Below are 461373 nucleotides of genomic sequence, written 5' to 3'. Positions count from 1 at the left end.
ATTTTAAAATATACCTATCTAATTCCATTCCTAATATTTTAAAAAAAGGTTGCGGACTTTTTAAATTTTATCATATGATTGTAAAATTAATTTATTTTTAACTCATTGTAATATAGTTTGTTATTATCTTTATGGTAATTAACCTTGAAAACAATAATGCAATGAGAACACGTGCTAAAGAGAACGGACTTGAAGTGACCTGCGTTGCAGGAACTTCAGCAGTGATACTTTCGATTGATATGCCCCAACAACAAACTGAGGGACTACTGGGATTTTCTATCGAAAGAGAAGATTTGATAGAAAATGAAAAGTACTTTTTAAAAGGATTTAAATATTTTGAAGAAACTGTTGGGAGCGCAGTAAAAAATGAATTATTCAGCAGCTTTGAGCATCCTATCCAATCATTTATGTGGGAGGATTTTACTGTAAAATCAACCTACGATTATATCTACAATATAATTCCTGTATATGGAAAGCCTAAATTTTTAGAGCATAGACCTGGCTGTAAAATCAAGGTTAATATTCCCGACGAAAGTACTTCAAAACACTCAGTGTATTTTAACCGTGGGGTAGCGGGGAGCCTAGCATATGCTAGAGAGTTTGGGAATATCAGACCTTGGTCAGAGGGAGTATCTGAAGAGAATTCTTTGAGAGCATTAAAGTGGCTTGGTAAGGGCTTGGATGATGCTTTGTTGAACTTTATCAAAAAAGCTGAAGATGAAACATATAGTATTAGAGCTGCTTTTTACGAGTTTGAATATTTGCCCATTTTAGAAGCATTGAAAGATGCATATGAAGATAGAAGCGTTGATGTTAAGATAATTTATGATTCCAGAGGAGAGGAGAAAGCAAATAATCTTGCCATAAATGAAGCAGGCATTCCAAGACAAATTTTAATTCCAAGAAAAGAAGAAGCAAATAAAAGCTATATTGCTCATAATAAATTTATGATACTGCTGAAAGATGGTAAACCTATTGAGATATTATCGGGGTCTACCAATATAACAGCAAAAGGAATTTTTGGTCAATGTAACGCTGCTCACATTATCAGAGATGAAGAGGTCGCTCAAAAATTTCATCAATATTGGGAATATTTAGCACAAGATCCAATTAACGAAGTGTTAGGTAAGCAAACTTTGGAAATTCAAGAAGATATATTGTATGATAATCTTAACAAGGGTATAACCGTATTTTTCAGTCCCCGCGAACAAAAAACTATTCTTAAAACGTATGCTGAATATATGGATAATTCAAAAAGTCTTATTTGTGGAATGTTTCCATTTTCTTTTAGTAAGCATATGAAAGAAATAATAACTAAAGATACAGAAAATCTCAAATACATCATCTTAGATAATAATAGATCTATACATACTACATTAGTTTCAAACGATTATGATAATGTAATAATTTATGGAACTTATTTAAAAGATGGTCTATATGATTGGCTCGCAGAAAAACATTCAGGTTTACTATTGAATGCAAAGCCAAGTGGAGTAGGGACAAATTTCATTCATAATAAAATTATACTTATTGATCCTCTAGGTGAAGATCCTATTGTCATTTCCGGTTCTGCAAATTATAGTGATAATTCAATTTTGAATAATGATGAGAATACTTTGGTAATTAGAGGTGATAAGGATTTAAGTGATCTTTATTTTACTGAATTTGTAAGAATTTTTAATCATTATTATGCGCGATCTAAAGCTTTAGAAATGTCGGGAAAAGTTTCAGGGAACGATAATCCATTGCATTTGAAGACGGACTACCTTGCTTGGGTAAAATCATTCTACAATAAAAATGCATTAAAATATAAGAGAAAAAAAATGTTTGTAGATTTAATCTGTTCCTGATTTACTAGCTGCAGGGACTTTTTAATTACATAGCGATGTTACCAAATACTTATGACAAACAAGGCTTTACAAAAATTAATAGATGATTTAAATAATAAAGGTAAGAGAACAAAAAGTGTTATTTATCTTAGACCTTTAAGCCCGAATGTAGATTTCGCTAAGGTCTGGATAAATAAACCGAAAATAACTGATAATATTACATCTTCAGACGGATTCAAAAAATTTTACTTCATTAAAAATGAAACTAAAACTTATGTAGCTGTAGTCTTGGATATGTATAGTGATTTACATTGGTATGTTGTACCAGAACATAGAAAAAATGGACATTTGACCAACTCAATGAAGGATGTAGTTTTGTTTCACTTATTTATTAATAGAGATGAGCAAACAATTACTATCACAGAAAATCAAATTGGAAAATCTTTTGCTGATGCGTCGAAAAAAGTGGCACTCGAACTAGGATTTATTCAAACTGATGATAATGAATATGTGCTTGCAGGTGATGACTACGTATGTTCTGAGTCAAATTTTGTTTTGAACTCTAAAATGTCCGAAGATAGAATGGTTGAATTAAGGAACGAAATTAATTACTTAGGTCGATCACTTTGGAAAATTCAAACTGAAATTGAAATGAATCTTGGACTAAGTGATTACTGCGAAGAGCTTAAACAGACGGTTGACACATTAAGAAGTAATTCTTTGAAATTTGAATTCTTATGGAGAAACAATAACAAATAATAACTTAAACTACTGATTTTTTTAAAAAAGTAGTTTAAGATATTATTTAATTCAAGGCATCAAGATTTCCGATATATCTACTTATGATTTTTAGGTCATCATTTTCTTCAGTGTTCAAATCAGTCTTTTTAATCAATGAAATTATTTTGGAATAAAAACTATTATTAAATCCGTCAAGTGCTTTCTGATATTCGATATCAGTGTATGATATTTTGAAATCGTCAAATGAAAATGTAAAACCGATATTTGAATCAAATAACATATCTATCAGAATTTCCTCAGATAATAAAACTGACGGTTTGTCTTTTGGTACAATCTCCTTTAGTTTGAAAGTCGTTTCATATTTTTTGAATTCTTCCGATCTAATTGTTTTCTTTGAAACTTTACCTTTTTCAGAAACACGTTTATGAGCAATTGTAGTAACAAGCTCACCTATATCCTCTTGTGACAATGTTTTTGTAGTAAGTAATTCCTTTTTTTGCTTGTTAACAATTTTTGGAATATACTTTTTTGAAAATGAATCTGTGTCATAAACTCCAATGCTGTAACCGGAATTATTTGATTTGATTTTGGCTAATGGCCTGAATATTTCATTTATTTCCTCCTCTGAAAATTCTTCTTTGATTTCGGTAATTTCTTGTTCACCAAGAGGATTAATGAAAATTTCATTATGGAAATTTTTAACAATATTTGATTTTAAATTAACAATTTCCTTTTCTTCGTCATTTCTTTTCATCCAATCATTAGCAATTGAAAATCGAAAACTTCCATAACTTGAGTTTGTGATGACCGGATTAATAATTCTATCAATTTCTTTTTGAAGTTCACTTATACTGTCATCTCTAAATTTGACCAAACGCCTAACTTTAGTAAGTGCATATGCCTTTAATGATTTCAAATAATTATCTGTAAAGTCTTTAATCATTTCTAAAGTAACAGAATGACCAAATTCAAGCTTGGTAGGCTCAATAGTATAATGTGTGCTATTTTGTCTAAGAATACTTAAATAGGTATATTCTTTTGTCTGCCCAAAAGGATTAATATTTTTTAAAGAAACTAAAATCTCTAAGGCGTCATACAATTGTTCCTTAACCTCTTCATCTTTACTGTTAGTTAACCCAAAAAAAATAAACTTTTGTGCCTCCTCTATCTGTCCAGCTTTTAAATTTAAAAACGCAGCACTTCTTACCAGTATACTCCTTGTGGGTTCAAGGTCTGGTTTGTCGAAATAGAAATCTGCAACCTCACTTTCTAATTTAGCTGCCGTTTTGTATAGTTCTAATGAAGCATCAAAGTCACCTTCATCTAAAGCCTGCTTAGCCTTAAATGAGTAATCCATAGCTTCTCTATGTTGTAACTTTGGTTTCATTTATGAATTTCTTTTATGGTTGTAGGTTTGGCAAAAAGTGTGACAACGACAGATGATGATTGGTCTCTTTTTGAACCTCTATTAATTTGCTCGTGTTTCTTTTTTATGCGATTTATTAAGGTATTTGATTTGTTTTCCTCCAAAATACCGGATATTTCTACATAATGATATTCTTCGTCAAGAAAATTCAAATCATCATCATCAGGTTCAGTTTTAGAAAATCTATAGTCAACGCCATCGCCAATTTCAGTTTGTTCTACATATTTGTAATCCATTATTACTGACATTACAAACCAAGCCAATGCAACACCACCGTGATTAGCAATATCTTTATCCTCCTTCATTGTTACTTTTGAAAAATTGGAATCCCAAGTAACAATGTTTTTGCTGGATTTTCCGTCAATGGTAAATTCAAATTCAGCCTTAGAGTCTTTATGATAGCGATCAAGTCCAACAGCAGCCCAATAATTGTGAACTTTTATATGCTCTTTTGGTGGGCCTTGTAGCTTATCTAAAGTAAGATCAAGATGAAGTTCTGTCATTAAGTTATTAAAGTTATTGTTTTCACCAAATATACAAATTAATCGTTTTAGTTGTCAATTGTCATTCTAAACTACTTTTAATCTTGATTTTGTTATCAAAAAAATATAGAGTTGTTGCAACTAAGAGTTATTACATTTCCATACCTAAATCGAGTACTTCGTCAAGAATTTTCATTGTTTTAAAGGCATTTTCCCAACCTCCACAGCATTCAGGGCTTAATGCAATTGTAATGACATCTATCTTATCCATATTTTCAACTAATACATTCCCGACTTTTCTGATCAATTCATCAGAATAAATCTGATAATAGCCTTTACTGTTAGAATAAAAGAAATCTATATCCAAATTTACTATACCGCCATTTTTGGAATCTTTCAGCCAATGATGTAAGCTGTTAAGAAAGTCTTCTATCTTATACTCCCAATCTATAAATTCATTTTCCGGATATGGCTCTTTGGTTATAAAATGTGTAGTTCCAAAGAAATTCGGATATACTTCATTTAGATTTAATATATAATTATCCCAGCGGAACAACGGAGCTTTTATATTGAGTTCCTCCGGATGATTTTCATTAAGTTCAACATATTCTTCAAATGTAATTTTTTCAAGATCAACATTATCATTTAATAAATCTTCCTTGATAGATGGAATAGGGTATAATAGGTCATTATGTCTGTCAATATGATAGAAGTCGTATGATTTAGTGATATCTGTTTCCTGTAACCAGCACCACGCTGCACATAGATGATTATCCATCACATAAACCTTTCCTTTTTTGTATAAAAAATTGGCTGTTGTACTTCCTGAATCCAATAATTGCTGAGGTTTTTCTTTTATCCACATATGCTACCAAATATAGTAAATATCCAGCTGTTGTTGTATAGATAATAGTTCTCTTAAACCTGCTATAATCTAAATGTTCCGTGTTTTCGGTTTGCAAAACTATAAATACAGTTTCTGTACAAAAAAATCTTTTTGGGTTTCTAAATAAAATGCTGCGCCATTTTTTTCAGATACTCCTAAATCCGAAGGACAAAAATATTTCATAGCCTCCATTACATACTTCATTGCGGTTTTGTATTGAATCTGAATTTCTTTCGTCAGAAGCAATGAAAAACAGGGAGAAAGTAGATTATAAAACAATGCTGTTAAAATATCAACTGCTCTCAACAATTTAAATATTAACCCAAAAAATTGGCAATTATGAAAAATCCCAAAATCTCAGCTAATGATTTTTACAATCAGTTTACAGGAACTGAGCAGTACTATTCCTACATCTTTGGAATATTATTGACTGACGGAGTCAAAAATGTGGCATATGAAGAAGAGTGCTACTGGTTTCTGGACTGTATAGCATCTTATCAGACTTCTCAAAAATTTCAAAGTGAAGATTTTCAAGTATGGACGATTAAAAGAATCAAGGATGAGCAGTTTAGTCTTTCTGCATCTGACGGAAATGAAAATCAGTTAATGTCAGCCATTATTCCATTCTCTGACTTCTTTTTTGAAGAATTTACCATCTGGAAAGAGGGTAATGTACTATTACTTCCAAGCGAACACTAAATAATATGAAAACCTCACGATGTATAGGTAATCGTTTTATCAAATTCCAAACTTAAGAATACTTATAAATTTTATGGGAACTTATTCAATTATATATTTAAAAGAAGCTCAATTAGCTGAGGAAGTAAATAACTTTCTGAAAGAAAACTTTGATTTGAACTATGAAAATTTCAATGGCGTTGACTATGGTGTTTTCTTTACACAGGCAATGTTCAATGAAGAACTTAGATTTTTAAATGAAGATGAAGAAGGTAAAAAGATACTAGCCCATTATGACCGACCGCTTACTACAGAAACTTACTATTCTCTCTTATTTGGAATAGGCAACTGCTTTGGAGATATTGGAACTGCCTGTATAAAAGTCTCAAGTGTAATTGAATCAGATTTCAAGTTTATCAGAGCACTTCAGAAGTTCAAAAAGACACCTGAATTTATCAAATATGTCGATTTGAAAAAATCACAGCATCTTCAAAGATTATTATCAATAAGGATTGAATAATTTTAATTGTTTTCTAATCCTTTATATTCTGACTTTCTCGGTTTTCTTATGCGAAATTAGAAATCCATCCTCCAATCAAAAAATCTTTTTGGGTCTCTATAATTACAGCATAGCTATAATTTCAGACACTCCTGAATTCTTCGAACAAAAAGATTTCAAAGCCTTCATTACATTCTTTCATTCCGGTTTTATTGAATGACAGATTTCTTTTGGAATGCACATAAAACAATAGAAAAGTCAGAATATTAAATAAAGTATTATGAAAACATTCACAAAAAAAAGTAATTCAAAAGATTCTTCACAAGAAAAAAATGAAGATAGATTCATTTTAAAAATACTCGAAAACCTTGATAAAGTTAATCCGCAGGACTGGGAACATTATGCTGATGTGCAATTTCAAATGCCGAAAAATCTTTTTACAAAAAAGCAATATCAAGGCTTTAACACAGTAGCTCTTTATATTGATGCTTTAATCAATAATTTCCAAACCGCCGATTATGCGACATTCAACTCTATTTCGAAAGCCGGTGGCAGACTAAAAAAAGGAGCAAAAGGTACAATCATTGAATTTTTTAGCTTCATCTACAAACATAGAGAGACGGGTAAAATCTATAGCAGAGAACAAGTATTAGAAATGTCGGTGAATGAAAGAGAAAATATTAATAAGATCAGCTGTTTAAAGAATTATACCGTTTTTAATGCTGAACTGATTGAAAATATAGCCGATCTAAATATTGATACTGTCATTGAAGAGGAAAATCTAGTACTGGATTTTCAGGAACAATGTAATAGTGAAGAATTTATCAATTCAATTATTACTAACGGTAATCTAACAGTTAGGCAAACTCTTTCTAGTACAGCTTATTATACGCCTTTAACAGATATAATTTCAATTCCAGAAAAGAAATATTTTATATCTGAAGATAAATATTATTCTACATTATTTCACGAGATCATTCACTGGACTGGTCACGAAAGCAGATTAAAAAGAGAATTAAAAGGTCATTCAGATTTAACAAGTTACTCTTTTGAAGAACTTATTGCAGAAATGGGTAGTATGCTAATCTGCCTCCAATTTGGAATTACTAAGGAGTTTATCAATTCCGTAAGATATCTTAAAAGCTGGTCTGTCAAAAATACATCTAAGCGTGAGGAAAATATCAAGAAAGCATTTGCATCATCTAAAAAAGCAAAGAAATTTCTTGAACAACTTTGATAAAATAATAAGGCTGCCATAGGGCAGCCTTTTCTATTATCGTCAAGAATTATTATTAAATATTTTCCTAAAGAATCTTTTTAAAGGATTCTTCAAGACATTCCAGCCAACGACGATAATAACTAAAGTTAGAGATATTTTTCTTGCATTATTATTGTCAGTGGTATTACCTATAAACGCAAACAGAAATATGTAAAACGCTATTGCTCCGTACACCACAAATTTTATTATTCTTTTCATTATTAATTCTGATTAATAAGAATATGTAAATATAAAAATATTTTTGAAACAATAGGTAAAATATTTTAAATTGGTTTAATAGGTAAAAAATAGTATATTTGTTTAATTCTGATAACAATGAAATGGAAGAGAGTACAAATCACAATTTATTTACGGACATTGCAAGAAGGAATTTTCTAATAAAACAGTTCTTTAAAGCAAATGATGTTACCATTGATTTACTGGGAGATATCAATAATCCCTTAATGGTAACTGAAAACAATATTGTTTTAAGCTGCTATGTCAGTAATTTTAATCTTATTTTTAAAGATGATTCTTTTGAAGGAAATGAATCATTTACCATTAAACTTAAAAATGACCCGGCTATTTTGAAAGATAAATTAGCGGACTGGATTAATTATGCTTCTCACAGGAAAATATATATTTTTACCTCTGACGAAGGATTGTATTATTCCAAGTTTATAAGAATTTATAATGGAAAATTACCCCTTTTCAGCCCTTCAAAAGAGTTGGCATATTATGTTTTCCAACGACAGAAAGCTGTTGAAATGGTTCAGAAACTTAAAAAAGACAAAATAAAATTGTCTATTGTGCTTTAAATAATTTGTAAAGCCGTAAAAATATGATTTATATTTTTCGGTTTTAGTTTTACATTTGTAATAATTTGTTGTCGTTGAATCGGCAAGTTGGCTAATAAATAAGCATTCTATGTGCGCAAAAAAAGCAACCAAAAACTTATTGGTAAAAACCGATAAGTCTTTAGTGGACAATTTTAAGATTTGCAGTTTTACTTATTACAAGGATAACGACCTGTTATCCCTATTTTCCTATAGACATTATTTATGTGTCACATTACTGAATGTTCAAAAGAGTTTTCAGCAAAAATATCATAAGGTTACCGCTCCTAATGAGCAGTATCTTGTTTTTTATAAAAAGAGAGGAACTAAGATTGAAAATACAAAAGAAGAAAGAATATTGGAAAGTATCAATTTTCTACTTCCACTAAAATATTCTGATCTTTATTATGAATTGATGCACACTTATTACATCAATGAAAAATCTGATTCTTCAAGCTATTCTATTTCCGCTTTTTTTGAATTTCTTGTTTCTTTTGTCAGCAAAACTCCTTTGGAATTTTTTTCTGTTGAATTATAACATTCTATATTTCTACATCAATTTAAATATATAATTGTATAAATACGGTAGTATGTATTTATTGAATTGTTGAATTATATGTTTATATAATTCAATAATACTGTCAATATATATTTATATAATTGTTCAATTGTAGGTTTACACATTATTGCAAATGTTGATTTCAACTTTTAAAAAATGGCTTTTGAAGATGATATTGTAAAAATAATTTGTTTTTTTTGTGGTGCAAGATGTCCTTTTGGACGTCCATTTATATAAAATGAGCCTACAAAAGAGTATCTTGCCTTTTTTCAAAAGGATTATTACTAACTCGGAACTCGTTGAAATTTTAACTTAAAATACTCAATTAATCATATTTTAAATGCTCATTCAGAATGATCTCAATCATTTTCAAATTTAAAGTATATTAGATATAAAATAGTAATTACTTAAAATGGTGAATATTTACATAAAAGAACCTTGGGCGATAGATGCAAAAAAAGCATTGAATTTTTTTGTGTCGAGAATGGGAGATGAAAGATGGTTGAAAAGACGAGACAAAGTTGTATCATATTTTCGTGAGGTTGAAGCTATTCAGTATGGATTTAAAAAAGCGGAAAGTAAAGATGGCAAACTCGTCATGCCAATTGCTTTTTATGATGACTGGATTGCATGGTATATGTATCTGGTAGAAAGTATCTTTGAAAGACCTTTATCTGGTGACGCTCTACAATCCGCTCGTATATTTCCGTTTTTTTCGATGATAGGGAAGAATCTTTCAACACTTCTTGAGATTGATGGGATAGAGAAAAAGATTGAGGAATTATTGAACGAAAAAAAGAATCACCCTGATACCATTTTTTTTGAACTGGCAGTTGCAAATTTATATTGTAAAAATGGATGGAAAGTATCCTTTATACCTGAAAGCACTTATTATAAATCTCCGGACTTGCAGATTAGAAAAGATGGACAACAATATTGGGTTGAATGTAAAAGAATGCAGAAAGTTCCGGATTATTCTGAAAGCGAAAGGTCAGAATGGCAAAACAGATCTTTACGATTGACTGCCATTTTGCAAGAATATAAATTGTCGTATTCCATTGATATTATTTTTAAGGTTCCAGTTTCAGAGACAGGCGAAAATATTTTAGTTGATTGTTTTAATGAATATCTTAAAATTCATAGTGGAGATAAAAGAGCACAAATTCAAACTTCTGAAATTGAAATTTCATTTAGACCGTTGAACTTGGCTTCTATAAATAGAGAATTAAAAGAAAGAGATATTAGAAACAATTCACCGGAATTAATTGAGGTTTGCATTGGAAAATATGAAAGTGGGGGTAATTATGTGACCGTATTTAACCACGATGAACTATATAAATTGGGTAAGGATAAAAATTTTGATATTCTAAATCTTTACATTGACAAAGTAGGAAGTATAAGTATTCTTAAATGGACAAGTGTCTCCGAACATTCTATAAATATGAAAGCAAAGGACGTAAAATGACTTCTTGTAAAAGCAGTAGATCAAATACCACTTGATGGTCCAGGAATTATTCATATCGGCTATGAAAATTTGGACGGACCATATGTAGAAAGAAAAAGATTTTTGAAGTCGGAGGAAATAATACAGGGATTTGATTATAAAGAAAAAGATATCCGAGCGATACATTGTAATAGTATTCAGCTGCTTGCTTCCAGTAATAATTTTGATTGGGCTGAAACTACCTGTTTTTATAAACAAAGCCATTATCCTGTTCTAAAAAATGATTTGCTTTTGGCTGATTCAGTAAGTGGCTTTAATAGACCTCACTGGGAAGATGATATAGAAAATTTAGAAGGTAATCAATATAATTAGTGAGCTTTTAAATATTTAGTGGGAGCTTCCATTGATAATTAGAATTGATTGGATAGAGCCATTGTATTGTCCTGAGACAAAGTATCATCTGATATTTTATACCTTTGCCGCGATTCTCAAGTTTAATTTGAGTTTTCATGGTTATTAGTTTTTATCCCCATCTTCTTGGGGATTTTTTTGTTTAAAACTTTTTCTTTGTATTGTCGAAGCAATATTTATCACTAAATTATTTGATTTTTTAAATATTTAATAACGTAATTTATAGTCATGATCAAAAAAAAGAGATCGAAATTGATGCTCAAAACCTATTTTACTTAACTTCACTAAAAGTTCTAAATAACAAACATTATTTTGTTCTTGAGTACAGCGAAAAAAGAAAATTTATTGTCTTCTACGCTAAGACAAACAAATCTAAAGTTACTCTTAAGCTTTCTCCTCCAGTCAAGTATAATAATTGCATTATTTTGACGGGGAAATTTTTTTCAAAACAGCGATACACTGTTTTTGATATTTTTATTTTGGATAAAAATGTGTTTTTATTTATAGAAGAGCAATTAATTGAAATTAAAGATTCAGATCAAGTGTTGATTAAACTTTCAAAAAAACGTACTTCAATCAAATAAAAAATCCCAAGCCAATTTGGCTTGGGATTTTTTATTTGGAATCAATATTTGTTTGATGATTATATTCAAAAATATCCGCAGCTTCTTTATCCCATCGTTTCCTAGGCAGCAATACGATTGTTGTGAATAAATCTCTTTTTTTATCATAGCTGTCAATTCTTTCAAGCCGTCCTCCATAGTCCTTGTCAGCAAGCGGATTAAGAGAATAGGGTAGAATAGTATCGGTTTTATTTAGATAGAAAATACTGTAGGTCTCTCTACTTATAATTTGGAATCTTTTAAAGTGTTTTTTTCCATAAAGTACAGTGTCATTTAGATTTTTCCGTTGCTGATAGTTGGATATAGGTAAGTCAATCCACATTGCTCCGTACCTTTTATTTTTGACATTTCTACCATTTTCAAATTTTTGATCTTTAAAAATCAAAGATTTTGACTGTAAAGTATTTCCAATGCTGAAATATAATGAATCACGGATATAATATACACTGTCAATTATTTCTGGAATTTGAATATTGGGGACTAATTCTATTAAGTCCTTATCCTGGTAGTTCATTTTGGACAAAATGATCTGTTGGTGCTCTTCAAGACCTTTTGAAGCACTGTAATAAATATTCGTGACTATATCAATTCCACCTCTTTTACTTTGAATTTTTTTTCCCTTATTACAAGAAACTAGAAATAAACAAAAGAATAATAAAGCAAAAACTCTCATAGATATTAAATTTTTCGGGAATGGCTCTGCTGATTCTTTACCTCATTAGTTTCCGAATTATCCTTTTGAAAGGCCTGCTCATTAGAGTTGAATCTTTTCATCTTATTATCATACAGATTCAGCATCTTGTATTGGGGGTTGAGAATTGCTTTTCCTTCGACTATATTATTTTTCAGATCTGAAAATTTTACCGAAACAATATTGCCTTTTTCAAGTGATTTGGTGGTAATTTCTCTGTGCTTATCGTTATCAAAATGAAGTTTTGCTTTATCAATGATCTTTTCAATGTCAATTCCGTAGTTTTTATTAAAAACCTGAAGCTTGAAATTTCCTTTTTCATTCTTTTCTTCATTCAATTGTAGCTTTACAAAAGCATCCTCTTTTGCATCCAAATGTTTATTATAAATCTCCGTTTTAACAGATCTGCCTTCTAAAAGATTGATCGCTTCTTTAGCCGTAAAGTTTCCATTAGCGGAAAATGTATGGTTTAAGTTGACATCCTTCTCATTGTTCTTAAGATTTGCAAGGAAAGAGTTTAAGTAGAAGTTTTCATTTTTTTCAGATTTTTGAAATTTCAGCTCAAAATTGATTTCATTGTTTTTGAAAGATGCTTTATCTGAAGAAATATTGATGATAAATTCTTTTTTATCTGAAGCTAAATTATCAGCCAGTTCCGTATGAACTTTTTGTTCTTCGCCAAAACCTAAATACTTGATCTGATCTTTTAAATCTTGTAGATTTCTATTTTCTTCAGGATGCCCGTTTTTTAGCCTGTTAACTTTATTGTATTCTGTTTCCAGGTTTTGAAGAATTTCTGGCTTCTCGGTTTGTTCTTTGGTGAGCACTAATGAAGTACCGTTCAAATTAACGCGTAGTGTCTCATTTGGATTTAATTTCTGCCCCGCTTTTTGCAGCATATTAACCAAATTATTAGGAGTGGACATTTTTTCAAAAAACGGTTTCTCTTGATTGGGCAGTTCGATTTTTACTTCTAAATCGGCTTTTTTGGATTGAAATACATTATTTTCCATGTTGTTAATATTATGATTGTTATGTAATTTGTTATCTAAATCATTTATTTGCTTGGATCGAAAATTTAGCAATCCCGAGAGTAGCTGCAGTCTTTCGCTGTCATTTTTTATAATTATTTTGAAGTCTGCTCCTGAGGAATTAAAAGGTGAAATAGTTAGATCAATTCCGGAAAACATTTTTCTCTTGTTTTGAAGATTTTCTATAAGAGAGTTATAGCTGTCAATTTCACTTGAGATTGAACCACGGAGCCCTTCTTTTAACCAAATACTGTTGTTTGTATTTCTAAAGTATTCAGATATAATCTCAACTTCTGATTTTAATGCGTCATCGCTTTTCATTATTGCTATATATTTGGATGTGAGGTTACCAATAGAGATTTCTATCACTCATTAAATGTGATAGATCATAATTGCGAATTTTAAAGATCTTATCATTTATACCTAACAGAAACAAAATTTTACTTTTCGTCTGCTGTTCTGTATCAAGTATAATCTGAATTGATTTATACTTTATCTTTAGATAATTTTGACCTTTTAGCTGAATGGTTTCAGAGACAACTCCTTTATCTAAAAGTTCAAGATAGAGTACAGTTAATTCAAAATTTCGCAGTGAATGAAATAAATGAATCTTTGGTACGACAAGATTTTTCTGAATGTATCGTCTAAATAAAAAGGATTTTATTTCTTTTTTATTTTTTGACGCGGTAATGATAATTAGCGAATTCCTTAGATAATCACAATGTTTATTTTGTAAAAAAAGCATTGCTTCCAAAATGTATCTGAAACAGTATATATTATGGATGATCAAATCACCAAAATGATTTATAATCTGGTAAAAAGACTTTGTCTCTAGTGATGAGCCATCTCTGTAAATAATAGTCCAGCTATTCTTTCTGAATCCTAAAAAGTAGAGATTTCCATTTTCACTGATTTTTCCCTGAAATATCTTTAGCGTTTCTAAGCTTAGGAGCATGATAATTATCATTATTACCGTCCTCTGGAATGAGATGTTGACCTTGATGCTTCTTCTGCATCTCGTTTCTCTTCCTCTTTCTTTTGATTAGCATCTTGATACATATCTGGATCGTTAACCTGAAGATTAATATTGCTCTTTTCTTTTTCCTTATTAGTATTTTCATTTAAAGAGGATTGAGAAGCAGAGATTTCTTTGCTGACAATATTAAGGTCAGTTATGATATTTTTATTATCAGGATATTGCTCTGATTTCGATTTCAGGTGTGCTTTTAGTTTTTGAAGCTCGACCTGATATCTTATACTTTCTTTTTGTAGTTGATTTTCTTCCTGCATTCTAGCAAGCTTCTGAATGCCTTTTATGATCAAGAAACTAAGACCGCCATCCGTCGCAAGGGATAGTATCAGGAGTGATTTTGAACTTGCGCTCAATTTAGCCTCATTTTTTGATGCCGGACTTATCTGTATGGTGGTTTCATCATCTAACTTAAGCTCTTTACCTTTTCGTAATTGCTGAAGCTGTTTTTCTGAGATATTGTGACCGTTAACATTTTTGAGCTCGTATTTTGTTGTATCCACATCTTTTATCGTATTGTCTTTTTTATCCAATTCAAAAATCCTGGACTGGAACTGCTTATTTTTTTCTTTGAACGGGTTTATTATAAAAACATTATCAAATTTTGCGAGTTCCTTTTCATCAGCATCATCTATTTTAAGAACCGTTTTTTCAACACCGGTCTGAATAATCTGAATTTTATCTCCAACTTTAAAATCTTTAAGACTATCTTCAAGCTTGTTTCCGAAAAAGATTGTTTTTCCCCTTTCGTTTTCTATTTCAACAAATGTGGTCATTTCGTTTTCCGGGTTCTTATTAAAGTACCCTGTTCCAATATGAGTGATGTTTCCATAGTCAGCCATCACTTTGTAAAGATTTCTATTGCTTGAAGAAATTTCAAAAAGTTCGGCAGTTGAAAGGTCTTTGTGATTGACTATATCTTTATTATAAACATTGACATCAAGCTTATCGTCATTTATTTTAAAAGTGAGCCTGTTTTTATCATTTTCGGCAATGAGAATTCCTCCTTTAAGAAAATCATCAATTTCTTTTTTTGAGAGTTTCTCGGAAAAATGATCCTGCTGATTCATGATTCCGAACTTTCTAAGTTCATCTGTAAGTAAGGTGCTAGTATTTTCCATAATTGTAATCTGAAATTGCGTTGTTTGTTTTTATTAAGTCATTTAAGAAATGAACCGGATCTATATATTTTCCTCTTTCTTTCACTGAAAAATGCAGATGCGGTGCAGTGCTTTTCCCGCTATTACCACTTATAGCGATAATATCACCGGCATAGACGAAGTCGCCCAATGAAAAAAAAGTTTTTTGCAGATGCAGATATATGGTCTCAAAATCGCCGTGCTGTACTTTGATGTAATTTCCTGCACCATTACTGTAACCTGTATCACTAATGATTCCATCCAATACTGCAAATACATAATCGCTGTTAGCCCGCAGGTCAACACCGGCATGAAATTTTTCAATTTTATCGATGGGATGAAAGCGATGCCCGAAATTCGAGGTGATCTTCATTTTTTCTAAAGGCATATAAATAATCTGTAGTTCTTCAGTTGGGTATTTTTCGTATTCTAATAATGAAAGTTTTTTATTTCTGTATTTTTTTTCGGATGGATGATTCTCTGACAATGAATCGTCTTCCGACGTCGCTTGAATATCATCATCTTTTTTAATTGAATTGGCTTGTGGAGTAGTTGTTTGCTCAGTTTCATTTGCTGCATTATTCAATGAATCTTTACTCTTCTCAAAATATTTTTTATTCAACTTCCCTGCAATATGGTAAGACAAAAAGCTGGTGGTGAATTGATTTTGTAAAGAGGAGTTCAATCGAATAGTATTGAGTTTTCCTTTATAGGAAGCCGTATTAAATTGAGGTAGGAAATTTGAAAAAATTAACAAATGCATCAGTATTACTGTTTTTTTCATTTTTTTTAAATTTTATGTTGTTAGAGTTACGGATTGAAGTCCTTAATGATCAACTCTACTTCTCTGTTGATTCGTAGAAAGTTCGACATCAGGATTTTCTCTTTATCATTTTTTCCTGACTTGTCTTTAAAGTTATAATACACGGGCATTTCAATATAGTTAGCTTCCTCATCCTCGATACTTTTCATATCAAGATTGATTCTGCCGTGTATGGCCGAAGTTTTATATTCTTCAGTTTGATTATTTTCATCACCTGCGATAATACCCACCATTTCTCCCGTTTTTAATCCTGCTATTTTACCGGCAGGAATGAGGTTATCCATCTTTTCCTGAATTGAAATGGTCGTTTGATTATTATTGATTGACATAGACTGGCTTTTTTGTTTTACTTTGCCAAATACTTTTTCAAGCCAATCCAGTGTACTTTTATCTCGAGCACTGCCACTGAGAATATTTCCGATGATTGCTGTAATCGTGTCTGCAACTTCTTTTTTATAAAATTGGCGGAACTGGGGAATTTCCTGCAGTCCAAGGAGTACAGCTACTTTATTGCTTCTTGCAGTAGCAATTAAATTATCTATCTTATGTATATAAATAGTCGGCAGCTCGTCGGCAATAATTCCGCTTGGTAAATTGCCTTTGGAATTAATCTGTTTTAATAGTCTATTTAATATGGTAGAATATAATGCAGAATTAATATCCTGTGTATTGGGATCAGACGCTAAGACAATGATTGTAGGGTTTTTTCTGTCAGAAATTTTAAGTTTGACATCATCACCTGAAAATACCCAGAAACTTTCCTTCGTTGCCAATCTGGATAGAAATATCTTAAGTGTTCCGATCTGTCCTTCCAGCTGGTCGAAAGCCCTGTTATCAAAAGCCGATTTAAAAGTTGATAATAGAGAATGCAGCTCTATATTGGTGAAAAGAGTATTGAAAATTTCCTCGTAACCACGGTTCATAAATGAAAGCAGATGCGGTAAGGTCGAAAATCTGCCCTCTTCATATTTTGCAAGAAAAGCGATGCATGATGCTAGAAAATTGATGGCTGACTGGGTGAAAAACTGATCACTTCCACCTCCTGACCCACCACCTTTTTGAAGTGAAGACACCATTGCTTCCGCCATTTCCTGAGCTTCTGCTAATGTAGCGAGATATTCTTTTCTTAAAGGATTGACTCTTTTTGATCTTTCAACTTCATTAAGATTAATTACCGCAAACTCGTGCTTATAGCTCTCGTCATGTTGCCTTTTCAATTGATAATGATAGTACGCTATCTTTCCCAAATCTGGAAATTTATAATCATAAATACAGAGACAAAATCCTTTGCCAATCAATTGCCTGATCGCCGGATTAATAATTCCAAAAGATTTACCACTACCGGGCGTTCCTATTACAAGTGTACCTCTGAATGGATTGATATTAATCCATCCGTGATTCATCCGTTTGTTATAATAAAATAAGTAAGGGATGTTGATTGAAAAGTCATTCGTAATTAATTCCTTGTTTTGATCGAATGATTCTTCTTCAATGTTCCAGCGGTCTTTACCAAGCTTGATTTTCATAATCTTGCTGATGTTGTCAGCACCTAAAAGGGTTATTAAAACACCTACGAATGAAAGTAATGCGTAAACAGCCTGATAGATATTAAAATAGGGAGTAAACTGCGGGATGTCTTTTCTAAATGTATCATCTATAAATGCCAATGAACCAAACATCATCAGTAATCCAACGACTATTGGTAAAAGGATTGATTTTGTAATATTAATATCTTGATTTTTTTTTGGCTTTGTACCAATTGCAATTAGTATGATTAACAGAAGTTCAGCAAGTTTGGCATGGTACGGAGGAAATAGAAATGGCATTTTCGCAAATGATTTCAATAGCTTTGGAAGTATCGGAATCTGAGTACCTCCAAAAAAGATAATGCTGCATTCAATCAAAACCAGCATATAGACTGCTTTCTGAAAGAATCCGTAGATTTTTTGTTGTTCTTTACTTTCCTGCATTGTTTCTCAAATTGAATTATATAAAAAGCAGACAGCCAGGAGTTCCCAGCTGTCTGCTATACTTTAGATGTAAATGAATATTAAAAAGTGTCAGCCTGTAAAATATCTGAGTATTTAATCTCCAGATTAATTGTTCTGCCGCTGATTTGATTTTCGATCAGCCTGATGTTTAGAACCTTGTTATTCGGATAAGTGAATTTCTTAAAAACGAAAATATTTCTGTAAGACTTTTTAAATGTCTTTAAGTCATACAGACGGAATACAGGCTCTATCTCAATAGACTGAACATTCGTGGCTTTGTAAACCTTTTTATCATCGATAGAAAACTTAAGTTTGTCAATATCATAGATGAGATTTGTATTGTTTTTAAAACTAATATCTAGAAATACATAATCACCAAAAGCGTATACATTATTAAGCTGCGATTCGATTCCCAAATCTCTGTTTCTACGTATTTTATTTGCTTCTTTTTTTCTGATAATCTCCACCGAATATTTTCTGAGTTCGGCACTGGACATCTGGTAATCCGGATATTCAAGAGCCTGCATGTCTTCAGGTAAAATTTCAATGTTGGTCATTATAGTCGCACTGCTGTCAACTTTATAGATCAGCTTGTACTGAGCCATAAAGGATTGTCCGACAATGGTAACAATTCCTAATTCCTGATTATCATAATAATAAATCGGAGTTTCCTCTTTTATTCTAATACTGTCGGTAGCGGAATGGCTTTCCTCTTCAAACTGTTGTATTTTAATTCTTACAACATTTTCTGTAGGAAGATCGCCTATAAGGTGTTTCGTACTTAAATCAACAAACTGAATAGGCTGGGGGCTCCTGAAATGAAGATTGACATTACCTGTAATATAGATTTCGGGAAGATTATTTTTATATACTCTCGATAGTACTGTATTCTGAGCGGATGTCTCCGTAGAAACAAGCATCAGCATAAGGATAATAATGAAATTTTTCATAGATTATGGATTGGTGTTTTTCTTATAAATGTTCTTTTTCTTTTTTTCAAGTTCTTTGTTGTCAATGAGGTAAACGAAAGAATTGTATTTAATTTTTGCCTTGTTTTTCCGTATTACGTCCGATATTGTTTTTGAGGTGGATTGATATACTGAGCTAAGCGTCGTGGTAAAAAAATCAGCGCTACCACTGGAAAGATTTTGACCTTGCACAATGTTTTCTCCCATAGATCTTGTCATTTCACGGAATGCCGAACTTGGGACATACAATCCTTCCATGCCATCAACATCATAGATATTGAGACTGATAGGAAGAATCTCGTTCTGATGCATTACCGATACGATGTTAAGGTTCACCCTTTGCAGTGAAAATCCACTGATCAATGCGTAAAGGGGAGTACCTTTCGATATTTTTGCATTTCCGACGTATACATCTTCGAGTAGGCGAATCCTTATTCTGCTTCCTGCAAAGCCCTTAATGTTTTCGTCGATCACAGCTTTGATAAAGTTATTTTCACGTTGTCTGAAGATCGAATTGAATTCTGTGCTTTTCGAGGCTTTTGTTACATCCAATGTAGAATTGAGAAAAAAATCCATCTCTTTCTCATTTTTCTTCATTTTCTCAATGGCTTTGGCTTGATTTTTAAGTTCAGGGTTGTTTGCTTTTTCGATACTATCCATTAACATCATCTGCTCTCTCATCAAGGTCATCTGATCCTTTTTCCAGTCGGAATTTTCAGCACTCCGAGTATCAGCTTTTCCTGAATTGTTTACCCCGTTATTGTCACCATTGAGCATTTTTAACATTTTCATACTTCTGTCGTACTGATCATCCTCACGTTCTTTCGACTGTTTAGCATCCATCGCGTTATAGTAGGACTGTCGATTGGCCTGTCGGGAAAGATTATTCAGACGTTCTTTTTCTCTGACATAATTCATACTGTCAATATGCCTTTTCTGTCGCTCTGAAAGATCATCATCAAATTTTTCAAGACTTTCATGCTCATCACCGAAACCGTCAATCATGGTTCTTCCATCGGTTCTTTTATCAAAGAAATCAGCATAAGCGTCGGCCTTTCCTTTAATTTCAGAGCGTTCTCCAACTTTTCCGAAATCGGTGGAAATGTCTTTACTCTCAGCCAGTTTATTTTTGTCTTTTCCTGAGTTTTCCGTGAATTGAACATAAAAATACCCTATCATTAAAACGAATGGCAGGGCGATGAGGGGAAGAACATATTTAGGTTGTTTTAAATTGAGTTTTTTCATCTTGAATTATTTATATTGTATTTATCGAGGAGATATTTAATTCTCGAACTATCGGAAGAACTCAATATCTTTTTTTTCCGATAGTAATCAAGTTCTTTCAGCGCTTCTCTTATACCCAGAATTTTTTCTGTCTCTGTAAACGGCGAGTTGAATGAGGTAGCAGCATCCTTTAGGACATTTTGCTTTTTCATCGTTTCGTATTCAGGAATGGAAACTTTTTGTATGTAAATCAAGCTTCCAATTGAGAATAGGGTGGACAAAAAAATCAATCCAAACATGAGATAAAATGTTCTCTTCGGCTGACGTTCTGCAAATTGTTCCACACTTTTCCATATGGTTGATGGATTTTTACTGATGATTTTATTTTGCTGTTCCATTATCTAAATTTTTCTTTTACGGAAATGTCCGAGTTATCTAATGTTTTCCATTTTTCGATCAGAACACCATGAGGATTATTGGGAGATCGGGGAAGATCTTGCAAAAAACCTTCAGTGATCAATTTTCTGACGATAAGCTGCGTCTTTCGGTTAATGGTCTGTTTGCCATAGTAAATAAATTTTAAGTTCTGCTCATCGAGTTTAATGCTGTCTGCTTTTATAGTCATCACACTATTGGAAGAAATGATCTGGTTGTAAAATCCCTTTTCCTTCAGATTCATATACTCCTTCATACCACTGTCATCGATCAGATACAATGCTTTTCGTGTCTGAGATTTTATATAATCGTCATCTGCTGAAAGTGTGAAAAATAAAGAATGAAACATATCGACTTGAGCTTTATATTCAACAGGTCTGTTTAGGAGCAAATCGGTCTGCTTGACTAAAACAGGAACCCCGTTATCTAAAATATAGATGGATTTTCTTGCATCTTTTATCTGTTTATATGAGAAAACAAATCCTGCAATAACGACGATGACTGATAAAATTATGCAGCCAATGGAAGTTACTTTATTGATCTTGATTTTTTTTTCAATGTTTTTTACAACTGCCATAATTATCCTTTTAATAATGAAACTCCTTTAGTGGCTATTGCCATTCCTGCTTTTTTCATCTTACTCATGGCTCCTGTATTACCACCGCCCGACGGAATGATATAATTGGCCAGGGTAGGAACACATAATATTCCTACGGCTGTAATTAAAAAACAGACGATGACCAATCCAAATGACATGATCCCACTGCTAGAATAGGTAAGCAGCAAATCCATGTTCTTTATACTGCCGTCTGTATTGATAATCTGATCATATCTCTCAATTTCTGCCTCAAAGGCAAATAGCTGAAGGAGGGTTCCGATTTTTAAAATAATAAATGCCACAAATCCGTAAAGATTGACATTGATGAATCTGGAAACCCATTGAGAAAGAAAACTTGAAAACGCAGGAAAAACTGATAACCCAACCGGTATAGGACCGATAATAATTAAGATGGTCGAAAATATCAGCTGGATAAAAAATATCCCATAGACACATATTCGAAGTATCCATAACCCAATCAATTCCAGCGCGCTCGATATGGCTAATTGTAAACCAACCTGTAATCTGAGATAAAGTTCATAGACAGGACTCATAAGACTTGTTAATCCATCTCCAACCATATCCAGTCCTTCTTCTATTAAAGATTGGTCTCCGGCTTCCTGTTGTTGGATTTCAGCTTGTGCTTTAGCTTGCTCTTCAACAATTCTGTCTACAACCTGCTGCTGTTTTTTAAAACGTACCCATCTTAAAGAATTCAATTCCTGCTGACTCTCAACAAAGCTGCTCTCTGAGACGTCCTGAAGCTTGATTAGAGGAGTACGGAGAATACCGACAAATGATACCCAATTCACAATAACCAGTCCAATGGCGAAGGGTTTTAGCATCGGTACTATTTCCCATTCACGATCTCCGCCTATCATCTGCCATCCTATATTCCCCAGATAGAGTAGTGCGCCTAAACCCGCTACAGCCTGTCCAAATAATATAAATTGTCCATATTCTGCGGTCATAAAGCTGTCGTAAAGCGGTAGGAACTTTTCAGTAAACCAGCCTTCCAATACGCCCTCACCCTGCAGAAAATCCATTGCTTTCTGGTAATATTCATCACTGTGTGTATCCTGTGAGAATGCAAAGCACGGAATGAATAAAAGCATTATTTTCATAATGCTTTTTAAAATCTTTTTTCGTTTCATAATTTTTTTAACTATAAATGCCCCGTCATTACATCCATGAATATCTCTGCATCTCTCCGTTCTTTTGTAATCTTTCCGGGATTTTTTGTTTTGTAACTTTCAAGTTTAACTTCGGCTCTAAACCTGTTCTCTCCCTGCTGGTTTAAGTACGCTAGGTATTTTTTCATTTTTCGCCATTCGATAAGGCAGTCATGGTAGGCAAGAATCCTTTTGCCTCTCGGCATATCTGCACTTTTAGCAAATTTGTATTTGTCCTGAATGACGTTGATCTTTCGCCTGCATTCTCCGATGATGCCGTAATTATTGAATCGTTCCCAGGCTTTCGAAGAAGTAAATCCCCACTGAGATAATGCCGAAGATCCGGTGTCAAAATTATCCAGACTGTTCAGTACATCTTTATAATAAAGCAGATAAAGAGGATCAGCCCCTGAGGTCGCACTGGAATAATGATAGAATTCTTTCAGGTTTTCTTCATATGTTGTCTTTGCTTCTTCCTGAATATCGCTTGTTTTGTCCTGCTGTACCAAGGTTGTTGCATATCTTTGGTTTTGCAATCCCGCCAGTCCTAAAGGTCTGATGTCATTTCCGCCTTTGTAATCACGGTTTCGACTTGGAGCCAGCCAGCCCCATACCATGGCATAGGCATAATTAGTCTGTATGCCCAAAAAGTATTTTGGTTCAGGCTGCCAGTCTCCCCATTGATAAAAGACCTGCCTTTTCTCCTGACCTACAATGTGTTTGTCCTTAACTCTTTTTATGGTCTGTCCCTTTACGAAAGATAAAAGGGGAAGAAATGATAGTATTAATAGTATGTTTTTCATAGATTATAATTTTACCAACCGTTTAAATTCTGGTTATAATTATTAATAATATTTTGGATTAAACCTTTGTCCCGTATATACCAGCTGTTGAAAACACCAATATGACGGAAGTATGGTTTTTTTTCAGCATTCCTCAGGTAATTGATAATGTGAACTGTCCAGCCATTCATAATTTTTATCTCATGCTGTATTTTTGAAAGAATTTTCTGCCGATCGTAGCTGTCCATAAGAAAATCATTTTCTTCATTGAGAACCGATTCGCTTATATTTTCATATGAGTTCATCGCATGCAGATAAAGCTTAGAATAATAATTCATAATCAATACGGCATACTGAGGTTTTTGAGCTGAAAGCTCCAGCATTTTCTCCATGTTTCCAATAAGTTTGGTAAAATCATAGTATATGGCTTCAAGCTGTTTTCCCTGCTTCAGTGCTGAATTGACATTACGAAGCTGATTATATATGTGATTTTTTATGACCACAACCTGCACAGCCTTTTCCTTGATATCATCGTAAGCTTTTCTTTGTTTCTCGTAAGAATTTTGGTAAAGCTTTTCAGAAGCTACTCTTGCAGCCTGGTTGGCCGTTACCTGAGCCTGCAGTTCTAAATTATAATAGAGCTGATAATAGGTTTGTGACTTTGCATTATTCAGTAAAAGCAGAAAAAATACAATTAGAAATGTTTTCATTTTAATAAAGATTTGCATTGTTAATGATATCCTGAATGATTTTCTTGTCCCTGTTCACCCAATTTTGAAGCAGGTTATTACGCAGTTTTATTTTTCTCTTGACATTGATGATTTTCTGAAGGGTAGAGTAGGACTGCTGCCGAAGAGTCTTGATTTCACTTTGAGCAAAATCCAGAAGAATTTTACGTTCGGCCTTTTCCATTTCGTTTATCGTCCCATACGATAAAACTATACCTGCCATCAGCCTGATATACAACTGCAGACTATTTATAAACTCATACTGACCATTGAGTGCGACAGGAATCCAGATTGGGGCATCAGATAATTCAGTATAAATTTTCGACTGTATCTCATAAATCTTATCAATTTCTCTGACGATGTTCACCGATGTCGGAATAGCCTGAACTGCAAACGAAAGGTTGTTAAGCCTTCCACGAATTTTTTCAGTCACATCCCTGTATTTGCTCCATTGTTCCTTATTGGCTGATTCCAGACTTAAATTGGTCAGCTGCTTATTTCTCATTTCTTTCTGCTTCTCATTTTCATCCATTGTTTTTTGAATTTCAGAGTTAATAAGGTAGTAGCAGATATAATTCCCTCCAGTAAGCTGACCTTTAAGTATATTTGAAAAAATCAGAATCAGGAAACAGACTTTAGTTTTTGATAAAGTTTTCATAGTCCCAATGTTCCTGCGTTGTTCAATATTTGCTGAAAAATATGCCTGTCAGTATTGACATACGTCTGAAATGGATTGATAGATTTCCAGAATCCTTTTCTTTTGGCTCTCCTTATCGTCATCTTTACGTTGATCAAATAGACATTCAGCAGACGGGTGTTATTTTCAATATTGTACAGAAGCCTTTTCCGATCTCCTGAAGTTGCAAGATTCAGCTCACCACTTGTCAGCAGATCAGCAACATCAGTATAAATGTCGGTCGCTTTGTTAGTTACCAGCTGTATTGATTTTGTCGCAAATATGCTGTACTCCGGTGCATCCTGCACTTCGTTATATATCCCATCAACATTCGTGATTATTTTGCTAAGGTTGTTGTAAATATTCTGAACTTGAATGCCGTTTTTCAAAGTACCATTTACCTCTTTTAATCCTTTGTACAATTTATTCTGCAGATCGTTGGCCAGAACCATCTGAGTTGAGACAACCGCCTGCGCCTGCTGCAGTTTATTCATCTCGTCGACTGTTTTCTCCTGCTCGCTTTTAATTTGATTGGCATATAAAATCATAGCAGGAGCTGTCAGTACATCTATATAGGGAGTTTGTGTTTTATAAAAACTCATGATAAAGACCATGAGTATGATGCTATATTTTTTCATAAGTCTGATTTTTGCTTTTAATAAATTCCTTTAGCGTTATATCTTGATCTATAAGTAGCCGTTTGATACTTTTGAAGAAATCTTTACTAGGGTTTTGCTTTTTGAATGAATGATAGTATTCGATTAACCCGTTGTCAATAGGTTTTTGGTAAATATTTACCAATGATACCAAGTTTGGTAGACCGTCTTTCAGATGATCAATATCTAGAACAAACTGCTCCAATGCATCCTGATAGTTTCGATATTCATTAACATAGTATTCGAGTGCAGATTTTTCAGGTTTTTCAGTAGTATAAGTCAAATATTGCTGTAGTGAAACTTCATTACCATATACTTCACCTTTGCTGCCCCGTTTAAGATAAAATTCTTTGAACCGGCTTCTACCGCTTTTATTATTTAGATTATTAATGGTGAAAATCTTACTCTGCTCAACCTCATTAAGTGAGAGCAATTTTGCAATCTTATCAAAATTATCGATGAATTTTGTCTGATCGAGAAGTATGAAGGTATCCGAATTATTAATAATACTGTCTTTTACGACAGCATTCCCGATAATATCATCCAGCTCCTGTGTAACAACAACGGCTTCACCCCAGAATTTTCTGACTGTTTTATACAGGTATAAAATATAACTTCCCATTAGTTTACTCGCAATTGCCTTCCAGGCTTCTTCAATAATGAGTGCTTTTCGCCTATCTTTTCTCAGACGCATTTTCTGGATAAACGTATCCATAATAATGAGGGTTACAATAGGAAACAGCTTAGGATTATCTTTAACATTATCAATCTCAAAGACGATAAAGGGCTCATAAAATAATGAGTTGTCTGCATCTTCATTTAAAGTCGTTCCATACCTACCTCCTTTGTAAAAATCAGCCAATACATAAAGGAATGTTCTCAGGTTGAATTCAGCTTCAGAAATTTTGAACTTTTTATTGGAAAGATAAATAGGAAGAAATTTTTCAGAATACTCATAAAAAGTGTTGAAAGAAAGTTCTTCCACGTCTAGCATTTCTTCAAGCTCTACCAGTTTTTTGATGAGTGATTTTCTGAAGGCATTTTCCCACTCCGCACTGTTGATTTTGGGTCTTTCAATTATTTTAGTATTTGAAAGGATCAGTTGGCTTTCATCGTAAGTCTTTCTTTTTTCGGTATTGACCAATGTTTCGTAAGCCTCGTGTATTTTGTCGAATATGGAATCATCAAAATCAGCTTTATCAAGATTTTTATCAGGATGATACTGTACCGCCAATTTTCGAAACGCCTTTTTAATGTCCGAGCTTTCAGCATCCATTGGTATTCCTAAAATTTGATAGTAATTTTCATTTTCACTGTATTGGCTCTCAAATTCATTATAAAGATCATCTTCGTAGATGTTGTATTTACTTAGGTATAGAATCAGCTCACGCGAGGTCTTTTGCTGATACCAATTGGTACCACCTTTGAAAAACTGATGGTAATACGCTAAGAGCAGATTATCAATAATGGATTTTTGTGTGGTGGTCATCGATGAATCTGCACCCTGCCATATCAGAAAAATAAGATTTCCTAGAAACTCAATTTTCTCAATATTAAATTCCGATTGGCTGACTACAAAGGGGTTCATTGTGATTGGCTTCTCTTCGGTGTACTGAATATACTTCCCATTCTTATATTTTGCCGTCCCGCTGTAACTGTCTCCGGTGTCCACAATTACAACATCATAATTGTAGGCTAAATATTGTTCAATGATATTATTCATCAAAAAAGATTTTCCGCTTCCTGACGGTCCAAGAACAAATTTGTTTCGATTATTGATTCTGCCGATCTGCATTGGCAGATCAGCGGTGTCGACCTTTAACGGAACTCCCTGTCTGTCCGTAAATCTCAGGTAAAAACTGGATGGTTCATCTACGGGGTAGCTCTCTTTAAAAAAAAAAGCACAGCGAGGCTTCACTCGTTGTGGTAAACAAATCGTATTCTTTTAGTTCATTGGCATTCCCCGGTAGTGATGCTCGAAACAACTCCAATTGATTGAAAGAATTTTTACTGGAAATTACTCCTTTTTGAAAGAGCTGGTTCTCAATCATCGACTGGATTTTTTCCAAATCCTCAATAGTTGGGCAGCTGGTGACAAGACTGTAATGTGCGTCAACAATAAGCTGACCGTCCTTAGCAATATTATCCAGCAAAATACCTATTTCTTCGGCGCAGATCCTATTCAAAGGTTCATTCTGAAATCCTTCGTGACGATTTTTTTTATTGGCTAAAAATTTAACTCTTTCCGTCTGATCAGGAATGACAATAATTTGGTTGTAAATAATGGTATTGTACAGTTCCAGGTCATTAATAAAAGAAAAATTGTCAACTGCGGTATCTTTGATAGCTCCGTTTCCACCCAACGTTGTGTAAGGGTAAATTTCATTGGGCAGTTCAATATTTTCAACATCTACTAAAGAAATGGTCTTCACATAGGAATTACCAATCTGGAGATTACTGTCAAGTGACCTTATATTGTCAAAAGCTTTTGTTGATCTGCCAAAGTTCATGGAAAGAATAGAGGAGATGTAATACTCAAAATTCTTTTCAAAGAAAAAATGGGGCTCAAAATCATTTTCCTTCAGAAGCATAAAGATTTTTTCTGCTTTGTCTCGCAATTCCTTATACTTTTTATCTGAATATTTGTACTGGTTTTTCTTTTTGCTTTGATCGATCCTGTGGGTAAATACCAGAATGCTATCGATTGTTTTGTAAATTCTTCCCGCAAAATGTTCTGAATATTTTTGCTGTAAATATTCTTCATGTGCTTCCGCCTGGTAGATCTTTTTATCGAAAATGTCCAGCTTCTGAACGATATATCCTTCTCCAATAATACTGATAATATTAAGTAGTATTGAATGATACTTCAGATACAAGGCACGGTCTGCCGAATACTGTGTGACAATATTTTTAATTTGGATGGCAATGATCGGGTTTCCAAATTCACCGATAAGAACATCATAATTAACATTAAATTCTGAACCGTAGTCGTAGCCAATAAATGGCAGACTAAAGCTTTTCTTTTTCATTGTGTGTATTTCCTAACGTTTGTACTTCTGCTTCAGTTTTATTTTTACAGGAATCATAAAAATCTCATTTTTGTTAAGCGTTTTGTTAAAAAGACCTTTGGTTTTCTGTAATCTGAAGACATTCCAAATCAATCCTGCACCAATACCTAAAGCAAGAACTATCCCTATAAAGAATCCTATAACTTTGCTTAGAATGATGCCTAAAACCATTGTGCCGGCAAATGAACCACCGGCATAATAGATATACTTTCCTTTCAGACCTTTAAACACAAGGGGCTTCTTTAGCCCCTTGTATAGAAAGAAACTCTTTTCTTCCATTTCTTATATTCCAAAAAATGCCTGAATTACTGTGGGAACGAGAAGCAGGAAGATACAGGCACCTCCCCAGCCAATCAGTTCTTTATTGACGTCTTGGTCACCATTGTTCCATTTGTTGTAAATTCGGACACCTCCGACAATGCCTACGATCGCACCTATCATTTGAACTAAGTTTGAGACTGGCTCAACGTACTCTTCGATATCCGATGTTGCCGAAGATATAGCTCCGGCGCCTCCTGTCTGAGCAAAAAGTAAATTTGTGCATAATACCAAGATTGCGGAGAACAGCGCTTTTTTAATTTTATGGTGTTTATTAATGCTTGTAATATTATTTTTCATTTGATTTTTAAAATTTTAATTGAACAATAATTGAATTGTTTCATTTGAAACCGTCTGGTAAAAAAAGATTCCAAAGCTCCATAAAGTGCTTTGGAATCGAAACAGATACGGCGTTTTCCGTATCATTGACTGAATGTAATTAAAAAACTAAACTTGATTTGTAAAAACTCTGACCGCTTTCAGAGCCGACAACGATATGTCTTGATGCTTTTTCAAAGAAATTTCGAAACATCTCATCCGAAATAACTGACGGAATTATTTCCTTCTGATGAGGTATTGCCTCCGAATTTTTGCTTCCGATCACTGAACTTAAATTTGAAAGAAATGATTGACGCACTTCTTTTTCATCTTTGCCCTGTTGATTGTCGCCATAGAAGTTTTCAATTTCCCGCTCTTCCTCAAAACGTCGATGGTTAAAAGGTTCGCCGTTTTCTTCGGAGGATAATTCTGTCTCTTCATAATCATAGGAACTTGGTAAGTTTAAATTCTCTACGTCATCTTCATAAATATTTATTATTTCTCCTGGAGTTTCTTCAATAAAGTTCTCAAGGCTGATCAATTCGCCATCATTTTCATTTCTATTTACGATCTGTTTTTTTATAAATAAGTCATAAACTGCAATGCCGGTATAATATAGAATGTATAGTAAACCAGTAATCATTAGGACTTTTCCCATAAATTTTCACTTTTTTAAAATGTTTAAGAAATTTTCATAATCGTCAGATTTTAGAGCGAGATGCACCGCAAAACTTACAAATTCGCTTACAGATATCCCGTCAGCACGAAGGCCCACCAACTTTCTGTAATGATGATCCTGTATCCTTATCATTCTGCTGGTTTTGTCATTACTCTTGTAAGAGTCAACAAATTCATTAATTATGCATAAGGTTTTATCATCAAGTTCGGTTAGATTGGTTGGTTTTTTCTTTGTCCGAGTGTTTTTTGCTGCATCTGCTGTTTTGTGTTTAATGCCCTTTTTCGATAAGACTGCCTCGTCACTCAGAATATTGAGATTCTTTGCTAATTCCTCTTTATCTTCATCGGTCGTATAGCGGTCTAAAATTCCCATAGATGATAAATTAATTCATCGAATGTTTCTTTGACAGCTAACTTTTGTTCATATGTCAGTCCTTTTGTGTTGATGCTAAGCATACATTTTCTGGTTAGAACTGATCCGCCAATTACTTTCCCTATCGTATTGAATTCAGCATCCATTACAGGTTTCAATTCGTAGCTGTCGTCTTTGCGCATATTATTTCTGATGAAATATATTTTTGCCTTGACTTTGATAAGCTTAAGAAGATTGAGAAACAGTACTGTAGACATCATTGTAACACTGGAGTATCCATAAGGAATTATTATGGCATCACTGTATTGTAATACCTGCGTGTAATTATTCTGAATATTTCCGGCGGTATCAAAAAGAATAACCTCCTGACTTTCCTTTAACTGCATTAAAACTTTTTCATTCTGCGTGAGATGAATATTTTCTTCCGAAATTTTCTCTACTTCATAAAGATAATCTGCTTTTAATTCTTTGTCTTCTGACCATTGCCTGTAAAATGAACGCTGAAAATCAAAGTCGATGACATTTACCTTTTTATCGGTAAACATAGAAAGATAGTTGGCAAATGCAATGGCTAAAGTGGTCTTGCCAACTCCGCCCTTCTGATTTGCAAACGTAATAATCATCTCTTTTTTTTCTTTTTTCTTCTTCTATTTTCTAGTTCTTCGCTTGATGGCGGAGAAGCTGCTGAAATATCAAATAGGGAAGTGCGTTTTAACATTTCTTCTAAACTTGATGCTTCTGCAGCTTGCACGCCATTGACAATAGACTGGTGTCCTGGATTTTGAGGATTTAGTAATTGAGATAAATAAAGGTTGTAATAGTAATCTCCGACCAATTCTTTTACGGTAAAGACAACATTGTCAATCTTATTAATGACGAATGCCTCATTTGAGAAACTGACGATCTTTATTTTATCCTGCGAATTATTACTTACTTTCCTTAAGTTTAGGATGTGATCTATTGTTGAATTTCGTGTGTCTTTCCAGATATTATAATTTGTCTTTTTCGATTGTTTCAAAAAAAGCATATAATCCTGGATTTCGCATTTGTACTCTTGTTCCAAATGCTTTTTAAAAACGTTCTTCGTTTCGATTGTCAAATTTGAATTGGCCAGAATGTCAAAGATCTTTTTGTCTAATACTTGGGAGCTGATAATGAATAGGTCACTCATTTTCATTATATCACTGCCTTTGTAAATCGTATTGGTTTTGTGGTCGATGATGGAATAGCCGAAAGGCTGTTTATCATCTTTGAATGAAAGAACAACATCAATCCCAAATTTTTTCTTCAGATGGTATTGAAGCTCTGATTGGTAGGAGGCATGGTTTTTATCCGATACTCTGAAAACCGAGTTGGAAAATACCTCTTTGTATTTTTTGAATAGAGCAAATATCTGTTTTTTTCTTTTCTCGTCAAAACTTTTTTTTGAAAAATTTAAATCATTGACATTTAAAACTTTGATAAAAGCGCCGTTTTTTGTAATATTTAACTTATCATTTTTTTCATAATAGCCGTATCCATTAAGTTCCAGCAGTGTCTTAAACTGATGTAACGTACTATAATTATAATCAATCAATTTTTCTAAATTTTGATGTACGTCAGTACCGTACAACTCTTTAATTGTTTCCTGTAAAGCAGTTTGACTTTTATATTTTTCGAAATCTCTCTCAATACGCTTTGAGCTGTCTTTATTAACCCTTGTACTTACAATATGAATGTGGTTGTTGGCAGTATCATTATGAAAAACAACAATGTACGGTTGTTCACCATAGCCCATTTTATCCATGAATTTATCTGCTGTAAGCGCCAATTGTTCCTTAGAATATTCGCGTCCTTTTGCGGATATTGTAGCGTGAAACTGCGGATTTTTTATTCTTGAATTATTTTTGGAAACTGCTTTCAGATAGTTTTTTATGTCTGGAGCTCCCGAAGAGTGATTAAGATGAGCCGGGAAATTTTTAATTGATAAAAGTTCTCCCTTTCCTTTTTCAATTTTCTTGTCATTATAAATCACACCATTGAACTCACTGGATGATTTGTTTAATATTTTAACAATCATTTTGCAAGTTCAATATAGATTTTTTTGATTATTCTGTTTTGCTCAATTTTCAGACTGTTGAGAATTTCAAGCTTTGAATTATAATCAGATAAAAGGGTAGTGGGTAAGTGCTTGTTGGTGTTGATATGTTTTGCAATCTGATTGATATTATTCTCAATTTTAGAGAATAAATTAACCTGATTTTCGATGAAATTCATGATTTCTTTCCTGTCATTATCAAGTAGCTTTCCTTCGACGCCGCTAATGATATAATCGGAAAGATGAAGGTTGTATTTATTACAGTGATTCAGCCATTTTTCTTTTACTTCGTCATGTAGCCTTAAAGTAATTCGTGCAGTCTTTGATCTGCCTGAGGTTTTTAAATCTTTCATTTGGCAATTTTTTAAAATAGTTAAGGCAATCCTAATTAGGATTCGCACATTTCAATTTGCAAACGAGAAGATTCTTCTCCTGATTAGATCATCAAAATTATGTAAAATTCACTTGAAAATTATAGATTAGTATTTTCGATTTCTATTTACCGTTATTATTTTTTTGCTCTTCTTTCTTTTTTTTGATAAAATCTGTTGGACGCATCCCATTAATTTCATAAAAAAGATCTGAAAAATTCTGACGGGATGCTATACCGCATTTTTCAGCTAATGCTTCAATTGTGTATTTCAAGTAATTTTTATCAGTATTCATTAGATTGGTAATGTAATCAATTCTAAGATTGTTTAGGTAATTTTTAAAATTAACGCCTTTTGATTCGTTGATAAAAGTTGATAAATATGTTGTATTAGTATTGAATTGAGCCGCCAACTGATTTAATGTTAATCCTATTTGAGTATATTCTTGTCTATCCTCAAATGATTTTATTTTTAATAGTAAATCTTGGTAAATCTCCTTACTAATTATCGATGTCTTCTCATCCTCGTAAATGGTATCGGGACTATGTTGATGTAGCATTTTTTCAAGCTGACGATTGTCAAGCTTTATCTGCAGTATCCTGTAATTCAGCATGATCTTCTTATTCTTCCTATATTTAAAAATGTATAGTGTGATAAAAAGCAGCGAAAGACATATAAAAAATATTACCATTAAGGAAGTGAGAAGATTTCTCTTCTCTAAAGCTTCTTTGTTATCTAACAATCGCTTCGTGTCGTATTCTTTGTGAATTCTTGAGGTCAAATAGTAAAACTCTTTTCCTAATAAGCTGTCAACTGATAAGAGCTGTTTAGTGTAGTACAGCTCTTTCTTTGTGTTGTTCAGGTTATTAAAATGGTTTATTAAAATTTCGTAGCTATCACGTGTCTCCGGTAAAACAAAATTTTTATGAACGAAAATTGAATCTACCATCTCAAAATAATGGAGTGCTTTTTCCTTATCAGAATGATAGTAGCTCTTTCCTAAGTAAGAGTAAATTAATGATGCAGTCGCAAAATCATCTACCTTCAATATTTTTGGTAAAGATTTATTTAAGATATCGATTGCATGCTTATAATTTTGACGGTTATATGCTGAAATGCCTTTGCACTTTAAAAAATAACTCTTTTCCAAAGAAAATTCATCAATCCCCTCAATTTCTTTTAGCCCAACATTTATTAAACTATCAGCAGCAGCAAAATTTTTTAGATTTCTCTGACAGATTATTAACTGGTGAAGAGAGTTAAAATATCCCCTTTTATTATTGAAAACTTCATTTGGATGAAGTTGTTTAACTGATTCATTATTAAAAAATTTAATGCATTCTTCGAAATTTTCTTTAGATTCTGAATAATAGCCTAGGTAGCTTTTGACGACTCCCATATGATAGACGACCTTATATTTCAAATACTCGTCTTTAGTATTTTTTAAATAGTTATAAGCTTTTAAATATTCATCTAAAGCCGGATCAAATTTTTTATAGTTAAAGTAATAGATAATCCCTTTTCCCAAATAAGCTAAACCTATCAAATCTTTATCTCGTGATTTTAAAGCGGCATAGATCATACTATCGGAATATACTAATTTTTGCTTTTCATTTTTAGTAAAGAAAACGGCATCCCGATATCCTTGGGTTAAATGTTCAAAATCATTTTCATTTTTCGATTTTTGAATATAAGTCTTTACATAAGGAATTGCTCTTTTATCATTTTTAGGAAGATTCTCATAATTTTTTCGGATAATCTCATATTCGCTCATCTTCTGCGCATTTAACAGCAGAAAAAAGGGGAATAATATCAAAATGAATGAAAATCCTTTAAGCATGGTTAGTAGGCTTCAATTAAGAACCGCCAAATTTATGTAAAATCTCCATAAAACAGGGCTTTTCCCAATATTCTATTAAGATATTTAATTATTATTAAAAACAATTGATAATGAAGCGGTTTCATTGTTTTTTGTTGTCGTGCTTTATAAAACACGACGTCGTGCTTTGTAAAGCACACCCACATATGCTTGTTTGGACGGTCTTTTCGACAATACCTTTGACTCCAAGAATTCTGAGAAAAACCGGCCGGGATAATCCTTAATAAATTTTACTATTATGAAAAAAGTTATCCCATTTTTAATTCTTATTGTGGGTTTATGTGCGCAAAGTTGCAGACAAGTTGATGAGCAAGTAGATAATGATTTTGCACTATCTAGAGTTGCAAAGGAAAGTAATAAAACATCTGATTCAACTAGAATGAAAATTGAATTAGAAAAAGATCCCCCTGTAAAGGATGGTCAAGATTGGAAACACTAAATGAAATGATATAAAGATTCCCTATACCTCAAAAATATAATATCCAGCCAACGACGTTAGATCGGGTATAGGGAAATCTTTCAAAAATTGACGAAGAAGATAATAATGAAAGGGCAGATTTTGATTTTAAAGTTTTTTAATAAATTTTTTAGCCATGAAAAAATCAGTCTTCCTTCAAGTGCCGCTAATAACGGCCTGTTTTTTTATTCTTTTATTCTGCTACGCTAGCGCAAGCAAAATAATGGATTTTGGAAATTTCCAGGTTCAGATCGCACAATCACCACTTTTAAGTGCTTATGCTGGATTTATTTCTTATGCAACAATAATTGTTGAGCTTCTTATTGTAGTTACTCTTATAGTTCCCAAATTTCGATTAATTGGGCTTTATAGCTCTATGGGAATTATGATAGCCTTTACAATCTATATTTATCTTATCCTAAATTTTAGCGACTTTGTTCCCTGTTCTTGCGGCGGGATACTTGAGAAAATGGATTGGACAGAACATCTATTATTTAATCTTGGATGTATTTTACTTTCTTTTATTTCCGTAATTCTAGTTGAGGTTATTAATAGACAAAAATTCATCATCTATTTTGTGAAAATTTTTGTAGTCTTTGTCGCGAGTACTTCTCTTGTTGTTTATCTATTTTATTCTTCAGAATACATTATAAAAAAAGAGAATAATTTTGTTAGAAGATTTCTAATACATCCAGTACTAGAAGATAAATCAATAGATTTAAAGCTGGATTCATACTATATTGCAGGCTCAGATAGTAAAAAAATATATCTTGGAAATATAACAGCTCCATTATTATTTTCTGAAATTAATTATGATTTATCAAATTTAAGCCAACAAAGGATAGAGCTGGATGAGAAAGACTATTCCTTTAAAAATCTATGGCTTCAGACCTTTAAAAACGATTATTTTCTTTACGATGGAAGTGTCCCAATAATTTACAGAGGTAAAATTGGTGACCAATATGCAGAAACAATAAGTTATCAGAACGCATACTTTACTCAATTATCCGTTTTAGATTCGGCTAGATTTGCACTAAGAACGCAGAGTAAAAGTACACAGCAATACACTTTGGGTAGCCTTGATTTAAATCGAAATCCAAAAGTTGTATTGAATCCAGATATTCTTCAAAAACAAATTGACGGAGTATTTGACAGTGACGGAAAATTGTTGCTCAACCAAAATTTTAAAAATCTTATATACATATATAATTACAGAAATGAATATATGATCATGGATGAGGATCTTGAATTGAAATCTCGCTTAAAAACAATTGACACCATAAGCCGAGCTAGATTTAATGTGGTTAAAATTCCAGACGGTCGACATAAAATGAATGTTCCAAGTTTAAAAAACAATCAAAATCCTACAACTAATCAAAACCTCCTTTTTGTGGAATCAAAGCTTATTGGCAAGTATGAGTCTAAGAAAGCATGGAAGAAAAATTCAATCATTGATATCTACAGGATTGACCGACAGGAATATGTAGGAAGCTTTTATATTCCTAAAAAGGATGATAAAGCGCTAACACAGATGTATGCAACCGACATGTATCTTTTTGTTTTAATTGACAAAGAATTGAAAAGATACAAGTTTACTAGACTGATTCTTAATTTATATGAAAAGGGGAATGCCGAAAACCTAAAATAGAGTAGGCAATAATTCAAATTTCTTTAATATGAAAAAATTAATGATTCCTGTAGTCACAGTATTACTTGGCACAGGCGCAGCATTTGCAACTAGTGCTGCAAAAAGCAATTCAGCAAAAGCAATTGTTGACGCTTACAGAATTGATGCCGTTACTGGCGAATGTCTAAACGCACAACAACAGTGTAACACAGTGGGCACAGCCCCATGTGTTTGGTCGGGCGACAGCAGTTCGTCTTTGCACGAGAAAATTTCGGACAACCCGACAATGTGCGGAGAGGAACTTTTCAGACTGCAGTAAAAAAGGGATGCTATAAAGCATCCTTTTTCATTTGTTTGTTAATCCAATCTATGTTTGTTTTATCTTTTAAAAAATAATCCCACCATTCTAATGTTCGATAATAAAGATCTTTTCTATCCTCTGAATTAAAACTTGGATTATGCCCCTGATTTGGATAAAACAGAGCTATAACATCTTTATTATTCCTTTTTAACCCAATATAAAATTCCATGACCTGATCCCATTTTATGTTTTCGTCTTTTTTACCAGCCCATAAAAGAATGGGCGCATTCACTTTCTCAACATTATAAATGGGGTTGTTGTCAAAGTACAATTTTTTGTTTTCACTGAAAGGAAATTTCAATTCATATTGTCCATTTTCATATTGCCAGTAAAATGGGCTGTGGAAATTATAATTGTAAGAAAAATAGGAACGTACAATATCACTATTACCAGCACCAGATAAATACGCTGCAAAACGGTTTGAATGTGTAGCAATAAAGTTTGTCTCATATCCCCCATGGGAATGCCCTGTTAATCCGATTTTCGACTGATCAATATACGGTCTGTTCTGAATTGTATCCAATGCTTTATTGACGCAGTCTAATGCTGAAAGACCTGTTCCTTTTGGACCAAATACAATATCGGGTAAATAAACGAAATAGCCTTGGTCAAGTAAAGTTCTCAAATCAAAAGAAGCAGGATTATTATAGCCTATAATATCATATTGATTTGCCGAATCATTCTGAATTTGATAAATTCTTACAATCATAGGATATTTTTTTTTAGGCTCAAAGTTAGTTGGGTAATATAAAATACCCTTCAACTTCTGATAATCCGAATTAATATAATTTATTATTTCAATTTTAAGATTCTTTACTGCAGCATCTCGATTTTCATTGGTTAAAAGAATTATTGGTTCTTTTTTATGATCATCAACGTAATATAAAGACATCGGTTTGTTGTAATTTTCTAATGTATAAGCAAAAAAATTTGCGTTTCTGTTGTAGTAGAAATCTCTAATATAATTTTCTGAGGATTTTATTATTGATTTTAAATCTTTATTTACAATGGTATAATATGACGTTTTGTTTTCTTCGTCATCTCTGACTTTTATTAAAACTGAATTATCATTCTTTAGGTACGATCTGTAAATCTTGAAATAGCTCCCAATTAATGGTAGACTCTCTTTATTCAAAATTTTAACTTTTTTACTTAGATTTTCGCTAATTTTGATCAGTCTATCCTTCTGAATATTATAAACGAAAATACCTTTTTGAGAATCAAAGTAAATTAATGACGCGTCTTTACTAAAAACAGGATTTTGCAGACTGTGATCTTGAATATATCCTTTTTTCATCGTAGAAAGATTACATAACACCCATTTATCCTGCAAGTCTCTGTAAATACTAAATTCTCCATCTTTGGATAGAGTGAAATATGCACTTTTTACAATATCAAAGGGTTTGGCTGTATTATTCTGAGTATCTAAAATCTGTAAATCAATATTTTGATTATCTACTGTATAATTTTGAAGTTTTCCTCTTTTAAAAGCGAAAAGATATTTATCACTGCCAGATAAAAAAATCTTTTTCGAATCTTTATTATCAATTGCGCTTACATGATTATTGTTTGTAATTATCCAATATTTGTCAATTGGATCAAAACCAGTGTCATGCTTGCTTAAATCACCATCATTTCCATACCATATTTCGACATTTTTGTTTTTTGGTATCTTCGTTTGGCCATTTACAAAATACTTTCCTTCTTCATTCATTTCACTAACTACAATGTAATCTCCAGTATCTATATCTTGTAAAATTGGTTTTGAGATATTGCCAGATTTGATATCTAATAAAACTAAACTTTCCGTTTTATCAGTACTGTTTTGTTCAATTATATAAAGTGTTTTCTTTGAATCACTTATTTCAATTCTCTTGATAAGCACAGGGCTCTCGTAGATCTTTTTTTTATTTTGGGAAGAAGTGTCGTAGATTTCGTATTTATTTTCACCCTTTCTTACGACAAAAATTTTACTTACATTATCTTTCGTAATATTGACTACACTATCTATTTCGTAGTATGATGCCCCTTTGTTATTATAGACAGACAATTTATCGGCAGTGTTTAGTAATGCAAAAGTTCCTGTGTCTGAAGACGCAAAAACTCTTTTAATATTGTCAAAAACCTTCTGTCTTCTATCATTCAGACTAACTAAGACAGCTTTATCTTTTGCCAATGCTACCACAGCTTCTTCTTGTAAAAAAATTGGAATATCTAAGGTTTTCGTTAACAGATGAGGTTTTTGAATTTTATTCTTTGTTGAAAAAATTTCAATAGTATCTTTGTTAATATCATAATGTTTTCCTGCTATAACCCAGTTTCCCTTTGGAGACATCGCAAGAATTTTTATTCGATATTGCTGAGCCATTTTTTTTTCTAATGTGCCTCTCAACGTTTGACCTTGACAAAAAGAAATCCCTACAAGTAACAGTAAAATTATTATATTTTTAAATGATCTCATTAGTAACCTGGATTTTGGGGATTTAAATTTGAATTTAGTTCAAGATCTTTTTGAGGAATTGGCCACAGTTGATGATTAGTCTGCCAATTAGGTTTTGAGGAAATAAGAGAATTTAAATTGTTATTCCTTTTGAGATCAAAGAAACGATGCCCCATCTCTGTAAAGAATTCTCTACGGTTCTCACTTGCGATTTCAGTAATTAAATCAGACTGTGAAATGCCTGAAGTTACCGCCGAAAGTCCAGCACGTTGTCTTGTAGCATTTAAATATAGCAGTGCTTCATTGAGTTTGTTTTGTTTTGCCAAGCTTTCGGATAATAGTAGGTAAACTTCTTCAAGCCTGAAAACAATGGAGTACTCTGTGGTATTATTTGAGCGATTTTTATATTTATCGGCTCTATACCAAGTGTTTGCGCCCACAGTAATTACTGCCATCCAGTTCGATTTTCTGAAATCCGATGATGCAAAGGAGGACATAAGAGATGTCGATAGTGCGTAGCTCGAAGGTGCTGCACCTGTGAAATAATATAAACTTGCCTCTTTTGTTGCATCTCCTGAATTTTTAGGTTTTAATTGCCACAAAATATGTTTTCCTGACTTTTGAAAGACTTTAGCAATGTCAGTTTCGAAAGTATAAAGAGAACTTTGAGCTATTGATTTTAATTTAGCTTCCGCATCGGCTGGTCTCTGCTCTGCAAAATATACCTTTGCCATCATCAGTTCTGCAACTTTACGATTGACAAAAATTCTTTCGGAGTTACTGTATTCGTCTGCTAATAATATATAACATTCGTTCAAATCGTTTTCAAGTCGAACAAGAACATCATCAGAACTCAATTTTGATGAGGTGTTGTTAGCAGTGTAATCAGTTGTAGTTAAATAAGGAATATCTCCATATATTTGCTGTAAATAGAAATATAAAATACAGCGTATCAGTAATGCTTCACCTTTCATTCTTCTTTTGTCTGTGTTTGAAATTCCTGATGATTTTTCAAGACCTTCTAAGATAGAATTGGAGAAATAGATTTGTTGATATGTATTTGACCACAGTGAATAAACTGCAGCATTGCTGGAAATGAGTTGATTTTGTGAAATTTCATAGATTCCATTTGTTGCGGTAGTTGCATAACAAGTGAGATCATCTGTATAATTGCTCAAAAATAATCCCATCTTATCACCTGCCAGTAGAGAATTATCTCGTAAACTCGAATATAATGCCGATAATGCGGAATTTGCTGTTTGAGTGTCCTGAAAAACATTGTTTTTATCAATTTGATTTTCCGGTACATCAACTTCCAGCATCTCTTCACAAGAAATCAGATTGAGTAGTAATAGTGAGAATAATAATATAGTAATGTTTGTAATTGTTTTCATTTCAAATTTTTTAAAGATTGAACTGTAACCCAAAAGAGTATGTTTTCAGAGGTGGCAGATAGCCCAGTGCTAAAAACTCAGGATCAACACCAAAATATTTGGTTACCGTGAGAAGATTTTGTCCTTGAATGTATATTTTGACATTTCTGAAGACGCTGTTTTTTAATGGAATCTGATATCCCAATTGTACATTTTTTAATCTGATAAATGATGCGTCCGACACTGATGCTGTACTGTTTTGAAAAAAAGTGTGAAGCGTGTTTACTCCGGAAGTATATGGCATATATGTACCAGTAGGGTTGTCCGTTGACCAGACATCTAAAACTTCGACTGGCTGATTATTCATACTGCCAGGAACAGTTATAATACTGTTGTAATTTCTGTTTTTTTGCTTAACGAACTGAAACAAAAATGAAACGTCCCAATTTTTATATCTGAAACTGTTCGACCACCCACCGAAGAACTTTACACTTATGTCCTGAGCAACTTTGTTATCTTCAGGTGAAGATATCTTTCCATCTCCATTGAAATCAGTAAAACTGTATTTTCCTGTTTTAGGATCGATACCTTCAAGTTGATACAATTTGATAATTGAAGTAGATTGCCCAATGATAAATTGATTGGCATACGTTGAACCTTCCAGTCCCGGAAATGAAACTAATTTGTTTGTTGGAAAACTAATGTTGAAATTAGTATCCCATTTAAGAGACCCTGTTTTTAGTGGCTGAGCTGCCAACTCAAATTCCCATCCTTTGTTTTCGACCGTAGCATCAAGATTTGCCAATACACTTGTAAAGCCAGTGATTGAAGGCAGCTGGTAGCCCACCAATTGATTTGAAGAAAGATTTCTATACCAAGCTGTCGTAATATTAATATGGTCTTTGAAGAGCCCAAGTTCTAAAGCAACTTCTAGCTTTTTAGTTTTTTCCCAACTATAGTTACCATTATAGAGTCTTGACGGAATCAATCCTGTAACTGAATTATAGATATATGATGATGAGACAGTATAAGTATCTAAATATTGATAGTCTCCAATGTTGTCACTACCTGCAGTACCATAACTTCCGCGAAGCTTTCCAAAACTTAACCATTCTAGATTTTCGGCAAATTTTTCTTTTTTAAATAACCAAGCTCCTCCAACTGCTGCAAAATTGGCAAACTTTTTATTTGGACCAAAGCGACTGCTTCCATCACGTCTGCCAGTCAGATTAATTATATATTTATTTAAATATTGATAATTAAGCCTCCCAAAAAATGCGGCGTATCTGTATTCATTTGTGATTTGGTCTGAAACTGTTTTTGTTCTTGCAGCACCGATATTTGTTATAAAAGCATTACTTTCAAAGCCTACACCTACAATTGACCCTTGTTCGTTTGTCTCTCTTTGAAATGTTCCTCCCGCCAAAGCATCGATTTTATGATGTTCAGATTGGTAATTCCAGTTAATTTGTGGTTCAATGATGAAAGAAAATCTGTCCTGATTATTCTTAGATGCTGTCGAAGTTGCGCTTGACTGACCCGCAGCATAAGCCGGATTATAAATTGTATTGGGCTGTAACGAAAGTTCTTCAAATGTCTGGTAGTTAAATCCACCATTAAGCTTTAGCAATAAGTTTTTATAAACCTCATACTGTGTTGTAATACTATTAAGAAATTGCTTGTTTTCATTTGTATAGGTGCTATTGTAGGCTGCCACAGGATTGGCAAATGTATTATTCTGCCAGTTTAATCCACCTTCAGAATTGTAAAGCTCAGGTGCATTTGGAACTAAATTGTACGCCTGCCTCGTAATATCTGTTCTAATGACATTGTTTTTCTGAATTGAAAAACTATTGGCAATATTCATCTGAAATTTATTGTCTGCAGATCGATGCGAGATATGGCTGGAAATGTTTTTGCTTTTGTATTTAAAGTCTTCCCCAAAAACAGTGGTCTGCTCATTATTTGAAAGGCTCAATAAAAAATTGGTTGTTTCTCCACCGCCATTTAATGATAATTGTGTGTTTGACAAAGCTGCTGTGTTCCCAACTAATTTATCCGGCCAGTTTGTATATCTATCTTGATTCCAAGTTCCATTGATATCATAAGCCGTTGCAGGATAAGTACTGATTCCATCATTTTCAAATGCTTTTTTTCTCATAGATAAATATTCTGATGTATTAATCAAATTGAGATTAGAAATCACTGTACTTAATCCATAGGATGTATTAAAATTTAAATTCAGTCGTTTTGACTTTCCTCTTTTAGTAGTTACCAAAACAACACCATTAGCACCACGGGAGCCATATATTGCTGTTGCATCAGCATCTTTTAAAATTTCAATTTTTTCAATGTCGTTTGGATTGATGCTGTTGAGAGGATTAAGACTTCTTCCGGGTAGAATAACAGTCGAATAGAGTGATGTCATTTCTCCACCCATCGGAACACCATCGATCACATAAAGTGGCTGATTTCCATCAATTGTGCTGTTGTCCTTGTTTCTTAAACTGTTTCTACCTCTTATTTGAATATCATAACCACCTCCGGGAACTCCTGAATTTTGAGTGATAGTAACACCCGCAAGTCGTCCCTGAACACTAGATAGAACATTAGTCACAGGCTGATTTTCTATATCCTTCGCTGAAACTTTTGCAATACTACCGGTACTTTCTTTCTCTTTTACTTTATAATATCCGGCATTGACAACAACTTCTTCAATGCCCTGTACTTTCTGATCTAATGAAAGATTAATAACAGCTTTACCATTTACGGTAATTCTTTTTTCTGCATACTCAGGATGTCGGAAAATTATGATGGGATTTTCACCGTTTATTTGTAAGATGTAAAATCCTTTCGAATTGGTCTGTGTAACTTGATCACTGCCTTCCTGAGATACATTGACTCCAGAAAGTGGTGTCTGATTCTCGCCGACAGTAACTGTTCCGGTCACTGTCTTGGTTTGTGCTTTTGCATTACTGCATAATGCAGTTAACAAAAAGACAATACCAATGCTTCCTATTTTAGAATAGGATTTTTTCATAGTTTTGTATGGGTTTTTTGATTAAACTCCTTGATAAACCTAGCTCTTTCCTGAAGTCTGCAAACTGAATAGGGAAGGGCTTTCTTATTTATAAGGATTATTTTTTATTTCATTTTTTAGTTATTATTACTTCTGGATTCAGGTATTTGAAAACAAAACTTTCTTAGTGCCTTTTGGATAGGGGATAGTCGTTAGTTAACCGCAAGGCACCTAAAAGCCATTTAATATGAATGAAATTGTGTCCCGAGAAAGCTTTAAAAGCCGCAATGAGTTGTACACCTCATTGTATCATATAATCTGATACTATTTTTGGAAGGTGCTTAGAAGTAGAAAAGCGAACAGCATTGGAAAAAGACGGCGTGGAACTCTACATTATCCAATTCGGGGTAATGGTATACCTTGTATACAGATAAGAGAGCCCACGCCTAGGTCGTGAGCTTCCTGCTTATCGTCTCGTATACTAAAATTACCAGTTTTCGAATTGAGATTCTAAGCAATAGCTTCTATTATTCTTTGAAGTATCGCAAAATTACATATTCTGTAACTTATTTTACAAATATAGTAATTTTATTTATTGTATGGTAATATATTACCACGAATTTTCAAATCAAAAATCCAAAATTGCCCATAAATACATTATTTATGGATAGCAAAGAAGTCTTAAGATTATTTATGCTTGAGTTTTCAGAAAATTTGAAAAAGATTCGAGCTACAAAATATAACTCAATGGATGAGGTTGCGCAGAATTCAAATTTCGATTCAAGCAATTACAATAAATTTGAAAATGGAAAGGGCAATCCAACTATAGAAACGATGTTGAAAATGTCATCAGCTTTTGGTATTACCCCAAAAGAACTTTTTGACTTTGATTTCGATATTAATAAATATAAGATTGACGAATAAAAAAATCCTAACTAATTTGTTAGGATTTCTTTTACTTATTAATTTCCTGATAATACCGATCAGAGCATTGATCAAGAACTTCTTCTGTTTCTTTTAATTCTTTTTTAGTTGAGTAAACCCAGACTGAAAGTCCAACTATTACCAATGTTGCTACAATACTGTAGATTTTTATTGCTTTCATATTTATGCTTTTTGTAAATATATGAAATTTATCGCATCGGAGGAGGTGGTAATGACTTGCTTGGAAGATAATTATCAATTTGGTTCTGTGTAATGATTTCTTTTTCTACTTTTTTGAAATCTATAGGAGATGCTTCAGTTCTTTGAGATTCGTCCTGCAAATAAATTTTGTCTTCCAGCGAATCTATTACCTTCTTAAAATCAGAATCCATAAAAGGTAAAATAAAACATATTTTGTCTTCCTTTCCATTTACCTTAAAACTTAAGTAATTTCTACTGCCTGCATAACCTTGATTTGCATCCAGCGCTTTTTTTATTACATATTTATCCAAATTTTTATCTGATAAGCTATTGATTTCATCAAGTTCACTCTGGCTTAATTTATATTGATAATATACTTTATCTCTTTCTCTATCAAGATAAACATTTAGAACTCCATCTTTGTCCAAAGTGGTATAAGCACTAATGGACAGTTCGTTGTTTGATTTTATATCATAGCTTACGAGCTTAAAATCAGTAACCTTTTTTTGACAGCTAACAAATATAATTTGTATTAGTAGCAAGAAAAGAAGTTTTGTTTTCATAGTTATTTTATTGTTGATGATTGAAATTAATTAAAAGTTATAAGATTATACATCCAACAAACTTTCATCATACCAAATATCCTCGTAGCCGTTACTATCTATTAAAAAACGATTACCAGCCGGAAGCCCGAGATATTGAATTATAAAAGAAGCATCTTCCAACAAATGATAGGCGTGAGAAGGCTGAAAAAAATCATCTGCATAAGAAAACTCACCTGACCAAATATACCAACCAGTTAAACCTTTTGTTCGGGGATGTCTAAGTCCATTTATTTGAATGTTGGGATTAAAATTTCGACCCAATGCAATTACGGTATTTAACTCTACTACATCAGAAATTTGAGAATTCTTTTCACAAATTTTCAATTGGTCTTGTAAATAATCTTGAGTATCCATTCTTTTTGAGATTCTATAATTATTTTATATAAATGTTAGATTTCCTTTTTTCCACTCGTCTAAAGTAATTTCAGCTGTTGAACCAATTATTCCCGATTGCTTTATTATTTCTTTTAAAACTTTGACCGCTTTCTTTTCATCAAGATGTAAGATATAACAGGCAGACCATAATCGCGGACCTTTATGCTGATGGTTTAAAAACTGAAATAAACTTTCTATTGAATTTTGGTTTTTAAGAAATGAAGCTGCATTCATTACCTTCTCGTAATTTTTATTTCCTACTTTAAAATTACCATTTTCTGTAGATTCTACTTGAATAATTGAAGCCTCCTCAAACATTTTTAATGCAGTTTCAATGTCTACTATTTTCTTCATAATCTCATAATAATAGTTCTAATTTTCCTTCTTTCCACAAATGAAGAGTCGCAGAGGCTGTCATTTTTACTTTCGAATTTGTAGATAATTTTTTTAGGATGTTCTCAGCTATATCAGGTTTTGATTTTAAAGTAAAAATGGCCGCCCACAATTTTACATATTCGTCAGGATTATCCAACATTTCACTAAAAAGCTCTTCTTCACGTTGCTCCTTTGCATGGTTATAAAGGTTATGTAATTCTTTGTGAAGTTTATTTGCTTTTTTATAATCTCCGTTTACATAAAGTACTCCGTGTTGAACTGAATGTTGTAAAAATTTCTCTTCTATTTCTGTTCTGCTTATTTCCAATCTTTTAGTCAAAAATATTATAAGACATTTTCAATAATGTCATTGGGATTAATACTCGATATTTTCTTCGATAATTTTAACCGACTTTCCTTCGAGATAATACTTATAAACTAATTCAAACCAATCCTTACCATTTGATGTATTGTAAATAATAATAACATCGCCGATTTCTTTAATTTTAGCATCTACGCAAACTGCTCCAAACTCAGTGTTACCCTCATTAAAATCTTCTATAATAGTACTAATTAAAAAATTTTTCATTTGATCCGATGTAAGGTTTTCGTCATATGCGCCAAGATCAATCCATTCATTATTTTTAAATATTAAACCAAATGGAGCAAACTCTTTAAATTCATTTAAAAATGCTTGAGCAGTTTTGACAACTTGTTTTATGCCTGTAATATATTTGTCTTCCATAATATTTTAATTAAATACAACCTGGTATTCCTGCACAAGGATCTTTTTTTACTGGGACAGGTTTAATTTTTGGAGCTGGGTTGTTATTTACTCTAATGTTATCTGTTTTTGCAGGAGCTGGTCCTGTTAGGTTATAAGGTTGAATTTCAATCCCTGAATCTTTTAAAGGATTTGATAAATTTGCATCCTTGTTTATCCTCAAAATTAGCCTTTTTCCATCAACTAAATTGTCCTGAAATCTTAATTGTCTTGTAAGAGATTGATTTTTTACATTTTTTATTTCCACAGGATTTCCTTCTTTGGTGAATCCATCAGGTCTCGTTCCTCCTGTTTTACCTGTTTTCGAATCTGTTGCTTCAAAATTTTTAGTATTCTTTGTAACATTTTGTCCTTCTTCATTCATTCTGTTTATTTGCTCTGGTTCCATCTGCCTACCTCTGTTAAAATGTTCCTGAGATTTTGTAGTTGCTTCACTAGTTTTTGTCATTGTTTCAACAACAGGATTAGGCCTCACATTTGAGCCACCTTCAAAGATTGGCATAAATCTCACTAATCCACTTATACCAAAAAGACAACATTGTTCTGATTCTTCAACTGCATCTTCGGTAGACCTTCCATCCGGATCAATAAATCGCAATGGATTGTTCATTGCGTAGTTATATGGTGACCAACGTCTGTATTCTTCGCTTAGTGGATCAGGAGAAAACCAGCGACCTGCAGTATCAAGATATGGTTGTGAGTCAGCATTTTCTATGTTGATATCTAATAATTCAACAATTTCATTGGTTCTTGCATTGTAACGGACTGATCCAATGCTTACAATACTGTCTAAGTCGTGAGCTTCTAAATATTTACCTTTGCTTAATGTAGCAATTTTAGGATAGAAGCCATATTTCTTAAAAGGATTTCCTGCTTCAATGTTTTGTCTTCTCCGCTCTGCTTCGGCTGGTGTTAAAGTATCCCTCGTTTTTAGAACTTCGTCCATATAAGGACGCAATCTTTCTTCTTTGGTAAGTTTTACGGGATTTACGTAAATCTTTTCAGGATTGTTTGAAACATTCTTTTCTACTTGAGCATTGAGAAAAACTGCGATTATCAAAAAGAATACATAAAATAGTTTTTTCATTTTCGTGGTTATTTGAAGTTGTTTTTTAATTTTTTATTTTCATATTTATTTCTTTCTGTTTTCAGAGATACAAGCCAATCCAAATACATTCCTTCAGGCATTTGTCTGTAACCAAGCTTGTAAAGCGTACTGTATTCCTGAACCATCAGATCATATATTTCTTTTGCTTTCGGATTTTCTAAAGCCAGTTTGATATTATTTGAAGACCCACTCTTTAGATCTTGTCTATCCATTAATTTTTGAAATCTGGCTTTATACGTTTCAGCTTTTAGAATGCGTGCTTTTGCGAAATTTGGATAAACTTCGAGAGCTTTATTGAGGACTTTTAGGAGAAATTCGCCATCGTTGGAAGGAAAGCTTCTGTTGTAAGCTTGTGCTAGATCAAATAGGCATAATGCTAAACTTTCTTTGTTATCCAAAGCTTTCATAAACATACCGTTTCTGATGGCGTCCAGATGGATATATCCAGATGCCATTAACCAACCATCTTCAGGGAAAATTCCACTCGTCAATTCGGTATTAAACCATCCTAAAGACTTTACATTATGCTTGATGTAGACGTGATTAGGGGCTAAAGCCAGATTGGCATCAACTCCCAATTCTTCAGCAAGGATTTTGTACAAATAGGGCATCGAGTTGCAATTTCCTTTTTTTGTTGCAAGTAATTTGGAAACAAAGAGATTGGGTAAATCATCGTGACCAAAGACGTCGGTAAAATCGTAAGAGAAAGGTTTGTATTGAATGGTAGAGTCTTTCACAATCACTGGTATCGGTTGGCAGATGATCGAGTAAAGAGCCGCATATTTGCTGACTTTATCTTTATCATTTCCCTGATAGGTCAGTTCTCTGCTTTTAACTATTTGCTCTGCAAATGATTTCAGGAATTTGAGTTCATTATTAATCGCTATCGTGTCAATCTTTCCCTGGTAATAAGACTGCTCAACACTTAAGACAGCTTTCTTAAAACTATACTTTTCCTTGCCACTTAGCATATTGTCAATGTGTGCATAGGCCTCCTCGTAAAATTGATTACGCTGAGCTTTGACAGTAATAACCATTGAGACTATTACAAGCAAAGCAAATTGCATTGATTTTCTAAAATATTGATTTTTCATCTTGATGTTTTTATGTTAGAAGAGGTTTAGGTTTATTTTTTTCCTCCTCTCTTTTTTTCTCTTTTGCTTTTCTACGCTCTTCCTCCAATTTCTTTTGTTCTTCTTCCTTCTTTTTTCTCTGTTTTTCTAAATTGGTAAGACGAATTTTCTCGGCAAGCTCTTCGCTCCTTTGTTTGTTGGCTTCACGGTTCATATTGCTCAACCATTCTGAATAAGCTCCATCTGGCATAAATTTGAATCCGAGCTGGTCGATATTGTTGAACTGCATCTTTGTTTCTTTTAAAAGTTCCAGACCTTTCGGGAAATATTTTATATTTTCAAGTTCTGCAGGATTTTCTACATTTTGAATTCCTAATTCTGCTGCTACATATTCAAATCGCGCCTGCTGATACATTGATTTAAGTAAATTAGCATACATATTATTGGGATAAAGTTCAAGAGATTTATCCAATGCTTTTCCGACAAATTCATCCATTCCGTACTTATGAATATAGCCATTGGCTAAGTCTGCATATAACAATGACATAAGCTGTTTTTTACTTAAACTATTCATATAGACATCATTCAGTAAGGCTTCGGAGCCAATGTAACCGGATTCTAAAATCATAGCATTTGTACTAAGGATTCCATTAGTCAATTCTATATTCTCCCATTGATTATCATCGTCTTTGAAACGGATATACGTATGATTGGGAGCCATAGCCAATGAAGCATCTGCCCCGATTGATTCTGCTACCATCAAATAAAGTAGAGGCATTGAGTGACATTGTCCTTTTCCTGTTTTTAGTAATTTGGAAACAAACATTTTGTTCCATTCTTTCTTTCCCATAAAATCATCAAAATCATATTTGTAATTCTTTGAGAAATGCTTAAACAAAGCAATGTTTTTCAGAGTATTATCGACTGGGGTCACCTTTCCGGATTTCATTTTTTGCAAAACCTGAGAAGCTATTTTTGAAATGTTGGCTTTGAAATTAGAATAGTGTAGCTTCCTTTCAGAATAAGCATTTTCAACAATGAAATTCGCTTCAGCTAATGAATAATTGCTTTGATCTAAATTATTAAGTTGAGACAAGGCATCATAATAGAAGTTAGTTCCTGAATTAGCTGATAGTGATGGCAGATTATAACCGGAAATTTCTAGATTATTTACTTTTTGTTCAAACTGTTTTTGCTCTTTCTCTCGATTTTCTTTCTCTACGATTTTAAAATCGTTTTGCTGCATTTCCCAGTTTCTTCTTTCAATTTCTGACTTTCTTGAAGAATTATTAACTGAGGGAATGGATACCGTATTTTTTGACGTAGAATTGTTTCTGAAAGATATTTCAGAATAATTTTGAATTGGGGAAGTCGATGCACTTGGTCCTGTCGGCAGATTTGGAATCTGAGCGGATAATCCTGTACTAAAATACAGCAGTATAATAGAAATTGTACTGTTTCGCATAATTTGTGTTTTGTTTTTTTATTGCAATATTACTGGATGTCATTTTAAATTGATACCGTAGTATTACGGTGATTCCGTCCAATATTACTTCAGGGATTTTCATTATATTTTTAGTTTTTGGTTGTAGTTTTTGGGCATAAAAAAAGAGCGTGAATTAACTGACACTCTAAACTCAGGATACTGGTATAATCCCTCTAAGAAATGCAGCAAAACACGCCCCAGAAGGGCGAATCTTGCAGTTACATTTTCTTAGAATTCTTATAGTACCAGTATTTGAGTTTAGAAAATAACTGCTTAACGCAATGTTTTTATATGTATTTAAGATTTATTTATTCTTATACTTTTTTTATTTTTTGTTTACCACAAATATATTAAGAATACTTCATGGAGCAAAGTCTTAAGTGGATCAAAAAAATCCGAAGGACTGACAATTACATTAATACTATCTGGTTAGTGGTACAACAACTGTTTCTTCCTGAGTTGATATTGAATATCCAAATATTTTATTTTCTTTTTCATCTTTTATAAAATAGTAATTAGAAGTCTTATAAAGATAGAACCTTGTACTACTTTCCTCCGTAAGAATTGGTTGCTCCGAGTGTTGCTTTAAGTATATTGTAAATTTTGGTTTTTCTTTTAATATATACTTTGCTTCCTGTGCAGCGGTTGCGTACATATAGATAAATGCGAATGCTAAATGCATCCAAAATCCAAGATTTCGACTTTCAAAAAAGTAAACATAGCTGGAAATAGTGATAATTGTTATAAAAACAATATTTACTGGCGTAGCAAATTTGTACATATTGATTAGTACACCGAAACCACAAATTAATAATACGATAATTACAATTAATGTAATTATTGATAAACCTTTGCTTCTTGACTTTAAGTCAGTCAGCAACAAACAGACGATTCCTGGTGAGAATAACACTCCAATTAAAATCATTAACATTAGGTTTTCATATAGTACAGCAATTGCGTCCGACAGATTGAAATATCGATAGTAGCTAATTCCTAATAAATCAAAATAATGCCACAAATAAAATAATCCAAGTGCAGGCAATATAGCTGTTAATTCGGCAATTTTCACAAACGGCTTATCCTCTACTGGAATGTATTTTTTATTCAACTTATGATTAATAATTCTTAATTTTCGGATTAATCTTTGTCTGTTCATGTTTATTTCGTTTTAAAATTGTTTTGTATTTGTAATTTATTAGTTTAAAAGTAGAAATATTTTAATTTTAATAACATTAAGTTAGTTCGTAATTTGGATATGAAAATTTCTCTATTTTGAGAACTTATATTTGTATATTTACCTCATAACCAAAAAACTAATAAAACATGAAAACAATTATTCTGGGATTGTTTATGCTTTTCAGCATGATCACTTTTTTACATTCACAAACTAGCAGCTACAGACTCAAATTTCGTTATCACATTTCTAAAGAAAAATTGAAAGATTTAAATGATCAAGGGTATGTGATTACTGACGGTACTACGACTAATTACAGTTTTTGTCCTGCCTTAAATAAATCTTTTAAATGTTTAGTAACCAATAAGGATGGAGAATTATTTATTGACCCTTGGCAAATAGAGCATGATAAAGGAGGCTCTGATGCTAAAGGCGCAGTAGATCCCTGTTACGGTCAGGAAAGAATTATTAATGCAGCTACTCCTAATAAACTTAAACTTGTGAAATTGAGTAGAGATAAAGTGGGCGATCCTACAAGAAGCATTACTCTGCATTACCAGACCGTTATTGTCGGAATTAACGCTATAGGTGTAAAAGTTAGACCTTCAGTTGTCGACTATAATAATAATCAGTACTCTGCTAATGTCGTAACTGGGAATATTAATTTGGGTTTTTCTGTTGGATATTCATGGGGTTGGACAACTTTTTCACACAGGTCAAGTACCAGCTGGTCGGTAACTCCCGGAGCTTCATTCGGATTCTCATCAGCAAGCTTGGGAAAAGAACCGCTGAAGAAAAAAGTTGTTACTACTTATAATCCAAGTAATCTTGTTCTTTCTCCTTCAGCAGGTTTAACGATTGCAAGAAATGATATAGGAATTATTTTTAGTTATGGATATGATTTTATGACAGGAAGTAATGCAGATGCTTGGGCATATCAAGGAAAAAGATTCTTTGGATTAGGTATTGCAGCTGGACTAAAATTGTAAAAAAATTCTTTAATACTGTAACAAATCTATAACTAAACCTTAAAGATTATCAACCTAGATAATAATAAAATAAAAATATAAATCTTACAGAAGATCAACTGGAAACAGTTGCAAAAATTGTTAACCAAGAAATTAAAGATTACGCGGGGGTCTTGCATGAAGTCATTTGCGGAAAAGATCTGGATGATACTCGATTTAATGAGCTGAAAAAGCTTGTCTACACGGATGTAAATGTTTGGAGAAACAACTAAAAACAATTTTTTATATTAGTTTAATGAAAAATATTTTTACAAAAGATGAGCTGAATAGCTTTATGCAGTATTTCCAAATTATGATTCGTGATCTAGTTATCTGCACTTCAAATATTGACGAGATTATTGAGCAAAATAATGAAAGCAGAGAAAAAATTGCTCCTTTTAGTTATTTTTTAGGGCATTATGTAGCACTAGCTTATTCCTTTGCAACACTAACATTGTCTAAACTGTTTGTTCAGGATGAAAAACGCAGCCTGAAAAAATTGATGAATAAGTTAGAAAACAGCGATTTTGACGAAGAACTCAAAGAGATGCTGACTAAAAATCGTAAGCTTTCTGAAAATGGTAGTGAAGGTGAATATGACTATCTGTTTAAACATAAAGCAGATATTAAAAATGCTATTGCTATTTCCAGAGAAGAGATTAATCAGGCGGAGTTTTTGGTTGAGAAAATTAAAGCAAGACGAGACTCTTATTATGCTCACTTCGATCCTGATAAACTTGGTGAGATAGAAGTTGAAAGCCTCGCTGAAATAAAGCAACTTTCTGATATTGCGGAGGGAATCTATAACCGCTTTAATTCTGGATTTAATAATTCCACTTTTATGTTTACAAACCTTTGGAATATGAAAGATTTATTTGCCATAATTAATGACCATCATGACGAACAGGTTAAAAAAAGAAATGACTTAGATAAAGAATAACCAAATTATTGTAAAAACTAAAAACTAAAAACTAATTACTATGAGTGATATTTTATATTACCCTTATATCAATGTACCGGATAATGACTGGACTATAAGAACTCTTCTTTATTACAAGGATATTGCTGCGATTGTACCTCAGGAATATCTTTGGCAACCAGAACGGAATTATGACCCGTTTATGATGGAGCTTGTTAGAATGTCTCTGATAGTTCCTATAAATCCTATTGAGATATTTGATGAACCTTGGGAAGTAACAAAACCTTTCGTTACCGAGATTGAGAAGAATAAAAATTCACTTGAAAAAGCACAAAATCGATTCTATAATAGTCAAAGGAATTTAGTGCATTCTCAGAAGTTTTCTTCTGCCAGAATACACGCTGATAAGTTTGATGATAATGTCTTCTATAGTCTTGAAAATTTAGGGCTTGCCAGTAGAGCAGAGGGAAATTGGTATGCAGTGGAAACAAAAACGGCAGATCAATTAATGAAGTTCGTAGCTACCATAATTGGAGCTAAGACGAACAGAATTCCTATGACTGATAATTTAAGGTCAAGGTTTTACAGTATTAAAAATCTAAAAAACCAAAAAAAAAGGCAGACGATTTTAGAAAGTTTGATCCCATTTCCACAAAATATAAAGTTAGATAAAATGTTGCGCTTCAAGGAGAAGCATGGTGATCTGTTAGATGCTTTTACAAGCAGAGTTGAATTACTTGTGCTTGATCCCACAGTAATAGAGGGGACAGATTTATTTAACGAAAAGATCAGAGAATTGGTGATTAGAAAAGGTGAGCTAACCGCAAAAATGGGAGAGAGTCAAATAGGAAATATTATTTTCGGATCAGTATGTGGGATTATTGGTGCCACGCAAGGAATTGTAGCCACCGGAGATTTAAAATCTATGCTTTGGGGATTACCAGGATTTGCAAATGCTGTATATTCCGCGATGAAAATTGAAAAAACGGAAAATGTCTTTGACCAATCAGGAATGAAATATCTTGCTTTAGTAGACAAAAAACTCAGATAACTTTCGTATTTGAAGTAAAGCGGATTGAAATAAATAAAATATAAAAATTAAAAAACTATCTATGGAATTTGACGAAAAGATTGAACTAGTATCGAAATTACTAAATTTTGCATCTTCTAATAATAATCACGGTGATCTGGAAGATGTTAGAAACATAACAATGGATGCTATTGCATCAAGCATTCAAAATTACCTGATTGCTCTTAAATTATCGACACACTTAAGTGATATTAAATATCTTCAAGAAAATATTTGGGAAGGATTTGTAGAAAATGATCTGGTTGATCTAGATCATAATTTTAATGGATTCATTAAAGATGCCTTTTATAATGCTCTGTTTATTTCCATTGAAACCAACTTTAGAGCTATAGCAAAGCACTTTGAGGCAAGGGCTAATACAATTAATAAAACTTCTATAAAGGAGACTTTTGAAAAGTTATTAAGTATGATTTCCTTTTTTGCAGGTATTACAGCTTATGAAAGAGATGTGATTATCTATTTTTTCTATTTGCGAAATACAATGCACAATTTTGGAATTCACACTAAGCCGAATCATAGTTTAGAAATTGAAGATAACACTTCCGTAATAAATAAGTCAAAAGTTAAATTAGAATTGATTCAAAACCAACCTAATAATATTACTGGTAAAGAACAACTTCTTCTAATTGAGCAGGTAATTAAAGTTATAATAAGATTCAATTCTCTAATTCCGACCGCTGAAAGAGTAAAACATCCATTGGCTGATTTTGATTATAATGGATAGCTCCTAAAATAATTTCTTATTTTAACTTTTTTTAACATTTGGCACGTATTTCGATTACATGATCATGTCAAAACTAGCCCAACATCGACGTTAAAAGTAGTAGGCACTAAAACAAATTAAAATAATGAGTAATTCAAACAAAAACTGGCCAAGTAAAACAGGAAATCCTTCTGGAGGAAATAGGGGAAACAATCCTGCTAAAACTTCAAGTGGAGGAAGTAGTAAGCCTTCTACACCTAAAAAATAACTCTGTTTAAAACATTCTAAAGTCTGAATATCTATTCAGGCTTTTTTTGTAAATTTATAAAAAACTAATAATTTACGTTATGCAACATTCCATTATTGAATTCTTGAGAAGAAATAATTTAAAAATTGATCAGGATTTCAATTGTTTTTGCTCAGTTATCAAGAAACATGATTCTATAAAGCAAGTAGAGAAAAGCCCATTCAGAATCATTTTCCAAGAAAAGTCAGTCGTTCTTTTAAGGATTAATGCTCCAAAGCCAAAAGAATATCGTTTTGGGTACGAACATATTATAGATCATTCTTTGCATGGTAATAAACTTAGACTCTCAGTAAAAGATTGGTTCTACGATAATATGTACTTTGAATTTGACTTTCTATTTATTTTTAATAAATATATTCTTGATCCCTTTAGTGTAAAAAAAGCTGATTTTGAAACTGTTGTTGGTAAAGAATTATATGTAGTTTATTCAACTTCTTGGTATGACGATAAGAAAGAAATGGAAGGTGTTTTAACAAGAGTTGGTGATTTGAGAATATATATTGATGATATTAATAATCAAAAACAAGAAATTGAAATCTTTGATCTTGCATATTTCTTTGCGAGACTTTAGCAAACTAAGTCATTCACTCTAAATCTAAGAGTCACTTTCCCAGTGATTCTAAAAGTTATTTTCTTAAAATCCAAAACTAATTGCCACTTCATGAGAGAAGAATTTAATGAATTAAATGTACCGGATGGTCATTACCTTAAAATTGCAAAAAATTCCGGAAATATTTATTTTGATGAATTTATTGAATCTGTTTCAAAAATTAAACAGTTTATATCCAATAGAGATTTCAAGGATCTCTGGGGAAATAAGTTACAGCTAAAAAAAGCAAAATTTGACGAAAAAGCTTATATTCAAAGTGCCTGTGAGCTGGCAGTTGCAAATTATTTTTGTGAGAAAAATGGTTTCAGGGTCGAAGCTAAAGTAAACCCTAAAAATCAAAAAGATGTAGACGTTAAATTTCAGTCTAACAATTTCACATACAATATTGAAGTAAAATGTGCGGCTTTTACTAATAGAGAGAAGGTACAAAATACAGAATCTTTCAAATATCAAACTTATGGTCGACTTGACAATAGGCTAGACATAATGTCAATACTTTCCAATGCGATAGATGAAGGTTTAATAAAGCAAGGTAAATCTCTGAAAGAACATTCTGAGTTAAAAAGTATGGATAATAATCTTAAAGATTTTCTGATTAACGCGCACGAAAAATTTAATGATTTATCAAAAGAAAATGAGATCAATATTTTATTAATATGCTGTGGTGATAGAGAGGATATGCAGAGCTGGGTAGGTTATCTTAACGGCCCCGAAGGTCTGTTTACTAATGGTTCTTTTTGCGACCCTGCTGATTACAATAATGTAGACTTAGTGATTTTAACTAACTTATATTACAAGCACAAAGATTTCTATAATAAAAATATTGAGAATTCCTGGAACTTGAATGAAACCTTAAATCTAAGTATTATAAATCCTTACTGTAGATTACGTAAACCAAAAGGGATTGAAAATTTTGATAGTGAAATGATTAATTATAATTCAGAGATTAATCAATTTAAAGTGCCTGGACTAGCACCAGAAGTCCTGAAGGATGCCAGAAAAGTTGTGCATTTTGTAATCGACTATCTCGAAATACAAGAAGGCAAATATTTGTTTGATAAAAAGAGTAGTAATTGATATTCTCTTTGTTATCTCGACCTTTATAAGTGATCAACATAAAGTTCTTAAAGCTAAAAACATTAAAATTAAAAAATAAATTATGTCATTTTTTCCTCCGCTTTCAATTGCAGATGCAATCGATAAAATAGATTACAATCAATATTTACTTCCTGCAATTCAACGAGATTTTGTTTGGTCATCTGGAAAAATAGAGATGTTATTTGACTCACTTATGCAACAATATCCAATTGGTTCAATGTTGCTTTGGAGAGTTGAAGGTAATAACACACAAAACCAACGATTTTATGGGATCTTAAAAAAATATAGAGAAAGATTCCTCAATAGATCAGAAGAAGTTGATACAAAAAAACTTCCTAGCTTCGAAGTCGTTTTAGACGGGCAGCAGCGCCTTACTGCACTTTATCTGGGGTTGAAAGGTTCTTATGCTTATCACGAATATAATCTGGCTTGGAAAGATAATGAACACTCTATTCCTACAAGATATCTTTATTTAAATCTTAAATATAAAAAGGATTCTAGCAAGGACTTAAACGATAGTGACGATGATAGAAAATATGAATTCTTGTTTTTAAAACCTTCAGAAGCAAAAAATGAAGATGGAAATAAATGGTTCAAAGTCGGAGATATTTTGGGTATTCGCGGAATGGCACAGCTGAATTCTTATTGTAAGAAACACGAAATAGAAGATCAGGATGCTCAGGAGATATTGAGTCGGCTTCACGATATTGTTCATCTTGAGAAACTTATTCACTACTATCTTGAAAAAGGTTCTGATTTTACCAGAGCATTAGATATTTTTATACGAATAAATTCAGGCGGTATTAACTTAAGTTATTCGGATTTAGTAATGTCAACAACTATTTCAGGTTGGATGATTCTAGATGCCCGCAAAGAAATTAATGGATTAGTTGATGAAATTGTAAAGGAATACGGCTTTGCCGTAAACAAAGATTTGATTTTGCGTACCTATCTGATTTTGTACAACGATGATATTAAATTTAGAGTAACCAATTTCAGTATTAAGAATGCTAAAGATTTTGAAAGTAAATGGGAAAATATTAGGAAAGCAATTAAAGAAGTCTTTCAACTTATTGTAGACTTTGGATATGCTCCAAAAACACTGACATCATTAAATGCTGTTCTTCCGATTATATATTATTTATACAAAACTGATAAAGTAAAAGATTTTCATAAGAAAGTTGCATATAAAGATGATAGAGCAATTATTAAAAAATGGCTTCATGTTGTTTTGCTACATCAAATATTTGGCGGGCAAGCTGAAGGTGTATTAAAAGCTATCAGAGATACTTTGAAAAAAGAAATTGCTAAGTCTCCGGCAGTTTTCCCTGCTGCCGCTATTGCAAAGAGGCTTTCTAAAACCAATAAAAGTATAAACGTCGATAAAGAGTTTGTAGAAAATCTTTTATATACTCAGAAAGAAAATAGATACGCTTTTCCCATACTCGCATTACTTTATCCTAACTTAAAATATAAGGATGGAGATTTTAATCTTGATCATTGTCATCCGATATCAAATTTCAATGAAAAAAAGCTAAAATTAAATAATATCCAATTGACTGATTCTAATAGAGAATACTTTACAGATCCGGAGTATTTTAATTCCATTATTAATCTCCAAATGTTAGATGGTAATGAAAACAAGTCAAAAGGTGCAAAGCAACTTGCAGATTGGGTTTCTACAAATAAAATTAATAAGAAAAAGTACTATTTTCCCAATGATTTAAATTTTTCATCATTTGATAAATTTGCAAAACAGCGTCAAGTTATTTTGACAGTAAAACTAATGGAGGAACTTAAATTCTAATTTTTTTTGTTTAGTTAACAGTTTGATAATCTTATTTTTTAATAAAATGTACACTATGATATTAGAGATTAATGAATCCAGAAAGTTTATTTTTATAAGTACTAAAAATAATGTGACTTATCAATTTACTTCTAGATGTACTTATATGTTTAATGAGACATATAACGGTTTTACTTATGTATTTGAAGTGTATGAAGAGTCAAAGGAAAGTGATGATTCTTTTAGTCTCATTTTATTAGAGATGGAAAATGAAACTGATTTAAAAGTAGTTGACTTATATCCTGACAGTAGTAAGTACTATTTGGGGAAAGGAATTTCGATCAGCCTTCTTCTAAAGTGTAGAGAAATTTTTGGAAAGAGGATAATTTCCAGTAGTAATTTGAAAAAATCTGATAATTATTGTGAGTGGAATACGCCAGAAGCAATTGATAAAGTTTGGAATCCTTTGGTAAAATCAGGGAAGGCTATATATGATCAAGATGAAGACCTATATGTTGTAATTTGATGTGAAATACGATGGATGAATTAAACAGTCTTGATTGGAAGATTTATGAATCTCTGACAAAATATATTTATGATACTTTAAAAAAAGAATATCATATTCCAGTGGAGGGTTATGGGCAGAATTGTAAAATAAAAGGTAATTCAGGGGTTATGCATCAAATTGATGTGCTGACCGCTGAGTTTGATGGTTGCCAAACTTACAAAACGGCTATCGAATGTAAATACTGGAAAAAAAAAGTAACTAAAGATACAGTTATGAAGCTTCTTTCTATCATCAATGATACCGATATACAAAGAGGAATTATTGTGTCAAGGAATGGATTTACTCGGGATGCACAAATGTTTGCAGAACATCATAATATAAAGATAGTGCAGCTGAGAGAATCTGAAAATAATGATAATGAACAGAAGGAAGTTGAATTTGGAATTTTAGATTTATTTTTCAAGATCAATGTGAGCAGACCAGAGGTCACAAGAATAGTTGTTAAAACAAATGACGATAATGAAATTATACTTCCTGAAACACAGCAATATTTGGTTTATATTGAAAATAAAGATGGCACAAAAATAAGATTGTATGATTCTGTAATGGTTTTTAAAAAAAATCTACACACTCAAAAACCTTTTGAAATGGTTTTGAAATCTTACGATTTTACAGATCATAGACTGTTTTTTAATGGAAATTATCAAAAGATAAAAAGCATTACCTACACAGGTTTACTAACTATTATTAATAAGGACCATCAAAAAACATTTTCTCTAGTGGATAAAGTATGGATGATTATGAACCAAATCTTTGAACAAAAGACATTTCTTATAACCCAGCTTGGTATTGTTGTGAATAAAGAAGATTTGTCATAAATACTATTTATGTTCTTAGTAATACGGTTTCCCGTAATGTCAATTTAGTTTTCAAATCTATCTTTGACAAAATTAAAAAATGAAAGCTATTTACAGTTTATTACTTTTAGTATTAATATTATCGTGTTCTAACCCAGTCCAGCGAAATACAATAAAATTTTCAAAGCTGGAGTATGGAGAAAAATGGCCATTTTCAGTTGATGAAGTTGAAGTTTATTGTTCTGGATATAAAGAAATTTACTGCAAGGCCAGCAATGGAAAGACATATGCTTTAAATGGAACTGCTAAAGGTGTTTCACATAATAATGCTGCTATCAGTAAAGTTGATGAAATATGGTTGGATGATCCCAAATGGGCTGGATTAAAAATTTCATACGGAGATTTTATCACTAAAGGTCTGGAACTTTGTGAAAATAAATAACAAGAATACTAAAGAATCAGTTTATCTTTTTTCTTGGTAATCCAATTTCATGTTCCTGTGGATAGGGATTTCGGTGAGTCATACTAACGTCTTCCCGTAGACTTCTTTCCATTTCTTTAGATTTTTCATCATCCATCGAATATCGCGGATCGGCAATCAAAGGCATTTTTGCCATTTTAGTAATGGTAATAGTAGGAAAATGATAATCTACTTCAACAGTTCCTAATAAAAGGTAGACTCCTCCTTCCTTAAAGGGAAATTGTTTTAAACTGTCGGGAAAATGTGCCGTGTCAAAATACTCACCTTCAGCATCGATCCATGTTCCGAAATACATATCGTCTTTCTTTCCAGGATGATTTCTCATCTTGATAGGAACGTGTTTCCTGGAAATTAAATATGCCAGCATTTTAACCTGTTTTTTATGATACTTCAAGAGATCTTTAACCAAAACGTGACCTCTGTATTTAGTCTTGAGTAAATCAAAGATCGAATAGGAAACTGGAAATCCTAAAATTTCAAATTCATCAAAAGCGTCTTCAAAAGGGTTTCTATCTATTGTCGGTAGCTTATAATCTTTTTGAGGTTCCTCAAATAATGATATGATCTTGCTTTTATATTGATTCTTTGAAAGTAGGAATCTTGCTTCAATTAAAAGTTCGTGTTTCTGCTTTCCGGTAAATCTGAAAGCCCCGACAAAAATTAATATCTGTAAAGTTTCAATACCAATGTTGACTCTTTTTATAAAATCTTCTAATGATCCGTAATCGCCGTTTTCTTTCCTTTCTTCCGGGATATTTACTTTGATAGAAGCTTCAAGTTTTTCAATATGCATTAGACCTAAGTACACATCTGTTCCATATAATGTTGTATGAAATTCGCTTAGGTTAATGCAGGGGTTATGAATTTTAGCACCTGACATCTTCGCCTCGTGTACATAAACTTCTGTTCGGTAAAAACCACCGCCATTATTAATAGCAGATACCATAAATTCGATAGGGTAATAGGCTTTCAGAAACAGACTCTGATAGCTCTCCACGGCATAAGAAGCAGAGTGTGCTTTACAAAAGGAGTAGCCGGCAAAAGATTCAATCTGTCGATATACTTCCTGAGAAAGCTGCTCAGGATGTCCTTTCCTTTTGCAGGATTCAAAGAAATCATCTTTTAATTTTTGTAAAGCTGAAAGTGATCGTCCTTTACCACTCATAGCTCTTCGAAGAACATCTCCATTAGCTGCAGAAACTCCACCAAAGTGCATCGCAATTTTAATGACATCTTCTTGATAAACCATAATGCCATAGGTTTCGCCTAATTCTTTTTCAAATACATCGTGGAAGTATTCAAATTGACCGGGATGATTGTGTCGGAAAATGTACTCCCGCATCATTCCACTCTGTGCAACTCCTGGACGAATAATTGATGATGCAGCAACCAATACTTTGTAATTATCACATTTTAATCTTCTCAAAAGTCCACGCATAGCTGGAGATTCAATGTAGAAACAACCAATGGTCTTTCCAATGCTCAAAAATTCATTGCACTTGACTTCATCCTTAGAGATTCTGGTATCTTCAATATCTACATTGATTCCCTTTTTTTCTTTAATTAGATTAACGGTATCTTTAATCGTTCCCAATCCTCTTTGTGAAAGAATGTCAAACTTTTCCAGACCAATATCCTCAGCTGTATGCATATCAAACTGAACAATTGGAAATTCTTTTGGAGGAAATTCTAAAACTGAATAATTTGTAATAGGTTCTTCGGAAATAAGAATCCCACAAGAATGCATACTTCTTTGATTGGGAAATCCAACTAACAACTGTTCATACTTATAAATCTCTTGAACAATTGAATTTTGATCGTGTAGTTCTCTCGGTTTTTTTGAAAGCTGATCTAGTTCATCTTTCGGCAGTCCAAAGACTTTTCCCAGTTCTCTGAATCTCGATTTTCTCTTGAACTCCACATTAGTTCCACAAAAAGCAACGTGATTTTTTCCATATTTATCAAAAATGTATTCCAAAATAGTGTCACGATTCTTCCAACTCCAATCGATGTCGAAGTCGGGAGGACTTTTACGGTTTAAGTTTAGAAAACGCTCAAAGTACAAATCTAGCTCTAGAGGACATATGTCGGAAATGCCTAAACAATAAGCTATAATACTGTTAGCGCCACTTCCTCTTCCGACGTGCATAAAACCCATACGCTTACTGTATTGAATAATATCCCAAGTAATCAAGAAGTAGCCGCAAAAATTAAGTTGATGAATAACTGTTAATTCTTTTTCAGCTCTCTCAATAGCCTGTCTGTTATTATCAGGATATCTATGAGATAAACCTTCATAAGCAAGCTGGGATAACAATTTAAAGTCATTTTCCTTGCTGTCAGTATAATATTTTTTATTCTTCGGGGTTTTAAATTCAAAATCAAAACTGCATTGACTGACGATAAATTTCGTGTTTTCAACGATTTCTGGGTAATGCTTAAACTGATCGAGAAGAGTTTTCTTACTCATAAACAACTCATCTTTTCTACAATAATCTTTTTCAGCCAGTTTTGTAAAAAGAATATTACCATCTATGGCTCGTAATATTTTATGAAGTTCGTATTCGTCATCAGTCTTAAACGTTACCGGATGAAGGATAACCATTTTATGAGTGAGGGATTTGAATTCAGAATTGATTAAAAGGTTTAACTCATCTTGTCTGATTCCGATAAACTCGTGTTCCAATAATATATCAGGTTTATTTTGTAAAGTATAAATCACAAAGCAGTTTTCTAATTGAGGATTAGATTTTGGAATTTCAATATTTTCACAATTATAATCGGTCAAAAGCCTGTTGACTTCAGCTATTCCTTTCGGGTTCTTCGCTAAGCATATATAATACTGCTCATTTTCAACTCTGACATCAACGCCTACAATAGGTTTAATGCCTTTATCTTCACACAGTTTATAAAACTGATAGATTCCCGTTACGGTATTGATATCAGTTAGCGCAAGAACTTTCAGCTTATAATCCATAGCCAGATCAACTAATTCTTCAACAGAAATAGTCCCATAACGAAGGCTATGATAGGTATGACAATTGAGGAACATAATTTTATTTATTGAGTCAAAAAACCGGAAGCCCTTCCAAGGCTTTTAGCACCAAAACGGTCTTTCATTTTATCCATGGTCTGATATAATGAGATCAGCTCTTCGGTATCTTCAAAAAGATTCATCTGATGGCTTCCGTGAACCAGTCCTGTAAACTTGACACCTACAAGACGAATTCTCATTCTTCGGGTATAAACTTTCTTGAAGAGTTCCAGAATATATTTCAGCAATGTGTGGTCTGCTGAGGTATAAGCCACCTTACATTGTTTAGTCTCTGTATCAAAGTTGGCATATCTTATTCTTACTGATACCGTTGAGGTCAGCCATTTTTCCTGTCTTAACTGGTAGCATAACTGTTCAACCATTCCGGAAAGAATACTTCTGATATTCGGAATATCGATGGTGTCTTCGGAAAAAGTTGTTTCAGTTGATATGGATTTACGCTCTGAATATTGAATCACAGGATTTAAATCAATGCCATTGGCTTTTTTCCATAACTCAGTTCCATTTTTTCCAATTAATTCCTGAAGCACATCCACTGGCATTTTAGCAAGTGTTTCAATCTTTCTTACACCTAATCTTGAAAGGAGTTCAAAGGTCACATCACCAACCATAGGAATCTTTCTGACGGATAAAGGATTTAAAAAAGGCTGTATTGCGAGCGGTTTTAATTCTAATTTACCGGCTGGCTTTGCTTCACCTGTTCCAATCTTTGAAACTGTTTTATTGGTAGACAATGCAAAACTAATAGGTAGACCTGTATTTTTCTTTACCGCTTCCGCAATTTCGGTTGTCCATTGATAGCAGCCGAAGAACTTATCCATGCCCGACAGATCAAGATAGAACTCGTCTACACTTGCTTTTTCCATAACAGGAACTTTTTCCTGAATGATTTCAGTCACCAAATGTGACATTTTGGAATAATACTCCATATCACCTTTGATAACCTGCGCTTCGGGACATAAGCGTAAAGCCATTCGCAAAGGCATCGCAGAACGAACCCCAAATTTCCTGGCTTCATAGGAACAAGATGCTACTACACCACGATCTCCGCCACCTATGATCACGGGCTGATTCTCCAATACAGAGTCTCTCAGCCGTTCACAGGAAACAAAGAATGTATCCAGATCCATATGTGCAATCGCTCGTTCCATTTGACAAAATTATCACGATTTGTAGCAAAAAATTGTATATTTGTTGCTATAATTTATAGCAATGTCAATTTTATCAGAAAACATGCGGTATTTAAGAGGTAAGCTCAATCTGTCTCAACAAAAGGTTGCCGATGATCTTTTAATTACCCGAGGCCGATATAGTAAGTATGAAGATGATGCCGCAGCGCCACCCCTTGATATTTTAGTGAAAATTTCAAGATATTATAATATCAGCATCGATTTACTTTTGACCATCAACGTCAGCAAATATTCGATTGATGAGATTATGGAGCTCCCTGACAATAGGATTGTTCTGCCTATCAGGGTTGATCAGGATGGAAACGATCAGATTGAGATTATTCCACAAAAAGCCTCTATGGGTTATCTGAACGGTTATGGAGATCCGGAATACATAGAAAGTTTGGAAACGATATCCTTACCTTTTTTAAAAGGTGGGAAGTTTAGAGCGTTTCCAGCGGACGGAGATTCTATGCCGCCTTATAAGAACGGAACTTATATTGTTGGAAAATATGTAGAAAATCTTTCTGATCTGAAAACGGACCGGACTTATATTTTCATCACCACTAATGATGGAATCAGTTACAAAAGATTCCAGTTTCATGAAGCAGACAGTATATGGGTAAAAGCTGACAATCAATTTTATGAGCCATATAAAATTCCATTATCTGAAATTAAAGAGATCTGGGAATTTGCCTGTAGTATCAATACGATAGAATATGGAGCTGATGAATTTGCAGAACGTAATATTCAAAACTTTATGACAGAGATCAAGACCGATATCAAACAGATTAAAGAAAAAATAGGAGATAAGAATTGAATTCATTTGAATAAAGCTCAAAAATAAGTTTCCTAACATTACTTCATAAAAAAAAATCTCCTAAGGGAAGCAAAAACACAAATGATGAAAAAAATCCCGTATAAACGGGCCAGATCAAATATAAATATTTTAATAGAAAATTGCAATGAGTCAGCTGAGTTTATTTGATACGGAAGAGTTTTATAAATTTCCAAAAGACCTTTTGGAATACAAGGAACATTTCCTGAGCAGCAAAGAAGCCGATGAATTGAAAGATATACTGCTGAAAACGACACCTTGGGAACAGCGAACTCAGAAGATGTATGATAAAACAGTTGTAACACCCCGCCTTACTGCTTGGTATGGAGGAAATGATAGCTCTTACGATTCAGACGGAAATGTTTCAGGAACTAATCCTTGGACTCCCGAGCTTTATACTTTAAAAGAAAGGATAGAAAAAGAATTTGGGTATCAGTTCAATGGTGTTTTATTAAACCTGTATCGTGATAATAATGATTCCGTGGCATGGCACAGAGATAAAGAAAGCCGCTATGGAAAACGACCTGTGATTGCATCAATCAGTTTAGGTCAAACCAGAAACTTTGATTTCAGAAAAAAAGACCATCATCAGAGCAAATACAGTTTGCCATTGCCTCACGGTTCGTTACTCATTATGAAAGGGGATTTACAGGAAAACTGGGAACATCGAATTGCTAAATCAACAGTAAAAATGAAAGAAAGGATTAATTTGACCTTTCGTTTAATTATTTAAATAAACTCTTACTTATCCAATTAACTTTTCCTATTTTAGAAAAAATAAGAAAGTATTAATAACCATTATTTTATGACTCAAAAAACACATCGGATTAGTTTTCATTTTTTCGATATCGGCGGCGGTGATGCTATTTTTATCAGATTTTTAGGAACAGATTCCCAATGGCATAATATACTTATTGATGGAGGATATGGTAAAGAGTACAAAAATTCTTTTGCCCCATTAATAAAAGAAATTTTGTCTTCTGGCGAACAAATTGAAAATTGGATTATCAGCCATATAGATCGCGACCATATCGGTGCCGTAAAAGGTTTTGTCGTGGACAAAAAAATTGAAAATAAACAAGACGCTGTAAAGAATTTTTTATTTAATCATTCTCCTGAGATGATAAAGGAATCTAATGGGAAAATCTCAGTCGGTGACGGGATTTTACTTAGGGATTTTTTAACTGCAAATAATCTTCTTACCACAGTGCCAATAAATACTGAAACATTACCAATTGAATGTTTTGGTTTTAAAATGACCATTCTTTCACCTACACCTGAAAAGGAAGCTGCTGCAACAGAATTGTGGAAAGAAGAAGAAAGTAATGGTAAAATTGGTAGAAAAGAAAATCAATCCGACCATAAAAAAATAATTGAAGAACTTACAGGGAATGAATTTAAACCGGATACAGATCCTGTTAATGGAAGCTCTATTGCTGTTCTTGCCGAGTTTGATAAGGTAAAAGTACTCTTATTAGCCGACAGTCATCCCTCTGATATAATTGACAGTTTAGATGCATTGGGGTATAATAAAGATCGGCCACTGCCCGTGAAGTTTATGCAATTATCACATCATGGCAGTAAAGCCAATACCTGCCCTAAATTGCTGGAAATAGTTCAGACCAATTGTTATGTGATAACTGGAAACGGTATCCATAACAGACATCCGGATAAAGAGACTATAGTTAGAATCATTACGAACGAGAGAAGAAATTCTGAAATTATCAAAATTCATTTTGCTTGTGATACTCAAGAATTGAGAAATATCTTTGAGGTCGATGACGACGCTTTTGAAAGATATACATTTGAATGTGATTATTCACAAATAGGACCTGACAGCTTAGAACTTTCGTACCTGCCCTTAACTCATAAAATATGAATGAAAATATACCACAGCTTTCTACAATCAAAATCAGATGTAACCACGAAATTGCTACAGCAGTAATTTTCTACCCGAGTCCTGATGTTGATGACGTGTATGTCTTGACTGCAAAACATTGTTTAGAAGGTAAAAAGTTCGATAAAGAATATGTAAATACGGATATTAAACTTGAAGAGATTTTTAATCAGGAAACATCAGAATTTCATTCATACAATTTGACCGAAACAGATATTGTTATTGTGTCAGATGATGATGAGGATATGGCATTGTTGATTCTTTCTAAAAAGAATATTCTTCCACTTACAGGTAAACAATTTTTTTGTCAGGTAATTGATACTGATGAAATGGTGGAAGATTATCAAATTAGAGGGTATGCTAATTTTAATGATCAAGAGGCAGATCGATCTTTTCCTATGAAATTTATCGAAGATATCAAGAGCAATCGATATAAATTTACACTAAAGTCTGAAAATTCTCTCGATACATATTATCAACAGGCCTTGGAAAATGTTGAAGGATTGTCTGGAAGTGGCGCTTATTCTATCTTGTATGGAAAAACTTATTTTACAGGTATTATTCATACATACGAGGACGGTGGATTTTTTTTGGCGACCAAAGTTTTAGCATACAATAAGCTGATTCCATATCCTAAGTTCAGTCTGATCAATTCTATCAAACCGGAGACAGATAAAGATGTTCTCTTAAGTTATGAAGAAATGGAAAAAAATGAACAAACCACTAATTCTAGAACTAGAGAAAAAATCGGAGATTTTAATGTTCCTCGTGATAATATAGACCTCCTGCAATTGCTTAAAGAAAAGAATCTTGTAGTGGTTCATGGAAACCCGGGAGTTGGAAAATCGGCTTTGACAAAATCAGCTGTAAGTGATTTGAAAATGTCTGGAGATCGTAGTGTTTTAACTTTTACCGCTGAAAACCTGTATTGTGAAACAATTAGTGAAGCTTTGATAAAAGCCGGATGTAAAGTTAGTATCGAACAAATATTGGCAAGTCCTTTATCAAATAAGTATTTTTTAATTTGGATAGAAAGCTTTGAAAAACTAATAGAGTCAGGTAGCTCGGGAGCATTTAATGAACTACTTCAGATACTGGAAAAAAATAAAAATATAACTATAGTTTTAACAATAAGAGACTACTTATTACAGAAGTTTAAAATCGATTACTATTATGAGCTGCCAGAAAATATTGCTTATTTTCAAGTAGGTGAATTTAATGATGCTGAGGTTGAATTAATCGTTGAAAAAATTCCTGACTTACTGCCATTGATGGAAAATTCTAAGATTAAGCATCTTTTGAGAACTCCTTATTATCTTGATAAAGCTGTACGAATTATACCAGAACTATTAAGTGAGGAACACTTGGACGAGTTACAATTTAAAAGGTTAATGTGGAAATATATTGTTGAAGACAATCAATCACGACGAGGAACTGTTTTCTATGAGATTTGTCTTAAAAGATCTAGAGAAATGTCTCTTTTTACAACATATGAGAGCGATAACAGTGTGACTGCTGATCTTGTTAAAGATAATATTCTACAGTTGGATGATATGTCCGATACCAGTGCTTACAGTCCTTCTCACGACATATTGGAAGATTGGGCATTGATCAGATTTATAAGAAATCAAAAATCGGAGATTGCAAACTCAAAAGATTTTTTACTTTCGATAGAAAATACTCCCGCCATGAGAAGGGCATTCAGATTATGGATGGAAGAGTTTTATGAATATGAACCGGAAGCTTCCGTATATTTTATGCACGAGCTCTTAAGTGATGATACTTTGTCCCCTTCATGGAAAGATGAGCTACTGATTGTTTCACTTAGATCAAATCATTCCAAAGTACTACTGGATAGTTTAAAAGTACAGCTTCTTGAAGATGAAGCGAAATTGTTGGATCGCATAATCTATTTACTACAAACGAGTTGTAAAAAAATAGATCCTCAAAAAAGAAATTTTAATGATCTTCTGCCTATTGGCTCCGGATGGGATTATATAATTGATTTTATCAAAGCTAATATTAATGAAATTAAGCTGCAAAATTTTGAATTAAAACATTTGACTCTTATTGAATCATGGTCAAAACAGCTCCCTGAATTTAACCAAGGCATACTTCCATCTGGTGCAAAAAGCGCTGCTTTTCTGTTGGAAGATTTTATTTTTAGGTTGCAGGGTCGTTCAATTCAGAGGAGATTAGGCAGGAGATCTTCTGAATATTTAAAAAAATATATTAAAATTCTTTTTAAATTGACGGCAGCCGATCAGGAACTTATTGCTTCGATTATTCAAGCTTGCTTGATTCCTGAAACAGGTAATGAAAGATGGACTGATCCTGCTTTTCTACGAGAAATAAGAGCTTATATTACCGGAGGTGTTATTTCAGATCAAATTTGTCGCTTTTTCCCTGAAGAAGTTATTCAAATGGCTACTGAAGACTGGGCTCAAAAGGAAGAGAAATATGCACCGGGGAGTATTAATAGTATGCTTATTCGAGAGCCTAAAGTAAATGATTTTGGTTTAAATAAAGATTTAGAATATGATTATGGATTACCATCAGGTTATCAGACTTTTTTTTATTGGATGTTTTTGTATCACGGTGAAAAAGCTCTTGATTTCCTTATTCCATTTTTAAATGATGCTTTTGAAAAAAATTATGAAATTCTTCTGTCTTTAAAAAAGAGAGGGGTGGAAAGGATTGAGGTTGTTTTTGAAGATGGATCGTGTGGTGTATACTATGGGAATCCTGAGTACTGGTCTATGTACCGAGGATTTTCAATTTATGATAAGGTCTTAATATCAGTGCTGATGGCTTTGGAAAAGACTTTGTTAGAAATTGGGGATAAAAAAGATTTTTCAACAGCACGCATATTTTTAGACAGGTTGATAAGAGAGTCTAACAATATTGCCATTTTAGGAGTGGTCTGCAGCATTTTACAAGCATTTCCTAATTTAGTTGATGAAACTTCTGTCTCCTTATTAGGTGTCCCACTGTTTTTTAAGTGGGATTCTACAAGGTCTACTTCGGATATGATGAGAAGCAATGTCTATAATGACGAAGAATTCGAAAGAAAAGAACGAATTGCCGCAAATCAAAGAATTCATCGCAATAAGTATTATGTAGGTTTAGTTGGATTTGTGGCTGACTATATGTTTTATCAACGAGAGTATAATGAACTTTTATTCAAACAGGTCGACAGAATGTGGGAGAATGTCAAGGAAGATGATTGGCTTTTTAAAAAGTTTTTGTTTGATATGGATGCTAGAAAGTATGAATTTAAACATTTTAATCAAAAGGGATATGAAAATTATGTTCAGGTAGTTCCCGGATATGATGATACAATTAGAAATGTTGTAGAAAGTGGGAATGATTATACAGTTCCGACAGCTAATACGACTTGGGCAAGAAAAGTTTTCGAATACGAAGAAGTTGATGATCATAACTATGAAACTTGGAAAATAGGATATGAATTTATTTTGCAACTAGATGGTAGACGAGAAATTATGGTTTCTCCAGGTACTATGGCGTCTATTGCTCTTCGTGACTTTTCAAATCAACTTCAACCTGATGAAATTGCATGGTGTTGTGAAACTATTATCAATTTAGAAGCAAAAAAATTAGCGAAAACAGATCCATACGCTATTAATTTTGATTTATTGGATAATATACCTTCTCTTAAAGGATTATGCTATATTTTTAAAGTTGATATTGAGCAAGATTTAAAATTGAAGGTTAAAGAATTAATTTTCCGTTTACTTTTAAAGGGTCTTGACGCTAGGGAACGAATCGCTTTGCAGCACGCTATTTTACAGGAATTAGTATTATTTGAACCTGATTTTGTTTTAAACTGTTGGTATGGATTAGCAGAAGCCATCGTAATTCTAAAGGCACAAAATAAAGAAAGCGAGAGAAAGCGAATGTTATATCATCAAGGGAAATTAAGTGCTCGTGATTTTAATAAGTCGGAAGAAGACAATTGGTCGGAAGTACTAATTAATTCTGTTATCAAAGGAAGTATAAACATACCTGATGAAATTATCGTTTCATTAGACTTACATACTCAGTGGTACTTGGATGACATGCTTCGTATCATCCCATGGAATACGGCTCTTCCTGCTCACCACAAATTTATTCAGGATGTTCTGACACTACACACTGTTTTTTTAAATGATCCCAAATCAAGCATGCTGGATTTTTATGAAAGTAGACATGCATTTACTTTTTATTATCCACGATATCTGCTGAATCAGCCTACAGAATTATCATTACCTCTCTTAAAAAAAATACTTGATTCAAGTATAGAAACACCTGAAAAAAGTATCCCTGATGATTATTTAAAATTTATATATAAGTTAGTTGAAGAGTTTATTAGAGCAGCGATAGGTAGAATTCAACTCGAAAATTTCTGGATATTTTGGGAATTTTTGAAAGATTGGATGATCAATAACAGCAATGCGAGATTTCTACCAATTTTTCTTTTTGACATTGACTGGGTGGAGAGCTCTGAAAAATGGTCAGTATTGGATGGTAAAAGCTTATATTTCAAAGATTTTATAATTACTTTAGGATTTAACAGAATTAATTCATCGATAAAATTTTTAAGTGGCATTGCATTTTATAATTTTATGCCTAACTCAATATCATGGATTGTTCCCATGCTCCAAAGCCAAAATGCTGAACTGGTCGAGAACGATATTTTAGAAAAATTCGTTGAAAAAGCTTTTTATAAATATGGTGGTAAAATAAAAAGAGATAAAAATACTTTAGCTGACTTTCTATTTATTTTAGATTTTCTAGTCAAAAGAAGTTCTCCTAAAGCCTATATGTTACGAGAAGAATTACTTCAATTTAAATAATTAACATTTTGTCGTGAGATATTTTTGGGAAATATATTAATAAAATTGGAAAATAAATGAATACAGAAGATTTTATAAGATTGATTGAGGGTCAAACGGAAAGCCCTTCACTAGATTTTAAAGCAAACAGTCCTTGGGATTATAAGAAGCTAACAAAAGATATCTTGGCAATGTCAAATCTACCAGATGGAGGTCACATTGTAATTGGAATTGAGGAAAAGGATAATGAATTTATTAATGTAGGAGTTGACCAGAAAAATATTATCACTTACAAATATGATGAAATGCGAGATCAGGTTTCAAAATATGCAGAACCAATGGTAGATTTCAATGTCTATTTTCCGGAAGATAGAAACGAATTAAAATATGTGGTAATCAAGATCTTCTCTTTCAAAGAAATTCCAACTCTTTGTAAAAAAACTCTGGACGGAGAAATGAGAGCAAGTACTTTGTATTATAGAAATACAAATAAGAGACCTGAAAGCGCAGCCATATCAAATGTCAGCGATTTGCGAGATCTCATTGAGTTGGCAGCCGTTAGATTAATGCAACGCAGAAAAAGTTTTGGCTATACCATTCCCAATATTGACGCAGAAATATTTGACGCAGAAATAAAAGCTTTTCAGCAGACATCATCATATGAATTAATAAAATCGAAAGGCAATTGCGAAGTTTATATAACTCCTCTTCAAAAAGGTAATTTACATAGTCTTAAAAGATGTCTTGAAGTTGTCGAAAAAGCACAGGTAAAGGCGTCATGGTCATTGCCATTTATACCAAGAACGTTACACGAGGGTAGTTTAGTTACTGCTGAAAATTCTTACGAGGCTTTTTCCGATTTAGGAGCTCGAAAAGAACTGTGGAGAATGTATTTGTCAGAGAGTTTTTGCATGATTAACAGCTTTGTAGAAGACTGGCTAGAAGGTGATCATTTGAGAGGGGCTTGGGCATCAAAATTTCCTTCTGGTCAATACTTGTTTTATTATACAAGTATTATACATTATCTTACTCAACTATATGTTTTTATTGAACACTTAACAATAGAAGGATTATATAAAGAAGGTTTGAGTATTTCTATTATATTTAATGAGTTAAAAGATAGAAGATTACATTTGGACAGCGAGAATCACATGCCGCTTATGAAGATAAGAACGACAAAAACAGATAAAATCACTATTAATGAGGAATATTCACGATTAGAAATTCTGGAGGGAGGTATAAATATTTCAAGTTCTATAATTTTAAAAGTTTTAGATTACTTTAGTTTTTACCCTTCAAAAGAGTCAGTTTTACAGATTCAGAAACAGTTCTTAGAAAAAGGTTACTAAAGAAAATTACGTAAATTCAGTTCAATTTTAGAACCTATTTTAAGATGATTTTTTGAATATTTAATATGTACATCTATATTAAAGAAGTATTATAATTTGGAAAGACCAATATTGATATAAGAATTTAATATATTATTCATCTAAAAATCAAGTGTAAATTAATATATAATTTTGTTTTGAAAAAAATGAAAATTAGTTTACTGAAAAATTGAGTTAAAATTAAATTATGGTGGCAATATTATTTAAATGTACATATCTAATTTTATCTAAAAGCATCAGTTTTTTTCTATAATTATAAATGACTTAGATGTATTGTAGGTATTTTATTTTTTTGATTCGGCATAATCAAATGTATAATTTCCTTAAAATTTTAGGATAAAATATTTTTTTGGTAATTATATTTTATACATTTGCATTATGAAATTTGTAAGACTACTTTTCATCATCTATTTTGTGGCGTTATCCATAATGCCATGTCTAGATAGTGCAAATGCTCAGTCTTTTAAGCAAGATTTCAATTATTCTTTAAGTTCAAAGACACAAGAAGATTCACATTCGAAGGCAGATTCTTGTTCTCCATTTTGTTCTTGCAACTGTTGCAGAACCACGGTGGCATCTTATAAAATCGAACCAATTCTAGTTTTTTCAAGAATCGCTACTGCGTTTTTTTCTAAGAAAATCCATTTTCAGAAAAACGACTTCGCTTATTTGGTGTACGACCAAATCTGGCAACCGCCTAAAATATAATTTTTATTGATATGATGGAAGGATTCCCTTTCATCTAAATTGTCTTGGAAACTTTGCAATATCATTGCACTGTAATCCTATTCATCTTTGCATCATCTTTTAAATTCAGTTTTATACTGATTTTAACTTTGGGCAATCCAATAAAAATTAAATTCAATGTTAGATAAAATCATAAGATTTAGTATCAAGAACAAGATTGTCATTGGTATCATGACCTTGTTATTGATTATTTGGGGAGTTTGGAGCGCAACCAAACTGCCAATTGATGCTACACCGGATATTACCAATAATCAGGTGCAGATCATCACAGTATGTCCCACACTTGCTGGACAGGAAGTAGAACAACTTGTTACCTTCCCAATTGAACAAAGTATCGCAAATGTACCAGATATTGAGGAAACTAGGAGTATTTCTAGATTCGGTCTATCAGTGATTACAGTTGTTTTTAAAGAAGAGGTAGATATTTATTTTGCTCGCCAACTGGTTACTGAAAAATTAAAACAAGCAGAAGAAGAAATTCCCCAAGGTGTTGGAACTCCTGAACTTGCCCCTGTTAGTACTGGACTTGGAGAAGTTTATCAATATATCCTGCATCCCAAAAAAGGCAGTGAGAAAAAGTATGATGCTAAAGAACTGCGAACAATGCAGGACTGGATTGTGCGAAGACAGCTTAATGGAACACCTGGAGTTGCAGAGATCAACAGTTTTGGCGGTCAGTTAAAACAATACGAGGTCGCTGTAAATCCAGACAGATTAAGAGCGATGGGCGTAAGTATATCTGATATTTTTACCGCTCTCGAAAAAAATAATCAGAATACAGGAGGTGCTTATATTGATAAAAAGCCAAATGCATATTTTATCCGTGGAATCGGTTTGGTAACATCTTTAGAAGACGCAGGGAACATTGTAGTTAAAAATAATACGGGCAGTGTTCCAATCTTCATAAAAGATGTTGCTGAAGTGCGTCTGGGAAGTGCTGTGAGATATGGTGCAATGACTTTTAATGGTCAGGTCGATGCTGTGGGAGGTGTTGTTATGATGCTAAAGGGAGCCAACAGTAATGAAGTGGTGAACAGAATTAAAGAAAAGATACCAGTTATACAAAAATCTCTTCCTGCAGACGTTGTAATTGAACCTTATTTAGATAGAACCGACCTGGTTGGAAGAGCAATCGACACAGTAGAAAAAAACCTAATTGAAGGTGCACTCATTGTCATCTTCGTACTTGTTATCTTCTTGGGTAATTTAAGAGCAGGTTTAATTGTAGCATCAGCTATTCCATTATCATTACTGTTTGCATTAGGAATGATGAATGTGTTTGGTGTGAGTGCTAACCTGATGAGTTTAGGAGCGATTGATTTCGGGCTTATTGTTGATGGGGCAGTTATTATTGTGGAAGCTACCTTACATCATTTAGGCTTGAATAAATCAAAAAAAATGCTTACCCAAGCAGAAATGGATGAAGAAGTTTTTCTTTCTGCATCCAAAATCAGAAGTAGTGCAGCATTTGGAGAAATCATTATTCTAATTGTATACATTCCGATTTTAACATTGGTGGGAGTAGAAGGTAAAATGTTTACGCCTATGGCTAAAACTGTGGGATTTGCTATTTTGGGCGCTCTGATTTTATCATTGACTTATATTCCGATGATGAGTGCTTTATTCTTATCAAAAAAGATGAGCCACAAAGAAAATTTCTCTGATAAAATGATGAACAGAATTCAGAAAGTTTATCAGCCTTTATTGGAAAAAGCATTAAAAATAAAATATTGGCTGGTTGGAGGAACCGTAGCTCTCTTTGCTGTAGCAATATTTGTTTTTGGGAGAATGGGTGGTGAATTTATACCTCAGTTGCAGGAAGGCGATTTTGCATTCCACTGTATCCTTCCACAAGGAAGTTCCTTAAATCAAAGTATTGAAACTTCAATGCAGGCTTCAAGAATTATAAAACAGTTTGATGAGGTAAAAATGGTTGTTGGTAAAACTGGCGCTGCTGAAGTACCTACCGACCCAATGCCACCGGAAGCTACTGATATGATGGTTATCTTGAAACCTCAGAAAGAATGGAAAACAAAGAAAACGTATGACGAACTCGCTGATGAAATCTCAGAGAAATTAGAAGTGATTCCTGGAGTTTTCTTTGAAAAGAACCAACCTATCCAAATGCGTTTCAATGAGTTAATGACAGGTATTAGACAAGATGTTGCAGTTAAAATTTTTGGTGAAAACTTAGATTCTCTGGCAATTTATGCTGATAAGACTGCTAAGGTAATACAGTCTGTTAAAGGTTCTACATCTCCCCAAATTGAGCGTGTAAGCGGACTCCCTCAGATTAACGTAGAGTATGACAGAACCAGAATGGCCAATTACGGATTAAACATTGAAGACGTTAATAATGCAGTAAGTACAGCTTTTGCAGGTAAATCAGCAGGTCAGGTTTTTGAAAATGAAAGGAGGTTCGATCTGGTTGTAAGATTAGACAGTTTACACAGAACAAATATTGACGATGTTAGTAATCTAATGATTTCTACTGCCTCTGGAACGCAAATTCCACTCGCCCAGGTTGCTAATATTAGTTACAAATTAGGGCCTGCCCAAATCAGCCGCGAAGCGGGAAAAAGAAGGATTGTAATAGGTTTCAATGTGAAAGACCGTGATGTTGAAAGTGTAGTTAAGGACATACAATCAAAGCTCGATAAAGAAGTAAAACTTCCTGCAGGATATTATTTTACCTATGGAGGTCAATTTGAGAATCTTCAGGCAGCAAGTAAGAGATTAATGATTGCAGTTCCAGTATCGCTATTCTTAATCTTTATGCTGCTTTATTTTACATTTAATTCATTTAAGCAAGCCACTTTAATTTTTACGGCTATTCCTATGAGTGCGATTGGTGGTGTATTCGCATTATTATTGAGAGATATGCCATTCAGTATCAGTGCCGGAATTGGCTTTATTGCTTTATTTGGTGTTGCCGTTTTGAATGGAATTGTATTGATTGGAACATTTAATCAATTGGAAAAGGAAGGCGAGACCAATATTCTGAAAAGAGTAATGGAAGGTACAAAAACAAGATTAAGACCTGTTTTAATGACTGCAACAGTAGCTTCATTAGGATTTTTACCGATGGCTATTTCTACAGGTGCAGGAGCTGAAGTGCAAAAACCTTTGGCGACAGTTGTTATCGGAGGTTTGGTTACGGCGACTTTCTTAACATTATTTGTCTTACCAATGTTGTATATTATTTTTAATACCAAGATTAATTTAAAAAAGATCAATAACAAATCGGTAACCGCCATTGTGGTTTTAGGATTTTTATTTTTAGGACAGACTTTTAGTGCACAACAGGGAAGAACCATAACAGTCGAAGAAGCTACACGTACTGCTATTGAGAATAATCAATCAATCCGATCGAGAGATCTGGATATTAAAGCTACACAGGCATTGATTCCAACGTCCAAAGAGCTCCCGAAAATGAATGTGGATGCTCAATTGGGGCAGTATAACTCTAAGAAATTTGACCAATCATTTTCGATCTCCCAAACGATTCCATTTCCAACTTTGTTCAAAGCAAGAAAAGAGTTGATTGCGGAACAGATTAAAGGAAAGCAAATCAACAGGGAAGTTTCTATGAATGAATTAGCGAAACAGGTTCGAACGTATTATTATCAAATTGAGTATTTACAATTTAATAAATCCAAGCTTAGCAATCTGGATAGTTTATACAATGACTTTATCAGAGTTGCAACGGTTAGGTTTAAAGCCGGAGATATTAAAAAAATTGAAATCAATACAGCTGAAACACAGAGAGGGGAAATCAACTTATTGCTTAAACAGAATGAGGTTTATCTTACCAATGCCTATAAAAATTTAAAAACATTGCTAAATATTGAAGAGGATATTTCAGTTCCATTTGATCAGAACTATCATCCGCTACAAGCACAATATGTTTTAGACAGCAGTGCCATTGCACAGCATCCTACCGTAAAAGCTTTTTATCAGGAAATGCAGATTGCGGAAAAAAATAAGAAAGTTGAAAAATCTTTGGGACTTCCTGACTTTACCATCGGATATACTAATCAGTCATTGATAGGATTTCAAACCATCAACGGGATGGATCAGTATTTCAATGGAGGAAACAGGTTTCATTCGGCAACAATTGGTGTTTCTATTCCTTTGACATTTGGAGCTACGAAAGCAAGAATCCAGTCTTATGAATATCAGAGACAAATGGCAGAATCAAATGCAAAATTCCAGCAAAAGCAGCTTGAAGCGCAATTGCAAAATGCATTTAATCAATATCAGCAAAATGTTAATCAGTATGACTACTACGTTAATCAAGCGATTCCAAATGCTGAGAAAATTGCCAAAGCAGGACAATTAGGTTATAAAACAGGAGAAATTTCTTATGTAGAATATCTTTTTGCACTGCAGACTTCCACCAATATTCAGCTTAAATACCTGGAATCTATTCAACAGGTCAACGAATCTGTAGTTATCATTAATTCAATCATCAATAAATAGACAAATGAAAATCAAATATAGCATTGTATCTCTAGCCTTAATTTCTATTCTAGCGGTCAGCTGTGGAAAAAAAGATGCTCCGGCAGAAGGAGAAGAGAAACCAAAAACAGAACAGGCAGAAGAAAGTCACGAAGAAGCTCCGCAAACTATTGCGGAACTGACTGAAGAACAGATGAAATCTGTAGGAATCAGTCTTGGAACTTTAGAAATGAAAGATTTAGCCTCAACTATTAAGGCAAATGGTGTTCTTCGTGTACCCAATAACAGAAAGGCAACGGTCACTTCACTGTATGGAGGTGTCATTAAGACATTAACCGTTCAGATAGGAGATTATGTAAGACAGGGACAGGTTATTGCTACAATCAGTAACCCTGAATACATTCAGTTACAGGAACAATATCTGACTATTAACAGCAGAATAACTTATGCAGAGCAGGAATTCAGAAGGCAAAAGGAGCTTTTTGACAATGATGCCGGAGCAAAAAAGAATCTGCAAAGTTCTGATGCGGAGCTAAAAAGTTTAAGAACCCAGAGATCATCGTTACAAAGACAATTACAGCTAATGGGAATCAGTCCTGGGAAAGTAAGCAATGGAAACCTAAGATCAGGCTTGGTCATTACATCGCCAATCAGCGGAACAGTTAGTACGATTAATGCACAGATAGGAAGTTATGTTGATGTATCGTCACCGGTTTTGGAGATCATCGATAACAGCTCAATTCATTTGGATTTACAAGTCTTTGAAAGAGATCTTCCCAAAATGAAAGTTGGTCAGATTGTGCAGTTTAAGCTCACCAACAATCCGGAAGAAACCTTTAATGCAAAAGTGTACAGCATCGGATCATCTTTTGAAAATGAAAGTAAAACGATTTCAGTTCATGCAATGGTTACCGGGAACAAAGCTGGCTTGATTGACGGAATGAATATTACAGGAAATGTAAGCCTTGGAAATTCACAAACTCCCGCCGTTCCAAATGAAGCTATTGTAGAAGCCGATGGTAAATTCTATGTATTTGTACAAACTTCTAAAAAAGTGGAAGAGCACGCTGAAGAAAAAGGAGATGACGATCATGGTCACGGGCATGATGAAGGAGAGGCGGAACACGGTCACAAAAATGAAACCGAAGCAGGAAACCATGCAAAGGAGCAGGCTAAGAAAATGAATTTTGAAAAAATTGAAGTGGTAAAAGGGACTTCAGATATGGGTTACACAGCGATTACGCCTGTGAGTGCAATTGCACCTGATGCAAAAATTGTGGTAAAAGGCGCATTCTTCGTGAATGCTAAGCTTTCTAATGCAGGAGACCACGGACATTAATTAATCAATAATCAAGTGAAATCCTATCTTGATTTCACTTGATTTTAAAAATATTAGTTATGCCTTTAAAACAAGAATTAGAAACCCAGGGAAATTGGCTGTTCAGATACAGAAGTTTTTTGCCGATTATCGTTCTGGCGCTTGGCTTAGGAGTTTTTATCCAAAATGTTTTGCTGAAAAACGATAATGATTGTTCACTTTTCTTTGAGATGCTTTGTTTAGCTGTAAGCATTTTAGGTTTGATTATAAGAGTGTATACTGTTGGTTTTACTCCGCATAATACTTCAGGAAGAAATACAAAAGCAGGGCAGGTTGCAGATGAATTAAACACTACAGGTATTTACAGTACAACCAGAAATCCATTGTACTTAGGTAATTTTTTTATGTGGCTTGGGCTTGCGATGTTTACTGAAAATCTGTGGTTTGTAATTTCATTTGTGTTTTTTTATTGGGTCTATTATGAAAGGATTGTTTTTGCTGAAGAGCAATTTTTAGAAAGAAAATTTGGAGAGCAATATACTAAGTGGGCTGATAAAGTACCGGTTTTTATACCGAATTTATACCTTTTCAGAAATACTCATCTTAGCTTCAGTTTAAAAAAAGTTCTATTAAAAGAAAAAAACGGACTTTTTGCCATGTTTCTGATTTTTACTGTTTTTGAAATTACCGGAGAAATTATCCTAAGACATACGCATTATAATATGATTTTTATTGTAGGCTGTATTCTTACTATGATTCTATACATTATTTTAAAAGTAATAAAAAAACGTAAAACAATGTTGCAAAATAAATTTAGTCAATAATTAAAAAATCCTCAATTATGCTTTTAAACAAAAGAATTTCGGTTTGGTATTTTGTTAAACAGATTAAATTTCAGATCGTTTTGATTGTCAGCTTTGCTTTTCTAATAGGCTTTTTAGACGACATTGATTTTTTGAAAAAAATTACCATACCATTGAGTATTCCTGCACTTTTAGGAACTGCTGTCTCTTTACTTTTAGCATTCAGGACTGCACAATCTTATGAAAGATGGTGGGAAGCAAGAACCGTTTGGGGCGCTATTGTGAATGATTCAAGATCATTTATGAGATTAATAAAACAATTTTTCCCTAACTCAGAAAACGATACATCTGAGTTTGCAGAACGACATATCATCTGGCTGAATGCTTTAGGAGAAAGTTTAAGAAAAGTACCTTTTTCAATAAGAGTAAGAGAATACTTAGAATCGCAAAACATCAATGCTTTAAATATTCCCAATGCCCTTTTAGATAAACATTCTGATCACCTTAGGAAATTGGCAGAACAGGAGAATTTATCTGAATACAAATTGGTACAGATGAACGATATGGTCATCAGGTTTTGTGACAGTATGGGAAAATGTGAGCGTTTAAAAAATACTGTTTTCCCTCGTGCCTACAGCATTTTGCTGCATACATTGATTTACGTTTTTGCATTTCTTCTGCCATTTGGACTGGAAGACTCACAACTTGGTGTTGAGATTGCCACGACAATTATTGTACCTGTGATTTTTATAGCTATTGAGAAAACAGCAATCATAATGCAGGATCCCTTTGAAAATACACCGGTAGATACTCCAATGACATCATTAGCAAAAACAATTGAAATCAATCTTTTGCAAATGATCGGAGAGAAGAATGTACCAGTTAAAGAAGTGAGTACAAGCTATTATGAAATGTAGGCTTAATCTAATACAAATCTTAGTGTTATGAACGATCAGAATAAAAATATTTCGGCTTCTGCAAAACATAAAAGAAATCTTTTAATTGTCTTATGTTTAAGTGGCACTTATATGATTGCCGAAGTTATTGGCGGTTTAGCTACTAAAAGTCTTGCGCTACTTGCCGATGCAGCTCATATGCTTACTGATGTGGTCGGATTATTCCTTGCTTTTATAGCAATCAAAATTGGTGAAAGAAAAGCCGATGCACAGAAAACATTCGGCTATTACCGAACAGAAATTCTGGCGGCAGTAATCAATGCGGTAGTTCTGTTGGGAATTTCTGTATATGTATTGTTTGAAGCATGGCAAAGGTTCAAAAATCCCCCTGAAGTACAGAGCACAGCTATGATGATCGTTGCCGGAATAGGCTTGCTGGTGAATATTATCGGAATCATGATTATTAGAAAAGATTCAGGTGAAAGCCTAAATATGAAGGGTGCCTACTTTGAGGTTCTTTCTGACGCGCTTACCTCAGTAGGAGTAATGATTGCCGGAGTTATTATGTTGACGACAGGATGGTATTATGCTGATCCCCTTATTTCCGCTGTGATAGGGTTATTAATATTTCCGAGAACCTGGAAGCTCTTGAAAGAAGCTGTGAATGTTTTATTAGAAGGAACTCCAAAAGATGTCAATATAGAAGAGCTTAGAAATTCTTTGGAATCTGTAAAAGGAGTTATTAAACTTCATGATCTCCACGTTTGGTCATTGACTTCCGGCGTTAATGCGATGAGTTCCCACGTAGTAGCCGACCATCAGGAAGATCTCAATAAACTTTTGAAAAATTTGTCAGATAAAGCCACCTCTGAATTTAAAATTAGCCATACTACATTCCAAATTGAAACTGAAGGGCACCAAGAGGGGGAGGTTCATCTATAATAGCAGTTGTGCCATCTTGCATTAATAGATGAAATAAGTAAATGGGAAAATTTCTAAAACATCAAATAGACTATGAATTATAAAAATCTGGGTCTATTCAAGATGAATTACATACTTACGTATTTTTTTACGCAATTAATCATTTCAAATATTTAGATATATGAAATTAAAACAAAACTATTGGGGCAATTACACATTACTGGTTTATTCTTTTTTATTTTATCTGGTATCGTCTTTACTTCTCCGATTTGGATTTTTAGCAGTCAGTTTTCAAAAGGCTGATTTATCTCTGTTACCTATAATGAAAATTTTTCTTCTGGGATTTTTGTTTGACTTTGGAGTTGGATTATTCTTTCTGCTACCATACAGTTTTTATCTATTGATTTTTCCTCAGAAATACATAAGGTCTTTATTCAATAAAATTATTACCTACAGCACTTTTATTATTTTTCTTCTTATACATTTATTTTCATTTTTTGCCGAGGTTACATTTTGGCAGGAGTTTGAGAGCCGATTTAATTTTATTGCTGTAGATTATTTGGTATATACTTACGAAGTTATTAATAACATAAATGAGTCTTACCCTTTACCCGTTTTGATATCATCGATACTTCTGCTTATGACCTTAATATTTATTTTGTTTTACAAAAGCAAAATATTCTTTTTTTCATTTAACGGACAACATAAATTTTCGGTTAGACTAATTGTTTTTTTAGGATTTTTCTGCCTTACCATAATATACTCTTTGTTTATCAGTAATAGTTTAGCAGATAAAAGTGTCAATCGTTATCAAAATGAAATTTCTAAGGCAGGAATTTATTCGTTTTTCTCCGCCTATAAAAACAATGAAATCAATTACGATCATTTTTACAAACTAATTGATAACGAAAGCGCTTTTAAAATAGTTAGAACTGATTTGAACGATAATCAAAGATTTTTCTCAAATAACCTTTCTATAGAACGAAAAATATCCAGCAAACAAAATCTTATAAAGCCAAATGTTATAATGATAACAATGGAAAGTTTCAGCGCGGACTTTATGGGTACTTTCGGGAATAAACAAGGGCTTACTCCAAATTTAGATTCTTTAGCCGGCGGTGGCATTTTATTCTCACAAATGTATGCTACAGGAACCAGAACAGTGCGTGGAATGGAGGCTTTGTCGTTAGCTGTCCCACCAACGCCAGGCAACAGTATTGTCAGAAGAGAAGATAATGATCATCTTACAACTATAGGCTCAATTTTTAGTGCACAAGGTTACGATAACACATTTATTTATGGAGGAGATGGATATTTTGATAATATGAATAAATATTTTGGAAATAACGGATATGATATTATAGATAAGAAGAGAAATCCTTTGGCAAAAGAAAACTATCAGGCATTGAGGACGCCGATCAACCAGAAAGAAATTACGTTTGAAAATGCATGGGGGATTTGTGACGAAGATTTATACAATCAAGTGATTAAACAGGCAGACCAGAAATATAAACAAGGAAAATCTTTTTATGATTTTGTGATGACCACTTCCAATCACCGTCCGTTTACATATCCTGATGGCAAAATTGATATACCATCCGGTTCGGGTAGGGAAGGTGCAATAAAATATACAGATTATGCTATCGGACAATTCTTTAAAAAAGCTAGAAGTAAGCCGTGGTTTAAAAATACAGTATTTGTGATTGTAGCTGATCACTGCGCAAGTAGCGCAGGTAAAAATGAAATTGATATTTCCAAATATCATATCCCAGCAATGATTATAAATCTTCCGAACCAAAACTCTTTAAAAATTGAAAAAATGTGTTCACAAATTGATCTTTATCCAACTTTATTTGATTTAATGGGATGGAACTACAGAAGTAACCTTTATGGTAAGAATGTTTTGAGCGACAATTATATTCCTAGAATTTTTGTAAGTACCTATCAAAAGTTGGGATATATGGAAAACGATAAACTTGTGATATTGAGCCCTCAGCAGAAAGTGGAAGCTTATTTATATAATAAAACGCAAAATCAACAGATACCAAAGATTTTTTCTGATCAGTATATTAACAAGGCTGTCGCAAATTATCAAACTGCATATTATCTCTATAAAAATCAAGGTTTGAAACAAAAATAATCAAGTAATGTTAGATACAACATGGATATAAAATTTGAACTTATTCTTTCAGGCAAATTGCTGCTATCTATATTATTCGGCAGCATTATAGGTTATGAAAGAGAAGCAGCTCATAAAGATGCCGGTATACGAACGTTTGCTATTCTTTGCTTGGCATCTTGTCTTTTTGTTGCGGTTGCCTCTCATCTTACAGATGATAAATCAGCGATAGCCAGAATGCTTGCAGCAATTCCGGCAGGACTTGGATTTATAAGTGCTGGATTAGCATTAAAAGATAAATCAAGCAATATGCAGGGATTAACAACATCTACAGCACTATGGGCAGCGTCAGCTATTGGAGCGGCTCTTGCCTTAAATATGTTTTTATTGTCATTTTTAGCAACTGTTCTCACCCTTTTTGTATTAAGCCTGAATAAATTCAAATGGTATAAAAACTGGATTGCAAAGAAGGAGCAAAGTAAAAATTTAAAATAAAAAATTAAAAATCACTTAAAATATACTTCTATGAAACATCAACACACTTACGATGAGCAAGGTAACCAGCTTTGCTGTACGCCTCAGGAAGGCAAGATTTATAAGGATGCAGGAGCCAAAAAACTCATTGTTGAGGATAATGGCTGTTGTTCAACAAATGTAAAGAAAGAAGTACAGCATCATTCCGATGACGATGGACATAACCACGATCATGACAATAGTGATAAGAGTACTTTTCAGATGTTCCTTCCCGCAATAGTTTCATTGTTATTGCTTCTGTTGGGAATTGCGTTAGATAATTATTTTAAACCAGACTGGTTTAAAGATTGGATTCGTATTGTTTGGTATGCAGCAGCTTATGCCCCTGTCGGGCTTCCTGTTTTAAAAGAAGCTTTTGAAAGCATTAAGGATGGTGATGTTTTCTCTGAATTCTTTTTGATGAGTATCGCAACTATAGGAGCTTTTATAATTGGTGAATATCCTGAAGGTGTAGCTGTTATGTTATTTTATGCTGTAGGGGAAGTTTTTCAAACACTAGCAGTAACAAGAGCAAAAAGTAATATTAAAGCTCTTCTTGATCAAAGACCGGATGAGGTGACAATTATTGAAAATAACGAAACAAAAACTATTAAAGCTTCCAATGCAGAGATAGGGCAAACCATACAGTTAAAACCTGGAGAAAAACTTGCTTTGGATGGAGAGCTTATTTCAGATTCAGCATCTTTTAATACGGCAGCACTAACCGGCGAAAGTAAACCTGATACAAAAAATAAAGGAGAGACTGTTCTTGCAGGGATGATTAATATGAATAGTGTTGCTTTGGTAAAAATCAATACAGCTTATGAGGACAGTAAACTCAGTAAGATTTTAGAATTGGTTCAAAATGCGACTGCGCAGAAGGCACCTACGGAGCTGTTTATAAGAAGATTTGCAAGAGTTTATACTCCGATTGTTGTTGTGTTAGCAGTACTGATATGTCTTATTCCATATTTTTTTGTCGATAATTATATTTTTAGAGATTGGTTATACAGAGCTTTGATCTTTCTGGTAATTTCTTGTCCTTGTGCTTTAGTCATTTCAATTCCTTTAGGGTATTTTGGAGGTATTGGTGCAGCAAGTCGAAACGGAATTTTATTTAAAGGCAGTAATTTTCTAGATAAGATTGCCGAAATAAAAAATGTTGTGATGGATAAAACCGGTACTATGACGGAAGGAGTATTTAAAGTTCAGGAAGTCGATATTAAATCAGAATTTGATAAAAATGAAATCCTTAAGATGGTTAATGTTGTAGAGAGCAAGAGTACCCATCCTGTGGCAACTGCTATCCACGAATATGTTGGCGATTTGGATACATCAATTAATGTTGAGAATTCTGAGGAAATTGCAGGTCATGGTCTTAAAGCTGTAATCAACGGTAAGGATATACTCGTAGGGAATTTCAAGCTTATGGATAAGTTCAATATTCAATATGATGTTGATCCTTCAAAAATTGTTTACACCGTTATTGCAATTGCTTATGATAAAAAATTTGCAGGCTACATAACTATCGCTGATAGTATTAAAGACGATGCTAAAAAAACTTTAGAACTGTTACATAATTTAAATGTAAAGGCAACAATGCTTAGTGGTGACAAAACAAGCGTTGTAAAATATGTCGCAGAACAAATAGGAATTGACAACGCTTTCGGTGACCTTCTTCCTGAGGATAAAGTGAACAAGGTGAAAGAAATAAAATCCAAAAATGAGAGCGTTGCATTTGTTGGTGACGGTGTTAATGATGCCCCAGTGGTTGCTTTAAGTGATGTCGGTATTGCCATGGGCGGCTTAGGGAGTGATGCGACCATTGAGACTGCTGATGTCGTGATTCAAGATGATAAACCTTCAAAAATACCAATGGCTATTAACATTGGCAAAAAAACTAAAAGAATTGTCTGGCAGAACATCATTTTAGCATTTGTGGTCAAAGCAATTGTTTTAATTCTTGGAGCCGGAGGATTGGCAACAATGTGGGAAGCTGTTTTTGCAGATGTAGGTGTTGCATTGATTGCAATTCTAAATGCTGTACGCATCCAACGAATGAATTTCAAATAAAAATAACATAGCATTCTAATTTCACTAATCACTTAAGAAAAGTTCCAACAAATATCAATTAAAATAAAGTTCTCAAACCGAGAACAGGTTGTTTATTGAAAATATTCAACAAAACTATTTACTCTAATTTTTCAATTAATGCAATGATAATCAATATTATAAATAAGATTCCAGTTCTTTTTTTTATGCTAGTATGCAATTTGGCTTTAGCACAGGATAGCTTAACAGTAAGTGAAAAAATTGGGGATACGATTGCTGTCCAAAAACCTGAAAATAATTTTAGTTATAAGAGACTTATAGCCCCTACAAGTTTAATATCCATAGGAGCGATGAGTTTCGCTATTCCTAAAATGAAAGAATTTGATGCAGGAGTACGAAAAGAAGTAAAAGACCATAATCTTCATAATTCTACATTGGATAATTATACCCAATTCATACCTGCCGTGATGGTTTATGGATTTAATATTTCAGGTTTGAAAGGCAAGCATAATTTAAGAGAAAGAACAATTATTCTTGCAACATCGCAGCTAATATCGACAGCAATCGTAATACCTTCAAAATATTTAATTGGAGAAGAACGCCCAGATAAATCCAACAATATGTCTTTTCCGTCTGGGCATGCAGCAATTGCTTTTTCAACAGCGCAGTTTATGTATAGAGAATATAGAGACAGTAATTATTGGCTCAGTTTATCAGGATATCCATTTGCAATATTCACAAGTGTTTACAGAGTTATTAATAACAAACACTGGGTAACAGATGTAGTAGCGGGCGCTGGGGTAGGAATACTTTCAACCGAATTAGCTTATTGGCTATTTCCGAAAATCAATATGTTTTTATCAGCTAATAAAAACAAAAAATCTGTCTCTATGCTTGCCCCTCTTTATCAAAAGAATGGTCATAGCAATACTTTTGGGATTAATTATCAGATAACCTTCTAATTTAGAACATGGGATTTAAACGACGTTTTAGAAGAAAAATTATTCGAAGAGGTAAGCACAGGCTTACTTCTCAAGATCTTTTTTTTATTGTTGGCTGGCTTCTTTTTATGCTCCTTTTGGTAATTCATCAGGTATACAATTTTAATATCAAATATGTTAAGATTCATTCGCATCCTTCGGAAAAAACACACACTCATAATGACGGAAAATGACAAATTATCAACAAATTTTTTAAACCATAATATTAACCCTTTATTTAAATCAAAATGAAAAAACTTGTACTAACTCTTTTGGTAAGCCTTGTATTAAATTCTGTTTATGGACAGGCTCCGTCAAACTATTATGATGGCACTGCGGGATTATCAGGAGCTTCTTTAAAGTCAAAGTTGAAAACTATCATTACCAACGGCCACCAAGATAATGGCTATGGCAATTTGCTGACAGCTTTTCAAAGCACAGATAGGGATTATTTCTACGAAAATGATGGAACTGTAATGGATATGTATTCTGAAAATCCGACAGGAACAGATCCATATATTTATAATCATGGAGTCAAACAATGTGGAAATTATAGTGTTGAAGGAGACTGTTACAACCGAGAACATGTCGTACCGCAAAGTTTATTTAATCAGAATTTACCGATGAGATCTGATGTCCATTTTGTTACACCTACTGACGGAAAAGTCAACGGAATGCGATCAAATTATCCTTTTGGAAAAGTAGGATCAACCTCATTTACATCACTAAACGGTTCTAAACTGGGAAGTTCAGTATCTGCAGGTTATGCGGGGACTGTTTTTGAACCAATTGATGAGTTTAAAGGTGATATTGCCAGAATGATATTATATTTTGTAACCAGATACGAGACGCAGCTATCAGGTTTCAGCAGCGGAAACATATTAGGTAGTACAGCCTACCCTGGCTTACAGACATGGGAATTAAAACAATTACTCGAGTGGAATAATTTAGATCCTGTTTCTCCTTTTGAGATAGCAAGAAATAATGCGGCATTCACTTACCAAGGTAATAGAAATCCATACATCGATCGTCCTGAGTTCGTCGCTTTAATTTGGGGTGCTTATATGGGAGTTGCAGATGTAGATTTGTCAAAAAGTCTTGTGATCGTTCCTAATCCCGTAAAAGATAATAAGATTTATGTGTTAGGCGGAAAAAATCTAGGACAATATAAAATTGCTTTGATTTATAATATGACTGGTCAATTAGTACAGACAATTGAAAATCCATTTCAAAAAGATAATACAATTATTCTTACAGATCTTCCTAAGGGTATTTATATTTTGAAAACTGGCGATCTGAATACAAAGTTTATTATAAAATAAATCAATAAAAAAGATTATTTATAAAATACTGTTCTAAGTCAAAAAAATTATAATATTGGTTAGATTGTAAATTATAATATCTCCCATTAGTTGAGAAGGTTTTTATGTGTAAATATTTAATACATAAATAAAGAATAACTTTTTTGTACCATATTTGTACCATAAAAATATAACTATTTGATTTATAGTAGTTATTATATTAGAAGAAGTGAAATAAGACTTAATAAGTTAGATAATGACTAGTCCTGAAAAAGGTTAACTAGTTTTATATCACAAATATACTTAAATCAGAGTAGGAATTTTCCTATTCTGATTTTGTTTTTTATAGGTTTTTAATTTCACATTATTTTTCATGTGTACTTGGTTTGGAATATTATAATGTAAAGAAAAATGCGGTCTTAAATTGTTATAGCAATAAATTGCTTGTTCAAGCTGTTGGGAAAGATTTTTAAAATTTTCAAAAGTATCAATCAATCCAAATTCATGTTTCAGAATACCATTCACTCTCTCTGCTATAGCATTTTCATAAGGATCCGAATTTTCGGTCATACTGATAAGCATATCACTTTTCTTGAGTGTTTCAGTATATTCTTTACTGCAATACTGCAACCCTCTGTCTGAATGATGAATGAGTGAATGCTTGTACAGTCGATTCTGTATGGCTTGCTTTAATGCTTTCAACGTAGAGTTGGTCTGTAAATTATCACTCAATTCGTATCCTACAATTTTCTTAGAATAGGCATCGGTAATCAGATGAAGATAATAATTCTTCTCTTTGGTCTTGAGATAAGTAATATCTGCAACCCAAACTTTCTCCGAACATTTCAATTCTTTTCCTTTGATAATATTGGGATATTTTTTCATCCAATGTCTGGAATTGGTTGTTTTAAAATAGCTGTGCCTTCTGGGAATTAAAAGATAATTTGATCTCAAAATGCTAAACAACTGATCCCTTCCTACATGAATTTCTTCCTTTTCAAAATCATTCTTAAGTAAAACATAAAGTTTTCTAGTACCTATTTTAGGCATCTTTTTACGAATTGATACAACCAATTCTATAACTCTTGTTTCATGATCTGTAGAAACAGGCTGTTTTTGTCTCTTGTAATAAGCTTGCTTACTGTAGCCAAACAATCGGCAGATATTCTCTGTTGAAAGAGTCGTATTTACCTTTATTTCCTGGATTGATTGGAACCAGACTTTTTTACAATCTCAACCTTAAGCTCACGCTCTGCAATTTCTATAAATTTCCTGAACACTTTGAGTTCTTCTTCCTTTTTGGCCAATGCTGCTTCAAGCTCTTTAATCTTCTGTTTCTGTGGATCTTTCATGGGTCTGCCTTTACTTAATTGTTTTTCATAAGTAAAGTTACCATATTTCATTAACCATCTGGGAATGCAGGAATTACCCCTGATATTATAGCGGGTTTGTAATTGTGATTTTGTATATAATCCCCGCTCATATTCGGAGACAACTTGTCTTTTAAATGCTTCACTGTATTCTTGAACAGGGGCGGATACTTTTTTTAATCTCATTAGGATGACTGGTTTTTTGGTATTTAGTAGTCAACCTTTTTCAGGACAAGACATAATATAGAAAATCCCCGAGCGAAAGCTCGGGTATTTTTGCTTTCCGGAAATTATTTTCCGGAATCAATTTTTTTAATTTCATTTAAAAAATATTCTACGCTTTTTATTTTCAAGGTTTTATAACCTTCATCATTAATGCTTTTTAATTGAGCTTTAGTAAAATTATCTGTTTTTTCTTTTAAAATAGAATCTCTAATGGTAATGATCTCTTTTGCGGAATAAATTTCACCTTTGAAATAAGATTTAATATCATTTCTTTCTCCAACACAGCCATCTATATATTTCATGAATAAAGGATTGTCATGATAATATTGATAGATCTCAAGAAATCTCTTATCGTTTCTTTTAAAAAGTTCTTTTCCGGAATATAATCGTAAAGAATTGCTTCCGTTTTTTGCCAGATAAAAAAGCTCATCATTGGTAGCAATTTTTGATAATTTTCTGAAATCATCATACAGTTTACTTCTTTCACCACCTATTCCGATGTGTGAAGATTCTGCATACTGTATTGTATCTAAAGGTTTGGCTAACATTTTTACTTTTTCAGAAATCTGCGCTTCACAAAAGATAACTGTAAAAAGTAAGAAGATTGTACTGTTCCGCTTCATTTAAAGTATTTGTTTACAAAAATAAAAGGATTGGAGATAATTTAATTTTTTACCTGAATATTTTAAAGCACAGAGAAAATGTTTACATTCGTAGAAATTAAATCAGATCCAAAATGAAAATTTCTAAAATTCTATTGCTTTTAGGCTTGTTATTATTTCAGTTACATTTTGCTCAGGAAAAAGCGGATGTTGTTTTAAACAAAGCGCTGAGCGAAGCTAAATCTAAAAATAAAAATGTTTTGCTCATGTTCCACGCTTCGTGGTGCAAATGGTGCCACGTCATGGAAAAGAACATGAATTTACCGGAAACAAAGCCGATTTTTGATAAAAAATTTGTTACCGCTTATGTAGATGTTCAGGAAATGGGCGAAAAGAAAAAACTTGAAAATCCGGGTGGAGAAGCATTAATGGAAAAATACAAAGGCAAAGAAGCCGGACTTCCGTTCTGGCTTGTTCTGAATCCGAAAGGGGAGGTTCTTGCAGATTCTTTCAATGATAAAAACGAAAATCTGGGATGTCCGTCAACGGCTGAAGAAGTAGATACTTTTGTTGCCAAACTTAAAAAGTCTTCAAGAATGAACGACAAAGAACTTCAGACAGTCAAACAGACTTTTTTAAAGAAGAATTAAAAAGTTTCGGCGAAGCCAAAGGCTTCGCCGAAACTATATTTAAAGATAATTTACTTTCCGAAAAAGATTTTATCCTGCTTTCGCTGATCATTGTAGATCACCTGAAAAGTCACAGGCATATATTGGTAAAGAAGTTTCCAGTGGGAAATCTTAGCGTGCTTTTTAAAGCTTTCAAAAGACCGCACAAAAAGATTTTCGATCATATCTTTCACATAAGAATCTCCTCCTTTATAGATCATTTCCATCAGTTTGATGTGGTGGGCAATAATATTTACCTTAGCTTCCTGAAGAAGTTTTTTAAGATAATTAATGGTTGCCTGCATAATCCCTGCAAAATTATCCTGTGAAGACAATTGGGTAATTTCTGTGCGAAGGGGTGGATAGAAAAATTTTAAATACTCACTGGCTATTTTTTGATTAATAGTTGGCATCTGTACATTCATCATAATTAATATTTTTCGTAACACTTCCTATTGTGGCGAAAACTGTACCAAAGTTTACAGAATGGCTGCAAAAACAAAGACGCCTACGATTACGGCAATGTGCGTTGCCAGAATTTCAATATTATGTCTGTTGGTGGTGGTTTGAAGCGTTTTCCAGTCAGAAATTCTTCTTATTTTAGATTTCATAATCGGTTGATTTTTAATGATGTTTTATTTTTAATTTTTGATACTTCTGTAATAACATCTTCAAAAAATGTAATAAGCTCAGATGTTATGACTGTAGATTTGTCTGGAATAGGCGGTCTGAAGATCTTCGGAAATATGACTAAAGATCATTTTTCGGTATTCGTCGCTACAGAAAGCGGTAGAATTGTCCAGAGAAAAAATAAACGTATGTTCCACAGCGTTTTTAAGAACAGCATCTCCGTTTCTGTAAATATCATCCATCTTTTTCAGGCATTGAAACAGAATATTCCGGTCATTTTGTTTAATTCTGGATCTGATGTTGTCTGTGAAAGTCTGGATAAGACCATAAGAGTTTTGCTTTCTGTTCTTTTTCAGTTCATTTTCAATCTCAGGAATTACTTCTTTAATTTCCTGTGCAGCTTCTAAATAGTTCATATTATTGTTGATTAAGTTCCAAAATTTTAATACATGCCCCGAAAGTAAAAACCGCCAAAAAAGCAACAATCAGAAGATGATAGGGTTTAAGCCATTTCGGCGTTTGCGGTCCTTTGCTTTTTAATCTTCTCAGCTTATCTATTCTGTTCAAAGTTTTTAAGTCCATATTCTTATGTTTTGAGAATGATGCTGCCAAAGAAATGCCTTTGAATTTTAATTTAAATTAAAGTGTTGATTATTAATGTTTTGTTTATTTGTTTTGATTTTTAAAATCCTTCAAAATCTTATCAAAATGATAGCATATTTATCATTATGGAAATCCTCGCGATTGTCTGATTTAATTAATATCTTTGCAGTCCAAAAATATTCAGGAAATGTTTTCAAAAATCGTAGTACACAGAGTCGGAAATAAAATCAACGGAGAATCTTTAACACTTTCTCAGGAAGAACTGCAATTGGAAGAAGGAATGGCAGAACTGTTGGAAAATTACTTCTTAGGTTCCTTTAAATCGGAAGAAACTTTCCATTTTTACAGCGATTCTTATCTGGTGAATAATCCGGTGTACAGTTCTGTTTCCGAAATTTTTGATGACAAGTCGAAATTCCTTTGGGAATCTGAAAACATCGCCAAACATCTTTTTGAAGCTGCTGAAAACCCGAGAGTTCAGGGTGGAGAATTATTCATTGTATATTTTGAAGACGAAAGGGAAGGAACTGAAAGAGTAGACAAGATCGGAATTTTTAAGACCGAAAAAAGAGAATCTTTCCTTAAAATTGCTCCCAATGATGAAACTTTCGACATCGAAAAAGATCAGGGAATCGGTTTATCTAAAATAGATAAAGCGGCATTAATCTATAACAACGATAAAGAAACGGGATACGTACTTTCTGTTGTGGATAACAACAAAAACGGAGATATGTATTACTGGTTCGAAGATTTTTTAAAAGTAAAGCAGCGCGACGACGAATATTTTCATACACAGGAAGCGTTAATGGTGTATAAAGATTATATTACCAAGCAATTGCCTCAGGAATTTGAAGTTTCCAAAGCCGATCAGGCAGATTTTTTAAATAAATCGATCAATTTTTTCAAAGAAAAGGAAGAATTTAAGCTTGATGAATTTGCTGCCGAAGTTTTGGGCGACGAACATGTAATCGAAAGTTTCAACAATTTTAAAACCGATTACGAACAGGATATGCAGATTAATATTGCAGAAGAATTCCCGATTAGTGAAGCCGCTGTAAAGAAAACGCAGAGACATTTTAAAAGCATCATCAAATTAGACAAAAACTTCCACATCTACATCCACGGCGACCGACAGAAAATTGCACAGGGAGAAGATGAAAACGGAAAATATTATATGCTGTACTTCGATAAAGAAGTGTAACCACAGTTGCCATATACAATTGGTATAAAGCAGGATTGTATTTCTTCGGTGTAGAATAGGAGAGGGATTAATTTCGTCATTTCAATCAGCTGGAATTCTGAAAGTTGTATTTTTTATAAAAATGATAGTCTCTTTCTGATTTTTATCTGCAGATAAATAAAAATTATACCGTTAGAAAAAAAAATAACGGTTTATGGTTAAATTTAATTAGGCTTAGTGTAAAATATTCTGGTTTTGAATTTCCTGTATATCCTATGAATAAAGAAAAATATTCTATAAAACTCATGTTTTGCTGAAATATTGTAACTTTTTGTGGTACGCGTTTATAGAGAAAAAATCCGATTAGATAAAAAAAGTCGTATATTTGATAGGTCAAAATATTATATGAATTTTGTTGAGTGTCATGAGGAGCCTATCCATATTCCGGGCTACATACAAAGTTTTGGTTATCTGATTGGCATTGATGCAAAGTCTCATTCCATAGCTTTTTTTAGTAAGAATATCGAGGATATATTTAATATCGAAAATGCAGATCAGCTTTTTGATAAGAAGCTTACGGATTTTCCGCAAAGCTTTAAAAGCATTATAGAATCTGATATTTATAATTCTTTAGCCGACTTTACGAAAAGAGAAAACGAAACCTATTTTGATAAAATCTTTATTGGAGGTGCAGAATATCATTTTTCTGTTTTCAGAAGCAAGGATAATATTTTCCTTGAGTTTGAAAAAGTTATCATTAATCCCAATAAAAGAATCTCCAACAAATACGATAATTTTTACATTATTGATGATGAACAGGAGATCTGGGATCAGCTTTTAAATACGCTTTCAAAAATCGTGAATTATGACCGGATGATGGTTTACAAATTTATGATGGACGGTTCGGGAAAAGTAATTGCGGAGAAAAGAGGCGAGAATATCGAGAGTTATCTCGGACTGCATTATCCTGAATCCGACATTCCGAAACAGGCAAGAGAACTTTACCTTAAAAAAAGAAAAAGAATTTTCAGTAACGTTCATTCGGAGACAATTCCAATCCTCAGCAAATCCCGTGAAACCATAGATCTTACCTATTCCGGATCGCGTGGTATGTCGCCTATTCATGGTCAGTACATCAAAAACTCCGGAGCATCTTCCAGTTTCAGCATATCTATTATCATTGATGATTATCTTTGGGGGCTGGTTACCTGCCAGAACTCAGAGCCAAAACATATTGATCTTGAAGATCGTGTTCAGGCAGGAATTTTTACGGCTTTGGCTTCCAATGCCTACTCGTCCTTCAAAGCAAAAAAAGAGCTTGAATACCGTCTGTATCTTAACGAAAAATGTTCCAGATTAAAAGAGGAATTTTTAAAATATAACAATCTTTTCGATTCTTTAATTGAAAATAAAGCTCAGATAAAAGATCTTCCTGAAGCGGACGGGCTTGCTATTATTGCTGACGATAAAATCGTTACCGATGGAGAAACTCCCAGCCAGGAAATCATTGAAAATCTTGTACAGTGGGCGCATAAAAATATAGACGAAAATATCTATCTCAGCAGAAGTTTTCTGAAAGATCACGGAAAAGACATTGGTCTTGATGAAAAGTGTGCCGGAGTGGCTTTTTATTTCATAGAAAAGTCTAAAAATAATCTGCTGATCTGGTTCCGTAAAGAATTTGATGAACACATAAACTGGGCGGGAAATCCTGAAAAGAAGATCGATGTAATTGTGAAAAACGGAGAGGAAACACGAGTGGTTTCTCCCAGAACTTCTTTTCATATTTTTACCGAAGACATTAAAGGAAATTCCAAAAGATGGAACTCCAGAAACGTTGCGGCATTACAGGCAGTTCGTGATCTGATCCTTGAAACGTCTCATAAAAATTATATTACCATTAAAAGGCTTAATGATGAGCTTAAAAAAGTGAATGAAGAACTCGACAGTTTTTCTTACACGATTTCCCATGATCTGGGAACGCCGCTTACGGTAATGAAACTTAATGCTCAGATGCTTCTGAAAAGTCTTACGGACGGTTCGGATAAAAGCAGAAATAAGATCAATTCCATCATCGAGGAAATCGATAATATGGCGGAAATGATGCATGATGTGCTCCAGTTAAGCCGTGCCAAACACAGCGAAATAGAACTGGAAAGATTACAGACCGCACAAACCATTGCAAAGATCGCCGAAAATGCAAAAATAACTTTTGATACTTCCGAAAGTGAAGTTATCATCAATGAATGTCCGGATGTTCTTGCCGATAAAACCATGCTTCATCAGGCGTTCCTGAATATCATCAATAACGCCATAAAATATTCTTCTCATCAGGAAAATCCAAAAGTAATCATAGGAGGACAGGAAGAAGAGAATATGGTAGTCTACAGAATTGCAGACAACGGAATCGGAATTCCGGAAGAAAATAAACATAAAATGTTTAAAATTTTCAACAGAATGGATAATGCGAAGAAGTTTAAAGGAAACGGAGTAGGACTATCGATCGTGCACAGAATCATGCAGAGACTTGGCGGAAGCGTAGATTACGAAAGCAGTAAAAACGGGACGACTTTCATTCTTACCTTCAAAAAACCTTAATTAAAAATTACTTTAAAATTCCGTTATGGTATCTGAATATCTAAAACAAAATACGGCAGAATTTCACGATGTACAATCAACAATTCCAAAAAGCGCAAAGCCCCTTTCGAAACTGCCGAGAAAAATATAAAACCCGAAAATACAAAAAAACAGCCACTTATTGGTGGCTGTTTTCATATTCTATCATTAAGAGATCCGGTCGGTATATATCTTTGACGTTGGTGTCGGGTTCGAATGTACTGAACCTTTTGTCCTGCGGAGTCCTTTTGATCACGCCATTTAAAATATCATTAAGGGCTGATTCAAAGAGTTTCACTCCCATGGGAAGCAATGTATCGCGCCAGAGTCTTGCAGCGGATTTTTGAGGGCTTAAAAAGTATTCCGGAGGAATCCAGCACCAATCCTGATAAGCAATGTCCCCTCTGTCAATCCCTGCATTAAGCCAGAATACCGTCCCTCCGGTAATTGGTTCCTTCATTCTGATTGCCCATTCAATAGAGCTGCGCCCGCGATGTCTTGGGAGTAAAGAGGGATGATATCCCAGCCATCCCAAACGCGGAATATACCTTGTTTTTTTTCCGATATAATCAAAAGAATGGGCGGTAATGCCCAAATCGCACTCTGGCATATTGTCAGCGTTTAAACTGCCTGCGGGAATAATGGGAATATTCCAACGGCGGGCAGCCTTTCCTATATACTGATCATCCAATGGGCAGCATACCCCGACGATTTCAATGTCTAATTTTTCACAAAGCCTGAAAACTTCTTCGGCAAAGAACTTCTGACCCGATATAAAAACTTTAAATTTTTTCATTTCCAATATATTTAAATCCCTGTACTGCCCTGAAATGTCCCCCGAACCCTCCGGTTGTTTTCTTTTTGCCTCCGTCAAAACCTTTGCCTGTTTCGTGCATTGATTTAATACTTCGTGCTTTGTTGTCTCCGGTAAGTTTTGCCGACACCTGTTTCCATTTTGGGGAATGTCTGAGGTATCCGCAAAGCTGCGGGTGTGAGGTATGAAAATAGGTAGGATATTTGTGGTTACACCTTCCTTTACCCTCCAGATGATACTGCATAATCTGATTTAAAAAAGCAGTACCAACTCCGGCTCCCTGCCATTCAGGCATGACCACCAGCCGGGTAGCGCGGTATCCTCCTGAGGGGAAAAAAGGACAAACGGCAACGTGGCACACCAATTCCCCGTCTACGGTTCCGACAAAATATTCGGCACAGGGGGGATGTTTTAAATCTAAATAATAATGCGGTTTAAAAAACTTCCAGTAACTTCCGTTGACCTTCCAAATGTCAAGTTTAACAGGCGGTCGTTTTGAAGCTTTTTTTTTACTTCACCTGTCCGGGTGTCATAGACCCAATCAGGTTGCAGCCATTCAACAATATCATAATGGCATGATAAGAGTACAATTTGTTTTCCCTTTGTTTTCCGCCAGGCTTGGGAAAAGGCAGAGGCTCCAATTTTGGCAATCTGCCTGTCCACGACCGAGGTAAATTCATCAATCACCACTTTGTCCGGTGCTTCACAAATAAGACGTGCAAGCCCCGCGCGGAACTGTTCCCCGTTACTAAGAACCTTAAAAGGGCGGAGCCATGCCGGAACGTCACCCAACCCAACGGCGGACAATGCACTCGTTACAGTATTCATATCTGAGCCGGGCGCAATGTCCTCAATGATCGGCAGGTCAGGGTTCCAACCATCGGCAAGGTTTACAATCCCATTTTCCCAAATTTGACTGCCTATTGATGTTTTGCCACTTCCTGAAGCACCGACAATAAGACCGATCTGCCACCTTTGCTCCTCAATCGGAAGTTCGGCGGTATGCTGCCATGTGTGTCCGCTTTCAGCGTTAAATAAACTTTTCACTTTTTCTGATCTGAACGAATTAAAATTTTCGCAGGTGTGTTTTACTTCAATTTTCATTTGATTTCTATTTTTATATTAATTGACCAATGGAACCTAAAGATTTTATACGGATACAACTTTTAAATTTTTAAATCCCATTTTCTTTAGTTTGTCGAACAATTCTTTTTGTTCTTTTTCGCTGTCCGTCTTTATAATGACCGCGTGCTGCTCTTTGTATTTAAAATCTGCCATGTTCTTTGTTTTTATGAGGTTATGGTAATCCCATTTTCTTTTAATTTTGTTTTGAGTATCGTATTTTCTGCCTTTAACAGATTATTTTCCGCTCTCAGCTGTTCGTTGATCTGTTTCTGAAAGTCAATCTGCTCCTGAAGCATCAGTACTTTTTTATCCGATAAATCCGAAAATTCCCTGAATTTGGCTTCGTAGCGGATACCCAGATCATCCAAAGCTTCCTTGTATAGTTTAACCAGTTTATCGGCGTTTTCAATTTCCTTGCCCTCGTTGTCAGCATTCATACCGGCAACCTCCGCCCTGAGTTTTCTCTTTCCGAATATAAATCCTGCCAGTCCTGTCAAAAGGGCTCCGAGAAAGGCAACCACAGGTTCCGTTATCAATTCTTTCATTGTTATATTTCGTTAATTTCTTTATCAAAAAGTTCTGTATACAGCCCCATAAACTGCTGTAAAATATCCACCAGATGGGCGGCTTTTGTTTTGATCAGAAAGCGGATATACTGTACAGACGGAGCTTTTAGTATGGCTTCTTTTTCGTCGGTAACCTGTCCGTCATCATCCGTTGTCCTGTAGATGCCTTTTAAAAAACCGTCCTTTCCCATGACCTGTTCCACATTTCCTTCATGGATCATCCAGTCTGGCATTTTTAACCGTTTATGGATGATATTGCCGTCCTTTATAATCAGGTACTGGCGGACATTGACGTAAATACGGTCTTCCCCGCCTTCCATATCGGGCGTATTAAAACCTGTTACCACTAATTTCCTTGCAAACTGCGGATACATCGGATGATCCGGAAGCATCATTTCATGCCATGATTTACCGGTGTTTTTTATGGCGTCTAATACTGCCTGCACTTCAGGCGTTACTATTAATTCAGTATTCATGATCTTATTTATTAAAATTTATAACCTTCAATGAAACTTACACTGGATGTACACGCCGTGGGAGGCGTAATCCCGTCAATATCTGCCGCACTGAATCCGTAATACAACAAAGACAAAGCTCCGTTTGAACCACTTTTTACAAAAGTTGCCGATACTGAACCGGTGGAAACGATAATGGTATAAATGCCCTGGTTTCTCATAATCATCACTTCGTAGGGTATGGATTGGAATTGTCCTACATTGAAGCCTCCCGATATCACAGATGACGATATATCCGCCCAGCCATATTTCACTGAACTGGAGTCATTATTTTGTTTTATTTTAGAAAATGCCTGACTGCTGTTTACCAAAGTCAGAGGATTGGAAGAAAGACCGACACCGATGATATTCCCCCAGCTTGTTAAACGTCCTGAACCTACCGTAACAGAAGCTTTCAAATAAAAATTTTCATTATCCGAAATTATTGTACCCGACTTGGCTGCACATACAACCGTTTCAAATTCAGTATATGGTGCATTGCCTGAATTTGGATAATGGCTTACCGTGGTACCGGAGGCATTGATGGTGTTGTTGACCTGTGCCGGAGTGGTTGACGCTTTCTCCCACGTCATCCCTGAAAAATCAATCGGGATTACATTAGAAACCAGAGTAATGGTAACACTTGCCCCGGTTGTATAAGAAGCCGCGCCGTTCCAGAGCTTAACCTTATAGGTTCCCAAAGCGAGATCTTTAAAATTATACCAGAAGGAAAGGTCTAAACCGCTGGTATATAATTGCACCTGACTGTTGGGAACCTGAAACTCAGTACCTCCTGCATCTACCAGATACACGGCAAAACCTGCGGGATTCAGATTCAGATTGGCACCCCTCATTACAAACCACTGTGCTGTATCCTGTTTCGCCGCAATTGGCGGGGTTATAATGGCGACACTCATGGTATTGGTCGTCCAGCCACCGTTTGCGATCGTTTTTATTTCATTTTTCTGTGCGTCGGTAAAGCCTTCCCAAAGTGCTTTATAGTCTGCGTAATCCCTGTACATAAACATTCTGGCTGCTCCGGTTAAATCCGAGCCATAATAACGCCTGTTTGAGTGCGTGATCTGATACGGCAGGGTTTCCGTATTTTCATCGAAAACCACTGCTTTACTCCGGATCCTTCCATTGCTGAGATGCAGCATTTCAGCAGGTGCCGTTGTACCGATCCCGAATTTCGTACCGTCTGTATAAATGCGGGATCCTGTAAAATCATTTCCGTTCCAGAACAGCAGGTAACCGGAAGCAGGATTAATGGCAGCCCATGAAACCTGCCCGAGAAAATACCTTGCGTAATAATTTCCGCTTGCGGTCGGCTTATTCATTTTGCCGTCCAAAGCTGCCTGTAAGCCCTGAACCATTGCAATGGTGAGATTCGTTAATCCGGTGGGAATATAATTATCAGCCGAGGTTTTGCTGCCTCCTTTATAGATGTATAAAGAATAATTTCCCGCTCCGTCAGGAATGGCAATGATATCATTTTTTTCATAGGTATAATTGGCATGATCAGCCATGAAAGAAGCTAACGAAGTCTGTGTTACCGTAATAAGCTCGGTTAAACCTAACGCCTCAATCATTCCGGACATAATTTTCCCGTCGCTGTTAACATAGTTTTCCAGCAGCATACAAAGGGAATTGATCTGCTCTTTATTGTATACCGACTGGCTCTGTCCCGTATCCACCAGAGCGGTATTGGCAGGAATCTCATCTACGCCCAGCCTGTTTTTCCATGCATTGACATGGGCGGCGGTCAGGTTCGAAGCGTCCAGTTTTGCGAGGTATCCGGCGTGCGCATTCGAATCATTGAGATGGCTGCTGAGGGCTTGCGCGCTTGCCGTCTGTTCAAAAAGCCCGGCAAGCCCGCTAACCTGCGACATGGGGATGGACTCATCCTTATGCCAGAATGAAGACCATGAAGCCTGAAATTGTGCCTGTGTGGGAAAATCCCCGGTTTCAAACCAGCTTAAAAGTGTATTTAAAGGTGTTGCCATGAGGTGTAAAATATTATTGAAAATCAGGTTCTATAAAATCGACAATGACCCCGCGGTTCAGGACATCCATGGGCATTCCCTTTCCCCCGGAATTGATCCCGTAGGTATGGTCATAGAATCCGTCCGGGGCTTTCCCGTTCCATTTGATAACGGAAAGGTCATTCCCCACGGCGGTCTGCCCGCTGTTGGTGGCTCCGTAAAAAGGGATCACATAATCCGGAATATTATTCTGGGTGATGGTTTTACTGTGGCTGCCGACCGTGGTTCCCAGGGTTGAAAAAACAGGATCGTTGGGATCAAGCCCGAAAATGGTCTTTCCTTTAAAATCCGTGCAGGGTTTCCAACCCGCCGGAATCTCAGAAAGGGGCTTGCGCCAGAACCATGCAATCCCCCCGTTAACAATGGGAGCGGTCTTGAGCTCTACTTTGTCAAGCCTTGTTTTAATATCGTTCAGGTCGGCTTGCGTTGCGGCGGCATTGATTTTTTCCATCATGACCTTTAACGTGTCCAGTCTTTTAAAGTCGCCCCAGTTCCACATATTGTCAGGAGCAGAAAGTCCGAATTTTACCGTTTTCTTTTCGATCAGTATTTTATCGGTCTGATCCTGAAACGTTTTGGTGATCTGCGCCGTATGGATATACACCGAAGCAGTGACCAGTCCGCCCTCAAAATAGAGGACGTCCCCGTTGATCACCACAATACCGGGGCTTACGCTCTGCCCGGTGGGCGTACAGCCCGAGAGAATCGTTAAATGCCCGGCTACATCCCCCAAAACATTGAAGATGGTGTATGCTTCCTGGAGCACGTCCATTAAATCGTTGGTGAGGGGAACACCGCCGGTCTGAAGAAATTGGATATTAATTCTCATTATGGTATGATTTCTATGCTGTAGCGTTTGCTTATTAATTTGTAAAAGTCAATCTCGGCTCTGAGCTGATGCATATTGATCGGCGTGCCGGGAATCCTGACGATAAAATCGTACTCTGAATACAATTCCGCTTCCGTTCGCAGGTACAGAGGATTTTCATCCCCGTAAAGCCACCGGGTTTTGGAAAAATAGAGATTGTCCTCGGCTTCCGTATACAAATAAACCCCTTCATACTGCACGGCATTTACAATCCGGATCCTTCTTTCCAATGGATCAAAAGCATCATTAAGCCTTCGTTCCATAGAGAATTTCTGGTAATTGAAATTCATTTTAATTAAATTCTGTTTTCTTCTTTTCAGAAACTCAATGTATAATGCTTCAAGAGGGAAAATCAGGCACCACAAAAAATGAAGGGTTACCGGTTTTCTCCTGGAAGTAGGCAGCCACCATAGGGCTAACTGTTTATAACTGATATTAAATAACTCATCTTTCATTACTCGGCAGGCTGATAATTAATGTATTCTATTCCGCTCCAGTCTTCAATTTTAAACCGCCCTGATTTGGGGATTCTGCTGATCTCAACGGGTTGGAATAATCCATACCCGGTTCCCGGTTCGATCCATTGGCTCGAAACCTCTAATTTTTGCAGGTCTCTTACGCCGTTCACTTCCTGAATAACATTTTCCAAGGCTTCGACAGAAAGCTCACCGTTAAATGGCAGGTTTTTTAAAAAATTCTCAATGGCAATTTTAACGGGATACTCCGCCGTCAGAATGCTCATGCCGTCCGGATGCAGGAGTAAGGGATCGAAACAGATCCTGTATTTTAATAAAAGAATATCCGGCAGGAAATTCACCACCACAATATTGTCTCCGGTCGCCTGTATTCTTTCGATATACGATTTAAAAGCAAGGGCTTTTTCATCTGAAATCACCTCGTCCATATTTTCACCGGCAATTTTCATGGATATTTTTTTTACCCCGTTTCCGCTGATATTGGCAGTAACCGAAGCATACTTTATAATTTTTGAATCTTCGATCTCCTGCTGTGTCGCGGTAATGATATTTCCGTTTCCGTCTTCATAGGTTGGGAGAAACTCCCCGGTGTAGGAAAGCGGATCCAGTTCAAACCCATACTGAAACCGGAGTGCCTGCTCGCGGTACCATTTTTCATTGGGAACTTTCTGGGCAGCGATTTTATCGTCAATTTCTTTCATGTGCAATCTGAGGGCTTCCTGAAAATTAAAAATCATAAAAGCCACCGTTTCCAGCATATTGCGCCAGACCGCTGTTTTAGAATTGGAGGTCAGCCCCTGTAAAAAAGGGTTTGCCTCTTTTAGCGAAAGGATAAGTCCGATGAGTTCCTGAAGTGTACTGTTCATATTAGCTTACTTTAAAACCGTTTGCAATCTGCATATATCCGATCCCTTTTAATGTTGGTATTTCGCTGTCCTGTTCGGCTGACCAGCCCGTTGCAGGCTGTATGTTCTTGGCATCGTAATAATTCAGGACGTCCGTATTTTTAAATACATCTTCAGGAATTTCAAGGGGTAATCCTGCAGATAATACGTCCGAAACCGACAAGCCGTTAGCCACGGCGATGGCAAAGCAGTTTTCCACGGTTCCTGTGTATTGAATTGCAATGTCCAGAATAGTCTGATGAGTTAAAACAATTGTTTTCATTACGTTACTTTTCCCTGAGTTAAAGGACTTCCGGCACCGCCGCAAATTCCGGTCACGGTTCCGCTTTTTACATATTCCTCGATGGCATCCGCCAGTTCCTGAGCCGCGGTTTCTACATTACCTGTCGTTGATGGCTTATGTAACATCGTAATAAGCCTTTGGATGAGCCGGGGCTTTATTAAGGGGCATCTCTTTGGGCGTTTATGGTGAAATTTTCAGCATCTTCAATTTGAAAATCAATGCGGGTAAAGCCGTCATATTTTAGCTGTTCGTTGACCTCACGGGTAATCCCCTGGCGGGTATTTCTTGCCTTGAGCATTCTGGGCAGTTCCGCGCCCAGAAGCGGGGTATTTTTAAATTCCCCTTTAAAGGCAATGAGTATGCTTTCAATTTCCTGCTGTCCGGATTCTCCAATATAAAAATCACCGTTTACAATGGAAATATCATTGTCGTCATTCAGTAGGATATCATTCATAATTTTTAGGTTAAAATTTTGTTTAATGCCTGTTTATTGGTGTTGACAATATCATTTTTAATCTGCATGATTGCCGGAACATCAGGGGTGACTCCAATTGAAACCACCACTTTTGCCAGCTCATCACAGAGTTTCCCGAACCCGTCCTGAAACCCGTTAAGAACTTCTTTTAAATTTTCACCGTCCCGGTTGAACTGAAAACCGGAACCATCGAAAGTGAATTCTGATTTTTCGTTCCTGAAATAAATCTTCTCAACCTCGCTTACGGAAAGGACTACTGCCTTATTGTTTTTTTGGTAAGTACCAATTGTTACTAAGCTTCCTAACTTCGGTAGGATAACAAGTTTGTCTGTTTTGTTTTCAACAACCGCATTAAAAGAGCAATCAAAAAATTCTTTTTTATTATCAATGGTTACAACCTGACAATAGTCATTCTCAACCTTGATTACTTTTGCCGTATCTAAAATCACCGGAAACCTGTTAAGTAATTGTTTTAAACTCTCCATCCCTGTATGTTTTTCCTATGTCAATTATTCTCCTGTAACCGCCGGTTGCGCTCATCGTGATCTCCACTTCATCCACAAAATTTTTGGTGTTCCTTTCTTCATACTTTTTATCCTGTACCTGTACTACCTGTCCGTGTTCCACCCGTGACCAACCGAAAGAGGTTATAGTACCTTTATACCCGCCTCTTGCTTTAAGGTTCTTAAATCTGTTATCGGTTCGCTCTTTAAGTTCCTCTTTGGTAAGTCCGTCTCTATCAGTCCAGTGTTCAATATCGCCGCCTTCTTCACCCGTTTCATAAGTTGTAACCTGACCGCTTTTATTAATACTTTTCGCATAAATTTTCACTTTAGCTTCATCCGGGAATATATATTGCAGGTTGTGATCAATAATATTCTCGCCGTATTCAAACACCGGCTGAGCCTTTGAAACTTTTTCGTCCGAATAGATTTTACCACACACCAGTCGTCCGTCCCTGAAAAAGGTATAAATGCCCGCTTTTTCCTGAAGCTCATTAAAAACCTTGACGGCGGTGGTCTGTTTCATCGAAAAATCTCCGTAGACTTCATCAATACAATCCAGTTCATACCCTGGAGCGACCGCCTGAATAATCTGCTGTACCGTGGCGTTTTCAACTGACACGCTTGTTTCTTTTCGTTTGAGCTGCCACATTTCATCCTCGCAAATCAGTTCATAGGGAATATTAATCCTTGGTGACCGTGCCACATAGCCGGTAAACTCTGTAAACAGCTGCCGGTTGTAGCCCAGTCTGATTTCTACCTTATCACCGACTTTTATGAAATTGCCGAGGTGTTCCACCGGTTTTAAAATGCCGTTCCCGTCATAATAATAGATGGCTTTCGGAAGTTTAATGGTTGCCGTATCGGTAAAGGTTCGCCAGCTTTTTTTAATAGTAACTTCCGTGGCTGCCGTGAACTTTAATGTTCCGATTAGTATTTCAATACAGGGTACCATTACGGGGAGATGATAAAAGGGGTTTTACTTTTTGCCTCCAATTCAAAAGCCTGAATATGCGAGTAGCCAATCGACGGCGTTAAGGTCAGCCTGTGAATGCTCATATAATGTATACCGAGCATCGTTAACAGAGTTCCTTCGCATTCAAGTAATGACGTTTTAAGCTCACAAACCCGTTGTAATTCCTTGACCTGCTGTTCCGGGTAATCGGTGCTTTCATAATTGATCAAAAGCCCTCTAATGGTCAATTGCCAGTCATCCAGTGCGATGAGTTCCTCTACATTTCCGTCACGCCCGAAAATATCGGTTTCGACAATCTTTTTAGGTCTTATGGGTTCAATGGTCGTTTCCAGTGGAAAAGAATACCCGCCGAAGCGTTCACCGGTTCCTTCAATATAAGAAGGCTTCAGGTCTATAAAATCCCAGACCGGTGTTCCCATAACGGAAACTTTAGCAAGATCATTATTAGTTGGCAGCACCTGTATATCATCAAAACCGTTAAAAAGTGCATCTGCGACGGTCTGAGTGGCAAAACCAAGCGTAAACGGAAAGTGCTGTTTGATCAGTTCTTTAACATTAATATTATAACTCGACATTTTCTCCTTCTTTTGCGTTGGCTCTTTTGTTCTCAAAAAACAGTACCCATTTCAGCTGTTCCCATTTATTCCAGAAGGTCTGGTCGTCCAGTTCCTCCGGAAAAGGAATTTTAAAATGATAGCTTATCAGGGCACTTACTTTTCGGATGAAGTCAAATCCGGCTTCCTTATTGATCGGAAGCCCTAAACTTCCCCCAGTTCCGCTTCTAAAAACTTAATGATTCCCGAAGCCTGTATTGCCGCCGTATCGGCAATGTCGCCGCTCATTTTCAGTCTTTCATCACCGCCAAGCCAGCAGTTATCCCGGATAAATTCCCCGCATTCTAAAATTTTATTTTGCGAATACATGGAAAGGGCGGTGGCTTTGATTTCCCTTCCGGGTGGTTTCAGATAACCGACAATGGGATTTCCGTCTTTATCTTTCACCGTCAGCTTGTGGAGTTTATCGGTTTTAAATTTTTTCTTCCACTCTGCGATCTGTTCCGCGGTGATATGACCTTCCTGTGTTTCGTTTTTCATTTTTTTAAGTCTTATTTTTTCAGTTAATTGATTGTTGGTGTCTTTTGATGTAAAGGGGATGCCCATTTCCCGGCATTTGTCCCTTAATTCCTGCCGGTTCATCAGGCTGCAAAGTCTATATCGTGAATGTATAGCGGGCTTTCCACGACCAACGCATCATTGCTTCCCGCTTCCGCCGACCTTCCGTTCTCTTTGAACTTACAGCCGTACAGGACATGACAGACCTGTAACCCGGTATCATCCACATAGGAAACCGTGATCGGGAAAGGCGGAATGTCCTGCAGGGTTTTTCCTTTGGGCAGTTTTGCCTGAATCGCGTCTACCGTTTCACTCAAAAGCCCGATGCTTCCTTCGCAGATTTCGTCGCCCTGTGTATATCCTACCGATTTGGTGGTTCCCACGACCTTTACCGGATCAATGGCATCGGTTCTTTTGTATTCTATTTTGGTAACGCCCATGAAGGTCGCCCCTAAAGCGGTAATACGGACATTTCCGTAATTCCTGTATTTTCCGTTGATTCTTGTCTGAGTCACCATTTTTATTGAGTATTTAAAGGGTTTCTGAAACCTACTTTCAGGGTAATCCTTCTTCCGATAGCCACCGGAATAAAAGTCAGCAGCACGATAAATTCACTTGTTGCGAGTACATTTTGCTCCGGGTTGATGTAGGCATCCACACCGCCGCTGATATCTCCGGCTGCCACCATCGGATCAAGTGAAACCTTGGTAATGGTTTCTAAGTCCTTCACCGTTTCAGGAGCCATAAACCCGGTGTTTTCATCGACGTATATACGTCCCTTCACTTTCGGGGTTAATGCTGCCTTGGCGAGCTTGATCGCCTTTTTGATCGTCCTGTTGTTTTCCCCATAAGCAAAATCAGAGGTAATTTTAGCGCAGGTATGCGTATCGTTGATATAGATTCCCGCGGTGGAAGAAATCCCGCCCAGGTTAACGATGGGCGCAAAATAGATATAGCCTTTTTCGTCCAGGGTATCCAGATCCGTATCGGAATACTCACTCAGTTTGTTACCGGAACTGAGTCCCGGAATGATAAAGGTTTTCTCATCCACATGGGTTAAGTTAAAATCATTGATCTGTTCCCCCGCGTTCTGTGAAACATCCGCCTTAGAAACCATGGCAGCGTAATCCTCCACCGCGGCATAGCCTTTATAGAGGTCGTCCCGGCTGGAAACCTGATAATCGGCACCGATCACCACGGAAATGTCCGGGCATTCGCTTAAGAGCGTTCTCAGATTAAGAGCTGCCGCCGATGTTCCTGAAAAACTTCTGCCTTCAATGTAGATTTCACAGTAGCGGTCTTTTGCCCATTCGGCATCCGCCAGAGCCTGCGCCTTAAAAATGGCATCGATACTGTCCTTATCAAGTCCCGTTTCGATAACCGGCGAATGATTCTTATCCGGGTTTAAGGAAACACAAGCCTGAACGATTTCTCCGGCTTTATCACGGAGTAATCTGGCTAAATATTGATTGTCTTTATCCACCATCTGCGTCAGGGTTACGCCCTGAGCCACGGGCATAAAATAAACCGTTATGGATGGGTTGTGAACAAAGAACCTCCGTAACCTTTCATATACGAGTACCTTATTGGTCTGGTCATATTCCTCACTAAGCCCCAATGATTCGACCTCCTGAATATTTTTCAGGGTGTAGATATTTCCCAGTACCATTTCGGAAGTGGCAACGGCATTCATCACGCTGCCGGTTATCATGTCGGCGGAGGGATTCCTTCTCCCAAGCCCGCCGTTAAGCTTTTGTACGATCAGTCTGGGACGCATCTTTCCTGTTTTTTGGGATTGTTGTTTTATTCAAAGTTTCTATCTGTTTATTGGCGGCTTCCAGTTGTTGTTTCAGATTTTCGTTTTCCGCCGCAGCATTTGAAAGTTCCTCCAGCCTGGCACCCATTTCGGTCAGCAGGCGGTCTTTTTCAGCATATTTTTCCCGAAGGGAGATAACAGCCGTAACGGTTTCGTCCGTGTCAGCATTTGCCGGTTCGTAGTCCCGGTCAAGATCACAAACCGCCGCTACATCTTCGATAATTCCTTCTAAGACTTTTCGTGCCAGTTCAGAATTGTGTAAAGCCGCCTGCAGATCCGAATCGTCCTCGTCCTCAAACCCTTCACAAAAAAAGACTTCCGGCTCACTTTCAAACCCTCTTAAACCGTGATAATCCTTAGCCGCCTTTTCTTCAAAAAAACACTGTCCGTTTTCTGAAATAAAAATTTTATCAGCCTCCGGGTATTTTTCAAAAAGCGCATTGGCTTTTTCCTGAAATTTCTTTTTATCAGACATGAAGTGAATTTTTAATGGTAATAATGATAACAGACCCGACAAGGAGAAGAAAAATCCCGCCTGCCAGCATCAATATTTTATGATACCATGCAAAGGGCTTTTTGATCTCAACCGGTTGGATACGTTCTTTCAGCCGTGATTCGTAATAAGCCGTAAGCTGTGCTTTGAGCTGTTCTGCTTCTTTACGGCATTCAACGGTCAGCTTTCCGCTTTCGTCCAGGATAACGTCAGGCTTCTGTAACGCCTTACTGTGGTCGTGGTTGTTCGCTCTTTTTTCTCTGTTCTCAGGCTTCGGCTCCCTTAGAACCGGCTTGCCGTTAATGCATTCGATCCACGCATGGTAATACGTAGAATCTGCCTGAATCTCCAGCACCGTATCCCGGATGACCTGTTTTACAACCAAAGTGTCGGAGACTGTTTCCGGCGGCAGTGGTTTCCTGCTTCCACAGGAAACCAACAGCGCCAGACAAAATAAAATAGATATAGCGTTAAAAAAAGATTTCATTTTAGTAGTTTAAATAACCTTTAATCGTCTTTCGCAGGCGTTTTTTCCTGCATACTTTAATCCCCTCACGGCTACCGGCGTCATTGGTATTTCCTATGGTATAAATAAATTCTTTGTCGAAATTTTCAACGAGACCGGTATGCCCTTGCCCTTTGCCAAAATCCATAATAAACACGGATCCGATGGCGGGATTAGAGGATTTTATTTTTTGAGCGGCTTGATTCCAGGCGGCTAAGACACCGCCTGTTTTGATTGCCGTATTATTAACATTCAGTATTTGGGAAGCCTGGCGGAAACACCAATACACAAAAGCCATGCACCACGGGGCGGCAAATCCGATCCCCACACTGGAGAGGTAGCTTTTAACCGGTTCTCCCCAGTTGGATCCGGGCGGGTTTTCCTGTTTCCCGATCTGTGTAGCCGCAACTTCCAGGGCTTTAATAGATAATTTCATGGTGAGTGTTTTTAACCGTTATCAGAAATGATGGCTCCAAAACCATACTCCTGCTTTTTATCACAAAGCCCGTATCCCTGCAGTCTGAATTCAGACTCCGGATCTGCATTGGTGGTATCCTGATATTCCGGTTTGTAAAGGATTTTGAGCTTCTCCAAATGCCAAACCGTATTGGGTGAATAGAAAAATGTTGAGGCATATTGGTCGCCATCTTCTTTAATGGATCCCCTTGCCTTCAGTTCCCCTGTCGGCGAATACAGGGGAGCCGCGTTATTTTCCCACATCCTTATTTTATAGAACCTTTTGAACTCCCCGGTGTCTTTGTCAAATTCCAGATTATCCCTGTGGTTAGCAGTTCCCGCTTTATCAATTTTAAGGTCTGAGCGGTGTTCCGGGTTCAGGATCATATTCCAGAAATTAGGCGACTCAGAGGTATCGTCATCAATAAGGTTCAATATTTCAATTTCATTGTAAAAATTGATAAGATCCTGAAACGTCAGCCTTTTTCTTCCGTTGAATACGGCTCCTGTGGTTCTTAATACCGGCATGGCTCCTGAAACATGATGAACCGGTGCCAGTTTGTTTAAAACATAATCACGCACTCCGATACGGAACCCCTGTGAATGCTTAACGCGGACTTCCGATCTCTTGTCAAATGCCAATGCCCTGATCTCGGCATCGTTGACCTTTGTCGGGTCGGTATCCAGTTTGTCCCAGGGAATAATGCTGTTTTTACCGCTCATGGACTTTGCCGTAAACGGAGCTGTATTGTTGACATAAAAACCCACATTATTGATGAGTTTATTCTGGCGAAGCCCGTCCGCTGTTTTCGCGCCTTCCGGTGCCGGCTCCAGTGCCGCCAGAAATTTATCGTTATAGTTTCTGAACTCTTTCAGTAATTGTGGGGCTACAAATTTGTTCAGGTATAACCCGTCTATTAATTCTGCCATTTTTTAGTCTTCAAATTCGGCGTTAAACAATTTTTCAAATTCTTCTCCGGCTTCTTCATTAAGCCTTTCCAGACCTTTCGGGTCTTTTTCCTGCCACTCTGAGAACGTCCATTTTTCACGTCCGTTGAACAGTTCGTGTCTGTCTCCGTCCACCAATGATTTTTGTCTTTCTAACCCCGCATTGGGATCCGGTTTGCCGGACATTCTTTCGAGTGATTTTGCTACGAGGGCATAATTTTGGGTGGCATCCTTGATCCATTCGTCCTTTTCGGCACCCGTGATCTTACCGGATTTTAAGGCTGCGGAAATCAAAACTTCCGCCTGTGTTTCCTTAAATTCCTTTAGTTCATTTTCAAGCGCATCGGTTCTTTTTGCCTTGCCGAACAGTTCTTCCAGATGCTGCTCAAATTCTTTATCCGAAGACGAAGCGGTTAATTTTCCCGCCAATCCTGCCGCGGCTAAAGCGGCGAAAATTGCTTCCTTTTTCATTTCAGTATGTTGATTAATATAATTTTCCTCAGGGGGTTCAGGATACAGGTTAAAGCATTCAAAGGCTTCTTCCGGAGTTTTGTTTGTGATGTTTTCGGCTTCCTGCCCAGTTTTTCTTTTTTTTGTAGGTTTTATCACCCGGTCACAAATTCCCAGTTCTAAGCACTTATCGGAACTCAGCCAGTGATCCTGCCCGGAATCGAACCAGTTTTTAATGGTCTGTTCATCCGCTTTTGTTCTTTCGCCAAAGATTTTTCCGAGCCTTTCTTCGCAGTTTTCAATCTGCTGTATCCCGTTTTTAAAATCATTTTTATTTCCGAAACATCCTGCGGTTACCGCATGCATCATAAAAAAGGCGTTATCGTTCATCTCGATTTCATCACCGGCAAGGGCTATCACTCCGCCCATAGATGCCGCCATCCCTTCCACAATGACTTTGGTATGTCCTTCTGAATTCAGGATCAGGTCATAAATGGCGAGCCCCTCATACACAGAACCGCCCCCGCAGTGCATTCTTATGGTTAAATCACTATTGTTTTGCAGTGCATCCCTGAAAACCTGTTGAAACCTTTTATAGTCGAACTCATCATATTTTCCGATGTACCCGTACATCCTGATTTCGGCACTGCCGGAAACCTGATTTTTGAGTTCATAATGAAAGGGCTTTTTAGACATTTCTTTGATTTTGATAAGGCAAAGATTGGCTGAAAAACACCCCGAAAAAAGCTGACGGTTAGCGGCTGAATATTTTCATACAGTGGTTGTATATTTTCATACAGCCCCTAACAGCCGGCTTCGGTAAAGTCCTTATATAAAGCAATTTTGCTTCCTATATAGAAGGAATGAAACCGGAAATTGAGGTTGCATCCGACCGAATTAAAAATTAAATACCTACGGATGAATGAAAAGAAAAAGCTGACCAATGACGAGAAATATTCTATAGCTCAGGACTTGTTTCTGGAAACGGACAAAACACAGAAAGAAATCGCAGAAATCATTCACGTCACAGAAAAAACGCTGGGAAAATGGAAAACCGAGGGCGAATGGGATTTGCTTAAAAGCGCATCAACGGTTACCGCCCGGAAGATCATCGAAAACCTGTATAAAAAGGCGCATGCCCTGAGTGAAGATCCCAAAAGCAAACCCAATGATATTATTCAGATTGCCAACAGCATTGAAAAGCTGTCGAATAAAAAGGTAACCATCAGCCAGATCATTAATGTATTTAAGGATTTCACGACGTACGCCTTTACTCAAAACGCAGAACTGGCAAAGGAGATCAACCTTTTGCAAAAAAAATATGTGGACTATAAAATCGGGGAAAAGTAATGTCGGCAATCACCATCACGAAAAGGGATTATAACGAATGGCTGGAGTTCTGTTCACAGGTTCAGAACAGTGCCGCCGTTGCCTTTAATGATACCGAGGAAACACAAAAATTACGAATTAAAAGGGCATTAACCGATTATAACTTTTTTGTTAAAACCTATTTTGAATTGTATGCTGATGCGGACTGTGCAGACTTCCATATAGATTTTGCCAATGCCTGCCTTGCGGATCCGAACTTTTTCGGGGTTGCCGAATGGGCGCGGGAACACGCCAAGTCCGTTCACCTTACCATTATTATTCCGATGTGGCTTATCGCCCATAAGCAATTAACGGGAATGCTTTTGATGGGGAAAAATGAGGACGACGCGTGTAACCTGTTATCCGATCTTCAGGCACAGCTGCAATACAATAAACTTTTTGCCCACGATTTTGGGGAGCAGTATAATTTCGGGTCATGGGAGGACGGGGATTTTACCACAAAAGAAGGAATCCGGTTTCTTGCCTTTGGTCGTGACCAGTCCCCGCGCGGGGCAAGGGAAAACGAAAAACGTCCCAATTACGGCGTGGTGGATGACGTGGACGATGACGACATTGTCCACAATCCAAAAAGGGTGGATAAAGTGGTGAAAAAGATTTTAGGAGCCATGTATTTTGCCCTCAGCATCAAAGGGGCGCGTTTCGCGATGGGCGGGAACCGTATTCATCATAATTCTATCCTTGCCAATATCGTGGGAGATACCAAACCCGGAGCGAAAAAAAGAGAGGGCATTTACCATTCCAAAGTAAAAGCCATCGAAAACGGAAAGCCCGCCTGGTGGCAGCGGTATTCATTACAGGAACTCCTGCGGAAGATCGCCAAGGCGGGAACTGTTCTTGCCAAGCAGGAATTTTTCCACGAAACGGATATTGAAGGGAAAATCTTTAAAAACAAATATTTCCGTTTTGCCAAACTTCCGCACCTCTCCAAAATGGATATCATCATCGGGTATTTTGATCCGAGTTTTGAAAACAGCCAGACCTCGGATTTTAAAGCCGTATCGGTTTGGGGACAGGATAAGTTCAAACGCTACTGTATTAAAAGGTTCACGCGCCGCTGTGAACTGGAGGACGTTTTCGAATGGATGATCAAAGTTGAGAAAAACCTGCCCCCCGGGGTGGGGATCATCTGGTACATGGAAAAACAATTTTACACCCGACCGGTAAAGAAAGCCCTCAGACGCGCCTGCAAAAAATACAAATACCCGCTTAGTGTCCTGACCGACGAAAGGCAAAAACCCAATAAATATACCCGTATGGTAAGAATGGAGCCTGAATACTCCTCCGGAAACGTGGTCTACAATGTAGAGGAAGAAAACGATCCGGATATGGTGGAAGGGAATTTACAGGTCAGGGGAATAGAACCGGGATATAATACCGCGGACGACGCTCCGGATGCAGACGAAGGCGCATGGTTTTTCCTGGATCAGTTTGTTGTTTCTGATTCGGAAGACTGGAACGAGGACGCTCTCGGTATAGGAAAACACGAAAGAAACAACGATAACGCTTATTAAGAATTATAACAATGCCTTTTTTAACAGAAACCGACTACGAAGTACAGATCCGGAACTGGATTAAACAGATTATCATCCAAAGGAAAGAAGATGTTCAGCATCGAGCCGAGCTTGCCGCTCAGGCGGAAATGGAAAGCTACCTGAGACAGCGGTATAATGTAGCGGCGATTTTTTCCGCTGCCGGAGCCGACAGGAACGCGCTTATTATTATGTATATGGTGGATATTGCCATTTACCACCTCCATGCCAATGCCGCCGCGGATGTCATTCCCGAACTGAGGATCATGCGTTACAATGCCGCTAAAGACTGGCTCAAAGCCGTTGCCAAAGGGGATATTTCTCCGGATTTGCCGGAGAAACCCGACGAAGGAGAAAGTGGCGGGGAAACCGGAAGTCAGGTGATCGAATTCGGAAGCAACCCGAAATATTCAGAGCGCTATTAATTACTCTTTAAATACGCTGTAAAATGAAATTTAAAATACAGGCGGTCACCGATTTTTTACACAATGCCTTCGGTGGCAGTAAGGATAAAGACTATGAAAGAGCCGTCACCCAGATGGTGGATGCGATCAAACGTCAGCGTACCTTATATAATAAGGAAATCAAAGACTGGAAACTGGCAAAGGCGGCAGCAATAGATCCCATGCTTCCACGCCGTAAAATGCTTATTGACATTATGGAGGAAGTGTTGGACGATCCTTTTATTTACGGGCGCAGTGAAACCCGTAAGCTCAGGGTTTCCAATAAATCGGTTGCCATTGTCGATAAAGACGGGGAAGTTAACGAAGAAAAAACCAGGCTGATCCAAAAACTATGGTTTAAAAACCTGATCAAATATACCCTTGACAGTATTTATTTTTCTTATACGCTCATGTACCCGAAGGAACTGGACGAAAACGGATTCATTAAAAAACTGTCTTTTGTGTACCGGGATCATATCGTACCGGAAACCACCGAGCTGCTTATTAATCCTTATGATCTGCAGGGCGAAAACTTTACCGTGGGAAACCTTAAAAAATGGACGCTGTGGGTACATCATGAGCATTCCATAGGACTTTTAAACAAGGCAATCCCGTTATGGATTTTTAAAAAGCATTCATGGCAAAACTGGGATGAGTTCGAGGAGATGTTCGGAATTCCGATGCGTACGGCAAAGGTGGCTTCCACGGATCCACGCGTAAAAAAGGAAGTGGATAAATGGTTAAAAGATTTAGGTTCTGCCGGATGGGCAAGATTCCCCGAAGGGGTGGAAATTGACATTAAGGAGTCCAACAGCCGGGACAGCTTTAATGTATTTAACGAAAAAAGAAAAGCCTGTAACGAGGAGCTTGCCAATCTTTTTGACGGGAATTCCGAAACGGCAAAAGACACCGGAAGCCGGGCGAAAACTGGGGAAATCATTAACGGCACTCAAAAGCTCATCACCATGGATGATGAAACCTTTGTGATGTTTTTTATCAATGACGATGTCCTTCCGTGGCTCCGCGGGCTGGGTTATCCTTTTGACGAAAACGACACCTGTATATGGAATGACAATGAAAAATTAACGCCGAAGGAAAGACTGGAAATTTTTAAGGGAGTTAAAGATTTAGGGTACAAAATCAAAAAGGAACAGATCGAAACCGAACTGGATGTTGAAATTGTCGGAGAAGTTTCCGATGGCACCCAAAGCGGTGAGCTTTCGCCACCAGTCCCTAAGAATCACTATGTAAATTTTAATGCGCCTCACAGCACTATTTCAGGTTGTGAGGCTGAGTCAGAGACCCCTTTTAATAGGGATATAACACCTGCAGAAGAAAAATTTTTGCGGCAGCTGTATGAAAATCCCGGAACCGTCAATTGGAGCTACAACGAATTTAAGGCATCGCATACCCCTTTGTTGGAGGCAATAAAACAGGGATTCGGGAAAATGAACTTTGATTTTGACAGTAACGACCACCGCCGGATGAGGGCTTGGATGAATAATATACACCGGTTCGGAGTAGACAAAACACAGGCGGAAGTCTACGAGCTTAATGAGATGTTAAAGGATCCGGAAGTAAAAGGTTTTAATGATTTCAGAAATAAGGCAAAATCAGTATTTCCGAACTATAAGGAATTGTATCTGAAAACGGAATGGGATCACGCCAGCGCTACCTCTAATATGGCGGCTCGGTATCTGGAAATGATGGACGATGTAGAAATTGCGCCTTACTGGAGATTAAACGCCATTATCGATGACGGAACGACGGTGATTTGTCGAAGTCTGGACGGGAAAGTCTTTGACAAAAGGGATCCGGATTCATGGAAATTCCTGCCCCCGCTCCATTGGAAATGCCGCACCGACGCTGAGGACGTTTTCGATGATTACGACGGGGAAATTACAAATTTTGACGGTGCGATACAAATTGATCCGGACGGCTGGGAACGGATGCAGAAACAGGGCTTTGATGTCAACTGGGGAGACAGTGATCAGGTCTTTACCCGCGCGCAAAGCTATTTAAAAAAGCTGCCGCAAGATACCAAACCTATTGATGTGGACGATTTGGGTATCACAGATTACGGGCTTTCAGAATGGGCAAAAGTCAGAAAAAATACCTACCCCAAAAAAGCGGTTACCATAAAAAGCCATATCGACAAAACAGGAATGGCAAGGGTCATCACAGCGGAGAACCTCCCTGTATGGATTGATGCCATGACCGTGCAGTCCGATGATATGCTCTTCACGCAGATCCGCGAAACGCTCATCAGTCCCGACGAAGTCTACTGGAGTGATTCTACAGCAGTTCCGCAAACAGTTTTCTTACGGTTTTATACGGACGGAGCCCTGAAAGTAACCACGGAGTCTGTCCGGGTTACGGCGTATGAGTGGATCAGTGATCCCGATACTGCCCGCAGAGGGCTTCTGGTAGGACAAAAATAAAACCTCCGCAAGGGAGGTTTATACTCTTAATGAGTTGAAGAAATGAATGAATGAGATAATAAGCGAAGGATTATAATTTCACTTGTTATAAATCATAGATAAAAATAAGAAAATAATCCGGAATACCACCGGCACAACAAACATTTTTATTACCTGTTATGAACGGTTTACAATATGCACTGGATCTGATCGACCGCTCGTTTTCCAATGGGATCAGCCGCGCACGAAATGAAACAAGGGGGCTTGACAATGCCGTCAATACTGCCAACAGCGGGATCGGGAGGTTAAGATATACCGGACAGAGTACTTTTAGCAGCCTCGCGCAGTATGCAAAGAGTGCCGGGATTGCCATTCTTGCCGCCCTCTCCGTGGGTGCGGTGACGGGCTTCGGAAAAGAGATCACCGGGATTACTTCCAAATTCGAGGGGATGGAAAATGCCATTGTCTTTGCCTCAGGGCAGCAGGGGGCAAAAAACATGGCATTTCTTGATACGGCGATAAAAGACCTTAACCTCAATATGGAATCTTCTTACAAGGGATTTCAGACCTTAACGGGATCCCTCAAAGGGACTGCCCTCGAAGGACAGGCGACGCGGGATATTTTCGAAGCGGTCGGAATTGCCGCGTCGGTGATGAACCTCTCGGCGGAGCAGAGCGAAGGGGCATTTTTAGCACTCTCGCAAATGGCTTCCAAAGGGAAAGTTTCTGCCGAGGAACTCAGAGGACAGTTGGGGGAAAGGATTCCGGGCGCGTTGGGGATTGCTGCCCGTGCTATGGGAATGACGCAGGCACAGTTTAACGAAATGTTAGACAGTGGTAAAATTATGGCGGAGGATTTTCTGCCCAAATTTTCAAAAGAATTAAAAAATACTTTTGAGGGGGGCTTACCTGCTGCCATGAACTCGATGCAATCGGCTATTAACAGGCAGGAAAATGCCTTAACACAGTTTAAGCTTAAAACCGGAGAAACATTCCGTCCGCTGATCATTGGTGTATTGGATGCCGGAAATTACCTGTTCGGGTTCCTCTCGGAGATGATGAACTATACCGAACCGGTTAAAAATGCCCTTTCAGGGGTGGCGGAAGCTTTTCAGCCTGTGATCGACGCAATCCGAAATAGTGGCTTTCCCAAGCTTTCGGGGGAAACCAACTTTGCGAAATTGGCAATGGAAGGCATCGCCGGGGTGATCAGGTTTTTAACCCCGCTTCTGGAATTGCTTTTTAAAATTATCGGCGGGGTTGAAACTGCATTTAATTATGTCCGGAAAGCTTTAATGGAAAACATTACGGCAATGTATGAGTCAGGAAATGCGGCGCAGCTCCTTTCCAACGTCACAGGATTGCTGACGCGGGTGTGGGAGCTTATTGCTCCGGCAGTTCAGTATGCCGGTGAAATACTGGGGGGAGCTATTGGAGTCATACTAAAAGCGGTGGATGCCATTTTCGGAATTATCAACGCCTTATATGCATGGGAGAAAAAAATGACCGTCATTCAAAGAGTATTAAACGCATTTACCGGAAACGTACATTCTGTTTTTAAAAGCATTAGAGATATTGCGGTTAATATTTTAGGAGGTGTAGGCGATTTACTGGTGGGTATTTTTACCCTTGATACCGATAAAATAAAATCGGCACTCTCCAAAGGCTTTAATGTCATAAAAGAAACCGGGATTTTAATTCCTAATGCGATGAAAGGCGCTTATGAAGGATGGAATAAAGAACTGGAAAAACCGGTTAAAAAAGCCGTTAAGATCACCACTCAAAACAAAATAACTTCTGCTGCCGGTATTCCGCCGCCTTCCGGCTTGGTGCCATCGGATGGAAAACCTGCCGCAGCTTTGGATCCGCAAAACGGAGGTAACGCGAAAAGTAAAAAGGATAAAGCCAAAAATTCCCTGTCCGGTGCCGGAACCGGCGGAGACGGAAAAAAAATGATTTTCAATATTCAGTCCTTTGTTAAGGAATTGACCATTAAGACCACCAACATCAAAGAAAACCCACAGGAGATCAGAAAAGTACTGGAACAGATATTTAATGAAATGATCGCCGATATAGAAATCAGAGCCAATGCATAACCAGAATAATGCTCAGGAGTTCGACAGGCTCCGCGCAAAATACAGGAATTTTAAAAGAACCATTCCGCAGAAAGCCGCCATTACCATGGTGAATTTCTTTAAACGAAATTTTAACGTTGGCGGCTTTGTGGATGTTCCTTTCCAGAAATGGAAAAAAAGCACTTATCCCGGAGCGAGAACCACAATGGTACGTTCCGGGAATACGCGCAGGGAAATTAAAAAAATACAGGTCTCGGAATCGCGCGTGGTCGTGGGAATAGGGAACCATAACCATTATGCCAAAATCCATAATGAAGGGGGGAAAATTCTGATCACTCCCAAGATGCGCAGGTTCTTCTGGGCAAAATATAAGGAATCAGGAAAAGAATATTGGAAATGGCTCGCCCTCACCACAAAAACATATATTGAGATCCCGCAGAGAAAATTTATTGGTGATTCAAAAGCACTCGAAAAAACACTGGATCGGATGATACTGTCAGAACTTAAAAAAATAATCTCATGAGTATAAAAGGAATGGTATTTAAAGAAATATCCGACCATCTGGAGGCTCAGGTGGAGGAATTGATCTATATTGATAAAGACCGCGGGCAGATTGAAAAAGAGAATATTGTCATGGTTCCCAAACCCGCTGTTTTAATCGCTTTTATGCGTTTCGAGTGGTCAGACATGGGAAATGGAATTAAAGTGGGAAAAGGCATTGTCCGTGTGCGTGTAATTTGCGAGAATTATGCTGAAAGCTATACGGGGAGTATAGATCAGGAACTGGCATTGGCTTTTTTTGATCTTAATGAAAAGGTGGATGCCACACTGGAAGGTTTGAGCGGCACAAAATTCAGTGAATTAAAAAAGGTGGCTGACGAGGACGACCTGGATCATAACAATGTTATTGTAACGGTTTACGAATATGAAGCAACGATTACCGACGATACAAAGGCGGACTGTTCCAAAATGATTAAAGTGGATGCCGAGCCGATTGTGAAATATACTGCAAAAGAAAACCTGCCGGAAAAGCAGGTTAATATTCAATCTGATTTTATTGTTAAAATGTAATTATTTATAATAATCTTTTGCCGTGGTAACCACTATTTTTGACTGTCCGTTGGTTCCTACTGAGAGGGCAGCGACATCGGATAAAAAACGAGTCGTCACCGTCTCACCCGGCTTGGTATCTTTAAAATTGACAGCTCGGCTCCAAAAGTTTATATAAAATTTAATGATATATTCTGTGTCACCCCAGATTTCCATTTTAGTAATAATGGGATACTTGTGACTTGATACCTTCTTGTAATTTTCCTTAATGTAAATTAGTGACTGCTTTTCGTTTCCTGATATTATGTTTTTTATATATCGTCTTTGCCAAAATGTACCTGAAGCGTTACTTTTATATTTATCATCGAAGACAAACCCCATTCTGGTTAAAAGCCCTTCATAACCATAGCCTCCTTTGTTAGAGGTATCTACATTTGTCATCAGCCATTCAAAATCATTCCCCGCAGCCGCATAAATATCGTCGTTGGTTAAAGAAGTCTGAGAATAAAAAATAATTGGAAATAGTAAAAGGATTATTAGTTTTTTCATCATTACAGGTTTTTATAATGTCCGGTTTTTCTGATAATAAGCCAGATGGTATCTCGTTCCAGTGATCCTATATATTCCTCTTCCAGTAATCCCAGTGCATAATCACTGTCGTAATGTTTCGTATCTGTATAATAAGCGAAGCGTCTGCGAATACGGTCGTTTCGCTTGATTATTTTGTCCTGTTTTGTAAGTTTTACTTCTGCCATAATTACAAATGTAAAAAGTATTCTCTTTCTATGCAAGCCGGCTTTTTTTCCGGTCAGGTGATTTTAAAACTCAAAATTACCGTAAAAATACGGTGATTCCGTTTTAAGAAATATTACTTACATTTGAAGCATAATTTTAACGAAACAAGCGTAAGTTTCTATCATTAAGGTAACAGAAAACTCGGAATCTTCTATACAACCTGAAAATGATAGGCTTACGCCCGTGCATCTATATGGCGCGGGTTGTAAGTCATATCTGGTTGTAGGGCATCCGAGTGCCTCTGTTACTGATTGGCTTCAACTCTGCGCCTTTCTTTATTATTATCATCCAAAGATTATTTGCAGTTGAAATGTATTTCAATAAAATACGACATGTTCTGCCGTTCTGCGAATATATCTTTGCTGCATGAAAAAGAATAACATTTAAAATAAGCAAAATGAAAATAAACAACCGGTCAGGCTAAAAGCATTCGGCTAAATCCAAACCCAAAATATGGGGTTTTTACGGATTGCAAATAACACACAATTAAAAATATATTAGCAACTTAAATTTGATATTCACAATGAAAAAAGATTATGCAGGCGCACTTCTTTTGTGCGCACTCCTGGGAGGTTTTTCGTCTGCCCAGGAAGTGGTCTGGCAGAAAGACATCCGGTCTTCTACGCAGGACTTTCTCTCACAGGTCGTCACTACAATTGATCAACAGTATTTAATTACCGGAAGCAGCATTCGGGGTAACAGCCAAAAGATCACAGGCAGCAGCTCTCCTGCCACCTCCAGTCTGCCTTCTGCCACCTCGCAGCAGAACAACGGTTACGATTTCCATCTGGTAAAACTCAACCAGCAGGGCGAAGAGGTTTGGGAAAAATATTTCTCAGGGAAAAACCATGATTTTTTGTCGGCAACGGTCAACACGCAGGAAGGAGGGTTTCTTCTGGCGGGTTCCAGCTATTCAGGGAAAGGGCTGGATAAAAAAGACGATTCCAAAGGCGGATCGGATTTCTGGCTGATCAGAATCAATGAATTTGGCGATGAATTATGGCAGAAAACCATAGGCAGTACTGCGGATGAAGAAGCTAAGGCAGTAATTCAGACCACGGATATGGGATTCTTTGTCGCCGGAAATACAACCCTTCCCTTCGGCTCCGCTCAGGGTAAACAAGCTCAGGATCCGAAAATTAAAGGCTACGGCTCTAAAGATGTTCTGGTAGTAAGGCTGGATAAAAACGGGAAAGAATTATCCCAATTAATTTTAGGCGGAAAAGGTCTGGATGAAGTGGAAAAAATGATTCCCACCAAAGATGGAGGAGCCTTGTTAGGGATCTATTCGAGAAGCAACCTGGGCGGTTCAAAAAAGACAGAGAACTATGGCGAGGGAGACTATTATATTGTAAAGCTCAATAGTACAGGACAGATCCAGTGGGAAAAGAACTTCGGGGGAAAAGGCGACGATCATGTAAGAACACTGGCACTGACTTCAACAGGCTACCTGATCGGTGGAGAATCCAGATCGGAAAGATCGGGAAATAAATCCGTAGGTATTGAAGAGGGAACCGATGTATGGTTGGTTGCTATTGATTTAAATGGAAATGAGCAGTGGCAGAAATCCTACAATTTCAAGAACCGGGATGTTCTGATGGGAATGAGTGTGTTGCATGGTTCGGATGACAAAACTTCCAAAGGAATTCTCTTGGGCGGTTACACACAGGCGGAAGGCAGGATTGAAAATGATGACGAGACTTTCTGGATGCTGTATCTCGACCAGAACGGAAATGAGCAGTGGAGAAAGCACGTGAAAGGAGAATCCCGAAAAAAAGAGGAACGGTTATCTGATATTAAGCTGAACCGTGACGGATCAATTGTACTTGCAGGAACCAGCGCAGAGGAACTGGGGAAAGAAAACTGGAAGATCGTGAAGCTGGGTGACAGACAGGTTGACCAGCTGATCGAAAAGCAGGATATCAAGATCTACCCAAACCCGGTAACGGATTATGTGTATGTGGAGCTTGGATTTGAGGGCTTGAGAGAAGGAGCTTTTGAAGCTGAAATTGCAGTGTACGATATGGGCGGAAGAAAGCTAGAAACGGTAAAGACAAAAAATAAGATTACTAAGATCAATACCCAGCCGCTGATTCAGGGGGCATATCTGGTGGTGGTGAAAACCAATGACAAAACGGCGAATGCCAAATTGATTAAAAAATAAGACAAATGAAGAAAATAAAACTGACTGTTTTTTCCCTGTCTCTGCTTTATGGAGTGGCAGCGGCACAAAATACTGCGGTGGCAGAACCTACCACCGGATCATTATCCAATTACATCAATACGGCAGTATCTCCTGCAACGGGGGTTCCCAATATCGGTTTTCCTATTTATCAGCTGGAAAGCATCCATAAAGATCTTCCGGTAAATATTGCTTTATCCTATCACGTTTACAATGCCAAAGCCCACATCCCTGCCAGTGAGGTAGGACAAGGCTGGTCGATGTTCGCTTCAGGGATGATAACGCGGCAGATTGTCTCCGAGCTGGACGAAATTACCGACGCTTCTTTCATAAATGAAGAACAGGCAGATATCTTCTTTTACAATATCCCGGGGCATTCCGGCAAATTTAAAATACTGAAAGATGCGGCTACCGGAAATTTTATGGTCAGCAATCTTACAGGTGAAAAAATCCGGATAGATTATGAAAGAAATACCTCAAGCAGCAAATTCATTATCAATACTTTTACCATTACCGATGATCTGGGATATCAGTATCTATTTCAGGATTATAATGTAGGGGTTATTAAAGATATCAGCTATAAGAATTACAAAACCTCATTCTTTCTTACAAAAGTAAAAGATCCTAACGGCACAGAGTTTATTAATTACAGCTACGATAAAAAGATCAAATACATGGGTACGTCTTCCATCATGAAGTACCAGTACTGTAAGATCAATACCATTTCTACGGCAAAAGGCAAGCTGAAGTTCAGTTATCTTTATGACCAGATGAATGACGGAGAGATCGTGACTACCGATCCCTATACCCTTACCGCAGTAAGCCTCACCGATCCTGCAGACAGGCTGATCTCAAAATACCAGTTTGCCTACGGAACCTCGTATGTTCTGGAAGATAACCTGCAGGGTACCCCTTCGTGGAAAATCAGCGGAAGAAAGGCGCTGACCGGAATACAGAAGCTGGATAAAAACCTCTCATCAACGGAAGAAACACTTTTTGAATATGATTCATGGGGGTCTTTCAGGAAATACGGATACTATGAGGACATGCGTTACGGGAACTTTCTGTGCGAAGGAACGCAGCCTGTAAATCCTAAAAAATACACCGTAGGACTCCTGAAAAAGATCACCTTTCCTACGAAAGGATCTGTAGTGTATAATTTTGAGGCAAATATGGTATATGCAGATAAAACAGCTCCGGATTATGCTGTACAGCATCCGAATGACCTGGAAATCAATTACTACGATACCACGAACGTCATTCCTTTTGATACCAATACCTCAAGCCATTATTCCTTTACGGTAACAGGAGGCTATCAATACCTGATCCCGGGAGCCATGGAGTTTTATAATCTTACCAATCCCCATGGAGATATCATCCCTTTCACTTATACGGTGAGACATGCCGCAAACCAGACCTTAACAAAAGACAGTTCCTGCAGTACCGTTCCGATCTTTACCCTGTTCCCCGGAACCTATACGGTAAGCATGACAGGAGGAGCCAACGGCTTTCTCAGCCTCTACAAAAAGAAAACAATGCCTGCACCCTACAGGAACGAACATCCTGTAAATGCAGGGGCAAGGGTAGAAAAGATCCAGTCTTTTGACGAAAACGGGGTGCTGGTGAAAACAAAAACATTTGATTACCAGTTGTTTTCAGATGCTTCGAGTTCAGGTGGGACCTTTTTCCAGAATGAGCTTGGAGATCTCAACGGCTTTCTGCTGTATAAGAACGTAAAGGAAACGGAAATAGCAGGAACCGAAAACAACGGCTACATCAAATATTATTTCAAAACACCCAATGATTATGTATTGCCTGCCAACACGTCCTATATTCCTTATTACAATTTAACATCGCAAGGTATTCTTGAAAAAAAGGAAGTCTATAATAAACTGAATCAGAAAACCGAATCTTCCCTGTACGAATATACATTTCAGGAGATTCCGGGAGTTCCTGAAAGCTTTATTGAATTAGGAAGTACAAAACCTGCATGGCTGCAGTACAGCAAACAGACAGACATTGTCTATCCGGATAATAATTCCTCTTACGCTACCATTAAAGAAAGTACCTTCCATCCGGGCAATTTTCAGGAAATGCTTGTTAAAACGACAGCTCAGGACGGTACCGTGAGTGAAGCTTCTACAAAGTATGCCGCAGATCTGGGGAATACCCGTCTGGTAAATAAAAATATGCTTTCCGTCCCTTTGCAGACCGAAGTGAAAGCAGATGGCACCGTGATGACCAGAATTACCACAAAGTATGACAGCAGCAGTCATTTTTATCCTAGCTCTATCGAAACAACAGACCTGAACCAGACGGCGGAAACTTCCGTGACCTTCGATCTTTACGACAGCAACGGAAACCTCGTGCAGACCACCGACAAAGCAGGAAATTCCGTAACCACAATATGGGGATACCAGAACAGTCTTCCCATTGCCCAGATTGCCGGAGCGAAATACAGTGATATTTCTTCCCTTTCTGTGATCTCTGCCGCTGTATCGGCATCCAATGCCGATGCGGCAGACCCTGCCAATGAAGGAGCTTTGCTTACTGCGCTCAATGCCCTGCGCACAGATTCCCAGCTTCAGCAGTATTCCATCACGGTGTACACCTATGATCCGCTGGTTGGGGTTACCAACTCTGTATCGCCTAACGGCATCAGAAACACCTTCCAGTATGATGATTCCGGAAGATTGCTGCGGGTGAAAAACAGCGAAGGACAGGTGATTAAAGAAAATCAGTACAACTATAAACATTAATGAGCATGAAAAAAAGTTTTAATATATTCAGCCTTTTGTTTGTTGCAGGGTTATCCTATGCACAAACCACGGGGCTTTCCACAGACCATAACTTCATCTATACCAAAAACTGTCTGAATGAAGACTGCAGCCGGAAAACCGAAGCCGTACAGTATTCCGACGGGCTGGGAAGGGCGAAGCAGGTCATCAGCATCAAGGCATCCCCTAACGGTAAAGACATCGTGATCCCTTCGGAATACGACAGCTTTGGAAGACAGCTAAGATCTTACCTTCCTGTTCCGCAGACAGGAACCCAGAACGGAGCAATCTATACAGATCCGAAAGCAAACGCTGCTCAGGTTTACGGCTCTGATCCGTATTTCTACAGCGAATCGGTTCAGGAGAACGCTCCCGGCGGTAAGCTCCTTTCCCAGAGAAAACCGGGATCGGATTATCTGGGGCATTCCGTACAGTATGGCTATGGGGTAAATGCCGCAGACGAAGTAAAAAAACATACCGTAACGACCTCATGGCTGAACGGAGCAACCAGCAGTGCGGTTTCCCCTGCCGGAAACTATGGCGCAGGAGAGCTGATGAAAACTTCCGTTACGGATGAAGACGGACACCAGACCACCGAATATAAGAATGGAAAAGGACAGACCGTACTGGTAAAAAAACAGAATACGGAAACCTACTACCTCTACAACAAATACGGGCAGCTGGCTTATGTAATTCCTCCGCTGGCTGCCTCCCAGCCGTTAACGGCAACGGTGCTGGATGAGCTTTGCTACCAGTACCGCTACGACAGCAGAAGCAGGCAGGTAGAAAAGAAACTCCCGGGAAAAGGATGGGAATACATTGTGTATGATACGCAGGATCGTGTACTCATGACCCAGGATGCCAATATGGGAGCTTCCCGACAGTGGCTTTTTACCAAGTACGACAAATTCGGAAGAACGGTATACACCGGAATATTCACCAGTGCACAGAACTATGGCAGCGAAGGAAGACAGGCAGAGCAGAATACTGCCAATACTGCTGCAACCCCTCAAAACGAAAGCAGAAACCCGGGAGGATTCAGCGCCAACGGCGTAACGGCTTATTACACCAACAGCGCATACCCCACCGCGTTTACCAAGATCCTGAGTATTAACTATTTTGATACCTATCCAGCAGAAACACCTGCAAGACCTTCCCAGGTATTTGGCAAAAACACTATTGGCGATAACCTTGCCATGGCGGTGAATACCAAAAACCTTCCTACGGCTTCTTATGTAAAGAATATAGAAGACGATAACTGGACGAAGAGCTACATCTGGTACGATGAAAAAGCAAGAGCGGTAGGAACCTATGCCGTTAACCATCTCGGGGGATATACCAAAACAGAATCTCTTCCGGATTTTGCAGGAGTGGTGCAGCAGACCAGGCTTACCCATGCGAGACTGGCTTCGGATACCCCGAAAGTGATTACCCAGACCTTTGAATACGACAGCCAGAACAGGCTGAAAAAACAGTGGCATCAGGTAGACGGCAATCCTCAGGAGCTTTTGTCTGAAAATATATACAATGATCTCTCGAGGCTGATCCAGAAAAAGGTTGGCAACAGTCTGCAGAACATAGACTACACCTACAATATGAGAGGAGCCACCACCAGGGTAAACGATCCTGCCAACCCGGGAAACGACCTTTTTGCCTATGCCTTGTCCTTTTTTGACCCCTCAGACAATACCACAGGGAAATACAGCGGCAACATAAAGGAAGTAAGCTGGAAATCTGCGCAGGACAATATCCTGAGAAAATACGCATACCGCTATGACGATCTCAACAGGATGACACAGGGTATTTACTCTGAGCCCGATGCTTCTGTTCCGCAGAACAATTTCTTTAATGAAACCGCTGCGTATGATCTTGGCGGGAACATTACTTCCCTGCAGAGAAATGCTAAAGGACAGTTTTCTGCTACAGCAGAACTTATTGATAACCTTACCTATACCTACAGCGGAAACAGGCTGAATACCGTTACCGATAACTCCACCAATTACAGAGGGTATCCTGATACTTCCGGGAATACAATTTTCTATGATAATAATGGTAATCTTAAAAATCATATAGACAAAGGAATTCTGCAGATTGACTATAATATCCTGGATCTTCCAAAGTATATACAGTTCAGTGGTTATATAGACAGAAAAGGAAGACAATATGTAAACACCACATATAATTACAGGGCAGACGGATTGAAAATAAGAAAAGCGTATACTTATAAAGACTGGATTATTGCCAATACCATGACAACCACTATAACAGATTATCTTGACGGTTTCCAATACGAATCTAAGGTAGGCGGTAGCGGAACATATCCTGCAACCCTAAAATTTGTACCTACTTCGGAAGGATATTATAATTTCGAAAATAATAAGTATATTTACAGCTATACAGACCATTTGGGAAATGTGCGTTTAAGCTACTTTAAAAACACCAATGGCAGCGCAGAAGTTCTTGAAGAAAACAATTTCTACCCTTTTGGGATGAAGCATGAAGGATATAACCAGACGACCGGAAACCCTTCTTACAACTACCAATATGGCGGAAAAGAGCTGCAGAAGGAAACAGGCTGGAGCGATTTTGGAGCAAGGATGTACATGAGCGACATCGCAAGATGGGGCGTTATTGATCCTTTAGCTGAAACAACGACAAGGGTAAATCCGTATAATTATGCACTGAATAATCCTGTAATGCTTATTGATCCGGATGGGCGAAAGGCTTTTATTCCTGAAGCGGTTGAAGATAACATACCACGAGGAGGACTTGCAGACTATTACTTGAGAGGAGGAAATGGATCTTATGCATCATACAATGAGTTCTTAGGAAATGGTATGCCTTTCTTTTATAAAGGTTCCGGCTCTGATGGCGGTGGCGGCGGTGAAAACGGAGTAGACGCAGACAATTCAGATGATGTTGTTTCGGCATATTATGAGGCATTAGCTTTTCTTGGAGTAAAACAAAATTCTGGAGAATACTTTCAGGGAATAAACTTTACGCAGTTTGGCGCTACTGATTGTTGTTCCGGAGCATTGACAGGAATATTAACTCGTGGTGCAGGACTTGTTGGATCAACAACAGCACTTGGCGTAGGAGCGCTTTGGTATAGCTTTAATACAGTTTTTGGTTCTGCTCATATTCCAAATCATGCAAATTATGCTTGGAGATACACAGGAACTAAACCGTTAACTTTAGCTGATGTAAAAGCCGAATATAAAGTAAGAGAGAAAAATGATCAAACAGGTTCTTATACTATAATATTTGGAAATGATCAGAAATATCACGGTAAGGGTTCTTTGGAAAGAATGTTTGCATCAGCTATTGTAAAGATGACTACATATCAAACAACGGTAAAATCTTTTGATTGGATACCTTCTGTTTCAAATAGAGAAGCTTTTAAAGATGAATATAGAAGAATGCAAACTGATAAAGTTCCTGGTATTTATAATGAAGGATATCAGAATCCAATCAATTACAATTTAATACAATCACCAGGAAAAAAATATATCTTAATCGATGGATTCTAAAATTTATTATATTCCTAAATTTCAAGGAATATTGATTACTAGCGACTTTGCCGAAAGACAAAAGCGAATGGATATCGGTATAGACCCTAAAATAGATTACATAGAAATATTTATTTCAGATATTAATGCCTATACTTTTAAAAGTATAGGCTTTGATAAGGTGGAAAATACTTGTTTTCAAAGCGTAAAGCACATTTTTTCAAAATATAAATTTGAAGCAATTTCTTTTCATGAAACTATTGCAGATTTATCGGATGTTCTGATGGATTCTCATCATCTCATTATAGGTCAAAAATCAAAATTGAATTTATCTGAAAAAAACTTTAAAAATCTTAATGAAATTACATTTTTATCATTAAAAACCTTTAAAGGAAAAATAATAGATAAGTTTGAGAAGGTCGAAAAACTTACACTTTGGTATGAAAATCAAAAATCAAATGTTATTTTAGAGAACTTCCCTAATTTAACAGAGCTTTACATCTATAATAGTTCCGCAATAGAGCTGGACTTAACTAAAAATTCTCTAATCGAAAAATTGAATCTTCATAGGGCGTTGAAAATGGAAAAAATAATTCTACCACCAATAATACATTTAAAAAAAGTTATTATTGAAGCTTGTAATAAGTTAGATACATCCAATTTATCTGTATAAAATAGAAATTAAGAGAAATGAAAAAATATAGTATTTTGCTAATATTATTAGTTGTAGTTGCATTAGTAGCAGGGTATGTTATTTATACATCACAAGAAGAATCAGAAATACCAAAAACTGAAACAGTGAAATTAACAGGAGATCAAGAAATTGATGTTTTAATTAGTAAATTAAAGAAATCAATGGAAGATTACATGAGAGAAGCTAATCCTTCGTATTCTCAAAAAGAAGTTGACGAATGTATATCTATATTGTCAGAATATACAATAAGTATTTATAAAAGTCAATCAAAAAAAGAAGGAATGGAGCTTGTAAAATCTACAGTCTTAAAATTGAATGCTTTAAATGAGAAATGTAATTTATCTTTGATTGAAACAAATGAAAGAGAGCAAATTGCCGAAATAATCATTTTAGCAAGTCATAAAATGAAGTATAATTCTATGGATGAAGATATCACGGAAGAATGGAGAGAGTGGTAGAATAATTATTGACAAACCTCAAAGCCACCTATTTGGTGGCTTTGTTATTTTGCAGTTCAATTCTTTCTTTTTCCAGAACTTCTGCCATTATTTTGGCTTGTGCAGTACAGTCTTTTAATTCGGCTTTTAAGCTATCAATTGTTTTGTTTTTAGCTTGCAGGATTTCCTCTGTTTTCTTTTGTTCCATACAAGAAAAAGAAACTGCAGAAAGAAATAGTAAAAGATATAATTTCATCATTGTAATTTTAAGATACGGCTAAGATAGATAAAAAATTACTTCCTTATTATGCAGTAAGGAGCAATTTATAGCAGAATATGCTTGCTTTATATAAAAGCGGCAAGTTATATTTGCTTTACTAAACACCTCAATATGAGGGATTTATTTTTATTAAACAAGAAAAGAAATTATGAGAACAGCGGTTTATTTCAATCAGGCTAAAAATGAAACCTATAAATTGGATGGAGTTGCAAATATGCAGCAAGCGTACGATCTATATAAATTTGTTTGCAGTAGAAACAACTGGAACCCGACAATGTTTACCAATGATGTCATAGTAAAATTGAAGTAGGAATACTCCACATAAATAAAATACTCCCTTATTAGCTTTGCCAATAAGGGAGTTTATTTTAAATCAACCATTATTATTGTATTTATGGTATTCTAATTTTGATAAATTCGGGATTTTCCCGATAATTTTAAACGTTGAAATTGTAATTATTACAGAGCCGAAAAGTTGAGTTCTATCCTTTCAAATTTACCCTCTTCATTCTGTTTCTCGAAATCATATTGGTAACCTTTCAGAAAATTGCTGTAACTCTGTTTTAAAAGCCTTAAACCTTCTTTCCACCTTGGATCATCAAAACGCGTTTCATGGCTTAGTAAATTCATTACACTTGCATAGTCCAGATCACCTTTTTTGTTTTTTACTAAAAATCCGATCAGCATTTCAAATAAATCCTTGTCCCTCTTTTTAACGGTATCATAGAGGAAAGCGTGGATCAGTTCCAGAGCCTTGGTGCTTCTTTCATCCCAAGTGGGTTGTGTATCGCGGCGGCGTTTAATTCTTATGGTTTTGTCGCTGTGCATTAAGGTAAAGCCGCCTTTAGAATTGCTACGGATTTTTCCGTATTCATTTAATTTCTCCTGGTGTTTTTCCATCTTGGCATGAGTAAGCTTTTTCAATAAACACGATTTGCTTTCAACTTCAAGGGCTAAGGCAATCAATTCTCCCATATCACTGTCTCTTTCGGCTTCATAGGCGCGTTTTTCGTTTTCCTGTTGTTCCGTCTCCATTTTTCTTTTATGGTTCAGCACCGCTTCCATTTCTTCTGCAGACAATTCGTTAATTGGTCTTTCTAAAAGTTCATTAATATTCATAATTTGTTATTTTTGATAGTTAGTTCTTTTGTATTAAGTTGTCGATTTTCTCCTTTTTTCCGTCGCGTTTTCCATCTTTATACCCCTTATCGTAGGCTTTCTTTGATTCGCCGTTTAAAAGGGCTATATTCTTTTGATGAGCCTGTATTTGCCGCGAGACGGTTGTTGCCAAAGTGTAATTTTTCAAAATCTCGTCCAATAATTCTGTGGCTTCCATGTCCTAAAATATAAGTTTGATTAAATCCGGCTTGTATTCCGGGAAATAGTTTAAATAATTTTCAACTTCAATCCACAGGTCTAACTCCGGATCATGGAAATACTGAAAGCGGTCTTCCCCGTAATGCATCACCGGTGGCTCCCAGTTTTCATTGATGATCCACTCATACGCTGCCAGAATTTTGGGCGTTGTAGAGTTAAATTTCTCTCCTCTGTACAAATGAATCCTTACCCTTTCGCTCCAGTCTAAAAACCTGACAAGGCTGTCCAGTTGTAGAATTTTTAATAATATGTCTTTGTTCATTGTCTTTCTTATTTTATTTTGTCCCCCAGTACAGGTTTGCTTTTTCTTCATTGATCATTAATGTCCCTCCCGGGCATCTGCCGGAAATAATGGCTTTCAGCCCCTCTGCCTGAATAATAATTTTGGCAAGCTTTCTCCATGTTGTTGCCAGAGCATTGTCCGGCAGTCCTTTCACTTCGTGGCAAACCATTATTATTAATTTATTGGAATGGTTCTTTTTCAATTCTGATACCATCTTCCTTGTGATCTCGTCCCTGTAAATGGTTGAATTATCTATAAAAATGATTTTAGCGCATTTCCGGGAGCTAAAACGAGCCTGAAGCTCTGCCCACGGCTCGTAATCTATAATGTGAAATTTTTTGTCTTTGTCTGATAATCCCGCAAATTTCATGGCGGCGATAATGTCCTTCGATAATCCTTCTTCTGCGGATACATAAAGCACTTTTCCAAATGTTGTAAGGTATTTAGCCAGCATCATGGCGAAAGTTGATTTTCCGTTCTTTTCTCCTCCACCCAAGTACCAAAAACCGGTGGTTTCCGGTTTTCCAAAAGCTTGAAGCCAAAGTCCAGTAAATTCAAACAGTTTAAACACAATGGAAAACGCTTGTTTTACTGATAGTGCCTTCATTATTCCCTGACCTTTAAGAGTGTTTCTAAATATCTGAGTGATTTGATACGCCCGCCCTGTTCCCCTTTTTGCTTTCCTTCAAATGGATTGGCGACTTTGACCATACATTTTTTAACCACTTCGTTAACCTCATTTTTATTTTTCAGGTTGACATAGGCTACATCCCCGAACAGCTTTAAATAAAATTCTTTTCGTTCCTCAGGATTTTTCGGAACCAGTGTTACGAAGTCATCGGAAAGGCGGCTGAATATTTCTGCAAAGCCCACTTTATGATTGTTGATTCCTTTGGTAATTTTTGCACGTAACCCGTCAGCTCCCATTGCGTACCAAGTGCAGTTATGCTTGGTGGCGTTCATGATTCCTTTTAATTCCAAATAGGCGTTGTATTCTAAATCTCCGAACTCATCCACGCATACAAACGGACTTTCAATAATATTTAAAGCATATTTTACCGTTTCCAGGATGTCATAATATTTTCCGGTGGTATCACAGCCTAATGCGGCAGCCAGTTGCTTTACAAAGCGTATTTTAGTCTGCGACTGGGAACAATCCACATAAAACGCATTTTTCATTTTGGAGACAATATCCATTGCACAGCGTGTTTTTCCGATCCCGCAGTCATCAACCAAAATCATTGATGTTTTTGTAGCTTGGCAAAAATTGAAGTTGTCTTCCATCGCAAGGTAAACCTCTGTTTTTACCAATTTCATTTCATAGTCATTCTTTGCTGTTTGGAATTTGCTGCCTATATTCAGCCATTGTCCCAATGACAAAATATTCTCAATCATTCCATCTTTTATCTGACCGTAAGCCATGCTGTCGATACCCAATGATTTTGCGTAAGCGGTATCTGTGCCTTTGAATTTTTCCCTGCCCTTAAGTACTGCAGTACGGATGTTCTGTTTTTGTTCTAATGTTATCATATCTATTTTATTTTTGATTTGTTAAAAATTGGCTGCCCAACTTCTCACGGTTGATGTATTCGAGTTGTGGTTGTAGCTGCTTTCCTCAGCGTCTGAGAACACCTCCTCCGGGGTACTGTTATTAGGTGTATATTTTTTTCGACCCGCAATCTGAAATTTGTTGTTCAGTGTTTTTTTACGGTGGTCGATGATTAAGACCTGATCAATTTCACGTTTACGCTGAGCCATAAATTTGTTAACGGTGTTCTCGTATGCACTCATTAACCTGCGGTTCAACTCGCCCTGCTCATCTCTTTCATGGATTGATCTTGAATATTCCGGCTGTGGAACCAAATCACAAAGCATCAAATCATCAAAATAGATCATCGCTTTTAAAACATTCCCGTCGTTTCCGTCAAGCCAGTAAATCGTAAACTCTTTGCCATTAACATACTTCAGGAGCCTTATTAGATCATCACCCAGCGCAATTTCACCATCCAGCCCTAAAACAAACGTTGTATTTCTGAATTTGATAATTCCGGCATTACAGCTTGATGTTTCTGTTTTACCAATGTGAGGAAGAATTGCCGTCCAATTGGTAGGCTGTGTATTTTTGTTCTGCATTTCACAAAATACTTCCCATCGGGTTTTGTCAGTATGAACGGAATGAGGCATATTGTTCCACGTTTCAATATCGCTGAGCGATTGGTCTACAATCGTATCAAAAGGGATGATGATTTCTTCTTCTCCGCTTTTCTGATTTTCTTCTTTCAGGGCGTGCGGTCTTGCCATCCATCCTAAGCGGCTTTTTTCATGTCTGTATCTCAATTCCTCAAATTTTCGCTCGACAACTTTTGACCTTGCACGGTTCTTATAAATATTCACCCGGTCAAACATTGCCCCGTTCCGTAAAAAGGTGTCCTTAAATCCGCTGTTTAATGAACTTTCGCATTCCAACCCAAGCGGAAGGTTAAAGCCCCATTCTGAGTAGTTTCTGACCATTTGGCGGTAAAACTCGATAATGATCCCTTTTTTATTCTTCCCCCAAACCCAACACGTCCATGCTTCACTTCCCACATCAATACCCATATAGAACCAGGGACGTTTCCTGTTTTCATTATACATGAATGGAGGCTGCCTGTCATCTATGGAAATCAGCGTTCCCGCTTCTTTAATTTTCGTCAGCTTATGTGGAGGAGTGAACTCCTGCATCAATTTCTGACGGTCACCGGAACGCTTGGCAAAGGTTCCGATCTTGTTTTCCCATTTTCCAAGCCATGCAATAATTGAATTATCGGACATTTCCCTGAAATTTGGATTGGTACGGTCATATTCCTCTCCGGTTTCTTTACTGATAATATCCAGTTCACCGTTTAAAAAAGCCTGATACTGATCGGCGACCTGAGTCCGGGAAGGTTTATAATCCTGTCCTGCAAACATATCATTAAGTAAAGCCATCATTTCGTCCGTCATTAATTTTCGGTTCTGGTTTTTCAGTTTGCCGGAAATCAGGCTTTCAAAATTGAGCCCTTCGTCAAAAGAATGAAAGAAAGGTTTCCACACCCGGTCAAAGCCTCTATGGGATGAAGGGATGGTGTGGGTAGTGTTGTATACCTTTGGCAGAAACTCATTAAATGTCGTCACATCGGTAATGATAGAGGGCATTAACCCGCGCCCGGATGTTTTTCTTAATTTTTTCCACTCGGTTAAACGTGCCTGTCTTAATCTTTCGGCTGCAATAAGCACACTGGCGTTGGTGATATATTCCTCTTTGAAACTTTCTTTTAACGGTGTGCCGTCCTCAAATCTGAAATCGGTATAGTAACGTACTGCTGTGGCATCAAATTCAAAAAATGAAAGTAAAGGGTGTCTCATTTTGCGCGGATCGCCCATGCTTTCCTGTACATCTTTCGAAAGGCTGTCAAAGTCAATATACATCTGTCTGCCATTGCCTCCCTTCTGAACTTTTTTAATTCCGTAAGGTAAATCTTTGTATCGGTGAATTTCAACTTTCAGCGCGCTAAGAGTATTGTAATATTTTGGTATTAATTCGTCCTTTGTAACAACTAATATATTTCCCCAATTGTGTGGCATAATCTCTTTTTTTAACGTGTTAATAAATCTATTCTAATCTATTTGTAAGTTTTTTCTGTAGTCTAATACAAATTTCTTCCGGTTTTCTTGTATCATACCCATTGCTTTTACTGCCGCTTTTTCGTTCCGCTTGAATCTCTTACGGGCTGCGTCTGAAGAGACACATAATAATTCTCCAAGCAGCTGATAGTCGCCATAATAAATTTTTTCTTTTTGCTTATTTTCCATGATAAATCAAATTTTTGTTATAAATTTGTTCAAATGTCCTGACAAAGATATACAGAACTTTCTTAATAACAAAATTAAAATGAAAGAAAATACAGAAGTTTCTTCAAGATTGCAGAAAATGCTTGATTTTATCGGACTTAACGCTCCCGAATTTGCTAAGAAATTAGATTACAATAGACCGCAGACTATTTATGATATCCTAAGCGGTAAAGCAAAACCGAGTTTTGACTTCTTTCATAAGCTTGCCAATTCAGAATATTCTGATTTATTTGATTTCAAATGGTTTGTTGATGGAAAAGGTGATATGATCAAAGAAGAACCTATCATAACGCCTTTGAGTATCAATAGAAAGACAAAAGATGGAATTATTGAAAATCAGGAAGTACCCTTTTATGATTTTTCTGCTGTGGCAGGGCTTCAGGCATTGTTTGACAGCGGAGCTCCTCACAAAGCACTGCAAACCATTAAAATTCCCAATCTTCCAAAATGTGACGGGGCTATTAATGTAACCGGTGACAGTATGTACCCGCTTTTAAAATCCGGTGATATTATTCTATATAAGCAAATTACGGTGGATGATATATTTTTTGGTGAAATGTACTTGTTAAGTATTCTTACTAAAGGGCAGGAGGAGTATGTAACAGTCAAATATGTACAGAAATCAGAACTCGGAAATGAATGGGTGAAATTGGTAAGCCAAAATCCACATCATCAACCAAAAGACTTTAAAATAAAAGACATTACTGCCATTGCATTGGTAAAAGCAAGTGTTCGATTTAATACAATGTTTTAAATTGCTGATAATCAGTACAAGGAGCTTAAAACCCGATGTCCCTATACCCCCTTGAATAATTCAAATTGATGTTTTTTTTGATCTTTTTTAACCCTTATATACATCTGAATCCGGTTAAAAAAAACGGGTTTTGTAACCCCAACTGTAACCCCAACTGTAACCCCAACTCAAAAAGCATCATTTTAAAGGCAAATCTACAAATACAGAAAATCCAGTATTTTTTCTCATCAATATGATCAGATATTTTTATTCCAACACACGAAAACGCCTTATTACAAGGTTTTTATGTAGAATAGTAAATTTGTATTTATGAGAAAATAAAAAGCCCCGAAAAGGGGCTGTATGATGGCGGAAATCTTTTTTTAATAGTAATAAAATGGTAGCAAATAGTAATTTTTCGGCGTTTCGTTTTTTCTCAATTCGAGGCTTCAATATGCTCAAAGTTCTTTTATTAATGGGCTTTTTCAGCTTTTTTTATTTACTAGACAATTTCGCTTTTTCGTTTTAAGGGGAGTAGATGCCGCGGAAAAACTTTTTAACTCTAAAAAAATATTCGACCGAACTTTTACATTGGAAGACTATAAAAAGATCATTGACAGAAATTACCTTATGCTTCTTCATTCCGAAGATCAGATTTTCGGCAGTCTTTCAGAAAAATTCTCTGACAAACTTCAGCTTGAAGAAAGAAAAAAACTTCCTTTGATTGAGCAGGATCTTAAAAGTCTGGACATGGAAAATCGCAAGGCTTCAGGAGAACTCAGTTTTTCCAATGAAAATGAAGCTTTAGGAGCAATGTACGTGATCGAGGGTTCTACTCTGGGAGGAAATGTTATTGCAAAACAGCTTTCCAAAACAGAAGGATTTGATGATGTTACGTTCAACTTTTTCGGCTGTTACCGTGAAAATACAGGATTTATGTGGAAAAACTTTAAGGAAGTTATTGATAATGAGGTTTCTGAGAAAAATTATGATGAGGTTTTATCGGGAGCTAAAAAACTGTATGCCTTTCTTCTAAACGTCCGTTAACTGCTGTCTACAACATAAATATCACTTTTAAAGATAATTAAATTCCTGAAAGATTGCCTAATTTTTCAGGAATTGTTAAATTTGGGAGTTTTCAATTGTAAGCCAAAAGTAAACAAACAATTCAAATAAATAAATTTTAAAAGTTATATTATGAAACTGTAAAGTTCCGTAATACCATTAAAAAACAATAAATTAAGTATATTATGAAAGTAACTGTAGTAGGTGCAGGCGCTGTAGGAGCAAGCTGTGCAGAATACATCGCAATGAAAAACTTCTGTTCAGAAGTAGTTTTAGTAGACATTAAAGAAGGTTTTGCAGAAGGTAAGGCAATGGATTTGATGCAGACAGCATCGCTTAACGGATTCGATACAAAAATTACCGGAACAACAGGAGATTACAGCAAAACTGCAGGTTCTCACGTAGCGGTTATTACTTCAGGTATTCCAAGAAAACCGGGAATGACGAGAGAAGAATTAATCGGAATTAACGCGGGAATCGTAAAAGAAGTTACTGAAAACTTAGTAAAACATTCTCCGGAAGTAATTATCATCGTGGTTTCTAACCCAATGGATACAATGGCTTATCTGGTACACAAAACTTCAGGTCTTCCTAAGCATAAAATCATCGGAATGGGTGGTGCATTAGACTCTGCAAGATTCAAGTACAGATTGGCAGAAGCTTTAGAAGCTCCGATCTCTGACGTAGACGGAATGGTAATCGCGGCTCACAGTGATACAGGAATGCTTCCTCTATTGAGCAAAGCAACAAGAAACGGAGTACCTGTAACAGAATTCTTAGATGCTGAACAACAGAAATACGTTATTGAAGAAACTAAAGTAGGAGGTGCAACGCTTACCAAATTATTAGGAACTTCAGCTTGGTACGCTCCGGGTGCGGCTGTTTCTGTAATGGTTCAGGCAATTGCGTGCGACCAGAAAAAAATGATCCCATGTTCTTTAATGCTTGAAGGAGAATACGGACAAAACGATATCTGCCTTGGTGTTCCTGCGATTATCGGAGCAAATGGGGTAGAAAAAATCGTAAATGTAACCCTTACTGCGGAAGAGCAGTTGAAATTCGCTGAAGCTGCCAATGCAGTGAGAGAAGTGAATGGAGATTTGAAATTTTAATATTTTAAACTTTATATACAAGGAATCCGCGCCCGAAGGGCGCGGATTTTTTATTGCATTTAATTATTTTTTACGGTTCCGAATTTACTGAAAAATCCTTCTCTGCCTTTTTGATTATAAATGTAAGGATCGGCAAAAGTTCGAGTCCAGTCATTTTTAATTTTTGAAATATTTTTGCCAACAAATTTCTCTAATTGGGATTTTGTAATATTGATTTGATAAGTTTTATTCTCAAATGGCAATATTATTTTTACTTCATTGATAAAATCAAGATTCTTCATTAATCTTGCCGGACTTCCAACAAGTGTTTTTTGAATTTCATTACCTGTTGACCAATATAATTTTAAATCATTTTCTGTTAATCCTGATGAAGGGTTTAATTCCTTATATTCATTGTAATTTTTGACATATGTAATGACAGCTTTTCCGTTTTCAAGTTTAACTTCTTTTATTGAACCTCCACCATTTAGTCTGGATGCTTCGGTTTTTAGTTGTTCGAGATCTGTTCCATTTGTAGAATTTATAGATCTCTGAACTAGTCTGGGTTTTGAGCTTTGTCCATTAATAGTATTTGTTTCTTCTTGAGCTATTGATAAAATACTATCATTTTCCGTTGTTGTTCTTGGATTGGTTTTATTATTACCGCAGCCTAATAATAAAAAAACGGATAAAGTAAAAAGAGTAAGTTTAATTTTCATGATTATTGTTTTAAAGATTTTCAAAACTAAAAAATCATTGCAGGAAATAATTATGGAAAACCATAATTACAGATTTAAATTACTTTCTTGTAAAATTTCCTCCCATCTGCTTAAAATCAGATCAGTATAGATTTCTTTGTCCAGACCATAAGAACCTAAGGCATAACCATCATTCCACTCAACTAATGCGGTTTCTCCACTGCTCAGAATTCCGAAGTCTATTCCATAAGCATTTGTTCTTTCGTCTGAATTTTCAAAATCTTTAATAGCAGTTTTTACCATATCCATATCCAACTGAAGATTTTCGTTGCCACTGTAATTTTTTATTCCGACAATTTCTGACTGATTCACGAAAACCCGAAATTCAGAAAGCCATTCAACAACAGATGAACAGAATAAAGCTGTTTCTTTTGAAAATGATTCCAGACGGAGAAGATCATGTTGCGAATTGATTATAAATCCTGTGAAAAGTTTGATTTTAGATTTTGGCTTTACAAAAATGTTTAAAGATTCTTCATGACTTTGCATCATGAGTTTTTTTACAGTTGTTTCCCAAACAGTCCGCTTTAAATAAGGTCTTAAACTTTGAGGATAAGATGAGGTGAATGGACTGATTCCCAATCTTTTGAAAGTATATAACATTGATGAATGATCTCCGACAATCAGCGTTTCTTTATTAAGCAGGATCTGATTTCGATGTAATTTTTTGATGGTAAAAAATTCGCAATCAGCTCCTCTTGATTCCAAAACGTTTTTTACCTCCAGAAATTCAGGTTCTGTTTTTCCATTGCCATATTCCTGAATGTAAGCTTTTGTAATCATTATCGGTTCTTAAAATTGTTAGTTGTTTGTGGATAACCTTTAAAAACTGTGGATAAGTTAAGTTTTAACAGAAAGTGAAAATTTATTACATCAGCTCAAAGCTCATAAACAAAGCCGTTTCTGTTGAGTTGTTATACAGTTTTGTATTGATCCCTGTAAACTGAAATCCTGCTTTCTGAAAAAACTTTATTGCAGGATAATTCGTGTTCTGGGTTTCTGCTTCCACTATTCTGCATTGCAGTTCTCTGGCTTCACGATTGATATTTTTAATCAGCAATCTCCCGAGATTTTGTTTTCTGAACTTTTTATGAATCCACAAATTCTCAATAAAAAGACTATTATTTTTCCCTCTGTAATCACAGATGATCCATCCAATAAGTTCTTCATTTTCAAAAATTCCGAAAGAATGACCTTGCTGTGCTACTGCGTTTAAATGTTCAATATCATGAAGTTCTGTTTTACATATCTTTTGATAATATTGATTTTTCTCTCTCAGATTAAATTCAAAAGTGTTGTTCGATTCAATTGCCGAAACCACAAAAATCTTTTCGGTTTCGTAATTGTTGAAATCGGTATCAGGAATGAAATTTTCTTCAAATACCGTCAGTTTTCTGATTTCCATGGCTTAAAACTTGGAATTCTGAGCATGAAAATTACCTTTTGTAGCGTAAAGCAGAATCTGGATCAGGACAAGAACTGAGATAACAGCAATTCTTATCATGGCATTTTCCGAAAACCTTTCCCGGATTACTTCCATAGAGTTAATTTTTTTGATGGTAAACTCCTTTAGCTGATCAATATTGCTGAATGCATTTACCTTTCCGATTTCAGAATTGATTTCTGCTTTATTCAGCGTTGCGGCAACGTTAATGAGATTAATATTGCTAATAAACAGCCATCCGAATAACAACAGAGATACCGAAAAAAGAAAAGGTCTGAAAATTTTCATGATTAAAAAGTTTTTGTTACGAAACATATTTACATATTTGTGTTAATACCAAATGTAAAAAAAATCAACCGGAGAATCGCATTAAATTCACAAAATGTGTATAAAAGCTTTATCATTCAATATATTTTCCAGAATTAGTTTTTCAGTCTCTTATTCGATTGTAATATTATGACTGTAATGGTATTTTTTCGCGTACTTAAACTATATTTCGGTAGAAAGTTTACCTTTTAAAGCATTGTATTTGACCTTAGATTTCGGAACTTTTACATCAAAAATATTTCATTAAATTTATAACTTACTCGCAAATTCAGTCAGTATTTCTTTGTTTTTTTGATCATAATTTTCACTAAACATGTCAAGTTTTTCATTTTTTTCTGATATTTCCTTAAGATCATTTCTGCCGGATAAATCCGCTATTCTTGACATGAAAAAATTTCCCTCAAAAATAAAGTCATTATAAGATTCTTTAAAGCGGCTAATCAGAAAACTTAATAGTTCTTTGTCATTTGGCTTTGCAACAAGATCCAGCAATCCTAAATCACTGTAATCTAATTTTTTTTGTGAAAGAAAATAAAGTCTTAATTTTTCTTTTTGATTGTCGTTTAGTTCAAATTTTCTTACAAAAGTATCTTTATCGCGATCATAAAAAGACATAAAATCACTTTCAGGAGAAAGTTCATAAGTTCCTTCCCATTTTGTGGGTTTTTGCAATGCACATTCTACAAGCCAATCTACTGTTTTAGCATGTTTTTCTTCTTCATTTATAATTTTCAAAATATCCTGCATTTCAAGAATTCTCTTTTTATAAACAGAATATTCTTTTTTTTCTAATGTTTTTGAGCCATACGATAAAGAATGGGTAGAATATCTGTCTTCTTTTTTCTCCTTATACAAAAAGGCCAATGTTAATTTTCCCTTTTCGTAGTATGCAGGAGCAGGGCAGGATATTTCCGAACTTGTGTATACTTCGATAATTTGACCGGACTTAATATTTCCGTGTAAAACATCGTATACTTTTAAAACAACAATTTCAGATTTAAACCAGTCATGTTCTTTTACTTTTTTGTTATTTTTTATATCTAAAACTTCACCATATACAATGTTTTCAGATTCAATGATTAATTTTCTTAATGGCATTGGAGAAATCGGATAAGCGAACAGGTTACAACTTAAAACGCTTAAAATCAGAAATAAGAATAATTTGGTTTTCATAATGGTAAATTTTATTTCTGATATAACGATAAATTCAAAAAAAAATTTTGAAAGGCTATAACCAAATTTACAGTAAAAAGTAAAACTAAAATTTATCAATTCAAAAACGGCAACTGCTCAATTCTTCAAAGTCAAGATCATCAGATGCTGTACTGATAAGGCTGTAAGGAATGTATTGTTCTATTTTTAAAGCTAAAGAACCGGGATTTCCGCCCTTCCCATAAAACCAATGATCTTTGCATCTGATTTACTTGTCTTTCATTTTCAAAATAAGAAGGTATTTTTCTTCTTGTATTCACTTTAAAAGCTGAGAAAAATATTTTTCACTTCCGAGCATAATAATGATGGCGGAAAAAAAATTATAATGCTAAAACCAGATAAAAGAAAAGTTTGATCATCATTAAAAAGGATATTAATTGAAATTTTAATGCAGATGAACTCAATAGAAATCAAAATTAAATAAAATTTCACACATCAAAACTTTCAAAACCCGTAAATTTGTCCTCAATAAAAATTTTACGGGATGCTTAGGAAAATTTCGGTTGCAGCGGCTGCTTTTTTGTCCGTACTTACAATCAATGCGCAAAAGAACAAAAATTCTCAGTTGGAAAGACCAAAACTTGTAGTAGGTTTAGTTGTGGACCAGATGAGATGGGATTATCTGTACCGTTTTTATAACAAATATGGAAACGACGGTTTCAAAAGACTTTTAAATACAGGATATTCTTTAAATAATGTTCATATCCCGTATGTTCCTACTGTTACGGCTTTAGGACACACGTGTATTTACACAGGTTCCGTTCCTGCAATTCACGGGATCGCAGGAAATGACTGGATGGATAAAGAAACCGGACAAAATGTTTATTGTACTACAGATGAAAGTGTAAAGCCTGTAGGAACAGCTAATGCAAAAGTGGGAAGCCATTCTCCGAAAAATCTATGGTCTACCACTGTTACCGATGAGCTTAGGTTGGCAACCAATTTTCAGGGTAAAGTAATCGGGGTTTCTTTAAAAGACAGAGCTTCTATTTTACCGGCAGGACATACGCCGAACGGAGCGTTCTGGTTTGATGATTCCACAGGAGATTTTATTACAAGCTCTTGGTACATGAATGATCTTCCACAGTGGGTAAAAACCTTCAATTCTCAGGATCTACCGGATAAATTGGTTGCCAACGGCTGGAATACCTTACTTCCGATCGATCAGTATACAGAAAGTTCTCCGGATAATTCTTCATGGGAAGGCTTGTTGGGAAGTGCCAAAACACCTACTTTTCCTTACAGCAATTTAGCCGCAGATTATCAGGCTAAAAAAGATAATATTCGTTACACACCATTCGGAAATACATTAACGCTGAAATTAGCCGAAGCCGCAATAGAAGGTGAAAAGTTAGGAGGAGACGATATTGTGGATATGTTAGCGATTAATTTGGCATCAACGGATTATGCAGGGCATAAATTTGGTCCGAATTCTATCGAAGTGGAAGATGTTTATCTGAGACTCGATAAAGATTTAGCTCAGTTTTTCAGTTATCTGGATTCCAAAGTAGGAAAAGGACAGTACACCGTTTTTCTTTCGGCAGATCATGGCGGTGCTCATTCTGTAGGATTCTTGCAGGAACATAAAATCACGACAGGTTTCTTCGGAGACGGAATGGATAAAAACGTCAATCTTAAATTAAAAGAAAAATTCGGGGTTGATAAATTAATCAATGCGGTGGATAATTACCAGATTTATTTCGACAGAAAATTACTCAAAGAAAACAATATTAAATTAGAAGACGTTGTAGATTTCACCGTAAAAGAAATTGAGAGTGATCCTTCAGATTTATATGCTGTTCCTGTAAATAAAGTTTCAGAATCTTCTATTCCTGAACCGATTAAACAAAGAATTATCAACGGGATCAACAGGCAGAGAAGCGGTGATATTCAGTTGATTTCACACGATTCCATGCTTCCTCCGTATTCAAAAACAGGAACAACGCACAGCGTATGGAATTCTTACGACTCGCATATTCCGTTAATTTTTATGGGGTGGGGAATTCAGCATGGTGAAAGCAATAAAGCTTATTTCATGACCGATATTGCACCTACCGTTTCTTCATTGCTTAAAATACAGTTTCCGAGTGGAAATGTCGGGAATCCGATTACGGAAGTTATTGGCAAATAATATTTTACTCAAAAAATGATAATGAATCCTTGGCTGTTTGGTTAAGGATTTTTTTATATAAAAATTTTACTGTTGTCTATTCTTACAATGTTTTGCTGTTCCATTTTTTTGATTGCGCGGATCACAGTTTCTATGCGCATTCCTGTAAGCGAGGCTAATTGCTGTCTGGTGTAAGGAACCGGAAAAGAAAACTGTTCTTCAAAACCGAAATGAGCTTTCACGTGGGACATAAGGAGATTAAGCTTTGTAATCGGATCCCGGAAAGAAAACGGAGCCGAAGTAATATGTTTGTAGCGCATTCTGTCCGCAGTGTAAGAATATATTTTAAGGAGAAGTTCGGGTTTTTCTAATACGAGTTTAATCAGTTTATTTTTTTCCAGCCTGATGATTTCGCAATCTGTAACCGCAACAGCACTTACTGCATACTTTCTGCTGTGGAAAATATACGTTTCGGCAAAGCAGTGACCATCGAAAGGAATTCCGTGGATAAATTCCTTGCCGTCTTCCAGAAAGCTGCTTAATTTTACCGTTCCGGACTTTATCTGCAGATAATATTTTGGAGTGCTTTCTTCTTTAAAAATATAATCGCCGGAATTATAGTGTTGGAGTTCAGCGCCATGAGAAAACAAAAGGTTTTCACAAATGATCATAAGCCTTTATTATTAATTTGATCTAAAATTAACAATTTGAAAGGTTTGTTAAAAATTTATTAATACCACACAGATGCCTTACAGATGCCTTACAGATGCCTTACAGATGCCTTACAGATGCCTTGATTTTAAGTGATGGATTAGCAGTATTTTGAGTATTTTCATTAGATATTAAAAACTTTATTAAATAAAAAAACGCAGATTATTCCGCGTTTTTTGTCATTTATTTTATTCTTGGTCTTCAACCAGATCATCATCATCTTCATACTGTTCGAGAAAATAAGTGAAAGTGAAGTCTTCCATTTCTTCCTCAGCATCTTCGAGCGTGAGAAGAAGATCTTCAAAAGTTTCCAGCTGATCGACCGTCATATTTACAAACTCAATGTGAAGAGGCATTTCCAGTTCTCCTGTAATTACATCAGAAAGTGCATCCAGATTATCTCCGAAATGCTCAGGAAGTTTGATCTTTTCTTTCAGTTGGGCATAGAAGTCTTCATAATCTCCGATGTCTGTAAAATCTATATATATTGTACTCATAACTTTATTTTTAATTTTAAATCAGTGAGCGTAAGTCATTGCGAGGAGCTAAGCACAGGCTAACTTCAATCCTCGCAATGACCAACAACTACTGCTTTTCAAAACTCTTATAATGGTTTTTCGTGAGATAAACATCACCGTCTTTCGTGAAAACAATCCGGTCTGCATTTCTGTTTCCGCAATGATAGTTTACATCAGCCTCAAAATACTTTTCATCTTCAGGCAATGTTCTTTCCCTATTGCTGAAGTGATCTCCGCCAATTGCTTTTCCCGGCAAAACCTCACACAGATTTCCTTTGGCTGGATTCCAGCCCATCTTTCTTGCTTCATTTTTGGTGATGTAATACTCCGGAAGCTGATGATTTTTTTTAACATAAGCAATAACCTTTTTTTCTTCCGTCAGCCGATCGATAGATTCCTGACTCGAATATGCCGAGCCTGAAATATCAGAACTGCCGTATTCAATTCTTGGATTTTTAGAGGAAATTTCCTTTTTATTCGCAATAAAGTTATTATAAACGTACATTACAGACATCCCGAAAAGAAGCCCTAAACAAATGAAAAATATAGATCTTATTTTACCATTCATAGTATTAAATTAAAAAATGTAACAATAAGTTTGTTTAAACTTTTATTAAATCGCAAAAGTAACAAAAGACAATCTAAAAGTGAATTTCTATAATAACCAAAACGCTCAAAAGAATAAAAATCAGAGATTTTTAAAAACTATTGTGAACTTTTTCATTTATAATGATCAACTTTAAATAAAAGTTTAATTCATCTTTTGTGACTTTTACGGTTAATTCTGAAAAGTTTAAACAACTTTAATGTATCAATCTTTCAGTTTAGCAATCAATTGTTACATTGTTAGACTGATATATTGTTAAATTAATTAGTTCTCCAGTCTTCAGGAATATCGCAGATCGGGATCGGAACCATTTTATGTTTTGCTGCTTTATGCATTCTGTCGAAAATCTGGAAAACTTCTTTGTCTCTGCCTTCGTAATCTTCTGCTGTTTTTGTTCCGTATTCTTTCTGGATTTTTTCCAGTTCAGGATAAGTTGCCCCGATCTGGTCTTCATCCGTTCTTTCTGCATCCCAAAGTCCGTCCGTAGGAATTGCATTCTGAATGCTTTCAATTAAATTTAAAGCTCTCGCCAGTTCATACACTTCCGTTTTATAAAGATCCGCGATTGGAGAAACATCTACACCGCCGTCGCCGTACTTGGTATAGAAACCGATTCCGAAATCTTCCACTTTATTTCCTGTTCCGCACACTAAAAGTCCGTGAAGCTGACCGAAATAGTATAAATTCAGCATTCTGAAGCGTGATCTTGTATTCGCAAGAGCCAGATTGTTATTAGGATTTCCTTCTGAATGTGCGCTGACAATATTTTCAAAACTTTCGAAAACAGGAGTTAAGTTAACGGTTTCTGATTTTACGTTTGGAAATTTCTTTTTCAGATCCTCAATATGATCCTGCGCTCTGTTTACCTGATCTGCTTTTTGACGGATCGGCATTTCCAGCGCCAGAACTTCAAGTCCGGTCATCGCACAAAGAGTAGAAACGACACCCGAATCCACACCTCCCGAAACTCCGATTACATATCCGTTTACTTTTGCTTTTACGGCATAATCTTTCAGCCAGTTTACAATATGATCTATAACTTTTTGTGTCTGCATTGTTTATATTTTTGTCTGTTTTTGTGTAAAGAAATTCAAAATTAAAAATTCTGAATGTTTATTTGATGTAATTTTGATGTTGAAGCTCATACCAGAAGCAAATTCCGTCCGGTTCGGTGAATTCGCCGTTTTTTTCAAAGCCTAATTTTCTTAAAATATGATTGGAACCTTCATTTTCAGAATGAGCGTGAGCATAAATGGTTTCAGCTTTCAGATCATTAAATCCAAAATCAAGCGAAGCTTTTGCCGATTCCAGTGCATAACCTTTTCCCCAGTATTTCGGGATGAAACGATAGCCGAGATCGTAAATATTATTGTAACCGTTTATTTCCTGAGTAATTAATTTCAGTCCGCTCCAGCCGATTAACAGTCCGCTTTCTTTTTCAATTACAGCGAGTCTTCCGACACCGTTATCAAGATATTGCTGCTGAATCATTTTAATCACATTTTCAGATTCGCTGATATCGGAAAGAGGAGGTACTCCGATGTATTTCATCACTTCAGGATTGGAATCGAGGAGAAACATGCGTTCTGCATCTGTTTCTTCAAATTTTCTCAGAATAAGTCTTTGTGTTTCTAAATACATAAAATTACTGTTGCTGAAATCCGAAAATCGTCACATTGGCTGCTCCTTTTTTAATGTCTGTTTCCTTCAGCGGATTTTTCATCACATTTAAGGTTTCCAGATTCATGTTTTTGGAAATATCCAGTTTTTGAACCAGATTATGCTCAAGATTTAGTTTTTTCAGATATTTGAGCGAACTCACATCAATGGTTTTTATTTTATTTAAAGATACGGTTAATTGGTCAATTCTGGGCGTCGTTTTCAGCGAAATATTTTCAATCTGGTTGTTGTCGAGATAGAGAGAAGCCAGATTTTTAAGATTTTCAGCTTTAAAATTTGATATTTTACATCCTGTACAGGAAAAAAGCTGGAGATGATCCATATTTTTCAGGGAAAGATTTAAAATACTGTTGTCGTCCAGCACGATCATTTTAGCATTTTTAAAATACGCGAGGTCTTCGGTATTTGTAATCCCTTTATTCACTAAAAATAAATTTTCAATCCTTTCGGCTTCAAACTGATTCATTTTGCCGTCTTTGTTCAGATCAGAATTTTCAATCACTGCTTTTTCAAGATTTTTATCCTTAAAAATAAGGCTTTGGCTATAGAAACAGGATACAGAGAAAATCAGAATAAGCACCGGAATTATTTTATTTTTCATCATTATATTATGTTTAAATCCGTATTTTTGTACACTTAAATTTCATGTAAAAGTATGAAGATTTTCAAAATTACTGCACTTTCTTTAGTATTAATTTTAGGATTGAATTCCTGTAAAAAAGAATCTCAGAATCAATGGAACGTAGAGATTACAACTCCCGCGGAAAAAGTAGAAATTACAGATATTTCCAAGGAACTTTACGATCCGAATGTTTCATCGGAAAGTTTTAAAGCTAAATTTCCTTGGTTTCAGGGAACGGTAAGCGATGCAGATTTTGCCAAAAGAAGAGTAGATCCTGAAGAAATTAAAATTTACAAGGAAGCAGCTGCAAAAATAGATCAGAAAAAACTCCAGACCGATCTTCAGGATTTGTTTTCGCACATCAGATTTTATTTTCCTTCCTTTAAAAGTCCGAAAGTATTTTTATTTTCATCGGCTTTGCAGATGGTTCAGGATCCTATTTTTTATGATGCCAAAGGAAATCAGCTTTTTATTGATATGACAGGCTTTATGGGAGACGGAAATCCCAATTATAAAGGACTGGAAATGTACTTCCAGAAATCCATGAACCCGAATAATATTGTTCCGAAAGTCGCGCAGATTTTCGCGGAAGGTTTTGTGAAAGAATCTCCGGATCATCAGAAATTTATCGATATGATGATTCTCAACGGTAAAATCATGATTCTTAAAGATGCTTTTTTACCCACATATCCGGAATATCTGAAAATGAACTACACCCAGAAGCAATATGAATGGGCAGTCTCCAACGAAGCGAATATCTGGAATTATTTCGTGGAAAAAAATATCATTTTTGGAGACGATCACAGATTGGAAGACCGTTTTATCGCTCCGGGACCATTCTCGAAATTTTATACGGAAATTGATAACGAATCTTCTCCGCAGATTGCCATTTTCACAGGATGGCAGATCTGTAAAGAATATCTGAAGCAAAAACCGGAAACCAAACTTCAGGATTTCTTAGGATTAGATGCAACCGTGATCTTTAATCAGTCTGGCTATAAACCGAAAGTAAAATAATACGCTGAATGTAAAATATTTGGCAAACAATATACAGTAGAATAAATAGAAAATTATGAGAAAAACTCAGATTACGATAGATGTAGAACTGGATGAAAACCACATTCCGGAAAACATCACCTGGAATGCACAGGACGGCGGAATTGAAAAAGAAGAAACAAAAGCAACCATGATCTCCGTTTGGGACGAAAAAAATATGGAAGCTTTGAGAATTGATCTCTGGACAAAAGAAATGCCGGTGGATCAGATGAAAATGTTTATTCATCAGGTACTTGTTTCTATGGGAAATACCTACCAAAGAGCAACAGGAGAAGAAGATGTGGCACAATGGTTGGAGCAGATGGCAGAAGAGTTCGCAGTAAAATCGGCGATAAAAATGTAAAAAAAGCTGGATGAGGGAAGCCTGATGTTGGAAGTTTACAAAAGCATCCAGCTTCCATCATCCCCAGCTTCAAATCAAAAATATAAAACAATGAATTTCAATACAAAAGTAATACACGGAGGACAGCATCACGAATCTGCAACAGGTTCTGTGAATGTACCTGTATTTTTAACATCTACCTTCGCACAGAAAAGTCCGGGAGTACATTCCGGTTACGAATATTCTAGAGCGGCAAACCCTACAAGACAGGCTTTGGAAGACTCTTTGGCAAGCATCGAAAACGGAGCGAGAGGTCTGGCTTTCGGTTCCGGTCTGGCGGCAATCGACTGTGTTTTAAAATTATTAAATCCGGGAGATGAAGTGGTTGCAGTAGACGATTTGTACGGAGGAACATACAGAATGTTCACCAGACTTTTCGAAAAATATCAGTTGAAATTTACCTTCGTGAATTTTGATGATGTTTCTAAAATCAATGACGTTATTACAGATAAAACAAAATTAATCTGGGTAGAAACGCCAACCAATCCTTTAATGAAACTGGTTGACATTAAAGCAGTTGTTGAAGTGGCAAAAGGAAAAGATATTCTGGTTGCAGTGGATAACACTTTTGCAACGCCTTATCTTCAGAGACCTATTGATCTGGGAGCCGATATCGTTATGCACTCTGCAACAAAATACTTGGGAGGTCACTCCGATGTTATTGCGGGAGCTTTAATTGCAAAAGATGCAGAACTGGGAGAGAAACTACACTTCATTCAGTTTGCAAGCGGAGGAATTTTAGGACCTCACGATTCTTATTTGGTGTTGAGAGGAATTAAAACACTGGCTTTAAGAGTTCAGAGACACTCTGAAAACGGAATGGCGGTAGCGAAATACCTTGAATCTCATCCTGCTGTAGATCAGGTAATTTATCCGGGATTAGAATCTCATCCGCAGCACGAACTGGCAAAATCTCAGATGAAAGATTTCGGAGGAATGGTTTCTTTCACTTTCAAATCAGGTAAAAAAGAAGATGCCATCAAATTTTTAGAAAGAGTAAAAGTATTCACTTTAGCTGAATCTTTGGGGGGAGTAGAATCTCTTGCGAATCATCCTGCTTTGATGACTCATGCTTCCATTCCTGCAGAAAAACGTGCAGAATTGGGAATTACAGACGATTTGGTTCGTTTAAGCGTAGGAATCGAAGATGCAGAAGATCTTATCGCAGATCTGGAAAGAGCTTTTTCTTAATACAAAATAATAATTAAAATTTTCGCTGAGGTCTTTGCTGACTGAATAGTTTATGCTGAGCTTGTCGAAGTACCTTTGCGAACTTAAAAGCGTTTAGTAGTCAAAAAATCTTTGTGGACTTTGCGTTAAAAATAAATTATTAATTATTTTAAATAAAAACATGATGAGAAAGATCCAGATTTTATTCCTGTTAATGGTAAGCCAGATTGCCTTTTCTCAGGTTAAAAATACCGATGAACTGTACAAAACGGCGAAAAAATTAGACAGTCTGATATTCAATGTCGGATTCAATAATTGCGATCTTTCTCATTATGATTCTATCGTAAGCGAAGACTTGGAATTCTACCACGATAAAGGCGGAATTACTTCCGGAAAAGAAGCCTTTAAAGCCTCCATTAAAAATAATATCTGTGGCGGACCTAATAAAGTGAAACGCGAACTGATTCCAAATTCCATGAAAGTATATCCTTTGTACAATAATAATGTTCTGTATGCTTTCATTCAGGAAGGAGAGCATGATTTTGCTGAATTTTACAACGGAAAATGGAACAAGGGAAGCCGTGCAAAATTTACCATTCTCTGGATTCTGGACGGAAAAAACTGGAAAATGAAGCGCGTTCTCAGCTACGACCATCACTTATAATCTACTTTGTCAAATCTTTATGAAGTTTTTTGCGCTTTGACAAAGTTTTAAACTCCCATTATGACAAGAAAAGCCCAACTTGCAGATGTACAGCAATTAGCTGAGCTGTTCGATCAGTACAGGATCTTTTATCATAAAGATTCCGATATTCCTGCTGCGGAAAAATTTTTAACAGAAAGAATTGAAAATAATGATTCCGAAATTTTTGTTGCCGAAAATGAAGGGAAATTAGTCGGTTTTGTTCAGTTGTATCCGTTATTTTCCTCCACAAGAATGAAAAGATACTGGCTTTTGAATGATTTGTATGTGAATGAAAATTATCGGGGAAAAGGATTTTCAAAACAACTGCTTGAAGCATCCAAAGAACTTGCAAAATCAACCGATGCCGCCGGAATTCTTCTTGAAACCGGAAAATCCAATGATATCGGAAATAAGCTTTACCCAAGCTGCGGATTCGAAATCTACGATGAAGTGAATTTTTACGAATGGAAGATTTCATAACGTAACAATTTACCAGAGTAACAGTTTACGAAATCTTAATTGTTACTAAAATATTACTCATTACCAATTACTTATTATTCATAATTTATGACTGATTTTCAAAAATACGTTCAAAGATATTTAGATTTAATTCCTTCAGAAAACTGGCTGGAAGAACTGAAAAGATCCGGAGAAAAAACTGTAGGAATTTATTCTGAACTTTCAGAAGAACAATCTCTTTTTGCCTACGCGGAAGGAAAATGGACGCTGAAAGAACTCCTTCTGCATTTATCCGATACCGAAAGAATCTTTCAGTACAGAATATTGGCTTTTGCGAGAGGCGACCAAAATGAATTGCCGGGTTTTGATGAGGAATTGTACGCTAAACAGTCTTTCGCGAATGAAAGAACACTGAGTTCACTGTTGGAAGAATATCAACTGATCAGAAAATCTTCTCAGATTCTTTTAGAAACTGCAAATTCCGAAGCCTTAAAAAATGTAGGATCTGCCAACGGAAACCAGATTTCTGCCGAAACCATCGGAAAATTAATTGTTGGTCACAATATTCATCATTTGAATATTATTGAAGAAAGATATTTGCCGAAGTTGTGATGCATTTAAAAATAAATATTGTAATTCTAATCAGTTCGGTGATTTTTTTAATATCATTGACTCAAGATTGTGTAAATTATCAATATTTTGGCAGCATACATTATCCATCTTATCTAGCTTTTTTATTGGGTTGGACTTATTTTGACGGATTTCGTTGGGAAGGTTTTGTTTGGGTTGCAAATCTTCTTTATTTTTTAGGAATAGTTTTGACAATCAAAAGAAATTGCAAAGCAGTTTTAGCTCTTATTATTTCGTCATTTTTAGCAATTTCATTTATGTTTTTTGATAATATAACAATTACAAAAAGTGGAAGAATAGCTTCAATAATTGAATTAGAATCAGGTTGTTTTTTATGGCTGATTGCAATTTTATTTCTGACTTTTTCTTCGCTTTATTTAAAAGTAACGCAGAAAAGCAATGCGTAGTTTAAAGAATCTTAATATTACCAAAAGCATTGAATCTGGAAAACTTATTTATGATGAGAGTATTTTAGATAAAATTGACAGGTATACCAATTATTTGATTTTTGGAGCCCTGATTTATTTTTCAATAGTTGGTTTATACAAAATTACTCCATCTACAAATAGTGATTTTGAATATATTATATATAGTATTATTCTAATTTTTGTACTTTATTCTTCATATTGTTTATTTACAGAAAAAAGACTGAAAGAAATCAGCTTCAGTATTCATAAAGAAGAAGCCAAAAGAAGAGTTTTAGATTATGGCAAAAAGTATCATTACAGAATTTCAAATATTTCCAATAATCTGATTTATCTTAATGAACCAATAAACAGCTTTAGTTTTCTAGACGAAGAAAGAACAATTATAATTTTTTTTAAAGATCAGTCGGTTTTATACACGGTGATTAAGAGTGGAAGGAGAATAAATGCTCCGGTTTTATTTTCACAACATATCATCCGAAAAGATATAAGAAAAATTCTGCACCAGAAAAAATTTACTTTAACTAGGAAAAAAAGTTACTTTGACAGGTTTTTCAATGATCCTTCTTGATGATAAAACTGTCATTGATCAATAGAAATGGGCTTTAGTCCGTTTACTGATTTAAAATCATTCTTTCGGCTTTAGCCAAAACTTAATATAGATTTCATATTTTTGGCTAAACAACACAAATGCCATTTATTAAAATTTATATCCATGTCGTTTTCTCAACGAAAAATAGAATTCCCTATTTCAATACTCCGGAGTTACGAATAAAAGTCTGGAAACACATAAAAGAAAATGCCTCGCAAAAAGGAATTTTTCTGGATATTGTGAATGGTTATTCGGATCATTGTCATTGTTTAATTTCTCTGGGTTCCAATCAGAATATTGAAAAAATTGTTCAATTATTGAAAGGAGAATCTTCATATTGGATCAATAAAAATGCATTGACAAAAGAAAAGTTTTTTTGGCAGGACGAATATTTTGCTGTTTCAGTTTCTGAATCTATGATTGAAACAGTTAGAAATTACGTTAAAAATCAGGAAAGTCATCACAAAAAGAAATCGTTTGCGGAAGAATATCAGGAATTTTTGGATAAATATAATTTTAAATAATCTGAGTTCAAGATAAGTCTTCTTAAACGCCATGTTAAACAAAGAGATTCAATTATCAGTAATTCAGCTTTTAAGATATACAAAGGCGTAAAATTGATCAAAGTAATATCGTTTTTGTCTTTTTTAAATAAACGAAATGGCTTTGTTTACCTTACCAACTTTCAATAAGTAAAAAAAAAATCTTTTGTTTTTCTTTGCGATAAATTATATAATTTTATAAATCAATTATTTAAATTTATTTCTTATTCCGAACTGATGTTAAATAATAAAGTTTGGCTAAAGCCAGATTTGATTTTAATGATTTTTAAAATGGGCTAAAGCCCATTCTATTGAATATAAAAACTCTGTTTTCGAAAATTTCACGCGAAGATTTGTAAATTTACACAGATAAATTAATAGAAGCAGAATGTAATCCTTCTATTAAAAATAAATTATAGTATTGGCTTTAGTTAAAGCGTAAAATGTATTATACATGGAGAAAATAATAGAAATCTTAAAATCCGGCGGCACAATTCTTTACCCAACAGATACCATTTGGGGAATTGGCTGTGATGCTACCAATATAGAAGCCGTAAACAAAATATTCGACATCAAAAAACGGGAAAAAAACAAATCCATGATCATTCTGGTGGAATCTGAAAAGAGATTGCAGGATTTGGTAGATGTTCCGGAAATGGCTTGGGAAATTATCGATTTAAGCGAAAAACCTGTAACAATTGTTTATGAAAACCCGAGAGGATTGCCAAAAGAATTGTTGGCTGAAGACGGAAGCATTGGAATCCGTCTGGTAAAAAACGACTTTTGTAAAAAGCTGATTACAAAACTCAACAAACCTTTGGTTTCTACTTCTGCCAATTTCAGCGGTGAAAAAAGTCCTTTGAAATTCTCGGATATTTCTCCTGAAATGATTGATCTTGTAGATTATGCAGTAGAAGAAGACCGCGAAAAAGTTTCAAAATATTCGGGTTCGTCGGTAATAAAAGTCTGGAGCGACAACAGGATAAAAGTACTGAGAGAATAATCGACTTTTATCATTTATTTTAAAGTCTTATTCATCCGCATCGGCAGGATTTCTTTTTTTAGTTTTATCTTTGCAGAACTTCAATTTTAAAACAATCGCTATGAATCATCAAAAGTTTGCCGAAGAGTGGATCAAAGCATGGAATTCGCACGATCTGGATGTTATTTTATCTCATTATTCAGATGATATAGAGATTGTTACGCCGATGATAAAATTAGCAACAGGAGGAAAAGAAAGTTCACTTAAAGGAAAATCTGCGGTTCGCGGATATTGGAAAGCAGCACTGGAAAAATATCCTGATCTTCACTTCGAGCTTATAAAATCTACGGAAGGAGTAGATTCTGTGGCTTTGTTTTACAAATCTATTATGGATAAACATGCAATGGAAGTGATGTTTTTTAATGAAGATGAAAAAATTAATAAAATGTATGCTCATTATGATTAATGAACGGCATTAGTGTATTACAAAATGAAAATTAATCTTACTCAAAATAAAAATTTAAAACTTTTTAAAATCATTTCGGAGGTTGCAGCCCGGAACAATCAGTCTGTATATGTTGTCGGAGGTTATGTACGCGATCTTTTGATGAAAAGAAAAGCATCAACGGATATTGATTTTGTGACCGAACAAAGCGGTATTGAACTTGCCCAAAACGTCGGAAAGGAAATTGATCCGAAAATAAAAGTTTCTGTTTTCAAAACGTACGGAACGGCGATGATCAAATACAAAGATCTTGAGCTGGAATTTGTAGGGGCGAGAAAAGAAAGTTATACCGAAAACAGCCGTAAACCGGAAGTTGAAGGAGGAACCATAGAAGACGACCAGAAAAGAAGAGATTTTACGGTGAATGCCATGGCAATTTCTTTAAATCAGGATAATTTTGGTGAACTGATCGATCCTTTCAACGGAATAGATGATCTGGAAAAAGGAATTTTAAGAACGCCTTTAGAGCCCGCTCAAACCTATTCTGACGATCCGTTGAGAATGATGAGAGCCGTTCGTTTTGCCTCCACTTTAAATTTTAAAATTGAAGAAAAATCTTTGGAAGCCATTAAGCAGGAAGCCGAAAGAATAAAAATTGTTTCGATGGAAAGAATCATGGTGGAATTTAATAAAATCATGCTTTCCAAAAAGCCATCTATTGGTCTTAAATTAATGGAACAGACAGGTTTAATGAAATTAATTATTCCTGAACTGATTGATCTGAAAGGAGTAGAAGAAGTGGAAGGACAAACCCATAAAGACAATTTTTACCATACTTTGGAAGTGGTAGACAATATTTCTGAAAACACGGAAAACCTGTGGCTTCGTTGGTCTGCATTGCTCCACGATATCGGAAAAGCACCGACCAAAAAATTTGTTGAAGGAACAGGATGGACGTTCCATGGACACGAGTTTTTAGGCTCAAAAATGGTAAAAACATTATTCCAGAGATTGAAACTGCCTTTAGGTCCGGATATGAAATATGTTCAGAAGATGGTAAAACTTTCGTCTCGACCGATTGCTCTGATTACCGATGATGCTTCGGATTCTGCGTTGCGAAGATTATTGTTTGATGCAGGAGAAAATATGGAAGATCTGTTTACCCTTTGTAAAGCCGATATTACGACCAAAAATTCTAAAAAGCAGGAGAAATTTAAGAAAAATTTTGAATATGTTGCTGTTAAGATTAAAGAAGTTGAAGAAAAAGATCAGGTAAGGAATTTCCAGCCGCCGATTTCAGGAGAAGAAATTATGGCAATGTTTAATCTGAAACCGGGTCGCGAAATCGGAATTTTAAAGGAAAAAGTAAAAGAAGCCATTCTGGAAGGCGAAATTGCAAATGACAGCGAGGAAGCGAGAACTTTTGTGATTGCGGAAGCGGAAAAGCTTGGATTGACACTTGCCTAAATGCTTTTCGGGACATTTGATTATATCATTTTAGTATTAATTTTCCTTATCAACATTCTTGTCTGGAAATTTAAAATAATTAAAAAACGCAACTGGATTTTATATCTGGTTGCGTTTTTATTTTTCGGATTTGTTATTCCGCTTTTATCTGTTGATTTTGAAATTGAAAATGCGACAAAAAATCAGCCAATTGTTGATAATTTCACGCTTTTGTACACGTATTTCAGGTTTCCGGTTTGGTGGTTTATTGGGGTGGTGGAGACTTTTATTTTAGGTAATTTGATCACGAAAATAAAAACATAATAAAATCCTAATGAAATGTTAATAAAATCTTAAAAAGGTATTGGTTTTGTTTTTACATTTGCAGAAATGTTTTAATTCAATTGTAACCTATTTAAAATTTTATTGGTGAAAAAGATCTTTTTAGTTCTCCCTCTTCTTTTCCTTATTCTTTCCTGTGAAAATAAAGTGGAAAAAGTTCATAATGCCTTTTACTATTGGAAAACAGATACGTATTCTGAAGTTTCTGTTCCCGAAAGGAATATGCTTGAACAGCAGAATGTCGAAAAGCTGTATGTAAAATATTTTGAAGTGGATTACACCGAAGCGATGGGAAGTTTTCCGATTTCAAAAACCAATGTAAGGTTATCATCTTACTGCGAAGAAAATTTACCGAAGAAATACACTGTTATTCCGACTGTTTACATTAAAAATATTGTATTTAAAAAAAGTTCGGAAAAGGATCTTGATAAACTGGCAGATAATGTAAACTTTCTCATCAATAAATTTACTAACGAGAAGTTTGACTCCATTGCTGTTAATGAAATTCAGATCGATTGTGACTGGACAGCTTCTACAAAAGATCAATATTTTTACTTTCTGAAAAAATTAAAGCCGATTTCACAAAAAGAAATTTCTGTTACTCTGAGATTGTATCCATACAAATATCCTGAAAAAATGGGAGTTCCGCCGGTTGATAAAGTTACTTTAATGTGCTATAATTTAATCAATCCTTTGGCAGATGATTCTAAAAATTCAATTTTAGATCTTAAAGAAATGGAAAGCTATCTCACTACGAAGAAAAAATATCCGCTGCATATGGATATTGCACTTCCGTTATATTCCTGGATGCAGTTGTATCAGAACAATCAGTTTAAAGGAGTTTTATATAACGGAAATGATCTGAAAAAAGTACTGAAAGAAACAAAACCGCTGTGGTACGAAGTAACAAAAGATACCGTGATTGATTATAAGGATTATCTGAGAGTAGGAGATAAGATCAAATATGAAGAAATTACACCAGAACAAATCAATAAAGCTATTACATTAATCAGGAAAAATATAAAGCTGGATAAAGAAATTACCGTATCACTTTTTCATTTAGATGCCAATCAGTTAAATAACTACACCAATGAAGAGATCAGCCATTTTTATAGCGACTTTACTAAGTAATATGTTTTTTGCGTGTGGATTTTATCCTTACGGCGATGATATACGGTTTTATTTTCTTGACCCGGATAACTTTTCTTATCAGGAATATCGGTCTTTTTACTATTCATCTCTTTATTTTGGCTATAACAATGACGATGAAGAACCTGAAATTAAAGATTTGCAGAATGAAGTTCTTTGGAGAAAATACTGTAAGAATAAAGTTTCAATAGATGAAATTAATTTTGCTCTGGAAAAATATGGTTTTTCGGATATCAATGAAAAAAGCAGCAACGCTTTTATAAAATATTTATATTCAGCTAAAGACAATGAAGCGGTAGATTATCTGAAATTTGCCAAAAACTGCGAATTTTTCAATTCGTGGCAGGAAGATCCGTGGGAAAGGAATGAAAATACAGCAGCTCAGAAGAGAACAGTTTTATTACATCAGGCAATTGCTTTAGCTTCCAAAACCAAAAATTCAGAGATCAGAAAAAGATATGCGTTTCTTGCGGTTCGTCTCGCTTTTTACAATGGGGATATGAAGTCTTTGGCGAAGATTTATGCTCAATATTTTTCTGTGGAAAAAGCAAATGATATTATTGATATTTGGGCTTTGTATTTTAAGGCAATCGAAGAGAAAAATCAGGGGCTTAAAAATATTTACTTTGCCAGAGTTTTTGCCAAATGTCCCGAAAAGCGTTTTGTTTCATGGCAGGCTTTCGATCATAGATTATCAAAAGAGGAGGTCTTGCAATCGATAGATGATCCAAAAGATAAAGCCAGGGTTTTAATGATGTACAGCATCTACAATTCTGGTAAAAACATAGATAATCTTAAAGAAATTTATGCCTGCAATTCTAATTTTGACGGACTGGGTTTTTTGGTGTCGCGCGAGATCAGTAAACTGGAAGACTGGATTTTTACACCTTATTATTCTTTGTTTGAGCCAGCCATTCCGGATTCCGGATATAGTTCTCAGTATGATCAGGAATATCAGTCGGTAAGAAATGTCTTTGGAAGAGTGGAAGCGGACAGAGAATATGCAAAAGAACTTTTGGAGTTTATCAATTCCGCAGATTTATCGAAGGTACAGAATCCCGATTTCTGGAAGTTTGCCAAAGCTGAACTTTTATTCATGACGAAAAATTATTCTGAAAGTCTGAAGCAAATCAGCAATCTGGAAAAAACGTTGCCGGCAGATTCTAAAATCCGGGAAAATGCAGAGCAGATCAAAGCATTAAATCTTTTTGCAAATCAGACTTACGGAAAAGCCGTAATTCCTGATGCCGCAAAAGAAATTATCATTAAAAACAGAAAAAACGAGCGGTTTATTTTTGCATTGGGAAGAGAACTGGAATATCTCGGAAATACGGATGATGCAGCACTTTTGTATGCTTCTCTGGATGAGAGGTTAAACAGTCTGGTTTATTTCAAATCGTTAAAAAGTGACCGTCATACTTACGGAGATTATTTTGTAGATTATTTTAATTATATGGATGCAGTCTATTCTCCTGAACAGGTGCAGAGTTTCATTAAAAAGACTGAAAAAGTAAATTCCGGAAACGATTTGTTTTTTAGTAATTTTAAAATGAAACAACAGTCGGTTAATAATCTGTACGATCTTCTGGGAACAAAATATATCAGACAGAACAAACTGAGTTTGGCTTTACATATATTTAAAAAACTGGGTGCAGAATATTATGAAACTCAGAATACACTTTGGGAGAACGATGGAAAAGACAGTTATTCTGCATCAGGTAAAATTTTTGATCAGAATCCTTTCTATCATCTAAAATATACTCCTGATTTTATACAGGAAAAGGAAAAATTCAGAGTGACTAAATTATCTGTAACCCAAAAACTGATCGAATATCTCGGCAAAGCCAATAATCCACAGGAAAAAGACAGGGATTATTACTATTTTCTGGTTGCCAACTGTTATTACAACATGTCGCAGTATGGGAATGCGTGGATGATGAGAAGATACTTCGTAAGTTCAGCAGGAAATTTTTCTATCCGTGAAGATAATGAGGAATTTAATACGGCTGGTCTGGCAAAATTATACTACGGAAAAGCTATGGAAAACGCGAAAACTGAAAAATTCAAAGCGTTATGTCTCAGAATGCAGGGAAGGTGTGAAAATTATAATTATGATTTTAATGGTGAGGAAAATGCGGACAGTTTTTCCCGATCCGATGACTATGAAGACAGAAGGCTCGAAAAAAACAGATATTATCAGGATCTTAAAAATAAATATGCAGGACAGTATGAAGATATGATGAGCGGATGCGAATTTTTTGAGGATTACTTTAAGGCAAGACGTTAAAAGATTACGGCGGAGCTGAAAGCTCCGCCGTAATCTTTTAATATTATTTCAAAAAAATTAATTCATATAAGCGGAATTAGATCCGATTCCTGTTACGAATTTTTTCAGAACTGTTCCCGAAGTATTGTATACCGTAACTTCTGACGGTGCAGTAAAATTCTTCACATCAGACGCAAAGATTTTCCCGTCTTTTACAGAGAAACCATACAGCGTAAAATATTGTCCTCCGTCTACAAAATTGATAAGAGGAGTAGAAGGTGCTGTTGTTGCATTCATATCCATTGTGTAAATCTTGTTGGAAGAGGTGAAATAGTATTTTCCGCCATCAATTTCAAGATTTCTTGCATTGGCGATGCCTGTTAAAGTTGTCGTTTTTGTAATTGTTCCTGCAGGAGAAATTTCATAAATGTAAGAATTAGATGTTCCTGAAGCTATTACGTACACATTATTATTGTAACTGATGGTTTTTTCGATTTCACCATTTGGAACAGAAACTGTGTTGATGATCTCATTGGTTGAAGTATTGATTCTTGTAAGCGTACTTCCGTAGCTGTAAGTAGCATTCTGAACAAATACCGTTCCTCCAGCTTCAACCACTCTTTCCGCTGTAGAAGTGGACGCGAAAGGAATTTTCTTTACGAAAGAAAGATCAGAAAGCTTGTAAACATTCACATATTTTGCTCCGTTATACTTATCGTTGGAAACATAAAGATTTCCGTTGCTGATCGTCATGTATCTCGGGTTATCCAACTGAGCCGTAATTTCTCCGGTTTTTTTGAAATTATAACGGTTAACAACCTGTACTTTATTCGAATTATTCAGAAGCAAAAAAGCTCTGTCGTCACTGAATGTGATCGTCTGTAAAACATCACCCAAATTTTCGTTGTTATTTTTCTTATAAATATCGTTTTCCAATACAGAAAGATCTTTAGAAATAAAAGAAACACTTGCTGTAGGCGTTCCGAAGTTTCCTTCATTCGCAATAAAATATCCGTTTTCATAATCACCTCGCGATGGCATTACATATTCATCCTCACTACATGAAACATTAATCACAAGGATCAAAGCCAGTAAAAGCTGAAAAAGTCTGTTGAATTTCATAATATAATAATTGATTTTAAAAATTTAAGTTGATATAAAAACTGTAGTTTCTTTTAGGTAATGGATAATAAGCCATCGTTTCATAGATTTCGTTGGTGATATTATTTACCCTCAATCCTAAAGTATACTTTTTGGCAACCGTTGCAGATAATCCTGCATTCAGGACGAAATACGGTTTTATAAGATAATCGTTATTCTCATCAGAAGTGGTAAAAGTCTTACCCGTAAACATTCCCTGAACATACAGGTTCATAAATCGGTACTGATAATCAGCATTTCCGAAAACCTTATGAAGAGGAACATACATCAGCTGATTTTCCGTTTCAAGATCTACAGATCTCGTATAGCTGTATCCCGTGTTTATTTTTAAAGAATGTTCTTTAGAAAACTTGTGCTGAAACCCAATTTTAGACTCAAGACCATAAGACTCAACATTTCTTACGTTTCTTGGTGACCAATATCCCAGAGAAGTAGGAATCCATTGGATCATATCCTCTATTTTCATGTAATAAGGCGTGAGACTCAAGGTAAATTTTCCATAAGTCAATTCGTGACTCATTTCAGTCTGCAAAGATGTTTCTGCTTTCAGATCCAAATTTCCGCCCGGATTCCAGTAAAGATCATTGAAGGATGGAAATCTGAAATTCTTTGAAAAACTTGTCCCTAAACTATACCAGTCAGAAACCTTCCATTTGCCTGAAAAAGAATAGAGTAAAGGCGATTCTATATTTTCAATAAAATCCTTCTTGATTCCGGCTTCCAGTCTTAGTTTCTGGGTAGGGAAATATCTGAACAATCCTGCAACAGAATAAATATTTCTCTTTACATCCTCAATTCCGGATTGATAGCCTTCCCCTTTATTGATCTGAAACTCCCCGATAAGATTGACATTCAGTTTAGGCGTGATGAAATAATTGAAATCATCTTTAAAAATCAGATTTTTTCCCGTTCCGCCACTGGTTTTAGGAGCCTCAAAAACCCCGAAATACTGGAAGTTTTCTTCCGTGTAAGCCGCTTTCAGACTGTTTGAAATCGATTTTGAATTTACATCGTGGGTAAGAAGGCTTCGGAAAGTCTGGGCTGCATACTTTGTGCGGTTGCCGTTTTCCGTAAAGATCGGATAATTCTGTTCCGCATCATACAACTGGCTTTGCCAAGAAATTTTCTGATTTCGGGCAATTTTGTAACTGAAGCCAATGTTCGCTGTACCGTTAAAATATTTACCGTTTCGGTTGATATACTGCTTTTCAGGAACCTCATAATTATTTTGACTGATGAAATAATTTCCGGATGCCTTAAAACTGAAATCCGCATTACTGAAAGAAGTTTTAAAATAATTCTGGAACGTCTCATAAGAAGCCACTTCACTATGTAAAGTTGCATGAAAACCCTCATTAAATTTTAGTTCATTGTTAAGGTGAATACTTCCTCCTATTGCTCCGCTTCCGTAAACCACACTTCCGCCGCCTGCTTTCACTTCAAGCGCATCATAACCGAAAATCGCGATATTGTTAACATCTCCCTGTCCTAAAAAAATAGAATTGATGTTAATTCCATTCCACACAAAAGCAGTCTGCTGCGCCGTTGTTCCCCTGAAAGAAGGCGAGGAAACCGCACCGCGTCCATTTTCCTTAATATAAACAGGAGACTGAAAACGCAGCGTCTCAGAAAGATTGGCGGAATTTTTTTCAATGTCTTTTGGAGTAATTGTAGTAACCGGATGAAAAAGTTTAACCTTATTCATCTGATTGTCAAAAACATAAACGGTGTCAATAGTTTTCTCCTGCGCGTAAAGAAAACAACCGTATGATGCAAAAAGCAGTACTAAAGATCTTTTTAATGCCATTCCTATTTTACTTTTCCTCCGAAAGCAATGTTTTTAAGATTACATTTTGGCAGGTCTCCTGACTTTCGCTTTCTACACCTTCCCGTTTTCACAGTGGTTTTATCGTAGAAATCTTATATGCGATTTACAGTTGCGGGGACAGTTTGGGATTTTCGCCCAATTCCCTTTTCATTCCAAATTAATGGAAACCAAAATTTTTGCAAAGATAACTTTTTTAATTTATTGACAAAAAAAATACCCGTTAAGTATGTTTTTAATAAAACAATGATTTGTTGCATTACATACGAAAAACAATTTCAGGAGCTTTTTCCAGCTTTCGCTACTCGCTTTTTTTTGATTCGGCGGCGGCTTTTGCCGCCGCCGAATCAAAAAAAGAGCTCAGACATACCGCTCAATCTGGGCTAGGAAAATAAAACCGCAGAAAATAAACAGTTTTATAAAATTCAGATTCTATTGAAAAATAAATAATTATTTTAAGTAAAAATTATTTAAAATGTATTAAAATCTTACTTTAAGTTTCTTTAAATTCATTTTAAATTTAGCCGCAAAAAAGACAAAAGACTTTATTGAATTGATTTAAAGTATTTCAAAAGTCTGCAAAGAGAAAAAATCTTTGATTTTTTTAACTTATGTGCTCTTTTTTTTCCATTGAAGGACTAAACTTAAAAAACTAAAGTGTTTAAATCTTTTGCCTCTTTTGTGGTAAAAGTTTAAGTAAGTTATTTAATTACTTTAAAATAAACCTCACTGAAGAAGAAAATCATAGATTTTTAAAGACTATGTGTTCTTCTATTTTAAATACACATCATTCAAAATCTCATGTGATGAAAGAAAGTCCCTTCTTAAAAAACTTTCCCTTAAATAAAAATCCAAACAGAAGTAAAGAGTTTGTTTAAACTTGTTAAAATAAAAATATTCTTATTGAAAAAAACTAAGGTGAAAGGTTTGATAAAAGTTCTATTCTTTTAAGACGCAAGAAGAAAATTAAAGATTTTCCTTTATAATGCTGATGAAATTTTATCGCAGATAAAATCCTTGCGCCTTAAAGCATACTATCTTAAACAACTTTGCGCCCTTGCGAAAATCCAACCTGAATTCTTATTTACTATTATTTAAACATTTTAACTATAAAAAAGTACCGTCAAAATAAAACGGCAGAAGATCTTTAATAGAATGTACCTTCACCACCTCATCATTCAGATTAGAAAAATAAAGCTCAATATTTTCATTCTGCTTCGTTTCATATTCTATAATGCTCTGTCTGCACGATCCGCATGGCGGAATCGGTGGATTTTTCTCAGAAAACTCCTTCGGTCCGCCTACAATAAAGATTTTCTTTATTTTTTCAGACGGAAAATTTGCCCCGATCCAGAAAAGAGCAGTCCTTTCCGCGCAAAGTCCGGAAGGATATGCCGCATTCTCCTGATTGTTTCCGGTATAAATTTCTCCGTTTTCCAGAAGCACAGAACAGCCAACCAAAAAGTTAGAATAGGGAGCATAAGCGTTCTCGCGCGCTTCTTTTGCTTTTGCAAATAATTTTTTTTCTATATCGTTCAGTTCAGCGTTATTGTTGAAATATTCGTAACTGATATGAGTTTCTTTTTTCATATATTGTGGGTTTAAAAAAAGGGGGATAAATTTACTTTTTTTTCATGAGGTGGGCAACACCATCACATTCTTTAAAAATTTTAAAAATCAGATCAAAAATGTTATACACTCCAATCAGATTCAGAAATGTTGAATTGAAAAACCGTTGGGTAATGTCTCCAATGTGTATGTATTCTTCCGAAAACGGATTAGCCAACGATTTCCATTTTGTACATTACGGAAGCAGAGCGCAGGGCGGAACCGGACTAATCATCCTTGAAGCAACGGGAGTAGAACCCCGCGGAAGAATTACCAACCATTGCATGGGAATCTGGAACGACGAACAGGCAGAAAAACTAAAGAAAATTGTAGAATTTGTACACCGGAATTCAGAAACCAAAATAGGCATTCAGCTTGCACATGCCGGAAGAAAAGGATCTGCGTGGAATAATGTACAGATCCCGATAGAAGAAGGCTGGGAAACCATCGCACCAAGTCCGATTCCGTATCATCCGACCGAAAGAATTCCACATGTTTTAACCATCGAGGAAATCAAAGAACAGGTTGAAAACTTCAGACAGGCAGCGAGAAGATCTGTAGATGCAGGTTTCGATGTCATAGAAATTCACGCGGCACACGGTTATCTTATCCATCAGTTTTTATCACCGCTTTCCAACATCAGAACCGATGAATACGGCGGAAGTTTCGAGAACAGAATACGGTTTTTAATTGAAATCGTAGACGCAGTTAACGGCGAATTAAATGAAAATGTTGCCTTATTTGTAAGAATTTCCGGAACAGAATACGCAGAAAACGGCTGGGAAATAGAAGACAGTGCCGAACTTGCTAAAATCCTTAAAAACCATTCGGTAGATCTTGTTGATGTTTCCAGCGGAGGAAATATTCACGGAGTAAAAATTCCGGTTCACGAAGGCTATCAGGTTCCGCTTGCGTCACAGGTAAAAAATGATTCAGAAACAAAGACAGGAGCAGTAGGATTAATTACGAGAGTCAATCAGGCAGAGGAAATTCTGCAGAAAGGAGAGGCAGATTTAATTTTCATTGCCAGAGAAAGCTTAAGAAATCCTTACATTGCCGTTCAGGGTTCCTTTGAAATGGATGAAGACTGCTTTTTTCCTCATCAGTATTTAAGAGCAAAAATTTCTAAATAATTTTTTTATATATTTGAGAATCATAACCCTGCATTACAATGAAAATTGAAGACTTTATGCTGCCTTGTCCCATCAAGAAATTCTTTGGAATAGACTGTTTTGGGTGCGGAACGCAGAGAGCTATCGTCATGGTTTTTGAAGGCAGGTTTGACGAAGCATTTCATATGTTTCCGGCGGTCTATACTTTATTGCTGTTTTTCGGAACGGTCTTCCTGAATTTTGTAGACAGAAAACGGAATTACAGTAATATTTTGGTTTTTCTTGCCATTATCAATGCCATTATTATGGTTACTTCTTATTTTTATAAACATTTATACTTACCTATACATTAATCAATTAAATTATAACTATGGAACAACAAAAATTACCTAACGCAACGGCGGTATTAATCTTGGGAATTGTATCAATTGTCGGGTGTTGCTGTTACGGACTTCCGGGACTTATTGCAGGGATCATTGCATTGGTTCTGGCTAAAAAAGACGGAGAACTTTACAGAAAAAATCCGGCGGCTTATTCAAATTACGGACAATTGAATGCCGGAAAAATAATGGCAATCATCGGAATTGTATTAAGTATTTTATACGTGGTTTACGTTGTTGTCATGATCTCTACCCTTGGATGGGACGCTATGAAAGACCCACAACTGATGCAGGAAAGAATGAGAGAACTGATGGGACAGTAATTTCTTATTAATTTAAAAATAAAAGCCTTCTTTCAATTGAGAGAAGGCTTTATTATTTCTTAAAGCTAAATTTATTTCACAATAAACTTCAATGAAGAAGCATCTAATTTTAGAATATAAATTCCCTGCTCCAGATTTTTAATTTTAATAGAATTTTTACCGTTTTTAAAAGGCTGATCGATGGTCTGCATTACTTTTCCGTGAAGATTGTATATCTCCGCTTTTTTTATATTCTGCGTTTCTCCTTTTACAAAAACCTCATTATTGGAAACAGGATTTGGCGAAACCTGTAATGTATTCTGATCTGAAATGGTTTCAGTAGAAAAACTTTGAACCTGCTTTGCCGTTCCCGAATAACACGTCCAGCTCAGATCATCAAGAGCAACTCTGTTGGTGGTAGAATTATTTTCTAAAGTTACCACCACATTCCCCGGAATATTAATATTGCTTATTGTGGTAGTTGCTGCACTGATGTTGTAAGGAATAGTTCCAACAGCCGTTCCGTTTACTTTAACGGTGAAAGTTCCGTTAGAACCTGTAAATTTCAGTTGAGTAGTTACAGTCAGTGATCCGATTCCATTCGCTGAACTGCTTGAAGTTAAAGCGCCGTCTCTTATTGTAATCGCTTTGTTGGAAATCGTCTGATCTGTTCTTGCATCCGTTGCTGTCCACGTAATGCCGTTGTTTGTCCATGTTCTCGTTAAATATCCTGTTGTACCTGCAGGAATATTTTCAAAATTTTCATAGACGCAATTTGTCGGAGGAGGAACAGCATCCGTAGTTCCCGAAACTGTAGAGCTGTTGGCGGAAGAATTTCCTGCAGCATCTTTAGCAATCACATTAAAGGTATAAGTGGTGGAAGCATTTAAGCCTGAAATGGTCGCAGAAGTTGCACTTACCGATGTTTTTAAATTTCCGTTCATGTAGACATCATACGAAGTAACGCCAACATTATCTGACGAAGCATTCCACGACAGCGAAATGCTGCTTGGCGAAGTTCCCGTAACCGCAAGACCGGTAACAGTGGAAGGAGCCTGTGTATCGATCGGAGCATTGGTTGTGCCTGAAACGATAGAGCTGTTCGGAGAAGAATTTCCTGCTGCATCTTTCGCTACAATATAAAAAGGATAAGTAGTGGAAGGACTTAATCCGGAAATAGTTGCAGAAGTGGAGCTTACAGTTGCCTGTAAATTTCCGTTCATGTAAACGTTATAAGAAGTAACCCCAACATTATCGGTTGAAGCATTCCATGAAAGCGAAATGCTGCTTGAAGTAGTTCCGGAAACACTAAGCCCTGTCACAGTTGTCGGAGCCTGTGTATCAGCGGGAGCCCAGATCTGGTTTACATAATTCGGATTATCGATGAAAGGATTTCTGTTTCCCTGATAAGCATAGGTAGCATTGTTCCGGTTGATTTCCGCCTGAGAAACAGGATCCTGATTGTGCCAAGCCAACAGAACATTAAGTTCCCAGGTCTGCAACCCCGGAAAAGCAGAATTACCTAAAATATCTCCAGAAGAAAATGTAGCAAGCTTACTCTGATAGCGCGTTACAAAATAAAAAATCATACGCGCAACATCCCCTTTAAATTCATTAACAGGTTCAAAAACAATCCCTGAATATCCGGGTGAAGCAGAACTTCCAAGTTTAGAACCGTTAGACGATAGGGAAGTCGCAGTTCCTACGATTCCAAAAGGATAATCTGCCCTCATGGCATTTACTTTTCCGTCTGTTGCTCTGATGAAATTGATGTCGGAATACATCGGTGAAGCAGAATTAAATAAGCTCTGAGGAATAATATGCTCTCTGTTATAGCAGTTTCCTTCTTCTGTATACGTTCCGCATTGGTTGGTTACAGGAATAAAATTGTAAGGATCTGCACCGGTCGGATTTTCAGAATAAATATCCAGAATAGAACCGTCATTTTCATAATTCTTGTCAATATCGGTTATTTTAAAACCTGTCCAGAGTGCGTTATAGCCTTTGTCCTGATGACCATTCGTAATGATTGAACTCAGTGCTGTTTTCAGAGAAGCTCCGGAAAGTCCGTTTGCCGAATTGTAATATCCCGAAGGAGCCTGAGCATTTGCTAAAACTGAAGCAAAGCCCAAAATGAATAACTGTTTTTTCATGGTAAATTTTTAAGATCGTAATATTACCATAAAATTTATGAATATAAAATTACATAATCGTTAATTTTTAATAAGATTCATACAAATAAAAGCCTTCTTTCAACAGAGAGAAGGCTTTTGTTATTTATTAAGCTAAATTTTATTTCACAATAAACTTCAATGAAGAAGCATCTAATTTTAAAATATAAATTCCCTGCTCCAGATTTTTAATTTTAATAGAATTTCTACTGTTTTTAAAAGGCTGATCAATGGTCTGTATTACTTTTCCGTGAAGATTATAGATCTCCGCTTTCTTAATATTCTGCGTTTCCCCTTTTACAAAAATTTCATTATTGGAAACAGGATTTGGCGAAATCTGTAATGCATTCTGGTCAGAATTTGATGCTAAAGAAATACTTGGAGCCTGTCTTGCCGTTCCCGAATAACAGGTCCAGCTAAGATTATCAATAGCAACTCTGTTGGTGGTAGAATTGTTTTCTAAAGTTATAACAACGTTCCCCGAAACATTAATATTGCTGATAGTGGTGGTTATTGCAGAGGTATTGTAAGGTACGGTTCCTACCGATGTTCCGTTTACTTTAACAGTGAAGTTGTCATTAGAACCGGTAAATTTCAGTTGAGTAGTTACCGTCAAAGATCCGATTCCGTTGGCTGAACTGCTTGATGTTAATGCGCCGTCTCTAATTGTGATTGCTTTGGTGGAGATCGTCTGATCTGTTCTGGAATCTGTTGCCGTCCATGTAATACCATTATTTGTCCATGTTCTTGTTAAATAAGAAGCCGAACTTTCAGAAGGAATGGTCTCAAATGTTTCATTGCCGCAGCCTGATGAACTTGGCGGAGTAGAAGTTCCTCCCGAAGCAGAACCTGAACCCCAGATTTGATTTACATAATTTGGATTATCAATAAAAGGATTTCTGTTTCCCTGATAAGTGTAAGAAGCATTATTTCGGTTAATTTCCGCCTGAGAAACAGGATCCTGATTATGCCAAGCCAATAAAACATTCAATTCCCAAGTCTGCAAACCCGGAAAAGAAGAACTGCCCAACATATTTCCGGATGTAAACGTGGAGAGTTTGCTTTGGTATCTCGTAACAAAATAAAATACCATTCTTGCTACATCGCCTTTAAATTCATCAATAGGCTCGAACACTGTTCCCGAGAAACCTGAGGAAACAGAATTTCCAAGCTTAGAACCGTTTTTTGAAGTAAACGTTGCAGTTCCCACCTTTCCGAAAGGATAATTGGAACGCATTCCGTTTACTTTTCCGTCCGTAGCTCTGATAAAATGGATATCTGAAACCATAGGAGAGGCTTCATTAAAAAAGCTTTGAGGAATAATATGTTCACGGTTATAACAATTTCCTTCCACCGAATACGTTCCGCATTGGTTGGTAACCGGAGTAAATTTGTAAGGATCTGTACCCACAGGTTTTTCCGAATAAATATCCAGAATAGAACCGTCATTCTCATAATTCTTGTCGATGTCAGTGGTTTTGTACGCCGTCCAAAGTCCGTTGTAGCCTTTGTCCAGATGTCCATTCGTGATAATAGTGCTTAATGCCGTTTTTAATGAAGCTCCGGAAAGTCCGTTAGCAGAGTTGTAGTATCCCGAAGGAGCCTGAGCATTTGCTAAAACAGAAGCAAATACAATCATTAGTAATCGTTTTTTCATGTCAAGATTTTAGACTTTAAGATTACTATAAATTTATCAATAAAAAATTACGGAATTGTTAAATTTAATTATGCATAGAATTGTATACGGTGTTAAATCTTTACTTTTTATTGAGAATAAACTTGTTCTGAATATTTATTGCATACTTTTTTTGCGAAAAAAGATGACTTTTCAAAATTATTTTTGGCAGATATTTTGTGTTATTCTTTAAAAATCACCATTATGAATCACAAAATAAAAATCGCACTGGCATTAATTACTGGGGGAACGTTGGTTTATCTTAGCCGAAAGCTGAAAAACTCAAAGAACGAAACAAGAACTTTTACCGGAGAAGACGGCAAAGTCTATCAGAAGGATGAAACTTATTTAACCACAGATGGTAAAATGTACAAAAACGGAAAAGAAGTCCATTTCAAAACCCCTGAAATTTCAGAAAAATCTGTAAACCGAAATTTCCGGAATGAAAGGATTCAGAAAAATTACGATGCCCATCCACAAAACGTCGGCTATTATCATAAAGGAACCAGACATCATTAATTCAATAAAAAAGTCAATGCAGTAATTGCATTGACTTTCTTATATATTTGATTGATTTATATCTTATTTCATCGGAGGATAATTCTTCATGATCTCTGCCATGATCTCAGGAATTTGCTTTTGTTTCGCTTTAGGTCTGTCAACAGAAATTCCGCTTCCGATTCCCTGCCAAACAAGTTTATTGGTTTTAGCATCTACCAGATCCACAATAATTGCCCCTTCATTATAATTGCTCGTCCATGTTCTGTTCATGCCGATTCCCCATCCGAAAGGTCCGCCCCAACCCCAGGCTCCGTAAGGTGAAGTGGTGGTAACGTCCGTTACTTTTTTATGGTTGGCTTTTACATTTACAATCAGATCAGGATTTTCTCCGGATTGAAGACCTTTGCTTTGAAGCTGTCTCGAAAGCTCATTCAAAACTCTGTCTTTATCAATATCATTTAGTTTTAAATCATCAATTCTTAATTTATAAGTTTTGTATGAATTAAAATTTGCCGTGTCCGCATAGTCAGAACGTACGTTGAAAGGACTGCAAGACGTTAAACCCAAAGTAGCCGAAGCCAACAGTAAGAAGATATATCGCTTCATTTTATTTATTTTTTTTATCGTTTTTAATAAATGTATCGGTCTTTTTATCGTATCCGTAAGGACAATGTCTACAGCCACTTTTACAGCAATGTCCTCTCTTCAGATGAAACTTTTCCGTAAAAACTTTATAACCCTGCTCGTTGTAGTAAAAGTCTTCACCTTCTTTGATGTCAAAAAGTGCCATAGGTTAAATCTCTAAGTCAAAAAACTTTATATTTGTTAGTATGATAATTATATGCCAAAAGCCTTTAAAAAAATTAAAAATCAACGGCATTGCTCTGTTCCCTTTTATCTTCATTAGGAATCCCGAAGATAAGAAAAATAAAATATTGATTAATCATGAAAAAATACATTTAAGGCAACAGTTGGAAATGCTCATCATTTTTTTCTATATTTTTTATGTAATCGAATATTACTACTGGTTTTTTAAACTGAAAGACAGTTATCAGGCGTACAAAAGAATCTCCTTTGAAAGAGAAGCCTATTCCAATGAACTTAATCTGAATTATCTCAGGAAAAGAAAGTTCTGGAGTTTTCGAAAATACCTTTAAAATCAGGAATGGTTAACGGACAATGGTTGTGAGAGATTAGATTTCCGGTAATTCGAGATAAAATTCCCCTCCTTTGGAGGGGTGGCGAAAATTCGAAAGAATTTTTGACGGGGTGGTTAAATAAGTAAAAATAAAATTACCCATTTTTATCTTCAATGATAAACCTCACCTGTCCAAAGCAAGACTAAACACCCAAAAAACACTATTTTTGTAAAAAAGATTCAGCCTAAATGGTATTAAATGTTCCATCCGAAAAAATCCCGATTCAGGAAATTCCCATTGATAAAAAGGTAAAACTTTTTATGAAAAGGGAAGATCTAATCCATCCGCAGATTTCAGGAAATAAATACTGGAAGCTTTTTTTCAATATTAATAATTATCTCTCAGGAAATCCTGAAAAACCCTACATCATTACTTTTGGTGGTGCATTTTCAAATCATATTTCTGCGGTTTCTGCAGTCGGAAATTTAGCTGGAATTCCGACTTTGGGAATTATAAGAGGAGAGGAGCTGAAAGATAAATGGCGCGACAATCCGACTTTACTTTTTGCTAAAAGAAACGGGATGAATCTGCAGTTTGTAACCCGCGAAGAATACCGCCACAAAGAAAAACTGACTGAATTTTTACAAAAAGAATTTCCGGAAGCGCTCGTCGTACCGGAAGGAGGAACCAATGAAGCCGCTGTAGAAGGCGTAAAAATGATGCTGAATGACGATACAAAAGATTTTGATTATCTTTGCACCGCAGTCGGAACAGGAGGAACGATTGCCGGAATTTTAAAATTCAGTGAAGAAAATCAGAAAGTTATAGGATTTAAAGCGGTTGACGATGATTCGCTGGAAAATAAAATCGCTGAACTAACTTCTAAGAAAAATTTTGATCTAATAGATTCAGGTTTTGGAGGTTATGGTAAAATAAAGGATGAAAATATCCGTTTTATCAATGATTTTAGAGAGAAATACGGAATTCCACTGGAACCGGTTTATACAGGAAAAATGATGCAGAAAATTTTTGAATTAATTGATGAAGATTATTTTCCTGAGAACAGCAAAATTTTGTGCTTTCACACTGGCGGTTTGCAGGGGATTGAAGGAGCCAATTTGCTTTTAGAAAAACAGAACAGAAATTTAATTATATAATTTAAATTGAAAAACATGAAAAGACTTTTCACCATCGTAAGCCTTTTAGTTTTATCAAAATTCTCAGCTCAGACCTGGGCAACCGAAGATCAGTACATCCAGAAATTTGCAAAATATGCAGTGGAAGAAATGGAAAAATATAAAATTCCGGCTTCTATCACGCTTGCACAGGGACTTTTGGAAACAGGAGGCGGGCAAAGCCGATTGGCTTTGGAAGGCAAAAACCATTTCGGGATTAAATGTAAAGAAGACTGGACAGGAAAAACAATGAAGCACACCGATGACGCTCCGAACGAATGTTTCCGTGTTTACGATGATCCTCGACAATCGTATGAAGATCATTCCATCTTTTTATCCACAAGAAAATACTACGCTAATCTTTTCAATTTAGATATGAAAGATTATAAAGCGTGGGCAACAGGTCTTAAAAAAGCGGGTTATGCAACAAATCCACGTTACGCTTCCATATTAATTGGAAAAATAGAAAGGTATAAATTGTACGAATTCGACAATACCAATTCAAAAGAAGCTTTATACGCCGTTCTGAAACTGTATCCGGACCTGAAAGACGACAGAACTTTCATGGCTCAGCTTGAACCTGAAAAATATACCAGAAAAGTAAAAGAACCTGTAACCGTTGAGGTTCCTTACAAACAGACTTCTTATGCTCAGCAGCAGAAAAGAGTAGAAAGAATTAAAACAAAAGCAGAAATTCTTAATACCATTTTAATTAAAAGTCATCCGAATGACGGATTAAAATACATCATCATTCCTGAAGATACCAACGTAGAATTTATTGCCAAAAAATTCAAAATCAGTGAAAGCAAACTGATGAAATGGAATGAACTGGAAAGTGATGTCCTGAAGAAAAATGAAATTGTTTTCCTTGAATCTAAAAACTCAGACGGAAATACTGCAACCTACAAAGCCGAAGCAGGCGAAAATATGCATGATATCGCCCAAAAATTCGGAATTAAATTAAATAAATTATACGCCAAAAACAGAATGGATGAAGGACAGAAACCTTCCGCCGGACAAGTAATTTATTTGATTGATAAAAAACCCAGAAATTAATTTTCGTTGATGGTTTATAGTTGTTGGTTGATGGTTAAAACTAACAGCTATAAACTGTTAACCAACAACTACATATGAAATACCAAAGAAGTTCAGCTTTATTCGAAGAAGCTTACAAATACATTCCGGGAGGTGTAAATTCTCCGGTAAGAGCATTCAAATCTGTAGGAGGAGTGCCTGTTTTTATGAAATCTGCAAAAGGAGCGTATCTTACGGATGCGGATGATAATACGTACATCGATTACATCAATTCTTGGGGACCTGCCATTTTAGGACATACGCATCCTGAAGTTTTGGAAGAACTGAAAATTCAGGCTGAAAAAGGATTTTCTTTCGGAGCTCCGACAGAACTGGAAACAGAAATCGCAAAATTCATTACAGAAAATGTTCCGAATGTAGATCAGATCAGAATGGTTTCTTCAGGTACGGAAGCGTGTATGAGCGCGATACGACTCGCGAGAGGATTTACAGGAAGAGATAAATTTATAAAATTTGAAGGCTGTTATCACGGTCATTCAGATTCTTTTTTAATTAAAGCGGGAAGCGGTGCTGCAACTTTCGGAAATCCAAATTCGCCGGGTGTAACCGCTGGAACGGCAAAAGATACTTTACTGGCAAGATACAATGATTTTGAGCAGGTTGAAGATCTTTTCAGACATAATCCGGGTGAAATTGCAGCGGTCATTATTGAGCCAGTTGCCGGAAATATGGGTTGTGTTCTGCCGGAAAATGAATTCCTTCAGAAGTTAAGAACAATCTGTGATGAAAACGGAGCTTTATTAATCTTTGATGAGGTGATGACAGGTTTCAGACTTGCTTTCGGAGGGGCTCAGGAACTGTATAATGTAAAGGCAGATTTGGTAACATACGGAAAAGTGATCGGTGGCGGACTTCCGGTAGGTGCTTTTGCAGGAAGAAACGAAATTATGGATCATCTGGCTCCAAAAGGAGGTGTTTATCAGGCAGGAACATTAAGCGGAAATCCGTTAGCCATGAGAGCCGGACTGAAAACTTTACAGTTGATTAAAAATGATCCGGAATTCTTCAGCAGACTGGCAAAAACTACGGAAACCTTAGATTTTGAAATCGGCAAAATTTTAAACGAAAAAGGAATTGCCCACAAAATCAACAGAAAAGGATCGATGATGTCGGTTTTCTTCCATATCAACAGTGTTTCTAATTTTGATGAAGCACAGGAAGCCAATCATGCATTGTTTAATAATTTCTTCCATCAGATGCTGCAAAACGGAGTTTACCTTCCGCCGAGTGGTTATGAAACATACTTCATCAGTGATGCGATTAAAGACAGAGAAATAGATATGACGCTGGAAGCAGTGAGAAAATTTGAATACTCTTAGTTGAAAAATACTAAAGGATAGATGATTTTCTATTCTTTTTTTGAAACAGCATCGGCTTCAGATTTATCTGAAGCCGATGTTTTTATTTTAAATCATAAACTTTTTACTGTAAAGAAGACCAGCCGATTGCCCAAGCCGGATTTCCAAGCTTATTTCCTGCACCAAGTGCATCCGATTTCTCGTTGTAGGTATTGCTTAAAAGTGTTACTGTGGAGCCGGAAGTGGAAGTCGCAGTTACTTTATTCGTAACGTTCGTATCAAAAAAGGCATCTTTAATTTTACTTTGTCCGTTAAAATAAGCTACAGTAGGATCACTTTCTATTGAAAATCCGTTCGTCCAGTTAGAAACCACTACATTTTCAAAACTCGCATACGTTCCGGAATATAATCTGATGGCTTTGGATTCTCCAGAAGTTCCGCCCAAAAGCGTTACATTTTTAATAGTAGGTTTTAAGACCGGAGTTGCTGCAGTATTCGAAGCATTATTAAGTCCTTTTATTGCAGTATTTCCAGAACCGTTTGTTTTTCTTTTAGTGAAAATATTGGTAGCGGTTCCGATCCATCCGTCTGTCCATACAAAAGCATCATCCTCGCTTCCGATGGAGACAATATTGGAAAGATTTACCGTTCCTCCGTACATCTGGATTCCATCTTCAGCACTATTAATCAAAGCAACATTCTCAACTTTTGTATCGCTGCCAACTCCAAAAAGAGAAAGTCCGTTGAATTTTACACTGGTAGAAAAACTGATTCCTGCATTTTCGATTTTTACATACGTCAGAGAACCGGAATTATCTGTTGCAGAAGCTCCTCCGTAAGCAGAATTTAAAATTTCAGAAGTATTGGCTGCACCGGTATTTACAGGAGCTTTTCCGCAGATAACAACGCCGCCCCAGCTTCCGGAAGTTTCTGTAGAAGAACGGAAAGAAACGGGTGAATTAAGGGTTCCGTTAGCAAAGAGCTGCCCTCCCTGCTGCACCAAAACATAAGATGCTGCGCCCGCTGTGGCAACAATTCGCGTTCCCGCCGGAATAACGAGTTTTCCTCCGTTTTTTACAGTAACAGCACCGTTAAGTACGTATACTTTTGTGGCATCCAGTGTTACAACCTGTCCACTGGTAACTTCCCCCTTGAAATTACCTGGATCTTTTGCAATCCCTACCACCGGAATAGTGGCAACGTCATCATCCTCTTTATTACAGGAATGAACAACAAGTGAGGTACTTATAATAAGGGCTGCTAAAATATGCTGAAAGCGGTTTTTCATAATGTTTTTAGATTTTACTTCTTTAAACAGATTTTTAAAGATCTGTGTTTTATTTGAAAAGACCAAATTACCATTTTTCTTCTTATTTTCCCAATGGTATTTTTTGCTGAATTAAATTTACTTACTCATGAAAGCGGCATCGGAAAATTTTTTCCGATGCCGCTTTTGAATTTAATATGAAGAAACTAATTACTATTACAAATTGTAGTTTGTCCAGCCTGCGTACCAAGTATCGGTAGCATCTTTAACAGCTCCTCTGTAAGTTACTGCCGTAAACCAGCTGCTTAACTTTGGATGAGTAAATACACCTCCTGTTAATAATGGAGATCCTGAAGCCGGAGAGAAGTTCGGAGTCGTTCCTGCAGGTGCCCAAGCTCCTGTTAATTTAACGTCAGCAGAATAAGTCAGCGTAGAATTTCCGTTTGAGTTATACCAGTTCGTAAGATCTGTTAATGAGAAAGTCGTAGGCGTTGTAGTAGATCCTGCAAATTTTAACGGTGTAATATTTCCTGCTAAAATATTGTTTTGGAATACTAAGCTTGAATTTCCGATGTTATTATCTGTAGGAGTACCTTTTGTAGCATCAATAAATAAACCTACCGGATATCCTGTGAATACAGAGTTGAATACAGAGATTGCAGAATTTCTTCTTATTTGTAATGCATTCTGGAACAATGCGTTAATTGTACCTGCATTTGTACTTGTAGAATTAGAGTTTACAGGTCCTATAATCGTCATGTTTGAGAATGTTGCACCCGTTTGAGGAGTTAAAGAAGATCCGTTAGCGTCATTGTCTGATTCAAAAGCGTTAGATCCTGAAACGTCTGCTACCTGAGAATCTCTTACCCCGATACCGAACTGAATTTTTCCTGAGAAACCGTTATCTGTATCAAAATCATCATCAAGACCTTTATAGGCAATAAGGTGAGAACAGTTTACCGTTCCTCCAAACCATTCGAAACTGTCATCGTTTGCATAAGCAACTTCTACATAATCTACAGTTGTTCCGTTACCTACACCTCCGAAAGTAATTCCGTTGATCTCTTTATCCGGTAAAAATGCATACCCTGCATATTCTACTCTTACATATTTTAATACACCACTGTTGTCTGCTGCATTTGTTCCTCCGTAAAGACCTAAACCTTCACTGTTGTTGATTCCTCCTTCGATTTCACCTACACCAGCCTGACCATTGAAAGAAGAATTGGTAGGAGCAGCTCCTAAGATTACAAGACCTGCCCAGTCTCCTCTTTTCGGACTTGGTTTTTCAGAAGTGAAAATAATCGGGTTCGCAGCTGTACCTTCTGCCATAATCTTACTTCCTCTTGTAATAATCAATGCTCCGTTTTTATCCGCTTCCCCTACGATTTTAGTTCCCGGTTCGATGGTTAAAGTAGCACCGTTTGTTACATATACCAATCCTCTCAACTTATAGATATTGTTAGCTTTAAGAGTAAGATTTGAAGTAATCTTTCCTGAAAGAATAAGATTTTCAGTGCTTCCGCTGCCTGAGTTCTGAACTATAGTTTGTCCATCTTCTTCTATGTTTCTACATGCTGTAACAGTAGTTGCTAAAGTACCAAGCATTAAAGAGTATAAAACAAATTTTTTCATGTTATAAAGACTTATTATTTTTATTAGATAATTGATTTAATTGTAATTAGAAGTTGTATCCGAGAGTTAAACTGAAGTTTGTTCCTGTTACTCTGTCGATTGCCAATGCATCAGCACTGTCGTATTTTTTATTATTGTTCAGATCATGATAGAATTTCGCATGACGGTTCAGGATATCCGAAACATTCAGCTTAATTTCTCCCTTGTTCTGCCATAGTTTTTTAGCGATCTGGAAATCAAGAAGCGGTCTTGGATTTTCCCAGATTGGCGGAACCTGATCATTTCCTACATAAAGAATTCTTCTTCCAATCATATTAAAAAGTACTGTTGAAGACCATCCGGATTTTTCAGAATCATACTGCATGCTTAAGTTTACGGTGTAAGGAGACTGTCCCTGCATTGGTCTGTCTACATTGGTTGCAGCATCTGTTACCCTGTTTTTAATTAAAGCAAAGTTACCTCCCAGTGTAAAGTTTTTAAATGCACTTACAAAGTCCAGTTTCTTTCTGAATTCTAATTCCGCTCCATAAGCATCTGCCTTATCTACATTTAAGTAATTGAATGTATTACTGGTTCCCACTCCGGATTGGTTGAAATATAATTCGATAGGATTTTTAAAGTTTTTATAGAATCCCGCAACCGAAAGAATCTCCCCGTTTCTCGGATACCATTCCCAACGAATATCCGCATTGGTAATTTTTGTTCTCTGGATATATTTATTACCGATTACGGTAGCTCCCAAATCAAAATCATAATAAGCTAATGGAGAAACCTCTCTGAATTCAGGTCTTACTACAGTCTGTGAACCAGCAACACGTAAATTCATGTTATTGGTAAGCTTGAATGTCATATTCAGAGCAGGTAAAAAGTCTGTAACACGGGTATTTACAAAACGGTCATCACTTCTTTTCGTACTTCCTACCAACTGATCGAAGTTTTCAACTCTTAATCCCCAAACTGCTCTGAACCATGAGGTAAAGTTGTTATCCATCTGCAGATACCCTGCATTTAAAATTGTATTTGCGATATATCTGTACTGGTTTCCTGCAATTTCGTCGAAAGTAAATTTGTTTCCTGTAGTACCAAAATTCTCAGAATTGAAAATAGTTTCGAAAGGTTGTGAAAGCAATGACTGATTGTATCCTGCAAGTCTTACAGAGAAAGGTCTTGAGTTGTAAACCCTGTCTTTCACCTGAAATAAATATCCTCCCTTAATGGTTTGTTTCTGGCCTCCGAACATTTCGAAAGTTTTGGAAACATCACCTCCTGCATTGTATAAATAATCGCTAAGTGTAGAGTAGAATACACTTCCTGATTTTTGAGAAAGACCGTTAGAGATCAAAGCCAGATAAGGGCTTCCGCTGATATCCGGATATTGATTGTACTGTAAACGCTGTAACAATGGAATGTACTGATCCAGGATTCCGAAACTTCCGTACCAGTTAACCGTAAAACCGCCGAGAGCATCAATCTTATGAGTTCCGTTAAGAGTAGAGTTATAGAAAGTAGTTTCTTTAAATCCAATCTCTCTTGCCATGATATTTGTTCCGTTTACCGGATCAAATTCAAAATCTTTTCCTGTTCTGAAAGACATATGGTTTACCGTATTGTTGGTAATAATGTTTTTCAGGGAGATTTTGTTATTATTATTCAGCTTTAATGTTAAATTTAAGAGACCTCCTAAAATAACATCATTCTGATATTTTTCTGTATAGTAATCGAAGTTGGTATCTGCTTTCGTTCCGTTGATCGTGAAGAAGCTGTTTTGCGTTTCAATTCTTCTTTTATTGTTGCTGTAGTTTAAAACCGCAATTACTCCCAGATCTTTCCCGAAAACTTTAGTGTTGAAACCACCATCGAGCTGTAAGCTTATATTCTGTGGAAAACCATTCGTATCATACCCCAGATTTTTCACATATTTTCTTCCATAATCCGTTTTATCTGCATCACTAAGAAGCGTGAAAGAATTCTTGGCAGGCATTCCCGCAGGAAGTTTTCTTGTTCCGTCATCAATTCCTAAGAAATCCCACTTTCCTCCTTTCTGCATTTTAAATTCCTGCCCCATTGTAATAGAATTTCCTCCTACACCCACTTGCGCGTTGAAGAAATTTTTATTGGGAATATCCTTAGTATTTACCTGAATTAATCCGCCTCCCCATTCTCCGGTATATTCCGGAATAAATGTTTTGTTGATTACCAGTGTTTCAATAACGTTAGCAGGAAAAAGGTCGAAAGAGAACGTTTTTCTGTCCGGCTCTGTACTGGATAACTGGATGCCATTCAGCATTGCCTGATTGTAACGGTCAGATAAACCTCTTACAACAATATATTTTCCGTCAAATAAACTCACTCCGGAAACTCTTTTCAGAACTTCACCCGTGTTTCTGTCCGGACTTCTTTTAATAGCTTCCACACCAATCACCTGAGAAACAACACCTGCATTTCTTTGCAGACCGATGGTAGAAGCAATCGTTTCTTTTCTTGCGTTGGATTTAATAACAACCCCTTCAATCTGTTTTTCTTTTGCAGACGTATTAGGCTTATCTAAGACAATATCAAGGTGAGTATTGGCATCACTTTTTACAACCACTTCACTTATTTCTTTTCGGTTGTATCCGTTAGAAGTTACCGTGATGACGTAATTGGTTCCAGGGGGAAGGCTCAGAGAGTAGTTTCCGGAAATGTCAGTTGTTACTTCCTGATCATTTACCTTTATTTTTACCCCTTCAATAGGCGTATTATCTTTCTCGTCCAGTACCCTGCCTTCTAGAACCTGGCTTTGTGCAAATGCATAGCCGGCGGAAAACAAGGCAAGCAGCATAATGCTCTTGTGGATTTGTTTTTTCATTTTTACTATATCTTACTCGATTCTTTCGGTGCAAAGGAATAAAGAATTTATGGGTTAGGTAGTTTAGCAAAATTTAATTTTTTCTTAACTAAACATTAAGAAAAGAATATAATTGTTAACTTTATGTGAACGATACCCGTTTTGTTAAACAGTGATTAAAATATTATTAACTTTGACTCGTAAAAATTAAAAATGAACCAAAAGAAAATCCTCTTAATCGACGACGAACTGGATATTTTAGAGATTCTGTCTTACAACTTGGAAAAGGAAGGCTACGACATTTATACAGCCACTAATGGAAATGAAGGTATCGACAAAGCGAAGGAAATTGTTCCGGATCTGATTTTATTGGATGTCATGATGCCCGAAAAAGACGGTATCGAAACCTGCCAGGAACTTAGAAAAATTAAAGAACTTCAAAAAACTTTAATTGTTTTTCTTTCTGCAAGAAGCGAAGAATTTTCACAATTAGCCGGTTTTCAGGCAGGTGCAAACGACTACATTGTTAAATTAATTAAACCGAAAATCCTGATTTCTAAAGTAAATGCTTTATTGCAGTTAACTTCTCAGGTTTCAGACAACTCTAAATTAATTGAAATCGGAGATTTAATTATTGATAAAGATAACTTCAGGGTTTCTAAAAACGGACAGCAGTTTCTACTTCCTAAAAAAGAATTCGATCTTCTGTATTTGCTGGCTTCCAACACAGAAAAAGTTTTCAAAAGAGAAGAAATTCTGGAAAAAGTCTGGGGAAATGACGTTATCGTGGGAGAAAGAACCATCGACGTCCACATCAGAAGACTGAGAGAAAAACTGGGAATCAACACGATTCAGACGTTAAAAGGAATTGGGTATAAACTTATTGTTTAATACTCAATTTCTTACCTTTATATCAACCAATAAAACTTTGTAAAATTGAAATTTTACAGACTTACCCTCGTCGCCTCTTGTCTTCTGACATTGGTGATGTTTCTTTTAGTAATCATTTTCGATTCACTAAAAGATATTTATTACAGTACACCATTTTTTAAAATCGGACTGGTTATTTGCCTTGTCCTGATTTTTATCATCAATTATATCGTTTTAGAGCTTTTATTCAATTATTATGGCAAAAAGCAGGTTCGCGGTCTTTCGCAGCTTTTACCTCAGGAAATTGTTCATGATGATGATGAAAACATCACCATTAAAGAATTGGGAGAAAGATTTTCAGACCTCAACCAAAGAAAAGTGACTGAACTGGATATGATGAAAGAAATGGAAAGTTACAGGAAAGAATACATCGGAAACGTTTCCCACGAGCTGAAGACACCCCTTTTTTCCATTCAGGGATATGTGGAAACGCTGCGCGACGGCGGAGTAGATAACCTTACGATCCGGGATAAATATCTGGAAAGAATCGATAAATCTGTAGAACGTTTAATTGCGATTGTAACGGATCTTGATATGATCAACAGGCTGGAAGCAGGAGAAATAAATCTTACCGTTTCTAAATTTGACGTTAATTTATTAATTAAAGAAATTTTTGATCTTCTCGATCTCGAAGCAGAAAAGCATAATGCAAGCTTGCAGATCCAGACTTTGCAGCCACAGATTTTTGTGGAGGCAGACAAACAGAAAATTTCGCAGGTCTTTATTAACCTGATTTCCAATGCAATTCACTATGCAAACAGACAGGAAGCAAAAGTGGTGGTAAAAACCAGCGTTCTTAAAAATAAAGTTTTAATAGAAGTTATAGACAACGGGATGGGAATTAAATCCGAAAGTTTACCAAGAATTTTTGAAAGATTTTACCGTGTGGAAACCAGCCGAAGCAGAAGGGAAGGAGGTTCCGGGCTTGGTCTTGCCATTGTAAAACATATTCTTGAAGCCCATAACGAAAACATCACCGTAGAAAGTGTTTATCTGGAAGGCACGAAATTCAGTTTCATGCTGGAGAAAAGCAAATAATTTTTGCAAAATGTATGAAAAAAAAATGTTTTAAAAAATGATGAAATATTTTTTTGTCACATCTCATTTATTTTATATTTGCAACAGAGATTTATCATAATAACAACGGCAAAAAGTAATTTAAAAACTGATGGTTTATAAAATCCGCGTAATATTAGATGCAAAAGAAGATATTTTCCGGGATATCGAAGTAAAAGGAAAACAGACGCTATGGAACTTACATTTAGGTATTAAGAGTGCATTCAGCTTGCAGGGAGATGAGCTTTCCACTTTTAATCTGCTTGAAGAAGACGGAACAATAGTAAAAGGTGTTCCGTTAGAAGATATGAGTGACGATGGCGACGGAGAAATTATGTCGGATGTGTACATCGATGAGGCGTTCGAAAATCTAGGAGATAAAGCTCAGTTCCAGTACGGACTTCTTGACCTTTGGGAATTTTTCTGCGAATTGGTAGAGATTATCGAAGAAACCAAAGGAGTTAATTATCCGATTACGGTCTACAGATTTGGAAACGTTCCTTTGAAAGCGCCAGGTAAAAACGGAAGCGCAGGAGGTTCTAAAAAGAAATCGGCAATGCCATTAATGGACGATGATTTCGGTTTTGAAGACGACTTCGGAACTACCGGAAACTTTGCAGACGAAGATGATGATGCTTTTGATGATGAGGAAGAAGAAGACTACAACGACGATGCTTTCGATGATGAAGACGACAACGATGATGAAAGATAATCGGAAGAATTTGTAAAATATACCGCCCTGAACATAAGTTTGGGGCTTTTTTATTCTGTACTTGTAATCAGGAGCTGTTTCGCGCTTTCGCTACTCGCTTTTTCGTTTTTTTCGGCGCGGCAGTGAAGCTGCCGCGCCGAAAAAAACGAAAAGAGCTCAGACATGCCGCTCAATCTCGGCTAGGATCTCGGGCTTTCGATCAAAATAGGTCAGAATACAGCTTATTGCATACTTTAATTTCATTTTCTGTACAAAAATAGAGACTCAGATTTCCTTTTTTCCGATCACAATCCCTATTTTTGTTAAAAGAGAATTAATGAAAAAATTAATTTTAATCGCTGCGATAGGTTTGGGAATCGTTTCCTGTACCACGCAAAAAGCTGCAAAAAACATGATGGATTTACCTAAGGACTGGAAACACACTACCAACATTTACGAAGTAAACGTAAGACAATATACAAAAGAAGGAACCTTCAGAGCATTTGAAAAAGAAATGCCGAGACTCAAATCAATGGGCGTAAAAACCCTTTGGTTTATGCCAATCACTCCGATTGCACAGCAAAATAAAAAAGGAAGTCTGGGAAGTCCTTATGCTGCATCAGATTACACCTCCATTAATCCCGAATTCGGAACGCTGAACGATTTCAAGCACATGGTGAACGAAGCGCACCGATTAGGCTTTAAAGTAATCATAGACTGGGTTGCGAACCACACAGGCTGGGATCATATCTGGACAAAAACCCATCCCGATTTCTATTTAAAAGATCCGGACGGAAAATTCCATATCGCTTCCGGAATGGATGATATCATCGAACTCGACTATAAAAATCAGGAAATGCGTCTTGCAATGATTGATGCCATGAAATACTGGGTAAAAGAAACCAATATCGACGGCTTCCGTTGCGATCTTGCTTCCTGGGTTGAAGTAGATTTCTGGCAGCAGGCGCGTCCTGAAGTGGAAAAAGTAAAACCCCTTTTCTGGCTGGGAGAATTCGATGAACTCGAAAGTCCGGAATACGGAAAAGTTTTTGATGCAAGCTACTCGTGGAAATGGATGCACAAATCTGCCGATTATTACAAAAAAAATGAACCGCTTTCAGAACTCACGGATCTTCTGAGAAAGTACTCTGCAATTGGAGACAATTCGATGAGAGCGTGGTTTACAACCAATCACGACGAAAACTCATGGAACGGAACAGAATATGAAAAATATGGTGTCATCACAAAACCGATGGCTGTATTCTCTGCAACCTGGAACGGTGTTCCGTTGTTATATTCAGGTCAGGAATTACCCAACATGAAACGTCTGGAATTTTTTGAAAAAGATGTCATCAAATGGAGCAATGTGTATCAGAACGCAGACTTTTATAAGACACTCCTCAACTTAAAATCTTCAAATCCGGCACTAAGAGGAGGCGATTCTAATGTTACCACGTATCTTCTCAACACAACCGCTAACGACAAAATTTTAGCATATATAAGAAAAAACGGAAACGATGAAGTTTTAGTTGTTCTCAATATGTCAAAAGATCCTGTAAACTTCTCTATTGAAGACGAACATCTTTCCGGAATCTTTAAAAATATTTTTGAAAAAACAAAAAGAGACTTTAACAGCGGAAAAGATTTTAATTTCAAACCCGGAGATTACGCGGTTTTTGAAAAATAGATTCCTATAAAATCTCCGCTTCTTGGGCGGAGATTAACTTTAATGAGCATGTTTTAAACTTAATTTTCTTCGTTTTATTTGTTTAAGATATGTTAGGAGATAAAAAGTCTGTTTAAACTTTTACTTAACCTCAAAAGCCACAAAAGATATACTAAATTTTTTATTTAAAGTTCATCATTATCAATGAAAAAGCTCACCATAGTTTTTAAAAATCTTTGATTTTTATTCTTTTGAGTGCTTTGATTATTATGGAAATTCGCTTTAACATTATCTTTTGTCCCTTTTGCGGTTAATTCTGAAATTAGTTTAAATAAGTTTAAAATATAAAATTAAATTCTGTAGATGGAAAAATCAAAAATATTAGAAGCGGTAAAAAGCAGAATTGCTGAAAAAATTCAGAAACTTGAAAAACTGATTGAAGAAACGCGCGCTTCGAACAACGATACCAAAAGCTCAATGGGCGATAAATATGAGACCGGACGCGAAATGCTTCAGCAGGAAATCAATAATCTGCAAAGGCAACTGAACGAATCGTTAAACCAGCAATCTATTGTGCAGAAAATATCATCAGATCCATCATCAAAAGTACAAAATGGAGCTTTGGTAAAAACAGATAAAGGTCTTTTCTACATTTCAGCATCGGCGGGAGAAATAATGGTAGACCAACAGAAAATAATGACGGTTTCTGCAGAATCGCCTTTGGCAAAAGCAATGCACGGATTAACTGAAAACCAGAGTTTTTCTGTGAATAATATCACTCAGAAGATTGTAGAAGTAAAGTGAAATTTCTTTGAATCATAAAATCTGTTTACATTCATTACTGCTTTTTTCCTAACTTATGATAGCAGAAAATCATTAAGATTTTTCTAAATTTGACACTCAAAATAATCCTTCGAAATGCAAAATTACCTAGACCTTTTACAACATATTTTAGACAACGGAACCGATAAGACCGACAGAACCGGAACCGGAACAAGAAGTGTTTTCGGCTATCAGCTGAGATATGATTTATCGAAAGGTTTTCCTTTGGTAACCACCAAAAAAGTGCATTTGAAATCCATTATTTACGAATTATTATGGTTTCTGAAAGGAGATACGAACATCAAATATCTCAAGGACAATGGTGTTTCGATCTGGGACGAATGGGCAGATGAAAATGGAGATCTTGGACCGGTTTACGGAGCGCAGTGGAGAAGCTGGAACGGAGCAGATGGAAAAATCGTGGATCAGATTAGCGATGTTATTGATCAGATCAAAAAAAATCCGGATTCCAGAAGGCTTATCGTTTCTGCATGGAATGTTGCCGAAATTCCGAATATGGCTTTAGCGCCTTGTCATGCCTTATTCCAGTTTTATGTGGCAGATGGAAAACTTTCGCTTCAGCTGTATCAGAGAAGTGCCGATGTTTTTCTGGGGGTTCCTTTTAACATTGCAAGTTATGCATTATTACTGATGATGGTGGCGCAGGTTTGCGATCTGGAAGTAGGAGATTACGTTCACAGTTTTGGAGATGTTCATATTTATAACAATCATTTTGAACAGGTTAAAAGACAGCTTTCCAGAGAACCCAGACCGCTTCCAACCATGAAGTTGAATCCTGAAATCAAAGATATTTTCAGTTTTGATTTTGAAGATTTCACGCTGGAAAATTATGATCCCCATCCGGGAATTAAAGCGCCTGTTGCGATTTAATGAGATTTTTCAGATTTTTATATCTACCGTTTCTGGCAGTTTTTCTTTTGGGTTGTAAAAAAGAAAAGAAAGCTGATTATTCGGAACTCATAGAAGTTGTTGACTATTCCAAAGATGTGGTTTTTGATACACTACATGTTCCGGAGCATTTACGAAGCATTGTGCAGCAAATTTCAGAAATTAATGTATATCAGACGGAATACATTGGGAAAGGTGCAGAAAAATCTGCTAATTTTGAAAATTTCAACGAATTAAAAAGATTGGCTTCAGATGAAGAATTATTAGCTCTTATCCATAATAAAAACAGAATTGTTGCTGTTTATTCGGCTATCGGATTATTGGATCGGAAACCCGAAGTTTTAGATACAATTTTTCTTAATTTTTTAAATTTAAAATCTCAGATTCATACACAAGACGGCTGTATTATTGGTGATCAGAATCCTGCGGAACCTTTATATTATGCTTATTTACATTCTTTAGACAATGAAAATCTTCGCACAGATTCCAAGTTGCAGAAACTGGATAGTATGATCATTTTTAGTTCAAACTCTTCGGAAAGTCTCTTACAGGAAGCATTAAGATATAAGTTGTATCCTAAAACTTTCAGAAAGCAGATTGAAATTCAGGCATTTAAAAATCATAAAATTTCTGCTATTAATTATCTTAATCACTGGCATAAAGGAGATTACGATGACCTTTTGCAAAAAGAATTTATATCCATAATTAAGAACGATTCTTTTGGTTATAGTAAAAGAAAAGTTTTAACCGAATTGTTGTCTTTTAAAAATCCGGCTAACAAAAATGTCATTTTAGATTATCTTAAAAAAGATACTCTCTCGGAAGATGAAAACGAAATTATCTGGAAACTTAATGATAACGGTATTTTGGATGGTGAATATCCTCGCAAAAAAGGATATTAATGTAACAAAATTTGTGTTTTCACTACTCATTCAGCAAATCTCAAAAGTATGTTGAAAAAGTTACTTTTTCTTTCGGCGATCAGCTTTTCTGCCATTGTATTTTCTCAGACCAATGTAAAGCAGAAATTAGCCGGCTATATCGATTCTCTGTTCGTACATCATAAAGTAATGGGAAGCTTTGCCTTTGCAGAAAACGACCGCCCTACCTTTGTGAAAGTTGTGGGTTTTGCAGATGCAGAAAAAAATCAGAAAGCAAATGTAAATACCCAATACAGGATCGGATCAATCAGTAAAACATTTACTGCCGTTTTAATTATGAAAGCTTTGGAGGAAAAAAAGATTTCCTTAGATCAGAAACTTTCAGAATTTTATCCTGAGATTTCAAATGCTGAAAAAATTTCCATCGAAAATTTACTGCAGCACAGAACAGGAATTCATAATCTGACCAGTGAAGCCGAGTTTTGGCAGTACAATACAAAACCTCAGACAGAAAGCAGCTTAATCAGCATTATAAAAAAATATAATAGCGATTTTGAACCCGGTTCAAAACACGAATACAGCAATTCTAATTACATTCTGCTCGGTTTTATTCTCGAAAAAATTTACAAAAAACCGTATGCTGTTTTGCTGAAAGATAAAATTACAAAACCTTTAAAATTAACGCTTACAGAAGTTGGAGGAAAAATAGATCCATCAAAAGATCAGGCAAAAGCGTATCAATACACCAACGGAAAATATGTAGCTTCATCTGAAACGGATATGAGTATTCCGATTGGCGCAGGAAATATCATCTCTACTCCAAGAGATCTTCTCACTTTTATTCTTGGTCTCGAAAATGGAAAATTAGTGAAGAAATCCAGTCTGGAAAAAATGAAAACTTTTGTGGATGATTACGGATATGGCTTGGTGAAAGTTCCTTTCGACAAATATTCGGGATTTGGTCATACAGGAGGAATAGACAATTTCAGTTCCGCACTATTTTATTTTCCGGATCTGAAAATTGCCACCGCTTTCAGCACCAATCAGTCGGAAATGGATACCAATGATATTTCCATCAAAATGATTGAAACAGCCATGGGAAAAGATTTCGAAATGCCCAATTTCAAAACCTATGAAATTTCAGAGAATGATCTTCAGAAGTTTACAGGAACTTATTCCAGCAAAGATGTTCCGTTAAAGATTAGCATTTTTATTGAAGATAAAAAACTGATGGCTCAGGCAACAGGACAAAGTGCGTTCCCTTTAGAAGCAATTTCCGAGACAAGTTTTAAATTTGATATGGCAGGAATTGTGATCGATTTCTATCCGGCAAAAAAACAGTTTGTCATTATTCAGGGAGGAACAAAAAATACGTTTACAAAAGAATAAAACAATGAAATATTTAAAAATAAACACCGAAGAAACCGCCGATCTTGAAGCACTTAAAAATGCAATTCTTCAGATGAAAGGCATAGAATCCATAGAAATTATCGACGACGAAAATCCTGAGAGTGAGCTGAAAAAAGCTTTTGCCAAAACCAAAGAACAGTTCAAAAAAGGAGATTACGAAACATTGGTAAACGATATTTTTGATATTTTAACTAAAAAATAATTTAAGAAATAAATAATGAAAAAAGCCATTTTATCGATTGCTTTACTGGGCGGAATTTTATTTTCCGCAAATGCAGCAGCACAAACCGAAACTTCGGGAAGAGAAAAAGTATACAGAGCCACTCATACCAAAGTAACGGAGCTGAAACACACGAAGCTTAAAGTAAATTTCGATTATCAGAAAGAACAGATGAACGGGGAAGAATGGCTTACTGCCGCACCTTTTTTCTATCCGACCAACGAACTTACGCTTGATGCAAAAGGAATGCTGATCCATGAAGTCGCTTTGGATATCAATGGAAAAAAATCTCCTTTAAAGTATGATTATAAGGATGATGTTTTAAAAATTACTTTAGACAAAACCTATCAGAAAAATCAGGATTACACAGTTTACATCAAATATACAGCACGTCCGAACGAAGTAAAACAGGAAGGAAGCATGGCAATTAGTGATGCGAAAGGTCTGTATTTCATTAATGCACAGGGAACAGATCCCGATAAACCAACGCAAATCTGGACGCAGGGTGAAACGGAATCTTCTTCAGCCTGGTTCCCGACCATCGATAAATCCAACCAGAAAACAACACAGGAAATTTACATGACGGTTCCTGATAAATACGTAACCCTTTCCAACGGATTGCTGAAAGATTCCCAAAAAGAAGCAAACGGTCTTAGAACCGATCATTGGGTGATGGATAAAAGACATTCTACCTATCTTTTCTTCATGGGAGTGGGAGAGTACGCTATTGTGAAGGATAAATGGAGAAATATAGCAGTTGATTATTATATCGAGAAAGAATACGAACCGTATGCAAAACAGATCTACGGAAACACACCGGAAATGATCGAGTTTTTCTCTAAAAAGTTAGGCTACGATTTCCCGTGGTCAAAATACGCTCAGATTTCCGGAAGAGATTATGTGAGCGGAGCGATGGAAAATACAACGGCAACGTTACACGGAAGTGATATTTTACAGAAACCGGGACAGCTTATCGACGAAAATACATGGGAAGATACCATTGCCCACGAATTGTTTCACCAATGGTTCGGAGATCTCGTAACGGCAGAAAGCTGGAGTAATCTTACGGTAAATGAATCTTTCGCTAATTATTCCGAATACCTTTGGAACGAATACAAATACGGAAAAGATCAGGCAGATTATCACCAGATGAAAGATGTAAACAACTACATCCATAATCCGGCGGATTTCAAAAAAGATTTGGTAAGATTCGATTACGATTCCCGTGAAGATGTTTTCGATTTGGTAACCTATCAGAAAGGAGGGGGAATTCTTCATATGCTGAGAAACTATTTAGGAGACGATGCTTTCTTTGCAGGAATGAACGATTATCTGAAGACCTATGAATATCAAAACGGAGAAGCGCATCAATTAAGATTATCTTTCGAAAAAGTTTCGGGAAGAGATCTTAACTGGTTCTTCAACCAATGGTATTTCGGAAGCGGACATCCGAAAATTAAATATTCTTATACTTTTGAGCCGGTTAAAAAACAGGTTGCCGTAACCATAGAGCAGACGCAGGAACAGCCGTTCCAGTTTCCTCTGGCAATCGATGTGTACGATAACGGAAAACCGAGAAGATACAATGTTTGGGTAAATGCAGAAGCAAAAAATACTTTCAATTTTGATGTTTCTAAAAATGCAGACCTCGTAAATATTAATGCCGACGGAATTTTAGTGGCAGACATTACGGATACCAAAACACCGGAGCAATATGCAATGCAGTATGCGGGATCAAAAGAATTTAAAAGCAGATATCTTGCGCTGAGCGGAATTAAAGATCAGGTGGGAAAAAATCCGGCAGCTACAAAATTACTGGCAGCCGCTCTTAAAGATCCGTTCTTCAGAACGAGAATAAAAGCTTTACAGTTAATGGATTTATCAAATCCTGAACAATTTAAAGCGATGGGAGCAGAAGTAGAAAAATTAGCTTCCAATGATCCTAAAACTTTAGTACAGGCTGCAGCCATTTCGGCTTTGGCAAAAACGAAGGATAAAAAATACCTTCCGGTTTTCGAAAAAGGAGTAAATGCCGTTTCAAACGCAGTGAAAGGAAGTTCGGTGAGTGCTATTGTTGAAATCGATCCGGCAAGAGCAAGTACTTTAGCCGATAAGATTGATCTGGAAGGCGCTCCCGAAAATTTATTGAGTAAGCTGTTACCAATTATTGTTAAAAATAAAGTGACTTCACAAATGCCAAACATTGCACAGATGGCAGCATTTTATCCATTCCTTAAATTCCAGAATCCTGAACTGGGCAAAAGTGCGGAAGAAGGCTACAACTGGATTATGAGTTCTGATAATCTGAAAGCGACAGAAAGCATCACCAAAATGCTGAATCAGGCAAAAGGACAGATCGGGAACAATCCTCAGGCGAAAATGATGATCTCCCAAATGCTGAAAGACGGTCTTGCCAAAAAAATGGAACTTCTGAAGCAGAATCCTCAAAATGCAGCAAGCATCAATAAGCAGATTGACGCAATCAACAAATCCATTGAAGATTTTAAATAACCTTTAAAATGATATTGAAGTTGTTTAAACTAGCTTTAAATTTAACCTCAAAAGAGAAAAAAGACTTTATGGATTTATCTAAAGTATTTAATAAAAGTTTAGAAAGAGATAAAATCTTTGATTTTTTTTAACTTATGTGTTCTTTTTTTTCCATTGAATGATTAAACTTAAGAAACTAAAGTGTTTAAATCTTTTGTGGTAAAAAGTTTAAACTAATTTATTAAAAAAGCACTTCTGCAAAGAGGTGCTTTTTTACTTTAATGTCATCAGATATAAATTTTTTCCTTTGTTTTGGGAATCAGAATTTCTCTTCTTTTTTCCTGATTTCTGTTTTGCAGATTGATTTTCATTCCTTTTTTAATGAAGATTTCTTTCTTCGAATTTCCGTATTCTTTTTTGTTGGCAACTTCCTTTTCGTAAACAATCTTTCCTGTGGAAAGATTAAAGTCTACCGTTGTCCAATATTCTTCAGGTTTTCCGCTTTCAGAGAAAAAGCCGATTAATTCGAAATGACCGTTCTGAAATCTGTACTTGTCTGTACCGCCCCATTTCCAGCTGCTTCCGCCGTAATGGCTAATTTCCAGGATTCCGTTTTTTATCTCGGTTCCCTGATACGGATCGCCCATCATTCCACCGTCTTTACTGCCCAGAATTGCTTTTCGGGATTTTTCCAAAACATTCCATTTATTATTTACCTTCTTCAGAATCTGAATTTCGCGGATGTCTCCGGAATCGCTGTTGGTCGGAATGTCATAAACCACAACTTTTTCAGGAATTTTATCTCCGTCGAGATCACCTTCAACAGTTTCATTGATTTTAGAATTTTTTGGCTAAAATTCCTTCTGCGCAAAACAGAATGTGCTGAAAATAAGAGCTGCAATGCAGAATGTAGTCTTCATAAAATATTTTGTACTCTAAAATTACGAAATTATGTGTTTCATCAATGCGTGTCTTTGATTGTTTCGATAAAAAAATCACTAACTTTGAACCTCAATTTGAGAAATAAATGGAGAATTTAATTCAGGATACTACCGTTCAGAAACCAAAATGGATTCGTGTAAAACTTCCTACCGGAAAAAACTACCGAGAACTGAGAACTTTGGTTGATAAATATAAATTAAATACCATTTGCCAGAGCGGAAGCTGTCCGAATATGGGCGAATGTTGGGGAGAAGGAACAGCTACTTTCATGATCCTTGGAAATATCTGTACCCGAAGCTGCGGATTTTGCGGGGTAAAAACCGGAAAACCGATGGATGTAAACTGGGACGAACCCGAAAAAGTGGCACGTTCCATCAAATTAATGAAGATCAAGCACGCTGTTTTAACATCTGTAGACCGCGATGATCTGAAAGATATGGGATCTATTCTCTGGGCAGAAACCGTAAATGCAGTAAGAAGAATTTCTCCGGGAACCACAATGGAAACTTTGATTCCGGATTTTCAGGGGATTACAAAACACATCGACAGATTGGTAGATGTGGCTCCGGAAGTAATTTCTCACAACATGGAAACGGTAAAACGTCTGACAAGAGAAGTAAGAATTCAGGCAAAATATGAAAGAAGCCTTGAGGTTTTAAGATATTTAAAAGAAGCAGGACAGAGAAGAACAAAAACAGGCGTAATGCTTGGTTTGGGAGAAACTAAAGATGAGGTTTTCCAGACGATTGAAGACATCAGAAACGCAAACGTAGATGTAATTACTTTAGGACAGTATTTGCAGCCTACAAAAAAACATCTTCCTGTAAAGAAATTTATCACTCCTGAAGAATTCGATGAATTTGGGGATTTTGCAAGAAGTTTAGGATTCAGACATGTTGAAAGTTCACCTTTGGTAAGAAGTTCTTATCACGCAGAAAAACATATTCATTAAAATAAAAAATCGCTCTGTTTTCGGAGCGATTTTTATTTTGTCTGATATTTTAATTCAGATTAATTATGTTTAACCCAGATTAATTTATCTGTATTATAACCTATATTTTTTGCTTTTTCTAAAAATCTCTGGCGGATGCTTTCAGGGATTTCTTTTGTTCGGGACAGAATCCAAAGATATTCCAAATTATTTCCCATAATCAGAGCATACTGATAATTATCGTCGATATCCACTACATTATATCCTGCCCAAAACGGCTTAAAAAAAGAAACTTTCAGACGTGCCTCATCTTCTTTTCCGACGAATCGTGCTTCACCAATAGATTCTTTCCATTCTTTTTTAACGTAGTTGTAGCCTTTGTTATCTACTTTTATGGTTCCGTTTGGATTTTTAGAGTAGGTTGCCGTTACATTATCCATATTTTTCTCGAATTTGTAATCGAAACGGGCTATTTCATACCATGTTCCCAGATATTTATCGGCTTTAAAATTCTGTACAGCCGTTGCTCCTTTGGGAATCCCTACCGAACAGGAATTGATAATAAATAATCCTAAAATACCTAAAGAAACAGGGATGGCTATTTTCTGAAAAGTTTTCATTATAAGATATTTTTTAAGTAGAATGGATTCTTCAAAAATGATGCCTGAAAGTTTAATAGATGACTTTAATTTTTTTAAACGCAAATCTTCGATTTCACTTAAACTAAGATCATAAAAAATGAAATCTTCAATTTTATCTGAATACTTTTGTTTTAATGCTGAATCTTTGCAGCCCGACTAGAGCGGAGCTTTTTTTGTGAAACAAAAAAGCGGGAGCGGAAGACATAAATGAGAGAAAAGTAAAGGCTTTTATCGAAGTTTACAAACGAAGTTTTAAGCTGCCCAAAAAATCAGGAAAAAACTTTCAGGAAATTGTCTTTGAAACTTCCGGAAACTTCAATTTCCGTGTGGTCGGAAAGGGTTACGGTTCCGCTTTTGTGGTAAGATTTTACAAAACCGGTATTGATGATGTGGGAGCGGTGGACCCTCACAAAAGGATTTTCCAGCAGATCATCGAAATGCTTTAAAAAACGGCAGACCATTTTTTTAGAACCATCGGTAAGATACACCTGCGTGAAATTTCCATCTGCCTGAAGTCTCACAATGTCTTCCGTTTTCACTACATCGAAACCTTGCAAAGTCGGGAGGATTAATTGTTGTTTTTCGGGTTTTAATTTTAAATTTTCGAGAAGGATTTTATTCCGGTTGAGTTCTTCTTTGCTTTCCAGACTTTCTGCTACTTTATTAACTGCTAAAATAAGTTCCTGAATGTCAATTGGTTTTAAAATATAATAACTTGCCGATTTATTAAGAGCCTGTAAAGAATATTGAGAAAATGCCGTGATAAAAATTGTTTCATAGGAAAATTCTTTGGTCGCTTCCAAGACATCAAAAGCATTTCCGAAAGGCATTTCAACGTCCAGAAAAACCAGTTGCGGCTGTTTCTCGGCAATCAGTGGAACGGCTTCTTTGATATTTTCGGCTTCCCCTAAAATTTCAACCTGCGGACAGTATTTTGTAAGATAATTCCTCAGAACATCTCTTGCAATAAGTTCATCGTCTACAATGACGGCTTTTATTTTCATACTTTTAGGTTTTAGGTTGCAGGAAAAAACTATTGATATTTTCCGTTGGAGAATTTTAAAGTTTTGTAGGTTGTTTTTGAGGTTTCAAAGTCTTTGCAATCTCCTTTTATCAGTTTTGTTCTCCTGTTTATATTTTGTGTCTTGATGATAAGATCTGTAAAATTAGCGGTTGTTTTTTTGTCGAGATCTATTGTGGAAGTGGTCTCATGAAACTCTCCTGCACATCTTGTGTCCCATTCTCCGCCGTAAGAATACACTTCGAATCTGTTCAGAATTTTTTTCAGGCTTCCGTTTTCTCTGTAAAAAAGAGAAAGTTCTTCTGTTGAATAAGGATTCGGCTGGCTTTGTCCTCTGAAGCTGACTCTGATTCCGAAAGCACGGATGTCTTTACTGACTGTATATAAACCCGTATCAATCGTTATTCCGCTTATTCCAATCGCATCCGAAGTAATTTCTTCGGGATCGTAATATTTATTTTTAATACTGCCTTTTTCATCGGTAATCATGATGTAATTTCTTACAGTATACATTTCTTCATCTTCCTGACCATCGAAAATGGGCAATACAACAATGTAAGAATCTTTTTCATTCGGCATTTTCTTTTCCGTGTAAAACTCTCTTCTGATCTGTGATTTTTTTATTTTCAGTGCTTTAACAATAGTTTCAAAACGGGCAGAATTGATTTCCTGTCCGAACATCATGAAAGATGAAATTAAAAATACAAAGGCTAAAATTTTTCTCTTCATTGGGATCTTACAATACATTTAATTTCAAAATAACTAAAACGCCGGAATTGTTTTCTTTATCTTTCACAGTGCACGAAATATCTTTTTTATACAGATCATTCAGCAGATCGATTCTTTCGAGGGTGTTTTTCATTCCGCGGCCTTTTCTGGCTTTCTGATGTTCCGTTTTCTGATTTTTGCTTTCCTCAATCCCGATTCCGTTGTCTTCAATTATAATTTTGAGCTGCTCGTTTTCTTTTTCAAAGCTGAGATTCAAAAATCCTTTGGTTGTTCTGTAACGTAAACCATGCCATATTGCGTTTTCTAAAAATGGCTGAACCAGCATTCCCGGAACTTTGAGACTTTGCGTGTTTAAACTTTCGTCTACATCAATTTCATAATCGAATTTATCGGCAAAACGTGTTTTTTCCAAAGCAAGATAATTCTGCAACAGATCCAGCTCCTGCTGAAAAGGAATGAAATCTTCGGTAGAATTTTCCATCACGCCGCGCATTAGTTTAGAAAACTTGGTTAAATATTGGTTGGCTTCCAGTTCATTATTGGTAGCAATGAAATGATTCACAGAATTTAAGCTGTTAAAAATAAAATGCGGATTCATCTCGCGGCGTAACGACTGTAAAGCAATTTTTTTATTCTTGATCTGAACTTTTTTGAGCGTTCTGAAAATGAAAATTATCAATCCGATTAAAACGATTAATGCAAAAATCAAACTGTAGTTGAAAACATTTTTCTTGCGGATGAGTTCATCTTTAAGCTGTTTTTCCTTTTCCAGTTGGGCAATTCGCTGTTCGGTATCTTCAAGGATTTTTTCATCAACCAGACTTTTGTCTTTTGAAACCAGATCCGGCAATTTTCCTAGAAAATCACGGTATAATTTGACTGAAGCATCCGTATTTTCGGAAACGTTATACAAACTGTCGAGCTTTTTTACACTTTTCTGTGCTTCCAGTGTATGACCTTTTTCAAGCGCGATTCCGTAAGATTTTTTTAAAAGATCGATGGCTTCTTTCGGATCATTTTTTTTGATGTAAATATCGGCGAGCTCCTGAATCTGTTCTACCTGCTTTTTAGAATTTTCCTTAACAAAATCTTCTTTTAACACCGTTTTTTTTGCTTCAATGGCTTTGTCGAAATTTTTATTTTCAACGTAAAAATCCGTTAATTTCTGGTTGATTTCCAATGCCTGTTGCGGCGCTTCCTTTTTAGATATTTTATAGGCATTCGTAAGATTTACTTCCGCTTTCGGAATATCATTCTGCTGAATATTGATATCTGCCATCTGCGTGTAATTCGCAGCCAGTTCGCCTTTATCTTTTTCTTTTTCGTTAAGCTGGATATTATTCTGGATCGCTTCTTCTTTAGCTTCCGCAGAATTTACGGAAAGTCTGGTCACGTCATTGGAATTCAAGGCACGGCTTTTAGAATAACTTACTTCTGCGGCTCTGTTGTAATTGCTGATTGCCGGAGAAATTTTGTTCTGCTTTTCCTGAGACTGTGCAAGTTTGCGGCTTGCTTTTTCAATATTCGGTTTGTCGTTTAATTTTTCGTAGATATTTTTTGCTTTGGTGTAATATTCTTCACTTTTCTGGAAATTTCCGTTGTTAAAAAACGATTCTCCGATGTTATAGTAGGAATCCGCCTGTGAAGATTCGTCTTTTGTATCGACCGCCTTTTTTAATCTTTTGCTTTGCGTCTGAACTTCCTGAACAACATTACTGCTCTGGGAAAACAGGAGATTTCCCAAAAACATCAATACAAAAAGGACAAAAAGCCGGAACATTTTCATAAAACAAAGATATACATATATATAATGTGCAAAAAATTATTCACCAAGTGAAATTCTTCATTCACCAAGTTTCGTATTTTCTGCGGGATTTATGAGGCTAAGTTTGCAGCATAATCCAAATTTAATCATCATGAAAAATTTATCTTTTTTTAACAGAAGTACCTTGATTTACCTTTTCTCTTCAACATTTCTTTTCAATATCTCAAAAGCGCAGTTAGGAGTTTCTTCAGGCTCTGTTTCCCATACGGTGAGCAACGGTCTTTCAAGTGCAAATGAAAGTGGATTTCTTAATGAAAACACGATTATTGTAGAAGATTTTATGAATTACCACAAACATCAGATCAAAATTCCAAAGAAAAATGAAGTGGCTTTAAGCATTGATTATGACAATGCAATTCTGAATTCAGACGACAATTTTTTACTGCAAATCGGGCTCGCAACGCAAAATGTATCGGCTAGAGAAAACTCAAACAAAGTAAATGTTTCTCTGGTTATCGACAACAGCGGATCTATGGGTGGCGGAAAACTTGAAAAAGTAAAAACGGCACTGAAAGTTTTTGTAAAAGGATTGAAACCCGAAGATCTCATTTCCATTGTAAAATTTGATGATACTGCCAATCTTGTTTTAAAATCATCAAAAATAAAAGATGTTGCCGGAAATTTAGATGCAATTATTGAAAGTATTTATCCTTCGGGTTCCACCAATATTCATTCGGGGATGATGATGGGCTATTCGGAAGCGCAAAAACACAATACCAAAGACTACAACAGCAAAGTAATTCTTCTTACCGACGGAATGACAAATTCCGGAATTACAGATCCTGAAACAATTTTGAAACAGTCGAAAGAATTTAACGATAAAGGAATAGACATCAGTACCATCGGAGTCGGGCAACAACTGGATTTTGATCTGTTAAGGAGAATCGCCACTTATGGAAGAGGTTCCAATTATTTCATCGGAGATGCTGAAGAAGATATTCAAAAGACCTTTAAGGATGAATTGGAAAGCCTTTTATACAATATCGGGAAAAAGCCGAAACTAACGATCAATCTTCCCGAAGGAATGAAAATTAAAACATTTTACGGTTATCAGCCAAAATATATTTCTGATCATCAAATTGAAGTAGAACTTGAAAATTTAGATTGCGGACAAACCCAGATTTTCCTGATGGAAGTTGAGAAAAATGAATTAGAAAATTCTTTAATCACTGCTTCTTTAGCTTATGAGAAGAATGATGAAGTGAAAAATATTTCGTCAAAAAAAGGATATGATGAAATGACGGAAACAACTCAACGAGAATTAAAGAAAAATTTTCAGATTGCAAAACTGTCAACAGAACTCAAAAAAGCGGCGAAAGATTTTTCACAAACCAATATGGGAAATAGCAAAAAATCCATGCAAAACATCATCCGTTATTATCAGTCTTTCTGCGATAAAAATGATGAAGATCTGAAGAGAATTTATAATATCGCCTTAAAATATTCATCCGGACAACGCACAAAATCTTATTATTAAATCTTTTGGGCAATTTCAATTCTTTATCAGCTCTTATATGAAAAAAAAGTAATATGAAAATTGAAATTCTGTTAACAGTCAACCATTTAGCAATACATACCTTTGCTAAAACCAAACATGACTATGAAAAAACAGTTTTACTTTTTTCTTTTACCTGTATTATTCCTGCAGAGTTGTTCGTTTCTTGAACAAAACAATTTCATTGAAACCAAGATCATTTCCAGCGATCTCAATGAAAAAATTGTTTACAAATTTTATCAGACCGGACTTAATGATTACAAAGTAGATTTTTACTCTGTGGATCAGTCCGGTTCTACCAAGCTTTTTGAACATGATATCGACGATGCAAATGTAACATCCGATCCATATAACATTTCAGAAAAAAATGATGAACTCATCATCCGCACCACACTTTTCTCCGAAGTGAAAAAACTGGTCACACCAAGCGGAAAATCAATTATTCTCACCAACAGATAAACAGTTCTTTTCAGGACTGTTTTTTATATTCATCACAAAACATTATTTTTAGCTATCATTTGCTGAACGCAGTGCCGTTGTGGAGAAGAATACTCATAATAATTTCAATGAAAATCTTTGCGAACATTGTGTTAAAATAATCATCATCTCTAATTTTTTTGATTTCACCAAGCCAAACCTTCATTTCACCAAGTCTCCCGATTTTCAGTTTTAAATCAATGTAATTTTACTCTAGAAGTTTAAAATTAAAAAAAGAAAATTATGAAACTGAGACATTTTTTACTGATTGGATTATTTCTGATAGGAGGACTGATCAACGCACAGGAAACAAAGAAAAATTTCATTGAAGTAACCGGAATTGCAGAAATGGAAGTGGAACCGGATGAAATTATTTTTAATGTAGGAATTAAAGGAGATAACAAAAATCAGCTTGCCGAGAACGAAAAACAGCTTTTTGAAATCCTTAAAAACAACGGAGTAAAAAACGAAGACATCAAATTCAAATCGATGTACCAGAATATTTATTCCAAAACGAAAATTTTCACTAAGAATCTTCAGTTTAAAGTAACAAAGAAGACCGATATGGGCAATCTTTTTGAAAACCTGAACCAGAAGTGGGTTAACAACATCAACATTGCGGAAATTAAAAACACAAAAATTACAGATTTCAGAAAAACTGTAAAAATCAATGCTCTAAAAGCGGCAAAAGATAAGGCAGATTATCTTCTGGAAAGTATGGGCAAAAGAACCGGGACTCCGCTTGAAATTGTAGAAATTGAAGATTATACCAGTGATATGATGATGCCGATGAACTTCAGAGCTAAAGTTTCCAATATCCAGCTTGAAGCAGCAGATTCTAATGTAGATTATTCTTTTGAAAATATTGATAATATTAAGCTGAAATACAGCATTAAAACAAAATACGAAATCCTTTAAAACACAAAATCATGACAGCTTTTAAAATTTTAACATTAGCAGCCGGAACCGCCGCTTTATTAAGCGTACAAAACTCGAAATTTGAGTGTAAAGAACCCGCCGTTCAGAGAACAATGGTTCAGAATATCAATTCATCTTCCAAAACGAGTATCAAAGAAAATAAAATTCAGGTTGCTTTGCTTTTAGATACTTCCAACAGTATGGACGGATTGATCGATCAGGCAAAATCCCGGCTATGGAACATCGTGAATACTTTAACAACTTTAAAATACAACGGCAAAGCGCCGCAAGTGGAAATTGCTTTGTATGAATACGGAAATGACGGTCTCAGAGATGAGAATTATATCCGACAGGTAACTCCGCTTACTCAGGATCTGGATCTGGTTTCGGAAAAACTGTTTGCTTTGAGAACCAACGGCGGAAGCGAATATTGCGGAGCGGTAATCCGTGATGCCTCGATGAACCTGAAATGGGATGATAATAACCAAAGCATGAAACTGATTTATATTGCAGGAAACGAGCCTTTTGATCAGGGAAAAATCAGCTATAAAGAAGTAATTCCGAGTGCGAAAAGAAAGAATATTTACACCAACACGATTTTCTGCGGCAGCCGTGATGAAGGAATACAGACTTTCTGGCAAAACGGCGCTTCTTTGGGCGAAGGGAAATATTTCAATATCGACAGCGACCAGAAAGTTATTTATATAGAAACTCCCTATGATGTCAGAATTTCAGAATGCAATGCCAAGCTGAATGACACCTACATTTATTACGGAAGTCACGGTTCGGAATTTAAAGCCAAACAGATGCTTCAGGATAAAAATGCCGAAGTGCAGTCGGTTTCCAACGCCGTGGAAAGAACGGTCGCAAAATCTAAGAAAAATGCCTATAAAAACGATCATTGGGATTTGGTCGACCGCGCCGAAAAGGATGTGAACTTCATGTCGGATGTAAAAGCAGAAGAGCTTCCTGCTGAATTGAAAGGAAAAAGCAAAGAAGAAATAAAAAAAGCGGTTGCCGAAAAATCAGCCGAGAGACAAAAAATTCAGAAAGAAATTGAAGTATTGTCTAAAAAGAGACAGGATTTCATTGATGCCGAAATGAAAAAACGAGGAAATTCTGAAGCCGATGATCTTGGAAAAGCAATTGAAAGGTCTGTTCTGGAACTGGCAAAGAAAAACGGCTATAGCCTCTAACTGAAAGATTATCAGCAGAAATTAAATTTAAATATCAGAAGTGATTAAAAACTAATAACCATTAAAGTTGAATAAAGAATAAATGTTGTTTTCAAAGTTCCGACAACAAATATTTTGAGTGTGGTGATCCGCGGCAATTTTTGCCGTGGATTTTTCAGGGTTTCGGCGGAGGCTTCGCCTCCGCCGAAACCCTGAAAACTTCAGAAATCATCTCCCAAATTGAAAATACTTTGAAAGCAGATGCTTCTTACCTTTCATGAATCGAGAAACCATTTCCATTCCGGTAACCGAGAACGTAATTCCGTTTCCTCCGAAACCCAATACAAAATAAGAGTTTTTAAAATCCTTATGTTCCCCGATATAAGGCAGCCCGTCCTTAGTTTCGCCAAAAGTTCCTGCCCATACAAAATCTGTGTAAAAATGATAGTCGGGCTTTATTTTCTTCAATGTCTTTAAAATCTCCTTTTCTTTTTTATTTAAAAGAGAATCGCGTTTTTTAGCATCATAAAAATCTTCGTCGCCTCCTCCGATCAGCATTCTTCCGTCATCTGTTGTCCGCATATACATATAAGGTTCATCGGTATTCCAGACCAGAGTATTGCTGATGTTTTTAAATTTTTTCTTATCAATTTCAGAAACAATGGCATAGGTACTTTTTAAATTCACAAAATGTTCTTTGATAAGATTTTTACTTTCATAGCCGATGCAGTAAATGATTTTTTTAGCCCTGATCTGAAAACCGGAATCCACTGTAATTAAATTATACCCTTTAAAATATTCAACATCTGTCATTTCTGTTTTATCAAAAATTTTTAATCCTTTGCTTACATTCAGTTTAAACAGTTCGTGGGCAAATTTAAAAGCATCAATACTGGCTCCCTGCTCAGATACAATTCCGCCAAAAGTATTTTCGAATCCGAATTGTTTTGAAACCTCATCACTTTCAAGCCATTTTATCTTGAATCCGGCATTTTTTCTCGCTTCATATTCTTTTTTCAGCCATACAGCATCTTTCTTCTTTGAAGCAAAATACAGCGATTTTTTTCTTTTAAATCCCGAATTCGACTTAATTTCATCGGTTAATTTTTCAAGCTTATCAATGGAATCCGAACATGCCTTATAACTTGCTACAGCTCCCTTTTTTCCTATTTTTTCAATAAGTTCATAAAGAGGAACATCAATTTCGTATTGAAGCATGGAAGTTGTTGCCGAAGTACTGCCATTGCAGATCTCACGCTTGTCGATAAGAATCGTTTTATACCCGTCGGAAATCATCTGATGGGCAATCAGGCTTCCGGTAATTCCGCCGCCGATAATCAGCACATCACATTCTTCATTGGATTTCAATGAAGGATAGGAAGAAACTAATCCGTTTTTTAAAAGCCAGAAAGGTTCGTTAGATTTAAGATCCATTGTATTATTTTTTTCTAAATTAACAATAATTACACCTTTTATTCATTTAACATTCATATTGGTTTAATATTTGTTTTCACCGTTCCATCAAACCACATTAAAAATAAAAATATGATAACGATTATTCCAGAGGCTCCGGAAAATGTTGCAGCATTTAACGCAACAGGAGAAGTGACGAAAGAGGACTTTGAAAATCTTGTTTTTCCAAGAGTGAAAGCAAAGATTGAGCAGTTTGGAGAGCTGAATTATCTGATGTATCTTGACACAGATCTGGATAATTTTACAGCCGGTGCATGGCTTGAAGACGCTCTTCTCGGATTGAAGAATCTTACCAAATGGAATAGGGCGGCTATTCTTACCGACAATCAGAATGTACAGAATTTCACAGAAATTTTCAGTGTACTGATGCCGGGAGAATTCAAATCCTTCCCGAAAGGTAACCTTTACAATGCGTTGTACTGGTGCAAAAACGGGAATGAAGTAGAAGCGTAATCTGCTTATTATAAAAACAACGGAGGACTGTCTTTTTTAAGGCAGTCTTTTTTATTGATCTGAAAATTAAACTGTAAGTATAAATACCTAATTATCAATTTAGTACATTCTGCGTATAATATTTCTCATTATTGTGACTACATTTGTAATGTTAAACAAACAAAAAACTAAAAATCATGTCAACATTCAAAATCAACATCATTGCGGGACCACTTTGGAGCAATGACGAAGCACAAAAATTAGGCGGACGAATTGCAGCCGCACATTTAGGAAAATTTACAGGACAATGGTCTACCATTGTGGAAGCACAGATGAGCGTTATCGAAGTTGAGCTTAATACTCAGCCTACAGGAGATTCAGAGTATACTTTAGATGTTTTGGCCGGTCCGATCTGGAGCGACGAAGATGCTAAAGAAGTTTGCCCATCTATCTGTGCGTCTTACGGAGGAACATGGAACGGACAATGGACTACTGTTGTAGAAGGTAAAATGAGCGTTTGCGGATGCACATTTAAATTCTAAAAAGTTTAAAGATTATGAAAATCGGCAGTTTCCTCCGGAAACTGCCGATTCTTTTATTGTTCGCAGGAAATACATTCAGTTGTTATTTCTTTTTCTTCAATTTTTTCCAGACTGTATAATTGCTTATATCTGAAAGCAATGATAAGTCCGATTAACGTCATTCCAACGCCTACCAAAGAAGGATAATTGAAAGAATAACCATTTTCCAGCGGTATTCCTCCCAAAAATGCTCCCAAGGCATTCGCACAATTAAATCCGGCCTGCATAAAAGCGGCAGCCATCATCTCGCTTTTAGGTGCGGCTTTCATCATCATAATATTAATCGGTGCAGCAACCGACATCGACAGTGCGCCGCAGATAAACGTCATTACCAATGAAACCGTTTGATATTCTGAAAGGAAAAATACGCCCACTAAAGAACTCATCATTAAAAAAAGTAATAAAACACAGGTCTTTTCAGGGCTCAGTCTGTCAGACAAATATCCGCCGACCAGATTTCCGACAACCATTCCGGCTCCCGCGAGAATCATTACGTAAGCCATTTGGTTTTCTTTAATTCCTGAAACAATGGTCATCAAAGGTGTAATATAACTGAACCAGGTAAATAATCCTCCAAAACCAATCGCAGTAATCATTAAAACCATCCATGACTGCTTTTTCTTCAAAAATTTCATTTCTTCCATGAAGTAAGTGTCTTCATTGGTTTCAAGTATCGGAAGCCAGAGTTTTAAAAATAATAAGGCAAATAACCCGATCACAGCAACAATGGCAAAATACCATCTCCAGTGAAATGCATGACCGATATACGTTACCAGCGGAACCATCGCGAGATTCGCAATCGTAAGTCCTGTAAACATCAGCGATATATAGAACGCTTCTTTACCTTTTGCCGCTAATCTCGTGGCAACCACGGTTCCCACTCCAAAAAATGCTCCATGCGGAAGTCCGGAAAGGAAACGGATAATCATCATCGTATTATAATCGGGAGCAATTGCTGATAATGCATTAAACAGAGTGAAGATCATCATCAAAACAATCAGCACTTTTTTAGGTGGAAACTTTACAGAATATCCAATAAGGATCGGTGCTCCCACAACTACTCCAAAAGCATAAGCCGAGATGAGATGTCCGGCTTCAGGAATACTGATCTGTAGACTTTTTGCCATATCGGGAAGCAAGCCCATTATAGTAAACTCGGTGGTTCCGATTCCCAGACCTCCGATGGCGAGCGGTATTATTCTTTTATCAATCTTCATTGTAATTCCTTTTAACTGTAATTTTTTTGGGTAACTAATTCACGATCTCTTTCGAAAGTGCAAAATTCGATAGAAATAATCACTTATACTTTAACAGTAATGACTCATATTTGCTCTGTATTAACTTTTTTAATTAATTTTGAATTGAATATTAATCAAAAGAGAACATAATGAAAATTCAGAAAGAAAATATTGAATTTGAAGACGGAAAATCTTTTAAGCTGTTTTCACCATCTCTTAAAAACTGTTTTTACTGGCATTATCACCCGGAAATCGAGCTTGTATATGTAGAAGCCTGCAACGGAATCCGCCATGTCGGTAAAAATATTTCAGATTTTAAAGACAGCGATCTGCTTTTAATAGGTTCTAATGTTCCACATCTTAATTTTGATTATAAAATCCAGACCGAATGCAGACAGATGGTTTTGCAGATGCGCGAAAATTTTCTTCAGGAATACATTATGCCCGTTCCTGAATTTGAAAACATTAAAAAACTGCTGGAACGATCTTATCTGGGATTATCTTTCTCAGGACAAACCAAAAAAACAGTCGTTGAAAAACTACACCAGATAAAAAACGAAAATTCCTTTCATGCTTTTGTCGGGCTCATCGAAATTTTACAGATTCTTGCAGATTCCGAAGAAGTAAAAGAACTGAACAGCGAAGATACCCGCATCAAATGGTTTTTAAATGATAAAATCCGGATGGGAACTATTTACGATTATATTCATGAAAATTATGATCAGAACCCAAATGTAAATATTATCGCAGAAAACGTGAACTTAAGTACTCCCGCATTCTGCCGCTATTTTAAAAAACAGACCAATATGACGTTTACAGATTTTGTAAACAATTACAGGATTAATCAGGCAAAACTTTTATTGCTGCAAAATCACGGTGTTACGGAAGTCTGTTTCCAGGTAGGTTTTGAAAGTCTTTCTTATTTTAATAAATTATTCAAAAAATACATCGGAGAAACGCCTTCCGCTTTCAAGAAAAAACATCTGAGCAGAGTTGAAAGTAGTACAGTTTAAAACTAAGTTTAAACTCATTTTAAATTTAATGATTGTCCGTAATTTGTCATCATTAGAAAACCTTTGAGTTCTTCGCTGAGTGAGTAGTTTATGCTGAGCTTGTCGAAGCACCTTTGCGAACTTAAAAACAGTTGGTGTATAAAAGAATCTTAGCGATTCTTTGCGTGAAAATTAAGCATTATGATCAATAACGGATAATCATTTTAAATTTACCCGCAAAAGGTACACAAAGGACTTATTTGATTTATTTAAATTTAAAATATTTCAAAAGTCTGCAAAGAGACAAAATCTTTGATTTTTTTAAACTTATGTGCCCTTTTTTCACTTAATTATTCAACTTAAGAAACTAAATTGTTAAAATCTTTTGAGTTAAAAAAGTTTAGACAAGTTTACTGATATTTATTTTAAACCAATCCTTTGTATTCTTTCCACTCTTCAAAACGATAATCGATAACCTGTTTCATCAGATCATAATTTTCGTACGTATCTTCGATGTGATAAAAGGTTTCGTATTCGTAATCATTCTCTTCCGCTTTTGTATCAAACAGATTTACATAATCGTCTGCAAAAGAGCTGAACCGGTTTCCGAAATCCGTGTCGTCTTTATAGTAATCTTCAGCAAATGCATTACCGGTATCATTGAGGTCATATTCAGAAAACTTTCCGTCCATGAAATCCATGATGAATTCAGCGCCGGTAATTTTTCTTCTTTTTAAGCTTTGAATTTCTTCTTCATGATCTTCTTTAAATTCTTCCGAGATGAAATCGTTATTAATACACCAGTTCAGAAACATTCCGGTGTGGGTTGCTCCGTTTTTTATTGGAAGTTCTTCAGGAAAATCGCTGCCGTAATGCCATGAAGCATCATCATATTTAGACATATTGAATGATAGTTTTAAACAATTTTATCCAAAAATAGAAAAAATCAATTTATATTGCCCGTCACAGGGAAATTTCCGTCATTTGTACAGAAAATTTTTTCGACCAAATTATATGAAAAATGCCGTTCTGATCACCATTGGTGACGAAATCCTTTCAGGAAGTACCGTAGATACCAATTCTAACTTTATTGCTGCTGAACTGAAAAATATTGGGATAAAAGTGGTACAGATTTTTACCATCTCAGACCAGATTGAAATAATTAAAAAGACCATAACATCTGCTTTTGAACTGGGAGATATCATCATTACAACCGGAGGTTTAGGTCCTACAAGAGACGATAAAACCAAAAAAGCCATTGCCGAATTTTTCAATGACGAAATTGCTTTAGACGAAGAAACTTTTGCCCATCTTAAAGCGTACATGGAAAAGAGGGGAAGAACAGAAATTCTTGAAAGAAACCGCGAACAGGCTTTTGTCCCTACGAAGTCCAAAGTATTTCAGAACCATTTCGGAACTGCACCCTGCATGATGATGGAAGAAAACGGAAAACTCCTTTTCAGTCTTCCCGGAGTTCCTTATGAAGTAAAACCTTTAATTAAAGATCAGATTGTTCCTTATTTAAAAGATAAATTCAGTCTGCATTATCTTTCCACGAGAATTGTTTCCGTAGTCGGAATTCCGGAAAGTGTTCTTGCAGATACAATTGAAAACTGGGAGCTTGCCTTGCCGGAAAATCTTTCTTTATCCTATCTTCCTGTAGGAACCCGTGTAAAGCTGAGGCTGACTGCAAGCGGAGAAGATGAAAACATTTTGAAACAGCAACTTGAGGAAGAAATTAAGAAACTCCTTCCTTTAGTGAAAGATCATGTAATCGCCACTTCGCAGGATAGAATAGAAAAAATCCTTGCCGATATTTTAACAGAGAAAAAGCTGACACTTTCTACTGCCGAAAGCTGTACCGGAGGCGAACTCGCAAAAATGATTACTTCTGTTTCAGGAAGTTCAAAATATTTCCTTGGCGGAATTATTTCTTATGCTACAGAAAAAAAGACCGATATTCTAAAAGTAAAAAAAGAAACCGTAGAAGAATTTACTGTTGTGAGCGAGCAGGTTGCGGCAGAAATGGCAGAAGGCTGTCAGCAATTATTTCATACCGATATTTCTTTGTCTACAACCGGAGTTGCAGGTCCCGGAAAAGGGGAGGACGGAAAAAAGGTCGGAACTGTTTTTTACACCATAAGAATCCACGATAAGGAAGTGACTTCAAGATTATATATGCCACATCTGGAAAGACAGGATTTCATGCACTTTGTATCGCAGAAAGTTATTCAGGATTTGGTGGCTGTCCTGGTAAACAATCAGTAATCTTATAAATTTTTAATTTTTTTTTAATTAATTCTGTATAGGTTTTTCACGGTTTTTGACGTTAGTGAGAAAAATATCAAAATCGTGGAAAACTCAAAGCAGATTTTTCAGACCGACAGTAAAAAACGCTGGAGAAACGTTCAGTGGGGAAGCCGGATTTTTATCTTCGTAGCCATCCTTCTTTTTCTGGCATTAGGTCTTATGATGAAATTGGACAGAAGTCCCAAAATTCCCTTTAAAGAAGATTACAAAGCGGTTATAACAGCAAACAGACCTTATCTTCAGGAGAACAAAATTTCTAAAGAATATAAAGGATTCCGAAGTTTCATTTCCGAAAAAACAATGCACACCAACCTTGCTAAAATTGAAAAAGCAAGAGCCGAAAGACTTAAAAACCAAAACAGAAACTGGGCGCAGTTTCCGGACGGAATACGTTCTGCATTTTATGTGGCATGGGATCCGCAGTCTTTAATGTCTTTAAAAAGAAATATCAGACACATCAATCTTGTTTTTCCGGAATGGTTTTTCCTTGATCCGAAAACCGGGGATCTTAAAACCAATGTAGATCCTGCCGGTTATAAAGTTATTAAAAGAACAGGAGTTGCGGCAATGCCGATTCTCAGTAATAATTTTGAACAGGAATTCCATTCTGAAGGACTGGGGAAAGTGTTGAAAGATCCAAAAAAAAGAACCCAGCTTATTCAGAAATTAACGCTTCAATGCCAGAAACTCAATTTCAAAGGAATCAATATCGACTTTGAAGATATGAATCTGGATTCTGATGAAAACCTGATCGCTTTTATGAAAGAGCTTTCCGAAACATTTAAGCAGAATAAATTATTGGTTTCCATGGATATCATGACGGATAATAACGATTACAATATCCAGAGACTGAATCCTTACGTAGATTATTTTGTATTAATGGCGTATGATGAATATGCACTGGATAGTGACGCGGGACCTGTTTCTTCTCAGAAATGGATCGAAGCACAAACCGGAAAAATTCTGGCAAAAACTTCACCGAATAAAATTATTTTAGGATTGGGAGCTTATGGCTACGACTGGAGTACAGACAAGGAGCAGAATGTTTCCGTAACGTATATGCAGGCAATTACCAAATCGAGTGCAAGTAAAGCGAGCATTAATTTCGACGACAATACCTTTAACTTAAATTATTCCTATACAGATTCAAAAAACAATACACATACCGTATTTTTTAACGATGCTGCTTCTATTTTTAATACGATGCGTTTCTCTGCCGAATATCCTCTTGCCGGAACAGCGCTCTGGAGACTGGGAAGTGAAGACAGCCGCATCTGGAACTTTTACGATAGAGATCTTACGTTTGCAGGTTTATCAAAATTAAATTTAAAAAGTCTTGAAAATGTAAAAGGTCAGACCATGGTCGATTACATTGGTGACGGCGAAGTTTTGGACGTTCTGAATACGCCTCACGACGGAAAAATTGCCCTTGAGATTGATCCCAAAGAAAAAATCATCACCGATGAAAATTATATAACCTATCCCAGTTCTTACGAAGTTAAAAAATATGGAGAAGCTCCACAGAAGGAACTGGTATTAACTTTTGATGACGGTCCTGATGAAACCTACACTCCGCAGGTTTTAGACGTATTGTCAAAATACCACGTTCCGGCCGCCTTCTTTTTGGTAGGATTAAATGCAGAAAAAAACCTTCCTTTGGTTAAAAGAATTTACAGAGAAGGACATGAAATCGGAAACCATACCTTTACCCATGAAAATGTGGCTAAAGTAAGTCCCCAAAGAGCCCTGCTGGAAATGAAACTCACCAGACTGCTCATCGAATGTATCACAGGACACAGTACCATTCTTTTCAGAGCACCTTACAATGCGGACTCTGAGCCTACAACTTCCGAAGAAATTATACCTGTTGCATTGGCAAGACAACAGAATTACCTTGATATTGGAGAAAACATCGATCCCGAAGACTGGCAGCCGGGAATAAAGGCCGATGAAATTGTAAAACGTGTTTTAGCAGGTGTAAAAGCCGAACGCGGAAACATCATACTCCTTCACGATGCAGGAGGTGAAACCCGTGAAGAAACCGTAAAAGCTTTGAAAGTTTTAATCCCGACTTTACAGAAACAAGGCTATCATTTCACCAATCTTGCCAGTATTCTGCATAAAAACAAAGCAGAACTTATGCCTTCTGTTCCAAAAACAAGAGCCTATTACGTAATGCAGCTTAATCTTCTTTTGGCAACCATTATTTACGGAATCAGTCATTTTTTAGTAGCCTTGTTTACCATTTTTATCGCATTAGGACTCATCAGATTATTTATTATGTTATTCTGGGCGTTTAAAGAACGTCGAAAAGAGAAAAAATCGGGAGAATTTCCTGTTTTGGAATCTTACCCGAAGGTTTCAATTATTGTTCCTGCGTACAATGAAGAAGTCAACATTGTGTCATCATTAAACAATCTGTTAAAACAGACCTATCCCAATTTCAATATTATTCTGGTAGACGACGGAAGTAAAGATTCAACCTACGAAAAAGCAAAAGAAACCTTTTCTGAACATCCGAAACTGAAAATTTTCAGCAAAACCAACGGCGGAAAAGCAACTGCCCTGAACTTCGGAATCTCCCAAACCGATGCAGAATTTGTGGTCTGCATAGATGCCGATACAAAACTGGAAAAAGATGCCGTAAAATATTTAATTGCAAGATTTTTAAACTCAGATCCACATGAAAAAATTGCAGCCGTGGCTGGAAATGTAAAAGTGGGAAATACCGTAAACTGGCTTACAAAATGGCAGTCTATTGAATATACAACCAGTCAGAATTTTGATCGTTTAGCGTATGCCAATATCAATGCCATTACTGTAATTCCCGGTGCTATCGGAGCTTTCAGAAAATCTGTAATTGAAGAAGTTGGCGGATATTCTTCCGACACTTTGGCCGAAGACTGTGATATTACGGTTAAAATATTAAGAGAAGGTTACACCGTTGCTAACGAAAACCGCGCAGTTGCCGTAACAGAAGCTCCGGAAAGCGTAAAACAGTTTTTAAAACAACGTTTCAGATGGACGTACGGAATTATGCAAATGTTCTGGAAACAGAGACAGACTTTCCTTAACCCGAAATACAAAGGTTTAGGACTTTGGGCAATGCCGAATATTTTACTCTTTCAGTACATTATTCCGTTCTTCTCCCCGCTTGCCGATATCATTATGTTTTTTGGAATATTATCCGGAAACGGGGGAAAAATATTCAGTTACTATTTAATTTTCCTTTTGGTGGATGCATCTTTGGCTTTCATTGCGTTCATCATGCAGAGAGAGAAATTGGTAAACCTGCTGTATGTGATCCCGCAGCGTTTCGGATATCGCTGGCTGATGTATATTGTACTGTTCAGAAGTCTCCGAAAAGCACTGAAAGGCGAAATGCAGACCTGGGGATTCTTAAAACGTACCGGAAATGTAAAAGAAATTGCAACGTCTTAAATTTAGGATTGTAAAAAAGTTGTCTTTCAAAAATAAGTGAGGCGCCTTTGTTTATCTTAAATTTTTTAAACAGAGTTTTTAATAATTCCTTGTCTGGCATTGCGTTTAAATTATCGCAAGGGTAAACAACGTTTTTTAATATTAAATTACCTAACTAAAGATACACAAAGGCGTTTCACTTAATTTCGAAATACAAAGACTGATAAGAAGAGATTTTCAAATTAAAAATTAAAATATAAACAGATCTTAATATTTAATTAAATTTGTTTTCATAAAAAGTAACGAAATAAAAAAAAGTTACACTTATTGTAAAAATTGTAATTATAATGAAAAAATTAACGCTTTCTCTGCTTTTATTAGGAGGAATTTGTTCACAGACCGTGAACGCTCAGGCGACAGATAAAGGTCTAGACCTTAGCTTGATGGATAAATCAGTACGTCCTCAAGATGATTTTTATAACTATGTAAGTGGAACATGGATGAAAACTGCCAAAATTCCTTCCGATAAACCAACTTGGGGAAGTTTCAACAAACTGGCTGAAGATACAGATAACAACTCCATGACGATTCTGAATTCTCTTCTGAAAGATAAATTTGCTGACGGAACAGAAGGCAAGAAAATTCAGGACCTGTACGCAACGTACATGAACATGGCAAAAAGAAATGCAGACGGCATCAAACCGATTCAGGCAAATCTTAATAAAATTGATGCCATTAAATCCGTTGGAGATCTTCAGAAATATTTAATCTCTGTAACCAAAGAAGGAGAAAACAACTTCTATGGATGGGGAGTAGATGCAGATCTTAAAGACTCTAAAATGAACGTTGTTTATCTTGGTGACGCATCTTTAGGTCTTGGAAGAGATTACTATCAGAAAGTAAACGAAAAAAACACGGAAGCTTTAGCAGAATATACAAAATATGTTGCTTCTATGTTAAAAGAACTAGGATACAAAAACGCGGATGCTGCCGCTAAAGGTATCGTAGATTACGAGAAAAGCATCGCAAAAACATATTTAACCAACGAGCAGAGCCGTGATAATACGCTACAGTACAATCCGCAAACAATGGCTCAGCTTTCAGCTTTGGTAAAAAATGTAGACCTTCCGGCTTATCTTAAAGCAGTTGGCGTAAATACAGATAAAGTAATTATCGGAGAATTAGGATATTACAAGAATTTAGATAAATTCATCAATACACAGAATCTTCCTGTTATCAAAGATTATCTTAAATTCCACATGATCCACGGAAGCGCGGCTTACCTAAGCGAAAAATTAGGTGATATGAGATTCGCTTTCTATGGCAAATATTTAAGAGGACAGAAGGAGCAGAGAGCTTTAAATAAGAGAGGTTACGAATTAATTAACGGATCTTTAGGAGAAGCTTTCGGTAAATTATACGTGGAAAAATATTTCCCTGCAGAAGCGAAAGCGCAGATGGTTGAACTGATCGATTACTTAAAGAAAAGCTTCGCGGTTCACATCAACGGATTAACGTGGATGTCTTCTACAACGAAGGAAAAGGCAATGGAAAAGCTGAATAAGTTCACGGTAAAAGTTGCGTATCCGGACAAATGGAAAGATTATTCCAAATTAACCATCACGCCGGAATCAAAAGGTGGAAATCTATATGCTAATCTTCAGAATATAGCAGAATGGCAGTATAACAAAGATTTAGCTAAAATCGGAAAACCGGTAGATAAAACAGAATGGGGAATGACGCCGCAGACTGTAAATGCTTACTACAACCCGGTAAACAACGAAATCGTTTTCCCTGCTGCAATCCTACAGCCGCCTTTCTTCAATCCTAAAGCAGATGCTGCCGTGAATTTCGGAGGAATCGGTGCGGTTATCGGTCACGAAATGAGCCACGGATTTGATGATTCCGGTGCACAGTTCGATGCAGACGGAAACTTGGTAGACTGGTGGACTCCTGAAGATAAAGCCAACTTCGAAAAAGCAACAAAAGCTCTTGCAGCGCAATACGATAAATACGAGCCTGTAAAAGGAACGTTTGTGAACGGAACCTTTACCAACGGAGAAAATATTGCAGATTTAGGAGGAGTAAACATCGCTTACGACGCTCTTCAGATGTATCTGAAAGACAAAGGAAATCCGGGAGTTATCAGCGGTTACACGCAGGATCAGAGATTCTTCCTGAGCTGGGCAACAGTCTGGAGAACATTATCCAGCGAAAAATACATGATCAATCAGGTAAAAACAGATCCGCATTCTCCGGGATATTTCAGAAGTTTCGGTCCTTTAACCAATGTTGATGCTTTCTATAAAGCGTTTGATGTGAAAGAAGGAGACAAATTGTACAAAAAACCGGCAGAAAGAATTAAAATCTGGTAATCACAATTTTTAAATATAACCAAAACCGTTCAGCAGTGAGCGGTTTTTTGTTTTTTGGAGCTTTTTCGCGCTTTCTGCACTCGCTATTTTCTGGGTTTCGGCGCGGCGGAGCCGCGCCGAAACCCAGAAAATGAGCTCAGACAAATGCTTCAATCACGGCTAGGATTTCAGTCATTTTTTTCAGCATCAGAAAAATAGAATAGAAATTATCTCCAATTCAGAAATCCCTGTATCATTTGCTGAGTGAAGCGCCGTTGCGAACAAAGATACCCACTACAATGTAAAACAAAACCTAGCGAACATAGCGTTAGAATCAATAAAAATAGATTTCTCCTAAAATTAAAGAACCAAATAATCTAAGTTGCTATCATTTGCTGAGTGAAGCGCCGTTGCGAACAAGAATACCCACTACAATGCAAAACAAAACCTGGCGAACATCGCGTTAAAATCAATAAAAATAAATTTCTCCTAAAATCAAAGAGCCGAATAATCTAAGTTGCTATCATTTGCTGATTGAAGCACCCTTGCGAACAAAAATACCCACTACAATGTAAAACAAAACCTTGCGAACCTTTGCGTTTAAGAAGACTTATCCCGAACTCAGGTTATTTAAGAACTCTTTCGAACTTTGCGTGAAATACTAATATTCAGTCAATCAAAATCAAATAACAAAAATATCAAGTTCTTATTTACATCCTTTTCATCAATTATTATTTATCACTTATCATTTATAATCAAAATTCGTATATTTGGTAAGTTTGTGTAAAATCAAAAAATATCTTAATGAAAAAGCTAAATATCGGGATACTTGCCTTTTCGGGTCTGGTATTCTTAAATTCTTGTGGTACAGCGAAAACGGGAGAAATTAAAAAACCTGAAACCATGAAAACGGTTGCTGTAGAGCCGGTGAAAAAAGAAGAAGTAAAAGAAGAAGGGATCAATCTGTCGTACATGGATAAAACTGTTCGTCCCCAAGATGATTTTTTTAGCTATGTCAACGGAAACTGGGTAAAAACTACGCAGATTCCTTCAGATAAAGCAAGTTGGGGTTCTTTCAACGCACTCAGAGAAAATGTAGATGATGCTTCTTTGGACATCCTGAACAAAATCCTGTCAGAATCCTATCCTGCGGGCTCCGAAGGTCAGAAAATCCAGAATTTATACGCATCTTTTATGGATACTGCTAAAAGAAATGCGGAAGGACTGGCTCCGATTAAAGGAGATCTTGCAAAAATTGATGCCATTAAAAACATTAGCGATCTTCAGAAATACCTTCTTGAAGCAACAAAAGTAGGCGACAATTCTTTCTACGGATGGAGAGTAGGTGCAGACCTGAAAGATTCCAAAATGAATGCAGTCTATCTTGGTGGTCCCGATCTTGGACTGGGAAGAGATTACTATCAGAAAGTAAATGAAGCCAACACAAAAACATTAGCAGAATATCAAACCTATGTCGGAAAATTATTCGGTGTTTTAGGCTATAAAAATTCAGAATCTGCAGCAAAAAATGTAGTGGATTTCGAAAAACAGTTGGCAAACTATTTATTAACGCTTGAACAGAACAGAGATGCCAATTTAAGATACAACCCCAAAAAAGTATCAGAATTGCCGGCTTTAGTTAAAAATATCAATCTTCCGAAATATCTTAAAGATGCCGGAGTAAATACAGACAGAGTCATCATCGGAGAACTAAGGTATTACCAGAATATGGACTCTTTCCTTACCCAGAAAAACCTTCCATTGCTGAAAGACTATCTGAAATATCACTTAATCAATGGAAATGCAAGCAATCTGGATGAAAATTTAGAACAGATCAGATTCGATTTCTATTCCAAATATCTTCAGGGACAGAAAGAACAGCGTCCGATGAACAAAAGAGGGCTTTCTTTGGTAAACAGCGTTCTGGGAGAAGCCTTCGGAAAATTATATGTGGAGAAATATTTTACGCCGGAAGCAAAAGCGCAGATGGAAATGTATATCGATTACATTTTAAAATCCTTCAAAACGCACATCAACGAAATGGACTGGATGTCTCCGGAAACAAAAGTAAAGGCACAGGAAAAATTATCAAAATTCACCGTGAAAATTGCTTATCCGGATAAATGGAAAGATTATGCTCAATTAAAAGTAGAATCTCCGAAACAGGGAGCAACATTGTATTCCAATCTTCAGAATGTTTCAGCGTGGCAATATCAGAAAAATTTAGATAAAATAGGAAAACCGGTAGACCGAACAGAGTGGGGAATGACGCCGCAAACAGTAAATGCCTATTACAGTGGATCGAACAATGAAATCGTTTTCCCTGCAGCCATTCTTCAGCCGCCTTTCTACAATCCAAAAGCAGATGCAGCCGTTAATTTCGGAGGAATCGGAGCCGTTATCGGTCACGAAATTTCTCACGGATTCGATGACAGCGGTTCAAGATTCGACGGAGACGGGAACCTAAATAACTGGTGGACCGATGCAGACCGTAAAAACTTTGACGCAAAAGTAGCACAATTGGCTGCACAATACAGCGCTTACGAACCGGTAAAAGGAAGCTTCGTTAACGGAAAATTCACAAGTGGCGAAAATATCGGAGATTTGGGAGGAGTGGCAGTGGCTTACGATGCACTTCAGATGTATCTTAAAGATCACGGAAATCCGGGATTAATCAGCGGATTTACACAGGATCAGAGATTCTTCATGAGCTGGGCAACAGTGTGGAGAACAAAATCCACAGATCAGTATATGACCAATCAGGTAAAAACAGATCCGCATTCGCCGGGAATTTTCAGAGCATTCGGTCCGTTAGTCAATCAGGATTCATTCATCAAAGCATTCGACATCAAACCGGGAGACAAAATGTATAAAGCTCCGCAGGACAGAATAAAAATTTGGTAATACAGTCCAAAAATTGTTAGAAAATAAAAACGCATCAGAAATGGTGCGTTTTTTATTTAATTTTTCATAGTTTAGTGACATCGCAAAATATCAGTTTTTGGTTAATATTTAATTTAAAAAGTTAATATTTCAAGAAAAATCTTAACAAAATTTTGTATGTTACAGTTTTTTTTTAAATTTAAACATTGGATTGGTCAGCTATTTGATGCTGATAAAAACAATACACACCAACATCGAAAATCTCAAAATATTAATAATATGGCAATGTTCAATTATGGCGTTGGCGGAAACGAGGTAAAAGTAGACGCCAATGAAGCTATTCAGCAGATTCAGGAGAATAAATCGCTGATAGTAAGCCAGCTTACAACCGACGAATCTTATGTCCCTGAAATTGTAACAGGATTAAAAACAGTAGATGACGTCTTCAGACATTTCCAGCCTTCTGTAAGCGTTCAGCACGAAACGGAGGACGGTAATGTAGTAGAAGAGGAATTCCGTTTTCAGAATCTCGCGGACTTTACCCCAAAAAATCTCACTCAGAAATCAGATTATTTACAGCAATTAAGCATGGAGCAGGAACAGTACAACAAAATTGTACGACAGCTTAAAACCAATAAAATTCTGCGTAATATGCTGGAAAACGATCAGACGAGAGCTGCCTTCGTAGAGGTATTGAAAGAAGTGGCACAGGAACTTGAAAAATAATCTAAAGACGTTACATTAATCATGGATAGTAAATTACAGGCAGCTGAAAACCAACCACAGGGACAGCAGCAACATGCAGGACAGCCGAAAAGTAATCCGCTTGCCGAACTCAATAAAATAGGAGGTTTTGGTTTTGTAGAATCTGTTGTAGACGGAATCGCAAACATGAATCCCACCAGAAAAGCCAGAAAGGAAATCTTCCTTAATGACAGCAATAAAGCAGATGAAAGAAAAGAACTTCTCCAGAAAATCAATCTTTGGGTAAATCTTCTGGAAGGAAACGATTCTGCAGATAAGATGGCAGAAACATGCAAAGCTAAAGCGCAGGCTGCCGATCAGAATTTAAAACTAAATCTTAAAAATACGCTTGATGCAGTCCGTCAACTGGAAACAAACTACAGAACGGTCGCCCAATTCTATAAAAATACCGAACTCGATAAAGTAGACAATGTCAGCATAGTAAACGCAAGTTTAGATCAGGTTTCAGATTTAGATAATCCAATATTTATCGATGCTATTGCAGAAGAGTTTAAGAACTATTACGACCGTTTAGATCTTAGAGACAATTACTCTATTTTAGCAATTCCGGGATATTTGGGATCTAATAAAGTCATTGAAAAATGGGCAAAAATCTGTAACGAAAACAAAGTAATGATGGTGACGGATTTTGCGAATCTTGATAAACCGGATGACGTGGTGGATTTATTCCATTCTGCCAATCTTACAGGAGGTGAACTGCATAGAAGTAATGTCATCATGACTTGTAACTGGCTTGTTGGACGCGGAAAAGCTGAGGAAGTAGGAGAGGAGGAAAATGTAGAACTTCCGCCATCAACTTCATTGGCAGGAAAAATCCATAAAACATTAATGTCTCAGGTTGCAGCAGGTAAAAAGCACGGAAACATCAATGAAGTGGACGCCGTAAAATTCGAATTAAAGAAAAGCGAAATTTCCCAGTTGGAAAAGATGGGGCTTGTTCCCATGGTGAACGAATACGGAAAAATTATGGCTTTCTCTGCAAAAACATTATTTACAGGAGACAATATAGGACTTCAGACCTATTCCGTAGTTCGCGTATTCGATTATGTTACTAAAGTTCTGCTCGATTTCTTAAACAGAAGAGCTTTCGAAAACTGGAATGCAAGAAATGAAGATGATTTAAGAAAACAGATCGTAACCTTCCTTGACGGTATTAAAGGTCCGGATAAACTGATCGAAAAATTCAAAATTGTCCGTTTCGAGCAGGATAAAGTGAATAAAGACAGAGTTTGGCTGGATATCCGTTTAACGCCTTATTTCCCTACAAAAAGTTTCGTTATCAAATTAGACGGACACAAAGGAGACGACGGAAACGAATGGGATGCGGAATATCTTCAGGATTAAATTAATCAAATTAAATATTAAAACCGATGCAATTTTTCATCGGTTTTTTTCTACCAAATCGTTAAAAATAGAAATATGAAAGGCAGGTTATTCTACTTTTTGCCCGTAATTTTTATGATCTTCAGTTGTGAAGATAAAAGGGTACAGCAAAATCATACAATAGATCTTTTCGCCGACGAAATAAAAGAAGGAAAAGCTTACATCATGAAACCGCAGGAATGCTTCGATGAAAGTGATATGGTGATTGCTTCATCAAATATTAAACTAATAGATCAGTCTCAAGGGCGTGGAAAATCCATTTTTATTTACAGAGTTATTAATGGCAAAGTAGAGAAAACGACAAGAGATTCTATGGTGGATTTCCCATTCAGTTTTCTGTCTAATCAACAGTTAAAATTCAAAAAAGATTCTGCTTCCTATATTTATCTCAAAAAACTGGAAGGTTACCGCTTCATCGCAAAAGAAAAACATTTAAAATATCAGTGGCTGAAAGCGGCTCCCGTATATTCAGTTCAAAAAGAAAATTAAATTATCTTTGTATTTAATAAACAGATGCTTCGACAAGCTCAGCATGACATTTCTAATACTAGTCGTTTTATTAAAAGTGAATTTTTAGCGTTGTCATGCTGAGCTTGCCGAAACATAAAATGTAGCAGACAAACCTTTGGAAAAAACAAAACAATCAGACTTCAGACACATCGGCAATAAACTTCTTAGCTGGTATAAAACAAATGCCCGCGATTTACCTTTCAGACAGACCAAAGATCCTTACAAAATATGGATTTGTGAGATCGTTTTTCAGCAGACCAGAATTGCTCAGGGATTAGGACATTATAATAATTTTGTTCAGCGTTTTCCGGATGTAAAAACCCTTGCCGAAGCAGACGAAAACGAAGTTTTACTGTATTGGAAAGGATTAGGCTATTATTCCAGAGCGATAAATGTTCATAAGGCAGCGCAACAGATCATGAACGATTATAATGGCGTTTTTCCTCATGAATACGATGAAATCTTAAAGTTAAAAGGTGTCGGAAAATATACAGCCGCTGCAGTTTCCAGTATTTGTTTTGGGGGTAAAATTCCGGCTGTGGACGGAAACTTTTATCGTGTACTGAGCCGTATTTTTGCAGATGATTTTGATATTTCAAGTTCAAAAGCTTTTAATTATTTTTCTGAACTCGCTCATTTAATCTTACCTGAAAATGTCGGTGATTTCAATCAGGCGATGATGGATTTAGGTTCCGAAATCTGTAAGCCTAAAAATCCTCTTTGCAGAGAATGCCCTTTACATGAAGACTGTCTGGCTTTTTCCATGAATAAAGTTTCTGAATTTCCGGTAAAAACAAAAAAAGTAAAAGCTGCTGACTTGGAGCTGAAATATTATTTCGTTCACAGAAATGGTCAGTTTTTAATTCAACAGAGAAAAGACGATTTCATCTGGAAAAAGTTATTTGAATTTCCACCTGAAATTTCAGATGATTTAATTCCATTCATCAAAAGTATAAAAAATGTAAGCCATAAACTCACGCACAAAAATTTAAGCATAGAGATTTTTAATGTAGAAGTAGACTCGGAAGAAATATGGCAGAATTTCATCACTGAAAATAATTTTATTGTAACTGATGTTGAAGGTTCACACGAAAAATCCTTCCCAAAACCGTTGGAGAATTATATCCAAAATTATGAAATGGCATATAGAATTTTGTAATGTCATTGCGAGAAGTGTTTAAAAATAAACCATTAAGAATAGTTAAGCAGTTAAGAAAGATTAAGAATTTGCAGGCAAATTAAAGGATAAGCTTAAAAAATAATTAGAATGTAATAAAAACGCTCTGTGTGCTTATTTAAGTGAAACGCTTTAGCGAACTTAAAAATATCCATTAAGTTTTAAAAGAAAAATCTTCGCGCATTTTGCGTTAAAATTAATTACATGATTAAAATGGAGATTCATTCACATATCTATCATTCGCTGATTGAAATGCCGTTGCGAACGAAAAATGTTTTCAATAATTTCAAATAAACTTTTGCGTCTATTGCGTTTAAAAAAAAACCATTAAGAATAGTTAAGCAGTTAAGAAAGATTAAGAATTTGCAGGCAAATTAAAGGGTAAGCTTAAAAAATAATTAGAATGTAATAAAAAACGCTCTGTGTGCTTATTTAAGTGAAACGCTTTAGCGAACTTAAAAATATCCATTAAGTTTTAAAAGAAAAATCTTCGCGCATTTTGCGTTAAAATTAATTACATGATTAAAATGGAGAATCATTCACATATCTATCATTCGCTGAGTGAAATGCCCTTGCGAACGAAGAATGTTTTCAATAATTTCAAATAAACTTTTTGCGCCTATTGTTTAAAAAGAAACCATTAAGAATAGTTAAGCAGTTAAGAAAGATTAAGAATTTGCAGGCAAATTAATGGATAAGCTTAAAAAATAATTAGAATGTAATAAAAAACTTTCTGTGTGCTTATTTAAGTGAAACGCCTCTGTGAACTTAAAAAAGCGGTTAATATTTAAAAACTCTTGCGAGCTTTGCGTTAAAATTAAGTATATGATTAAAATGAATATTCATTAACATATTATCATTCGCTGAGTGAAACGCCTTCGCGAACGAAAAATATTCACAATAATATTCAAAAAAGACTCGCGCTCTTTGCGTTAAAAAGATTCTTCACTCCGCTTCGCTCCGATCAGAATGACAAAATGCTACATAATGTACAACAAGTCATTATCTTTGTTGTCTTCGTTAAGTGAAACACTTTAGTGAACTTAAAACGAAAAGCTGTTAAAAAAAATCTTCGTGTACTTTGCGTTAAAATTAAATACATGATTAAAATGGGTATCCCATTTAGTTTTAAAAGAAAAAACTTCGCGAAGCTTCACATTCAAAAACAAAGCCTCAAAAGCAAAATTTAATCACAATCTCAAAACCCATTGAAATCCCGAAATTTGTCTTCCGAAATCTGAAATCTAATTTGTACTTTTGCAAAATGTTTAAAAACGCCATTTTTATTTTTGCAGCCTTACTTTTGGTATCTTGCGGAAAAGATCCGGTTCCGAAGCCTTACGGAGAACTTCGACTGGAATATCCCGCACCGAAATATCAGAAATTCGAAAACAACTGTAATTATACATTTGAATATTCAGATTTTGCAAACATTACCGATGCAAAAAAGCCTTGCTGGTATTATCTGAACTATCCGAAAATGAAAGCCAAAGTTTTTGTAACGTATTACCCGATACAGAATGATTTTGCAGCTCATATTCAGGAAGCTGAAAAAATGGTGTATGAACATACGATAAAAGCAAGCGCAATCGACACAAAATCTTTCGAATATCCTGAAAAAAAGGTATACGGAAATTTTTATGAACTGAAAGGACAGAGCGCTTCCAATCTTCAGTTTTACATTACAGACAGTACCAAACATTTTGTAACTGCCTATTTATACTTTAACACAAGACCGAAACCGGATTCTTTGGCTCCTGCGGTAGATTATATCAAAAGAGATATGAAACACCTGCTGGACACATTTGAATGGAAAAAATAATTTACTTTTAAAATACTTTGAAAAAAATATGAAACTTTTAGTTGTAGGAAGTGTTGCGTTCGACGCAATTGAAACGCCATTTGGAAAAACAGATAAAATTTTAGGAGGTGCAGCTACGTATATCGGGATCACTTCATCTATTTTGGGCGTTAAGTCCGGAATCGTTTCTGTGGTAGGAGGAGATTTTCCGCAGGAATATCTTGATATGTTCACAAACAGAGAGGTTAATGTAGAGGGAATTGAAATCGTAAAAGAAGGGAAAACATTCTTCTGGGCAGGAAAATACCACAACGACCTGAATACAAGAGATACTTTGGCAACTGAAGTAAACGTTCTTGAAAATTTTGATCCTAAAATTCCGGATTCTATGCAGGATGCAGAGATCTTATTATTAGGAAATCTTCACCCGGGAGTACAGCTTTCCGTACTTGAAAAAATGAACAACCGTCCGAAACTGGTTATTCTTGATACCATGAATTTCTGGATGGATACAGCTTTGGAAACACTAATGCAGATGATTGCTAAGACGGACGTGATTTCAATCAACGACGAAGAAGCAAGACAGCTTTCAGGAGAATATTCTCTGGTAAAAGCAGCTAAAAAAATCCACGAAATGGGCCCGAAGTTCGTTATCATCAAAAAAGGAGAACACGGAGCATTGCTTTTCCACGATCATAAAGTATTCGCCATTCCGGCTTTACCACTGGAAGAAGTTTTCGATCCAACCGGAGCTGGAGATACTTTTGCAGGAGGTTTTGCAGCTTATTTAGCTAAAAAAGGAACATTCGATTTCGAAACCATGAAGTCTGCGTTAATCGTAGGTTCTGCTATGGCTTCTTTCACGGTTGAGAAATTCGGGACAGAAAGAATTCAGGAAGTAAACGAATCAGACGTATTCGGAAGACTGAAGCAGTTTAAGGAATTAACAACTTTCAACGTAGAAGTACAATAAATACCTCTTTTTAAGAAATATTTATAATAAAAAATTTAGTGTAATTCATTAAGAATTCTAAATTTGCAACTTGTTTAAAATAGTAAAATGATAAATAAACTTAAGATCACTTTTCTTTTTGGAATTTTCATCATGTTGTTTGGTACAAATATGATGAATGCTCAGTTAAAACAGGGAGATTTAGTGGATGGAATTGCTGCTGTAATCGGTGATGAAATTGTTTTGGAGTCTGACATCAATGAGCAGATGAATTATGCAAAACAGCAGGGAGCTTCCAACATAGATAAGTGTGAGTTTTTAGAAAACTTACTGAATAATAAGCTTTTGGTATACGCTGCTAAAAGAGATACGTTAATCGATAACCGTTCTGCTGCAATTAAAGAACAGGCGAATGCAAAATATCAGCAGTTGCTTTCTCAGTTTCCTGATGAAAAAACAATGTTGGCAGCCTACAAGTTCAGAAACGGATATGAAATGAAAAACGCAATCGAAAAAATCGATACCGACCAATATTACGGACAGGCTAAAATTCAGAGAATTACAGACAAAGCGGACGTTACACCAAACGAGGTAACCGACTTCTATAATTTATATAAAAGTCAGCTTCCTGAAATTAAAGATGAGGTGTCGTTATCTCAGATCATGATGTATCCTAAACTTACGGATGCTCATAAAGACGAGCTGATTAATAAGCTGAAAAAAATCAAGAAAGATATTGAAGGAGGAGAGACTTTCGAAAGTCAGGCAAGGATTTTTTCTGAAGACAAAGGAACCGCTTCCAACGGAGGTTTAATGAAAAACATTTCCAAAGGACAGATGGTAAAACCTTTCGAGGCAGCCGCTTTAAATCTTCAGGAAGGAGAAATTTCAGAGCCTGTAGAATCGGAATTCGGATATCACCTTATCCAGCTTGTTAAAAAATCAGGTAAAATCTATGAAGCGAGACACATCCTTCTGATGGCAACTCCTACTGATGAGGAAATTAAAACAGCAAAAGCTAAACTGGACAGCATCAGAGGTTTAATTCTTAACGGAAAAATGACATTCAAAGACGCTACCTTCAGATTCTCAGACGATAAAAGAACAAAGTTCAATGCGGGAGTTATTCCGGGAGCGGACGGATCAAATAAAATTGAAAGAGAAACAGTTCCGGGAACAATCAGCTACGAATTGGCAGGATTAAACAAAGGAGATATTACGAACGCTTTCGATGATATGGATGAAAGAGAAAGAAAAGTGGTAAAAATCGTAAAAGTGGAAGATGTAATTCCGGCTCACCAGATCAAACTGGAAACAGATTACGACAGAGTGAAGCAGATGGCGCTAAATAAAAAGCGAAATGAAATGATCGAAAAATTTGTTAACTCAAAGCTTCCGACAACATTCATCTCCATCGACGGACGTTACGATTCTTGTAACTTCAAAGCCAACTGGAAAAGAGATTCAATTAAAAAATAATCATCAAAACCTTCAGAACTTCTGAAGGTTTTTTTATGCCCAAAATCTTCGCAAGACCGCTATTTTTATTATTTTTACAGCATGAGCAGTTTCATAGATTTTAATTCAGCAAAAAAGCTTCACCAGATGAATTCACAACAAAATAAGATTACACAACTCTTTAATATACAATATCCTATCATTCAGGCAGGCATGATCTGGCATTCCGGATGGAGACTTGCTTCTGCGGTTTCCAATTGCGGCGGTCTAGGATTAATCGGCGCAGGAAGTATGTATCCCGATATTTTAAGGGAGAATATCCGGAAATGTAAACAGGCTACAGACAAACCTTTCGGAGTAAATGTACCGATGCTGTATCCTAATCTGGATGAAGTAATTCAGATTATTCTGGAAGAAGGTGTAAAGATTGTTTTCACTTCCGCCGGAAACCCTAAAACATATACCGAAACTTTGCAGAAAGAAGGTTTGAAGGTTGCTCATGTGGTTTCTTCAACAAAATTTGCCATGAAATGCGAAGAGGCAGGAGTAGATGCCGTAGTTGCGGAAGGATTTGAAGCAGGCGGTCACAACGGAAGAGATGAAACCACCACATTCTGTCTAATCCCGAATGTAAGAAAGCATATTTCCAAACCGCTGATTGCAGCAGGAGGAATTGCTTTAGGCTCCCAGATGAAAGCAGCCATGATTTTAGGCGCAGACGGCGTTCAGATCGGTTCCCGTTTCGCTGCCACTGTAGAAGCAAGTGCCCATGAAAACTGGAAAAATAAAATTACAGAACTTCAGGAAGGAGATACCCATCTTACCCTTAAAGAACTCGCGCCTGTAAGAATGGTTAAAAATAAGTTCTTTAATGAACTGGAGGAGATCTACAACGTTGGAAGAAACAAAGAGTCTCTAATCGCTTCTTTAGGACGTGCAAGAGCCAAAAAAGGGATGTTTGAAGGCGATATGGAAGAAGGCGAACTCGAAATCGGGCAGGTTTCTGCGTTAATTGATGAAGTTCTTCCCGTAGAAACCGTTTTTCAGAATTTACTTAAAGAATTTAACGAAACCAATACGCCAAGTTTATAGAATTAATCTGAAAGTTAATGGAAGGAAGGATTGTTAATGTCAATGGGAAAAAACTATATACAGAATATCATAACTCTTTTGAAAATAAACCAACTATTGTTTTTCTGCACGATTCTTTAGGCTGCACTCAGCTTTGGAGAGACTTTCCTGAAAAACTGGCTTTGCAGACGCAATGTAATGTGTTGGTCTATGATCGTTTAGGCTACGGAAAATCTTTTCCTATGCTTACCTATGAAAGAGAAAATAATTATATGGAGCAGGAAGCCGATCTTCTGAATGACCTCTTAAAAGAACTGAATATAAATGATATAATCCTTTTCGGACACAGCGACGGCGGAACAATTGCCCTGATTTTCGCCGCCAAATATCCTGAAAAAGTCATTGCAACTCTTTGTGAAGCCGGACATATTTTCGTGGAAGATATAACAGTAAACGGTGTAAAAGATGCTTTTGAAGCTTATAAAACCACCAATCTTCCGGAACGTCTGGCAAAATATCATGGTGATAAAGTTGAAATGATGGTAAAAGCCTGGACGGAAATCTGGTTAAGCGACAAATTCAGAAGCTGGAATATTGAATATCTGCTGAAAAATATAACATCACCTTTGTTATTTATTCAGGGAGAAAATGACGAGTACGGAACACTGGATCAGGTTGAAAAAACAATTTCCCAGGTAAGCGGGACTTCAGAAAAATTCATCATCCCGAACATCGGCCATACACCGCATAAAGAAATTCCGGACACTGTTCTGCAAAAATCTACAGAGTTTATCTCCTCAATTATAAAGGCAGAATACTGAAAAATAGCTGGTAAAATTTAAGCAGCATTACATTTCCCTCCTCTGGAGGGGTGGCGAAAATTCAAAGAATTTTTGACGGGGTGGTCAATAAATGCAAGATCAAAACCCATCAATTTCTATCTGAATATTCTTTCTTGCAATATCCTCATACTTTTCTTTAAAAATGGAGGTCTTAAAAATATCCTTCTGTTCCAGAAAATGTTTTAAAACCTTTTTTCTTCCCGGTTTATAAAGCAAATCGGGATAGATGGCATATTCTTTCCTTATTTTTTTAGTGTAATCAATGTATACTTCAGAATCTTTTCCGAGAATCGACAGATCAGCATCTAAAAGATAATTGGTATCGCTGTTTTCAGATAAGTGATGCGATTTGGTGGCAAGAATCTGTTCAGAAACTTTTTGAATGAAATGAGAGTCTACATGAAGTCTTTTCAGTCTTACTGCTGCAAATTCAGCACTTTTTTCTTCATTTGATTTTGAAGCAGCATCATAAATTACATCATGATAGAAAACAGAAAATGAGAGAACAGGAAAATTTTCAATTTCATCTTTTAAAGCATCCAGTTCAGAAAACATATTTTCCAGATGCTCAAGATTATGATAATGTCTCCCTTTCTCGCTGTATTTCTTTTCAATTTCAGACCAAAGATCTCCAATAAGATTTTGATCTTCGGTAAATAAAAAACAGTTTTGAAGAAATCTTTCTTTCAGGTTCATTTTCAAAAATTTTCAGATAAAAAAAGGAACTTTTTAAAAAGTTCCCTGATTTGCTTCCAGATTTGCTTTCAGCTCAGCCCAGCCTCCGCCGTTGTAGCCGTCTTGCAAACCCTGAGAGTTAAGATATTCCAAAGCCTTTCCGCTTCTGTTTCCGCTTCTGCAGAACAAAATTACAGGCTTTTCAATAGACAGGATTTCTTCTTTTCTGTCTTCCACTTCTCCCAAAGGAATATTTTTAGCACCTTCTATGTTTCCGTCCATTTCCAGTTCCATAGGTTCGCGAACGTCGATTAATGCATAATTTCCTGATTTTATAACTTCTGATAAAGACATAATTTGTTTTATTAGATTAAACTTATAACGAAAATACGTAAAATTTAAAGAAAATTTACAATTTTACAGCTTTTTCTAAAACAGTGTATATCCTAAGATCACAGAAGAAGTCTGATATTTCGAAGTCCAGTTTAAATAGTCTTGCATCAGATTTCTATTGGTGGATGTTCTGAATTCCACCTGAAACTTATCATTATACTTAAATCCTACCCCGAAAACAAAGTTATTGCCGGAAAATATTTTCAAATTATTATAATCATATCGGATATTTGATCCCATTTCAATATCAAAAACATACGCCGCATTAATGAAGATTTTAGACTTGTCATTCAGAAAGAAATAATGTCTTATTCCCAAAGGAATTTCTATCGATTTATAATCTATATTTCTGATTGATGTTGTTTCGAAAGGCTGCCCTTCATAAACAACAGATTGCTTTTCTGTTTTGTAATACTGATAAGTAGGTTCTGCGAAAACGGCCCATTTATTTTTATTGAAAGGAAGAATAAATTCAGCTTCAAGACCTATTCTGAAAGATATTTTATTATCAAATTTCGCATTTCCGCTTCCGGAATAATAATCATTTACCATTTCAAAAGAAGAAAAATTCATCCCCGGTCTTATGGTCAGATTAAAAAGATCTCTTTTTTCGTAATTTTGATTGTAGTTTACCGCAGAACTGTTAGAACATTCGTTGTATTTCAGAAAAACTTTAATCAGATCTTTTGGTTTGTAATTCAGTTTATTAACGTCCGTAAGATCTACTCCGCAATTCAGATTATCCAGAATCTGCTTTTTATATTCTTCATTATAAGCAATTAATGAATTTTCAATGTAATAAGGTTTATAAACAAGCTGCTTTACTTCAGAATCGTTCACAGAGAAGAAAAATCTTTCAAGGTCTTCATTTTCATAATACAATAAGTCTGCTTTTCCTTCCACTACATATTTTAAGAAAACGGTTTTTTCTGCAAAATTCGCTTTTTTCTCGTAAGACATTGATTGCAACTGATCAGAAGAAAGATCTACCATCACCGTCTTTCTGATATATTTTTGCTCATTATCGATTCCGAATTCCTGAATATTTTTAATGGATTCTTTTTTTATTTCTGCAGAAGTTTCATCTGTTTTGTATTCAAATTCTGTAGGATTGTTTTTCCAGTCCAGATTTTTGATCAGAACTTCACTTCGTTGTCCTGAATTATTTACGAAATAACCTTTTTCGAATTTTATTTGTGCGTTAAAAAACGCTGCTGAAATAAGTCCGGTGAACAGACAGATTTTTTTCATGAGTTATTATTTTTTCCTTAGTTGTAAGGTCTGAATTTTTCAAACGCGGCAAAATTATAAAATAATCTTAATTTTGCAAGTGTAAATCATGATTTCAACCGCAGAAAAATATACGCAGCTTATAAAATCCAAGGCAAAAAGTTTTGGATTTCAGAACTGTGGGATTTCGAAAGCAGATTTTCTTGAAGAAGAGGCAAAACCACTCGAAAACTGGCTGAAAAATAATTTCCACGGCGAAATGAAATACATGGAAAATTATTTTGATAAAAGATTAGACCCCAGATTGCTCGTAGAAGGTTCCAAGTCTGTAATTTCTCTTTCCTACAATTATTTTCCCGAAGAAAAAATTTCAACTCTCGAAAATTTTAAGATTTCCAAATATGCTTATGCGGAAGATTACCATGAAGTCATCAAAGATATTTTACGTGAGATGGTTGTTGAACTTCAGGAAGAGATCGGGGAATTCGGATTTCGTGTTTTTGTAGATTCTGCGCCGGTTCTGGAAAGAAGCTGGGCGAGAAAATCAGGAATCGGATGGGTAGGAAAAAACGCGAATTTAATTACAAGACAGAGCGGTTCGTTCTATTTTTTAGCGGAAATTATCTGCGATCTGGAACTCGTTGCAGATCATCCGGTGACCGATCACTGCGGAACGTGCAGGAAATGTATTGATGCTTGTCCCACCAATGCGATTGTCTCAGAAAAGCTGATTGACGGAAGCAAATGTATTTCTTACGCAACAATCGAGCTCAAAGACTCTATTCCCGATTATTTTCAGGACAAGATGGACGACTGGATGTTTGGCTGCGATGTTTGTCAGGATGTCTGTCCGTGGAACCGTTTTTCGTCACCTCATCAGCAAATGAAATTCAAACCGAATGAAGCGCTGAAAAATTTTAAAAAAAGAGAGTGGAAGGAGCTTACGCAGGAACTGTTTTCCGAAATTTTCCGCAAATCGCCTGTCAAAAGAACAAAATTTGCCGGACTGAAAAGAAATATAGATTTTCTGGAAAAATCTTCACAAAATAAGTGAAATCATTTTGGCGGATAAACCCTTATCTGGAATTGTTGAAGTTCCAGAGTAAGAAGGTTGAACACCCATTCCTTAAATGGATCTTTAAGGAGGGAAAGATGGCTGGTAAGAATTTTAAAAAATTTTCAGACTAAAAAAAATGTATTCTGAAAATAAAATTTGTTAAAAATCAGCGTTTTTTCTGTATTCTTTTTGGGGCTACTTTTACTCTTACTTTGAATCTTTTGTTTGATTTCGTGTTTTTGTGCATATTTTTTAATATTTGGTACTTAAATTTAGCGAAAATTCCGATCAAAACAAATACTTTTACGAAAAATTAATAATTAAATTTTCATTAACTTAAATAAGACATGAACGTGAAAAAGATGTTGCTTCTCATCATTAAAGCTTTAGGAATTATTGTAGGAATTGTGGTTTTGTATATTGCTCTGGGTTATTTTCTGCCTTTTATTGAAGTTTCTGCGAAGGATGACGGCCAGAAAAAAGAAATTCCGGTTTATATTTACACCAACGGCGTTCATACGGATATTGTAATGCCTGTAAAGAATGAGATACAGGACTGGAGTACAAAAATCCCGTTCAGCAATACGAAATCCAAAAGTACAGATTACAATTATGTAGGAGTAGGATGGGGAGATAAAGGATTCTATCTCGACACTCCGACTTGGGCAGATCTTAAGTTTTCGACGGCTTTTAAGGCCGCTTTCTGGCTTAGCGAATCGGCAATGCACTGTACTTTCTATAAAACTATGAAGGAAGGCGACGACTGTAAAAAAATTATGATCAGCAAGGATCAGTATAAAAAACTGGTAGATTTTGTAGATGCTAAATTTGATAAAGACCAAAACGGAAACTACAATCTTGTTCCTACAAATGCTGTTTACGGAAGTAATGACGCATTCTATGATGCACAGGGAAAATACAGCTTCCTGAATACCTGCAACACCTGGGCAAATGATGCTCTGAAAGCGGCGGATCAGAAAGCGGCATTCTGGACGCCTTCAGATTATGGAATCTTCTTACATTACAAATAGGTTTCTGTGAATTTTTTAAGTTGGATAACGGCATTTCTGTTCCTGTTATCATGCAAACAGGAAGCGGAAAGTACCATCAAGCCACAGATTTCAGAAATCTCAAAGCAGGAAAAGAAACCGGAAATTGATTTAAATAAAACAAAATCGAAAGCCGAAGAAGCACTTACATTCTGCAAATCCAATCAGTTCAGTACAGATTTTTGCATTCTGATTGATATGAGTCTGCATTCCGGAGTGAAAAGACTGGTAGTTTGGAATTTTAAAACAAATTCTGCTTCAAAAAAATATCTTGTTGGTCACGGTTGCGGAAATAATCAGTGGAGCAGTGACGCATCAAAAGACCATCCGAAATTCAGCAATGAAGACGGAAGTCATCTTTCATCACTCGGCAAATACAAAATTCAGGGACGAGGTTACAGCGACTGGGGAATTCATGTAAAATATCTGATGCACGGTCTGGAAAAAACCAACAGCAATTCGCTGAAACGATTCATTGTTTTTCATTCCTGGAATCTGATGAGCGATGAAGAAGTCTTCCCGAAAGGTTCTCCTGAAGGTTGGGGCTGTCCTACCGTATCCAATAATGCGATGAAAGAGATAGATCCGATGCTTCAGAAATCTAAAAAGCCTGTTCTGATGTGGATTTATAATTAAAAAAATTTAAATACAATCTCTTTACTATTAGAAAAATTAGTCTGATTTTTGTAGAGAAAACAGGGTTAATAAATCATTATGTCTAAAAAAGAAAAAGTAAATATTTTCTGGTTCAGAAGAGACATCAGGCTGGAAGATAATACAGGATTGTTTCATGCACTTGAAGCCGGTTTAAAAGTAGTTCCGGTTTTTATTTTCGATAAGGAAATTCTTGATAAGCTTGAAAATAAATCAGACAGAAGAGTAGATTATTTTTATCAGGCTCTGGAAGAAATTCATACTGAGCTTAAAAAACATAAGAGCGGATTAACCGTTTTTCACGATAAACCTGTTGAAGCTTTCAAAAAACTGATTAAAGATTTTGAAATCGATACTGTTTTCTGCAACAGGGATTATGAACCGCAGGCAATAAAAAGAGACGAAGAAATACAGGATCTGCTTAAAAAAAGTGATATTAATTTTCAGGATTTTAAAGATCAGGTGATTTTCGAAAAGGATGATGTGGTAAAAAATGACGGAAAACCTTACACCGTTTATACCCCGTATTCAAGAAAATGGAAAGAAAATTTCAAGTCTGTCACCTTCAAAAAAATGGAAGTTGATTTTTCAAAATTTCATACATATTCGCCTTCCAAATTTTTAGCACTTAAAGATTTAGGTTTTGAGAAAACAGATCTGGAATTTAAAAAACCTTCACTGGAAAAAAAGATTATTGATGATTACAATCAATACAGAGATTTTCCGGCAATGGATCATACAACGCGTTTAGGAATTGCGCTTCGTTTCGGAACCATTTCCGTAAGAAAATGTGTGGAATTTGCAGAAAAACACAATGAAGTCTGGCTGAATGAACTGATCTGGAGAGAATTTTTTATGCAGATTTTATATCATTTCCCGAAAGTGGTCAACAATTCTTTTAAAGAAAAATATGATAGCATTAAATGGAGAAATGATGAAAAGGAATTTAAAAAATGGTGTGAAGGAAAAACCGGCTATCCGATTGTAGATGCAGGGATGAGACAGCTAAACGAAACGGGATTTATGCACAACAGGGTAAGAATGGTTGTTGCGAGTTTTCTTACCAAACATCTTTTAATCGACTGGAGATGGGGAGAAGCCTATTTCGCAGAAAAACTTCTGGACTACGAGCTGTCTTCCAATAACGGAAACTGGCAATGGGCTGCAGGATGCGGCTGCGATGCAGCTCCTTATTTCAGGGTTTTCAATCCTTCGGAGCAGACCAAAAAATTTGATAAAGATTTAAAATACATCAAAACATGGCTTTCCGAAAAAGACATCAATGCAGAACCGATTGTGGAGCATACTTTTGCCAGAAAAAGGGCTTTGGAAGTGTACGGAAATGCGGTAAAAGAGTAGTTGTATATGCTTATCTGATAATTATTTCTGAATTCCTATTTTCTTCAAAGCAGAACTGTTCAGATAGATTTCATCAAAAGAAGTTAGCGATTCAATATCTTTAAAGTTTTGGAATGTTTTTTCGTTTTTGTTGAATGAAAGTTCAATTGAAGTGTTGTAAGAAGCTACAATTCTCACGACGGAATAGCCGTTATAGGCAATTTTAAATCCTTCAAAAAGACATTTTTTTTCGGCTTTCTGATAGATTTTGTAATCTTCGAAAGCCTTACTTTCTTCATCATTCCTTTTTTTGGAATTATGCTCAAGAGCTTTCCACGATTCGTAGTTTCTGGGTTCCTTCAGGATTTCGCCCGAAGAATCTACGGGAACAAACATTCCCAATGTAAGCTCCTTTTTCAAAAGATTGGCGTAATTGTTCATCAGTTTAAGCGTCTGAAGATCTGCGTATCCTTCATGCGAATAATACTCGATGACAAAATCCGTCATGGGAATCAGTTTATGAGAAGCATTAATAGTCATATTTGTGATTTTGCGCAACTAACTTTTTAAATTTCAGAGGTGCGAAGATAAATAAATTGTTAAAAAGAGTACAACTAATTTTGCTATAATTAAGTAAAAGAATCACAGAAGGGATATTTCTCTCATTTACAGAAAAATAAAACCGGAAAAATTATTTGTTTTAATTTTCCGGTTGATGTATTAAGGTAATTAATCTTTTGTGGATATTACATTTCTTTTTGCAGGATCGCAACAATTTGGTCTATTACTTCCTGTTTTTTGGTTTTTTTATGATAAGGTGTTTTCGGTTCAGAAACAATGCTTTCTCTGTTCTTGTCAAAAAGAGCATAAAGATCCAGATCCGGATGTTTTTCCAGATACCAAACCAGAAAATTGAGTGGAATTGCATTTTTTCCTGAAAAATAAAGCTGAATAGCCTGCGGAGTCATGCCGTATTCTTCGGCTATTTCTCTTAAAGTTTCTCCTTTTGATTTGCTGTACTCGCGTATCTTTTCGTGAATTTTCATATCGAATAATTTCTTCTTTTTAATTTTATTTAATAATTAATTGTTAAAATTTCAATTAATTATTGTTTTTAAATATATAGTTGTATATTTGTTTTATAATTATCTCGGAGAGATAAACACAAAATTACGAAAAAAGGTTAAACAAAAATATTTATTTGTATGAGCAAATTGATATATCCCTATCAGAACACCATCAATGAACGATTTGATTTTATTGATAAATGGTTACCGACGCGCTACACGGGTTCTGTGAACATAATTCTTAAGAAATCCAGAGATCCCGATTACATTAGAAAAGTAAAAAACAGGAAGGTGAATGACGAAGATGTTATTGATGCACTTTACAAAGTTTCTTTGTTCAATAAGGTACAGGTAGAGAATTAGACGTATATTTGAATTCTGAAAACACAACTGACTGATGAAAAAATATATTTAGCTCCTAAAACGAGCTTTTAATAAAAAACACACAATTACCATGGAAAATTTCGAGACAGAAGAAATCATTATTACCGAATGCTTTAAATGCGGCAGAAGGTTTGAAAATTATTTCAACGCTTCCCCCTGCTGTACTTCTATTGTTGTAAAAGTAGATGAAAACGGAAACCGCACAACCATTACATTTCTAAGTTCACTCTCAAAACCCAGATACGAATTGTTTGAAGAATTTTCAAAACATGAAGATCCTTATATTATGGAAGAGACTGAAAATAATGATGTTTTAGCACAATTATAACACATACCGTTATTTTAATTTACCCGAACCTAACTTTAATATAAGATAAGTTTTTTTAGATTTTAATAAAAAGAGTTTGCCCTGAGATTAGGGCAGGCTCTTTTGCTGTTTAGGATTGAAGATTATTATTTGACTTTGAATTGATTATTGTAAAATTACTTTGATATTTATAAAACAATAAAAAGGTTATTAATATATTTGAAAAAACTTAATAAAATGAAATATCAAAGACCAGCTATTCCAAATGAGGTTAAAAGAGAAGTTAGACAAAGATGTGGTTTTGGTTGTGTAGTTTGTGGTTGCCCTATTTATGAATATGAACATATGAAAGAATATGCCATCGTTAAAAGACATATTTCTGAAGAAATTACTTTATTATGTCCAATGCATCACAGTTTGAAAACTAGAAAGCTACTTTCTCCATTAGTTATTGAAGAAAATAATAAAGATCCTTATAATCGAAGAAATAGTTATACAAAACCAGAATTTTTAAATTATTTTGGAAATAGTGCTATAATTTTAATTGGCGGATCTACATTTGAAATTATAGATGACGGTCATGGAATTTTTAATATTCCATTAAAGGTTTTGGGTCAGCCTATTATTAAAGTTTCGTTGAATAATAATGAGTTTTTTTTAGATATATTATTATGTGATGAAAATGATAATGTTTTATTAAAAGTTGAAAATAATAATGTTATTTATAATATCGACGTTTGGGATATTGAGTACACTGCAAACCGTTTAATTATTAGACAAGCATCTGGAAAAATTTTTATTGATATTGTTTTTGAAGTACCTAATAAAATTTATTTTAAAAGAGGCGAGTTTTTTTATAAAGGAAATAATTTTAAACTTAAGGAAAATCAATTGTTAATTAACAATAAAATTTTTCGGAATCCAATTTTATTTTCGGGTAATTATTTTCATAATTGTACAGGTGGAATAGATATTCAATAATTATAGTTTTTTACCCTGTAAAGGACTATTTTTTAAGTATCAAAAGTTTATTTTAAATAGTTTAAATTCAGATATATAAAAACCACCCTAAAAAATAAAAACCTCTGAAAATCAAATGATTTCAGAGGTTTTTTGTACCCAGGACCGGGATCGAACCGGTACTCCTAAGAACTGGTGTTTGAGACCAGCGCGTCTACCAATTCCGCCACCTGGGCAAGTGTGTTACCTTGTTTTGAATCGGTGTGCAAATATAGAAACTTTTCTTTATTTTCCAAAGTTTTTTGAAGAAAAATTTTAAAAAATAATCTCCAGACCGTCGTAGGCAAGGTGCATTCCGGATGGAAGCTGTTTATCTTCAACATCATGCAATCCTAAATGATGACTGATGTGCGTTAAAAATAATTTTTCGGGTTTCAGTTCTTCAAATAATTTAATAACATCCGGCAAAATAAAATGGGCAGGATGTGGATCAGACTTCCGGATGCAGTTTAAAATCAAAACATCAAGATTTTTTAATTTTTCTTTTTCTGTTTCAGAAATAAATCCGGCATCCGTTATATAAGCCAGCTTTTTAAACTTATAACCGAAAACGGGAATTTTAAAATGAATGACTTCAACGGGTGTAATTTCAGTATCTAAAACTGTGAAAGTTCTGTTTTCAATTTCATGAAGTTCAAAAGCCGGAGCTCCGGGATATTTTTCATCTGCAAAAGCATAAGGAAAACGATTTTTTACCTCGTTGGCAACTCTGGAAGAGCAGTATAAAGGGATATCTTTTCCGGTTTTGAAAATAAGAGGACGCATATCATCCAGACCGATAACATGATCATTATGTTCATGAGTAAGCAATGTAATATCTACACGATCTTCCTGATTGGTAAGCATTTGCTGCCTGAAATCGGGTCCGCAGTCGATAAGGATTTTTTTGTCTTCATCGGTCGTTATCATTACAGAAGAGCGGAGCCGACTGTCTTTGGGATTACCTGAAGTACACACTTCACAAGTGCAGCCAATAACAGGAACACCCTGCGAAGTTCCTGTTCCTAAAAATTTCAACTTCATTTTCTTTTGAGGTTGGTTTAATTTTGGTAAATTTACGAAAAATTTAATGTCCTAATGTATCAGAAACTAACTCCTAAACAAAAAGCATTAACAATTAATCTAGATCCTACTATTTATGGTACTTTCGCAGAAATTGGAGCAGGGCAGGAGACAGTCCGACACTTTTTTAGAGCAGGGGGAGCTTCCGGTACAATTGCTAAGGCGATGTCGGCTTACGACAAAGATTTTAGTGATGCCATCTACGGAAAAGAGGTAAAAAACAGATACGTTACCCAAAACAGACTTCGAAAAATGCTTCGCTATGAAGTCGCTCTTATCGAAGAAAGAATTTCAAGAGAAAGCAATCCCAACAGAAAATATTTTTCTTACGCTAATACTGTTACCACGATCAATTTTGATAAAACGGTTAAAGGTCACGGCTGGGTTGGAATCCGTTTTCAGGTAAAAGAGAACGAAGATTATAATGAAATTGTAATTCACGTAAAATTCAAAGAGAATGATGCGACCTTGCAGCAGGAAACCCTTGGGAATTTAGGGGTGAATTTAATTTTCGGAGCCTTCCATTACTATGACAATCCTAGAAATTTAATTGAATCTTTATACGACGATGTGGCAAAAGACAATCTGGAAATTGATATGATCGATTTCAGCGGGCCTGCTTTTGCGTATGTGGATAACAGACTGATGTCTTTACAGCTGGTTAAAAACGGAATGACGGATGCCGTGATTTTCAATTCGGAGGGGAATAATATGCTTCCTGCAGATATTTTGTACAAGAAAAATATTTTTGCGGTAAGAGGAAGTTTCAGACCAGTAACGAAAGTGAACATTGATATGCTTCAGAACGGACTCAATATGTTCATGAAAGAAGTAACCTGTACTGAGGATGAAACTGAAGTTTTAATAGAAATCACCATTTCAAACCTTCGCGCCGACGGAGACATCAATGAAAGAGATTTCCTCGACAGAGTAGATGTTCTCGGCAAATTAGGATATACCGTAATCGTTTCCAATTATTCTGAATATTACCGACTGATTGATTATTTTGCGTCTTACACAAGCGGAGAAATCGGCGTTGCAATGGGCGTGAATAATCTTCTAATGGTATTTGACGAAAAGTATTATAAAAATTTATCGGGAGGAATTCTTGAAGCTTTCGGAAAATTTTTCCGAAACGGGATGAGAGTATATCTGTATCCTTATAAAGATCCGGAAACTCTGGAACTGCTGGATTCCGATAACCTTAAAGTGGAAGAAAACCTGAAGGAACTTTATAAATATTTCAAGCACAACAACCGTATTGTGGACATCACCAATTACAATCCGGAGTTTTTGGAAATTTATTCCAGAGATATCCTGAAGAAGATCGGATGCAATATAAAAGGATGGGAAAATCAGCTTCCGGAAGGAGTTGCAGAGATGATAAAAGAGCGTGGAATGTTCGGCTACAAAGAAGAACTTTCCTTAAAACAATTTTCTTAAAACAGTAAAAAAATGTCAGAATTAAAAAAAAGGCTTTCGTCTATTCTTGAAAGTCCGAAACATAATACAGAAGAAAAACTTCAGAAAGTTTGTCACCTTTTGGATCAGGAAATATCTTATTTCAACTGGACAGGTTTTTATTTCAAAAACGGAGATAAAGACGAGTTGAAACTGGGACCTTATGTTGGAGCTCCGACGGATCACACCATCATTCCTTACGGAAAAGGAATCTGCGGTCAGGTTGCCGTTTCCAATGAAACGTTTGTTGTTCCCGATGTGCATGAAGAAAGCAATTATTTAAGCTGTTCTATCGATACCAAAGCAGAAATCGTAGTTCCGATCTTCAAAGACGGACAGAATATCGGTCAGATTGATATCGATTCTCATACGATTGATCCTTTTACCGAAGAAGACAGAGAATTATTGGAATGGCTTTGTAACGAAGTTTCCAAAATTTTGTAAAAAATATCGCTTTTAAAGTGTTTAAAATATAAGACTCCGGCTCGAAGAGCCGGAGTCTTTTTTATGATAGGACAGATCGAAATTTTCTTTCGAAAGAAACGGACTTTAGTCCGTTTTCATCAACAAACGAATAAATCGGCTTCAGCCAAAACTTAGAAAATCTATTAAAAAAAATGACCGCCATTCGTGAAAAAAATTAGTGAAATTCGTGTTTAAGATCAGAAATAAGTTCCTTAAAATAATTTTCACACTTCGCAATATGCGTTCCGTACCAAGAGAAAGCTTCTCCGTCTACAATCATTATTTTTTTATCAGGATAAAACTTTTTTAGCTCTTTAATATGTTTCTCTTTAAAAGGGAACGGTTCAGAAGACAGCATTATCAGTTCCGCTTCCGCAAGATCTTCCGTCTGAATCACAGGATAACGTTTCTGATCTTTAAAAATATTTTCAAAACCAATCTCACCCAGAATTTTATGAATAAAAGTATCGGAACCGATGGTCATGTAAGGATTATTCCAGATTAAGTAGGCTACTTTTATGGGAGATTCAATTTTTGCGTGGTTGAGAACATCATAGATTTTTAGGTTAAAAAGCTGCGCTTTTTCTTCCTGATGAAAGATTTTGCCTAAGTTTTTAAGCATATAATAATTATCCTCAATATTTTCAACATTGGTGACGATTACTTTACAATCATCCATTAAAGCTTCCACCTGCTCTTTTACATTTTCTTCCTTATTGGCTAAAATAAGATCAGGCTGCAAAGCTTTTATTTTTTCAATATTGATATTTTTTGTACCGCCGATAACCGTTACATTTTTTACCTTCTCAGCAGGATGAATACAGAATTTCGTTCTTCCGACCACTTCTTTTTCCGTTAAACCCAAATCAAATAAAGCCTCAGTAATTGAGGGAACCAAAGAAACTACCTTCATTGTACAATTTTAGATGCCGCCTAAAATTACAAAAGTTTACCCGTTAAGAAAAGTCCTGCGACCGAAAAATAAATGATTAATCCCGTTACATCTACCAGTGTAGCTACAAAAGGAGCAGAAGAAGTTGCCGGATCGAGTTTTAATTTTTTAAGAATAAAAGGAACCATAGAACCCGAAAGAGTTCCCCAAAGAACGATCATCACCAGAGAAACGCCTACACTTAATCCTACAAAAGCCCAGTGAATTCCATAGTCGAAAAAACCTGCTTTATGCCAGATCATAATTCTTAAGAAACCGATGATCCCTAAAATTCCGCCCAATGATAAACCCGTGAAAATTTCTTTTCTCATCACGTACCACCAGTCTTTCAGAGTAATTTCCTGAAGAGCCATCGCTCTGATAATCAAAGTTGCCGCCTGTGAACCGGAATTTCCCCCGCTGGAAATAATCAATGGAACAAAAAGTGCAAGAACAACTGCTTTCTGAATTTCATCTTCAAAATAACCCATCGCCGAAGCTGTAAGCATTTCAGAGAAAAATAGGATAATCAGCCACATTCCTCTCTTTTTTACCATTTCGATAAGAGAAGTCTGCGTATAAGGAACGTCCAAAGCTTCCAATCCCCCGAATTTCTGGATATCTTCCGTATTCTGCTGCTCGATCTGGTCGAGAATATCATCAATCGTTACAATTCCTACCAGAACTCCTGCTTCTGTAATAATAGGAAGCGCAGCACGGTCATACTTTTCGAAATACTGTACCGCATCTTCTTTGGAAGTCGTTGTCGTGATGGCAACAAAATGATTATCTGTAATTTCTGAAACCAAAGTTTCTTCCTCCGCCAGTAAAAGACTTCCCAGCGCAATATCATCGATCAGCCGGTTTCTTTCGTCCACAACGTAGAGATAATTCATCGTCTCTACTTTACTTCCTACTTTTTTAATCTGCTGAAGACATCTTTTAATCGTCCATTCTTTACGGATCTGGATGTAATAAGGCGTCATCAGACGGGCAATAGAATCTGAATCGTAGCCTAGTAATTTAAGGGCAATTCTGCGTTCCTGCGGATTAAGATGATTGATGGAGTACTTGATAAGCTCATCCGGAAAATCTTCAAAAAGAGCCGTTCTGTCATCCGGCGTCATCGCATTCAGAATTTCTGAAACCTCATCGCTTCCGATGCTTCTGATGGTTTCTTCCTGAAAATCGGGATCAAGATGTGAAAAAACTTCCGCTTTGTATTCTTTCGGAACTTTCAGAAATGCCAAAAGCCTCTCATCTGCGTGAAGTTCGCTAAGAGTTTCGGCAATATCGGCAGGGTTGAAGATAAGTTCGTCTTTAGAATTCAAAACGTCAAATTTTTAAGAGTAGTGCAAAAATAACCCAAATTTTTAAAATTGCCCAAAGAACTGCAAAATTTAAGGATTAATTAAATTTCTGAAAATAAAAAAGCATCCGCAAAAACGAATGCTTTGAAAAAATTAAATTTTAAAAGTGATAAATTATTGTTTTTCTTTTTTACATGTACTGAATTTTCAGGTTTTCAGTAAGAGGTTTTCCGACTAAGGTTCAATGCAGGCATACGGAACGCAGCTGTAGGAACAGCACCATCCGATAAAGCAGTGTGCATCTTTTGTGCATTGTACCATAGCGGCTCCGTTGATTTTTTCCTGCTCTTTTCTGGTGAGTTTTTTAAGATTTTTCATAATAGACTTTTCAGGGGTTATACTTCAGGGCAGTTGTAGTACACACAAACATTCTGGCAGCAGGATCCTCCCGGACATTCAAAATGGTAATGACATCTCTGAAGTCCTCCGCCGTTGATTTTTTCCTGCTCCTTTCTGGTGAGCTTTTTCAGGTTTGAATTTTTCATATTATTTAGATTTAATGTAGGCTAAAAATACAAAAAAGATTGTATTATTCACTGTTAAATGAAAATAATTTGATTTTAATGTGTTGTTTTACTGATGAATGTCTTCTGTATTATCCCATAATAAAAAAGCATCTGCAATCTGAGAGTGCAAATGCTAAGAAATTTCAATTTAGATAGTTTGAAGAATTGTTCTTAACTAAATTACTAATAATAATTGTAATTATTCACACTGCGATGAATTTAAATTGATGAATTTAAATGTTGCGCATAGCAGTTTTTAACTTCGGAGCTTTATTTAGAATGTGTTCAGATTGAGATTATTTTTAATGGAAAACAATAATCTGATTTTCCCTTGCTGTTTATTTAAAATCAATTTAGGATTTCTCAATATATTTTTCCTGATGAATTGAAGTGTATAGGATTAGAATTAAACCTGAAACAGAATCGTTGAAGTTTTCAAAAGAATAAAAATAAAAGGTTTTTAAAGGCTATTCATTTTTTTTCATTGGGAAATCCTGAACTTAAGTAAAGTATCGCTTATCTTTTGTGGGACTTCGTTGAAATAAAAATTAAGTAGATTTTCCTGAAATCATAATTCTGATTCAGCGGCGTGTTTCATTTTTTTTAACTGCTTTACAATTTCTTTTATGGCTCCGTTGGTTCCTATTTTTACGGAGTTTACGGTGGAACCAAGCAGTCTCATGTTCTTTTTATAGGTGTCGTAGTCTGTTTCTGTAATCAGATTGCCTTCTGCATCAAAAAGTTTCATGCTTACAACTACCTGATTGGAAAAGACGTATTTTCCTATTCCTACTTTGAAATATTTAACTTTGGGAACAATGGCAAAATCGGCTTCGTTATTTTTGCAGTAATCCCAAACGGTCTGTTTATCAATGCTGTCGAAGGAAATCTGTGTTTCCGTTCTCAGCATTTTGTTTTTTCTTTCGCTTAAATTATCAGAAACTGCGCTGAAGAAAGCGGTATTGGTAGGTTCTTTAATTTCCTGAATGTCGGGTTCTACTTCAGGATTGAAATATAAAACTTTTTTGATCTTGTTCTCACGGTTTTTCTGAGCTTTTAATAAAGAAAAACCTGCAAAAAGAGCTAAAGTAAAGGTGGTAAATGTTATTAATTTTCTCATCACTAAATTCGTATGCAAAATTACTGCCTTTTAGTGGGGTAACATAATTTTTTTAAGAAATTTTTAACATTTTTTTCTATCAAAATCAATAAATGAAATCAATAATGTTGGCAGAATAAAAAAATAGTCGTACTTTTGCACCCGTTACATAATAATCATTAAACAATATTGGAATGTACTTAACAACAGAAAAAAAGCAGGAAATTTTCGCAAAGCACGGAAAATCTGCACAGGACACAGGAAGTGCTGAAGGACAAATTGCACTTTTCACTTTCAGAATCAACCACCTTTCTGCTCATTTAAAGAGCAATCACAAAGATTACAACACAGAAAGATCTTTGGTGAAACTGGTAGGTAAAAGAAAAAGTTTATTAGATTACCTTAAAAATAAAGATATCGCAAGATACAGAGCAATTATTGCTGAATTAGGTTTAAGAAAATAATCTACAAAGATTTTCACATAAAAAGCAATCTCGAGAGAGGTTGCTTTTTTGTTTTCGTAATCAGAAGTGGTTTTCGGTGCAGAATATATGGAAATTATAGGGCAGATGTGTAAGATTTTACAGGCAAAAATTTAAAAAAATCATTATAATACATTACCTTTGCAAACGAAAATTTAAAGAGTTTAAATAATAATCGTACTCAATACGGAGTACATGAAGACAATTTTTTTATGAGTATACCTCAAGCGTTTACAGAAACGATTACTCTTGCAGACGGCAGGGAAATCATTATTGAAACGGGGAAGCTGGCAAAGCAGGCCGACGGATCCGTAGTTGTAAGATGTGGCGGAACGATGCTTTTAGCAACGGTGGTAGCCAACAAAGAAGCGAATCCGGGAGTGGATTTTTTACCTTTAACGGTAGATTACAGAGAAAAATTTTATGCAGGAGGAAGAATTCCTGGAAACTTTTTCCGCAGAGAGGCGAAGCCTTCTGATGATGAAGTTTTAACAATGAGATTGGTGGACAGGGTTTTGCGTCCGTTATTTCCTGAAGATTTCCACGCGGAAGTACAGGTAATGATCTCATTAATTTCTTATGATAAGGAAGTAATGCCTGAAGCTCTGGCTGGTTTAGCGGCTTCAGCAGCGATTGCTATTACAGATATTCCTTTCGGCGGACCGATGTCTGAAGCGAGAGTGGTAAGAATAGACGGAGAACTTGCCGTTAACCCAAGTTATGAAAATCTTCTGAAGTCTGACATCGATATTATGGTAGGGGCTACAAAGGATTCTATCGTAATGGTGGAAGGTGAGATGAAGGAGATTTCTGAGCAGGAAATGCTGGAAGCGATCAATTTCGCTCATGCTGAAATTAAAAAGCAGATTGAAGCTCAGGAAAGACTTGCTGAGAAAGTGGGTAAATCTTTCCCTAAGAGAGAGTATTCTCATGAAACTCATGATGAGGAAATCCGTGAGAAAGTATGGAAGGAATGCTATGATAAGGTATATGAAGTAGCAAAAACTCCATCGGCTAAAGAAGAGAGAGGGGAGAAGTTCAAGGCTGTTCTTGATGAGTTCCTTGCGCAGTATGCAGAGGATGCGGAAGAGCTTGAAAGAGTAACTCCTTTCGTAAAAGTATATTATCACGACGTTGAAAAAGAGGCGATGCGCCAGATGATTCTTGAAGAAAATATCCGTCTTGACGGCCGTGATCCTCAAACGATCCGTCCGATCTGGTCTGAGATCGATTATCTTCCGGGAGCACACGGTTCTGCAGTCTTTACAAGAGGGGAAACTCAGTCGTTAACTGCGGTTACTTTAGGTTCTGTAAAGGATGCGAACATGATCGACAGCGTGATTACGCAGCATGACGAAAAATTCTTTTTACATTATAATTTCCCGCCGTTCTCTACGGGTGAAGCAAGACCTTTAAGAGGAACTTCAAGAAGAGAAGTCGGACACGGGAATCTTGCTCAGAGAGCTTTAACTGCAGTAATCCCTGCAGAAAATCCTTACACGATCAGAATTGTTTCTGATATTTTAGAATCTAACGGTTCGTCTTCTATGGCAACGGTTTGTGCAGGAACACTGGCATTGATGGATGCGGGTGTACAGATTACAAAACCTGTTTCGGGGATTGCCATGGGATTGATTACGGATACAAAATCGGGTAAATTCACGGTACTTTCTGATATCTTAGGAGATGAAGATCACTTAGGGGATATGGATTTTAAAGTAACGGGTACTGCGGATGGTATCACAGCCTGCCAGATGGATATTAAAATCCAGGGGCTTTCTATGGATATTATGGAAAAGGCTTTGATGCAGGCAAGAGATGGAAGATTGCATATTTTAAATAAGATTACTGAAACGATTGCTGAACCAAGAGCTGACGTTAAGCCTCACGCTCCGAAGATGGTGGTAATGGAGATTCCGAAGGAGTTTATCGGTGCGGTAATCGGACCTGGCGGAAAGATCATTCAGCAGATGCAGAAGGATACGGATACGGTTATTGCTATTGAAGAGATTGGTGAAATCGGACGTATCGAGATTGCAGGTACAGACAGAGAGAAGATCAATGCTGCGGTTGCGAAGATCAATGAGATTACTTTTGTTCCTGTTGTAGGAGAGGTTTATAAAGGGAAAGTGGTGAAGGTAATGGATTTCGGTGCTTTTGTAGCGATTGCTAAGGGTACTGAAGGTCTTCTTCACATTTCTGAGATCGAATGGTCCCGTTTAGATAAGGTTCCTTATAACGAAGGTGATGAAGTGGAAGTGAAATTTATGGGGTATGATGACCGTAAGAAAATGAAGCTTTCCAGAAAAGTTCTTTTACCAAGACCTCCGAAGCCTGAAGGGAAACCAAGACCGGAAGGGCAGGGAAGACCTGAAAGACCTAACAGACCGGAAGGACAGAGAAGACCTGAAGGTGAAAAACCTGCGGGAGATCAGAATCCTTCGGCTGAAGCTTAAGATAAATCTGTTATTAACAGATATGAAAACCACCGGAATCCGGTGGTTTTTTTATGGGGTTTTGTTATTGGGAACGGGAGAAATGGGATTTGAGATTGTTTTTGCGGTGGAGGTTTTAAGGGCTGAGATTAAACTCCTCCGGAGTTCTGCTATTGTATGGATTGTTTTTTCTACACAGATTATGCTCCTACGGAGCTGTTTAGGGTAAAGTATGGCTGTGGGGGCAGGATTAAGCTGAGAGGCTGAAAATTATTTTTTACGGATGGAAGAATATCACTTTATGATGCTCTAATCTAACTTCATGATGCTCCAATGTAACTTTAGGGTGCTCCAATCTAACTTTATGATGCTCTAATCTAACTTCATGATGCTCCAATGTAACTTTATGATGCTCTAATCTAACTTTATGATGCTCCAATGTAACTTTATGATACTCTAATCTAACTTTAAGGTGCAGGAATATAACTTTCCGGTGCTCCAATGTCATGTGAGTTTGATATAAGGGGATTGAAAGTTGATTGATCATTCAACGGCTGTATTTTATTAATTGTGCTGGTCTGGGGCTCGGTATAGGGTTTTCAAATTAAAACTGACTTTGATAGAAATAGACTGTAGGTTTTGGCTGAAGCCTGTTGTTTTCCTGATCTCTAAAATGGGCTGAAGCCCATTCCTGTTGATATTGTTGTATTGTTTTTACGTGGAATTTACATTAATATAGATTGCAGGTATTTAAATAAAAAATATCCTGACTGAATATTCGGTCAGGATGCTTTGATTTAATTATTGGTTGTTGCGGAAAGATTTGTTGTTTTGATTATTCATTGTATTGCAGGGGATTATTCCTTCAGTGTGGAGAATTTTATGGCAGATATATTGGCATATTCCGGAGAGGCTGCCCCGTACAGGCTTTTTACATATTTTTTTACATTCTGTACGATGGGGTAGAGTCCGGTTCCTTCTGCATACAGTATTCTATTTCTTTCAATGAATTTGAGGTTAAGTTCTGCTTCGGCCTGGTCTACTGCCTGAGTGGTGTTTACCAATGATTGTTTGTAGGTGTTGAGGTTTGTCAGTTTCAGTTCTTCTTCATCCGGTGTGAAGGAAGGAATGGTTTCTAACAACTGTACGAGTATCCCGAAGCTTTCTGCCTGCTGGGTGTAAGACTGCCGGGAAGTGGAAATGGTTTTGGGTGCTTCTTTTCCTTCTTCGGGTGTGGCAGCAGGTTTCTTTTTTGCTCCTTGTATGGTGCGGTTTAAGGATTTTGCCTGATTCAGAGTCCCTTGTGATAAGCCCAGAATTTCTAAACGGTTGGTGATTCGGGTGCAGTTTGTTTTCAGGTTTTTGAATGCGTCCTGACGAAGAGCAATGGCATTTTTATTGGCATTGCGTTTTTCCTCGACTTCCACGAGTTTGGCGCTGGCAGTGGTGTACAGGTTCTGAAGACTATCGATGGTAAGTTCGGGAACCGGTGGATTGTAAAGGGAATAAACGGAGATCTGCTGAATTAATTTTTGAAGGTTCGCGACATTTTTAGCGTGCCCTACTTCTGATTTTGAAGACATAAATTGTTGTGTTTTTTTTAATTTTTTCCAAATATAAAATTTATTTTGAAACGGAAATAATTTTTATTAAATATTTTATAGTCAGCGTGTTATGTAAAGTTGGGATAGGGAAGTCTGTGGGGTGGGGTGAAGAGGTTTTAGTTTTTAAAAGTAGAGCTTGCAAAATCAGTTTTTGAGTTTGAAATTATTGCTCAAAGTTGAGAGACTTTGCGCAACGGGGTGTTGTTTTATCTTGTTCTTTGAAATCTTTCAGCCTGTTTTTTAGCTGTTTTCCAAATTAAACCTTACGGCTTCTTTTATTAATTCATTTAAGTCATTCCATTGATTGCATTTTTCTAGATAGAATGGTTCCATCCAGTCATAATTTTTTATTATGCAAACGCTAAAATATCCTTCAATATCCGATGAAGGATACCATCCAACATCTAATACATTGCCGTTTGTCAATTCAACTTGCAGCAAATCTTCTTTTAAATCGTCAATATTATTTTCAATGCCCAACGATATATCTATTGGACTTAAGTCATCGAATACTATTTTACCTTTATTTCCAATTATTTCTTGTATGTTGAGTGATTTCATTATCAATTAATTTAAGTACCTGTTTAAATATTGCTAAATAAAAGTTTTACAGGTTTTTCTTAACTTTTTCAATTAAAATAAACTTTGTTTATTCTTAAATTTAACATTAAGAATTTAAGCCAGTTAAGCTGATTCTAGTTAAGAAATCAATACATCGATTTTTATTAAGTTTTTTAAGCTAAAAGAGGCTTAACTCCTTAATGGTAAAAATAAATTATAAATTTGACACGCCTTAGACAAAACTCGCTTCGTAAAGTCTTAAAACTTTAATAAGCGGGGGAGTCATATTAATTTTGATTTTGAGCAACCGACATGGTTAGATATTGTTATAAATATATGATTTCTACACAGAAAAATATTACAGAAAACCATAACATTTAATTATTATCAATCCGATGTTTTAAATCACATACTCATTCATCATTAGATTTTAAATAAATAATAAGATCATTTCAAAATAATTTACATAACATTGCAAAAAAAATATTCCATGAAAATTTTCAAATTTATTTCAGTTGTAACTGCAATGGTATTCTTCGGGATTACTATCAATGCACAAAAAAAGAAACCGGCAGCAGCTTCAAAATCAGGACCCATCGAAATGCCTGCAGGCACGGAAACCCAGTCGATCCCTAATGAAGAAAAATTCACAGATATGATTATGAAAATCAATGAAGCCGTTGTTTTTAAGTATGATAATAGTTATAAAAATGCAGATGTATACATTATGAAGAATGGTAAGGAAACATTGATGTACAAGGTAAAATCTAATGATACGGGTGTGGATAAAAAACTGAATGCGAGAGTCTATAATAAGAAAGTATACAGCGCTGACGGAAAACAACTTTTATTTACTTATGAGACGGAAACTGCTGTAAGCAGTTTAATAAAGTTTATCTTTAATTTCCCGGAAAAGAAATCTCTTATCCTTGATTTTTCAAATATATATGAGCATGATGCGTACACCATGGGTAAATCAGAAACTTTTGAAAGGTATCCTGTTTTTTATTATTATTCGTTTTATACGAATGCGAAAAAATGATTTACGTCCCATAAAGTTACTGTTCCGGAAATCAGGAAATCTTCCATAGAAAGAGAAGAATTTGTATAGGATTTTATGAAGAAATGGGATATAACCAAAGCATTTTTGAGCTTGGAAGTACAGCGCGGATTTACAATCCGCGCTATCAGGTGTTTTTGTTGATATTACAGGCACGGATTACAAATCCGAGATATCGAGTGGGATATAACCAAAGCATTTTTGAGCTTGGAAGTACAGCACGGATTTCAAATCCGCGCTATCGGGTATCGGGATTCGCGCTATCGGATTACAAATCCGCGCTATCAAGAATTAGGAAGTTGACACTAACATAGCATCTTCTATTTCCCAATAATTATCATGCAATCTTAGTTTAAATATAGCATTTCTACCGTAATAATCTTTTTTTATATGATGGTCAACAAAAACTAATGCACTTCTTTTAGAACGATCAAATACAATCTCTGAAAAATAGACAACACCTATCTCACATTCATTAGTATGTTTATCATACTCTGCCAGATCCAGTACTTTTGCGGTACACAAATTAAATTGATTTGCTTTTATAGAACTTCGTGTGCTTAAATTTTTAATATCTGGACTATTAGAAAAGTCTTTAAAAAAATCCTTTTTTCTTTCTATGTATTTTATATTATCTTCAATACTATCTGCTGCAAAATCTGTGTTTTTACTTTTAGTAGAATCTATATACAAATTGCAATATTTTTCAGGATGATTAAAAATTTCGTTGTGCGCTTTTGTCTTCTCTTCGATATATAAATCCTCATTATGAACTCTTAAACTATCAAAATATTTTTTTTTACCTAAATAATCTTCTCTAAAAAAATAAGGTATCAACTGATCTGTTAAATCATTATATAGTTTTACATTAGTATCGGTAGATTGACTTACACATTTTTTCATTTTCTCCTTACAATTCGTAAGTAATAAAGAGGATAATAAAATCATAACTATTTTAGTTTTAAAATTCATATTATTTAGGAATTTTGGGTTAATAACATCTATTGATGACGTAGCCATACAACATCATTCTTTTTTCTCTTATACAATAATCTAAAGAAGAAACTATGATATCTTTATAAACTTTTCTTGTAAAAATATCTATCAAATCTACTACTATACAAGTAATAAAATGCATTTTTTCCCGATCTTTTATAATATAGCCTTCTTTCATTTAGTATTGTTTTAATTTTTGCTCAAAATAGGGAGACTATCAGAAACGGGATAAATTTTAAAAAAATGTTTGGGTTTGATATTGCTCAAAGTCGTGAAACTTTGCGCAGCGCGGTTTGGGAGTACAGCACGGATTTCAAATCTGCGCTATCGAAAGGTTTTCAATAAGCTGTAACAGAGAAGACTTTATTTGGCAGTCAGACTTTTACATAATACAGGGATTTTCCCAGCTTATCTTCAAGATACTCTACATAATCATCCTCTGTTAATCCAATGTTGTATTTTTCCCAAGGGGCAGTTAAAGTCTCAGTTTTTTTAAGATATGTGTTTATCAATTCCAATATTGACTTCCTGTTCAATGGTTCTCCTTGATAGTTTGTTAACCTTTCAGATTCTTCATGGTTATTGATTGTATTGTATACCATCAATAATTGATGCTTAAAGTTATTTTCTCCAAATAAAATAATCGAATTTTCCAGTGTGGTATTTAACCAATGTGGAAAATGAAAAACAGGAGTATACACTTTGTAAGGTTCTCCCCATTCGAATTTCTTTTCTTCAATCTTGCATTGGGGTACTGTGCTTTCGTCTATATCATTCATATTATTTCTGCTCTCAAAAAGTATTTGTATTTAAGAAAAGATTTCAAGCGGCTTCAGGGTAATTTTATCGATATCAACGGATTCTATTTTTTCTAAGTGGATGAAAAATTCGATCCAGCTAAGGATATGCTCTTCTTTAAGCGAATAAACATTTAATTTCCAGATTCCTGCTGGTATTTCTATCAATGGTAATTCATATTTAAAGTATTCTTCTTTGGTTACATATCCACTCCCGTTTAAAATGTTTTTAAGGGGTAATGAGCTGTCGATATGAGCTTCTAGATCCCCTTTGTGATTATGGCACATTTGGGTAAAATCTGCATGAGAAACAGCGCGGATTTCATCTCCGGGTTCTGCTTTTAAGTAGTTGTAAGAATCGTGAAATTCCCACCTATTGCTGTCTATTTCTTCTTTATTAAAAACAAAATCGACTTGTTCCACCGCTTCATCGGTAGTAATGATATGGATGATTCCCTGTTTCAATAATTCTGATAATCCATCGGGATAGTCATAATTGAATTCTTTATCCGAGTAATAGTTTTTACACTTGGTTATATTGGCAAAAATAAGTACGCCTTCTGTATTTAATCCTTCGAGAACCATGGTCTGTTTGTTTAAAAATTATAAAGAGAACTTTAAATGGGCAGAGTTTCTGAATTTTATTATGCAGAATTTCTACGGGGAAAGTTTTATCTCCTGAGCAAATTAAGTATAATTATGATATTTCCCAAACCTGTTTTTATAGAGAAGGGGTATTCGCAATAAGCCCGGCGTTCCGTAGGAACGCTATCTCTAGAACATTGCCGCATTAAAGATACCAATCCTACGGATTGATTGCCTGATTTATTTTTATTTCTACACAGATTCTGCTCCTAAAGGAGCAGTCTTTTTATTCTTTTAAACCATTTAATCATTAGAAAGGTTTATTTGTGTAGACACTATATTCGCAAGGCGTTCGTTCCGTAGGAACGCTATTTTTAGAACATTGCCACATTAAAGATACCAATCCTACGGATTGATTGCCGGATTTATTTTTATTTCTACACAGATTCTGCTCCTAAAGGAGCAGCTTCTTTATTATTTTCAACAATTTAATCATTAAAAAGGTTTATCTGTCTCTAAATTCCTGTGGAGCACCGGATAATTCTGCCAAATCTATTTCTAAGCGGGTATTTCCGTCATCTGCTTCAGCTCCTGCGGTGAATGCTCCATATACTTTATTTAAAACCAACCTTGCAATTCCGTCAGTAACCGCAATGATCGGGTTGTCATTGTTAAAAGTGGGGTGTAAATGGAATTTAACAAACCCGGTAAGAGGATTTGCCGGATTTGTACTGCATACTTCGAGGGTTACTTTATATAATGCAGGATTTTCTGAAGGTTCTATTTTTGCCGTAATTTTTCTTTCATTACATTCAGATTTTCCGCCCCATTTTGATTTTTGAGGATCATCCGGATCATTGGCAGCAATATTGTTTACTTCTGCTTTTACTTCATCAAACTTTTCAGAGATTGTTTTTCCGCCGCCTAAATCGGTCATTTTTTGCTGTGTATCATTAATGACTTCAGCCATTGCATTGACTTTTTTATCTAAATCGTCTTCCACTTTTTTTACCATACCGATAAAATGAAGTCTTGTCCACAGATAAACGGATAAGAAGCCAATAATCAGAAAATACAATATTACAGCGATGGCTATTTTTTCACCGGACTCTTTGTTCTGAAATATTATCGAAAAATATTTTCCCACCCGCGCTAAAAATTCAGGAATATTATTCAATTGAGTTAAGCCCACTCCGACAATAATCTTTGTAAGCCAGTCACTGATCTGAACAAGATTATCATTTTGCGTAACTGAAGGTTTTCTGTCATGATTATTTGTATCTGAATTTAAAATTTTTGGTACCCCAAATAAAAATCCTGAAAGTCCCCCAATTCCAAAACTGGCTCCTCCAATAAAGATGCATGCTCCTGTAAGTTCCAGATAAGCCATTATTCCTCCTTTCATATTCAAGGTGTTTAAGCCGATAAGAAAGCAGATTACTATTCCGACAATAATGGAAAAGAGTAAGAAATCCCAAATGCTTTTAAGATCTCTGTTTTTTTGTTTTAATGTTAATTCTGGCATGATTATAAATTTTCTTATACGAATTTCTTATATATTCCAGAATTAATCCACTCCTATTTTGTGTGATTTTTTGCGGGAATCTTCGGATTGCTTTTTCATCAGGCTTCATTTAAAATTCAATCTCTAAAATAAATTGAAATTCAATGAATTGAATTTTCCAAGATTTGTCTGGTGTGCTTATTTTTCGTATATTTGTTACCTTATTAAAAGAAATCTCTGTCTTTACTTTCTGTGATCGTTTAGAATATTTTATTTACTTCCGTTTCAATTTATGTCTTTTTAAGGGCATTCACATTAATAAAAGCACTCAGAAACCCTTTAATAACAGGTTCGGAATTTGGTGGACAGAATCACTGAGAAGGGCAGGAACCCTGATTTTTCCGAAGCTTCAAATAACTGTAAAATAAAAATTCAATAAAATATATGGCAGATTCTTTCTCTAAAAAAGAAAATTTCAAGAAGAAACAGCAAAAACTAAAAGAAAAAGCAATGCGCCGTGAAGAGCGTAAGGAAAATAATGATAAAGGGAAAAGCCTGAACGAAATGTTCATGTATGTAGATGCGAACGGACAACTTACTTCTACACCACCGGATCAGGCTGAAAGAGAGGAAATTGATATCAACAATATCCAGTTGGGAGCAGCTCCTATTGAAGCTGAAGAAACTGTAAAAACAGGAATTGTAACTTTTCTAAGTGAAAAAGGATACGGTTTCATTACGGAAGATAAGACTAAGGAAAATATCTTCTTCCACAATAATAACTGTATCGACCAGATTAAGAAAGGGAATAAGGTCTCTTTCGAAAAGGAAAAATCTCCGAAAGGTTTTTCTGCAACGGAGATCAGACTGGTAAAATAAGTATCGGACAATATAAAATAAAGCTTCAGAAATGAAGCTTTATTTGTTTTTATAGAGTTCCTCGCGGATCTGAACTAAGATTTTTGTGGTTTTTTCCAGATCCGGAAGATCGGGCAGGGCAGAAGCTGCATGATGTTCTTCAATGGAAGCAATAAGGTCTCCGGCTTTTTTCATGACCTGTTCGTAAGACCAGTTTCCGGCTTTGATGTCTAACAGTTCTTCGCGGTTGTCGACACGGATATTGAGGGAATTGTTTTTAAATATCTGTTCGCACGACTGTAATAAACGGATGGTGTGCATCATGTTTTTGCTGTCGTAATTCTGTCCGTGGTTCTGGTTGACATTGTAGCGGTCATCATTGCGCTCGGAAACCCATTTCCAGTATTCGCGGTAATCTTTGCAGTAGGTGGAATAGGCATCGAGGTTGCAGAAGAGATAGGCAAGGGGATGCTGTCCTTTGGGAACGGAGGAAACAGAGACCTGATTGGCTTCCAGATTTTGAATGATTCCTTTGTATCTGAAATCGCCGGACTGATCGTAAAACAGGGCAAACATTCCTTTGGTATTGTCGATGCTTACCAAGCCGCATTTTTCCTGTTGTAAACCATTCTGATTTTCCGCGGAAGAGAATTCCCGCAGCCATTTTTTCAACGGAACAGAGCCCTGATCCTGCAAAATGTAGCAGAAATCGAGGATAGATTTCTTTTCTTTATCCATCGGGTTAAGGATCTTTTTGTTGAGTCCTTTTGCTTTTTTAATCTGTGACGGCATATCCGGCAAAGGTGTCTTTGCAGAGTCTGGAAAGGAAATCTTCGGGTTTCACGAGATCCATTAAGGGATGTTTCTGTAAGATGCAGTCTTCCGGACTGGCGATAATTTCAAGGATGTTGGGATTGTTTTTCTGTAACAGTTCGATAAGTCTCCCGATTTCGTAATACGTAATGTCGTTGGTTTCGTTGGAAATCTGGGGAATATAGTTTAACCCGAAGAAGTCTTCTTTCGGTAAATAATACACGCCACGAATGTCTGTATCGGAATTTTCTGTTGCCAATCCGAAAGAGCGGCTTCCGGAGATGGCTTCGAAAAGGATGAGGTTTTTGTTTTTAAGGTCTTGGATGGTCATTTAATAATCTTTAAAAAGTTCAAAATCTTCAAATTTTATTTTTTGAGATTTATTCTTAAAATATCTGTTATTTCTGTTGCTTTTAAAACCTGTTCTTCCGATTAAATTACTATTAATAAAAAGATGTGTTTCTTTGTTTTCGAAAGGAATCGTTATAAAAAAACATTTTTCGAGGTTTTTTTCAAGATCCTTAAAGCATCTGTTAAGAAAAGCAAAGTTTTCTGTTTCCGAAATAAATTTCTCTTCCAATATAGAAAATTTACTTTGCGCTGAATCAATCATTGCTTGTAACCTATCGGAATTTTCATCAGGATACATATTAAAATAAGTTTCTACGACATACTTTACAAATTCCTGTGTATAGAAAATTTTATATTCTTTAAAGTTTTTTATGACTAAATAGACAGGATCCTTAGAATCGTCTTTAAGGTTGACACATCTAATTTTGACGGATTCGGGGATTTCAATTCCGTATTCAGATTTTAAATGTTCACAATGCTTTAAAAATAAATTTTCTTCTTTGTATAAAACTTTTACTTCTCCTTTGGCAATATTTTTCTCAATACTTACGAACCAAGGATTTCGTCCCTCCTGCCAAACTCCATCTCTAAAGATTAAGGTGAAATATTTGTATTCCGCTCTGTTTTTAGCATTAAAACTGATATGAATTGTATCTCTTTCCTGAGGAGTATAATCGAAATCGAAAATGTTCCCATGATTAAGTTTGGATGTCATATGTTCTGCAGAGATTCCGTTTTCAAAATCTTTTACAGGCATCATGACTTTTCCGCGTATTAATGATTCCCGAGAGCCATGATAACGGTATAAAGACCAAATGTAAATGTCTTTTATGTCATTGATGTTTCCTTCAGTACAGGTGCAGAATTGTAGTTCTGTATTGGGGGTACACATAATTTAATCTAAAAAATAGGGTGAAAAATCAATTCCCTGAAAACAGCCTGCCATTGGTAAAACGTTATCGCCGTTCATGGTGACTTCATATTCTTCGCAGGTGAGCTGTGAAATTTTCTGATACCAGCTTTTCTGGTGTTCTTTCAGAATGTTGTCCAGTTTAATTAAACAGTGCAGTCCGCCATTGGTTTTAATAAAGGTAAGACAGTCGGGGTTTAAACAGTCTGCAATGTCTTCTCTGAATTTATCAATGGCTTGTTGATGGTTTTCTATACGGAAATCAATATCGAGATCAAAGAATATCTTTCGTGAAGTGGTGGTCTGAATAAGATTTAAAGCTAATGTGTGAGGATTGATGGCGTTATCTTTCCGGATGAGTTTTTCCGAAATTTCTTTCATTAAAAACAATGAGGCATTGTGAAGGTCGCGCGGGTTGGGAGTGATGTAAATGGCGAGGTTATCCTGAGAAACTTCGGTACTTCCGGATTCGTACAAGCCTGCCGGAATTTCGAGCTGCCTGATTTTGTGAAGCAGTCTTTCTTTGGTTGAGGTAAATCGTTTTAACTGTGCTTTATCTGCTTTCAGTCCTGTTTCGGGGTTGTATTTTTTTCTTGCAAGAAGAGCAACGTAATATTGTTCATTGGGCAATAGTTCCGGAAGCCAGTCTATGAATTGCTGTAATTTTTCTTCGTTGTGTATGATTTTGTAGTTCATTGGTTTTTAATTTTGTTTTTGAAATTCAATAACCTTATCAATCCATTCCAAAATAGTATTTTCCAGTGCTTGTAAATTTTCAAGATCGTAAGTTTTTTTGTCTGAATGTGATAGTATACCTGCTTTATGTATTTTATCTTTAATTTTAAAGATAAAATGTGTTTCTGGAAGATCTAATATTGCACCACCGCCATAATAGCCAAATGTATTATTTTCATGAACTGTTTTTAGAAATTGAAATAAAATTTTTAGCGGAATTTGTCCTTGATTAACAAAATCTAGTTTTCTTCCGGAGCTTTCAGAAAATTCATTTGAACAAATATGCAAATAATAATCAAAATCTTCATCAATTAATAAACGAACACTTCTTACTCTCAGATCTCTTCTTAAACCATCACTTTTACTAAAATAAAAGATATAATTACTTTGAGAATAATCTTCATCATTGATGTAAACAGGTAAGCGGTATTTCCTTTTTCTGTAACCATTTTCATCTTTCACTGGATTTCTAAAGGAGAAAAATAAAACTTCATAAGATATTTTAGAAACTATAAAATCGTCTTTTTTGTTTAATCCGTTTGCATAGACAAAGGTTTCATTTTCCCAAGAGTAATTTTTTGTTTTAAGGTTCCATTTATTTTTAGTAAAAATAAATTCAATCCAATAATAACCGGAAAACTGTTCTGTTTTTAGAATAAAAACATCCCTAAACTGTGGCGTGTAATTTATGCTTTTGAAAAAATTTCCTCCTGTAAATTCATTGTATAAATCGGTTATGTTCTGTGAAATTTCATTAAAATTTTTGACATCTTCAAATATTTTTTTCCAGGGAAATTGCACACCAATAATTGTAGACTTTCTATCTTTAAAATTTGGTAAATAACGCTTTATTGCCCAATTAAAATCAGCTTTCTGATGGGTTTGGCTGATGGTGATAATACTTTCTTTTTCCATGGTTGTGTTTTTAAAATTCATTCAAAAATAATCTATAATCTTCTCGTATCATCAATTCCTTTTCCACAAACAATTCATTTCTTACATAATCAGCCGTTTCCTGTGTTACATGATTGTAGCCTTGTTTGTTAACTTCTACAGCAAAGAAAATAAAAATTAAATAAAAAACCGGACAATTTTTAAAGTCCGGTCTGTTTTTGTTAGTTTTCAAAAAAGTGTTTTTTGTTTTCTTCGAAGAATACCTGATCTCCGACCTGTCTGCGGAGTGCGATGGTTTGTTTGGAATCTTCTCCTGCGAAGTAACGCAACTGGTTTTTACCGTCTGTTGCTGCTTCGTACACGACTTCTGCAATCTGCTCCGGAGTGGAATACTGGAAAACTCTGTTGGGATCTCTGAAGACTTCCCAGACTTTTTCTGTCATTTCCTGATAGGCAGGATGCGCTCCCATATCGAGAGAACGGCTTGCAAAATCGGTGGAAATTCCGCCCGGCGCAATGGTTTTGATGGTGATTCCGAAAGGATTGAGTTCAAATGCCATGCTTTCTGACCAGCCTTCGAGAGCCCATTTTGTAGCGTGATATAATGAGGCTAAAGGAAAGGCAACGTGACCGCCAATGGAAGTGGTGGTTAAAAACAATCCTTTCTTATGTTCTCTGAAATAGGGGATGAAAGCCTGTGTTGTACGGATCACACCCCATAAATTGGTTTCGAACTGTCTGCTGATCTGTTCTTCGGACAGTCCTTCCAATGGTCCCATTAATCCGTAACCTGCATTGTTGAATACGACATCTACACCGTCCTGAATTACTTTTTCAGCGACTTGTTTGATTTCCTGCGGATTGGTAACATCCAGTTTCATCACTTTGATGTTGGGAATAGAAGAGAGTTCTGTATCGTTTTCGGGAGTTCTCATGGTTGCGACCACGTTCCAGCCTTTTTCTGCGAATAGTTTTGCAGTTGCTTTACCCAGTCCGGTAGAAGCTCCTGTAATGAAAATAGTTTTTGACATCGTTTTTTAGATTTTGTTGAAACGAAATTAATATTTACTTTTGAGACCTAAAAGTATATAGTATACTGTATGGTTTTAATTTTAACGAAAATTTAACAATGAAGTATTTAATCAACCAGCTTTCGAAGGCAACAGAAATCCCAATCGGAACGATCCGTTTTTATGAAAAAAGCGGTTTAATTGCCGGAGAAAAGGATGAAACGATAAAAAGCAACAATTACACGTATTATTCTGAGGAGGTTATCGAAAAGCTTGATTTTATAAAGGAAGCCAAATCTGTGGGGTTTACTCTGGCAGAAATTAAGGACTGTATGGATGCATGGTTTGAAGACCGCCTGAATACAAAAGACAAAATTAAGTTGATGGATGATAAGATTGCCCAGATCGATGCAAAAATAGAGGAAATGCAGCAGCTAAAGGAAAAACTGGCGTATGCAAAGGAGGTGATCCGGAATGGGGAGTGCTGATTTTTAAAAACTCCATGTTTTGGAAAGAGTGATATTTTGAGATTGATTTAAATTTTAAATAATAAATTAATACTTTTATTTAAAACTAATTGTTTTTTTAAAAGTATTAATTTTTTTATACATTAAAAGTCATTTATAAATCTTATGGAACAAATTAATTTAAGATTAAAAAAATGATTATTTTTGCAATATAATTTAATAATGAGCCAATTCGATTACATAAAAGATATAGCAAAATATGGTCTTGAAAATGATCAAGAAAAGCTGTTGTCAGTATTAAATGAGTTAATCGAACATTCTAAAAACACTAAAAAATTAAATTTCGCAATACAGCTACAATCAATCCTAAAAGACTCTATTAAACATCAGCGCAACAATTCTTTAACTAAAGTAGGCTCTGAATCTTATTTTAATAGAATTGAAGATAAAGAGGTTGGAGAATTAATATTAGAAAAGTTAACTTCTAGTTATAGACTTGATAATATAGTAGCTGATAATTCTGTAATCCATAGTTTACAATATTTTATTGAAGAACATCAAAAAGCAGAGTTACTTAGAAAATTTGATTTACCAATAGCAAATAAATTATTATTACATGGACCTTCTGGTTGTGGTAAAACGCTGGCTTCTTATGTTGTTGCAGGAGAATTAGATAAGATGATGGTAGTTGTAAATTTAGGAGCAATTGTATCATCAAAATTAGGAGAGACTAGTAAAAATTTATCCAAGATATTTAGAAAAGCAGCTTCTGAAGATTGTATTATATTTATTGATGAATTTGATTCTTTGGGGAAAGTTAGAGATTATTCACAAGATCACGGAGAAATGAAAAGAGTTGTAAATACGATTTTGCAATTATTTGATTATCTTCCACAAAATAGTATTGTTATAGCTGCAACAAACCAAAAGGAAATGCTAGATGAAGCATTGCTTAGAAGATTTGATTTTTCTATTGGATTTAATTTACCAACAGAAAAAGAAATAAAAGAATTAGTATTACTGACTCTTAAAAATGGCAATTTTTCTTTTGATAACAAAACAAAAGCCAACAAAGTAATTAAGAATTCTGTTGGATTATCTTACTATAGTATTCAAAAAACATTAGTCACAGCTATAAAAAGAAGTTTGTTTGCTATAGATAATCCAGAAAATATAATTTCTGCCAAAATAGATACTATAATATGGCAGAAATTAATTGATATTGAAAAAAAATCTATCGGAGTTTAATTTTCTGCGTCAAGTTCTGGATTAAGTTCTGAATCTAAATTATTTAATATTTCAATGTGATTGTTTATATTTAACATTTCTGAGTATAAATTTTCAGTACCTTTACCTTCATTTGTCAATATTTCCGTAATTTTAATAACTATGGAAAACTCATGTGATGATTTTGATAGTTCGCTGATATAGTCATTTTTGGATAAACATCTAACAGCTAGAGCTACAATATCATTTAAGTTGTTAAAATCGTTTGGTTGAATTCTATAAGACATAAATTGACTATTGGAAAATTGTCTGTTATCAATCCCAAAATGATCTTCACTCCATGTTATAGAATTCTTTATACTAAAATCTTTTTGAACGGCATTTTCATAAATTTTAACGTCTACATTTTTCACTAAACTAAATGACATATGCAATGGTAAATAATCTAATTGATTATCTTTAGTAGGTAAAAAACTATAACACAAAGAAATATCAAATTGTAATTTATTACCAGAATTTTTAATATATGAAGGAAGAATAATAGGAATATTAATTATTTCGCCAATTTTAATAGAATCTTCAACAATAAATGTTATACAGTTATCATTATTCTCAATTAATTCAGTTTTATTAGGTTTTCCAAAGCCGATTAAACTTTTTAGTAACGTTTCAGGTTTGTCCTTAAAGTGAAGAGGTTTAAAATAGTTTGCTGAATTTACTAATAATGCCTTTATAGTTTGAGTTCTAAGAGTAGGATACTCATTTAAAATTTCTGCTGCGTATGAAGTGATTAAAGGAGTTGCTAAACTAGTTCCACATGATCGTCCATAAAATTTATCATCAATTACCATTGGAGATCTTAAAATTTCTAATCCTGCTTTAGCATCAAATAAATCACCTCCATAAAAAACAAAATCAGGCTTATTCAAGTGTTTGTTTTTTTGTTTAATTATTTGAGAATTGATTGTTTGAGAATAATCATAGTGAAATTTTCTTGTGTAATACGCAGGATAAAGTTCATTTGGTGTTATATCTGAATGGTCAATATCTTCCATATTTCCTGCCAATGCTCCAATTGATACATTATTTAGTGATTCAGATGGCGAACAAATATTTGTGTCTTCACAACTATGAACTTGTGTAGTACTATCTAATTTATAGAAGAAATCAGGATAGTCGTGGTCGGGATGAGGTTCTTCAAAAATTAAAGCTTTTAAACTATCACTATTAAAATTACCTACAGAGATGAAAATTAAAATATCTTCTTCAAAAGCAAGTTTATCTAACTCATATGAAAATTGACTAAATGTTTCATTATATTTTTTAGCATTAGGAATTACTAAGGACATATTGAAAATTCTAATTCCATAATTTCTTTTAGCGAACTTAATATCGTCTAATAATCTTGGAATATCAAGTGGGTCATTGTCTTGCTGTAAAACCTTAATGACAAAAATTTTAGCCTTTGCATTATAAATTTCTTTAATGTTATTATAAAACTCATCTCCTAATGCTACCAAACCAGCTACCATGGTACCATGACCAACTTCATCCCAAAAAGCTCCATTGCCTGTATGGTCAATATTATTTTTTAAAATTATATTTTTTAATGGTTGAATTCTTTCAACACCTGTATCTATAATACCAACAGTTGTTATATAATCTTTGAATTCTATTTCAAATTCATAATCTCTTATCGGTCCATTGTAGCCAGGTCTGAGTTTTTGTGTTCTTGAGCTAACTATCGCTTTAATAATATCAAAATTATCTGCAATAAATTGAATTTCATCTTTTTGAATTTTTTGAATTTCTAAAATACTATCGTGATCTTCAGAATATGAGTAATTTAATTTTTTTTCTTTTAAATAGTTAAATAATATTTCTTTTTGTTCAATAAAAACAGAATCAACACTTTCAATAAAATTTAATAAAACTCCTTCATTAATGTAAGTTAGAATTCTTGCTTTGCTATCAATAAACTCAAATTTATAAATTAGTGCTAATATGTTATATTCTTTATTTTGATAAGATGTTCCGCTTGGACTATCAATAATTGCTTGTATGTGATTTTTAAAATATTCAAACAATGATAAATCTACAATTTCAAAAATAACAGTTTTATTAAAATCTTTATATTCAATGGGGGTAATGCCATATTTTTCTAAGAATTTAAGTTTTAGATCGGAATTGAATATAGTATAAAATTTAATTTTAATAATATCAATATACTTAGAAAACTGAATAGTTCTTTTTATATTTCTATTTTTACGTTTAGCGTAAAAAGTAATATTGTATTCTCTTAATTTTTCTTTTTGATATTCTTCAATTATTTTTTTCTCATTTTGTTCAATCTCTTCTTGATTCTCTTCTTCACTTTTTTTATTACCTCCAACATTTCTTTGTCGGTTAAATTTTGGGTGGCTTGATTTGTCATTGTTTAAAAAAATATGTCTATTCATGATGTGTTTTTATTATTTGCAAATTAATATGATTTTATTAGAAGTTTATTTTTTTTATGGAAAATATATCAAATTGTTAAAAAACAATTACGGAAAACCATAATCGCTTAATTTTTAATACAACTCTCCACAATCACCTCCAATGCTTTTTCCGCATCACAATTATACAAACCGGAACACCAAGCCGGATTCGCTTCAATCAAAGCCCAGCCTTTTCCTTTGATGATCCCGAAATCCAGAACAATGGCTTTGGGAAGCGTTTCACCGTATTGTTGAATGAAATTTTTGAAAAAATCAAAAAGCTCTTTCTGTTCGTTTTCGGAAAGCGGATCGGTATCAAAAACGTCATTTCTCCAATAAGAAGAATGCGTTATTATTTGATTATTTAAAACAAAACATCTTACTTCCAGTTCCCATTCTACGACTTCGGAAGTGAAAACCCTGCTTTCCAGATCCAGTGTATCAAAACCTTTAATGTTGGTGACTTTATCAAAAATTCCGGCTTTAAAACTTTTAAAATCCGAACATTTGATGAAAATATTTTCTTCATGCACGAAATCTTTCAGCTTTCCGTAAGAGATTTTCCTTTTGGTAAATTCCTCCGAAACTTTGGAAAGCCAGTCGTCATCGGGTTTTGTTAACGTAAGACTGCATTGTTCCGCCACAATTTCAGCATAAATATCTTCGCCATACACCGCAATCACGTCTGCACGAAATTCTTCGGGAACATTCCATTTTGCATTAAACCGACTCAACTCGTAGGGTGAATTGAGGGATGCTTTTTTCAGATTGTTGCTGTCTTCCGTGTACATGGGAGAGAGCGCGATGAGGTTTTTCATGGCATTATTTTTATTTCTAATGTATTAATATTTCTCTAAAAACCCGCTCCATTTCGTTTTTATCCGAATTTCCTCCTTTCAGACTTTTCGCTTTTTCTTCATTATCCAATATGGTCTTCTCTAAAAATCCGAAGAGTTCCCAGTCATTCGAATGATGGTAAGATTCTCCTTTGGTAGCTTTTAAAGCGATTAAGTTTTCTATTTTCGTTCTTGTAAAATCATCTACTAAGACCAGCAATTCACTGAATAGAACAGGCGGAACTGTCCCTTTTTCCAATATCCATTTTCCGGTTAACGTGGTTCGTAAGCAGTAAAAGTAAGATTTCAGTTTCACCTCATCAAGTCTGCATGCTTCGAGATATTTTTTGCTCATGCTTGAATAGTGATAAAATACCGCTATCGGAGAAAAGCATTGGTCTGCCAAAGGCTTGAACAGGTCGTAAAATTTTTCATTTTTCACATAAACGATAGGAGAGTAGAACCAGCTCAGCAAAGCCGCGTTTGACTTCAACAATAAATGGAACGTTTTTCTTAGATCCCATCCGGAACCGTCCAGATCGTCTTCCGTCATAAATTCTATGGTTTCATCTTTATCCCACGGTGAGAGATACCAGTCTTTTTCGTGTCGGTATATGAAGCGTATATCGTAGTCGCTGTCGGGAGACGCAAATCCCCATGCTCGACTTCCGGATTCTACGGCAAGCAGTATTTCTACACCGCGCTTTGCTTCGATTTCTTTTAGTTTTTCTATTATTTTTGGTGTCATGATTTTTAAATTTGATACAAAATAAAAAACATCCTGCGCAATCTTTTTACGCAGGATTATTTTATGTAAAACCTGGATAAACTTTTAACCGCAAAAGATGCAAAAGATTTTACACTTTAGTTTCTTAAGTTTACTACTTAATTCCGATAATATACTTTAAAAGAAAGCAAAGTAAGCGCAGATTTCATCTGCTATTAAGCGAAGTCCATAACAGCCGTTTATTACGTAAAGCTATGTACAACATTTTCCATAAATAATATGCTTACCTACTTAAATTACATTTTTATCATTCGCTGAACGAAGTGCCCTTGCGAACCAATAAATAAAATCATTTTATTGAATATAACTTTGTGGGCATTGCGTTAAAATTATCTAGCCTCAAAAATTTTATCAATTAAAAATCTTTGTAAAACTGTCTTTTTCCAGATTCTCCAAAGAAAAATCAAAGTCGGCATTTTCTTTATCATAAACGATTTCAGCTCCTAATTCCTGAATCAAAAGATTGAAGGATATCGGTTCGTACCATTGCTGATACAAAGCGTTCGTCGCCATTACGGAAATTTCTGTATTTCCTGAAACATGAGCATGTCCTGCTCCGAAATTCAGCAGTACGAAACACTGTCTTCCGTCTTTTGGCAGCAACATTCCCAAAACGGTCTGTTTTTGTACGGATTGACATTTTGCTTCCGCAAAAAGATGGTTCGGATTCATCATATAATCGTAAGAAACGGCATCGCCTTTTCCGATAACAATTTTATATCCGCAGTCGCTGTTTCCGTTGAAAACGTTGTTCATTACCAAAGTAGGAGCCATTAAACCTCTGTTTGCGTAAAGATATTCTACAGCACCGTTTGGCGCGGAAGTGATGTCTCCGGAATACATCAACTGACCAGAATTTTGGCTGTAAGCGGCATTCCATCCGATTTTTCCGGCAATATTTAATCCTGAAAGGTCCAAATCATAAGCTCCCCATGCATTTTCCCAGTAAATTCCGACCGCTAATCTTTCACCGAAAAATCTTGTTCCCGTCGGAATATTCCCTACAAGCATCTTTTCAGAAGTCGGTAACGCAAATTCTACGTCTTCTGGGAAATAGAATTTCTTTCCTTCAAAACGATACTTTGATTTTAAATAGCTTAAAATAAAATCGTAGTTCAGTTCATTCACGGAAGTTCCGATTGATTTTTTCGTCCACGATTTTCCGTTCCGTATTCTGTACACAAAAGTATCCTGACCGTACATTCTTGAATAACAAGCCGATAAAGATTTAAACAAAGCAAACGGAGTGGCATTTTCCAGCCAGTGCAAATCACTGTTTTCCAGTAATATATTGGTTGCGTTATTCAATGGATTCGAAATTAATGGTTTATGATAAACCTTTGACAGCTTCGAAATTTTATTAATCACTTTTGGTGCTCTGTTTTTATAGGCTAAAAATAAGGGCTTGAAACGATTGAAAATTTCCGCCATTTTTTCCAGTCCGAAACTTTCAAAAAGATAAGTCGGATTAAATTTACTTTGCTTGATATCATTAATCAAATCATTGTTTTTAATTAATAATGTTTCTTTTGTGGTTTTGTAGATCACGTAACGCAAAAATTCAACATTATTTTCAGGATAAACGTCGTAACGGTCGGCAATTTTTATGATGGCTTCTTTGTTTCTGATATTTTCTTTTCCTGTAAAATCATATTCCAGTTCATTGTGCAGAATAGATAGTAAATCATCAATTGTTTCTTCTTTCAGAGCGATTCCTGATCTTAGAATAGCAAGACATTTTTCCTGAAGTTCTTCTTCGGAACAGGCTTTAATTACTTTGAAATTCAGCTTCAGATCCGGGATATTCAACACTTCATCCGGAATGTATACTTCACCCTGAAATCTGCTTCCGTAGGTAGAAAAATAATGAAAGAGCTGTTCCATCAACAGTTCGAATCTTGTACTTTCTTTAATCTTCTGCCACGATTTATGGAACGTTTTGTTGAGATCATTTCCGTTCAGCTTTTCTTTAGCGTAATAAGAAACAATTTCTTTTTTTGCCCATAGTGCAGAAGGTTCGATGATAAAACCATCCTGAGAAATAAATATTTCAGCATCCGATTCTTTTGCCAGTACAGCGTTGAATAATTTTAATGTTTTCATTGTTTTTAGTTTAAAAAAATAAGTGAGGAGTAAGATTCATTAAAAGTGAAGTGTTATAGGAACTCCTTTTACCTATAATTTTTAAAAGGCGGGGAGTAATTTTCCAAATAATTTATAGGAACTCCCTTTGCCTTAAAGTTTTTTAAAAAGGCGGACACTTCGGCAAGCTCAGTGCGACATTTTTAGCTAACATATTGAGCATTAAATTTTATCGGAGATAAAATCCTTGCGCCTTAACAAGTATAGCTTTTAAATAAATTGCGCCTTTGTGTATATCTAACAATTTTTTTTCATTTTTTGAGGAACAGGCAGGACTCGAACCTGCGACACACAACTTTGAAGTTTACAGGAACTTTATTTGCCAAAAGCGAAAAGTAATCTGTTGCTCTACCATCTGAGCTACTGTTCCTACCTTATGATTAAAGGTTTTCATTAAACCCTACAGGCTTTTACACCTGCAAGGTTCGGTTATTAGTTTTCTTTTTTATTTTGTTTTTGTTTAATGCAAAGACGCAAGTTTTTTTTTCCAATTGGTTATGTTTTTAAGGCGTAAGACACTTCGGCAAGCTCAGTGTGATACTTTTAGCTAATATTAAGTTTAAATTTTATCGGAGATAAAATCCTTGCGCCTTAACAAGTATAGTTTTTAAAAGTAATTTGCGCCATTGCGTGATATCCAACAATTAAGCTTTTCTAAACTTCTTCTTTTTCTTCCACGGTGCATTTTTCTGAACATCACCCGCCATGATACATCCGTAAGGCATCACTTCATCCAGAACTTCACACAGTCCGTATTCTTCAATCTGCGCTCTTACTTTTTTGGCACTTTTATAAGCGGTTGGAAGCTCAGAAATATCAATTTCGTTGGTGAAGAAACGGATATCTAATCCTTTGGTTTCTTCTTCAAAAACTTCTTCAATGGTTTTATGCGCCAACGATTTTTTATGCTGACTTCTACTGAAGTTTCTTCCCGCTCCGTGTGGTGCGAAACCTAAATTTCTTTCGTTGGTTGTTCCTTTTACAATCAAAACAGGTTCTGCCATATTCAAAGGAATCAATCTCGGACCTGTAATATCCGGCATAAATTTATCATCCAAAGGCGTTGCACCTTTTGCGTGGTAGAATAAATCTCCATCTCTGAATACAAAATTATGCTCGTTCCAGTATCGGTCTTCTTTCTCGATTCCTAATTTATTCAAAGCGGCATCATGAATGGAAATATGGTTTTCTTTCGTCCATTTTCTGATTAACTGCAAGGCTTCCCAATATTGTTTTCCTTCTTCCGTTTCATAAGGGATCCATGCGTTTTCTCTTAAGGTTTCAGGAGAAATTTCCATTCTGAACTGGTTCGCAACCTTCATTCCTTTATCATATAAAGCTGCGCCCGGAGCTCTTGAACCGTGGTGTGTTACCAACATCGTGTTTCCGGTATTTTTGGAAATTCCGACAAACAGGAAATGGTTTCCGTCGCCCTGCGTTCCCATATGAGAACGTGCAATGCTTATTAATTTTTCGTCATTCAGAAAATCATTCGCTCTAAAAGCATCCATTAATTCCTGAGACATCGGCATCTGTTCTCCTCTCGGTCTTCCACCGTATCCGAAATGCGTGATGGAATGAGCTGCATCCAACACTTCTTTAGGATCTGCCTTTCCAAAATCCGTCAGCATAACAGAACAGCAGATATCTGCACTATGGAATCCCGGATGAATCGCATTTTTTGCCACAACCACACCGCCAACAGGAATATGTCCTGCAGGACCTGTAGGACAGGCATCCGGCATAATGGCTCCGTTTTCCAGAGTCGGCGTTTTCATCAGGACTTTCATGGTGTTGATTACTTTTTCCACGTTATCATTTTCACTTTCGTGTTCTGCTCTGATGTTGATCACAAAATCTTTTGCCGTTTCATGAAGCGGAATCAGTTCGGGCTGTTTAAACTGTTCCAGATATTCTTTTATCTGAGTTTCGTTTAAATTATTTTCGTTGATGAATTCAATCGCTTCTTTAAACCATTTCGCTGGTCTGTATCCTAATTCGATTAAATGATTTCCGTTAAATTCCATGTGTTCTCTCATTTTGATGATGCAAAGTAAGAACTAAAGTATGCAATCTTTTTGCGCAGATAAAATTATTTTAATTATTTTTGACGAGTTGACCACAAAAGGCACAAAAGTTAGTTGACACATGAGTCACATTAGTTTTAAGTTAAATGATTGAGAATATTTTAGAGCACATAAGATTTAAAAATCAAAGATTTTTGTGAGGAACAAAGAAAGCTCTAAAGTGGATACTGAATCATTTCAAAAAATAATGTCCTTAAAGAACGAGAAATGGTTTTTTAAAACTTTTCTAAACAGATATTGCTCCGATCGGGCGGATTTCTGTTATTTATAAATAAAAAATTAAGATATGTTATTTGAACAATTAGAAAAATCGGCAGAGGAAATCCAGTTTAAGGATGTAATTGCTTTTATTGATGAACATTACGATTTTACTCCCACAAAATTTACAAACGGAAAAACGGTAAATGAAGCCAATCAGAATAATGGTTCCTGTAAGATTTTTAGTTTTGCGAAATTAAATGATCTGTCGAAAGAAGAAACGCTGAGTCTTTTCGGAGAATTTTACAGGGAAGATGTTCTTAAAAATCCTGAAGGAACAGATCATCAGAATATCAGAAACTTTATGACGTTTGGCTGGGACGGGATTGCTTTTGAAGGAAAAGCTTTAAGTAGAAAGTAAACTGTCATTGCTAAAAGACCGGAGGTCTGCGAACGCAGTTCAGAAATGACGAAGCAATCTCAAATAATTTGGAAGAGAGTGAAAAATGGTAACGTTTAACCACCCCGTCAAAAAATCCAAGATTTTTCGCCACCCCTCCAGAGGAGGGGAATTTGACCGCCTTATATTAAATTCAACCTCAATCTAAATCTCAGTCTTAACCTTAACCTTAACCTTAACTTAAACCCTAACCTCATCGTATGTCATCCAACAAAAACGCGCTCATCCGGTATAAAACACTGGATAAATGCCTGAAAAATAAATACAGGAAATATACTCTCGAAGATCTTATTGACGAATGTTCGGAAGCTTTGTTTGAATTTGAGGGGAAAGAATCTTTTGTAAGCAAAAGAACGGTACAGCTGGATCTGCAGAATATGCGGAGTGAAAAATTCGGATATGAAGCACCGATTGAGGTATACGAAAGAAAATACTATCGTTACAGCGATCCCGATTACAGCATTCATAATATTTCGGTTAATGAAAGTGATCTGAAAGCCATGAATAATGCGGTGCAGATTCTAAAGCAGTTCAAAGATTTTTCGATGTTCAAGGAAATGAACGGGGTGATCCAGAAACTGGAAGATTCCATCCATTCCACGAACCAGAAATCAATTATTCATTTAGACAAAAATGAACAGTTGAAAGGTCTGGAATATATTGATATTCTGTATGATGCGATCTTGCACAAAAAAGTGCTGAACATCACGTATAAAAGTTTTAAGGCAAGAGAATCAGATTCTTATATTGTTCATCCGCAATTGCTGAAGGAATTTAACAACCGCTGGTTTTTGATCTGTTCCAATAAGCAATATGTCTATAATCTCGCTCTGGACAGAATGGAAGATATTCAGACCGATGAAAATATTGAGTATATTGATATGAATCTCGACGGCGACGAATATTTCAAAGATATTGTGGGAGTAAGTGTTTCGCCGACGATGGCTCCGCGAAATGTGGTTTTCTTTGTAGATTCTTCCAACGCTCCCTATGTAAAGACCAAGCCTTTTCATGCCAGTCAGGAAATTGTAAGCGAAACGAATGAAGGAACCATTTTTAAAATCTGTGTACAGCTGAACTTCGAACTGGAAAGACTTCTTTTGGGGTTCGGAGAATGTCTGGTTGTGCATAAACCGAGAAAACTCAGACTGAGACTGGAAGAAAAATTCAAAGCGGCAGCTAAAAATTATGAAAACCTTGCCATTCCGGATGAAGACGGATAAAAATCTTGGCGTAGAAATTGTATTGCATGAATCATAAAAAAATAAACCGTATGAAATCAAGAATATTAAAAGCAGTTGTTGCTGTCGTAGCTCCTTTAGTGATTGAATTTATCGTGAAGAAAATTTCTGAGAAAATTGATCAGAAAAGTCAGAAAAAAGAAGATCCTAAGCAACTTCCTGCATCCACGAATTAACATGACAAGTAGTTAGATTAGGCATAATACTGAAAAATAGTTGGTAGAATCCTATCAAAACCTCATTGTTAGGCTGCTTGGAGGAAGTTTTATGAAACGTGTTTCATAAAACTTTTTCTTTGTCTGAAAAATGGCAAAAAAACGTTGTTGGTCTTGTTCAAGCCTGGAGGTAATTCGTTGGGGAAAACAAGGGGGAAAGCAAAGATTTAAATGTAAAAATTGCGGGATTTTATTTACTCAAAACAGAACGGAGCAGAGAATTAAAAATCGTTTTATCTGGTTCAAAAAATGGGTATTGGAAAGGCAGACCTACAAAACGCTTTGCAGAGACAGCGGTTATTCGAAAGATACTTTGCAGAAAACATTTTATACCATTTTAGAGCAGTCTCCTACCTTAAAGATCATCAAACGGGAAAAGGTGAATTTAAGAATGGATGCAACTTATTTTGCTCAGTTCTGTTTAATTGCTTATCAGGATGATTTTGATGGATATACACAGCTTATCCGTTTTACCGATGGAGAACATTATGAAGAAATCAGGGAAGATTTAAACAATCTTTTACGGCTGGGCGTAAAGCTGGAAAGCATTACTACAGATGGACATAAAAGCGTTTTGAAAGCCATAAATAAATCTGATGGAGACATCATTACTCAGAGATGTCTGGTTCATATTCAGAGAATGTGCCTGATCTGGCTCACAAAGTTTCCTAAACACATTGCCGGTCAGGAACTTCGAAAACACGTTTTATTATTACTGAAAATTAAAACACAAAACGATAAAATCTGGTGGAAAAATGAACTCAACGACTGGTATTTGAGACATCAGGATTATATTAATGAAAAAACAATTAATCTTGAAACCGAAAGATACTGGTATACCCACAAGCTTATCAGACGATCGTATTTTACTATAAAACGGGCATTGCCCAATATGTTTCATTATCTGGAAAATCCCAATATTCCTAAAACAACCAATGGTATTGAGGGATATTTCAGCCATTTAAAAAATCATCTCGACCTGCACAGAGGTCTCACATTGAAAAACCGAATCAATTTCATCAAATGGTATATTTATTTTTCTAACGAAAAATAGAGTTTTTTTAGCCATAAGGTTCATCCGATAATAAACGAAAAGGTGAGGGAAACCTCACCTTAAAACTATCGTTTTGAACATTAATCCTATTGCTGAAAAGTTGATCTCCACCAGTGCTTTTGTCCTCTTCGGATTAACATCCATAATTTATTAAAATATATCCTGAATTTCACCAACTATTTTTCAGTACATTACCTTAGATTTAAATTATAGAAAAGAGGCTGTTCATTTTTGCAACAGCCTCTTTTTATTTTTAAAATTTTCTAAATTGATTTTAAAATTCGCCGCAAGCTGAAGGTTCGACAGAGTAAAAAGTTGCAAAATATGATCAAAATGTAATAATTACTAAATTTATTGTTAACTTTTTATTTGTTAAGACAAATTTTTATGATTGTCCGTAATTTGTCATCATTAAACCTTTGAGTTCTTTGCTGAGTGAATAGTTTATGCTGAGCTTGTCGAAGCACCTTTGTGAACTTAAAAGCAGTTAGTATATCAGAAAATCTTAGTGATCTTAGCGTTAAAAGCAGTATAATTTATAATGGATAATCAAACGCTTTTATACAAAATCATAAACCCCGTTTTTCCAGCCCAGAACTTTAGAAGAGTCCGCTTTAAGCCAGTTTTTTAGGATGGTGGCATAAATTTTCCGGAAATCTTCGGTGTAGATTAAATCTCCTTCATTCAGATTCTGTAAATCGGGAAGTGCATTCAAAATTCCTTTTTTCTTTAAACCTCCACTGATGAAAAACATCTGGTTTGCCGTTCCGTGATCGGTTCCGTTACTTGCATTCTGGGCAACACGTCTGCCAAATTCTGAAAAAGTCATCAGCAAAATATCATTAAAAAGTCCGTTGCTTTTCATATCTGCCACAAACGCTTTTACCGCATCATTAATATCTGTAAACAGTTTTTGCTGTCTTTCATTTTGGTTCACGTGCGTATCGAAACTTCCGATGGAAAGATAATACACTCTCGTATTAATGTCAGATTTTATTAAAGAAGAAACGGTTTTAAAGTCTTTTCCGAGCTGAGAATTTGGGTAGACTTGTTCCGTATTTTTTGCCTTGCTTTTTTCGAAAATATACCCAGCATTGTTGATGGTGGAACCTAAAGTCTGATATAAATAGGAAACCGTTTCATCGTCATGATGATGATCATACAGCGATTTGAAATATTTTTCCTGACTGGTCTGATATAATCTTTTCGGATCTTTAAAGGCAAATGCTTTATTTTTTTCACCTTTTAAAGCTAAACTCAGCATATCATCCACTTCTAATGCTTGTGTGGGATGATCGCATTTATAACATTCTTCATCCAGAAATCTTCCCAGCCAGCCTGTGTCAAGATATTCATCGCTTCTGCTTGCAGAATGCCAGATGTCCATGCTTCGGAAGTGTGATTTATCGGGATTCGGATAACCGACATTATTCATCACAGAAAGTTCTCCCTGATCGTACAGTTCTTTGAAATAGGAGAGGGCAGGATTAATCCCCGCTTCGTCCGTAAGCTGCATGGAATTCTGAATGGCAATTTTATTTCTTTCCCTGAAATAAATATCATTTTTTGTCGGAATAATCGTATTCAGACCATCGTTTCCTCCTGTAAACTGAAGAACCACCAATATTTTCTGATTGGGTTCCAGTGCGTCATCGAATGTCATGGCTTTCAGAAAATTTGGCATCAGAAACGATGCGGTTGCCAATGAACTTATTTTTAGAAATTCTCTTCTTTTGATTAACATAAGCTTAGGTTTTAGGGTAAAGATGATAGGTTGCAGGCTTTAACGAAGCTAAAATCTACTGCTGAAAACTACATTAACTGATATTCCGGTGTCGACATGAGATTAATGACATTCATTTTCACACTGTTGTCGGAGAAATTTTTCACCGAATTCATATCCAGAGATTTTGAACTCTGAATTAAATAATCTTCCACATTCTTTCCGTTAAAAATCTTTTCTACACGCGACCAATCGATGGTGATATTGGGATTTTTAAAACTTTTCGTTAAAGAGTTTGTGTTGTTTTTTAAACCCATATCCAAATCATCATCTTCTTTCGGACGGTAATCTAACGGTCGTAAACCAGACCAGATCTGAGGAATCTGAAGTCTTAACATTAAGGTCGAGCTGTCGATCCACGATTTTCCGTTCGGCCAGCCTGAAACATTGGGTGGGTACAAAAGCATCTGTCCCAGTAATTTCTGATAAACGATGAGGTTTTCAGGATTCTGAATGGTCATCGGAAGAGAACGCATTATTCCTGCCATGAGTTCAATCGGAGATTTTATCCTGCTGCCGATATTTTTTTTATCGTAAAACCAGGAGCTCGAGAAAATATCCATCATGAGTCTTTTAATATCGTAACCGGACTGGTAGAAACTTTCGCTCAGGGGTTTTACAACGTTTTCATCAATATTTTCATTCACGAAGAATTTATAGATTTTTGTGGTGATGAATTTTGCCGTTGCCTTTTGTTCAAGAACGATATTTAAAACATCTGTGCCTGTAAAATTTCCGGTTTTTCCCAGAAATGTCTTTGAGCCTTCATCATGAAGATTTTTCCGTTCTTTAAAATTACCTTCTTTATCCGATCCCCATCCTGTAAAAGCTCTTGCGCCTTCTCGTATGTCTTTCTCCGTATAATTTCCTCGTCCCATCGTGAAAAGTTCCATCACTTCACGGGCAAAATTTTCGTTGGGATGATCTTTTTTGTTCTGCTGATTGTTAAGAAAATTCAGCATTGCAGGAGCCTGGCTGACTTCAAATAATAGATCTTTAAAGTTTCCGAGTGCATTTTTTCGGATCACATTTAAAATCTGTCGGTTAAATTTCGGATTGACAACTCTTGAAGCAAAATGTCCGTGCCAGAAAAAAGCCATTTTTTCTCTCATCTGCTCTTTGCTGTTCACCATTTTATCAAGAAAATTCAGATTGAGCTCTTCGTTCTGCTGTCGGCTGATTCTCTGCATTTCCTTTTTCTTTTCTGCCGGAGTCTGATCATTCATCATATAATCTCCGGTTTCTGCAATATCGGGCGTATCATAATTTACATAAAGAAATGTTTCTTCTCTAAACAGATCATTAAGCAGGCTTTTAATGTCTTTTTTATGAAGATCTTCCAGCTGATTGATTCCCGGTCCGAATCCTGCCCGCCAGAGAAGGTGTTTATTGTTGAGTAACGATGGAGAAATCATATCAATTATTTACTTTTTGATGGCTGTGATAAGGTAAGGTTAAAATTAATAACGGTTAAGAATTGTTAATATTGAATAGTGTTTTGAATAAATTGAGTTTAAATGTTTAATCATTTATTTAAAATGAGTGAATTTTTTAAACGTTTATTTAATTTTTTAGTCAGAATAATGGATTGAATTTCATGTTTTTACATTTTTAAGCATTGTTAAAGTCGCAGGAAAGGCTTTGCTTGGCACGATTTTTACATTTTTCAGGTTAGTAAAATTTAAAAAATCAGAGTTATGAAAATGTTTAAACAAGCAATTTTATTTGCCGGAATTTTGACTGCAGGAGCATTGAGCGCACAAAGTGCACAGATGAATAATATGATTAAGGTAGGAGCAAATGTTGGTTTAGCAGTTCCTTCTGACAATACTTCGATGGCAGTAGGAGTGGATGTAGCATACCAGAACCTTATTACTCCGGGATTCGGATTGGGTATCGCAACAGGATATACACACTATTTCGGTAAAGATAACAACGGATATACTAATAATGATGTGGGAGTAGTTCCTGTAGCAGCATTAATTAGAATTTATCCTAAACAGACAGGATTTTACTTTGGTACAGACTTAGGGTACGGATTTTTGACAGGGGATAATAAAGTAGCATCTAACGTTGCATTAGACAGACCAAATGGCGGATTTTATTTAAAGCCTGAAATCGGATATCACAATCAGGACTGGAATTTCTTCGTACAGTATCAGAAAGTTTTTGTAGGAAGCAACGGCGATTTGCCAAATCAGGACTACAATGTGGGCAACATTGGGGTAGGATTTTCTTACAATATTCCTTTAGGGAAGTAGTTAGATTTAAATATAAGCAATTATTAACCAAACCTTTTCGATTTTTTGAGAAGGTTTTTTATTTCTAACGAAAATTTACAAAAGATATTATTATATTTGATAAAATTTGAGGTTATGATTTTGAATCCAAAATTTCCACTTTATTTACCAGGAGTAAAAAACGGTAGCAATGATAACGTTTCTATCATTGGCGCAAACCTACGTGAAGATATTACAACTTTAGGATATTTCGTCTCCGGTAACGGAGGTCTTGAGATTAAAATCCAGAATAATTACCCAACGAAAGAGTATGCTTCTTTTTCAGAAATCCTGAAGAAGTTTATTCTGGACAATCAGCTGGAGAATGTGAAAAGGCTTGGAATGGCTGTTCCGGGACCGGTTTTAAACGGAAAAAGCAGCCCTGCAAGATTAGGCTGGAATCTTGATGTAGAAGAATACAAAAGAGATCTGGGATTCGAAAAAGTAAATATGCTGAATGACCAGGAATCTTCAGCTTACGGAATGGGGCTTTTGGAAGATTCTGATCTTGACCCGATCTACACAAGCGGACATCTTGAAAACGGCAACGTAGCGATTCTCGCTCCGGGAAATGGTTTGGGTGAAGCAGGATATTTCTTCGACGGAAAATATTTAAGACCTTTCGCAACAGAAGGAGGACATTCTGAATTCTCTCCAAGAACGAATGTTGAGGTAGAATTTTATCAGTTTCTGAATAATCTTTACGGAATTGTAAGCTGGGAAAATGTGTTATCTAAAGGAGGTCTGTTTAATATTTACAGATTCCTCAGAGATGTAAAAAGACATCCTGAACCGGAATGGCTTGCAGAGCGTTTCTCGAATGGCAATTTTGTTGAAGAACTATATAAAGCTGCGGTTGAAGAAGATGTTCTGATCTGTAAGATTGCTCTGGACACTTTCCTTGAATTTTTAGCAAGAGAGGCAAACAATTTAACGCTGAAGTTAAAAGCAACCGGCGGTTTGCTGATTTCCGGAGATATTCCGCAGATTATTACAGACTATATTAACAAGGATAAATTCTATGAAAAGTTCAAGATCAGCGATAAAATGGAAGAAATGCTGAGAAACATTCCGATTTATCTGAACAGAAATCCGAATACGGCACTCATTGGTTCAGCGCTTTATACCGCTTACTATCACGAATAAAACAAAGCTCCGAAGAAATTCGGAGTTTTTTTATGGATGATATTACTCATGAAAAAAAATGTATTTATTGATGTACATCAATGAAATCTCTCGAAGCAGTTAGTTACATTTGTATCAGTAAATAACAAACAAGAAAATAACTTTTATTCAAATGAAAAAAATATTTTTATTAGCAGTTTTAGCAAGCGGACTTGCATTCGGACAGGTAAAAAAAGTAGTAAGCTCTGATGTACAGTGGTGGGGTTACAAAATCGCAAAATCTGAGGCAAGCTCTCACAACGGTACCGTAAAAGTAAAATCCGGAGAAATGGTATTGAAAGGAAACCAGTTAGTAGGAGGTTCTTTCGTTCTAGACATGACTTCTATTAATGCTACAGACCTTTCCGGTGAATATCAGCAAAAACTGAATGGTCACCTTAAAACAGGAGATTTCTTTGAAGTTGAAAAATTTCCAACAGCAACTTTCAAAATCACCGGAGTAAAGAAAAACAACGATAAAGTGTACACTTCTTTAGTTACAGGAAACTTAACGGTAAAAGGAAAAACGAACGCGATTTCTTTCCCTGCAAAAATTACCTATGCAAACGGAGCAGTAAGCTTAATGTCTAACAAATTCTCTATCGACAGACAGAAATTTGATGTTGCTTACAAATCAACAATGCAGGATGTTCTTGTGAAAGATGATATGGATTTGCTTGTAAAAGTAACAGCTAAATAATTTAATCAAAAAAAGATTATTAAAAGTGTAGAAGTTCTACACTTTTTTTTATTTTTGTTGAATTGTAAATAAAAAAGAATGAAAAGATTACTATTGTTTGCTATGATGTGCGTAAGTATGTCATTTGTTTTCGCTCAGAAGAAAGGAGATAAAGTGGTAAAAGTAACATCGTCGGACATCAGATGGTGGGGGTATAAAGTTGTAAAAACGGTTCCTACTACACATTCCGGAACCATAAAACTGAAAAGTGGAAAATTCACTTTTGACAAAACAGTTTTGGTGGACGGAGAATTTGTGATTGATATGAAGTCATTGATGGCAGGTGATGTTTCCAGTCAGGATGAAGATATGGTAAAATTAACGAACGATCTTAAAAGTTCAAATTTCTTCGATGTTAAAAAATTCCCGCTGGCGAAATTCCATTTAACGAAAATAATTCCTTTGGCAAACAGCGAGTATAATTCTACCGTTTACGGAGATGTAACGATTAAAGGAGTGAGAAAAACGATCACTTTCCCTGCAAATGTCTATATCACTCAGTTTACGGTGGTTATCGAATCGGCTAAATTCTCATTGAACAGAAGAGATTTCAAAGTGTTCTACCAGTCTTCTCTGAAGGATTATTTCATTAAAAACGAAATGGATATTCAGTTCAAAATTTCGACAGCAGTTTTGGATAACGAAAACAGAACGCCTGTTAAAAAGAAATAAGGTATAATTTCCTTTAATAAACGAAAATGAGCGATTTCTTTGGGAATCGCTCATTTTTTTTAACGATTTTTTTATTTTAGTGGTATGAAAATTTATGTAGTAAGTGGACTTGGTGCAGATTTTAAGGTTTTGGAAAAAATTGAATTTCCAAAGCATCACGAAGTGGTTTTTATCGATTGGCTGATTCCTCACCAAAATGAAGAATTCTCAGATTACGTAAAAAGGATGGCAGAAAAGGTTGATGATTCTGAGCCCTTTTATCTGGTAGGATACTCTTTCGGCGGAATTATGGTGCAGGAGATCAACAGGCTGAAACCTGCCAGAAAAGTTGTTATTCTCGGAAGCATTAAATCCCATAAAGAAAAATCCCGTCTTATTAAAGCCGGACAGATCACAAAAATTCCAAAAGTTCTTCCTGTTACTTTTTTCAACGAAAGAACAACCAATATGTATTCTGTAGTCAGAAAATTCTTTGATCCGCGAAATCCTAAGGTTTTACAATACTTCAGAGTAAGAGATCCGTATTATTTAAAATGGTCGATTGAAAAAATATCAGACTGGAAGTTTGAAGAAAACCCTGATGTTATACAGATTTTAGCAGACCGCGATATTGTTTTCCCGATAAAAAATTCCAAACCCGATTATGTAATCAAAGGAGGGACTCATTTATTTCCAATTACAAAATTTAAAGAAGTAGCTTCTATTTTGAAGGGGGTTTTGGATTGAAATTGTATTTAAAAATTAAAATTCTATTAATTTTTAAGGGGTTTGTTTTAAATTTTATTGTTTTTGAAAAATTTATCCTTACATTTGAAGGGTAAACACAAATTTTTTATGACAGTAGGTTTAAAATGGATTGTTTCTTTCGCGATCATCGCTCTTGTTGCAGTAGGCGGATTATTCTGGAGTCCCATTACAGATTTTCCCAACACAGGAGAGTTTTTAAGCGAAGATAAAATTGTAGGTGCGGATGTTGCATGGATTCTTGCTGCGGCAGGTCTGGTTTTATTAATGACTCCCGGTTTATCTTTCTTTTACGGAGGAATGGTAGGGAAGAAAAACGTAATTTCTACGATGCTTCAAAGCTTTATTGCTTTGGGAGTAATTTCTATTTTGTGGGTAGTTGTCGGTTTTTCTCTTTCTTTCGGAGATTCTATTGGTTTTACCATCAATGGAGAACATTACGGAATCATCGGCAATCCTTTAAGTTATCCCTTTTTCAGCAGGGTAGGAGTGTTGCCGCATAAAGCAATGGCTTCAACAATTCCTTTTATTCTTTTTGCCTTATTTCAGATGAAATTTGCAGTCATTACTCCTGCGTTAATTACAGGTTCTTTTGCAGAACGTGTACGTTTCATCTCCTATCTTCTATTCATGGTGCTTTTCAGCCTGTTTATTTATACACCTCTTTGTCATATGGTTTGGCATCCGGACGGATTGCTGAATAAATATTTTGGCGTAAAAGATTTTGCGGGAGGTACTGTTGTACACATGAGTGCAGGTTTTGCAGCTTTAGCAGGCGCAATGGTTGTAGGAAACAGGAAAAAACCTCATCACGATCCTTCCAATATTTCGTATGTGATGCTGGGAACAGGAATGCTCTGGTTCGGGTGGTTTGGTTTTAATGCAGGTTCGGCTTTGGCAGCCAATGCAACAGCAGCGACGGCTTTCGGAACCACTACAATTGCTTCAGCTTCTGCGATGATGACGTGGATCTTTTTCGACAGAATTAATAAAAGAAAAGTTTCAGCTTTAGGAGCCTGTATCGGAGCAGTTGTTGGTTTAGTCGCAATTACTCCCGCCTGTGGTTTTGTTTCTGTTTCAGAAAGTCTGTTCATCGGATTTATTTCCGCCATAGTTTCTAATGTAATGGTGAATTGGAAAGCTTTAAAAAAAATTGACGATACACTGGATGTTTTTGCCTGTCATGGAGTAGGAGGAATTATGGGAATGATCTTAACGGCAATTTTTGCACACGGTGAAAATGCGAGTCTTCTTCATGGCGGGTTGGAAGTTTTTGCCCATCATATGGCAGCCTTATTTTTAGTCTCTGTTTTTACTTTTTTCGGGTCATTGCTTTTGTATAAAATCACCAATAGCATTATTACTTTAAGAGTTTCTGAAGAATCCGAAGATATGGGACTGGATATTTCGCAGCATGAAGAAAGCCTTTGCTGAGAAAGAGAATGTTGAATAGTAAATGGTCAATTGTCAATCGTGAATTTACTTAAATTAAAAGATTAACAATTCACAATTGAATGCGAAGCAAATTCACCATTCTTCATTCATACAAAAAAGATTATCTACAAGTGTTCATATAGTTTTAATTTGAGCCGGAGCTGAATTTTCAGCTCCGGCTTTTGCATCTCGATTTATCGTGTATCTTTGTGTTTGGGAAAAATGAGCAAATTTCTATATGGAATCAATATCGGTTTTTGAGATTATAAAAGTAGGAATAGGTCCGTCCAGTTCGCATACGATGGGACCTTGGAATGCAGCTTCTGCATTCATCAGGATTATTAAAAGAGAGAGAACAATTGAAGAGGTAAAAGAAGTTTTCCTTGAATTTTTCGGTTCACTGGCAAAAACGGGGATCGGTCACGGAACCGATATTGCCGGAATGCTCGGTCTGAATGGCGAAGATTTTAAAACAATCGATACCACGAAAATTGATGAAAAAATAGAAAAAATAAAATCTACCCAAATTCTTAATCTGGGTGGCGAAAAAGAGATTCCTTTCATTTACGGGCATCATTTAGTGCTTAATATGAAAAAATCTCTTGAGTATCATCCCAACGGAATGATTTTCAGAGCCATTTTTGAAGACGGAACCGAGCTTGTGCAGGATTTTTATTCTGTAGGCGGCGGTTTTATCATGAGTCAGGAAAAAAAATCAATTCAGAAACATTGTGTCCGTACTCTATATCCTTGTCATAAATCTTCCGATATTGTAAAATATTGTGAAAAACTAGGATTAAAACGTATTTCAGATTTAATTTTAATCAATGAAGAAAGCTGGAGAACACCGGACGAGACAAGAGCAGAAGCACTTTACATCTGGCAGCAGATTAAAGAATGCATTTACAAAGGCGTCAATAAAGAAGGAACTCTTCCGGGCGGATTGAATGTTACGCGTCGTGCAGCCGGAATCAACAGAAAATTACTGGGCGATAAAATTTACAAAAATAAAGATGAATGGTTTCAGCAGGTTGTAGAAGCCGAAGAAAATTTCACCAATATCAATAAATGGATTTCCTGTTTTGCATTGGCGGTGAATGAAGAAAATGCAAGTTTCGGAAGAATTATTACCGCTCCTACCAACGGTGCAAGTGGCGTAATTCCGGCGGTTTTGATGTATGCACAGGCTTTTACGGAATTCACCAGCGAAGATGACATTGTGAGATTCCTTTTAGTAGCAGGAGAAATCGGTACATTATTCAAAAAAAATGCAACCATTTCTGCGGCAATGGGCGGTTGTCAGGCAGAAGTAGGCGTTTCTTCGGCAATGGCGGCGGCTGGTCTTACCGAAATTTTGGGAGGAAGTGTCGGTCAGGTTTTAATGGCAGCCGAAATTGCCATGGAGCATCATTTAGGCTTAACCTGTGACCCGATAAAAGGTTTGGTACAGATTCCTTGTATCGAAAGAAATACGATGGGAGCTATAAAAGCCATCACGGCAGCAAATATTGCACTGGAAAGTGATCCTGCAAAAGCGAAAGTAACTTTAGATGAGGTAATACAAACCATGTGGGAAACAGCTTTATCGATGAATGACCGTTTTAAGGAAACTTCAGAAGGTGGTTTGGCAATTGCGGTGAATGTTCCGGAGTGTTAATGTACAATATATGTTATTAGTTTAATTTAATTAAGGAACCTTTAAAGAATAGTTCACATTTAATTTAAATTAATATCTTTGAAGCTTTTAACAAAAACATTAAACATGAAAAAGCAAAATGTATCAACTGCATTTGTCGCAGCATCCTGGGTTGCTTTAGGAGCCGGAATGATTGGTTTTATTGTAGGTCTTGCAAGAGCGGAAATGCAGCTTAATGAGAAAGGATATTATTTTACCATCCTTTTATATGGATTATTTGCAGTAGTCTCTTTGCAGAAAGCAGTACGCGACAGACTGGAAAATATTAAAGTGACTGATATTTATTATGGGATCTGCTGGTTTGCTACTCTTTCCTCGATTGTACTATTGGCGATCGGATTATGGAATGCGACGATTCTTCCAAGCGAAAAAGGTTTTTACGGATTTGCCTTTTTACTGGCACTTTTCGGAGCCATTGCCGTTCAGAAAAATACACGGGACAATATGCTTCAGGAATAAAAAAGATTAGACTCTCCAAACTCGGAGAGTTTTTATTTTAATGGAACTCGAAAAAATTCCTGATGAAACAAGCTGTAGCGGAATAACTAACTAAATTTCAGGAGTAGTGATAATCAGGCTCACGAATTTCGTGAGCCTGAGTCTTTATCATGTATTAAATTATTTATCAAAATGATTCGGATGTTTCTCCTTAATGTCGTCCACAGTTCCCAGAACTTTATCCTTTAAAGAATCCTGATATTGCTGAAGGTTTTCAGCAACGGTTTCATCGGAGCTTCCGATAATTTTTGCAGCTAAAATTCCTGCATTCAAAGCACCGTTCAAAGCCACTGTAGCTACAGGAATTCCACCCGGCATCTGCAGGATTGATAATACAGAATCCCAGCCATCAATAGAGTTACTCGACAAAATAGGAACTCCGATCACAGGTAAGGTTGTACAGCTCGCTACCATTCCCGGAAGATGGGCTGCTCCTCCCGCTCCGGCAACAATTACTTTCAATCCCCTTTCTTTAGCGGTTTTCGCATAATCGAACATTCTTTCCGGTGTTCTGTGTGCAGAAACTACCGTCAGTTCATAAGGGATGTTCAGGGATTTTAAAAAATTCGCTGCCTGTTCCATGATTGGCAAGTCGCTCTGACTTCCCATTATTATTCCTACCATTTTTCAATTTATTAGATGTTCAAAGATAAAAAATTAAAAAACCTCACGCAAAAAGGCTTAAAAGTTGTTGGATAATATTGAGGAAGCTCAGGAAAGCTTTTGAATGAACTTTTAATTGAATATATTTGCCGCTAAGACCACCATTTTGAAAGATTTTAAGCTTACTCTTGCCATTCTCACCGTTGCTGTTGTCTGGGGAACTACATTTTTATCAATCCGCGTTGCTGTTGAAACCATTCCGGCTTGGTTTGTTGCGGGAATCCGCCAGTTTCTGGCAGCAGTTATCATGCTTTTCATCTTACTGTACAGAAAACAGTTCCAGTGGATCGGCTGGAAAAATCTGGGATATCAGCTTATTTTTTCTTCTTTAATGCTGATTATGGCAAACGGACTGACAACCGTTGCAGAAGAAACGCTGACGAGCAGTTTAACTTCATTAATGAGCGCAACTTCACCTATTGTTGTATTTTTGGGAAGTGTTGCCATCGGATTGCAGAAATTCACCATTCGTGCAATGATCGGTCTTTTAATGTGTTTCGGAGGAATTTTATTTATCTTTTGGGACGGCATCAATGATCTTGCGAATCCGGATTACAGATTTGGGATTTTCCTTTTATTTATTGCCATTGCAGGATGGGCCTCAGGAACGATTTTTACGAAGAAAATGAATATCCAGAGTAAAAATATTTCACTGAACTTATTTTATCAGTTCGCGTTTGCCGGAATTATTCAGATTATTTTTGCTTTCCTTTTCACGGATAATTATAACTTTGAAAACTGGTCTGTAAAAAGTATTTCAGCAATGCTGTATCTTTCCGTTTTCGGCTCCGTAGCTGCTTTTTTTGCCTATCATTATGCTTTAACGAAGGTTTCTCCGGTTCAGGTTTCCATACTGGCTTATATTAATACTATTATTTCAATTTTCTTAAGCTGGCTGATTCTTAATGAAGAAATTTCAGCTAAATTTATCATTGCAGCGATATTGATTATTTTGGGTGTTTTTGTTATTAATTACAATAGAGAAATGTTTAAAAAGCAGCGAATCGCTTAAAAATCAATCCGAATTATTACCATTCACACAAAAATAGAGGCTCTAAACTTTCCGTTTTTTTTCTTATATTGTTTTCACCAAGTTATTCAATATGATAAAAAACGCCTTATTTGCAGTTTCTGCTATTCTACTGCTTTTAACGAGCTGCGACAACAGGAAAAAGGAAAATGACCTTACTTTAAGAGAGCAGCAATTACTTGAAAAAGAAAAATCATTTGCACAGAAGGAATCTGAATATCAGTCTCTTTTAAAAATGAGAGACAGTATTTTTGCTAAAAAAGATTCGGTGAGAATTGTAGTCTGGCCTGCTGAAATCGCCGGATCGTGGACAGGAAAAGTGATCTGTACAGAGTCCAACTGCAGCGATTATGTAGTCGGCGATCAGCGTACCGATACATGGGAATTCGACAGTGATTCTATCCAGCTTGTAACCAAAATCATCAACAATAATAATCTGGTAAGGCTCTACTCCGGAAAATTTGAAAACAACGAGGCAAAGCTAAATTTTAAAACAGATTCTGCTTCAAAAAAACAGGTTGAAATGAATGTTATCCTGAATGATTTTTCAGCCAATAAAATAAGAGGTACAAGAACTATCTCAACAGACAATAACTGTACTGCAAAGTTCTCTGTAGAATTAGTACGTTCCACCAAATAAACACATAATGACTTTACTGAGCATCCATAATCTGAGTCTTCCTATCGAAGACCCGGTACTTAAATTTCTTCTGGTTTTAATTATTATTCTTGCCGCGCCATTGCTTTTGAATAAGATAAAAGTCCCGCATCTGCTGGGATTGATTATTGCAGGTGCTGTCATCGGTCCTAACGGCTTCAATGTTTTGGCAAGAGACAGCAGCATTGTGGTGACAGGAACCACAGGATTGCTCTACATCATGTTTCTTGCAGGACTGGAAATAGACATGGGTGATTTCAAAAAAAATAAATGGAAAAGTCTCACCTTCGGAATTTATACCTTCACCGTACCTTTTGTTCTGGGATATTTCGGAGCCTATTATATTCTGCATTTTTCGGTTCTGACTTCGGTACTTTTTGCCAGTTTATTTTCGTCTCACACCTTAATTGCGTATCCTTTAGTCAGTAAATTGGGCATTGCAAAAAATTCCGCAGTGAACATTACTGTCGGCGGAACGATGATTACAGATATTCTTGCGCTTTTGGTTCTCGCCGTGATTGTAGGAATGTCGCAGGGTGATGTAGGTACAGAATTCTGGGTAAAACTTTCTGTCTCATTTGTGGTTTTCGGATTGGTCGTTCTTTTGATTTTCCCAATGATTGGACGTTGGTTCTTTAAAAAAGTCGATGACAAAATTTCACAGTATATTTTTGTTCTGGTGATGATCTATCTCGCGGCTTTACTGGCAGAATTGGCAGGTGTGGAAGCTATTATCGGAGCTTTCTTTGCAGGATTGGCTTTAAACAGGCTGATTCCTCACACCTCATCGCTGATGAACCGTGTAGAATTTGTCGGAAACGCGATCTTCATCCCTTTTTTCCTGATCAGTGTAGGAATGCTGATTGATTTTAAAGTATTTTTTAAAAGCTGGGAAACACTGGAAGTCGCCGGAATTATGCTTGTTGCTTCAATTGGCGGAAAATATCTTTCGGCTGTTGCTACGCAGAAAACATTCAGGCTTACGAAAGAAGAAGGAAAGCTGATTTTCGGGCTGAGTTCTGCTTCGGCGGCTGCAACGCTGGCTTCAGTAATGGTGGGTTACAATATTATCCTTTCGGAAACGGAAACGGGAGAACCGATCAGATTATTAAATGAACACGTTCTGAACGGAAGTATTCTGCTGATTCTGATTTCATGTACCATATCATCATTTGTTTCAATGGCAAGTGCACAGAAAATGGCAGAACAGGATAATGAAGATACGGTTTCCGGAAATACGCATGAAGAGGAAAACATTCTTCTGGCTTTAAATTATGAAGCCACCGTTGAAAGAATGGTGAATCTGGGAATTTTAATTAAAGCCCATTCTAACACAGAAAATATATTCGCGCTGAACGTCATTAACGAAGATAAAAATGAATCTTCCGTAAAAAATGCCGAAAAACTGCTGCACAACGCTACAGATACGGCTGCTGCTGCGGATGTGAAAATTCAGCCACTGAAAAGATACGATAACGATGTCATCAATGGAGTGAATAACGTTATTAAAGAGCAGAATATTACCGATATCATCATCGGACTGGAAGATGAAAAAGGTTTTTCTCCTTCTTTTGTGTACAATCTTTACAACGGCTATCTTCAGAACGACCATGTGAATGTTTTGGTGTATCACGCTGCACAACCTTTGTCGACCATCAAAAAATACGCGGTGATGATTCCCGAAAACGCCCATAAAGAAGCAGGTTTCTTTCATGCGCTTTTAAGGGTTTGGAATATTGCCAGAAACTCCGGGGCAACGATTGTTTTTTATGCTTCGGAAACTATTCTGGACATTCTTCAGAAAATTATTAAAAAAGCCAATATTGAAGCGGAATTTATCATTATGAATTCTTGGAAAGACGGCGAAAAAACCGCTGCGGAACTTAAAGAAGATGAAGCTTTAATTATTTTTATGGCTAAAAGAGGAATGATATCCTACATTCCGCAGATGAGACTGATTCCGGAACTTTTAAACAGAAACCTTCGCGACAATAATTATTTGTTGGTTTTCCCGTTCTCCGAATTCGATGAAAATGATGTGGAAAAACGTTCTGTAGGAAATCATGATGATTTTATGGAAATCGGGAATGTGATTAAGAAGATTTTTAAGTAAGAATTGTATATTATATTCAAATAATATTTATATTTCACTTATTAAAAACTAATTACCAAATCATGAATGAAACAGAAAGAATCAACGAAGATTTAAGGCAATATAAATTGTTTAAAATCCAGAGAGTAAATACTCATGAACAAAAATTCAAAGAGTTAAAGAATGATTTTGTCAAAATTCAAAAAAATGAAATTTTGAATTACTTGATCGCTTTTCTTAATATGGCTGTTATAGTCCTATCACTATACAATCTCTTCAAATTATTCACCGTAAGTAATTATTTTGATAGTAATTCGGAACTCGTTATTTTTAATATTTTTTCGATATTAATATTTTCTTTATTCTTAACGTATAAATTTTGGAATTTTAATCTTAAACTTAAAAAATATATCAAAACGGCAGAGAACGCGCAAAGTTATTTTCAAAACGAAAGTGAAAATTTGAGAAGTAATTATGAAAATTATGTTGATCATTATTTAAATGATATCAAAAGAAAATAAAGACATTAATTTTAGAAATAGTTCAAGTAAATGAAATTTACCTATATAATCTGTTTTATACTATTCTTTGGAACATATGAATACAATTATGCCTGTGATTGTAATTATGAAGGAAGTTTTCTTAAAATGTCTTTAAATTCAAAATTAATCACTGTAGTTAAAGTAAAAAAGTTTATTACCTTCAAAGATATTTATGATGAGCAGGTTCCAATGTCTATGGAAGTTGAAGTTATTGAAGTTGTAAAAGGAAAAGAATCCAGAAAGACATTTATCATTTGGGGAGATAATGGAAATCTCTGTAGACCTTATCTTTCTTCATTTCAACAAGGCAAATACTACATCATGAGTCTTAATGCTGCGAGTGACGGAAGTAAGAATAACCATTTTCACACCAAAGAAAGACCAAAAGATTATTATATTTCAGCTTGCGGATGTTATTGGCTTACATTTAATAAAGATTCAAAAACAGTTTATGGAGATATTTCAAAAAATAAAAAATAAATGAAGCTTACAGAGTTAAAAAATAAAATTAAAAACTAAAAAAGACTGCCTTCTCAAGCAGTCTTTTTCAATGATGTTAATCGTAAAATTATTCGGAAATAACTCTTACCATTTCTTTTACCATTACCAGTTTTTCCATCAGTTCCTCTCTGGATTCTGCAAGAACATTAATGTGCCCCATTTTTCTTCCCGGTTTCGTTTCTGTTTTTCCATACAGATGAACGTAGGTTTCAGGAAGTCTTAAAACGTCTTCCATTCCTTCATAAACCGCTTTTCCGGAAAAACCTTCTGCGCCCACCAGATTCAGCATTCCGCTGTAGATAATGGCATCTGTATCTGCTAGAGGTAAATTTTTTACTACGCGGTACATCTGCTCAAACTGTGAATTGGCATTTCCTTCCTGGCTCTGATGTCCTGAATTGTGAAGTCTCGGAGCCGTTTCGTTTACCCAGACTTTTCCTTCTTTATCTAAAAAAAGTTCGATGGCGAAAAGTCCCGGAGAATGAATTGCATTCAGGAATTTTTCTGTTATCGAATTGATCTGCTCCTCAATTTCTTCGGTTAAAAAAACAGGACAGATGTTGAAATCCAGAAGATTAAGTTTCGGATCGGCAACCATTTCCGTTACAGGGAAAGTTTTTGTTTCTCCGTTCTCATTTCTGGCAACAATTACGGAAAGTTCTTTATCAATATCCACTAACTTTTCGATCACAGAATCCTGTATCCAGAGATTTTTCATGTCTTCATTGGTGCGGATTACCTGAACCCCTTTTCCGTCGTAACCTCCTGTGTTCATTTTCTGTACAAATGGCAGAGGCATTTTGATTTCGTCGGAACTTCCGTCCATTACTTCAAATTCAGGACTTGGAATATCGTGCTCCGCGTAAAATTGTTTCTGAAGAATCTTTTGTTGAATCGTTTTAATGATTTTAGAATTCGGAACGACTTTTATCCCCTGATTTTCAAGTTCGGCAAGAGCATCCGCATTTACGTGCTCGATTTCGATGGTTACCACATCTTTATCCTTACCGAAATTCAGAACGGTTTCATAATCGTTGAAATTTCCCTGGGTAAAGTAGGAAATATTATGACAGGGTGCATCTGAAGCAGGATCCAGCGTATAAAATTCATCGTCGTATTTCAATGCTTCCTGAATCAGCATTCGTCCGAGCTGTCCTCCTCCTAAAATTCCAATTTTCATTTTTTACTTTTATTTTCTGTTAGATTTAATATAGTTTAAAATTTAATGCTAAGGTCGCTAAGAGTTTTTGAAAAATTCACTCATTATATTTCGCTCGCAAAGGCATTTCACTCAGCTATGAGCATTATGTTTTATTGAATTTTATCAATTTTCAGATATCCCAGTTCCACTACGTTTTCCTGATTTTCAGCATTGGATTTTATTAAGGAAATAGAATATTTTTCTTTCATTTTTTCAGGAAGAATATCATTTACCTTGAAAATATCATCAATGTCTACGCCGTGTTTGTCATCAATATGGCTTTCCGCTCCTTTAAATCCCATGGTTTTATAAAATTCTGTGGCTTTTGCTCTTTTGGTAACTTCCGCCATCGAATTTCCAACCATTAAATGCTGTTCATGAAATTCTTCAAAAAATCCTCTTTTATATCCTCCAAGGTTAATAAAATAAAGCTGTTCTTCCGATGTTTTCTCTCCTCTTTCTGTAATTTTCACTTCATAGCCATCAACAAACTGTACTTCCTGATAACAGTCGATGTGGATTTTAGCATCCTTCCAGAACTCTTTCATATCCGGAACCAGATCTTTCAGGCTTTCCGCAATTCCGAAGAAGACATCGTGCTGCTCTATATTTCGCCCTTTCGGAGTAGCTCCGAGGATGATATAAAATAATTTCATATAAAATTTTGTTTATGCAAAAATACATCAAATTTATCTTTTTTAAACGTTTGGCAGACTAACGCAATAGTTTTATATTTGTAACATGTCAGAAATCATCATTCTCTTTCTTGGAGCCATTTCGGCAGGACTTCTGGGTTCTTTGACCGGACTGGGAGGAGGAGTTATCATCATTCCTTTATTAACGCTGGGTTTCGGCGTTCCTATGCATTACGCTATCGGTGCTTCTCTTATCTCTGTTATCGGAACTTCTTCCGGTGCGGCAGTAGCTTTTGTAAAAGAAGGCTTTACCAATATGAGAGTCGGTATGTTTTTAGAAATAGCCACTACTTCAGGAGCCATCGTCGGAGCTTTGGTTTCGGGTATGCTTAATCCGAATACCATCGGAATTATTTTCGCGAGTATTCTTCTTTTAACGGTTATTTTAAATTTAAAAGGAAAACCGGATCATCAGGAACCTATTATTAAAGGAAGTCTGGAAGAAAAATTAAAATTATTCGGAACTTTTCCGGATAAAGGGGTGGTGAAAAGTTATTCTGCAAGAAATACAGTTCCTGGATTTCTGATGATGATGTTCGCAGGAGCCATGTCCGGATTGCTGGGAATCGGTTCCGGTGCGCTGAAAGTTCTGGCAATGGATAATATGATGAAACTGCCTTTTAAAGTTTCTACGACTACGAGTAATTTTATGATCGGAGTAACAGCGGTTGCGAGTGCGCTGATCTATTTTCAGAGAGGTGAAATTATTCCGGTTATTGCAGCTCCGGTTCTTATTGGGGTTGTGGTCGGAAGTTTCATCGGATCTAAAACACTGATGGTTTCCAAGACCAAAAAGTTAAAAACATTCTTTGCCATTGTGATTACGATTCTTTCGGTTTACATGATGTACAACGGTATCAATAAAAGCTTCAGATAATGAGAAAAAATTTCACGGATGTCGATCTGAACCGTTCTGTAGGGAATTTGCTGAGACTGGGAGTTATTCTTTCTGTTGCAACATCGTTAATAGGTTTTATCAAACTTTTTATGGAGGGCTTTAAAATGCCTGAAAAATATACTTCCCTCGATATGGGAGAATCTTCGGAAAAAGTCTGGGGACATTTCTGGCATTCGCTGTGTAAAGGCGAAGGAATGGCGATTATCCAGTTGGGAATTCTTCTTTTGGTATTCACTCCGTTAATGAGAATTATTTTCGCATTGATTGGTTATTTAAAAGAAAAAGACTACATCTACGTAGTCATTTCTTCAATTGTTCTTGCGATTATGGCGATAAGCTTTTTTACGGGGTACGCGCATTAAACTCACTCAGATTTCTTCTTCAGAAAGTCTTTTTCTAAAGAATCGAGTTCGTCCTGATATTCTTTTTTGTTCATAAAGACAGCAGGATTATACGGATCTTTTGGCTTGTGTTTTTCATGAAGATCAAACTGACTCGCGTGAGAAGCAACCCAAATATCGAAATCCAGATTTTTCATTGCGTTTAAAGTATACTCATAATCTTTTTCGATAGAAGGATATGAAGTAACTTCCGAAAACTTTTTATCCACGATAATGGTCGGCATATTCGCAATTAAAACTTTATAGCTTCTTTTGCTGTCCTTTGTTTCAAACAAAAAACTACATGATCCTTTGGTATGACCGGGGTGATGAAGCATTGTTAATTTTGCATCTCCAAGAGTCACCACATTTTTATCTTTTAAAATATAATCAGGTTTTACAGGTTTAAAAGTAACACCGTATTTTCCCAGTTCATAATCCGATTTTCCGCCGCTTTTCAAGACATCTGCATCGGCTTCATCTACATATAATTTGGCTCCCGTTTCTTTTTTAATATCTGTCATTGCGCCCAAATGATCGTAATGCGCCTGTGTAAGCAACAATATTTTGGTATCCTGATATTTAAAACCAAGCTTTTTAATATTATTTTTAATGATAGGAAGCGAATTGGCTAGTCCTGTATTGATTAAAATATTTCCTTTACTCGTAACGATAAGATACGAAGCAAGATCATATGTTCCTATATAATACAGATTTCCTGCAATTCTGAACGGCTCGTAAGACTGTGACCATTCTTCAGGATGATCTTTCGGCTCATTAACTTTCTGCGCATTGATATGGGTTAAAGCAAATGCTGCAATAATTACGACAATTTTTTTCATGATTAATTTAAGTTTTTTTAAAATTACATTTCATAAAATTCCAGCGGAAGCTGATCCGGATCCTGTGTAAAGAAAAATTCTTTTCCGGTGTATTCGTCTATCCGGATTTCTTCGCATTCCAAACCTTTCTGAATTAATTCTTCCCGCTTTTCTCTCACATTTTCAACCGAAAAAGCAAGATGCCTTAAACCGCACGATTCCGGTCTGGAAGGTCGTTGCGGAGGATTCGGAAACGAAAAAAGCTCAATAACATAATGATCTCCAATGGCAAGATCTAGCTTGTAAGACTGTCTTTCTTCACGGTAAACTTCACGAATAATATTTAAATCTAAAATCTCTGTATAGAATTTTTTAGAAACTTCGTAATCTGAGCAGATGATGGCAATATGATGAATTTTCATTATTTAATTTCTTTACAGTTATCTGTTCTTCGGGTATCAATTACATACTGTATTTTCCACTCTTTCCCTATTTTAATAAGCTGAAAACTGTTAACTCCACAGTGAGAAAATTTTTTCTTGTAGTAGAATGAATATGGCGTAAAAACGCTCGCAAGATTTCCGTCGGTATGAATGGCTTCAATGGTAATTTTTTCCTCGAGATCACCTTTTGCCATTTGGGAAGCAGAATTTACGAAAGCTTCAATATCTTCAGTTTTTACACCATCTTTTGTAATGGTCTGAAGAATCGCCGTATCTGCAAAAGCAGATTTCATCATTTCAGGATCAGAATTTTTCATGCCTGCAAATAAATTGCGGATGGGTTTTTCAATTTCTGCATTCTGATTTTGCTGTCCAAAGCAAAGAGTTCCCAGTAACAGGGAAACAGCCCATATTTTGTTCATACGATAGATTTTTTTATCTGAAGGTTTAAAATAACGAAAATTTAAATTTAATTTCAAATGAATTAACAAAGTTTAAACAGCAATCCGTTTGAAAACTTATAAAATTACACTAAATTTATCTGTTATTTAAAAAAATATATGTGGATATTTTACCTGAGTCTCACTGTTTTGTTATTCATCCTGACCATCCTGCCCAAAATTCAACATTCTCACTGGATCTTTCGTGTGCCTGAATTTGGTAAGATACAGATCACTTTTTTTACTGTTTTCACCTTTATTCTAGGTTTTTTTGTCAAAGATTCACCATACTTTTGGTATTTTCAGGGACTTTTAATCCTGATGTTTGTTCATCACAGTATCATTCTGATTAAATATACTCCGCTTTATCCCGTTAAGAAATTTTCTCAGAAGTATAAGTCTTCAGATAAAGTGCATTTTATTTCTGCCAATGTGTATCAGTTCAACACAGAATATGATAGGTTTATTAAGTTGATCGAAAAATGTAAACCTGATATGTTCCTGACTATGGAAAGTAATGGAGACTGGGAAAAAGCATTGCGAAAACTGGAAAAAGAGTATCCTTTTCAACATAAAGTAACACTGGAAAATACGTATGGAATGCATTTTTATTCGAAATTAAAAATTGAAAGTTCTCAAACGCATTATTTTGTTGCAGATGATATTCCAAGTATAGAAGCGCATCTGAAAACCAAGGACGGATTTTCTTTCGTATTCTTCGGGGTTCATCCGCCACCGCCAAGTCCGACGGAAGAGGAAACTTCCAAAGAAAGAGACGGAGATCTTCTGAGTACCGCCAAAAGGGTAACCGAAATAAAGAAACCGGTGATTGTTGTGGGAGATTTTAATAATGTGGCGTGGTCTAAATCATCCATTCTGTTCAGGAAAACAAGCCATCTTATTGATCCCAGGATCGGGCGTTCTTTTGTTTCCACTTTCCATGCCAAATACCGTTTGCTGAGATTTCCGATCGACCTGATGTTCCACAGTGAAGAGATTTTTATTGAAGACCTGAAAACACTCGATAATTTCGGTTCAGATCATCTTCCGGTTTTCTGTGAATTTTTTATTGATTATGAACAGGAAGAGGAGCAGGAGGAGCGAATTGATTACGCTACGGAAGAAGAGAAAGCTGAAGCCGAAGAAATGATTGAGGAAGGAAAAAAAGAAGACGGAGAGCGTGATGCAGTAGTAACGGAAGGATAACAAGACTGTAATTATTCTTGATGAGTTCTGCGTTTAGAAAAGAGTGTAAAATATGCCCAATATGTAGTAAAAGATATTTTATTGGAGTTTTTTAGATTCCGGCGGCGAAGCCGCCGGAATCTAAAAAACTCTCCTTTTCAGGAGAGTTTCAATATATAAAAGCAAATATGCTTATTAGTATCTGTAATATTCAGGCTTGAATGGACCTTTCACATCCACACCGATATATTCAGCCTGCTCAGGAGAAAGAGTTTCCAGTTCAACGCTTAATTTCTTAAGGTGAAGAGCCGCTACTTTTTCATCCAGATGTTTAGGCAACATATATACTTCGTTTCCATAAGCTTCAGAATTGTTCCAAAGTTCGATCTGAGCCAAAGTCTGGTTAGAGAAAGAGTTAGACATTACAAAACTTGGGTGCCCTGTTGCACATCCTAGGTTTACTAATCTACCTTCCGCAAGAATAATCACTTCTTTACCTTCTACAGTATAGATATCAACCTGAGGTTTTACTTCAGATTTTGTGTGACCGTAGTTTTCGTTTAACCAAGCCATATCGATTTCGTTATCGAAGTGTCCGATGTTACAAACGATCGCTTTATCTTTCATTTTAAGGAAATGTTCTCCTCTTACGATGTTGAAGTTACCTGTTGTTGTGATGATGATATCTGCGTTATCCACTACAGTATCCAATCTTTTCACTTCGTAGCCGTCCATTGCAGCCTGAAGCGCACAAATAGGATCAATTTCAGTTACAGTAACAATAGAACCAGCACCTCTGAAAGATGCAGCAGTACCTTTACCTACATCTCCGTATCCGCATACTACCACTCTTTTTCCGGCTAACATTACGTCTGTAGCTCTTCTTACAGCATCTACTGCAGATTCTTTACATCCGTATTTGTTATCGAATTTAGATTTTGTTACAGAATCGTTTACGTTAATGGCAGGCATTACTAAAGTTCCGTTTTTCATTCTTTCATATAATCTGTGAACACCTGTTGTTGTTTCTTCAGAAAGACCTTTGATTCCTGCAGTAAGTTCAGGGAATTTATCAAAAACCATATTGGTTAAATCTCCACCGTCATCAAGAATCATGTTCAATGGTTTTCTGTCTTCACCAAAGAAAATAGTCTGCTCAATACACCAGTCAAATTCTTCAGCGTTCATACCTTTCCAAGCGTAAACCGGAATTCCTGCAGCAGCGATAGCAGCAGCAGCGTGATCCTGTGTAGAGAAAATATTACAAGAAGACCATGTAACTTCAGCACCTAAAGCTACTAATGTCTCGATAAGTACAGCAGTCTGGATGGTCATGTGAAGACATCCTGCGATTCTTGCACCTTTTAACGGCTGAGACGGTCCGTATTCTTCACGAATCGCCATCAAACCAGGCATTTCCGCTTCAGCAAGGGTAATTTCTTTTCTTCCCCATTCTGCAAGGGAGATGTCCTTAACTTTATAAGGCATGTATTGTGTTGTAGTACTCATATGAATGAATAAGTTTAAATTCAATTGATAATGTGCAAAATTACAATTAATAATTTAGATAAAAAAACGCTGTTCTCTCAGGGATTATATGATATTAAGCATATTATAGTGATTTTTATTGCGTTTTAGATAACAACATTTAAGATAATAGATAATATAAATCTGAATTTAATAATTTTACTAATCACTAAAGTCAAAATACGATTCGCAGGAAATTATTATTTTAGCAGAATAAATTAATACATGCCACTTTACCGCGATTTTTCTGATGATAATGCCACAATTCTTGTATGGAAATATGATGAACAGGAACAATTGGATATCAATGAACTTCTGGAGCCTGAAAATGCCGATAAAGTAAAAGATTATCATCCCAAAAAATTACTGGAGGTTTTAATGGTGAGAAAATTATTAAAATCTCTGAAACCCCAGTCTAAGATTCTCTACAAAGAAAGAGAACCTTTTTTATCTCCGAAAGATGCGGAAATATCCATTACACATTCATTTCCATTTGCAGCTATTGCTATTTCAAAAAATAAGATAGGAATAGATATTGAAAAATTTAATCCTAAAATTTTAAGGGTAATCGATAAATTTACCTACGAAAATGAACGCGGATTTATTCCATCTGATAATGAGGTTACTTTTTACACCATTATCTGGAGTGTTAAAGAAAGTATGTATAAAATTCATCATTCCAAACACTGGTCGCTGAAAAAGCATTATGAAGTGAAGCCTTTTGAACTGAAATACCTTCACCACATCAAATGCAGGGTTCATGATGATAAAATCTCAGATGAATTTAAAGCAAGGGTAGAATTTTTCGACGATTACTGCTTTACGATTGTTGAAGAATAGGATTGCCCTTTTCAACAGAATCTGTTTCATTTCTGTATTTTTCAATTACTTTTCGCTGTTCTTTGGCAACGTCAAAGATCAGTTCCAGAACATCGTGAATATTTTTAAGCTCCGTTAAATGAGAAATTTTATTCGGATCCCGTACATCATACGCTTCGTTTTCTATAAGCTCGGTTTTTCTTTTTAAAATTAAATCTTCCAGAGAGGAATCTTCAGGTTCAATGCGGCTTTCCTTTTTTAGTTCCTCTGTTATGGTATCTCCATGCAAAAGAATAGAAACTTTCTGCATTTCGGCTTCTATTTTTCTGCTCCAGCTTTCTGCATCAATTTCAGGATACTTTTCGTCATCTTTTACATATTGCGAAAGGGAAGCGGTGTAGGCTGTAATAAGATGCGATGTTGCCACAAACTGATGTACCACTTCCAGTTTTTTCTGCTGATTTTTAGGATCGGAAATCATTCTCTGAAAATTGTCGGAAAGATTTGCCAGTGAAATGATGGCATTTTTACGCTTTACTTTATAATCTTCGAGGTCATGTTTTTCTTCCAGAAACTTGGAAATCACGCTTTGAAAATAACTAAGATTAGCTTCGGCAGATTTCTTCATCAGATCCAGATTTTGGGTGTGTTCCCAAACCGGAAGAACAATATAGGCAACCAGAGAAGTAATTATTGCTGCGATAATGGTATCTACAATTCTGTCTTTAAAAATGATGTTGACTTTTCCCGGACTTAAAAAATTGAAGCTCAGAAAGATGTAAATCGTCATAAACAGAACTGCCCAGAAATATTTCCCTTTCAGAAAACTGAAACACATAATCATACTTAATAAAAGAATGGTAAATAAAACTTCATTGATGTGGATGAAGTGCAGAATTCCATATGCAATTACTGCTCCCGCAACAGTTCCGTACAAACGGAGGAGGTTTCTCTGTTTGGTAATGGAATAGGCGGGTTTTAAGATCGCAACAATGGTAATTAAAATCCAATACGTGTGCCCGATTCCTAAAAACTGGAATAGTGAGAACAAATATCCCAATAATAACGCAATCGTAATTCTTAACGCATGTCTGAAATGAGATGAAGAAAGTGATATGTTGTTTCTTAATACTCTGAAATTCAGTTTTTCTTCATTCGGCATGAATTTTTTAAGATCCAGACCTGTAGAAAGACTTTTTGCAAGTTTTACATTCTGGGAGAAAACTTTATAAATCTCATCAATTTCTTTGGTGATTTCGTTAATGCGCATCAGAATCTGGCGCAACACCATAAAATTTTCGAAATTTTCGGGGGATATTTTTTTGTTTCTGAGATCGAAATAATTATGATTTAAATTATTCAGCTCCGAGTCGAGATTGAATAGTGGTTTTGCTCTCGTCCCAACTTGTAGGGCGATTCCGATATTGGTAATTTCTTCAGCAAGAAGATTGAGATAATCGTGAATATCTACCAGAATGGTGGTGTCGTCAAAAATCTGCTGCAGTTTCTGATAATCACTTTCGGAAGTCATCAGTTTTTCGTGAAGATCCATTGAGTTCAGGAACATCAGCATCAATAGACGGCTTGTTGTGGTAGATTCGTTTACGATGGTTCTGGTTTTGAAAACTGTTTCTCTGGTTTCTTCCTGCAGGTTCTTGATCCCGATTTGTTTGGCGATAACCTGCGTAGTCAGTTTGTCAAAATCCGGATTTTTCTGGTAATAATTGGCTTTGATTTTTAAAAATTCGGCTAACTGAAGATAATTTTCTCCAATCATCTGGCTTGCCAGTTTATAAGGCTGAATGGTCGTTACAACAAGAAATATCAATAGAAACCAAGTGCATCCTGAAGCAAAGATCAGTAAGCTTTTAAAAATATTTCCTCCTGTTAAATGTCCGTCGATGAAAATTGCAAGAACTACCAATGATAAAGAACCAACGGCAGCTAATCTCTGTCCGTAAACTCCGATCAGGGAAAAGAACATTCCAAAAACAATAATTTCTGCAAAAACTAGAATTTTAAAGTTCATCACAAGGCTTGCAATCGTTGCTACAAAAACAAAGCAGAATATGGCAAACGTTAAAGCATTTCTTCTTCTGATGAAAGGTCCCGGCTGATCTGTTAAGGCAACAAAGCTGGTTCCGAGCGGAAAAAGAAAATATTCTTTGAGAATTCCGAAGTGGGCGAGAACCAGACAGGGCAGAACAGTAGCCAGTGTAATTCTGATCGCAGAATATACATATTGACTGGTTACGAATTTTTTGAGTTCTGCAGAGTAGTTCATGCTACAAAAATAAGAGTTAAATGTGAATTGTAAGTTTTACTTTGTGCCGTAATCATTAAATTTTTGAAAAATTTTAAAATGAGAACGTCAATTTTACTTCGCCAGTTGAATGTGAATTTTTCATAGCTATGCGCTTTGTAATTCCCCTCCTTTGGAGGGGTGGCGAAAATTCGTAAGAATTTTTGACGGGGTGGTCTTTATATATATTCAACATATATTACAATATGATTTAAGTAATTTGAATAGGAAAAGACAGGCAATTGTTGTTCCTAAGTATTGAAATCACATACAAAAACCTAGCCGTGATAGCAGCGGTTACCCCACAGCAGAAATGGAAAGGGTAGGGGTTAAGTTTGGAGGGCGCAGGAGCGAGGAGTATGAGCGGATAGCACGAAAAAGCTCCTGAAAAATAGATAGAGTTATAAAAAACAAAAAGTCTCATAATTTATGAGACTTTTGTATGGTATGTTTTAGAATTTTAATTATCTGCGTTGGAAGTTTCGTCACCGATGTTCCATGTAAGCCCGAAACGAAGGGTATTATCCAAAGCGGTATTAATTTTAGACATATTGATGAGGTAAGAAACATCAAGACCGAAAGAACGATACTTTAATCCGATACCTGCAGTTGCAAACTGTCTTGCTCCCTGTTCTTCACTTTCGTGGAAGTAACCGGTTCTTACAGAAAATGCATTGTCATAAGAATATTCTAATGCTCCACTATACATAATGGAATTTTTGTTTTTGAATGATTTTCCGATTCCCGCCATTACACCTACGTTCGGAACCTGATAGATCGGCTGTCTTGTATTAGGATCTATTCCTACATATTCTGAACCCGGAACTAAGATTTTTGAACCTTCAACACTAATTCCCACTCTGTTCATATCATCAAGATACATATCATAACCGGCACCTAATCTTGCCATTGTAGGAAGGTAAGATCTTGAATTTTCATTTCCTGTATAATCCAGTTTCGGACCTAAGTTCTGAACAGCAAAACCTGCATTGATTTTTCCGTCCATTCCTCCTAAACTCGAGAATCTTGGAGACGTATAGTAACCTGAAACATCTACCGCAAAAGAATTCGCAGGTTTTAATGTAGTATCTGTGTTGAATCCTCCGGCTAAGTCTGAACGGATATATCTTCCTGTAACCGCCATGGAATAAGAATCGGATAGTTTAAGACCATAAGCTACATCAATAGAGAATTCGTTTGGTTTTGAGGTTCCCATAGATGTTACTTCGTTTCCTACTAACTGAGTGAGATCTACTTGTCCCATATTGAAGTAATAAATACTTGCAGAGATGGTGGATCTTTCTTCCTGCCCTAAAAATTTGTGGAAGGCTCCGTATAATAAAAACACATCATTGGTAAGTTTTCCCATGTACGGCGTATAGTTAAGCCCCACGGAAGAACTTGATCTGCTGAAAGGATATTTCGCTGCGTTCCAGAATTGTGAAAAAGCATCCGGAGAGGTTACCACACCCTGATCTCCCATACCCCCAGCTCTTGCATCTGGTGCGATTCTTAAGAAAGGAGCTCCGGTTAATACAGGTCTTACTAGACTTAAATCTTGAGAATAGCCTAAAAAACCAGCACTTAACCCAATTCCTAAAAGCAGTTTAGTAGTTAAATTCATATGTTGTCTTTTATATATTATCAGTTTTTTGTTGATATTATTACTGTTATCGTTTTAAATTTATTTCAAAAGTACCATTTTTTCTACAGCTGTAGCACTTCCTTTGCATTTTTCTTGATTTTGACTTTTTGCAAATATCTTAAAAATATACGTACCTTTTGCAACAGTTGCCCCAAAATCGTCTCTTCCGTCCCATTCTATTGCCTGACGTGGCGTTCTAAAGCCCTGTAGGAAAGGTTCTGCAACCACAGACTGAGATAAAGTTCTTACCAATTTTCCTGTAATTGTGTAAATCTGAACGTTCACATCCAGAATATCATCACAATTATGTTCAAACTGAACGTATGTTTTGTTCGTGAATGGATTCGGCCAGTTTAACGGTCGGTTAATAACCAAATGCTGATCCGCTTCATCCTTAACTTCAAAATTTAACGTAGCAGTTGTAGAATTATTGTTTATGTCCCAAACTTTAAATGTTAACTGATGTTGTCCAACGGCAAGATTTCTGAAAGGATACGTTACATTACCTTTCTGATAATCTGCCAGACCAGGGCTTAAACATCCGTTTCCTTCACCTGAAGCATAAAAATCATTCAGTACAATTGTATTGATAATTTGCCCGTCCAAATATACTGTAATATCATGACCAATACCAGAACCTGTGGAATTAATTCCTGTATCGTCTGTAATACATGCCAGTAACATCGGATTCTGATTTGTAATACCTCCGTCTGCAAAGTTGGTGTTGTTCATATACAACTTTACTTTTGGCGGCTGGTTGTCATTAATACCGTTTGGATTGATATCTCCCACCTGAACTGGCTGGTTATTGAAAACATCCGAAGCTTTATTGTCTGCATACCCTAAAATTCTGCCGGTTCCTACCGCATAGTTAATATCTTTCGGAACATAAAATTCTACAGTGAAGACTCCGTTTACAGCCGTTCCGGAAGCTTTTACAATAGCACTTCCTTCCTCGGTATATTTAAGAACAGGAGTTAATCCTCCATCGTTGTTCAGAGTGGTCTTGTTTAATCTCTTATCAAAAATATTAATTACAACTCTTCCGTTGAACGTTGTGTTTACTGTTCCGTTAGGATTATTAATATGACCTTTTACTTTCACAAAATCAAGTCCTCTGATTAATCCCGGAACCGGAGTTTCAATATTATCAATTACCAGTAATCTTTTCGGTCTGGTAAGTTTCATGGCAGGATCTCCTAAGAAGTTAACTTTTAAATGTTCAGAAGAAGCTCCTCTCTGTTTTTTTGCATTTAAATGTGCATATCCTAAAGTATCAAAATCGTCGTTGGTCAGTTTAAAAATATTTTGTGTAAAAAGGTTAGTGAAATCCACTCCGTAACCAACATCGATGGCACGGCTTGAAGTAATCATCGTTGCCGGTCCCCCTTGTTTAAGCTTTAAAAACTGCTCTCCTGCAGAAGAAACGTCCGGATCATCCCAAAGTGTAAACTCACAGGTAATTGTCGATACAAACGGAAATCTGCTGTATACATTAGAGAAGTTATTCGCATTCTGAATTTCAGATAATGTTAAAACTCTTTCCTGCGCCCATCCATTGATTCCTCCGTGTCCGAAATAGAAAAGATAAAGACTGTTTCCGATATCATTTGAGATCGCCTGATTTACCTGAGGATATCTTTGTCCGCCTGCTGTACTTTGCGCCTGAAAAGCATCCAGATAAAGTTTTCTTACATTATATTCCTTTAAAGTTGTATTATTTTGCTCAAAAACCGTAACAAGAGAATTATTCATTACGGTATGGAATGGTGCGCCTCCGTCATTATCATCATCCACCACAAAATCCAGTTTCATTTTCCATTCCCCGAAAGGTGTAGACTGTCCGGATAGACTGTTATAGTAAGCTAAAGTCTTATCAATCATAGTAGAAGCTTCCGTTGCATTGGCAGCCGGAATTCTTCCTACAGGAAGATCAGGAAGGTTAGAATCTATGTAGTTAGTGGTCTGAGGTTTTGTCATTACAATATAATCATCAGTAACAAATGACCTTACCAGATCCTGAGAAATTTCACTCTGGTAGCCCGATACTACATTGGTATTACCGGATATTCTGTTCTTGTAATCAAAAGAGGTATCTCCAAGGATCAGCACATACTTCAATGTTCCAAGGGGAGTGTTCAGTTTGGTTACAAAATCTCTTATTGCCGTAAGATCTTTGCTGCCGCTACCGAATTCATTATAGATCTTGTCTGTATCTACCACCTGTACATTAAAATTATTTTTGGTCTGATGATAGTTTGCAATTCTTTGCGCCTGTCCCAGCATTTCAGGAGTTGTTATAATTAAATAATCAACATTTTGCAAAGCTGAAATATTCTGATTATTGATTCTTCCTACAAATGAAGGACTAAATGCAGCATCTGCCCTGAAAGCCACAAATTCATTATTGAAATTCAGATCAGATGCCGTGTACGCAAAATTAAAGTTTACATTTCCTGCCGCTTTATTTACTCTTCTGTTGGCGTTGGTAATATCGGTAACATCCCATATCTGTTCTGCTGCAGAAGCATTCGCAAGGCTGAATCCATACGTTGTATTGCTCCCTGTAACCAGTGAGAAATCCCTGAAACTCATCTGTGTTCCGTTGAAGCTCAGATTATCCTTATACTGAATTTCAAAATAATCGGGATAAAAAGTTCCGTTAGGGTTCAGTGTAATATCAGGTTTTATACTGATGGTGATCTGGTTTCCGCTTAGTCCGGAGATGATTCCGGAGTAATTCGTAGGATAAAAATCATACGTGGAACTCTGATCCGGAGTTGGAACCGTAAAAGTAATTGGATTTTGGTTGTTGATGCTATAAAGCAATTTGTTTTTTTGAGATTTATAGCCAATTACCTGTGCCTTATACCTGATGTTATCTCCTGTCTGAACCGGAGAAGCCGTAGTAAATGTAACTGTTTTATCTGTTACAAAAGGAGTGTCTTCCACCCAGGTTCTACCCACTCTCAGCAGGTTTTTCTGATCTACATTAATCACCTGATAATTATCAAAACGGGTAATTAGCGGACTCGCAGGTAAATTAACATCTACAGGCTGAACTCTCTTTCCGGGACCTTTATCGAAATTGATGAAATAATACGAATAATCTTCATAAATATTCTTCAGATTTTCGCTGGGATAAGTTCTGGATTCTCTTCTTTTAACCCCGCTTCCGTTTGAAGAATTATATAAATTGTATCCGTTTGGTCCCTGTGCGTAGAACAAAGCGTAATCATTATCATTCCATACCCCGTCATCTTCTCCAACTACCTGAATGGCGTTTTCCTGAAGCGCGCTGTACCTCGCGTCCTGATTGTTTTCAGGAAGCATAATCCCGCCGTTTCCGTAAATTCTGAAGTTTTTAGGATTTACAGAAGACGGGTTAATTCCGTTATCCTGTAAAAACTGCTTTGTTATTTTAAAAATACCGGATTTATCAACTCTTATTTTGTAAAAAGTTCCTGTTGATAAAGGGTTATTCGTGGTCCCTAGCTTTAAAGTATTCCCCAGACTGTTAGAAACATTGGTCTCAGAAATTTCAAATGAAGAAAGTCTCTGGATCTGTCCCTTTACATTCTTAAAGAGCGATACATTGGCACTGGCATATCTTGCTCCGTCTGCATTGTAGTACACAATATCTTTTATCTCCTGATCGGTGATAAGATCCCTGCTTAATGAAAACAAATCTTTAGCAGAAACATTTTCCCAGATAGGATTAGAAACTTTTAACTGGTTTTCGCCAACTTGTTGTTTAGTTGTTATAAAAATGTTATTTTGGCTGAATGAAAATCCCTGATTTTTAAAATTTGGGAGATTGAGTTTTGTCTCACCAAAGTCTCGAATTTTAGAGCCATCCCATTCGATGGTGATCCTTTGAGCCCAAAGTGTTGATACAAAGCTTAATAAAAATAAAAGAGAAATTTTTTGTTTCATGTTTATTATTGAAATTTCTGAATTACAAAATAAATGAAAATTTTATAATTAAATTATGATACAATAAAATTAATTTGTTAACGTTTTTCAAAAAAATCAACTCTTTACTTGATTTATTGAATAATTTATTTTTTCTTTGTACTTTGAAAATATTTATATCGACTATGAAAAAACTAAAGTTGTTTTCATTAATAGCATTAAGTTCTACACTTGCATTAACCAGTTGCGGAGGATCTAATAATGGCGGCGGTACTAAAAAATTTGTCAGCAAAACAGGTTGGAAACCAAACGAGAAACAAGGTTGGTTTTTTGCAGGAAAGCAACAAAAACAAAAAGGTTGGCCGGGAATGGTATATGTAGAAGGTGGAACTTTTACAATGGGATTAGTGAAAGATGATGTTATGCACGATTGGAATAACTCGCCTCGCAGAATGCAGGTAAGTTCATTCTTTATCGGGGAAACTGAAATTACTAACTACGAATACCGCGAATACCTTACATGGTTGAAGTACGTATTCCCACCAAGCGATCCAAGCTTTAAGGAAATCTACAACGGTGCGTTGCCGGATACCTTATTGTGGGACAACAAATTATCTAGAAATGATTACAACGAGACGTATTTCCGTGCTCCTGAATTCGATTACTATCCTGTAGTAGGAGTATCATGGACTCAGGCAAACAGATATTGCGAATGGTTGTCAGACAGAGCAAACGAGAAAGCCTTAATGCAGGCAGGTATCATTGCAAAAGATTTGTATATCAACGAATCTAATAATCAGGGTGGAACTGCATTCAACATGGATAAATTCAAATCGAATGATCCGGAAATGCAAGGTTACATCAATGAAAAAAGAATGCAGCAAAAAACAGGTTTGAAAACTACAAACCAGAGATTGTTAGCTGCAAACAGAGCTCCGAACGCAGCAATGGTTTCAAAATTCAGACTTCCTACAGAAGTTGAATGGGAATATGCAGCTTTAGGTATGGCTAAAAACAGAGAGTACAATCAGTATATGGGTAAAAAACCTGAAATTGAAAAACTGAGAGGTACTAAAGGAAGAGAAAAAGGAATGTTCCTTGAAAACTTCAAAATGGGAACCGGAGACTACTCTGGTATCGCAGGCTGGAAAAATGATGGTTCTGCAAGAACTTCAGACGTAAGACAATATCCTTCTAATGATTTAGGAATCTACGGTATGTATGGAAACGTTGCAGAATGGACAGCAGATGTTTACAGACCAATCATTGATGAAGATTACAGCGACTTCAACTACTACAGAGGAAATATGCCTCAGGCTATCGTAAGAAACGGTGACGGAACTTACAAAATGGTAGACGAAAGCAGCATTAAATATGATACTTTAGCTGATGGAAGATTAGTTTACAGAAACTTACCGGGTCAGTATGAAAGACAGACAATTGCTGATTACAGAAACTATAGAGATGGAGACAGAATGTCTTCTCTAGACTATAGAACTGCATCAGATTCTGCTTCTTCATATGATATGTACAATTCTCCGAAATCAAGATTTATCGTAGATGCACAGGGTAGAGTAGTACTGCAAAAAGACAGAAAAGAAAGAACTTCTGCTGTTACTAACGATGTAAGAGTAGTAAAAGGAGGTTCTTGGCAGGATACAGCATACTGGCTAGATCCGGGACAAAGAAGATACAAGTCTCAGGATAAAGCTTACGGATGGATCGGATTCCGTGTAGCTCAGGATGCGAGAGCAAATGATAAAGGTAGAACAAGAAGATAATATTTATCAAAATAATTTTCAAAAAACCCTCCGGAATTCTGGAGGGTTTTTTTATTTTTGAAGTATGAATATAGAACAGTTTTATCCTTTATTTTTACAATCTGAAAAAGTAACCATCGACAGCAGAAAAATCGGTAAGAATGATATTTTCTTTGCTTTTTCAGGAGAAAATTTTAATGCAGCAACTTTGGCTGAACAGGCAATTGAAAGCGGAGCTTTAGCCGTAATTGTTGAACAGAAGGAATTCGAAAATAAAGAGAAAAATATTTTCTTTGCTCATTCCACACTGGAATTTTTGCAGCAGCTTGCCATTTATCACAGAAAACAACTGCAGATTCCTGTGATCGGGTTAACCGGAAGTAATGGAAAAACCACCACAAAAGAAATTATTCATGCTGTTCTTTCCGAAAAGTTTAATGTACAGTATACTATAGGAAATCTGAATAATCACATCGGTGTTCCTTTAACCATCCTTTCCATTAAGCCGGAACATGAAATGGCTGTGATAGAAATGGGAGCCAATCATCAGAAAGAAATCGCCCTTTTAAGTTCAATTTCCCAACCCGATTTTGGCTACATTACCAACTTTGGTAAAGCACATCTGGAAGGTTTCGGAGGATATGAAGGTGTTATTAAAGGGAAATCTGAGCTGTACGACTATCTTAAAGATCATAAAAAAACGATTATCGTTAACGAAAATGATCCTGTTCAGGTAGAAAAAACTGAAAATTATTCCCCGAAAATTACTTTTGGAAAAGAAAATTCAGATTATCAGTTTGAATTATTCTCAGAAGAAAATTTTGTAGGCATTAAATATGATAACCGGAAGGCAGTTTCAAAACTGACCGGAGAATATAATTTTACCAATCTTTGTGCAGCAGTGAGCTTAGGACTTCATTTCGGGATTGATTTTGAAAAAATAAAAAATGCCATTGAAGAGTATACCCCAACCAACATGCGCTCTCAGGTTGTTAAAAAAGACGGAAGAACACTGGTTTTGGACACTTACAATGCCAATCCGAGTTCTATGAGCGCTTCTTTGCAGAATTTCATCACTTTTGAGGGTTCAAAAACTATTATAATCGGCGATATGCTCGAGTTGGGGGATGAAAGTGAAAAAGAGCATCAGAATATTTTAAATTTAGCTCAGGAATTAGGTTTTGACCAGATTATTACAGTCGGAAAGAATTTTAAAAAGGTAAATTCTTCGGAAACAGCGTTTGAAAGCACAGCCGAATTAACAGAATATTTAAAACTTAATAAAATTCTTTCAGAAAATATATTATTAAAAGGTTCCAGAGGAATTGCTCTCGAAAAATCAATAGACTTTATTTAGTCTTCATATTTCGGAATTCTTCCACAATCAGTTTAATATTTTTGAATGTGCTTGGAAAAACCTCATCTTCGATCTGAACAGCGTTTTTCCAGGCAACTTCTGTAATTCCTTCTTCAATCTGAGGTTTTGAAGTATCTTCCCCATAGAAATTCATTTCAAACCAATGCGTGCATTTTAAAACCTTATCGCCGTTTCTTTCAACATAAATATGGTACGTTGTATTGATGAACTTCACCAGTTCTACATTCGTAAGCCCGGTTTCTTCTTCAATTTCCCTTACAGCAGACTCTTCACGAGATTCGCCTTTCTCCATTTTCCCTTTCGGAAGATCCCATTTACCTAACCTTTTGATGAAAAGAATTTCACCCGCAGAATTATTTACAATGCCGCCCGCAGCTTCTATAATTCTGAATAATTTCTGAAATTCTGACCAGATTTCATCGATGTTTTCACCAAAAACATTCAATTCTTTTACCGATGTATTTTCCAGAAGATCTAAAGCGATTTCCAGGCTTGTGACGTTTTCGTATCCAAGCGTTTTTTCTAAGTTTTCAGATTGCTTAGACAACAGTAATTTTTTTTCGTTCACAAAAACTTTATACATATATTTGTAAGAATTAAGAATTTAAATACAAAAATAAAAAATGAATTTAGAAGGACGAAAGATTATTGTTAATAAATCATCTAAAGACCTGGTAGAAATCCTGAAATCGCCAGAAAATTACAAAGATTTCATGCCGGACGGTCTTCAGAAATTTGAAACGAGAGAAAATGGATTTAAATTCGGATTGCAGGGAATGCCGGAAATTGCTCTGAAAATTGAAGAAGTTACTGATGAAAAAGCAGTGTTGAAGTCTGCAAGTTCAAGCTTAGATTTTTCTTTAACAGCGGCTTTAAACCCTCTAAATGAAAATCAGACCGAAGTTCAGATGTTATTTGAAGGGAAATTCAACCCTTTTATCAAAATGATGGTGGAAAAACCTCTTCAGAATTTCATCAATACGCTTACCGATAAGATCGAAGTTTATAAATAAATGAAAACCTTCAGCAATGAAGGTTTTTTTATGTTTTAAGCAATAATTCCCGAACTGTGATCCTGTGAGCTTCCCGTCGCAGAAGACAAAACATTAATTTCATTATTATACCGGAGAACTCCCATGAATGCAAAGATTAAAGCCTCTTTGAAATCAATAATCGTTTTTTCCGGAATGATGATCTCAGCATTGGTTTTGGCTTTTATTTTTTCAATGAAGTATTGATTATAAGCTCCGCCACCTGTAAATAAGACGCGCTTAAGTTGGTAATTATTGAAAACTTTTGAAATCTGTTCCGCAGCATGTTCCGTAAAAGTTGCCATTACATCAACGGTTTCAATATCTTCAAAAAGAGGGAAAATATTTTCGTTGCACCATTCGATTCCCAACGATTTTGGATGAGACTGACTGTAAAAATCCAGCGAATTTAATTTAGACAATAAATCTTCATTAATTCTTCCTGTTCTTGCTAAATTTCCGTTTTCATCAAAATTTTTGTTGAATTTCTGAGCTAATTTATTCAGAATAATATTGACCGGAGCAATGTCGAAAGCGATTCTTTTGTTCTGAATTTTCATGGAAATATTAGAAAATCCGCCCAGATTCAGACAGGCATCGTATTCCGAAAACAACAGTTCGTCACCAATCGGGACGAGAGGCGCTCCGTTTCCACCCATCAAAACATCCTGACTCCTGAAATCGTAGACCACAGGTAAATTTGTTTCGAGTTTAACCGCCCTTCCGTCGCCAATCTGTAAAGTAAATTTTTTCTGAGGCTGATGAAAAACCGTATGACCGTGAGAAGCGATGAGATCAACTGTTTTTATCTGATGCTTTTCAATAAAACTTTTAACCGATTTCCCTAAATAAAAACCGTATTCTGAGTTCAGTTCCAGCAGTTCTTCTGCAGAAAGATAAATAGATTTTCTAAGCTTATCTTCCCAGTTTTTAGAGTAGGAAAGTGTTTCTGCTTTCAGTATTTTGAATGTCCATTCATCCTGTTTCTCAAATCTGGCAAAGCAGATATCCAGTCCGTCTAAACTTGTTCCGGACATCAATCCGATCGCATGGAAAACCATCTGATTATTTTTTGTTTTGAGATATTTCAGGCGCGGCAAAATCTCCTGAATTCTGGAAGAAAACATATTCGGAAAAATCATCTTTTGCACGCATTCCGTGCGCGCCGATCAGCGTACTTCCGTCTTTTCTCGTTACGTACACCGTATCTTTTGTATAAATATTTTTCTTTACCTGATCCCAGTAAATACTCTGCATGGCAAATTTGTCGCCTTCATTAGTGGTAATTCTTACGTTTCCTTTCGCTTCGTAAAACTTTTTATAATCGTAGAATTTAGCATATTTAGCTTTAATGGTTCCGGGAATTTTCGGTTTCTTCTTGTCGAAAAACTGAATGTCAATTCCTTTTCTTGCAACCGTATAAGGACTGTCGATCAGTTCATATTTTTCGATGATTGGTGCTTTAGCTCTCATTGTTACAAACCCCGAATCTCTCTGGATGATGTTTGCATTATTAATGATCTGTGAAGGAAAGTTTTTACTCTGCTTACCTTTATTTTTCGTAAGATCTTCTTCACAGGAAGTTATAGCAAAAAATATAGCACAACTAAAAAGGTATGCTATATTTTTTTTATATGATATGTTTCTAAAAAACTTCATTTTAGTTGTATAGAGTCTTTCTGAACCACTTATCCGCAAAATTGAAACCAACTCTCAGGTTTACAAAGTTTTGGTTGATCAGGTTATTTTTAGTAGTTCCTCTTTTTCCGATTTCCAGTCCAAGTTCAAGACCGCTCATTCTTGTTATGCTGCTGTTTTTGAATGGAAGCAGTACTCCTGCAGAAACTCCGAACTTATTGATGTTCTGTCCAGCGATCTGAAGACTTCCTTTCTCATAAAAAGCTCCGTATCTGTAAACAACTCTTGAAAAATAGCTTCTGAAATTATTAAAATTCGGCAGATACCATCCTCCGGCAGAAATTCTGTAGGAATCCTGAAGATCAAGCGTACTTCCGAAATAGCCAATACTCGCACCTTTTTTATAATCCCCCTGAAGAGAAAGGAACCATTTGTTCTCTTCTCCGTATCCTACTCCGATAGAAGCCTGTAAAGGCAGAAGATTTTTAGAGTTTGTACTTTTCTGCTCGATGATGCTTTCATTACTTTTTACAGTGGCAGCGGCATCAGAATAGAAGTAGGTACTGTTTACGTAATCGCTCGTCATATTACTTGTATTTCCGAAAGTAGTAGTCGCCCCGATGGTAAGCTTTCTGTCTGTACTCGTATTCAGATTCTGGTAACTTGCTCCTAAGGTAAAGTTAAAATTGTGGATGCTGTTTTTGGTTTCATATCCGTTAATTAACTCTGCATTGGAATAAGCCAGTTCATTCAGGTCATAAAGATTTCCGAAGTAGTAATTCGCTCTTGCTCCAACAGCAAGTTTGTCGTTCACTTTATATCCTAAAGCCATTTGTACCGTACTCAGCGTTCCGCTTCCTTTAAATCTGTTGGCTCTTATATTGCCGGAGGACAATGTATCTCTGTGGATAATATCGTAGCTTTTTGAGCTGTACGGCTGATAAGAAAACCCCATCTTCAGTTTGGGAGACAGAGGAAAAGCAATTGAAATATTCGATAAATACGTAGAATGTTTGGTAGACTTCGTATTGTTATAGTTTGTTTTAAAGTAATTGTTTTCGTTGGTAGCTTCCAGCTTGATACTTGTAAGCTCGAAATTAGCATTGTTTGCAGGGTTTGCAAAATTGAAATTACTTGTAAAATCACTTATAAAAGCGGTAGATATACCTCCCATTGAGGTAGTTTCGATCGTATTATCATATTTTACATCTCCGATTCCGTAAGTTGCATAAGGAGAGTTACTCAGATTCTGCGCGTTAAGGAAATATCCAACTGATATCAATGATAGTACAAAGATTTTTTTCATTCTTTATTTTTAAAACAATGCGCAAATATCTTAAATATTAATGAATTGTAAAAATTATAAGAGGTTAAAGTTTGTTAAGGGGTATGAATAGCTATAATTATGATGAATTCTTAATTGTAAATTCGCTTTGGCTGTGAATTTTTATACATTATCTATACACTGCATGATAAAATTCACAATAGATCTGCAGCGCAAATTTCATCTGCGAAGTAAAAATTCACATTCTGCGAATTACAAATTTCTTATCTTTGAATCATGAATTGGGAGAACATTGCCGGACAGGAAAGTCTGAAAAAACTTCTTAGAGACAGTATCGCCGAAAGCAGAGTAAGCCATGCCCAGCTTTTTGTAGGCAGAGAAGGCTATGGAACATTGCCGGTTGCATTGGCGTATGCCAAAGAAATTCTGAGCAGCGAAAATCCACACGCAGGAGCGAAAGTGGAGCATCTCAATCATCTTGATCTGCATTTCAGTTTTCCAGTTTTTACGGATAACAAAAACTCATTAAGCAAAAATAAATTTGATGAATTCAGGGATATGGTTCTTAAATCTCCCTATGCAGGATATGATGAATGGACGGCGGTTTTAGAATCCGAAAACAAGCAGCTTTTTATTTCGGCAGATGAAATTGATGAGCAGAATCAGAAATTTTCTTTAAAAAGTTACGAAGGCGGAACCAAAATTCTCATTGTCTGGAGAGCAGATAAAATGAATGTCGCTGCATCCAACAAATTGCTAAAGTTTTTAGAAGAACCTCCTGCGAAAACAATCATTTTACTTACCGCAGAATCTACCAACGATATTTTACCTACCATTCTTTCAAGAACGCAGATTGTAGAAGTCCCGAGAATAAACGATGAAGATCTTGAAATGTATCTGAAAAAAAACTATAATCTTTCAGAAGACAAGACAGGGGAAATTATCCATCAGGCTCAGGGAGATCTGAATGAAGCCTTAAAGCTTTTACAATCCGGAAATAAAACCGATGAGTTTGAAAAACTTTTTGTACACTGGGTTCGAGATGCATTTATGGTAAAAAAGAAACCTGAATTTCTACGAAGCATTATTCTCTGGGCAAGAGAAATTGCAGGATGGAACCGTGAAAAGCAGAAAAACTTCTTAAACTACTGTTCAGAAATTTTCAGACTGGCTTTGCTTCAGAACTATCAGTCGGAGAATTTAGTCTATAAAAAGATTGATGCCAATGGTTTCAACTGGACGGGATTCTCAAAATTCATCAGCGGAGCCAATATTGAAAGTATTCTTGAAGAAATCAGCACTGCCGATCTGCATTTAACCCGAAACGGAAATCCTAAAATTGTCTGGACAGATCTTGGAATAAAATTATCAAGATACATCCATAAAAGCTAAATAAAAACTCCGAATATCCTTCGGAGTTTTTTTATTCTTAAGCTGTTTTCTTTACTTTGGCAGCTTTTTTATCAGTTGTTTTCGTGCTGTTCTCTGCTGTTTTGTGCTTAGCATCACAGTCTTTATGATGATCTCCGCAGGCTTTCTTGTCTTTTACAGAACATTCTTTTTTGTCTTTTCCTGCACAGCATGCACCTTTTGGAGTTTCCTGCGCAAAGTTCAGCGTGAACAAAGCAATCGCTAAAACTGAAACTATTTTTTTCATGATCTAAATTTTTAATGAATCCAAATATAGTAATTTTTCTATTCGGAGGAATTTAAGATTAAAAAAAAATTAAATTTTAATTAAAAATCAATCAATCGTTTGATTTATGAAAAATTGGTCGTAGATTTGCACCCGAAAAAACAGATACAAGAGTAAAGATGATTTCAAAAGAAGAAAATATATTATTTGCCGCAGAGAAACTTTTCGCAGAGAAAGGTTTTGAAGGAACTTCTACAAGAGAAATTGCCAAAGCTGCAAATGTTAATATTTCTATGATCTCTTATTATTTCGGTTCCAAAGAAAAACTGTACGAGAAGCTGGTAGAATACAGAATGAGCGAGGGACAGTTTTTTTCCAAAGATATTATCGAAAGAACCGATATCAACGAATGGGAAAAAGTTGAAAAAATCGTAGATCAGTTTGCAGGAAAAGTAAGACACAACAAATGTTTCTACAGGATCATGCAGAGAGAACAGCTCCATGCAGAAAATCCGCAGATCGTAGAATTTCTGAAAGAAACCAAAATGGGATTCATTTCCATGTATTCAAAAATTCTGGAAAGCGGTCTTCAGAAAGGAATTTTTACAAAAAATCCTCCGATTTACCTTCTTCATTCCACGGTGAGCGGAACTTTATTTTACGCTTCTAATGCCAAAGAAATGTATAAAGAATTCCTGAACGACACCAATGAAGAAGAAGTTTTTGATGAAAAGTATTACACAGAACTTAATAAACATATTAAATATCTACTAAAAGACCTTCTAGGTTATGAAGAAAATAAATAACTCAGTCCTTGCGCTCGCTCTATTCGTAGGGATTGCAAACGCAAATGCTCAGGAGAAAAAGACCCTCACTCTTGATGACGCTGTGCAGTTGGGAATCCAGAACAGCAAAAATCTTAAGATTGATGCTGCAAAAATAGAAGAAGCCACTGCGAATCTTCTGGAAGCTAAAAACAGACAGCTTCCCGAGCTTAAGGTTTCAGGAAGCTACATGTATCTTCCTTTTAAACCGAATATTGATATTAAACTTCCCGGAGTTTCCGGAGGAGGTCCGGAAGTTCATCAGGTTGCTTACGGAACAGCCAATCTAAGCGTTCCGATTTACAGTGGAGGAAGAATAAAATATGGGATCGAATCTGCAAAATATTTGGTGGAAGCATCCAGATTAACTACTGAAAATGACAAGGTTGCTATCGCTTACAATGTTGCTCAGGCTTACAATAATTTGTTTAAAGCCAACCAGTCCATTAAAGTTTTAGAAGAAAACCTTACCGCTTCCCAAAAAAGAGACGAAACATTCCTTAAACTTGAAAATAACGGAGTGATTGCGAGAAACGACCGTTTAAAGGCAAGTTTGCAGACTTCAAACATCGAACTTCAGTTGCTGGAAGCAAAAAACAACTACAATATTGCCAATATCAATATGGATTTATTGCTTGGACTTCCGGAAACCACCGAAATCGAGGTAGATCAAAACTATATTGAAGAAGGAAATGAAGTGAAACCGCTTGATTTTTATTTAAATGAAGCCAGAGAAAACCGTAAAGATCTTCAGGCTTTGGATAAGCAGAGACAGGCAGCAGCTTTGGGAACAAAATCCGCGAAAGCAGAAAATCTTCCTTCCATTGCTTTTACAGGAGGTTATGTGGCGGCAGATATTCCGAAGTTTTTAACGATTTACAATGCGGTAAATGTAGGCGTAGGAATTTCTTACAATCTTTCAAATCTCTGGAAAGAAAACTCTTCGCTTAAGCAGTCAAAAGCAAAAGAAATGCAGCTGGCTGCCACCAATGAATTGCTAAACGACAACATCAAGCTTGATGTAAACAGAGAATATCAGAACACAGATTATTCTAAAAAAAGAATTGCTGTTTTCGAAAAATCTGCAGAACAAGCTAACGAAAATTACAGAATTACAAAAAATAAATATGATAACGGTCTGGCAACAATGACGGAGCTTCTGGATGCAGATGCTGCACAGATTTCAGCGAATGTAGGGGTAATCAATGCCAAAGCAGATGCCGTTTTAGCCTACAGAAAACTATTGCAGACTACCGGAACTTTAACAAATAAATAAAATTAAGAACTATACCCACAATGGAAAATAATACTACACAAACGACTGAACCAAAAAAGAAAAAAAGTTTAGTTTTCCCTATCATATTAGCCGTAGTTTTAATCGGAGGAGGAATCTACGGTTACAGAACCTATTCTTACGGGCAGGTTCATGAAGAAACAGACGATGCACAGATTGCATCCAATATGGCTCCCGTTATTTCTAAAATTTCAGGATACGTAACGGAAGTAAAAGTAAAGGACAACCAGTTTGTAAAAAAAGGAGATACTTTGGTTATACTGGACAGCAGAGATCAGAAAATGGCTTTACAGCAGGCAGAAGCAGCTTTGGCAACAGCAAAAAGCAGCATCTCTAATGCGCAGGCTTCCACAACGGCAACTTCAAAAAATATAAATTCTTCTGAAGCCGCTGTTACTACGGCGAATGCACAGATTGAAGCCGCAAAAGTAAACGTTTGGAAAACTTCTCAGGATTTAAAAAGATATGCCAATCTTGTGAAAGACCACTCTATTACAGAACAGCAGTATGAGCAGGCTCTGGCAGCAAAACAGTCTGCAGATAAGCAGCTTCAGGTTTTAATCGATCAGAGAAACCAGATTGCACAGCAAACGAATATTGCTTCTTCTCAGACCGCAGCAAGTTCTCAGCAGATCGGAGTGGCAAATTCCGTTGCAAAACAGAGAGAAGTGGATGTAGAAAATGCGAGACTGAATTTATCTTACACGGTAATTGTAGCACCGGAAGACGGATATGTTGGAAAAGTACCGATTCAGGCAGGACAGTATTTGCAGGCAGGTTCACAATTGTTTTCTTTGGTTAAAAATGACCAGAAATGGGTAATTGCCAACTTCAAAGAAACCCAGATTGATAAAATGGTGGAAGGACAAAAAGTGAAAATCGAGATTGATGCTTTCCCGGACAGAGAATTTGACGGTGTGGTAAGTTCTTTCTCTCCTGCAACCGGAGCTACCTTCTCTATACTTCCTCCGGATAATGCGAGTGGTAACTTCGTAAAAGTAGTACAGAGACTTCCTGTAAAAATCGATTTTGTAAATCTGGATAAAAATGTATCCAAAAGATTAAGAACAGGAATGAATGTAAAAGCAGAAGTTTCTTTAAAATAGAAATATAAAATAAGTGAATTGTCAGCAATGCAGAAGCAGATCGGTTATGAGATGTAATGAAGTAGTAGAATTGACAATGAAAGATTGATAACTGCAATTCACTTTTTTCAAAAATATATAAGTGAATTGTCAATTTTTGCAGGAGAAGTCATTTTTTAATGAAAAGAATTTGAAGATTGGCGATGAGGTCGATGCCGGATCAATGAAGCTGAGATCAGCGAAAGATGTGGAAATGATGAAGTTGATCTATGAAGAAGGTTCCGATGTAATGCAGAAAGATCATGAAGAGGAAACAGGAAATGAAGACGATAAATGAAGCGGTTGCCGGATATGAAGAAGAAAATTGATGTTGAAATGATGAAGCTGAACGATGCAGCAGAATTCCGGTTTAATGAAGACAGATCATGCAGAGGAAAATGCAGAAGGTAAAATCTGACAATGGAAGAGGATGATTATTGACAATTCACTTTTTTAAAATTGAGAAATTTAGAGATTTGGAAATACTTTGATGAAATTTTAATCAGCTAAATTTTTCTTAAACCTCATCCCCGTGATGAGAGAACAAAGTTGGTTCGTAAAAACTTGTTCATATTTCCGAATCTCAAATCTCTTGATTTTTAATACAACACTAAAAAACTATGCAAGATTCATTAGTAGAATACGGAGCCCGAAGAGTAATCATTACGATTACGGCAATTCTTTGTGCTTTGCTTGAAATAGTGGATTCCACGATTGTAAACGTTGCCCTGAATGAAATGAAAGGGAATCTTGGAGCCACACTATCCGAAGTAGGATGGGTAATCACCGCATACGCCATCGGAAACGTAATTATTGTTCCGATGACGAGTTGGCTTTCCCAGCAGTTCGGGCGAAGAAACTATTTTGCGGCTTCCATCATTATATTTACCGTTTTCTCCTTTTTATGCGGAAATGCGACCAACATCTGGGAGCTTGTATTTTTCCGTCTTATGCAGGGAATCGGTGGGGGAGCGCTTCTGGTAACTTCACAAACCATCATCACGGAATCTTATCCGCTTGAAAAAAGAAGTATGGCACAGGCAATTTACGGACTTGGTGTAATTATCGGTCCTACATTGGGACCGCCGTTGGGAGGATATATTGTGGATAATTTCAGCTGGCCTTACATTTTCTACATCAATATTCCGATCGGGATTGCGGCAACCTTAATGACGCTTCAGTTTGTAAGAAGTCCGAAGTATGCCGAAAAACGTAAAGTTTCGGATGTAGACTGGATTGGAATTGCATTATTGGCAATTACCGTAGGCTCTTTACAGTTTATTCTGGAAAGAGGTCATGAAGAAGACTGGTTTGCCAGTGGAATGATTGTTTTCTTTACCGTAGCAGCCGTTTTAGGATTTATCCTTTTCCTCTGGAGAGAACTTACCTTTAAATATCCGATTGTAGAACTGCGAGTTCTGAAAAACGGAAACTTAAGAATCGGAACCGTGATGTCTTTCGTTTTAGGATTTGGTTTGTACGGCTCAACATTTATCGTTCCTTTGTATACCCAGAGTATTTTGGGTTGGACGGCGCTTCAGTCGGGTGCTTTAATGATTCCGGCGGCCTTAACAACCGCTTTCATGATGCCGATTATCGGAAGACTGCTTTCGAAAGGAGCCAAACAGCAGATTTTGGTTTCACTGGGATTATTCATCTTCTTTATCTACAGTTTCTGGGGATATAAAATATTAACTCCGGATACAGGAAAAAATGCCTTCTTCTGGATGCTGATTGTAAGAGGAGCCGGATTGGGTTTACTGTTTATTCCGATCACTTCGCTTTCTTTAAGTACATTGAAAGGGCAGGAAATCGGTCAGGGAGCTGCATTTACAGGAATGATGAGACAGCTTGGAGGTTCCTTCGGAATTGCTGCGATAACAACATTTATTGCCAATGCGAGTCAGAAATACAGGGTGAATCTTATTTCGCACCTCGACCAGACCGATTTTGCGGTACAGCAAAGGTTACAGGCTCTGAAAGGCAGTTTTATCGCAAAAGGAATGACTCCCGATGCCGCAATGAACGCCGCCTACAAAATGCTTGATCTTTCGGTAACGAAACAGGCAACCGTACTTTCTTACATGGATGTTTTTCTTTATCTTGGGGTAATCTTTCTTGTCTGTATTCCGTTCATCTTATTTATTAAGGAACGAAAGAGCAAAGAGAAGATTGATCTGAGTGGAGTGCATTAAACATTTTACTTACATAAACTAACCTCCTTTTGTGGAGGTTTTTTTTATGACTGATGAAAGTTGATATTACTTTTGAAATATGATGTTGAGACTGTCATTGGTTTTCTGAATTTGCTTATAAATTTTACTTAATTCGTTATCGTTAATTTTCGGAGAAACTTTTTTATTCTCTTTATGATGGCTTTCGAAGAACTGAATAAAATTGAATTTTTGAATTTCTTGTTTTGTGTAAAATAATTTAAAATTCCCATTTGTCTCTGAAGATATTTTCTTCATAAGTGCACTGTCTGCAGGTTTAGCTTTCATTTTTATAAATTGAAAATTTCCTTTCGAATCTATGGTTAAAGGCAATATTGTAAAATCCTTAGGAGTAATCATTGTGGTATGGATGGTAATATTATTCCTCTTTGCATCCTCCAGAGGAATTTCTAAAGGATATGATTGTATTGTTTCTTTTCCGTCGCTAAATAATATCATTGATCTATAATCAAATTCGCCAGATAAAGAATTGATCCCATTAAGCAAAGCATTGGAAAAATTAGTTCCGGGCTTTAATTTCATTATCCCCCTGTTTAATCCGTTTACAGCAGCAAATAGTTTATTTTTATCCTTTGTTAAAGGACATAGAATATAAGAATTACCTGCAAAAACAACAATTGAAAAGGCCTGATTTTCTTTTTTATGTTCAATTATATTTTTGATTGTTTCTTTAAGAACCGAAATTCTGTCAGGTTCAAAATCCTTTGCAATCATTGTAAGTGAATTATCAACCAGAAGAGCTATATTTTGTTGAGGAACAGATGGGTTTTTAATTGGTTTTGATTCTTTTTTGCCGCAATATATTAACATAATAAAAATCAGAAGCGAAAGATATTTCATGGTTTCAATTAATTTATTTTGAGCCGAAAATACATATTTTTTAAAGTTAGAAAGAAATCTAACGATATAAAAATTTTCTCCTGCCATACAGTTGTCATTACTCGTGCTTATATTTGCACATAACTATCCACAAAAAATAACAACAATGAGTTATTGCGCGGCAATTGAAGGAATGCAGCCTGAAAGCAGGAGAGAACTGCACAAAAGATACCATGATAAGCATTACGGTTTTCCGATTCATGATGATAATGAGCTGTTCGGGAGACTGGTGATGGAAATCAATCAGGCAGGGCTGAGCTGGGAAACCATTCTCAAAAAAGAAGAAGGTTTCAGAAAGGCGTATGATGATTTTGACATTCAGAAAGTGGCTTCTTACGGTGAATCTGACCGTGAAAGACTGCTGACCGATTCTGGAATTATCAGGAATAAGCTGAAAGTAAATGCTGCCATAGAAAATGCAAAAACCATTGTAGAACTGCAGAAAGAATTCGGTTCTTTTGAAAAATGGCTGGAACATCATCATCCCAAAACATTGCCGGAATGGATGAAGCTTTTCAAAAAGACCTTCAAATTTACAGGCGGTGAAATCGTAAATGAATTCCTGATGAGCATCGGTTATCTCAAAGGCTCCCACGCAGAAAGCTGTCCCGTATATGATGAGGTTTTAAAACATGATCCGATGTGGAACAAACCGTAGTTTCAACAATTATCTATTGATTTATAAAGCTTCGATCTGGCTTTTGATTCTTTCAGAAAGCATATTGATGATTCTTTTATTAAAAGATTTGCTGTCGGAAAGATAGATCGTTATTTCTTCCGGAGTGAGCATCCCGATTGTCATTCCGATGAAGGTGTTTTTCAGGGCAATATCTTTTTGCAGGCTTTGTTCGGTGAAATTTATTTTCTGTTCGTTTTTCAGAGAAGTAAAATCTGACATTTTTCTCATTGCATAGTCTCTGAATATCTGGATGAAAATATCATTCTGTAATTTTAAAACAGGGCGAAGCACATTATTCTGAAATAATTCTGTTTCACTGCTGTTTTCAAATGTCGGAAGGGAAAGGTTTTCCCGAAGGTCTTTTTTGGTGGGCATATTCATTTCTTTAACGAAACGCAATTTAGCAATCATTTTTGAAAGATTTCTTGTAAAGTATGGATAGGAGAGAGAATCAACTCATTTTATAGAAGAAGCTGTTTCAGTTCGGAAACAGCCTCTTGTATTAAAAAGCGACAGAATAATAAATACAGAAGTTATTTTTTATTTCAAGGGAGCCTGCTTATTCTTCATTGCTATTTCGGTTTATTTTTCTTTTCCTGAAAGAAGTCCATCAGCAGACCTATGGAAATAATAGAACCTTGCCTGAAATTAATATCCGATTTTCCGTCTGTATATTTAAACATTGCCTTGAATCCTGTTTTTGGTATTTCAGCTCCCAATGTAATTGAATAATTTCCCTGTATCTTTCCGGAAGGATTTCTTTCTTTGCTGAAATCATAAAACGAGGTTGCTTCTACAATAATGGCATAATTGTTAAAAACAGGAATATAATAATATCCGTCGATATGTGCCATACCGGAGGTAAATGAAGTGATATCATTGGAATAATCATAATATCCTTTAATTCCTGCTGTTATCACTGGTTTCAGCCGTAACCGGTTGGATTCTGCTGTCGTAAGGTTTATGAGATTGGGAACAATCATATTTACTGATGCATCTGCAGCAACACGTTTATTGATGAAGCTCTGATCCGACTCATTTCCCAGTTTTACACTCAGCTGGTAAGGAAGTTTCCCGGAAAAATTCTCAAACAGAAAATTAGCAGGGTATATTTTTATATAGTTTAAAGAATCTTTGAAATTTGTACTTAATCTTGCATCCAGATTCCAATAGACAGGCATTCTCTTCGTATTTTCATTACAGCTCAGAAATCTTTTCCTGTTATAAGCATTCTGAAAACGGAGAGACAGAATGTAGTTTGTTTTAATTGAGTCCCTTCCCGGATTTACCCCAAAATCGACTTTATTCTCATGATAGTAAAAGTTGTTAAGAGAAGTAAGAAAATCTGTACGTTCATCTTCAGTAATTTTCAGTTCTTCATTAATTAGCGTGTTGATTATATCCGCTTTTATAATCCATATTCTTGAGGGATTTCCCCTTTCATCAAAGAGATTTATTCTCACATCCTTGTCAACTCTTATCGTAATCTGATTGTCATGATCTTTGTTTAAAAATCTGTCAAAAGTAGATGGTGTGAACCCTGTGATTTTAAATCCTACTGCATTTCCCGATAGCTGCCGTTTAACTGTCAGTGGGCAATCCAGTTTCTGATCAGCATACTGAAGAGAAAATACGGGCATTTCTGATGGATTGTTGAGCCAGTAATCGAAATTTATTGCATCACTCTCTTTCATTTCTAGCTGAATATCCAGATATACTGCGTTTTCTCCTTCTCCTTTATTAAAGGTAAGGCTGATTCCCTTGGGAACTGCAACAGTCTCTGTCTGTGCAGATAAACCTGACGGAATCATAAGTAAAGTGATAAATAAGAATAGATATTTCATGATAAAGTATCTGAAGTTATTAAAGATAAACGACTCTCTGGTTTTTTTTAATCCAGTTGATACAATCCTTTACAGTAGCCCAGTTATCAGTAGAATCCGGATTTAAGGCAATATCATAATAAGCCATGTGTGTAGTAGTTCCGTCATTCATAAAATAAGGAAGGGCATTTATTTTGCCTTTTAATGTAGACAGAAAAACATGCTTATGAAAATTATTCCATGCGGAAAAATTTGCTTCTTCCGGATTTTCCGGCAGATCTGCAATCGTTGCAAGACTTTCTAAAACTACGGTTTTAATCTTTTCTCTATTTAATAGTGCCATGATTATAAATTTTTTATGTTTTTATTACTGTAAATTTATAATATTGAAAGACGGGAGACAATTGCCCTTTAGGGTTAATTTTAAAGAAGCAGGAAATAATAATAAGCAATTGTTTACCCCACCGTTTTCGTATCCTCTTCATTCAGGATCTTTTTCTCTTTCATTGAAAGCATCATTCTTTCGCATTTGTATTTTTGCCAGTCGAAATTACTCAGGAAATCCAGAGCCGCAGAAAATCCGCGGTTGAAGAGCTCTTCCTTTTCTTCTCTTTGCATAAAGAAATTCAGCCAGTTGCTGGTTCCGCAGTTCACGGTCTGAATGCTGAAAAGATGATAAAACGTATGTTTGGTGAGAAACGTTTTGTCGTTAAAACCTTTTAAAGTATCAATAATATTGCCTGCAAAAGAAAGGGGAGATTTTAAAATTTCTGCGCTGGTCTTTCCTTTTTCAGACTGAATATCGGAGTCGCTCGTTAACTGTACGCCGAATAAAGGCATTCTCGGATAAAAAATATCAGTTGCGTGGAAAAGATCGATCGGAAAATTGGAAATACTTCCGCCATCAATAAAAACTCCGGCAGGGTTGATGTCTTCCTGTTTCGTATTCATCCAGAATCTCCATGCATATTTTACGGAATCATCATTTTTATCAATCTGCTTCTGAAAAGGTTCAAAAAAGAACGGAACCGACATCGAAGCTCTTACAAATTCAGCCGGACTGATCTTTTTCAGCTCTTCTTCCGACCAGTACAGATTCGCCATTGTGGGAAGCTCCACTTTTATTTTGGCGTTAATATCCGTTGTAATCACGATGTATTCCGATTTTAAGGAATAAAAAGGATCTTTTTTATAATATTCGTTGTTAACAACTCCGTCGTAGAATATTTTAAACCGGATTTCATCGATGTGTTCTTTGTTGTTCTGATGAATTTCTTCAATGCTTTCTAAGGCAATATTGTAATATTGTGTTTCGTTGCCATGACGGTAATTCAGGTTGAGGTCTCTGCCTTTTTTTACAAACTTGTCATTCAGCGCAGCCACTGTTTTAATGTCGAAAGCATCCAGAACATCTTTCATCTGATTCAGAAAAGTATTTCCGGGATTTAATCCTGAATTGGCTTTTTTCAGATCATTATATAACTTTCTCAGATACAGATAAGCAATAATGATCGGAATGATGGGAACCAGAAAAAGCAGTTTGGCTCTCAGCGTTGTTTCCGAAGAAATGGCAAAAGGCGCAATCACGAGAATCAGCATAATAATTCCTGCGATAATGGAATTGATCTTCAGGAAGTTTTTGTTATTCAGCATGGAATGGATGGTTGTTTTTACATACGGTTTTCCATCCATAAAGTCGGAGAAATTCCAGTTGAAGAGAATATCTTTAATCACTTCACTTTTAGCTTCTTCTTTGGTTTTACACGCGGCGATCAACATCGTATTAATCGCTCCGGCACTCGTTCCCGCTACTTTCAGAAAACGGATCCCGAAAATTTCCAGTCCGTACAGATAACCCACCAGTGCGCTTCCCCAGACTCCACCTCCTTCCTGCACAAATTCCACATACTGATTGCCTTCCGCATCCAGTAGATCAGAAAATTCTTTCGCCGAAATACGGTCGTGCAACGCGGAAAGTTTTTCTTTGGATTCTTTTGAGAGAACATTTTCCTCAAGAATTTTTTGCAGTATTTCAGGTTTCATGGCTTTTGTTTTTGGTTGTTTTTATTTTTTATTTGGGCGTGTCCCTCCGTTTTCCCTATCCAAACCTTATAGGTTTTTAAAACCTATAAGGTTTCCCCGCATCATCACTTCGGGTCGGGCTTCTGCAGGCTTCACTTCGTTCCGGTTTCAGCGCGGCGCGAAGCGCCGCGCTGAAACTCCTCCTTTCAGTCGGACCTTCCGTATCCCTCACGCGAACGCGGGAAATAAAATATGCCTCTTTTCACTGTCATTCCGACGGAAGGAGAAATCTAATGTTAAATGCTAAAAAACTTTTGGGAAAAGAATTAGCGTATTTAAATTTAACCGTTCTTCTTTTTCGATTTAAAATTAGTGATATTTAAAATATTCAGCCACAGTATTTTCACGATAATTAAAGCGGGAAAATTACCATTGTTTTCTTCGCGCGTAGATAAAGGTACAGATTACAACCAAAAGCATTAAGCCCAAAGTATAAAAGTAACCATGTTTCAGATGCAGTTCAGGAATATTGTCGAAATTCATTCCGTAAACTCCTGCAATAAAGGTGATAGGTAAAAAATACACCGAGTAAATTGCCAGAACTTTCATCACTTGGTTGGCTTTTTGATCCGAAAGAGCAAGAAACATCCCGATAAGGTTGGTGATCTGTGCGTTAAGATGATCGAAATCTGCAACAACGTCCTTGTGTTTGTCTTTTAAATCATACGCTTCAGAATCCTGAAGTCCGAGTAATTTAAATTTATCGATGGCATCTGTGGAAATCGTAAGCACTCTTGAATTCAGCCCCGATTTTCTTTTCAGCTTGTATAACCTTTTAATCTGGTTCGTATGGTTGGTATTTTTAAGAAAAATTTCGTTTTCGATATTGTCCATCGTTTCCAGAAGACTTACCGATTCATCATCAAAACTTTTCATGATGAGCAGTGCGATTTTCAACGCGATATTTCTGGACGTGGTTTCGGTTTTCATGGCAGAAAGCTGTTTCTTGGTTTCTGCAATGCTCTTCGTTTTCATCCTGTGAATTGTGATGATCGTTCTTCCCAGAATAAAAATCCCAATTTTCGTACTGATGTCGCTGATCGTGTTGAGGTTTTTGCGTTCCAGCTCGGTACTTTCCCGCAGAAGGAAGAATTTTACCTCTCCGTCCTCTTCATATTTCGGTAAGTGATTGGGATCTAAGGTATCTTCCAGAAGAAGATTATTGATTTCGTACCGTTCGTGTAAAAATTTCAGGTCTTCCGCTGTGGGAGCCTCTACATCCACCCATTCGCACTGGGAATCTCTGTAAATCGTGTCAATTGGCATGCCGTAAAAATATAATATTTTGAAATACTATGTCTTAAATAAGTTTATCTTTGTCAAAATTAAAAAACTATATGATTAAAAGTACAATAAAAGGAATCGGATTTTATGTTCCAGATAACGTTGTTACCAATGATGATCTAGCAAAATTAATGACCACCAATGACGAATGGATCACGGAAAGAACAGGGATAAAAGAAAGAAGACACCGTAAAAACAGGAACGATTCTCAGGAAACGACGGCTTATTTAGGTTTTAAAGCTTCCGAAAAAGCGATTGCCAATGCGGGTTTAACGGCTAAAGATATAGATTATATTGTTTTTGCAACCCTTTCTCCGGATTACTATTTCCCGGGATGCGGTGTTCTGCTGCAGGATATGCTTGGCTGCGATACCATTGGTGCTTTGGACGTGAGAAACCAGTGTTCCGGTTTTGTATATGCAACGAGTGTGGCAAATGCTTTCATTAAATCCGGAACGTATAAAAATATTCTGGTGGTCGGTGCGGAAGTGCATTCTTTCGGGCTTGATTTTTCGGATGAAGGAAGAGGCGTTTCCGTTATTTTCGGCGATGGGGCAGGAGCGATTGTATTGTCGGCAACAGAAGATGAAAACGCAGGAGATATTTTAGCATTCAACATGCATTCTGAAGGGAAATTTGCAGATGAATTATGCACCCAGTTTCCGGGTTCCAAATACGGATGGAGCGACAGGATGAGAAAAGAGCCTGAAAATGTAACGAACAAAGAAGTTTACCCGATCATGAACGGAAATTTCGTGTTTAAAAATGCAGTAACGAGATTCCCTGAAACCATGCAGGAAGCTTTGGATAAAGCAGGAAAAACAATTGACGATGTAGATATGTTTATTCCGCATCAGGCGAATTTAAGGATTGCCCAGTTTGTTCAGCAGAAATTTGGACTTCCGGACGAAAAGGTTTTCAATAACATCCAGAAATACGGAAATACAACGGCAGCTTCTATCCCGATTGCTTTAAGTGAAGCGATTGAGCAGGGGAAAATAAAAAGAGGAGACTTGGTGCTTCTTTCAGCTTTTGGAAGTGGCTTCACCTGGGGAAGCGTTTTGTTTGAATATTAATAACTACAAGAGACAGATTGTATTTATATAAATGTTTTTTTTGATGGGGATTTATTGATAGATGATTAATGAATTAGCTTTTATTTTTAATTATTTTTTATTATTTAACGAAAATTAATAATAAAATTGAAAATAAAATGTTTTTTTGATTTTATTATGCATACCTTAGTAGAAGTTAATAACCTAACTTACCCACCAATGAAAAAAATATTTTTAACAGGGATAACGCTTATCCCTTTATTACATTCTGCTCAAATAGGTATCGGAATAGAAAATCCTTCCTCAACTTTTGATATTGCAGCTAAAAATGCAACAGGAACCACAACTAATGTTGATGGAATACTGATCCCAAGAATTGATAGGCAAAGAGCCCAGAGCATGACAGGAGTGCCCACGTCAACTTTAGTGTATATCAATAGTATTGCTACAGGAACACAAACGGCATCTGCCGTCAATATTGATAATACCGGATTTTATTATTATGATGGTACAGTATGGTCTAAATTAAGTACACCTCTGAATATTTATAATTCTAACGGGACACTATCCGCTAACAGAATTGTAACAACAGCAGGAAACTCACTTTCTTTTGTGAACGGAACTAATAATGTGGGAATAGGAACTACGGGGACTCAGGGTATTGTTTCAGCAACAGGATCTTCAAGAGGAGCATTTCAGGCAACCGGCGGTACAGCAGTTTTAAATATGTTTATAGATAACAGCTCTGCTGCCCAGATAACGGCATCAGGAACCAGCACAGGTATAAATTTGAATGCAATTTCTGCCAATCCTGTAAATATTCTTACCAATAATACCAATAGAATAACGGTAACCGGAGCAGGAAATGCAGGGATAGGAACCCAAACACCGCAGAAACTCCTGCATGTTAATGGTGCTTTACAGGTTACCAATGAATTAAATGTAGGGGGCGATGGCTCTACGGCGGGAAGTGCAGGAACTTCCGGACAAGTTCTCACTTCAGGCGGAACAGGATCGGCTCCTGTATGGAAAACCTTGAATACAGTATCCGGAACTGTTTCTTCGGCCAATTATGTGCAGGGAACCACAGCTCTTACAATTAATCAGGGGAATACTGCAGATGTACCCGGAGTTACTATTAGTTTAATCGTTCCGGCAGGCGTAACGCAGACTTTTTTATTTACAATTTTAGGATATGCTGTAAATGTTTCTACTGCGGCAGGGCAGGCTACACAAGGGGTATTTAGTTTGCTTCAGAATGGGACAAAAATTTCTTCGGCTTATACATCATCGGGAGATGGAGGAAGTTTGGTTAATTTACCTGCTCCAACTACATTTTTAAAATCAGTAACACTTTCTGCCGGAACATATATCTTTAAAGTTCAATATTCTTCATGGTCCGGAAACCAGAATGTGAATTTCGTTCCTTCGGGATATGCAGGTTACAATGGCGATACAGAGGCAATGCTGACAAAAATGCAGGTGCTGGTTTATAATAATTAATTTGAAAGAAAAATAGTAAAGAAATCCGCAGAACAGTCTGCGGATTTTGTTTTTTATGATAGACCTGTTAAAACTTTATGACTGTCCTTAATTTGCCATCATTGAAAAGCCTTTGTGGATTTTGCGAAGCATGATGAAATGAAAAATCTTCTGAAAGTTCAGCCGTTTCGGCTGTCCGGATTCATCGTTCTTTTCGGTTTTGCGTTTTCTCAATCCGAGACGGAGCCAAACTGTTTGGGTTTACACTTTCTCGGAGCGAGACGGAGTGTTTCTCTTTCAGGCTGAACTTTCTCGGAACGAGAAAGCAAGAACTTGTTTGGGTTTTGGTATTCTCGGGTAGAGAATGCTTCTCCCTATTTTTCTTTCAGCATTTTTTCGATCAGTTTATTCTGCATTTCCATAAGTTGGCTGATCTGCTGCTGATTTTGCATCACGCTTTTGAATAAATCTTCATTCAAAGTATTATTTACAGTTGGAATGTTACCAATTGCAGAGTTATTGCTTATCTCTACATTATTATTAATGATGGTATCACCTTCCAAAAAATACTGGGGTTCCACTTTAAAGAACTCAGCCACTTTCTGCATAAAAATAAAGTCTAATTTTTTGGCTACAGGAAAAACGTTAACTAAAGAACAGAAAGAGTGGTTAGAAAAAAGACACAGAAAAGATAATAATCATCTGGATTAAATTGTCATTTAAGTTCATAAAAAAAGGTTGTCTGTTTTGAGAGACAACCTTTTTTATTATTTACTGTACATTCAAGCTTTTCAGCAGTTTTTCGGTATCAGAAGAATCCTGTCCTGTCTTTTTTGCCAGTTCGATGGATTTTTCAGCCCATAGTTTGGCGTTTTTCTTGTCGCCTGTTTTGTTGTAAAGATTGGCTAAAGTATCGGTATTCGCGAAGTTTTCGTCTTTCTTTACAGATTCCTGCGCCCAGACTAATGCCTTTTCCAAAGAAGCTTTGTTGCTTACATTTTCAAAGAAATTCCATGCAATAGAATTCAGTTCTTCGGAGCTTAAGGCAGAAGTATCCTGGTTCAGTTCAAGCGTCAGTTTTTCGTATTTGGCAAAGTCTTTATCTCTTAAAGCTCTTGAAGCCTGTGCTTTTTTCAGGATTTTTTCAGCCTCATCTTTAGACAAAAATTTCTGAGCTTCCGTCAGGAAATAATTGTCGTCCCACGTTTTCGACTGTGCGTTGTAAGATTTTTTAAAGACACTGCTGATCTTGATATTCTTATCAATCGCTTCATACTTTTCAGGAGTAATAATCTTTGAGATTTCAGCTTTTTTTGCCTGAAAAATTTTGTACATCGGGCTGTCCGGATTCTGTGCAACGGAAAGCAACATCTGAACATCTTCTCTGTCCAGTTCTTTTTTTGAACTGAAATAGCGTTCCATTACTCTTCCTGCAAACTCAGCATCATTATACATCGTAAGAGAAGCTAGGTTTTTCAGAAAATCAGGATCTTTTTCACCGTCTTCGAATTTTTGCTTCAGTGCGGTTAATCTTTTGCTTGGATCTCCTGCATCTTTCGCAAACTGGATGAAGTCGTTTTCTTCCACATATCCTAAAGTTCTGTGTACCAGTTCTCCGTTTCCGTCTACGAAAAGGTAAGTAGGGAAGGCTTTTACGTTATATTTTTTGGCAATTTCAATTCCTTCGCCTTTCTCCATATCAATTTTTGCATTGATGAAGTGTGAGTTGTAATAATCTCCTACAGTTTTCTGCGGGAAAATATTTTTCGCCATCAGTTTACAAGGTCCGCACCAGGTGGTGTATGCGTCGATAAATACAAGTTTATTTTCTTTTTTTGCTTTGGCAAGAACGGCTGTAAAGTTGGATTCCTCAAATTTTATTCCCTGCGCAAGAGCAAACGCTCCGATGAATAAGGCAGAAACTATCGATAGTTTTTTCATAAATACTTTTTATTGGTTGCAAATGTAATAATTATGTTAATAAATAAGTCTTTTCAGGAGAGAAATAGTTACAACGTTGTTTTGATTATTTTTTTAATTTCAGGTTAAAACAGGAACGGATATCTTATTAAAAACAGTAAATATTTTCGTTTTACCTATCGAATTAATTGGAAGTATTAAATTTTATTAAAAAATAAATTATTCTTAGTTTTGTGAAAAACAAAAAGACACCCCATGAAAATGATGAATTATTATAACAAGGATAATAATTTGTTGAAGTATGTCTAATAGTTTCCACCAGTTTTTATTACTACTGGTCAATATTTTTCCGGTTACCATACATGAGCATCATGAAACGATAAATTTTGCCAAGAATGTTGTCATTATTGTCTTATGTTCTGCTTTAATTGGGTTATTTCTTCATTTCAGATCGAAACAGAAAAAACAGCTTGCAAGAATCAGAAATATTCTCAGAAACCATCGGCAGGCTTTTGTTGCGGATGGAGATTTCCCTCCTGAGAATCCTTACAAAGATTTTATCAATATTTCCGTAGAAGAAATTCATCGCAGCGAGAATGAAAAAGACAGGAAAAAAGCAGAATCTCCGATGACTTCCGAAACCGAAGCGAAACTTCTGGAACTTTTGGATGATTTTGAAAAGGGAACTTCCTTCACGAATAAGAATATGTCTCTTTCCTTTCTTGCAGGAGAATTAAATACCAATACGAAGTATCTTTCGCACCTCATCAACCGCCATAAAAATTCGGATTTTAAAACATACATCAATCGTTTACGGATAAATTACATCGTCGATAAGCTTATTAATGACGAAAAATACCGTCAATATAAGATCAGCATCCTCGCTGAAGAGTGCGGATTTTCTTCTCACAGCAAGTTTGCTTCCGTTTTTAAACAGATGACAGATCATTCGCCTTCCGTATATATTAAATTATTAGATGTTGAAAATCAGGAGGATAATATTTTTGGTTTTCGTGAAAATGATCAGTTACGATAATGGGTTTCTTTTCATTTTCCTGAAAACAGATAACCTTTCTTTTCTCAGAAACTATTGGGTGCATTATATTTGCGCCAGTTTTACGGGATAGCTGTTACTACTGCAGTTATCAGAATTTTTTTCGGAAAAATAAAGCCGTACTGCTGCACCTAAACACTAAAACTAATAATGCCGCTAGCAATGTTGTAAAATATGTAACCGATATTTTGCACCAAACCATGAAACATTAACTAGTAACGAATTAAACGGATGAGAACAATTTTTACAGTCGTTATGGCTACTGTAGGATCTAATTTTGCGCTTTCGCAGATCGGGATCAATACAGCTAATCCTATAACGAGTTTGGATGTAGTCGCCAAAAACAGCGATGGCTCCACTGCGGAGGGTATTTTGCCGCCGAGATTAACAGGAGATCAGCTGAGAGCGGGAGATTTCAGATATTCAAGCGCACACGCCGGAACTATAGTGTATGTAACATCACCGGTAACTTCAATCACTTCAAAAACCAACAGGGTAGATTCTCAGGGATTGTATTATTTTGATGGTACAATCTGGCAGAAACTCATGCTTGGTGATGAAAAATCATTAAACAGCAAGAACATCGGGGATATTAAAACTTCTGTAAAAAAGACAGATCACGCAGGTTGGTATCTTTTGGACGGAAGAAGTATTTCTGTACTTTCACCTGCGAGCCAGACAGCAGCGGCAAGTTTAGGATTCACGGATAATCTGCCGGATTCCAGAGACCGGGTTTTAAAATCCAGAGCCAACGGAGAAGTTCTAGGCACAACAGGAGGCGAAAACCATTTCGGAATTCTGCAGTCTAATCTACCGAATATCACCCTTTTCGGACCTGTAAACGGCGTTGCACAAAGTGCGGGATCTCATACCCATTCTTCCACAGAAGGCGGTTTTTTGCTGGGCGGAACTACCGTTAACAACAGTTCAGGAGGTTATGTTCCAGATGGAGGATCAACAGCATGGGGCGGTATCGGAATGCTGAACAATACAGCACCTGCAGGAGCGCATATGCATACTGTGGCAGGAACAGCAACCATTTCTACAGGAGGCGGAGGAAAATCTATCGACAACCGGTCTGCTTATCTGGTGGTGAATACGTTTATTTATCTGGGAGAATAATCTTCCTAACAATACAATCGGGGTGATTGCCCGGTTTTTTTCAGTCAAGTTTTTTTAAGTACAAAACCGCAGATTTCCGCGGTTTTGTTTTTTTATTTCATTTTTGTTGAATCTGAAGCAGTTTTTGTACTGTCTGAAGGTGTTGTATTTTCTGAATTAGCAACGGCAGAATCTCCCATTCTGTTTCTTAAAGAATCTTTATTGTGTTCTTCTTTAAATTCTTCCCTGTTTTCTTTTTTGTCGGCACAGCTTCCTAAAAAGAGCAATCCTAAAATGGCGGAAATCCATAATTTTTTCATAGTAAATTTTTAATGTTTAGTGTATATCAAATATAATGATTTAAAAAGTAAAAAGTAAAAAGTAAAAAGTAAAAAGTAAAAAGTAAAAAGAAACTTTTAAAATTCTGATACAAATAATCCTCAGAATATTTTCCGAGGATTATTAGACTGTACCTTAAATGTTGTTGTTATTTAATAGTGTTAGCTGAATCCATTTTCATCTTCATGCTGTCAGGATTTGTTCTCGCGGTAGACATTGTGTCTGTTGTGGCAGGTGCTGCAGTTCTTGTATTATCTGCTCTTACAGAATCTGAGTTGGTTGTCGACATGGAAGATTCTTTCGTACCGCAGCTTACTGCAAAAATTCCGACTGTTGCCATTAACAATAACTTTTTCATAATATTTTATTTTTGGTGTGAATAGGTTATTTACAGTTCAAGAATTGTTCCGATAAGGTAATATGAATATTAAAGTATCAATAAAATCAATTAAATTTTGTTAATAAATTATTTTGGTACAGGATTTAAATAAATAAAACAGCCCCGAAACCGAAATTCCGGGGCTGTTTTGATATAAGAACAACAATTAGGTATTGTTCATTAATGATTATCCTAAATATGGATATTTGTAATCTTTAGGAGATACAAAAGTTTCTTTGATAGATCTTACAGAAGTCCATCTCAATAAGTTCATTTTAGAACCTGCTTTATCATTTGTTCCTGAAGCTCTGCCGCCACCGAAAGGCTGCTGACCAACAACGGCTCCTGTAGGTTTATCGTTGATGTAGAAGTTTCCGGATGCATTTTCCAATGCTTTGAATGCTTCATTTACCGCATATCTGTCCTGTGCGAAAACAGACCCCGTTAAAGAATATGGTGAAGAAGAATCTACCAACTGTAAAGTTTCAGCCCATTTTGCATCTTCATAAACATAAACAGATAAGATTGGCCCGAAGATTTCCTCAACCATACTTTCGTACTGAGGATTTGTAGTTTCAATAACAGTAGGGTGTACAAACCAGCCTTTAGAATCGTCTGTTTTACCGCCGATTACAACGTTTGCTTCATCTGAAGCATTCGCTCTTTCAATATATCCTTTACATTTTTCGAAAGAATTTTTGTCAATTACTGCATTTACAAAGTTAGAAGGATCTTCAGGAGAACCGATTTTGATGGAAGCGATCTGAGTTTCCATTACTTTTTTCACATCTGCCCAAAGAGACTGAGGAATATACGCTCTTGAAGCCGCAGAACATTTCTGTCCCTGATATTCGAAAGCTCCTCTTACTAAAGCAGTTGCCACTGCTTCTACGTTTGCAGAAGGATGCGCAATTACGAAATCTTTCCCTCCGGTTTCTCCAACAATTCTTGGATATGTTCTGTAATTATGAATATTGTCTCCGATCATTTTCCACATTCCCTGGAACACTTTTGTAGAACCTGTAAAGTGAAGCCCTGCAAAATCTCTGTGTGCCAAAACTTTCTCAGCCGTTTCTTTTCCATCCGTGAAGATCATGTTGATAACCCCTTTTGGAAGACCTGCTTCCGTAAGAACATCCATGATTACTTTTGCGGAATAAACCTGTTTATCAGAAGGCTTCCAAACCACTACGTTTCCAAGCATTGCCATACAGGTCGGTAAATTTCCTGAAATCGCTGTAAAGTTGAAAGGAGTTACCGCAAAACAGAATCCTTCCAATGGTCTGTATTCCACTCTGTTCCAGATTCCTGCGTCAGAAACCGGCTGTTCAGAATACATTTCCGTCATAAATTCTACGTTGAATCTTAAGAAATCAATGAATTCACAAGCAGAATCAATTTCAGCCTGATGAACATTTTTAGACTGTCCGATCATCGTTGCTGCATTAATAACGTCTCTGTAAGGTCCTGCCAAAAGATCAGCCGCTTTTAAGAAAATGGCAGCACGGTGTTCCCATCCAAGCTCGTTCCATTCTTTTTTCGCAGCCAGCGCAGCGTTTATCGCATCATCTACATGCTGCATGGTTCCTCTGTGATAAAATCCGAAATTGTGCGCATGATCCTGAGGCGACTGAAGCTGAACTTTATCTCCTGTTTTTACTTCTTCACCATTGATGATCATTGGGATTTCGATCTTTTCTGCCCACATTTTTTTGTACTGGGCGATCAGACTTTTTACTTCCGGAGTTCCCGGTGCATACGAATTTACGGGCTCGTTTACTGCAAATGGTACTTGCGAAATTGCTTTAGACATATTAGTTGTATATTTTTTATTTGCTAATGATACAAATTTACAACAATTTATTTTAGGGCAATAATGAATATTACTGTGGAACTCTGTGTTAATTTCAATATGATTATTATGATTGAATTATCATAAAAGATTAATGAAAATTCTATTCTTTTTGATTTCGTACTTCTTTAGCTTTTATGAGATAAAATATACTTAGAAAATTTGCAAAGCTAAAGAATGAAAAATATAACAATCCTTGCATTGGGTACTTTGTAGAGCTAACAAAAGCCCAAAATATCCAGCAAAATAATGAAAAATAAGAAATGATAAGTGCAATTTTATTTCGACCAATAAATGCTAAAAAGAATGATATTGATAACATCATTAAGCAAAATATCATAATAATATTTGTGAAAAATACTGCAATTCCTTGGTAGCAAGATCCTCCCTGAATTTTAAATGGTTGCGGTATGAAAATAAAAGTTACAAATGCAGAAATTATAAGCAGAAATAATGTTATAACAAACAGTTTAGGCTTTATAATATTCATCTTTTGCAAACTTTACTTCAGCAAATTTAATACTAAATTATTATTTGCGCGCTGCTTTCAAAATAATTTTTAATTCCCTACATTTTCTCAGTTTCTAAAATTTTTAAAACTAATTTTTCTTCCTGAGTGAGATCTGCTTTACCATCATTTTCCTCTATTTGTTCAAGCTCATCAAGATACTTTTTGATGGTGTTGTTTTCATACAGATTAATAACCAAAGGATGTACATAATATTTTCTGCATACCGTACTTGTATTTCCAAGATGGGAAGCAACTATTTCAAGGGCTTCTTTCACTTTTTTCTTGTATTCTGTATGGGTTTCTGCATAGCCGATTTCCTTAAAAGCAATCAGAGCATTTACGGTTCCCGACCACGTTCTGAAATCTTTCGCCGTAAAATCTTCACCGCTGATTTCTTTAATATAGTCGTTTACCATTCCGGAGTCTACAGTATGGCGGTTTCCTTCATCATCAATATACTGAAAAAGCTCTCTTCCGGGAATGTCTTTGCATTTCTGTACAAGTCTGGAAAGCCTTCTGCTTTTCAGATCAATATCATGCATTACGCCTTTTTTTCCTTTAAAATGAAAAGTTATTTTCTGTCCTTTAACCTGAACATGTTTCTCCTTTAAAGTCGTTAAACCGAAAGAACCATACAATTTTTCATACGCATTATTGCCAATTCTTATGTTGGTTCTCTGCATTAAACTTACGATCAGTGCAAGAATCTTTCTTTTTTCAAAATTTCTTAAGGCTAAATCTTTCTCCACCTGAAGACGGATATCCGGTAAAGCATACCCGAACTGAAGCATTCTGTAAAACTTTGTGTGATTTCTCAGGGCACTCCAAAGCGGATGATAACGGTATTGTTTTCGTTTTTTAACATCGAAACCTGTCGCCTGAAGATGTCCGTTGTCCAGCGCACAGATCCATACATTTTCCCAAGCCGGAGGAATTACCAGTTTGTTAATTCTTGTGATTTCTTCTTTATCCCTGATCTTTTCGCCATCTCTGTAGTAAGAATATTTTTTTCCGGTCTTCTTCCGGGTAATTCCGGCCGTTTCTGCATCGGTGGTATATATAAGATGTACCGCCTTTGCAGAGGCTACCGGATCTTTCATAATTTTTACGATCTTCGAAGGCTTCAGATGTGAGATGAGTTCTAGGTCTGAATTTTCCATACGATGATTTGGTTAAGAGTTCCTACCCCTTGAAAACAGCCATAAGATAATAGCTATTACGGCGACTACTACGATAATTCCCCACCACATTCCTGCTTTAAAGATCGTTTCTACTGCTTCGCAGCTTGTTAAAGTCAGCAGACACAATGCGGTCATGCTGTATAAGCTCCATTTTTTCATGATTAATTTATTATTTGGTGTTTGTTATTTTATACTCTGTGATGATCCGGTCGCCATTTTTTTATAGACCGTTTGATCTCATCGCCCGAAATATTATCATTCAGTGCTTTGTAAAGAAGTTCTTTAAATTCATCGTCGTAAGAAAATCTCAATGCAGCGATCTGGTCAAATTTCAGTCTGCTTTCAACCTCATCAGACCTCTGCTGGAAAAGTTCGTAATACCTCTGTTTAAATTCTAACCGAACCAATCGGTTCTGAAGAACCAGCGCATAATGCTGTCTCAGCATAATGGCAAGGTAGAAAAGAAGAAAGATAACAGCGGAAAACAAAATCCAGATCAGTTGGTTGGTTTCATCTTTAAAGATTTTATAAACTCCGAATATCTCCAATCCCAAGAGCAATGGAAGATAGATGAAATGATGCGGCGGATAAAATTTCCTGTGATTTTTGTAATTCTGACTTTCCATATTTTGTAAGTAAGCAATAACCTTTCCAAAATGTTAAATTTTAACAACAATTGATTTTTGTGGTATCTAAATATTATCGTTTTCTTATCCGTAATTCGAAATTTCTGATTTTTTATCATCATTAAAAGGATTTTTTTTAGGAGCTTTTTCCGGCTTTCCGCACTCGCTGTTTCTTGATTTTTGGATTTGCGGCGGCGAAGCCGCCGCAAATCCAAAAATCAAGAAACGAGCTCAGACAAATGCTGCAATCCGGGCTAGGATGTTTACTGTTCCACAAATATTTGCCATTTCAGGAAATCAAGAATAACATGGAACAGAAAAACGTTCAATCATGCAGAAACGGTTTAAAAACAACAATAATTTCATCTTCAAAACTCAAAAAAATCGTAACTTCACCTCTTTAAAAAATTAAGATAAAATGACTTCAAAGGAAAAAGTAGCTGCGCTTCGTGAAGAAATGCAGAAAAATAATGTTGATGCATTTATAGTATATTCCGCAGATCCTCACATGAGCGAATATCTTCCGGAAGAATGGCAGGAGAGAGCATGGCTATCGGGATTTCTGGGTTCTGCAGGTTTTGTGGTAGTTACCAAAGATAAAGCGGGACTCTGGACAGACGGAAGATATTTTACACAGGCTCCGATCGAGCTGGCTGGTTCAGGAATCGATCTTTTCAAAGACGGAATGGAGGGAACACCTCATTATATCGACTGGATCATTTCCGAAATTCCTTCAAACGGGAAAGTAGCGGTAAATGCTTTGGCAACTTCTCACGCCAACTGGGAACTTTTAACACAGAAGTTAAGTGCAAAAAATATTACCCTTGAAGACCTTCCTTTACTGAAAGAAATCTGGAAAGACAGAGGAACGCCTTCTAAAAATCCGATATATGTACATCCTGTAGAAAGAGCAGGGAAATCCGTTGTGGATAAAATTGCTGCAATACGCCAGAAAATGGAAGATATTGAGGCAACGGTACATATCATTTCAAGCTTGGATGATGTAGCATGGACGCTGAATTTAAGAGGAAGCGATGTAGAAAGCAATCCTGTGTTTTTAGGCTATATCGTCATCACCAAAAACGATGCGAAATTATTCACAGATTTGGATAAACTTGAAGTAGAAGCCAGAAGACAACTGGACGAAGCATGGGTGAAAATGATGCCTTATGAAGAATTCTACAATTGCCTGAAAGAATTTAAAAACGAAAAAGTTCTCGTTTCTCCAAACAGCAACCAGTCGATTTTTGAAGCTTTGAAATCTGAAAACGATTTCATCAAAGCTCCGGTTCCTGGAAATCTGATGAAAGCCCAGAAAAACGAGACCGAACTTGAAGGTTTCAGAAAAGTAATGGTAAGAGATGGCGTTGCAATGGTGAAATTCTTGTACTGGCTGACTCACAACGCCGGAAAAGAAGCCATGAACGAATATTCTATTGGTGAAAAACTGAGAGGTTTCCGTGCAGAAGGAGAGAATTTCGTAGGCGAAAGTTTCGGAAGCATTGTTGGATACAAAGACAACGGAGCCATCATGCATTATTCTGCAAAAAGCGAAGGAAGCAAAGAAGTTACCAATGATGCAAGTATTCTGGTAGATTCCGGAGGTCAGTATCTTGAAGGGACGACCGATATTACTAGAACTTTAGCTTTAGGAGCGGTTTCTGAAGAATTCAAAAGAAATTCTACGTTGGTTTTACAGGGTTTGATCCGTCTTTCCATGGTGAAATTCCCGAAGGGAACAAGAGGGGTTCAGTTGGATGCGATTGCAAGACTTCCGCTTTGGATGGAAGGTAAAGATTACAACCACGGAACCGGACATGGAGTAGGAAGCTTTATGAACGTTCACGAAGGTCCGCAAAACATCAGAAAAGATATGAATCCGCAGGAATTATTGGTAGGAATGGTCTGCTCAAACGAACCGGGGTATTATCTTGAAGGAGAATACGGAATCCGTCATGAAAACCTGATTGCCGTAAAAGAATCTGAAACCACCATTCACGGTACTTTCTACGAATTTGAGACTTTAACATTTTGTCCGTTCTTTAAAGATACCATTGTGAAAGAAATTCTTTCTGAAGAAGAAATCAACTGGCTGAATGCTTATCACAAAACATGTGAAGACAAAATTGCGCCATATTTAGAAGGAGAAGTCAAAAACTGGTTCCTTGAACTGGTAAGTCCTTTGTAAAAAAAATAAACAGATTCAAAAACCGTCCTGCAAGTATTTGCAGGACGGTTTTTTTGTATTACCGTATTTTTACGGAGGTATTTTTAGGGTTTATCCTGAAAAATTAAAATGAAACTTAATTTATCTTTGTATCAACAAAAAGACATCATTCATATCTTCATATAGTAAATTCAAAGCAGGTAATCATCTCATTCCTTGAGGTGATTTTTTTATTTAAGACTGTATCTTTTGCTTACTTTTACCGGAAAATCATATTCAGTCTCAAATGGTAAAGGATTTCTTTCGCAGTTTCAATATATTTTCAGAACAGGAAATTGAAGAATTTTTAAGGCTTTTTGAAGTCCGGAAACTCAACAAAAACGAAATTTTTATAAGAGAAGGCGAAAAATGCAGAGAGATTGCATTTATAGAAACCGGCATTTTCCGTTCTTATTATATTTCCGACGAAGGAAAAGATATAACCTACTGCTTTAGATTTCCAAATGATCTTATGGCTTCTTACTCATCATTTATTTCCGGTACACCAAGTGTAGAGACAATGCAGGCGATTTCAGATGCCGATTTGTTGATTTTAAAGAAAGATAAAGTAGAAGAATTAGTTCAGATTCATCCGAATTGGATGAAATTTTTAAAGACAATCGCCGAACAGGAGTATCTCGAATTGGAAAAACGCTTTTTTCAGTTACAGAGAGATAATGCGACACAGAGATATTCTGTTTTACTAAACGATCAGCCGGAGTATATTCAGAATATTCCGTTGCAGTATCTGGCTTCTTATTTAGGAATTACACAAAGACATTTAAGCAGAATCAGAAAAGAAATTACTTTTTAGACATTTGTCCTACACCTTGAAGTACCGCCTTTATAGTTTTGTAAAAAAATTATATGAAGTCAAACATTTTAATTATTGGCGGAAACGGAACGGTCGGAAAAACCATCGCAAGAATTTTTGCATCAAGAAATCCGCAGGCTGCTATTTTCATCGGAGGCAGGAAACAGGGAAAGACGGACAATGATTTAATAATTGATGTTACCAAACCTCACACATTTCAAGTAATTATTGATAAAAAAATAGACGTGATCATACTTTCTGTGAATGATAAGGAAGATCATGTTCTCCGTTTTGCCATTGAAAACAAGATAGATTATCTGGATATTACGAAACCGACTCCGGATCTTGTGCAAGCCTATGATTTTGCTAAAAAACACACGATAAACAGCAGAATTGTTTTCAGCTCCGGCTGGATGGGTGGAATTGTAAGTGGATTAATCAACGAATTTTCTGATAGTATTGATGATATTGATGAAGCAAAGCTTTTCGTTTACTATTCTGTGAAGGATCTTGCGGGAGAAAGTTCGGCTCATTTTATGGCTGAAAATGTAGCTAAGCCTTTCTTTAAATATCAAAATAATAAACCGGTTTCTATCAAACATTTTCTGGATGCCGAACCATTCAGGTTTTCTTTCGGAATCGGAACAAGACAGGCTTATAATTTTGATGTTCCTGATTTATACATTTTAAATCAGATTGAAAAAATACCGAACGTAAGTGTTAAGATGACTTACAATTCAAAATTTATCACCTGGTTATTGGGAGCATTTCAAAAAATAAGACTGTACAATATTTTATCTTTAAAGGAAAGAAAAATGATTTTCGGCTCCAGCGGAAACGGCGATCAGTCGGTTTTCGAAATTGTTATTAAAACCCATGAAGGATCTAAGAAAATAAGTCTGCAAAGTACGAAAGGGCAGGCTGAATTAACAGCCTTATCCGCTGTTTTGCATGTAGAGCATTTGCTGAAAAATTCTTATGAAAACAAAATTTATTTTAGTCATCATTTATATCAGAATTCTTCATTATTCCAATCTCTCAATGCCTATGAAACCATTCATATAAAAATAACAGAATGAAAAAGATATTGATTATTAACGGTCATCCTAACAAAGATTCTTTCAATTTTGGGATAGCAAAAGCTTATCAGGACGGAGCTTTGCAGTCTGGAGCGGAAGTTAAGGAAATCGTTATTGCAGATTTAAATTTCAATCCGAATCTACAGTTTGGGTATCAGAAAAGAATGGAGCTGGAGCCTGATTTGGTGAAAGCCTGGGAAAAAATACAATGGGCGGATCATCTGGTCTGGATTCATCCGGTTTGGTGGGGAGGTTTACCGGCAATAACGAAGGGTTTTATCGACAGACTTTTTCTGCCTGGTTTTGCATTCAAATACAGAGAAAATTCTGTTTGGTGGGACAAACTGCTGAAAGGAGAAACGGCTCACATCATCACAACATTAGATCAGCCGGGTTTATATTATCGTTTTTTCTTTGGCAGACCGAGCGTGAATCAGCTTAGAAAATCTGTATTGGAATTTTGTGGAGTAAAGCCTGTAAATGTTACTTATATCGGAATTATTAAAACTTCGGATATAAAGCAGCGCAAGATATGGCTTGAACAAATAAGACTGTTAGCAAAAAAACAGAAGTGACGATTTTGAATATCGTTTTAGAACTAAATGAGGTACTTTTTGAAAATATTGCTTTGTATTTTAACTTGGAAAAAAGCAACCGAATATCATGACAATAGATAAAGGATATTTTTGTTTGCGGTTAAAAACCGTAAATTTGCAGCATGAATAACGATACCATTTGTGCGTTGGCAACTGCCAATGGAGTAGGTGCTTTAGGAATTATAAGAGTTTCGGGAGTTGAAGCTTTAGCTGTTGTGCAAAAGTCTTTTCCGGCGAAAAATTTGGCCAAACAGAAGTCTCACACCATTCATTACGGATATTTTATGGACGGGGAAGAAGCGATTGATGAAGTGATGCTTTCTATTTTTCTGGCTCCGAAAAGTTTTACCACGGAAAATTCTGTGGAAATAGCCTTTCATGGCTCTCCGCACATTGGGAAACGTATTCTTGAAACGCTGATTAAAAACGGCGCAAGAATGGCAAAAGCCGGAGAATTTACGCTTCGTGCTTTCATCAACGGAAGAATTGATCTTTCTCAGGCTGAGGCGATTGCCGATGTTATTGCGTCTGAAAATGAAGCTTCGAGGAAAGTGGCAATTAATCAGTTGAAAGGAGGAATTACGAACGAAATTTCTTTCCTGAGAACCGATTTGCTGAATTTTGTTTCATTGATTGAATTAGAGCTTGATTTTGCAGAAGAAGATGTAGAATTTGCAGACCGGTCGGCTTTGGTTGAGCTTTTAAATAAGATCGAAATAAAGTTAAATTCCCTTATTGAAAGTTTCCGGTACGGAAATGCCATCAAAAACGGAACTGCGGTTGCCATTATCGGAAAACCGAATGCCGGAAAATCTACCCTTTTAAATGCTTTGCTAAAGGAAGAAAGAGCGATTGTAAGCAACATCGCCGGAACAACGAGAGACACGATAGAGGAGATTCTTCATATAAAAGGTCATGCTTTCCGATTAATTGATACGGCAGGATTGCGTGAAACAATGGATGAAATTGAAGCAATTGGTGTGAAAAAAGCCAAAGAAAAAGTAGAAAATGCCAATATACTGGTTTATTTAGCCGATGCTGCAACAGAAGATTTTTCCGAAGACATTGAAATGATCCAGTCTCTGCAAAGAGATGATCTGAAACTGATTATTTGTGCAACAAAAATTGATGAGGTTTTTCCTGTAACATATGAAAAAGTTGAAGATATTTTCAGAAATGCAATATCTCAGGAATTTGATTTTATTAAAATTTCTGCTGTTGAAAATCAGAATATTCAGGATCTTAAAAATGAATTGTCTTCTTACGTAGAACAGTTAAAAGCTTCTGAAAACAATGTTGTGATTACCAATCAGCGCCATTTTGAAGCACTACAGAAATCTTTGGAAGCCGTACAAAAAGTAAAAGAAGCAATTACTTTCCAAATTTCCACCGAGCTTTTAGCTTACGAATTACGAAACGCACTGGAACATCTTGGTGAAATTTCGGGCGAAGTCACAAATGATGAGGTTTTGGGGAATATTTTTTCGAAGTTTTGTATCGGGAAATAATTTAGCTTTTCTTTGTTTTCTTTTTATTTCTTTTGTTTGATTATCAATCATTTATAAAAATTTTATTTTCTCTTTTTGGAGTTTATTTATATATTTGTACTACTTCTGTACCACTTCGGACTATCAAAATAGTGAAAAGTAGTACAAAGTAGTACAAATCCAAAGTTATGAAAATATCACTTAGTCAAAGAAAATTGAAAGATGGAAGAATCAGTCTGTCGATTGAGTTTTATCGTGGTTCCGAAATTACTGAAGACGGAAAAAGGAAACATCTGAGGACTTTCGAAAATCTAGATTCTTATTTAATTTCAGATCCAAAAACAGCAAAGGAGAAAAAGGAAAATAAAGAAGCTTTAGAATTTGCAGAAAACGTACTTGCAATTAGAAAGGCTGAATATGCGCAAGGGAGATTTGAATTAAAAAACACTGCAAAATCCAAAAGAATATTTCTAAATTATTTTGCTGAACTGACAGAAGAAAAGCAAAAGCAAGATACTTCTAATAATTATGGTAACTGGTTTTCTACGCTGCAACATCTCAAAAAGATTGTTCCAAAAAATATGACATTCGAAGAAATTGATGAAAGCTTCGTCAAGAAAGTTCACCGATATTTTGAAAAAGATGCTCTTACTAAAAGTGAGCTGCCACTTTCTCAAAACTCAAAATATTCATATTTCAACAAGTTTAAAGCTGCTCTACGGAGTGCTTTCGATAATGGATATTTGACGATTAATTATGCATCAAAAGTCAAATCCTTCGAACAAGCTGAAAGCCAAAGAGAATATCTGATTTTTGATGAATTGCAACGTTTAGCAAAAGCGGAATGCAAATACCCGGTTTTGAAAAAAGCATTTCTTTTTTCGTGTTTATCAGGACTACGTTGGTCGGATATTAATACTTTGACCTGGAAAGAAGTTCGTGATGAAGGTGATGTTTCCAGAGTCAATTTCCGACAAGAAAAAACTGAGGGTGTAGAATATCTTTATATTTCAAAACAAGCCAGAGAATTGCTGGGCGAAAGACAAGATCCGCAGGAAAGAGTTTTCAAAGGATTGAAATATGGAATGACCTACAATAGTGAAATTATTCGCTGGTGCAATCGTGCTGCCGTTCCTAAGCATATTACTTTTCACTCAGCCAGACATACGAACGCCGTTCTTTTGTTAGAAAACGGTGCAGATATTTACACGGTTTCCAAAAGACTGGGACATCGGGAATTAAGAACAACACAGATTTACGCAAAAATTGTGGATAGCAAAATGAAAGAAGCTGCTGAGATTATTCCGGAATTAAATATCGAGTTATGAAAATCCGTTTTCTATTTTTAAACTCAATGAAAATCGCTATTTAATCCAGATTAATCTTTTTTAATCTTTTGACAGATAAAATCAATCCAGAGTAGTCTTATTTAGCCCACAAGCTACTGATAATCTTTTATTTATGGTTATTATTGTTGACTTTTGTTTCGTTAAATCAATTAAAAGAAACACATGGAAAATAATGAAATCATCATTCATAAGCTCAACCGAATTGAAAAGCATATTTTCGGACTAAAAGCAATTCTAAATGTAGAAGAGCTTTCAGATTATACAGGATTTAAGAAATCCTATATCTACAAATTGGTTCATACCAACTCTATCCCATTTTCAAAACCTTCCGGAAAAATTCTATTCTTTGAACGAAAAAAGATTGACGAATGGCTGTTGAAAAACAGTCATAAATCAAATGACGAGATCCAACAAGAAGCAATAGAATTTTCTTTACGCAAAAAATAAAACCTAACTACTGCCATAGTTAGGTTTAAATGTTTGTTTTACTGGGAGTAAAGAGCAAATATAAAAATTATTTGCGACTCCTTCCAAAATCAAGAATGCTTTATGGAAGAGAATAAAATTCTGTATCAAATCGAGACAGAAACGAAAACCATATTCGACAGAGCGATTAATTACTTGAATTCAAAATATTCAATTAGATTCAATACAATCTCTCTTGAGCTTGAAATTAAACTTGTTTCGGATAAAAAATGGTCAGCACTCAATTTAAATTCTTTATTTATAGAACTTGTCAGATCCGGAATTGATATTCCGATTAGTAAATTGGAGATTCTGGTCAGAAGTCATTTAATCCAGCAGTACAATCCGATTCGAGAATATTTCGAAAAATTGGAAAATTGGGACAACGATAACCATATCAGTAAGCTTTGCAGTTATGTAAAGACGACCGATGATAAATCCTTCCAAAAATATTTCGAGAAGTGGATAACCAGGACTGTAATTTGTGCGTTGAAGCCTGGCTACATCAACAAACAGTGTTTTGTTCTGTTCAATACTAAGCAAAATAGTGGAAAGACAAGTTTTCTGCGATTTCTCATTCCTGCAAATCTTGAACAATATTATACAGAAGACATTGGTGTTGATAAGGACGGCTTAATTTCTTTATGCAAAAACCTTCTGGTCAATATTGATGAGCTTTCGGTAATGTCAAAAACGGATGTCAATATTCTTAAGTCTTTCATTTCAAAAAATACCGTCAATGCACGTTTGCCTTACGATCGCAAATCATCATTGATGCACAGGACGGCTTCATTTTGTGGTTCTACTAACCGGTCGGATTTTTTAACTGATGAAACCGGAAGTGTATGTTGGCAGATTTTTGAAGTTTTGGAGATTGATTTCGATTATTCAAAGGAAATCAATATTGAAAAAGTTTGGTCACAGGCATACTATAATGCTTTTGAAAGAAAAAATTACAATCCGGAACTCACCGCTGAAGATATCCAGGAAAATGAAAATCGGAATGAAAAATTCAAACAAGTATCCCTGGAACAGGAAATTATCCTTAGTCATTTCGAAAAATCCAAACTACAAAGTGAATTTTTGACGCCTTCGGACATTATGCTTGCGATGAACAATGCGCTTGGTGTACGGCTGAACATCATAAAAATTGGTAAAGCCTTGACCGCAATGAACTACGAAAGAATAAAACATCCCAAAAGACAAGTCTATGGATATTTGATTCGAAGAAAAATTGACGAATGATATAATCTAAAATTACTTACCTCTTACCTGAAAACTTCGGAAACCATCATTTACAAAAAGTTTACGATAAGGTAACTGAATAAAATTAAGCTTACCTCTTACCTGAAAACTTCGGAAACCATCATTTACAAAAAGTTTACGATAAGGTAACTGAATAAAATTAAGCTTACCTCTTACCTGAAAACTTCGGAAACCATCATTTACAAAAAGTTTACGATAAGGTAACTGAATAAAATTAAGCTTACCTCTTACCTGAAAACTTCGGAAACTATCATTTACAAAAAGTTTACGATAAGGTAACTGAATAAATTAAGCTTACCTAATTACCTGAAATAAATGAAGGTAACCAAGTAATAAAAGGTAGGACGTAAAATCCGTAGAAATTTCGATGAATAAAGGCATAGGTAATAAGGTAGGCGAATTAAAAAAACTTTATAAACAAAACACAAAAATACAATTTATGAACTGTAAACAATTCAACAGCATATCGTTGGAAGAAGTCCTGCTTTCTCTCGGACACCTTCCTACGAAACAAAATGAAAAAGAAGCCTGGTATCTTAACCCCTTTGCCAGCGAATCGCAGGCCTCTTTTAAAATTAATAAAAGCCTAAACTATTGGTATCTCTTTTCAGAAGGAATTGGTGGAAATAACACAGACTTTATGAAGAAATACCTGAATACTTCCATTAATGGAGTTTTGAACTGGGCAGACAGCCAAAATTTTTCTTCTTTTCAAAATCAAAATGTTCCCTATCAGAAATTTGAGAATCTTCCTAAAACGTATGAGATAATAGAAATAAAAAATGTTCAGCATCCGGCACTTCTGGAATATTTGAATGAAAGAAAAGTGCAAAGCCAAGCCGAATATTTAAATGAAATTCATTACCGAATGAATGACAAAAACTATTTCGGAATTGGTTTTAAAAACGATTCTGATGTTTATGAAATTCGCAATAAATATTCAAAAATATGCCTGGGTAAAAAAGATATTTCAACAATCAAAAACGGTTCCGATTCCCTTCGGATTTTTGAGGGCTTTTTCGACTTTCTTTCTTTTAAAACTATAGAAAATCAATTGGCAAAAGGACCGTCTGATTATCTCATTTTGAACTCTGTTTCTATGATTCAAAATATTAAAAATTCACTTGGAAAATATGATAAAGTAGAGCTTTATTTTGATAATGATGAAGCAGGAAATCGCGCTGTAGAAATCATTCGCAATGAAACAAACAATCCAGAAGATTGCCGGGTTCTGTATTCAGATTTCAAGGACTTGAATGAATATCTTATTAAGAAAACCGAAGAAGTTCAAAAACAATATAAATCTGTATTTAAGAGATGAGAAATTCAAAAACTTTTGCTGTGAACTTATTTGAGAAAATGTTTGATTTAAATTCGAAAAATAAAATCGGCGCAAATACTATAGCTGTTTTTACTTTCATCCTCTACAAATGTGAAGATCCACGAAAAGAAATTGTTTTATCAGACTATCAAATGGCAAGAGAGCTTGGTCTTTCCAGGCAAACGGTCATCACTGCAAAAAATAAGCTCAAACTTTTAGGACTTTTAGATTACAATAGAAATCCGGGTTTTCCAAATCGTTTTATTTTAAATGGAAACCCAATGCTAAAAGTAACACCAAAAACCTATGAAATAATACATAAGCCGATTGATGGATTAAAAACCATTGTGGAATCGGAAAATAATACCAAAAGTTTATTTTCAAAATATCCAAACTTAGAACAGTTTATGGATTTTGCAAAAACTTTAAAAGACTATTCAGAAAAGCTGGATGATTTACTGATTCAAAAATTTCAAAAATGGGAGCAAGCAGATTGGGAAAATTCAATTGGAAGACCTATTTTGAATTGGCAAGCTACTCTCGAAAAAAATATGAATACGCTTGATGTTTCACACTTTAATGGAAACTCTTCGTTATCTAATCTTCCAAAAATTAAAAGACCGAAACTAGATTAAAATCAACTACTCCGACTGGTCTAAGTTAAGGTAGACTAAATAAAATTTCTGACTTATGAAAACTCTATAGCAAGATGTGTCTTTGTATATACAAAATTTTCATTTTGTACCTCCAAAGACTCTCTTGCCTTTTCTGCGAAAAGGGTGAAAAAACTTCGGAACTCGTTTTTTTTTCTTTGGGAATCTTTTTTTTAAGGTTGAAAATCCAAAAATTTTAAATCGATTGAGAGGATTGATAGTGAAGAGAAAAAGTATTCAATTAATAATCAGATCATCAAAATAAATTTTATATTAGTGGTGGTAATAGCTTTACTAAAGTTAAATAAATCAGATTGACTCAGTACGTAAATTTGGAACTTAGTGGCAAGATTACCATAAACTATACATTAAATTATCATGACACAAGAAAGAAGATTTGCAATTATTATAGGTATTAATGATTATGAAATTAATCCCCTTGATTTCTGCGTAAATGATGCAAATGCTGTTGCAAAAAAATTAGAAGAAAAATGTTTATTTAAAAATGAGGATATATTTTTAATAACAAGTGACGAAGTAAAAACTACAAAAGATATAACTGGGCATTTTGAAAATTCATTAAAACAAATAGGAAATAATTTAATACCAACTAAAGACTCAATATTTTTCTTTTTTGCTGGTCATGGGAAATATCAATTTGAAAATTCAGGATTACAGTTTCATGATAGTTTTACACAAATCTCTGATGTCTTTGACAAAATAAATGAATTAAAACCTAAACATCAATGTTACGTCATAGATGCTTGCGAGTCAGGAGGTAAAGTTTTAACAAGAAGTACTGCAAATCAAAATTTTATAGATAGATATATTGCAAAAAGTTTTGGGACTTTGTTTATGTATGCATCTACAGAAGATGAAACAGCTAGAGAAATTTCAGATATAAAGCACGGGTTATTTACTTATTATTTCATTAAAGCTATAGACAATGATAAGATTTACGATGAAGGAATTCTTACTCCAAATAGAATACAAGAATATATAGCTAAAGAAACACTTAAGGAAAGTGATTTTAAGCAGACACCGGTTATTGAAAGTAGAACAGTTGGATATTATCCATTTGCCTATAATAATGAGGGAAGGGAGAATCTTAGAAATAGTAAAGAATTAATTAATGATGTTAAAACGAAAAAAGAAAAGATTAATAAATTTGAATATTTCCCTGAAATTCCAAGTGACATAAGAACAAAAACTTTTGATGAACTCAAACTTACATTTGAATCTGAATTTCAAAAATGGATTGGCGAATTTCAAGCTAAAGGGTATGATATAAAAATAGGTGACAACTTTAATATTTACAATGAGTCTATTGCAGATAGATTAACTGACAGTATAGTAAAAAAAAGTATTAGTGAGAAAGTTATCTCTATCAATAATGTTTTTAGTTCAGAACGTGAAATTATTAAGCCGGATCCAGTATCATCAGTATTTAGTACCTTAAGTATGCTTGATGCTATGTTTAAAAAGAAAGAACCCGAATATATTTATCGTAATTATATTAATTGGCAAACTAAAAATATCATTTGTAAATCAATATTTTTTGATTCACAAGAAGTCACTAAAGTTTCATTTGGAATAACGTTAATTATGTATCAAGCTATTTACGGGGCTGGGTTAGCAAAATCATCCTTTTATTTAGATTACAATGGCTATTCCAATAACACAATAAATGGTCCATTTACTAAGATAGAAGCCTTTAAATTCAATAACGAAATGTTTACAAAAATTTCAAATAGTATTTTAGATGAATTAAATTACTTTGAAAGAATGGTTTATACTTGGAATGAAAACAGAATGCAATCTATAAATGACTTTGATAGGAAAAGTAAATAAGTTTTATCATTGACAATAGTAAATGGCTTTTGCTTTATGTATTGCTAATTTAAGACTTTTCACTTCAATTTCCGCCACTATCGCCAACCTAAAAATGTTCTGGAAATATTATGAAAACCATAAACTATATATCACATATGCTTGAAGATAATACTGAGGAAATAAAATCTTTAGTATTGTATTTTGACCAAATAAACATTATCGAACAAAGACATCTTCATATTGTAGCGCCCACCAATGCTAAACCTGACAAAAATGGAAAGGTCAAAGCTCAAGTAATTTCGACAAATGATTTTACTGATGAAAAGTTTTTATTACACTTAAAAGAGTTCGAAAAAAATAAAAATATAAAGTATCAAATTGATATAGATAGTATTGGACAAAGTCCAGAAAAAGGAATCAGCTCAGTAAGCAGCGACATGCAAATAAATGACCTTGTACTGTTTCATTCAGAACTCGTAGGAAAAAAGCAAAATGAAAAGAAAATTTTAGACGATAAAGGCAGAGTTGTATTAAGTTATGATTTACAACTGAATAAAGAATCTTCAATACTTTCAGAAAAATTTTTCAACAAAACTAACAATGTAAACCAGTTATTATCTTATTATGCTCGAGTTTTTAAAACGTTTGTTAACTATTATGAACAAGGAAAAAATGTTTTTACTTCTAGTAAATATGTTAACGATCTTTTTAAAGAAATAAACAAGACCGACAGATTTAAAAATGCTCAAATTGCATTTAAAAACGAATTCAACATTACACCTACATTTGCTCTTGAGGCTATTAAATTGGGTGTCCCTAATTTGGGGAAATTTCCGCCTGAAGAAATCTTAAAATTTAAAGAAAATTCAAAAGATGAATTATCAGAGTTTCAATCAAAAATGGAAAATTTAACTTTCGATTTACTAAATAATTATGATTATAATTATATTAACACGAATGCGCAAAAGATTGCAGATTTAAAAATTCGACCTCTAATTGAAAATATAAATCATACATTAAATAATTCTAAATATAAAGTTATTCAAGAATTAATCAAAGAAGCAAAAGACCCAAAATCCTACTCTCCTCTTTTACTAACTTTTTCTGACCAAATATCAAATTCTATGATCCTACTAATTAGTGCTGGTTTGATTAGTTTAAACGTTGGACTTGAACAATACTCTAGAATTAAAGAAGCAAAAAAAGATGGTATTTATTATTTATATAAGATGAACAAATACTTCGCCTAACAGTAGTTTTGCGAAATTTGGCCTTCTATTTAACAATTTTCTTCTTTTCTGCATTAGTTTGTTCTATTTTCTTACCTGTCTTTAATGAAAAAAAAGAAGCCCACGCCGTTGTATATACTATTGAGTATTTAGTGAGTGTTCATAACCTCACCCTACGGGTTTACAAGCACCCTCATTTTTAGCTATCCGATGATCAATTCGATACCAGCCTTTTCTGCTTTGTATTTTATTTTGGTCTGTAGTTCATAATAGCTCCAGTTACGAAGCACGAATTCCTGTTCTTTTGCAATCCCAATTTTGTCTTCTTGATTTTTGAGAATCAATGTGCCAGCCTGCTGCCGAATGCAGAAATCAATTAGCTTACGACTGTATAGATGAAGATGATGACTGACAAAACGGTTTTCCAGATTTTCTGTTTTGTGAAGTGCCTTTTGTTTCCGTTTCGTTCCATGTCCTGAACGGGAATAACCACTCCGGCTCGAATCCTTTTATTACTGGTCTGGATCGCCAGCCTGCGGTATAGAAATTCCTCTTTCGAGCCAATATTCATTCGCGCATTATTTGCTTTTACCACAATCGGATGTTCCAGAGACAAAGAAGCTTCAGCAATGATCTCGGGTTTTAAACCATGGTCATCCTTTTCAAACTCAAAGACAGACAGCCAAAATATTTTACCGTTTTTCAGCTGGACTTGTGAGTTGCACAGCTTGATCTCTTTTCTTACAAGGCGCTCTAGGATTAAATGTTTATCAGAGAAGTCTCTCCCTAAATAGGTTTTAACGGGAATCGCAAACATATTGAAGCAAAATGCTTTCTTTGCCGCATCATACTTCATTTTGCTGATGCATTTCACCGGAAGCGGAATAGGAATGTCTATTTTAAAGTTTCTCAGTGATTGCGATCCCTGCCAGTAGTCGCCTTTGTTTTTTGAAAAAGTGGATTGGATAGTATTGTTCAGACATCCCAGAATGTCGGTGGGAATTTCTCCTTTAAAACGGTCAAAGACAAGCCGTGCTGTGGTGTTTGTTTTCGAACGGTCGAAGATTCCCATTTCATCCTTTTTTTCATCAACCAACTTGTATTGAATTTCTTCGGTGAGGTAAAAGAAATCCTTAATCATTTCCTGTACATACAGATGGGAAACAATCAGATTAGCCGCTCGGAAACAGCGGTTCTGATAACGGTAGAGCTTTTCCCACATTTGGCTTTTATATTCAGACGAAACATCAATCACCAGTTGAATTTTTCGGGTAAGGGTTATCGTAGACTTTTCCATTTCAAAGCGGTATTTCGGAAGTGTTTTGATTTTGCAGATGCTGATAGGCGTACAGAAATTCCCGATGGACTACCTTTACCGGCAATTTGAGTTCTTTGGCAATAACTGCAAATGAAGATCTCTGCTCAAACCTTCTTTTCAAAATATCAAGTTGTTGACTACTGAGTTTTTCTGACTGCTCCTTGTTATCGAAAGCTTTTTCCTGTGGCTGTTCAAAAGAACTTCTATTAAGAATTTTCCGAAGATCATTTATAGCTCTGCTCACCTCATTGCTGATGTCTTTCACACTGCTTCCCATTGCTTCTGCGATTGGTTTGTGCTGAAAGCCATATTCCAAGCAAAGTTCGATCAGGTGTTTCCTTTTTGGATCCAGAACAGGTAAAACCTTTTTGACTTCATCGAAATTTTTCTGATCCGATTCGTGACTGAGGAGATTCTCTTTATCATTTAGGGGATCATAACCCACAAGATAATCCTGATAATTCTCAAAACTTTCAAGAGAAGCAACTAGACGGTTGAATTTATTCTTCGGCGCAGTGACATAAGATATGCAATCTCTTTTCATAACAAACCGTAAAAAGCCAATAATATGCTTCGGAGTCTCAATACTGTCGCGGTGAAGCCACAATTTGAGGAATGTATCCTGAACAATAGTGTCCACGACAAAATCATCCTCAAGCACTTGCCTTCCAACCCAGAAAAGAAGTCTCTTGTAGCGTACATGTATATGTTCCAAAGAAGCCGTATTACCTTTTTTCAGTAGTTCATATAGCTGATGATCGTTGAGCTTTCGGGGTAAGGAGTTTGTTCTTTTCATAAGCAGTGTATTTGAGCTGATTATTGCTTGAAGAGCTGCTTCGATTACTAAGATGAATTCTCTACATCATTGAAAATACTCACTCACTACATCATTTTGCCAAAAGAAAGGCGTGGAACTCAACTTACAGACTAGAGGCACTGGTATACCCGTGTACGATAAGAGAGCCCACGCCGCGGTCGTGAGCTAATTTACTTATCTTCCCGTACACATAAAAATTACCAGTTTTCTAGTCGAGAATCTAAGCAATAGCTTCGATTATTATCATTGAAGTATCGCAAAGTTACCTTTATTGTAACTTATTTGGCAAATATAAAACATTTTTCTTAATGTAGGCTAATTAAACTACAAAAATTTATTTAAATCTCATCAATTTGTCTATTCAAAGTTAACTGCAATGAATAAATTAGAATTTAGAATAGCATTTGGTAAGAGAGTGGAGATGTTTAGGAAAAAGCTGAATTTAAGTTATAGAGAGTTGGCTCAAAAATGTGATGTAGATCATAGTAATATTAGTAAAATAGAAAAAGGTGAAGTAGATCTTAGAATCTCAACTGTTCAAGAATTAGCCAAAGGTCTAGATGTGCATCCACAAGAATTGTTTGATTTTAAATTAAAGTAATGTTTACGATTAAAAAAAGTAGATATTAATTGTAAAGAATCATCTATTAAGTGTTCTGAACTTAAATAAATTGCTATATTTTTATAAATTCTAAACCAGAATTTTATAAAATTATATTTGTTTGGTTTTTAACAGGTTAAAATGACTCAAAAAGATATTAAACAGCTCGAAGTAGAGCTTTGGGAAGCAGCCGATGAATTAAGAGCTAATTCAAAATTGACTGCGGCTGAATATAAAGATCCGTTATTAGGATTAATTTTATTGCGTTTTGCTGAAAATAAATATTTAGAAGCAAAAGATAAATTGCAAGAAATACTACCTATAAATCCTCGTACTGGAAAACGCCGTGATGCTACCAAAGATGATTATGTTGCTCTTGGAGCAATGTTCTTACCGAAAAAAGCACAGTATACCCATCTTGCCAATTTGCCCGAAAGTGAAGATTTAGCCGAAGCGATAAATTCCGCGATGAAACTTATTGAAAATGAGTACAAAGAACTGGCAGGTATTCTTCCTAAAAATTATCAGGAGCTTACTCCTGAAGATGATTCTGATAATAATTTACTGGCCAATTTGATCCGTATTTTTAACAGTGACTCAGTTCAAAAAGCTAAAGGTGATGTCTTTGGAAGAGTATATGAGTACTTCCTGATGAAACTTTCAATGATGGGAGCCGGTGCACAAGAAGGAGGGGAATTCTTCACACCTCCCTCATTGGTACAGTTGATTGTAAATTTTATTCAACCGGATCACGGGATTATTCACGATCCTGCGTGTGGATCGGGAGGTATGTTTGTACAAACCGCACATTTTATCAAAGATCATCAGAACAAAAAAGTAAACGAAGCTATTCAAGTTTTCGGTACCGAATATAAAAGCAATACCACACGTTTGGCTAAAATGAACTTAGCTATCCACGGAATAAACGGGAGTATCGCTAATAATAACTCTTTTTACAGTGATCCACACGAATTATTTGGAAAATGTGATTTCCTGATGGCAAATCCGCCCTTCAATGTGGATAAAGTAGATGCTAAGAATAAATTTTTAGCAGAAGATAAACGCTTACCTTTTGGTGCACCATTGACTGGTAAAGGAACAATTGGAAATGCCAATTATCTTTGGATACAGTATTTTATGTCGTATCTGAACCCAACTGGAAGGGCTGGTTTCGTAATGGCGTCTTCAGCAACTGATGCTGGAAATGCTGAAAAACGAATCCGTGAAGAGTTGGTAAAAACAGGAAATGTAGACTGTATCGTTTCTATCGGAAACAACTTTTTCTACACCCGTTCGCTTCCTTGCCATTTATGGTTTTTTGATAAGGGTAAGCGAAAAGAAAACAAGAATAAAATACTGATGATCGATGCCCGTAATGTTTATCGAAAGGTAAGCACTACGATTAATGATTTTTCTCCTCAGCAATTGGAAGGATTAACGGCTATAATGGCATTATACCGTGGTGAAACTCCTGAAATAGCAGTTGATAATACTTGGTTTAATGAGCATTTCCCTGAAGGAATATATAGTGATGTAGAAGGTTTGTGCAAAGTGGTAGATTTGGAAGAAGTTGCTGAGCAAGATTATAGCCTTACACCAGGACGATATGTGGGTGTAAGCATTGATATTGATATGGATTTTGATTACAAAACTCGAATGCAGGAATTGCATGACGAATTAGCCAAATTGAATACAGAAGCCAACCAATTGATGAACCAAATACAAGCTGTGAGATTATGAGGAAAGGCTGGAAAGAGGTGACTTTGGGGGAAATTGCTAAAGTTAAAGGTGGAAAAAGATTACCAAAGAATCACGAATTATTAGAAATAAAAACAAAGCATAAATATATACGTGCTCGTGACATAAAAGATGGCAAAATAAATTTTGACCAACCAGTTTATATTTCAGAAAATACCCATCTTCAAATTAAAAATTATATTGTTAATTCAGGCGATCTTATATTGACAATTGCAGGAACCATTGGTGAAGTAGCGTCTGTAACTAATGAGTTTGATAATTCTAACTTAACTGAAAATGCAGTCAAGATAATTGCAAACAAAGCACTTGTTTATGGTAAATTTTTAAAATACTATTTAGGTACAAAAGCTATTTATGATCATTTTCAATTATTAGCTTCAGGTGCAGCTCAGCCTAAATTAGGAATATATAAGATTATTTCCACCAAAATCCATCTTCCAGCCCCTCCCACCCAACATAAAATTGCTTCAATTTTATCGGCTTATGATGATTTGATAGAAAACAATTTGAAACGAATTAAAATTTTGGAAGAAATGGCACAACAAACCTACGAAGAATGGTTTGTACGGATGCGTTTTCCGGGTTATGAAACTGCGGTTTTTGATGAAAATGGTTTGCCGAAAGGGTGGAGTATTGCAAAACTTAGAGATGTTCTCGTCCTTAATTATGGTAAAGCATTAAAACAAGAAGTTAGAATTGAAGGTGAATTTAATGTATATGGCTCATCTGGAGTTGTTGGTACTCATATTGATTATCTAGTAAAAGGTCCAGGATTAATAATAGGAAGAAAAGGGAATGTTGGATCAGTTCATTTTGAAAATAATAACTTTTATCCAATTGATACGGTTTATTATGCGACAAGCGAGTTAAGCTTAAAATATCTTTACTATTTGATAAAAAGCTTAACTTTTGTCAATAATGATGCTGCTGTCCCTGGTTTAAATCGGGATGCAGCATACAATAAAGAAATTATCAAACCAATTCATACTCTAATAAAGAAGTTTGATGATTACTGTGCGCCATTATATGTTATTAAAGAAAATCTTCAATCTCAAAACAAACATTTACGAGAGACTCGGGATATTTTGTTACCACGTTTAATGATGGGGATAATTGATGTAGAGAGTTTAGAAACAAAACCAATTGAGGCTAAAATCATTCCGTTAGAACAACCTAAAAAAGAAGCTCCAAAAGAATTTAAAGAAGCCGTTTTGATTGCATGTTTAACTGAAAGATTTGGTAGCGAAAAATTCCCTTTGGGTAGAAAAAGATATACCAAGCTTTCTTATCTTTTTCACAGATATTCAGACAATAAAATTCAGGATTATCTGAGAAAAGCTGCAGGACCTTACAACCCAAAAACAAAATACGGCGGTCCTGAAAAGATTGCGCTAAATAGCAAATACATACAAAACTGGAAAGGAGATAAAGGTACGACAGGATTTGTAGTTGCCGAAAAGATAGATGATGCTAAAAAATACTTTTCCAACTACTGGCAAATAGCCGATTTGGATTGGCTTGTTACAAAGTTTAAATTTAAGTCTAATGATGAACTGGAGCTTTTGGCAACAGTTGATAATAGTTTGATAGAGCTTTCTAAAAAGAATATTGAGTTTACTTCAACCAATGTTTTGGACATTATAAAATCTGAAAAAGAATGGGAGGCGAAGTTGGAGCGAACGATTTTCAGTGATGCGAATATGGAGAGCGCGATTGGGTTTCTAACTGAAACATTACAGTATGAGAAATAATTAAAATTAAAAAACTAAAAACTAAACTAATACCGTGGCAAATTTAATTTATAGTACAAGAGAGGTTTTTACTACTTTTCTGAAAGACAGATTTTATAAAATTCCAGAGTATCAAAGAGGCTATAAATGGAATGAAAAACAAATTGTTCAGCTTATTAATGACATTAATGGATTTGATGCTGAAGATGAGAATTTATTTTACTGTTTACAAAATATAACGTTATATCCATCTACAGAAGATAAAAATATTTTACACATTGTTGATGGACAGCAAAGGCTAACAACAACCTATTTATTATTTTGTTATTTAGGATTTCAGGAATATTTGGTAGATAAGTTTTCCTATGCTGTACGAGAAAGTTCAAACAATTTTATTCAGAGAATTCAGAGGGAAAATAAAACTTTTGTTGATCACATTCTATCAACTTCTAATTTTGATGATTTTTGCTTACAAGAAAAAGAAGAAGATTACGATCATCAAGATATTTTTTATATGTATTCTGCTATCAGAACATTTGATACTACAATACAGAGCTTGAAGATAAACGTTGAGGTTTTTAAAGAAAAATTTGCTAATAACGTAAAGTTTATCGTCAACGAAATTCATTCTAATATAAAAGAGCAAGAACTTTTTATGAATTTGAATACAGGAAAAGTTCCATTAGATGGAGCTGATCTTGTGCGAGCAATCATAATAACAAGAGTCGCTAAAGAAGAAATGGGATCTTTTAAAGAAGATTCTATTAAAGATATTGTCAGGTTAAATGAAAAGAGAACACGAATAGGGTGGGAATTAGATCAATTAAATCAATGGTGGTCTCAGGAAAATGTAAAGAATTATTTTACTCCATTTGTAAAGATAGAATTAGATAATCAGGAAACTATTGAATTCAATGAAGAAATTAATCCCATTAATATTCTTTATAAACTATGGGCTGCAACTCAGCTTAAGACAGATGAAAAACTCCGTTTAAAACTCTTTGAAAATACTACAATTAGTTCATTAGAGTTATATCAAGAATTAGTTTCTCTTAATAGAACATTAAATGATTGGTTCTCGGATCGGGAGATATATCATTATTTTGGTTTCATAGCTAATAATCAGCGTAGTTTTAATTTTAGAAAATATTATAAATTATGGAATTCTAAGGATATTACTCGTGATGGATTTATTAACGATTTGAAAAAAGATATTCAACAGTTGGTTTTAGGATCAGAAGATAAAAAAGATAGTGGTTATAGATACTGGAGTGAGCAAATCCTTAATTTTGATGGTAAACATAAAACCAATTGGTATGAAAGGGATGAGTTGGAGAGATTTTTAATTTTATTAGATATTATTGAAATTTCAGGGAATGATTCAATACCGTTTTTATCTCCCAAACATTTCCGAAAATACAAAGAAGATAAGGAACATATATATCCTTGTACACCTAAGAATATTAAAGAATTAGAAAAAAGTACAAACGATTATAATTCAATTGTACAGTATTTAACGGATATAAATCTGAATATAGAAGAATTATTTCCTTTTAATGAAAAGTTTTGGAAAAAAAGATCTGAGCTGGAAAAAGAAGAGATTTTAAAAGATTTAGAATTAAAGATTCATGAATTGACACCTATTAATGCTATCGGTAATCTAGTTTTGCTTCATTATTCTATAAATAGAGGTTTTGGTAACAACTATTATATTGATAAAAGAGCATCTGTAGTGAACAATGTTCACAATGGAGAATATGTAAGACAGCATACTTTAAATGTTTTCGTAAAAGCAAGAATAGATGCTAGAAATTTAAATGATTGGTCGTTCAATGATATTATTTTGAATTGTGAGGCTATTGAAGCAAAAATTAGATTATTTTTTGGATTAAAAGATATAAAAAATGAAGAATCAGCAGCTTAAAGAACAGAGTATTTTATTTTTATTATCTCAAAACAATTTTATTGTACCAGAGATTCAAAGAGAATATGTCTGGGGAAATAATCCAGACGTCTTAGAACGATTCTTAGATTCTATAATTGATAAAATTGGAAATGTTTGTGATACTTGTGGAACACCTAAAACATCTTCAAAAATAAATATGGGTTTTTTATATACTTATAAACCAAGCTATGTAAATTACAATTATGAACGTTTTTTAGATGAAAATTTAATTGATGGTCAACAAAGATTTACTTCACTTTTCTTATTGTTGTTTTATTGTGCATTAAAAGAAAATAGAGTAGACGATTTCAGAGATGCGATTCGTTACAATGAACTCAATGAGATAGCTTTTGACTATAAGGTTAGAAACTTAACACATCTTTTTATTCTGGATTTAATTTCTAAGATTGATAATGTTGAAAAGCTTGATCAGCTTTTAACATCAAAAACAACTTGGCTCTTAAAAGATTTTAATCAGGATATTACTGTTTTATCAATGTTAAAAGCTTTGAAACTGATAGTAGTAAAATTTAAGGATAGAAAAGAGAAGTATTTTGATTTTATACTCAATAATATCAAATTTTATCATTTCAAAACGGAAGTGACTAATCAAGGAGAAGAACTTTATATTACAATGAATGCCCGCGGAGAAGCATTGTCAAAGAATGAGGAAAACAAAGCGGCCTTAATGTTTGATGACTCAAATCTATTTGAGTATGGAGCAAAATGGGAAGAATGGCAGGACTTCTTTTGGAAAAACCGGGATAAAAATAATCTGCAATCAAATTCGGATAATGGACTAAATGAATTTTTAAGATGGATTCAAATCATTGAAATGACTCTCTGTGATAACGAACTTAATACGGATGAAGATGAAAAAATAGATGAAAAGTCTCTAACAAAAAAAATTGTTACACTTATTCAGGGTGAAAAAATTCATTTAAGTAGAGAGTATTTTTCAATAGAAAAAATTGAAAAGTACTTTAAAGCTGTACATTATATTTTTAATGAATATTATTCTGATGCTGATATTTTGGAAAAATATTCTTCAGTAAATTCAAATTTAATAAAAAGAGAATGGTTAAGTCCTAAAGATAAAATCATAAGCCAGATAGACTCTTTTAGGTTTATTCCAGTTTTGTATTATATATATAGATTGCTGGATGAAAATAGAGTTATTAAAAACCAAGAAATTTTTAGGCTTTTGAAATATCTTAATAATCTAAGACGTGATACAACTGTGGCTAAAACTATTAACAAACAGGTAATTAATGCAATTAAATTAATTGACAATTTATTAGAGATTAATACAGATATTGCAAAAATTATTGAGCTTGATGCAAATTTAGCTTCAAAAACATTATTGACATCAGAGGAAAGATTTAAATTCTCTGTTTATTTAGAAAAAAGCAACCGCGAGGATTTTGAGTCTGTATTTTGGAAAGTGGAAGATAATAAGATATTCAAGGGCAAAATTAGTCCTTTATTACAATTTTCATATCACTATCACGCCCCGGAAGATTTTAATTATTCCAAAGCTTTTGAAGGATTAAATGTATCTGAAATTGATTTAGAGTTATTTTCGAAGATATATGAGAATTTCAAAATAATAACAGAAGAAAATGAAAATAAACTGTCAGACGATATTTGGGCTTCTATGCTTTTAACAGATTACTATTCTATAAGAAACTATAATGATAATCATAAAATTGTTAATTGTGAAAGTATTGAAGATTTTAATTTAGTAAGGAGTAAATTCTTTTTGATGAGCTTAAAAGAAATTGAAACTTTTACTTCTGCACAAGATTATTTCCAAAATACTTTTAGTTCCTTTATAAGTAATTATAATTCATTGAATGACCTAAGTAATGAAGAGGATTTAAAAAAGCAGCTTTATATCTATTATATCGCTTTAAAAAATAATAATAGTTGGGAATATTGGAAAGGTAAAAACTTTGGGGTATACTTAAATCCTAAAAAATTCAATTCATTTTTCGATATTAATGTAAGATTCCAGCATTATAAGCAGAAATGGGCTGGTGCTGATTATAATTATTTTAATGATGATAAAAAACAGTTGATTAAGTTTTACAAACCATTATTTAATAACTAAGCTATGTCCTACGAATACTCAGAAGATGCATTGATAGAAAACGCTACCGAAGAAGTTTTAAAAGAACTTGGATGGGAAGTTACTACAGCCTGGAAGAATGAAAGTTTTGGAACAGAAGGATTATTAGGTCGTGAGAATAGAGGAGAAGTAATTTTAGAACGATATGTTTTGGAGGCTTTACAGCAGTTAAATCCAGACCTTCCGGAATTAGCATATACAAGAGCTTTAGAAAAAATTGTTCAAAAAGAAGCAGATAAAACTATTGCTCAACAAAATAAAGCCAAATATCAATTATTAAAAAATGGTGTTGAGGTTTCATTTACAAATGAGGAGGGCAAAACCCAAAAGAAAACTTTAAGAATATTTGATTACAAAGATTATTTAAACAATCATTTTCTGGCTGTTCGGCAATTCGAAGTCAATGGCGAGTTACATAATCGTCGTCCTGATGTGATTGGTTTTGTAAATGGTATTCCATTAGTATTCTTCGAGCTTAAATCTCACGCTATCGATTTACGCTCTGCTTATGAAGATAATTTCAAGGATTATAAAGATACAATCCCTCATTTATTTTATCACAATGCCTTTGTAATTTTAAGCAATGGTACAGATGCTAAAGTGGGTACTGTAACCAGTCCATATAAATATTTTCTTGACTGGAAACGTATAACAGAAGATGCTGAAGGAATTGTAAGTTTAGATACAATGCTTAGAGGAACCTGCGCTCCTAAAAACCTAATGGATATTTTCGAGAACTTTTTACTCTTCGATGAAAGCAATGGAAATATTGTAAAGCTAATGGCAAAGAACCATCAGTTTATTGGGGTAAACAGAGTGTTGGAAAATGTTCCGAATATTAATGGTCTCGAAGGGAAATTAGGAGTGTACTGGCATACTCAAGGTTCGGGTAAAACATATTCTATGGTCTTTCTTTGTGAGAAAATACATCGAAAGTTTGGGGGTTCTTACACATTTTTGATTGTTGTAGATCGTACAGAACTGGAAAATCAGGCTTACGATACATTTTCAGGTGTTGGAATTGTTAACAATAAAAATGTAATTGCCGGTAAAAAGAAAGGTATAACGGGTAGAGATCACCTTAGGGAATTATTAAGTGAAAATCATCGGTATGTATTTTCATTGATTCATAAATTTTCTATTGATCCTGAGTTAGAAACAGAATACCCGCTTATCACCGAAAGAAAAAATATAATTGTAATATCTGATGAAGCACACCGTACTCAAGGAGGGAAATATGCAAGAAATATGAGATTTTTTGGATTGCCCAATGCTTCATATTTAGGATTTACCGGAACTCCTATCATTAAAGAGGAGCAGGAAGTCACAAAAAATATCTTTGGAGAATATGTTTCTGTATATGACTTTAAAAGAGCAATTGAAGATGAAGCAACCCTTCCACTAAAATATTTGAATCGTGGAGAGCGACTAAATATTGATAATCCTGCATTGGATGAACAAATGGCTGAGATTCTTGAAAATGAAAATCTTGATGAAGATCAGCAAAAGAAATTAGCTTATCTATTTAAAAAAGAATACCCGATACTTACTGCAGAATCGCGTCTGAGAGAGATCGCTAAAGATTTGGTTTGGCATTTTAATGAAAGAGGTTATCAGGGGAAAGCAATGTTGGTAGCACTTGATAAGCCAACAGCGGTTCGGATGTATGATTACATTATGGAATATTGGCCAGAATATCTGACCGAACTGGAACAAAAAATTGCAGAATCAAAAGACCTTCAGGAAGAGCAGGAATTAAAACGTAAATATAACTTAGTTGTTTCAACAGAGGTTTGTGTTGTCATCAGTTCAGAACAAAATGAAATTGATAAATTCAAAAAAATCAATTTGGATATTGAAACGCATCGTCGCAAAATGGTTGAAAGAAATCTTGAAAAAGAATTTAAAGATGAAGAGCATCCATTCCGATTGGCAATTGTATGTGCGATGTGGATAACTGGATTTGATGCGCCTTCTATTTCAACAGTTTATCTTGATAAGCCGATTAAAGGACATACTTTAATGCAAACCATTGCCAGAGCAAACAGAGTGTATGATGATGAAAAAGAAAATGGGCTTATTGTTGATTATGGTAATGTGTATCAGCAATTAGAAAAAGCTTATGCTGTCTACGGAGAAGGAGATAAAGGTAAAAAAGGAGATGAGAATGATAATCAAAAACCATTCGAGCAGTTAGAAACAATGTCTGACGAAATAAAGGAAGCTATTGATGACGTAGTGAAAATGTTAGAAGAAGAAAACTTTAATTTAGATACTTTAATTGAAGCTACAGCTATGGGGAAAATTGCGGCAGTAAATAATGGAGCGAATGCTGTTTGTAGAAATGACGAGTCCCGTGCTAAATTTGAGATAGCGGCTAGAAACGTATTTAGAAAGTATAAAGCACTTTTTCCTGAAAAACAGGCAAAAAAATACACTCCACAATATAACGCTATCGATGCCATTTACAGTAAACTCAATCAAAAAGTAAAAAGTGCTGATGTTACAGAGATTATTTTACGTTTACAGAGTGTAGTCAATGATTCCGTTGAGGTCGATACTGTTCAGGAAAATCCTTATACAATGATAGATTTGTCTAATTTAAATATTGATGCATTAAAAAAAGCATTTGAGAAAATCCCTAGAAAAAATGAATTAGTATATGATCTAAATAAAGCTGTGGAACAAAAATTAGAACAGATGCTTAAAGAGAATCCTTTACGTTTGGAGTTTTATGAACGTTATAAAGAAATTATCGAAGATTACAATAATGGTAAATCTGAAGTAGAACTTGTACGCAGTTTTGAACAATTGTCAGAATTTATTCAATCCCTGTCACAAGAAGAAAAAAGAGCTTATCAAGAAAATTTGGATGAACCTACCTTATCCATTTTTGATCTTTTAATTCAGGATAAAAACTTGGATAAGGAAGAAAGAGAAAAAGTGAAGAAAGTGGCAGCAAAAACTTTAGAAATTCTCAAAAATGAAAAGTTAAATATTCCTAATTGGAAAGAAATTCGAGAAGTAAAAGCAGGTGTAAAAACTACTATTTATGAACAGTTATTATGGCTTCCAGAAAATAAATATACTGATGAAGAAGTAAGTTTAAAAAGTATTGCTGTTTATCAGCATGTTTATTCTTATTCATTTTTATAGAAGATTTTATTAAAATTTTAAAATAAAAAATATGCTGGATCTTGTTGAAGTTCATGAAGAATTATATTTATATCTGCTTGAACAAAGGAAAAGAAATTCTGAACTAAAATTTACTTTTAGAAAAAGTAATCATGCAAATAGATTGGAAGAAGGGTATTGGTTTTACGGAAATGAAAACTATTTAGCAATATCATTTTGGGAAGGGATGGATTGGAAAAATAGAACTCCGAATATATGTTTCATAATTGATAGCAAGGGAAAATGCACCTTGGAAATTAATGTTTCAGATTCTACTATCAAGAAAGAATTTATTGAAAGATATTTTTTAGAAAGAACACTAAATTTAGAAAAAATTGGTAAAAAATATATCATCAAGTATGATAATGTTTTTTCTGAATACAGTAATCGCATATATGATCTAAACGATTACAAGTCTGTTTTTGATTTTTTCCTGCGCACAGATAAAGAAAATATTGATGATATTATTAGGAGTAATTCTGATTTTTTTGAGATGATGGGATCAAGTGAAAATGAAATTTCATTTTTAAGTTCAGAAGAATTTCTAAAAAGACATAATAAAATTAGGCAGTATAGAAAACGCAAGCAAGAGATTGATAATGAAGATGAATTTGTTATCAAAGAGGATAAGCCTTGGAAATTATTTTCAATTAATATAAAAGATTATGGATTAATAAATGACTTATCGATTGAAATAAAAAACAAAAAAAATCAGTGGATATTTTTAACAGGTGAGAATGGATCTGGTAAAACGAACCTTTTACGAGCAATGGCAACAACATTGGGAAATAGAATGTTGTCAAAAAATGAATTTGAAGAAAATCCTAATTTTAAAGTTATTGCCAACTTCATTTATAAAAATAAATTACAAGTATACAATAGAATTGGAAATGGTGATGTAAAAGGTAAAAGAAAACCATACATTCAAGGGTTGGCAATGTATGGTCCATATAGACTTGATATGGTGGTAGATAAGATGAATAAGGCTAAATTTAAAAAAGAATTAAATAAAGAAGAGTCTTTCAAATCTTTATTTAAGGTAGGAACTCCACTATTAAGTATTGACAAACAGTTTGAGTTTTGGAGGTCTGGATCAAAGCGAGAAAAGAATCTTTTTCAAAAAAGAGAATATTATATTAAGTCTTTGATAATTGATGTTGTTCATAATTTAGTTGATATTAGATTTACCATTGAAAATAACAAAAAAATTACAAAGTACATTTTTACTAATGATCAGAATCAAGAATATTCTTTAGTTTGGGAAAAATTATCAACTGGTACAAAAAGTACTATTGCGATGCTTGGTGATATTCTGATTCGTCTTTTCAATCAACAATCTGACATTCTTGATCCAGCAGAATTACGAGGGATTGTTATTATAGATGAAATTGATTTACACCTTCATCCTAAAGCGCAAAAAGAATTAGTAATAAACCTCTCAAGAACATTTCCTAATATTCAATTTATTGTTTCTTCCCATAGTCCAATACCTTTTATTGGTGCACCTGAAGAGAGTGTATTCATTACGGTTGAAAGAGATCAGAATAATAATATCAAAGCGACAATGTTAGATATAGACATTTCAAATCTATTACCTAATACAATTTTAAGCTCACCTATTTTTGGCTTTGATTCCATAATTAATGTTCAACATAATCCAAATGAGAGTTTGATAACAGAGAACGATTATCAAGAAGCCGCATTTTATAAAATTTTGAATAGAAAGATCACGGAACGAACTATACAATTAGGAATAGATAATGATTCAGATAACTAGAAAAGATTACAATGATATTCCCGAACCTTTGACAAGACCTGGGACATTTAGGCAAATTGAGCGTGCAGTTGCAGAAATGAATGGTGATAAGTACAATACTACTTATTATAAAGATGAAGTTGTAGTTAATAAGCTTAAAGCATTTTCTGTGCATAAAGATAATCTTGATGCGGGTGATAAACCAAAATGCTATTATTGTGAATCATATGTTGATCACGTAGCGACTTTACAGGTTGAACATTTTAGACCAAAGGCTAAAGTCGATGAAATTGATAATAATAGTTTATCCCACCTTGGTTATTATTGGTTGGGTTTGGAGTGGAGCAACCTTTTGTTATCTTGTCCAAGTTGTAATGGTAAAAATGCAAAAGGTAATAGATTTCCTTTAGTTGATTTCAACAATAGGGCCAGAGCAATAAACCCAATAAGAAATTCACCACTTTCATTTGACAGAACACATTGTATTGCCAATCAATCTCCCTTATTAGATGAAGAACCATTATTAATTAATCCGGAGTATGAGGATCCGACTCCTTATTTGACATTTAATGATGTAGGACAAATACAGGGTATTGGTGAAAAAGGAGAAAAGACAGTTGATATATTGAAATTATATAGAGATCCTTTGTTGGCAGCCCGTCAGGTTAAGTTAAATGAAATTATTAAGAATATTAAATTAGCTTGCGCAGCAAGAGCAATGGGTAAAATTAATGATGATGGTCTAAAAGTTTGGCTAGAAGCAGAGTGTACTAAAGTCTTAGAATTAGATAATGTTAGAAATGAGTACTGTTTGTGGGGTAGACATATTATTGCAAATTTTGAAAGTTGCGTTGTTTCTAAAATTGCGATATATAAAGACGAGTTACGAGATGCTTTCCAAGAAGTTAGATAGATAAAAAACTGAGCTATAATTTGTTGAAATTCTGAACTTATTTTTTTCTAAAATTGATGAAAATTGAGGTGTACTGCCGAAATGTATCAATTATCACCGTTGCATTCGGGAAATGTTAATTGTCTGATATACAAATAATTTATAAGATTGGAGGTGTACAGAAGCAGTACAATGAAATTTTAAATTCTTCGTCTAGTATTGTAAAATATTGTTTTACAAGTATTTAATATGACGAGATTCGTGCAGAAAAGTAGAAAAAAAAGATGTTGCAGCATCTTAATAGTGTACCACTTTTGTACACCTCGATCTATGTAAAACACCGTCAATAAGGACTTCTTTAGATACTGCATTTTTTTTAATTCAAAGAAAGTTTTCAGATTCCATATCAATTGCTTAAAATGCCACAAACATAATTTTAACATTATTTATTGGCATATTCAATTTTTGAAAATTCATGCTTAACAATATCCTCAACACGCGCAGAAACGGACTCAATTGGAATGGAATTACCAGGAGTATTCTGAATATTAAATATGAAACTAGATTCATATCTACCCTTTTTCAACATACGTTCCTTTTTTTGTTTATATGCTAACCTTTTCGACAAAAAATTTTTCATACTATATTTTAAAATATTTACTACCAAATGATTGATTAATTTCTATATCAAAATAGTGTTTTCTTTTCATCCAAATAAAACCGTCTCCTTTTGTAACAATTGCAACGTCAACAGGTCCGCCCACACTCTCATCAGATGAGTCTAATGCAGTAAATTTACGTTTTAACGAAGTAATATTGACTAATGATTCCGCTAGTTCAGACATGTCTTCTTTACCCATAAAGGCTAACGTATCTAATAAAGGTTTAGTTATACTATTAAATTGATAATCATCTAGACCTTGTATCAATTGCTGAGATATATTAGTCAATGCAGTCCGGATCTGATTAGATAGTTCAGGATTTCCCAAAAGTGCTTCTATTTGATCGGATGCGTTTTCAAAACTACTCTTTACAGAATTTTTCATTTCACTTTTAAAGATAGGATCAACGCCGGTTAAAACCGTTGTAGTGACATCTCCTTGCGCAAATGGGATTATATTGGCACTCTTAACAGTCCCGGGTTGAATATAAATTGGTTCGATAATCCGGATCCTTAATTTGTCTCCTATCAATGCACCAACTAAGACATTATGGCTTGAGGGATACATCTCATTCTCTCCAAAACCAAAGAAAACTAAACCACAAAAACTTTCGAAAATATATTCAATATTTACTATAGAAAATAAAACTTTCATGATTCTTTCTCGGTGTTCATCGTTGATTGTAAAATCATCAAATTCCGCCTTTATCTGCTGTTCAATAAAATTACCAATATCCGTCAGTTCCTGCATATAAACATTACAATAATCTTCATAGGACAATTCGCTGTAAGTACCTTGATCATAGGTAGCCAGCTCCACAAAGTATCGCTGTAATTCTTCTGAAATTGCCCCGTGATAGATTTCAGTCCGTTCCTCTGTGGTTAAAGTATCTAAATCGACATCACTTTCATACAATTTATCTATAGTTTTATTGATAATTGACAAGTGTGCCCACGCACAAAAACCATAGAAATTACTTGTTTTAACTATGGCAGGAATCGGCCCTAATTTTCCATTTATGAACCTAATAAAATCATTTTGATATTCAACAACAGTATTAAAAGACCGATCACCAAGCTGTTTTCTGTACATCTTAATTAATGTCTCCAAAGGCATGCCCAGCAGATCCGCATTACTATAAATAGCGATACCTACAGGATGATATTTTGAAAGCGTAAATATTTTATTACTTCTATTATATACCTTTTTACCATTAGTACCTGCAACAGTTACAGCACTATCGGCTGCAACTGAAATGCCTTGTGAATTTAATACTCCTACTATTGCAGTCATGAAAAATTATTTAGTTTGTAGTAAATATATAAAATTGTAACACATCATAACGATAATTTAGATAAAATCCTGAGTTTCCTTGCAGACCTCTGTAAAAATCACCTTATATAATTTTGCCAACTGCAGAAAAGATCGCAGAATCTATAAGAAAAAGGACAAAGCTCGAATTATTCCGACAGGTGTGTTAGCTCTTTATAAAAATGGAGGCAGACTGCACCGAAACAGAAGCTTTCTGCGCGCAGAAAGCTAATACACAAGGGATGTAATAGAAAAGATAAGAATCTAAAAATTGATGCAGGGTCAACCAATAAAAACACTTATCTCAATCGATACACATGATCATGAGTTTAGCTATTCGCCGATTACAGAAAAGAGGAGTATTAGAACTTGCTAGAGAAGGCGACGAATGTTAAGGAGTTATAAAGGGAAATAACAATCAAATAAACAGAAAAATCTTCTATCTCATAGTTATTTGTAAAAATAAGCACATTGCAATGTGCTTATTTTTACTAAATTTGTTTAAATAAGCAAAAAAATGAGTAAATCAAGACTTATTCCGACAGAAAAAATTATCGAAAGATTACAATATGAAAATCCTTGGTGGATAACTCAGGAAATTCCGACGGTATATAAAGAAATGTCGAAACGTTTGTATTTCGAGTTATTTTATCCTTTTGTAAAAGAAAAAGAAATTCGTCGTGCAGTGGTTTTAATGGGGCCACGACGTGTTGGAAAAACCGTTATGATGTTTCATACTATTGATCAATTAATTGCTGAAAAAATTAATCCACAACGTATATTTTTCGTACCTATAGATAATCCTATCTATGTGCATCTTAGTTTACAAGAGATTTTAGATCTTTGCAAAGAAGCTTTAAAAATATCAAACTTAGAAGATTGCTATGTTTTTTTTGACGAAATACAATACTTAAAAGATTGGGAGCGACACTTAAAAGTATTAGTAGATAGCTATCCAAATACAAAATTTATCGTTTCAGGTTCAGCCGCTGCTGCATTAAAATGGCATAGCACAGAAAGTGGCGCAGGAAGGTTTACTGATTTTATGTTGCCACCCTTAACTTTCCAAGAATTTATCCATTTAAAAAACAAAAATCATTTAGTGAAAAATGGTTTTATAGAATATGGAGAAAAACAACTTCCATATTTTATTCCACATGATATTGATGAATTAAACAAAGAATTTTTACAATACCTCAATTTTGGAGGTTATCCGGAAGTGGTTTTATCTGAAAAAATTCAGAAAGATATGGGACGGTATGTAAAAAATGATATTGTAGATAAAGTCCTCCTTCGAGATTTACCCAGTTTATATGGGATAAAAGATGTACAAGAGTTGAATCGTTTTTTCACTTATATCGCTTATAACACTGGAAATGAATTTTCTTATGAAACAATGTCAAGAGAAAGTGGCATACAAAAAGAAACCTTAAAAAAATATTTAGAATATTTGGACGCTGCATTCCTAATTAAGGTTCTCAACAAGGTAGATGTAAATGCGAAGCGATTTAAAAGAATTACAAGCTTTAAGGTATATCTTACCAATTCATCTTTGCGAACGGCTCTATTTTCACCTGTTAAAGAAACAGACAGCGAAATGGGGAACATGGTTGAAACTGCAGTATTGTCCCAATGGATGCACCGTGAAAATTTGGATTTAACCTATGCTCGCTGGAAAGACGGTAGAGTTGAGGGAGAAGTAGATTTGGTGTTGGTGGACGATAAAAAATTTAAGCCAGTTTGGGGGGTAGAAATCAAATGGAGCAATCGTTTCTATGAAATGCCAAAAGATTTGAGTAGCCTCATACAATTTTGTAAAGCCAATCAATTGAATAGTGCTTTGGTAACAACAATTGCTAGAATAGGAACAAAGAAAGTAAGTGATCTAAATTTCACTTTTGTGCCTGCATGTGTTTATGCATACAATATTGGTGAAAATACATTGAGAATGAAATCTACCAATTAACAGTATTATTAAAAATGTTTATTTAAAAGCAATTTCAAAAGATCTTGTAGCACTTTAAAACTTTACCACTTTTGTATCTTGAGCTGCAATCTACATTACTAAGCGCTTCTTTAGATACTTTAGCGGGGGTTGAATAACAAGTAAAAAAAGATTAAATTAATTTAATTTATTAAATAATTTAGAGCTATCATTAGTAATGAGCTTTTAATATTGCCGAAACAGTCAAAAATATTTGAACTGTAAGAAAATGGAAGTTATAATTTAAAAAAAATCGGTAAATTTGTAATACAATAGTATTATTTATTGCTAAAATATAACACTAAATAATACTATTATGTTACTTGTATCACTTTCCAAAACCGAAAAAAAATTAGTCAATAATATCCGTAAAAGACGATTGCAAATGAATCTAACACGGGAGGGTTTGGCTGAAAGATCTGGTGTTCCTTTACCAACTCTCAGGAAATTTGAGCAAAAAGGCTTGATCTTTTTGGATTCATTTCTAAAATTGCTTTCAGTTGTTGGTGGTTTATAAGAAATGGTTGATCTGTTAAAACCAAAGGAACAGAGTTTTAGATCTATTGATGATGTACTAAAATCAGAAGAAAAACCCATTAAAAAAAGAGGTAGCAGAAAATGAAAGTAGGAAGCGGAGAAATAAATATAAGATTGAATTGGTTGTTTAATTTAGCCTCTTGTGTGTTTGACAATTTGTAATTGATTAAAACATTCAGTATAAATTTTAGCTATTTTTGTTAGAATTCTAAACTAATCTTCATCCTAAAAATGAATAAAATTTGAGGTGTACAGGCGAAATGTATCAATTATCACCGATCGCAGTCGGGAATTGTTAATTATTTGATTTACAATGATTTATAAGGTTGGAGGTGTACAGAAGTAGTACAAATGAATTTTCAAATTTATCGTCAAATATTGTAAACTATTGGTTTATAATTGTTTAATGTGACGAGATTCGTGCGGAAAAGTAGAAAAAAAAGATGTTGCAGCATCTTAATCCTGTACCACTTTTGTACACCTTACATCACGAAAATCACCATCAATAAAGACTTTTATAGATACTGTATCGGAAAGTAACTAAAAAAAAAATATACCAAGTTATATTTATTCTAAAAATAGGAAAATCAAAGTCTGTATGTTTTAACAGACTTTGATTTTAAAACTCTTTACCAGTTCACAAACATAAACTGATCCTTCCATGGCAACTTCACAAGACCGATTCCCCACGAAAGTCTTTCCAGTAAAATATCCTGCGTTTTTCGTTCTACGGTAAGAGTGCAGTCGTGGTTGGAGACAACCAGTTTTCCGGGACGTTGAAAAAATTCATTACGGAGCAATTCTGCAGATGAGGTTTTCATGGCACTCCAGTTGTGCTGAACGCTTTCTATAAGATTTTTAGCCTGAGCTTTATGTTTACGCGTAAGCTTAATATGTCGGTTGATGGGTTGATGAAAAGGAATATTGCACAAAAATTTCTCAAATATCATGTCGTATTCCGGAGCATTTGTTTTTCCGGTAGCAATATAATGGAGCAGATGTGCACCCAGTTCAGGATCTAAAAGCTGATTAGTTTTCTTGTCCAGAAGATCGCAATGCTCAAAAAAAGTTTTCATAAACGGATGGATCAGAACCAGTCCGGCATTTTGGACATATTGTCCTTCATCAGAAACAATTTCATCATCTTTTTCTTCAGAATTTTTGCTATTTTGCATTACCTCATCGTTGGTTTCCGTAAAATTTTGCTGATTTTTTTTCGTTGTCTTTTTTGTATTTTGATCACTTTTGATGAATGTATCTTCAATTTTTTCAATCAATTCAGCTTCTTTAATCTCCGGAAATATCTTTAATACTGTTTTTACATTCTGAAGATTATCTTTTGCAGAATATGAAACTTTTAATAAAATTTCGGATTTCAGTATTTCTTCTAAAAAATAATCCTCAATATGGATGATCGGAGATTTCAGATGCCTCGACAAAATATTTAAAACCAGTCTCCATACAATGATTCTGTTCATCTGATCCAGCTTTGAGATCAACTGTATAATCTCTGATTGTAAATTGATTTTTAATGTTTTATCTTTTAAAATAACATTGCATAATTGGGCAATTTGTCCGTCAGAAAGCTGATGAATGATTCTTTCCTGTACATTTCTTTTAGAAAAGACAGGAAGAATGCAGCTTTGAAAATTTTCAGCCTGAATAATAGCATTAAATACTTTTGGCTCAAGCAGAGAAAGAGTTTTTTTATCAGAATTCCACCATGGCATACTTCCTCTTTCCAAAAAATAAATAAAGCCCTGAAGAATTTTTTCCTGATGGGTTACTAGATACGCTTCAGAATTATTTGCTGTAAACTCATCTGAATTTAAAACGGGGTTTGTAATTTCAGATAATTTCTCTTCAAATACTTGGGCAATTTTATCTTTCAGATCAGAATTTAATGCGCTGCTTTTTACATCCAGATTCAATTCCAGTTTAGGGATCTGCAAAATGTAGTCTTCTAATCTGTGTTCAAAAGTACTGAGGTATTTTTCTATTTTCGGAAATACATCCATCGACAGAAAACTGTTGATGTCGTCTTTTATACTCAGTCCCTTTTCTTTATTATTTACCGTAATTTCAATAAAAACTTTCTGAATGATATGATCTTGCTTCACATTAAATAAATTTGGGTTATACAATGGTGGAATTTCTGTACGGTCTATTTCTTGTCAAATTCTCCGCCCCAGAAACCTGCAGGACAAAGACTGTATTTGGATCTCTGTTTTGCACTCAGTCTGCATCCGCAACCTCTTATGAAGCCGTCTTTCGGACCGTTTGAAACTTCCAGAGTCTGAGGATGAATCCATTTTTGGGTATTGCAGTTGTTTCCGTTTTTTAAAGGACAGGCGTTACAGATTTCTTCTCTTACAGAAAAAACAACTTCTTCGTCCTGATTTGCCATACCCAGTTTTGATCTTAATTCATTAAAATGGCCGCCAATGATTTCATTGCGCTTGCCAAAAAGAGTTTTAATATTCATTGTGATTAAAGTTTAAATTATAGGGTCAAAATTAGAGGAAGAAAAACTGTATAACGAATAATAAGACCTCGCTGTTCTGTCTTTGCAGTAGATCATAAATTTATATTCTGATAATAAAAACGATAAATTTTTTAATTAAGAGAAGGATGAATCTGATCAGATTTCGGAATCAGATCTTTTCAGATATTGATACTTGAAAAATATTGAGCGGATAAAAAAATCAATGGAGGAATCTCACAACATTATACTTAAAATAATCATTTTTCACGCCTTAAAATTACCTTCAGTTAACAGTGTTTATTTCACAAGCCTTAGATCAGGATAAATTTTTGTTAAATTTATAAGGTGTTAATTATTTGATTATCATTATTTTATATTGATTTATTTTTTAGGTTAAAAGAAAATTCAAAAAAAGCATTTACTGCAAAGACAGGATGGAGCCCCCAAAATATTCGTTTTTTAAGTCGGGTGGATTGTATGTTTGCACCATAATACTAAAGAACAAAAATTATGATAAAAGAAGTATTAACAGTTTTAAAAAATGAATTGCATTCTGCCGGTTTAGCAGATGTTGTTGTTAACGACATCGCAAAGCATGAAGACGGAGCTGCGGGACTTGATAATAAAGTGGTGATTACTTTACTGAACGTTCAGGAGGAATCTACCATGAAAAATATCTCAAGATATGTAAAAAATACATCCAATGTTACAAAAATGGAAAGTCCTTCGGCGTATGTAAATCTTTTCGTAATGGTTACAGCCAATATGACGGATTATGACAGTGCTTTAATAAACATTTCAAAAGTTATTGAGGTTCTTCGTGCAAAAAATGTATTGGAATATGTTGCAACCGGTATCGGGGAAAGTAACTTTACTTTCAGAACAGAAATGCATGCCGTACCGTTTGAGCAGCTAAGTTACATCTGGGGTTTATTGGGCGGAAAGATCATTCCTTCCGTAATGTATAAAGTAAGTGTGGTTAAGATTGGAGCTAAAAATATTTCTGATGTTCAGCTTATTAACGATGTTGATATTAAGGATATTACGGTTAAATAATATCAGAAAACAAATAACCCTTTAATTTAAAATTTATGAACATGCCAAATCCGACAACACCCGGTGTTTCTATTGAAGAACTGCCAAAACTTCCCAACTCCATTGCATTGGTAGAAACTGCAGTACCTGTATTCATAGGATATACCGAACGAAAGCCTTCCGAAGACAATGATACTAGCGCACCTGATTATAAGCCATCAAAGATCAGCTCTCTTCTGGATTTTGAAAAAAAATTCGGGAGTGCAAAAATGGAAAGTATTACATTAAAAGATACTGATGCAGGAATAACAGTTTTAGAACCAAAGGCAAAATTTTTAATGTATCATTCCTTACAAATGTATTTTGCTAATGGAGGCGGTGCTTGCTACATCGTTTCTGTGGGAGATTACAATGCAGCACAGGTGGAAAAAAATCTTTTGGAATCAGGGTTAAATTTAATCAATAATATAAAAGAGCCACTTCTTCTTATTTTCCCGGATGCCGTATCATTAAATTCTCCAAATGACTTTCATGCCTTATATAATACAGCAATTGCTAAAGCCGAATCTGCAGGAGAATCCCAAAATATGTTTGCTCTATTAGATACTTACTATGGAAATTCCACTACAAAAATCGGAAATCTTACTGCAGTGGAGAGTTTCAGAAATACAGTAAATTCCTCAAGTTATGCGGCAGCTTATTTTCCTCATCTGAAAACGGTTCTAAATTATTATTTTGATGAAAAAATAACTCCTGTTTCTCACCTCGATACGCAGAATCAGCCCGTTGGAATTGCCAATGGAGTAACATTAGAATCTCTGAAGACCGCAAATTCTTCATTATATAATCAGATAAAAGAATTGCTGAAATCTCTGAAAGTAGTTTTGCCGCCATCATCTGCAATAGCAGGAGTGTATGGAAGAATAGACAATACAAGAGGAGTCTGGAAAGCGCCCGCCAATGTAAGCTTAAATTACGTAACAGCTCCGACAGAAAAAATTTCCGACGAAGAACAATCTGGTCTTAACATTGATGATGAAGGAAAATCAATCAACGCTATCAGAAACTTCACAGGAAAAGGAACTTTGGTTTGGGGAGCCAGAACACTGGACGGAAAAGATAAAAAAGAAGATGAAAAAGATAACGAGTGGAAATACATCCATGTACGCCGTTATTATAACATGCTTAAACAGTCAATAAGCATAGCGCTTAACGAAAAATTCATCAATCAGCCTCATGTCATTCATACATGGTTAAGAGCAAAAGCAATGATTGAGAATTTTCTTAATCAGCAATGGATAGACGGAGCATTGGCGGGAAACTCTCCCAAAGAAGCTTACAAAGTTGAGGTGAAATCCGGAGGAACAAACATCATGGATGTAAAAATTGAAGTAGCCTTAGTACGTCCTGCAGAGTTTATTGTATTAAATTTTTCTCACAAACTATAACAAAACCAAAATCAATCACAACAAAATATTGAAGTTCAGCTTCGAGTGATAATTAATATTAACTTAAAATTTTAACAAATGAATTACAAAACCCCTGGAGTCTATGTGGAGGAAGAGGCAAAATTTCCGCCTTCCGTAGCGCAAGTTGAAACAGCTATTCCCGCTTTTATCGGATATACAGAAGGAGGGACACAAAACAAACCCACCAGAATCTCGTCCATGCTGGAATTTAAAGAACTTTTTGGAAAAGCATATGCCGAAACTTTTGCTGTAGCTTTCAAAGATGGTGCTGCAACAGCAGTTCAGCCAAAGGTAAGCGATTTCAAAATGTATTACGCGATGCAAATGTATTTTGCCAATGGTGGCGGACCATGCTATATTGTTTCGGTAGACAAATTTGAATACAAAGAAAACGGCGTAATAAAAGAAAATAAAGTAAGTCCGGCTAAATTAGAAGCGGCTCTTGATTTACTGAAAAAAGAAGACGAGCCTACACTTATTGTTTTTCCTGATCTTCAAGGTTTGGTAGCAACGGATGATGAAGTAGCAACTGCTCAAGCCTTTGCTGATGCTGCCGAACAAGCTGCAGATGCTGCTTTACTTGCTATTACTGCAGCTACAGCGGCAAAAACTGCAGCTGACACAGCGCTTACTCAGGCTCAACAAGCTGCTGCCGCTGCACCTAATGATGTGGATCTTGCTGCGGCTGTTGTAAAAGCTCAATTAGCGGCTCAGGCTGCGGCTCAGGCATTAATTGATGCTAATTCTGATGCGGAAACAGCATCTGATATTAGCCTTGCTGCTGCTGCCAATGTAACGTCTGTTACAAATGCGAATGATGAACAAACTATTAAAACTGTTTATTCTTTGTATGACAGCGCCTTAGATCAGGCAGAATCTATGAAAGACAGGTTTGTTATTATGGATGTTTTAGGAGATGATACCACTTTCAGAAATAAAGTAACTTCTACAGGACTAAAATACGGAGCAGCTTATTATCCGAACCTTAAAACAATTTTGACGTACGCTTTTAAAGAAGATAAGGTTTCTGTGATGGGTGCTTCCGGTGCAACAACTTTAGCAGAATTAAAATTAAAAAATTCTGAACTGTACAATCAGGCTAAAGCGGCAATTGAATCCCAAAAAGTAGTTTTAGCTCCATCTTCAACAATGGCAGGTGTTTACGCTAAAGTAGACAGCACTTCCGGAGTATTCAAAGCTCCTGCAAATACAGGACTTAATTATGTTGATTCTCCAGTGATTAAAATTTCCAATAAACGTCAGGATGAACTTAACGTAGATCCTACATCAGGAAAATCCATCAACGTTATCAGATCTTTTACAGGAAAAGGCACATTGGTTTGGGGCGCAAGAACACTTGACGGCAACAGCAACGAATGGAGATACATTTCAGTACGCAGATTCTTCAACATGGTGGAAGAATCCGTGAAAAAAGCAACAGAACGTTTCGTATTTGAACCGAACACAGCCAATACATGGGTTCGCGTACAGACCATGATCGAAAACTTCCTGAACCAGCAGTGGCAGGACGGAGCATTGGCAGGAAGCAAGCCGGAAGAAGCTTATTATGTAAGCGTTGGCTTAAACAAAACCATGTCTGCACAGGATATCCTTGAAGGCAGAATGATCGTGGAGATCGGTATGGCGGCAGTTCGTCCGGCAGAATTTATTGTTCTTCGTTTCTCACACAAACTGCAGGAAGCTTAAAAATTAAACAAACAAATAACAAAATTAAATCAAGACAATTATGAATACATATCCATTAGTAAAGTTTTCCTTTGAAGTAGACTGGGGCGGAACAAATATCGGTTTTCAGGAAGTTTCGGGATTAAGCATCGAGCGCGATATCATTGAATACAGACAGGGAGCAAGTCCGGATTTCAGCAAGATCAAAATGCCGGGAATGGCAAAATTCGGAAACATTACCTTAAAAAGAGGAACTTTCAAAGGTGATAACGATTATTTTGAATGGCTGCAGACGGTTCAGATGAACACGGTAGAAAGAAGATCGATCACGATTTCTCTTTTAGACGAGAACGGCGCACCTGCGGTAACATGGAAAGTGAAAAATGCCTTCCCATTGAAATTACAGTCAACCGATCTGAAAGCTGAAGGTAATGAAGTAGCAATCGAAACACTGGAAATTGCGCACGAAGGTTTAACTATTGAACATAACTAAATATTAATTTTAAATTTTTAACAAAATGAATTACAAAACACCAGGTGTTTACGTGGAGGAACTGGCAAAATTTCCGCCTTCCGTAGCACAAGTAGAAACAGCGATCCCTGCTTTCATCGGATATACAGAAAAAGGACCAAAAAATGAGCCTACAAGAATTTCTTCTCTATTAGAATATGAGGCTGTTTTTGGTAAAGGAAAAAACGAAGGGAAAGAGATCAAAATTTCTGTTAAAGACAATATCGTCTCTACCACTTTTGACAACAGTAAATTAGGTAAATTCAAAATGTACCATGCTATGCAAATGTATTTTGCAAACGGTGGCGGTCCATGTTATATTGTTTCTGTTGGAGTAGCTTCAGGATATCCTACAGATGTATCAAAAATCGAATTAGAGGCAGGACTTAAGACTCTTGAAAAAGAAGATGAGCCTACGCTTATTGTTTTCCCGGATGCAGAATCTTTACCAGCATTAGAAGCTTACGGTTTGTATGGATTGGCTTTGGATCATGCAGAGGAAATGAAAGACAGGTTTGTTATTATGGACGTTCTTGGAGATGAACTTACTTTCAGGGATGGAGTGGTTTCTACAGGTTTAAAATACGGAGCTGCTTATTATCCGAAATTGGAAACTGTTTTAACGCATAGCTTTGAAGATGAAGATGTTAAAATTACAAGTTTTGAAGAAAAAGATGACTCAGGAAATGTTTTGTCTCTTCCAAATGGCTATGTAGACAATTTAAAATGGCTAAAATCCAACAGAACAGAGCTGTATAATAAAGCTAAAGCAGCAATCGAGTCTGAAAGAGTAGTGATGGCTCCGTCCTCAGCAGTTGCCGGTGTGTATGCAAAAGTAGACAGCACTTCCGGAGTATTCAAAGCACCTGCTAATGTTGGACTTAGCTATGTAGTTGCTCCTACAGTAAAAGTTTCTCACGAAGATCAGATGACTCTTAACGTAGATCCTACATCAGGAAAATCCATCAACGTTATCAGATCTTTTACAGGAAAAGGAACATTGGTTTGGGGCGCAAGAACGCTTGACGGCAACAGCAACGAATGGAGATACATTTCAGTACGCAGATTCTTCAACATGGTAGAAGAATCCGTGAAAAAAGCAACAGAACGTTTCGTATTTGAACCGAACACAGCCAATACATGGGTTCGCGTACAGACCATGATCGAAAACTTCCTGAACCAGCAGTGGCAGGACGGAGCATTGGCAGGAAGCAAGCCGGAAGAAGCTTATTACGTAAGCGTTGGCTTAAACAAAACCATGTCTGCACAGGATATCCTTGAAGGCAGAATGATCGTGGAGATAGGTATGGCGGCAGTTCGTCCGGCAGAATTTATTGTTCTTCGTTTCTCACACAAACTGCAGGAAGCTTAAAAATTAAAACAAACAAATAACAAAATTAAATCAAGACAATTATGAATACATATCCATTAGTAAAATTTTCCTTTGAAGTAGACTGGGGCGGAACAAATATCGGTTTTCAGGAAGTTTCGGGATTAAGCATCGAACGCGATATCATTGAATACAGACAGGGAGCAAGTCCGGATTTCAGCAAGATCAAAATGCCGGGAATGGCAAAATTCGGAAACATCACTTTAAAAAGAGGAACTTTCAAAGGCGATAACGATTATTTCGAATGGTTGCAGACGGTTCAGATGAACACGGTAGAAAGAAGATCAATCACGATTTCTCTTTTAGACGAGAACGGCGCCCCTGCGGTAACATGGAAAGTGAAAAATGCCTTCCCTCTGAAATTACAGTCAACCGACCTGAAAGCTGAAGGTAATGAGGTAGCAATCGAAACTTTGGAGATTGCGCACGAAGGTTTAACTATTGAACATAACTAATCATGGCTCTTTTATATCCTCCAACCAGTTTCTCTTTTATTGTTAACGGGATTTCGACAACAGAGGGTATTGACTCCAGATTTCAGTCTATATCTGGTTTATCTACAGAAATTCAGGTCGAAGAATATGCCGAAGGAGGCGAAAACAGATTTCTTCATCAGCTTCCTCTGAGACCGAAATATGAAAATTTAGTTCTTAAGCGTGGACTGATTGTAAGTTCAGGATTAATAAGCTGGTGCAGAAATGCAATGGAAAACTTCGAGTTTGAACCCAGAGATCTTGTCATTACACTTTCAGGAGGACTTCAGTCTACAGCACCTTTAATGGTCTGGAATGTAGTTGGAGCCTATCCGGTAAAATGGAACGTTTCAGAATTCAACGCAGAAGAAAGCAGGCTTGCTATTGAAACAATAGAGCTGAAATACAGATATTTCAAAATACCCTCATCGTTAGCAAGTTTAGGCTTGTAATTTCTAAATCAAATCTAAGCACTTTCCGTGTGTTAGTTTTCGGATAACATTCAGCAAAAATTTTAAGATAAAAAAAATAAAGGATTGGTCTATAACAGGACTGAACACACGCTTTATGTGCTTAGATTTTTTAAATAAATACGTTAAATAATTGGTTTTAAGTTTTTTACGTATTAATAATTAATTAAAAATAAACGAAATGCCAATAGAAATAAAAGAACTTCACATTAAAATAAATGTGGACGAAAAAGCAGCCGCAACGACAACTGAAGCGCCGGTAGACGTATCAAAAATCATGCGGGCAGTGAGTGAAAGTGTAGAGCAGTTAGTAAATATTGATAAACGTAAAAAAGAAAGATAATGATAGGTAAAAAAGAAAAAGTGGTCATTACACCATATGAAAATTCTGAATTTTTAGAAGGTAAAAAAAGTAAGCCTTTCGAACTTCTTATAAATCCTAGCGGCTATTCAATAGATTACAAAACAAATTATAATAAAGAGGAGGCGATCGGTAAAAATAAAACTGATTTTAAATTTGAATCTTCTCCTTCGCCTTTTTTAAACCTGGAATTTTTACTTGATGGAACAGGTGTGGCAAAAAGTAATCCGGGGAATACGCTGATTAATAAATTTAAAGGAAAAAATTTTACAAAGGAAACAGTTGCAGATCAATTAGACCTTTTCTATAATGCTACTGGAGAGTATGATGGGACGATACATAAGCCTCATCATGTGAAAATAAACTGGGGAACCTTGGAATTTCTAGGCGTCTTGCTAGACTTTACAATAGAATACAAACTATTTACTCCGGAAGGATATCCTTTAAGAGCGATAATAAAAGCAAAATTTGGAGGTTCGGTAAGTCAGAGATTAGAAAAGGCACTATCGAAACCAGCTTCCCCGGATCTTACCCACAAAAGAACAGTACAGGCAGGAGACACATTACCCTTAATGACAGAAAGAATTTACGGAGACACCAAATATTACCTGGAAGTTGCTAAGGTTAACAATCTTATCAATTTCAGACAGTTGAAACCGGGAACTGAACTCTACTTTCCACCCATAGAAAAAATAGCATAAAATGAACAATAGCGGATACATAAAAACATCAAAAAATCCGGATCTGATTACTTTTAAAGTAATGTCCGGAGGTACCGAGTTACCCGGAAAATATGGGGTAAAAAGTATTGTTGTAGAAAAAGAAGTAAACAGAATTCCTTATGCCCGCATTGTTATTTTGGATGGAAGCGTACCGGAACAGGATTTCAAACTAAGCAATGAAGATCTTCTGATTCCCGGAAAAGAAATTGAAATTACCGCAGGGTATCACCTTGATGAGCAGACGATTTTTAAAGGAGTTGTTGTAAAGCACAACATCAAAGTAAGAAACGGCTCTTCCTATCTCATCATAGAATGCAGAGATAAAGCGGTGAAAATGACTTTAGGTAGAAAAAGTAAATATTTCTACGACAGTAAAGACAGCGACATTATCGGAGAACTCATCAGTAATAACGGATTGACTGCCAATGTTCAGGCTACCTCAAATTCACACAAAGAATTGATTCAGTACAGAGCTTCCGACTGGGACTTTATGCTCACCAGAGCACAGGCAAACGGAAAACTTTGTTTTGTAGAAGACGGAACCGTTAAAATAGCGAAACCCGATTTCAGCAAAAAAGAAGTGGAAACAGTGGTTTATGGATCTTCGGTGCATGAATTTGACGGAGAAATAGATGCAAGAGATCAGTTCAAAAAAATTTCAGCCAAAACATGGAGCTATACCGATCAGGAACTTACAGAAGTAGAAGCTCAGGATCCTGCCGTAAAACTTAACGGAAACCTTTCACCGGATGATCTGGCAAAAGTATTTGGAATAGACGATCTGCAGCTTAAACATGGCGGAAATCTTACCCAGAGTGAACTTCAGGACTGGAGTGATGCGAAAGCAACTTTTCAACAATTGGCAAAGACCAGAGGAAGAGTGAAGTTTCAGGGGATTCCGGCTGTAAAACCGGGAGTTTCATTAATGCTGCAAGGCGTAGGAAACCGTTTCAACGGAAAAATTTACGTAACAGGCGTCCGTCACGAAATCGCGGAAGGAAACTGGCTGGTTGATGCACAATTCGGGCTTTCTCCGACATGGTTCTCAGAAACGTACGATGTAAGCGAAATGCCGGGTTCAGGAATTATTCCTTCCATCAGCGGACTGCACATCGGGAAAGTTTCTCAATTGGAATCTGATCCGGACGGAGAAGACAGAATTTTGGTACAGATCCCGATCATCAATAACGAAGAGGAGGGAATCTGGGCGCGTGTAGCCACACTTGATGCAGGAGAAAACAGAGGATCATTCTTCAGACCGGAAATCGGAGATGAGGTAATCATTGGTTTTATTAATGATGATCCCAATGATGCAGTAGTTCTGGGAATGCTGAACAGCAGCGCAAAACCGGCTCCTATTGTAGCTTCCGATGACAACAACGAAAAAGGATTTGTTACCCGCAGCAAAATGAAGATGATTTTTAATGACGATAAAATTTCATACACCCTTGAAACACCAAAAGGCAAAAAAATAACTGTAGACGAAGATGCAGATGTCATTAAAATAGAAGACGAGCATAAAAATACTCTTACCCTCAATAAAGACGGGATCAGTATGGAAAGTGGGAAAGACATTAAGATCAAAGCAAAAGGTGATATTAAGATGGAAGGAACCAATATCGGTATCAAAGCATCCGCACAGTTCAAAGCAGAAGGAAGTTCCGGTTCTGAGCTTAAATCAGGAGCAGTAACTGTTGTAAAAGGCTCTCAAGTTAAAATTAATTAATCATGAAACCGGCAGCAAGAATTACAGATATGCATACCTGTCCGATGGTAACGGGAACTACCCCGCACGTTGGCGGACCCATCATTCCGGCAGGAGAACCTACTGTACTTATAGGAGGTAAACCCGCAGCAAGAGTAGGAGACAAAGCAATATGCACAGGTCCGCCCGATACCATTGCAGCAGGATCCTCAAGCGTAATGATCGGCGGAAAACCAGCCGCAAGAATGGGAGATTCTACCGCTCACGGAGGCGTAATAAGCGCGGGTGAAGCTACTGTTTTAATAGGCGGATGAAACACATTCTGCAAGATTAAAAAATGTAAGAACATCAATAACAAACGGTTAGAAAACTAAAACTCTATGTTACAGATGCGAGATGTTACAATTAAATATAATACAAGAACGTATGAAAATAAATACAGATTTTTTAGGAATAGGCTGGAGTTTCCCGCCTGAGTTTAATGAGACTGAGGGAAAGCTGGTAATGACTACAGATGTGGAAGACATCAACAACAGTCTGATCATTTTACTCTCCACAAGACCGGGAGAACGCGTCATGTTCCCCGATTACGGATGCGACCTGCAGGAAATGCTCTTCAAACCTTTGGACTTAACGCTGATTACCCAAATGAAAGGAATCATTGAGCGTGCCATTTTATACCACGAGCCCAGAATAAACATTTTAAATATCGACATCGATACTCAGGAAGAACTGGAAGGCGAAGTGTTGATAAAAATTGATTACGAAGTAAGGAATACGAATACCAGAAGCAATATGGTTTTCCCTTTCTATAAAGGTGAAGCTACTGAAATATAAATAATTACGGGATGTCTGTAACCATTTTGAATACTACCGAAACATTACATTAAGTATTGCATCTGACCATAGAATATAAATATAAACAAATGAAAAAAACAGATACATTTTCACATTATCGTGAAGGAAAATCACAAATGCAGCGCTTTTTAGCGGATCTGGATCCCGGCAATCTCGAATTGCACGACTTCGATCTGTTCGATTGGCTGCTATTTGCAAACAATTTTGCCAGTCATGTAAATTTTTTTGAAAAAGATGCTGATACAGCAATACCAGATAAAAAGTGGGGAAACTTTTTCTTTGGTGATGATACCAATGCTATTCCGCGCAGAGAAAGCGTAGAGTACAAGAGTATGAAAAAACAGGTTACAGATCTTATTTCCCAGTTTGAACAGGACAGCAATCTGACGCCGCATCTTACTTTGTTCGTCTGCTTTCTGAAATTGCTGGATTTTTCCAAAAAAGCTTTCAATAATTTAACGAAAAGACATCTGGATTTCTACTATAACGAGATCCTTCAGATTCAGAAAAATGATGCTAAAGAAGATAAAGTCTATGTGATTTTTGAATTGGCTAAAAAAGCAATTCAGGAAAAAATTCCGGAAGGAACACTTCTGGACGGAGATAAAGATGCGGAAGGAAAAAAACGGATCTACAAAACCAATAATGAACTGATTGCCAATCAGGCAAAAGTAGTTGAAATTAAAAGTCTTCTTAATGACAGCGGAAAACAAGAGCTTAAAATGGCTCCGGTTACCAATTCTGCTGATGGTTTGGGCGAAAAACTGCCGGAAGGCGGAAACTATTGGTGGCCGTTCGGATACAATGCTGAAGAAACAGCTTCGGGCAAATCTATTTATAAAGAACTTCCAAAAGCGAAACTGGGATTTTCTGTAGCATCATCTTTATTCGATTTAAAAGAAGGAGACAGAACAATTACCCTGAAAATAGATTTCAACGCAAATTCTGTTCAAAAACTAAAAGACCTTGAAAAAGAAGACTTTCAGAACAACATCAAAGTACTTTGCAGCGGGGAGAAAGAATGGTTATCCGACATTGCATTACAATGTACTGAAAATGGAGAAACAGGAACCAAAAGTGATAAAAAACACCGTTTAACCTTTTCTTTAACATTACCTAAAGATTTTCCTGCCATCGTAAAATACAATAAAGATGTTCTGAAGGAAACTTTCCAGACCAGCTTTCCTGTTCTCAGATTCATGATTGAAGGGAAGAAATATTACGAAGTCTACGAAGCTTTTTCAGAAGCATTAGTCAATAATATTGAAGTTTCTGTAGATGTAAAAGGGATAAAATCTCTTCAGATTGAAAATGACAATGGAGAACTGAATTCCGAAAAATCCTATTATCCATTTACCGCGCAGCCGATTAAAGGTTCCAATTTTTACATAAAATGTCCTGAAATGTTCTCTAAAAAATGGAAAACCGCAGACATTACCATCAATTGGAAAAACACGCCGGCTTCCATAAAGGATTTATACAGCGGGTATATCATGGAACCGGATACAAATATCAGTCAGCAGGATTTTAACAATTTGAAAAATTCTTCAGTTGTAACAGGAGACGATTATTTTAAGATCGATACAGCGGTGTTAGACAAAGAAATCTGGCACAATCAGGAAAGTGATATTGCTTTATTTAAAAAGAATGGAAATGCTTACCAGACACAATTTTCTGTAAAAAGCGCCAGTGATGAAGCTGGTACAGGCGAAGCGATCAGGGTAAAACTGAAGAAATCTTTATTACAGGACTTGTATCCTAAATTATATACGCTTGTTTTATCAGATCCTCAAAAACTAAAAGTAGTTCCGAACGAACCTTATATTCCTTTTGCGGAAGATATTGAACTGAGCTACAGCGCAACAGAAACTGCATACCATTCTTTAAGAAAAGATTCTGAAGGAGAACTTCTGAAAAGTGATGAAGTACAGATGTATCATGAAGATGCTTTCGGGCAGTATGAAAAGGAAATCGATACGAAAACCATTGTTCCGGTACATCAGAAAGGAGGCGAATTATACATCGGTCTGGAAGCAGTTCCGCAGATGACGGTTTCCCTTCTCATCCAGATGCTCGAAGGAAGCGAAAATCCTTTAGCCGAAACTTTTGAAGAAAAAGAGTATATCGAATGGAGCATCCTTTCCGGAAATACATGGATTGATCTTTCAAACTCTATGCTGCAGAATGATTCTAAAAAATTCCTGGAATCCGGAATTGTAAAATTTAAAATTCCAAAAGATATTAATTTGAATCACACAAGATTTACAGATCAGTTAGTCTGGGTAAGAGCAAGATCAGGAAGAAGTTACGATGCGGTTTGTAAAGTTCAGGGAATTTATACACAGGCAGTTCTGGCAACATTCCAGAATCAGAACAACGATCTGTCCCACTTAAACAACGGTTTGGAAGCCAATACGATTTCCAGACTTATTACCAGAGTTCCGCAGGTAAAATCGGTGAGCCAGCCGTATAATTCATTCGACGGAAAATACAAAGAAACAGATACAGAATTCTACAGAAGAGTAAGCGAAAGACTGAGACATAAAAACAGAGCCGTTACACAATGGGATTACGAACATCTCGTTTTGCAGGAGTTTCCGGAAGTTTTCAAGGTAAAATGCCTGAATCATACTTCCGAAAAGTCTTACCTCGCTCCAGGATATGTTACGCTGATGGTTGTTCCGAATATTAAAAATAAAAACGCTTTTGATATTTATCAGCCAAGAGTAAGCAGAGCCACGCTGAACAGAATTCAGAATTATATCAATGAATTGAATACCATGCACATCAACGCTCAGGTAATCAACCCGAATTATAAAGAAGCGAAGGTAGAAACAAAGGTGAAATTCTTCGATCAGTATGATGAAACATTTTACACAAAACAATTAGACGAAGACATCAAAAAGTACATATCGCCTTGGGCTTTTACAGACACTAAAGATATTGATTTTAATGTGAAACTGAATGTTAATCAGCTCATTAATTATCTGGAACAACTGCATTATGTAGACTACGTTGAAGAGACCAGTATATTGGTAAATAATGTTTTACAGACACAGTCTTTAATCGAAGTAGATCCGAAATCCATACTCGTATCTGCCAAACAGCACAAAGTTACTATTGCAGAACAGGTATGCCTTTAATAACAAACAAGCAGAAACATAATTATGTCAGAAAATAAGCACATTAGTATACCCAAAAATATAGAAACGCAGGATCAGACCGATTTTCACTTTCTACGCAGAACAGGTATTGAATATATAGAAGGATTAGGAGGAAAACTTTGGACAGATTATAACTCTCACGATCCGGGGATTACCACACTGGAGGTTTTAAGCTACGCCATCACAGATCTTGGGATGAGGATGAATATGAATATGGAAGACATTCTTGCTTCAAACGATGCAAAAAAAGATATTCATACACAATTCCTGAAAGCTACGGAAGTTTTACCTTCCAGACCTTTAACCGAGCTTGATTACAGAAAACTCTTCATCGATATCAGCTTTAAATCCGGTCATCCGAGACCAATCAGCAACTGTTGGCTGGTTCCGAGAAACGAAACGCTGTATGTGGATTGCAAAACAGGACAGTTGGATTTTGAACCTATCGGAGAAAAGACACAGCATTTTAACGTAAAAGGATTGTATGACCTTTATGTAGATTATGCCGATGATATCGACGATAGCGAGAATGAAGATTGCGACAAATCGAATACAAGAGTAAAAATACTGGAGCGCTATCACCAGAACAGAGGTCTTTGCGAGGATCTTGTGGACATCAAAGAAATCGAAACCCAGAAAGTGGCGGTATGCGCCCGCATCGGACTTGTAAACAAAGTAGATGAAGAACTGGTTCATGCAAAAGTACTCAGAGCGATCAACAATTATCTGGCTCCGGAAGTTCATTTCTATTCATTAAAGCAGATGCTGGAAAAAGGTCTTACCACAGATGAGATTTTTGACGGGCCGATTCTCGATAATGGTTTTATTGATACGGAAGAACTGAAAGCAAGTCAGTTAAGAAGAGAAGTCAGACTTTCTGATATCATCAGCGAGATCATGAAAATCGACGGAGTAAAGGAAATTCACGAAATTTCTATTGCCGGCTGCGACAGTGCGGTGAAGCAGACCGATGACTGGATGATCTGTATTGAAAAAGGGAAAAAACCGGAGCTTTGCGATCTGAGTTCATTCAGTTACACCAAAGGTGCGCTTCTGTTGAATATCAATACTAAAAAAGTTAATGAATATCTCGAAACGTTAAGAAAAGAGGAGGAAGTACTGAGAGAAGATGCCAGACAAAATAAAGAGTTGACTCTTCCGCAGGGAACTTCTTACGATATCGGGAATTACGCAACTATTTTAAATGAATTTCCGGATACGTACGGAGTAGGAATTTCCGGAATCATTGGAAATCCAACCCCGGAAAGAGAAGCTTTGGCAAAACAGATGAAAGGATATCTTTTGTTTTTCGATCAGATTCTTGCCAGTTATTTCAAACACCTTGAAAAAGTAAAAGAAGTTTTAAGTATCAGCGGAGGTTTAAAGAGAACGTTCTTTACTCAGGCTCTTAAAAATATCAAAGGTTTTGAAGAATTGGTTTCAGATTATGATGAAAACGAGGACAGACTTACAGATACTTTATACGAAGAACTTGATAACAGCGTGGAACGCCGAAATGAAGTGCTGGATCATTTAATTGCCTGTTTTGCAGAAACATTCAGCGACTATACTTTCCTGATGAAATCTCTGTACGGAAAATCTACCGATGAAATTGTACTGAACAATAAAGAAACATTCCTGAAAGAGTACAAATCACTGAGCAAAGACCGTGGATTGGGCTATAATTATACATTGGATGATAGCGCGAATGTCTGGAATACAGATAATATTTCAGGGGTACAGAAAAGAATTGCCAGATTACTGGGGATTAAAAATTACCAGCAGAGAAATCTTTCTCAAACACCTGTTTCAATTATTAAATCGGTAAGTGACGACGGAAAGGTAAGCTATTCATGGAAAGTAAAGGATGGAAATAATAATATCACTTTATCATCCGTAAATTCATTCCATATCGAATATGCGGCAACTAAAAATCTGCATGAAGCCATTTATCAGACCATTCAGATAGACGAAGAAGATCTTAAAAATGCATTAAAACTTTTAAAGGAAAATCAGACTCATTATGATTTGATTGGGAATATTCAGATACGGATGTCTTCCGGAGGGAACTATTATCTTGAAATTATGGATGACAGCCAGCCGCAAAATATAATGGCTACCCATAAAAAGACCAATCCATACACTTCTTTAGCTGAATTAAAAAAGGGAATTGAGGAGTTGGTAAGATATTTCAAATACGATTTTACCGAAGAAGGAATTTTCCTTGTAGAGCATTTACTGCTGAAACCGGCATTCAAAGATTACAAACTTATAGGAGGAATCGGATGTATGTCTGTGGAAGATACATTCAAAGTATTTCAGGATCTTGAAGGGATCGGAAGCATGATTATAGGAAAATCTTTTGAAGTATTTCCGAATGACGATGGAGATGTTCTTTCCGGAAATCCGGTAGATTATGCAGATGCTTTAATGTCTTCCTGCGAAGAAGACTGCGAATATGATGTTTTTGATCCTTATTCTTACCGCGTAAGTGTGGTTCTTCCGGGCTTTGCCTACCGTTTTCAGGATCCTGACTTCAGACGTTATGCAGAAACTGTGATCCGACAGGAAATTCCGGCTCATATTCTGGCTAAAATCTGTTGGGTTGGAGATCGTTTAAGTGAAAAACAAACCGCTCAGAACGATTTGTCTGCATTTGAAAAGGCATTTAAAAAATATCTTTCAGATAAAGCAAAAAATAATATTAACAATTTAGGAAACAGCATTCAGAATTTACTGACGGCTCTTACCAACTTAAATAATATTTACAGACCGGGAAGACTCTTAGACTGTGCTATAGAAGATAACGACAGCCTGGACGGAAAAATAATATTAGGACAATCAAACATATAAAATTGAAAAATAATGAATGCTAAATTAGATAATGTAACAACCCAATATAGAAAGTTTAACGAAAATCAGGTACTTACAGACGGGCAGTTAAATGAATTCATAGACTATTTCGAAGATCAGGACAGGCTCTCGAGAACACTTCTCAGCGGTGTGGGAATTGTATGCGGATTTAAATCCACAATTACCAGTTCTAGTCTGGTTCCGGACGTTATGGAAAAAATCGCTCCGCAAAAGGCTGAAAATGCTTTGGATACCATTGTGATAACTCAGGGAGCAGGCGTTACCACAGACGGAGATTTAATTACCCTTCGTACAGGAAAAGATAAATCTTCAGACGTTACGATAGATTTCGATACCAAAAATTACAGATACTTCAGAGAGTATAAAGACAAAGTGAGGTATGATCATTTCCGAATCGGAGAAGAGCAGATTCCCTTATTGGAACTGGCAACCGAAGACGAACTGAAGCAAATGGAGGTTAAAGGATTAGATACAGGAAGCTTTAAAGACATTAAAACTCTGGAAAAACTGAATGAAAAAATCATCATCCTTTATCTGGAAAGCTATTCTAATGACGAGACTCCTTGTGAAGATGCCGATTGTGATAACACCGGAGCAGAGCAGGTTTCTGATCTTAAAGTGCTTTTGGCAGATTTTCAGTCTGTTTCTGATCTTATGGCGAATGGAAATGCAAAAGATACGCTGTATAAAATTCATAATTCTTACGAAGAACTTTTTGACCGCTTACCAAATATTGAAGCGAAAAGAGTAATTCTTGATCCTAAAATTGAAACAGCCGGTCAGCTAAAAGCAAGATTTCGCAGCGCTATGGATTCTGTTACCAGATTGTCTGAAGGTTTTGAGGCAATTGCAGGTACTTTTAAAATAGACATGAATTTCAGCGGCTTATCGCTCTTCAATAAACTGAATACCTTATTGTCTGCATCTTCCCCAAGACTGGATGATTTTCAGTACAGATATGATCTCCTGAAAGATCTTATTGATACCTACAACGAAATAAAAGGACTTATCTTACATCTGAATGCAGAATGTTGTCCTTCTATTGCATCATTCCCTAAACATTTGATGTTGGGATATGCCGGAGGTTCTTTGGAACTGGGAGAATATGCAGCTTTCCGTCACGGATTTTATCATTCACCCATCACAACTCAGGATGATGAAAATTATGAAAGGCTGATATTGCTTGCCAATCGTTTTGTGCAGAAAATCAACGGATTTCAATCGTATATAGGCCCCGTTAAAATTACACCATCCAATCTTTATGTAAGATTAGGAGAAAAAGCAATTCCATATTATTATAACGTAGATAAGACTTTACTGGATAATTGGAATTTTGAAAAAACAAAGACAGACAGAGAAACCTATAATTTAAGTTATCATACTGCGAACTTATCATCAGAAGATCATATTCAGAATCCCCTGAATTATAATATCGACAACAATGATTTTTACAGAATTGAAGGACATCTTGAACTGCCATACGAAACAGCGGTACAGAATATTAATGATCTTAAAGTAAAGTACGGACTGGCTTTTGACGTTAGCGTTTTACTTTTAAATAATGGTAAAAAAACGGATGATACATCTGAAGAGCCCAGAAAAGTTTCTATTGAAGAACTCAGAAATAAATTACTATCCATTTCCAATGAGATCAGCAAAGAAGCTGGCGATCCTAAAAATGCGCTCCTTAATTTATCGAAATTAGACAGCGATCTTAAATTATTGAATAAAGCTAAATTTGAAACCCCTTCCGGAACATCAGACGATGTAACGATCGTAAAAGAAGATCCCAGAAAAGAAGAAATTTCTACAGAACTTTTAAGCGATTTTTTAGAAAGAAAATCCGGCTTGGAGCATCTTTCCGGTGTAGAACCGGGCGGAACATTTGTTTTGATCGCAGAGTCAAAGGCAAACAATCAGGTTATTGCAGACTTCTCATTGCCTTATTTATGCTGTTCCAAAAAAGATCCTGTGTTCTTATCATTACCTTCAGGTAAACTTTGCCAAAATGAAAAACCGGTTCTTATGACAATCGTTCCTTTGGATGGTCAGGTAAAAGCATTTGTAAACGGAACAGAAATATCCGCCATTACCCAGACCGGAGGACAAAGTTATTTTGATCCGGCATTGGTTGGCGCAGCTTATCTCGGACAAACCATTACTTTCACAGTTAATGATGATCCTGTGGATACTCAAATGATTGTTAATGAAGTTCCAAATGTTACGGTAACAACAGGAACTCCTGTAAATGGAGAAAACCCTACAAATCCTACAGCAACGGTAACATTTACTGTTTCCGGTAATAATTTAGGTAATCTTGACTATAACTGGAATTTTGGTGACGGTCAGTTAGTTACTGTAACGAAACCAACTCCTGATGCAAATGGAGTTGTAAGTCAATCTCATACCTATAATCTGGTTGCTGGTCAGGAAGATACGTTCAACCCGATACTTTCTGTGAGTAATGGAAGTGGATGCAGCACACAATATACGATAGCCCCTATAAAACTGAAAGGGCAGTCGCTCGTTCAGTGTCTTTCTAGTCTGGAGATTACCGTTCAGTACAATGAAAGCTTAGGACCATGTCCCGGAAATCACAGATGTAATAGCGCGAAATTCAATTTAATGGCGAACGGAGTGTACAGAATCGGTGGAGTGAACCTGAATAATGCAAGTGAAAGTCTTGAAAACGGACAATCACGTCCTAATGGTGAACTTAGAGGACCAAACAGGATTAATACCTTCTTCCTGAGTCCTACGGATGCACAGTCTATCGCAGCCACAGATCTGAATGGGGAAGGATTTATATCATTCTCTTTAGTATGTGCAGACAATAGCTGTCATGATGGTGTTGCATGGACTACATTAAAACTTGGCGGAGTCGTGATTTATGACGGATGTCCTAGAAATAATTTCTTAACAATTAATCCTTGTACAGGAGAAGTAAAACCATAATAGTATGAAACTGATTGATACATATGAAAAAGACGGAATTACTATCGAGGTAAACAGCTTATTAACTACAAAAGATTCTGTGATTGATATAAAGCAGATTTTTATCCTGAACGATGTGGTGTATATAAGTTTCGATACTGTACAGGATAGAATTCTTATGTCGGAAACAGCAGAGATTTTTATCCGGAAGTATAGGGAATATTTAAATACACTTACAAAAAAAGTATTTACTGCCCAGTCTTCCTGTAAATGCCAGACTTGCCAATAAGTTCAGTTAAGAATCAGAGCAGTAATTAAAATAACACCTTAGAAAATACATCTGTCTAAGGTGTTGTTTAAATCATTTTAACAAATCATTAAAAATGAACAATAATGAATAATCAATTAAATAATATACCGAATCCATACCGGAAGTTCATTAAATTAAGTGATGTATCTACCCAATACCGCAAATTCAGTAAAGGACAGTACATTGAGTATACTCAGTTCAATGAGTTTTTAGACTTTTTTGAAGATCAGGATCGTTTATCCAGAGTAATGCTTCAGGGAACAGGTATAGTATGCGGTCTTAAACCTGAATTTACCTATTCCAATAAAAAACTCAACAGCATAAAACTTTCGCAGGGAGTTGCAGTTACAACCGATGGAGATTTGCTTACCCTCAGCAATACGGGTAAAGTAAGCGAAGAACTATATGTAAGCGATCTAAAGACAATCAGTATTGATAGTAAAGAATATACTCATTTTAAAAAATACGACAATTTTAAAGTAAATTATCCTGCATTTTATGATGAAAACGGAGGACAGATTGAACTTTGGGAACTGGCTACAGCTCAGGAAGCAACTTCAGATTTTCAGCAGGTAGCCAACTTTACGGATCTCGAAGATCAATACCTGATGCTCTATCTGGAAAGCTATGAAAAAGAAGTAAAACCTTGCAGAGGAGTAGATTGTGATAATCATGGAATCCAGCAGATCCGAAATCTAAAAGTATTGGTTACAAACGAACAGGGTGTTAATTATATTCTTCAGAAAGACCGTATTCAGCCGCATCCGTTATTTATAGAGGATATATTAGGCTCGGTAAAGCAGGAACGCGTTATTTTGGAAAGACTTATTAAAGAAAAGGGAATTGAAGCACAATTTTCCTTTGCAGATTTAAAAAGTCTTTACACAGAAGTTTTGGAAAGAAACAACTATGGTGAACTTGTTTTTAAAAAAATCAACGAAATTTCTAAATTATTTAGACTTTCTGCTGCAGATCATTCTTCCTTTAAAAAAGTTTTGGAAGGATGTCTTAGCCTGCCATCGGGTTTTCAGTATGCTTATGATGTGGTAAAAGATTTAGCGGATACGTATTCGGAAATTATCAGGCTTCTTCCTAAAACATTTACAAAATGTCTTCCCGATTTTGCTTCTTTTCCTAAACATATTATGCTGGGGAAATTAAATTCAGAAATGAAGCTGGACTCTTCAAGACATCAGTTTTACAATTCACCGGTCTTGGATGATGAAAAGGCGATGCAGAAAGTTAAAACATTAATTAGCCGTTTTAATCTGCAGGTACAGAATTTTAAATATCCAAACCGCCATGTAGAAGTAATGGAGAGTGATATACCAATAGAAGCGGAATCCGCCATTAAAATTACTCCGTCTCAAAAGTCAGACCTTTTAGGAAATAGAGCGATCCCATTCTATTACAGAATTACTGATGAGTTTCTGAAAGTCTGGGATTTCAATAAGATACGAACTCCGTCTTTCCGTAATAATGCAGGCTATAATGCGGGTATGTTTTCACAGGAAGCCTATGTAAAGAAACCATTGGATTTTAACATCGACAGAACTCCGTTTTATAATATTGAAGGACATCAGGGAATGCATTATCAGGATGCTTTTGATGAAATAAAAAAGATCAGAGACAAGCAGCAGCTGGGATTTGATATTATGCTTTTGTCATTTAAAGAATTATTGAAAAATAAAGATCTTTCAAAAGCTTACTTTAATGAATATATTGATAAATATTCGGGTTTAGAACATAAACTCGGAGTTGCAAAAGGAGGTACTTTTATCATGGTGTATGATCATATTGGGAGAGATGAAGTTATTGTGGCAGATTTCTCGCTTCCGTACATCTGCTGTACGCCGAAAGTGAAGATTAATCTGACTTTACCTGATACGACTATTTGTGCCAAAGCAGAGAAAATTCCGTTTACGGTATTCCCTTTCAACGGCATCGTAACGGCAAATGTAGATTCTGATCTGAATGGCGGAGTACAATTAATTGATGGATTGTATTTCTTTGATCCTGCATCGGTAAGTCAGGAATTACATAACCAGCCAATTAGCTTTAGCGTTAATGGAAAATCTACAGATTGTACCATTACAGTGATTACAGAACCGCAGGTGAGAATTGTCGTGGAGAAAGTTGATCTTCCTGAGTCTGATTCAACATCAACTGTTGTGAAATTCAAAATATCAGGAGATCACTTCATGGATTATCAGTACAGCTGGGATTTCCTTGATAACGGAAGTCAGGTAATTCAAAATCCGGATTCGGAAGGTTTTGTTACTCATACATTCAATAATCTTTCTCCGAGAAAAATTCCGAACATAAAAGTAAAAGTTATTGGAGGCGGATGTGAACAGAATGTATCTCTTGAAAATTGGTACGTAGAAACTCCCATCATTATAAAAGGTATCGTCTTCGAGAAAGGAGGAGATTGTTGTGAAGGCCGTGTTCCTAAATAAATATCAAAATAACGAAGGGTGCCTTTATTCGATTGAAAAATCAAAAAATCACCCTTTGTTTATTAAATTTAATAACAATATAAAAACAAAACAATGGCAGCAGAAACATGCAATATTTCGTTTAAGATAGATTACACATCTTCTAAGCCAATAAAAAGCGCAATTGCTTATTATAAAAATAAAAACGAGAATCCGTCTGATCCGTATTCCGAATACAATATAAGCCCCATTCCAAGCTCTTCAGACACCGTAAAGCTTCCTTTTATTCCGGATCAGGGAGAATACGAGCTGATTATAGAATTGATGGATGAAGATGGAGTAGCGGTTAAAGAAAAAAGCTTATTTAAAATAGGGAACTGTTATCCTGTAAGCTGTGAAACCCCGATTATCGATAAGTTGGAAGTCCTTTCAGACGGGCAGATAAGAATGGTCTATACAGTTACCGCTACCAACCTTTCAACACCAGAATATCAGATTGCAACTGACAATGGATTTAACAATATAGTCGGTTCCAGAGTTGGATTCAATTATACCCAGACTGAGAATTTTGATATGACGAATATTCCCAATAACACGGTTCTTTACGTGAGAGTAAGAAAGCACTGCTCGAATCAGCAAGGAACCTCGAATTGGTCTGTTATCGCACAAATTACTTCTAAAACATGGTCCGTTAAAACAGCTCCATACACTATGAATCCTGCAGTTTGTGTGTCAAGTGATAAAGAATCACCACTAGAAGAAGGTATTTGCTACACAGGGAATAAGTGGACCAAGCAGGTGAATCTAATTACATCCACTCCACAGATAGGAAGTCAGCTCTATCTGTCCGATGGAATCACACTGGCCACTCCAGGAAATCTTTCAAGTTTTGATATCGGAAATTTAACTAATTTCAATAGGTATGGTATTCGATGGGTTAGATTTTCCAGCTATAGTAATAATATTTATGATGTAGATCCGTCAACGGCCACAATACAGGGATTTTCTCAATTTTTTAAATGCTAAGCTGTTAATTAAAAGAAACAGTAGAAATTAAAATAAAAATCCTCAATAAATTTTGAGGATTTTTATTCTATGATAAAGCTTTCTATCACCTTCTGTTATTTTTACGCCTTGTACTGATGATATTGAAGAGTTTGGCAACATCCTGAAGATGAATTTCAAAGTCTTCGTAATATTCATTCAGAGAATGAAGAGTGATGATGCCTCGTTCTACATCATGATTAATGATTCTTTTCACGAGAATCCCTTTTTCTTTGTGTACAATGACAAAATCCCATTTATCATAATGCAGCTTGCTCATCCAATAATCCTGACGGATATTTCTGCATAAAATAATATCGCCTTCAAGGTAACTTTCGTAGGAGCCGTCGTCCATACTGTCTCCACGAACTTCGAAGCACATATATTCGCCGCGGTGTTCCACATCATCACTGAAAGGAATCGTGGGTAAACTTTCTATATATTCCTCGTCTGCAAATCTGCTCAGATATCCAGCTTGAGCGTATTGGTTCGCCAGTGGAACATACATGATCTTTAGATCCGAATAAGCAACCGGCGATGCGCTGTTATTGGGTTTCTGCTGCTGTTCCTGCAAAAGGTTTTTCACAAAATAAGCAGTGGTTTCCGGTATTTTTCTTTCGCCTTTTTCCCAGTACTGGACGGCTCTCGTACCAACTCCTATCGCCTCGGCGATCTCAGCCTGCTTCATTTTTAGTTTCTTTCTGATCTCTTTGAATTCTAAGTTGGTCATTTTGATATGTTTATCGTTATTTATGAAAAAATACGTAAAATATTTTTCTTTTTTATTTTGAAATACGAACAATGTTCGTATATTTGTCTCGTTGTTAAAACAGAATACGGCAAATGTACAAAAATTATCACAACAATTTAATAGATATTTGATGCTTTTTAATTTTTTTTGGTTTAATATAGGTTATTAATCAAATATTTAAAATTGTTTATGTGCTTTTTGTTTACAGACAAAAGATAAAGTTTCAATAATAGAGATTACTGTAAAAAGTGCGCTTTTATATTGGTGTGAATATTTTTATTTTTGATTTTAAATTCTTTTTTGCGAAAAATGTGCATTTTTTAAACTGGTAACGCAAACATTTGCTGTTTTGTTTTAACGACCATAAACACAGACCGTAAAAATGTAAGACAAAGCTGCTGTTCAGATTATAAAATATCGATTCATTATAACTTTCAGTAATAATTTAAATACATTCCAAAGCGGGGAATCTGAGTTTGCAGAAAGAAATTCATTCTTTAATATGAATTTGTTTAAACTTTTTTAAATAAAAATATTTTTGTTGGAAGAAGCAAAGACGCAAGATTTTTTTGTCTCAAATCTTTGGAGGAGCATGAAAATCAAAGATTTTCAATAAGGATTGATGTTTAATTTTATCGCAGATAAAATCTTTGCGCCTTAAGCCGAGACCTTATGTAATGATATTAAGTTTAAACAAATTGTATACGAAGATACTTTTCGCATACGAAGGAAAATAAAATTCAGGAAGACAGGCTCATGAAACTACGCCGGAAAACACAGAGAGCCAGCTTCTGAGAATTAAAATCAAACAACATCAGTAAACATCTTTTCAGAGGCAGACTATAAGCCTTTGCGGGATTTTATTGACTCAACTGATCAAAAAAAGACACGAAAAATTATTTTATTAAAACAACTTTTAACCTTTTAAATATGAAACGTAGTAAAGAACTTGTAGAGAAAAGAAAAGACTTTGTCAACGACTATGTAAAGCGCAATCAGGACAAACAAATGAAAGTTATTGTAACCGAGCTTACGGAGATGCTGTTTTTGTCGGAAAGAACCATTTACAACATCATTCAGGAGTAAAACGGAAAAACAAAAGTCATTAAAGATCCGCATTTCGTGCGGCTTCCTCAGGACAATCTTTTACAACTGATCCACCATCACAAAAAATTAGAGCCGGAAAATTATATTCTAAAAAGCTTAAGACCAAGCAACCGCACAGTTCAGTGCTTCTAATTCAATCTGCCCATCAGATCAATAAAAGATTGTCTTTTCATTATCCATTTAATTTATAGAGAATTACAGCAAGGTAAAAACTGTTTTACTTTCCGGAACGATGCTTTTAAGGCTAAAGACGAGCCTGCAATATACTGGTTTCGAAAGTAACAGGAAGAAATTGAAAATTAAAAATCAGCATTAATAAATTTTGGTAGTCATGGAAAAAGAAGAGAACAAAAAAATTAAAGAAAACTTAGAAAAATTTCAGGATCCCGATAGAGACATCAGTGATCTTATAGACGAGCTGGCTTACCTCAGCGAAAACGAAAACATCGAGACGAGCAGAAAATTTCTGGATGATATGTATATGCTCGATCAGGACGATTAACAACTTAGCGTTGTAAAAAAATCAATTTTAATGAATAATAATATGAAGAATGAATTTAGATAGTATAAAAGCCCTCCTCATCGGAACTGCCATTGCATTTTCGGGAGGACTGTTAAGAGTATTGATCTCCATACAGAACAAAGAAAAAAAGAGGCCTTGGGAACATATCATCACCTTAATTATCGTGATTATTGTCGGTTTCACCATGAGCTATGTCATGAAAAGTGCCGAACTCCACAACAAATGGTATTCTACAGGAATATTGTTTGTACTCGGTTATGGCTACGACAAGTTCCTGAAAATGATTACCACCAATCTTCCCAACTGGATTGATACAACCATGAATCTTTACATCGGAAACCAGCCAAACAGACAGCCTGAAGAAGAAAAAGAGAAGAAAGAAGAGATAAAATAAAGAACAAAAAAATCCTCCGAAGCAGGACAAATATCAAAAACAATTAATTATTGTTGTTAAAAACCAACTGAAAACGTCATTACTTGAAGCAGGCTCAACTCCTTTAAAGTATTATTTGAATCTTGTGTACTAAGCTTTAGGAAAAGTGGGTTGGAATAAAATTGTAATGCGGTAAGGTTAAAATAACGTGAACTCGATCTATATTCTTATTATTTTGGGCAGCTTTTCCGCCCTCCGTTCCCGCTTTTTGTAGTTTTGCCAAAGCTTTTCCAGTCACAAAAACTACAAAAGAGCTCCACTCAGGTCGGGCTGCAACAGCATTGTGCAAAAATACTCCAAAACAAATCGTAAATATTTGATATACAATTTTTTATTACTGAGTTAACGTTAAAATATAGTATACCGGAGTATGGAATGAATGAGCAGTAGTAAAAATGTACTGTAGTAAGCTTAAAATGTTAAGCAGTAAGTATCAGAAGAGGTGAGCAGTAGTAAAAATGTAGTGTAGTAAGCCTAAAATGTACTGTGTTAAGTATCAGAGGAGGTGAGCAGTAGTAAAAATGTAGTGTAGTAAGCCTAAAATGTACTGTGTTAAGCAGCAGAAAAGGTGAGCAGTAGTAAAAATGTACTGTAGTAAGCAGTAGAAAAGGTGAGCAATAATAAAGTTGCAGAACAGTAAGCCTTCAATCTAAGACAGTAGAATGTAAATGGAGAATATTTTGTTAAAATTGCTGTACAGTAAACATTCAATCTATAACAGTGGAATATAAATATACAATACTGCAATAAAAATACATCACAGTAAACTTTCGGTACAGGACAGTGGAGCGTAGAGAAAGAATACTGCAATAAAATTGCATAACAGTAAACGTCCCATTTAAAATAATCAAGACATTAAAAAATCTTTGATTTTTTTAACTTATGTGCTCTTTTTTTCATTTAAGCATTAAACTTAAAAAAATTAAAGTGTTTAAATCTCTTGCATCTTTTGTGGTAAAAAAGTTTAAAGGAGGAAGAATACTGCAATAAAATTGCATAACAGTAAACGTCCCATTTAAAATAATCAAGACATTAAAAAATCTTTGATTTTTTTAACTTATGTGCTCTTTTTTTTCATTTAAGCATTAAACTTAAAAAAACTAAAGTGTTAAACTCTTTTGCATCTTTTGCGGTAAAAAGTTTAAAGCCTAAAGTAAATTTCTGTATTACCGTCATCAGAAATCATTTCGGGAAACCACTTACTGCAACTACAGAATCCCCCGCTCCAAAAAAGGCTTATTCTCCTTAAAAATTCTGAATTTTGAATCTGGAATTTCAGCCGGATCAAAAGAAAAAAGCACAGCACTTCCGATTTCTCATCATAACGCTGTGTCACCTTACAGGCAGTAAAATCTTAAAAAACTACGTTACCGCGTCTGATTTTTCAGTTCCATCAGGTACGGTAAAGCGCAGCTCCATTGTTGTGCTTTACGTGCCTTTTAAACAAAATATAATTAAAAAACACCAAGTCAATGAAAGCAGCAAAACCTGTAGAAAAAGACAACAAAAACCATCATAGCCAGAGCAAAAAGCAGAAGGCTAAAAAGCCGGTGGTGGTACCTCTGCCCGTGGCGGAAGTGGCTCCTTTACAAACACAAAAGCCTGAAGAATCTGCAGCTCTTGCAGGATTCGCAACCCCGAATATCAATAAGACAAATGCAAACGGAATTATTGCTCCGGTTCACGGTTCACAGACCATTTACGATCAGGGTTCTGAGATCATGTTTAAAAAGCATCAGGAAAGTCTGGCAGAAACCGGAGATATCAATCATCCGGATACCCAAAAAGCAGAAAAAGATTATACTTCCACGCTGAACATCAGTCAGGTTAAAGATTATCATGATCTGAAATCCGGAACGTATGTGCCGAAAACGTTGGAGGAACAGGCAGCAGCTCATCAAATGGTTAAAAATCAGAAAACTGCTGCGAAAACGATAGACGAAAAAGAAGCATTAAAAAAGATTAGCAGTAAATCACAAACGTTAAAACCTATTATAGACCAAAAGCCAAAAGAGAGAAAAATTGAGATTAAAACACCTCCGATTAAGCCGATTTTATACAAAGTCAATACTAGTGGCTCAAAAACGAGGATTGATAAAAATACATTCACTCATTCGGGGAATGTCAAAATTAAGGATGGAAAAAAATCTAATAATAATCTAAATACAAAAACTAAGATAGAAAAAGATGACAATTTTGTCATTCCAAAAAATATTCAACCTGTTCTTACTCCAAGAATGGATAAGGCTGTTGATAGCGAACAGGCCGAAATCGCTCCCGATGCACAAACAACACTCAATATTGTTGGATTGGTTGCGGCTGCACAAGAATTTAGAGATCAGGGGGTAGAAGCCAGGTCTCAGGTGAAAACTCAAAATGAAGCAGCGAATACAATCAAAAACAAAATTAAAGAGGTTCAAAAAGAAATTCAAAAATCAGATGCTGATTTAGAGAAATCAGAAGATAGCATAGAAAGTAAAGAAGCTCTCATCCGTAAATTGGAAAAAGGACTGGAAACCTCAGTAAAAAGACAACAAAAAGTAGAACAGGAAGTAGGAATCTATCAACAAGAATATAATAAAAATAAGACCAAGGCAAGTGATTTCAATAGTGAAGCAAAAAATTTACTTAGTGGATCTCAAAAACATCAAGATCCTAAAAATGCTGATTCCGGAACCCTCACTAGAAAATTAAATGAATTAAGTACTAACGCAGGTACGATAAATCAAGCTGTAACTCAGGCAGGAAATACAACTCAAAAACTGTCTCAAGAAGCTCAACAATCTAAAGCTAAAAACGCAAAAATACAGAGCGAAATATTGTCTTCCAGAGCATCAATATTAAAATCAAAAGCTAAACTGGCATCAGATACTAAAAAGAATAATGAAGCAAAAAGAGAGTTAGGAAAACTTACTCCTAAACTAAAACAGGTAGAATCGCAAAGTAAAAAATTAAACCAGGAAGCAGACGGATTAATAAAAGATTCTTATGCTATCGAACGTGAGGTTATAAAAACTCAAAATGCTTACTATGCCAACATGGCAACAGTTGAGGGACGAAACAGCTTAATACAAAAAGAAAAAGATAAAATTGAAAAGGCTCCTAAAGAGCTTAATCAGGCAGAAAGTTTATTAATTGATTTTGCAAAATTAAAAACAGAAGAGCAACAGGTAGCTTTCTTAAGAAAATTAAGCCCAAGCGAACAAAATTTACTAAAAGATAAATTTGAAGAAGTAAATGCTAATTACGATAAAGATCAAGCAGAACATCAAGGTTTAATCGAGCAAAATGTTGAAAGCATTAGAAACGCTCAAATAGAAGTTTATAATAACAAACGTAAAGATGCCTTACAAAAACCATTAAACTTAGTTACCAAAAATCTGAACAGGATTACCGGTTTAAAAAGACTATGGATGTCTATTTCTATTGCGTTTTCAGATATTTGGAATGACGTTACGTCTATTACATGGACAGATGTGGGTAAATTCATCGAATCTATTTTCAATCCAAAAGCGTGGTATGAGGCAATTTCAGGCTCTATAAGTGGAATCTGGGATGATTTAACAAACTGGAAAGGATTCTCAGAAGATCCCGTAGGAATGATTCTTCAAAAAGCCGCCGGAATAGCCAATAAAGTACTGGTCATAGCTGGCGTAATTACAGGAATACTAGGAATATTAACAGTAGCTGCTGCCGTAGGATCTTTCTTCACTCTTGGTGGTTTGGCGCCGTTAGCTGCCTGGTTGGGAGGAGCTACCATAACAATGGGAACTATAACATTCTGGGTTGGAGCGATTGCATTAGGATTGAATATATTAAACGGAATTAAAAACATTTATGACGTACATACGGCAAAAACGGCTGATGTTTTATTCAAAAATTCTGGCGAATTAAAAAGTGATATTACTAATTCAGGTATGGCTATTTTGGCAATGATAGGTGGAAAAGCCTCGAAAAAAGGAGGAGCTTCCATAAAAGATCTGGCAAAAAGAAACCCGAAAACTTTTGGTAAGCGAATGTTTATTAACTTAAAAAATGGTCTTAAAGCACAAATTGTTTCTATACCTAGAAGAATAACATCTGTTTTCAAAAAAGAAACATGGATTAAATCCTTCCAAAGTTTCAAAGCAGCTTATAAGAAGGCGAAAGATTGGGTGGTTGAACCTTTTAAGAAAAAGAATACAACTACACTGCAAAACCGTAATTTAAATCAGCTTCCTTTCGAAGAACAGACCGTTCCGGATAGAATGCATGAGCAGCCTATTAGCAATGAAAGAGGTAATAGTAAATCCAACATTAAGGAAGAGGATGTAAAGCCAATTCAAACGCAGGAAAATGTATATGAAGAAAGCATATTCAGACAGGATGACAGACCATATTCTCCCGTGGGTAAAACAGAGGATAGAATAAAATCTCATATTAATGAGGAAGGTAATTTAGCTCCTGCAAATAAAAATGGAAGCGCTACAGTCTCTGATCATGTAAGAGGAAGCGAACCTAATAAAAGCAAAAGTCCTTATACCTCTTTTTCTGAAGAGGGACCAGGTATAGGTAAAACTTATGGAGATCATGTGATTGAAGTTGATATTAAAAGGTTGGAAGCAGACATTGCTGCAGGTAAAATAAATGAAGTAGAAGTTTTAAGACCGGAAAAGGTACAAGCAGAATTACAAGCCAAAGTAGATGAGGCGATGAATAGATTTGAAAAATATCCATCATCAGATAATCAAAAAAGGGTGAATAATGCTGTAAGAGATCTTAATAATAGTGTAAGAGACAAAGAGATTTTAATTAAAGGGGAAATTCCTTCTGAGTATTTTAACGTGAAATCTACTAAAAATAATATATTTGAGAAAACTTTACCTGAAAATGAAAATATTAGAAAAAGTACAAGTAAATTTGTTGATGAGACTAGTGAGCAGGGTTTAGTTAAAGATGAAAAGATTACTATTAATACCTCTAATTCTAAAAATCGAGATTATTCGCTAAAACCAATAAGTTCTTTAACAAAAAGACAGCTATCTATTTTGGAGAAATTACCTAACTCTGGAGATTACGTATTTTTACCAAAGAAAAGTGTTTCGATGAAAGATTTGTTAAAGATTACAAATGTAACAGGTGATGAGTTCAATATGTTTACTAAAGGTTCAGAAAGATTAATTATTAGAGGAGAGGGAAATATTATAAATGTTCCTAATCAGCAATTTTTAGATGAATTAACTCAAGGAAAATATGGAAAGTTTTCCGGTCACACTCATCCACCAGGAAGTAGTATTACTCCTGGTTCAAAAGATAGACCTTTTTTAGATATGATGAAGCAAAAGAGAAGTGCGATTTGGGGAAATATTGTTGATGAGCCTTATATTTTTGGTAGCTTACCAATACAGGATGAAATATTTAGACAAGAAATTGCCAAAGAAAAATGGCTTAAATACTATGAAAACAATTAAATATTATGGATAATAACGAAATAGACAAAATGATCAGCGATGCTAAAAATTTTCAAATTGAAAAGTTTAAAGTATTTGTCGAAGACAATAATTTTAAAGAAATATATAAATATTGTTTTTCTGTTTTTTCTGTTAATACTAAAAAAAGAAAATTTACTTACACTGTTACTGTTAATTTTGATATTGAATTAAATGAAAATTTTTACTGGGAAGAAACAACAAATGGTAAAAAACTAATTAAAGTCAATGAAAAAACGGGAGCTAAAGAAATTGTAATTAGTTATTCTTATAAGGGAGAGCTAATTTATAAATCATATTCAGATTTTTCAAAAAATGATTGTGTACTCTCAGATTATGAGATTGATACAGATGATTTAAAATATATTTTAAAAAATAAATCATTGGTTATAAATGAAAATTGGATTTCAGAATTTAAGTTTAAAGAGAATAACATTTAAAGAAGTAACCGTTCCCATGCTAATTTGTTTTAAATAATTAATAATAAAATGAACAACCAAATAAACGAAATCCTTTACCACTACAACGAAGAAGGATATGAAGGATACGATTTAAGCGAAGTACAGCTTCTTAGAAACAAAGATATAGACAGAATTGAAAAATTAAAATCGCTTCTTGATAATGACAATCAATATATTGCTTACCAAGCCATGCTTATTTTATTGGCGTGGGCAATTCCGGAAGGGTTTCAACAGCTTGACAGGTTTATTTCCGAAAAATGGGATGAAAAAGAAAGTTTTGAATCCCATAGAATACACAGCGAAGATAATGTATATGATGTAATTACAGACGCTCTATATATTTCGACAATGAACGGAAAGACCGAAGAAGAACTTTATCCATATATAAAACATTTTTTGAGTATTTATGGAAATAAGCTTTTTGAATCTAATCTAAAAGATTTTCTTCTAAAGAAAAATTGCAGACCGCTTTTAAAAGAAATAGAACAGGCAATTCAAGACGCTTTACAAAGCAAAAGATATTATCAGGCAAGTCAACTTTTTCCTGTGCTTGTTAATTATGACAAAAATTCTTTTAATCAATATGTAGATATTTTTAATTCTCTAATAAACGAAGATGACAGAATTTCATACAATATAGATGAAGCTCAAGCAATTAAAACAAAAAAATCAATCTAATTTTATAAAAAATTAGAAATATTATTTAAAAGCCAATATAAACTCCCCGCTGCCGCACGAATCCTTTCGTGTGGCATTTTTATTATCCAATAATTTCTTAAAAGTTTTTACCTTTATAAAACATAATTGATAAGTCGTAATTAAGTTCTACAATCCTGAAGGATTATATTTTATAAGTTTTGCTGTTCTAGGTTGGCTAGATGTTTTTATTAGAAATGAATACAAAGAAATTTTTTTAGAAAGTTTAAGATTTTGCCAAAAGAATAAAGGAGTGGAAATTCATGAATATATCATGTCAAGTCATGTACATTTAGTTTTCAGGAGTATAAATGGGCAGAAACCAGAACTTTTGATTGGTGATTTAAAAAGATTTACAAGTAAATCAATTGTGACAGAAATCAAGGAAAATCCTAAAGAAAGCAGAAAAGAATTTTTATTAAATTTCTTTCTTAAAGAAGGTTTAAAATCATCAAATGTAACCCCATATCAATTTTGGAGAAATGATAATAAGCCTATTGAATGTTGGAGTAACAAAGTGAGATGGCAGAAAATTAATTATATACATCAAAATCCGGTAGAAGCAGGTTTAGTTTTCCGTGCGGAGGATTATAGATACAGCAGTGCAATAGATTATTCTGATGAAAAAGGACTTTTAGATCATATTGTTATTTTTAGAATGTTTGATTTATAAATAATTTTAAACCACACGATGAAATCGTGCGGTAGCGAGTTGGTAAAGAAGTTGTTGTTAATGATGTTACAGAGTTTGCGGAGCAAGGTTCTATCAACTATTTAGAGAAAACCCTTGAAGATATGGCTGGATCTAAAAATTTTAAAAAACAAGAAATTGCAGAAGATTTGCAACAAGCATTATTGAGAGGGAAAGTTAAATATATGGTGGTACAACAAAGGTTTACAAAAGCGGATGATATAGGAGAATTTACAATTAAAGAATTTGATATAACAAGATAGTAAACATGGAAAAAATTAATTTGCATAAGGTTGATTTACCTGACGTAATAAAAGAAAATTATGATTGGTTAGATAAAAAATTATACAAATCTATCAATAAGTCAAAAGAAGCATTTCGGTTCTTATTTTATGTCTACAAAGATTCTTCAGAACTCTTACAAATGTCAGTTTTGGAGAAACCAGAATTATCCCAACAGAAATATTGGTTTACCTATGGACTCAACTGTATTAGCGAATTTTGTCGTTTGGCTCACTTTCCGAATGAAGTAAAAGAAGCTCAAATAGACGAGAGTGGTGTTTTCTCTATTAAAGTAGAAGAAACAAACCAACACATTAATATTTTGAAAGCGCTTTCTATGGCAACAATAGCGAGAGATAAAGAAAAGCAAAAAATTATTGCCGATAGCCCTCTTTACTTGTGGGAAATGAAAGACGAAAATCTTAATAATGGTAATTTTGTAACCTGTTTTTTATTATTAATGAAAGAGTATTACTCAAATAAAACATTTAATGAAGAGCTTTTTGAAAAATCACAACAATATGTAATATTAAATAAATCTGAAATAGGACCAGATATCAAACAAAAATTTTGGATCTATTATATGAATGAATTTTTAATAGCTTTAAAATCTTTAGTTGCTGATAATGAAGCAGAGTTCAATCAGAATTTAATTAAAACGATAAAAGCACACCAAGAAGTCTGGAGTCAAAAGAAAGCATTAAATCGTGGCGGAACTCCTTTATGCAGATCAAATGAAGGATTTTTATCATGGGAATGTACAGCTTTAGCAGCGATGGCATATGATAAAGGCTGGAAGCTGGAAGTTGAATCAGATTATATACCAGGCTTTATGGTTGATGGCAGTATAAATAAGTAAACATAATTTTTCTGTAATAAGCATCTCGTTATCGGGATGCTTTTTTTGTTAAATTATATGTCATTTGAAGTTTTTAATTAAATTCGGCTTTAAGAAGATTGTGAGTAATAAACAAGTTGAAATGTAAGGAGACTCTCCGACTGATTAGAGCTGCGAATAAGAAAATGTTTGATAAATCAACAACAGATAAAAAAGTACAGATCGGATTTGAAGACTATACATGGCATCACCATCATGACCGGAAAAAAATGATACTGGTAGCAACTGACCTTCATGAAGCAGCAAGACATTATGGAGGAGATTCGCTTACACGGGCAAAACTTGGATTAGAAGAATAAAAAATAACAATTATGAATTCAAAAGAGAACTATCCCAAATTACAAGAGTTTCAAATTGAGCAATGGGAAATGAAAAATAATATTAAAATACCTTCGAGCTACAGAAAGTATTTATTAGAAAATAATGCGGGATATTTTATTTCTGAACCTAACGTTTTTGATGTTCCTAAAATGGGAGGTTTTGCTCTAGCAAATTTTTTAGGATTATCAGATGATATTTACGGATTAGAACATGCCTTAAAAGTTTATAAAGATAGGTTTCCAGATAAGTATTTCCCAATAGCTTATGATGTTGTAGGCAACTTAACCCCTGAAGAGGAATCTTATGGTGAGTTAATTGATATTTTTGATGGTGATGATGAGGGAATTAGAAAGTTATTAGATTCGGGCTGGGATATTGATACGCCATGTGAATTTAATCAGACTTTAATTCAAAGAGCAGCTTTGGCAAATAGAGTCTGGCTAGTTGAAGAATTAATAAAAAGAGGAGCTAAACTAGACGGAGCGATTCAACAATCTATGACTTTGAATAGTTTTGAGTCTCTTGAATTATTATTGGCAGGAGGAGCAAATCTTGAAAAATTAGATAAACAGGGTTACACTCCTTTGCAAAAAGCAGTAATGGGTAATAAACCGAAAGCTGTTCAACTTCTTTTAAAATACGGTGCAAATAAAGATGTAATAGATGAATTTGGAGACACCCCGCTAGAAACGGCGTTATTTAAAAAAGGAAAAGGAGTTGATATGGACGAAATAATAGCAATGCTACAAAATCCTTAATTTTCATATCATGAAAACATATCTATTGAAGAAATAAAAAATTATTTACCAAATGAAAAATAAAATAATAGAAGAATTTAAGGGATTTGTATCACTAGACAGTATTCGAACACAGTTTATACAAATTGAGCTAGATGAAGATTTATTTAATTATGTAACATTTCGTATATTAAAAAATAATGAAGAAAGGAATTATAGTTTTAAATATGTATTAGAATATAATCAGCAAAAAACAAATATTCCTAATGGGCTATATGTAAATACAGCTAATGACTGGTATAATGAATACAAAAAAAACAATACAGAAGGAAGGCAGATAACAACGATACCGGATGGAACGAGAACTAGACATCAACTTGATGCAAAACACTTTGTGCTTGTTATTGATGGTTATTGTTTCAATATATTAGCTGAGAAATATATAATAAGTGAAAACCGTTTTTTTGAAACCTACAGAGAAGATAGTGAAAAAATAAAAAAAATAGTATCATGACATTGACGCCATTATTTATACAACATACCCAAAAAATGCACCGAGGCAAGAATATTGAATATTATGCAAATTCTAAAAAAGCTTTTTTTGATGCTACATTATATACCCGTCAAAAAGAAGATGGTAAATGGGAGTCTGTTCAGGGAGGTTTCTTATTTAATAATGTAGAAGAAGTTGGTCAAAAAGCTATTAATGAGTTAACAGCAAGAGAGTTAGGTGTTGATTTTAATGATTACAGCAACTTATATTACATACATGCAATTTCCGCAACATTAAACAATGATCTTGTTACTTATTTAATAGATCTGGGAGATAATGTTTTTATCATAAAAGCTAAAGAGGTAATTCTTATCGATGAGGATATATATGTTTCATGATTTCTGGCACTTATTCTTCTCCTTGGCTAATTAAAATTTAGCTCCTGCCTTTATAGCAATATAGAAAACCGATTCGTAACAAATTTGAATCGGTTTTCTATTTGTACATTTTTTATTTAATTTCCGTTATCGAACTTCTTTTTTGGGTTAAACTGAAAATTATTCAAAGTAAAGCCTAAAGTAAATTTCTGTATTGCCGTCATCAGAAATCATTTCGGGAAACCACTTACTGCAACTACAGAATCCTCCGCTTCAAAAAAGGCTTATTCTCCTTAAAAATTCTGAATTTTGAATCTGGAATTTCAGCCGGATCAAAAGAAAAAAGCACAGCACTTCCGATTTCTCATCATAACGCTGTGTACACCTTACAGGCAGTAAAATCTTAAAAAACTACAATACCAGGTATGATTTTTCAGTTACATCAGGTACGGTAAAGCGCAGCTCCCATGTTGTGCTTTACGTGCCTTTTAAACAAAATATAATTAAAAAACACCAAGTCAATGAAAGCAGCAAAACCTGTAGAAAAAGACAATAAAAGCCATCATAGCCAGAGCAAAAAGCAGAAAGCTAAAAAGCCGGTGGTGGTACCTCTGCCCGTGGCGGAAGTGGCTCCTTTACAAACCCAAAAGCCTGAAGAATCTGCAGCTCTTGCAGGATTCGCAACCCCGAATATCAATAAGACAAATGCAAGCGGAATTATCGCTCCGGTTCACGGTTCACAGACCATTTATGATCAGGGTTCCGAGATCATGTTTAAAAAGCATCAGGAGAGTATGGCAGAAACTGGGGATATCAATCATCCGGATACCAAAAAAGCGGAAAAAAATTATACTTCTACGCTGAACATCAGCCAGGTTAAAGATTATCATGATCTGAAATCCGGAACTTCTCTGCCGAAGACGTTGGAGGAACAGGCAGCAGCTCATCAGCAAAATAAAAAATCTCCGGAAACAAATGCCGAAACTAAATCTCCGGGGAAAAAGCAGATATCAGATAAAGGTGATATTGTTTCGACAGACCAGCTTCAACCTGTTAACCCAGATAAAGCACCTGTTGAAGAGGTAGATCCGGCTCCTTCTGCAAATGCCCACAGTAATCCAGGATTTACAGAGCTTAGCGGAAAAATAAGCAGTACTGCTAAATTACAGAAGCAGCATGAACCATCCCATAAAGCTACAAATGATGCACAGGCTGCAGCGCCATCTCCTGCCAACGAACGTCAGAGTATGGCACAGGCAAGCCAGATAAATGTAATGGGTGCGAAGGAAGCCGGAATGTTCAAGAAAGAAGATTTCAAAGCTTTGCTGAGTGCAAAAATACATAGTATACAACTTCCTAAAAATGAAGAGCAGGCTGATGAGTTTGAGAAACATAACAATATAAATGAAGTCAATCAAAAAGCAGTGGGCGATGTTAAAAGAGAAAAGAATGCAGCAGCAAATGATATTGCTTCTGCAACTGCAGCAAAACCGGATATTGCAGCACAGCCTCATCGTCCGGTTGCAAAAATGCCGACACAAAATGTAGGTAAGGCTCCTTCTACGCCGAATGTCGCTAAGGCAATGCCTGTGAAAAGAACTGCAGCCAGCGTAGAACAACCTATAAAGCAACAAACGGCAAGTATCGACAGTGAAATGAAAGCGAATGGAGTAACCGATAAGATGTTGGCAAACTCCAATGAACCATCATTTACGGATGCTTTAGATCAAAAGAATAATGCGAAAGCCCAAAGTGTTGAAGCAACTCATCAGTTCAGAGACAATGAAGCTAAGGAGTTGTCAAAAACCCGTAGTGATGCACAGGCACAGGCGGTAAATCATATAAGCGGTATGCATGACGCAAGAAAAGGTGGGTTAGGCAATGTACACGGCGATCAACAGCAAACTTCAGCGAAAGACAGCCAGAAACGAAAAGAAATTGCCGATCATATTAACGGCATTTACGTCAGCTCCAAAGCAGATGTAGATGTTATATTAAACAATCTGGATACAACGGTAGCGAAGAAATTTGATGAGGGCAGCAGAGAAGCTAAAAAAGCATTTGAAGCCCATGTCGATAAAGAGATGAAGGCTTATAAAAAGAAACGTTATGGTGATGCGTATGCAGACTACGGTGCTTTAGCTGCGGCTGGAAAATGGATATGGGACAAACTTACCGGCTTACCTGAAGAAGTTAATAAATTCTTTGACAGTGGTAAGGATTTATACATTAAAGTGATGGATAAATTCATCGACCAAATCGCATCTCATGTTACCACCCAGCTAAATGCAGCCAAAACCAGAATTGCCAAAGGCAAAAAAGATGTACAGACTTATGTCGACAGTTTATCGCCAAGCTTAAGGAAAATCGGGAAAGAAGCTATTGCAGAGATCCAAAGCAAATTCAATGCACTGGAAGAAAGCGTAAACAGTAAAAAAGATGCATTAATTGATGTATTGGCTAAAAAATACGCCGATAATATCGCAAGTATCGATACCCGGATTGCAGATCTTAAAGCGCAAAACAGCGGATTGATCAACAAAGCTCTTGATGTGCTTAAAACCAGCGTATTTGCTATTATTATTGAAATTAAAAATACACTGACCAATTTATTATCCGGTGTAATTAGTGCCATTCAGGCGATTATTATGGATCCGATAGGATTCTTTAAAAACCTTATTGCGGGTGTTTCCCAAGGATTTACCAATTTCGGAACCAATATCTGGACTCACCTTAAGACCGGTTTCTTCGGATGGTTAACCGGAGCGATGAAAGGTATTTCTTTCACCATGCCTGAAGATATATTCTCTTTGAAAGGTATTTTCTCCATTACCACGCAGGTGCTAGGTTTAACGTGGGACGGTATCAGAAGCATTGGCGCAAGAGTAATAGGCGAACCTGTCATGAAAGTTCTGGAAACCGCTTCTGAAAAAGGTCTTGAAATAATTCCGATTGTCCGCAAAGACGGTGCTGCCGGATTATGGGAATACCTGAAAGACCAGTTTGCCGATCTTAAAGCTACCGTAATGGATGCTATGATGGACATTATCCAGACACAGGTGATCCAGGCGGGAATTAAGTGGGTGATGGGATTGATGACTCCGGTAGGAGCCTTTATAAAAGCCGCAATGGCGATTATCGATATGGTTAAATTCTTCATCCAGCGAGCTGCGCAAATCATGGAACTGGTAAAAGCATTTACAGACAGCATTAAAGCCATTGCGAGCGGAAACGTAAGTGCCGTCGCAAAATCGATAGAAAATGCATTGGGAAGAGCGGTTCCTGTACTCATTGGTTTCTTAGCTTCCTTATTAGGAATTGGCGGATTGGCAGATAAAATACTGGGCGTTATCCGAAAAATACGTCAGCGTATTGAGAATGCGATTGTGAAGTTCTGGAATTTTATTAAGGGGAAGGCAGCTAAATTATTAAGTAAAGTCGGAATTGGAAAGCTTGGTAAGAAGAAAGATAAGGTTGATGAGAAGCATATCAAAAATATGGATTCTGAAATCGCTCCGGAACCATTTACTATGAATGGGGAAAGTCATACTCTGACTTTTGAAAAAGGTGAAATCTATATGTCCACCGATAAAGCTAAATTAAGTACGAAGATTAAAAGGTCTTTGAAATATCTTAAAGACCACCCTACAGCGCCAGAATTAAATGGCAAAGGTCAAACGATCGAAAGCAGGTTGAAAGTGCTAAAAGACGAGGCCCTTATTTCAGAAAAAGTTCTTAAGGATACCAACGGACTTAAAGGAGGCGATCCTAAAATAAAAGCAGCGCAAAAATCTCTGGATAAATTATCGTTAGATATTGCCACTTTGGGAAATGAGTATAAGTTAATCGATCTTGCCGGAGAATATGAAACCAAAGAATTGGGTGATATGGGGCTTAAGGTCGGTCAGCATAAGTTGACAGGAGCAGCCGACAGGCAGTCGCATCACGTACCGGAAAAAGAATTGCGAAACAGCCTAGTAGATTTCTATTCGACCGTAGGAAAGGTATTGAATGAAAATCCTGACTATGAAGACTTGGGCAAAAAATTGGAGATGAAAAACAAGACAATCAATTCAAAATTTAATGGATATGGCGACAAATTGCCGGCCATCCTCATTCATCAGTTAACTCACAAAGATGGCGGTGATCAAGGGATTCATAACCTGGGCTCGCAAAAAGCGGCTTATGACAATATAAAGAAAATCGCAGAAAAATCAGGGGAGTATCAATTGGTTATATATGATGAAAAAGAAAAACAAATAAGAGCATCGTTCCGTGAGCATCATTTTAAAGAACTTGTAGCGAAAGTTTATGATTTTGTCGAAAGCGGAAAAAGCAATGTGCAGATCGTCAAAGAAGAGAAAGTAGTTATTATCCACTTAAAGGGTGAAGAGGAAAACGCAATAGCTCCAATAGGTGATAAGATTAGGAATTTAATTACTACTTTTGAAAAAGATAACCCAGATGAGTTAGAAAGAGATGATAATAAAGCAGAAATTTTGCGGATTGTAAATAGAACGGCAGAAGAATCTTTCAACCAAACTTTCAACATCAGTATGAATGCCTTAACGCTAGCGTTGGAGAAACATAAGCATTTGGAAGGTGATGAAAAAACAAGAAAAGATGCGATACGCAAAATAGATGATCTATCAAGAGGCATTTGGCGTGAACATATATATAAACCTATAGAATAATTATGGAAATAAACAAGCTACATTCTGATCTAAAAAAAATATACCATGACAAAAAAGAGAGCGACCGTGCATTTCTCTTCAAATTTAAGAATGAGGATGAAAATGAAAAACTGATTACTTTTATGAAAATGGGATTTTGGTCGGTTGCTCCTTTGGGTTTTTATTCTGATAATATATTGGGTATTCGATTAACGCCCGAAAAGCTGTTAAAAAAATCTCCGATAGTGTTTTATAATAATAGCTACCAAGAATGTTTTACATTCGCACCAAATTTACTGGCCATCATTCCGATGTCTTACTTAAGATTTATGGGCAAGCCAAAAACTATAGCAGAACTTCAGGAAAAGATAGACGGAGCCGTTAATATATCGAAGCCTTTTTTTGATTATCTGGGCGACGGAGACCTTGATTTCCTGAAGGAGTTCTTGATTTCTGAAGTCAACCAGGAACGGTTTAAAGACGCGGTCAATCTTGAGGATTCGTTTTTCAAAGAATTTTGGGATCATTATTATGATAAGCCCGAACAGAAGAGGGCATTTCAATTGTTTGAAAAATTAAAAGAAAAGAGAACTTATCTTCCCAACTATAAACCGACCAATTATGGTATCTGGAATGAATATGTAGGAAACGTTTTGGCTCAAAGAGCATTAGATTTACTCAATATGGAATATGAAAACAAATGGCAGCATCTATGGCATTGCGCACAACTACCCCACGGATTTGATTGTGATAATAAAGGATTTGATCATTATAAAATAAGCTTGGGGAATTCTGATTCTTTGATTTCGCACTTATCTCTTAGTTTTGATTCCGAATGGGAAGACCAATATGCAATGTTTCCGGAAGAGGTACAAAAGCATCCGCTTTTTGAAGCGACAGAAGCTATCAGAATTAATGGACAATATGGATATACAGGAGAAAAGCATTTTGAAGCCGCCGTGCGCCTAGAAGAAGAATACAAAGACCCTGTTGCGGCATGGAATGCCTTGATAAGTGCGAGTTATTGGGCCGGCAGAAGAGAACGTTTGGATCTTGTAGAAAAAGCATGGCAACAGGCAATCGACCTGTCAGAAAAATATGGTTGGATAGAGATCAATGAAGTTTTAAAAGATCAATTGGAATTTTATTATCATTATAAAGATCAATTCTAGCTTACAATAAATGTTTTAAAAAAAGCGAAACTTCTATTTTTTAGAAGTTTCGCTTTTTTTATATGTAGTTGAAAGATTTTAAAATACTGTGATATACTACGTCACTGCACGAATCCTTTTGTGTAGGATTTTTATTATCCAATAATTTCTTAAAAAGTTTTTATCTTTATAAAAACATAATTGATGAGTCGTCATTACAAATTCTACAATCCTGAAGAATTATATTTCATAAGTTTGGCGGAATTTTTAAAAGATTATAATTATTAAACCACACGATGCAATTCTGCGGTAGCGAAGGGATAGAAGATGATAAAAATAACATTTTAAAACTCATTTTATGAAAATCTTAGAAAAATTAGAAGTGCTAATTGTTAAAATTTGCAACAATGATAAAATTAATGTAGAAAACAGTAACATTGATAAAATTAAAAACAGAACTTTTTTTAGCCAACGAATTTTGTCAAATGCTAAAGAATTTATGAAAATAGATTTTCCAGAAGATGATTATCAATATCATTCTATAAATGGTTTAATCTTAGATTGGGATGCTACTACCAATGACTCAGGCGAAGAGTATCTTTGGGGAGGATTTGACATTTTAGGTCTTTTCGAGTCTCTTGGTTATCCTTCCCATTTCTGGGATAATTACAATAACGACAGCCGTTTTTGGAAAAACAATCCACAACCCGAAGCTGAAGCCATCTGGGAGGAATTTTTACCTAAACTTAATTATTTTCAGAAGTCAGGGCATGGAGATGATGGTACTTATGGATGTATATTGCGAGAAGAAGGTGTTTATCCTTGTCCGATCTATTTTTTCGATTCAGGGATCTGGTTTAAAATGAATATGAGTCTTGAAGAATATTATGATACAATGATTGCTTGCAAAGCCGTATATTATTGGCAATATTTTTATATTGACACACAGGAAATTGTAAAAAAATTAGGAAACTACAAACCTGTTTATATAGAATATGACGCAAAATATTTACAAGGACCCCACCCATTTAGTGATAAATTTAAAGATGGAACATTTACATATTCTGCAGAGGGTGTTTTACATCAAATGAAAAATATTATTAAACGTTTTCCTAAGTTATTCCCTGATGTAGATTTAACTTATTTTAAAGAAAGGTGTGATGCTTTAGAAAAAGCTTTGAATTTATAATATTTAACAACAAATCTGTTATAAAGCGAAACTTCGATTAAAAGTTTCTCCCCACTGCTGCACGAATCCTTTCGTGCGGCATTTTTATCATCCAATAATTTCTTAAAAAGTTTTTATCTTTATAAAAACATAATTGATGAGTCGTCATTACAAATTCTACAATCCTGAAGAATTATATTTCATAAGTTTGGCGGAATTTTTAAAAGATTATAATTATTAAACCACACGATGCAATTCTGCGGTAGCGAAGGGATAGAAGATGATAAAAATAACATTTTAAAACTCATTTTATGAAAATATTAGAAAAATTAGAAGGGCTAATTATCGAAATATGTAATAATGGTAAAATAACAATAGATAAAAATAATATAGAAGAAGTAAAAAAGAGTGCTGATTTTTTCAGTCAACGTTTGCTTTCTCGTGCAGAAGAACGAATTAATTTGAAAATTCCTGACGAGGATTTTCAATATGATTCAATAGGCTCTTTAACTTTAGATTGGGATGCTACTACCAATGAATCTGACGAAGAATATCTTTGGGGAGGATTCCAATTGCTAAGCTTAATAGAGTCTTTAGGAATGCATTCTCATTTCTGGGATAATTACAACAGCGACAGCCGTTTTTGGAAAAACAATCCTCAACCCGAAGCCGAAGCCATCTGGAAAGATTTTTTACCTAAACTTAACTATTTTCATAAGTCAGGACATGGGGATGATGGTACTTATGGATGTATATTGCGGGAAGAAGGTGTTTATCCCTGTCCCATTTATTTTTTTGATTCAGGTATTTGGTTTAAAATGAATATGAGTCTTGAAGAATATTATCATACAATGATTGCTTGCAAAGCCGTATATTATTGGCAATATTTTTATATTGACACACAGGAAATTGTAAAAAAATTAGGAAACTACAAACCTGTTTATATAGAATATGGTGCAAAATATTTACAAGGACCCCATCCATTTAGTGATAAATTTAAAGATGGAACATTTACGTATTCTGCAGAGGGTGTTTTACATCAAATGAAAAATATTATTAAACGTTTTCCTAAGTTATTCCCTGATGTAGATTTAACTTATTTTAAAGAAAGATGTGATGCTTTAGAAAAAGCTTTGAACACATTAAATTTAATTCAAAAAGCAAAAGCAAAATTTCTTAGAAGTTTTATTTAAAAATTTCGAAAAGAATATATTTATTATACATTTTTGTATTTAGAAAGCGGAACCTCTGTAAAGAAGTTCCGCTTTTTAAATTCCGAAATAGACCTTGTGAGCCGAAATGTAGACACTGAAGCCAAATCGATAGAAAATGCACTGGGAAGAGCTATTCCTGTACTGATTGGTTTCTTAGCTTCATTATTAGGAATTGGCGGATTGGCAGATAAAATACTGGGCGTTATCAGAAAAATACGTCAGCGTATTGAGAATGCAATTGTGAAGTTCTGGAATTTTATTAAAGGGAAGGCAGGTAATTTATTAGGCAAGTTAGGAATTAGAAAACTTGGTTTGAGTAAAAAAGAAAATATTAATAAAATGCCTGATGGAAAAGAAAAATTATTTGCTAAACTTAGAAATGATGAACAAAAAATCAACGTTGACGGAGGACATAAATTGAAATTTGAAAATGAAGGAGAGTTAGCTGTTTATAGTACCAGAATAGGCTTAAGTGAATTATTAAGACAGAAGCAAGAAGAAATTCATTCAAACAAAACATCGAGGGATTACTCTAAAAAACAAGCTGCACTTAATAAACTAAGCACTGATAAAAAGAATTTTGGACAAGCACTTTCAAAGTATAAAGGTAAGCAGGCTGTAAAATATACTGCAAATGTAAAAGAAGAATATAATACTATGAAAAGAATACTGACATCTATGGCCGCATCACTTGAGGTTATAGGTGTAAATATAGAAACTATTTCATTAGTTCCTACCCAAGTTAATATGATTTAGTGAATGAACGACGGAGAGAAGTATCTAAAAGATATGATCAAAATCTTGAAATTCCTCAACCTTACACCGTAAATATTAATACTGCAAGTGGTGGACGTTTACAGCAGGTTGCCAAGGCTAATGATGTGGCAGGATTATCAGGATTCTTTAAAAATTTAGTAAAAGAAAAAGAAGATAATGGTAATTTTAGAAATATAAATGACGTTGAAAGACGTATGAGTGGTGTAGCTAAAGAAAGCCATATTGATAAATTAGAGATTTTAATAGATGCAAATAAATTAATATTTTAAAAATATTACTTTAATTTTAAAAGTTTTTATAATGTTATGATAGATATTGAAAAAAAATTTAAGAATAGGAAAAACAGTTTGTCCAAAGAAATTTATGATTCAGATTATTTAGTCTCATCAGGTGCAGTATATATGCCAAGTGAGGCTATACCCCGGAAAGACTTAGAAATAAAATTAAAAGAAGTAAATCTTACTTTTCCCGAAAGTTTAATAGATTTTTATAGTCAAGCAGCTAAACTTAATGTTACATGGAGGATAATTGATGACAGTTTTCAAAATGGTAGAGAAAAAGAAGCTTTATTCAAAGAAGATCCATGGATAAAAAAAGAATATTTAGATAACGGATACAGTTGGGAAGCTGTAAAAATATTGTTAAGTGGTAATCTCAATATAACCCAATTTAAAAATGTTATTGATTTAGAAAATGTAAAAGCGACAGGAATGTATCAAGCAGCAGAAAGTTTAGGTTTAAAAGGAGGAGATTTACGACCTATTGATACTAATGAATTTGCTGTTGCATGTATGAAAGTTGAAAATGGTAAGTTGATAGATAATATGTTTCTCTATACAGGTTTTGGTGGTTTCCCAGAAGCTTTATACGATATGAAAGTTACATTTGAACAATATCTGGAAGTAGCCTATAAAGCCAAATGTTTTAATTATTGGAATTTAACTTATTGTTTAAAAAAAGAATCACCAAGCTATGAACTAATGAAACGTTTTTTTCCTATGATCTTTCCTCATTTGGAATCTGATTTGTCAGAATTTGGGATAATATATTAGTATTTAAGAGAATTAAAAAAGCGAAATTTCATTTGAAGTTTCGCTTTTTTTATGACAAAATGTTTAAAGTTTTGCATGCATGATGAAATCAAAAATTGGAAATAATTATTTTTGTTAGCCATCTAATTTTCTTTTGAATATTCTAAGAAATTTATAAGGCGATAAATAAGTTATAGAAAATGCTTTTAAAAGTAGAAATATTATTAAAACAAACATGTGAGAGCCATGTCGTTAAAGAAATAGAATAATAATAATTATGGAAATAAACAAAGTACATTCTGATCTGAAAGAAATATATAAAGCTAAAGATGTAGAAGAAAAATTTAACTTCAAATTTGAGTATCAAAATGAAAAAGAAATATTAATAGAATGTTTAAAACAAGGATTTTGGTCCATAATGCCATTTGGATTTGAAGGAGATAATATTTTAGCCTTTCAATTAACTCCTTACAAAAAAATATATATAGAGACACCTATAATATCATTTAATAATACTTATCAAGAATGTTTTATGCTTGCTCCTAATATACAAGCATTAATACCTATGGCTAATTTGGTCTTTATGGATGAAGTATTTTTTATAAAACAATTTCAGGAAAGAATAGAAGAAACCATAACATTATCCCAATCATTTTTTGATTATTTTGGAGGTGGAGATTTGGAATTTTTTAAAGAATTTTTATTGTCCCAGTCCAATCAGGAACGTTTTGAAAATCCTGACGAGTATAAAGAAGATTTTTATAAAGAATTCTGGAGTCATTATTATGATACAGCAGAAAACACAAAAGCTTTTGAATTATTCGATAAACTTATTCAGAGATTAACATATTTGCCAGAATACGAGGATGTTGATCAAGACTATGGTCTTTGGAATAACTACATAGGTAATGTACTCGCTAAAAGAGCTTACTCGAGAATTAAAATAGAAGATAAATATAAATGGAAACATTATTGGAGGTGTGCACAGTTACCTCATGGTTTTGATTGTGATAATAAAAGTTTTGAAAAATATACCATTCGCCTTGGAAATTCGAGCTCTCTATTGGATTCTTTATCTCCCTCATTTGATTCAAGATGGGAAGAGCAATATGCGATTTTTCCAGAAGAAGTAAAAAAACATCCTCTTTTTGAAGCTACTGAGGCTATAAGAAAAGTAGGAGGTTATTCAGGTGATCTTCATATTAAAGCTGCGGTAATTTTAGAAAAAGAATATAATGATCCCATAGGCTGCTGGAATGCTTTAATCAGTGCAAGTTATTGGGCAGGAAGACAAGGAAATCTGGATTTGGTGGAAATGTGTTGGGGTTTAGCAATTGATCTTTCCAGAACCCATGGCTGGACTGAGATTCATAATATTTTATCTGAACAGATGGAATTTTACTATCATTACAAAGATAAGATCTAAAAGTTTATCTCTTAAAACGAAGTTTCTATTTTTTAGAAGCTTCGTTTTTTTTTGCTTAATATTTAGATGCTGAAAAAGGTCTTGAAATAATTCCGATTGTCCGCAAAGACGGTGCTGCTGGATTATGGGAATACCTGAAAGACCAGTTTGCCGATCTTAAAGCGACCGTAATGGATGCTATGATGGACATTATCCAGACGCAGGTGATTCAGGCGGGAATTAAATGGGTGATGGGATTGATGACTCCGGTAGGAGCCTTTATTAAAGCCGCAATGGCGATTATCGATATGGTTAAATTCTTCATCCAGCGAGCTGCCCAGATTATGGAACTGGTAAAAGCATTTACAGACAGCATTAAAGCCATTGCGAGCGGAAACGTAAGTGCCGTCGCAAAATCCATAGAAAATGCATTGGGAAGAGCAGTTCCTGTACTCATTGGTTTCTTAGCTTCCTTATTAGGAATTGGCGGATTGGCAGATAAAATACTGGGCGTTATCCGAAAAATACGTCAGCGTATTGAGAATGCTATTGTGAAGTTCTGGAATTTTATTAAAGGGAAAGCTAAAGGATTGCTTGGTAAGATTGGTTTTGGCGAGAAGAAATCTAAGAAGAAAAAAATGACAAAGATAAAATAGGCAATAATCCTATTATAAATTAAGAGGCAATAAACGAGATTCAGCAGTAAATTTCAATGAGGCTTCTTTAGAAGATCTTAAATCTGTTTTTAGTGAAAAATAGCAACTGCAATATTTAATTTGAGAGATAGAAAAGGAGTGTTAGAAATTGAGGTTTTAATTAAAATAAACCATCTTCCAAAGAAAAATTAAATAAATTAGTAGCAAAAGAAAAAATCGAATTTTAAATATGGATAAATACGATTATCAAAGATTAGTAAAGCCATTAATTGAGGCTGAGGACCTAAAATTAATAAAATTTATTGGAGGAAATGGACCAAGAAGTACTAAATCAAAAGGTAAAGATTTTTTTAATGAATATAAAGACTATTTAATCAATAAAATGCATGAATTTTATAGTTTTACCAATGGTTATTCATATGAATGGGAAGGTAATATTCCTGCAAATATTGGAGGACAAAAAACAAGTGAACGCGGAATAATAAACATACTTCCTTTAGATGAATTATTTCAAAAGCATAGTGTTATTGAACTTGAAGTGGGTCGCGGATATTACATACAAGGTGAAGATTCTTTTTCCAAAACAGGCCAGTTTATTCCTGTAGATTATATTGAAGATATTTGTGCTGGTGTATTTAGTAAAGAGAATGAAGATGAAATGGTTTATTTTCATGATTTCGGAATTGATTTCTATCCATTAAAAATAAATTTTGAAGGTTATGTAGAACTTGTTTTTGCTGCAAGAGGTTATATGATGTGGCAATATGTACTTGTTTATCTGGAATATGGAAAATATGATGTTGCAATGCTTGGAAAATCCAGATACGATGATTTTGCAGAAAATATGCCGATAATCTTTCCAGATTTTAATATGGAAGAGTTTATAAAATTATATGAATCTTTAAAAATTAAATAATATTTGAAAGCGATATTTCTGTTCTTAGAAGTTCGTTTTTTTACTCATCGCTGCCCCTCCGCTGCGGCACGAATCATTTCTTGTAGCATTTTATCATCCAATAATTTCTTAAAAGTTTTTATCTTTATAAAAAACATAATTGATGAGTCGTAATTACAAGTTTCACAATCCTGAAGGATTATATTTCATAAGTTTAGCGAAATTTTTAAAAGCTTATAATTATTAAACCACACGATGCAATCGTACGGTAGGGAGGGGAATAATTAAAGAAGCTGTTTTAAGGATAAAAGGAAGGATAACAGTAAACAATATTAAAGCGGAATTGTCTAAAACAGAAGATCCAAATATATTATCTAGATTGAATTTTACTGTTGAAAAATTAAAAAACATGAGTAATGTAACATTAACTACTGAAATAGAATAATATGAATTATACATTTTTTTTCGATGATGACATCTTTGATTCGTTAATAAAAGCAAAGGAACAAAAGAAAATTAAATATTTTGATATACGGACCAAGCCTTCGCTAAAAGTTGTATTGGAAGATTTAAATAGATTAGATATTATCCATAAAGGAATAAAAAGATTTTATGAAAAAAGAGGTGACGGCTTTGAATTAGAATGGTGGGCAAATGAAAAAAAAGGAATAGGAGGAAAAATACAATTTGCTCAAACGAAGTATCTCTTTTCTGAAGATAATAATTTGTATGACGAGGAAGATGAAGAAGATCTTAAATATTTTCGACCGCTTGATTATCCAACACCTGAAAGTTATGTAGGTTTTATCATAACGCCAGACACAATAGACGAATCATTGTATTATATGAGTATCAGCGATTATGAGCTAAACGATTTAGACTTGGATTATGAAGGTTATACTCAAATGGCGGTTGAAGCGCGTGTATTTAATCATTGGCAACTAGTTTTATTATATTATATGGATGGAGAAGGCATTGGTTTGGTAGAAACAGAGACCTTTAAAACTGAAATGCCAAAAATATTTCCTGATTGGACTTGGGAAAATTTCATTGCCAAGTTTGAAAGTCTGCGCCTTTCTAATAAAAACAAATAAAAATTTTCAAAAAAAAATTAAAGCGGAACTTCTGATGGGAGTTTCGCTTTTTTATTAAAGAACTATCTTTAAGCTCTCAAACTGAGAAATTTCAAAATAACCATGACAGATTTTATAAAAAAACTAGAAAAAGAGTTTGATATTCAAATTATTCGTTCCAAAGAACACATCTGGGAAAATTATTATGATGTAGATGAAGATGGGAATATTAAAACATTATATTTAAATAAGGTTGATTTAAAGGATATTGATGTATTATTACCAATAGCAGACAGTCTTGTTAAATTAGCCCTTCCATATTGTAATGTGGAAATGTTACGTCCATTAAATGCTTTTTCACGGTTAGAAACATTAGATTTAACCAGCAATAAATTACCGGAAAAATCCTTTAGGTATTTAGGGGATTTAAAAAGTCTGAGAAATCTGGATTTGGGAGCAACTGGACTTAAAGATACTTCTTTGTTGGGCGATTTAATTAATTTGGAAATATTATATATCAGTTGCAATCCGTATCTCGAAGTAAATGGTTTGGAACATTTAAAGTTCCTACAGCGGTTAGATGTCACTCTGACTAAAATTGATCATATAAAAAAAAATAAATGTTAATGAAAATATCCGTTCTTTAAATATTGGAGAAACGAAAATTGATAAAATAACCGATTTGGAGCGCTTTCCCTATTTGGAAGAATTGAGAGTAAATGGAAGTCGGGTAGACAAAATTGAGGGTTTGGATACCTTACGCAATCTCAAACAACTTCTTATTTCGAGTACTCATGTAGAAGAAATTGAAGGTTTGGAAAGCTTGAAAAATTTAGAAGTATTAGACTTAAGCCGTAATGAGATTTCAAAAATCAAAGGATTGGATAATCTGAAAAATTTAAAAAGATTAAATTTAAGTGAAAATAATATCAGCAAAGTGGAGAATTTAGATCGTCTTATTAATCTGGAGTTTTTAACTTTGGAAGTTAATAAAATTAAAGAGTTTGATGCTTCCTTTTTATCTAATTTGGTTTCCGAATGCTTCATTTCTCTATGTTTTACAGGAGATTATATCAAAGAGATTAAAGATGTTCCAAAGAATGTAACAATTAAGTTTGAAGCTGATCATTTTGTACCGAGAACATTATATAGATCAAAGGATTTGTTTCGATAATAAAAAGAAACTGTCTCAAAAATGAGGCAGTTTCTTTTTTACCCCTGAGTTTCTCACTTTTTTTAAATTTTTGATAGCTTAATAAAAGATTTCATGCTCGTTTTCCTTTCGGATACTTCTTCATTTATTCAATATAAGCGTCTTATTTTTCTTTTGAAAAAGCAGTGAAATTTTCCACCGGTAAATAAAAGCTTCTTAAGCTATACAGAATTTATGACTTACTGCAACTACAGAATGCAGGAGGCTAAAAACTTTAATAAGAAGAAAAAAATAAGGAATTTTGAACCCTCAAGTACAGATACTATTGGATCCAAATCAGCTGTGCTAAAAACTTAGAAAAGTTAAAAAATTAAGTATGGAAAAAAATGAATCAACAACAAAAGAAATTCTAAAATTCTATTTTGAAACCGGAAAGAAACCTACCGAAGCTCAGTTCTCAGAATTTTTAGATTCTTACTGGCATAAAAAGGAAAGCATTCCTAAAGAAAAAATCGAAGGGTTAGAAAATCTGTCGTTAGACTTTGATCTTCTTTGGTCACCCACCAGCAAAAAACTGTCTTTGGCAGATGCTCAGGGAAACGTATTGTCGGAAATTTCTTTGCAGTCTCTGGACAATGAGGGGACAGACTTAAGGTATAATACTGCTACAGCGTCGTTGGAACTTTATAATGCAGACAATGAGCTTTTAGACAGCATTCCGGTATCTGATTTTGTAAATAATGTAGGTACGCAACTGGCTTTAAATTCCAATATTTTACAGTTAAAAGACAGCAAAGGAAACGTACTGTCGAATGTGATGTTTGCTGTTTCTAACATTGGAGGATTGCAGACGGTATTGGATACGAAAGCAGAAAAAAACGTAGCTGTTAATACTGTTTCTCCGTTACAGGGAGGTGGTAATTTGTCGTCAGACAGAACATTAAGCATATCTCAGTCTAATACGAATACTTCGGGTTATCTTAGTAATACAGACTGGAATACATTTAATAATAAATTCGATAAACCTACCATGGGAGCCAATTATCTCGGAAGATGGAACGGCTCAACATTTATTAACGGTGTGTTGCAGGATAACGGAACCAGTGCAGGAATCGGGAGTAACAATTATAACAATATTATCTGGTCTGTCGACTCTTCTTCTAAAGCAGCGCTTATCGCTCCAAGAATGACTCAGGCGCAAAGGCTTGCTATTTCTTTAGGAACCATTCAGGCGGGAGCTATTGTTTATCAGACTGATGGCACAGTAGGATATTATCTCTGGAACGGAAGTTCATGGGGAACTTTGGGAAGTAATATTGCTACTGCAGATCTTACCAATACCCAGGCAAGAACATTTACGCAGAATGCGGATTTTACATGGAATACTTTAGGAAATGCTTATTTTTTGAAAGGACTGAAGGATGTAGGCAGTGATTACAAAGACCATCCTAAAGTTTTAAGAATAGACTCAAATACAAAACAGGTTGTAGAAGGTGATGCTCTGGTTGTAACCATACCGGATACTTTACCTAACCCTGTTACACCAACATCACAAACTTTAAATATAGTTCACACTTATACAAACAGTCCTACCGCATTAGATACCAATGTAAAGGATTTAAATGATTTTATTATGAATATAGGGAATTTAAAATTTACACATTTAACGGTAGACGATTGGAATTTAATTAATGCTAATCCAAATACAGCTGCTGTTATGTCAGCTTCTAATGGAATTGCTTTAAAAACGAATAATCTGGCGGCATTTGCTCAAGGAGAAATTATGGCTTGTGCTTATCCCAATTTGGTTTTACCCGCTAATAAAAACTGGGTGTTTATAATTGGTGGTACGGTGGGAGAATATTATTCAAGCAAAAATATAGGGGTTATAGGAATTTGTGAAAGCTCTGCCAAAACAAACGTAGGGGTTTTAAATAGCTATTTATCATCTCTTTCAGCTGGTTGGGGATACTACAGTATAAATCACATTACTATAAGTGCTGATACTACTCCAATTGCTCAAAGAATTGATTTAGGAAATAGCACCTGTATTTTTATCAAGGTAGGAAATATATTAAATACTACTGTGAGGTCAGGAGGTTCGGTAAAAACTTTTAATATAGATGTAACAGGCATCAATGCTTTTAAACCTTTATGTTCATTGATAAGAAGTTATTGGAATGATAATACAGGTAATTGTATCAGCGATTTTGGAAAATACTGGATCGAATCTTAAGAATAAAGAAGTAAATTTTATAAACTAAAAAAGACATTTTAAAAAATCCAAACAAAAAATAAAAAATATGGAAGAAAATAAAATAACACCACGGGAGGTGTTGAAATCTTATTTTGAAAAAGGGGATTATCCCACGCAAGATCAATTTGCGGAATTAATAGATTCTTTAAAACATAAAGATGACATTCTCACTAATAAAGAAACAGTAGAATTTGCAAACAGCTTAGCTTCTATGGACAACGGATATGTTATCTATTATATAGATTTGAATAATGGCGGAAAAGAACTGAAATTTCCACTGGTTATAAGTCAGGATGGATTTGAGGATCAGGTCATAGAAATTGGGAATACTTACGGCAATGAAAAAAGACAGTACTTTTTAGACAATGGACCCTATATTATTAAAGCAAAAAAGTTTCCAAAAGAAGGATTAAATAATTACGAATATTATCGATTATATTATCAAATAGAATCTAATTACGGAATTTATAGATTTTTTGGAAATAACCTGCCAACAATTCCCGAAGGATTTGAATTCGGAACGCTTACAGATAAAAGATTTTTAGTTCAAATATATAAAGATAACTTAGGTCAGCAATTAAACATTGTAAACACTAATATTAAATTTATAAATAATACTGATCTATCTATTCAGTATAGACCAGAATCTGGTTATTGGGGACATAGATTTATTGATAAAGATTTTGTTACCGATCATTACAATCTTTGGGACAATTTATATTTTTATTACAAAGCAGATCTCACTACAGTAACTCAAAATATAGTGTGTCAGGCTTATGACGAAGATACGGGACAGCTTTTAATGACCGGTTATCTGTATGCAGGGCAAAATAATGTAAATACATGGGGCGGCGGTTCTGCAAATATGGTAAGAAACATCAGAATCGAATGTAATTATCTAAACAATCAAGTTATTCAAAATAATCAACCTACAAGTACAATTATAGACTAATGAAACTAAAAATATTTGAACAAAATCAGCATCTTAAGGATCTTACACCTTTTGAGCTAATGGCAAAAGATATCACTATTTTAAATGGAATTGTGAAAGGCGAGCCAATCTATGAAAAAGGAAGAAAAACCAGTACAGGTTACTTTTTAGACAAAGAACAGACGAATCTTGCAATTCAGAAAAGTTTTTCTGATGAACTGGATGAAAATGGATTTTTAAAAGGATTGAACATCGTTATTAAATGGTTCGATATCTATGGAAATCCTGTACTTGTTAAGCCTGTGTATGTCTCCCTGTCACTTTCAGAAAGTGCAGAGATGATTATTAAAAGACGCAAACGTATTATTGATTATCTCAAGGAATCGGGTGTAAGATTAGGTGTAAAACATCATATCGATTCCCTTTTCAGTCATTATACAAATTATCAGCAGTCCGGAGTTACAAAAAATCTTTTAAATAGCTTTATTGAAAACGGATCAGATGAATTGAAGCAGGCCGTTGCCAATGAAAATAATCAGGAAATAGCAGATATTTTAAATCATGTATTGCCTAACGGAACCACTATCAAAGACTCATTATTGGATCAGATAGCATAATAAACCGTAATCTATATCAGGTAATAGTATTTTTTAATTCCAAACAAACAATTTTATCATTACAAAATTGAATTTGGCTAAACTATAGCGCTTTAACAACTCTAAAAATTGCCAAATAGCTATAACTTCATGCAGCTCGGGTAAAGTCTTCTTTACGCTTTCAATCAATCACTTTTTTTTAAAACGTAATCATTGCTGTATAGTAGATGAGTTTCTTTTATACTCAAATTAAAAAATATTCATCTCCGAATAATTAAGGAATATCTTTTCCGACTTAACCAAATTTTAATCACCTGTTATAAACAATCACTCGGTAAAGCTTTTCTAAAGTTTTACCGATGATACAATTTCTTGAACTCTAAACACAAAATAAAAATCTTTTCCATGTTAATACCAACACCATTAAACACCATATTAAGTTACTTCCAGACCGGAGATATTCCTACTCAGGAAGAATTTCAGGCATCCTGGTCATCATTTTGGCATAAAAACGATGCGATTCCGACGAGTAAAATTGAAGGACTGGATAAGCAGCTGCAAAATAAAGCAGACAAAGCAGCTTTTGATGCACATACATTAAATCAGGATTCCCATATCAATTATTTAGCCACCAAAGATGCTTCAAATTTAGACAGCAGCCATCTTCAGGCGTGGAAAACAGCACTAGGAGTAGGAAAACAACCTGAAAATACCGCTACTATTGATGACGCAAATAATACGGGAACGGTTTATACAAAAGACCAGAGCGATGCGAAATATATGCTTTTAAACGATTTTGTAGACAGCAATCAAAAGATCCTTGCCGAAAAAATCGAGGCTTTGGGCATAACCAATCTCGTTGAAGGTGCTGAAAAAGACATCTCTTTATTTGCAGAACATTCTGAATCATACGAATTTCAGGATAACGATTTTATTGCAATTCCGGATTCGGCAGGAAGCTTTTCCCTTTATCTTTTTAAAGGCGGTGTAAAAACCAATAAATATAATTATCTGCCTACAGGAATCTCGAATGTAACCATCGGAATGGTGGAAGGACTTCAGGGTGAACTGAATAAAAAAATAGAAAAGCCTCTTTCGGATGGGAAATTTTATATTAAAAGATCATCAGGAGTTACAACAACAGAAACGCTGGCAGATGAAACACTAGCTTCTGTTGTGAGCAGAGATGCATACTCCCCGAAACCGATTACTTTTCTGGATGGTTCCGAACGTACTTATGCCAATATTGGAGTGAATCCAGCAACTTATTCCTTTTTCTGGGGCAATATTAATCCTAATCATACTGGATTTTACAATCATACATTCGGATACAACTGCCTCTCAAAAGTAACCACCGGAAATAACAATATTGCTTTTGGGGCTGCTGCAGGACAGGAACTTACAACAGGATCGTTTAATACGTTTGTTGGAGTTGTTGCAGGGCAAAACGCAGTTTCCGGAAACTCTAATGTAATGGTAGGAGAAGAAACCGGATTTAAAGTAACGTCCGGATTTAAGAACACCTTAGTAGGAACAGCATCCGGATATAATATGACCACCGGAAATCTGAATACGCTTATCGGTTACAAAGCATCTAATACAGCAGGTTTAGGCGATCGTAATATCATCATCGGAGCATCTTCAGGACAGGGAATTACAGGTCAGAATAATATCCTGATCGGTGTTGGAGCAGGTCATAACGACGGTGCATTATCCAATAAACTTATTATCCACTCCAATAATACTTTAACGGGATATAATAACACTTCCGAAGGCATTTTTGGAAGTTTTCAGCAGAGTACTCTTGCCATGGCTTTAATTACCGGAGATTTTCTTCAGAGATGGGTAAAGTTTAACGGATCATTTTCCATCAATCCGTCATACATTCCGGCAGGAGACGCATCTTACAATAAAGTATTTGTGGGGAATTCTTCAGGGCAGTTTGGTTGGATCAATAAAACAGATCCTGTTCCGTTATCGGGGACTTTACCCGGAAAACCTGTAACGGGAGAAATAGAATTTTCAACCGAAGGGGGAGGAGCCATTAAAAGTGGAGCTGCCAGTATTTCCGTTGCCGACGGATTTACAACCATATTCTCGGGTGATCTTATGGGCGACAGAACTCAGATATTATCAAGTCCCATGCAGATTTCGTTGTCTCAGGGATTAGACAAATACATCAATCTTACCCAATGGCTGGACAGAATAGATGTGGGAGCTCCAACTGATGGTCCCGGTATCGTAGGGCAGAATTATTATGGAGATAATTATACAGAAAATTCTTTTGTTCAGAAAAGATGGGTAGACGAAAAGATAAAAAGCATTACAGGAAGCAGCTATAAAATTTACAGAGCATTATTAAACAATGCAGGCGGAACTTTTGATCCAAAATTCATCGTACTGGAAAATACACTCGGAGATATTGAATGGGCACGTACCGATTACGGACAGTTTACAGGAAAAATGGGCGATGCATTTCCGGAAAATAAAGTATGGATTAATGCAAGAATAAATAAACCGTATAAAAAAGACCGTGCAGAATGTTACTGCTACAGAGCATCGGCAGATCATATAATTCTGAGTGTTTTTAATACTTCAGACCAATCTCCGATAGATTTTGAAGAACAGTACGGTGTTATTGAGATCTATGTTTACGACTAAGGATAACCGGAACTTAAATTTTAAATTAATAAAGAAAAAGAATAGAATTAATGGATTCAATACAATTACAAAACTTATTTACCCATTTAGAAAGCGTTATTACATGGCGCGTTAGTCATTCTGATGAAGATTTTAATCTGGCACCCCAGTTTAATCCGAACGATTACAAAGGCTCTCATCTGGGAAATTACATTTCAGAAAAAAAACTGACTCATCAGGAAGTTATTATTTTATTAATGGCTTTACTGCCGAGATTGGATCCATCTTTACTGAAGAGAGTTTATCTTGAATATCCATCCAGTCCGTTCTTTGATTTCTGTTCGGTTAACGACAACGGAAGACTTTTTAATCCTGCTGTTCAGGCATTGCAGTACATTCTTGGCGGAGAAAGTATTTCTGAACGATTAAAAGCACTGGATTATTTCGGGCAGAATTCAGTATTGGTAAAAGAAGAACTTCTTGTTTTTTCAGGTTCTGCACAGGAAAGCACATCGGTTAATAGTCTGTTCAGTGTTCATCAGGATGCTTTTGATGCTTTAATGTTTGGGACAGAACAGCTTCCTAAAATGAGCAGCGATTTTCCTGCGGAACAGCTTCACACAGGCAGAACATGGGCAGATTTAATCCTTCCTCAAACTACTCTGGAAGAGCTTAAAGGTATTGAAGACTGGTACAACAGCAGCCGGATTTTAATGGAAGACTGGGGAATGCAGAAAAAACTTAAACCGGGCTTCCGCGTACTGTTTTATGGAGATCCCGGAACCGGAAAAACGCTTGCTGCAAGTCTCTTGGGAAAATATACCCAGCGTCCTGTGTTCAGAGTAGATGTATCTATGCTGGTTTCAAAATATATCGGCGAAACAGAAAAACATCTGGCAAAATTATTCGATAAGGCAGAAAATAAAAACTGGATATTATTTTTTGATGAAGCGGATGCTATTTTCGGGAAAAGAACCAATGTTCGCGATGCGCATGATAAGTATGCCAATCAGGAAGTCTCCTACCTCCTGCAGCGGATAGAAACTTTTTCGGGACTAATTATTCTGGCGTCCAATTTCAAAAACAATATGGATAAAGCCTTTACGAGACGTTTCCACAGCTGTATAAAATTCAATAATCCTAAGTACGAAGAACGTCTGCGCATCTGGGAACAGAATTTACCGCAGCAGCTGGATTTGGGAGATATTAATCTGGATCAGATTTCCAGAAGATACGAACTTACAGGATCCAATATTATGAACATCATTCAGGATGTATGCTTAAAGGCTATTGCATCGGAAGAACCGGGATATAAAGTTAATTCGGAGATGCTGTTGGAAAGTATCAGGAAAGAATATTTAAAAGAGGATAAAGTATTCTCATAAAACTCCAATTTCAAACACCAAGATCATGAAAATAAAAACTTTACTGCTCATCACGCTAATGAGTATTGCTTTTGGCTGCAGAAGTAAAAATAAAGTAGTCACTCATTATGAAGAAAACAGAAAGGAATCAGAAAAAGTAAAAACAGATTCCCTGAGTTCACAAAACCGGCAGTCTGCTCAGAACACTTCCTCGCAAACGCTTTCTGATGATAGAAAAGACGAAGAATCGGGAGAAATATTTATCAAAGGAAAATCCGATGAAGCCAATCCTTTTGTTTACCACAACATTGTAGGGAAAGATACGCTTCAGAGTATTTCAATTGTGGGAAATGCAGAATATATTATCAATAATCATTATGTGAAATCAGACAACAAAAAATCAGAGATAAAAAAAGAGCAGGCGGTAAGTCTTATCCGGAACACAGATCAGAAAATCATTTCTAAAGAAGTAAAAAAAGAATCTGATCTCAAAATTTCTGCACAGACAAAAAAGATAAAAGTAAACGGATTTCAGGCAGGCGCATGGATTGTTATCACCATCATTGCAGGAATTATAATTCTCGCATTTTTCACCTATAAATATTTTAAAAAATGACAACATCACAAAAAGGTATAAACTTCATTTTATCATTCGAAGGCTTCAGCGCAAAACCTTATCTGGATTCTGCCGGAATTCCGACAATCGGCTACGGAAATACCTATTATCCCGGAGGCAAAAAAGTGACCATGAAAGATCTGCCGATTACAAAGGAAAAAGGGGCAGAATTGTTTGCATCGGTTTTACCCACCTATGAAAAAATAGTGTCAGCAAAAATTAAAATTCAGCTTACCCAAAACCAGTTCGATGCTCTTGTTTCGCACACGTACAACACAGGCGGATCGGATACCTTGTTCTCACTTATCAATAAAAAAGCAGATGCAGAATCCATCAGAACCTGGTTTACTACAAAATACACCACAGCAGGCGGAAAAGTTCTGGCAGGTTTGGTGAGAAGAAGAAAAGCAGAAGCGGATTTGTTTTTTGAGAAGTAATATTACGGAAAACCTTAGTATTGCATTTTATAAATATGTGTATATTTGTCTTAAAAACAATAACCTTATTTTATAAGATGCCAATTCCTGATTTTGACCATAATAATGTTCTGCCTCCACATTTAGGAAACCCCGCTTTAATAAGTGATATATCTCCTTATGAATGTACTACTTTAGAGTTGTGTAAAAAATTTTCTACATCGCCTCACAGAGTGAATTTGTTAGAAAAGTTTATAGAGTTTAGAATGAAAATGAGAGATTCAGGTATGAACTGCGGATTTCAATGGATGGACGGTAGTTTTTTAGAAAATATTGAGGTGTCAGAATCCAGACAACCAAGAGATATTGATGTTGTTACCTTTTTTCAAGGCTTAACAATTCCACAGCTATATGACATTAAAGTTGTTTTTCCAGAGTTTTTTAGTCCAAAATTAGCCAAAAACATCTTCTTCTTAGATCATTATTTTGTACCAATAGACCATGATCCGATATCTACTGTTGAATCGGCAAGATATTGGATACAGTTATTTACACATAAAAGAAATGGAATTTGGAAAGGTATGTTAAAAATACCCTTAGATACGACAACAAATGATATAGAAGCACTAAATTATTTAAAGTCACTAAGATCATGAGTTTACATAATAGAAGACAAAATATTAAAGCTGAAATAATTGATACTGAACGGTTATTAGAAATGGTTCGTTCTCATCCATTGATGGCTGATAGCTTACAAGAAAAAATTGAGATGTTGAACGACGAGCTAAGCAAGATACCTGATATTATACACGAACCAGTAATGCAATTTTTATTTAGTGGTAATGCAGTCTATGGCTCAGATGGTATTAAATCAACATTTGTTAGTAAGATTACGCAGCCTGTCCAAGGACTAGTTCAGACGCAGTTAGCTATCAACAAATATGGTAAAGTTGGCAAAAGGGGACGTACAAAGAAAAAGGTTAAAAATGATCTATATTTAACAGGATTGCCAAAGGGTTCGTTTGGAATAGAGTTGACTAGAATTGATTACGATGAACATGATCTTTATGATCTGGTTGACACTTCAGAAGCTATGAAAGATGTAATTAATTTAATTAAGAATACTGCATTAGAAGAGGATCTATTTTCTGAAATTATAGAAAAAACACCAAAAAGAAATCTAAGCAACCTAAAGAAATTTTTACAAGAGGTGGTAAATGAAAATTCTATTTTAAAAATGGATAGTGGTGAAGTTCATGTAGAATTGAGTAATGAACAAGTAAATAAAGCTTACCGAAGAATATCTACAGTTATTGAAAATGAAGATGAAATAATAATAGAAGGTGTATTGCGTGGAATGTTATTAGATTCTAATAAATTTGAAATTCTAGATACAGAAGGAAAACCAATTTCGGGATATATAAATAATGAATTAGATGAAGAAACTCTTATAGAATATGATCGCTTATACCTTAACCAAAATTGTAAAATTCATTTAAGAGTTTATTATATTAATTATGCTTCTAAACAAGAAAAAATTGAATATGAATTGTTAGAAATTGAAAGAGTTTAATCCGCCAAAAAAATGTTTCTTTTGTTGTGAAAGTGCTTAGTAATATCTTGGCAAAAGCTTTTTCTACTAACATTATACCTTGAAGTTTGTAAATGACTGTAATATTTTTTTATATTAAAAAGAAATCAAGTGTATAAAATTTTGTATCTTAATGTAATAAAATAGTCTACACAATTTAAGTTTAAGAATAGCCGATTAAACACACTTAAGATATATCCTCAGCTCATTGTTGGGGATTTTTTTATTACAAGTGATGATATTTTAATCTCGTCATTTCAGAAAATTAAAATTTCTAGCATAGCATTTGTATAGTAGATTTTATCTGATCGTTTAGATAGAAATCGTAAAATTTTATTTATAGAGTGTAGAGATTTGTCAGTTGCGTTGATGTTCTGTTCCTATCATTTTTAAATTTCTGATGACATTGGATGACGTGAAAAATAGTATGATTCAGTACCATATCGCAACCACCACATGACAAAATTAAATACCGAAATCAACTCAGCAGAGGTCGCCTTGTGTATTTTGATAAAGAAAAACCGGCAGCAGGATTTGAAAAACTCTACAAAAGCTACAGCAGTATATTGTATGGTCTTGCTTTAAAATCGGTTTCTTCTAAAGAACTTGCAGAAGAGATTGTTCAGCGTACCTTCGTTAATGTCTGTAAACAGATCGATTCTTTTGCAGATCAGAAATACACCTTCCATATTTGGATGATCCGGAATCTTATTGCTACCATCAAAGATTTTCTTTCCGAAAAACAGATTGAATATAATTTTACCTTACATCAATTTCCTGAATTCAGCTTCGAACTGAAACAACAGGTTCCTTCTTCTCAGACAGAAATCAGCGGTTTCTGATAAATTTTTTTTAATATCTAATTTAAATCAATAATTGTGGTATCTGTTCTGCTGCTATCTTAAACTTTTGGCAGACAAATTGTTACACATTAGAAATCAAACATAAAATATCCTACAAATTAAACCACAAACATATTAATATTATGAAAAATTCAATTCTAAGTATTCTTGCTATCGCAGCGATGGTAGCCTGTAAAAAAAATGAAACGACCAATGTAGACACTTCTGCGGACAGCACTGCAATGACGGCACCCGCAGATTCGGGAATGATGAAAAATGATTCCGCAAATGCAGCAGCTACACAGCCGTATTCTGCTTCCAAAACCTCTCTTAGCGATCAGGATAAATCGTTTGCCGATGCTGCAGCAAAAGGAGGAATGATGGAAGTGATGATGGGAAAACTTGCGGCAACAAATGCAGAAAATGCCATAGTGAAATCATTGGGTGAAATGATGGTAAAAGACCACAGCAAAGCCAATGATGAACTTAAAAAATGGGCATCCACAGCAGGATATACACTGCCGACAGGTTTAGATGCAGATCAACAGAAAATGTATGATGATCTGAAAGCTAAAAAAGGAAAAGATTTCGACAAAGCCTACACCGATCTTATGGTGAGCGATCATAAAGAAGATATTGCAGCGTTTAAAAAAGAAGCTGCCTCCGGTGGTTCGGAAGCATCTCTGAAATCTTTTGCCAGCAGTACACTTCCTACTTTAGAACACCATTTAATGGAATCTGAAAAAGCAAAATCAGCAGTTAAATAGGAAATACCTTCTTAAATAAATTACAAAACTATTCTCAGCATTTATTTCTGGGAATAGTTTTTTTATAACCTTTTTTAAACCAATTTCAGAATTATCTCTTTACATTCATCAGGAATTTAATTTTTTCCGAAATCTGCAATTTCTTTCTGGGTTTTTTCTGCATCTTTCGTGTCTTTATAATGAATGAAAGCAATATTTGCTCCTTCCTTTGCGAATAGCAGTGCTGTTGCTTTTCCGATTCCGCTGTCTGCTCCGGTTATAAAAACGTTTTTTCCTTTTAGCTGTAAACTTTCCATATATAATATTTGTGGTGTGATGGTGTTAATTTTCTTTCTCTTTCATTGTCAGCTGTTTTTCCATTTCAACTTTCAGGCATTCCAGAATAAATTCACTGTAACACATTTGGGCATTAATCGCTTCTTTTCTGGAATTAAGATTCATTTTGTGGGAAAAGACTGTTTTATTTTTATAGACAAAACTGAAATAAGCAAAAAGCCTGTGTTCTGATTCTTCCACTGGAGTTGCATAACCTGTAATGGCAATTCCCCAATCGGTATGAAATAAGTCCGTAACATTTAAAGCCATGGTATCTGCAATATTCTGCGAAACACAATCGTTCTCTTCTGCTTCTTTTCGGTCAATTTTTAAAAATCTTACTTTTTCTTCCAGCGTATACGCCGTAATTCCGCCCTTGAAAAAAGTTGAGGCATCTTTAATCTGCGAAAATGAAAACTGTAAAAACCCAGCCGTTACACTCTCTGCGACAGAAATGGTTTCTTTGGTTGTCTGAAAATAATTTCCTGTAAATTCTAATAGATCGTTCCGGAGATTCATCATCATAAATTATTTAATAGATTTAGAATACTGATTAAGCTTAACAGCAACAAAATATTCAGCTGCATCATCCTCCGTCTCAGGCAGGATCGTCCTCTTTTCTCTTGGGAAGCTTTCCGAATTTTTCATAAAGTTTATGAAGTTCGTCCAGTTCATCTTCTGTAAGATCTTCGATATCTACAATTCTGTTATTAGCCTTATCATGCGCTTTAATCAGTTCATTAAGTTTAATCTGGATGGCTTTTGAATCTTTATTCTGAGCTTTCTGGATAAGAAAAACCATTAAGAAGGTAACAATTGTGGTTCCTGTATTAATAACCATTTGCCAGACCTCCGAAAATTTAAAAAACGGACCCGTTGCAGCCCAGATAATTACTAAAACACTTGCTCCGATAAAGGCTTCGGGACTTCCGGCAAAACATGCAGACCGATCTGCAAATCGGTCGAAAAAATTCTTTTTCATAAAATAACACTTCGTTTACAATTCTTTTCTGTTGATTCTGTAAACCGAATTTCGTTATTCCTGAATAATAAATGTATGATTATAATCAATTGATAAATAAAATACATGATTGTGATTCTGCTCATAATCAGCTGCAGTATTGTATGCTAAATTTGTAACAGATCATCACAAAGAAAGAAATATGAAGCCGAAGCAGATTCCGGGAGTTCCGATACAAAAGAAAGGAGGATTCCACGATACCGAAAGTACGAAACAGTTTAAGATTTTAGAAATCAACTCAAAATTTGCTGTTCTCAAAGAACGTTTTTTTTCTATAAACCGATGGAAAGAATACTGTGGTCATGCTTCAGCAGATTTTAAACATTTTGATGCTTCCGGAGAATTGGCAGACCGTTTTCCTAAAAAAGGAGATTTTATAAGAATTGCCATTCCCGGTCCCGGAACGGTGGAAGCTAAAGGATACGACTGGGTAGAGATCATTAACATCTCGCATCGGGATACAGACAAAAGCGAATCTTATCTGATGATGTGCAGACCGTCTAAAGAGCCCAATAAGCTGAAAGGTTATGTTGCGCATTTTTATACGCCTGCAGCCACTTCCAGTATGTTGATCTCCAAAGAAGGGAATATATTGAAAGCCGCAGTATACGGGAGAAACGAAAGACCGAATTTCAATACATCTTTTTGGGATAAGATAAGAAATTTTTTCATCGCTCTTGGCGGAATTTTCGGGTTCGGAAAAATGCAGTGGAAGATTCTCGCCGACGGCTTGCTGGATTTTGAATAAAAAGTTATTTATACACTTGTTTTTTCACACCATTTACTTTTCTATTTAACTCCTCAGATTTTTGAGGAGTTTTTGGTTTAAAGTATTTTGAAAATAATTTTTTATCAGTACAATCTGTTTCCGAGATTTTTGAACCACAATTCTGTAGTTTCTTCTGCTGGAATATTCAGTTTTGTTCTCAGATTGTGCTTTCTGTTTCGAACAGTACTAATGGTTCTATAAGTATAACCCGCGATGTCTTTTGTATTAAAGCCAAGATAAATGAACGCACATAATGTAAGTTCTGATACTCTTAATTTGGGATCTATCTTCAGGAGTTCATTGATTACTTCAGGATATACTTCCTGAAAGCGGGTGAAAAATTCAGGACTGTTACTTTTAGCAAGCTGGATAATATCTTCAAAAGATTCATTTACTTTTTGCTGTAGCTGTACATTTTCTTCTTCTTTTGTGTTCAGTAACGCAATGTTTTCTTTTTTTCGGGCATTGTGCCTTTTTAAAGTATAACTGTAAATAGCTAGAAATAAAATAATAGTTAAAGCTATAAGGATATATAATTTAGTATAAGTTTTCTGGGTACTGATTTCTTTTTCCTGAATAATTTTTTTAATAGGGAAATCCTGTATTTTTTGTTTTTCGGTGGAAAGACTGTCGGTAATTACAGTATATTTTTCTAAACTTAGAGCAGCTTTAGCGGGCTGATTCATCAGTTTATAAGCATCTGCCAAAAGTTTGTGGGTATCTTTTATGTCTTGAGGTTTCTTTAGCTTTCTGGAAATCTCAAGCGACTTTTCAAGATAAGAAACTGCACTTTTATAATCTCCTTTTTCTAAGTAATACCGTCCCCAATTCCTGTCTAAAATTGATATTTCGAATGGTGTAAGCTTCTTCAGAGTATTGTATTTATTTCCCAAATCGAGATAAAACTTTGCAGAATCTGTATTTTTTTTTAATGAAATGAAATATTTTGCGAGCCTTGAAGCAGTGTATGTCGAAGGATTTATTTCATGAGCTTTACGAAGATCAGAATACATTCTGGCATAATCTTTCTGTTCTTCGTAAACAACAGACCGTAATCCGTAGCAATACCCCAGATTTATTTTATTGTTGGTTTTTTTTGCGACATCAATTGCTTTCTGATAATAATCCAAAGCAAGATTATAAAAACCTAAATTTTTATAATTCCTTCCATATTCGGCATTTATCTTTGTAAGAATATCATCATCCTTCAATCCTTCATTTTTTTTTGCAGCAATATCCAGATAAGCAAGACTTTCTTTTGTATTGTAAAGATTGCTGGATACATTGGCTGCAATAAAGTATGTCTTTAAAGCTTTCTCTTCGTCTTTCAGCTGTTCATATCCTGAAATTAATTCTTTGCATAAAACTAAAGATTCTTTCAGTTTTCCTTCTGAACGCATCACCAGAAGACGGTTGAAAAGAGAATCAAGCTGTTTTTTAGGTTTCTGACCCAAAATGAAATTTGAAAAAAACAGAATAATGAAGAAAAACAATCCTTTATTTAATTTCATAAACTAATAAAATCAATCATTTAATAAAATTACTTAAAAATTAACAGCATTTAATTACAATTTAAAAAAAGACAGATAATTAAATCTGCCATTTTGATATTCCTTTGAAAAGATTTGATTTTATCGAATGAAAAATATTTTTTATTGCTTTTATAATCAATCGAATTTTAAGTTTTACCTAACAGTATTTTCAAAATAAGAGTAAATTTTTAATATAACCTTACTTGATTTCTAGGAAATAGTTAAAAAGCAAAACTCTTTTCGTTACCGAAAAAAGTTTTGCAATTAATAAATAATCATTTGTGCTTCACCTCCTTTTTACAAGAGCAAATAAAGACAATAAGTTGTTTGAATTCAAAAAACGCTGTGTCTATTTTATATCTATTTGTGCCAATGTTTTGAAAATCAGTTTATAATTATAATTTTCTTAATATTTAGGTCAAATTCTTTTTTTCGTAAAGCTTTTTCCATTTATAAATAGTGTTTCTGCTTATCTTAAATTGAGTGCAGGTTTCTACATTATTCAGATTATACTTTTTCTGGTATTCAATAATTTTTTTTATGTCAGATTTCTTGTAGGATTTGTGCCTTTGATTTTCATCTTCTGCCTGAACTTCTTTTCCGAAAATAATTGTGTTGAGGTTGATGATATCAAAACTGGACAATAATTTTTTTCTGAGAATTCTTTCACATTCTTTACGTTTTTCGGGATATTTTTTCTCCAGAATATCTGAAAATATGAGTTTATAATTTGGCTGAAGTTCTTTCATAATTTTGTTTTTTATTTAGAATTGAATAAAACTTATTTATTCAGTGTTTCATATTTATTAATCCATTTATACAAAGTTGTTTTGGGAATTCCGTATCTTTCGATTACCTGAATTTTACTCAGTTCTCCTGAGTTGATCCGGTTCAATATAAAATCTATGATTTCTTTAGTATAAATATTTTTCCGAAAAGATGGGAGACTCGACTTCAATTTTCTTTTTTTTACCAAATGCGATCCGGAAGTAGGAGGAGAATACAGGATAAGATGTTGGCTGTATATCCTAAAAAAATCATATTCCAGCAACTTGCACCATTTTAGAATAATTTTAGACTCCAAACTTTCTGAATTAAGCATACTTTCAATTTCAGGTTCTGATAAACTAAAAAAATTACAGACGCGCACAATATCAATCTGGCTATCGGTTATTTTTTGACGAATGAGTGTGCCGATATGGATATCTTTAAAATTCAAATTTTATTAATTTTTAATTTAACAATCAAATAAAAGCGATAATTTTACATAAAGAAGAAAACATAACCTATTACTAATTTTTGCAGTTTTTTATAATCAGTAATTTAAAATGCTATTCTTTTTTATAAGAAGTCCGATTTGAGAATGGCTAAAACGGACTTTATATAAGTATAAAAATTTATATTTCTCACGGCTTCCAAAACGTCCATTTTTGTCCGTTAAAAATAATTAGCCGATGTTTCGTTGCGTCTGTTGGATGTTTAAGAAATGCCATCATCCCCGGAGACGGATTTTTAATATTGGTAAAATTGGAGACTATTGGTAAAACCAATGCTTTATTTGGGGAATCCAATACCAGAACACCGTCCGTAGATGTGCCTGAATTTCCGATAATTGCCCTTGCTCCGCTGAAGTCATTTAAAGGCAATGCCTGTGGTGTTTTTACCGTATTTTCTATGGCAGCGGAGTAGCCGGAACGGATGCTTAAATCTGTCCAGCCCGTATTTTCATTTTTTACTTTTACTTTATATTCTGCATTTGAAGAAACATCAAAAATAAAAGTTCCTCCTTTAGAATTATTGGTTCCTGAAGGTACGGTTTCTGTATAAGGAAGAATAATGCCTTTGTCGTTGTCTGTCCCGAATTCCAGCAAAACGGAAGTACTGCTTACATTTCCTACGGAATTTGCAGATCCTATTCTTACCTGCGAAAAAGCTTCTACGAATATCAGAACGAATAATATAATTGTGGTCTTTTTCATTGTTTAAAATTTAAATTAATAAAAACGATAATAAAGCAACCGGATAAATATGATCTAAACGGTTGCCAAAAATGATTGAATTAAGGACAGCCTTGCGAGCTGAAGCATTTCCAGCCTTCGCCTGCGCCGGCTCCTGTGTAAATTTTCATACATCCTGCCCCTGCATTTTCGTCAGTATCGAAAACCATCATTCCCACAACCGGAATAGCAATCGTAGTCTCCGGACTGGAGTTTCTTGTAATGACGAAACCTTTTGTTTTGGCTTCCAGTGCGGTATACGCTGAATTTCTGATCATCGGCCAGCTTGTATTGCTTCCTCCGGCTCTGCCCAAAATGGTAATTCCCTGCTTTACAGGATAGGTTTGTCCCGCTGCTAAAGTGGGATCTTCATAGCAAACACATCCGTTTACCAGTGCATTCTGAGAACTACCGATGCTTTGTCCGGTGGTATTGCTGTATCCTGTCGGTAATGATGAAAATTGCGGAAGACCAATATTAATTCCTGTTGTGCTTACACATGTTGCAGAAGCACAGAGATTTTGGTTTATGGTTGTACTTCCTCCGCTGAGTGATCCTCCTGCAGTTACCAGTTCAGAATTGGCAATATCGGCTCCTCCTTCGCCTGCATCAGAACAGCCGTCTGCATCGGAGTCCAAATCTAAATAATCCGGAATACCGTCGCCATCAGTATCACTGCATGAGTTTATTACTACAGATCCCATTCCGAGATCTCTTACCTGAGAACCGTCACTGTTAGCTACAAAAGTAAATACCAAATCCCCTGAAACGGGAGTACTGTTTGGTAAAGCAATAATAAGATTACTATTCGCAGATTTTGTAGAGTTTGATGTTACTAACGGAAGGGAAGCTATATTTACAGATGCTCCGTTATTAGCTGTAACTACAGGTGATGTTGTATTATTAACAGTAGCGGATGAAATTGTTGCGTAAACTGTTCCTGCATACGAAACGGTGAAGGTAAAACCTCCTGTATTATTACCTTGTGTGGTTCTAAACCAATATAGATTGTTTAGATTGATAAAAGTAGTACCGAAAACACTGGATAGGTTTCTTGATAAAGTAGTTGTTGTTCCTGCATCTCTTCTAAATTCAAGACCATTGGTGTTAAGATTGACTCTTCCCGTACCTGAACCCCAAGTACCGCCATATGTACCATCAATAGTCCAGTCAGGTACTGTATCTGTATTACCACCTGTAGTTGGAAAAGTACTATTAAGAATGGTGCTTCCGCTGCATTCTGCCGTATCCAGAATTCCATCATTATCATCGTCTAAATCGGTACTGTCTGGAATTCCGTCTCCATCCGAATCTGGATTTACTGTTGCTGTTGAAGAATTGTTTGCGGAAACAGGATCAGCCTGTGTAGATGTTCCGCTAATTGTAGCCGTGTTAGCATAGTTTCCTCCTGCTTTTACAGTTGCTGTAATGGTAAGTGTTGCATTGGCTCCGTTTGTTAGGTTTCCAATAGTCCAGTTCGGAGCTGTCCATGTTCCTGCAGAAGTTGTGGCACTTACGAAAGTATAACCGGAAGGTAAAATATCATTTACTACAACATTACTTGCGGAATCCGGACCTACATTACTTGCGGTAATGGTAAAGATTACATTGCTTCCTACTCCTGCTATTGGACTATTTACCGTTTTTGTTACGGCTAAATCTGCAATTATTGCTGCAGCTCCAAATTCTGAAGTATTTCCATTAGCATCGATAGCTATTGCTACTAATTTATCACCTGATGAAAATGTAGCTCCTGAAACAAACGTTAACGTCTGATTATTAAAAGCATTTGCAACTCCTGTAATGCTTCCTAAATATTGAACTCCCTCACCGTGACTGGTTACTCTGGTACAGACTCCACCTGTAATTGCTCCATTTTGGTCGCCATCATCAGCAACTTTATAAAACTGAATGGTTTTATTTCCTGCAATGGTAGCTCCTGCTGTAGATTCATTTCCATTACATATGCTTATATATCCTGAAACATCCAGAGTTGTAGCGGATGTAATGCTATAAGCAGTAATTACAGGATAATCCAGTAATAAATTAGGCTGATTGGCTGTTGTTACACCATCATTGGGTGATACGCCATAATCATTCGCAGTTCCGTTCCAACTTGCCAGATCTATAGGTAACCCCGTATTATTATAAAAAACATTTCTCGAAATCCTGTTGTTGTTGGATGCATTGGCAGCGACACTACTGCTATTGGTAATCATCACACCGCCACGTATCGTTGCTCCGGATTTATATCCATTATTGGCAATAATATTAGCTTCAATATCATCCCTTGTGTTATCATCATTAGATCCTATAATATTATTGTTAGCCCCATTTCCATTTGAGTTTATATACACTCCTGCATTTCCGTTTCCTAAAGCGGTTGTTCCGTTTGCTCCTACACCTATATAATTTCCTGCAACAATATTATTACTTACCGCAAAGTTATTGGATGCTAAATAAACTCCGGCTCCGTTAAGATTTCCGGAAATTATATTTCGTTCGGACGCATCTTCAACACCATCACTGTCGGTTCCTATCCTACAATTTGTAACACTGTTTAAGCTTACTCCGGCTCCGGTACTAAAAGTTAGTGCTGTACCGAATGTTCCGTTTGGTAATGCTGTGTTTCCTGTGGCATCAACCCCTATATAATTACCTGCGACGACAATATTATTTGTTCTTGTATCTAAAGTTGCACCTGCAAGAGTAGCAGCAGCAACAGCTCTGCCGCCATTACCAGAAATTACATTTCTTACAAACGGGGCATCAACAGCAGTATGAATTCTGTCATCGAAACCTATAACAATATTATTAGGTGCAAATAACCCGGCTCTTTGCTGAATATTAATTGCTGGATAAATGCCATCTCTAGTGGCATTCGGCTTTGCCGTTGTACCTGTATAATCGGTTCCTATATAGTTGCCTGCAATGTTGATTCCGCTTGCACTTTCCATTTGAATCCCATAAATAGTGCTTCCGGAAATAATATTTCTTTCCGCTGCATCAGATATACCATTAGCATCAGTTCCTATTGTTACATTGGTTCCTACTGTACCAATAAATGAAATTGGGCATCCTTCTGCAACAGGTACATTTTGTCCGATTGGTGAAACCGTTGTGCCATCTGGTAAAAGTCCGAAATAGTTACCTGCTACTTTGCTGTTATTTAGTGTTAAACCCACATCTCCATAAAAAAATATTCCGTTAACACTACCGCCGGCAACAGCATCACGATAAGTATTGGCAATAACATTGCCTTCATTAGCGTCATTTGTACCACCATTTGATCCTCCATCACCGTTAGTTCCGATAATTAGATTGGAAATAGTTGCGGCTACAGAAGTCGAGCCAATGAATAAAACAGATGATTCTAATCTTGTGTCAGCTGGAGTAGCACCAACACTGCCGTTCCCAAGCAATCCGAAATAGTTACCCCAAATATGCAATCCGTTGATATTCGCCGGTACGAAAATACAAACTCCTTTAGTATTATACATCGCCAAACCGCTGATGGAAGATCCATCTGATCCTCCAACAAATGCAAACATATGTGTCGTAATATCATTTCCATTGATCTGAATTCTGATACTGCGACTGCTTGATGGCCCTAAAGGGCCTTGCGCTGCAGAGGCTGCCGTATATCCCTGAATACTTACTTGTCCTGTAATGTCAGGTAAAGATGATGTTAAAGTAATTGTATGAGTCCCGGTTCCTAGCCCGCTAAACGTAATAATATCAGCTCCGGGATTTGCATTAGCTTGTGTAATGCAGTATCTTAAGGTTCTTACTGTTGAAGAACCAGTTCCGTCTCCATTGTTATTTACATCATAAGTCGAGGCTTTTAAACTGTGAATAGAGAATAGTATCAAAAATAGAGCAAAGCTGAATTTTTGATATTTTCTATAAAAAATTGTAAAGAATTTCATTATTTTAAAAATTTTATTTATTGGTTTTCATTACCAAAATATTTCAACAATTTGTTTTTTTATTTATATTGACAGAGTAGGAGGTGGTCTTACTGAAAAACTGCAATAGTTAGTTTGAGAATAAAAATGAAAGATTTGTGAGTTTAAAATTTTAACTTCTCTGTAATAATAACTCTGGTTTACAAAATATTTTATTACAGCTATATCTATTATTTTAAAAATCGACGTAAAAGTAACAGCAGAATTTTGCCTTTCAGTTGTTTTAAAGCTATTGTTATTATTTAGTGAACTTTTAAAAATTTTGTCGAAAGATTTTTGCTCTGTTATTTGTTTATTGGCTAAGTTTTTATTCACCAAAACAGTTTTTCCAGAAACAGCTTTATTTTTATTATCTTTTCTATGATATTTTTTCTTCTTTGTTTTTTCAGGTGAATTTTTAGCAGGTACTGCATGGGAAATCGGAACCCCTTGTATGAGAGAATCTAATAATGATTCTTTTTCTGCATAAATATGTGCTCCTTCTGATATAAAAATCTGAGAGAAATGGAACTGCATAAAAAGCAATACAAAAACAGTAAAAACTTTTTTCATTTTAAAAAGTTTTTTGCAGATTGAAAAATAAAACGGAACAATAGTGATGATTGCATTTTCTGCTTCAAAGGAACTTAAATAAACCTATTCAAAAGAAAAAAGTATATATCTATTGTGTATCTATTTAATTATAAGTATTTGTAAAACAGTGTTTTATTTTTTTTATTTAACATAATGGTTATTTTCCTTCGACTGTAATTCTTTTTTTGAAAAATTAATAAGGAACTTTTATAGACTTATTTAAGAGATAAAAATACAGATATACAAAGTCTTAAATAAGTAAGTACTTTTCAGAATTCCATCTACAAAAAAGCGCTCTGAAATTTCAGAACGCCCTTCATAAATTTATTTTATCAAATGTTGTTTTAAGAAATATGGGAAGCGAACATCTCTTTATTAAGATGTGCGATGTGTGCTTTCAAAAAAGCATGAAGCTTAGGATTTTCCACAATATAATCGGAGAATGTAGGGACAATCATAGACTTATTGGAAACAATATTCTGCATGATTTCATATTCTTCTCCAAATGAAATGTCCAGCCCGAATTCCTTCTTTACACAGGAATGCAGATAATCATTGATATATTTTTTACAGTCACCGGATGAGGTTTCTTTTACATCAGAATTAGTTTTCATATCCATAGTTAATAATTTTTAAAGATAATGAAAAAATATTTAAGTGTATAAATATTTATTATTTTAAATTAAATAGTATATTTGTATACTAATTTTTACGAAATGGAATATTCTTTGATTAAAGACATAATAGGATTATTAGAAGAATTTGAAGCTGAAAATTCGGGAAATATATATTCTAAAGATGTTGAAGGATTCAAAACCTGGATACATGATAAAGAATCTTCTAAAAATCAGGATAAGCAAAATGATCCCTACTGGGAAGGAAAAGAAAATGGAAGAAGCCCTGAAAGTGCTATTAATACACTTTTGGTACATCTTAACAGATATGCAAAAACTTATTCTAAATCTGCAATCGCGGATTCTGAATTTTCTACGCAGGAAGAATTTATTTACCTTATCAATCTGAGATCTTTCGGAAGAATGACCAAAACAGAGCTGATTAAAAAAAATATTCAGGAAAAACCTGCGGGAATGCTCATTATTGCCAGATTATTAAAACAGGGATGGATCGAACAGACCGAATCTGATGATGATAAAAGAAGTAAATACATCAGCATTTCAGAAAAAGGGCTGCTTGCTCTTGACAAACAGATGGAAAAGATCCGAAACGCAACTAATATTGTTGCCGGAAACCTAAATTATACAGAAAAAATGGAACTTATACGTATTCTTAATAAACTTGACCGTTTTCACCATCCGATATTTTCCAGAAATATCGACAGCAAAGATCTTATCAATACGGTTTATCAGGAATACGCATTTAAAAACTAAAACAAAACTATGAGCAGAAAAGTAGCAATTATCGGTTCAGGATTTTCCGGCTTGTCGGCAGCTTCCTATTTATCCAAAGACGGATATGAAGTGCATGTTTTCGAGAAAAACAGCGAAGTGGGAGGCAGAGCAAGACAGTTTACAACGGATAATGGTTACGTATTCGATATGGGACCAAGCTGGTATTGGATGCCCGATATTATCGAAGCTTTTTTTAATGACTTCGGAAGGAAATCTACGGATTTTTATGATCTTATTCCTCTGAATCCTCAGTTTGAAATGGTTTTTTCAGACGGAGTGATGGGAATTCCTGAGAATTATGAAGAGATGAAAAACCTTTTCGAAAGCATAGAAAAAGGCGCAGGAAAACAGCTTGACGAATTCATGAACGACGCCCAGTACAAATATGAAGTCGGAATGAAAGATTTCGTAAACAAACCCTGCCATTCATGGTTTGAATTTGTTTCTCCGAAAATTGCGAAAAGTGCTTTAAAATTAGATTTACTGACGAATTTTCAGCGTTTTGTAAGAAAATACTTCAAAAATCCTAAACTTATTATGCTCATGGAATTTCCTGTAATTTTTTTAGGAGCAGCGCCGAAAGATATCCCCGCTCTTTACAGTTTAATGAACTACGGCGGTTATAAATTAGGAACTTGGTATCCGATGGGAGGATTCGCAAAAGTTACGCAGGCAATGATGCAGATCGCTTCTGAGGGCGGAGTCCATTTTCATTTCGATTCCAACGTTGAGAAAATTATTCTTGAAAATAACAAAGCGGTCGGTCTGAAAATCAATGGTGAAGAATTAAGATTCGACACGGTAATTGCTTCATCAGATTATCAGCATACCGAAACTTTACTTCCGGAATCTCATAGAAATTATGACGAAAAATATTGGGAAAAAAGAGTTTTTGCACCTTCCTGTCTTATCTATTATTTAGGATTTAGCGAAAAAATTCCCAATCTTACGCATCACACTTTATTTTTTGAAAATGATCTTGAGCTTCATACAAACGAAATTTATGAAGATAAAAAGTGGCCTACCAAACCATTGTTCTACGCTTGCTGCCCTTCAAAAACAGATAAAGATACCGCGCCGGAAAACGGAGAAAACGTATTTCTTTTGATGCCTGTAGCGCCGGGAATAGAAGATTCTGAAGATATGAGGGAGAAGTATTTCCTTGAAATGATCTCAAGACTGGAAAAACATACAGGAACTTCAGATCTTATTTCTAAATTAGAGTATAAAAGAAGCTATTGCGTAGAAGATTTCAAAAAAGATTATAATGCATACAAAGGCAATGCTTACGGTCTTGCCAATACCTTATCACAAACTGCAGTTTTAAAACCATCTGTAAAAAACAGGAAAGTAAAAAACCTTCTGTATACAGGTCAGCTAACGGTTCCGGGACCGGGAGTTCCGCCATCCATTATATCAGGTAAAATAGTCGCCAGAGAAGCAAATAAATTGAATTAACTATGAAAAAACTTTTTGATGACCTGTCTTATAAAATCAGCAGGGAGACAACCAGACAGTACAGCACCAGCTTTTCTTTAGGAATTATGGCGCTTTCTCCGAAAATACGAAACCCGATCTACGCCATTTACGGTTATGTTCGCCTTGCCGACGAAATCGTAGACAGCTTTCACGATCATGATAAGCAGAAACTTCTTTCAAAATACAAAGAAGAAACATTCTGTGCTTTGGAAGATAAAATTTCTCTGAATCCGGTGCTTCATTCTTTTCAGGAAACCGTACATCAGTATAAAATTGATTACGCCCTTATTCATCAGTTTCTGAAAAGTATGGAAATGGATCTTCAGAAAATAGATTATAATTCAGATTTATACAAAGAATATATTCTGGGTTCTGCGGAAGTGGTAGGATTAATGTGTCTTCATATTTTTACGGAAGGAAATATTAATGAATTTGAAAGACTGAAGCCTTATGCCATGACGTTAGGATCAGCTTTTCAGAAAGTGAATTTTCTTCGTGACATGAAAGATGATTATCAGATCTTGGGACGCTCTTACTTCCCGAATGTTGATATTTCATACTTCGATAATGCGGTAAAAGCCCAAATTGAAAAAGAAATTGAAGAAGAGTTCAAAATTGCTCTAGAAGGAATCAGAAAACTTCCTCCATCCTCAAGATTCGGAGTTTATCTGGCATACAGATATTACATTTCGCTTTTCAGAAAGATTAAAAAAACGTCCGCTGCCAAAATTGTCAATCAGAGAATAAGAATATCCAACGGAAGAAAGCTTTCTTTAATGATGAGCAGTTACGTACAATATAAAACTTCTTTTTTGTAGATACATTTACTTACACCCTTGAATAATGAGACACAGACTATACAAAGAACAACAGCTGAATTGTGATATCGAAACCGCATGGAAATTCTTTTCTTCGGCAAATAATCTTTCCAAAATTACCCCGAAAGAAATGAACTTCGTAGTATTAACCAAAATGGAAAACGATGAAATCTACGAAGGAATGAACATCGATTATTACGTTTCACCACTGTTCGGAATAAAAATGAAATGGAGAACGAAAATTATTCAGGTAGATCATCAGAAAAGTTTCACCGATTTTCAGGAACAGGGACCTTATAAGCTGTGGCATCATCATCACGAGTTTATTCCGAATGAAAATGGTATTTTTATGAAAGATACGGTAGATTACGAACTGCCTTTGGGATTTTTGGGAGAAATTGCACACACTGTTCTGGTAAAGAAAAAAGTGGAAGATATTTTCACGTACAGATATCAGATTTTGGAAGAAATGTTTAATAAAAATACTGCGGAATAATGAATTTTCTAATTGTAGCAGCCACATTCTTCATTATGGAAGGAATGACGTGGATCATTCACAAATATGTAATGCATGGTTTTTTGTGGTCACTTCACAAAGACCATCATGATCACAGCAACGACGGACCATTGGAAAAAAACGATTATTTCTTCGTTATTTTCGCTGTTCCCACGATTATTCTGATGTATTACGGAACCATGCAGAATTTTAACCACTGGTTTTACATCGGAGTTGGAATTGCTTTGTACGGAATGGCGTACTTCTTCGTTCATGATATTTTTATTCATCAGCGTTTTAAACTTCTTCGAAATACGCAGAATCCATACCTTTTGGCGATCAGAAGAGCACACAAACAGCATCATAAACACACAGGAAAAGAAAGAGGGGAGTGTTTCGGATTCCTTTGGGTTCCGGTAAAATATTTCCGAATGTATTTTAAAAAACAAACCACCTGAAAATGCTTCAATATACGTATCTGTTAATCAATTTTTTTACGGTTATCGTCTGTTTTATTTTTTCTTTCCACCATAAGATAAAATTCAACAGGCATTTTAAGGCATTTATCCTTGCGTCGTCTATTGTAGCCCTGTTTTTTATCGTTTGGGATATTTGGTTTACCAAAATAGGAGTGTGGTGGTTTAATGATAAATATCTTCTGGGACTCAGAATTGTAAACCTCCCCATTGAAGAAATTTTATTTTTTATCTGCATTCCTTTCTCTTGTATTTTTACGTATTTCTGTCTGGATAAATTTTTCAGGCTCGACTGGAAACCCGAAATGGAGAAAATATTCGTTATTTTTTCCATCGTTACTTTGGTTATTCTGGCATTGTACTGCAAAAACAGAATTTATCCTTTCATGACGTTTTTAACGACAGCAATCAGTCTTTTTATGCTGTATTTCATCTTAAACGCAAGATGGATCGGCAAAGCTTCTTTTATTTATCTGATTCTGATGCCCGGATTTCTGGGAGTGAACGGAATTCTTACCGGAACAGGACTCGATTCTCCGATTGTAAACTACAATCCTGAACATTTTCTGGGAATCAGAATTTTGACGATTCCGATTGAAGATACGGTCTACGGTTATGAAATGATTCTATGGAATATTTTCCTGTTTCAGAAGTTTAAAAAGAAAGAACAGGCGATAGAAGAAACTGCATAATTTTATCATCATCAAAATAATTTTCCCGTTAAATCTATTTTTTCTGGTCACAGTTCTTCGGAGTCTGTGGCTTTTTTTTCGTCAATCTTTTTTTCAGATTAATTTAGAAAAATAGTTATGTAACAAAAGTAGCAGTAAAGCCGTTTTTAAATCCTGAAATTTGTTCGGAAAATATTTTAAAAATGAACTTATTATCCATATTATTTGGCAAAAAAGATAACTCCGCACTGGAAAATGCATTGAAGAACAATCCTTTTCTGGTCGACGTGAGAACTCCTTCCGAATTTGCTTCAGGAAGTGTAGAAGGTGCGGAAAATATTCCGCTGAGCGAAATTAAAAATCAGATTTCAAAGTTTAAAAACAAAAGCCAGATCATTGTATTCTGCAGAAGCGGAAACAGAAGCAGTATGGCAAAAGGAACACTGGAAAAAAATGGTATTTCCAATGTGGTGAATGGCGGAAGCTTAGAAAATGTGGTAAAAACGATGCAGAAAATCAAAAATATAGGTTGATTTTAAGCAGGAATAAAATCTTCAGTAAAATAAAAAATCAAAAAATGTTTCAAAATCTATTTAAAAACTGGAACTTTGTAAGACTTCTGCGGTTGGCAATGGGAATATTCCTCACCATTGAAGCCGTAAGATCAGGAATGTGGTTTCTGATTATTACAGGAGTGATTTTTACAGTGATGCCATTGCTGAATATCGGATGCTGTACAGGAGGAAGCTGTTCGGTTTCCGCCAAAAATCATAAGCAGATTAATGATGAAATTGAATATGAAGAAATCAAATAAAACCATTAATAAACAAAATAGAATATGAACAAATTTCAGGAAATCATCAGTCAGGACAAACCCGTTTTGGTAGATTTTTTTGCAGAATGGTGCGGTCCGTGCAAAATGCAGGCTCCCATTCTTCAGGATCTTAAAAAAACAATCGGAGATTCGGCAAATATCATCAAAATAGATGTCGATAAAAATCAGGCAGTTGCCGCACAGTTCGGAATCAGAAGCGTTCCTACTTTAATGATCTTCAAAAACGGAGAAGTGAAGTGGAAGCAGTCCGGAGTCTTTCAGGCAGACGAATTGGAAAGATTAATAAAACAAAACATTTAAAATGTACAGAAACATCATCATTGCATTCTTCTTAGTAATCCTTACAGGATGCGGAAAGGCACAAAGTATAACAGATAATGTACTTCCCGCAACAGAATTTTCCCAGAAACTCGATAAAACCAAAGACGCACAGTTAGTGGACGTAAGAACCTCCGGAGAATTTAAAAACGGACATCTGAAAAACGCAATGAATATCGACTGGAACGGAGGAGATTTCATAGAAAAAGCCGCCGCTTTAGATAAAAACAAACCTGTTTTCGTTTATTGTATGAGCGGGCCGAGAAGTACCGCCGCCGCCGCAAAGCTCAGAGAATTAGGCTATAAAAACGTCTACGAAATGCAGGGCGGAATGATGAAGTGGAGAAACGCAGATCTTCCTGAGATCAAAACTTCAACTGCAAAAGGAATCACTCTTGCACAATACAATGATTTGTTGAAAAGCAAAACACCCGTTTTGGTAGACTTTTATGCAGAATGGTGCGCTCCGTGTAAAAAAATGGAACCTTTCCTCAAAAAAATAGCTGCCGAAATGCCGGACAAGGTAAAGATCGTAAGAATCAATGTCGATGAAAACACAGAACTCTGTAAAGAACTCAATGTTTCTGCGCTTCCGGTTCTCAAACTTTATAAAAAGGATAAAATCGTTTGGGATAATCTGGGATTGGTGACCGAAGATGAGGTAAGAAAACGGATTACACAATAAACCATGGAGAAATCTCTTCTGTGGATCAGAAAAAGCTGGAGTACAGTGATTATGATTGCTGTACTCATCCTTTTATGGGTAAATCCCGATGCAAAA

Annotated in this window: 438 protein-coding genes, 2 tRNA genes, 3 pseudogenes and 1 riboswitch (1 of these 444 cut by a window edge); of the genes and pseudogenes, 253 read left to right on the top strand and 190 right to left on the bottom strand. The window is 35.4% G+C overall.

The window, feature by feature from the left end:
• Positions 1 to 161 precede the first annotated feature (161 nt).
• Both KKI44_RS08135 and KKI44_RS08130 read left to right on the top strand, forming a co-directional pair.
• The gene (locus tag KKI44_RS08135; RefSeq protein WP_164720334.1) at positions 162 to 1850 is read left to right on the top strand and encodes a phospholipase D-like domain-containing protein; all 1689 of its coding nucleotides are present in this window, start codon (positions 162 to 164) and stop codon (positions 1848 to 1850) included.
• Positions 1851 to 1901: 51 nt separating this feature from the next.
• The gene (locus tag KKI44_RS08130; RefSeq protein ID WP_002977283.1) at positions 1902 to 2588 is read left to right on the top strand and encodes a hypothetical protein; all 687 of its coding nucleotides are present in this window, start codon (positions 1902 to 1904) and stop codon (positions 2586 to 2588) included.
• A 46-nt stretch (positions 2589 to 2634) separates the two neighbouring features.
• Here the strand turns inward: KKI44_RS08130 and KKI44_RS08125 are convergent, their stop codons facing one another.
• The 3 genes from KKI44_RS08125 to KKI44_RS08115 all read right to left on the bottom strand — a co-directional run bounded on the left by KKI44_RS08125 (position 2635) and on the right by KKI44_RS08115 (position 5343).
• A complete protein-coding gene (locus KKI44_RS08125; RefSeq protein ID WP_002977285.1) occupies positions 2635 to 3957 on the bottom strand; it encodes a hypothetical protein in 1323 nt (440 codons plus the stop codon).
• On the bottom strand, positions 3954 to 4499 hold the full coding sequence (locus KKI44_RS08120; protein WP_002977286.1) for a hypothetical protein: 546 nt from the start codon (positions 4497 to 4499) through the stop codon (positions 3954 to 3956). The genes KKI44_RS08125 and KKI44_RS08120 overlap by 4 nt, the downstream gene beginning before the upstream one ends.
• A 130-nt stretch (positions 4500 to 4629) precedes the next feature.
• Positions 4630 to 5343 (bottom strand): hypothetical protein, encoded by a 714-nt coding sequence (locus KKI44_RS08115; RefSeq protein WP_002977288.1) that lies wholly within the window; start codon positions 5341 to 5343, stop codon positions 4630 to 4632.
• A 360-nt stretch (positions 5344 to 5703) separates the two neighbouring features.
• Here KKI44_RS08115 and KKI44_RS08110 point away from each other — a divergent pair, with 360 nt between their 5' ends.
• The 7 genes from KKI44_RS08110 (at position 5704) to KKI44_RS08080 (ending at position 11010) form a co-directional block, all read left to right on the top strand.
• The gene (locus KKI44_RS08110; RefSeq protein WP_002977293.1) at positions 5704 to 6063 is read left to right on the top strand and encodes a DUF6876 family protein; all 360 of its coding nucleotides are present in this window, start codon (positions 5704 to 5706) and stop codon (positions 6061 to 6063) included.
• A 73-nt stretch (positions 6064 to 6136) separates the two neighbouring features.
• Complete coding sequence (locus tag KKI44_RS08105) at positions 6137 to 6562, top strand: hypothetical protein (RefSeq protein ID WP_002977295.1); 426 nt, start codon at positions 6137 to 6139, stop codon at positions 6560 to 6562.
• Positions 6563 to 6821: 259 nt separating this feature from the next.
• Entirely contained in the window at positions 6822 to 7778 is a 957-nt protein-coding gene (locus KKI44_RS08100; RefSeq protein WP_002977297.1) for a zincin-like metallopeptidase domain-containing protein, read from the top strand.
• Between the two features lie 362 nt (positions 7779 to 8140).
• Complete coding sequence (locus KKI44_RS08095) at positions 8141 to 8617, top strand: hypothetical protein (protein ID WP_002977301.1); 477 nt, start codon at positions 8141 to 8143, stop codon at positions 8615 to 8617.
• Between the two features lie 109 nt (positions 8618 to 8726).
• Entirely contained in the window at positions 8727 to 9173 is a 447-nt protein-coding gene (locus KKI44_RS08090) for a hypothetical protein (protein WP_002977302.1), read from the top strand.
• A gap of 433 nt (positions 9174 to 9606) precedes the next feature.
• The gene (locus tag KKI44_RS08085) at positions 9607 to 10659 is read left to right on the top strand and encodes a hypothetical protein (protein ID WP_214590574.1); all 1053 of its coding nucleotides are present in this window, start codon (positions 9607 to 9609) and stop codon (positions 10657 to 10659) included.
• Between the two features lie 69 nt (positions 10660 to 10728).
• A complete protein-coding gene (locus KKI44_RS08080) occupies positions 10729 to 11010 on the top strand; it encodes a hypothetical protein (RefSeq protein WP_214590573.1) in 282 nt (93 codons plus the stop codon).
• A gap of 654 nt (positions 11011 to 11664) precedes the next feature.
• On the opposite strand, the gene KKI44_RS08075 is transcribed toward KKI44_RS08080, so the two are convergent.
• The 23 genes and pseudogenes from KKI44_RS08075 to KKI44_RS07965 form a co-directional block, all read right to left on the bottom strand.
• A complete protein-coding gene (locus KKI44_RS08075; RefSeq protein WP_002977304.1) occupies positions 11665 to 12345 on the bottom strand; it encodes a hypothetical protein in 681 nt (226 codons plus the stop codon).
• Positions 12346 to 12350: 5 nt separating this feature from the next.
• Positions 12351 to 13376, bottom strand: a complete 1026-nt coding sequence (locus KKI44_RS08070) for a hypothetical protein (RefSeq protein ID WP_185205013.1) — start codon at positions 13374 to 13376, stop codon at positions 12351 to 12353.
• A 987-nt stretch (positions 13377 to 14363) separates the two neighbouring features.
• Positions 14364 to 15545: a hypothetical protein gene (locus KKI44_RS08065; RefSeq protein WP_002977307.1), complete on the bottom strand. Its 1182-nt coding sequence runs from the start codon at positions 15543 to 15545 to the stop codon at positions 14364 to 14366.
• A complete protein-coding gene (locus tag KKI44_RS08060; protein WP_002977308.1) occupies positions 15532 to 16347 on the bottom strand; it encodes a M23 family metallopeptidase in 816 nt (271 codons plus the stop codon). Before KKI44_RS08060 ends, KKI44_RS08065 begins: the two co-directional genes overlap by 14 nt.
• Before the next feature lie 26 nt (positions 16348 to 16373).
• A complete protein-coding gene (locus KKI44_RS08055) occupies positions 16374 to 18356 on the bottom strand; it encodes a type IV secretion system DNA-binding domain-containing protein (RefSeq protein WP_002977309.1) in 1983 nt (660 codons plus the stop codon).
• An 80-nt stretch (positions 18357 to 18436) separates the two neighbouring features.
• The gene (gene traN / locus KKI44_RS08050; RefSeq protein ID WP_002977310.1) at positions 18437 to 19327 is read right to left on the bottom strand and encodes a conjugative transposon protein TraN; all 891 of its coding nucleotides are present in this window, start codon (positions 19325 to 19327) and stop codon (positions 18437 to 18439) included.
• 3 nt (positions 19328 to 19330) lie between these two features.
• Positions 19331 to 20590 (bottom strand): conjugative transposon protein TraM, encoded by a 1260-nt coding sequence (gene traM / locus KKI44_RS08045; protein WP_002977311.1) that lies wholly within the window; start codon positions 20588 to 20590, stop codon positions 19331 to 19333.
• Positions 20587 to 20967: a hypothetical protein gene (locus KKI44_RS08040; RefSeq protein ID WP_002977312.1), complete on the bottom strand. Its 381-nt coding sequence runs from the start codon at positions 20965 to 20967 to the stop codon at positions 20587 to 20589. The genes traM and KKI44_RS08040 overlap by 4 nt, the downstream gene beginning before the upstream one ends.
• Positions 20967 to 21581: a conjugative transposon protein TraK gene (gene traK, locus KKI44_RS08035; RefSeq protein WP_002977313.1), complete on the bottom strand. Its 615-nt coding sequence runs from the start codon at positions 21579 to 21581 to the stop codon at positions 20967 to 20969. Before traK ends, KKI44_RS08040 begins: the two co-directional genes overlap by 1 nt.
• Positions 21582 to 21583: 2 nt before the next feature.
• A complete protein-coding gene (locus KKI44_RS08030; protein WP_002977314.1) occupies positions 21584 to 22756 on the bottom strand; it encodes a hypothetical protein in 1173 nt (390 codons plus the stop codon).
• Positions 22757 to 22767: 11 nt separating this feature from the next.
• Positions 22768 to 23577, bottom strand: coding sequence for a hypothetical protein (locus KKI44_RS08025; protein WP_002977315.1), 810 nt, complete (start codon positions 23575 to 23577; stop codon positions 22768 to 22770).
• 11 nt (positions 23578 to 23588) lie between these two features.
• On the bottom strand, positions 23589 to 24266 hold the full coding sequence (locus KKI44_RS08020) for a hypothetical protein (protein WP_050791097.1): 678 nt from the start codon (positions 24264 to 24266) through the stop codon (positions 23589 to 23591).
• A gap of 1 nt (position 24267) precedes the next feature.
• Positions 24268 to 24942: a hypothetical protein gene (locus KKI44_RS08015; protein WP_002977317.1), complete on the bottom strand. Its 675-nt coding sequence runs from the start codon at positions 24940 to 24942 to the stop codon at positions 24268 to 24270.
• On the bottom strand, positions 24939 to 25598 hold the full coding sequence (locus KKI44_RS08010) for a hypothetical protein (RefSeq protein WP_027383743.1): 660 nt from the start codon (positions 25596 to 25598) through the stop codon (positions 24939 to 24941). Before KKI44_RS08010 ends, KKI44_RS08015 begins: the two co-directional genes overlap by 4 nt.
• Positions 25585 to 28645: pseudogene (locus tag KKI44_RS08005) on the bottom strand (TraG family conjugative transposon ATPase). Before KKI44_RS08005 ends, KKI44_RS08010 begins: the two are co-directional and overlap by 14 nt.
• A 12-nt stretch (positions 28646 to 28657) precedes the next feature.
• Positions 28658 to 28963, bottom strand: a complete 306-nt coding sequence (locus KKI44_RS08000; protein WP_002977321.1) for a DUF4133 domain-containing protein — start codon at positions 28961 to 28963, stop codon at positions 28658 to 28660.
• A gap of 3 nt (positions 28964 to 28966) precedes the next feature.
• The gene (locus tag KKI44_RS07995; protein ID WP_002977322.1) at positions 28967 to 29302 is read right to left on the bottom strand and encodes a DUF4134 domain-containing protein; all 336 of its coding nucleotides are present in this window, start codon (positions 29300 to 29302) and stop codon (positions 28967 to 28969) included.
• A 139-nt stretch (positions 29303 to 29441) separates the two neighbouring features.
• Entirely contained in the window at positions 29442 to 29978 is a 537-nt protein-coding gene (locus KKI44_RS07990; protein WP_002977323.1) for a hypothetical protein, read from the bottom strand.
• 6 nt (positions 29979 to 29984) lie between these two features.
• Positions 29985 to 30371 (bottom strand): hypothetical protein, encoded by a 387-nt coding sequence (locus KKI44_RS07985; protein WP_002977324.1) that lies wholly within the window; start codon positions 30369 to 30371, stop codon positions 29985 to 29987.
• Positions 30359 to 30994, bottom strand: a complete 636-nt coding sequence (locus KKI44_RS07980) for a ParA family protein (RefSeq protein WP_002977325.1) — start codon at positions 30992 to 30994, stop codon at positions 30359 to 30361. Before KKI44_RS07980 ends, KKI44_RS07985 begins: the two co-directional genes overlap by 13 nt.
• Positions 30991 to 32430 carry a relaxase/mobilization nuclease domain-containing protein gene (locus KKI44_RS07975; protein WP_002977326.1) on the bottom strand — a complete coding sequence of 480 codons (1440 nt, stop codon included), beginning with the start codon at positions 32428 to 32430 and terminating at the stop codon, positions 30991 to 30993. The genes KKI44_RS07980 and KKI44_RS07975 overlap by 4 nt, the downstream gene beginning before the upstream one ends.
• Positions 32427 to 32801 carry a hypothetical protein gene (locus KKI44_RS07970; RefSeq protein WP_002977327.1) on the bottom strand — a complete coding sequence of 125 codons (375 nt, stop codon included), beginning with the start codon at positions 32799 to 32801 and terminating at the stop codon, positions 32427 to 32429. Before KKI44_RS07970 ends, KKI44_RS07975 begins: the two co-directional genes overlap by 4 nt.
• A gap of 142 nt (positions 32802 to 32943) precedes the next feature.
• Positions 32944 to 34593: a helix-turn-helix domain-containing protein gene (locus tag KKI44_RS07965; protein ID WP_164720332.1), complete on the bottom strand. Its 1650-nt coding sequence runs from the start codon at positions 34591 to 34593 to the stop codon at positions 32944 to 32946.
• A gap of 343 nt (positions 34594 to 34936) precedes the next feature.
• Here KKI44_RS07965 and KKI44_RS07960 point away from each other — a divergent pair, with 343 nt between their 5' ends.
• From KKI44_RS07960 to KKI44_RS07950, 3 genes are all read left to right on the top strand, one after another.
• Positions 34937 to 35137 (top strand): hypothetical protein, encoded by a 201-nt coding sequence (locus KKI44_RS07960; protein WP_002977329.1) that lies wholly within the window; start codon positions 34937 to 34939, stop codon positions 35135 to 35137.
• 241 nt (positions 35138 to 35378) lie between these two features.
• Positions 35379 to 36803 (top strand): MauE/DoxX family redox-associated membrane protein, encoded by a 1425-nt coding sequence (locus KKI44_RS07955; RefSeq protein ID WP_228457751.1) that lies wholly within the window; start codon positions 35379 to 35381, stop codon positions 36801 to 36803.
• Positions 36804 to 36831: 28 nt separating this feature from the next.
• Positions 36832 to 37101 carry a DUF6520 family protein gene (locus KKI44_RS07950; RefSeq protein ID WP_002977331.1) on the top strand — a complete coding sequence of 90 codons (270 nt, stop codon included), beginning with the start codon at positions 36832 to 36834 and terminating at the stop codon, positions 37099 to 37101.
• 10 nt (positions 37102 to 37111) lie between these two features.
• Here KKI44_RS07950 and KKI44_RS07945 read toward each other — a convergent pair whose 3' ends face one another.
• The 3 genes from KKI44_RS07945 to KKI44_RS07935 are packed head-to-tail and all read right to left on the bottom strand — an operon-like array spanning position 37112 to position 43996.
• Positions 37112 to 39604, bottom strand: coding sequence for an alpha/beta hydrolase family protein (locus tag KKI44_RS07945; protein WP_002977332.1), 2493 nt, complete (start codon positions 39602 to 39604; stop codon positions 37112 to 37114).
• Complete coding sequence (locus KKI44_RS07940) at positions 39604 to 40977, bottom strand: RagB/SusD family nutrient uptake outer membrane protein (RefSeq protein WP_027383741.1); 1374 nt, start codon at positions 40975 to 40977, stop codon at positions 39604 to 39606. The genes KKI44_RS07945 and KKI44_RS07940 overlap by 1 nt, the downstream gene beginning before the upstream one ends.
• A 10-nt stretch (positions 40978 to 40987) precedes the next feature.
• Positions 40988 to 43996 (bottom strand): SusC/RagA family TonB-linked outer membrane protein, encoded by a 3009-nt coding sequence (locus KKI44_RS07935; protein WP_002977334.1) that lies wholly within the window; start codon positions 43994 to 43996, stop codon positions 40988 to 40990.
• Positions 43997 to 44638: 642 nt separating this feature from the next.
• Here KKI44_RS07935 and KKI44_RS07930 point away from each other — a divergent pair.
• Positions 44639 to 44899, top strand: coding sequence for a helix-turn-helix domain-containing protein (locus KKI44_RS07930; RefSeq protein ID WP_002977335.1), 261 nt, complete (start codon positions 44639 to 44641; stop codon positions 44897 to 44899).
• Positions 44900 to 44930: 31 nt separating this feature from the next.
• Here the strand turns inward: KKI44_RS07930 and KKI44_RS07925 are convergent, their stop codons facing one another.
• From KKI44_RS07925 to KKI44_RS07880, 10 genes are all read right to left on the bottom strand, one after another.
• Positions 44931 to 45080 carry a hypothetical protein gene (locus KKI44_RS07925; protein WP_002977336.1) on the bottom strand — a complete coding sequence of 50 codons (150 nt, stop codon included), beginning with the start codon at positions 45078 to 45080 and terminating at the stop codon, positions 44931 to 44933.
• 28 nt (positions 45081 to 45108) lie between these two features.
• The gene (locus tag KKI44_RS07920; RefSeq protein WP_002977337.1) at positions 45109 to 45663 is read right to left on the bottom strand and encodes a hypothetical protein; all 555 of its coding nucleotides are present in this window, start codon (positions 45661 to 45663) and stop codon (positions 45109 to 45111) included.
• Positions 45664 to 45708: 45 nt separating this feature from the next.
• On the bottom strand, positions 45709 to 46059 hold the full coding sequence (locus KKI44_RS07915; RefSeq protein ID WP_002977338.1) for a hypothetical protein: 351 nt from the start codon (positions 46057 to 46059) through the stop codon (positions 45709 to 45711).
• Between the two features lie 24 nt (positions 46060 to 46083).
• Positions 46084 to 46434, bottom strand: a complete 351-nt coding sequence (locus tag KKI44_RS07910) for a hypothetical protein (protein ID WP_002977339.1) — start codon at positions 46432 to 46434, stop codon at positions 46084 to 46086.
• Positions 46435 to 46438: 4 nt separating this feature from the next.
• Entirely contained in the window at positions 46439 to 46783 is a 345-nt protein-coding gene (locus KKI44_RS07905) for a hypothetical protein (protein WP_027383739.1), read from the bottom strand.
• A gap of 48 nt (positions 46784 to 46831) precedes the next feature.
• A complete protein-coding gene (locus tag KKI44_RS07900) occupies positions 46832 to 47200 on the bottom strand; it encodes a hypothetical protein (protein ID WP_002977341.1) in 369 nt (122 codons plus the stop codon).
• Positions 47201 to 47210: 10 nt separating this feature from the next.
• On the bottom strand, positions 47211 to 48326 hold the full coding sequence (locus tag KKI44_RS07895) for an RHS repeat-associated core domain-containing protein (protein WP_002977342.1): 1116 nt from the start codon (positions 48324 to 48326) through the stop codon (positions 47211 to 47213).
• 8 nt (positions 48327 to 48334) lie between these two features.
• Positions 48335 to 49441, bottom strand: coding sequence for a hypothetical protein (locus tag KKI44_RS07890; RefSeq protein ID WP_002977343.1), 1107 nt, complete (start codon positions 49439 to 49441; stop codon positions 48335 to 48337).
• Between the two features lie 10 nt (positions 49442 to 49451).
• Complete coding sequence (locus KKI44_RS07885) at positions 49452 to 50885, bottom strand: transglutaminase family protein (RefSeq protein WP_214590572.1); 1434 nt, start codon at positions 50883 to 50885, stop codon at positions 49452 to 49454.
• Between the two features lie 442 nt (positions 50886 to 51327).
• Positions 51328 to 52062: a hypothetical protein gene (locus tag KKI44_RS07880; RefSeq protein ID WP_002977346.1), complete on the bottom strand. Its 735-nt coding sequence runs from the start codon at positions 52060 to 52062 to the stop codon at positions 51328 to 51330.
• A 167-nt stretch (positions 52063 to 52229) separates the two neighbouring features.
• Here KKI44_RS07880 and KKI44_RS07875 point away from each other — a divergent pair, with 167 nt between their 5' ends.
• The 11 genes from KKI44_RS07875 to KKI44_RS07830 all read left to right on the top strand — a co-directional run bounded on the left by KKI44_RS07875 (position 52230) and on the right by KKI44_RS07830 (position 61407).
• Positions 52230 to 53069: a hypothetical protein gene (locus KKI44_RS07875; RefSeq protein WP_002977347.1), complete on the top strand. Its 840-nt coding sequence runs from the start codon at positions 52230 to 52232 to the stop codon at positions 53067 to 53069.
• 235 nt (positions 53070 to 53304) lie between these two features.
• Positions 53305 to 54027 carry a hypothetical protein gene (locus KKI44_RS07870; protein ID WP_185205014.1) on the top strand — a complete coding sequence of 241 codons (723 nt, stop codon included), beginning with the start codon at positions 53305 to 53307 and terminating at the stop codon, positions 54025 to 54027.
• Between the two features lie 40 nt (positions 54028 to 54067).
• The gene (locus KKI44_RS07865) at positions 54068 to 55057 is read left to right on the top strand and encodes a hypothetical protein (RefSeq protein ID WP_002977349.1); all 990 of its coding nucleotides are present in this window, start codon (positions 54068 to 54070) and stop codon (positions 55055 to 55057) included.
• Between the two features lie 61 nt (positions 55058 to 55118).
• A complete protein-coding gene (locus tag KKI44_RS07860) occupies positions 55119 to 55820 on the top strand; it encodes a hypothetical protein (RefSeq protein ID WP_002977350.1) in 702 nt (233 codons plus the stop codon).
• 124 nt (positions 55821 to 55944) lie between these two features.
• On the top strand, positions 55945 to 56067 hold the full coding sequence (locus KKI44_RS22790; protein ID WP_002977351.1) for a hypothetical protein: 123 nt from the start codon (positions 55945 to 55947) through the stop codon (positions 56065 to 56067).
• Between the two features lie 79 nt (positions 56068 to 56146).
• Complete coding sequence (locus tag KKI44_RS07855; protein ID WP_002977352.1) at positions 56147 to 56677, top strand: hypothetical protein; 531 nt, start codon at positions 56147 to 56149, stop codon at positions 56675 to 56677.
• Positions 56678 to 56767: 90 nt separating this feature from the next.
• Positions 56768 to 57793 (top strand): hypothetical protein, encoded by a 1026-nt coding sequence (locus tag KKI44_RS07850; RefSeq protein ID WP_002977353.1) that lies wholly within the window; start codon positions 56768 to 56770, stop codon positions 57791 to 57793.
• Positions 57794 to 57875: 82 nt separating this feature from the next.
• Positions 57876 to 59621 carry a DUF262 domain-containing protein gene (locus tag KKI44_RS07845; protein ID WP_002977354.1) on the top strand — a complete coding sequence of 582 codons (1746 nt, stop codon included), beginning with the start codon at positions 57876 to 57878 and terminating at the stop codon, positions 59619 to 59621.
• Positions 59622 to 59676: 55 nt separating this feature from the next.
• Positions 59677 to 60126: a hypothetical protein gene (locus KKI44_RS07840; RefSeq protein ID WP_002977355.1), complete on the top strand. Its 450-nt coding sequence runs from the start codon at positions 59677 to 59679 to the stop codon at positions 60124 to 60126.
• A gap of 11 nt (positions 60127 to 60137) precedes the next feature.
• Positions 60138 to 60986, top strand: coding sequence for a restriction endonuclease (locus tag KKI44_RS07835; RefSeq protein WP_002977356.1), 849 nt, complete (start codon positions 60138 to 60140; stop codon positions 60984 to 60986).
• A 79-nt stretch (positions 60987 to 61065) separates the two neighbouring features.
• A complete protein-coding gene (locus tag KKI44_RS07830; protein WP_002977357.1) occupies positions 61066 to 61407 on the top strand; it encodes a DUF2511 domain-containing protein in 342 nt (113 codons plus the stop codon).
• A 16-nt stretch (positions 61408 to 61423) separates the two neighbouring features.
• Here KKI44_RS07830 and KKI44_RS07825 read toward each other — a convergent pair whose 3' ends face one another.
• Both KKI44_RS07825 and dinB read right to left on the bottom strand, forming a co-directional pair.
• Positions 61424 to 64498 carry a DNA polymerase III subunit alpha gene (locus tag KKI44_RS07825; RefSeq protein ID WP_214590571.1) on the bottom strand — a complete coding sequence of 1025 codons (3075 nt, stop codon included), beginning with the start codon at positions 64496 to 64498 and terminating at the stop codon, positions 61424 to 61426.
• Between the two features lie 8 nt (positions 64499 to 64506).
• Positions 64507 to 65652, bottom strand: a complete 1146-nt coding sequence (dinB, locus tag KKI44_RS07820; RefSeq protein WP_027383735.1) for a DNA polymerase IV — start codon at positions 65650 to 65652, stop codon at positions 64507 to 64509.
• 61 nt (positions 65653 to 65713) lie between these two features.
• Here dinB and KKI44_RS07815 point away from each other — a divergent pair, with 61 nt between their 5' ends.
• From KKI44_RS07815 to KKI44_RS07745, 16 genes are all read left to right on the top strand, one after another.
• A complete protein-coding gene (locus tag KKI44_RS07815; protein ID WP_027383734.1) occupies positions 65714 to 66490 on the top strand; it encodes an XRE family transcriptional regulator in 777 nt (258 codons plus the stop codon).
• Positions 66491 to 66635: 145 nt separating this feature from the next.
• A complete protein-coding gene (locus KKI44_RS07810; RefSeq protein ID WP_002977361.1) occupies positions 66636 to 67241 on the top strand; it encodes an alpha-ketoglutarate-dependent dioxygenase AlkB family protein in 606 nt (201 codons plus the stop codon).
• Between the two features lie 72 nt (positions 67242 to 67313).
• The gene (locus KKI44_RS07805) at positions 67314 to 68387 is read left to right on the top strand and encodes a ComEC/Rec2 family competence protein (protein WP_002977362.1); all 1074 of its coding nucleotides are present in this window, start codon (positions 67314 to 67316) and stop codon (positions 68385 to 68387) included.
• On the top strand, positions 68384 to 73261 hold the full coding sequence (locus KKI44_RS07800; protein WP_002977363.1) for a hypothetical protein: 4878 nt from the start codon (positions 68384 to 68386) through the stop codon (positions 73259 to 73261). The genes KKI44_RS07805 and KKI44_RS07800 overlap by 4 nt, the downstream gene beginning before the upstream one ends.
• Before the next feature lie 56 nt (positions 73262 to 73317).
• Complete coding sequence (locus KKI44_RS07795; protein ID WP_002977365.1) at positions 73318 to 74589, top strand: ATP-binding protein; 1272 nt, start codon at positions 73318 to 73320, stop codon at positions 74587 to 74589.
• A 417-nt stretch (positions 74590 to 75006) separates the two neighbouring features.
• On the top strand, positions 75007 to 75336 hold the full coding sequence (locus tag KKI44_RS22850; protein ID WP_050791101.1) for a DUF6660 family protein: 330 nt from the start codon (positions 75007 to 75009) through the stop codon (positions 75334 to 75336).
• A 156-nt stretch (positions 75337 to 75492) separates the two neighbouring features.
• Positions 75493 to 79857 (top strand): CusA/CzcA family heavy metal efflux RND transporter, encoded by a 4365-nt coding sequence (locus KKI44_RS07790; RefSeq protein WP_002977367.1) that lies wholly within the window; start codon positions 75493 to 75495, stop codon positions 79855 to 79857.
• 4 nt (positions 79858 to 79861) lie between these two features.
• On the top strand, positions 79862 to 81175 hold the full coding sequence (locus KKI44_RS07785; RefSeq protein WP_002977368.1) for an efflux RND transporter periplasmic adaptor subunit: 1314 nt from the start codon (positions 79862 to 79864) through the stop codon (positions 81173 to 81175).
• A 38-nt stretch (positions 81176 to 81213) separates the two neighbouring features.
• Complete coding sequence (locus KKI44_RS07780) at positions 81214 to 81978, top strand: methyltransferase family protein (protein ID WP_228370503.1); 765 nt, start codon at positions 81214 to 81216, stop codon at positions 81976 to 81978.
• Between the two features lie 17 nt (positions 81979 to 81995).
• Entirely contained in the window at positions 81996 to 82874 is an 879-nt protein-coding gene (locus KKI44_RS07775) for a bestrophin family protein (RefSeq protein WP_002977372.1), read from the top strand.
• A 27-nt stretch (positions 82875 to 82901) separates the two neighbouring features.
• Complete coding sequence (locus tag KKI44_RS07770) at positions 82902 to 83795, top strand: cation diffusion facilitator family transporter (RefSeq protein ID WP_002977374.1); 894 nt, start codon at positions 82902 to 82904, stop codon at positions 83793 to 83795.
• A gap of 160 nt (positions 83796 to 83955) precedes the next feature.
• Positions 83956 to 85914, top strand: coding sequence for an LTA synthase family protein (locus KKI44_RS07765; protein WP_002977376.1), 1959 nt, complete (start codon positions 83956 to 83958; stop codon positions 85912 to 85914).
• A gap of 21 nt (positions 85915 to 85935) precedes the next feature.
• Positions 85936 to 86388, top strand: coding sequence for an MgtC/SapB family protein (locus tag KKI44_RS07760; protein WP_002977378.1), 453 nt, complete (start codon positions 85936 to 85938; stop codon positions 86386 to 86388).
• Between the two features lie 30 nt (positions 86389 to 86418).
• Complete coding sequence (locus KKI44_RS07755) at positions 86419 to 88479, top strand: heavy metal translocating P-type ATPase (RefSeq protein ID WP_002977380.1); 2061 nt, start codon at positions 86419 to 86421, stop codon at positions 88477 to 88479.
• Between the two features lie 143 nt (positions 88480 to 88622).
• A complete protein-coding gene (locus KKI44_RS07750) occupies positions 88623 to 89420 on the top strand; it encodes a phosphatase PAP2 family protein (protein ID WP_002977383.1) in 798 nt (265 codons plus the stop codon).
• Positions 89421 to 89686: 266 nt separating this feature from the next.
• Entirely contained in the window at positions 89687 to 90760 is a 1074-nt protein-coding gene (locus KKI44_RS07745; RefSeq protein WP_002977387.1) for an endonuclease, read from the top strand.
• Positions 90761 to 91042: 282 nt separating this feature from the next.
• Here the strand turns inward: KKI44_RS07745 and KKI44_RS07740 are convergent.
• Together KKI44_RS07740 and KKI44_RS07735 are read right to left on the bottom strand one after the other, a co-directional pair.
• A protein-coding gene (locus KKI44_RS07740; protein WP_214589041.1) for an IS3 family transposase occupies positions 91043 to 92295 on the bottom strand; the annotation gives its coding sequence in 2 pieces (ribosomal slippage) (positions 91043 to 91968 and positions 91968 to 92295; 1254 coding nt in all).
• A gap of 104 nt (positions 92296 to 92399) precedes the next feature.
• Positions 92400 to 92957, bottom strand: coding sequence for a hypothetical protein (locus tag KKI44_RS07735; protein WP_214590570.1), 558 nt, complete (start codon positions 92955 to 92957; stop codon positions 92400 to 92402).
• Between the two features lie 113 nt (positions 92958 to 93070).
• Between KKI44_RS07735 and KKI44_RS07730 the strand changes: the two genes are divergently transcribed.
• Positions 93071 to 93586, top strand: a complete 516-nt coding sequence (locus tag KKI44_RS07730) for a thioredoxin family protein (protein ID WP_214590569.1) — start codon at positions 93071 to 93073, stop codon at positions 93584 to 93586.
• 50 nt (positions 93587 to 93636) lie between these two features.
• Here the strand turns inward: KKI44_RS07730 and KKI44_RS07725 are convergent, their stop codons facing one another.
• The 4 genes from KKI44_RS07725 to KKI44_RS07715 all read right to left on the bottom strand — a co-directional run bounded on the left by KKI44_RS07725 (position 93637) and on the right by KKI44_RS07715 (position 94816).
• The gene (locus KKI44_RS07725) at positions 93637 to 94032 is read right to left on the bottom strand and encodes a hypothetical protein (RefSeq protein WP_214590568.1); all 396 of its coding nucleotides are present in this window, start codon (positions 94030 to 94032) and stop codon (positions 93637 to 93639) included.
• A 51-nt stretch (positions 94033 to 94083) separates the two neighbouring features.
• Complete coding sequence (locus tag KKI44_RS22785) at positions 94084 to 94215, bottom strand: hypothetical protein (protein ID WP_256041157.1); 132 nt, start codon at positions 94213 to 94215, stop codon at positions 94084 to 94086.
• Between the two features lie 78 nt (positions 94216 to 94293).
• A complete protein-coding gene (locus KKI44_RS07720; RefSeq protein WP_214590567.1) occupies positions 94294 to 94650 on the bottom strand; it encodes a hypothetical protein in 357 nt (118 codons plus the stop codon).
• 1 nt (position 94651) lies between these two features.
• Positions 94652 to 94816, bottom strand: coding sequence for a hypothetical protein (locus tag KKI44_RS07715; RefSeq protein WP_214590566.1), 165 nt, complete (start codon positions 94814 to 94816; stop codon positions 94652 to 94654).
• Between the two features lie 208 nt (positions 94817 to 95024).
• On the opposite strand from KKI44_RS07715, the gene KKI44_RS07710 reads away from it, so the two are divergent.
• Positions 95025 to 96038, top strand: coding sequence for a nucleoid-associated protein (locus tag KKI44_RS07710; protein ID WP_214590565.1), 1014 nt, complete (start codon positions 95025 to 95027; stop codon positions 96036 to 96038).
• A gap of 384 nt (positions 96039 to 96422) precedes the next feature.
• Positions 96423 to 98615, top strand: a complete 2193-nt coding sequence (locus tag KKI44_RS07705) for an ATP-binding protein (protein ID WP_214590564.1) — start codon at positions 96423 to 96425, stop codon at positions 98613 to 98615.
• A gap of 157 nt (positions 98616 to 98772) precedes the next feature.
• Here the strand turns inward: KKI44_RS07705 and KKI44_RS07700 are convergent, their stop codons facing one another.
• From KKI44_RS07700 to KKI44_RS07590, 24 genes are all read right to left on the bottom strand, one after another.
• Positions 98773 to 99429, bottom strand: coding sequence for a formyltransferase family protein (locus tag KKI44_RS07700; RefSeq protein ID WP_214590563.1), 657 nt, complete (start codon positions 99427 to 99429; stop codon positions 98773 to 98775).
• Positions 99416 to 99919, bottom strand: a complete 504-nt coding sequence (locus KKI44_RS07695) for a GNAT family N-acetyltransferase (protein WP_214591116.1) — start codon at positions 99917 to 99919, stop codon at positions 99416 to 99418. Before KKI44_RS07695 ends, KKI44_RS07700 begins: the two co-directional genes overlap by 14 nt.
• Positions 99865 to 100551 carry a hypothetical protein gene (locus KKI44_RS07690; protein ID WP_214590562.1) on the bottom strand — a complete coding sequence of 229 codons (687 nt, stop codon included), beginning with the start codon at positions 100549 to 100551 and terminating at the stop codon, positions 99865 to 99867. Before KKI44_RS07690 ends, KKI44_RS07695 begins: the two co-directional genes overlap by 55 nt.
• Before the next feature lie 45 nt (positions 100552 to 100596).
• On the bottom strand, positions 100597 to 100725 hold the full coding sequence (locus KKI44_RS22780; protein ID WP_262497940.1) for a hypothetical protein: 129 nt from the start codon (positions 100723 to 100725) through the stop codon (positions 100597 to 100599).
• An 11-nt stretch (positions 100726 to 100736) separates the two neighbouring features.
• Entirely contained in the window at positions 100737 to 101117 is a 381-nt protein-coding gene (locus tag KKI44_RS07685) for a hypothetical protein (RefSeq protein WP_108408617.1), read from the bottom strand.
• Positions 101118 to 101119: 2 nt separating this feature from the next.
• Positions 101120 to 101614, bottom strand: coding sequence for a hypothetical protein (locus tag KKI44_RS07680; RefSeq protein ID WP_076396833.1), 495 nt, complete (start codon positions 101612 to 101614; stop codon positions 101120 to 101122).
• An 11-nt stretch (positions 101615 to 101625) separates the two neighbouring features.
• Positions 101626 to 103638 (bottom strand): hypothetical protein, encoded by a 2013-nt coding sequence (locus tag KKI44_RS07675; RefSeq protein ID WP_214590561.1) that lies wholly within the window; start codon positions 103636 to 103638, stop codon positions 101626 to 101628.
• Positions 103639 to 103651: 13 nt separating this feature from the next.
• Positions 103652 to 104281, bottom strand: coding sequence for a hypothetical protein (locus KKI44_RS07670; protein ID WP_139326241.1), 630 nt, complete (start codon positions 104279 to 104281; stop codon positions 103652 to 103654).
• Positions 104282 to 104505: 224 nt separating this feature from the next.
• Positions 104506 to 105000, bottom strand: coding sequence for a hypothetical protein (locus tag KKI44_RS07665; protein WP_076396826.1), 495 nt, complete (start codon positions 104998 to 105000; stop codon positions 104506 to 104508).
• Complete coding sequence (locus tag KKI44_RS07660; protein WP_076396824.1) at positions 105000 to 105887, bottom strand: hypothetical protein; 888 nt, start codon at positions 105885 to 105887, stop codon at positions 105000 to 105002. The genes KKI44_RS07665 and KKI44_RS07660 overlap by 1 nt, the downstream gene beginning before the upstream one ends.
• A gap of 1 nt (position 105888) precedes the next feature.
• The gene (locus tag KKI44_RS07655; RefSeq protein ID WP_076396822.1) at positions 105889 to 106188 is read right to left on the bottom strand and encodes a hypothetical protein; all 300 of its coding nucleotides are present in this window, start codon (positions 106186 to 106188) and stop codon (positions 105889 to 105891) included.
• Complete coding sequence (locus tag KKI44_RS07650) at positions 106188 to 106334, bottom strand: hypothetical protein (protein ID WP_214590560.1); 147 nt, start codon at positions 106332 to 106334, stop codon at positions 106188 to 106190. The genes KKI44_RS07655 and KKI44_RS07650 overlap by 1 nt, the downstream gene beginning before the upstream one ends.
• A 32-nt stretch (positions 106335 to 106366) precedes the next feature.
• The gene (locus KKI44_RS07645) at positions 106367 to 106663 is read right to left on the bottom strand and encodes an oxidase (protein WP_214590559.1); all 297 of its coding nucleotides are present in this window, start codon (positions 106661 to 106663) and stop codon (positions 106367 to 106369) included.
• A gap of 5 nt (positions 106664 to 106668) precedes the next feature.
• Positions 106669 to 107169 (bottom strand): hypothetical protein, encoded by a 501-nt coding sequence (locus KKI44_RS07640; RefSeq protein ID WP_214590558.1) that lies wholly within the window; start codon positions 107167 to 107169, stop codon positions 106669 to 106671.
• Complete coding sequence (locus KKI44_RS07635; protein ID WP_214590557.1) at positions 107144 to 108142, bottom strand: phage late control D family protein; 999 nt, start codon at positions 108140 to 108142, stop codon at positions 107144 to 107146. Before KKI44_RS07635 ends, KKI44_RS07640 begins: the two co-directional genes overlap by 26 nt.
• Positions 108142 to 108738, bottom strand: coding sequence for a DUF6046 domain-containing protein (locus KKI44_RS07630; RefSeq protein ID WP_214588136.1), 597 nt, complete (start codon positions 108736 to 108738; stop codon positions 108142 to 108144). The genes KKI44_RS07635 and KKI44_RS07630 overlap by 1 nt, the downstream gene beginning before the upstream one ends.
• 183 nt (positions 108739 to 108921) lie before the next feature.
• Entirely contained in the window at positions 108922 to 109257 is a 336-nt protein-coding gene (locus KKI44_RS07625) for a hypothetical protein (protein WP_123906803.1), read from the bottom strand.
• 101 nt (positions 109258 to 109358) lie between these two features.
• Positions 109359 to 109793 (bottom strand): hypothetical protein, encoded by a 435-nt coding sequence (locus KKI44_RS07620; RefSeq protein WP_053326930.1) that lies wholly within the window; start codon positions 109791 to 109793, stop codon positions 109359 to 109361.
• 2 nt (positions 109794 to 109795) lie between these two features.
• Positions 109796 to 111052 carry a DUF2586 family protein gene (locus KKI44_RS07615; protein WP_214588137.1) on the bottom strand — a complete coding sequence of 419 codons (1257 nt, stop codon included), beginning with the start codon at positions 111050 to 111052 and terminating at the stop codon, positions 109796 to 109798.
• Complete coding sequence (locus KKI44_RS07610) at positions 111021 to 111566, bottom strand: hypothetical protein (protein WP_214588138.1); 546 nt, start codon at positions 111564 to 111566, stop codon at positions 111021 to 111023. The genes KKI44_RS07615 and KKI44_RS07610 overlap by 32 nt, the downstream gene beginning before the upstream one ends.
• Positions 111559 to 112071 carry a hypothetical protein gene (locus KKI44_RS07605; protein ID WP_214588139.1) on the bottom strand — a complete coding sequence of 171 codons (513 nt, stop codon included), beginning with the start codon at positions 112069 to 112071 and terminating at the stop codon, positions 111559 to 111561. The genes KKI44_RS07610 and KKI44_RS07605 overlap by 8 nt, the downstream gene beginning before the upstream one ends.
• Position 112072: 1 nt before the next feature.
• Positions 112073 to 112525: a CHAP domain-containing protein gene (locus tag KKI44_RS07600; protein ID WP_214588140.1), complete on the bottom strand. Its 453-nt coding sequence runs from the start codon at positions 112523 to 112525 to the stop codon at positions 112073 to 112075.
• 11 nt (positions 112526 to 112536) lie between these two features.
• Complete coding sequence (locus KKI44_RS07595) at positions 112537 to 113475, bottom strand: hypothetical protein (protein WP_214588141.1); 939 nt, start codon at positions 113473 to 113475, stop codon at positions 112537 to 112539.
• Positions 113476 to 113478: 3 nt separating this feature from the next.
• Entirely contained in the window at positions 113479 to 114639 is a 1161-nt protein-coding gene (locus KKI44_RS07590) for a head maturation protease, ClpP-related (protein WP_214590556.1), read from the bottom strand.
• 222 nt (positions 114640 to 114861) lie between these two features.
• Between KKI44_RS07590 and KKI44_RS07585 the strand changes: the two genes are divergently transcribed.
• From KKI44_RS07585 to KKI44_RS07555, 7 genes are all read left to right on the top strand, one after another.
• A complete protein-coding gene (locus tag KKI44_RS07585) occupies positions 114862 to 115293 on the top strand; it encodes a hypothetical protein (RefSeq protein WP_076396850.1) in 432 nt (143 codons plus the stop codon).
• Entirely contained in the window at positions 115293 to 116843 is a 1551-nt protein-coding gene (locus tag KKI44_RS07580; RefSeq protein ID WP_214590555.1) for a hypothetical protein, read from the top strand. Before KKI44_RS07585 ends, KKI44_RS07580 begins: the two co-directional genes overlap by 1 nt.
• A gap of 11 nt (positions 116844 to 116854) precedes the next feature.
• Positions 116855 to 117286 carry a phage protein Gp36 family protein gene (locus tag KKI44_RS07575; RefSeq protein ID WP_214590554.1) on the top strand — a complete coding sequence of 144 codons (432 nt, stop codon included), beginning with the start codon at positions 116855 to 116857 and terminating at the stop codon, positions 117284 to 117286.
• Positions 117287 to 117309: 23 nt separating this feature from the next.
• Positions 117310 to 119745, top strand: a complete 2436-nt coding sequence (locus KKI44_RS07570; RefSeq protein WP_214590553.1) for a DUF935 family protein — start codon at positions 117310 to 117312, stop codon at positions 119743 to 119745.
• A gap of 158 nt (positions 119746 to 119903) precedes the next feature.
• A complete protein-coding gene (locus KKI44_RS07565) occupies positions 119904 to 121820 on the top strand; it encodes a tape measure protein (RefSeq protein WP_214590552.1) in 1917 nt (638 codons plus the stop codon).
• The gene (locus KKI44_RS07560) at positions 121813 to 122322 is read left to right on the top strand and encodes a phage virion morphogenesis protein (RefSeq protein ID WP_214590551.1); all 510 of its coding nucleotides are present in this window, start codon (positions 121813 to 121815) and stop codon (positions 122320 to 122322) included. Before KKI44_RS07565 ends, KKI44_RS07560 begins: the two co-directional genes overlap by 8 nt.
• Complete coding sequence (locus tag KKI44_RS07555; RefSeq protein WP_214590550.1) at positions 122319 to 122870, top strand: hypothetical protein; 552 nt, start codon at positions 122319 to 122321, stop codon at positions 122868 to 122870. The genes KKI44_RS07560 and KKI44_RS07555 overlap by 4 nt, the downstream gene beginning before the upstream one ends.
• On the opposite strand, the gene KKI44_RS07550 is transcribed toward KKI44_RS07555, so the two are convergent.
• Together KKI44_RS07550 and KKI44_RS07545 are read right to left on the bottom strand one after the other, a co-directional pair.
• On the bottom strand, positions 122871 to 123398 hold the full coding sequence (locus KKI44_RS07550) for a hypothetical protein (protein ID WP_139326248.1): 528 nt from the start codon (positions 123396 to 123398) through the stop codon (positions 122871 to 122873). It abuts the gene before it with no gap.
• A gap of 2 nt (positions 123399 to 123400) precedes the next feature.
• A complete protein-coding gene (locus KKI44_RS07545) occupies positions 123401 to 123604 on the bottom strand; it encodes a hypothetical protein (RefSeq protein WP_108409253.1) in 204 nt (67 codons plus the stop codon).
• Between the two features lie 563 nt (positions 123605 to 124167).
• Between KKI44_RS07545 and KKI44_RS07540 the strand changes: the two genes are divergently transcribed.
• From KKI44_RS07540 to KKI44_RS07520, 5 genes are read left to right on the top strand one after another with little or no spacing between them, the layout of a single operon-like run.
• Positions 124168 to 125808, top strand: a complete 1641-nt coding sequence (locus tag KKI44_RS07540; protein ID WP_214590549.1) for a T9SS type A sorting domain-containing protein — start codon at positions 124168 to 124170, stop codon at positions 125806 to 125808.
• A gap of 5 nt (positions 125809 to 125813) precedes the next feature.
• On the top strand, positions 125814 to 128585 hold the full coding sequence (locus KKI44_RS07535; RefSeq protein WP_214590548.1) for a hypothetical protein: 2772 nt from the start codon (positions 125814 to 125816) through the stop codon (positions 128583 to 128585).
• A gap of 5 nt (positions 128586 to 128590) precedes the next feature.
• Positions 128591 to 132133 carry a DUF6443 domain-containing protein gene (locus tag KKI44_RS07530; protein ID WP_214590547.1) on the top strand — a complete coding sequence of 1181 codons (3543 nt, stop codon included), beginning with the start codon at positions 128591 to 128593 and terminating at the stop codon, positions 132131 to 132133.
• Positions 132123 to 132785, top strand: coding sequence for a hypothetical protein (locus KKI44_RS07525; protein WP_214590546.1), 663 nt, complete (start codon positions 132123 to 132125; stop codon positions 132783 to 132785). Before KKI44_RS07530 ends, KKI44_RS07525 begins: the two co-directional genes overlap by 11 nt.
• Positions 132786 to 132802: 17 nt before the next feature.
• The gene (locus tag KKI44_RS07520; RefSeq protein WP_214590545.1) at positions 132803 to 133264 is read left to right on the top strand and encodes a hypothetical protein; all 462 of its coding nucleotides are present in this window, start codon (positions 132803 to 132805) and stop codon (positions 133262 to 133264) included.
• Positions 133265 to 133292: 28 nt separating this feature from the next.
• Here the strand turns inward: KKI44_RS07520 and KKI44_RS07515 are convergent, their stop codons facing one another.
• Positions 133293 to 133502, bottom strand: a complete 210-nt coding sequence (locus KKI44_RS07515) for a hypothetical protein (RefSeq protein WP_214590544.1) — start codon at positions 133500 to 133502, stop codon at positions 133293 to 133295.
• Positions 133503 to 133671: 169 nt separating this feature from the next.
• Between KKI44_RS07515 and KKI44_RS07510 the strand changes: the two genes are divergently transcribed.
• Positions 133672 to 133833 carry a hypothetical protein gene (locus tag KKI44_RS07510; protein WP_214590543.1) on the top strand — a complete coding sequence of 54 codons (162 nt, stop codon included), beginning with the start codon at positions 133672 to 133674 and terminating at the stop codon, positions 133831 to 133833.
• Positions 133834 to 133982: 149 nt separating this feature from the next.
• On the opposite strand, the gene KKI44_RS07505 is transcribed toward KKI44_RS07510, so the two are convergent.
• The 7 genes from KKI44_RS07505 to KKI44_RS07475 are packed head-to-tail and all read right to left on the bottom strand — an operon-like array spanning position 133983 to position 139014.
• The gene (locus tag KKI44_RS07505; RefSeq protein WP_076396786.1) at positions 133983 to 134642 is read right to left on the bottom strand and encodes a DUF3164 family protein; all 660 of its coding nucleotides are present in this window, start codon (positions 134640 to 134642) and stop codon (positions 133983 to 133985) included.
• 19 nt (positions 134643 to 134661) lie between these two features.
• Positions 134662 to 134859 carry a hypothetical protein gene (locus KKI44_RS07500; RefSeq protein WP_076396784.1) on the bottom strand — a complete coding sequence of 66 codons (198 nt, stop codon included), beginning with the start codon at positions 134857 to 134859 and terminating at the stop codon, positions 134662 to 134664.
• Positions 134860 to 134862: 3 nt separating this feature from the next.
• On the bottom strand, positions 134863 to 135162 hold the full coding sequence (locus KKI44_RS07495; RefSeq protein ID WP_214590542.1) for a hypothetical protein: 300 nt from the start codon (positions 135160 to 135162) through the stop codon (positions 134863 to 134865).
• 13 nt (positions 135163 to 135175) lie between these two features.
• Positions 135176 to 135790, bottom strand: coding sequence for an ATP-binding protein (locus KKI44_RS07490; RefSeq protein WP_108410301.1), 615 nt, complete (start codon positions 135788 to 135790; stop codon positions 135176 to 135178).
• The gene (locus KKI44_RS07485; protein WP_214590541.1) at positions 135790 to 136713 is read right to left on the bottom strand and encodes a hypothetical protein; all 924 of its coding nucleotides are present in this window, start codon (positions 136711 to 136713) and stop codon (positions 135790 to 135792) included. The genes KKI44_RS07490 and KKI44_RS07485 overlap by 1 nt, the downstream gene beginning before the upstream one ends.
• A 21-nt stretch (positions 136714 to 136734) precedes the next feature.
• A complete protein-coding gene (locus KKI44_RS07480; protein WP_214590540.1) occupies positions 136735 to 138786 on the bottom strand; it encodes a hypothetical protein in 2052 nt (683 codons plus the stop codon).
• A 33-nt stretch (positions 138787 to 138819) separates the two neighbouring features.
• On the bottom strand, positions 138820 to 139014 hold the full coding sequence (locus KKI44_RS07475) for a hypothetical protein (RefSeq protein WP_108410298.1): 195 nt from the start codon (positions 139012 to 139014) through the stop codon (positions 138820 to 138822).
• A 79-nt stretch (positions 139015 to 139093) separates the two neighbouring features.
• Here KKI44_RS07475 and KKI44_RS07470 point away from each other — a divergent pair, with 79 nt between their 5' ends.
• The 3 genes from KKI44_RS07470 to KKI44_RS07460 all read left to right on the top strand — a co-directional run bounded on the left by KKI44_RS07470 (position 139094) and on the right by KKI44_RS07460 (position 141963).
• Complete coding sequence (locus tag KKI44_RS07470) at positions 139094 to 139807, top strand: XRE family transcriptional regulator (protein WP_250902075.1); 714 nt, start codon at positions 139094 to 139096, stop codon at positions 139805 to 139807.
• Between the two features lie 570 nt (positions 139808 to 140377).
• The gene (locus KKI44_RS07465; RefSeq protein ID WP_250902178.1) at positions 140378 to 140833 is read left to right on the top strand and encodes a biliverdin-producing heme oxygenase; all 456 of its coding nucleotides are present in this window, start codon (positions 140378 to 140380) and stop codon (positions 140831 to 140833) included.
• A 203-nt stretch (positions 140834 to 141036) separates the two neighbouring features.
• Positions 141037 to 141963, top strand: coding sequence for a malate dehydrogenase (locus tag KKI44_RS07460; protein ID WP_029294870.1), 927 nt, complete (start codon positions 141037 to 141039; stop codon positions 141961 to 141963).
• Between the two features lie 59 nt (positions 141964 to 142022).
• On the opposite strand, the gene KKI44_RS07455 is transcribed toward KKI44_RS07460, so the two are convergent.
• The 5 genes from KKI44_RS07455 to KKI44_RS07435 form a co-directional block, all read right to left on the bottom strand.
• Positions 142023 to 142661 (bottom strand): hypothetical protein, encoded by a 639-nt coding sequence (locus tag KKI44_RS07455; RefSeq protein ID WP_214590539.1) that lies wholly within the window; start codon positions 142659 to 142661, stop codon positions 142023 to 142025.
• Between the two features lie 66 nt (positions 142662 to 142727).
• Complete coding sequence (locus tag KKI44_RS07450; protein ID WP_214590538.1) at positions 142728 to 143483, bottom strand: ATP-grasp domain-containing protein; 756 nt, start codon at positions 143481 to 143483, stop codon at positions 142728 to 142730.
• A gap of 85 nt (positions 143484 to 143568) precedes the next feature.
• Positions 143569 to 144105 carry a GNAT family N-acetyltransferase gene (locus KKI44_RS07445; RefSeq protein ID WP_214590537.1) on the bottom strand — a complete coding sequence of 179 codons (537 nt, stop codon included), beginning with the start codon at positions 144103 to 144105 and terminating at the stop codon, positions 143569 to 143571.
• A gap of 3 nt (positions 144106 to 144108) precedes the next feature.
• On the bottom strand, positions 144109 to 144432 hold the full coding sequence (locus KKI44_RS07440) for a hypothetical protein (protein ID WP_214590536.1): 324 nt from the start codon (positions 144430 to 144432) through the stop codon (positions 144109 to 144111).
• Positions 144433 to 144720: 288 nt separating this feature from the next.
• Complete coding sequence (locus KKI44_RS07435) at positions 144721 to 145644, bottom strand: hypothetical protein (protein ID WP_214590535.1); 924 nt, start codon at positions 145642 to 145644, stop codon at positions 144721 to 144723.
• A gap of 523 nt (positions 145645 to 146167) precedes the next feature.
• Between KKI44_RS07435 and pafA the strand changes: the two genes are divergently transcribed.
• Positions 146168 to 147814, top strand: a complete 1647-nt coding sequence (gene pafA, locus KKI44_RS07430; protein ID WP_214590534.1) for an alkaline phosphatase PafA — start codon at positions 146168 to 146170, stop codon at positions 147812 to 147814.
• A 53-nt stretch (positions 147815 to 147867) separates the two neighbouring features.
• Here the strand turns inward: pafA and KKI44_RS07425 are convergent, their stop codons facing one another.
• From KKI44_RS07425 to KKI44_RS07400, 6 genes are all read right to left on the bottom strand, one after another.
• Positions 147868 to 148464, bottom strand: coding sequence for a Crp/Fnr family transcriptional regulator (locus tag KKI44_RS07425; protein ID WP_214590533.1), 597 nt, complete (start codon positions 148462 to 148464; stop codon positions 147868 to 147870).
• Between the two features lie 228 nt (positions 148465 to 148692).
• A complete protein-coding gene (locus tag KKI44_RS07420) occupies positions 148693 to 149001 on the bottom strand; it encodes a barstar family protein (protein ID WP_214590532.1) in 309 nt (102 codons plus the stop codon).
• Between the two features lie 88 nt (positions 149002 to 149089).
• Positions 149090 to 149590 (bottom strand): ribonuclease domain-containing protein, encoded by a 501-nt coding sequence (locus KKI44_RS07415; protein WP_214590531.1) that lies wholly within the window; start codon positions 149588 to 149590, stop codon positions 149090 to 149092.
• 299 nt (positions 149591 to 149889) lie between these two features.
• Positions 149890 to 150684 (bottom strand): NAD(+) synthase, encoded by a 795-nt coding sequence (gene nadE / locus KKI44_RS07410; RefSeq protein ID WP_116096140.1) that lies wholly within the window; start codon positions 150682 to 150684, stop codon positions 149890 to 149892.
• A gap of 58 nt (positions 150685 to 150742) precedes the next feature.
• Positions 150743 to 151270, bottom strand: a complete 528-nt coding sequence (locus KKI44_RS07405) for a GNAT family N-acetyltransferase (RefSeq protein WP_214590530.1) — start codon at positions 151268 to 151270, stop codon at positions 150743 to 150745.
• A 4-nt stretch (positions 151271 to 151274) separates the two neighbouring features.
• The gene (locus tag KKI44_RS07400) at positions 151275 to 151913 is read right to left on the bottom strand and encodes a leucine-rich repeat domain-containing protein (RefSeq protein ID WP_214590529.1); all 639 of its coding nucleotides are present in this window, start codon (positions 151911 to 151913) and stop codon (positions 151275 to 151277) included.
• A 51-nt stretch (positions 151914 to 151964) separates the two neighbouring features.
• On the opposite strand from KKI44_RS07400, the gene KKI44_RS07395 reads away from it, so the two are divergent.
• The 15 genes from KKI44_RS07395 (at position 151965) to KKI44_RS07325 (ending at position 164523) form a co-directional block, all read left to right on the top strand.
• Positions 151965 to 152948 (top strand): gliding motility protein GldB, encoded by a 984-nt coding sequence (locus tag KKI44_RS07395; RefSeq protein WP_214590528.1) that lies wholly within the window; start codon positions 151965 to 151967, stop codon positions 152946 to 152948.
• 55 nt (positions 152949 to 153003) lie between these two features.
• Positions 153004 to 153330: a gliding motility protein GldC gene (gldC, locus tag KKI44_RS07390; RefSeq protein WP_076396489.1), complete on the top strand. Its 327-nt coding sequence runs from the start codon at positions 153004 to 153006 to the stop codon at positions 153328 to 153330.
• Positions 153331 to 153420: 90 nt separating this feature from the next.
• Positions 153421 to 154560, top strand: coding sequence for a cystathionine gamma-synthase (locus KKI44_RS07385; RefSeq protein WP_214590527.1), 1140 nt, complete (start codon positions 153421 to 153423; stop codon positions 154558 to 154560).
• 160 nt (positions 154561 to 154720) lie between these two features.
• A complete protein-coding gene (locus tag KKI44_RS07380) occupies positions 154721 to 155203 on the top strand; it encodes a nuclear transport factor 2 family protein (protein ID WP_250902177.1) in 483 nt (160 codons plus the stop codon).
• A gap of 60 nt (positions 155204 to 155263) precedes the next feature.
• Positions 155264 to 155704, top strand: coding sequence for a GNAT family N-acetyltransferase (locus KKI44_RS07375; RefSeq protein ID WP_214590526.1), 441 nt, complete (start codon positions 155264 to 155266; stop codon positions 155702 to 155704).
• Between the two features lie 87 nt (positions 155705 to 155791).
• Complete coding sequence (locus tag KKI44_RS07370) at positions 155792 to 156295, top strand: DinB family protein (RefSeq protein WP_214590525.1); 504 nt, start codon at positions 155792 to 155794, stop codon at positions 156293 to 156295.
• Positions 156295 to 156720, top strand: a complete 426-nt coding sequence (locus tag KKI44_RS07365; protein ID WP_214590524.1) for a hypothetical protein — start codon at positions 156295 to 156297, stop codon at positions 156718 to 156720. The genes KKI44_RS07370 and KKI44_RS07365 overlap by 1 nt, the downstream gene beginning before the upstream one ends.
• Complete coding sequence (locus KKI44_RS07360) at positions 156713 to 157309, top strand: hypothetical protein (protein ID WP_214590523.1); 597 nt, start codon at positions 156713 to 156715, stop codon at positions 157307 to 157309. The genes KKI44_RS07365 and KKI44_RS07360 overlap by 8 nt, the downstream gene beginning before the upstream one ends.
• A 119-nt stretch (positions 157310 to 157428) precedes the next feature.
• Positions 157429 to 157854 (top strand): IS200/IS605 family transposase, encoded by a 426-nt coding sequence (gene tnpA, locus KKI44_RS07355; RefSeq protein WP_214590522.1) that lies wholly within the window; start codon positions 157429 to 157431, stop codon positions 157852 to 157854.
• A 472-nt stretch (positions 157855 to 158326) separates the two neighbouring features.
• Positions 158327 to 158875, top strand: a complete 549-nt coding sequence (locus tag KKI44_RS07350) for an L-threonylcarbamoyladenylate synthase (protein WP_087709123.1) — start codon at positions 158327 to 158329, stop codon at positions 158873 to 158875.
• A 100-nt stretch (positions 158876 to 158975) separates the two neighbouring features.
• On the top strand, positions 158976 to 159320 hold the full coding sequence (locus tag KKI44_RS07345; RefSeq protein WP_214590521.1) for a nuclear transport factor 2 family protein: 345 nt from the start codon (positions 158976 to 158978) through the stop codon (positions 159318 to 159320).
• Between the two features lie 24 nt (positions 159321 to 159344).
• Positions 159345 to 160766, top strand: coding sequence for a CCA tRNA nucleotidyltransferase (locus KKI44_RS07340; protein ID WP_214590520.1), 1422 nt, complete (start codon positions 159345 to 159347; stop codon positions 160764 to 160766).
• A complete protein-coding gene (locus tag KKI44_RS07335) occupies positions 160767 to 161069 on the top strand; it encodes a hypothetical protein (protein WP_214590519.1) in 303 nt (100 codons plus the stop codon).
• Between the two features lie 105 nt (positions 161070 to 161174).
• A complete protein-coding gene (locus KKI44_RS07330; RefSeq protein WP_214590518.1) occupies positions 161175 to 162218 on the top strand; it encodes a hypothetical protein in 1044 nt (347 codons plus the stop codon).
• Positions 162178 to 164523: a hypothetical protein gene (locus KKI44_RS07325; RefSeq protein WP_214590517.1), complete on the top strand. Its 2346-nt coding sequence runs from the start codon at positions 162178 to 162180 to the stop codon at positions 164521 to 164523. Before KKI44_RS07330 ends, KKI44_RS07325 begins: the two co-directional genes overlap by 41 nt.
• Positions 164524 to 164580: 57 nt before the next feature.
• Here KKI44_RS07325 and KKI44_RS07320 read toward each other — a convergent pair whose 3' ends face one another.
• From KKI44_RS07320 to cdd, 3 genes are all read right to left on the bottom strand, one after another.
• Complete coding sequence (locus KKI44_RS07320; protein ID WP_214590516.1) at positions 164581 to 165624, bottom strand: YncE family protein; 1044 nt, start codon at positions 165622 to 165624, stop codon at positions 164581 to 164583.
• A gap of 16 nt (positions 165625 to 165640) precedes the next feature.
• Positions 165641 to 167470 carry a TonB-dependent receptor plug domain-containing protein gene (locus KKI44_RS07315; protein ID WP_214590515.1) on the bottom strand — a complete coding sequence of 610 codons (1830 nt, stop codon included), beginning with the start codon at positions 167468 to 167470 and terminating at the stop codon, positions 165641 to 165643.
• 30 nt (positions 167471 to 167500) lie between these two features.
• Positions 167501 to 167678: riboswitch (cobalamin riboswitch) on the bottom strand.
• 917 nt (positions 167679 to 168595) lie between these two features.
• On the bottom strand, positions 168596 to 169078 hold the full coding sequence (cdd, locus tag KKI44_RS07310; RefSeq protein ID WP_214590514.1) for a cytidine deaminase: 483 nt from the start codon (positions 169076 to 169078) through the stop codon (positions 168596 to 168598).
• Positions 169079 to 169176: 98 nt separating this feature from the next.
• Between cdd and KKI44_RS07305 the strand changes: the two genes are divergently transcribed.
• From KKI44_RS07305 to KKI44_RS07295, 3 genes are read left to right on the top strand one after another with little or no spacing between them, the layout of a single operon-like run.
• Complete coding sequence (locus tag KKI44_RS07305) at positions 169177 to 170229, top strand: NADH:flavin oxidoreductase/NADH oxidase (RefSeq protein WP_214590513.1); 1053 nt, start codon at positions 169177 to 169179, stop codon at positions 170227 to 170229.
• A gap of 38 nt (positions 170230 to 170267) precedes the next feature.
• Positions 170268 to 170561, top strand: a complete 294-nt coding sequence (locus KKI44_RS07300) for a DUF2752 domain-containing protein (protein WP_214590512.1) — start codon at positions 170268 to 170270, stop codon at positions 170559 to 170561.
• Between the two features lie 17 nt (positions 170562 to 170578).
• On the top strand, positions 170579 to 170911 hold the full coding sequence (locus KKI44_RS07295; protein ID WP_214590511.1) for a CCC motif membrane protein: 333 nt from the start codon (positions 170579 to 170581) through the stop codon (positions 170909 to 170911).
• A 71-nt stretch (positions 170912 to 170982) separates the two neighbouring features.
• Here KKI44_RS07295 and KKI44_RS07290 read toward each other — a convergent pair whose 3' ends face one another.
• Positions 170983 to 173043 carry an endonuclease gene (locus KKI44_RS07290; RefSeq protein WP_214590510.1) on the bottom strand — a complete coding sequence of 687 codons (2061 nt, stop codon included), beginning with the start codon at positions 173041 to 173043 and terminating at the stop codon, positions 170983 to 170985.
• Between the two features lie 139 nt (positions 173044 to 173182).
• Complete coding sequence (locus tag KKI44_RS07285) at positions 173183 to 174718, bottom strand: endonuclease (RefSeq protein ID WP_214590509.1); 1536 nt, start codon at positions 174716 to 174718, stop codon at positions 173183 to 173185.
• 222 nt (positions 174719 to 174940) lie between these two features.
• On the opposite strand from KKI44_RS07285, the gene KKI44_RS07280 reads away from it, so the two are divergent.
• Positions 174941 to 175255 (top strand): hypothetical protein, encoded by a 315-nt coding sequence (locus KKI44_RS07280; RefSeq protein ID WP_214590508.1) that lies wholly within the window; start codon positions 174941 to 174943, stop codon positions 175253 to 175255.
• A gap of 63 nt (positions 175256 to 175318) precedes the next feature.
• On the opposite strand, the gene KKI44_RS07275 is transcribed toward KKI44_RS07280, so the two are convergent.
• Together KKI44_RS07275 and KKI44_RS07270 are read right to left on the bottom strand one after the other, a co-directional pair.
• The gene (locus KKI44_RS07275; RefSeq protein ID WP_076396528.1) at positions 175319 to 175843 is read right to left on the bottom strand and encodes a DUF4136 domain-containing protein; all 525 of its coding nucleotides are present in this window, start codon (positions 175841 to 175843) and stop codon (positions 175319 to 175321) included.
• 1 nt (position 175844) lies between these two features.
• Positions 175845 to 176027, bottom strand: coding sequence for a DUF5522 domain-containing protein (locus KKI44_RS07270; protein ID WP_029294953.1), 183 nt, complete (start codon positions 176025 to 176027; stop codon positions 175845 to 175847).
• Between the two features lie 40 nt (positions 176028 to 176067).
• Here KKI44_RS07270 and KKI44_RS07265 point away from each other — a divergent pair, with 40 nt between their 5' ends.
• The 4 genes from KKI44_RS07265 (at position 176068) to hemL (ending at position 179965) form a co-directional block, all read left to right on the top strand.
• Positions 176068 to 176394 carry a hypothetical protein gene (locus KKI44_RS07265; protein ID WP_214590507.1) on the top strand — a complete coding sequence of 109 codons (327 nt, stop codon included), beginning with the start codon at positions 176068 to 176070 and terminating at the stop codon, positions 176392 to 176394.
• Positions 176395 to 176624: 230 nt separating this feature from the next.
• Positions 176625 to 177533, top strand: coding sequence for a 1-aminocyclopropane-1-carboxylate deaminase/D-cysteine desulfhydrase (locus tag KKI44_RS07260; protein ID WP_214590506.1), 909 nt, complete (start codon positions 176625 to 176627; stop codon positions 177531 to 177533).
• A gap of 15 nt (positions 177534 to 177548) precedes the next feature.
• Complete coding sequence (locus KKI44_RS07255; RefSeq protein ID WP_214590505.1) at positions 177549 to 178607, top strand: glucosaminidase domain-containing protein; 1059 nt, start codon at positions 177549 to 177551, stop codon at positions 178605 to 178607.
• Between the two features lie 74 nt (positions 178608 to 178681).
• Positions 178682 to 179965, top strand: coding sequence for a glutamate-1-semialdehyde 2,1-aminomutase (gene hemL / locus KKI44_RS07250; protein ID WP_214590504.1), 1284 nt, complete (start codon positions 178682 to 178684; stop codon positions 179963 to 179965).
• Positions 179966 to 180068: 103 nt separating this feature from the next.
• Here hemL and KKI44_RS07245 read toward each other — a convergent pair whose 3' ends face one another.
• The 3 genes from KKI44_RS07245 to KKI44_RS07235 all read right to left on the bottom strand — a co-directional run bounded on the left by KKI44_RS07245 (position 180069) and on the right by KKI44_RS07235 (position 185694).
• Complete coding sequence (locus KKI44_RS07245; RefSeq protein ID WP_250902176.1) at positions 180069 to 181232, bottom strand: hypothetical protein; 1164 nt, start codon at positions 181230 to 181232, stop codon at positions 180069 to 180071.
• 195 nt (positions 181233 to 181427) lie between these two features.
• Positions 181428 to 182846 carry a hypothetical protein gene (locus tag KKI44_RS07240; protein ID WP_214590503.1) on the bottom strand — a complete coding sequence of 473 codons (1419 nt, stop codon included), beginning with the start codon at positions 182844 to 182846 and terminating at the stop codon, positions 181428 to 181430.
• A gap of 46 nt (positions 182847 to 182892) precedes the next feature.
• Positions 182893 to 185694 (bottom strand): TonB-dependent receptor, encoded by a 2802-nt coding sequence (locus tag KKI44_RS07235; protein ID WP_214590502.1) that lies wholly within the window; start codon positions 185692 to 185694, stop codon positions 182893 to 182895.
• A 192-nt stretch (positions 185695 to 185886) separates the two neighbouring features.
• On the opposite strand from KKI44_RS07235, the gene KKI44_RS07230 reads away from it, so the two are divergent.
• The 10 genes from KKI44_RS07230 (at position 185887) to KKI44_RS07185 (ending at position 196769) form a co-directional block, all read left to right on the top strand.
• Positions 185887 to 186564: a response regulator transcription factor gene (locus KKI44_RS07230; protein ID WP_076396546.1), complete on the top strand. Its 678-nt coding sequence runs from the start codon at positions 185887 to 185889 to the stop codon at positions 186562 to 186564.
• 45 nt (positions 186565 to 186609) lie between these two features.
• Positions 186610 to 187641: a sensor histidine kinase gene (locus KKI44_RS07225; RefSeq protein ID WP_076396548.1), complete on the top strand. Its 1032-nt coding sequence runs from the start codon at positions 186610 to 186612 to the stop codon at positions 187639 to 187641.
• A gap of 130 nt (positions 187642 to 187771) precedes the next feature.
• The gene (locus tag KKI44_RS07220) at positions 187772 to 188371 is read left to right on the top strand and encodes a plasmid pRiA4b ORF-3 family protein (protein ID WP_214590501.1); all 600 of its coding nucleotides are present in this window, start codon (positions 187772 to 187774) and stop codon (positions 188369 to 188371) included.
• A gap of 316 nt (positions 188372 to 188687) precedes the next feature.
• The gene (locus tag KKI44_RS07215) at positions 188688 to 190037 is read left to right on the top strand and encodes an alpha-amylase family glycosyl hydrolase (RefSeq protein ID WP_214590500.1); all 1350 of its coding nucleotides are present in this window, start codon (positions 188688 to 188690) and stop codon (positions 190035 to 190037) included.
• A gap of 342 nt (positions 190038 to 190379) precedes the next feature.
• A complete protein-coding gene (locus KKI44_RS07210) occupies positions 190380 to 190820 on the top strand; it encodes a hypothetical protein (protein WP_214590499.1) in 441 nt (146 codons plus the stop codon).
• A gap of 114 nt (positions 190821 to 190934) precedes the next feature.
• Positions 190935 to 191729 carry a thymidylate synthase gene (locus KKI44_RS07205; protein WP_214590498.1) on the top strand — a complete coding sequence of 265 codons (795 nt, stop codon included), beginning with the start codon at positions 190935 to 190937 and terminating at the stop codon, positions 191727 to 191729.
• Positions 191729 to 192649, top strand: a complete 921-nt coding sequence (locus KKI44_RS07200; RefSeq protein WP_214590497.1) for a hypothetical protein — start codon at positions 191729 to 191731, stop codon at positions 192647 to 192649. Before KKI44_RS07205 ends, KKI44_RS07200 begins: the two co-directional genes overlap by 1 nt.
• 48 nt (positions 192650 to 192697) lie before the next feature.
• Entirely contained in the window at positions 192698 to 194017 is a 1320-nt protein-coding gene (locus KKI44_RS07195) for a serine hydrolase domain-containing protein (protein ID WP_214590496.1), read from the top strand.
• A gap of 4 nt (positions 194018 to 194021) precedes the next feature.
• The gene (locus KKI44_RS07190; protein ID WP_214590495.1) at positions 194022 to 194240 is read left to right on the top strand and encodes a hypothetical protein; all 219 of its coding nucleotides are present in this window, start codon (positions 194022 to 194024) and stop codon (positions 194238 to 194240) included.
• 15 nt (positions 194241 to 194255) lie between these two features.
• Positions 194256 to 196769 carry a M1 family metallopeptidase gene (locus tag KKI44_RS07185; protein WP_214590494.1) on the top strand — a complete coding sequence of 838 codons (2514 nt, stop codon included), beginning with the start codon at positions 194256 to 194258 and terminating at the stop codon, positions 196767 to 196769.
• A 266-nt stretch (positions 196770 to 197035) separates the two neighbouring features.
• On the opposite strand, the gene KKI44_RS07180 is transcribed toward KKI44_RS07185, so the two are convergent.
• The gene (locus KKI44_RS07180) at positions 197036 to 197530 is read right to left on the bottom strand and encodes a hypothetical protein (protein ID WP_250902175.1); all 495 of its coding nucleotides are present in this window, start codon (positions 197528 to 197530) and stop codon (positions 197036 to 197038) included.
• Between the two features lie 245 nt (positions 197531 to 197775).
• Between KKI44_RS07180 and lipA the strand changes: the two genes are divergently transcribed.
• The gene (lipA, locus tag KKI44_RS07175; protein WP_214590493.1) at positions 197776 to 198642 is read left to right on the top strand and encodes a lipoyl synthase; all 867 of its coding nucleotides are present in this window, start codon (positions 197776 to 197778) and stop codon (positions 198640 to 198642) included.
• A 59-nt stretch (positions 198643 to 198701) separates the two neighbouring features.
• Here the strand turns inward: lipA and KKI44_RS07170 are convergent, their stop codons facing one another.
• The 4 genes from KKI44_RS07170 to KKI44_RS07155 form a co-directional block, all read right to left on the bottom strand.
• Positions 198702 to 199241, bottom strand: coding sequence for a lipocalin family protein (locus KKI44_RS07170; RefSeq protein ID WP_214590492.1), 540 nt, complete (start codon positions 199239 to 199241; stop codon positions 198702 to 198704).
• Between the two features lie 290 nt (positions 199242 to 199531).
• Complete coding sequence (locus tag KKI44_RS07165; RefSeq protein ID WP_116096214.1) at positions 199532 to 200266, bottom strand: LytR/AlgR family response regulator transcription factor; 735 nt, start codon at positions 200264 to 200266, stop codon at positions 199532 to 199534.
• A gap of 29 nt (positions 200267 to 200295) precedes the next feature.
• Positions 200296 to 201012 carry a hypothetical protein gene (locus KKI44_RS07160; protein WP_214590491.1) on the bottom strand — a complete coding sequence of 239 codons (717 nt, stop codon included), beginning with the start codon at positions 201010 to 201012 and terminating at the stop codon, positions 200296 to 200298.
• Positions 201013 to 201019: 7 nt separating this feature from the next.
• Positions 201020 to 202798: a histidine kinase gene (locus tag KKI44_RS07155; RefSeq protein WP_214590490.1), complete on the bottom strand. Its 1779-nt coding sequence runs from the start codon at positions 202796 to 202798 to the stop codon at positions 201020 to 201022.
• Positions 202799 to 202928: 130 nt separating this feature from the next.
• Between KKI44_RS07155 and KKI44_RS07150 the strand changes: the two genes are divergently transcribed.
• The 4 genes from KKI44_RS07150 (at position 202929) to KKI44_RS07135 (ending at position 206923) form a co-directional block, all read left to right on the top strand.
• A complete protein-coding gene (locus tag KKI44_RS07150) occupies positions 202929 to 204314 on the top strand; it encodes a vWA domain-containing protein (protein ID WP_214590489.1) in 1386 nt (461 codons plus the stop codon).
• A gap of 123 nt (positions 204315 to 204437) precedes the next feature.
• Positions 204438 to 204791, top strand: coding sequence for a hypothetical protein (locus tag KKI44_RS07145; RefSeq protein WP_214590488.1), 354 nt, complete (start codon positions 204438 to 204440; stop codon positions 204789 to 204791).
• A 261-nt stretch (positions 204792 to 205052) separates the two neighbouring features.
• Entirely contained in the window at positions 205053 to 205727 is a 675-nt protein-coding gene (locus KKI44_RS07140; RefSeq protein ID WP_214590487.1) for an SIMPL domain-containing protein, read from the top strand.
• Positions 205728 to 205738: 11 nt separating this feature from the next.
• Positions 205739 to 206923 carry a VWA domain-containing protein gene (locus tag KKI44_RS07135; protein ID WP_214590486.1) on the top strand — a complete coding sequence of 395 codons (1185 nt, stop codon included), beginning with the start codon at positions 205739 to 205741 and terminating at the stop codon, positions 206921 to 206923.
• Positions 206924 to 207130: 207 nt separating this feature from the next.
• Here KKI44_RS07135 and KKI44_RS07130 read toward each other — a convergent pair whose 3' ends face one another.
• On the bottom strand, positions 207131 to 208336 hold the full coding sequence (locus tag KKI44_RS07130) for an NAD(P)/FAD-dependent oxidoreductase (protein WP_214590485.1): 1206 nt from the start codon (positions 208334 to 208336) through the stop codon (positions 207131 to 207133).
• 111 nt (positions 208337 to 208447) lie between these two features.
• On the opposite strand from KKI44_RS07130, the gene KKI44_RS07125 reads away from it, so the two are divergent.
• Positions 208448 to 208828: an STAS/SEC14 domain-containing protein gene (locus KKI44_RS07125; RefSeq protein WP_214590484.1), complete on the top strand. Its 381-nt coding sequence runs from the start codon at positions 208448 to 208450 to the stop codon at positions 208826 to 208828.
• Positions 208829 to 209004: 176 nt separating this feature from the next.
• Positions 209005 to 209349 (top strand): mannan-binding lectin, encoded by a 345-nt coding sequence (locus tag KKI44_RS07120; protein ID WP_214590483.1) that lies wholly within the window; start codon positions 209005 to 209007, stop codon positions 209347 to 209349.
• Between the two features lie 53 nt (positions 209350 to 209402).
• Here KKI44_RS07120 and KKI44_RS07115 read toward each other — a convergent pair whose 3' ends face one another.
• Positions 209403 to 210605, bottom strand: coding sequence for an MFS transporter (locus KKI44_RS07115; RefSeq protein ID WP_214590482.1), 1203 nt, complete (start codon positions 210603 to 210605; stop codon positions 209403 to 209405).
• A 170-nt stretch (positions 210606 to 210775) separates the two neighbouring features.
• Between KKI44_RS07115 and KKI44_RS07110 the strand changes: the two genes are divergently transcribed.
• Positions 210776 to 211639 (top strand): AraC family transcriptional regulator, encoded by an 864-nt coding sequence (locus KKI44_RS07110; RefSeq protein ID WP_214590481.1) that lies wholly within the window; start codon positions 210776 to 210778, stop codon positions 211637 to 211639.
• A 404-nt stretch (positions 211640 to 212043) separates the two neighbouring features.
• Here KKI44_RS07110 and KKI44_RS07105 read toward each other — a convergent pair whose 3' ends face one another.
• Positions 212044 to 212520 carry a hypothetical protein gene (locus KKI44_RS07105; protein ID WP_214590480.1) on the bottom strand — a complete coding sequence of 159 codons (477 nt, stop codon included), beginning with the start codon at positions 212518 to 212520 and terminating at the stop codon, positions 212044 to 212046.
• 112 nt (positions 212521 to 212632) lie between these two features.
• Here KKI44_RS07105 and KKI44_RS07100 point away from each other — a divergent pair, with 112 nt between their 5' ends.
• From KKI44_RS07100 to KKI44_RS07040, 13 genes are all read left to right on the top strand, one after another.
• Entirely contained in the window at positions 212633 to 213886 is a 1254-nt protein-coding gene (locus KKI44_RS07100; protein ID WP_214590479.1) for a CinA family nicotinamide mononucleotide deamidase-related protein, read from the top strand.
• A gap of 84 nt (positions 213887 to 213970) precedes the next feature.
• The gene (locus tag KKI44_RS07095) at positions 213971 to 217369 is read left to right on the top strand and encodes a polysaccharide deacetylase family protein (protein WP_214590478.1); all 3399 of its coding nucleotides are present in this window, start codon (positions 213971 to 213973) and stop codon (positions 217367 to 217369) included.
• A gap of 326 nt (positions 217370 to 217695) precedes the next feature.
• Entirely contained in the window at positions 217696 to 219723 is a 2028-nt protein-coding gene (locus KKI44_RS07090) for a M13 family metallopeptidase (RefSeq protein ID WP_214590477.1), read from the top strand.
• Between the two features lie 783 nt (positions 219724 to 220506).
• Entirely contained in the window at positions 220507 to 222606 is a 2100-nt protein-coding gene (locus KKI44_RS07085; RefSeq protein WP_214590476.1) for a M13 family metallopeptidase, read from the top strand.
• Positions 222607 to 222762: 156 nt separating this feature from the next.
• On the top strand, positions 222763 to 223311 hold the full coding sequence (locus KKI44_RS07080; protein WP_214590475.1) for a type VI secretion system contractile sheath small subunit: 549 nt from the start codon (positions 222763 to 222765) through the stop codon (positions 223309 to 223311).
• Positions 223312 to 223332: 21 nt separating this feature from the next.
• Positions 223333 to 224694 carry a DUF5458 family protein gene (locus KKI44_RS07075; RefSeq protein WP_214590474.1) on the top strand — a complete coding sequence of 454 codons (1362 nt, stop codon included), beginning with the start codon at positions 223333 to 223335 and terminating at the stop codon, positions 224692 to 224694.
• 75 nt (positions 224695 to 224769) lie between these two features.
• Complete coding sequence (locus tag KKI44_RS07070; protein WP_214590473.1) at positions 224770 to 225222, top strand: hypothetical protein; 453 nt, start codon at positions 224770 to 224772, stop codon at positions 225220 to 225222.
• A 136-nt stretch (positions 225223 to 225358) separates the two neighbouring features.
• On the top strand, positions 225359 to 226402 hold the full coding sequence (mutY, locus tag KKI44_RS07065) for an A/G-specific adenine glycosylase (protein WP_214590472.1): 1044 nt from the start codon (positions 225359 to 225361) through the stop codon (positions 226400 to 226402).
• Positions 226403 to 227684: 1282 nt separating this feature from the next.
• Complete coding sequence (gldD, locus tag KKI44_RS07060) at positions 227685 to 228242, top strand: gliding motility lipoprotein GldD (protein ID WP_087709026.1); 558 nt, start codon at positions 227685 to 227687, stop codon at positions 228240 to 228242.
• 28 nt (positions 228243 to 228270) lie between these two features.
• On the top strand, positions 228271 to 229194 hold the full coding sequence (locus KKI44_RS07055; protein WP_214590471.1) for a PfkB family carbohydrate kinase: 924 nt from the start codon (positions 228271 to 228273) through the stop codon (positions 229192 to 229194).
• Between the two features lie 87 nt (positions 229195 to 229281).
• A complete protein-coding gene (locus KKI44_RS07050) occupies positions 229282 to 230652 on the top strand; it encodes a peptidylprolyl isomerase (protein ID WP_214590470.1) in 1371 nt (456 codons plus the stop codon).
• Between the two features lie 126 nt (positions 230653 to 230778).
• Positions 230779 to 231723, top strand: a complete 945-nt coding sequence (locus KKI44_RS07045) for an NAD(P)H-dependent flavin oxidoreductase (RefSeq protein ID WP_214590469.1) — start codon at positions 230779 to 230781, stop codon at positions 231721 to 231723.
• Between the two features lie 17 nt (positions 231724 to 231740).
• A complete protein-coding gene (locus KKI44_RS07040; RefSeq protein ID WP_214590468.1) occupies positions 231741 to 232523 on the top strand; it encodes an alpha/beta fold hydrolase in 783 nt (260 codons plus the stop codon).
• A gap of 99 nt (positions 232524 to 232622) precedes the next feature.
• Here the strand turns inward: KKI44_RS07040 and KKI44_RS07035 are convergent, their stop codons facing one another.
• The 3 genes from KKI44_RS07035 to KKI44_RS07025 all read right to left on the bottom strand — a co-directional run bounded on the left by KKI44_RS07035 (position 232623) and on the right by KKI44_RS07025 (position 234863).
• On the bottom strand, positions 232623 to 233240 hold the full coding sequence (locus KKI44_RS07035; protein WP_214590467.1) for a hypothetical protein: 618 nt from the start codon (positions 233238 to 233240) through the stop codon (positions 232623 to 232625).
• 33 nt (positions 233241 to 233273) lie between these two features.
• The gene (locus tag KKI44_RS07030; protein ID WP_214590466.1) at positions 233274 to 233573 is read right to left on the bottom strand and encodes a rhodanese-like domain-containing protein; all 300 of its coding nucleotides are present in this window, start codon (positions 233571 to 233573) and stop codon (positions 233274 to 233276) included.
• Positions 233574 to 233648: 75 nt separating this feature from the next.
• Entirely contained in the window at positions 233649 to 234863 is a 1215-nt protein-coding gene (locus KKI44_RS07025) for a tRNA modification GTPase (protein WP_214590465.1), read from the bottom strand.
• An 88-nt stretch (positions 234864 to 234951) separates the two neighbouring features.
• Between KKI44_RS07025 and queG the strand changes: the two genes are divergently transcribed.
• The 4 genes from queG to KKI44_RS07005 all read left to right on the top strand — a co-directional run bounded on the left by queG (position 234952) and on the right by KKI44_RS07005 (position 238961).
• Complete coding sequence (gene queG, locus KKI44_RS07020) at positions 234952 to 235896, top strand: tRNA epoxyqueuosine(34) reductase QueG (protein ID WP_214590464.1); 945 nt, start codon at positions 234952 to 234954, stop codon at positions 235894 to 235896.
• Positions 235897 to 236246: 350 nt separating this feature from the next.
• On the top strand, positions 236247 to 236930 hold the full coding sequence (locus KKI44_RS07015) for a TIGR02117 family protein (RefSeq protein WP_214590463.1): 684 nt from the start codon (positions 236247 to 236249) through the stop codon (positions 236928 to 236930).
• A gap of 6 nt (positions 236931 to 236936) precedes the next feature.
• Complete coding sequence (locus tag KKI44_RS07010) at positions 236937 to 237584, top strand: murein L,D-transpeptidase catalytic domain-containing protein (protein ID WP_214590462.1); 648 nt, start codon at positions 236937 to 236939, stop codon at positions 237582 to 237584.
• A 78-nt stretch (positions 237585 to 237662) separates the two neighbouring features.
• Positions 237663 to 238961, top strand: a complete 1299-nt coding sequence (locus KKI44_RS07005) for a cryptochrome/photolyase family protein (protein ID WP_214590461.1) — start codon at positions 237663 to 237665, stop codon at positions 238959 to 238961.
• A 21-nt stretch (positions 238962 to 238982) separates the two neighbouring features.
• Here the strand turns inward: KKI44_RS07005 and KKI44_RS07000 are convergent, their stop codons facing one another.
• Together KKI44_RS07000 and KKI44_RS06995 are read right to left on the bottom strand one after the other, a co-directional pair.
• Positions 238983 to 239480: a hypothetical protein gene (locus tag KKI44_RS07000; RefSeq protein WP_214590460.1), complete on the bottom strand. Its 498-nt coding sequence runs from the start codon at positions 239478 to 239480 to the stop codon at positions 238983 to 238985.
• Between the two features lie 206 nt (positions 239481 to 239686).
• Positions 239687 to 239986 carry a helix-turn-helix domain-containing protein gene (locus KKI44_RS06995; protein ID WP_214590459.1) on the bottom strand — a complete coding sequence of 100 codons (300 nt, stop codon included), beginning with the start codon at positions 239984 to 239986 and terminating at the stop codon, positions 239687 to 239689.
• Positions 239987 to 240145: 159 nt separating this feature from the next.
• On the opposite strand from KKI44_RS06995, the gene KKI44_RS06990 reads away from it, so the two are divergent.
• The 3 genes from KKI44_RS06990 (at position 240146) to KKI44_RS06980 (ending at position 241679) form a co-directional block, all read left to right on the top strand.
• A complete protein-coding gene (locus tag KKI44_RS06990) occupies positions 240146 to 240370 on the top strand; it encodes a hypothetical protein (protein ID WP_214590458.1) in 225 nt (74 codons plus the stop codon).
• A 91-nt stretch (positions 240371 to 240461) separates the two neighbouring features.
• The gene (locus KKI44_RS06985; protein WP_214590457.1) at positions 240462 to 240719 is read left to right on the top strand and encodes a hypothetical protein; all 258 of its coding nucleotides are present in this window, start codon (positions 240462 to 240464) and stop codon (positions 240717 to 240719) included.
• 216 nt (positions 240720 to 240935) lie between these two features.
• Entirely contained in the window at positions 240936 to 241679 is a 744-nt protein-coding gene (locus KKI44_RS06980) for a cell division protein (RefSeq protein ID WP_214590456.1), read from the top strand.
• 135 nt (positions 241680 to 241814) lie between these two features.
• On the opposite strand, the gene KKI44_RS06975 is transcribed toward KKI44_RS06980, so the two are convergent.
• A tRNA-Leu gene (locus KKI44_RS06975) sits at positions 241815 to 241894 on the bottom strand.
• 79 nt (positions 241895 to 241973) lie between these two features.
• Positions 241974 to 242741 carry an MBL fold metallo-hydrolase gene (locus KKI44_RS06970; protein WP_214590455.1) on the bottom strand — a complete coding sequence of 256 codons (768 nt, stop codon included), beginning with the start codon at positions 242739 to 242741 and terminating at the stop codon, positions 241974 to 241976.
• Between the two features lie 54 nt (positions 242742 to 242795).
• Here KKI44_RS06970 and KKI44_RS06965 point away from each other — a divergent pair, with 54 nt between their 5' ends.
• Complete coding sequence (locus KKI44_RS06965; RefSeq protein ID WP_214590454.1) at positions 242796 to 244223, top strand: TonB-dependent receptor; 1428 nt, start codon at positions 242796 to 242798, stop codon at positions 244221 to 244223.
• 12 nt (positions 244224 to 244235) lie between these two features.
• Entirely contained in the window at positions 244236 to 244685 is a 450-nt protein-coding gene (locus tag KKI44_RS06960) for a GAF domain-containing protein (protein ID WP_087711498.1), read from the top strand.
• A 196-nt stretch (positions 244686 to 244881) separates the two neighbouring features.
• Here the strand turns inward: KKI44_RS06960 and KKI44_RS06955 are convergent, their stop codons facing one another.
• The 5 genes from KKI44_RS06955 to KKI44_RS06935 all read right to left on the bottom strand — a co-directional run bounded on the left by KKI44_RS06955 (position 244882) and on the right by KKI44_RS06935 (position 248651).
• Positions 244882 to 245619, bottom strand: coding sequence for an ABC transporter substrate-binding protein (locus KKI44_RS06955; RefSeq protein ID WP_214590453.1), 738 nt, complete (start codon positions 245617 to 245619; stop codon positions 244882 to 244884).
• Positions 245620 to 245645: 26 nt separating this feature from the next.
• On the bottom strand, positions 245646 to 246968 hold the full coding sequence (mgtE, locus tag KKI44_RS06950; RefSeq protein WP_214590452.1) for a magnesium transporter: 1323 nt from the start codon (positions 246966 to 246968) through the stop codon (positions 245646 to 245648).
• Between the two features lie 213 nt (positions 246969 to 247181).
• Positions 247182 to 247325 carry a bacteriocin-like protein gene (locus tag KKI44_RS06945; RefSeq protein WP_214590451.1) on the bottom strand — a complete coding sequence of 48 codons (144 nt, stop codon included), beginning with the start codon at positions 247323 to 247325 and terminating at the stop codon, positions 247182 to 247184.
• A 17-nt stretch (positions 247326 to 247342) separates the two neighbouring features.
• A complete protein-coding gene (locus KKI44_RS06940; protein ID WP_214590450.1) occupies positions 247343 to 247492 on the bottom strand; it encodes a hypothetical protein in 150 nt (49 codons plus the stop codon).
• Between the two features lie 589 nt (positions 247493 to 248081).
• On the bottom strand, positions 248082 to 248651 hold the full coding sequence (locus KKI44_RS06935; protein ID WP_250902174.1) for a pyruvate decarboxylase: 570 nt from the start codon (positions 248649 to 248651) through the stop codon (positions 248082 to 248084).
• A 155-nt stretch (positions 248652 to 248806) separates the two neighbouring features.
• Here KKI44_RS06935 and rpsO point away from each other — a divergent pair, with 155 nt between their 5' ends.
• Positions 248807 to 249076, top strand: coding sequence for a 30S ribosomal protein S15 (gene rpsO / locus KKI44_RS06930; protein WP_214590449.1), 270 nt, complete (start codon positions 248807 to 248809; stop codon positions 249074 to 249076).
• Between the two features lie 230 nt (positions 249077 to 249306).
• Positions 249307 to 251550 carry a polyribonucleotide nucleotidyltransferase gene (locus KKI44_RS06925; protein ID WP_214590448.1) on the top strand — a complete coding sequence of 748 codons (2244 nt, stop codon included), beginning with the start codon at positions 249307 to 249309 and terminating at the stop codon, positions 251548 to 251550.
• An 836-nt stretch (positions 251551 to 252386) separates the two neighbouring features.
• On the opposite strand, the gene KKI44_RS06920 is transcribed toward KKI44_RS06925, so the two are convergent.
• Together KKI44_RS06920 and KKI44_RS06915 are read right to left on the bottom strand one after the other, a co-directional pair.
• A complete protein-coding gene (locus KKI44_RS06920; RefSeq protein WP_214590447.1) occupies positions 252387 to 253112 on the bottom strand; it encodes a hypothetical protein in 726 nt (241 codons plus the stop codon).
• Between the two features lie 261 nt (positions 253113 to 253373).
• Positions 253374 to 253694 (bottom strand): hypothetical protein, encoded by a 321-nt coding sequence (locus tag KKI44_RS06915; RefSeq protein WP_214590446.1) that lies wholly within the window; start codon positions 253692 to 253694, stop codon positions 253374 to 253376.
• 490 nt (positions 253695 to 254184) lie between these two features.
• On the opposite strand from KKI44_RS06915, the gene KKI44_RS06910 reads away from it, so the two are divergent.
• Entirely contained in the window at positions 254185 to 254736 is a 552-nt protein-coding gene (locus KKI44_RS06910) for a hypothetical protein (protein ID WP_214590445.1), read from the top strand.
• Between the two features lie 309 nt (positions 254737 to 255045).
• Here KKI44_RS06910 and KKI44_RS06905 read toward each other — a convergent pair whose 3' ends face one another.
• The 5 genes from KKI44_RS06905 to KKI44_RS06885 form a co-directional block, all read right to left on the bottom strand.
• Positions 255046 to 255726: a hypothetical protein gene (locus KKI44_RS06905; protein WP_214590444.1), complete on the bottom strand. Its 681-nt coding sequence runs from the start codon at positions 255724 to 255726 to the stop codon at positions 255046 to 255048.
• Between the two features lie 19 nt (positions 255727 to 255745).
• A complete protein-coding gene (locus KKI44_RS06900; protein ID WP_214590443.1) occupies positions 255746 to 255928 on the bottom strand; it encodes a hypothetical protein in 183 nt (60 codons plus the stop codon).
• 196 nt (positions 255929 to 256124) lie between these two features.
• The gene (locus tag KKI44_RS06895) at positions 256125 to 256529 is read right to left on the bottom strand and encodes a hypothetical protein (protein ID WP_214590442.1); all 405 of its coding nucleotides are present in this window, start codon (positions 256527 to 256529) and stop codon (positions 256125 to 256127) included.
• Positions 256530 to 256559: 30 nt separating this feature from the next.
• The gene (locus tag KKI44_RS06890; RefSeq protein WP_214590441.1) at positions 256560 to 257132 is read right to left on the bottom strand and encodes a hypothetical protein; all 573 of its coding nucleotides are present in this window, start codon (positions 257130 to 257132) and stop codon (positions 256560 to 256562) included.
• Between the two features lie 505 nt (positions 257133 to 257637).
• Positions 257638 to 258657: a pYEATS domain-containing protein gene (locus KKI44_RS06885; RefSeq protein ID WP_214590440.1), complete on the bottom strand. Its 1020-nt coding sequence runs from the start codon at positions 258655 to 258657 to the stop codon at positions 257638 to 257640.
• 423 nt (positions 258658 to 259080) lie between these two features.
• Here KKI44_RS06885 and KKI44_RS06880 point away from each other — a divergent pair, with 423 nt between their 5' ends.
• On the top strand, positions 259081 to 259515 hold the full coding sequence (locus KKI44_RS06880; RefSeq protein ID WP_214590439.1) for a cold shock domain-containing protein: 435 nt from the start codon (positions 259081 to 259083) through the stop codon (positions 259513 to 259515).
• A gap of 39 nt (positions 259516 to 259554) precedes the next feature.
• On the opposite strand, the pseudogene KKI44_RS06875 reads toward KKI44_RS06880, so the two are convergent.
• From KKI44_RS06875 to KKI44_RS06850, 6 genes and pseudogenes are all read right to left on the bottom strand, one after another.
• A pseudogene (locus KKI44_RS06875) lies at positions 259555 to 260638 on the bottom strand (DNA polymerase beta superfamily protein).
• Positions 260639 to 261550 carry a hypothetical protein gene (locus KKI44_RS06870; protein WP_214590438.1) on the bottom strand — a complete coding sequence of 304 codons (912 nt, stop codon included), beginning with the start codon at positions 261548 to 261550 and terminating at the stop codon, positions 260639 to 260641.
• 3 nt (positions 261551 to 261553) lie between these two features.
• A complete protein-coding gene (locus KKI44_RS06865; protein WP_214590437.1) occupies positions 261554 to 262264 on the bottom strand; it encodes a hypothetical protein in 711 nt (236 codons plus the stop codon).
• A gap of 6 nt (positions 262265 to 262270) precedes the next feature.
• Entirely contained in the window at positions 262271 to 263218 is a 948-nt protein-coding gene (locus KKI44_RS06860; RefSeq protein ID WP_214590436.1) for a hypothetical protein, read from the bottom strand.
• A 10-nt stretch (positions 263219 to 263228) separates the two neighbouring features.
• On the bottom strand, positions 263229 to 263429 hold the full coding sequence (locus KKI44_RS06855) for a hypothetical protein (RefSeq protein ID WP_214590435.1): 201 nt from the start codon (positions 263427 to 263429) through the stop codon (positions 263229 to 263231).
• Positions 263419 to 264228, bottom strand: a complete 810-nt coding sequence (locus tag KKI44_RS06850; RefSeq protein WP_214590434.1) for an SDR family oxidoreductase — start codon at positions 264226 to 264228, stop codon at positions 263419 to 263421. The genes KKI44_RS06855 and KKI44_RS06850 overlap by 11 nt, the downstream gene beginning before the upstream one ends.
• 98 nt (positions 264229 to 264326) lie before the next feature.
• On the opposite strand from KKI44_RS06850, the gene KKI44_RS06845 reads away from it, so the two are divergent.
• Positions 264327 to 264695 carry a MerR family transcriptional regulator gene (locus tag KKI44_RS06845; protein ID WP_214590433.1) on the top strand — a complete coding sequence of 123 codons (369 nt, stop codon included), beginning with the start codon at positions 264327 to 264329 and terminating at the stop codon, positions 264693 to 264695.
• Positions 264696 to 264896: 201 nt separating this feature from the next.
• On the top strand, positions 264897 to 265922 hold the full coding sequence (locus tag KKI44_RS06840) for an AAA family ATPase (RefSeq protein ID WP_214590432.1): 1026 nt from the start codon (positions 264897 to 264899) through the stop codon (positions 265920 to 265922).
• Here KKI44_RS06840 and KKI44_RS06835 read toward each other — a convergent pair.
• The 6 genes from KKI44_RS06835 to KKI44_RS06810 form a co-directional block, all read right to left on the bottom strand.
• Positions 265919 to 268360, bottom strand: a complete 2442-nt coding sequence (locus KKI44_RS06835; RefSeq protein ID WP_214590431.1) for a S8 family peptidase — start codon at positions 268358 to 268360, stop codon at positions 265919 to 265921. The two genes, KKI44_RS06840 and KKI44_RS06835, sit on opposite strands and share 4 nt — an antisense overlap.
• A gap of 107 nt (positions 268361 to 268467) precedes the next feature.
• Positions 268468 to 269199 (bottom strand): ATP-grasp domain-containing protein, encoded by a 732-nt coding sequence (locus KKI44_RS06830; protein WP_214590430.1) that lies wholly within the window; start codon positions 269197 to 269199, stop codon positions 268468 to 268470.
• Between the two features lie 16 nt (positions 269200 to 269215).
• Complete coding sequence (locus tag KKI44_RS06825; RefSeq protein ID WP_214590429.1) at positions 269216 to 269965, bottom strand: DNA polymerase beta superfamily protein; 750 nt, start codon at positions 269963 to 269965, stop codon at positions 269216 to 269218.
• 390 nt (positions 269966 to 270355) lie between these two features.
• The gene (locus KKI44_RS06820; protein WP_214590428.1) at positions 270356 to 272107 is read right to left on the bottom strand and encodes a hypothetical protein; all 1752 of its coding nucleotides are present in this window, start codon (positions 272105 to 272107) and stop codon (positions 270356 to 270358) included.
• A gap of 300 nt (positions 272108 to 272407) precedes the next feature.
• Positions 272408 to 272516, bottom strand: a tRNA-OTHER gene (locus KKI44_RS06815).
• Positions 272517 to 272790: 274 nt separating this feature from the next.
• The gene (locus KKI44_RS06810; protein ID WP_214590427.1) at positions 272791 to 274173 is read right to left on the bottom strand and encodes an RtcB family protein; all 1383 of its coding nucleotides are present in this window, start codon (positions 274171 to 274173) and stop codon (positions 272791 to 272793) included.
• 346 nt (positions 274174 to 274519) lie between these two features.
• On the opposite strand from KKI44_RS06810, the gene KKI44_RS06805 reads away from it, so the two are divergent.
• From KKI44_RS06805 to KKI44_RS06790, 4 genes are all read left to right on the top strand, one after another.
• On the top strand, positions 274520 to 274852 hold the full coding sequence (locus KKI44_RS06805; RefSeq protein ID WP_214590426.1) for a HopJ type III effector protein: 333 nt from the start codon (positions 274520 to 274522) through the stop codon (positions 274850 to 274852).
• 239 nt (positions 274853 to 275091) lie between these two features.
• Entirely contained in the window at positions 275092 to 276114 is a 1023-nt protein-coding gene (locus tag KKI44_RS06800) for a helix-turn-helix transcriptional regulator (RefSeq protein WP_214590425.1), read from the top strand.
• Positions 276115 to 276164: 50 nt separating this feature from the next.
• Positions 276165 to 276308 carry a hypothetical protein gene (locus KKI44_RS06795; RefSeq protein WP_165763009.1) on the top strand — a complete coding sequence of 48 codons (144 nt, stop codon included), beginning with the start codon at positions 276165 to 276167 and terminating at the stop codon, positions 276306 to 276308.
• A 130-nt stretch (positions 276309 to 276438) separates the two neighbouring features.
• Positions 276439 to 277401, top strand: a complete 963-nt coding sequence (locus tag KKI44_RS06790) for a transposase (RefSeq protein WP_250902065.1) — start codon at positions 276439 to 276441, stop codon at positions 277399 to 277401.
• Positions 277402 to 277960: 559 nt separating this feature from the next.
• Here KKI44_RS06790 and KKI44_RS06785 read toward each other — a convergent pair.
• Positions 277961 to 279145: a DUF1501 domain-containing protein gene (locus KKI44_RS06785; RefSeq protein WP_214590424.1), complete on the bottom strand. Its 1185-nt coding sequence runs from the start codon at positions 279143 to 279145 to the stop codon at positions 277961 to 277963.
• A 68-nt stretch (positions 279146 to 279213) separates the two neighbouring features.
• Complete coding sequence (locus KKI44_RS06780) at positions 279214 to 280599, bottom strand: DUF1800 family protein (RefSeq protein ID WP_214590423.1); 1386 nt, start codon at positions 280597 to 280599, stop codon at positions 279214 to 279216.
• 282 nt (positions 280600 to 280881) lie between these two features.
• On the opposite strand from KKI44_RS06780, the gene KKI44_RS06775 reads away from it, so the two are divergent.
• The 8 genes from KKI44_RS06775 to yiaA all read left to right on the top strand — a co-directional run bounded on the left by KKI44_RS06775 (position 280882) and on the right by yiaA (position 288371).
• Positions 280882 to 281445, top strand: coding sequence for a hypothetical protein (locus tag KKI44_RS06775; protein ID WP_214590422.1), 564 nt, complete (start codon positions 280882 to 280884; stop codon positions 281443 to 281445).
• A 114-nt stretch (positions 281446 to 281559) separates the two neighbouring features.
• Positions 281560 to 282609: a glucokinase gene (locus tag KKI44_RS06770; protein WP_214590421.1), complete on the top strand. Its 1050-nt coding sequence runs from the start codon at positions 281560 to 281562 to the stop codon at positions 282607 to 282609.
• Between the two features lie 151 nt (positions 282610 to 282760).
• The gene (locus KKI44_RS06765) at positions 282761 to 283327 is read left to right on the top strand and encodes a YceI family protein (RefSeq protein WP_214590420.1); all 567 of its coding nucleotides are present in this window, start codon (positions 282761 to 282763) and stop codon (positions 283325 to 283327) included.
• A gap of 78 nt (positions 283328 to 283405) precedes the next feature.
• Positions 283406 to 284038, top strand: coding sequence for a YceI family protein (locus KKI44_RS06760; RefSeq protein ID WP_214590419.1), 633 nt, complete (start codon positions 283406 to 283408; stop codon positions 284036 to 284038).
• Positions 284039 to 284122: 84 nt separating this feature from the next.
• On the top strand, positions 284123 to 284764 hold the full coding sequence (locus KKI44_RS06755; RefSeq protein ID WP_214590418.1) for an alpha/beta hydrolase: 642 nt from the start codon (positions 284123 to 284125) through the stop codon (positions 284762 to 284764).
• A 108-nt stretch (positions 284765 to 284872) separates the two neighbouring features.
• Complete coding sequence (locus KKI44_RS06750) at positions 284873 to 286216, top strand: ammonium transporter (protein WP_214590417.1); 1344 nt, start codon at positions 284873 to 284875, stop codon at positions 286214 to 286216.
• 238 nt (positions 286217 to 286454) lie between these two features.
• Positions 286455 to 287873, top strand: a complete 1419-nt coding sequence (locus tag KKI44_RS06745) for an L-serine ammonia-lyase (RefSeq protein ID WP_214590416.1) — start codon at positions 286455 to 286457, stop codon at positions 287871 to 287873.
• A 105-nt stretch (positions 287874 to 287978) separates the two neighbouring features.
• The gene (gene yiaA / locus KKI44_RS06740; RefSeq protein ID WP_076396732.1) at positions 287979 to 288371 is read left to right on the top strand and encodes an inner membrane protein YiaA; all 393 of its coding nucleotides are present in this window, start codon (positions 287979 to 287981) and stop codon (positions 288369 to 288371) included.
• Positions 288372 to 288530: 159 nt separating this feature from the next.
• On the opposite strand, the gene purE is transcribed toward yiaA, so the two are convergent.
• Entirely contained in the window at positions 288531 to 289034 is a 504-nt protein-coding gene (gene purE / locus KKI44_RS06735; RefSeq protein ID WP_214590415.1) for a 5-(carboxyamino)imidazole ribonucleotide mutase, read from the bottom strand.
• A gap of 145 nt (positions 289035 to 289179) precedes the next feature.
• Here purE and KKI44_RS06730 point away from each other — a divergent pair, with 145 nt between their 5' ends.
• From KKI44_RS06730 to KKI44_RS06710, 5 genes are all read left to right on the top strand, one after another.
• On the top strand, positions 289180 to 290085 hold the full coding sequence (locus KKI44_RS06730; protein WP_214591111.1) for a DMT family transporter: 906 nt from the start codon (positions 289180 to 289182) through the stop codon (positions 290083 to 290085).
• 91 nt (positions 290086 to 290176) lie between these two features.
• On the top strand, positions 290177 to 290743 hold the full coding sequence (locus KKI44_RS06725; RefSeq protein WP_214590414.1) for a hypothetical protein: 567 nt from the start codon (positions 290177 to 290179) through the stop codon (positions 290741 to 290743).
• 7 nt (positions 290744 to 290750) lie between these two features.
• Positions 290751 to 292874 carry a cation:proton antiporter gene (locus tag KKI44_RS06720; RefSeq protein ID WP_214590413.1) on the top strand — a complete coding sequence of 708 codons (2124 nt, stop codon included), beginning with the start codon at positions 290751 to 290753 and terminating at the stop codon, positions 292872 to 292874.
• Positions 292875 to 292936: 62 nt separating this feature from the next.
• Positions 292937 to 293374 carry a hypothetical protein gene (locus tag KKI44_RS06715; protein ID WP_214590412.1) on the top strand — a complete coding sequence of 146 codons (438 nt, stop codon included), beginning with the start codon at positions 292937 to 292939 and terminating at the stop codon, positions 293372 to 293374.
• A gap of 126 nt (positions 293375 to 293500) precedes the next feature.
• Entirely contained in the window at positions 293501 to 293875 is a 375-nt protein-coding gene (locus tag KKI44_RS06710) for a hypothetical protein (protein ID WP_214590411.1), read from the top strand.
• Between the two features lie 88 nt (positions 293876 to 293963).
• Here the strand turns inward: KKI44_RS06710 and KKI44_RS06705 are convergent, their stop codons facing one another.
• Positions 293964 to 295076, bottom strand: coding sequence for a 5-(carboxyamino)imidazole ribonucleotide synthase (locus KKI44_RS06705; RefSeq protein WP_214590410.1), 1113 nt, complete (start codon positions 295074 to 295076; stop codon positions 293964 to 293966).
• Between the two features lie 131 nt (positions 295077 to 295207).
• Positions 295208 to 295753 (bottom strand): DUF1543 domain-containing protein, encoded by a 546-nt coding sequence (locus KKI44_RS06700; protein WP_214590409.1) that lies wholly within the window; start codon positions 295751 to 295753, stop codon positions 295208 to 295210.
• Positions 295754 to 295838: 85 nt separating this feature from the next.
• Between KKI44_RS06700 and KKI44_RS06695 the strand changes: the two genes are divergently transcribed.
• Both KKI44_RS06695 and KKI44_RS06690 read left to right on the top strand, forming a co-directional pair.
• Positions 295839 to 296669, top strand: coding sequence for a sulfite exporter TauE/SafE family protein (locus KKI44_RS06695; protein ID WP_076396750.1), 831 nt, complete (start codon positions 295839 to 295841; stop codon positions 296667 to 296669).
• Entirely contained in the window at positions 296669 to 297052 is a 384-nt protein-coding gene (locus KKI44_RS06690) for a DUF1634 domain-containing protein (RefSeq protein WP_214590408.1), read from the top strand. Before KKI44_RS06695 ends, KKI44_RS06690 begins: the two co-directional genes overlap by 1 nt.
• Positions 297053 to 297054: 2 nt before the next feature.
• On the opposite strand, the pseudogene bla reads toward KKI44_RS06690, so the two are convergent.
• From bla to KKI44_RS06675, 3 genes and pseudogenes are all read right to left on the bottom strand, one after another.
• Positions 297055 to 297919 (bottom strand): annotated as a pseudogene (gene bla / locus KKI44_RS06685) (subclass B3 metallo-beta-lactamase).
• A gap of 16 nt (positions 297920 to 297935) precedes the next feature.
• A complete protein-coding gene (locus tag KKI44_RS06680; RefSeq protein WP_214590406.1) occupies positions 297936 to 298313 on the bottom strand; it encodes a VOC family protein in 378 nt (125 codons plus the stop codon).
• A complete protein-coding gene (locus KKI44_RS06675) occupies positions 298313 to 298756 on the bottom strand; it encodes a nuclear transport factor 2 family protein (protein WP_214590405.1) in 444 nt (147 codons plus the stop codon). The genes KKI44_RS06680 and KKI44_RS06675 overlap by 1 nt, the downstream gene beginning before the upstream one ends.
• 138 nt (positions 298757 to 298894) lie before the next feature.
• On the opposite strand from KKI44_RS06675, the gene KKI44_RS06670 reads away from it, so the two are divergent.
• Entirely contained in the window at positions 298895 to 299980 is a 1086-nt protein-coding gene (locus KKI44_RS06670) for an endonuclease/exonuclease/phosphatase family protein (protein ID WP_214590404.1), read from the top strand.
• 174 nt (positions 299981 to 300154) lie between these two features.
• Here KKI44_RS06670 and ahcY read toward each other — a convergent pair whose 3' ends face one another.
• The gene (gene ahcY / locus KKI44_RS06665) at positions 300155 to 301468 is read right to left on the bottom strand and encodes an adenosylhomocysteinase (protein WP_214590403.1); all 1314 of its coding nucleotides are present in this window, start codon (positions 301466 to 301468) and stop codon (positions 300155 to 300157) included.
• A 243-nt stretch (positions 301469 to 301711) separates the two neighbouring features.
• Between ahcY and KKI44_RS06660 the strand changes: the two genes are divergently transcribed.
• A complete protein-coding gene (locus KKI44_RS06660; RefSeq protein WP_214590402.1) occupies positions 301712 to 302326 on the top strand; it encodes a 4'-phosphopantetheinyl transferase family protein in 615 nt (204 codons plus the stop codon).
• Here KKI44_RS06660 and KKI44_RS06655 read toward each other — a convergent pair.
• The 3 genes from KKI44_RS06655 to porU all read right to left on the bottom strand — a co-directional run bounded on the left by KKI44_RS06655 (position 302307) and on the right by porU (position 310188).
• Entirely contained in the window at positions 302307 to 304589 is a 2283-nt protein-coding gene (locus tag KKI44_RS06655; protein WP_214590401.1) for an FUSC family protein, read from the bottom strand. The genes KKI44_RS06660 and KKI44_RS06655 overlap by 20 nt on opposite strands.
• A gap of 478 nt (positions 304590 to 305067) precedes the next feature.
• The gene (gene porV, locus KKI44_RS06650) at positions 305068 to 306231 is read right to left on the bottom strand and encodes a type IX secretion system outer membrane channel protein PorV (protein WP_214590400.1); all 1164 of its coding nucleotides are present in this window, start codon (positions 306229 to 306231) and stop codon (positions 305068 to 305070) included.
• A gap of 60 nt (positions 306232 to 306291) precedes the next feature.
• Positions 306292 to 310188, bottom strand: a complete 3897-nt coding sequence (porU, locus tag KKI44_RS06645) for a type IX secretion system sortase PorU (RefSeq protein ID WP_214590399.1) — start codon at positions 310186 to 310188, stop codon at positions 306292 to 306294.
• 164 nt (positions 310189 to 310352) lie between these two features.
• Between porU and gldJ the strand changes: the two genes are divergently transcribed.
• On the top strand, positions 310353 to 311948 hold the full coding sequence (gldJ, locus tag KKI44_RS06640; RefSeq protein WP_214590398.1) for a gliding motility lipoprotein GldJ: 1596 nt from the start codon (positions 310353 to 310355) through the stop codon (positions 311946 to 311948).
• A 64-nt stretch (positions 311949 to 312012) separates the two neighbouring features.
• The gene (locus KKI44_RS06635; RefSeq protein ID WP_214590397.1) at positions 312013 to 313284 is read left to right on the top strand and encodes a UDP-N-acetylmuramoyl-tripeptide--D-alanyl-D-alanine ligase; all 1272 of its coding nucleotides are present in this window, start codon (positions 312013 to 312015) and stop codon (positions 313282 to 313284) included.
• On the opposite strand, the gene KKI44_RS06630 is transcribed toward KKI44_RS06635, so the two are convergent.
• Positions 313277 to 313888 (bottom strand): NUDIX hydrolase, encoded by a 612-nt coding sequence (locus tag KKI44_RS06630; RefSeq protein WP_214590396.1) that lies wholly within the window; start codon positions 313886 to 313888, stop codon positions 313277 to 313279. The genes KKI44_RS06635 and KKI44_RS06630 overlap by 8 nt on opposite strands.
• Positions 313889 to 313928: 40 nt before the next feature.
• Between KKI44_RS06630 and KKI44_RS06625 the strand changes: the two genes are divergently transcribed.
• Positions 313929 to 314318: an SRPBCC family protein gene (locus KKI44_RS06625; protein WP_214590395.1), complete on the top strand. Its 390-nt coding sequence runs from the start codon at positions 313929 to 313931 to the stop codon at positions 314316 to 314318.
• 35 nt (positions 314319 to 314353) lie between these two features.
• Here KKI44_RS06625 and KKI44_RS06620 read toward each other — a convergent pair whose 3' ends face one another.
• Genes KKI44_RS06620 through KKI44_RS06610 form a run of 3 tightly spaced genes read right to left on the bottom strand, consistent with a single transcriptional unit; the run spans position 314354 to position 317280 of the window.
• Positions 314354 to 315397, bottom strand: a complete 1044-nt coding sequence (locus KKI44_RS06620) for an anhydro-N-acetylmuramic acid kinase (RefSeq protein ID WP_214591110.1) — start codon at positions 315395 to 315397, stop codon at positions 314354 to 314356.
• Positions 315398 to 315401: 4 nt separating this feature from the next.
• Positions 315402 to 315995 (bottom strand): LPS export ABC transporter periplasmic protein LptC, encoded by a 594-nt coding sequence (gene lptC / locus KKI44_RS06615; RefSeq protein WP_214590394.1) that lies wholly within the window; start codon positions 315993 to 315995, stop codon positions 315402 to 315404.
• 1 nt (position 315996) lies between these two features.
• On the bottom strand, positions 315997 to 317280 hold the full coding sequence (locus KKI44_RS06610) for a hypothetical protein (protein WP_214590393.1): 1284 nt from the start codon (positions 317278 to 317280) through the stop codon (positions 315997 to 315999).
• Positions 317281 to 317535: 255 nt separating this feature from the next.
• Here KKI44_RS06610 and KKI44_RS06605 point away from each other — a divergent pair, with 255 nt between their 5' ends.
• On the top strand, positions 317536 to 318651 hold the full coding sequence (locus tag KKI44_RS06605; protein ID WP_214590392.1) for an ATP-binding protein: 1116 nt from the start codon (positions 317536 to 317538) through the stop codon (positions 318649 to 318651).
• A gap of 37 nt (positions 318652 to 318688) precedes the next feature.
• Here the strand turns inward: KKI44_RS06605 and KKI44_RS06600 are convergent, their stop codons facing one another.
• Positions 318689 to 318916 carry a hypothetical protein gene (locus KKI44_RS06600; protein WP_214590391.1) on the bottom strand — a complete coding sequence of 76 codons (228 nt, stop codon included), beginning with the start codon at positions 318914 to 318916 and terminating at the stop codon, positions 318689 to 318691.
• A 158-nt stretch (positions 318917 to 319074) separates the two neighbouring features.
• On the opposite strand from KKI44_RS06600, the gene KKI44_RS06595 reads away from it, so the two are divergent.
• From KKI44_RS06595 to KKI44_RS06575, 5 genes are all read left to right on the top strand, one after another.
• Positions 319075 to 319701, top strand: a complete 627-nt coding sequence (locus tag KKI44_RS06595) for a TetR/AcrR family transcriptional regulator (protein ID WP_076394742.1) — start codon at positions 319075 to 319077, stop codon at positions 319699 to 319701.
• The gene (locus KKI44_RS06590) at positions 319685 to 320995 is read left to right on the top strand and encodes a TolC family protein (RefSeq protein ID WP_214590390.1); all 1311 of its coding nucleotides are present in this window, start codon (positions 319685 to 319687) and stop codon (positions 320993 to 320995) included. Before KKI44_RS06595 ends, KKI44_RS06590 begins: the two co-directional genes overlap by 17 nt.
• 20 nt (positions 320996 to 321015) lie before the next feature.
• Entirely contained in the window at positions 321016 to 322119 is a 1104-nt protein-coding gene (locus KKI44_RS06585) for an HlyD family secretion protein (RefSeq protein WP_214590389.1), read from the top strand.
• Positions 322120 to 322240: 121 nt separating this feature from the next.
• Positions 322241 to 322435: a hypothetical protein gene (locus KKI44_RS06580; RefSeq protein ID WP_214590388.1), complete on the top strand. Its 195-nt coding sequence runs from the start codon at positions 322241 to 322243 to the stop codon at positions 322433 to 322435.
• A 322-nt stretch (positions 322436 to 322757) separates the two neighbouring features.
• A complete protein-coding gene (locus tag KKI44_RS06575; protein WP_214590387.1) occupies positions 322758 to 324332 on the top strand; it encodes a DHA2 family efflux MFS transporter permease subunit in 1575 nt (524 codons plus the stop codon).
• A 66-nt stretch (positions 324333 to 324398) separates the two neighbouring features.
• Here KKI44_RS06575 and KKI44_RS06570 read toward each other — a convergent pair whose 3' ends face one another.
• Entirely contained in the window at positions 324399 to 325211 is an 813-nt protein-coding gene (locus KKI44_RS06570; protein WP_214590386.1) for a vWA domain-containing protein, read from the bottom strand.
• A 145-nt stretch (positions 325212 to 325356) separates the two neighbouring features.
• On the opposite strand from KKI44_RS06570, the gene KKI44_RS06565 reads away from it, so the two are divergent.
• On the top strand, positions 325357 to 325908 hold the full coding sequence (locus tag KKI44_RS06565) for a DNA-3-methyladenine glycosylase I (RefSeq protein WP_214590385.1): 552 nt from the start codon (positions 325357 to 325359) through the stop codon (positions 325906 to 325908).
• Between the two features lie 21 nt (positions 325909 to 325929).
• Here the strand turns inward: KKI44_RS06565 and KKI44_RS06560 are convergent, their stop codons facing one another.
• The 5 genes from KKI44_RS06560 to KKI44_RS06540 all read right to left on the bottom strand — a co-directional run bounded on the left by KKI44_RS06560 (position 325930) and on the right by KKI44_RS06540 (position 331100).
• Positions 325930 to 326340 carry a glyoxalase gene (locus tag KKI44_RS06560; protein WP_250902173.1) on the bottom strand — a complete coding sequence of 137 codons (411 nt, stop codon included), beginning with the start codon at positions 326338 to 326340 and terminating at the stop codon, positions 325930 to 325932.
• Positions 326341 to 326501: 161 nt separating this feature from the next.
• A complete protein-coding gene (locus KKI44_RS06555) occupies positions 326502 to 327773 on the bottom strand; it encodes a hypothetical protein (protein WP_214590384.1) in 1272 nt (423 codons plus the stop codon).
• 19 nt (positions 327774 to 327792) lie between these two features.
• Entirely contained in the window at positions 327793 to 328095 is a 303-nt protein-coding gene (locus KKI44_RS06550) for a hypothetical protein (protein ID WP_214590383.1), read from the bottom strand.
• Between the two features lie 113 nt (positions 328096 to 328208).
• Positions 328209 to 329795 carry a patatin-like phospholipase family protein gene (locus tag KKI44_RS06545; RefSeq protein WP_214590382.1) on the bottom strand — a complete coding sequence of 529 codons (1587 nt, stop codon included), beginning with the start codon at positions 329793 to 329795 and terminating at the stop codon, positions 328209 to 328211.
• Between the two features lie 405 nt (positions 329796 to 330200).
• Positions 330201 to 331100 (bottom strand): CorA family divalent cation transporter, encoded by a 900-nt coding sequence (locus tag KKI44_RS06540; RefSeq protein ID WP_214590381.1) that lies wholly within the window; start codon positions 331098 to 331100, stop codon positions 330201 to 330203.
• A gap of 71 nt (positions 331101 to 331171) precedes the next feature.
• Here KKI44_RS06540 and KKI44_RS06535 point away from each other — a divergent pair, with 71 nt between their 5' ends.
• Together KKI44_RS06535 and KKI44_RS06530 are read left to right on the top strand one after the other, a co-directional pair.
• On the top strand, positions 331172 to 332194 hold the full coding sequence (locus KKI44_RS06535) for a 3-oxoacyl-ACP synthase III family protein (protein WP_087711319.1): 1023 nt from the start codon (positions 331172 to 331174) through the stop codon (positions 332192 to 332194).
• A gap of 198 nt (positions 332195 to 332392) precedes the next feature.
• On the top strand, positions 332393 to 333676 hold the full coding sequence (locus tag KKI44_RS06530; RefSeq protein ID WP_214590380.1) for a hypothetical protein: 1284 nt from the start codon (positions 332393 to 332395) through the stop codon (positions 333674 to 333676).
• Between the two features lie 353 nt (positions 333677 to 334029).
• Here KKI44_RS06530 and KKI44_RS06525 read toward each other — a convergent pair whose 3' ends face one another.
• Positions 334030 to 334263, bottom strand: coding sequence for a hypothetical protein (locus KKI44_RS06525; RefSeq protein ID WP_214590379.1), 234 nt, complete (start codon positions 334261 to 334263; stop codon positions 334030 to 334032).
• A gap of 163 nt (positions 334264 to 334426) precedes the next feature.
• Positions 334427 to 335596 carry a thioredoxin family protein gene (locus tag KKI44_RS06520; RefSeq protein ID WP_214590378.1) on the bottom strand — a complete coding sequence of 390 codons (1170 nt, stop codon included), beginning with the start codon at positions 335594 to 335596 and terminating at the stop codon, positions 334427 to 334429.
• Positions 335597 to 335876: 280 nt separating this feature from the next.
• Between KKI44_RS06520 and KKI44_RS06515 the strand changes: the two genes are divergently transcribed.
• Positions 335877 to 336611 carry a helix-turn-helix domain-containing protein gene (locus tag KKI44_RS06515; RefSeq protein ID WP_214590377.1) on the top strand — a complete coding sequence of 245 codons (735 nt, stop codon included), beginning with the start codon at positions 335877 to 335879 and terminating at the stop codon, positions 336609 to 336611.
• 249 nt (positions 336612 to 336860) lie between these two features.
• A complete protein-coding gene (locus tag KKI44_RS06510; protein ID WP_214590376.1) occupies positions 336861 to 337751 on the top strand; it encodes a hypothetical protein in 891 nt (296 codons plus the stop codon).
• Between the two features lie 92 nt (positions 337752 to 337843).
• On the opposite strand, the gene KKI44_RS06505 is transcribed toward KKI44_RS06510, so the two are convergent.
• The 7 genes from KKI44_RS06505 to KKI44_RS06475 form a co-directional block, all read right to left on the bottom strand.
• Positions 337844 to 338050, bottom strand: coding sequence for a hypothetical protein (locus tag KKI44_RS06505; RefSeq protein ID WP_214590375.1), 207 nt, complete (start codon positions 338048 to 338050; stop codon positions 337844 to 337846).
• Positions 338051 to 338217: 167 nt separating this feature from the next.
• Positions 338218 to 338427, bottom strand: coding sequence for a cytochrome C551 (locus KKI44_RS06500; protein ID WP_214590374.1), 210 nt, complete (start codon positions 338425 to 338427; stop codon positions 338218 to 338220).
• 208 nt (positions 338428 to 338635) lie between these two features.
• Positions 338636 to 340261 carry an L-glutamate gamma-semialdehyde dehydrogenase gene (gene pruA / locus KKI44_RS06495; protein WP_214590373.1) on the bottom strand — a complete coding sequence of 542 codons (1626 nt, stop codon included), beginning with the start codon at positions 340259 to 340261 and terminating at the stop codon, positions 338636 to 338638.
• A gap of 142 nt (positions 340262 to 340403) precedes the next feature.
• On the bottom strand, positions 340404 to 340790 hold the full coding sequence (locus tag KKI44_RS06490) for a hypothetical protein (RefSeq protein ID WP_214590372.1): 387 nt from the start codon (positions 340788 to 340790) through the stop codon (positions 340404 to 340406).
• Positions 340791 to 340867: 77 nt separating this feature from the next.
• A complete protein-coding gene (locus tag KKI44_RS06485) occupies positions 340868 to 341971 on the bottom strand; it encodes a DNA topoisomerase IB (protein ID WP_214590371.1) in 1104 nt (367 codons plus the stop codon).
• A gap of 12 nt (positions 341972 to 341983) precedes the next feature.
• A complete protein-coding gene (locus KKI44_RS06480) occupies positions 341984 to 342151 on the bottom strand; it encodes a phosphatidate cytidylyltransferase (RefSeq protein ID WP_214590370.1) in 168 nt (55 codons plus the stop codon).
• A 29-nt stretch (positions 342152 to 342180) separates the two neighbouring features.
• The gene (locus KKI44_RS06475) at positions 342181 to 342618 is read right to left on the bottom strand and encodes a DUF6526 family protein (protein ID WP_214590369.1); all 438 of its coding nucleotides are present in this window, start codon (positions 342616 to 342618) and stop codon (positions 342181 to 342183) included.
• A gap of 418 nt (positions 342619 to 343036) precedes the next feature.
• Here KKI44_RS06475 and KKI44_RS06470 point away from each other — a divergent pair, with 418 nt between their 5' ends.
• The 12 genes from KKI44_RS06470 (at position 343037) to KKI44_RS06415 (ending at position 356937) form a co-directional block, all read left to right on the top strand.
• Complete coding sequence (locus KKI44_RS06470; RefSeq protein WP_214590368.1) at positions 343037 to 344806, top strand: aminopeptidase P family protein; 1770 nt, start codon at positions 343037 to 343039, stop codon at positions 344804 to 344806.
• Between the two features lie 265 nt (positions 344807 to 345071).
• Positions 345072 to 345638, top strand: a complete 567-nt coding sequence (locus KKI44_RS06465; protein WP_076394791.1) for a Crp/Fnr family transcriptional regulator — start codon at positions 345072 to 345074, stop codon at positions 345636 to 345638.
• A gap of 53 nt (positions 345639 to 345691) precedes the next feature.
• Complete coding sequence (locus tag KKI44_RS06460; RefSeq protein ID WP_214590367.1) at positions 345692 to 346717, top strand: saccharopine dehydrogenase; 1026 nt, start codon at positions 345692 to 345694, stop codon at positions 346715 to 346717.
• Positions 346714 to 347292 carry an NAD(P)H-dependent oxidoreductase gene (locus KKI44_RS06455; protein ID WP_214590366.1) on the top strand — a complete coding sequence of 193 codons (579 nt, stop codon included), beginning with the start codon at positions 346714 to 346716 and terminating at the stop codon, positions 347290 to 347292. Before KKI44_RS06460 ends, KKI44_RS06455 begins: the two co-directional genes overlap by 4 nt.
• 143 nt (positions 347293 to 347435) lie before the next feature.
• Entirely contained in the window at positions 347436 to 348821 is a 1386-nt protein-coding gene (mnmE, locus tag KKI44_RS06450) for a tRNA uridine-5-carboxymethylaminomethyl(34) synthesis GTPase MnmE (RefSeq protein WP_214590365.1), read from the top strand.
• Between the two features lie 167 nt (positions 348822 to 348988).
• Entirely contained in the window at positions 348989 to 350128 is a 1140-nt protein-coding gene (locus KKI44_RS06445; RefSeq protein ID WP_214590364.1) for a site-specific integrase, read from the top strand.
• A gap of 183 nt (positions 350129 to 350311) precedes the next feature.
• Entirely contained in the window at positions 350312 to 350596 is a 285-nt protein-coding gene (locus tag KKI44_RS06440) for a helix-turn-helix transcriptional regulator (protein WP_027374281.1), read from the top strand.
• A 102-nt stretch (positions 350597 to 350698) separates the two neighbouring features.
• Positions 350699 to 351859: a virulence-associated E family protein gene (locus KKI44_RS06435; protein ID WP_214590363.1), complete on the top strand. Its 1161-nt coding sequence runs from the start codon at positions 350699 to 350701 to the stop codon at positions 351857 to 351859.
• Positions 351860 to 352319: 460 nt separating this feature from the next.
• Positions 352320 to 353201: a toprim domain-containing protein gene (locus KKI44_RS06430; RefSeq protein WP_214590362.1), complete on the top strand. Its 882-nt coding sequence runs from the start codon at positions 352320 to 352322 to the stop codon at positions 353199 to 353201.
• Complete coding sequence (locus KKI44_RS06425) at positions 353198 to 353836, top strand: hypothetical protein (RefSeq protein WP_214590361.1); 639 nt, start codon at positions 353198 to 353200, stop codon at positions 353834 to 353836. Before KKI44_RS06430 ends, KKI44_RS06425 begins: the two co-directional genes overlap by 4 nt.
• 396 nt (positions 353837 to 354232) lie before the next feature.
• Entirely contained in the window at positions 354233 to 355705 is a 1473-nt protein-coding gene (locus tag KKI44_RS06420; protein WP_214590360.1) for a caspase domain-containing protein, read from the top strand.
• Between the two features lie 110 nt (positions 355706 to 355815).
• Positions 355816 to 356937: a hypothetical protein gene (locus KKI44_RS06415; protein ID WP_214590359.1), complete on the top strand. Its 1122-nt coding sequence runs from the start codon at positions 355816 to 355818 to the stop codon at positions 356935 to 356937.
• Between the two features lie 355 nt (positions 356938 to 357292).
• Here the strand turns inward: KKI44_RS06415 and KKI44_RS06410 are convergent, their stop codons facing one another.
• A complete protein-coding gene (locus KKI44_RS06410) occupies positions 357293 to 358213 on the bottom strand; it encodes a hypothetical protein (RefSeq protein WP_317195194.1) in 921 nt (306 codons plus the stop codon).
• A gap of 1 nt (position 358214) precedes the next feature.
• Positions 358215 to 359030 (bottom strand): RNA polymerase sigma factor, encoded by an 816-nt coding sequence (locus tag KKI44_RS06405; protein WP_214590358.1) that lies wholly within the window; start codon positions 359028 to 359030, stop codon positions 358215 to 358217.
• A 397-nt stretch (positions 359031 to 359427) separates the two neighbouring features.
• Here KKI44_RS06405 and KKI44_RS06400 point away from each other — a divergent pair, with 397 nt between their 5' ends.
• From KKI44_RS06400 to KKI44_RS06365, 8 genes are all read left to right on the top strand, one after another.
• A complete protein-coding gene (locus tag KKI44_RS06400; protein WP_214590357.1) occupies positions 359428 to 359652 on the top strand; it encodes a helix-turn-helix domain-containing protein in 225 nt (74 codons plus the stop codon).
• A gap of 141 nt (positions 359653 to 359793) precedes the next feature.
• Complete coding sequence (locus tag KKI44_RS06395) at positions 359794 to 361392, top strand: class I SAM-dependent DNA methyltransferase (protein WP_214590356.1); 1599 nt, start codon at positions 359794 to 359796, stop codon at positions 361390 to 361392.
• Positions 361389 to 363161: a restriction endonuclease subunit S gene (locus KKI44_RS06390; protein ID WP_214590355.1), complete on the top strand. Its 1773-nt coding sequence runs from the start codon at positions 361389 to 361391 to the stop codon at positions 363159 to 363161. The genes KKI44_RS06395 and KKI44_RS06390 overlap by 4 nt, the downstream gene beginning before the upstream one ends.
• Positions 363162 to 363195: 34 nt before the next feature.
• Positions 363196 to 365064: a DUF262 domain-containing protein gene (locus KKI44_RS06385; RefSeq protein ID WP_214590354.1), complete on the top strand. Its 1869-nt coding sequence runs from the start codon at positions 363196 to 363198 to the stop codon at positions 365062 to 365064.
• Positions 365045 to 367198 carry a DUF262 domain-containing protein gene (locus tag KKI44_RS06380; protein WP_214590353.1) on the top strand — a complete coding sequence of 718 codons (2154 nt, stop codon included), beginning with the start codon at positions 365045 to 365047 and terminating at the stop codon, positions 367196 to 367198. Before KKI44_RS06385 ends, KKI44_RS06380 begins: the two co-directional genes overlap by 20 nt.
• 3 nt (positions 367199 to 367201) lie before the next feature.
• Entirely contained in the window at positions 367202 to 370372 is a 3171-nt protein-coding gene (locus tag KKI44_RS06375; RefSeq protein WP_214590352.1) for a type I restriction endonuclease subunit R, read from the top strand.
• Positions 370373 to 370403: 31 nt separating this feature from the next.
• Positions 370404 to 372167, top strand: coding sequence for an AAA family ATPase (locus tag KKI44_RS06370; protein WP_214590351.1), 1764 nt, complete (start codon positions 370404 to 370406; stop codon positions 372165 to 372167).
• The gene (locus KKI44_RS06365) at positions 372151 to 373059 is read left to right on the top strand and encodes a hypothetical protein (RefSeq protein WP_214590350.1); all 909 of its coding nucleotides are present in this window, start codon (positions 372151 to 372153) and stop codon (positions 373057 to 373059) included. Before KKI44_RS06370 ends, KKI44_RS06365 begins: the two co-directional genes overlap by 17 nt.
• A gap of 421 nt (positions 373060 to 373480) precedes the next feature.
• Here KKI44_RS06365 and KKI44_RS06360 read toward each other — a convergent pair whose 3' ends face one another.
• On the bottom strand, positions 373481 to 373678 hold the full coding sequence (locus tag KKI44_RS06360; RefSeq protein WP_214590349.1) for a hypothetical protein: 198 nt from the start codon (positions 373676 to 373678) through the stop codon (positions 373481 to 373483).
• Between the two features lies 1 nt (position 373679).
• Positions 373680 to 374993 carry a hypothetical protein gene (locus tag KKI44_RS06355; RefSeq protein ID WP_214590348.1) on the bottom strand — a complete coding sequence of 438 codons (1314 nt, stop codon included), beginning with the start codon at positions 374991 to 374993 and terminating at the stop codon, positions 373680 to 373682.
• Between the two features lie 535 nt (positions 374994 to 375528).
• Here KKI44_RS06355 and KKI44_RS06350 point away from each other — a divergent pair.
• Positions 375529 to 376977 carry an ATP-binding protein gene (locus tag KKI44_RS06350; RefSeq protein WP_214590347.1) on the top strand — a complete coding sequence of 483 codons (1449 nt, stop codon included), beginning with the start codon at positions 375529 to 375531 and terminating at the stop codon, positions 376975 to 376977.
• 334 nt (positions 376978 to 377311) lie between these two features.
• Entirely contained in the window at positions 377312 to 377512 is a 201-nt protein-coding gene (locus KKI44_RS06345) for a helix-turn-helix domain-containing protein (RefSeq protein WP_250902172.1), read from the top strand.
• Between the two features lie 649 nt (positions 377513 to 378161).
• Here the strand turns inward: KKI44_RS06345 and KKI44_RS06340 are convergent.
• Positions 378162 to 379652, bottom strand: coding sequence for a contractile injection system tape measure protein (locus KKI44_RS06340; protein WP_214590346.1), 1491 nt, complete (start codon positions 379650 to 379652; stop codon positions 378162 to 378164).
• A gap of 44 nt (positions 379653 to 379696) precedes the next feature.
• Positions 379697 to 380017 (bottom strand): hypothetical protein, encoded by a 321-nt coding sequence (locus KKI44_RS06335; protein ID WP_116098401.1) that lies wholly within the window; start codon positions 380015 to 380017, stop codon positions 379697 to 379699.
• Between the two features lie 510 nt (positions 380018 to 380527).
• Between KKI44_RS06335 and KKI44_RS06330 the strand changes: the two genes are divergently transcribed.
• The 18 genes from KKI44_RS06330 to KKI44_RS06245 all read left to right on the top strand — a co-directional run bounded on the left by KKI44_RS06330 (position 380528) and on the right by KKI44_RS06245 (position 403443).
• Positions 380528 to 381073, top strand: a complete 546-nt coding sequence (locus KKI44_RS06330) for a DUF4255 domain-containing protein (protein ID WP_214590345.1) — start codon at positions 380528 to 380530, stop codon at positions 381071 to 381073.
• A 41-nt stretch (positions 381074 to 381114) separates the two neighbouring features.
• A complete protein-coding gene (locus KKI44_RS06325; RefSeq protein ID WP_214590344.1) occupies positions 381115 to 382500 on the top strand; it encodes a phage tail sheath family protein in 1386 nt (461 codons plus the stop codon).
• A 78-nt stretch (positions 382501 to 382578) separates the two neighbouring features.
• The gene (locus KKI44_RS06320; protein ID WP_214590343.1) at positions 382579 to 384228 is read left to right on the top strand and encodes a phage tail sheath family protein; all 1650 of its coding nucleotides are present in this window, start codon (positions 382579 to 382581) and stop codon (positions 384226 to 384228) included.
• Between the two features lie 40 nt (positions 384229 to 384268).
• Positions 384269 to 384700 (top strand): phage tail protein, encoded by a 432-nt coding sequence (locus tag KKI44_RS06315; protein ID WP_076394813.1) that lies wholly within the window; start codon positions 384269 to 384271, stop codon positions 384698 to 384700.
• A 25-nt stretch (positions 384701 to 384725) separates the two neighbouring features.
• The gene (locus KKI44_RS06310; RefSeq protein WP_214590342.1) at positions 384726 to 386090 is read left to right on the top strand and encodes a phage tail sheath family protein; all 1365 of its coding nucleotides are present in this window, start codon (positions 384726 to 384728) and stop codon (positions 386088 to 386090) included.
• Positions 386091 to 386131: 41 nt separating this feature from the next.
• Positions 386132 to 386563, top strand: a complete 432-nt coding sequence (locus KKI44_RS06305; protein ID WP_076394813.1) for a phage tail protein — start codon at positions 386132 to 386134, stop codon at positions 386561 to 386563.
• 2 nt (positions 386564 to 386565) lie between these two features.
• Positions 386566 to 387033 carry a phage tail protein gene (locus tag KKI44_RS06300; protein WP_087711256.1) on the top strand — a complete coding sequence of 156 codons (468 nt, stop codon included), beginning with the start codon at positions 386566 to 386568 and terminating at the stop codon, positions 387031 to 387033.
• Positions 387034 to 387232: 199 nt separating this feature from the next.
• On the top strand, positions 387233 to 387394 hold the full coding sequence (locus KKI44_RS06295) for a DUF5908 family protein (RefSeq protein WP_165796595.1): 162 nt from the start codon (positions 387233 to 387235) through the stop codon (positions 387392 to 387394).
• Entirely contained in the window at positions 387394 to 388113 is a 720-nt protein-coding gene (locus KKI44_RS06290) for a CIS tube protein (RefSeq protein ID WP_214590341.1), read from the top strand. The genes KKI44_RS06295 and KKI44_RS06290 overlap by 1 nt, the downstream gene beginning before the upstream one ends.
• Before the next feature lies 1 nt (position 388114).
• Positions 388115 to 389860, top strand: coding sequence for a type VI secretion system tip protein VgrG (gene vgrG, locus KKI44_RS06285; protein ID WP_214590340.1), 1746 nt, complete (start codon positions 388115 to 388117; stop codon positions 389858 to 389860).
• A gap of 2 nt (positions 389861 to 389862) precedes the next feature.
• The gene (locus KKI44_RS06280; RefSeq protein WP_076394823.1) at positions 389863 to 390153 is read left to right on the top strand and encodes a PAAR domain-containing protein; all 291 of its coding nucleotides are present in this window, start codon (positions 389863 to 389865) and stop codon (positions 390151 to 390153) included.
• Between the two features lie 112 nt (positions 390154 to 390265).
• Entirely contained in the window at positions 390266 to 390676 is a 411-nt protein-coding gene (locus tag KKI44_RS06275; protein ID WP_087711249.1) for a GPW/gp25 family protein, read from the top strand.
• An 89-nt stretch (positions 390677 to 390765) separates the two neighbouring features.
• Positions 390766 to 393840: a baseplate J/gp47 family protein gene (locus KKI44_RS06270; RefSeq protein WP_214590339.1), complete on the top strand. Its 3075-nt coding sequence runs from the start codon at positions 390766 to 390768 to the stop codon at positions 393838 to 393840.
• Positions 393841 to 393864: 24 nt separating this feature from the next.
• Positions 393865 to 396714, top strand: coding sequence for a hypothetical protein (locus KKI44_RS06265; protein ID WP_214590338.1), 2850 nt, complete (start codon positions 393865 to 393867; stop codon positions 396712 to 396714).
• Positions 396715 to 396726: 12 nt separating this feature from the next.
• Positions 396727 to 399690 (top strand): PKD domain-containing protein, encoded by a 2964-nt coding sequence (locus KKI44_RS06260; protein WP_214590337.1) that lies wholly within the window; start codon positions 396727 to 396729, stop codon positions 399688 to 399690.
• 4 nt (positions 399691 to 399694) lie between these two features.
• A complete protein-coding gene (locus KKI44_RS06255) occupies positions 399695 to 399958 on the top strand; it encodes a hypothetical protein (RefSeq protein ID WP_214590336.1) in 264 nt (87 codons plus the stop codon).
• A gap of 104 nt (positions 399959 to 400062) precedes the next feature.
• Positions 400063 to 402438 (top strand): hypothetical protein, encoded by a 2376-nt coding sequence (locus KKI44_RS06250; protein ID WP_214590335.1) that lies wholly within the window; start codon positions 400063 to 400065, stop codon positions 402436 to 402438.
• A 93-nt stretch (positions 402439 to 402531) separates the two neighbouring features.
• Entirely contained in the window at positions 402532 to 403443 is a 912-nt protein-coding gene (locus KKI44_RS06245) for a hypothetical protein (protein WP_214590334.1), read from the top strand.
• Between the two features lie 85 nt (positions 403444 to 403528).
• Here KKI44_RS06245 and KKI44_RS06240 read toward each other — a convergent pair whose 3' ends face one another.
• On the bottom strand, positions 403529 to 404191 hold the full coding sequence (locus KKI44_RS06240) for a S24 family peptidase (RefSeq protein WP_214590333.1): 663 nt from the start codon (positions 404189 to 404191) through the stop codon (positions 403529 to 403531).
• Between the two features lie 951 nt (positions 404192 to 405142).
• Here KKI44_RS06240 and KKI44_RS06235 point away from each other — a divergent pair.
• From KKI44_RS06235 to KKI44_RS06055, 37 genes are all read left to right on the top strand, one after another.
• A complete protein-coding gene (locus KKI44_RS06235) occupies positions 405143 to 405298 on the top strand; it encodes a hypothetical protein (RefSeq protein WP_157967284.1) in 156 nt (51 codons plus the stop codon).
• A gap of 352 nt (positions 405299 to 405650) precedes the next feature.
• Positions 405651 to 405821, top strand: coding sequence for a hypothetical protein (locus tag KKI44_RS06230; protein WP_157967283.1), 171 nt, complete (start codon positions 405651 to 405653; stop codon positions 405819 to 405821).
• Between the two features lie 49 nt (positions 405822 to 405870).
• A complete protein-coding gene (locus KKI44_RS06225; RefSeq protein ID WP_076394835.1) occupies positions 405871 to 406236 on the top strand; it encodes a hypothetical protein in 366 nt (121 codons plus the stop codon).
• 1511 nt (positions 406237 to 407747) lie between these two features.
• The gene (locus KKI44_RS06220) at positions 407748 to 411725 is read left to right on the top strand and encodes a hypothetical protein (protein WP_214590332.1); all 3978 of its coding nucleotides are present in this window, start codon (positions 407748 to 407750) and stop codon (positions 411723 to 411725) included.
• A gap of 5 nt (positions 411726 to 411730) precedes the next feature.
• Entirely contained in the window at positions 411731 to 412183 is a 453-nt protein-coding gene (locus KKI44_RS06215; RefSeq protein ID WP_214590331.1) for a hypothetical protein, read from the top strand.
• Between the two features lie 48 nt (positions 412184 to 412231).
• Positions 412232 to 412882 (top strand): hypothetical protein, encoded by a 651-nt coding sequence (locus tag KKI44_RS06210; protein ID WP_214590330.1) that lies wholly within the window; start codon positions 412232 to 412234, stop codon positions 412880 to 412882.
• A 139-nt stretch (positions 412883 to 413021) separates the two neighbouring features.
• Entirely contained in the window at positions 413022 to 413573 is a 552-nt protein-coding gene (locus KKI44_RS06205) for a transposase (protein WP_214591108.1), read from the top strand.
• Positions 413574 to 413695: 122 nt separating this feature from the next.
• The gene (locus KKI44_RS06200; protein ID WP_165796614.1) at positions 413696 to 413854 is read left to right on the top strand and encodes a hypothetical protein; all 159 of its coding nucleotides are present in this window, start codon (positions 413696 to 413698) and stop codon (positions 413852 to 413854) included.
• A 5-nt stretch (positions 413855 to 413859) separates the two neighbouring features.
• Complete coding sequence (locus KKI44_RS06195; protein WP_214590329.1) at positions 413860 to 414732, top strand: immunity 49 family protein; 873 nt, start codon at positions 413860 to 413862, stop codon at positions 414730 to 414732.
• A 164-nt stretch (positions 414733 to 414896) separates the two neighbouring features.
• On the top strand, positions 414897 to 415070 hold the full coding sequence (locus KKI44_RS06190; RefSeq protein ID WP_214590328.1) for an HNH endonuclease: 174 nt from the start codon (positions 414897 to 414899) through the stop codon (positions 415068 to 415070).
• 12 nt (positions 415071 to 415082) lie between these two features.
• Positions 415083 to 415850 carry an ankyrin repeat domain-containing protein gene (locus KKI44_RS06185; protein WP_214590327.1) on the top strand — a complete coding sequence of 256 codons (768 nt, stop codon included), beginning with the start codon at positions 415083 to 415085 and terminating at the stop codon, positions 415848 to 415850.
• 52 nt (positions 415851 to 415902) lie between these two features.
• Positions 415903 to 416343, top strand: a complete 441-nt coding sequence (locus KKI44_RS06180; RefSeq protein WP_214590326.1) for a hypothetical protein — start codon at positions 415903 to 415905, stop codon at positions 416341 to 416343.
• Positions 416340 to 416720 carry a hypothetical protein gene (locus tag KKI44_RS06175; protein ID WP_214590325.1) on the top strand — a complete coding sequence of 127 codons (381 nt, stop codon included), beginning with the start codon at positions 416340 to 416342 and terminating at the stop codon, positions 416718 to 416720. The genes KKI44_RS06180 and KKI44_RS06175 overlap by 4 nt, the downstream gene beginning before the upstream one ends.
• A 500-nt stretch (positions 416721 to 417220) precedes the next feature.
• A complete protein-coding gene (locus KKI44_RS06170) occupies positions 417221 to 421393 on the top strand; it encodes a hypothetical protein (RefSeq protein WP_214590324.1) in 4173 nt (1390 codons plus the stop codon).
• Positions 421394 to 421395: 2 nt separating this feature from the next.
• The gene (locus KKI44_RS06165; protein WP_214590323.1) at positions 421396 to 422544 is read left to right on the top strand and encodes a hypothetical protein; all 1149 of its coding nucleotides are present in this window, start codon (positions 421396 to 421398) and stop codon (positions 422542 to 422544) included.
• Positions 422545 to 422881: 337 nt separating this feature from the next.
• Positions 422882 to 423712 carry a hypothetical protein gene (locus KKI44_RS06160; protein WP_214590322.1) on the top strand — a complete coding sequence of 277 codons (831 nt, stop codon included), beginning with the start codon at positions 422882 to 422884 and terminating at the stop codon, positions 423710 to 423712.
• Positions 423713 to 424002: 290 nt separating this feature from the next.
• On the top strand, positions 424003 to 424884 hold the full coding sequence (locus KKI44_RS06155) for a hypothetical protein (RefSeq protein ID WP_214590321.1): 882 nt from the start codon (positions 424003 to 424005) through the stop codon (positions 424882 to 424884).
• 96 nt (positions 424885 to 424980) lie between these two features.
• A complete protein-coding gene (locus tag KKI44_RS06150; RefSeq protein ID WP_214590320.1) occupies positions 424981 to 425661 on the top strand; it encodes a hypothetical protein in 681 nt (226 codons plus the stop codon).
• On the top strand, positions 425661 to 425951 hold the full coding sequence (locus KKI44_RS06145) for a helix-hairpin-helix domain-containing protein (RefSeq protein WP_214590319.1): 291 nt from the start codon (positions 425661 to 425663) through the stop codon (positions 425949 to 425951). Before KKI44_RS06150 ends, KKI44_RS06145 begins: the two co-directional genes overlap by 1 nt.
• A 36-nt stretch (positions 425952 to 425987) precedes the next feature.
• Positions 425988 to 426734: a hypothetical protein gene (locus KKI44_RS06140; RefSeq protein WP_214590318.1), complete on the top strand. Its 747-nt coding sequence runs from the start codon at positions 425988 to 425990 to the stop codon at positions 426732 to 426734.
• Positions 426735 to 426990: 256 nt separating this feature from the next.
• Positions 426991 to 428139 (top strand): hypothetical protein, encoded by a 1149-nt coding sequence (locus KKI44_RS06135; protein ID WP_214590317.1) that lies wholly within the window; start codon positions 426991 to 426993, stop codon positions 428137 to 428139.
• Positions 428140 to 428318: 179 nt separating this feature from the next.
• Positions 428319 to 428774 (top strand): hypothetical protein, encoded by a 456-nt coding sequence (locus tag KKI44_RS06130; protein ID WP_214590316.1) that lies wholly within the window; start codon positions 428319 to 428321, stop codon positions 428772 to 428774.
• Between the two features lie 229 nt (positions 428775 to 429003).
• Positions 429004 to 429690 carry a hypothetical protein gene (locus KKI44_RS06125; protein ID WP_214590315.1) on the top strand — a complete coding sequence of 229 codons (687 nt, stop codon included), beginning with the start codon at positions 429004 to 429006 and terminating at the stop codon, positions 429688 to 429690.
• Positions 429691 to 430115: 425 nt separating this feature from the next.
• Positions 430116 to 430763, top strand: a complete 648-nt coding sequence (locus tag KKI44_RS06120) for a hypothetical protein (RefSeq protein WP_214590314.1) — start codon at positions 430116 to 430118, stop codon at positions 430761 to 430763.
• Between the two features lie 102 nt (positions 430764 to 430865).
• A complete protein-coding gene (locus KKI44_RS06115) occupies positions 430866 to 431369 on the top strand; it encodes a hypothetical protein (RefSeq protein WP_214590313.1) in 504 nt (167 codons plus the stop codon).
• Positions 431370 to 431424: 55 nt separating this feature from the next.
• Positions 431425 to 431916 carry a leucine-rich repeat domain-containing protein gene (locus tag KKI44_RS06110; RefSeq protein ID WP_214590312.1) on the top strand — a complete coding sequence of 164 codons (492 nt, stop codon included), beginning with the start codon at positions 431425 to 431427 and terminating at the stop codon, positions 431914 to 431916.
• A 355-nt stretch (positions 431917 to 432271) separates the two neighbouring features.
• Positions 432272 to 434131 (top strand): hypothetical protein, encoded by a 1860-nt coding sequence (locus KKI44_RS06105; protein ID WP_214590311.1) that lies wholly within the window; start codon positions 432272 to 432274, stop codon positions 434129 to 434131.
• 67 nt (positions 434132 to 434198) lie between these two features.
• Positions 434199 to 435104, top strand: a complete 906-nt coding sequence (locus KKI44_RS06100; protein ID WP_214590310.1) for a hypothetical protein — start codon at positions 434199 to 434201, stop codon at positions 435102 to 435104.
• On the top strand, positions 435104 to 435700 hold the full coding sequence (locus KKI44_RS06095; protein ID WP_214590309.1) for a hypothetical protein: 597 nt from the start codon (positions 435104 to 435106) through the stop codon (positions 435698 to 435700). Before KKI44_RS06100 ends, KKI44_RS06095 begins: the two co-directional genes overlap by 1 nt.
• 384 nt (positions 435701 to 436084) lie before the next feature.
• Complete coding sequence (locus KKI44_RS06090) at positions 436085 to 438340, top strand: hypothetical protein (protein ID WP_214590308.1); 2256 nt, start codon at positions 436085 to 436087, stop codon at positions 438338 to 438340.
• Positions 438341 to 438390: 50 nt separating this feature from the next.
• Positions 438391 to 439704 (top strand): ATP-binding protein, encoded by a 1314-nt coding sequence (locus tag KKI44_RS06085; protein WP_214590307.1) that lies wholly within the window; start codon positions 438391 to 438393, stop codon positions 439702 to 439704.
• A 25-nt stretch (positions 439705 to 439729) separates the two neighbouring features.
• Complete coding sequence (locus KKI44_RS06080; protein ID WP_214590306.1) at positions 439730 to 440299, top strand: hypothetical protein; 570 nt, start codon at positions 439730 to 439732, stop codon at positions 440297 to 440299.
• Entirely contained in the window at positions 440296 to 440736 is a 441-nt protein-coding gene (locus KKI44_RS06075) for a lysozyme (protein WP_214590305.1), read from the top strand. Before KKI44_RS06080 ends, KKI44_RS06075 begins: the two co-directional genes overlap by 4 nt.
• Before the next feature lie 77 nt (positions 440737 to 440813).
• Positions 440814 to 441371 (top strand): DUF6932 family protein, encoded by a 558-nt coding sequence (locus tag KKI44_RS06070; protein ID WP_214590304.1) that lies wholly within the window; start codon positions 440814 to 440816, stop codon positions 441369 to 441371.
• The gene (locus tag KKI44_RS06065) at positions 441368 to 442288 is read left to right on the top strand and encodes a hypothetical protein (protein ID WP_214590303.1); all 921 of its coding nucleotides are present in this window, start codon (positions 441368 to 441370) and stop codon (positions 442286 to 442288) included. Before KKI44_RS06070 ends, KKI44_RS06065 begins: the two co-directional genes overlap by 4 nt.
• Positions 442289 to 442806: 518 nt before the next feature.
• A complete protein-coding gene (locus KKI44_RS06060) occupies positions 442807 to 443148 on the top strand; it encodes an RNA polymerase sigma factor (RefSeq protein WP_214590302.1) in 342 nt (113 codons plus the stop codon).
• 143 nt (positions 443149 to 443291) lie between these two features.
• Positions 443292 to 443915 carry a DUF4142 domain-containing protein gene (locus KKI44_RS06055; protein ID WP_214590301.1) on the top strand — a complete coding sequence of 208 codons (624 nt, stop codon included), beginning with the start codon at positions 443292 to 443294 and terminating at the stop codon, positions 443913 to 443915.
• A 116-nt stretch (positions 443916 to 444031) separates the two neighbouring features.
• On the opposite strand, the gene KKI44_RS06050 is transcribed toward KKI44_RS06055, so the two are convergent.
• The 3 genes from KKI44_RS06050 to KKI44_RS06040 all read right to left on the bottom strand — a co-directional run bounded on the left by KKI44_RS06050 (position 444032) and on the right by KKI44_RS06040 (position 445212).
• Positions 444032 to 444211: an SDR family NAD(P)-dependent oxidoreductase gene (locus KKI44_RS06050; RefSeq protein ID WP_214590300.1), complete on the bottom strand. Its 180-nt coding sequence runs from the start codon at positions 444209 to 444211 to the stop codon at positions 444032 to 444034.
• 25 nt (positions 444212 to 444236) lie between these two features.
• On the bottom strand, positions 444237 to 444755 hold the full coding sequence (locus KKI44_RS06045) for a CinA family protein (RefSeq protein WP_250902171.1): 519 nt from the start codon (positions 444753 to 444755) through the stop codon (positions 444237 to 444239).
• A gap of 73 nt (positions 444756 to 444828) precedes the next feature.
• A complete protein-coding gene (locus KKI44_RS06040) occupies positions 444829 to 445212 on the bottom strand; it encodes a low affinity iron permease family protein (RefSeq protein ID WP_214590299.1) in 384 nt (127 codons plus the stop codon).
• A gap of 181 nt (positions 445213 to 445393) precedes the next feature.
• Here KKI44_RS06040 and KKI44_RS06035 point away from each other — a divergent pair, with 181 nt between their 5' ends.
• Entirely contained in the window at positions 445394 to 445999 is a 606-nt protein-coding gene (locus tag KKI44_RS06035) for a hypothetical protein (protein WP_214590298.1), read from the top strand.
• 104 nt (positions 446000 to 446103) lie between these two features.
• Here the strand turns inward: KKI44_RS06035 and KKI44_RS06030 are convergent, their stop codons facing one another.
• From KKI44_RS06030 to KKI44_RS06000, 7 genes are all read right to left on the bottom strand, one after another.
• Entirely contained in the window at positions 446104 to 447531 is a 1428-nt protein-coding gene (locus tag KKI44_RS06030) for a tetratricopeptide repeat protein (protein WP_214590297.1), read from the bottom strand.
• A 434-nt stretch (positions 447532 to 447965) separates the two neighbouring features.
• On the bottom strand, positions 447966 to 448301 hold the full coding sequence (locus tag KKI44_RS06025) for a helix-turn-helix domain-containing protein (RefSeq protein WP_214590296.1): 336 nt from the start codon (positions 448299 to 448301) through the stop codon (positions 447966 to 447968).
• 32 nt (positions 448302 to 448333) lie between these two features.
• Entirely contained in the window at positions 448334 to 448654 is a 321-nt protein-coding gene (locus tag KKI44_RS06020) for a hypothetical protein (protein ID WP_317195192.1), read from the bottom strand.
• A gap of 304 nt (positions 448655 to 448958) precedes the next feature.
• Positions 448959 to 449531, bottom strand: a complete 573-nt coding sequence (locus KKI44_RS06015) for a hypothetical protein (protein ID WP_214590294.1) — start codon at positions 449529 to 449531, stop codon at positions 448959 to 448961.
• Positions 449532 to 449611: 80 nt separating this feature from the next.
• Entirely contained in the window at positions 449612 to 453478 is a 3867-nt protein-coding gene (locus KKI44_RS06010) for a DUF11 domain-containing protein (RefSeq protein WP_214590293.1), read from the bottom strand.
• 63 nt (positions 453479 to 453541) lie between these two features.
• Positions 453542 to 454069, bottom strand: coding sequence for a hypothetical protein (locus tag KKI44_RS06005; protein WP_214590292.1), 528 nt, complete (start codon positions 454067 to 454069; stop codon positions 453542 to 453544).
• A 365-nt stretch (positions 454070 to 454434) separates the two neighbouring features.
• Positions 454435 to 454710: a hypothetical protein gene (locus KKI44_RS06000; protein WP_214590291.1), complete on the bottom strand. Its 276-nt coding sequence runs from the start codon at positions 454708 to 454710 to the stop codon at positions 454435 to 454437.
• Between the two features lie 96 nt (positions 454711 to 454806).
• Between KKI44_RS06000 and KKI44_RS05995 the strand changes: the two genes are divergently transcribed.
• From KKI44_RS05995 to KKI44_RS05945, 11 genes are all read left to right on the top strand, one after another.
• The gene (locus tag KKI44_RS05995; RefSeq protein ID WP_214590290.1) at positions 454807 to 455478 is read left to right on the top strand and encodes a MarR family winged helix-turn-helix transcriptional regulator; all 672 of its coding nucleotides are present in this window, start codon (positions 454807 to 454809) and stop codon (positions 455476 to 455478) included.
• Positions 455479 to 455487: 9 nt separating this feature from the next.
• Positions 455488 to 456957 (top strand): phytoene desaturase family protein, encoded by a 1470-nt coding sequence (locus tag KKI44_RS05990; protein WP_214590289.1) that lies wholly within the window; start codon positions 455488 to 455490, stop codon positions 456955 to 456957.
• A gap of 2 nt (positions 456958 to 456959) precedes the next feature.
• Complete coding sequence (locus KKI44_RS05985; RefSeq protein ID WP_214590288.1) at positions 456960 to 457796, top strand: phytoene/squalene synthase family protein; 837 nt, start codon at positions 456960 to 456962, stop codon at positions 457794 to 457796.
• 25 nt (positions 457797 to 457821) lie between these two features.
• On the top strand, positions 457822 to 458292 hold the full coding sequence (locus KKI44_RS05980) for an SRPBCC family protein (RefSeq protein ID WP_214590287.1): 471 nt from the start codon (positions 457822 to 457824) through the stop codon (positions 458290 to 458292).
• Complete coding sequence (locus KKI44_RS05975; RefSeq protein ID WP_214590286.1) at positions 458292 to 458750, top strand: sterol desaturase family protein; 459 nt, start codon at positions 458292 to 458294, stop codon at positions 458748 to 458750. Before KKI44_RS05980 ends, KKI44_RS05975 begins: the two co-directional genes overlap by 1 nt.
• A 2-nt stretch (positions 458751 to 458752) precedes the next feature.
• Positions 458753 to 459460 (top strand): lycopene cyclase domain-containing protein, encoded by a 708-nt coding sequence (locus KKI44_RS05970; protein WP_214590285.1) that lies wholly within the window; start codon positions 458753 to 458755, stop codon positions 459458 to 459460.
• A gap of 182 nt (positions 459461 to 459642) precedes the next feature.
• On the top strand, positions 459643 to 459972 hold the full coding sequence (locus KKI44_RS05965; RefSeq protein WP_214590284.1) for a rhodanese-like domain-containing protein: 330 nt from the start codon (positions 459643 to 459645) through the stop codon (positions 459970 to 459972).
• Positions 459973 to 460016: 44 nt separating this feature from the next.
• On the top strand, positions 460017 to 460253 hold the full coding sequence (locus KKI44_RS05960; RefSeq protein WP_214590283.1) for a hypothetical protein: 237 nt from the start codon (positions 460017 to 460019) through the stop codon (positions 460251 to 460253).
• A 24-nt stretch (positions 460254 to 460277) separates the two neighbouring features.
• Complete coding sequence (gene trxA, locus KKI44_RS05955) at positions 460278 to 460574, top strand: thioredoxin (RefSeq protein WP_087711139.1); 297 nt, start codon at positions 460278 to 460280, stop codon at positions 460572 to 460574.
• A gap of 1 nt (position 460575) precedes the next feature.
• Positions 460576 to 461277 (top strand): thioredoxin domain-containing protein, encoded by a 702-nt coding sequence (locus tag KKI44_RS05950; protein WP_214590282.1) that lies wholly within the window; start codon positions 460576 to 460578, stop codon positions 461275 to 461277.
• 3 nt (positions 461278 to 461280) lie between these two features.
• Positions 461281 to 461373: the 5' end (the start) of a TlpA family protein disulfide reductase gene (locus KKI44_RS05945; RefSeq protein ID WP_214590281.1), read on the top strand. Its footprint extends 492 nt past the window's final position; the window shows 93 of its 585 coding nt (coding positions 1–93); its start codon is at positions 461281 to 461283; its stop codon lies off the right edge, out of view.

The sequence above is a fragment of the Chryseobacterium sp. ZHDP1 genome (assembly GCF_018603435.1).
Taxonomy (GTDB): Bacteria; Bacteroidota; Bacteroidia; order Flavobacteriales; family Weeksellaceae; genus Chryseobacterium; species Chryseobacterium indicum.
Note: the sequence above shows the minus strand (reverse complement) of the source record. Positions and strands in the feature narration are given on the sequence as shown.

Coding starts and splice junctions, on each gene's coding strand:
- KKI44_RS06270 (WP_214590339.1), top strand. CDS start 390,766: ATGAAAAAAACAGATACATTTTCACATTATCGTGAAGGAAAATCACAA.
- KKI44_RS06520 (WP_214590378.1), bottom strand. CDS start 335,596: ATGAAAAAACTATCGATAGTTTCTGCCTTATTCATCGGAGCGTTTGCT.
- KKI44_RS07690 (WP_214590562.1), bottom strand. CDS start 100,551: ATGAAAATTGAAGTAAAACACACCTGCGAAAATTTTAATTCGTTCAGA.
- KKI44_RS07535 (WP_214590548.1), top strand. CDS start 125,814: ATGAAGAAAATAAAACTGACTGTTTTTTCCCTGTCTCTGCTTTATGGA.
- KKI44_RS07245 (WP_250902176.1), bottom strand. CDS start 181,232: ATGAAAAACCGCTTTCAGCATATTTTAGCAGCCCTTATTATAAGTACC.
- KKI44_RS07675 (WP_214590561.1), bottom strand. CDS start 103,638: ATGGCAACACCTTTAAATACACTTTTAAGCTGGTTTGAAACCGGGGAT.
- KKI44_RS06940 (WP_214590450.1), bottom strand. CDS start 247,492: ATGAAAAATTCAAACCTGAAAAAGCTCACCAGAAAGGAGCAGGAAAAA.
- KKI44_RS08010 (WP_027383743.1), bottom strand. CDS start 25,598: ATGAAAAAATATAGCATCATACTCATGGTCTTTATCATGAGTTTTTAT.
- KKI44_RS07785 (WP_002977368.1), top strand. CDS start 79,862: ATGAAAATCAAATATAGCATTGTATCTCTAGCCTTAATTTCTATTCTA.
- KKI44_RS07255 (WP_214590505.1), top strand. CDS start 177,549: ATGAAAAGACTTTTCACCATCGTAAGCCTTTTAGTTTTATCAAAATTC.
- KKI44_RS07150 (WP_214590489.1), top strand. CDS start 202,929: ATGAAAAATTTATCTTTTTTTAACAGAAGTACCTTGATTTACCTTTTC.
- KKI44_RS07595 (WP_214588141.1), bottom strand. CDS start 113,475: ATGGCAGAATTAATAGACGGGTTATACCTGAACAAATTTGTAGCCCCA.
- KKI44_RS06415 (WP_214590359.1), top strand. CDS start 355,816: ATGAAAACCATAAACTATATATCACATATGCTTGAAGATAATACTGAG.
- KKI44_RS07415 (WP_214590531.1), bottom strand. CDS start 149,590: ATGAATGGTAAAATAAGATCTATATTTTTCATTTGTTTAGGGCTTCTT.
- KKI44_RS06085 (WP_214590307.1), top strand. CDS start 438,391: ATGGATTCAATACAATTACAAAACTTATTTACCCATTTAGAAAGCGTT.
- KKI44_RS06190 (WP_214590328.1), top strand. CDS start 414,897: ATGTTTGATAAATCAACAACAGATAAAAAAGTACAGATCGGATTTGAA.
- KKI44_RS06620 (WP_214591110.1), bottom strand. CDS start 315,397: ATGGTTTTCCATGCGATCGGATTGATGTCCGGAACAAGTTTAGACGGA.
- KKI44_RS06695 (WP_076396750.1), top strand. CDS start 295,839: ATGTCAGAAATCATCATTCTCTTTCTTGGAGCCATTTCGGCAGGACTT.
- KKI44_RS07900 (WP_002977341.1), bottom strand. CDS start 47,200: ATGGAAGACAAATATATTACAGGCATAAAACAAGTTGTCAAAACTGCT.
- KKI44_RS06780 (WP_214590423.1), bottom strand. CDS start 280,599: ATGATTTCTCCATCGTTACTCAACAATAAACACCTTCTCTGGCGGGCA.
- KKI44_RS06760 (WP_214590419.1), top strand. CDS start 283,406: ATGAAAAGATTACTATTGTTTGCTATGATGTGCGTAAGTATGTCATTT.
- KKI44_RS06525 (WP_214590379.1), bottom strand. CDS start 334,263: ATGCAGAAAGTGGCTGAGTTCTTTAAAGTGGAACCCCAGTATTTTTTG.
- KKI44_RS06480 (WP_214590370.1), bottom strand. CDS start 342,151: ATGAAAAAATGGAGCTTATACAGCATGACCGCATTGTGTCTGCTGACT.
- KKI44_RS05990 (WP_214590289.1), top strand. CDS start 455,488: ATGAGCAGAAAAGTAGCAATTATCGGTTCAGGATTTTCCGGCTTGTCG.
- KKI44_RS07540 (WP_214590549.1), top strand. CDS start 124,168: ATGAAAAAAGATTATGCAGGCGCACTTCTTTTGTGCGCACTCCTGGGA.
- KKI44_RS07545 (WP_108409253.1), bottom strand. CDS start 123,604: ATGGCAGAAGTAAAACTTACAAAACAGGACAAAATAATCAAGCGAAAC.
- KKI44_RS06435 (WP_214590363.1), top strand. CDS start 350,699: ATGGAAGAGAATAAAATTCTGTATCAAATCGAGACAGAAACGAAAACC.
- KKI44_RS06250 (WP_214590335.1), top strand. CDS start 400,063: ATGAATAATCAATTAAATAATATACCGAATCCATACCGGAAGTTCATT.
- KKI44_RS07845 (WP_002977354.1), top strand. CDS start 57,876: ATGTCATTTTTTCCTCCGCTTTCAATTGCAGATGCAATCGATAAAATA.
- KKI44_RS08000 (WP_002977321.1), bottom strand. CDS start 28,963: ATGGAAGAAAAGAGTTTCTTTCTATACAAGGGGCTAAAGAAGCCCCTT.
- KKI44_RS06545 (WP_214590382.1), bottom strand. CDS start 329,795: ATGAAACCTGAAATACTGCAAAAAATTCTTGAGGAAAATGTTCTCTCA.
- KKI44_RS07015 (WP_214590463.1), top strand. CDS start 236,247: ATGAACGTGAAAAAGATGTTGCTTCTCATCATTAAAGCTTTAGGAATT.
- KKI44_RS07295 (WP_214590511.1), top strand. CDS start 170,579: ATGGAACAACAAAAATTACCTAACGCAACGGCGGTATTAATCTTGGGA.
- KKI44_RS07475 (WP_108410298.1), bottom strand. CDS start 139,014: ATGGAAAATAAGCAAAAAGAAAAAATTTATTATGGCGACTATCAGCTG.
- KKI44_RS06070 (WP_214590304.1), top strand. CDS start 440,814: ATGCCAATTCCTGATTTTGACCATAATAATGTTCTGCCTCCACATTTA.
- KKI44_RS06465 (WP_076394791.1), top strand. CDS start 345,072: ATGGTAAAGGATTTCTTTCGCAGTTTCAATATATTTTCAGAACAGGAA.
- gldD (WP_087709026.1), top strand. CDS start 227,685: ATGTTTAAAAACGCCATTTTTATTTTTGCAGCCTTACTTTTGGTATCT.
- KKI44_RS07260 (WP_214590506.1), top strand. CDS start 176,625: ATGGTATTAAATGTTCCATCCGAAAAAATCCCGATTCAGGAAATTCCC.
- KKI44_RS07680 (WP_076396833.1), bottom strand. CDS start 101,614: ATGAATACTGAATTAATAGTAACGCCTGAAGTGCAGGCAGTATTAGAC.
- KKI44_RS06900 (WP_214590443.1), bottom strand. CDS start 255,928: ATGAAAGAAGGCTATATTATAAAAGATCGGGAAAAAATGCATTTTATT.
- KKI44_RS07840 (WP_002977355.1), top strand. CDS start 59,677: ATGATATTAGAGATTAATGAATCCAGAAAGTTTATTTTTATAAGTACT.
- KKI44_RS06515 (WP_214590377.1), top strand. CDS start 335,877: ATGTCTAATAGTTTCCACCAGTTTTTATTACTACTGGTCAATATTTTT.
- KKI44_RS06345 (WP_250902172.1), top strand. CDS start 377,312: ATGTTACTTGTATCACTTTCCAAAACCGAAAAAAAATTAGTCAATAAT.
- KKI44_RS06350 (WP_214590347.1), top strand. CDS start 375,529: ATGAGTAAATCAAGACTTATTCCGACAGAAAAAATTATCGAAAGATTA.
- KKI44_RS06335 (WP_116098401.1), bottom strand. CDS start 380,017: ATGAATATTAAAACTCTTTTTGGCAAGCGCAATGAAATCATTGGCGGC.
- KKI44_RS06100 (WP_214590310.1), top strand. CDS start 434,199: ATGGAAGAAAATAAAATAACACCACGGGAGGTGTTGAAATCTTATTTT.
- KKI44_RS06180 (WP_214590326.1), top strand. CDS start 415,903: ATGAAAAATAAAATAATAGAAGAATTTAAGGGATTTGTATCACTAGAC.
- KKI44_RS06310 (WP_214590342.1), top strand. CDS start 384,726: ATGAATTACAAAACACCAGGTGTTTACGTGGAGGAACTGGCAAAATTT.
- KKI44_RS08060 (WP_002977308.1), bottom strand. CDS start 16,347: ATGAAAAAAACAGTAATACTGATGCATTTGTTAATTTTTTCAAATTTC.
- KKI44_RS06670 (WP_214590404.1), top strand. CDS start 298,895: ATGTGGATATTTTACCTGAGTCTCACTGTTTTGTTATTCATCCTGACC.
- KKI44_RS07885 (WP_214590572.1), bottom strand. CDS start 50,885: ATGCGAAACAGTACAATTTCTATTATACTGCTGTATTTTAGTACAGGA.
- KKI44_RS07735 (WP_214590570.1), bottom strand. CDS start 92,957: ATGAAGCGGAACAGTACAATCTTCTTACTTTTTACAGTTATCTTTTGT.
- KKI44_RS07230 (WP_076396546.1), top strand. CDS start 185,887: ATGAACCAAAAGAAAATCCTCTTAATCGACGACGAACTGGATATTTTA.
- KKI44_RS07555 (WP_214590550.1), top strand. CDS start 122,319: ATGAGTATAAAAGGAATGGTATTTAAAGAAATATCCGACCATCTGGAG.
- KKI44_RS07290 (WP_214590510.1), bottom strand. CDS start 173,043: ATGAAAAAACAGTTATTCATTTTGGGCTTTGCTTCAGTTTTAGCAAAT.
- KKI44_RS07795 (WP_002977365.1), top strand. CDS start 73,318: ATGAATACAGAAGATTTTATAAGATTGATTGAGGGTCAAACGGAAAGC.
- KKI44_RS07940 (WP_027383741.1), bottom strand. CDS start 40,977: ATGAAAACAATTACAAACATTACTATATTATTATTCTCACTATTACTA.
- KKI44_RS08020 (WP_050791097.1), bottom strand. CDS start 24,266: ATGAAAACATTTCTAATTGTATTTTTTCTGCTTTTACTGAATAATGCA.
- KKI44_RS07850 (WP_002977353.1), top strand. CDS start 56,768: ATGAGAGAAGAATTTAATGAATTAAATGTACCGGATGGTCATTACCTT.
- KKI44_RS07385 (WP_214590527.1), top strand. CDS start 153,421: ATGAATTTCAATACAAAAGTAATACACGGAGGACAGCATCACGAATCT.
- KKI44_RS06095 (WP_214590309.1), top strand. CDS start 435,104: ATGAAACTAAAAATATTTGAACAAAATCAGCATCTTAAGGATCTTACA.
- KKI44_RS07365 (WP_214590524.1), top strand. CDS start 156,295: ATGCATTTAAAAATAAATATTGTAATTCTAATCAGTTCGGTGATTTTT.
- KKI44_RS06455 (WP_214590366.1), top strand. CDS start 346,714: ATGAAAAAGATATTGATTATTAACGGTCATCCTAACAAAGATTCTTTC.
- KKI44_RS07760 (WP_002977378.1), top strand. CDS start 85,936: ATGGATATAAAATTTGAACTTATTCTTTCAGGCAAATTGCTGCTATCT.
- KKI44_RS07975 (WP_002977326.1), bottom strand. CDS start 32,430: ATGATTGTTAAAATATTAAACAAATCATCCAGTGAGTTCAATGGTGTG.
- KKI44_RS06560 (WP_250902173.1), bottom strand. CDS start 326,340: ATGATTGCTAAATTGCGTTTCGTTAAAGAAATGAATATGCCCACCAAA.
- KKI44_RS07265 (WP_214590507.1), top strand. CDS start 176,068: ATGATAATTATATGCCAAAAGCCTTTAAAAAAATTAAAAATCAACGGC.
- KKI44_RS07160 (WP_214590491.1), bottom strand. CDS start 201,012: ATGAAGAGAAAAATTTTAGCCTTTGTATTTTTAATTTCATCTTTCATG.
- KKI44_RS07935 (WP_002977334.1), bottom strand. CDS start 43,996: ATGAAAAAATCCTATTCTAAAATAGGAAGCATTGGTATTGTCTTTTTG.
- KKI44_RS07810 (WP_002977361.1), top strand. CDS start 66,636: ATGAGTCAGCTGAGTTTATTTGATACGGAAGAGTTTTATAAATTTCCA.
- KKI44_RS07520 (WP_214590545.1), top strand. CDS start 132,803: ATGAAAAAATATAGTATTTTGCTAATATTATTAGTTGTAGTTGCATTA.
- KKI44_RS07120 (WP_214590483.1), top strand. CDS start 209,005: ATGTCAACATTCAAAATCAACATCATTGCGGGACCACTTTGGAGCAAT.
- KKI44_RS07025 (WP_214590465.1), bottom strand. CDS start 234,863: ATGAAAAAAATCTGTCTGTTCACCGGACTTATTTCAGCAGCGTTTTTT.
- KKI44_RS07705 (WP_214590564.1), top strand. CDS start 96,423: ATGAATTTTGTTGAGTGTCATGAGGAGCCTATCCATATTCCGGGCTAC.
- KKI44_RS06010 (WP_214590293.1), bottom strand. CDS start 453,478: ATGAAATTCTTTACAATTTTTTATAGAAAATATCAAAAATTCAGCTTT.
- KKI44_RS06305 (WP_076394813.1), top strand. CDS start 386,132: ATGAATACATATCCATTAGTAAAATTTTCCTTTGAAGTAGACTGGGGC.
- KKI44_RS06850 (WP_214590434.1), bottom strand. CDS start 264,228: ATGTCAAAAACTATTTTCATTACAGGAGCTTCTACCGGACTGGGTAAA.
- KKI44_RS08015 (WP_002977317.1), bottom strand. CDS start 24,942: ATGAAAACTTTATCAAAAACTAAAGTCTGTTTCCTGATTCTGATTTTT.
- KKI44_RS06175 (WP_214590325.1), top strand. CDS start 416,340: ATGACATTGACGCCATTATTTATACAACATACCCAAAAAATGCACCGA.
- nadE (WP_116096140.1), bottom strand. CDS start 150,684: ATGCAGACACAAAAAGTTATAGATCATATTGTAAACTGGCTGAAAGAT.
- KKI44_RS07450 (WP_214590538.1), bottom strand. CDS start 143,483: ATGATTACAAAAGCTTACATTCAGGAATATGGCAATGGAAAAACAGAA.
- KKI44_RS06420 (WP_214590360.1), top strand. CDS start 354,233: ATGACACAAGAAAGAAGATTTGCAATTATTATAGGTATTAATGATTAT.
- KKI44_RS06795 (WP_165763009.1), top strand. CDS start 276,165: ATGAAATCAAGAATATTAAAAGCAGTTGTTGCTGTCGTAGCTCCTTTA.
- KKI44_RS08110 (WP_002977293.1), top strand. CDS start 5,704: ATGAAAAATCCCAAAATCTCAGCTAATGATTTTTACAATCAGTTTACA.
- KKI44_RS07980 (WP_002977325.1), bottom strand. CDS start 30,994: ATGATTATTACGTTTGCAAATCAGAAGGGCGGAGTTGGCAAGACCACT.
- KKI44_RS06400 (WP_214590357.1), top strand. CDS start 359,428: ATGAATAAATTAGAATTTAGAATAGCATTTGGTAAGAGAGTGGAGATG.
- porV (WP_214590400.1), bottom strand. CDS start 306,231: ATGAATTTAACTACTAAACTGCTTTTAGGAATTGGGTTAAGTGCTGGT.
- KKI44_RS07425 (WP_214590533.1), bottom strand. CDS start 148,464: ATGATCATTTGTGAAAACCTTTTGTTTTCTCATGGCGCTGAACTCCAA.
- KKI44_RS07165 (WP_116096214.1), bottom strand. CDS start 200,266: ATGAAAATAAAAGCCGTCATTGTAGACGATGAACTTATTGCAAGAGAT.
- queG (WP_214590464.1), top strand. CDS start 234,952: ATGATTTCAACCGCAGAAAAATATACGCAGCTTATAAAATCCAAGGCA.
- KKI44_RS07305 (WP_214590513.1), top strand. CDS start 169,177: ATGTTATACACTCCAATCAGATTCAGAAATGTTGAATTGAAAAACCGT.
- KKI44_RS07485 (WP_214590541.1), bottom strand. CDS start 136,713: ATGATAACATTAGAACAAAAACAGAACATCCGTACTGCAGTACTTAAG.
- KKI44_RS08055 (WP_002977309.1), bottom strand. CDS start 18,356: ATGCAGGAAAGTAAAGAACAACAAAAAATCTACGGATTCTTTCAGAAA.
- KKI44_RS07370 (WP_214590525.1), top strand. CDS start 155,792: ATGACTGATTTTCAAAAATACGTTCAAAGATATTTAGATTTAATTCCT.
- KKI44_RS06680 (WP_214590406.1), bottom strand. CDS start 298,313: ATGAAAATTCATCATATTGCCATCATCTGCTCAGATTACGAAGTTTCT.
- KKI44_RS07830 (WP_002977357.1), top strand. CDS start 61,066: ATGAAAGCTATTTACAGTTTATTACTTTTAGTATTAATATTATCGTGT.
- KKI44_RS06475 (WP_214590369.1), bottom strand. CDS start 342,618: ATGGAAAGTCAGAATTACAAAAATCACAGGAAATTTTATCCGCCGCAT.
- KKI44_RS06365 (WP_214590350.1), top strand. CDS start 372,151: ATGATTCAGATAACTAGAAAAGATTACAATGATATTCCCGAACCTTTG.
- KKI44_RS07910 (WP_002977339.1), bottom strand. CDS start 46,434: ATGAAGAAAATAGTAGACATTGAAACTGCATTAAAAATGTTTGAGGAG.
- KKI44_RS06030 (WP_214590297.1), bottom strand. CDS start 447,531: ATGAAATTAAATAAAGGATTGTTTTTCTTCATTATTCTGTTTTTTTCA.
- KKI44_RS07835 (WP_002977356.1), top strand. CDS start 60,138: ATGGATGAATTAAACAGTCTTGATTGGAAGATTTATGAATCTCTGACA.
- KKI44_RS07825 (WP_214590571.1), bottom strand. CDS start 64,498: ATGTTCCTCAATTGTCATACCTATCATAGCCTTCGTTATGGGACTATT.
- KKI44_RS07030 (WP_214590466.1), bottom strand. CDS start 233,573: ATGTCTTTATCAGAAGTTATAAAATCAGGAAATTATGCATTAATCGAC.
- KKI44_RS07560 (WP_214590551.1), top strand. CDS start 121,813: ATGCATAACCAGAATAATGCTCAGGAGTTCGACAGGCTCCGCGCAAAA.
- KKI44_RS06550 (WP_214590383.1), bottom strand. CDS start 328,095: ATGGCACTATTAAATAGAGAAAAGATTAAAACCGTAGTTTTAGAAAGT.
- KKI44_RS06380 (WP_214590353.1), top strand. CDS start 365,045: ATGAAGAATCAGCAGCTTAAAGAACAGAGTATTTTATTTTTATTATCT.
- KKI44_RS22790 (WP_002977351.1), top strand. CDS start 55,945: ATGAGTAATTCAAACAAAAACTGGCCAAGTAAAACAGGAAATCCTTCT.
- KKI44_RS07890 (WP_002977343.1), bottom strand. CDS start 49,441: ATGAAAAATCAATATTTTAGAAAATCAATGCAATTTGCTTTGCTTGTA.
- KKI44_RS06530 (WP_214590380.1), top strand. CDS start 332,393: ATGAAAAAAATATTTTTAACAGGGATAACGCTTATCCCTTTATTACAT.
- KKI44_RS07615 (WP_214588137.1), bottom strand. CDS start 111,052: ATGCGTCCCAGACTGATCGTACAAAAGCTTAACGGCGGGCTTGGGAGA.
- KKI44_RS07530 (WP_214590547.1), top strand. CDS start 128,591: ATGAAAAAAAGTTTTAATATATTCAGCCTTTTGTTTGTTGCAGGGTTA.
- KKI44_RS06725 (WP_214590414.1), top strand. CDS start 290,177: ATGATAAAAAACGCCTTATTTGCAGTTTCTGCTATTCTACTGCTTTTA.
- KKI44_RS07915 (WP_002977338.1), bottom strand. CDS start 46,059: ATGGATACTCAAGATTATTTACAAGACCAATTGAAAATTTGTGAAAAG.
- KKI44_RS06105 (WP_214590311.1), top strand. CDS start 432,272: ATGGAAAAAAATGAATCAACAACAAAAGAAATTCTAAAATTCTATTTT.
- KKI44_RS06325 (WP_214590344.1), top strand. CDS start 381,115: ATGCCAAATCCGACAACACCCGGTGTTTCTATTGAAGAACTGCCAAAA.
- KKI44_RS05965 (WP_214590284.1), top strand. CDS start 459,643: ATGAACTTATTATCCATATTATTTGGCAAAAAAGATAACTCCGCACTG.
- KKI44_RS07505 (WP_076396786.1), bottom strand. CDS start 134,642: ATGAATATTAATGAACTTTTAGAAAGACCAATTAACGAATTGTCTGCA.
- KKI44_RS07270 (WP_029294953.1), bottom strand. CDS start 176,027: ATGGCACTTTTTGACATCAAAGAAGGTGAAGACTTTTACTACAACGAG.
- KKI44_RS07650 (WP_214590560.1), bottom strand. CDS start 106,334: ATGTTACATAAGCCATCAACGACAGGTAATGTAGAAACCGCGGCTCAG.
- KKI44_RS07895 (WP_002977342.1), bottom strand. CDS start 48,326: ATGAAAAAACTATTTTATGTATTCTTTTTGATAATCGCAGTTTTTCTC.
- KKI44_RS07710 (WP_214590565.1), top strand. CDS start 95,025: ATGTTTTCAAAAATCGTAGTACACAGAGTCGGAAATAAAATCAACGGA.
- KKI44_RS07315 (WP_214590515.1), bottom strand. CDS start 167,470: ATGGCATTAAAAAGATCTTTAGTACTGCTTTTTGCATCATACGGTTGT.
- KKI44_RS07115 (WP_214590482.1), bottom strand. CDS start 210,605: ATGAAGATTGATAAAAGAATAATACCGCTCGCCATCGGAGGTCTGGGA.
- KKI44_RS07085 (WP_214590476.1), top strand. CDS start 220,507: ATGAAAAAGCTAAATATCGGGATACTTGCCTTTTCGGGTCTGGTATTC.
- KKI44_RS08085 (WP_214590574.1), top strand. CDS start 9,607: ATGGTGAATATTTACATAAAAGAACCTTGGGCGATAGATGCAAAAAAA.
- KKI44_RS06970 (WP_214590455.1), bottom strand. CDS start 242,741: ATGAAGTTGAAATTTTTAGGAACAGGAACTTCGCAGGGTGTTCCTGTT.
- KKI44_RS06330 (WP_214590345.1), top strand. CDS start 380,528: ATGATAAAAGAAGTATTAACAGTTTTAAAAAATGAATTGCATTCTGCC.
- KKI44_RS06995 (WP_214590459.1), bottom strand. CDS start 239,986: ATGAAAATTCACGAAAAGATACGCGAGTACAGCAAATCAAAAGGAGAA.
- KKI44_RS07130 (WP_214590485.1), bottom strand. CDS start 208,336: ATGGATCTTAAATCTAACGAACCTTTCTGGCTTTTAAAAAACGGATTA.
- KKI44_RS07750 (WP_002977383.1), top strand. CDS start 88,623: ATGATAATCAATATTATAAATAAGATTCCAGTTCTTTTTTTTATGCTA.
- KKI44_RS06445 (WP_214590364.1), top strand. CDS start 348,989: ATGAAAATATCACTTAGTCAAAGAAAATTGAAAGATGGAAGAATCAGT.
- KKI44_RS06810 (WP_214590427.1), bottom strand. CDS start 274,173: ATGGAATTTAACGGAAATCATTTAATCGAATTAGGATACAGACCAGCG.
- KKI44_RS06120 (WP_214590314.1), top strand. CDS start 430,116: ATGAATTATACATTTTTTTTCGATGATGACATCTTTGATTCGTTAATA.
- KKI44_RS06820 (WP_214590428.1), bottom strand. CDS start 272,107: ATGAAAACATTAAAATTATTCAACGCTGTACTGGCAAAAGAATCGGAT.
- KKI44_RS07500 (WP_076396784.1), bottom strand. CDS start 134,859: ATGGAAGCCACAGAATTATTGGACGAGATTTTGAAAAATTACACTTTG.
- KKI44_RS07335 (WP_214590519.1), top strand. CDS start 160,767: ATGCTTTTCGGGACATTTGATTATATCATTTTAGTATTAATTTTCCTT.
- KKI44_RS06985 (WP_214590457.1), top strand. CDS start 240,462: ATGGAAAATTTCGAGACAGAAGAAATCATTATTACCGAATGCTTTAAA.
- KKI44_RS07405 (WP_214590530.1), bottom strand. CDS start 151,270: ATGTATTTAGAAACACAAAGACTTATTCTGAGAAAATTTGAAGAAACA.
- KKI44_RS06830 (WP_214590430.1), bottom strand. CDS start 269,199: ATGAAAAACCTCATCGCGCTCTCTCCCATGTACACGGAAGACAGCAAC.
- KKI44_RS06140 (WP_214590318.1), top strand. CDS start 425,988: ATGATAGATATTGAAAAAAAATTTAAGAATAGGAAAAACAGTTTGTCC.
- KKI44_RS06440 (WP_027374281.1), top strand. CDS start 350,312: ATGGAAAATAATGAAATCATCATTCATAAGCTCAACCGAATTGAAAAG.
- KKI44_RS06655 (WP_214590401.1), bottom strand. CDS start 304,589: ATGAACTACTCTGCAGAACTCAAAAAATTCGTAACCAGTCAATATGTA.
- KKI44_RS07815 (WP_027383734.1), top strand. CDS start 65,714: ATGTCAATTTTATCAGAAAACATGCGGTATTTAAGAGGTAAGCTCAAT.
- KKI44_RS06065 (WP_214590303.1), top strand. CDS start 441,368: ATGAGTTTACATAATAGAAGACAAAATATTAAAGCTGAAATAATTGAT.
- KKI44_RS06555 (WP_214590384.1), bottom strand. CDS start 327,773: ATGAAATATCTATTCTTATTTATCACTTTACTTATGATTCCGTCAGGT.
- KKI44_RS06890 (WP_214590441.1), bottom strand. CDS start 257,132: ATGGTTCTCGAAGGATTAAATACAGAAGGCGTACTTATTTTTGCCAAT.
- KKI44_RS07490 (WP_108410301.1), bottom strand. CDS start 135,790: ATGAAGGCACTATCAGTAAAACAAGCGTTTTCCATTGTGTTTAAACTG.
- KKI44_RS07340 (WP_214590520.1), top strand. CDS start 159,345: ATGAAAATTAATCTTACTCAAAATAAAAATTTAAAACTTTTTAAAATC.
- KKI44_RS06135 (WP_214590317.1), top strand. CDS start 426,991: ATGGAAATAAACAAAGTACATTCTGATCTGAAAGAAATATATAAAGCT.
- KKI44_RS06705 (WP_214590410.1), bottom strand. CDS start 295,076: ATGAAAATTGGAATTTTAGGAGGAGGACAGCTCGGACGAATGCTGATT.
- KKI44_RS06000 (WP_214590291.1), bottom strand. CDS start 454,710: ATGGATATGAAAACTAATTCTGATGTAAAAGAAACCTCATCCGGTGAC.
- KKI44_RS07525 (WP_214590546.1), top strand. CDS start 132,123: ATGGATTCTAAAATTTATTATATTCCTAAATTTCAAGGAATATTGATT.
- trxA (WP_087711139.1), top strand. CDS start 460,278: ATGAACAAATTTCAGGAAATCATCAGTCAGGACAAACCCGTTTTGGTA.
- KKI44_RS07550 (WP_139326248.1), bottom strand. CDS start 123,398: ATGAAAAAACTAATAATCCTTTTACTATTTCCAATTATTTTTTATTCT.
- KKI44_RS05995 (WP_214590290.1), top strand. CDS start 454,807: ATGGAATATTCTTTGATTAAAGACATAATAGGATTATTAGAAGAATTT.
- KKI44_RS07220 (WP_214590501.1), top strand. CDS start 187,772: ATGGTTTATAAAATCCGCGTAATATTAGATGCAAAAGAAGATATTTTC.
- KKI44_RS07070 (WP_214590473.1), top strand. CDS start 224,770: ATGAAAGGCAGGTTATTCTACTTTTTGCCCGTAATTTTTATGATCTTC.
- KKI44_RS07995 (WP_002977322.1), bottom strand. CDS start 29,302: ATGAAAAATAATATTACAAGCATTAATAAACACCATAAAATTAAAAAA.
- KKI44_RS07510 (WP_214590543.1), top strand. CDS start 133,672: ATGAGAACAGCGGTTTATTTCAATCAGGCTAAAAATGAAACCTATAAA.
- KKI44_RS06590 (WP_214590390.1), top strand. CDS start 319,685: ATGAAGAAAATAAATAACTCAGTCCTTGCGCTCGCTCTATTCGTAGGG.
- KKI44_RS06160 (WP_214590322.1), top strand. CDS start 422,882: ATGAAAATCTTAGAAAAATTAGAAGTGCTAATTGTTAAAATTTGCAAC.
- KKI44_RS06925 (WP_214590448.1), top strand. CDS start 249,307: ATGAGTATACCTCAAGCGTTTACAGAAACGATTACTCTTGCAGACGGC.
- KKI44_RS06195 (WP_214590329.1), top strand. CDS start 413,860: ATGGAAAAAATTAATTTGCATAAGGTTGATTTACCTGACGTAATAAAA.
- KKI44_RS08030 (WP_002977314.1), bottom strand. CDS start 22,756: ATGAAACGAAAAAAGATTTTAAAAAGCATTATGAAAATAATGCTTTTA.
- KKI44_RS07635 (WP_214590557.1), bottom strand. CDS start 108,142: ATGGTACCCTGTATTGAAATACTAATCGGAACATTAAAGTTCACGGCA.
- KKI44_RS08075 (WP_002977304.1), bottom strand. CDS start 12,345: ATGAGAGTTTTTGCTTTATTATTCTTTTGTTTATTTCTAGTTTCTTGT.
- KKI44_RS07380 (WP_250902177.1), top strand. CDS start 154,721: ATGATGAGAAAGATCCAGATTTTATTCCTGTTAATGGTAAGCCAGATT.
- KKI44_RS07470 (WP_250902075.1), top strand. CDS start 139,094: ATGAAAGAAAATACAGAAGTTTCTTCAAGATTGCAGAAAATGCTTGAT.
- KKI44_RS06430 (WP_214590362.1), top strand. CDS start 352,320: ATGAACTGTAAACAATTCAACAGCATATCGTTGGAAGAAGTCCTGCTT.
- KKI44_RS06700 (WP_214590409.1), bottom strand. CDS start 295,753: ATGAAATTATTTTATATCATCCTCGGAGCTACTCCGAAAGGGCGAAAT.
- traN (WP_002977310.1), bottom strand. CDS start 19,327: ATGAAAAATTTCATTATTATCCTTATGCTGATGCTTGTTTCTACGGAG.
- KKI44_RS07990 (WP_002977323.1), bottom strand. CDS start 29,978: ATGGGAAAAGTCCTAATGATTACTGGTTTACTATACATTCTATATTAT.
- KKI44_RS07090 (WP_214590477.1), top strand. CDS start 217,696: ATGAAAAAATTAACGCTTTCTCTGCTTTTATTAGGAGGAATTTGTTCA.
- KKI44_RS07580 (WP_214590555.1), top strand. CDS start 115,293: ATGTCGGCAATCACCATCACGAAAAGGGATTATAACGAATGGCTGGAG.
- traM (WP_002977311.1), bottom strand. CDS start 20,590: ATGAAAAAACTCAATTTAAAACAACCTAAATATGTTCTTCCCCTCATC.
- porU (WP_214590399.1), bottom strand. CDS start 310,188: ATGAAACAAAAAATTTCTCTTTTATTTTTATTAAGCTTTGTATCAACA.
- KKI44_RS06745 (WP_214590416.1), top strand. CDS start 286,455: ATGGAATCAATATCGGTTTTTGAGATTATAAAAGTAGGAATAGGTCCG.
- KKI44_RS06510 (WP_214590376.1), top strand. CDS start 336,861: ATGAGAACAATTTTTACAGTCGTTATGGCTACTGTAGGATCTAATTTT.
- KKI44_RS07765 (WP_002977376.1), top strand. CDS start 83,956: ATGAAATTAAAACAAAACTATTGGGGCAATTACACATTACTGGTTTAT.
- KKI44_RS08135 (WP_164720334.1), top strand. CDS start 162: ATGAGAACACGTGCTAAAGAGAACGGACTTGAAGTGACCTGCGTTGCA.
- KKI44_RS06155 (WP_214590321.1), top strand. CDS start 424,003: ATGAAAATATTAGAAAAATTAGAAGGGCTAATTATCGAAATATGTAAT.
- KKI44_RS06675 (WP_214590405.1), bottom strand. CDS start 298,756: ATGAACAAAATATGGGCTGTTTCCCTGTTACTGGGAACTCTTTGCTTT.
- KKI44_RS06505 (WP_214590375.1), bottom strand. CDS start 338,050: ATGAAAAAATTATGGATTTCCGCCATTTTAGGATTGCTCTTTTTAGGA.
- KKI44_RS08065 (WP_002977307.1), bottom strand. CDS start 15,545: ATGGAAAATACTAGCACCTTACTTACAGATGAACTTAGAAAGTTCGGA.
- KKI44_RS07610 (WP_214588138.1), bottom strand. CDS start 111,566: ATGTCTGATAAAAAGAAATTTCAGGAAAAAGCCAATGCGCTTTTTGAA.
- KKI44_RS22785 (WP_256041157.1), bottom strand. CDS start 94,215: ATGAAATCTAAAATAAGAAGAATTTCTGACTGGAAAACGCTTCAAACC.
- KKI44_RS06895 (WP_214590442.1), bottom strand. CDS start 256,529: ATGAATGATATAGACGAAAGCACAGTACCCCAATGCAAGATTGAAGAA.
- KKI44_RS06240 (WP_214590333.1), bottom strand. CDS start 404,191: ATGACCAACTTAGAATTCAAAGAGATCAGAAAGAAACTAAAAATGAAG.
- KKI44_RS06980 (WP_214590456.1), top strand. CDS start 240,936: ATGAAATATCAAAGACCAGCTATTCCAAATGAGGTTAAAAGAGAAGTT.
- KKI44_RS07600 (WP_214588140.1), bottom strand. CDS start 112,525: ATGAAATTATCTATTAAAGCCCTGGAAGTTGCGGCTACACAGATCGGG.
- lipA (WP_214590493.1), top strand. CDS start 197,776: ATGGAGAATTTAATTCAGGATACTACCGTTCAGAAACCAAAATGGATT.
- KKI44_RS06460 (WP_214590367.1), top strand. CDS start 345,692: ATGAAGTCAAACATTTTAATTATTGGCGGAAACGGAACGGTCGGAAAA.
- KKI44_RS07325 (WP_214590517.1), top strand. CDS start 162,178: ATGAAGAGATCAGCCATTTTTATAGCGACTTTACTAAGTAATATGTTT.
- KKI44_RS08115 (WP_002977288.1), bottom strand. CDS start 5,343: ATGTGGATAAAAGAAAAACCTCAGCAATTATTGGATTCAGGAAGTACA.
- KKI44_RS06225 (WP_076394835.1), top strand. CDS start 405,871: ATGAATTTAGATAGTATAAAAGCCCTCCTCATCGGAACTGCCATTGCA.
- KKI44_RS05985 (WP_214590288.1), top strand. CDS start 456,960: ATGAAAAAACTTTTTGATGACCTGTCTTATAAAATCAGCAGGGAGACA.
- KKI44_RS08130 (WP_002977283.1), top strand. CDS start 1,902: ATGACAAACAAGGCTTTACAAAAATTAATAGATGATTTAAATAATAAA.
- KKI44_RS07110 (WP_214590481.1), top strand. CDS start 210,776: ATGAAAATTCAGAAAGAAAATATTGAATTTGAAGACGGAAAATCTTTT.
- KKI44_RS07140 (WP_214590487.1), top strand. CDS start 205,053: ATGAAACTGAGACATTTTTTACTGATTGGATTATTTCTGATAGGAGGA.
- KKI44_RS07790 (WP_002977367.1), top strand. CDS start 75,493: ATGTTAGATAAAATCATAAGATTTAGTATCAAGAACAAGATTGTCATT.
- KKI44_RS06200 (WP_165796614.1), top strand. CDS start 413,696: ATGGCTGGATCTAAAAATTTTAAAAAACAAGAAATTGCAGAAGATTTG.
- KKI44_RS07660 (WP_076396824.1), bottom strand. CDS start 105,887: ATGAACAGTACACTTCAGGAACTCATCGGACTTATCCTTTCGCTAAAA.
- KKI44_RS07440 (WP_214590536.1), bottom strand. CDS start 144,432: ATGAAAATTTTCAGACCTTTTCTTTTTTCGGTATCTCTGTTGTTATTC.
- KKI44_RS07925 (WP_002977336.1), bottom strand. CDS start 45,080: ATGAAAGCAATAAAAATCTACAGTATTGTAGCAACATTGGTAATAGTT.
- KKI44_RS07205 (WP_214590498.1), top strand. CDS start 190,935: ATGCAAAATTACCTAGACCTTTTACAACATATTTTAGACAACGGAACC.
- KKI44_RS07950 (WP_002977331.1), top strand. CDS start 36,832: ATGAAAAAATTAATGATTCCTGTAGTCACAGTATTACTTGGCACAGGC.
- KKI44_RS22780 (WP_262497940.1), bottom strand. CDS start 100,725: ATGGCAGATTTTAAATACAAAGAGCAGCACGCGGTCATTATAAAGACG.
- KKI44_RS06790 (WP_250902065.1), top strand. CDS start 276,439: ATGGCAAAAAAACGTTGTTGGTCTTGTTCAAGCCTGGAGGTAATTCGT.
- KKI44_RS06425 (WP_214590361.1), top strand. CDS start 353,198: ATGAGAAATTCAAAAACTTTTGCTGTGAACTTATTTGAGAAAATGTTT.
- KKI44_RS06540 (WP_214590381.1), bottom strand. CDS start 331,100: ATGCCAATTGACACGATTTACAGAGATTCCCAGTGCGAATGGGTGGAT.
- KKI44_RS06595 (WP_076394742.1), top strand. CDS start 319,075: ATGATTTCAAAAGAAGAAAATATATTATTTGCCGCAGAGAAACTTTTC.
- KKI44_RS06920 (WP_214590447.1), bottom strand. CDS start 253,112: ATGTCTTCAAAATCAGAAGTAGGGCACGCTAAAAATGTCGCGAACCTT.
- KKI44_RS08070 (WP_185205013.1), bottom strand. CDS start 13,376: ATGGAAAATAATGTATTTCAATCCAAAAAAGCCGATTTAGAAGTAAAA.
- KKI44_RS06775 (WP_214590422.1), top strand. CDS start 280,882: ATGAAAATGTTTAAACAAGCAATTTTATTTGCCGGAATTTTGACTGCA.
- KKI44_RS08105 (WP_002977295.1), top strand. CDS start 6,137: ATGGGAACTTATTCAATTATATATTTAAAAGAAGCTCAATTAGCTGAG.
- KKI44_RS06405 (WP_214590358.1), bottom strand. CDS start 359,030: ATGAAAAGAACAAACTCCTTACCCCGAAAGCTCAACGATCATCAGCTA.
- KKI44_RS06315 (WP_076394813.1), top strand. CDS start 384,269: ATGAATACATATCCATTAGTAAAGTTTTCCTTTGAAGTAGACTGGGGC.
- KKI44_RS06960 (WP_087711498.1), top strand. CDS start 244,236: ATGTCAGAATTAAAAAAAAGGCTTTCGTCTATTCTTGAAAGTCCGAAA.
- KKI44_RS06800 (WP_214590425.1), top strand. CDS start 275,092: ATGTCATCCAACAAAAACGCGCTCATCCGGTATAAAACACTGGATAAA.
- KKI44_RS08100 (WP_002977297.1), top strand. CDS start 6,822: ATGAAAACATTCACAAAAAAAAGTAATTCAAAAGATTCTTCACAAGAA.
- KKI44_RS22850 (WP_050791101.1), top strand. CDS start 75,007: ATGAAATTTGTAAGACTACTTTTCATCATCTATTTTGTGGCGTTATCC.
- KKI44_RS06020 (WP_317195192.1), bottom strand. CDS start 448,654: ATGCTTAATTCAGAAAGTTTGGAGTCTAAAATTATTCTAAAATGGTGC.
- KKI44_RS06905 (WP_214590444.1), bottom strand. CDS start 255,726: ATGAATTTTAAAACTAAAATAGTTATGATTTTATTATCCTCTTTATTA.
- KKI44_RS06805 (WP_214590426.1), top strand. CDS start 274,520: ATGTTATTTGAACAATTAGAAAAATCGGCAGAGGAAATCCAGTTTAAG.
- KKI44_RS07275 (WP_076396528.1), bottom strand. CDS start 175,843: ATGAAGCGATATATCTTCTTACTGTTGGCTTCGGCTACTTTGGGTTTA.
- KKI44_RS08025 (WP_002977315.1), bottom strand. CDS start 23,577: ATGAAAAACATACTATTAATACTATCATTTCTTCCCCTTTTATCTTTC.
- KKI44_RS06535 (WP_087711319.1), top strand. CDS start 331,172: ATGATTAAAAGTACAATAAAAGGAATCGGATTTTATGTTCCAGATAAC.
- KKI44_RS07395 (WP_214590528.1), top strand. CDS start 151,965: ATGAAGATTTTCAAAATTACTGCACTTTCTTTAGTATTAATTTTAGGA.
- KKI44_RS06570 (WP_214590386.1), bottom strand. CDS start 325,211: ATGAAATATCTTTCGCTTCTGATTTTTATTATGTTAATATATTGCGGC.
- KKI44_RS07350 (WP_087709123.1), top strand. CDS start 158,327: ATGGAGAAAATAATAGAAATCTTAAAATCCGGCGGCACAATTCTTTAC.
- KKI44_RS06945 (WP_214590451.1), bottom strand. CDS start 247,325: ATGAAAAATCTTAAAAAACTCACCAGAAAAGAGCAGGAAAAAATCAAC.
- KKI44_RS07050 (WP_214590470.1), top strand. CDS start 229,282: ATGATAAATAAACTTAAGATCACTTTTCTTTTTGGAATTTTCATCATG.
- KKI44_RS07655 (WP_076396822.1), bottom strand. CDS start 106,188: ATGAAAACAATTGTTTTAACTCATCAGACTATTCTGGACATTGCAATT.
- KKI44_RS06630 (WP_214590396.1), bottom strand. CDS start 313,888: ATGTATAAAGTTTTTGTGAACGAAAAAAAATTACTGTTGTCTAAGCAA.
- KKI44_RS06080 (WP_214590306.1), top strand. CDS start 439,730: ATGAAAATAAAAACTTTACTGCTCATCACGCTAATGAGTATTGCTTTT.
- KKI44_RS06245 (WP_214590334.1), top strand. CDS start 402,532: ATGGCAGCAGAAACATGCAATATTTCGTTTAAGATAGATTACACATCT.
- KKI44_RS07800 (WP_002977363.1), top strand. CDS start 68,384: ATGAATGAAAATATACCACAGCTTTCTACAATCAAAATCAGATGTAAC.
- KKI44_RS06710 (WP_214590411.1), top strand. CDS start 293,501: ATGTCTTTAAATTCAAAATTAATCACTGTAGTTAAAGTAAAAAAGTTT.
- KKI44_RS07100 (WP_214590479.1), top strand. CDS start 212,633: ATGAAAAATGCCGTTCTGATCACCATTGGTGACGAAATCCTTTCAGGA.
- KKI44_RS07075 (WP_214590474.1), top strand. CDS start 223,333: ATGGATAGTAAATTACAGGCAGCTGAAAACCAACCACAGGGACAGCAG.
- KKI44_RS06055 (WP_214590301.1), top strand. CDS start 443,292: ATGAAAAATTCAATTCTAAGTATTCTTGCTATCGCAGCGATGGTAGCC.
- KKI44_RS05970 (WP_214590285.1), top strand. CDS start 458,753: ATGCTTCAATATACGTATCTGTTAATCAATTTTTTTACGGTTATCGTC.
- KKI44_RS07435 (WP_214590535.1), bottom strand. CDS start 145,644: ATGAAAACCAAATTATTCTTATTTCTGATTTTAAGCGTTTTAAGTTGT.
- KKI44_RS06625 (WP_214590395.1), top strand. CDS start 313,929: ATGAATTTAGAAGGACGAAAGATTATTGTTAATAAATCATCTAAAGAC.
- KKI44_RS06715 (WP_214590412.1), top strand. CDS start 292,937: ATGAATGAAACAGAAAGAATCAACGAAGATTTAAGGCAATATAAATTG.
- KKI44_RS07590 (WP_214590556.1), bottom strand. CDS start 114,639: ATGTCTAAAAAGCCCTTTCATTATGAACTCAAAAATCAGGTTTCCGGC.
- KKI44_RS06280 (WP_076394823.1), top strand. CDS start 389,863: ATGAAACCGGCAGCAAGAATTACAGATATGCATACCTGTCCGATGGTA.
- KKI44_RS06955 (WP_214590453.1), bottom strand. CDS start 245,619: ATGAAGGTAGTTTCTTTGGTTCCCTCAATTACTGAGGCTTTATTTGAT.
- KKI44_RS06230 (WP_157967283.1), top strand. CDS start 405,651: ATGGAAAAAGAAGAGAACAAAAAAATTAAAGAAAACTTAGAAAAATTT.
- KKI44_RS07715 (WP_214590566.1), bottom strand. CDS start 94,816: ATGGACTTAAAAACTTTGAACAGAATAGATAAGCTGAGAAGATTAAAA.
- KKI44_RS07770 (WP_002977374.1), top strand. CDS start 82,902: ATGAACGATCAGAATAAAAATATTTCGGCTTCTGCAAAACATAAAAGA.
- KKI44_RS07460 (WP_029294870.1), top strand. CDS start 141,037: ATGAAAGTAACTGTAGTAGGTGCAGGCGCTGTAGGAGCAAGCTGTGCA.
- KKI44_RS06390 (WP_214590355.1), top strand. CDS start 361,389: ATGAGGAAAGGCTGGAAAGAGGTGACTTTGGGGGAAATTGCTAAAGTT.
- KKI44_RS07985 (WP_002977324.1), bottom strand. CDS start 30,371: ATGGGAATTTTAGACCGCTATACGACCGATGAAGATAAAGAGGAATTA.
- KKI44_RS06585 (WP_214590389.1), top strand. CDS start 321,016: ATGGAAAATAATACTACACAAACGACTGAACCAAAAAAGAAAAAAAGT.
- KKI44_RS07575 (WP_214590554.1), top strand. CDS start 116,855: ATGCCTTTTTTAACAGAAACCGACTACGAAGTACAGATCCGGAACTGG.
- KKI44_RS07685 (WP_108408617.1), bottom strand. CDS start 101,117: ATGAAAGAATTGATAACGGAACCTGTGGTTGCCTTTCTCGGAGCCCTT.
- KKI44_RS06785 (WP_214590424.1), bottom strand. CDS start 279,145: ATGTTAATCAAAAGAAGAGAATTTCTAAAAATAAGTTCATTGGCAACC.
- KKI44_RS06410 (WP_317195194.1), bottom strand. CDS start 358,213: ATGGAAAAGTCTACGATAACCCTTACCCGAAAAATTCAACTGGTGATT.
- KKI44_RS07565 (WP_214590552.1), top strand. CDS start 119,904: ATGAACGGTTTACAATATGCACTGGATCTGATCGACCGCTCGTTTTCC.
- KKI44_RS07080 (WP_214590475.1), top strand. CDS start 222,763: ATGTTACAGTTTTTTTTTAAATTTAAACATTGGATTGGTCAGCTATTT.
- KKI44_RS05950 (WP_214590282.1), top strand. CDS start 460,576: ATGTACAGAAACATCATCATTGCATTCTTCTTAGTAATCCTTACAGGA.
- KKI44_RS07200 (WP_214590497.1), top strand. CDS start 191,729: ATGAGATTTTTCAGATTTTTATATCTACCGTTTCTGGCAGTTTTTCTT.
- KKI44_RS06990 (WP_214590458.1), top strand. CDS start 240,146: ATGAGCAAATTGATATATCCCTATCAGAACACCATCAATGAACGATTT.
- KKI44_RS07195 (WP_214590496.1), top strand. CDS start 192,698: ATGTTGAAAAAGTTACTTTTTCTTTCGGCGATCAGCTTTTCTGCCATT.
- KKI44_RS06840 (WP_214590432.1), top strand. CDS start 264,897: ATGAGCCAATTCGATTACATAAAAGATATAGCAAAATATGGTCTTGAA.
- KKI44_RS07745 (WP_002977387.1), top strand. CDS start 89,687: ATGAAAAAACTTGTACTAACTCTTTTGGTAAGCCTTGTATTAAATTCT.
- KKI44_RS06125 (WP_214590315.1), top strand. CDS start 429,004: ATGGATAAATACGATTATCAAAGATTAGTAAAGCCATTAATTGAGGCT.
- hemL (WP_214590504.1), top strand. CDS start 178,682: ATGAAATACCAAAGAAGTTCAGCTTTATTCGAAGAAGCTTACAAATAC.
- KKI44_RS07860 (WP_002977350.1), top strand. CDS start 55,119: ATGGAATTTGACGAAAAGATTGAACTAGTATCGAAATTACTAAATTTT.
- KKI44_RS06015 (WP_214590294.1), bottom strand. CDS start 449,531: ATGAAAAAGACCACAATTATATTATTCGTTCTGATATTCGTAGAAGCT.
- KKI44_RS06300 (WP_087711256.1), top strand. CDS start 386,566: ATGGCTCTTTTATATCCTCCAACCAGTTTCTCTTTTATTGTTAACGGG.
- KKI44_RS07645 (WP_214590559.1), bottom strand. CDS start 106,663: ATGAATGATATCCTACTGAATGACGACAATGATATTTCCATTGTAAAC.
- KKI44_RS07730 (WP_214590569.1), top strand. CDS start 93,071: ATGAAAATTTCTAAAATTCTATTGCTTTTAGGCTTGTTATTATTTCAG.
- pafA (WP_214590534.1), top strand. CDS start 146,168: ATGCTTAGGAAAATTTCGGTTGCAGCGGCTGCTTTTTTGTCCGTACTT.
- KKI44_RS05975 (WP_214590286.1), top strand. CDS start 458,292: ATGAATTTTCTAATTGTAGCAGCCACATTCTTCATTATGGAAGGAATG.
- KKI44_RS07955 (WP_228457751.1), top strand. CDS start 35,379: ATGGATTTTGGAAATTTCCAGGTTCAGATCGCACAATCACCACTTTTA.
- KKI44_RS06290 (WP_214590341.1), top strand. CDS start 387,394: ATGATAGGTAAAAAAGAAAAAGTGGTCATTACACCATATGAAAATTCT.
- KKI44_RS08125 (WP_002977285.1), bottom strand. CDS start 3,957: ATGAAACCAAAGTTACAACATAGAGAAGCTATGGATTACTCATTTAAG.
- KKI44_RS07755 (WP_002977380.1), top strand. CDS start 86,419: ATGAAACATCAACACACTTACGATGAGCAAGGTAACCAGCTTTGCTGT.
- KKI44_RS07135 (WP_214590486.1), top strand. CDS start 205,739: ATGACAGCTTTTAAAATTTTAACATTAGCAGCCGGAACCGCCGCTTTA.
- ahcY (WP_214590403.1), bottom strand. CDS start 301,468: ATGAGTACTACAACACAATACATGCCTTATAAAGTTAAGGACATCTCC.
- KKI44_RS06885 (WP_214590440.1), bottom strand. CDS start 258,657: ATGCCAGAATTAACATTAAAACAAAAAAACAGAGATCTTAAAAGCATT.
- KKI44_RS06635 (WP_214590397.1), top strand. CDS start 312,013: ATGAATATAGAACAGTTTTATCCTTTATTTTTACAATCTGAAAAAGTA.
- KKI44_RS06485 (WP_214590371.1), bottom strand. CDS start 341,971: ATGGAAAATTCAGACCTAGAACTCATCTCACATCTGAAGCCTTCGAAG.
- KKI44_RS07280 (WP_214590508.1), top strand. CDS start 174,941: ATGAATCACAAAATAAAAATCGCACTGGCATTAATTACTGGGGGAACG.
- KKI44_RS07665 (WP_076396826.1), bottom strand. CDS start 105,000: ATGAAAGATGAGTTATTTAATATCAGTTATAAACAGTTAGCCCTATGG.
- KKI44_RS07360 (WP_214590523.1), top strand. CDS start 156,713: ATGCGTAGTTTAAAGAATCTTAATATTACCAAAAGCATTGAATCTGGA.
- KKI44_RS06600 (WP_214590391.1), bottom strand. CDS start 318,916: ATGAAAAAAATAGTTTCAGTTTTAGCGATTGCTTTGTTCACGCTGAAC.
- KKI44_RS07720 (WP_214590567.1), bottom strand. CDS start 94,650: ATGAACTATTTAGAAGCTGCACAGGAAATTAAAGAAGTAATTCCTGAG.
- KKI44_RS06375 (WP_214590352.1), top strand. CDS start 367,202: ATGTCCTACGAATACTCAGAAGATGCATTGATAGAAAACGCTACCGAA.
- KKI44_RS06115 (WP_214590313.1), top strand. CDS start 430,866: ATGACAGATTTTATAAAAAAACTAGAAAAAGAGTTTGATATTCAAATT.
- KKI44_RS07630 (WP_214588136.1), bottom strand. CDS start 108,738: ATGTCGAGTTATAATATTAATGTTAAAGAACTGATCAAACAGCACTTT.
- KKI44_RS07945 (WP_002977332.1), bottom strand. CDS start 39,604: ATGAGATCATTTAAAAATATAATAATTTTACTGTTACTTGTAGGGATT.
- KKI44_RS05960 (WP_214590283.1), top strand. CDS start 460,017: ATGTTTCAAAATCTATTTAAAAACTGGAACTTTGTAAGACTTCTGCGG.
- KKI44_RS06260 (WP_214590337.1), top strand. CDS start 396,727: ATGAATGCTAAATTAGATAATGTAACAACCCAATATAGAAAGTTTAAC.
- KKI44_RS07805 (WP_002977362.1), top strand. CDS start 67,314: ATGACTCAAAAAACACATCGGATTAGTTTTCATTTTTTCGATATCGGC.
- KKI44_RS06005 (WP_214590292.1), bottom strand. CDS start 454,069: ATGAAAAAAGTTTTTACTGTTTTTGTATTGCTTTTTATGCAGTTCCAT.
- KKI44_RS07570 (WP_214590553.1), top strand. CDS start 117,310: ATGAAATTTAAAATACAGGCGGTCACCGATTTTTTACACAATGCCTTC.
- KKI44_RS07320 (WP_214590516.1), bottom strand. CDS start 165,624: ATGAAATTCAACAGACTTTTTCAGCTTTTACTGGCTTTGATCCTTGTG.
- KKI44_RS06835 (WP_214590431.1), bottom strand. CDS start 268,360: ATGAATAGACATATTTTTTTAAACAATGACAAATCAAGCCACCCAAAA.
- KKI44_RS07865 (WP_002977349.1), top strand. CDS start 54,068: ATGAGTGATATTTTATATTACCCTTATATCAATGTACCGGATAATGAC.
- KKI44_RS07855 (WP_002977352.1), top strand. CDS start 56,147: ATGCAACATTCCATTATTGAATTCTTGAGAAGAAATAATTTAAAAATT.
- KKI44_RS07970 (WP_002977327.1), bottom strand. CDS start 32,801: ATGAAAGATTTAAAAACCTCAGGCAGATCAAAGACTGCACGAATTACT.
- lptC (WP_214590394.1), bottom strand. CDS start 315,995: ATGAAGTTTTTTAGAAACATATCATATAAAAAAAATATAGCATACCTT.
- KKI44_RS07345 (WP_214590521.1), top strand. CDS start 158,976: ATGAATCATCAAAAGTTTGCCGAAGAGTGGATCAAAGCATGGAATTCG.
- KKI44_RS06130 (WP_214590316.1), top strand. CDS start 428,319: ATGATGGACATTATCCAGACGCAGGTGATTCAGGCGGGAATTAAATGG.
- KKI44_RS08040 (WP_002977312.1), bottom strand. CDS start 20,967: ATGGAACAGCAAAATAAAATCATCAGTAAAAATCCATCAACCATATGG.
- KKI44_RS07235 (WP_214590502.1), bottom strand. CDS start 185,694: ATGAAAAAACAAATCCACAAGAGCATTATGCTGCTTGCCTTGTTTTCC.
- KKI44_RS07930 (WP_002977335.1), top strand. CDS start 44,639: ATGGATAGCAAAGAAGTCTTAAGATTATTTATGCTTGAGTTTTCAGAA.
- KKI44_RS07040 (WP_214590468.1), top strand. CDS start 231,741: ATGGAAGGAAGGATTGTTAATGTCAATGGGAAAAAACTATATACAGAA.
- KKI44_RS07190 (WP_214590495.1), top strand. CDS start 194,022: ATGAAATATTTAAAAATAAACACCGAAGAAACCGCCGATCTTGAAGCA.
- KKI44_RS07375 (WP_214590526.1), top strand. CDS start 155,264: ATGACAAGAAAAGCCCAACTTGCAGATGTACAGCAATTAGCTGAGCTG.
- KKI44_RS06265 (WP_214590338.1), top strand. CDS start 393,865: ATGTCAGAAAATAAGCACATTAGTATACCCAAAAATATAGAAACGCAG.
- KKI44_RS07515 (WP_214590544.1), bottom strand. CDS start 133,502: ATGATGAAATTATATCTTTTACTATTTCTTTCTGCAGTTTCTTTTTCT.
- KKI44_RS07445 (WP_214590537.1), bottom strand. CDS start 144,105: ATGGAAATCAGAAAACTGACGGTATTTGAAGAAAATTTCATTCCTGAT.
- KKI44_RS06185 (WP_214590327.1), top strand. CDS start 415,083: ATGAATTCAAAAGAGAACTATCCCAAATTACAAGAGTTTCAAATTGAG.
- KKI44_RS07035 (WP_214590467.1), bottom strand. CDS start 233,240: ATGAACCTGAAAGAAAGATTTCTTCAAAACTGTTTTTTATTTACCGAA.
- KKI44_RS06575 (WP_214590387.1), top strand. CDS start 322,758: ATGCAAGATTCATTAGTAGAATACGGAGCCCGAAGAGTAATCATTACG.
- KKI44_RS06210 (WP_214590330.1), top strand. CDS start 412,232: ATGAACAACCAAATAAACGAAATCCTTTACCACTACAACGAAGAAGGA.
- KKI44_RS07240 (WP_214590503.1), bottom strand. CDS start 182,846: ATGAAAAAATTTGTTTTATACTCTTTAATGCTTGGTACTTTAGCAACT.
- KKI44_RS06275 (WP_087711249.1), top strand. CDS start 390,266: ATGAAAATAAATACAGATTTTTTAGGAATAGGCTGGAGTTTCCCGCCT.
- KKI44_RS06215 (WP_214590331.1), top strand. CDS start 411,731: ATGGATAATAACGAAATAGACAAAATGATCAGCGATGCTAAAAATTTT.
- KKI44_RS07880 (WP_002977346.1), bottom strand. CDS start 52,062: ATGAACAGACAAAGATTAATCCGAAAATTAAGAATTATTAATCATAAG.
- pruA (WP_214590373.1), bottom strand. CDS start 340,261: ATGTCTAAAGCAATTTCGCAAGTACCATTTGCAGTAAACGAGCCCGTA.
- KKI44_RS08120 (WP_002977286.1), bottom strand. CDS start 4,499: ATGACAGAACTTCATCTTGATCTTACTTTAGATAAGCTACAAGGCCCA.
- KKI44_RS07170 (WP_214590492.1), bottom strand. CDS start 199,241: ATGAAAACTTTTCAGAAAATAGCCATCCCTGTTTCTTTAGGTATTTTA.
- KKI44_RS07300 (WP_214590512.1), top strand. CDS start 170,268: ATGAAAATTGAAGACTTTATGCTGCCTTGTCCCATCAAGAAATTCTTT.
- KKI44_RS07775 (WP_002977372.1), top strand. CDS start 81,996: ATGCTTTTAAACAAAAGAATTTCGGTTTGGTATTTTGTTAAACAGATT.
- KKI44_RS07965 (WP_164720332.1), bottom strand. CDS start 34,593: ATGAGCGAATATGAGATTATCCGAAAAAATTATGAGAATCTTCCTAAA.
- KKI44_RS06165 (WP_214590323.1), top strand. CDS start 421,396: ATGGAAATAAACAAGCTACATTCTGATCTAAAAAAAATATACCATGAC.
- KKI44_RS06295 (WP_165796595.1), top strand. CDS start 387,233: ATGCCAATAGAAATAAAAGAACTTCACATTAAAATAAATGTGGACGAA.
- KKI44_RS06360 (WP_214590349.1), bottom strand. CDS start 373,678: ATGAAAAATTTTTTGTCGAAAAGGTTAGCATATAAACAAAAAAAGGAA.
- KKI44_RS07495 (WP_214590542.1), bottom strand. CDS start 135,162: ATGAACAAAGACATATTATTAAAAATTCTACAACTGGACAGCCTTGTC.
- KKI44_RS06040 (WP_214590299.1), bottom strand. CDS start 445,212: ATGAAAAAGAATTTTTTCGACCGATTTGCAGATCGGTCTGCATGTTTT.
- KKI44_RS07960 (WP_002977329.1), top strand. CDS start 34,937: ATGAAAAAAGTTATCCCATTTTTAATTCTTATTGTGGGTTTATGTGCG.
- KKI44_RS08090 (WP_002977302.1), top strand. CDS start 8,727: ATGTGCGCAAAAAAAGCAACCAAAAACTTATTGGTAAAAACCGATAAG.
- KKI44_RS06750 (WP_214590417.1), top strand. CDS start 284,873: ATGACAGTAGGTTTAAAATGGATTGTTTCTTTCGCGATCATCGCTCTT.
- KKI44_RS05980 (WP_214590287.1), top strand. CDS start 457,822: ATGAGACACAGACTATACAAAGAACAACAGCTGAATTGTGATATCGAA.
- KKI44_RS06500 (WP_214590374.1), bottom strand. CDS start 338,427: ATGAAAAAGTTATTGTTAATGGCAACAGTCGGAATTTTTGCAGTAAGC.
- KKI44_RS06075 (WP_214590305.1), top strand. CDS start 440,296: ATGACAACATCACAAAAAGGTATAAACTTCATTTTATCATTCGAAGGC.
- KKI44_RS07055 (WP_214590471.1), top strand. CDS start 228,271: ATGAAACTTTTAGTTGTAGGAAGTGTTGCGTTCGACGCAATTGAAACG.
- tnpA (WP_214590522.1), top strand. CDS start 157,429: ATGCCATTTATTAAAATTTATATCCATGTCGTTTTCTCAACGAAAAAT.
- gldJ (WP_214590398.1), top strand. CDS start 310,353: ATGAAAAAACTAAAGTTGTTTTCATTAATAGCATTAAGTTCTACACTT.
- KKI44_RS07625 (WP_123906803.1), bottom strand. CDS start 109,257: ATGAAAAACGAAACACAGGAAGGTCATATCACCGCGGAACAGATCGCA.
- KKI44_RS06220 (WP_214590332.1), top strand. CDS start 407,748: ATGAAAGCAGCAAAACCTGTAGAAAAAGACAACAAAAACCATCATAGC.
- KKI44_RS06860 (WP_214590436.1), bottom strand. CDS start 263,218: ATGGAAAAAGAAAGTATTATCACCATCAGCCAAACCCATCAGAAAGCT.
- KKI44_RS06355 (WP_214590348.1), bottom strand. CDS start 374,993: ATGACTGCAATAGTAGGAGTATTAAATTCACAAGGCATTTCAGTTGCA.
- KKI44_RS06845 (WP_214590433.1), top strand. CDS start 264,327: ATGAAGTATTTAATCAACCAGCTTTCGAAGGCAACAGAAATCCCAATC.
- KKI44_RS06025 (WP_214590296.1), bottom strand. CDS start 448,301: ATGAAAGAACTTCAGCCAAATTATAAACTCATATTTTCAGATATTCTG.
- KKI44_RS06690 (WP_214590408.1), top strand. CDS start 296,669: ATGAGAAAAAATTTCACGGATGTCGATCTGAACCGTTCTGTAGGGAAT.
- KKI44_RS06965 (WP_214590454.1), top strand. CDS start 242,796: ATGTATCAGAAACTAACTCCTAAACAAAAAGCATTAACAATTAATCTA.
- KKI44_RS07185 (WP_214590494.1), top strand. CDS start 194,256: ATGAAAAAAGCCATTTTATCGATTGCTTTACTGGGCGGAATTTTATTT.
- KKI44_RS07145 (WP_214590488.1), top strand. CDS start 204,438: ATGAAAAAACAGTTTTACTTTTTTCTTTTACCTGTATTATTCCTGCAG.
- KKI44_RS06610 (WP_214590393.1), bottom strand. CDS start 317,280: ATGAAAAAAATCTTTGTACTATCATTGATATCAGTTGGATATTTCCTT.
- KKI44_RS07700 (WP_214590563.1), bottom strand. CDS start 99,429: ATGAAAAAATTTAAAGTTTTTATATCGGGTCAGAAGTTCTTTGCCGAA.
- KKI44_RS07480 (WP_214590540.1), bottom strand. CDS start 138,786: ATGCCACACAATTGGGGAAATATATTAGTTGTTACAAAGGACGAATTA.
- KKI44_RS07125 (WP_214590484.1), top strand. CDS start 208,448: ATGATAACGATTATTCCAGAGGCTCCGGAAAATGTTGCAGCATTTAAC.
- KKI44_RS07215 (WP_214590500.1), top strand. CDS start 188,688: ATGAAAAAATTAATTTTAATCGCTGCGATAGGTTTGGGAATCGTTTCC.
- KKI44_RS06755 (WP_214590418.1), top strand. CDS start 284,123: ATGAAAATTTATGTAGTAAGTGGACTTGGTGCAGATTTTAAGGTTTTG.
- KKI44_RS06320 (WP_214590343.1), top strand. CDS start 382,579: ATGAATTACAAAACCCCTGGAGTCTATGTGGAGGAAGAGGCAAAATTT.
- vgrG (WP_214590340.1), top strand. CDS start 388,115: ATGAACAATAGCGGATACATAAAAACATCAAAAAATCCGGATCTGATT.
- KKI44_RS07000 (WP_214590460.1), bottom strand. CDS start 239,480: ATGACTATTAATGCTTCTCATAAACTGATTCCCATGACGGATTTTGTC.
- KKI44_RS07420 (WP_214590532.1), bottom strand. CDS start 149,001: ATGAGTACAATATATATAGATTTTACAGACATCGGAGATTATGAAGAC.
- KKI44_RS07210 (WP_214590499.1), top strand. CDS start 190,380: ATGGAAAAATCAAAAATATTAGAAGCGGTAAAAAGCAGAATTGCTGAA.
- rpsO (WP_214590449.1), top strand. CDS start 248,807: ATGTACTTAACAACAGAAAAAAAGCAGGAAATTTTCGCAAAGCACGGA.
- KKI44_RS06090 (WP_214590308.1), top strand. CDS start 436,085: ATGTTAATACCAACACCATTAAACACCATATTAAGTTACTTCCAGACC.
- KKI44_RS06915 (WP_214590446.1), bottom strand. CDS start 253,694: ATGAAATCACTCAACATACAAGAAATAATTGGAAATAAAGGTAAAATA.
- KKI44_RS06490 (WP_214590372.1), bottom strand. CDS start 340,790: ATGAATATTATAAAGCCTAAACTGTTTGTTATAACATTATTTCTGCTT.
- KKI44_RS06050 (WP_214590300.1), bottom strand. CDS start 444,211: ATGGAAAGTTTACAGCTAAAAGGAAAAAACGTTTTTATAACCGGAGCA.
- KKI44_RS06605 (WP_214590392.1), top strand. CDS start 317,536: ATGAATTGGGAGAACATTGCCGGACAGGAAAGTCTGAAAAAACTTCTT.
- KKI44_RS06720 (WP_214590413.1), top strand. CDS start 290,751: ATGACTTTACTGAGCATCCATAATCTGAGTCTTCCTATCGAAGACCCG.
- KKI44_RS06825 (WP_214590429.1), bottom strand. CDS start 269,965: ATGACACCAAAAATAATAGAAAAACTAAAAGAAATCGAAGCAAAGCGC.
- KKI44_RS07455 (WP_214590539.1), bottom strand. CDS start 142,661: ATGAAAATTAAACTTACTCTTTTTACTTTATCCGTTTTTTTATTATTA.
- KKI44_RS08095 (WP_002977301.1), top strand. CDS start 8,141: ATGGAAGAGAGTACAAATCACAATTTATTTACGGACATTGCAAGAAGG.
- KKI44_RS07725 (WP_214590568.1), bottom strand. CDS start 94,032: ATGATGAATGTACAGATGCCAACTATTAATCAAAAAATAGCCAGTGAG.
- KKI44_RS06770 (WP_214590421.1), top strand. CDS start 281,560: ATGATTTTGAATCCAAAATTTCCACTTTATTTACCAGGAGTAAAAAAC.
- KKI44_RS07605 (WP_214588139.1), bottom strand. CDS start 112,071: ATGAAATCTTTTTTTAACGCTATATCTATTTTATTTTGTCTGGCGCTG.
- gldC (WP_076396489.1), top strand. CDS start 153,004: ATGAGAAAAACTCAGATTACGATAGATGTAGAACTGGATGAAAACCAC.
- KKI44_RS06565 (WP_214590385.1), top strand. CDS start 325,357: ATGAGTTATTGCGCGGCAATTGAAGGAATGCAGCCTGAAAGCAGGAGA.
- KKI44_RS06370 (WP_214590351.1), top strand. CDS start 370,404: ATGCTGGATCTTGTTGAAGTTCATGAAGAATTATATTTATATCTGCTT.
- KKI44_RS06045 (WP_250902171.1), bottom strand. CDS start 444,755: ATGATGATGAATCTCCGGAACGATCTATTAGAATTTACAGGAAATTAT.
- KKI44_RS07285 (WP_214590509.1), bottom strand. CDS start 174,718: ATGAAAAAACGATTACTAATGATTGTATTTGCTTCTGTTTTAGCAAAT.
- KKI44_RS06910 (WP_214590445.1), top strand. CDS start 254,185: ATGAAAATTTTCAAATTTATTTCAGTTGTAACTGCAATGGTATTCTTC.
- KKI44_RS06035 (WP_214590298.1), top strand. CDS start 445,394: ATGAAGCCGAAGCAGATTCCGGGAGTTCCGATACAAAAGAAAGGAGGA.
- KKI44_RS06660 (WP_214590402.1), top strand. CDS start 301,712: ATGCCACTTTACCGCGATTTTTCTGATGATAATGCCACAATTCTTGTA.
- KKI44_RS06880 (WP_214590439.1), top strand. CDS start 259,081: ATGGCAGATTCTTTCTCTAAAAAAGAAAATTTCAAGAAGAAACAGCAA.
- KKI44_RS06235 (WP_157967284.1), top strand. CDS start 405,143: ATGAAACGTAGTAAAGAACTTGTAGAGAAAAGAAAAGACTTTGTCAAC.
- KKI44_RS06395 (WP_214590356.1), top strand. CDS start 359,794: ATGACTCAAAAAGATATTAAACAGCTCGAAGTAGAGCTTTGGGAAGCA.
- KKI44_RS06765 (WP_214590420.1), top strand. CDS start 282,761: ATGAAAAAAATATTTTTATTAGCAGTTTTAGCAAGCGGACTTGCATTC.
- KKI44_RS07640 (WP_214590558.1), bottom strand. CDS start 107,169: ATGGAGAGTTTAAAACAATTACTTAACAGGTTTCCGGTGATTTTAGAT.
- cdd (WP_214590514.1), bottom strand. CDS start 169,078: ATGAAAAAAGAAACTCATATCAGTTACGAATATTTCAACAATAACGCT.
- KKI44_RS06865 (WP_214590437.1), bottom strand. CDS start 262,264: ATGAACTACAAAATCATACACAACGAAGAAAAATTACAGCAATTCATA.
- KKI44_RS06255 (WP_214590336.1), top strand. CDS start 399,695: ATGAAACTGATTGATACATATGAAAAAGACGGAATTACTATCGAGGTA.
- mnmE (WP_214590365.1), top strand. CDS start 347,436: ATGAATAACGATACCATTTGTGCGTTGGCAACTGCCAATGGAGTAGGT.
- KKI44_RS07585 (WP_076396850.1), top strand. CDS start 114,862: ATGAATGAAAAGAAAAAGCTGACCAATGACGAGAAATATTCTATAGCT.
- KKI44_RS06470 (WP_214590368.1), top strand. CDS start 343,037: ATGACTTCAAAGGAAAAAGTAGCTGCGCTTCGTGAAGAAATGCAGAAA.
- dinB (WP_027383735.1), bottom strand. CDS start 65,652: ATGGAACGAGCGATTGCACATATGGATCTGGATACATTCTTTGTTTCC.
- KKI44_RS07045 (WP_214590469.1), top strand. CDS start 230,779: ATGAATTCACAACAAAATAAGATTACACAACTCTTTAATATACAATAT.
- KKI44_RS07155 (WP_214590490.1), bottom strand. CDS start 202,798: ATGAAAATGTTCCGGCTTTTTGTCCTTTTTGTATTGATGTTTTTGGGA.
- KKI44_RS07400 (WP_214590529.1), bottom strand. CDS start 151,913: ATGATGAAAAATAAAATAATTCCGGTGCTTATTCTGATTTTCTCTGTA.
- yiaA (WP_076396732.1), top strand. CDS start 287,979: ATGAAAAAGCAAAATGTATCAACTGCATTTGTCGCAGCATCCTGGGTT.
- KKI44_RS06170 (WP_214590324.1), top strand. CDS start 417,221: ATGAAAGCAGCAAAACCTGTAGAAAAAGACAATAAAAGCCATCATAGC.
- KKI44_RS07105 (WP_214590480.1), bottom strand. CDS start 212,520: ATGTCTAAATATGATGATGCTTCATGGCATTACGGCAGCGATTTTCCT.
- traK (WP_002977313.1), bottom strand. CDS start 21,581: ATGGCAGTTGTAAAAAACATTGAAAAAAAAATCAAGATCAATAAAGTA.
- purE (WP_214590415.1), bottom strand. CDS start 289,034: ATGGTAGGAATAATAATGGGAAGTCAGAGCGACTTGCCAATCATGGAA.
- KKI44_RS07005 (WP_214590461.1), top strand. CDS start 237,663: ATGTCTAAAAAAGAAAAAGTAAATATTTTCTGGTTCAGAAGAGACATC.
- KKI44_RS06870 (WP_214590438.1), bottom strand. CDS start 261,550: ATGTGTACCCCCAATACAGAACTACAATTCTGCACCTGTACTGAAGGA.
- KKI44_RS07875 (WP_002977347.1), top strand. CDS start 52,230: ATGAAAACAATTATTCTGGGATTGTTTATGCTTTTCAGCATGATCACT.
- KKI44_RS07920 (WP_002977337.1), bottom strand. CDS start 45,663: ATGAAAACAAAACTTCTTTTCTTGCTACTAATACAAATTATATTTGTT.
- KKI44_RS07620 (WP_053326930.1), bottom strand. CDS start 109,793: ATGGTGACTCAGACAAGAATCAACGGAAAATACAGGAATTACGGAAAT.